Below are 461,373 nucleotides of genomic sequence, written 5' to 3'. Positions count from 1 at the left end.
GATAGCGCGGCGAGTGGCCTTCCAGCCTGAAGCCCAGCGATTTAACCAGCGCCACCGAGGCCACATTGGCGGGCTGGATGTTGGCCTCCAGCCGATGCAGCCGGTGGTGGTGAAAAGCCTGCGTGATGACCAGTGCCATTGCCTGTTTCATCAGCCCCTGACCGTTATACGGCGAGAACGCGTAATACCCCAGAAACGCCGATTGGAACGCCCCGCGCACGATGTTATTAATGTTGATACAGCCCACCATCTGACCTTCGCCGTTTCGGGCCAGATAGCTGACGTGATGGTCTGTCGAGTACCTCACAATATGCTGGGCGAACCGCTCTGCATTCGGCGGCGGATCGACCCATTCATCCAGCAGATCGCGGCTTCGCGCGACGGCGTCGAGAAATGCTGTTTCATCGTCGGGCTGCACCCGGGATATGACCACAGTCATGGTGTTGCTCTCTCCTGTTACGGTGAATGAGACGTGCCACGACAGCGATTCGCCCCGCCCACCCGCGCCGCGCCGTCGCTTCATCAAGGTACCTAATGCGCACCCCCATCGCACCAAAGACGTGCCTGCGGCGCTGTATAACGCCACCGCTTCGTGCCATGTTGCGTTTTTCCCCGACTCAGGATGCCCCACATGCCGCTGATCAACCGTCGACGTCTGCTCTTGACTGCCTCACTGCTGCCGCTGGCTGCTCTGCCCGGGCCGCTACTGGCCAAAACGGCGACGGCTTCGGGCCGTCAGCAGGTTCAACACAAGCTTCAGGCGCTGGAAGACAAATACGGCGGCCGGCTGGGGGTGGCGCTCATGAATGTGGGCACGGGCGCGGTAACCAGCCATCGCGGCGATGAGCGGTTTTTGTTCAACAGCACGGGCAAGGTCTTCATTGCCGCGGCCATGCTGGCGCAGGTCGATCGCGGTGAGGCATCGCTTGATCAGCCCATTGAGGTCAAAACATCCGATCTGACCGGCTGGACGCCCGTGACGGAAAAGCAGCTCGGCAGCCCCGGCATGACGATCGCGGAGCTCTGCCAGGCCGCAGTGGCCTGGAGCGATAACGCCGCCGCCAATCTTGTGATCGAGCGCCTTGGCGGCCCGGCGAAGGTGACGGCCTTTCTGCGCAGCATCGGCGATACCACCACCCGGCTGGATCGCAACGAGCCCACACTCAACGAGCATGATCACGAAGGCGACGAGCGCGATACCACCACCCCACTGGCGATGATGCAGACCCTGCGTACCCTGGTGCTGGGCGAGGCGCTGACCCCGTCGTCGCGCCACCAGCTCGCCGCCTGGATGATCGAGGGCAAGACAGGTGACACCCGCCTGCGCGCCGGTATGCCCGCCGGCTGGCTGATCGGGGAAAAAACCGGCACCAACAGCGTCGGCAACGCCGCGGATATCGGCATTGCCTGGCCCTCAAACCGCGGCGCGGTGATTGCGGTGGCCTATGTCTATCTGCCGGAGGCCGACAAGGCGCAGCGCGATCAGGTCATCGCGGAGATCGGCCGACTGTCGGCGAGCGTTTGAAGTCATGGCGAGCGTTTGGAGTCATACCGGCACCGATTTTATGCCTGGGCAGCCCCATGGAAATATCCGAGGGGCTGCCTTGTTGCCCTGATCCTGCTAAAGAGCACTGACACGCTTCAGCGACCCCCTTTGGGCGTTACAGCATCAAAGGACTACTGATTGCCTTTAATACTCTTCGGCCCCAGGCGCGGCGCGATCATGTTCTCGGGGCGCAGGATATCCTGCAGGGTCTCTTCATCCAGCAGCTGCTCCTCACGCACCAGCTCCAGCACTCCTCGGCCACTGACCAACGCCTGCTGGGCAATACGCGTCGAGTTCTCGTAACCGATATAGGGGTTCAGCGCCGTTACCAGCCCGATGGAGGCTTCCACCAGCGCCTGGCAGTGCGCCCGGTTTGCCGTAATACCGACAATGCACTGCTCGCGCAGCATATCCATGGCCCGCGTCAGAAGGCGAATGGAGTCAAAAATCTTGTAGGCGATCAGCGGTTCCATGACGTTGAGCTGCAGCTGGCCGCCTTCGGCCGCCATGGTCAGGGCAAGATCATTACCGATGACTTCAAAGGCCACCTGATTGACGGCTTCCGGGATCACCGGGTTCACCTTGCCGGGCATGATGGAGCTGCCCGGCTGGCGCGCCGGCAGATTGATTTCATTAAGCCCGGTACGCGGTCCGCTGGAGAGCAGGCGCAGATCGTTGCAGATTTTTGAAAGCTTCACCGCCAGACGCTTGAGCATGCCCGAGAAAAGAACGAAGGCGCCCATGTCGGAGGTGGCTTCAATCAGATCGGTCGCCGGCACCAGCGGCTGACCGCTGATCGCCGCCAGCCGATTGACCGCGACATGCTGATAGCCCGGATCGGCATTGATCCCCGTGCCGATCGCGGTGCCGCCCAGATTGACCTCACGCAGCAGTGGCGGCACCTGCTGACGCAGATGGCCCAGGTCCTCCCCCAGGGTCGTGGCGAACGCCTGAAACTCCTGGCCCAGCGTCATCGGCACCGCATCCTGCAGCTGGGTACGCCCCATCTTTAACACATCCGCGAAGGCCTTTCCCCGCTCGGCGAAGGATTCACACAGCTGCTCCAGACTATCCAGCAGTGCATCATGACCCAACAGCAGGCCGAGGCGAATGGCCGTCGGATAGGCATCGTTGGTCGACTGCGACATGTTCACATCATTGTTGGGATGCAGGTGATGGTAATCGCCCTTGGCACGCCCCAGAATTTCCAGGCCGACATTGGCGATGACTTCATTGGCATTCATGTTGGTCGAGGTGCCCGCCCCGCCCTGGATCATGTCGACCACAAACTGATCATGATAATGGCCATCAATGATGCACTGGCTGGCCTCGTGAATGGCTCTGAAGCGCTGCTCATCAAGATGACCCAGATGATGATTGGCCTCTGCCGCAGCCTGTTTGACCATGGCCAGGGCCACGACCAGACGAGGGTAATGGGAGAGCGGTACGCCGCTGAGGTGGAAGTTGTTCACCGCGCGCAGCGTTTGAATACCGTAATAGGCATCCGCCGGCACATCGAGCATGCCCAGCAGATCCTTTTCCTGACGAACGCCCGGGGTACTGTCACTGGCGCCAAATGTTTGAGACGAAGTCATGCCGGTATTCCACCCCACCGAAAGAGAAAAAAGATCAAGAGAAGTCAACGCGGCAACACTACTCGCCCCGACACCCGCCGACCAATGCCGTTACCTTCTGTATCATGCCGGGTCGGCATATCGATGTCGGGAGTGATGTGATCGCTGGGTGTCGGACAGTCAAAAAATGAGCATCAATTGCCTGACCGAGGCAGTGCTTTGTGATGTCTTCAAGGCACCCTTAATGCAAGCAAGATCGTGCGTGAAATAGCCCGATCTTCGGTTTTTTAAACGGTCAGCACAGGAGTCGTGAGAAATTGTCAGGCAGGATAAAGCGACGGCCGAGGCAGGACTATAAAATCATCCTAAGCAATTGATTTTATTGGACCACATGACTGACTTAACAACAGAATATGCCACTAGGTATACCATGGGGTGCAATCGGAGGATCATACTTTACCATGTAGGTATTCGGTCTAAAGGCGGCTTACGCCTAGAAGCGGGCGTGATATCACGCCTGCAGAATTCGCACACTTGGAATGGAACTGAAGGCGCAATGAAAAGAGCGCCGCTGCGCCTGTACTAGTTAAGTTCAATGCTTAATAACAATGACCGACACGGCATCGTTTACCTCTAGGTCATTTTTAAATTCCGTCTCATCTCTAATGCTTCCAATGTCATAAACAAGAAATATTATTGATCTATATTCCCTTGAATACGCCATTATGTCTGCATTTATCTCATCAACGATAGTCTTGCTTTTAGTTGTAGTTTTTGACAACTTCACCTCTAGAGCTAAACCAAGCTTTTGAAATATGAAATCTGGAACGACCTCTTTTATCGAAATTTTAACTCTTCCAGTTTCTCGGTCGTAATCCACACCCTTTTCCATACCCCTGCCAATTAGCAATTGCTCCACCACATCTTGAACTAGAATTTCCTTATCGGGCCTATCAAACATTGCACGCCTTAGATTAGCTTGAATAAAGTCCTTTATTTGAAGCGTCTTGTCTTCCTTAAGACCAATCTTATTTTCAAGAAATGCTTTCAATATGGAAAGATTGGAATGTACTGAATCAAAATAGCTTTTTTGTTGAATTGCAATCGTATCCCCCATTGAGGGAACTCTATCTAGATCGTATAGGTCAAGCAGGGCCGTGCCAGAGGTAACTGCCGCAACCTCTCTCACAAGAGAATTGTACTTCCGCATATAAGTTTGATAGCTAGAGTGCTTCCATACATCCGATTCGGAGCTAGCTTTCAGGCTTTGATTCATTGAATCAAGCAGGGCGCTCGCAAAGGATAAATATTCCTTCAACTGATCTCTGTTATTATCCAATTTATCGATATCTCCAAGAATCTAGTCCCGCGCTCATAGGTAAATCATGAGCGCGGCAAATAATTTATTCATATGCAGCGCTTTGCTAGCTTGAAGTATGCCCGTGACCTTTTCCATAGTTAACACCACTCGTATCAACATCTACCCCGGGTGAGTTTTCTATAAACTCTTGATACTTTTCGGCTGTAGCTACTTTAAGAGCCCTTAAATAAACAACTGCTGCTACTATTACAATATAGGGTAATGACCGAGCGGGCTCAAAATTACTAATTGAAGAAGAGAGTCCCGGCACCACCCTGTCAAAAAAGTGGTAAATCAAAACAATACCGGCAAGCGCAGACCCTAAAGCTAGCTGTATACGTAGATGCTCAATCATTTTATTTTTTTGTCTGTGAGAACCAAAATAATAATGAATATCCTTAAGATCAGACTTCATTAAAAACTGTCTCTCTATATTTGCGATAATTGCTAAGTTCCTGTTATACCAATACGCCGCATCGAATAGATGAGCAACCAACCAAGCGCTTAGAAGCAATATAATACTTGCAGCTATATCTAAGGAAATCACCTTTTTTTCTACTAGAGCAAATATTGCAAATGCGCCAACCAATACGCCAACACTCTGCCAAACGACCATGATATGCCTATTTATATCATTGAACATTTGGTCATACATCTTCAGCAAAAACTCTTCTCTACTACTCATAAGGTCACCAGTTTGGCCAACTTCTTTACTTCGTCATGCACCACATAGCCATCCCACAACTTATTTATATTTCTCAAAGACTCAATTAAACAGTTTTCATACCCGCCTTCTGGATGTGGCCTAAATATCTGCCCATCAAAGTAGTCGCCAAAACGCGCATCAAAGGTAAACCGGTTGCAATCCAAAGAAATGACTTTTAGCTTTTCTGCAAGTTGCCTCTGAACATCTGGGCGCCCACCCAACAAGTGAACCGGCCTATCAAAGCTTTGCAAACTGACCTTCGTGCCCCCGTATCGTGTGGGGACACTATACCCCAATATATAATCACTTGGGATCAGCTCGCTTATTCGCCCATTTAACAGGGTATCTTTAGGAACGATAGCAACATAATCAGAATGCAATGCCAACTGTTCCGCCTCACGTAGGACCTGATCAAGTTTAAATATACATTCTACGTCTCGCGCGATTGTCATCTTCGGCTTTTTCTGAGCAGCAGCATCAATATGACGCGAAAAATCATAATTTTTCCAGTCAATATCTAGAAACCCCACTCCTTCAAAAGAAAAGGTTTTTACATCTCTAAGGTTGGTATACCTAGCCCCAGGGTACCAACCATGTTGCGCTGCAATACAAATGGCTTTTTTACTGTGCGCTATAAACTTGAATACTTCCATTTATCCTTCCAGCTAATGCTAATTGCACTGGTGTCCTTTACAGAGCAAAGCTACGTAATGGGCATCCGTGTGACGCGAATGGTTTGGTAGTCAGAAATGTTCTTAATCCCTACCAGCGCGCTGTCGACTCCCCGCCCCGCCTGCGCGCTAAATGGGTCGGTTTTATTGCACCCTTGCAGGTGGCCTCGAACAGCGTCGCTGCTGGGCCGCACTGCGGTTTTGTAGCTCGTGAAAATCTTGCGTTTCCTTGCATTTCACGCCCACCCAATAGGCACGCTTGCCCGGTAAAACCACCATGCCGGTACGGGTTCGAGCGACGGCGTGAAAACAGGTGTCCTGTCCGTTCTCTGTAAGGCTCTGCTAATCCTCAAACGACGATATTGAATCAGGCTGACCAAGTAAAGTTATGTAATGCCATTAATCCTAAAGTAGCGTGCTTTTTTAGGCCCGTTCGCTTCCAAAATGAAATGATCACGCCCTATTTCCCAACGCTTAACGCCTCATACCCTGATGCCCGCGCCCCCTCTTCAAAAAATACTTAACCCCATAGCAATGCACTATTTCAGTGCATCGCGCGCAGGTGGCACTATCTGCGATCTTTTTGAACGATCACGGCGGGGATTCGTGAAAAATTATCTGGGCAAGATGAGAGGCACGGCCGTATCCCGCGCAGCACCCTGCTGGCGTGATGCGCTCTGGTCGTGGGTCGGGGCATTTGTCGGGATGACCGGGGTCGGCTGGATCAGCGCGCAGTCCATGCAGGCACATGCGCTACTGATGATTGGGTCGTTCGGCGCGACGTCGGTACTGCTTTACGCCGCCCCGGAAAGCCCCTTTGCTCAGCCGCGCAATGTGCTGGGCGGTAGCGTGCTTTCGGCACTGTGTGGTGTGGTCACCTGGATGCTGTTGGGCGATAACTGGGTTGCGGCCGCCGTGGCGGTCTCTACCTCCATTTTGATCATGCAGTTGACCCATACGCTGCACCCGCCCGGCGGCGCTACGGCCCTGATCGCGGTGATCGGCTCCAACGAGCTGCACGAGCTGGGCTGGGTCTATGCGTTCTTCCCCATAGGGCTCGGCTGCCTGCTGATGCTGACCGTGGCGGTGCTGATCAACAATCTGGCACGGCATCGGCGCTATCCGCAGCACTGGCTGTAACGCAAGCACCTGATGGAAACGTGACCTCACAAAAAAGCCCCGCACATGGCGGGGCTTTTTTGTATCCGTACATGGCAAAACAATATGCCATGAACGTGCGGCGTGATCAGGCAGGCAGCGCCCCTGACATTTCTCGCTCATCCACGCCCAGCATCAGCAAAATCTGCTTCTGCGCCGCTTCAAGAACCCGCGCTCTTTCTTCTTCATTTGGCAGGCTCTTGGCAATGGCAACGGCACCGACCAGCGACGCCAGAATCGCGCGCGATTTTTCAGCGATGGCGTCACGGTCTGGCTCGAAAGGCAGTTTCTTCAGTCGGCTCAGGGCAATCAGGCGGGTTTCAAGCATGCGGCGCATACGATGGTAGGACGCCTCAAAGAGTGCTCGAATTTCGGCGTTATCGTTGCCGATTTCGTTGAACAGTACGGTTTCAGGCCCCGGCTGACTTTTGCGCTCAAGCTCCTGAAGGTTCCAGTAATTGGCCACCAGCGCCGTCAAATGCTTGATGGACAACGGCCCCTTGACGAGTCTTGCCGCACGACTGCCTTCCAGCGTTTCCCGTATGGAGGCGTTATACAGCGCTTCCTTTGAGTCGAAATGCGAGTAAAAGGCGCCATGCGTCAGCTTTGCCAGTTTCATGATCTGACCGATGGACACCTTGTTAAACCCATTGCGAGAGAACAGCTCGATGGCTGATTTCAGGATGCGTTCCCGCGAACTGGCCTTGTGAGCACTTGAATAGGGCATGACGTCCTCGCCGCCGGCAGACTGGATATTATCTTGATCATATATAGTGCGGTGATAGCCTGGTGACAAACGTCAGCTTAACGGAGTCAGCATGAGTTCACCCATCGTGATCACCGGCATGGGCATGATCAGCCCCCTTGGATGTGGCGTCAACACGGTCTGGGGGCGGCTGATATCGGGGCGTTCGGGCATTGGCAGCATCACACGGTTCGACAGCGGTGACCTGCCGATCAAAATTGCTGGCCTGGTACCAGGCAAGGATACCGACCGCGACGCTGGATTCGACCCTGATCAAGTGGCCGATGCCAAGGAGCGTCGCAAGCTTGATCTCTTCAGCCTGTATGCGCTGGCCGCTGCCAAAGAGGCGCTGACCCAGGCCAGGTGGTTCCCGCAGGATGACGCCGAGCGACGCGCCACGGCGACCATCATTGGCTCGGGTATCGGAGGGTTTCCGACCATTACCCAGGCCCAGGACACGCTGACCCAGCGCGGCCATCGTCGTCTGTCGCCGTTTACCGTGCCCGCCTTTCTGGCCAACATGGCCGCCAGCAATGTGTCGATTCGCTATGGGTTTCGCGGCCCGCTAGGATGCCCCGTGACCGCCTGTGCCGCAGGGGTTCAGGCCATCGGTGATGGCATGAGGATGCTGCGCAGCGGCGAGGCGCAGGTGGCGCTGGTGGGAGGTGCCGAGGCCTGCGTTGATCCCCTCTCGCTGGCCGGCTTTCATGCCCTCAAGGCACTGTCCACGGAGCAGGATCACCCCGAGAAGGCGTCAAGGCCGTTTGATAGAACACGCAGTGGCTTTGTCATGGGGGAAGGCGCAGGGCTGATGGTGATCGAAACACTGGAGCACGCCGAAGCGCGCGGTGCGACACCACTGGCAGTGATCAGCGGCTATGGCACCAGTGCCGATGCCTACCATATTACCTCGGGGCCAGAGGATGGTGCTGGTGCAGCCGACGCCATTCAGGCGGCACTGCGCATGGCAGGATTGACCCCTGGCGATATCGATTACATCAATGCACATGCCACTTCCACTCCGGTAGGCGATCGCGCTGAAATCGCCTCTCTGCAGAGAGTGTTCGGAGAAGCGCTCGGCGATATCCCCATCTCTTCGACCAAATCGGCCACGGGTCATCTGCTCGGTGCCGCCGGCGGCGTGGAAAGCATTTTCACTGCGCTTTCGACGATCCACGACCGGTTACCACCGACGCTAAACTTCACCCATGCCGACGAAGGCATGCAGGATCTCGATTTTGTTCCGGATGTGGGCCGCGAACGCACTACACGTCATGCACTATGCAACGGTTTTGGGTTCGGCGGCGTGAATGCGGCATTGATCATCAGCAAGCTGGCGTAATACCGGGCCGGTGTCTGAAAGCAAAAAGCCCCGCACATGGCGGGGCTTTTTGGTATCAATGCTCATGATCAGACGGTGCTATCGTCGCTATCCTCATCCTCGCGGCGGGTCAACTGCCCCTCCCGGTTGCGAAGGTTCGCCTGAGGTGTGTTCGTCTGGGTGTACTCGACCTGGGTGCGGCTATTGGTCTGGCGATGATCGACATGGTGCAGCAGAACAAGCTGCATGATCAGAAAGCCGCAGCAGATCAGAATGCCTTTTATCATGGTGGTTCTCTGGATTCGGGTAGGGACAGCCAGAGTGTATGGCCATTGTCACATGGTTGACCAGTCACCCTTTGGCTCTGTCAGGACGGTGCATCGGAAAACATCACATGAGAGATAACAGGATGTCGAGTCAGGGCGATGATTTTCCAGCGTTCAGCCTTGTCGGGTGCCATCTGCGCCGGTTCCGACCGGACGATCTTGACGGCGTTTTCGCCGGGCTATCGGACCCTCGTGTCATTGCCCATTACGGCGTCTCCTACGAAAACCTTGCGGCCACCAAAGCGCAGATGCAGTGGTATGAACGCATACTGACCACCGGGGAAGGCATCTGGTGGGCACTGGCAAGCGACAGCGATGATGCCCTGATGGGCGCCTGTGGCCTCAATGATCGGGATCACGCCCATCACCGGGCTGACATCGGCTATTGGCTATTGCCGCAGTACTGGGGTCAGGGTTTGATGCGGCGTGCCATGCCGTATGTACTGACCCATGGCTTTGAGCAGCTCGGGATTCACCGCCTGCACGCCGATGTCGAGCCCGAGAACGTGGCAAGCGTGAAGCTGTTGCAGGCGCTGGGGTTTACCCATGAAGGCACGCTGCGTGACGTGGAATACAAGGACAGACGTTATCTCAGTCTGCACCAGTTCAGCCTGCTGGCTACGGATGGCGCGGCTATAAAGATGATGAGCGACGGCTGATACCTGCCATCAACCCGTACCGTTTCTGGCCAGCAGTGCACCGGCACTGATCATCAGCCCACCGGTTGCGCGATCCCACCACTGGCGAACGGTCGGGCGCTTTTAGAATACCCGCGATCTGTTGCATCACTACTCCATGCTCTACCACTGGAAAATGCCAGTGGTGACGCCCAGTGTGCCCGGTATCCGTATACTGGCACCAGCCACTCACAACGCTTGCTGCTTACCAGCGCTGCAATGATAGCCACAACACACAGAGAGAAGAACCGGATGGATTTAAAAGAGATCGTACAGGGGCAGCTGACCGAGGCGGCAGAGGTGCTGGCCCGTTTCAGTCAGGATGAGACGCAGATCGAGGCCATCACGCAGGCCGCAGAGCTATTGGCGACACGCTTCAAGGCCGGCGGCAAGGTGTTGGCCTGCGGCAATGGCGGCTCACATTGTGATGCAATGCATTTTGCCGAAGAGCTGACCGGACGCTTTCGCGACCATCGCGCCGGGTTGCCGGCCATCGCCATTTCAGACCCGAGCCACCTTTCCTGCGTGGCCAACGACTATGGCTATGAGCACGTCTTTTCTCGATATATCGAAGCGCTGGGGCAACCGGGCGATGTCCTGTTCGGCCTGTCCACATCCGGGAACTCCGACACCATTATCAAAGCGGTCGACGCCGCCAGAGCGCGAGGCATGCACGTCATACTGCTGACGGGCAAGGATGGCGGCAAATTGGCAGGCCAGGCCGACGTAGAGGTTCGAGTGCCGCATTTTGGCTATGCCGACCGTATTCAGGAGATTCACATCAAGGTGATTCACTCCATCATTTTGATGGTGGAGCAGCTGATGGCTTCAAAGGATTAAGGCAGCGTGCGAATGAGCTTCGAGCAGATGGCTTTCAAGTGGATGAACTTCGAACGGATAGCCGGGCGATGTCTGATAACGAGGGAAATGATCAAAGGGACCCTGATCAGGGGGAAATGGCGCCCGAGGCAGGACTCGAACCTGCAACCCACGGCTTCGAAGGCCGTTGCTCTATCCAATTGAGCCACTCGGGCAGTGATGCGTTGCGCATCAACGGTCCTCATTCTAGCGGGACAGGGCCGGCATGAACAGGGGGAATTTTCATTGTCTTTTCAAGGCGCTGTGTCCGCCTCCACCATCAGCCGGTAGCCGATGCCGGCTTCGGTCTGAATCAGCGAGGGCGTGCGCGGGTCATCACCGAGCTTCTGGCGCAGCCGGCTGACCAGTATGCGCAGGTAATGGGTGTTGTGCTCAAACACCGGGCCCCACAGTTCGATCAGAAGCTGTCGGCCGGTGACGATGCTGCCCGGCGTCTGCGCCAGCCGGGCCAGAAAGGCGTACTCCCGCGGGGTCAGGTGCAGCGCCTCGCCGCCCCGGCTGACCCGACGCTGCATGAGATCGATCTCGATCTCCCCGGCCAGCACCTGCGCAGGCGCGGCCTCCACACCCCCACTGGCGCGAAGGGCGACCCGAATACGCGCCAGCAGCTCGCGAATGCCAAACGGTTTGGTCACATAATCCGTGGCGCCGGCATCGAGCGCGGCGACCTTCTCCTCCTCGCCTTCGCGCACCGACACCACGATCACCGGCGTCCGGCACTGCCAGTGCAGCGACCTGAGTACCTCCTGACCGTCCATGTCGGGCAGCCCCAGATCCAGCAGAATCAGGTCAAGGGGCACCTCCCGCGCCCGTTCAATACCTTCCCGCCCGCTGGCCGCCTCTACAATGTCGAACCCCTGCGAGCCGAGGCTGATGCGCAGAAAGCGGCGAATCTCACGCTCATCGTCAATGATCAGGATGCGGGGAGTGTCATCAGTCGTCATGTTCAAAGGCCTCGGGCGGTGCCATCAGCGGCAGACGGATGACAAAGGTAGCGCCGCGTCCGTGCGGGCCGGCGGTCACGGTCACCTCTCCGCCGTGGGCACGCACCATGCTGCGACAGATCGTCAGCCCCAGCCCGCTGCCATGCGGGCCGACATCTGTCTTCTCACCGGTAAAGAAACGCTCGAAGATGCTCTCGCGCAGCGCTTCGGGCACGCCCGGCCCCTCATCGTGGATGCACAGACACGCCCGATCGCCGTCGGTGTGCCCGGCCAGGGTAATCTGCCCCTGCTCCGGCGAGAGGCGAATGGCGTTTTCAAGAATGTTGACCAGCGCCTGCTCGATCAGGGCCGCATGCACATGCAACAGCGGCAGATCATCCGACCATGCCCTGACGATATGAACCCGAGCCAGCGCCCTGCCCAGCCGTGTCAGCGCGCCTTCGAACAGATCGCCGGCAGCCACCCAGTCGCGCTTGATCGACAGGCCATGCCCCAGTCGCGTCATGTCCAGCAGGTTCTGGATATAGCGATCGAGCCGTTCGCTCTCCCCCAGCACGGCCTCAAGCAGTTCCTGGCGATCCTCACCGCTCAGGCTGTCGTCGAGATCGCGCAGGGTGCTGGCCGAGCCAATGATCGAGGCCAGCGGCGTGCGCAGATCGTGAGACACCGAGGAGAGCAGCGCCGCACGCAGGCGCTCGTTGCCTTCGGCCAGGCGGGCATCGCTGAGCGCTTCTACCAGTGCGACGCGGGTCAGTGCGGCAGCAAACAGGCGAAAGAGCGTGTCCAGCAGTGCAGGTTCACGCCGCTCGCGCCCGGGCCGGCGCTCATCGATGGCCATGGCGATCACGCCCAGCACGCCGGAGGCATCCACCAGCGGCACCATCCGCCAGCGCTGGTCGCTGAACATGGCGCTGCCCGGCCCGCTGGGTTCGGCGTGGTGGTAGCTCCAGGTGGCGGCTTCGACCGCTGCCGCTTCCAGCTCCGGCTCGCCGGGATGCGCGGCACTGACGGCCGGAATGACGCTGGCCCCTTCGCACTCCAGAAACGCGCACGGCAATGACCAGTCATGCGACACGGTCGTGACGATGATCTCGCGAATGCGGGCCCGGTCCGGCGCCGCCGACAGCGCCCGGGCGGTGGTGAGCAGCTGGCGGACCTGATGGCGGCTCTCGCGCAGTGCTGTCATGCGCCGTCTGAGCGCACCGCCCAGCTGGCCGCCGATCAGCGCCACCAGCAAAAAGAGCCCGATCGTCAGAAGCTCGCCCTGCTCCATGATCTCGAGGCTAAAGTGCGGACGAGTGAAAAAGAAGTTGTAGGCCAGCGCCGAAAGCGCCGCCGCCAGCATCGCGGCCCGGGCACCGGCACCGATCGCCGTGACCAGCACCGCACCCAGAAAGATCAGCGAGAGATTGGCCAGATCCATCTGACGGGCCACCAGCCAGGCGATCACCAGCGCCAGTGCCACGCTACCCAGCGGCCAGTACCATTCGGGCCCGGCCGGGCGCTGCCAGCGCGGCCATGACCAGCGGCGGGCGGCGGGCGTGCCGGCGACCACCACGACATCCAGCGTTTCGACCGCGGCCAGTACTCCGCGATCACGCCCCCTGCGCGGCCAGAGCCCGCGGGGCCGTGCGGCGCGACCGATGACAAGCGAGTCGGCGCGGCTGCGCCGGGCGTAGTCGGCAAGCTCGGCGCTGACGTGCTCACCGGTCAGGAGGCACCACTCACCGCCCAGCTGTGTCACCTGATGGGACAGGGCCTCCAGCACCTCGGGCGGGGTCGGCCGGCGCGGAGTTTCCACATGCACCGCCTGCCAGCCAGCGCCGCGACGGCGGGCAATCTGTGCCGCCGTTCGAATCAGTGCCGCCGCCTCGAGCTGCCCCGGCACGGCCACCAGCACCTGTATCTTTTCTGCCTGGTTCATCACGACCGCCTCTGTGTCGATACTCGTCACTCGGTCATCACCACCCCTTGAGTGTGCACGCAGTCTCACATGCGCCCAATATGGCCGGCGTAAAAGTTTCGTAAAAACCGTCCCGGCGCCGTTGTGGCCGTGCCCGCTCGATTTCAATATGCCGGTAGCCGTGCCGATAACCCTGTCAAGCATCGCACGGCTTGTCCCGTTTTCCTGCAATCACGCGCTATGGCGCGATATGGATCATGCCTCATGACCACTGCGACACCCGGCCGTACTGACCCGTCCTCCCACAAGGCGTCAATGACGACGCTGACCGTTGCCGCCGTCGGCGTGGTGTATGGGGATATCGGCACCAGTCCGCTATACACCCTCAAGGAAGTCTTTACCGGCGGCTACGGCCTGCGTGCCGATGACAGCGGCGTGCTGGGGATTTTATCGCTGATCTTCTGGTCATTGATCTGGGTGGTTACCCTGAAATACGTGCTGGTGGTGCTGCGCGCCGACAATCAGGGCGAAGGCGGCGTCATGGCGCTGACGGCGCTGGCCCGGCGCGGGGTGACGCATCGACACCTGCAGCTGGCGCTGGTGATGCTGGGACTGGCGGGCGCAGCGCTGTTGTATGGCGACAGCATGATCACCCCGGCGATCTCGGTGCTTTCGGCCGTCGAGGGGATCGAGGTCGCCTATCCCCCCATTGCACACTGGGTCGTGCCGGTGGCGCTGGGCATTCTGATCGCGCTGTTCGTGCTTCAACAGCGCGGCACCGCCACGGTCGGCAGGCTTTTCGGGCCGATCACGGTGATCTGGTTCGCCTCGCTGGCAGCCCTCGGGATTTATGGCATCGTGCAGGCCCCTCAGGTACTGGCCGCGATCAATCCGCTGCACGCCATCGATATCTTTCGCACTAACCCGGGGATAGGCATCATCATTTTCTCCTCTGTGGTGCTGGCCATTACCGGGGCCGAGGCGCTTTATGCCGATCTTGGCCACTTTGGTCGAAAACCCATCGCCCGCGCCTGGTTCTGGATCGTGCTGCCGGCGCTGGTGCTCAACTACTTCGGTCAGGGAGCGCTGTTGCTGATACGCCCCGAAGCGATCAGCAACCCGTTTTATCTACTGGCGCCGGACTGGGCGCTCTGGCCGATGGTAATACTGGCGACCATTGCCACCATCATCGCCTCGCAAGCGGTCATTACCGGGGCCTACTCGATGACCTACCAGGCCATTCAGTTCGGTTTTATCCCGCGCATGCGCGTGTTTCACACCTCAAGCGCCGAGCGCGGTCAGATCTACATTCCCACGGTCAACTGGCTGTTGATGACCGGCGTGGTGGCGCTGGTGCTGGGCTTTGAAAGCTCCACCCACCTGGCGGCGGCCTACGGCATTGCAGTGACCGGCACCATGCTGATCACCTCGCTGTTGCTTTCGGTGGTGATGATCCGGGTGTGGCGCTGGCCACTGTGGGTTGCCATTCCGCTGCTGACCGGATTTGTGCTGGTCGACGCGCTCTATTTCAGCGCCAATCTCGCCAAGATCTTTCACGGCGGCGCCTTCCCGGTGCTGGCCGGCATTGTGCTGTTCACCCTGATGAGCACCTGGTGGCGCGGGCGGGCGTTGCTTGAAAAACGTGTTGGCACGGATATGCCGTTGGAAGCCCTGATCAACAGCCTGCGTCGCCAACCGCCGCATCGGGTCAGCGGCACGGCCGTTTTTCTTTCCGGCCGTCGCGATGTGTTGCCCCGGGCGCTGTTGCATAACCTGATGCACAATCAGGTGCTCCATGAGCGCGTTATTATCGTCACCGTCGAAAGCGATGACCGCCCCTGGCTCGAAGGGGAGCCGCGGGTACAGATGCAAGCCTTCGAGGATGGCTTTTACCGCGCCATCGTGCACTTTGGCTATATGGAAACCAACGATGTGCCGCATGCCCTCTGCGCCTTTAGCCAGTCCTGCGCGGCAACGGATACCCCCTTTCCCTTCGAGCCAATGAAAACCACCTGGTTTTTGACCCGCGAGACGCTGGTCAGCTCGCCCAACGTTGGCATGGCGCGCTGGCGCGAGCGGCTCTTCTCCTTCATGCTGAAAAGCGCCCACAGCAACATGCAGTTTTTCCACCTGCCACCCAATCGCGTCGTGGAGCTGGGCAGCCAGGTGGAGGTGTAGGAGAATACGACCATCGGCCGGGCAGCTCGACCGGCCGGTGTCTCTTGTCACTGGAGCCCCTTTCACTGGAGCCGCGCTCGCCACCGTATGCCGATTCCCGATTTTCACGCCCTGATGTATCCCCTTTTGCAGCTGGCCGATCACGGCGAACCGCTGCGTCTGCGCGACAGCTACGCCCCATTGGCCGATGCCTTTGCGCTGACGGCGCAGGAGCGCCACCAGCTCAGCCCCAGCGGTCAGCAGTATCTTTTTAATAACCGTGTCACCTGGGCGGCCAGCTATCTGCGCAAGGCGGGGCTGTTGGCATCCCGCGGGCGCGGGCTGGTAGCGATCACGCCGCAGGGCGTCATCACTCTGCGGGAAGTGCGCCACATCGACATGGCCTACCTGATGGGCTTTGAGTCGTTTCGGGAGTTTCGTCGGCGTACCAGCAGTAGCACGCCCCGCCCCAGCAGCCCGCAGGACTCGGAAACCTGCGAAGACGTCCCGGACTGTCTGACCCCGCTGGAGAGCATGGAGGTGTCGTGGCGCGCCATTCGTGCCGATCTCGAGTTCGACCTCATCGAGCGGATGCAGCAGATCCATCCGGCACGCTTTGAGCAGCTGGTGATCGACGTGCTTATGACCATGGGGTACGGCTGCGGGGAATCAGCGGGTCAGAACGTCGGCCAGAGCGGAGATGGCGGCATTGATGGCATCATCAATGAGGACCCACTGGGCCTTGAGACGATCTATCTGCAGGCCAAGCGCTGGGTAAACCCGGTGGGCCGACCCGACATTCAGAAGTTTTCCGGCGCCCTGGCCGGCAGGCGCGCCCGCAAGGGGGTCTTTATCACCACCTCGCAGTTCACCCGCGAGGCGCAGGAATACGTGACCGGGCTTGAGACCCGCATCATCCTGATCGACGGCCCGCAGCTGGCGCGGCTGATGATCGATCACAACGTCGGGGTGTCCACCGTCGACCGCTTTGAAATCAAGCGGCTGGACAGCGATTATTTTTTAGAGGAGTAACGGGCTGCTGAAGAAGTAACGGCTGCTGGCGGAATGACGTACTGCTGAAGAAGTAACGTACTGCTGAAGAAGTAACGTACTGCTGGAGGAATAACTTGTTGCTGGCGAAAGGACGCACTGGATAAGTGACGTTTAAACGCTGCGGCCACGCGCCAGTGCCAGAGCGCGCTTGAAACACCATCGCCGCCGCCCTTTCGGGTCGGCGGCGATGGCATCTCAAGCAAACACTCTCTAGAAAAACATCCGCACGCCCAGAAACAGCACCGTGGGCGCCAGCAGGATGCCAAGGCCGGTGTAGAACGTGGCCGTCATGGCGCCATAGGGCACCAGGCGTGCATCGGTGGCGGCAAGCCCGGCTGCCACACCGCTGGTCGTGCCGATCAACCCACCAAAGATCATCGCCGAGCGCGGATTATCCAGCCCGATCATGCGGGCCACCAGCGGTGTGGCGATCATGGTCAGGATCGATTTCACAAGCCCTGCAGCAATCGAGAGCGCCACTACCTCGGAACTGGCCCCGAGTGTGGCGCCGGTCACCGGCCCGACGATATAGGTCACCGCGCCGGCCGCAATGGTGGTGATGTCTACGGCACTGGTGTAGCCAAAGCCCACGGCCACCACGGCACCGGCCAGAAAAGACACCAGCACGCCGGCAAAGAGCGCAATCAGACCGCGCACGCCGGCCTTTTTGATTTCACTAAAGCGAACCCCATAGGCGGTGGCGATGATCGCCAGATCACGCAGCATCCCACCGCCCATCAGGCCCAGTCCGGTAAATAGCGACACATCCGCCAGCCCGTGACTGCCGCCGGTGTAGATGCCGCCGAAGTAGGCCAGCGCCAGCCCGATCAAAATAGCGATCGCCGAGCCGTGCAGCCGGTTGGCGGTCAGATGTCGGCTCATCCAGTGCGAGATAAACATGGTCAGGCCGATCACGGCAAAGGCCGCAATCAGGTGGTACTTGTCCAGCAGTGACATGATGGAATCGTTCATGAAGCGCTCCGTGAGCCGCAGTCTGACGCCGCATAACGGCCATCAGCGGTGAAGTGGCAGGACATGATCAGGGCGTACGACCCTGCGCCGGCGCGGCCGGCCGGGCATCCAGAGGCGTTGCATCCTCAACGCGCTTGCCGGTGAGCAGCGGCACCATGGCAAGGCCCAGCACCACCGCCAGGGTCCCGGCCAGAATCGCCACCATGCCGCCACTGAACGCCGCCGCCACGTTCTGACTGGCGGCCATGGCGACCACAATGGGGATGTACATCGCGTTCCAGAAGGTGATGCCGCTTTCAGTGCTCTCCGGCAGGTGGTCATGCGTTTTCAGATAGCTGGTCACAAAAATCAGCAGCAGCATGGCAATCCCCACGCCGCCCAGATTGGCATCGATGCCCAGAAGCTGCCCCAGTACATCGCCAATGATCAGACCGACCAGCATGCAACCGGCCAGCAGTGCCACACCATAAATCACCATGATCCATCTCCTTGTGCTTATGCTTGTTGCGGGATCAAACCGGCCATCGCCGAAAGGGGGCGATGGCAGCGGCCAAAAACGACGTCATGAGGACGCTTGTTGTTCAATACCTGTGGTTATTGCCTGTCGTTGTTATTGCCTGTCGTTGTTATTGCCTGTCGTTGTTATTGCCTGTCGTTGTTATTGCCTGTCGTTGTTATTGCCTGTCGTTGTTATTGTCGGTCGCTATTATGGCGTTGCGTTGTTATGGCCTGAGCGATCAGTGCTGCGCCGTCGCCGTGGACTGATAGGTGTCGGCGTAGCGCTCGCGCAGTACATTCTTTTGCACCTTGCCCATCACGTTGCGCGGCAGCGCATCGATAAAGAACACCCGGCCGGGCTGCTTGTAGCGGGCCAGCTTGTCCTTGAGCGCGGCCAGCACCTGGGCCTCCTCGAGATGAGCCCCTTCCCGCAGCACCACGGCGGCCGTGACGCCCTCGCCCAGATCCGGATGCTGCACGCCGATGACCGCCGACTCCGACACCTCGGGCAGTTCATCGATCCACTGCTCGATCTCTTTGGGGTAGACGTTGTAGCCGCCGGAAATCACCAGGTCCTTGTCGCGGCCGACGATATTGAGATAGCCCCTGTCATCGATCAGCCCCAGATCGCCGGTGATGAAAAAGCCATCATCACGAAACTCCTCGCGGGTTTTCTCCGGCATGCGCCAGTAGCCCTTGAACACGTTCGGCCCACGCACCTCGACCAGACCCGTTTCGCCGTCGGGCAATGCCTTGCCGGTATCACGATCGGTAATGCGCACCTCGCTGCCGGGCAGCGCCATGCCGACCGTGCCGGGGCGGCGCTCGCCGTCGTAGGGGTTGGAGGTGTTCATGTTGGTTTCGGTCATGCCGTAGCGCTCCAGGATGGCGTGACCGGTGCGCTCGAAAAACTCGCGATGGGTATCGGCCAGCAGTGGCGCCGAACCCGAAATGAAAAGGCGCATGTTGGCGGTGCGCTCCCGATCCAGCCGGGGGCTGGCCAGAAGCCGCGTATAGAAGGTCGGCACGCCCATCAGCACCGTGGCGCGCGGCATCAGATCCAGCAGCTGCTCGACATCCAGACGCGGCAGCAGCGTCATTGATGCCCCTACCGTGAGCGTGACGTTGCAGGCCACAAACAGCCCATGGGTATGAAAGATCGGCAGCGCATGCAGCAGGTGATCGGCGTCACTGAACTGCCAGGTCTCGACCAGCGCCTGGCTGTTGGCGGCCAGGTTGCCGTGGGTCAGCATGGCGCCCTTGGAGCGTCCGGTCGTGCCGGAGGTATACAGAATCGAGGCAAGATCATCCCGGCCCACCTCAGCAATCCGGGTCTCCTCGGCAGCGGCATCGGCCTTCTCCATCAGGCTGCCCTCGCCATCAACGCCCAGACTCTCGACGTGAGCCACACCGCAGCGCTTGGCAAGCCCTTGTGCCTGTGCCAGATCATCCGGCCGGCAGATATAGACCCGTGGCTCGGCATCGGTGAGAAAATATTCGATCTCGGATTCGGTGTAGGCCGTATTGAGCGGCAGCCACGCCGCGCCCACCTGCAGTGCCGCCAGATACAGCATCAGCGCCTGCGGGCTCTTGTCGACCTGCACCACCACGCGATCCCCCGGCGTCACGCCCAGCGACAGCAAAACGCCGGCCAGACGCCGCGAGCAGGCCAGCACGTCGGCGTAGCGGTATTGATCGCCCTGCAGCGTGTCGATCAGCACCTTGTCGGGGTGGCGCTCGAAATGAGGGTAAAACTGCAGATAAAGGTTATGGTTCATGAAAACTCCTGACCCTGATGTCTGATTCCGGGTGCCTGGTGCCCCTGCATTGCGGGGGCCGGTTGCCGTGTTCGTTTTGATGCCGGTCTCAACGCCTGCTTCAGGCGTCGATTCAGGCGTTATCGCGTGAGGCAAGACGCTTGCGCCCTGTTTTGGCCTGCCGACGAATATCGCTGGCACAGACCACGGTGCCCTCTCGGCTGAAGGCCTCATGGTTCTGCTCGATGCGATCGATCTCGTAGAGATAGTTGACCATCAGGCCGTGCGCCTGCTGACAGCCTTTCTCGGAAGTATCGCCCGGCCAGTTGATGCGGTGCAGGCTGGCGCCATTGCCCAGGTGAAAGCGTGCGACCGGGTCCAGCGGCTGCCCTCGAGCGTTGCGCGCCTCCAGAAGATAATGCGCAGCCAGCCCTCGCAGCTCCGGCGCCAGTCGCTGGCGCTCGGCCTTGTCGTTGAGCCAGCTGCCGCGATCAAGCGCCGTGCAGACCTCGTCATCTTCCGCGAGCTCGCCCTCCTTGCGCTGACTGTCCACCCAGCCGGCAAAGCCCGGCACCGGCGAGAGCGTGACAAAGTTGACCAGTCCCGGCAGGTCGCGCTTGAGCTCCTGCACCACCTGCTTGATCAAAAAATTGCCAAACGAGATGCCCTTGAGACCGCTCTGGCAGTTGCTGATGCTGTAAAAGGCCGCCGTGTCGGCCTCGCCCGGAGCGACCTCTTCCCCGCCGGCCAGAATGGTCTGAATGTTGTCGGGAATGCCCTTGCACAGCGCCACTTCAACGAAAATCAGCGGCTCATCACCGGTCGCCGGGTGGAAGAACGCGTAGCAGCGACGATCGCCCGGATCGAGACGCCGGCGCAGGTCCGACCAGTCCTGAATGGCATGCACCGCTTCATAGCGAATGATCTTTTCAAGTACCGCTGCCGGCGTGTTCCAGCCGATGCTTTCCAGCATCAAAAAGCCGCGGTTGAACCAGGAGGCGAACAGGTGGGCAAAATCGTCATCGAGTGGGGCAAGTTCGGGGTTCGTCTTTAAATAGCGCAGCAGGTCCGCGCGCATCGCTACCAGTTCATAGGTGCCGCCCGGGCAGAGATTGAGCCGCCGCAGCAGGTGCTGTCGGCGCGGTTCACATACGGAAAAAAGCTTCTGGAGGGTGGCGTTGTCTTCACGCTCGCTCCAGTCGCGGTAGGCCTTGTGAATATCGTCGCTGTCGGCGGCGTAGTGCTCGGCCAGCATCTCGAAAAAGGCCAGCCGGTCGGCATCATCAAGGCCGCGATAGCGCTTGAGGGCCTGCTGGGCAATCAGAATCTGGGAGGCTTCACCGCCGCGCTGCATGAGGGTTTCACAGCTTGAAGCCAGCTGCGACAGGCTCGCCTTTTTATCATCGCTGTCGCCGCCGGTACTGCGAAACCGTTCCCGCGTGCGGCGCTCGATATTCGATAGCAGCTCCTGGAGAAAATTCATGTTGACGTTCATGGCAGCCCTCATCGGTCACTTGAACGGGCATCCCGACACCCGAAGATGAATATTGCTTGTCATCAACAGGAAAGTTAATTTTCATATACATGTCACCGTCCTGTTGTATACAACGAGCTATCTATAACAATCTGCGCGCCGGCTGAGGGTGTCAACATGGGAAAAAGTCTATTGAATGAAAGTCCAGGAGGGCGGGTTCCTCAGGCGCAGCGGCTTCGGGATCTACTGGAAGATGCCATCGTCGAAGGTCACTATGCCCCGGGGGATCGCCTCGACCCTGAAGCGCTGGCACGCCAGTATCAGTGCTCGCGCACGCCCATTCGCGAGGCCCTGACGCATCTGGCTGCTTCCGGCATGGTGAAGGTAGCGCCCAAACGCGGCACCTTTGTGGCACGCCTGAGCGTGACCGAGCTGGTAGAACGTTTTGAAGTGATGGCAGAGCTTGAAGGCATGTGCGGTCGGCTGGCCGCGCGACGCATGAGTGATGAGACGCTCTCGGCGCTGCAGCAGGCGCAGGCCGCCTGTCGTCAATGCATGCTCAATGGGGATGTGAACGGCTATTACTATGAAAACGGCGAGTTTCATCGCCTGATCTATGAAGGCAGTCACAACGATTTTCTGGCCCAGGAGGCCAGACGCCTGCACGCCATGCTAAAGCCCTATCGCCGCCTGCAGCTGCATGCAAGGCATCGACTGGAGAGCTCCTGGTGCGAGCACGAACGCATTGTGGCGGCGCTGATCGCCGGCGATGCCGATACGGCGCAGCGGGAACTGAGAGCGCATGTGCTGCTTCAGGGAGAGCGCTTCAACGATCTGGTCGCCTCAATGCAGCGTCTGGGGCAAACGCCGGCCTGACATCGCTGCCTTGAGATGCCAGGTGGCTTCAACGCGCGTTTTTGGTTTCAACGCATTTCGTGATCTCAGCGCACCCTCATGACCCTGACTCGCTCAGTCCTTCTCGCGATAAGCGGTATAGGTCTTTCTGGCGCGGGAAAAGTGCTGCCTGACAGCCTCTTCGGCGCGCTCGGGATCTCGTGACAGCACGGCGTCAAGAATGGCCTGATGTTCCCCTGCCACCATTTCCAGATAGCGGCGTGCCGCATCGATGTTCAGCTCGTTGTCGACCAGCCGGGCACGCGGAATGGCCTCCTGACTCAGCGGCTCATAAAAGGACATGAAAAACGGATTGTGTGTCGCCTCAATCAGAGCGTGATGGAACTGATAGTCCTCATGACGCGCCTGTCTGCCCTGCTTCATCGCTTCCTTGAAAGCGGCGTGGGCGCTTTCAAGGCGACGCACGTCATCGTCATCATGACGCTCGGCCGCCAGCGCCGCCGCGCGGGGCTCGAGCGTCAGACGAAGCTCAAGCACATGCAGAATATCTTCCACCGTATTGGCACTGATGCGCCGGGCCGGAGACGGCACCGCCTGGCGCGTCTGGATGACGCGCGTGCCGATACCTCGCCTTGTTTCAATCAGCCCCGAGGAGCGCAGATGCGCAATCGCCTCGCGCACGGCAGTACGGCTGACGCCAAACATGTCGCACAGCTCGCTTTCGGTAGGCAGCTTGTCACCCACGGCGATCTGCCCGTTGGCGATCGAGGCCTCCAGCTGCCGGGCAATCTGTGCCGATAGACTGCCCTGCTGAGTAATGCGTTCAAGTTTGAGCGTCTTCATATGGATCATCTGCTGTTGTGTAGTGGCAGGTGTCAGTCACGCGCGAAAGCAATCCCGTGCAGGCCGTATCGCCTGCGGTCGGCCAGAGTGCGTTATTCCCTATGACAACGCTACACAGACGTTAGTGCCGACTCACCCTTCAATACCCGGTTCAGGTTATCTGCGGCCAGATCACACATGGCATTGCGCGTTTCAAACGTCGAGGAGCCGATATGCGGCAATAGTACGGCATTATCAAGTGACAGCAGTGCTGAATCGGGGGCCAGAGGCTCACGCTCGTAGACATCAAGGCCGGCGTAATAGAGCGTGCCATCCTGCAGACAGGCGGCCAAGTCTTCTTCTACCACCACTTGCCCGCGCGAGATGTTGATCAAAATGGCCTTGTCACGCGTGGCGGCCAGCAGATTGCGATCGATCAGGCCTCGTGTGGCTTCCGACAGCGCCACGGTCACGACGATAAAGTCTGATTCGCTGAAAAGCGTCTCCAGCGATACCTGACGGGCATCAAAGGCTTCTTCAAGCTCCGGACGCTCACTGCGGTTATAGAACATGACCGGCATGTTGAAACCGTAATGACCGCGCTGGGCGACGGCCTGACCGATGCGCCCCATGCCGACAACACCCAGTGTCTTGCCGGTAATGTCGACACCGAAGTCGGCCCGGCCCAGTGACGCCTGCCACTGACCACCGCGAACCTTGCGCTCCATTTCACCCGCACGGCGGGCGGCCATCATCAGCAGCAAAAACCCGGTATCGGCGGTGGCATCGGTGAGCACTTCAGGCGTATTGGTCAGCACGATATTACGCGCCTGAATCTCTTCCAGCGGATAGGCATCTACCCCGACCGAGACGCTGGCGATGACCTTCAGACGCGGCGAGGCGTCCAGCAGCGCCTTGTCGAATTTGACGTTGGAACCGATAAAGGCATCTGCCTCCGCCATGGCATCCCTGAAGGCCGCCCTGTCGGCATCGCTGCCAAGGCGCTGAAAGTGCGTGACGTGATGCTCTGCCTGCAGTGCCGCCAGCAGCTCCGGATAGAGTTCGTGTACCACTACAATATTGTGTTGCATGTCATTGTCCTGTCAGTTTGAAACGGCGGCGGCTTTCTTGTCTCGCCAGGAAGCGCGCAGGGAGAAGACGACAAACACCAGCGCCAGTACCAGAAAGGCCACACTGATGGGACGTGTAAAGAAGGGTTCCCAGCTGCCATCAAAGGTCTGCAGCCCACGCCGTAGATTGGTTTCAGCCACACCACCCAGAATCAGACCGATCACGGCAGGCGCTACGCCAAATTCAAAGCGGGCCAGGAAAAAGCCGAGCACGCCAAGGCCCATCATCAGATACACATCGAAGTAGTCGCTGTTGATACTGAACACACCGATGGCGCAGAAGATAAAAATCAGCGGCAGCAGGTAGTGCTGCGGCACGCGCAGGATACGCACGAACAGGCGGATGCCCCACCACTGCACGAAAAGCATCATGATGTTGGCCAGCAAAAAGGCAACGAAGATGCCATATACCAGTGTGGCCTGAGTATCAAAAAGCATCGGCCCGGGCTGAATGCCCTGAATCATCAGACCGCCAATCAAAACGGCGGTTGCGCCTTCGCCGGGGATGCCCAGCGTCAGCATCGGGATCAGCGCGCCCCCTACCATGGCGTTATTGGAAGACTCCGAGGCAATCACCCCTTCCGGTGCGCCCTTGCCAAATTCCTTTGAATTTTTGGAAAAACGCTTGGCCTGATCGTAGGCCATGATCGAGGCGATACTGCCGCCGGCCCCCGGTACGGCGCCCACACCGGCACCGACAAAGGAACTCATCAGCAAAAGCTTCCAGTTGCGCAGCACTTCACGCATCCGCGGAAAGGCACCCTCGAGCGCGTTTTCGACCTTCATGGACGGGCGCTTCTCGTGCATCTTCTCCATATCCAGCAGCAGCTGGGAGACCGCGAAAATGCCCACAATCACGGCCAGCAGGCTGATACCGGTCAAAAGCGACATCTGACCAAAGGTCAGACGCAGGGCGCCGGTGACCTGGTCGGCACCGACGGTGGACATCAGCATGCCGATCAGCCCCACGATCAGCCCCTTGATGAGCGAGCCTCCGGAGATCGACACAATGATCATCAGTCCCAGAATGCTCAAAGAGAAGTATTCGGCCGCGCCGAACTTCAGCGCAACGGACGCAATCAGGGGCGAAACCAGAATCAGAATCACGGCACTGATAATGCCGCCCAGAAAGGATGCCGCCACCGACAGTCCCAGTGCCTTGCCCGCCCGTCCATTCACCGCCATGGGCCAGGCATCAAAGGTGGTGGCGATCGAGCCCGGCGTCCCCGGCATGTTCAAAAGAATCGCAGGCACCGAACCGCCGGCGATGGCCCCGCAAAAGGCGCCCAGCAGTAACCCGATGCCGGCGATGGTATCCAGTCCATAGGTGAGCGGCAGCAGTAGTGCCACGGCCATGGCGGCTGAAAGTCCCGGCAGCGCGCCGAGGATAATGCCCAGAAAGGTGCCGGCCAGTATGGCCAGCAGCGTCAGCGGCCCAAAGAGCTGAAGCGTATCTATTAGTGTTTGCATAAGGACTCCTGATGTTCAGCTCAAAACCTGACCTTGAGCAACTCGACAAACACGCCGTAGATGATGCCGGTACCGATCACGGCAAACGCAATGACGCGCGCCCAGAATGCGCCCTTGGCCAAAAGCCCCTTGCGGTCGGCAGAAATCATGCAGATCAGCACCGGCATCAGGACAAGATAAAAGAACGTGGGAATCAGAAATCCTGTCACGCTGATCGCCCAGACATATACGGTACTGAGCACGATAAACAGGAGCAGATTCAAAAAACCCTGCCGCGATATTGCTGGCAGGTTATCGCCCTTTTTGCCCTTCAAAAGACAGGCAATGACATTCAATGCTGCCAGTACGGCAATCGCCAGGGTAATGGCACTGGGAAAGGCAGACGGCGAGATGGAACCGTGCGCACTTCCCGGAATGCCCATGGCTGATACGCAGAGAAAGGCGGCCCCGACGGCCAGCAATAAACTGAAAATGCCTTCCTGAAGATGACCTTTCATGGCCCTGCTCCTTATCTGTTTTCGCTGGCAACCTCTTGCGCCACCGGAATCAGCTCGCTCGCCAGTTTGTCGACATAGCCATTAAATTCAGGACCGGAGCGGAAATCGACGTGAATGCCCAGCTGCTCGATACGCTTGATGAAGGTCGGGTCCTTCGAGGCTTTCTCCAGTGCGCTGACCCAGCGATCACGGGTCTCGTCATCCATGCCCTTCGGGGCCGCCACGCCGCGCCAGTTGGAGATATCGATATCGTGTCCCAACTCCTTCATGGTGGGCACATCCGGCAGGGACTCGCTGCGCTCGCCACTGGTGACCACCAGCGGGGTCATCTGGCCGGATTCCAGCGCACCGCGAAGATCCATCGGATCCATCACGACCCCGTCGATGTGTCCGCCCATGACAGCTGCCGTGGCATCAGGGGCCCCCTGATAGGAGATGGTGTCAAAGTCCGCCCCCAGCTCCTTGCCGACCAGTACGCTCATGATGTGCGTGGAAGAGCCAATGCCGGCAAAGCCGATTTTCAAACGGCGATGATGGTCGCCACCGGGCAGGATGTCATCGACGCTGTCGATGCCCAGCTTGCTGTTAACGGCCAGCACATAAGGCACGGAATAGAAGCTTGCCAGGTAGTCAAAGTCCTGGTATTTAAAATTGACATTCCCCATGCCCTGCTGGGTAAACACCTTGTTATCGATGGCCACGACCGTATAGCCGTCGGGTCGCGACTGGATGGTTTTCATGAACCCGATCGCCCCACCACCTCCCGTCAGATACTGAGGAATGATGTTGACCCCCAGATCCTTTTCGAGACCTTCCTGCAGCGACCTGATCAGATAATCGGAACCACCACCGGGCGATGCCGGAGAGATGAAGGTAATGTCATCATCAGGAAAGTCGGCAGCCATGACCGTTGAAGAGACTGTCGCCATGCTCACGGCCATGGCGACAGCAACACATCCTTTCTTCAAAGCAAATTTCTTCATGACCGACCTCATCAGTATTCATAATTTCAAAAAGTAATACATCATACATATATGGATAATACCTTTTTTAACCAACGCGAATCTGCTCCTTTAGTTTATGCCTGGACCATCGTATAAAACCAAAAGGGGCCTGCCCTGTGGCAGACCCCTTCGATTTAACACCGGCTGATATCAGCTCGATCGATCAGCTTTCGCGCTTGCCATCTACCAGACGGTTGAGCTGGCAGGGATTGGCATCACGCAGGGCTTCGGGACGCAGGGCATCCGGCAGGTTCTGATAGCAGACCGGGCGCAAAAAGCGCTTGATGGCCGCGGTACCCACCGAGGTGGTACGACCATCGGAAGTCGCCGGGAAGGGGCCGCCATGCACCATCGCATCGCTGACTTCAACGCCGGTCGGCCAGCCATTGACCAGGATACGGCCGGCCTTGCGCTCAAGAATCCTCACCAGCGGACGCGCACTTTCAAGGTCGGCATCGTCCATCTGCAGTGTGGCCGTCAGCTGCCCTTCCAGATGCTCGGTGACGGCCAGCAGCTCATCACTGTCCACGCACTCGACGATCAGTGACGTTGCCCCGAACACTTCATCCTGCAGTTCGGTATCGGCCAAAAATGTCTGCGCCGAAGCCGTGTAGAGACCGGCCTGACACGTGTAGGCACCCTCGCCTGTCGGCCCACGGCCCAGCTCGGTCACCCCATTGTGCTGTGACAGTCGCTGAACGCCTTCCTGATAGGCATCGCTGATGCCGGGCGTCAGCATGGTCTGGGCATTGGCATCCGCCAGCGCTTCGGTGGCGGCCTGCTTGAAGGTCTCAAGCGCCTCGCCCTTGATGGCGATCACCAGACCTGGATTGGTGCAAAACTGTCCGGCGCCCATGTTCAGCGAGCCGACGAACGCCTTGCCCATTTCGCGACCACGCGCCTTGAGCGCCTCCGGCAGCGGGAATACCGGGTTGATGCTGCTCATTTCCGCGTAGAAGGGAATCGGCTCAGCGCGCGACTGAGCGACTTTCCACAGCGCCATGCCGCCATTGCGCGACCCGGTAAAACCGGCAGCCTTGATGCGCTTGTCACCGACCAGCGCGGTGCCGACGTCACGGCCCGAGCCGTACAGCAGGGAAAAGACGCCTTCCGGCAGGTTGCAGCGCGCAACGGCCTTTTGAATGGCACGACCGACCAGCTCGGAAGTACCCGGGTGTGCCCCGTGCGCCTTGACGATGACCGGACAGCCGGCCGCCAGAGCAGATGCGGTATCACCACCGGCGACCGAGAAGGCCAGCGGGAAGTTGCTGGCACCGAACACAACGACCGGGCCCAGACCAATGTGACGCTGGCGCAGGTCAGTACGTGGCATCGGCTGACGATCCGGCATGGCCTGATCGACGCGGACATCCAGCCACTCACCGTCGCGTACCACGCGAGCAAACAGTCTCAGCTGACCGCAGGTACGACCGCGCTCCCCCTGAATACGCCCTTCAGGCAATCCGGTTTCAGCGACGGCACGTTCGACCAGCGCATCGCCAATGGCTTCAATCTCTTCGGCAACGGTTTCCAGAAATACGGCGCGCGCTTCCTGCGACGTTTCGCGGTACTGATCAAAGGCCTGCCAGGCCAGCGCGCAGGCCTGTTCGACCTCGTTGCTGCTCCCGCCGTTATAGACCGGTTCCAGCGTCTCGCCAGTAGCGGGATTGATGGCCTGAACCGGATCGCGTGTGCCCTTGATGGCGTGCTGTCCGATAAGAAGTTCGCCTGTCAGTTGCATCTTTCTCTCCTGATGGTTGCGTTGCGTATTGCCGGGTTCAGCGCACCAGCGCGGGGCGCTTGGGATCGAATGCCCAGCCGTCGATCAGATACTGCATGGCCGTGGCATCGTTGCGGGCGCGAACGTCGAGCGAGCGATAAAGCGCGTGCGCCTCGTCCAGCTTGCCCTGATCCAGCGTTACGCCAAGTCCGGGCGTGGTCGGCACGTTCAGCTTGCCGTCACGGATCTCGAACGGCGCTTCGGTCAGACGCTGACCGTCCTGCCAGATCCAGTGAGTGTCGATGGCCGTAATCTCGCCCGGGCAGGCCGCGGCCACATGCGTCATCATCGCCAGTGAAATGTCGAAGTGGTTGTTGGAGTGCGAGCCCCAGGTCATGCCCCACTCGTCACACAGCTCGCCCACCATGACCGCGCCCTGCATGGTCCAGAAATGGCAGTCCGCCAGCGGAATGTCGACCGAGTTCATTTGCGCGGCGTACTGCAGCTGTTTGAAATCGGTGGCAATCATGTTGGTGGCCGTGCGCAGGCCGGTGCGGCGCTTGAACTCGGCCATGGTTTCGCGACCCGACCAGCTGCCTTCCTGGCCACAGGGGTCTTCGGCGTAGCTCAGAATGTCGCGAATCGGCTCCAGTACCCGAATGGCCTCTTCCAGCGACCAGGCCCCGTTGGGGTCCAGCGTCAGCCGCGCCTCGGGGAAGATCTCGTGCATGGCGCGAATACAGTCAGCTTCCTGTTCCCCCGGCAGCACGCCCCCTTTCAGCTTGAAGTCGCGAAAACCGTAGCGTTCGTGCGCAGCACGGGCCAGCTCGGCGACGGCCTCGGGCGTCAGTGCTTCCTGACAGCGTAGTCGCTCCCAGTCATCGCGCGGGTTCTCGGCGATCGGATAGGGAAGATCGGTCTTTTTGGGATCGCCCAGCAAAAACAGATAGCCCAGCGCTTCGACTTCATCCCGCTGACGGCCCAGACGGCCCAGCAGATCGGCCACCGGCGTTTCAACGGCCTGACCGTAAAGGTCCAGCAGCGCTGACTCGATGGCCGTCAGCACATGGACTGCAACGCGCAGATCAAAGGTCTGACGGCCCCGCTCTTCCGGACCGCCCTGTGCCAGCAGTTTTTTGGCATTGTTCAGTGTCCCGCGCCAGGCATTGAGCCGGGTGCCTTCCACCAGCGAGCGGCACTTCTCAAGCCCTTTCAGAATGCCTTCACTGGAAGGGATTTCACCAACACCCCGGTTACCGGCGTTATCTTCAAGAATCAGCACACAGCGCACAAACCAGGGGGCATGGCCGCCACTCAGGTTAAGCAGGAAGCTGTCATGACCTGCGACCGGCACAATGGTCATGCGTGTAATGGTTGGCAGTGACATACAAGGCTTCTCCTATGAATGGGGCGTCGTTTGGCGACGGTTCTGCCATAAGGTGAAAAACAAAAAGGCCGCAGAGACGAGCAAAAACACCAGACTGATCGGGCGCGTGACCAGCACGCTCCAGTCACCACTGGACAGCAGCAGCGCCCGACGAATGTTGGACTCGGCGATCGGCCCCAGAATCAGGCCCAGAATGACCGGTGCAGTACCGAAGTCATAACGGTTGAGGAAGTAGCCCAGCACCCCGAAACCCAGCATCAGATAGACATTGAAAATGTCGGCATCGACGGCATACACCCCGATCACGCAAAACATCAGGATCAGTGCCATCAGCAGCTTGCGCGGCACCTGCAGCACCTTGACAAAGATCTGAATGCCGAACCACTGGATCAGCAGCATGAAGATGTTGGCGACAAAGAAGGCAATGAAGATGCCATAGATGATCGAGCCGTTATCGGTGAAAAGCGTCGGCCCGGGGCTAATGCCCTGAATCATCAGACCGCCCATCAGTACGGCCGTGGCGGCCTCACCGGGGATACCCAGCGTCAGCATCGGAATCAGCGCCCCGCCCACCAGCGCATTGTTGGAAGATTCGGAAGCAATGATCCCTTCAGGATGTCCGGTGCCGAATTTTTCCGGCGTTTTGGACATCTTTTTGGCCTGATCATAGGAAAGAAACGAGCCGATGCTGCCGCCAGCGCCCGGGATGGCACCAACGATCGTGCCGATCACCGAGCTTGAGACCAGCACCTTCCAGTAGCTGAGGGTTTCCAGCCAGCGCGGTGAGGCGTGATCCATCTCCTTCTTGCTGTGCTCGGCGCGTTCGGGACCGAAGTAATCGACCACGTCCTTGAGCACTTGGGAGACAGCAAACAGACCGATCAGCGCCGGCAGCAGATTGACGCCGGTCAGCAGTGACAGGTTATGAAAGGTATAGCGCTGGACACCGGCCACCGGATCGGTCCCGATCGTGGCAATCAGCAGCCCGATCAGACCGGCCACCAGGCCCTTGATCAGGGACTTGCTGGACACGGACGCAATAATGACCAGCCCGAAGACGCTCAGCGCAAAATATTCGGCAGGACCGAAACGCAGCGCAAAATCGGCAATGGGCGGGGCCAGAAGGCTCAGTACCACGGCACTGAAAATACCGCCGATGAACGAGGACACGATACAGATGCCCAGCGCCCGGCCTGCCTCACCCCGGCGCGCCATGGGGAAGGCATCCAGCGTCGTGGCCACCGATGAGGGGGTACCGGGAATGTTCAAAAGCGTTGCCGACACCGAACCACCGGCGATGGCCCCGCACAGGGTACCCAGCAGCATGCCCATGCCCATGACCGGCGGCATGCCAAATGTCAGTGGCAATAGCAGCGCAATGGCCATGGCGGCCGTAAGCCCCGGCAGCGCGCCCATGATCAGCCCCAGCAGCGTACCGCCACCGATGACCAGCAGCACATGCCACTGAAAGACCAGTCCGAGTGCCTCTACATAATCTCCCATGTCATACCCCCATCACGCCGATGGTGGGCAGCACAATTTCGAACCCCACCGAGAAGATTAAGAAGATGGCGACCGATACCACTGCAGAAAACAGCGCCAGCATGAGCACACGTCCAATGGCGATGTTCTCGCCGGGCTGACGTGACAACACGCTGACCATGGCCACGCATATAAAGAGAAACAGCGCCGTGGAGATCACATAGCCCAGCGGCTCAAGCAGAGAGGCATAAAGCACCAGCAAAAGCGCTACGCCACACCAGCCCACTATCGGCACCCACCGAGGGGTGGTGGCATCATCACTGGACTCACGTGCCAGCAATGTCCCTGCCATCAGACCCCGCACCATCGAAATCAACAGCAAAATGGCAATGGCTGACGAAATGGCCCGAGGGAAAAATGCGGGGGAGAGACTCCCCCCCGCGGCATTGGCCGGCAAATGCCAGGCCTGCTGCAAAAACCAGCCCGCCAATGCCAGAAGCACCAGATGAAACAGTGCATCACTGCGTGTCTTGACCATCTTAAATGCCTCCCGCTTTACTGGCGGATCGCTTTGGCTTCTTCAATCAAGGGCTTGGAGGTTCTTTCGACGAATTGGTCCAGCTCATCGCCATACAGGGGGCTGATGTCCGAGCCCATGCTTTTTGCGGCTTTCTGGAACTGCGGATCTTCAACGGCCTGCTTGACGGCCTCGACCCACTTTGCCTCGATAGCCGGATCAAGCCCTTTCGGAGCGGCAATACCTCGCCACTGGGAAAGCTCGAAGTCATGGCCGGACTCTTCCATGGTCGGCGTGTCCGGCAGTGCGCTACTGCGCTCTTCGCCAGTGGTCACAATGGAAGTCAGACGATCACCATTGATGGCCGAAATCACTTCCGAAGGATTGAGGACCACGCCATCGATATGGCCACCCATCGCCGCGGAGACCGCTGCAGAGCCGCTATCAAACGGAATGACTTCGATATTGAGTCCCAGCGCTTCGCCCAGCATCAGCGAGACGATGTGTGTGGAAGACCCCACCCCGGAAGCACCAATGCGCAGCGGCTCGCCGCTGGACTTGAGGTCACTGCTCATACTGTCCAGATCCTGCCAGGCATCGTTTTTGCGTACGGCCAGCACATAGGGCTCGACCAGTACGCGAGCGATGTAGTCAAAATCGTCCTTTTTGAAGGCCACATTGCCCAGGCCTTCCAGCGTAAAGGTCGCATTGGTCGGAATGGTGACGGTATAGCCATCCGGTTTGGAGGCCACGGCCCGTGAAAAGCCTACCGCACCGCCGCCACCGGACAGGTTGCGCACCACGATCGTGGCGCCCAGGGCCTTTTCAAGCGACGGCTGCAGCGCGCGGACCACGTTGTCGGCGCCACCACCGGCCGACCAGGGCACAATGAATTCGATATTTTTGGAAGGATAGTCAGCCGCCATGCTCATGCTGCTGGCCAGCATCGTGGCGGCACCCAGTACACCCAGTAATCTTTTCATGTCATCGATCTCCCTGGCGGCCCGCACAGGCCACAACCTGTACGAGCCCATGATTATGAATGATCAGCGAACGCGCTCGATCAGCACCTTGAGCTTCTCGACTTCTTCTGCGTTGGGCATTGTCAGCGGTGCACGCACGTTGCCCGCCGGGTAGCCCACCTGAGCGGCACCGGCCTTCACGAGGCTGACCGCATAGCCACGACACGTATCGCGCATGGCAATGAAGGGGATAAAAAAGTCACTGGTCAGGCGCGCCACGGTTTCATGGTCGCCGGCACGCAGGGACTTGTAGAAATGCACGGCCATCTCGGGCACGAAATTGAACACTGCCGAGGAGTAGGTGTTCACGCCGATGGACAGATAGGCTTCGGCAAATATTTCGGCCGTCGGTACGCCACCGATGTAGATCAGGCGGTCGCCCACGGTCTTGATGATGGTATTGAGTGACTGAATATCACCGCGACCATCCTTGAGCCCGATCAGGTTGGGGCACCGCTCGGCCAGCGCTTTCACGGCCTGTGCTTCCAGTGCGCCGTTGGCACGGTTGTAATAGATGACATTGAGACTGGTGGCGTTACAGATTTCAGCAGCGTATTCAACGATGCCTTCCTGTGAACACTCGGTCAGATAAGGCGGCATCAAAAGGATACCGTCGGCACCGGCGGCTTCGGCGGCGGCAGCGTGCGCCTTGGCCATGGTGATGCTCTGACCGGCGCTGGCGATGACAGGGACGCGACCGGCGGTTTCTTCCACGGCCACCCGGACGATTTCACCGAACTCTTCAAGGCCCAGGTTAAAGAACTCACCCGTGCCGCCGGCCACAAACAGCGTGGAAATCTCGTATTCGAGCAGCCATGCAATGCGCTTGCGATAGCTTTCGGCATCGAATTGACCGGCGCTGTCAAAGTCCGTGACCGGGAAGGAAAGCAGGCCATCGCCTGCGGCACGCGTAACGTCAGCTCGTGAAAACGTCATAATGGGTCCTCTGGATTGGCCTGCCCCGCCGCGCGGTGGAGCGTTGTCGTTACTTTGTCATACATCATACTTTTAAAGCCATTATACGAAGGGCATAGACTGCCCCTCGAATCGGGCCTCAAGCCCTGCAGATTTCGAGCGCTGCAAGTCTCAAACACTACGGGTCTCAGCCACTGAAAGTCTGATGGGCGATGGTCCACTTGCGCGCCTGCTCGGTCAGGGTAATGCCAAGGCCCGGGCGGTCCGGCACGATCATGCGACCATTGCGGGTTTCAAGAACTTCATTGAACAGCGGCGCCAGCCAGTCGAAATGCTCGACCCAGGGCTCGGTGGGATAGGCCGCCGCCAGGTGCAGGTGGATTTCCATGGCAAAGTGCGGCGCCAGCTGCAGTCCGGCCTGAGAGGCCAGCGTTGCCAGCTTCAAAAACTGGGTAATACCGCCGATGCGCGGCGCGTCGGGCTGAATGATATCGGCACTGCGGTGCTCGATGAGCCTGACGTGCTCGGCAACGCTTGAGAGCATCTCACCGGTAGCGATCGGGGTGTCCAGCGCTGCCGCCAGTGCGGCATGGCCTTCGGCGTCGTGAGCATCCAGCGGCTCTTCGATCCAGACCAGTTCGTATTTTTCCATGGCGCGGCCAAAGCGCAGGGCGCTGGCGCGATCCCACTGCTGGTTGGCGTCTACCATGAGCGGCACGTTGTCACCGATGTGAGCGCGCACTGCGGCCACCCGCTCCAGATCGATGCGCATGTCGGGCTGACCGACCTTGATCTTGATGCCTGCAATGCCGCTTTCCAGCGAGTGCGTGGCATTTTTGAGCACTTCCTCGATCGGCGTATGCAAAAAGCCGCCGGAGGTGTTGTAGCACTGCACCGAGTCACGATGCGCCCCGATCAGCTTGGCCAGCGGCAGGCCGGCTCGTTTGGCCTTGAGATCCCAGAGCCCGATGTCGATCGCGGCAATTGCCTGAGTGGAGACCCCGCCCCGCCCGACCGATGCCCCGGCCCAGACAAGCTTTTGCCACAGCTTGTCGATGTCGCTGGGGTCTTCGCCGATGATGGCCGGCGCAATTTCGCAGGCATGGGCATACTGCGCATAGCCACCGGCACGCTTGGAATAGCTGAAGCCAATGCCGGTATGGCCATCACGCGTGGTGATCTCGGCAAACAGAAAAGAAACTTCGGTCATCGGCTTTTGCCGACCGGTCAGTACCTTGGCATCACTGATGGGCGTGGCCAGCGGTAACAGGACATGGGAGAAGGTAATCGAGGAAATGGCATCAAAGGACATGGTGACTCCAAGGCACATGGACCGACCCTGAACAAGGCTGCGGCCAGTTGATGTTAGCGCTATCATTGCGCTTTATATCACCTCGCCTGTCAACCGAAACCAAGGTCTAATGTCCCGGGTCATCGTTGACCCGTGGGCGAACCATCAGGTCAGGAAGGCGGTGCCGACCGTGATGCCAGCGTGGTCTGACGTGCCATGATTTCAAAGCCCACATCCAGTACTTCGCCTACCGGCTCAGGATTGGCCACGTTAAAACGCTTCAAAAGATGCTCGGCGGTCAGGCGGCCGATTTCAGCCCCGTCAATACGTACCGTGCTCAATGAAGGCCAGGTGGCCGCGGCAAAGCTCATGTCGCCAAAGCCCATCACCGCCAGCGTTTCAGGGACCACCATGGCGCGGCTCTGCGCCTCGGCAATGACGCCCATGGCCAGCGTGTCCGAACTACACACGATCGCTTCACAGTCGGGCATGTCTGCCAGCAGGGAAGCCGTCGCGGTTCGCCCGCCAACGAGGGTTGCCGGGGTATCGGCCCAGCAGGTCATGACCGCAATGCCCGAGTCAGGACGGGCTGCCTGCTCGGCTTCAATGCGCGCATTGAACCCTTCGGCGCGCTGATGCGAGCGCGGATCATCAGCCATGGCCTGCCCGAAGCGCTGATAGCCACAGGCCAGCAGATAGCCTGCTACCGCGGCCCCGACCTCACGATGAGAAAAGCCAATCAGCATGTCGAGCGGGTCATCACTCATGTCCCAGATCTCGACCACCGGAATACGTGCGGCCTTGAGACGCGCTCGCGTGGCCTCCGAGTGGCGCGTACCGGCCACCACCAGTGCATCCGGCCGCCGGCTCAGCACGGTTTCCACCACCGCGGCTTCCTCTGTTGTCTGATAGCCGGTCAGACCCAGCAGCACCTGATACCCCTCCAGGGCCAGCGTATCGGTAATCGACTGCACCACGTCGGCAAACAGCGAATGCGCCACGGTCGGCACCAGTACCGCCACCATTTTGCTGCGACTCGATGCCAGGGCGCCCGCCACGCGATTGGGAACATAGCCGGTCTCGATAACAGCCCGCTGTACCCGCTCACGGGTGCGCTCGCTGACAAGCTCCGGCTGATTGAGGGCACGCGAGACGGTCATGGCCGCCACACCGGCAGCCGCGGCCACATCGCTCAGGCGCACCGCGCCGGTGGCGCGCGGGTTATCCCGGCCCTGGTGGGCAGACCCGTCAGGGCCGGAATCAAAGGAACGTCCCATGTCATTCTCCAGCGAAACATCGGCAATACAGCAAGGCTCATGGTACAGGCAAGAGATCAGCCCGGATAATACCGCCGCATCAATTGCATTGTCTGACCTGCGCCGCATTTCCTGTCGTGGAGCTGTTCCTGCAACGATGGTCGAAATGATAGCGCTAACAAAACCTGCGTAAGATGTTCCGGCAATCCCACAACCGCCGTGGGTGAAGACGACACTGTCCGACAGTCGTCATGTCTTTACCCCGAGAGGGAACGATCACACATGAAAAAAACACTATCCGTACTGGTCATGGCCACTGCACTGCCCGCCGCCGCATGGGCCGCCGACTACCCGACCAAAAATCTCGACATGATCATACCGGCCTCCCCCGGCGGCGCCGCAGACACCCTGATGCGAGCGCTTCAGCCAGGGCTTGAGTCCTCGCTTGGTCGTACCATCGTGGTGCGCAACATGGGTGCCGGCGGCGGCGCACTGGCACTGACCCGCACGGTCACCGCCAAACCCGATGGCTATACCCTGACGCTGGCCAATAACCAGAATTTCACGCTGGAAGGCCTTGGGAACGTCGACTTCAAGTATCAGGATTTTGACTATCTGGCCCGCATTACCGAAGAACCCTATCTACTGGTCAGTAACAAAAATGACCAGTGGCAGGATGCCAGCGCGCTGGTCGCCGATCTGAAACAAAGTGGCAAGCCACTGCAGGTGGGCACCTCCGGGGTGGGTTCCTCTACCTATGTGGTCGCCTCCATGCTGGGCAGTCAGCTCGGCATCCCGGTTCAGGTAGTCCCCTTCGATGGTGGATCACCGGCCATTTCGGCCTTGATGGGCAGTCATGTGGATGCCGTTGTGGTCAACCCTTCCGAGGTGCTTTCCCAGATTCGCGGGGACCGCCTGCAGGCAGTGCTGTCGACCGGCAGCGAGCGTAGTGACCTGCTGCCGGACGTGAAGACCATGAAGGAGCAGGGTTATGATCTGGCCGTCAGCCAGTGGCGCGGCATCGCCACGCCTGCCGGCGTCAGTGACGATGTCGAAAAGGCCTGGGTTGCAGCCGTTAAAAAGGCCGTTGAAGCGCCGGAGTTCAAGCGTTTTGCCGAGAGCACCGGTGTCGAGGTCAAACCGCTGTTTGGTGAGGATCTGGATACCTACGTCACCGACATGGCAGAGGTCATGATCCCCGCCTCGCAAAAGGTCGCCGAAAACAACAATCAGTGAGGCTGTCCTGTGCGCCGCCCTGTCGGGCGGCGCTGATGCGTCTTAACGCGGCGGCTCCCCATGGGCCAGGCGCTGTACTTCCTGCCAGATTTCGGCATTGACCTCGATGTCGGCGTTATCGTGACGACGATGAAAGGTGGCGGCCCCGGGCCAGCGTACTGCCCGACCCGACTCATCCGGCATCGCCTGTGATAGATGCGCGGTCATGTCATCCACCATGGCCCGGCAGGCATCAATGCCCCCCAGCTGCTCGGGATCAAACACCATGAAGACCTGAGAGCTGCCGGTGCCACTGCCCCGCTCGACCGCATCAATCTCATGCGTTGGCCGCCCCTGTGACAAGAGGACTGCCATGGCATCCAGCAAAATGGACAGCCCCGAACCTTTCCAGTAGCCGGCAGGCAAAATGCGGCGGGTGGCCTGAATGGCGCCCGGATCACACGTCAGCTGCCCGTGCTCGTCAAACCCGCCCGCCACCGGCAGCGAGGCGCCCTGCGCCTGCAAGACCCCCAGCCGCCCGTAGGAGAACTGTGACATGGCCATATCCAGCACCAACGGTGCACGACCTCCGGGCACGGCCATGGCCAATGGATTGTTGCCGATACTCTGACTGCTCGCCCCCCAGGCCGGCATGCAGGACTCCGTATTGGTCCACATGATGGCCGCCATGCCCTGCTCCACGGCATGCCAGCCATAGGTGCCACCGCGCATCCAGTGGGTGGTATTGCGCACGGCCACCAGCCCCATGCCATGTTCTCGCGCCAAGGCAATGGCCCGCTCGGTGGCCCGCATGGCATGACGCACGCCCAGCCCGAAGTGGCCGTCATAGACTTCCAGCGCCCCCAGCCTTTGTACCTGCTCAAACGCTCCCTGCGGATCAACCCAGCCCCGCGCAAGATAATCCACAAATCTTGGAATACGATCAATGCCGTGGGAATTGACGCCATCACGGGTGCTTTCAGCATGGATTCGAGCACACGCTGTCGCGTCTTCCGACGCCAGTCCGGCACGCAGCAGGGCCTGCTCGATCACCTCCTGAAGATGATCAATGGTGACGCGAGTCATCTGGCCCCTCCTGCGAAGCTTGTACCGGCACGCGGTTGGCGCGGTAGTTTTGCCATAGCGTCAGCGCCAGCAGACCTGCCGCAATAACCAGAAAGGTCAGGCTGATGGGCCGGGTGAAAAATGGTGTCCAGTCACCCTCGAAAGCCTGTAGACCGCGACGCAGATTGGATTCGGCAATCGGGCCCAGAATCAGACCCAGAATGACCGGCGCAGTGCCAAAGCCATAGCGGTTGAGGAAATACCCCAGAATGCCGAACCCCAGCATCAGATAGAGATTGAACACATCGCCATCGACGCCGTAGACCCCGATAAAACAGAGCACCAGAATCGCCGAAAGCAACTGCTTGCGCGGTACCATCAGCACCCGGATGAACAGCTTGATGCCCAGACACATGATCAGCAGCATGAAGATATTGGCCACGAGATAGGCCAGAAAAATGCCATAGACAATGCCGCTTTGATCATCAAACAGCATCGGCCCCGGGGTCACTCCCTGAATCATCAGCCCTCCGAGCAGCACGGCCGTGGCGGCCTCCCCCGGGATCCCCAGCGCCAGTGTCGGAATCAGGGCGCCACCGAGCAGCGCATTGTTGGCACTTTCCACCGAGACGATGCCCGGTGCATGACCCGTACCGAATTTTTCAGGATGTCTGGAAAAACGCCGCGCCTGGTCGTAGGCCACCAGCGAGGCGATACTGCCACCGGCGCCGGGAACAGGTCCGACAATCGACCCGGATAGAATGCCGACCAGCAGTGCTCGCCAGTGTTTCAGGGTTTCCATAAACCGTGGCCGCGCGACATCGATGCGATGACCGCTGTCCTTCAGCCGCTGAAGCGGGTCGTACTCAAAGGCATCCTTGAGCACCTGGGAGACAGCAAACAGCCCGATCAGTGCCGGCAACAGGTTGACCCCGGTCAACAGCGACAGCTCACCAAAGGTAAAGCGGTCCACGCCGGTAATGGGATCGGTTCCGATAATCGAGACGAAAAACCCGAGCAGTCCGGCAATCAACCCCTTGAGCAGCGACTTGCCCGCCACCGAGGCGATGATGACCAGACCAAATACGCTCAGCGAAAAGTATTCGGCCGCGCCAAAGCGCAGGGCAAAATCGGCGATGGGGGGCGCCAGCAGGCTCAGAATCACCATGCTGGCAATGCCGCCCAGAAAGGAAGCCACAATCGACAGGCCAAGTGCCCGTCCGGCTTCCCCTTTCTGGGCCATGGGAAAACCGTCAAAGGTGGTCGCCACCGACGAGGGCGTGCCCGGAATATTGAGCAAAATGGCCGGAATCGAACCGCTGGCACCGGCGCCACACAGCGCACCCAGCATCATGCCGATACCCATGACCGGAGGCATGCCAAAGGTGACCGGCAGCAACAGCGCCACGGCCATGGCCGACGTCAGCCCCGGCAGCGCCCCCATGATGATGCCCAGAAGCGTTCCGCCGGCAATCGCCAGCAACGTGCCAAACTGCAGCACCATGCCCAGTCCATCGAGATAACCGGAAATCATGAAACTCTCCTAAATGACGTACCGCGAGATCGCATCAGGCCGGCAGTGGAATCTCGAACAGCTCGGTAAACACATAAAAGATGACCACGGACAGAACAATGGCAAAAACGGCCGCGCTGGCCAGGCTTCTGGCACGTCGGGCCGCCGTCAGCTCACGCCATGTCCCACCGGCCAGCAGTAACCCCATCACACAGGAGAAGGTGAAGATGGCCGTGCTGACGATATAACCCAGCCGCTCAAAAATGAGGATATATCCCAGCGCCAGTGCCACGATCAGCAGCCACTGCACCACGCCGCGAGAAGAGGTCGTGCGTTCAATGCGGGTATCAGCGGCCTGCCATTCGCGGAAATCCTTGATCAGACACGGCACGGCAAACACAAAGACCAGTGCCGAGATCAGTTTGGGGAAAAACGCCGGTGACAGGTCACCAATGATCTCGATGTTGGGCAGCGTCGTGGACACGGCAAAGGCGGCCGCCGAGGCGATCACCAGCAGCAGATCGAACAGTGGCTTGCCGATATCACGTTGCATGATTTGAAGCTCCCTCACTGAAGAAACAATCACCCGTTGAGGACTGGATCAAGCGGGCACGCCGCCGTCATGCAGCGGCGTGCCCGGCGCCCTATTTGGCCAGATCACCCGCGGCTTCACGCATGATATCCGCTGACTGGTCAATGAAACTGTCGAGCTCATCACCGTAGAGCGGGGCCAGCTGCGTCCCCAGATTTTCGGCCGTTTTTTCATAGGAGCCATCGGCCACGATCTGCTTGATGGCCTTGACCCACTGCTGCTCGACCTCCTGTGAAATCCCCTTGGGTGCCGCAATACCGCGCCACACCGTCAGAGTCAGATCATAGCCCTCTTCCTGAAAGGTCGGCACATCAGGCAGCGAGTCGCTGCGCTCGGCGTAGGTCATCGCCAGCGCTGTCAACCGACCGGACTCCAGGGCCGAGCGCAGCTCGGAGCCACCCAGTACTACCGCGTCCACATGGTTGCCCATGGCCGCGGAAATGGTCTCGGAACCGCCGGGATAGGGAATGATATTAAAATCCGCGCCGGTACGATTTTGCATGGCAACAGCTGCAATGTGCGCGGAAGAGCCTACGCCCGAAACACCAACCCTGAGGCGTTTGCCCTGCTTTGAGGCCTCAATCAGACTTTTCAGATCCTTGTATTTTTTATTGTCACCCACTGCAATCACGTAGGGCTCTTCAATGACCTTGGCAATGAAGTCAAAGTCATCATGGGTAAAGGCAACATTGCCCATGGCTTCAAGGGTGAGCATGGCGTTACTGGCCGCCAGCATGGTGTAGCCATCGGGCTTTGAAGCCGCCACTCGAGACGTGCCGACCGCCCCGCCACCTCCGGCGATATTGCGAATGACCAGATCCTGACCCAGCTGTTTTTCCAGCAGCGGCTGCAGGGCGCGAACGAAAGTATCGTTACCGCCGCCAGCCGAGAAAGACACCACCATGCTGATGCTCTTTGCAGGGTAATCTGCCGCCATGGCCGGTGCGCCCAATACCATCGTGGCCGCAATCGTCAGTGTACTCAGTAGCCTTTTCATGACCCTTTCCCTCGTTGTTTTTAAACGGTGATCAACGCACCAGCGCCGGGCGTTTGGGATCGAATGTCCAGCCATCGATCAGGTATTGCATGGCCATGGCGTCATTTCGAGCCCCGGCCGGCAGGCTGCGATAAAGCGCATTCGCCTTCTCGATGGCCTCCATGTCGATCTCGATGCCCAGACCCGGTGCATCGGTGACCGCGACATGACCGTCAATGATCTGGGGGGACTCACGAGTCAGGCGCGCGTCACCTTCCTGCCAGATCCAGTGAGTATCCAGCGCGGTCACCGAACCCACGGCCGCAGCGCCGACCTGAGCAAACATGGCCAGCGAAATATCGAAGTGGTTGTTGGAGTGGGAGCCCCAGGTCATACCGTGGTCGGCGCAGAGCTGCGACACACGTACGGCGCCGGAAAGCGTCCAGAAGTGCGGGTCAGCCAGCGGAATATCCACGCTGCGCAGCATCAGGGCATGGGCCATTTCGCGCCAGTTGGTGGCCACCATATTGGTTGCCACCGGCAGGCCGGTGGCGTGACGAAACTCGGCAAGAATCTCGCGGCCGGAAAAACCTTCTTCAGCACCACAGGGATCTTCGGCATAGGCGAGCACGCCGTGAAGATCCTTGCATAGCGTAATGGCCTCCTGCAGGGACCAGGCGCCGTTGGGGTCGATCGTTGTCCGTGCCTCCGGAAAGGCCTTCGACAGCGCCGTCACCGCCTCGATTTCACGCTCGCCGGGCAGCACGCCGCCCTTGAGCTTGAAGTCGCGAAAGCCGTAACGATCCTGTGCAGCCTGCGCCAGCTCCACGACACGCTCTGGTGTCATGGCGGCCCTGTCGCGCTGGCGATACCACTCATGCGACTGGCCGGGTGTCGACTGGCGATAATCCAGCGGGGTCTGCTCGCCGTCACCGATAAAGAACAGATAACCCAGCACTTCGACGCTGTCTCGTCGCTTGCCCTCGCCCAGCAGCTCGGCCACCGGCACACCCAGGTGCTGGCCCATCAAATCCAGCAGTGCGGCTTCAAGCGCCGCGACGGCATTGACGCGCAGTTCAAAGGTCCAGGCCCCCTTGCCAAAATCGTTGAAATCGGCCCGCTGGCCGCTGGCTGCCAGCGCCGACACCATCGAGCGCAATTTGCCCAGCGACTGGCCTTCTACCACCTGACGCGCCTGTTCAAGGGAGCGCTGAATGGTCTCGCCGCCGGGCGCCTCCCCGACGCCAGTACGACCGGCGCTGTCTTCAAGAATCAGGATATTGCGCGTAAAAAACGGGGAGTGTGCACCGCCCACGTTGAGCAGCATGCTGTCGCGTCCGGCAACGGGTATGACCCGCATCGCCACAATGGTGGGTGTCTCGGTATGTTGCGCCATGGCAGTCCCTTGATGGATGAATGATCTCGCCGGGTATCAAAACCTTGCTGGATACGCCGTTACAGGCACCTCATGAAGTCGTGTCGTATGACGCATGGCATTTTTGAAACCACAGTGCTGAGGCTTCAGGTGACTTCAATCAATTAAGGCGGGCTACAAAAATGTCATACATCATACTTTTGGAACTACGCGACCTTGGTACATTGGACTTTGGCCATATTCATCAGGCCAGTCTAAATGAACGCACCAACCCTTTGAGAACCAAATAAAAAAGCCTGCCCCGGGGGGCAGGCTAACGACGCCAAAACCATGGTCATGAAAGACCGACAATTTTCAAAAAGCGCATTGCTGGGTACGATTTGAATCATCGGAATGGCTGGTTCAATCGTCGGGATGGCCAGTGCTGGCAAACTTGCCGCCCTGATAAACCACGGCGGGGTCATCGGGGTCGAGCTCTCCTGCAGCAGCTTCGGTTTCCGCACGCCACGGTTCGGAACTGTCTTTCGGCACCCAGCCCAGAAACGAGGACTTGCGATTGTCCCACCAGCGCTCGCTGTTGTTCGAGACACCATAAATCACGGTGCATCCCAGCTTTGGCGCCACAAACGCCCGCTCCAGCAGGGCCACGAAATCTTCCACGCTCATCCACGTGGCCATCATTCGGGTATCGGCCGGCTTCGGAAAACAGGAGCCGATGCGCACGTTCAGGGTTTCAACGTTGAACTTGTGATAGTAAAGACTGGCGAGATCTTCACCAAAGCACTTGGAGACGCCATAGAGCGAATCGGGACGGCGTGGCGAGTCGGTATCGATATGCGTCGTGCGCGGATAATAGCCAATGGTGTGGTTGGAGCTGGCAAAGACGATTCGCGGCCGGCCGTGATGTCGGGCAGCCTCATAAAGATTATAGGTACCGACGATATTGGCCTGAAGAATATCCTGCCAGGGCTTTTCAACCGAAATGCCCCCCAGATGCACAACGCCATCACAGTCGTGCACCAGGCCACTGACGGCCGAGGCATCAGAAAGCTCGCAGCGCACGAACTCTTCGTGATCGTCGCCTGCCTCAAGCTCGACAATATCGGACAGGCGTACATGGCGGGCCAGACGCGACAGATATGGGCGAAGGGCCTGACCCAACCCGCCGGCGGCACCGGTCACCAGAAGACGATTAAGCATGAATCACTCCTTTCGAGCGTATATAAAAGACAACGCTATTCAATCAGTCCGGGCAGCCACATGGAGACGATGGGGACGTAGGTCACCAGCATCAGCACGACAAAGAGCGCCAGATAAAACGGCCAGATGGTACGCACAGCCTGTTCCATCTTGATCTTGCCGATCACGCTGCCCACGAACAGGCACGCCCCGACCGGTGGCGTACAAAGACCTATACCCAGATTGATCATCATGACGACGCCAAACTGAATGGGATCCATACCGAACTGGGTCGCGATCGGCAAAAAGATCGGCGTACAGATCAGGATCAGCGCCGCCATGTCCATGATCATGCCCAGCGCCAGCAGTGTGACGTTGAGCAATAAAAGGATCACAAGTGGATTATCAGAGATGCTCAGCAGCAGATCGGTCAAAAGCTCCGGCACGCTATACAGCGCCAGCAGATAGGAAAATGCCGAGGCACACCCCACCAGGATCATGACCAGCGAGGTTGTGCGTACCGACTGATAGACCGCCTTTTTGAAGTTGTCCCAGCGCAGTTCGCGATAGACCAGGGCCGTTACCACAATGGCATAGATGGCGCCGAACGCGCCTGACTCGGTGACGGTCAGAATGCCCGAGAGCACCCCGCCGACAATGATGATTGCCGTCATCAATCCCGGCAGTGCCGCCACCAGGCTGATCAACAGGGCGCGCCAGCCCGGGAAGGTCTCGGCCGGGTAGCCCCGTTTAACCGCTACCACATAGGCGGCCACGGCAAGGGCCACACACATCAGAATGCCCGGCACGACCCCGGCCATGAACAGCTGAGTCACCGAAATACCGCCGCCGGCAGCAACGGCATAAAGAATCATGTTGTGGCTGGGCGGAATGACCACACCGGCAATCGAGGAGGTCACCGTGACATTGACGGCGTAATCGGCGTCGTAGCCTTTCTCCTTCATCACCGGAATCAGAATTGAGCCCAGCGCCGAGGTGTCGGCTACGGCGGAGCCGGAAATGCCGCCAAAGAGCATCGAGGAGCTGACGTTGACCAGCCCCAGTCCGCCGCGCACGCGCCCTACTGCTGCTGACGCCAGTCGTACCAGCCGGTCGGAGATACCGCCGTGGAGCATCAGCTCGCCGGCGAAAATGAAAAACGGAATCGCCAGCAGCGAAAAGACCGAAATACCCGAAAGAATGCGCTGAAAGCCGACAAAAAGCGGCAGGCCTTCGTATAGAAAGGTCGTGACGGCAGCCAGACCCACGGCAAAAGCCACCGGCGCTCCAATCACCAGACCAATGGCGAATACGCCAAACAAGATCATCAGACCCATACCGTTTACACCCTTGTTTTATGGGTAAGGCGCTCGACGATGTTGGCGCCGGCAAACAGCACCATCAACACACCGCAAATGGCCAGAGGCGCAGCCCGCCAGCTTTCCGTCAACCCGATCATGGGAATGGCTCTGGTGGTGTTGTCCAGCACCAGATTGGTTCCCTGCCAGGCCATGAATCCGCCGAAGACAAGGACGAAAAGATCCGCAAGGTGGCACATGATCACTCGCGGAATCGCCGGCAGGGCCTCGCGCACCATGTCAATGCTCAGATGCGTGTTGTGACGCACGCCGGCAGCGGCCCCCAGACAGGTGATATATACCACGATGACCAGTGATGACTGCTCGACCCAGGTCGGCGTGTTATTGAGTACGTAACGGCCAAAGACCAGCCAGCCAAAAGAGACGATCAAAAACACCAGCAGTACACCCGAGACCATGATGCATAGATGGGCCAGCCCATCGAGTGCACGTCCCGTCACGCCCGTGCGCGGATGATCTTCGGGTATGTCCCTGATCTGATCGGTAGAACTATCCATGGTGCGTACACTCCCGAGCACGCTTCACTGTAAACAGTAAAGCGTACCTTTCGCGGTGGTTGTTTTACTGTGCGTTGCGAATATCGTTGAGCAACGGCTCAAGATCGGGATGTTTTTTGACGAAGGCGGCGTAGATCGGCTCCATTTTTGCCTGGAAGGCCGGCTTGTCTACTTCATTGATTTTCACGCCGGCCGCGAGGACGTCTTCACGACTCTTTTTGGAACCTTCCGCCCAGAGCTTTCGCTGGAGCGCGGCGGCATCCACTGCGGCCTGACGCACAATTTCCTGATCCTGATCGGACAGTTTGTCCCAGCTGCGCTTGGCAATACACAGGCACTCGGGGAGGATCAGGTGCTCGGTCTCGGAGTAATATTTCGCGATCTCGTCATGACCGCTGGATTCATAGGAGGGGAAATTGTTCTCGGCTCCATCAAGCACACCGGTCTTCAGGGACTGATAGACCTCGCCATACGCCATGGGCGTGGCATTGCCGCCGAGCGCATCAATCATTTCGACGTAGAGGTCATTGTTCATGACGCGAACCTTGAGCCCCTGCATGTCTTCGGGCTCATTGATGGGCCGCTTGGTGTTGTAGACGCTGCGGGCGCCCGAATCGAACCAGGACAGTGCCACCAGATTTTTCTTTTCCAGCGCATCGGCAAAACGCTGGCCGATCTCGCCGTCCATGACCTTGTGCATGGCATCAATGTCCTTGAACAAAAACGGCAGCGACAACACGTCGGTTTCCGGCACGATCGGCCCCATCGGCCCCATATTGAAATTGGCAAAATTCAGCGCGCCACTGCGGGTCTGCTCAATGGCGTCAGGCTGGTCGCCCAGCACACCGTTGTGAAAGACCTTTGCCTTGATACGCCCGTCCGTGTTCTCGGTCACTTCCTTGACGAAGCTGTCGAGCGCCACGCTGTTGGGATAGCCCTGTGGGTGAACGTTCCAGCCACGCCAGTTATCAGCATGTGCCGGCAGTGTCATGCCGGCCAGTACGCCAACCACAGCCGCGGCCTGAAGACAGTGAACAGGGTTCAGGGATAATCTGATCGACATGGCATGCTCTCCTTTCGGTGAGTAATCAAAACATTTCGCCGGACAGCGCTGTTCCCGTTACGCTGGGCAGAAAGTAGCCATGTCAAATGGGAGGTTGGCGACCTACCAGCGGTCGGACGCCTATCGGATGGAAAATACCGTGGCTATGGGGAACGGCATGGCTGGCGTCAATTTGTCATACATCATATCTATCCCACCACTATACGATGTGTCATTGAACCTTGTATGTAGAACATGGGTGTTGACTTTGCATGACAATCTGTTAGCGCTAACATTCGCGTTCAGCTTATTAAAAAAGGAAAGGCCCTTACAGGCCTTCCCTCTTTAAAATCAGCGTTTTGAAAATAGATCGATCGATTTCAACGACGCGCAATAATCCAGATGGCGTGAATGATGCCTGGAATATAGCCCAGCAGTGTCAACAGGATGTTGACCCAGAATTGTAAACCCAAGCCAACCTGAAGAAAAACGCCCACTGGCGGCAGCAAAATAGCAAAAATAATTCTGACGATATCCATGTCGTAACCTCACTTCATTTATGAAAAGTATTGTGACAGTGCCAACCAGGCTGATCACCCAGTGTTCCACCAGCCCTGTGCCCTGCTGCCGTTATCAGTACGAATATGAGGGTCGTAAAGGGCAAAGCCAAGTCCATGACAAATACTGATTTGAAACAGGCCTCTTCTGTCCTTTCCTGCACTCATGTCCTTGCGTAAAGGGCGCAAGTGTAGACGCTGAGTGACCATCGCGCGATCAGGTCAGACGCGGCTGGCCGTTGGAAGCCATAAGGCCGCCATCAACCGGCAGGTTCACGCCGTTGACAAAGCGCGCATCATGGCTTGCCAGAAAGACGATGACGTCACCGACTTCCTCGGCTTCGGCCGCTCGGCCCAGCGGCAGGCGGTCGGCAAATTTCTTCATCAGATCGTCATTACCGGTAATGCTGTCGGTCAGATCACTTTTGGTGATGCTGGGGCATACCGCATTAATGCGTACGCCCTCTTCTCCGTAGTCAAGCGCCATGGCGCGCGTCAGATTACTGACCGCTCCCTTGGAGGCGTTATACAGGCTCATGCCCCAATCACCGCCCAGCCCTGAAACGGAAGAGACATTGACGATGCACCCCTTCGTTTTCAAAAGCTCCGGAAGCGCTGCACGGCTGGCGTAAAACACGCCATCCACATTAATGCTCATGACCTGCTTCCAGTCATCGATGTCGGCCTCGTGCACTCTCCCACCCGGCGCGACACCGGCATTATTGACCAGAACATCAAGCCGGCCGAATCGATCGATGACATCGGCCACCAGTCGATTCATGGCATCGCCGTCAGAGACGTCTGCGTCAAGTACCAGCGTCTCGCCCTCAAGGCTGTCGGCTACCCGCGCCAGCTTCTCTCTTGTGCGACCGATCAGCACCACTTTCGCACCTTCGCTGGCAAAACGACGCGCTGTCGCCTCACCGATGCCCGAACCTGCGCCAGTGACCATGACCACCTTGCCGTCAAAGCGTTTCATCGTGCCTCCTGTTGAGGGTGCATGGGTGTTATATCTCCGGACGCCACGAAGCGGCGTCCGATCATGAAGCCTTTCCGATACCAATCCATACCAGGCTACCTGCCTTCCCCGGCTATTTACTCCATCCGCTCAAGATAACGGTATAAAATTCAGCAGGGCGATTTCTGCAGACTGGCCTGAGAGACGTTGCTGTGCGGTTCAACACTTCGGGTCAGCCACACGTTGCCGCCGATGATCGAGTCATGACCGATGGTGACACGCCCCAGAATTGTCGCGCCTGCGTAGATGACCACATCGTTTTCCACGATCGGGTGGCGAGCATGGCCTTTCTCCAGCTGACCGTTTTCATCGGCCGGGAACCGCTTGGCGCCCAGGGTAACCGCCTGATAGATGCGCACCCGATCACCAATGATGGCGGTTTCACCAATAACCACGCCGGTGCCGTGATCAATAAAAAAGCCCGAGCCGATGCTCGCACCGGGATGAATATCGATGCCCGTGGCCGAGTGCGCCGCCTCGGACACCATTCGAGCCAGCAGCGGTGCGCCGGTCGAGTAGAGCTGATGCGCCAGCCGGTGATAGATGATGGCGGTGATGCCCGGATAGCACAGCAGCACTTCATCCACGCTGCGTGCTGCGGGGTCGCCGCGATAGGCGGCCATGATGTCGATATCCAGCCAGTGGCGAATGGTCGGCAGCATGGCGCCGAAATCCCGCACGATGGTGACGGCCTGATCGGAGTGATCCTGCGGGGCTTCGCCACGACGCATGGCCGTATGATCCAGCTCGAGCAACACCTGATCGAGCAGCGCATTGAGCGCGGCATCCAGCGTATAGCCGACAAAGTAGTCTTCGCTGTGATGACGCAGATTGGAGGGTCCCAGCCGCATGGGAAATACCGCCCCGATCACGGCTTCGACCACCTCGTTGATGATTTCACGCGAGGGCAGACTGCGCCCGCCGGACTCATTGGTCCGACCATGATCGGCGCGCCACTGCTCGCGGGCATCCCGGAGTGAATGCACCACGCTATCGAGCTGCCAGTCGATGGCGTGATCTGCCTTGCTGTAATGATTTAACCGTGCCATGTGAGTATCCCGGAGTGCCGGACGACACCGCAGCTCGAAGACACCGCGATGTGTCACGTCATGAATCAATATGCTGTTGAGCGTAGCGCAGTCGACTTGACATGGCCCGCTGATCTCGCCCTGACATTCATCAGAAACAAGAGCTGCGCGTCACATCGACAGAAACAATGTGTCCTTAAGTGGGCGCTTGAGCGCCGCTTTTCAATGAAGGGCGGCGCGTATCAGGTCGTGTGCTCCACCGGTAATGCCCACCAGCTCGGAAAGAGGGTCTGAATGTCGCCGCGTCGAAAACGATCATCAATAAGATGAATGACGCCCCGATCCTCGGGCGAGCGAATCACGCGACCGGCGGCCTGCACGACCCGCGTCATGCCGGGATACAGGTAGGCGTAGCGATAGCCATCGCCGAACAGCGTCTCCATGCGCGCCTTCATCTGCTCGTTGACCGGATTGAACTGCGAAAGCCCAAGGGTGGCCACAAAGGCACCGATCAACCGGTCGCCGGGCAGATCAATGCCTTCACCAAATATCCCACCCAGCACGGCAAAGCCGATGCCCTGCCCTGTCATCGTAAAGCGCGCCAGAAAGGCGTCACGCTCGGGCTCCGACATGCGCCGGGCCTGTGACCACTGCGGGACGTCGGGGGCATGGTTGGCCAGCGCTTCACTGACCTGCTCGAGATAGTCAAAGCTGCTGAAAAAGGCCAGGTAGTTGCCGGGGCGCTGGTGAAACTGGCATGCCATCAGTTCGGCAATGGGCACAAGGGATGCACGGCGATCGCGATAGCGCGTGGAGATATGCCCGGCCAGATGGACCTCGAGCTGCCCGGCCTCGAAAGGCGAGGCCATCTCGAGCCATGGCGTCGTGGCGGCAAGCCCCAGCTGATCACGGTAGTAATGCCCCGGGGAGAGCGTGGCAGAAAACAGGATGGCGGCATGGGCGGCCTCAAAGCGCGGTGCCAGCAGTGGCGCCGGCACCACATTACGCAGTGACAGCGTCGCGCTGCGCCCGCGCCGTTCGATATCGAACAGGTAGTGACCGGGATCAATCTCGCCGGCCAGTTCGGCGATACGCCCGATCTGCATGGCATCAAACCAGGCGTCCAGTAGCGCGCTTTCAATGCCGATCGGCGTGTCGACCATCAGATCTCCAACGCTTGTGACAAACTGCGAAAGCGCGTTGAAGAGCTTGCGCGGGGGTGCCTCCAGGCACACGTAATCACCATCATGTTCTCGCAGCAGCGCCTTCCACTGGCGCCACAGCCGATCCAGCGGGCGCTTGAGTACCGCCGGGGCATCGCGCCGGGCCGCCGCAAAACGGCCCTGATCAAACTCGGCGCCGTACATGGCGCGCCCACGCTCGACGAGATTGTGGGCTTCATCAATGAGCAGGCTGACCCGCCACTGATGCTGTCGCGTCAGGGCGTAGAGCATGGCGCTGGTATCGAACCAGTAATTGACGTCACCGATCACAACGTCACACCAGTGCGCCATCTCCTGCCCCAGATAATAAGGGCAGACGCGATGGGACAGCGCGACCGCCCTGAGACTGGCATGATCCAGCCAGCCCTGTAGTACGGCGGCCTGGCGCGCAGCAGGCAGTCGGTCATAAAAGCCGCTGGCCAGCGGGCAGCTCTCGCCGTGACAGGCAAGCTCCGGGTGCTCGCAGGCCTTGTCGCGCGCGATCAGCTCCAGGGTTCGAACGCCCGGGGCACTGCCCTCCTTCTCATAGGGCGCCTCGTCCTCATGATTAGACTCGTCTTTATGGGCAGCCTTTTCCTTCCGGGCAGCTGCCATGCCCAGGGTGGTCAGCGCCTCCAGCGCCAGTCGGCGCCCGGTAGTGCGAGCGGTAAGAAAGAAAAGACGATCAAGGCGCTGACCCGGCATGGCCTTGAGGGCGGGGAAGAGCGTGCCCAGTGTCTTGCCAATGCCGGTGGGCGCCTGCAGCATCAGATCGCGCCGGGTACTGATCGCCTTGAACACGCTCTCGGCCAGCGCGCGCTGCCCGGGACGAAAATCGGCGTGCGGAAAGGCGAGCTGCGAAAGCGCCCGTGACCGGGCCGCCTCATGCGCCAGTTCCTGCTCGGCCCAGTCAATGAAGCGTTCACACTGAGCGACGAAAAAGGCCTCCAGCGCAGGGCGTGCCATCGTCTCGACCAGCACGCTTTCCTGCTGGTGCTCGATATCGAAATAGACCAGCGCGACTTCGATTGTCTCAAGCGCCCGCTCGCGGCACATCAGCGCCGCGTAGACCTTCGCCTGCGCCCAGTGCAGCGCCCGCTGATTGGCCGGCATGGCCTCAATATCGCCGCGACGAGTCTTCACCTCCTCCAGCCGCTGGCGCACCGGGTCATAGCCATCGGCGCGCCCCCGTACGACCAGTGCGCCATAGCGGCCTTCCAGCGTCACTTCATGCTCGTAGTGCTCGCCCCGACGCGAGGCCACCACCTGGTGACCGGCAATGCCCTGCTGCGCAGTAGGTGCCGGCGTAAACCGCAGATCAAGGTCACCCGCGCGCGCAGTAAATTCACAGAGTGCCCGCACCGCCACCCGATAGCGCGGCGAGTCGTCGCCGTTTGATGCTGCGATGGCATCCTCTGTGCTCAAGTCGTGCCCTCGTCATCGCCCCAGCGCACATGACAGACCGTGACCGGCATATCGTGCTGCGCACAAAAGGCAATCCAGCGCTTTTGATTGTCCTGCAGCCGATCCCCCGGGCCTTTCACCTCGATCATTTCATAGCCAAGCGTGCCTTCAGGCGCATGCGGGTAAAAGCGAATCAGATCCGGCATGCCGGCGCGATTGGCGCGAATATCGGTCAAAAGCCGTTCAAACCAGGCACGCAAATGCGCCGGCGGCAGGCATTCCAGCGACAGTGCCAGCAATTGATCATCCAGCGCGCCCCAGTGCACAAAAGGCGACTGAATGCCCTGTTTCTCACGGTAGCGCTGCACAATAATCTCGCGCCAGGAGCCCTCTTCAAGCCGCGCCAGACAGCGCCTGAAGTGCTGCTCGCGCTGCGGATAAAATTCCGGGCGCATCAGGTCGGCAGGGCCACTCTGGAACGGGTGAAAAAACGCCCCCGGCAGCGGGGAAAAGATGGCCTCCCAGCACAGCAGGCCAAAGAGCGCATTGATCAGCGTGTTTTCGACATAAAACACTGGCGCCTCCGGCGAATCCAGATGCTCACGAACGGCACGCTCCACGCAGCCACTGCGTGGCAGGATCAGATCACACCGTCTGGCAGAGGTTTCTGCCTCGCTCGGAGGCTTTTCTAGGCCCAGAGCGCGATGCAGGCGTGGCTGAATACGGGCGGCCTGTTGACGCTCGGCTTCACTGGTCGGCGCCTGTTGCGCCGCAGTGCACAGCGCCAGCGCCTGTTCATGTTCCGCCAGCCGCTCCAGCACCCGTATGTGACGAATACGCGCCTCGCCGTGGCCACTTTGCGCGTAAAGCCCGGCGGCGCGCGCAAGCTCTCCCTGACGCTCACAGTGTCGTGCAATGGCATAAATGACCCGCCCTCGGCGGGCCTCCAGCCAAAGGCTGTCCTCAAGGCGCACCAGCAATGCTGCCAGCACCGCATCCATGTCGTGGCCGGCATCGAAACGTTCCCGACAATCATGAATCTGCCAGTAGCGCTCGATGTCCTCGCGTCTTTGAAACGCGCGGGACTCAGGTGTGAAGGGCACCACTTCAAAACGATAGATGCCCTGATCCGCCAGCACGAACTCGGAAAACTGCTGGCGCAGGTTGCCAAAAAACATCAGGCGAAGACGCTCACACACGGCCATAACGGTCAGGCGCACCACGTTTGCCGGTAAGGGCTGTCCTGCCGCTGCGTGCCATTCCTCGAGCCTCAATGGTTTGTCAAACGCCGGCACCAGGCCCTCTTTCACCAAGGCCTCTTTCAAGAGCGCCTTGCGATCACGGGGCTTGGCAAGATGGTCACGAAACATGTCTACCAGCTCGTCTCGTGTGAAGAGATTGAAAAGCTGATCCAGCGTCAGGCCGGGACGGACGTCCACCAGCGCGTGCTCGACCAACGGGGCAAGCGCGGCCCGGGTCTCCCCGATCTCGTCGTAAGCGAGACGATCGATGCGAAAATGCTCGCCCTTGCGCATGACCATGCGTACCAGCAGCGCCCTTGAAGGCACGGGCAGCGCCTGAAAACGTGCAATGAAGTCACGCTCATCTGTATCAAGCAGATCGTCGTAACGCTCGCTGACCCAGGTCAGTACGTTGTCAAAATTGACCAGATAATAGCGCGGGTCGTTGAGCGAATCCGCAACGCTCAACAGGGGAGCATCGCCGGATGAGGTGAAGGCAGGAGTACTGTTCATGCATCCATAATATCAGCGTGCCCGGGCCGGTGGCGAGAGATGTGGCCCTGCACTGTTGCGCCCTGTCACGGCGGGTATACACTCGCTCCTCATGTCGACAATGGTATCGACTTGAAGACAAGGACAACGACAATGAAACGACTGTTAAGCGCCACCTGTATGGCCACGCTGCTGATCTCGGGTGGCGCCATGGCCAAAACCCCGGACAACGTTAAACTGGCCATCGATGTGCCCTATGAACCCTTCGTGTATCGCGCGCCCAATGGGCAGCTTGAAGGGTTCGAGATCGATCTGGGCAACGAACTCTGCAAGCGCGCCAAACTCGACTGCAGCTGGGTCGAGCAGCCCTGGGACGGCATTATCCCCGGGCTGATGGCGCGCAAGTACGACGCGATCCTGTCTTCCATGGCCATCACGCCCGAGCGCGAGCGTCAGGTGCTCTTTTCGATTCCCTATTACAACACGCCCAGCATCTGGATTACGGCCCGTGACCGCGATATCAACATTGAGGATCATGACAGCCTCAAGGGGTTGAGCGTAGGGGTACAGCGTGGCTCCATTCGCGATGTGTATGTCACCGAAATGTACGGCGATGTGCTCGACATTCGCCGCTATGGCTCCTCTCAGGACGTTGAGAACGACCTTGAAAACGGCCGACTGGATCTGGCCTTCGAGGACTATCCGCTGGCAATGGAAAGCATCGACTTTCGCGATGATGACAGTCCGTTCAAACAGATTGGTCCTGAGATCAGTACGCCCAAGCGCATTTTTGGCAGCGGCGCTGCCATGGCCTTTCGAACGCGAGACAAGGCGCTGGCCGAAACCTTCAATCAGGCCATTCGCGATGTCTACGCCGATGGCACCTTTGACAAGCTGATGCAGCAGTATTTTGACTATGACCTGTCCACGCCACCGGACAGCGCCAAACCCTGAGCCCACCGATTTTGCGGTATTCACTCCCTGTATCGGGTGGCGCCCGGCGCCACCTTCATGAAAAAGGCCTCCGGACAATATCGTGGAACATCGCATTCATGAACTGAAGTCGGCCGTGCCCGGCACCGTCACTCAGCTACACAGCTTTCATTACGGCCCGCAGGACAGCGGCCGCAGCGTCTACATCCAGGCATCCCTGCATGCCGATGAGTTGCCGGGCATGCTGGTGGCCTGGAAACTCAAGCAGCACATGGCAGAATTGGAAGCCGCCGGGCTTTTACACGCACGCGTGTGCATCGTGCCGGTCGCCAATCCCATCGGGCTGACCCAGCAGCTGATGGATGTACCGCTGGGGCGCTATGAGCTGGAAACGCTGAAAAACTTCAACCGCCACTATGCGGACATGACGGCCGTCATTGCCGAGGATCTGGAAGCGGTGCTGGGCGATGAGGAAGCTGATAATACCTGCCTTATCAGGGAACGTTTTCTGGCCGCACTGGAAGATAAATCACCGGCCAATGCCCTTGAGTCGCTGCAGCTGACTTTGCAGCGTCTGGCCTGTCAGGCCGATTATGTGCTGGATCTACACTGTGATTTCAATGCGGTGGCGCATTTGTACACGACCCCGGCCGCCTGGCCGACGTTCGAACCCCTGGCGCGCTATTTCGGCGCTCAGGCAAGCATGCTGGCCACCGATTCCGGCGGCCAGTCCTTTGACGAGTGCTTTACGCTGGTCTGGGAGCAGCTGCGCGAGGGGTTTAATGATCGCTTCCCGATCGGCTATGGCACGCAGTCCATTACTCTGGAGCTTCGCGGCCAGGACGACGTTGATCATGATCTGAGTGATCACGACAGCCGCGCCATCGTTGACTGGATGATGCAGCTTGGGCTGATCCATGGCGAAGCACCGTCCCTGCCACTGCTGCCCTTCCCGGCCACGCCACTGTCGGCCATGGAGTTTCTCACGGCGCCCGAAGGCGGACTGCTGGTCTTTCACGCCCATCCCGGTGATCAGGTGGTCAGCGGCCAGCTGGTGGCCGAGGTGATCGACCCGATCAGCGACGTGGTCCATGAGGTTCGTGCCTCGCAGGACGGCATGATCTATGCCAGAAGCCAGCGGCGCATGGCCACTGCCGGCATGATCGTGGCGGATCTGGCCGGCCATGAAAGCCGTCGCAGCGGCTATCTTCTGGCGCCCTGACCGTCGGCATTATTACGTGACGCCTCACATACAGTCGGCCCTGTCATGCTTTCTTCATGTGACAATTTTGTGATGCCGAAATGCAGATAATTCTGGCGAAATGGCCAACATGAGATAACTTTAAGGAAGTACAAGGTTCATCCACACATCGGAGTCAGGACACCATGTTCAAGAATCAGATTGAAGGCGAAACCAAAAACGCAGTGGGCAAGGCGCAGGAAGCCTATGGTGACTTTACCGATGATAACGAGCACCGCACCGAAGGCCGCCTGCGCAGCGCTGCAGGTCAGGTACAGTCCCAGTATGGTGAAGTCGTCGACAATGCGCGCGAATTCACGGTCAAGCAGCCGGTTGGTGCGCTGGCCATCGCGGCAACCGTCGGCTTTGTACTGGGCGCGCTGATCACACGTCGCTGATCACTGCTCAAGTACAATGGCCAAAGTACAATGGCCATAAAAAACCGGCTCCTCTGGAGCCGGTTTTTTTGTGCCTGTAGCAGACAGGTCATGCCTGAAACCTGCGTCAGAACGCTTCACGACCTCTGCCATGCAGATATGAAGGCCACGCAAGCATGAATAACGTGATCGGAAATGACGTCACAAATGATTCGGGCAATAAAAAACCGCCCGGGAAAACGGGCGGTGAACAGGAAACCAGAAATGATGATTTGAAGTATAGCCGGTCATGAGGGAACTGCCAGGTATCGTGGCGCATCAAACCGGCGCGTTTGCCGGTCAAGAACCTGTCTTACCAGTCAAGGGCCCGTTTAACAAAGGGAATGGTCAGCCGACGCTGCGCCGAAAGCGATGCGCTGTCGAGCCGGGTCAGCAGTGCCAGCATGTCCCCCAGCCGGCGCGGGCCACGATGGAGCAGATAACGAGCGACCTCATCGGGAAGCTGCATGCCACGCTGATGGGCCCGTAGACGCAATACTTCCAGCCGGTCCTCATCGCTCAGCGGCTGCAGATGAAAGGTCATCCCCCACCCCAGTCTTGACGCCAGATCCGGCAGGGCCACCGGCAAGGCACGGGGTGACGCCTGAGCGGCAATAATCAGGCGGCAGTTGGCATCCCGAAGGCGATTGAAACAGTGAAAAAGCGCCTCTTCCCAGCGCCTGCGGCCGATCACGCGCTCAAGGTCGTCAATGGCGATCAGATCGAGCGCCTCGAGATCTTCCAGCATGTGCGGTGGAAAGTGCCCCAGGTCATTGAGTGGCAGATACAGCGCTCTGGCGCCTCGATCGCTGGCCTCAAGGCACGCGGCCTGAAGCAGATGGGTACGGCCGCTGCCGGAAGCTCCCCAGAGGTAAATAAACTGCTCGCCGCTGTCATCAAGTTGATGACGCAGATGGGTGACAAGGCCTGCATTGGCACCCGGCCAGAAGCCGGCGAACGTGACATCATCACGCGCACCAACACCTAGCGGGAGCTGTAGGGTATCCGGACTCATTACGGCGTCCATGCTCAAAACAAGGGGAACAGCAGTCACATTATCATGAACCCGACAATTCGGGGCAGCCTATCAGCACGGCCCCATCCTGTGGCTGCAGTTGCGATGCGATTGGTCATGGCCGATGGTACAATGCCGTCCTTCTTGATTATCGCTCTGGCCCCGGCCGGAACCCCGTCTCATTTTCAGTGACAGGACCCCAACATGACCGAGCCTTCGTCTCGTGACTCCCTCTCCTACAAGGATGCCGGTGTTGATATCGACGCCGGTAATGCGCTGGTCGAACGCATCAAGCATGTCGCCAAAAGTACAACGCGACCGGAAGTAATGGGTGGGCTTGGCGGTTTTGGCGCGCTGTGTCAGCTTCCCAGCGGCTATCGTGAACCGGTACTGGTCTCCGGCACCGACGGCGTCGGCACCAAGCTCAGGCTGGCCATGGATCTGGGACGTCACGACACCATTGGCATCGATCTGGTGGCCATGTGCGTCAATGACCTGGTGGTTGCCGGCGCTGAACCGCTGTTCTTTCTCGACTATTACGCCACCGGCAAACTCGATGTCGAGATGGCCGCCGATGTGGTCACGGGCATCGGCGAGGGATGTCGCCAGGCCGGGTGTGCGCTGGTGGGTGGCGAAACGGCCGAAATGCCGGGCATGTATGACGGCTCCGATTACGATCTGGCCGGGTTTTGCGTTGGCATTGTTGAAAAATCGGAAATCCTGGATGGCTCGAAAGTCGGCGAAGGTGACGTGGTACTGGGCCTGGCCTCCAGCGGCCCCCACTCCAATGGCTATTCGTTGATTCGTCGGGTGCTCGAGCGCAGCGGTGCAGCACCCGATACCCGACTCGATGATGGCCAGACCCTGAGCGAGGCCCTGATGGCGCCGACCCGCATCTACGTCAAATCGCTGCTGGCCATGCTGCATGACAGCGACATCACCGTACATGCACTTTCTCATATTACCGGTGGCGGCCTGCTCGAGAACATTCCTCGCGTTTTGCCGGACAACACCAGCGTTCATATCGATGCGCAGGCCTGGCCACGCCCGGCCGTCTTTGACTGGCTGCAGCGCGAAGGCAATATCGACGAGACCGAGATGCATCGCGTCCTCAACTGCGGCATCGGTATGGTGGTGGTCGTTCCGGCCAGCCACGCCGAGCAGGCCGAGACCTTTCTGGAAAGCACGGGAGAAACCGTGTACCGGCTGGGACATGTCAGCCGCTCGGGCGAAACACAGCCAAACGTTGTCCTTGAAAACGCGCGTCAGTAATCAGGCAGGGAATTCAATGTCCGACAGCGAAACTTTTGATCAGGACTTTCAGCCCGAACAGCCTGATCGCCAGCGGCTGGTTGTTCTGATCTCGGGTAGCGGCAGCAACCTGCAGGCGTTGATTGACGCCGAAGCGCATGATGAGCTGGGCGGTGAGATCGCGGCTGTCATCTCCAATCGTGGCGATGCCTACGGGCTGGTACGGGCACGCGAAGCAGGCATTCCGGCCGTGGTGCTACCCCATCACGAGTATGACTCTCGCGAAGCCTTTGATGCGGCACTGGTCAAGGTCATCGATCGACACGCGCCGGATCTGATCGTGCTGGCCGGCTTCATGCGCATCCTGACGCCTGCGTTTGTCCAGCGCTATCATGGCCGCATGCTCAATATTCACCCTTCCCTGCTGCCGGCGTATCGCGGTCTGAATACGCATGCACGCGCGCTGGCCGACGGGGTGTCGGAGCACGGCGCCAGCGTCCATTTCGTCACCGACGAGCTGGATGGCGGCCCTGTCGCCGTACAGGCGGCCGTCACCGTGGCCCCTGATGACGATGAGGCAGCGCTGGCAGAACGGGTACTCACACGTGAACACGTGATCTACCCGATGACGGTGCGCTGGTTCATGCAGGGTCGCCTCAAGCTTACAGCGGACGGTCCGCGCCTGGACAGCCATCCCCTGCCGGCCGGCGGTCTGCGACTGTCACCCGAGGATGTGACGGAAGAAGATCTCTAAAACCTCAGAGCCATCTGTCCAATGATCGCCATCACCGGCTCTGGTGATGGCGATTTTTTTATCCCACCGGTGTCGATACCGTGTTGTTTTCTGTAAGCGCGTAATAGACGGCGGCGCGCTGAACGGTCGGCGGCAATCCAGGGGCAGCGCCACTCAAACCCGCATGGGGGCGATGTTCACGCGCCTGATGGCTTTTTCTCCAACGCCCGAATCCTCTCTTCTGTCATGCGAACCATTTTCGACTTGTTGCTTCGAGCTGGTCTGCCAGGCTTGTGTCCTGATCCATCACTTGATGATCTTGTTCGGAAAACAGGGAAGCTTTCACATGAAATATCGTCCGCTTGGCCACTCCGGCCTGCTGGTCTCTGAAATAGTGCTTGGGACCGTTCCCTTCGGTGGCAGCGGTGGCTTTGAAAAGGCCGCCAGTGTCGATGTTGATGGCGCACGACGCCAGTTTGATATGGCACTGGATGCCGGCGTCAATTTGATCGACACGGCAGATCTCTATTCAAAGGGAGAAGCCGAAGAGCTGGTCGGTCGAGCCCTTGGCGACAAGCGTAACGACATCATTCTGGCCAGCAAGGCGAGAAGCCCGATGAGCGATAACCCGAATCACAGCGGGTTCTCGCGCTATCACTTGATCAATGCCTGCGAGGCGAGCCTCAAGCGTCTTGGCACCGATCGCATCGATCTTTATCAGATGCACAACTGGGACGGCGTGACCCCGGTTGAAGAGATGCTTTACGCGCTCGACCATCTGGTGCAAAGCGGCAAGATTCGCTATTACGGCACCTCCAACTTTACCGGCTGGCAGATGATGAAAACCATCGGCAAGGCCGAACTGCACAACCTGATGCCGCCGATCAGCCAGCAGATCTATTACACGCCCGAATCACGCGAGGCGGAATATGAGCTGATGCCGCTGGCGATCGATCAGAATGTCGGCACGCTGGTGTGGGGCCCATTGGGCGAAGGTGTCTTTAACGGCAAGCTGCGCCGTGGTCAAAAGGCACCGGAAGGTACGCGTCAGGGCAACGGCTGGCCCGAGCCCTACATCCATGACATGGAACGTGCCTATGACATTATCGAGCTTCTGGCCGAGATCGGCGAAAAACACAACGCCTCGATCCCCCGCACCTGCCTTGCCTGGCTCAAGGATCGTCCGGGCGTGACGTCGCTGATTATCGGCGCGCGCAATGAAACGCATCTCAAGGATGATCTGGCCGCGGCCGAGATGACCCTCGATCAGGACGACATCGATCGCATTGAAGCGGCCACCCGACCGGCGCCCCAGTACCCCTACTGGCATCGAGTGGTGTCCGGCATGGACCGCATCGACAAGGCAGAAAAGCCCTTTATCGATCACTATCGCAAGACCATCGACAACCGCAGCGACCAGCGCTGAGGGCTCAGGCAGATCGTACTGCCCCTCCCTGAGATGTAACATCAGGATGGAGAAAGACAGAAAGGCCCATCTTCCGGATGGGCTTTTTTACGTCTCTGAAAGCATATGATATCGCCATAAAAAAAGGCCCCCAATGAGGCATTGGGGGCCTTTTTGCGTCGATACCCGAGGGTATTCGATCATGCCAGAGGCATTAACGCTTGGGCTTCGGACGGCCCTGGACTGCCTTGAAACGCGGGTTGGTCTTGCAGATAACGTAAACGCGACCACGGCGCTTAACGACCTGGCAATCCTTGTGGCGAGTCTTGGCTGACTTGAGTGAGCTGACGACCTGCATGCTACCTCCGTCTCCCTGAATGATCAGGGGCGATTGAATCCGTGATTTTAACGTTGTCGCCAGCAGGGTTGATGTTGCTGACGACAATGTCATTTATATATCTGAACAGACCTCTGCGGCCATCCAGCGGATGGCCGGGAGCGGGCTATCAGTCCTGATTCATCTGCTGCTTGATCAGGTCACCGATAGTGGTCGGACCGGAAGTCTCGGTCTCCTGCTCACGCATGTTGCGCATGTTCTGACGCGTGTCGTCCTGATCCTTGGCGCGGATGGACAGGTTGATAACGCGGTTCTTGCGATCAACGCCAACGATGCGCGCTTCGACGCTATCGCCTTCATTGATCACGGTACGTGCATCTTCAACGCGGTCGCTGCTGATCTCGGAGGCCTTGAGCACGGCGATAACGTCAGTTGCCAGTTCCACGTAGGCTTCACGGGCATCGACTTCAGTCACACGACCGGACACGAGTGCGCCCTTGTCGTTGACCGCCAGGTACTCGGACATCGGATCGCTTTCAAGCTGCTTGATACCCAGCGAGATGCGCTCACGTTCCGGATCGATCGACAGGATGACCGCCTCGGCTTCTTCACCCTTGCGATAGCGACGAACAGCTTCTTCGCCGGTTTCGTTCCAGGAGATGTCAGAGAGGTGCACCAGACCGTCGATGCTGCCGTCCAGACCAATGAAGATACCGAAGTCAGTGATCGACTTGATGGTACCGGAGACACGATCGCCCTTGGCAAAGCGCGAGCTGAAGTCTTCCCACGGATTGGAGGTGCACTGCTTGATGCCCAGCGAGATACGACGACGTTCTTCGTCGATATCCAGCACCATGACTTCAACATCATCACCGACCTGAACCACCTTGGACGGATGGATGTTCTTGTTGGTCCAGTCCATTTCGGAGACGTGAACCAGACCTTCAACACCTTCTTCCAGCTCGGCAAAGCAGCCGTAGTCGGTCAGATTGGTCACGCGTGCGTTGACCTTGGTGCCTTCGGGGTAACGATTCTTGATATTGACCCACGGATCTTCGCCCAGCTGCTTCAGACCCAGCGATACGCGATTGCGCTCACGGTCAAACTTCAGCACCTTGACATTGATCTCGTCGCCCACGGCCACGATTTCGCTCGGATGCTTGATACGCTTCCAGGCCATATCGGTGATGTGGAGCAGGCCATCAACGCCGCCCAGATCAACAAAGGCGCCGTAATCGGTCAGGTTCTTGACGATACCATTGATCTGCTGGCCTTCCTGCAGTGTCGCGAGCAGCGCTTCACGCTCGGCACTGTTTTCGGCTTCAAGCACGGCACGACGGGAAACGACAACGTTGTTGCGCTTCGCATCAAGCTTGATGACCTTGAAGTCGAGTTCCTTGTTCTCCAGGTGCGCGGTGTCGCGAACCGGACGGACATCGACGAGCGAGCCCGGGAGGAAGGCACGGATGGAATTGACATCGACGGTGAAACCGCCCTTGACCTTTCCGTTGATCACGCCCTTGACGACTTCGTTTTCCTCGAAGGCTGCTTCCAGCTCTTTCCAGGCTTCGGCACGCTTGGCCTTTTCGCGAGACAGGCGCGTCTCACCGAAACCGTCTTCCACGGCTTCCAGCGCAACCTTGACTTCATCGCCGACCTTGATGGTCAGTTCACCATTGTCGCTACGAAACTGTGCCGCAGGGATCTGCCCTTCGGATTTCAGCCCGGCGTTGACAGTGATCCAGTCACCTTCAATGTCTACCACGGTCGCCATGACAATGGCACCGGGTTCCATGTTGATGTCCTGAAGAGACTGTTCAAACAGTTCTGCAAAGCTTTCGCTCATGGTATTCCTATAGTGATCAACAAAAAGCAACCAGGACGGCTGCATTCTCCACGCCACCAGCAAGCGCGGGCCAATGACAAACTCCCCGGGGACGTTAACGCTGGTTAGACGTGGCAGGGTTTACAGATGTTGACCGCTGCCACCCCATGACGTCTTGCCGGGGCCTCCGGAAATTCAGGCGCTCATTGCGTGCTTTTCAAACCACGCAGGGAGAGAAGTGCTTCAATGTGTGCCACGACATCCGGGATCGAAAGCTCGGTCGTGTCGATGGTGACAGCATCTTCAGCAGGCTTTAATGGCGCTACTGTTCGCTGCATGTCACGCGCGTCCCGAGCCTCTATCTCCTTTAAAAGGCTCGAAAGGCTAGCATGTTGGCCGGCCTGTCGCAACTGGTCATGCCGTCTTCTTGCCCGCTCCTCGGCACTGGCCGTCAAAAATATCTTGAGCGGGGCCTCGGGAAACACCACCGTCCCCATGTCGCGACCATCGGCCACCAGGCCCGGTGTTTTGGCAAATTCACGCTGTCGGGCCAGCAAGGCGTCACGCACGCCGGTAATCGCTGCCACCTGCGAGGCACGTCCGCCGACATGCTCATTGCGAATGTCGGCGCTGACATCCTCCCCTTCCAGCATGATACGGGTGTGTTCGTTTTCACTGACAAACGTCACGTCCAGCGCACGTGCCACCGATTCAAGCGCGGGGGCATCGGTCATGTCGATATCACGACGCATGGCCGCCAGCGCCGTCAGCCGGTAAAGCGCGCCGGAATCCAGCAGGTGCCAGCCCAGGTCCTGGGCCACCAGTCGACTGATGGTCCCCTTGCCGGCCCCACCCGGGCCGTCGATGGCGATGACCGCCGCATTGGCCTGCTGACTCATGCGCCCTCCGAAACAGCCTCGACCTGCATGCCGACCTCGCCGGCCAGTGCAGGAAAGTTGGGAAACGATGTGGCCACATTGGCGCAGTCACGAATGGTGATATCACCTTCGGCACGCAGAGCCGCCACCGTGAAGGCCATGGCAATGCGATGATCGCCCAGGCTTTCGACTTCGCCGCCATGGTAGCGACCACCGACGATGTCGATGCCATCTTCCACTACGGTATTGACCACACCCAGCACGTCCAGACCGTCGGCCATGGCCTTGATCCGGTCGGACTCCTTGACCCGCAGCTCGAGCGCATCGCGAAGGCGTGTGGTGCCGCTCGCATTGGCGGCAGCGATAAAGAGCACAGGAAACTCATCAATGGCCAGCGGCACCTGATCCACCGGAATATCGATACCGTGCAATTCGGCATGACGTACCCGTATATCGGCAACCGGTTCGCCGCTGACCCCGCGCTCATTGAGCAGCTCGATGCTGGCGCCCATCTCCCGCAGGATGTTGATAACCCCGATGCGGGTGGGATTGATCCCGACATGCTCCAGGGTGAGATCCGCCCCGGGTGTAATGGAGGCGGCCACCAGGAAAAACGCCGCAGAAGAGATGTCCGCCGGCACATCAATGAACCCACCCGTGAGGCTGCCACCACCTGCGATGTGGGCGACATCATCATGACGGCTCACCGGGTAACCAAAGGCGGTCAGCATGCGCTCGGTATGATCGCGGGTCGGCGCCGGTTCGCGCACATGGGTCTCGCCGGTAGCATACATGCCGGCCAGCAGCAGACAGGACTTGACCTGAGCACTGGCCATGGGGAGATCATAGTCAATACCGGCAAGAGGCTGCCCTCCACGCACTGTCAGCGGCGGTCGTCCGCCCTCTCCGGTATCGATGACCGCTCCCATCAGCCGAAGCGGATCCGCTACCCGCCCCATCGGACGTCGGTTGAGCGAATCATCTCCGGTCAGTGTGACGTCAAACGCCTGGCCGGCCATGAGCCCTGCAAACAAACGCATGCTGGTCCCGGAATTGCCCAGATACAGCGCCCCCTTTGGCTGTTTCAGTCCGTGCAGGCCAACACCGTGAATGACCACGCGACCGGCCTGAGGGCCTTCGATGGCCACACCCATTTCACGAAAGGCCTGAAGCGTGGCCAGACTGTCCTCGCCTTCAAGAAAGCCCTCTACGGTGGTCACGCCATCTGCCAGTGCGCCCAGCATGATGGAGCGATGCGACATCGACTTGTCGCCGGGGACTCGAATGGTGCCCCTGACCTGACCGCCGGCGCTTGCACGGTACACAACGTTTCTGGTTTCCATGACCTGATAGCTCTTCTGGCTGAGTAATCTGTCGAAATAATGTCGCGCGTGACTCGCGCGGGAAAAGATGCCGAGCATGGCATCGCCGTCGCCACCGGCCACGGCAGCACGCAGTTCGCTGACTCCGGCCTCGAATTCCGAAAGCGCCTGAAGGACCGCTTCCCGATTGGCCAGATAAATGTCGCGCCACATCACCGGGTCACTCCCGGCAATACGGGTAAAATCGCGAAAACCACCAGCGGCGTAGCGAAAGATGTCGAGCCGATCATCCTGACGTGCCAGCGTATCAACCAGTGAAAATGCCAGCAGGTGCGGCAAATGACTGGTACGTGCCAGCACCTCATCGTGACGCTCGACCGTCAAACGCTCGATGTGCGCACCACAGGCCTGCCATAGATGCTCGATACGATGCAGTGCCTGTGGGTCGGTATCCGACTCGGGTGTGAGAATGACACGATGACGTTGATAAAGCGTTGGGTTGGCCGCTTCGACGCCGCTTTTTTCTGCCCCAGCAATGGGATGACCCAGCACCAGCCAGCTCGGCACCCGCCCCAGAGCAGAGCGAATCTGATCACGAATGGCTGACTTGGTACTGCCCACATCGGTCACGACCTGCCCGTGACGGCGCAGCTGACTCAGCTGGGCCATGACCGGCGCAATGGCCATGACCGGCACGGCCAGCACGATCAGTGAGACATGCGGCAAAAATGCCGCCGCGTCCGGACCGCCGTCATCGATCAGCCCCATGCGCCGCCCAAGGGCGACCTCATTGGGGTTAAGATCAACGCCGTAGCAGCGTCCCGCATAGCCGGCAGCGCGCAGGGCCGCCAGCAGCGAACCGCCGATCAACCCCAATCCGATCACCAGAATGCCGGACTCTTCCGACAGTACGCCCGGCGCTCCTGAAATGGCCCGCTCGTTCAAATCACACCCACCGGATAGGATCCCAGTACCCGCACATCGGCAGCCCGCTGACGAACCTCTTCCAACGCAGCCTGTACCCGTGGCTCTTCCTGATGCCCCTTGAAATCAATGAAGAAGACGTAGTTCCAGAGGCCATGCCGTGAAGGCCGGCTTTCAAGACGCGTCATGTCGACATGATGGCGGTGGAAAGGCTCCAGCAGATCATGCAGGGCGCCGGGCTGGTTGCGCATGGCAGCCACCAGTGAGGTCTTGTCTTCACCGCTGGGCGGCACATCGTGGTTGCCGATGATCAAAAAGCGCGTCGAGTTGTCCGGCATGTCCTCGATTTTTTCTTCAAGGCGCTCAAGGCCGTAAAGCCGCGCGGCCATGTCACCGGCGATGGCGGCAGTATGCCATTCGCTCTTGACCCGGCGAGCCGCCTCGGCATTGGAGGATACGGCCACGCGCTCGGCATGCGGATAATGGGCATCAAGCCACTTGCGACACTGTGCCAGTGACTGCGAGTGGGAATAGATGCGGGACACCTTGTCCCGGCGCGTATTGCTACCGACCAGCAGATGGTGATGAATGCGCAGCACCACCTCCCCGCAGATCCGCAGCGAGGTGTCCATGAAGGAGTCCAGCGTGTGATTGACCACGCCCTCGGTCGAGTTCTCGACCGGCACCACGCCATAGTTGGCCGCGCCCGCTTCGACCTCACGAAAGACTTCATCAATGGCCGGCAGCGGTTTGCACACGGCACTGTCACCGAAATGCTTGAGCGCGGCCTGCTGGGTAAAGGTGCCCTCCGGGCCGAGATAGGCAGCACGCACCGGCTTTTCCAGCGCCAGACAGGCCGACATGATTTCCCGAAACAGGCGTGCCATTTCCTCACCGGGCAGCGGGCCCTTGTTGAGCGCCATGATGCGCTTGAGCACCTGGGCTTCGCGTTCGGGACGATAGAACACCGCTTCAGGGTCTTCAGCCAGCTTGACGTGCGCGACCTGCTGGGCGCAGGCGGCACGGTCGCTGATCAGATCAAGAATCTGCTGGTCCAGCGTGTCAATGCGATCACGCAGGGCGCCAAGATCCACGTCCTGATCGTTTTTATCATGAGATGAAAGATGATCCGACATGTGCTCTACCCGTAACGACGCTCGAAATCCTGCATAAAGGCCACCAGTCGATCAACGCCCTCTTCCGGCATGGCGTTATAAAGACTGGCACGCATTCCACCCACGCTGCGATGTCCCTTGAGGGTCAAAAGGCCCGCAGCCTCGGACTCGGTCAGAAACGCCTTGTTGAGCGATTCATCACCAAGCACGAAAGGCACGTTGGTCAGCGAGCGATTGGCGGAGAGGATCGGGTTGGAATAGAAACCGCTGCCATCAATGGCGTCATAAAGCTTTTGCGCCTTGCGACGATTGACCTTCTCGATCGCCTCGACCCCACCCTGTTCCTTGAGCCATTCAAAGACCAGCCCGGACAGATACCAGGCATAGGTGGCCGGCGTATTAAGCATGGAGCCGTTATCGGCAAAGGCCTTCCAGTTCAGCATGGAAGGCGTTTCGCGACGGGCACGATCCAGCAGATCATTACGCACGATCACGATGACAATGCCGGCAGGACCGATGTTTTTCTGCGCCCCGGCATAGATGACACCGAATTTCGAGACGTCTATCGAACGCGACAGGATCGAGGAGGACATGTCACACACCAGGGGCACATCGGCCTGCGGCACGTAATCCATCTGCAACCCGCCGATGGTCTCGTTATCGCAGTAATGCAGATAGGCGGCATCACTGGACAGCGACAGCGCATCCTGACCGGGCGCGGCGGTATAGCCACTGGCTTCGGCCGAGGCGACGACATGCGCCTCGCCCAGATGACGACCTTCCTTCAGGGCCTTCTGCGACCAGATGCCGGTATCCAGGTAGTTGCCGCTTCCCCCCTGTCCCAGCAGGTTGAGAGGCACACATCCGAACTGCTGTGTGGCGCCACCCTGCATGAACAGCACACTGTAATTGTCCGGCACCTGCATCAGCTCACGCAGGTTGGCCTCGGCGCGCTCTGCCACAGCGATGAAGGCCTCACTGCGATGACTCATCTCCATGACGGAAAGGCCACGCCCTTCAAAATCGAGCATCTCATCGCGTGCACGCTCAAGCACGGCGGTGGGCAGCGTGGCGGGGCCGGAACAGAAATTGAAATGTCGGGTCATGTCAGGTCTCGACGGGCTTGAAAAAATAACGGCGCCTTTCCATGAAAGGCGCCGATGGTTCTACTCTTCGCGTGCCGAATCGGCCTCGCCGTCATCGGTGGCATCCGGTGCCTGGTCGGCCCCCTCGCTCAATGCCTCCTCATCCCCGGCGAGCACCTCGTCATCATTTTCCAGCTCGTCATCCTTTTCAAGCTCGTCAAGACGAACCGTGGATACCAGGCTTTCGCCCTTGACGGTACGAATCAGGGTAACGCCCTGGGTGTTACGCGAGCTGATGGAGACCTCACTGACGCGTGTACGGACCAGCGTGCCGCGGTCGGAGATCATCATCATCTCGTCGCTTTCGCCCACCTGGATGGCCGCCACCAGCGCGCCGTTGCGGGCCGTGGTCTGCATGGCGATCACGCCCTGCCCGCCACGTCCACGCAGCGGGAACTCCTCGAGGCGAGTGCGCTTGCCGTAGCCATTGATGGACGCCGTCAGGATATAGCACTGACCTTCGCTGATCTGGCTGGCTTCCACTTCGCTTTCATCGTCGGCGCTTTCATCGATGGTGGTCGTGCTGGGAATGATCAGGCTGATGACGCGAGCGTCGCCCAGCAGGCGCATGCCGCGCACGCCGCGCGCCGTACGGCCCATGGCACGCACATCGTTTTCATCAAAGCGGATTGCCTTGCCGTTGGAGGACAGCAAAATGGCATGATCGCTGCCGGAGGTGATGGCCGCCCCTACCAGACGGTCGCCCTCATCAAGATCAAGGGCAATCAGACCGGCACTGCGCGGACGCGAGAACTGATCCAGCGTGGTGCGCTTGACCGTACCGTTGGCGGTGGCAAAGAAGATATAGCTGTCATCGCGATACTCCTTGACCGGCAGGATCGCCGTAATCCACTCGCCTTCATCCAGCGACAGCAGATTGACCAGCGGACGGCCGCGCGACCCGCGCGAGGCCTGAGGCATTTCATAAACCTTGAGCCAATAGACCTTGCCGCGATCGGAGAAGAGCAGCACGGTGTCATGGGTCGAGGCCACCAGCAGATGCTCTATGACGTCTTCATCCTTCATGCTGGTCGCTGACTTGCCACGTCCACCGCGCTTTTGCGCCTGATAGTCGGACAGCGGCTGAGTCTTGGCATACCCGCTGCGAGAGATGGTAACCACCATGTCCTCGGCCGCGATCAGATCTTCCATCGTGAGATCACGACGGCTGTTCTGGATTTCGGTACGGCGCTCGTCACGATACTGGTCACGAACGGCTTCCAGCTCTTCGCGAATCACTTCCATCAGACGATCGGCCGACGACAGGATGCGGGTCAGCTCGGCGATGGTATCAAGGATGCCCTTGTACTCTTCCAGCAGCTTTTCGGTCTCAAGACCGGTCAGGCGGTGCAGGCGTAGCTCCAGGATGGCCTGTGCCTGACCCGCCGACAGCTGATAGCGGCTGCGATCATCAGAGAGCCCACAGCTCTCCTCGATATCATCAGGCTTGCAGGAGGTCGCGCCGGCACGGTCGAGCATGTCGATGACCTGACCCGGCATCCAGTCGCGCGCAATCAGCTTCTCTTTCGCTTCGGCCGCATTGGGCGAGGCCTTGATCAACTCGATCACTTCATCGATGTTGGAGATGGCGACCGTCAGGCCTTCCAGGATATGGCCACGTTCCCTGGCCTTTCTCAGCTCATACAGCGTGCGACGGGTCACCACTTCGCGGCGATGGCGAATGAAGGCTTCCAGCAGCTGCTTGAGGTTGAGCGTTTTGGGCTGACCGTTTTCCAGCGCTACCACGTTGATGCCGAACACGGTCTCAAGCTGGGTCTGGGAAAAGAGGTTGTTGACGACCACATCGCCGGACTCGCCGCGACGGGTTTCAATAACGACGCGCAGGCCGTCCTTGTCGGACTCGTCACGCAGCTCGGCAATGCCCTCGATGCGCTTTTCCTTGACCAGCTCGGCGATCTTTTCGATCAGACGCGCCTTGTTGACCTGGTAGGGAAGTTCGGTCACGACAATGTGATCACGACCGGTGCGCTCATCGTGCTCGACGGTATGACGCGCCCGCACGTGGATACGTCCGCGACCGGTACGATAGGCATCCAGAATGCCGGCACGACCGTTGATGATCCCGGCGGTCGGGAAGTCCGGCCCCGGAATGTACTCCATCAAATCATCGATGCTGAGCGTATGGTCCTCGATCAGTGCCAGACAGCCCTCGATGACCTCGGTCATGTTGTGCGGCGGCACGTTGGTCGCCATGCCGACAGCGATACCGGAGGCACCGTTGACCAGCAGGTTGGGGACACGCGTTGGCAGCACCTCGGGAATACGCTCGGTGCCGTCGTAGTTGTCGACCCAGTTGACCGTATCCTTTTCCAGATCCGAGAGCAGCTCATGCGACAGACGTGCCATGCGCACTTCGGTGTAACGCATGGCGGCCGCGCTGTCGCCATCAATCGAGCCGAAGTTGCCCTGGCCATCCACCAGCATGTAGCGCATGGAAAAGTCCTGGGCCATACGCACGATGGTGTCATAAACGGCGCTGTCACCATGCGGGTGATACTTACCGATGACATCACCCACGACACGCGCCGATTTCAGATAGGACTTGTTCCAGTCGTTGCGCAGTTCATGCATGGCATACAGCACGCGACGGTGTACCGGCTTGAGTCCATCCCTGACATCGGGCAATGCTCGACCGATGATGACGCTCATCGCGTAATCAAGGTACGACTGCTTCAGCTCGTCCTCGATATTGACTGGCAGAATCTCTCTGGCGATCTCACCCATGGGTCGTCAAATCCTGGTCCTGTTCAAGAAGCCCTGCTGCCTGAACACCCCGGCCACAGGGGCCATAAAGCGTTCAGACGCGAACACCCGTAATGCAATCATGACGCACACATGATTGCGCACGAATGATCCAATTGGTTGGCACCGATTGTACCACAACCCCACCGCTCTCCGGCAGACAGTGATGCAATCCGAACGTGATTTGGCTACCTGCTGACGATGGCCCTGTCAGGCCCGCCATTGAGGGTGGTCATTATCGGATAGTCCAGGAGTATGGGATCAGGCTGCGCAAGCGCTGGCACCCGCGCCTGCCATTCGACATAATGTGCGCCTTCAAGGAAAGGACGCTATGTGGTTCAAGCATTTACAACTTTATCGCCTGCTCGATGAGCAGGACTGGTCACTGGATCAGCTCACACAAGCCCTCGACCCCTGGCGCTTTACGCCGGTCACCGAGACTCAGGCCCGCCGCGTGGGCTGGGCAGCGCCTGCCGGCCGTCATGGCGATCAGCTGGTGCACGAGATTCAGGGTCACCGTCTGATGACGCTGTTGCGTCAGGAGCGTCTGCTGCCGAGTGCGGTGGTCAAGGAAACGCTCGAAGAGCGCGTCGAGGCACTGACGGCGCAGCAGGGTTACCCGCCCGGCCGCAAGGACAAGCTGGCGCTCAAGGAGCGTATTGTCGAGGAGCTGCTGCCGCGCGCCTTCACCCGCACCTCGCGCACGGATCTGTGGTGGGATACCAGACGCCGCTTGATCGGCATCAACGCCTCAAGCGCCAAACGCGCCGAGGAGATCCTCGATGTACTGCGTGAATCGCTCGGCTCGCTCAAGGTGATTCCGCTGGCACCGCAGACCCCGGCAGGGCGCACCATGACCACCTGGCTGACCGACCCGACCACTCGTCCGGAAGGCATGGTACTGGGCGATCAGATCGAGCTTCGCGCCAAGGGCGATGACGGCATTCTTCGTGCCCGCAGCATCGACCCGGATGGCGAGGAAGTGCGCATGTCACTGGATGTGGGCCGTCAGGCCAGCAAGCTGGCGCTGAACATCGAAGAACAGATGACGCTGGTGCTGCAGGAAGACATGTCCATCAAGTCGATCCGCTTTGCCGATGCCGTGCTCAAGGAAATCGACGACACCGACAGCGACGACAATCCCGTTTTGCAGATGGAGACCGAGTTTGCGCTCATGGCCCATGTGCTGGGCGATACTGCCGAGCGGCTGATGCAGTGGCTGGGTGGCGAAGCGACGCCGGCGCCTGCAGCCCCATGAATCAACCGTCTGATGACCCGGAAATCGAGATGACCGCCTCCCCGGACGCGCTACCGCCCGTAGACGACTTCGAGGCCATACGCCCCTACAACGATGATGAGGTCGTTGATACGCTGGCTCGTCTGGTCCGCAATGACGAGTTCATCGACACCATTACGCGCTACCGGCTGCCGAAACTTGCCCGCGTTGCGCCTCGTGTGGCGCGTGCTCTGGCGCGCCACGGGCTCAGACGCGCGGTACGCAACATTCATACGGTCAGTGATTTTCAAAATCACATTTCCCATTACATGGCGCGAATGATCCAGAACACGACCAACACCTTCAGCGTGGAAGGTCTTGAGCATCTGGATCAGCAAAAGGCCTATCTCTTTATCGGCAACCACCGCGATATCGCGCTCGACCCAGCGTTTGTCAACTATGCGCTCTATCACAGCGGGCGCAGCACCGTGCGCATTGCCATCGGTGACAACCTGCTGCAAAAGCCCTATGTGACCGACCTCATGCGGCTCAACAAGAGCTTCATCGTGCCCCGCTCGGCACGAGGAAAGCGGGCGATGCTGGCGGCCTATCAGCAGCTTTCCAACTATATTCGTCACTCGATTGTCGATGACAATCATCCGATTTGGCTGGCACAGCGCGAAGGTCGCGCCAAAAATGGCGTGGATCGCACTGACAGCGCGATCATCAAGATGCTGGGCATGGCCCGACGCATGAAGGACAAGGACGCCTCGGTCAACGACACGATTGCCGAGCTGCGCATCGTGCCTGTCTCCATCAGCTATGAGTTTGATCCCTGCGATCAGCAAAAGGCGCGCGAGCTCAAGGCCCGCAATGATGGCGTGGCGTATGAAAAGATCGCCTACGAAGACATCCTCTCCATCGCCGCCGGCATTACCGGCCACAAGGGACGGGTCAGGCTGGTTTTCGGCACGCCACTGACGGGCGATCAGGACAATTACGACAGTGCCGCTCAGGAGATCGACCGTCAGGTGCTGAACAACTACACGCTCTTCCCAAGCCACTATCTGGCCCTGGAAGCCACCGGGCATGCGCCCGAGCTTGTCGATATCAGCAACATCACCCCGGCCGACCGCCAGGCCTTCAACAAGCGTCTTGAGCAGGTGCCGGAAGATCTACGCCCCTGGTGGCTGTGTCAGTACGCCAATCCGGTGCTCAACCGGGCCGGACGCGACCCACTCTAACCCTCCTGTCTTGACCCGCGGCCTTTCCTGACGCCTGCGCCCTGTTGACAGGGCGCCGGGCAGGAGAGTTTACTTGCGCCAGAAGGTTGGCGTCATCAATACCAGCACGGTCAGGATTTCCAGACGCCCCATCAGCATGCCGATGCTCAACATCCACTTGGCGGCATCCGGCAGCGAGGCAAAGTTGCCTGAAGGACCAATCACGTCCCCCACCCCCGGGCCGACATTGGCAACCGCTGTTGCAGCACCAGACAGTGCCGTCATCAGATCAAGCCCCATCAGCGACAGACCCAGCGCCAGCACCGCCACGGTAAAGAAGAAGAAAAAGGAAAAGGCGATAACGCCGCGGATCTGGTCATCGGTCAGTACGCGCCCGTTATAGCGCTGCACAAAAACACCGTTGGCATGCACCAGATAGCGCAGCTGATTGACCAGCATGATCAGGCCCACCTGGAAGCGAAAAACCTTCATCCCCCCACTGGTCGACCCCGAGCAGCCGCCAACAAAGGTCAGATAGAAAAAGGCCACCACGGACAGCGGGCCCCACATCGTATAATCATCCGAGGCATAGCCGGTGGTGGTCACGACAGACACCACATTGAAGGCCACCTGCGTCAGCGCATCGAAAAACTCCATGCCGCGTACGGTGCGATACAGGGTCAAAAGCGAAATGACCACCACCAGAAGCGCCAGAAGCCCCCTCACCTGCTGATCCTTCCAGAGCACGCCCGACCGTTCGCGCGCCATGCGGATATAAAGCACGAAGGGCAGCGCGCCGGTCAGCATGGAGAGCACGCTGAGCCACAAAATGAGCGGTTTGTCGGCATATTGCCCGAAGGAGGCATCATAGTTGGCAAAGCCCCCCGTGGCGACCGAGGTCATGCCATGCACCACGGCGTCCAGCGGCAGCATGCCGGCCAGCCAGTAGCTGACAATCGAGACGATCGTGAAGCCGACATACACCAGCCCGATCGCCTTGGCGACCGTACCGGCCCGGGGCAGCACCTTGTCCGACCAGTCGGAGGATTCAGTCTGGAACAGTCGCATGCCGCCCACGCGCAGAAAAGGCAATACGGCAATCGCCATCACGATGATCCCGACCCCGCCGACCCACTGCATCAGACCGCGCCAGAGCTTGAGCCCATCGGAAAGGTGTTCAATGCCGACCAGCACGGTCGCCCCGGTCGTGGTAATGGCCGAGACCGATTCAAACACCGCATCGGCCATCGACAGACGCGGCGCGCCGAACTGCATGGGCAGGCTGGAAAAGGCCGACATCACCACCCAGCTGGAAGTGGTCAGAATAAACATCTGCCGGGGGCGCAGCTCGATATGCACCCCCCAGGTCAGCAGAATGAACGTCACGCCGGTGCCAAAGGTCGCGGCAAAGGCCCATAGAAAGGGCCACATCTGCCCGTCGCCTTCCAACGCCAGCAAAAACAGCGGGATCAGCATGAACAGCGACAGGACCAGCAACAGCATGGCCAGAATGCGCAGAATGGGGCCTATTCCGGCCGGATTACGAAAAAGCGGCAGACGCAGCATGCATTGCATCCAGAATGGTCAACAGGTGCGCGCTACTATAGCGGTTAAGGAAAAATGGCGCAGCCGGAAAGGCTTATAAAAACAAAAGCCGGCGCGAGGCCGGCTTTTTAAGAATTACTAGGTTGTTAAACCAGCTGTACAACCCTTGGGACGATATGCCTCAAGAACATCTGTCTTGCAAGTCCAATCACCCTTATCATCCCGCCCCAGAGTGATTTTCTTACCCGTATTTGCACCTGAGATAAAGGTGTAAGTCATATCGACTTTGCCAGGCGCGCCACCTTTGATGTCGTCAATGGAAATATCACCGAGCCGAGTGGTGTCTGTACTATTTTTTACACCAAGGTCTGCTTGTTTTACTGCAGTTCCAGTAAGAACCTTTTCTTCAACAGCAGTCTGATAACCTCGTAGTGACGCTAGCCCGGAAGCCACTTCCGACCTCGCCACATAGTCCTGATAGCGCGGCACGGCAATGGCCGCCAGTACACCGATGATGGCGACCACGATCATCAGCTCGATCAACGTAAAACCACCCTGCCTGCCTGCCATTGACGTGTCCTTCCCGATTGAATGCATATGTTCCTGCCCGGCGAGCAGGATAACGGTATATTGTGCGTTTGATTGTTCATTGACGCAGAGCCTTTAACGACAAAAGCACCGGGAACTTTAGAGAAGGGATCGCCCGCCGATAACATGGGGCAAGTTGCCAATCCCGCTGGCCAAATGGATGTACGTGCATGTCGGACGCCCTCACTCAACTGTCTGCCAACCCCTTGCGCAGCCTCGCCCATCAGCTGGTCGAGGATGGTCTGCTGGAAGCCAATCAGGCGCTGGCACTTGAAGGGCAGGCACACCGCGAAAAGCGCGCACTGCTCAAGCTGATCATCGAAGAGACCGGCATATCGCAGCGCGATGCGATCCAGAGTGCTGGCTGGGCCTTTGGGCTGGGCTGTGTTGACCTGGACGCCATTCCCATCGCCCGTCTGCCACCGCTGCAGGGGTTGCCGGAATCCATGATTCGCCGACTGGGCGTGCTGCCCCTGCTGCGTCAGGAACGCGCGCTGATCGTGGCGGTGGATGACCCCTCTCGCCTGCCAGAGCTCGACGAGCTTCAGTTCGTGATCGGCATGAGCGTGGAAGGCGTTCTGGCACCGGCCGAGCAGTTGGCCGCCAGGCTCGAGCAGTATCTTCAGGTCCATGGCGAAGGCGCACTGGCCCTGCTGGAGGGCCAGAACGCCATCGAGACCCTGGCGCTTGAGGAAGGCGATCTGGTTCTGGATCAGACAGAAGATGCCTCCTTTCAATCCAGCGACGATGCGCCGGTGGTGCGCTTCGTCAAACAGGTCCTGCTGGACGGCATTCGCCGGGGCGCTTCCGACATCCATTTCGAACCATTTGATGAAAGCTTTCGGATTCGCTTTCGGGTTGACGGCATTCTCATGGAGGCCTCTCGCCCGCCAGCACAGCTTCGACAGCGCATCGCCGCTCGCATCAAGGTCATGGCAAAGCTTGATATCTCGGAGCGACGCCTGCCCCAGGATGGTAGCGTGCGCCTGAAACTGTCGACCAAACGTCACGTCGAGTTTCGCGTGAACACCCTGCCAACGCTGTTTGGCGAAAAGATCGTCATGCGCTTGCTGGACCCTGACAGCGCCCGCATGGGCATTGATGCGCTGGGCTTTACGCCCGAGCAGCGCCATGTCTTTGAACAGGCCATCGCCCGGCCGCAGGGCATGATTCTGGCCACCGGGCCGACCGGCAGCGGCAAGACCGTCACACTCTATACCGCGCTTAATCTGCTCAACACCGAGGCGCGCAACATTGCCACCGCCGAGGATCCGGTCGAGATCAAGCTGGAAGGCATCAACCAGGTCAACGTACGCCCCAATATCGGCTTTGATTTCGCCGCTGCCCTGCGCGCCTTTCTGCGTCAGGACCCCGACGTGGTCATGGTGGGCGAAATTCGCGATCTGGAAACCGCCGAAGTCGCCATCAAGGCAGCGCAGACCGGGCATCTGGTGCTGTCGACGCTGCACACCAACTCTGCGGCCGAAACCCTGACCCGACTGGGGAACATGGGCGTGGCAGGGTTCAACATTGCCACCTCCATCAGTCTGATCATCGCCCAGCGGCTGGCGCGCCGACTGTGTGAGCGCTGCCGTCAGCCGGTGACACTGCCCCGCGAAGTGCTCAAGCATCAGGGCCTTGATGACGCGCAGATCGACCAGGCCACGCTGTATCAGGCCGTGGGCTGTGAGCACTGTACTCATGGCTATCGAGGGCGCGTGGGCATATATGAAATGGTGCCCATCTCACCTGCCATGAGTCATCTGATCATGCAGGATGCCGGCGCCATGGCGCTGGCCGAACAGGCAAGGCGCGAAGGACATCATGATCTGCGTCGCAGCGGCCTTCAAAAGGTGCTGACAGGTCTGACCACGCTGGAAGAACTCAACCGGATCATTCAGGAGTAACTGTTGCGATGGCATTTTCTGCCCTGTCAAAACGCTCGGCGGCCTCAGCGGGTCAGGCCATCACCTTTCGGTGGATGGGCAAGAATGGCCGTGGCGAAAGGGTCAGGGGGGAAATGCATGGTGTCAGCGAACATGACATTCGCCGCCAGCTGTCATCACAGGGCATCGTCGTCAGCCGCCTGATCCGCAAGCGCAACCTGCCCGGCATGGGCCATCGCATCAGGGGTGAAGACATCACCCTGTTTGCCCGTCAGATGGCCACCATGATCCGTGCCGGCGTGCCGCTTCTGCAGTCTCTTGAAGCGGTCGCCAACGGCACCAATCGACCGGCGCTGCGCCACTTTATCGAGACCCTCAAGCAGGACGTCTCAAACGGCATGAGCTTTTCCCAGGCACTGGCGGCGCATCCGCGCCATATCGATCAGCTGTTCGTTCATTTGATCGAGGCCGGAGAACAGGCCGGTGCCCTGGACCGCATGCTGGATCGCGTAGCCACCAACAAGGAGCGCCTGGATAATCTCAAGGGGCGCGTACGCAAGGCGCTGTATTATCCTGCCGCCGTGGTGGCCGTGGGCATCGCCGTGACAGCCCTTTTGTTGATCAAGGTCGTGCCACAGTTTGAAAGCATGTTTGCAAGCTTTGGCGCCGAACTGCCGGCCCCGACCCGAATGACCATTGCGCTCTCGGATGCCGCACAGCGTCTCTGGTGGCAGGTACTGCTGGCCACGCTGGCCATCGGTGTTTTCACACGTCGCATGCTGGCACGCTCGCCGGCTCTGGCGTTTCAGGCCAGCCGCCTGGTGCTTAAGCTTCCGGTCATCGGTCCGGTCATTGAAAGGGCAGCCATTGCGCGATTTTCAAGAACGCTTGCGACCACCTTTGCTGCCGGCGTGCCCCTGATGTCAGCCCTGGAAACAGCAGGCGGCGTCTGCGGTAACCTGGTGTTTGAGCAGGCCATTGACCGTGTGCGCCAAGACGTCAGTACCGGTCAGCAGCTCAATTTTGCCATGCGCACCACGGGACTTTTTACGCCCATGGCGCTTCAGATGGTGGCCATCGGCGAGGAGTCCGGCGCGCTGGAGGCCATGCTCAACCGCGTGGCCGATTTTTACGATGCCGAGGTCGAAAGCCGGGTCGATACCCTGACCACCCTGATGGAACCTCTGATCATTGTGGTGCTCGGCTCGCTGGTGGGCGGCGTGGTGGTCTCGATGTACCTGCCCGTCTTTGACCTTGGCAGCGCCATATAGGAATCTCGACATGACTCCGCTGACCGACCCCTTTTTACTGTGTCTTGTGGCACTGTTGGCGCTGACACTGGGCAGTTTTCTCAACGTGGTGATTGCTCGCCTGCCCGTCATGCTGTCACAGCAGTGGACTCAAGAGGCACGTCAGACGCTTGCGCTGACACCACCGGCGCAAAAGCGCTGCAATCTGCTCGTCCCGCGCTCTCGCTGCCCTGGATGTGACACGCCCATTGCCTGGCATGACAACATCCCGCTAGTGGGCTATCTAAAACGCCGGGGGCGCTGCGCGCAGTGTCGATGCGCCATCAGCGTGCAGTATCCACTGGTCGAGGCAGCAAGCATGGCACTGGTGCTCTGGGTGACATGGCACCATGGCCTGACACTGGACACACTGGCGATGGCGCTTGCCTGTCTGACACTGCTGGCGCTGGCCGTCATCGACTGGCGCACCATGCTGCTGCCGGACGTGCTTACCCTGCCTCTGCTATGGGGCGGCCTGTTGTATCAGCTGATCAGCCACCCTGACAGACTGACCGAGTCCGTCATTGGCGCGATGGCCGGTTATGGTGTTGCCTGGGGGTTTTACTGGCTTTTTCGCCTTGCGACGGGCCGAGAAGGTCTGGGCCGTGGGGATTTCAAGCTGCTGGCCGCCCTGGGGACCTGGTGTGGCTGGATGTCCCTGCCGCTGATTCTGGTGCTCTCGGCGACCACGGGTGCCGTGATCGGCATCATGATTCAGCTGGTCATTCCGCGTCTGCGAGGCACGCCAATGCCTTTCGGGCCCTTTCTGAGTGCGGCCGGCATGCTGATACTGCTGGGAGGTGACAGGGTCATTGCGCTGTATTACAACATCATTGGCCTTGCGATCTAGCTTCTATTCATTTTCGCCTTCGGGCATCACAACGCTTATCTTTGGGAGCTCTCATGTTGATTATCGGCCTGACCGGCGGTATTGCCGCCGGCAAGACCACCATCGCCGAAGCCTTCGCCAGGCGCGGCGCGGCATGGGTCGATGTGGATCATCTGGCCCGCGAGGTCGTCATGCCCGGTGAACCGGCGCTGGCCGACATCCGCGCGCGCTTTGGCGACGCCATCATGACCGAACAGGGCGAGCTGAATCGGGCTGCCCTGCGCCAGATCATTTTCGATGACGCTCAGGCGCGTCAGGACCTTGAGGCCATCACGCACCCCCGCATTCGCGAAAGGCTGATTCAGCGCCTTGAGACGCTGTCCGGGCCGTATGCCCTGCTGGTCTCGCCGCTGCTGCTGGAAACCGATCAGCATCAGCTGGTGAACCGGATTCTGGTGATCGATGTGCCCCCCGAGGAGCAGATCAGAAGGACCTGCGAGCGTGATGGCGTGTCCGAGGCGCAGGCGCGCGCCATTGTGGACGCCCAGATGTCACGCAATCGACGACTTGCCAGCGCCGACGACGTTATCGACAATGTCGGCAGCTTTCACGTGGTCGATGCCCGAATCGAGCGTCTCGATCTTTTTTACCGCCAGCTTGCCAGTCAGTACAACGCCCCATGAGTGATGATAAACAGACACCTGTCGTACCCTGCCCCCAGTGCGGCAAGCGACTTTACTGGACCAGTGACAATCCCTGGCGCCCGTTTTGTTCCAAACGCTGCAAGATGATCGACCTGGGCGCCTGGGCGGATGAATCGCACCGCATTGCCGGAGAGCCAGCCATGGATGATGCAAGTCTTGATGAGCTCATGAACCGCATCGAACGCGGCGATCCATAGCGCCAGGCGCTCAATGGTTGTGGCACCTCTGCAGGCCATGAATAAAAAAAGGGCCACCCCAATGGGGTGGCCCTTTTGTCTGTCGAATGTGCTGGCCTAGCGCCAGAATTCACGAATCGAGGCAATTCCCTGCGCGCCCACGGCACGGGCCCGGTCACCGTCATCGCGGGAAGTGCCGCCCAAGGCATACACCGGCATGGTTACTTCTTCGACCATCTGTTGCAGGTCATGCCAGCCAATGGTCACCGCGCCCGGATGACTGGGCGTTTCTCGTACCGGCGACAGCGTTGCGAAATCACAGCCCAGTCGCTGGGCCTGAGCCAGCTGCTCATCGTTATGAGTGGAGGCTGCCAGCCACTTGCCTTCCTCTATGGGACGATGCGTCAGCGCCATCAGCTCACGGCTGGGCAGGTGCAGACCGTCAGCATTCACGGCCCTGAACGTCTCCAGAGAGCAATTGAGCACCAGTGACGCACCGTGCTCGCGACATGTGGCCAGCGCCCGTTCGGCGCGCGCTCGGTAAGCGCTTTCTTCCAGATCATGGGCGCGCAGCTGCACCAGCTTGATGCCATCTTCCACCAGTGCCCGCTCGAGCTTGCGGTCAAATTCATCTTCATCGCTGGCTTCCCCCGTGATCAGATAATCATGGGGCAGGGTCACGGCACGAATGATGGGGCCATTGGCGGCCGGGAAGGCGTAACGGCCGAAATCATCCGGACTGACCCAGCGTACGGCCTGCCCTTCACGCCCCCAGGGCTCGCCCTCGAAATCATGGGTTTCCCACACGTCGAGCAGGATGTGCTTGTCGGGATACTCGTGATGCACGCGAATCAGCGGCTGAGCGCGCTGAATGCTGATGCCCAGCTCTTCGCGCAGCTCACGACGCAGTGCTTCAAGCCCGGTTTCATACGGGGCCAGCTTACCACCGGGGAATTCCCACAGTCCGCCCTGATCGGCAATCGATGGCCGCCGTGCAATCAGCACCTGGCCCTGATCGTTGAAAATGGCCGCAGCGGCGACATGTACCCTTCTTTTCGGCATGCTGGCATGACCTTTCATGATGCGTGAATATCAATCGGTAAAGGGGATGGCACAATCCTGCCATCCCGAAACGTAGTAGCGACAGTGCCCCTGACGCGCGTCAGCTGCGGTAGTCGGCATTGATGGAGACGTAATCGTGGGAGAGATCCGATGTCCAGACCTGCTCTCTCGCCGTGCCCCGTCCCAGATGGATCGTGATGTTGATCTCTTCTTCTGCCATGACGGCGGCACCAGCCTCCTCGCGATACTCCTGCGCGCGCCCGCCCTGACGTGCAATGGTGACACCATTGATCCCGATCGCGACCTGGCTGACATCAAAGTCCTCGATGGGCACCTTGCCGACCGCCATTAACAGACGCCCCCAGTTGGCATCGCTGGCATAGAGCGCGGTCTTGACCAGCGGCGAATGCGCCACGCTGAACGCGACTGCCAGCGCCTCTTCGTTACTGGCCGCCTCTTCAATGGTGACCGTGACAAACTTGGTGGCGCCTTCGCCATCACGCACGATGGCCTGGGCCAGTGTCAGCAACACCTCGTCAAGCGCGTGGGCGAACTGTTCCAGCGCCTCATCGCCATCAATCGTCACTCCGTGTCCCGTTGCGACCAGCGTGCAGGCATCGTTGGTGGACGTGTCGGAATCGATGGTGATGCGATTGAAGCTTTTATTGACGCTTTCGCGCAGCAGGGTATGCAGCGTGTCGTGAGCAATGGCGGCATCGGTCGCCACAAAGGCCAGCATGGTGGCCATGTTGGGGCAGATCATGCCGGCCCCCTTGGAAATGCCGTTAATGGTGACCGGCTGTCCCTTGATCATGATCGTGCGCGTAGCCCCCTTGGGGCGCGTATCGGTGGTCATGATGCCTTCGGCCGCGGCCTGCCACTGCTCGGCATCCAGCGACGCCAGCGCCTCATCCAGACCACCCCGAATCCGCTCGACCGGCAACGGCTCTCCAATCACCCCTGTTGAAAAGGGCAGTACCCGTTCCGGCAGCTGACCGGTGCGCTCGGCGAGTGCAGCACAGCAGGCCAGCGCATCCTGCATGCCTGACTCACCGGTACCGGCATTGGCATTGCCGGTATTGATCAACAGATAACGCGGTGCACCGTCTGCAAGATGGCGCCGCGCCACATGTACCGGTGCCGCGCAAAAGGCGTTGCGCGTGAAGGTAGCGGCCACATGACTGCCTTCAGCCAGTTCAAAAATGACCAGATCACGACGATCTGCCTTCTTGATGCCGGCCCGGGCAGTGCCCAGTCGCAGCCCTTCGATGCGAGGCATATCGGGAAAATGCGCTTTACCTACGGCCATGACCACTCCCCTGTGCTGTTCCTGTGGCCTGCCCGGCGCCTGTACGGTCACCGGGCAGTGCGGGTACATCAAAGATTATTGATCGAGACTGCCGTGACAGTGCTTGTACTTCTTGCCGGATCCACACGGGCAAAGGTCATTACGACCAACCTTCGGCTCGTCACGACGCACGGTCGGGTTCTGCACGGCTTCAGCCGCAGCAACCGCCTCTTCGCTGATCTCGGGCGCCGGCACATCTTCATGAGCAACATCGGTACGTGTCATCTCGCTGGCTTGCTGTTCACGCTGTAGATGTTCACGGCGCTCACGCTCAAGCATTTCCGGATCCGCCTGCTGACGGATTTGAACATGGCTGAGGATGCGCACGACATCGGATTTGATGTTGTGCAAAAGCGTCTGGAACAGCTCGAAGGATTCGCGCTTGTATTCCTGCTTGGGGTTTTTCTGGGCGTAACCGCGCAGGTGAATGCCGCGACGAAGATGGTCCATCGACTGCAGATGTTCCTTCCAGCGGGTATCGAGCACCTGAAGCATGACCTGCTTTTCAAAGCGGCGCATGGTCTCGTCGCCCACGGACGCTTCCTTCGCCTCCCAGGCCTGGCGAAGCTGCTCGTGCAGTCGCTCGCGCAGCATCTCTTCGTGGAAGCCTTCATCGTCACGCGCCCAGGCAACGACCGGAGCATCAAGATTGAATTCCTGACGCAGATGCTCTTCAAGTCCGGGCAGATCCCACTGCTCGGCCAGGCTCTGAGGCGGCACATAGCTTGAGATGGCGTAATCGAGCATCTCGACACGCAGGCCCTGAACGTTGTCGGAAACGTCGTCGGAGGCCAGGATCTCGTCTCGCTGATCATAGACAACGCGACGCTGGTCGTTGGCCACATCATCGTACTCCAGCAGCTGCTTTCGCATGTCGAAGTTGCGACCTTCCACCTTGCGCTGAGCACGCTCGACGGCATTGCTGACCATCTTGTGCTCAATGGCCTCGCCCTTCTCGAGACCCAGAACGCCCATCATTTTCTGGACGCGCTCGGAGCCAAACAGACGCATCAGGTTATCTTCCAGCGACAGGAAAAACCGGGTTGAGCCCGGGTCGCCCTGGCGGCCGGAACGCCCGCGCAGCTGATTATCGATACGGCGCGACTCGTGACGCTCGGTGCCGATGACATGCAGACCGCCGGCCTCGATAACCGCATCGTGACGCTTTTTCCATTCAGCCTTGACCGCCTCGATGGCGGCATCGCTCGGGCTATCCAGTGCGGCGACCTCGGACTCCCAGTTACCGCCCAGCATGATGTCGGTACCGCGACCGGCCATGTTGGTGGCAATGGTGACCGCCGCCGGACGCCCGGCCTGAGCAATGATTTCCGCTTCACGATCATGCTGCTTGGCATTGAGAACGTTATGGGCAAGCTGCTGCTTGCGCATCATCTCGGAGAGCACTTCGGAGCTTTCGATCGATGCTGTACCGACCAGCACCGGCCTGCCTTCGGCCTGCTTCACCTTGATGTCTTCGATGATGGCCTCGAACTTCTCGTGAGTCGTCATGAAGACCAGATCGTTGAGATCCTTTCGCGCCCTTGGCTTGTTGGTCGGTATCACCAGAACGTCGAGATCGTAAATCTCACGGAACTCGAAGGCTTCGGTATCGGCCGTGCCGGTCATCCCGGAAAGCTTGTCGTAGAGACGGAAATAGTTCTGGAAGGTGGTAGAGGCCAGGGTCTGGCTTTCCTTCTGGACTTCCACGTTCTCCTTGGCTTCAACCGCCTGATGGAGACCTTCCGACCAGCGACGACCGTGCATGGTACGACCGGTATGCTCATCGACGATGATGACCTCACCCTTGGCCACCACATAATCCACATCGCGATGGAAAAGATGCTTGGCCCTCAGCGCAGCGCCTACGTGATGCAAAAGCCCCAGGTTGTGTGCGGCGTACAGGGAGTCTTCATCCGGCAGGAGACTGGCCTGGCGCAGAAGGTTTTCAATCTCGTTGTGCCCGCGCTCGGTCAGCTCGATCTGCTTTTGCTTCTCATCGATGACGAAATCGCCGGTTTCAGGATCTTCCGGATCCTCGCTGGGGACCAGCGGTGCGACCAGCTGATGAATGGTGCGATAGATATCGACGTTTTCATCCACCGGACCTGAAATGATCAGCGGCGTGCGCGCTTCATCGATCAGGATCGAATCCACTTCGTCGATAATGGCGTAATTGAGCCTGCGCTGGACCTTGTCGGCCTGAGAGAAGGCCATGTTGTCGCGCAGGTAGTCAAAGCCGTATTCGTTGTTGGTGCCGTAGGTGATATCGCAGGCATAGGCGTTGCGCTTGTCGCGCGGCTGCTGGCCCGCGTAGATAACGCCCACGGACAGACCCAGAAATTCATACAGCGGGCGCATCCAGTCCGCATCACGACGCGCCAGATAATCGTTGACCGTGACCACGTGAACGCCCAGCCCCGGCAGCGCATTGAGGTAAACGGCAAGCGTTGCCACCAGCGTCTTGCCCTCGCCGGTTTTCATCTCGGCAATCCGGCCTTCATTGAGGGCCATGCCGCCAATCATCTGGACATCGAACTGACGCATGCCCATCACACGTTTGGTGGCCTCGCGAACGGTGGCAAAGGCTTCGGGCAACAATTTTTCAAGCGTCTCGCCGTTGGCAAGCCGCTCGCGCAACACGATGGTCTGCTGCTGGAGCGCGCTGTCGTCAAGGGCGCTAATGGACTCTTCCAGCGCGTTGATCCGGGTAACGATCTTGCGCAGGCGTCTGATTTCACGGTCGTTCTTGCTGCCGACCATTTTTCGTAACAGCGTATTCAGCATCTCTTTATCCTGTGTCGTCGTGTCATGTCGTTAAAAAGGGCAATGACACGTCGAAGGCGGGCCTCGTCGCGATAGCACATCATGGCCTGTCGGCATGCCAAGCCAGGGCCGCACAGGCAATACCGCACGTACAACATCAAACAGCGTCACCGGCAGACACCAGACGCGCAGCACCAGACGCCTGAGACGATAACGGCGACGCGACTCGGCGCGAATATGTTCTGGCGAATGGAAACAGATTCGGATCAGCTGGGCAGCCGTGCCATCAAGGCGAGCATCGGCCATACCGATCGGCAAAAGGCAGCCAATCAGAATGCCGGCCAGCCACCATCGAGTCCTGAAGCCCCGTGGCAGGCGGAATGTGCGAGCGGGATGGGTCATGCTGTCAATCTGAGGATCAGCCGTGATAAATTGGCGCTATCCTTAATGATCGCGCGGCAGGGCCATGAGTATAAAGGGTAAAGGAGTACGCGCCCAGCCCGTGGGGCAATTGTTACGCACCCGAGGCGCTCTGGCACCTCTGATTCATACTGCAGGCGTGCTTCTTGAAGCGCAGGAGCATCTTCTTGCAACGCTGCCTGACGAGCTGAAGGATCATGTCCGTGTTGGTGGCTATCATGATGGTCATCTGACGCTGATGACAGATCGTGCCGTATGGCTGACCTGGCTGCGTTTTGAGCGCCAGCGTCTTTTAACCCTGCTGCGACAGCTTCCCGCCTTTCAAGAGCTTGAAGGCCTGACCTTCAAGGTGCGCCCCATTCGGCCCACCTATGTGCCGCATGAACGAGCCCGCGAGCTTCCTGAAGCTGCAGCTGATCAGCTTCGCGAATGCGCTCGTGACACTACCAGCTCTCGCCTTAAAAAATCACTGGAGCGTCTGGCATCGCATGCCGGTCACGACAGCGAATAGAAGTTGTTGATTCAGAGAGCACTGCCAACAAAAAAGGCACCGATCAATGATCGATGCCTTTTTATGCTGTTGATGTTCCTGCCGATGTACCCCGGAGGCTACATGGCCATCGCTGGCTCGGAGTAGGAAATCGGTGAGGCTTCACGGTCTTCGAAGGTCACGATTTCAAAGGCTTCCTGATGCTGAAGCAGCGCGCGTACCAGCTGATTATTGAGCCCGTGCCCGGACTTGTAACCACGGAACTCGCCGATCAGGCTGTAGCCAAGCTGGTAAAGATCGCCGATGGCATCAAGCACCTTGTGGCGCACGAACTCATCTTCGTAACGCAGACCATCCTCGTTCAGGATACGGTACTCGTCGACGACGATCGCATTGTCGAGGCTGCCGCCCAGCGCCAGATTCTGTGAACGCAGGAACTCGATATCGCGCATGAAGCCAAAGGTACGGGCGCGACTGACTTCCTTCACAAACGAGGTCGTTGAGAAATCAACGCTTGTCGTCTGCTTCTGATTGGCAAAAACAGGATGATCAAAATCAATGGCGAAGCTGACCTTGAAGCCATCATGCGGCAGGAAGGTGGCATACTTGTCGCCGTCCTTGACCGTCAGCTCCTGCTTGATACGAATAAACTTCTTGGCCGCTTCCTGCTCGGCAATACCTGCCGATTGAATCAGGAAAACGAACGGACCGGCGCTGCCATCCATGATGGGCACTTCCGGCTCGCTGAGATCAACGAAGGCATTGTCGATGCCCAGACCGGCAAAGGCCGACATCAGGTGCTCGACCGTGGAGACACGCACATCGCCAACAGCGACGGCTGTGCACATGGTCGTAAAGTGGACATTTTCCGGGTGGGCGGGGATACGAACGACCGGGTCAAGATCGGTACGTACAAACACGATCCCGGTGTTGGCCGGAGCCGGACGCAGTGTCAGGTAAACCTTTTTACCCGAATGCAGACCAACGCCTGTCGCGCGAATGGTGTTCTGTAGTGTTCTTTGACGGATCATAGTCTGGGCTACCAGGCAGGAAACATTCAAACAGTTGTTTATATGGTAACAGTTCCCTTGGGGCTCGACAACGAACAGTGTTCGATTAGTCGATTTTTATATTGTTATTACCATCATAAAATTCGGCGGCCCCGAAGGACCGCCCAATTAAGTCAGTCTGCCTGGCGGCGCAAAAACGCCGGAATGTCCAGATAGTCGTCCATTTCCTGCGACTTTTGACGACGCTCACGAGATTCGCGAGACGCCTTCTGCTGTTCCTTTTCCTTCTCTTTTTCACGCGCAGATGCTGCCTGCTGGCGTGAAACGGCCGGCTGGCGCGCCATGCGACGGTAGTCAGCCTGGTCACTGCGAGACGTTTGCGTCTGACGCGGTGTCGCCTTTTCCACACGACCATCAAGGCCTGCTGCCACAACAGTCACGCGCAGGTCGTCGGTCATTTCCATATCGATGGCGGTACCCACCACGATAGTTGCATCCTGAGAAGCAAACTCCTGGACCGTGGCACCGACATCGTTGAACTCGCCGATAGAAAGATCCGGACCGGCCGTAATGTTGACCAGAATGCCGCGCGCGCCGTTGAGATCGATATCCTCCAGCAGCGGGCTGCGGATAGCCTTTTCGGCCGCTTCACGAGCACGGTTTTCACCCATCGCCGTGCCGGTACCCATCATGGCCATGCCCATTTCGGACATCACCGTGCGAACGTCTGCAAAGTCGACGTTGATGATACCAGGGCTGGTGATCAGCTCCGCGATGCCCTGTACGGCACCCAGAAGCACATCATTGGCAGCACTGAAAGCCGTCAGCAGGCTGGCATTCTTGCCCAGGACCGTCAGAAGCTTTTCATTCGGAATGGTGATCAGGGAGTCGACATGCTCGGAAAGTTCTTTCATCCCTTCTTCGGCCGCACGCTGGCGCTTGGGACCTTCGAACGGGAACGGGCGGGTGACCACGGCCACGGTCAGAATGCCCAGCTCCTTGGCCACCTGTGCCACGACCGGTGCACCGCCGGTGCCTGTACCACCACCCATGCCGGCAGTGATGAACACCATATCGGCACCCTGCAAAAGCTCGGCAATGCGCTCGCGGTCTTCCATGGCGGCCTGACGGCCGACTTCCGGGTTTGCCCCGGCGCCCAATCCCTTGGTAATTTCACTGCCCAGTTGCAAAACGGTCTTGGCAGCAACTCTCTTTAGCGCCTGCGCATCGGTATTCGCGCAGATGAATTCAACGCCTTCGATATTGCTTTCGACCATGTGATTGACAGCGTTGCCGCCGCCACCACCTACGCCGATTACCTTGATTACCGCGCTGCTGGATGGCGCATTGTCTACAAGCTCAAACATAACCCCGTCTCCTGGACCGCCAAGGCAGTCCTGTCAGAAATTTCCTTTTAACCAGCCCTTGATCCGCGTAATGGTTGAGGAGAGCCGCTCGTTGTCCTGGCGCTCGGACTGGTAACGTCTTGGCTGCTCATCCCGGCGGGGTTGGGCCGTAGATCGCGAGTAGCGAGAATTCTTCATGCCGTAGAGTAACAAACCAACGCCGGTCGAATAAATTGGATTGCGCACGACATCTGCCAGCCCTCGCACATTCTGCGGACAGGCAATGCGTACCGGCATATGGAATATTTCTTCTGCCAGCTCCCCCACCCCTTCCATTCTTGAGGTGCCGCCTGTCAATACGATACCGGCGGCCACCAGATCTTCATACCCGCTGCGCCGAAGTTCCTCACGCACCAGGGTAAAAAGCTCTTCATAGCGAGGCTCTACCACCTCGGCCAGATGTTGTCTGGAAAGATCACGTGCCGGCCGATCACCGACACTGGGCACCTTGATCATTTCATCGCTGGATGCCAGCTGTGTCAGCGCGCAGGCATATTTGACCTTGATATCCTCGGCATACTGGGTCGGCGTACGCAGTGCCATGGCAATGTCATTGGTGACCTGATCGCCGGCAATGGGAATAACCGCAGTATGACGTATGGCGCCTTCGGTAAAGACGGCAATATCGGTCGTGCCGCCGCCGATATCCACCATGCAGACCCCCAGCTCACGCTCATCCTCGGTCAGGACGGCATAGCTTGAAGCCAGCTGTTCCAAAATGATGTCATCGACTTCCAGACCGCAGCGACGTACACACTTTTCGATATTCTGAACGGCGTTGAGTGCCGCTGTCACTAGATGCACCCGCGCTTCAAGACGCACTCCCGACATGCCCAGCGGCTCACGGATACCTTCCTGGGTATCGATGGCATATTCCTGCGGCAATACGTGCAGGATTCGCTGACCTTCGGAAATGGCACGTGCTCGGGCGGAATCAATGACACGATCAATATCGGACGGCGCCACTTCACGTTCCTTGATGGCCACAACCCCATCGGAATTCATGGAGCTGATATGGCTACCGGCAATACCGACATAGACAGAATGAATGTCACATCCTGCCATGAGTTCGGCTTCTTCCACCGCGCGCTGAATCGACTGCACCGTGGATTCAATATTGATGACCACCCCTTTTTTCATGCCATGGGAGGGGTGAGAGCCGATGCCGGCAATCTCTATGCCGCCGTCATCGGTGGGTTGTCCAACAATGGCCACAACCTTGGATGTTCCGATATCCAGCCCGACTACCATATTGGAAGCGTTGGTTTCTCCTGCCATAGGTCGGGCCTACTCCCTGATCAACCTGTTAATACGCACAATTATCTCAATCGCATTCAATTAAAAAAGAAACTGGCGTAATTACGCGTTAATAATACTGAAAAGACTTACCGAGAATACGGTGATTTTAAAGCGAAAGAAATACCCATTTCCCTTCAGGAGCCGTGTTTTTACGCAACTTAACGAGAACGTTCCATTTATCCATCCGAATTATCATTTTCAGGGTCATTTTCGCCGTGCCATGCCACTGAAACCCCGTTTGGATAACGCAAATCAATATAACGGATATCGTCACGACTTGCGGAAAGTCCACGCTGCCATGCGGTAATAAAACGCTCGAGTCGCATGTCCAGATCCGTTCGCCCGAGCATGATCCAGAAATTATTATCGAGCTGTACACGCCAGGCACCACGAGGTTCAAGTCGCAGCTGGGTAATGGTCATGTTCAAATGCGCAAACTGCTTTTTCAGAGCATCATAGTAGGCAAGCACTTCGGGACCACTGCCCTGCGGGCCTGCCAGCCATGGTTTGGTACCGACATTTTTAATGGGGCCGGCGGCAAAGGGCTCGCCCTGAGCGTTGAGCAATGAGCCATCGTTCCACCATGCCACGGGGCGCTGTTCGTAGAGCTCAAATGTCAGCGCGTTCGGCCACCGCCTTGAAAGGCGAACATCCTTGAGCCAGGGCACCTGTAGTGCTTCGTTGCGCAGCTGGCCAATATCCACGGATAGCCAGCTTTCTCCTGCGATCAGCGGCGAGAGCTGATCCTGCAGATAGGCGGCGTTGACATATTCCAGATCGCCTCTGATGGACACATGCTCAATGGGCTTGTCCAGCCATATCCAGAGCGTGCGACCGCCTGCCACCAGCAGTGCCACGATAAGAATCAGCCCCAGCAGGCGATTGGAAGTTGCCGTTGTCATTGCACGCCCTGCCCCAGATAACAGGCTTTGGAAACCCCGGTCATTACAGGGCAACTCCATCGAGTCTGAGTTCGCTATGGGCCAGCGCAATGCTGATACCGCCAATATCGCCGGCACCCTGCGTGATCAGAATGTCATTGTCATCGAGCACGTTGTTCAATATGTCCGCAAGGGCCTCACGACTTTCGACAAAAAGCGGCGAGGTCTGCCCGCGCTGACGAATGGACCCTGCCAGCGCACGCGAGTCGGCGCCTGTAATGGGCGCTTCACCCGCACTGTAGACATCAAGAAGCAGAAGCTGATCGACCCCTGACAGCACCCGCACGAAATCCTCATAAAGGTCATGGGTTCGGGAATAGCGATGCGGCTGATAGATCATGACCAGCCTTCGGTCCGGCCAGCCTTCGCGGACCGCACGAATGACCATCTCCACTTCGCGCGGGTGATGGCCATAGTCGTCCACCAGCATGACCGGCAGGCCATTGTCACCACTGTCAGGCAGTCGGTAGTGGCCCTGAACCTGAAAACGACGCCCGACGCCTGCAAACCCTGCCAGCGCCTGGACAATCGAGGCGTCGCTTACGCCGGCGTCCGTGGCAACTGCAATAGCGGCCATGGCATTAAGCGCATTATGCCGCCCGGGCATGGCGAGTCGAACGTTGATGGCATCATGTGGCGCAGGTCGACACGCTATAAAGGAGACGGTGTCGCCCTTTTGAGAGAAATCGGTAATCCGGTAATCGGCTTCCTCGTCGAAGCCGTAGGTGACGAACTGACGCTGAATTCTGGGCAACAGCTCACGCACGACCGGATCATCAAGGCAGACAATGGCCAGACCGTAAAAGGGTAGGTTATGCAGGAATTCGATAAAGGTATCCTGCAATCGCCCGAAGTCCCCTTCATAGGTCGCCATGTGATCGGCATCAATGTTGGTCACGATGGACGTCATGGGCTGAAGGTGCAGAAAGGAAGCGTCGGATTCGTCCGCCTCGGCCACCAGGTACTCGCCCTCCCCCAGCTTGGCGTTGCTGCCGGCACTGGTCAGGCGACCGCCGATCACGAACGTGGGATCAAGACCGCCTTCGGCCAGCAGCGTTGCCGTAAGACTGGTCGTGGTGGTCTTGCCATGAGTGCCTGCCACGGCGATGCCGTGACGAAAGCGCATCAGCTCGGCCAGCATTTCGGCACGACGCACCACCGGCACCCGATGTTCGCGCGCTGTCATGACTTCAGGGTTGGTCGGGTCCACGGCACTGGAGACCACCACCACGTCAGCATCACGCACGTTATCGCCATGATGACCTATGGCCACGCGAATGCCGCACTGTCGTAGATGCGCCACGACCTGGGACTCGCGCAGGTCACTGCCGCTGACGCAAAACCCCTGATTGGCCAGCACTTCGGCAATACCGCACATGCCGGAGCCACCAATACCCACAAAATGAATACAACGTATACGACGCATCCCGCTGCGTGCCTGCACCTGATTACTCAAAACCTGTCTCCATACAGCCCTGGGCCATGATGTCGGTCGCCTCCAGCTGCGCCACGCTTCTGGCACACCGTCCCATTTCCAGCAGCCGATGCGCATCCAGCAATTCGGCAAGCGTATCGCTCAATGTCTGCACGCTCATCTGCGTCTGGGGAATCAACTGCGCCGCACCGGCCTTGACCAGATAGTTTGCATTGATGGTCTGGTGATCATCCACGGCGTGTGGAAACGGCACCAGAATCGATGCCCTGCCCGCCGCGGCCAGCTCGGTCACTGTCAGCGCACCGCTGCGACAGACCACCAGATCAGCCCATTCATAGGCCTGTGCCATGTCACCAATAAAATCGGAGACGTTTGCCTCGACACCGGCCGCCTGGTAGGCAGCCACTGTCGCGGCATCCTTGTTTTTCCCGGCCTGATGGCGCACATCGGGTCGGGCCTCGACCGCCATCAGACCCAGCGCTGCGGGAACCCGCTCATTGAGCACCTGCGCCCCCAGCGACCCGCCAACGACCAGCAGTCTGAGCGGACGTCCCGTCAGCATTTCTGCGTCACGAGGGACCGCACCGATATCGGCAATCTCCTGACGTACGGGATTGCCGATCACGACCGGATGGCGCGCCTCGTCAAAGGCGCCCGGAAAAGCGGCATAAACGCGTCGAGCCAGGCGGGCCAGCGCCTTGTTGGTCATCCCCGGCAGCGCATTCTGTTCGTGAATGACCAGCGGCCTTTTCATCAGCCAGGCGGCCAGCCCGCCAGGACCGCTGGCAAAACCGCCCAGCCCGACCACCAGCGAGGCATCCAGTGATCTGATGATCCGGCGCGCCTGAGCGACGGCCTTCCACAGTCGCCAGGGCGCCTTGAGCCAGCCCAGCGTCCCGTTACCGCGCAGCCCGACGATCGATACATGATGCAGCGGGATACCGGCTTCGGGCACCAGCGTGTTTTCAATGCCACGCGGCGTGCCCAGCCAGTGTATCTCGACGCCTCGGGCCTGCAGCGCACGCGCCAGAGAGAGCGCGGGTACGACGTGACCGCCGGTGCCCCCGGCCATGATCAGAGCCCTTTTGGGCCGCGCGATCATGCCGGCACCTCCGCAGCTTCACTGCGAGAACGCTTGCGGGCAGCGCGACGACGGCCCCGTGTTTCACCATCGACCCGCAACAGCACGCCGACCATGGCACCACTGACCATCAGACTCGAGCCACCATAGCTCAAAAGCGGCAGCGTCAGCCCCTTGGTGGGCAAGAGTCCGGCATTGACCGCCACATTGATAAAGGACTGCGACGCAAAAATGATGCCTATTCCGTAGCAGACATAGGCTGCAAAGAGATGGCCACTTTCCTCGGCATTACGGCCGATGCGAAAACAGCGATACACCAGAATGGCAAAGAGTGCGACCGCACCCACGGCGCCCAGCATGCCCAGCTCTTCTGCCAGCACTGAAAACACGAAGTCGGTATGCGCCTCGGGCAGATAAAAGAGTTTCTGCACACTATTGCCAAGCCCCAGCCCGCTCCAGCCACCGCGCCCGAAAGCGATCAGGGCCTGGGTCAGCTGATACCCCGAACCATACTGGTTGGCCCATGGATCAAGAAAGCTGGAGATACGGGCAAGACGATAGGGTTCCGAGATGGCGACAAAGGCGCCAAGTGTCACCACACCGCCAGCCAGCAGTATAAAACGCCAAAGCGATGCCCCTGCCAGCAGCAGGACGCCCATGGTGGCTGCCAGCATCACGACCGCAGCACCATAGTCCGGCTCCAGAATCAGCAGGATGCTCAGTGAAAAGGTCAGCATCAATGGGGCCATGAATCCCCACCAGCTACGCCTTAATCGCGTCAGATGGCGCTCGGTATAGCCCGCGACATAGATAATCAGACAGAACTTGGCGACCTCCGAGGCCTGGAGGTTGATGGGGCCAAGATGAATCCAGCGGCGACTGCCGTTGACCTCTCGTCCCACGATCAATACGGCAGCCAGCAGAATGGCTGCGATAAGCAACAGGGTGGGGCCATTGGCCCGCCACCATACCGACGGGATCCGCATCACCAGAAGCGCAATGCTCATGGAGGCCAGGACAAAAATGCCATGGCGAATACTGTAATACCAGGGGTTGCCGGTCTGGCTGCTGGCGACTTCCGTTGATGCGGACGTCACCATGATCCAGCCGATGACCATCAGCGTAATGGCGGAGAGAACCAGCCAGCCATCGATGGCATGGCGCTCGGTGGAAAAACGTTCTGCCAGAGGTTTCATGAGTGAGGCTGCCACTGTTTAAGCCACGCACAGAAGACGTCTCCGCGCGCTTCGAAGTTATCGAACTGATCAAGACTGGCGCAGGCAGGAGACAACAGTACAGCGTCATCCGGCTGCGCCATGTCCATCGCATGTTGCATGGCCTGCTCGAGCGTGTCCACGATCACAACCGGCAACGTACTTTCCAGGGCGCGAGCCAGCTGGGCCCGATCACGCCCATACACCACGGCAGCCCGGCCGTAACGCCCAAGTGGCTCGGCCAGTGGCGTAAAGTCGGCGCCCTTCCCGACACCGCCGGCCAGCAGAATCAATTGTCCGGTCAGGGTCACACCGATGCCCTCGATGGCCGCCAGTGTGGCGCCCACGTTGGTGCCCTTGGAATCGTTGATCCAGGTCACCCCATGAAGGTCGGCGACCCGCTGCGCCCGATGCGGCAAACCCGCAAAATGCGCCACGGTCTCGATCATGATGTCCTGTGACCAGCCGGCTTCATGGCCGACCGCCAGCGCGGCCAGAACGTTGAGCAGGTTGTGCTGTCCCGGCATCATCACATCGTGCGCGGCCATGACCGGCTGCTTGCCTCTCATCAGCCAGACATCGCTATCATGCCGGCCAAGTCCCCAGTCACTTTCGCGGCCTGGCAGATCGCTACCAAAGGAAAGTGTGCGGCCAGGCCGGGTCGTGTCACACGGGGTGGTGGCGGGATCATCACGATTGACGATACCGGCGCCGGCACCCTTGAAGATCTGCTGTTTGGCATGGGCATAGCCGGCCATGCCGTCATGCCGGTCCAGATGATCACTGCTGAGATTCAGATGGACAGCAATATCGGCGCCCAGCTGCGGCGTCGTTTCCAGCTGAAAGGACGAAAGCTCCAGCACAAAGCATGCCGCCTCCGGCCGCTGCGCCAGAAGGGTCAGCGCCGGCGTGCCCAGATTACCGCCCACCGCCACATCAATACCGCAGGCGCGCGCCATGTCACCGACAAGTGTCGTGACCGTTGACTTGGCGTTGGAGCCGGTAATGGCAATCAGCATTGGCCGCTGCGCCCGCTCGCCCAGCGCCTCTATAAAAAGGGCCGTCTCGCCCACGATCTCGGGGCCCGACCGTGGCAGACCGGGTGTACGGACATCCACGCCGGGGCTCAGGATGATTCTTGCGGCGTTTTGAAGCTCCAGCTCGCTCAGGTCACCACAGTGCACCTCGACACCTGGATAAAGACGCTGAAACTCGGCAAGCCCGGACGGTTGCGCCCGAGTGTCCGCCATGACGAAGGGCTCGCCACGACGGGTCAGATGCTCTGCAATGGCCAACCCCGAGCGGCCCAGTCCGACAACAACGGTTTGGTGAGATCCGATCAACACGTCAGACGCGGCCATGTCAGCGAATTTTCAGGGTGGCCAGGCCCAGCAGGACCAGCACCACGGTAATGATCCAGAAGCGGATGATAACGCGCGGCTCGGGCCACCCCTTCAATTCAAAATGGTGATGCAGCGGCGCCATGCGAAAGACACGTCGCCCGGTCAGCTTGAAGGAGGCCACCTGCACAATCACCGAGACGGTCTCCATGACAAAGACACCGCCCATAATGAACAGCACGATTTCCTGTCGAACGGCCACGGCCACCACGCCCAGAGCCGCCCCGAGCGCCAGTGCACCCACGTCCCCCATGAACACCTGAGCGGGATAGGTATTGAACCAGAGAAAGCCCAGCCCTGCGCCAATGATGGTGCCGCAAAACACGGCCATTTCACCGGCACCGGGCACCGAAGGAATGTGAAGATACTCGGCAAACATGGCATTACCACTGGCGTAGGCAAAAACGCCCAGCCCCATGGCCACCAGCACGGTCGGCATGATGGCCAGCCCATCCAGTCCATCGGTCAGGTTGACCGCGTTGGAGCTGCCCACGATGACCAGATAGGTCAACAGAATGAAAAAGGGCCCCAGCTGAATCACGACACTCTTGAAAAAGGGCACGATCAGGCTGGTTTCTACAGGAGACGCCGCCGTGGCATAGAGGGCCACGGCTACAGCCAGCCCGATCACCGACTGCCACAGATATTTCCATTTGGCCGGCAGCCCACGCGGGTTCTTTTCGACCACCTTGCGATAGTCATCGACCCAGCCGATCGCCCCGAACCCCAGCGTTACCAGCAGCACCAGCCAGACATAGTGATTGCCCAGATCCGCCCACAGCAGGGTGGAGATCGCAATCGACAACAGAATCATGACGCCGCCCATGGTGGGCGTACCGGCCTTGGACAGATGCGACTGCGGACCGTCGTCACGAATGGCCTGGCCGATCTGACCGGCGACCAGACGGCGAATGACCCAGGGGCCGATCATCAATGACAGCAGAAGTGCCGTCAGCGTGGCCAGAATCATTCGCAGGGTCAGATAACCAAAAACGCTGAAGCTGGTTTGAAAGGAAGACAGCAGTTCGGCAAGAAAAAGCAACATTATGAGTAATCACCTGAAGATTCTGATCGAAGTGCGTTGACCAGACGGTCCATCCCTGCACTGAGTGATCCCTTGATCAGCACGCTGGCATTTGCGGGCAGCGCGTGATGCGCAAACTCGATCAGTGATGCCCAGTCATCGAAATGGCGTCCGCGCTCACCAAAGGCCGTTGATATCGCTCTGGCAGGCTCGCCGATCGTGACCATATGATCAATATCGAGATCGCGGGCATACTGACCCAGCGCCTCATGGGCCTGCGCGCTGTAACGCCCCAGTTCGCCCATGGCACCCAGAAAGCACCACCTGGGCCCGGGCCGCTGCGCCAGAGTATCCAGTGAGGCGCGCATGGCGCCGGGGTTGGCGTTGTAGCTGTCATCGATCAGCGTGGTACCGCGAATGCCTTCGATCATCACCATTCGCCGGGCCACGCCCTCGGCCCCGTTCAATCCTGCCAGTATGCACACAGGCTTACAGCCCATGGCATGCGCCACGGCGGCGGCACCCAGCGCATTCATGACGTTATGTCGCCCCATCAGCGGCAGCGCTACTCGCCCCAGCGCATCGCCATCAATGGTGAGCGTAAACTGATAAAACCCTTCATCACTGACCATATCAATGGCCTGAACGCGGGCGGGCACATCAATCCCGAAATCCAGAATGTCATGCTGAGAGGCCAGCGCCGCCCAGACGGTATAAAAGCGATCGTTACGATTAAGGACCGCCACGCCCTCTGCCGACAGTCCTGACAGTATTTCCGCCTTGGCCTGAGCGATGTGGCCGGCGCTGCCAAACTCACCGATATGGGCATCGGTGACATTATTGATCAGCACCACATCCGGGCATGCCAGCGCCGTTGTCCAGGCAATTTCGCCGGTATGGTTGGCACCGGCTTCGATGACTGCCTGCTGACAGCGGTCATCCAGCTGCAAAAGCGTCAGTGGCACCCCGATATCGTTATTGAGATTGCCTCGGGTGGCGTGGGTTGGTGCACTGCGCGACAGGATCGCTTCACACAGGGCACGCACAGTGGTCTTGCCACTGTTGCCCGTAATGGCCGCCAGCCGACCCTGCCACTGAAGACGGTGATGACGCGCCAGAAGGCCGAGTGCCAGCCGCGTGTCGGCAACGACCAGCTGCGCAATGCCGGTCGTGCCCGGCGTATCGACAATGACCGCAATGGCGCCCCGGTCCCGGGCCGTTTCGAGAAAGTCATGTCCATCGAAGCGCTCACCACGAAGCGCCAGAAACACATCCCCCGGCTGCAGGCTGCGGGTGTCGGTCACGATACGACAGGCATCTGCGCGCGCAAAATTGCCCTGCGGGTCGATAACAGCATCGGCAGGCAAACGCAGTGCTTCAATGATTTTGGCTGGTATATCACTCATGCCAGTGGGCCTCCAGTGCCAGAGACGCCACCTCCATATCGCTGAACGGATGGCGTACGCCCTGAATCTCCTGGTAATCCTCATGCCCCTTGCCGGCCAGCAGGATAACGTCCTGCGCGCCCGCACTGGCCACCACATCGGCAATGGCTTGCGCCCGCCCCGCCACTTCGCGAAAGTGCGCCCCTTGCGGCATCTCCGACATGATCATGCGACGGATATCCTCGGGCGACTCACTGCGGGGATTATCGTCTGTCACCACAACTTCATCAGCAAGCAGCGCTGCCACGCCCCCCATCAGGGGACGCTTGCCGCTGTCACGGTCACCGCCACAACCCAGCACACACCAGAGCCTGCCCGGCACATGCTCACGAAGGGCCAGCAGCGCGTTGCGAAGCGCATCCGGCGTGTGGGCATAATCCACCACCACCGCGGGCGCATTGGAACGTGCCAGCAGTTGCATGCGCCCGGGCACGGGAGTCAGTTGCCCGGCCGCCTTCAGTAGCGCCTCCAGCGGGCTGCCAAGGCCATACAGGGTCGCGATGGCCAGCAGCACGTTGTCCAGATTAAAGCGGCCCATCAACGGCAGCTGCATTGTCCGCTCACCTTCCGGCGTCATGACACTTGCCTCAAGACCGAGGCGTTTCGCCTGCCAGCGACGTACCTGAAAATCATGATCGTTCTGACTGCCGACCCTCAGCACTTTCGCCCTTTTGGGCACACCTGCCAGCATCAGCCGGGCCAGAGCGTCGTCAGCGTTGACGACGGCGAGCTCGAGCTCGGGACGCTGAAAGAGACGTGCCTTGGCAGCCGCATAGGCGGCCATGCCGGGGTGATAATCCAGATGATCACGACTCAGATTGGTAAAGACCGCCGCGCGGATATGACAGCCGCTCAGGCGATGCTGATCGAGCGCATGAGAGGATGCTTCAAGAGCCACGCGTTCGGCACCGGCCAGCGCCAGTTCCCGCAGACGCTGCTGCAGGGAAATGGCATCCGGCGTGGTGAGCCCGGCATGATCAAGTGCGCCGGGGCGACCGCTGCCCAGCGTGCCTATAAGTCCTGCAGGCGTTTCGAGCGCTTCACTGAGCGCCGCGATGTAATGCGTTACCGAGCTCTTGCCATTGGTCCCGGTTACGGCGATCTGCTCAAGCGAGGCCGGCACACCCATGACCAGTGACGCCAACTGACCCAGTCGCTCGGGCAGCGCCTCAAGCACGACGATATCCCTGGCCTCTTCTTGCCAGGGCGGTGCCACCAGAGACAGCGCAGCACCTTGCTTGCGCGCCTGATCGATGTATTGACGCCCATCAACGCGCGTTCCCGGCAGGGCCACAAAGACATCACCGGGTTGAACATGACGTGAGTCCAGCACCAGTCGGGCATCGTCTGACAAGGGCAACATGCCGATGTCGGGCCAGAGCGCGGCAATGGCATTGGCCAGCGTGCTGGTCGGCAAATCAGGCACCAGGCGCCTCCTTGCTCTGATCGTCGGGAGGAACATCCAGAAGGCGCAGCGCGTTGCCGGCCACCCGGGCGAAGATGGGCGCGGCCACCAGGCCACCGTAATACTCCTTGCCCTTCGGGTTATCGATTGAAATCACGGTCACGATTCGAGGATTGCTCGCCGGGGCAATGCCGACAAAGTTGGAGCGATAGGCCTCTTTCTGGTAACCGGTATTACCGATCTTTCTGACGGTGCCGGTCTTGCCGGCCACACGATAGCCTTCCAGTGCCGCGCGCGTGCCACCACCGCCCGGCTCTACAACGGTTTCCATCATGCGGATCAGATCATGGGACGTTTTGGACGACATCACCCGATGACCTTCCGGCGGCTTGTTCAACTTGAGCAGTGATGGCGGCACCTGCTTGCCATCGTTGGTAATCGCCGTATAGGCACTGGCCAGCTGGACCGCATTGACCGACAGTCCATACCCATAAGAGAGCGTGGCCCGCTTGGCCTTTGACCAGCTAAACGGTGAGGGCAGGCTGCCGGTGGCTTCGCCGGGAAAGCCAAGGCCTGTGGGATGGCCCAGTTTCATGCTGTCATAAACGTTCCAGATCGCATCATCGGGAAGCGCCAGCGCCATGTGGGTCATGCCGATATTGGAGGAGTGGGTAATGACCCCGGTCATGTCCAGCTTGCCGAAATTGCGGGTGTCCTTGATGGTGTAACCGTCCACCATCATCCAGCCGGGGCTGGTATCCATCGGCGTGTCCGGCGTGAACTTGCCCGATTCAAGCCCTGCGCTCATGGCCAGCGGCTTCATGACCGAGCCGGGTTCAAAGGCATCGGTCAGCGAACGATTGCGCAGCCCCGCCGGGTCTACACTGGTGCGGTTATTGGGGTTATAGGAAGGCAGACTGACCATGGCCAGCACTTCCCCGGTATGGGCATCCATCATCACAAGGGTGCCGCTATCGGCATTGTGCTCGTTGACAGCCGCCTTGAGCTCGCGATAGGCCAGATACTGCAAGCGAAGATTGACCGACAGTGTCACGTCACCACCGGGATGCGCTTCCCGAATCATGTGCAGATCACGCACCAGCTGTCCCTTGCGATCCTGCAACACCCGTCGCTGCCCCGGCAGCCCTGACAGATAGCGGTCAAAGGCCAGCTCGAGCCCTTCCTGACCGTGATCATCAATGTTGGTCATGCCGACCAATTGCGAAGTGACTTCGCCGGCCGGATAGTAGCGCTTGTACTCGTGACGGCCGTGCACGCCGGGGATATCGAGCGCCAGCACACGGCTGGCAGGCTCGGGCGTGACGCGACGCTTGAGGTACATGAATTCCTTGCCGCGGTAATTTTTCACGCGCGCCATGAAATCAGAGGGAGACTCATCCAGTGCCTTGGCCAGACGGGTCAGCTGGACCGGATCCTCGGGAAGATCGCCGGGATTCGCCCAGAGGGTGACAACCGGCGTGGACACGGCCAGCGGTTCGCCATCACGATCGGTGATCATGCCGCGGTGGGCATCGATGTTCTGCACACGAATGGTTCTGGAGTCGCCCTGTCCCTGAAGGAACTGATGGTCAAACACCTGCAGATAGACGATGCGCCCTACCAGTACCGCCATGGCCATGAAAATGATGGCGAGTACGAACCGATAGCGCCAGATCGGCATGGCGGCCACATGGCTTGCCGCCGTATCGCCCCCATACATGCGTGCATTACGCCCGACACGGCGATTTTGTTCACTCATGGCCGCATGACTCTGGTGTGGTGGACATCCGGCACGTGCATCTCAAGACGATCACGGGCCAGATTTTCGATACGAGAAGGGGTAGACCAGGTGCTTTCTTCCAGCAGCAGGCGGCTCCAGACCGTTTGAAGCTGGTCGTGCCGCTGCTCCATGGTTTGAAGGCGGGCATACTGGGAGCGCGTATGGTAGGCCGTGCTGATGACGCCCAGCGCTGAAAGAATGACCAGCAGCAACAGCAACAGAATCACGCCATGAATGAAGGTCAGGCGAAGACGAAAGGGCCATTGCCATTGTCCGCGCGACGTCGAGCCCGGGGTGCGTTCCGCCATGATGACTAGCCCTCCTGCCCCAGCTTGCGGGCCACGCGCATGACCGCACTGCGAGCACGGACGTTGAGTCCGGTTTCCTGCTCATCCGGGCGAATGGCCTTGCCCACGGGCGCCATGTCCCGCTGAATCTGGTCCTCGCGCAGCGGCATATGGCGCGGCAGATGCTGATCGCCACGAGACTTGTCACGAATAAAGCGTTTGACCAGACGGTCTTCCAGCGAATGAAAGCTGATTACCACCAGACGTCCGCCCGGCGCCAGCGCCTCAAGCGCGGCATCCAGGGCGCGCTCAAGCTGGCCCAGCTCATCATTGAGATGAATACGAATGGCCTGAAAGGCACGAGTGGCAGGATGACGTCCCTTTTCCCATGCCGGATGCGCCGTCTTTAAAAGCTCGGCAAGCTCCACGGTACGGGTAATGGGCGCTTCCTTGCGCTGCGTGACCACAGCGCGCGCCAGGCGTTTGGCAAAACGCTCCTCACCCAGACGCTTGAAAACGTCGGCCATCTCGCGCTCGGGCGTTTCGGCAATCCACTGGGCGGCGCTGATGCCGGCATCGGGATCCATGCGCATATCGAGCGGGCCGTCGCGCATGAAGCTAAAGCCTCGACTGGCATCATCAAGCTGGGGAGAAGAAACGCCCACATCCAGCAGGATGCCGGAAAGCCTGCCATGTACGCCCTGCTGGCGTGCCACGTCGCCCAGATCCGCGAAGGTGGCGCGTGCGATGCAAAATCGCGAATCCTCGATATTGGCGGCTGCGGCCAGCGCCTCGGGGTCCCGGTCGATGGCGACAAGGCGGCCCTGATCATCCAGACGATCAAGGATGGCGCGGGAATGCCCGCCACGCCCGAAAGTGCCGTCCAGATAGAGGCCGTCCGGCCGCTGAACGAGGGCATCGACGGCACCCTCAAGCAGGACGCTTTCATGCTTGTGGTCTTGCCGGATACCTGGGGTCTGGTTCATGAGGACTCAAGGGATGTTTCAAGAAGAAAACAGGTGGGAGTCGGCCTGTAAGCCGGGTTCTGTCGAGAACAGTCATTCCTCTAGGGCGTTCGTCACCGAACGCCTCAAGCAACCTACCCGAACCCGACGCGGGCCACGCCAATGGGTTCCTATTCGGTCTTGCTCCGGATGGGGTTTACCATGCCACGACCTGTTGCCAGGCGTGCGGTGCGCTCTTACCGCACCCTTTCACCCTTGCCGTCGGTACCGAGAGTATCGGCACCGCTTGGGCGGTCTACTCTCTGCTGCACTTTCCGTCGGCTCGCGCCGCCCAGGCGTTACCTGGCATCCTGCCCTATGGAGCCCGGACTTTCCTCCCCCTGACCCGAAGGTCTGGCGGCGACTGTCCGGCCGACTCCCAAGCGCGCAAGAATATCAGTGCCGGCCCCCGGGTCCAAGCGCGTTAACCATTTTTATCCTTGTGCACAGCCATTGGTGACGCCCTGGCAACAATTATTTACGCAACTCGCCTGTCAAGAACATCCATTCAAGAGGGTCTATCGTCCTTGAGCTGCTGCGCACGCTGATACCAGTCACTCTTGCGCCCGCCCAAAATGCGGGTTGCCACACTTGCCGACTGCTTGACCCCTACGCCCTCGTCCAGAAGCGACGACAACAGCTGATCTCCATCGACCTGACCGACGTCGGCGTGCGCCTTCTCCGGTGCCGGCGCCATCATGACCACGAATTCACCGCGCATCTGGTCGGCATCTTCTGCCATGCGCTCAAGGAGACTGCGCGCCGTGCCCTGTAAAAAGGTTTCAAAGGTCTTGGTCAGCTCGCGTGCGACCACCAGATGGCGCTCGCCAAACACGGTCTCGACATCTTCCAGCAGCTGGCGAATCCGGTGCGGCGATTCATACAGCACCAGCGTCACTGGCAGTTCCACGACATCACTCAACCGCTGGCGCCGCCCGGCGCTTTTGGCCGGCAAAAAACCCTCGAACAGAAATCGTTCTGTCGGCAACCCTGCAGCACTCAGCGCCGTAATCAGCGCACTCGGCCCGGGAATGGGAATGACGGTGTAGTCGGCTTCTCGCAGCGCCTGCACCAGACGATAGCCGGGGTCTGAAATCAGCGGCGTGCCGGCATCACTGATCAGGGCAACCCGCTGCCCGTCATCGAGGGCCTGCCTGATACGCTCAATGCGCGAGGTTTCGTTGTGTTCGTGAAGGGACATTAAAGGCACCCTCACCCCGATATGATCGAGCAGGCGCACGCTGTGACGGGTATCTTCAGCCGCAATCAGATCGGCCTGTGCCAGGGTATCCATGGCACGTCTGGAGAGGTCATCAAGGTTACCAATCGGCGTGGCAACCACGTACAATGCGCCCTTGTTAAAACTATTCATGTCATCACACTACGCTGGTTCGGACGCGTTATTGCTTTCGGATTTGCCTGTGTCATGACCAAAAACGGTACAGGCTCGACTGGAGCTGCATGGTACGCCGTGCAGTTCGCTGACGCCACGCTGTGGCGCCATCATGGAGACCGGCAAGAAAAGGAAATGTCCAGGCATGCGAACATCATTTACCAGACTGGCCGGCGCGGCCATGGTGGCACTGACACTGGCAGGCTGTGCCGGCACATCAGGCATTGTCGATCGCTTTGGCGGTCTGTCCTCTGACGATCTTCTGAGCCAGGCCCAGCAGCAACAGGGCAGCGAAGCCGCTGCCACACGCCTTCAGGCCGCCGAGCTGCTACAGCGCCAGGGCGACAATGCTCGCGCACTGGAAGTGGCCAATGCGCTTGACCGCTCCGTACTGCCCAACGACCAGCAGATTCGCTGGGCCCTGCTGACATCGCGCGCCGCGCTGGAACTGCAGGACCCACAGACGGCGCTGGAGGCCACAGGTATCGTGGATAGCGCCATGGCGCTGCCGGACAATGAACGCAATATACTGCTTGAGCGCCGCGGCCTGGCCCAGGCCATGAACAATCAGCCGTTTGACGCAGCACAGACGCTGATCGCCCTGCAACAGCGCACGGACGATACCCAGCTCAATGACACCATCTGGCGCCAGCTCAATCGCCTGGATCCGGGCCAGCTCGATCAACTGGCAGGCCAGGGCAGCGTTGCGGCCGGCTGGGTTGAACTTGCACAACTGCAGCGTCGACAGGGTGCCAACATCGGCGCCCTGACCGACGCCATCAGCCAGTGGCAGTCCAATAACGCTCGTCACCCCGCCTCGCGCCGCCTGCCTACTGATCTGGGCGCACTGGACGAGATCCGCGATCAGGAAATTCGCAAGATTGCGGTGTTTTTACCTCAGAGCGGCCCGCTGGAATCCATTGCTACCGCGATTCGTGAAGGCATCGAAACCCGCGCCGACGACGTTCGAAGTCAGGGCGGCCAGATTCCCGAGCTGGTGTTTTACGACACCACCGGCCAGGACATCGAAAGCCTTTATGCACGCGCCACCATGGAAGGCGCACAGGCCGTGATCGGCCCGCTGAGCAAGGAGCAGGTGTCACAGCTGGAAACCCGTGACGGGGTTGCACTGCCGACGCTGGCGCTCAATTACGGTACGCATGACCACAACACCGCCCGCAATCTGTTCCAGTACGGTCTCTCGGCCGAGGATGAAGCACGCCAGGCCGCCCAGCGTGGCCAGCTCGACGGTCACCACAAGGCCGGCGTCATGGTCCCTGACAATGAATGGGGCAGCCGCGTGCTGGGCGCCTTTCAGAAGGAATGGCAGCAGGAAGGTGGTGATCTGGTCAGCGTCCAGAATTACGACCCCTCCGCTTCTGCGACGTCCGCGGTCAAATCCGTCCTTAACGGCGGTCGCGGCCGGCCCGATATGCTTTTCCTGCTGGCCCTGCCCGGCTATGCTCGTCAGGTCCCCCCGACGCTGGATTATTACAACGCCGCGAACCTGCCCATCTATGCGACCTCGCACGCCTATGAAGGGGCACCCCAGCCCAGGCTGGATCACGATCTTGATGATGTGATGTTTGTGGACATTCCCTGGCTGATCCCCGAAGCCGCCGCGGGCGGCAGCGACGCCCTGCCCTTTGAATCGACCCGTGAGCGCTTGATCAAGGACGACCAGCCGGCGCTGATCAAGCTTCACGCCATGGGCGTGGATGCCTTTGAGTTGGCACGCCGACTGCCGGTCATGAGCGCCATTGGCGGTTTTGAACTCTACGGCGCTACCGGCAGGCTCGCCCCGGGACAGGATGGTCGGATCGTGCGCACCCTGCCCTGGGCGATGTTTCGCAACGGTCAGCCGTCGCTGCCCTGATTCATCGTGGCATTTCGACCCTTCAGCAGTCGCCAGCGCGGTCACGACATCGAGTCGTTGACCGCGCAGTGGCTTGAGCAGCAGGGCCTGATCATGATTGCCCGCAATCAGCAGATCCGCGGCGGCGAAACCGATCTCATCATGCGCGATGGCGATTATCTGGTCTTTATTGAAGTCCGCTATCGCGCCAGTGCCTCTCATGGCTCTCCGCTTGAAACCATTACACCTGCCAAGCAGCGCAGGCTGATCCGGGCGGCGCGTTTTTATCTGCTCGACAAGCGGTTATCATGCCCCTGCCGCTTTGATGCGGTAGGCGTTACGGGAGAACCTCCCGCGCGCCTGCACTTTGAATGGATCAAAAGTGCCTTTGACGCTTTCTGATGTCTGCCGTGCAGTCGCAGGAAGACAACGCCATCGACAATTTGAAGAGTGCCATGGACTTTCAATCACGCATCATCGATCACTTCAACGCCAGCATCGACGTCAAGACCTGGTCGAGCGAGGTCCTGCCACCCTTCATCGAAGCTGCCAGTCAGACCATGGTCCAGAGCCTGATCAACGACGGCAAGATCCTGACGTGTGGCAATGGAGGCAGCGCAGGCGACGCCCAGCACTTCTCTTCTGAACTGCTCAATCGTTTTGAACGCGAACGTCCGAGTCTGCCAGCGCTGGCATTGACCACGGACTCTTCGACCATCACCTCGATTGCCAACGATTACAGCTACAACGACGTCTTCTCCAAACAGATTCGAGCGCTGGGTCAACCCGGCGATGTTCTGCTGGCCATTTCAACCAGCGGTAACTCCGCCAACATCATCCAGGCCATTCAGGCTGCCCATGACCGTGACATGATCGTCGTGGCCCTGACCGGCCGTGACGGTGGCAACATGGCGTCTCTGCTGGGCCAGGAAGACTGCGAGATTCGGGTACCTGCAACCGTCACTGCCCGCATTCAGGAAGTGCACCTGCTGGTCATTCACTGTCTGTGCGATTTAATCGACCACCAACTCTTTGGCAGCAATGAATAAGCGCTCACTCCCCCGGTTCACAGGTGCCCTCATGCTGGGCGTCACGCTTGCCGTTAGCGGCTGCAGCACCCTTACCGGTGGCAGCGGCTACGGCACCCGCACCAGCTATGCGATCGATCAGGACACCCGTATTGCCCGTACGCTATGGGACGCTATCCGTGCCAACGATAGCCTTGATGACACCCACATCAATGTCGACGTGTATAACGGCTTTGTACTGCTGACAGGTCAGGTGGGCAGTGATGCCCTGAAGGGGCAGGCAGGCGAGCTCGCCACGCGCCCCGAAGGGGTTCGCCATGTTCGTAATGAGCTGAGCATTGGCCCCAACAGTTCGACGCAGCAGCGCCTGCAGGATACCTGGATTACCTCGCGCGTGAAGGCCCGCATTACTGCCAGCAATCGCATCGACAGCGACCGAATCAGGGTCCTGACTGAAAATGGCACGGTGTATCTGATGGGAATGGTGCGCGCCGGCGAGGCCGACTACCTTGTGCAGCTTGCGTCCCAGACCGGCGGTGTAGAGCGCATCGTCAAGGCCTTCGAGTATCTGGGCGTCTAGAGTCTCCGGCACCCTGCCGGCCAATGAAACAAGAAATGACAACGCAAAAAAACGGGCCCGCCATCATGGCGGGTCCGTTGGTATAGCGACGCAGTATCAGATAATTACTTGATAACCTTCAAAGACGGACGTCCCTTGCGAGGACGGGAATCATCGTCGTTATCATCATTACCCTCACCACTTTCTTCATCCGTTCTCGCCACTGCCCCCAGATGCGAGTCTCGCTCGTCGAGCTCGTCACTGCCCGCCTCGGCAGCACCCGAGGCGTCATCCGGCATGACAGGTTCCTGACCAAAGACCATGCCCACGCCGTTTTCGCGTGCATAGATGGCGATGATGGCATCGATGGGCAATTCAACCGTCATCGGCTGCCCGCTAAAACGAGCGTTGAAGGCCACCATGTCATTTTCCATGAAAAGCTCTCGAACAGCCCCGGGGCCGATATTGAGCACAATCTGGCCGTTTTGAACAAACTGCTCTGGTACTACCACACCCGTGCGCTCGGCATCGACAACGACATAGGGTGTACAGTCGTTGTCCAGCAGCCACTGATACAACGCACGAATCAGATAGGGACGGCTGGAATGCATGTTTTCACCTCACTGAAGAATGCATCAAATGAAAGACCCTGCGCATCAATCAGTCTGTTGACTGCAGGCCATCCAACACCTGCAGCGATAATCCGATCAGCTGCGAAGCTCGCGCTCCGACTCCAGAAGCGATGCCCGGAAGGCATCCCGCGCAAACAGCCTTTCCATATAGCCCATCAGCGGCTTGACCTGCTGTTCGGGCAGATCAACACCCAGTGCCGGCAAACGCCAGAGGATAGGCGCCAGACAGCAGTCCACCAGCGAGAATTCTTCGCTCATGAAAAACGGGATATCTTCAAAAATCGGGCTGATACCGATCAGGCTCTCGCGCAATTCCTTGCGCGCCTGCTCGACTTCCTTTTTGGAACCCGGTGACAGGATACGCTCCACCATGGGGCACCACTCACGCTCGATACGATGCATCCACAGTCGACTTTGAGCACGCGCCACCGGGTAAACCGGCAAAAGTGGCGGATGCGGAAAACGCTCATCCAGGTATTCCATCATGACCTTGGATTCATAAAGAACCAGATCACGATCAATCAGTGTCGGCACACTATTATAGGGGTTGAGGTCGGCCAGCTCCGCCGGACGATGCTCATCGTTGACCTCAATAATGTCAACGGAAATCCCCTTTTCGGCCAGCACGATCCTGACGCGATGGCTGTAATGGTCGTCACTGCCTGTATAGAACGTCATTGACGATCGTTTGGCCACAACACCCATAGAAAGTCCTCACTTTAATGACGAGCTGGATAATAACACGAGAGCACGCCTTTCGGGTTGCCGGATTGGCAACCACAGCGTTCAACAGAGATGCAAAAACTGTCCTGCAGACACAAAAACGCCCGGGGAAAACACCCGGGCATCCTGTGACATGACGTCGAAGCTTAACGCTTGGAGAACTGGGGACGACGACGTGCCTTGCGCAGACCGACCTTCTTGCGCTCGACCATACGCGCATCACGCGTCACATAGCCGGCGGTGCGCAGCGGAGCGCGCAGTTCTTCATTGTATTCCATCAGGGCACGAGTAATGCCGTGACGAATGGCGCCTGCCTGTGCAGAACCGCCGCCACCCTGAACGGTGACAAAAATGTCGAACTGGTTGGTCAGTTCGGTCAACTCAAGCGGCTGGCGCACGACCATCTGAGCGGTCACGCGGCCGAAATATTCGTTGAGTTCACGCTTGTTGACCGTGATCTTGCCATTGCCCGGACGCAGAAAAACGCGTGCGGTAGAGGTCTTGCGGCGGCCTGTGCCGTAGTACTGCTGCTGTGCCATGAAAATGTTCCTTTAGAGATTCAGTGCCTGAGGTTGCTGCGCCGCATGAGGATGCTCACCACCGGCATAAACCTTGAGCTTGGAATACATGGCGCGACCCAGCGGGCCCTTGGGCAGCATTCCCTTGACAGCGATTTCGATAACACGCTCCGGAGCATGATCGATCATCTGCTCGAAGTTCATCGAACGCAGGCCGCCCGGATAACCGGTATGGCGGTAATACTGTTTGGCAAAGGCTTTCTTGCCGGTCACACGGACCTTCTCGGCGTTGACGATGACGATGTAATCGCCGGTATCAACGTGAGGTGTATATTCGGGCTTGTGCTTGCCACGCAGGCGGCGAGCGATCTCGGTAGCCAGTCGACCCAGAGTCTTGTCTGCAGCGTCGATGACATACCAGTCGCGCTGCACGGACTGCGGTTTGGCGCTGAACGTCTTCATGTATGAATCACCATGGTTGTGGCGAGAGCGCTGCTGCTGCCCTGCCAATCCCTATTTTTCTTGGTTGTTGCCCCTGCAGGCAGACACAACAACGATAAGCGAGCGCGCATTGTACAGAGCCAGCGTCCGGCGAACAAGGGGTTAATCACAGTCAGGGCTTGTGAGTCAACGCCAGATAATCGCTTGATTGCATCTCCTGCAGACGCGAGACCGTACGTTCAAACTCGAAGGCCAGCTCACCACCGCTATACAGGGATTCCGGTTCGGCATCCGCCGACATCACCAGCTTGACGGCACGGTCGTAAAACTCATCCACCATGTTGATAAAGCGTCGCGCCTGATCCTCGATCGCGGCCCCCATGACCGGCACATTGGAGATCAGTACGCTGTGGTACTGGCGCGAGAGCTCGATATAGTCATTCTGGCTGCGCGGGCCGTCACACAGTGTCTTGAAGTCAAACCAGACCACCCCCTCATGACAGCGGCGAGCCTTCAGCGCTCGTCCGTTGATGCGCAGCGTATCTTCCTGCCCTGATTCGCCGGCCAGGTGCACAAAGCTCTCCTGCAAGGCGTCGTCAGCGCTGTCATCGGCCGGCGTATGGAAGATTTCCTCGCGCGTCAGGGTGCGCATTCGATAATCGATACCCGCATCGACATTGACCACGTCACAGTGACGATTGAGCAATTCGATGGCAGGCAGGAACCGGTCACGCTGCAGACCGTTTTTATAAAGTTCATCCGGCACGATATTGGAGGTTGTCACCAGCACTACGCCCTGGGCGAACAGGGCATCCAGCAGGTTGCCCAGAATCATGGCATCGGTAATGTCCTTGACGAAAAATTCGTCAAGGCAGATGACCCTGGCCTCTCCGGCAAGCTTTGCCGCCACAAGGGTCAGAGGGTTTTTCTGTCCCTTGTGAACGCCCAGTTCCTTGTGTACGCGCTGCATGAAGCGATGAAAGTGCGTACGCATCTTGTCATCAAAGGGCAGGCTGTCATGAAAGGTATCCACCAGCCATGTCTTGCCTCGACCTACCCCACCCCAGAAATAAAGCCCCTTGATCTCCGGTTCGGCGGGCGCCGTGGGCGCTGACGGGGCACTTTTCTTGCCAAAAAATCCCGACATTTTTGACTTGAGCCCACTATCGGCCGCGGTTGTCGAAGGCTTGGGGCGTGGTCTGCTGGTCAGTGCTTCATAAAGGCGCTGCAGGTGCTCAACCGCCTTCTCCTGAGAGCTGTCATGCTGAAAGCCTTCACGTTCAAGATCCTGCCGGTACTGTTCTCGCGGGGAAAGTCTGGACATGTTATCTGGTGCCTTGCAGAAGATCGGGTACCCATGATTGTACAGCGTGACACGTGCTGATTCGCCCTGCGCAAGGGTGATTTATCAGCGCTGATGGGCACGATTATGTCGTGAGTGAATTGACCCGGACAACATGACGCCTTCTATAATGGCTTATCGCATGGTCACGCCGGTCGTGCGTGCAATCAGCATTGAAGAGGGGAATATTGGTGAACGAAGGCAATATCGATTGGGTAGTCGCCATTGTGGCACTGCTGGCAGGCATCGCGATCGGCGTGTTGATTCGCCATTTCTCGGGCAGCCAGAGAAACACCAGCCAGAAACTCAAGCAGCGACTGGCCGAAACCGAGCTTGAGCTCAAAAAACTGCGCGAGAGCGTGAATACGCATTTTGCCGATGTCACGACGCTTGCACGCAACATCACCCGTCAGAGCGAAGAGCTTCAGGCCCGACTCGATACCGATGCAGGCACCATGGCCAGCGACCCGGCACTCAAGCGCCCCCGCCAGGCCGACGTTGTCGAGGACAGCGAAGAGGACACGAGCTCTCTTCACATTCCTCGCGACTACGCTGACAGCAACGGCACGCTCGATGAGAGTTACGGGCTGCGCCAGAAGCAGGAAGGCGACAGCACGGACCCGCAACCGCCGCGATACTGATCGACCCATGGTCGCCGGACTTCCGGCGGCCGTTACACCGGATTGTCGATATCGACAAAGCGGTGCTCGATGTCATGGCGCTGCGCCAGCCACTCTCCGAGAGCACGAATGCCATCGCGCTCGGTGGCGTGATGGCCGGCCGCATAATAGGTAATCCCCATTTCCCGCGCCAGATGCGTGGTCCGCTCCGAAACCTCTCCGGAAACGAAGGCGTCCATACCGGCCTCTGCAGCCTCAATGATCATGTCCTGCGCACCACCGGTGCACCATGCCAAACGCTCGATGGGCCGATCATGGCCTGAAATCATCAATGGTTTGCGATCAAGACGTTGATGGAGCCGCTCGGCCAGCGCCTGCTGTGAGCACGGTGTCATGTCGCCGTGATACAAAAGCCCCTGCCCCATCTCGCCGTCAAGTACGCCCTGCACCTGCCAGTCCATGCGATTGGCCAGCAGAACGTTATTGCCAAGCGTTGCATGAGCGTCCAGCGGGAGATGCCACGCCACCAGATTAATGCCATGCGCCAACAGCGTGGCAATACGGCGCTGCTTCATGCCAGTAATCGCCACCGGCTCGTTTTTCCAGAAATAGCCATGGTGTACCAGCACCATATCGGCCTGCCAGGCTACCGCTTCATCAAGCAGGTCCTGACTGGCCGTCACACCACTCATGATGCGGGTCACCCGGTCTCGACCCTCAACCTGCAGCCCGTTGACGGTAAAGTCCTTGAAGCGCTCTGGCACAAGCAGCGTCTTCATGTCTTTTAGTAACTCGTTGCGCTCGATCATGTATTTTCTCCCCCCATCGATGTTTGAAAGTGTCCGCCAGCATCAGACATTGCTGACGCCCGGGTGATAAACTCGCTCAACTTTTATACGACATTGTGGCCGGCATGCGAGAAGGCAACGCCTTTGACCCGCATGTCGGATCCGAACAACCTGCAAGTCTGCAGCTCCGGGCTGCCTGTTTCAAAAGGATGTTGTCATGCGCCGATTTCTGGTGCCCCTGATCTGGCCGGTCGTCTGTGGCGTTCTACTGGCGCTGGTACTGCTGGATCACATGCCACAGATCGTTGACAGTGGCGACCGCCCTGCCAGCGATGCCCGGCAGGGTCAGGCCGCTACCGCCCCGACCACCACGCCGGCCCCCACACCGCCCGTGCAGCGCATGCCCCCCGTGACGCGAAACGCCGCACCCCTGCAGCGCGGGTCCGGCACGGCAAGCTACTCCGACGCCGTACAGCATGCCGCCCCCGCGGTGGTCAATGTCTACTCATCACGACTGGTGGAGCGCGATCATCACCCGTTGATGTCTGACCCGTTTTTCGAACAGTTTTTTGGCAACAGCAAGTCCGGGCGCCGGCGCATGCTGTCAAGCCTTGGCTCCGGCGTCATCGTCAGCGATGAGGGTTATATCCTGACCAACAACCACGTCATCAGCGGTGCCGATGAAGTCCAGGTCGCCCTGCGAGATGGGCGTGAGACACTGGCCACCGTGATCGGTACCGATCCGGAGACGGACCTGGCCGTACTCAAGATCGACCTGGACAACCTCCCGGTCATTGATCTTGCCGATGCGACCAACACCCGCGTCGGCGATATTGCCCTGGCCATCGGCAACCCTTTCGGCGTGGGACAGACCGTGACCATGGGGATCATCAGTGCCACCGGCCGCAATCATCTGGGACTGAATGCCTATGAGGACTTCATTCAGACAGACGCGGCCATCAACCCGGGCAACTCGGGCGGCGCACTGGTGAATGCCGAAGGCGCCCTTGTCGGCATCAACACGGCCATCTTTTCCCGCACCGGTGGCTCACAGGGCATCGGGTTCGCCATTCCCACCAATCTGGCACACGGCATCCTCAACGATCTTGTCACTCGCGGGCGCGTGGTCAGGGGATGGCTGGGCATCGAGGCCAGAGAGGTCAGTTCAAGCCTTGCGTCATCACTGGACATCAACGCCCCGCGCGGAGTGGTGGTATCGGATGTCGTGGACGGTGGCCCCGCCGCACAGGCAGGCATCAAGGTAGGCGATCTGATCCTGTCGATGGCCGGCAAGCCGCTGCTGGATGCCCAGACCGCCATGGTGGATATTGCAGAGGTGGAGCCCGGCAAGCAGCTCCCGGTAGAACTTTACCGTAATGGCAAGCGTTTCAAGGTGACTGTCAGCGTGGGCGAACGCCCAAGCCGGCCGGTAACGCCGGTTCAGCCCGAAAGCTGACCGGCGGTCGATAGCTGAAAAACGTCTGGATCAGTGCTTGTCGCTCTCGACACGACTGTTGTTCTCGACACGAGAGTGGCCATCGATACGATTTTCAGCCGAGCGGGCGTGTGCCGTGAGCGACTCGCCTCTGGCCAGCACCGATGCCGTCTGCCCAAGTGTTGAAGCGCCCTGCGGCGAACACTGAATCAGCGATGAGCGCTTCTGGAAGTCATAGACGCCCAGCGGTGAGGAAAATCGTGCCGTCCCCGAGGTGGGAAGAACATGGTTGGGGCCGGCACAGTAATCGCCCAGCGCCTCGGCCGTGTAACGGCCCATGAAGATGGCACCGGCATGGCGAACCTGCTCGGCCAGCCTTTGCGGCTCTTCGACCGAAAGCTCCAGGTGTTCCGGGGCAATGCGGTTGACCAGTGACAGCGCCTGCGCCTCGTCCTCCACCAAAATCAGGGCGCCGCGACGGGACAGCGATGCCCGAATGATCTCGGCGCGCTCGAGTGTCGGCAATAACCGCTCGATGCTTTCTGCCACCGCATCCAGATGCTGTTGATCCCAGCTGATCAGAATGGCCTGGGCATCCTCATCGTGTTCGGCCTGTGAGAAAAGATCCATGGCCAGCCAGTCCGGATCGGTGCCCCCATCGGAGACCACCAGAATTTCCGACGGCCCGGCAATCATGTCGATGCCGACCTGACCGAATACGGCACGCTTGGCCGTGGCCACAAAAATATTGCCCGGCCCCACGATCTTGTCGACCTTCGGAATCGTTTCAGTGCCGTAGGCCAGTGCTGCCACGGCCTGAGCACCGCCAATGGTGAACACCCGACCAACGCCAGCCACATGGGCCGCGGCCAGCACCAGCTCATTGAGCACACCATCCGGGGTCGGCACGACCATGACGATGTCCTTCACGCCGGCCACATGCGCCGGAATAACATTCATCAGCACCGATGATGGATAGGCTGCCTTGCCACCGGGCACATAGACACCGGCCCGGTCCAGTGGCGTCACCTTCTGACCCAGCAGGGTACCATCGGCCTCCTGATAGGACCAGGATTCGGGCTTTTGCCGCTCGTGATAGGCGCGAATACGATCGCCTGCTACCGCCAGCGCCTGGCGCTGCTCTTCCGGCAGCCCCTGCCACGCCTGCTCCAGTCGCTCGGCGCCCAGCGTCAGTGCCGACATGTCCTGAACATCAAGACGATCGAACTGGCGGGTCAAATCGATGACGGCTGCATCACCGCGACTGCGAACGTCCGCAATGATGCGATCGACGCTTTGCTGTATGTCAGCGCTTGAAACGCTTTCCCAGTCCAGCAGCGTGTCCAGCCGGGACACGAAATCCGGCTGGTCTGTCGAAAGTCGATGTATGCTCTGCTTGTCCATTACGCCTGAATGACTCCTTGCCTTCCGGCCATTGCCGGAGAGTAACGTATCGCGCCGGTGACGTGCCCCCCCTGGTGCAACCTGATCGTTGAAAGCCGGTCAGGTTGCAGGACTCAGGACGTCAGGCTGTCCTGGCGACGTTCTGCCACCGCCTGCCCCAGACGCTCGATCAATGGCCCCAGACGCGCATGTTCCACGGTCATGGACGCCTTGTTGACCACCAGCCGCGTACTGATATCGGCAATCAGCTCGCGCGGCGCCATACCGTTGGCGCGCAGGGTATTACCGGTATCCACGATATCGACAATCTCGTCGGCAAGATTCATGAGCGGTGCCAGCTCCATCGCCCCGTAAAGCTTGATGACTTCGGCCTGAATGCCCAGATCCGAGTAATAGCGTCGGGCGATATTGACGAACTTGGTCGCGACACGACGCCGGGCACGCCCGGGCGTGACGCCTTCAATACCCGCAGTCATCAAACGACAGCGGGATATCTCCAGATCCAGCGGCTCATAAAGCCCCTGAGCCCCATGCTCGAGCAGCACATCCTTGCCGGCCACGCCCACATCGGCTGCGCCCATCTGTACGTAGGTCGGCACATCGACAGCGCGCAGGATCACCAGCTTGACGTTCTCGAGACTGGTGTCGAACAGGAGCTTGCGGCTCTTGTCGAGTGGCTCCAGCGGCTCAATGCCGGCAGCAGCCAGCAACGGCAGCGTCTCCTTGAGAATTCGCCCCTTGGAGAGCGCCAGTATCAGCGGTTTACTCATGTGATCTTCAATGGCTGCAAAAATGAATCGGCATGGCGTGTCCCCCCGACGGCCCGTTAACGCGGCACGCGGCGAATACGCGCCCCCATCAGTTGAAGCTTTTCCTCGATGCACTCATAGCCACGATCGATATGGTAGATACGATCCACCACGGTCTCGCCTTCGGCGACCAGGGCGGCAATGACCAGACTGGCCGAGGCACGAAGGTCGGTTGCCATGACCGGAGCACCACTCAAGTGCTCGACGCCGTTCACCAGTGCCGTGTTGCCTTCCAGGGAAATGTCCGCCCCCATGCGGTTGATTTCCTGAACATGCATGAAACGATTTTCAAAAATGGTTTCCACCACGCGGCCGCTGCCTTCGGCGACGGCATTGAGCGCCACGAACTGGGCCTGCATATCGGTCGGAAAGGCGGGATACGGGGCCGTGCGGATGTTGACAGCCTTCGGCCTGCGACCATGCATGTCCAGAGAGATCCAGCCGTCACCGGTTTCGATCTCGGCGCCGGCCTCTTCCAGCTTGAGCAGCACCGCTTCCATGGTATCGGCGCGGGCATTGCGCACCCGAACCCTGCCACGGGTAGCCGCAGCCGCGACCAGGAAAGTACCGGTTTCGATGCGGTCAGGCATGACATCGTAGCGACAGCCATGCAGACGCTTGACGCCATCAATAACAATGGTGCTGCTGCCATGGCCGCTGATGTTCGCCCCCATGGCAATCAGGCACTCGGCCAGATCCACGATTTCCGGTTCACGAGCGGCGTTTTCCAAAACGGTACGGCCATGGGCCAGGGTGGCGGCCATCAGAAGATTTTCCGTGCCCGTGACCGTGACCGTGTCCAGCACGATATGCGCGCCTTTCAGACCGCCGGGCGCTCTGGCACGAATATAGCCGGCTTCCACCCGAATATCGGCGCCCATGGCCTGCAGGCCACGAATGTGAAGATCGACCGGACGCGAACCGATGGCGCAACCACCCGGCAGCGAGACATCGGCAGTGCCAAAATGCGCCAGCAACGGGCCCAGCACCAGAATCGAGGCCCGCATCTTCTTGACCAGATCATAGGGGGCATGACAGTCCTTGACGCGACCATCCAGCTGGATGCTCATCTTCTCACCCATGATGGGCTCTACCCCCATGCGCCCGAGCAGCTCAAGCGTGGTGGTAATGTCCTGCAGATGCGGCAAGTTGCCAATGATAACCGGCTCATCGGCCAGCAATGTGGCGGCAAGAATGGGCAGGGCCGAATTCTTCGCGCCCGAGGTCCAGACTTCGCCGGACAGCGGCCGACCACCGCTGATAATCAGTTTATCCATTCACCAGACTTCCAAGGCAATCAGGCACGATCTGAATCAGGAGACGCAGCGGCCCGCTGAGCCGGCGTCATGGTCCTGATGCTAATGGCATGCAGCGCGCCGCTGGCAATCTCTTCGGAAAGCGCGGCGTAAATGAGCTGCTGACGCTTGACAGGTGTCATGCCTTCAAAGACATCACCAATGGCGGTGACCTGAAAGTTGCACCCTTCTCCCTGAACCTCAAACACACATGATTCGACGCGCGCCTCAAGCAGACGCTTGACCTCATCAGGCTGCATGATGACTCCTTTACTGGTTTGTTGGTCGCCAATGGTAAATGAAAAGCACGACCCCGCGCGAATGGACATAAAAAAAAGCGGCGTCAGTGACGCCGCTTTTCAATAACAGAACCCGCAGGCTCAGAACCTCATGTCTCATCGGCCGCGGCAAATGAGGTTTCATGAGCCGGAAACACATCGCCAAGTTCGGCCATTTCGATCAGCTCGCGCATGCTGTCGGAAAGCGTAATGCGATCGACTTCCAGCTTTTTTGCCTGCGCAACGCGCAACCATTCAAGCAGCACCGAGATGGTCGCGCTGCTGGTTCGGCTGACACCACACAGATTGAAGGAGACCTGAGTGCCATCGTATCCCTTCAGCCAGTCGATACCGGCGGTCGCCAGATCCGATGCATTGTCAAAGCCCGGGGCGCCTTTCAGATAAAGGGCGGCATCACGGGCTTCAAGCGTGACGACATCATCACCGTAGAGCGTTTCGCTCATCAGTCCTTTGCCTTTTGATTGTCCCCGTCGCCGTCTTCAAGATCGACATCGGGCGACCAGCCATTAATGACAGCATCAAAGTCACGATTGTTGGAACGCATGGCCTGATCGAACTGGTTGCGGAAGGTCAGGCCCAGGTTGATGCCATTGACCACCACATTGATCACTTTCCAGTTGCCGTCGCGGTCACGCAGGGTATAGGAGACCGGATAGCGTTCGCCATTGGACGCGATCACTTCCATATCGACGCTGGCCTGATTCTCGTAGCGCTGATTCTGGTTATTATCCAGAACACGCACGTCCTTGTAGTCAAACGTCACCAGCCCCTGCGCATAGGTGTCGATCAACGTCTGCTTGAAGACGCGGGCAAACTGACTGCGCTGCTCGGGACTGGCTGCCTGAAAATACTTGCCCATGACACTGGCCGAGGCATAGCGCCAGTCAACGATGGGATCGATATTCTGCTCGACCACGCTTTTCAGCTCATCAGGATGATTGCGATAGCGGTCCTGATTGTTGTCGAGCTTTGACATCAGCTTGTCAACGCTTTGACTGACCACCTCGTGCGGAGACTGATTGGCCGCCTGAGCAGACAGAACGCCCATACCGAGCATGGCGGCTACCAGCACGCCAACATAGCGGGAGACCCTTTTCATCTACTGCACCTCCTGATTATACAAATTGCACCAGCGCCGCCATGATCTCTCGGCGCCTGTCATTCGGGTTATTTGGACATGTTCGAGACGAACTGCTGAATCAGCTCTTCCAGCACCAGGGCCGACTGCGTATCGCGAATGGTGCCGCCATCCTTGATCATTTCAGGCGCGCCGCCGGTCGAAAGGCCGATGTATTTCTCGCCCAGAAGTCCCGCTGTCAGGATAGACGCCGTGGAGTCTTCCGACAGTTTTTCACCCACATCACTGTCGATCTCCATGGTCACACGCCCTTCAAGCCACTGCGGGTCCAGCTCGATATTGGTGATACGGCCAACCGTTACCCCCGCCATCGTGACCCGTGAGCGCTCCTTCAAACCACCGATGTTGCTGAAGTTCGCATACACCGTGAAGTTCTGTTCAGCCTGCCCTGGAGCAAACCCACTTACCTGTAGACCCAGAAAAACGAGCCCCAGAAATCCGGCCAGTACAAAGGCACCGACACCGGCTTCAAGCCACTTAGAGCGCTTCATTAGAATTCTCCAAACATCAGCGCAGTCAAAATGAAATCCAGCCCCAGTACGGCCAGCGAACCAAATACCACTGTTCGGGTCGTGGCACGTGAAATCCCCTCGGAGGTCGGTACGAGATCGTAACCCTGAAAAACGGCGATCCATGTCACGACGATGCCAAAGACCACGCTTTTCAACATGCCATTCACGACATCATCCATGAAAATCACGCTGCCCTGCATATTGCCCCAGAACGAGCCCTGATCAACGCCCAGCCAGTCCACACCGACGAGATAGCCGCCCATGATGCCGATGACGCTGAAAAACACGGTCAGTATCGGCATGGACAGGAATCCGGCCCATAGTCGCGGCGAAATGACACGGCGCAGCGGATCGACGCCGATCATCTCCATGCTGGAGAGCTGCTCGGTGGCCTTCATGAGGCCGATTTCAGCCGTCAGAGCCGAACCGGCACGTCCGGCAAACAAAAGCGCCGTCACGACAGGCGCAAGCTCTCGCAAAAGCGACAGTGCCACCATCTGACCCAGCGCTTCATCAGCCCCAAATCCGGACAGCACCAGATAGCCCTGCAGCGCAATGACCATCCCGATGAAAAGGCCCGACACGGCGATGATGGGCAGAGACATGACGCCGACAAAGTACATCTGTCGAAGCCAGAGTCTGGCGCCTTCGAGTCGGGGCAGATGACACAGGGCCTGAACCAGAAAGATGGCACTGCGCCCGAGTGACTCAAGCGTATTCAGGGTCTTGCGGCCCAGAAATATCAACGGTGACATCAAGACACCTCCGAGGGCGCAAGAATATCCTCATAAAAATTCTTCGAAGGATAATGAAAGGGCACCGGCCCATCAGGCTCGCCTCGAATGAACTGGCTGACCCGGGGGTCCTGAGCCTCGCGCAGGGACGCCGGAGATCCGCTGGCCATCACACGGCCATCGGCAATGACATAGACATGATCGGCAATCGACAGCGTCTCCTTGATATCATGGGAGACCACGATGGCGGTCATGTTGAAGGCACTGTTGAGTCGGCGAATCAGCGTGACCAGCACCCCCATCGAGATGGGATCCTGACCGACAAAGGGCTCATCGTACATGATCAGATCCGGATCCAAGGCAATGGCACGTGCCAGCGCCACACGCCTTGTCATGCCGCCTGAAAGCTCGGCGGGCATCAGATCACGGGCGCCACGAAGACCCACTGCCTGCAGCTTGATCAGCACCAGATCACGGATCATGTGCTCGGGCAGGTCAGTGTGGACCCGTATCGGAAAGGCCACGTTTTCAAACACGCTCAGATCCGAAAACAGCGCCCCGCTTTGAAACAGCATGCCCATGCGACGCCGCATTCGAAACAGCGCCTGCCGGGAAAGTCGATGCACATTGTCCTCACCGACATGCACACTGCCCGAATCGGGCGTGAGCTGTCCGGCGATCAGCTTGAGCAGGGTTGTCTTGCCAGTGCCACTGGGTCCCATGATGGCCGTAATGCGCCCTTTTGGGATCTCCAGATCAACGCCCGAAAAAATGGGTCTGCCAGCTCGCGAGAAATGCAGGTTCTCGACGCTGACCAGTGTTGAGTCGGACATACAACTCCTGAATGAACACAAAAGGATATGGAGTTAGCGAACATCGTATCCGAATTAGGCCCGCCCCCACCAGCCTCAGTTAAGGGCAACTGCCATAAAGGCATAAAAATCGAATCGCACCGGGACCCGCCAGCGGCCCTTTTCAAGCCTTGATGATCCTGGTCTGTACACACGGTTGCGCTTGTGCCCCGCGACATCCGGCGTCAGAATTCACGGCCATGACAACACCTGATATCGATCACGACTTTCTGGCCAGCGCACGTCGCACGCTTTTACTCGAGCAGAACGCTTTGAGAGATTTGTGCGAGCGCCTTGATGCGCCCTTTACCCACGCCTGTCAGCACATGCTGGCATGTCACGGGCGAGTGGTGGTCACAGGCGTTGGTAAATCGGGCCATGTGGGACGCAAGACGGCGGCCACGCTTGCCAGCACCGGCACGCCCTCGTTTTTCGTGCATGCCGGTGAAGCCAGCCACGGCGACCTGGGCATGCTGGTGCGCGACGATCTTGTTCTGGCACTGTCCAATTCGGGAGAAACGGCCGAACTGACTGCCCTGCTGCCCCTGTTCAAGCGTCTGGGCACCACCATGATTGCCATGACCGGCAACGCGTCCTCGAGTCTTGCCAGACACGCCGATGTCCATCTTGATGTCAGTGTGGCTCAGGAAGCCTGCCCGCTGAATCTGGCCCCCACTTCCTCGACCACGGCGGCGCTGGCGCTCGGTGACGCCCTGGCGATCGCCTTGCTGGAAGCGCGGCGGTTTAGCCCCGAGGATTTTGCCCTGTCCCATCCTGGCGGCACACTGGGCAAGCGCTTGCTGCTGCGAGTAGAGGATCTGATGCACACCGGTGATGAGCTTCCGGTCATTCGACAGGATGCGCGTCTCAGCGAGGCACTGGTCGAAATGACGCGCAAGGGGCACGGCTTTACGTGTATTACCGATGATGCCGGCCGCCTCGTGGGCATCTATACCGATGGGGATCTACGCCGCACAATCGATCGCCATGGCGATGTCCGACAGCTGATCATTCAGGACATCATGACGCCGGGGGGCCGTACCATCGGGGCGCAGACGCTTGCAGCTGAAGCCGTCAGGGTCATGGAGGATCATCGTATTACGGCACTGGTCGTCGTCGATGATCTACAGCGACCCACCGGACTTCTCAAGATGCATGACCTGCTTAGAAGCGGCATCGTCTAGTATCGCCCTGATGCCTACTCGCCCACAAGACGACATGGCCACCGCGGCCCGATCGAACCCGGGCCGCTGGTCGCCATGCCGGAGAACTGACACAAAACGCCATGACACGATCTGATGACACAGTCTCTGCACTGACAGTCTCTGCACTGGGCGAACGCGCCCGCCCCATCCGTCTTTTGGCGCTGGACGTTGACGGCGTTTTAACGGATGGCCGGCTTCGATACGCCTCACGGCCCGAGCATGATGGTGACAAGGTGTTTCATGTTCGTGACGGGCTCGGCCTGAAGCTGCTGATGCAGGCAGGCATCGATGTTGCCCTGATCACGGGCAGGGTCTCGCCGGCCGTTGACCGACGCGCGCAGGAACTGGGCATTGCCCACGTCATCCAGGGGCGTGATGACAAGCGCGTCGTACTCGGGGCACTGATGGCAGAACTGGGTCTCGAGCCCGCAGAGGTGTGCTACTGCGGCGACGATCTGCCTGACCTCGGCGCCATTTTACATGCGGGCCTGGGCGTGACGGTGGCAGATGCACCGGACTATATTCGTGAGCGTGCCGATCTGGTGACCCGGACGCCCGGTGGGCACGGCGCGGTACGGGAACTCTGTGAATGGCTCCTTAACGCGAAAGGCCTCTGGCAGGATATCATTGGTGCTCATGAGCGGCCCTGAGGCTGCACCGCTTACCCGACAGGACGTGCATATGGCTTTTCGAGACAGACTTCCTTCCGGACGAACACGGGCACGTCTTGGCATTTTGATACTGGTACTGGCCCTGGGGGGCGTGCTGACACTGATCGATCAGCGCAATACCCTGATGGCCCCGGGCCCTGCTCCGGACAGCGCTGAGGGCGCCCCCGATTATTATCTCGAAGGCGTGACCTATACCCGCTTTGATGAACAGGGGCAAAGGGCCCAGACCATGGAAAGCCCGCGGGTGTCTCACACGCCTGAAGATGATGTGACCCGCGCCGTCACCCCGCATTTCACACTGCTGGGCGATGACGGCAACCGATGGACCGCCGATGGTGAGCGCGCCACGCTCGGACCCGATGCCAACACGTTCGAGCTGGCCGGCAAGGCCGTACTGCGTCAACCGGCGGATGGGTGGCAACTTGAAACGGATGTGCTGCATTATGACCTACCGTCAAAGCACGCATGGAGCGACAGCGACGCTGTGTTCACTCAAAACGAGCAGCGTACCCGCGGTGACCGCTTTAACGGCTGGGTCAATGAAGATCGCATGACGCTTGAGGGCGATGTGCAGGGATTTCATCCGCCCATTCGCCAGTAATCGCTGCCTTTTCACCCATGGCCGCTTTTTTCACACATGAATGACGACAAGGATCTCCCATGACGCGCCCTCTGCTGCTGTGTACCTCTGCCCTGCTGCTGGCAATGCTCGGCCAGCAGGCCATGGCTCTGGAAAGCGATCGCCAGAAACCCATCAATATCGGCGCCGATGAACTCAACATCGATAACCGTGCCGGGACGGCCGTGTATACCGGCACGGTCGAAGTCGATCAGGGCACCATGAAGCTGCGCTCCAGTCGGGTCGAGCTCAAGCGCGCCCAGAGCGGCGCCCTCTCGAGCTTGACCGCGAAGGGCGGCAGCGGTGGGCGCGCCTACATTGAGCAGCAGCCGGCGCCCAGCGACCCGCTGGCCAAGGGCTGGGGCAACACCATCATCTATCACGCTGGAGAGCGGCGCGTTGAGCTGATCGGCAACGCCGAGCTGCATCAAAACGGAGACACCTTTAACGGCGGCTACGTGGAGTATTTCCTAGACTCCCGTCAGGTCAACGCCCGTGGCGGCCAGAGCGCTCAGGACAAGAGCACTTCCGGCAACTCCGACGGCCGTGTGCGCATGCAGCTTACTCCCGAAGATCAACAGGGCAGCAGCAACCAATGAAAACCCTTCACGCAGCCCATCTGGCCAAAAGCTTCAAGGGGCGCCGTGTCGTTCAGGACATCAGCCTGTCGATCAGACAGGGAGAGATCGTCGGGCTGCTCGGCCCCAACGGGGCCGGCAAGACCACCTCGTTTTACATGATCGTCGGGCTGATTCAGGCCGATGCCGGACACGTGGCCATCGATGATCTCGACCTGAGCCGTCGTCCGATGCACCAGCGCGCCCATGCCGGCATCAGCTATCTGCCTCAGGAAGCGTCCATCTTTCGCAAGCTCTCCGTGGCCGACAACATCATGGCCATCCTTGAAACCCGCAGGGACCTGGACCGTCATCAGCGTCGCGAACGGCTGAACCAGCTGCTTGAAGAGTTCAGCATCAGCCATATTCGGGACAACATGGGCATGAGTCTTTCGGGTGGTGAACGACGCCGCGTCGAAATCGCCCGGGCGCTGGCCATCGAACCGGCCTTTATTCTGCTCGATGAACCCTTTGCCGGCGTCGATCCCATTTCGGTCGGCGAGATCAAGGGCATTATCCGCCAGCTGCGTACCCGTGGTATCGGTGTATTGATTACCGACCACAACGTGCGTGAAACGCTGGATATCTGTGATAACGCCTATATCGTCGGCAGCGGCCTGATCATTGCCGAAGGAGATGCCAACGCTGTCCTGAACAATCAGCATGTGCGCGACGTCTACTTGGGTCACGAATTTCGCCTTTAATCCCGATGGGTTGTTGGCAAATGGCATGATAATTGCTGCTTGTAGCACCTTCAGCACTTGCAAGGTCGTTGCGGACTGGATAGCGTGACATCAAACGTTGGCGACCGGGCCTTGCGAACATGATGAAACCCGCCTTACAGCTGCGCACTGGCACGCATCTCACCATGACGCCTCAACTGCAGCAGGCCATCCACCTGCTGCAGCTGTCCACGCTTGATTTACAGCAGGAACTCCAGATGGCACTGGAGAGCAACCCGCTGCTGGACACCGAGGAAGAGCACACCATTGAGCAGCCGGAAACGCCGCTGTCTCAGGACGAATGGTCCAGCGATATCCCCGAGGAATTGCCGCTGGATGCCCGCTGGGAGGATCTCTATACCAACGGCAGCAGCACTGCTGGCCTCGGTAGCGATGACAGCTTCAACATCGAGCACAACGCCTTGGCCGTCGATCTGGCGTCACATCTTCGTGCACAGATTCTGCTGATGGATATGGACCCGCGCGAGCACCTGATCACCGATACCCTGCTGGATGCTCTCGAACCCAGTGGCTATCTGGGCGCGGGACTTGAGGACCTTGGCAAGGGCCTTCGACAGCAGGGCCTGGGTGATCTGCGTCAGGCCGAGCTGGAACGCATGTTGTCGCGACTTCAGCAGTGTGAACCGATCGGAGTCTTTGCGCGCGACCTGCGCGAATGCCTGCTGCTGCAGCTTGACCAGCTGCCGGAGGATGTCCCCTGGCTTGCCCAGACACGCCGCATGATCCGTCAGTTTCTCGAACCGCTGGGGCAAAACGACCGGCGTCTTCTCAAGCGACGTCTGAGCCTTGATGATGAAGCGCTTGATCAGGTGATCCACACCATTCGCTCGCTTAACCCGCGCCCGGGCCAGGCGTTTGAATCGGTAGATCAGCACCTTGTCATTCCCGATCTGGTACTGCGCTACCACGGGCGACAGGGTTGGCAGGTCGAGCTCAATCAGGAGTCCCTGCCAAGGCTTCGCATCCAGCCCGACTATGCGGCACTGGTGCGCCGTGCCGATAAAAGCGAGGAAAACACCTTTCTCAAGCAGCATCTTCAGGAAGCACGCTGGCTGCTCAAGAGCCTGTCGAGTCGCAATGATACCCTCTTGCGGGTAGGGCAGGAGATCATGACGCGTCAGGCAGGCTTCATCGAGCACGGGGACGAGGCGCTCAAACCCATGATTCTGGCCGACATTGCCCAGGCCGTGGACATGCATGAATCCACCATTTCCCGGGTCACCACGCGCAAGTATATCCATACGCCTCGCGGCATCGTGGAGCTCAAGTATTTCTTCTCAAGCCACGTCGGCCAGGAAGGTGACGCCCATGCCAGCACGGCCATTCGCGCCCGAATCCGCAAATTCATCGGCGATGAAGCGCCGCGACGCCCGCTCTCCGATGCCCGGCTGGTGCAGCTTCTGGCCGACAACGGCATCATGGTGGCCAGGCGCACCGTGGCAAAGTATCGTGAGGCCATGGGCATTCCCTCTTCCAGCGAGCGTAAACGTCTGGCATGAGCCATTGTGATACCAGGCCGCCGGAAAGCATTCGTGAAACATAACAACATGATTCAGGGTTTGCGCTGACGGGAAAAGCGTTACAATCTGATAGTAGCCGGAGAGGCTTGCAGGTCCGGCAGTCCATACGGACTACCGGTTATCCGTTTCGATCCAGGGAGCATGCCATGCAGGTAAACATTACCGGGCACCACGTCGAACTGACCGATGCACTGCGCGAGCACGTCAACCAAAAGCTTGCCAAGCTGGAACGTCACTATGACAACATCACCAATGTTCAGGTGACGCTGTCCGTCGAAAAGGAGCGCCAGCAGGCCGCGGCCACGCTACATGCCGCAGGTGCCGAACTTCATGCTCAGGCCGAGCAGGAAGACCTTTATGTTGCCATCGATGCCTTGACCGAGAAGCTTGATCGACAGCTGCTCAAGCACAAGGAGAAAATACAGGCCCGCTCCCAGGGCAACGGCAAATACCTGTAACCCATGACACTTGACCAGATACTCCCCTCCGACCGAATCCTGTTTGATGTGGAAGGAGGCAGCAAGAAGCGCGTGCTGGAGTTTTTCAGCGGGTTCATCTCACAAAACATTCCCAGTCTCGACAGCCAGGAAGTCTTTTCCCGTCTGATCAGCAGGGAGCGTCTGGGGAGTACCGGTGTGGGGAATGGCGTGGCCATTCCCCATGCCCGCAATTCGCACTGCCGCCAGCCACTGGCGGGATTCATGCGTCTTCAACAGGCCGTGGATTTCGATGCCATTGATGGCGAACCCGTCGATCTGCTTTTTGTGCTGCTGGTGCCTGAAGCTGCTGAAGACACGCATCTTTCCCTGCTGGCGCAGATCGCTGAAGTCATGAACGCCGCCGAAACCCGGCATGCCCTGCGCAACGCCCATGATGAGCAGGAACTTCATGACATCCTGATGCAGGCCATCAGCCAACTTTCCACGCGAGTATAAGCAGCATGGCCATGGAACTTGTTATCGTCAGTGGACGCTCCGGTTCCGGTAAATCCATTGCGCTGCAGGCACTGGAAGATCAGGGCTTTTATGCCATCGACAATCTTCCGGCAATGCTTTTGTCTGCCTTGATCGACGAGCTCGAAGCCGGCAGCCCGCATCGTAACCGCGTTGCGGTCAGCATTGATGCCCGTAACCTGCCCAGTGAGCTGGAGCGTTTTCCGGAACATCTGGAAGCGCTGTCCACCCGCGGCATTCATTGCCGGGTGGTCTATCTCACCGCGGATTCCCGCGTTTTGCTGGAACGCTACGCCGGTACCAGGCGGCGCCATCCGCTGACGCGTGAAACCCAGATGACGCTGGCCGAGGCCATTGAAGCCGAACATGTGTTTCTCTCGCCCATCCGTAATACCGCTGACTTGGTCATTGACACCTCCAGTCAGTCGGTACATGACCTGCGCCGCCGCATCGCCGAGCAGGTTGCCCGTCATGCCGTCAACGAACTGACGCTGACCTTTGAGTCCTTTGGTTTCAAGCGCGGCGTGCCGCTGGACGCCGATATGGTATTCGATGTCCGCTGTCTGCCCAATCCCTACTGGGACCCGCGCTATCGTACCCAGACCGGACAGGACAGTGACGTGATCGCCTTTCTGGAAGCCCATGATGAAGTCAAGGCGATGTTTGATGACATCTGTCAGTGGCTGGAGCGCTGGATGCCGTCCTATTTGGCCAGCCACCGCAGCTATCTGACCGTGGCCATTGGCTGTACCGGCGGCCAGCATCGATCGGTCTATCTGACCGAGCAGCTTGGTGAGCATTTTGCCGGTCAGTTCCCGGCGGTACGCATTCGCCACCGCGAACTGACCATTCAGCGCGCTGTCAGTGAGGCGGGTGATGCTTCAGCGTGAACTGACCCTGACCAATCGTCGCGGCCTGCACGCCCGGGCCGCGACACGTCTTGTACAGTGCTGTCAGCCCTTTGCCTCAAGCGTCACGATTTATCACGGTGACCGTAGCGCGGACGCGGCCAATATCATGTCCCTGTTGATGCTGGCCGCCCCCTGTACCAGCGTGGTGCAGGTGCAGGTAGAAGGCGAGGATGCCGAAGAGGCGCTGAACGCCATCGTGGCGCTTTTCGAGGCGCGCTTTGACGAAGATCAGTAGATCCGTCAGGCACTCACAAACATTGTTCGACACTTTGCTAGAATACGGCTCTTGAATGGGCTGACACAGGGATGTCGCGACAATGAGCAATGACCATAAAGGACGTCAGCCTCGTCTGGAGCGACTTGAAAACGCTCTGGCGCAGCGGGAAATGGATCAGGTACGCCGCCTGCTCCGCCGCGGCCTGCCCCCTGCCGACATTGCCCAGCTGCTGGAATCCACGCCGCCACGCGAGCGCGACATTCTCTGGGAGCAGGTCGACAGTCACGCCAAGGGCGAAATTCTTCAATATCTCAATGATGACATTCAGACCGAGTTTCTGACCCGGATGGATGCGTCACAGCTGTTGATGGCCACTCAGCAGCTCGACAACGACGACGCCGCTGACCTGCTTCAGCGCCTGCCCCACACCACGCTTGAAGACATCCTGTCGATGATGACGCCCTCCCGTCGGGCGCGCATCGAGGCGGTACTGTCCTATCCCGAGGATACGGCCGGCGGACTGATGGACACCAACACCATCACGATTCGCCCGGACGTCACCCTGGATGTGGTTTTGCGCTATCTACGTCGACACCGGCGCCTGCCTGAATCCACCGATAACCTGCTGGTCGTGACGCGGCACAATGAGTTGATAGGCGTTTTGCCCATCAATCGGATTCTGGTCAGTGCCCCCGGTATCAGCGTGCGTGAAATCATGGATACCGACGTGGTCACCCTTACCGCACTGATGCATGAAGATGAGGTGGCCAGCATCTTTGAGCGCAGGGATTTGATCTCGGCGCCGGTGATCAGCGCCGACAACCGGCTGCTGGGCCGCATTACCATTGATGACGTGGTCGATGTCATTCGTGAAAACTCGGCACGCACCATGATGAGCATGGCCGGTCTCGAGGATGAAGAGGATACCTTCGCCCCCGTGCTGCGGACCAGTCGCCGGCGCGCCGTCTGGCTGGGCATCAATCTGATCGCCGCCACCATCGTCTCGATTGCCATCGGCTTTTTCGAAGATACCATTCAGCAGATTGCTGCCCTGGCCGTCCTGATGCCCATCGTTTCCAGCATGGGCGGGATTGCCGGTTCGCAGACCCTGACTGTCTTGATTCGCGGTCTGGCGCTGGGGCACGTCTCGGGTGCCAATGTCCGCTGGCTGGTCGTGCGCGAGCTGATGTCCGGCTCGCTTAACGGGGTGCTCTGGGCCGTGGTGGTGGCCGTCATGGCCGTGGCCCGTTTCCATGACATGACGCTGGGCATCATCATCGCCATGGCGATGGTCATCAACCTGCTGGTGGCCGCGCTGGCCGGCACCCTGATTCCGGTCATTCTGAAAAGGCTGTCGATCGATCCGGCCCTATCCGGCGGTGTGCTGCTCACCACCATTACCGATGTCGTGGGCTTTGTGGCCTTTCTGGGCCTGGCCACGGCCATGTACTGACAAAACGACAGGGCCTTCAGGGCATCATGATGCCCCGAAGACGCACAAGCTGTTTGCCTATCCTGCAACCATCATGTCATCGATCAGCCAGCTGCCGGTATGCACGCTGCTGCGCCGGTCGATGTCATCGCCCAGCCCCACGAGATTGCCGTACATGTCGCGCAGGTTGCCGGCAATGGTGAACTCTTCCACGGGTGCCACGATCTTGCCCTTTTCAATGAGGAAACCGGCCGCGCCGCGGGAGTAGTCTCCGGTGACCGTATTGACGCCCTGTCCCATCAACTCGGTCACCATGACACCCCGCTCGACGCTGCCCAGAAGCGCTTTTTCAGGCGTAAGCGGGGCCTGCAGACGCACGTTGCGCGCCCCACCAGCGTTGCCGGTGGTGACCAGCCCCAGCCTCCGGGCGCTATAGCTCGAGAGCATCCAGCTGGCCAGCCGCCCGTCCACAATGAAGTCATTGTCACGCGTATAGACCCCTTCATCGTCATAGGCACTGCTGGCCATGGCGCCATACTCGCGCGGGCGCTCTCCAAGGCTCAGCCACTCGGGAAACAGGGACGCTCCCATCGTGTCGCACAAAAAGGAGGATTCGCGAAAAATGGCCCCGCCGGCAATGGCGTTGAGCAGATGTCCGATCAGCGAGCGCGCCATGCTCGGCGTAAACATTACCGGCATTCTGCCGGTATCCATCGGCCGGGCACCCAGCCGCGCCATGGCCTGCTCGGCCGCTACGCGCCCGACGGACTCGGGCGCCCTGAGACGCGCGGCATCGCTGCTGACGGTATAGTCGTGATCACGCTGCATCCCTGCACCATCGCGAGCAATCATCATGCACGACAGCGAATGATGGCTGGCACGCGTCACCCCCATAAAGCCGTGGCTGTTGGCGTAAACACTCACCCCTTCACTGGTCGTGAGCGAGGCGCCATCGCTGCTGTCGATGCCCTCAACGGCAAGGCCGCCCTGCTCACAGCGTCTGGCAAGCTCGATGCCGTCATCGGGCTCCAGCGCCCAGGGGTGATGAACGCCCATATCAGGCATGTCCTGCGCCAGAAGTTCCGGGTCGGCCAGCCCGGCGGCCGGGTCCTCTGCCGTATAGCGGGCAATATCGATCGCACGCTTGATGGCGTCCGTCAGCGAGGTCTGTGAGGCGTCACTGCTGGAGACGCTGGCCCGGCGCCGGCCAAGATACAGCGTAACGCCGATGCCCTGATCACGTGCCATCTCCAGCGTCTCAACGCTGCCCTTTCGTACGTTGATTTCCATGCCCTGCTGGACACTGGCACCGATTTCACAGGCATCGGCGCCTGCGTTACGGGCGTACGCCAGCGCCTGCGTTACGGCCGCTTCCAGTGTCGCCTGCTGATCATCAATATCGAGTGTGCTCGCCATGGCGCTCTCCTGTCTGCCCTGGAGGGGGAACGAGCCTGATATACTCGTCCACCTTATTCATTTGTCCTTCGCTCGCCGGAGCCCTTGCATGTCGCCACGAAAAAATTCACGCGCCCCCTCGATTGAGGAGACGTCGTCTGACACCGATAGCCAGCATGATGCGTTTCATCATGACAATGGCCGTCCCAACAAGACCCGCCTGAAGCAGGAAGCGCAGGAGCTCAAGGAACTGGGCGAACAGATCATTGCCATGTCCGAGACAGAGCGTGCCCGCCTGCCGCTGTCCGATGATCTGCTGGCCGCCATTGATGAGACCCGTCGCATTACCTCACGTGAAGCGCGACGCCGCCACATGCAGTATGTCGGCAAGATCATGCGTCATGAGTATCTCGACGAGATTCGTGCCGAATTCGACACCATGTCTCGCGAAAAGCGTCAGCGAGAGCTCGGCTTTCACCACCTTGAGCAGTGGCGCGACCGCCTGATCGAAGGCGACAACGACACCATCACGGCCTTTGTCAGCGAATACCCGGATGTGGATCGCCAGACGCTGGGACAGCTGGTACGCAACGCCCGGGCAGAACGCGCAGCCGAGAAGCCACCGGCCAGTGCCCGCAAGCTCTTCCGCCTGATTCGCGATACTGCCGGGCTCTAGGGCCCGGCCCGGTCGGCGGCTTTAACCGGCAGTGCCGCCGATCGTCATGGCATCAAGTTTCAGAGTGGGCTGTCCAACGCCTACCGGCACGGATTGCCCTTCCTTGCCGCACACCCCGACGCCGGTATCCAGCGCCAGATCATTGCCGATCATCGAGATACGCCCCATGGATTCCGGGCCGTTACCGATCAGCGTGGCGCCACGTACCGGGGTGGTAATCCTGCCCTTTTCGATCAGATAGGCCTCACTTGCCGAGAAAACAAAACGGCCCGAGGTAATATCGACCTGCCCGCCGCCAAAGCTTGCGGCGTAGATGCCGTGATCCACCGAGGCAATGATCTCCTCGGGGTCATGCGCGCCGGGGAGCATATAGGTATTGGTCATGCGGGGCATGGGTAGATGCGCGTAGGACTCACGCCGTCCGTTGCCGGTCGGCGCCATGCCCATCAGTCGCGCATTGAGCCGGTCCTGCATGTAACCGGTCAGGATACCGTCTTCAATCAGCGGCGTGTACTGGCCGGGCGTGCCTTCATCGTCCACGCTCAGCGACCCACGACCGTCTTCACAGGTGGCATCATCCACCACGGTCACGCCGCGGGCAGCCACCTGTTCTCCAATACGGCCGCTGAAGGCCGAGCTGCCGCGTCGATTGAAATCGCCCTCAAGGCCATGCCCTACCGCTTCATGCAGCAGCACACCCGGCCAGCCGTTGCCCAGTACCACCGGCAGCTGCCCGGCCGGCGCATCGATGGCTTCCAGATTGACCAGCGCCTGACGAACGGCTTCTTTGGCATACTGCTCGGCGACGTCATCACGCACGAACCGTGTCAACGAAAAACGACCACCGCCACCGGCACTGCCCCGTTCACGCCGCCCATCACGAGCAGCAATGACCGACACGTTAAAGCGTACCAGCGGGCGCAGATCCACCGCCTGAGTCCCGTCACTGTTTTGCACCATGACGGCATCATAGGAGGCGCTCAATGAGACGCTGACCCGGGCGACGGCCGGGTCCGCTGCGCGTGCAATCCGGTCGGCGTGCTTGAGCATGGCCACCTTGTCGTCGGCGCCCAGCGAATCGAGCGGGTTATCACTGCCATAGCGCGGAGCCACTGATACCGGTGCACTGACGGCAACCGGCGGCGTGCGCTGGCCGGCACGCACGATCAGTGACGCGGTCCGCGCCGTACTGGCGATGGCCTCACGACTCAGCTGATTGGAGTAGGCAAAACCGGTCTGCTCATGGTGCTGCGCCCGAATGCCCAGCCCGCTGTCGATGCTGTAGGCAGCATCCTTGACCTCACCATCTTCCAGCGCCCAGGACTCGCGCCAGCTGCGCTGCAAAAAAATATCGGCAAAATCGATGCCAGGCCCCATGGCCTTTTCAAGGCCTTCATGAAGGGCGGTATCATCGAGCCCGTGTGCTTCAAGCAGTAGAGCACGAGCATCGTTCGATCGAATGTCCGAAAGGGAGTGCGTTGTCATCAGCGCGTATGCTCCAGCTTGACCTGTGGCGTCTCCCAGGGACCCGCCACGTGATAATGAACCTGCGACACCCGGTCGAACCAGGGCTCGAACAGCTTGTGTAATAGATAAAGCACACCGCCCACCTGAGGGGCGCCCACCAGTACGGCGGCCAGCGGCAGATTCTGGGTCACCGGCACGGTCACGCCCAGGTGGGCATCCAGCGTACGTGCCGGTATATCGACCTGTCCAGCCACTGAAAAATGGGTGGCAGAGCCGTCAAAGAGTACGGGCTCAACCGTACGGACCACGCCATCATGCAGCGTTGTACGAGCATTGACCGACTTGAAGGCAACCCCTGAGCGAGTCACATCCGAGAAATTGAGCTGAAGTCGTCGCACCAGGTTATCCAGATTCAGCAGTGACACCAGATTGGCCCAGCGCGACTGTACGAAGGTCAATCGCCCGCTGCCCAGATCGGCATTGACGCTGCCATTGGCTTTTTCAATATCGAACTGCCAGGGCGCGCCCGGCCAGGCCAGCTGCGTATCGAGCCTGCCGCTATCGGTCTGTAGTACGTTTTCAACCCCAAGCGATGCCATGGTTTTGCCCAGATCGCCGGCCGTGGCTTCAAGGCGCAGGCGACTAAGGCTTGGAAGGCTGCCGGCCCGCTCCCATACCAGCTTTCCGTTGGCATCCAGATCACTCATGCGAACCTGCAGGGGCGATATATCGATGCGCTTGTCATCGGAGTGCCAGCGACCCGACAGCCCTCCCAGCGTCCGTCCGTCGAGTCGTACCTGATCAATATCGAATTCGCCATCGCCGAGACTTGCCAGTCCTTCCGGATAGGCCGTCAGCGATTTGTCTGCAGCCTTGCCGCCGGCCGTCTCGCTGCTACGCCTGACCTCTGTCATCAGCGGCGTCAGATCCAGCCAGTCGATATGCACAATGACCGGCAGATCCGGATTGTCGCGCCAGTCGGCCGTACCGTTCAAAAAGGAGCTGTCCACGCTGGCATGCCAGTCGTTACCGCGAACCTGTCCCAGCCCGCGGGCGCTACCCAGGCAGGTGACCCCAAACAGGACGCAGTCGGTATCCACCGAGATGCGCTCAATGGGCGAGATTTTCTGCGACGGCGCATCCGGACGCCGACGGCGGCTATTATCATCGGCCGTGTCAGACAGCTGCGAAATCGCCAGCTGCCAGGCCACCAGATCCAGCCGATCCGCATGCCAGTTGACCTGCCAGTGCTCCTGGTCGGGCCAGCCGGTATTCTCGGGCGGCATCTGTTCCAGCCAGACCTGCCCCTGATGGCTGTTATGACGCCAGCGAGCGCGCACCAGATCACCGGCGCGCAGCTCACCGGCGCCACTGCCGACATCAACGTCCAGCGTCAGCGGCAGGGTCGTCTCGGGTGATTTCTGAAACGGCTGAGGCAACTGCAGTGAGAGCCCCTTCAATGGAGTCTGAACGTGGATCTGCGCACCGCCGTCGCCCAGTGCGATCTGCGCCGTATAGTCGATCGGGCCATGAACAATGGGAATAATGTTTTCAAGACCCAGCCAGCCGGCAACCCCTTCTGCGTAGCCATGACCGGAAATATCGATGCCGCCGTCCATCAGGTGTAACCGTGCCCGAACCGGCCCTTCAAAGACCCGCGCATCCAGTGTCCCGGTGATGCTGCTTTGCTGACGCCGGTAACCGTAATGGGCCTTGCCCTTCACATCGGTGACGGTCAGATCCGACTCCTTCGAGTACAGCGTGCCGCTGTCCAGCAGCGCATCGCCATCAATCCTGACCGCCTCCGGGTCAGTGGTAGGCAGGGACACATTGACCGAACCGATCAGACTTCCGCTCGTGCGCCAGGTATTGAGCGTCTCGCTCAGGGATGGATCCTCCAGCGGCGCCTTTTGCAAAAGTGACAGCAGATTGCCGGCATCACCGGTCACCAGCGCCGAAAGCGTAAACTTCTGATCGTGAAGCGCCGCCTTTGCGCCGCGTGACACCATCCCCATCAGGTTGGCATGGGTAATGTCGGCATCGAAATTGTTGCCGGCCATCGTGAAACGACCATCGAGCCCCGTGACCGGCGGCCAGCCTTTTTGCCAGGTCATGCTGACATTGCGCGCCTTGATCGACAGTTTGACCTTGTCTTCATCGGGTGCCCGGGGCTGGTCATCATTGAACACCAGCCGAAGCGCCACATTGCCTTCGGGGATGTCGGCGCGATGAATGCGCTTGTTCAGCCAGACACGCACTTCGGGGTCGTCGATGGCGTTGACGGGCAGCCACTCACGGGGTTTTTCGGTCGAAACATCGTTGAAGGCGACGTTCATGTCAAAGCGCTCCGGCTTGCCCGGCGGCGCCGTCAAAGCAAAGTCACCCTGGGCTTGGGCACCGCGATGCTCCAGTTTGATGTCGCTGCCACCAAAGTGAATCTCGCCATCATCGCTGACTTTAAAGGAAAGCTGTCCGCTGACATTTTCAAGCGCCCAGGGCGTTAAAAAGACCCTTGGCAGGTTCAACACGGTATGCGCCGCGCCAAACTGCATCCGAACGTCCAGCCCTTGCGCCGTTAGCCAGCCATCAACCGGACCGAACCCGGGAATCTGCTGCACCGGCTGACCCGAAACGTCTCGAAGCGCTGCGCGTGTTTCAATGGGACCACCTGCAGTGCGGCGAATGGAAGCCCCTTCCACGCGTCCCTTGAGCGCCATCCCGGAAAGCATCCGGCGACTTTCGCTATCCGGCAGCGGCACGAGATCCGATATGGTCGTCACATCGTCAAGCGCAAAAGGTGTGGTTATAACGCTGAAATCGGAAAAGTCTTCCGAGGCCTCGAGCATGGCTGCCTCGGGCAGCAGGGTCAGCGCCTGACCGTCACGCGAGAGTCCGAGCTGTTCGATGCTGCCGTGCCAGCGCTTGTTCGCACCCTGTGCGAGGCCGGCTTCCAGTGTCATGTCATCAAGGGTAAAGGGCGTCCCATGATGACTGCCAGAGAGCTCCGCCACCCCCAGCGACAGCCGGGCTGATGTCATGTTGCCCTTGTGCCAGCCCGCCCAGAGGGAGGCCTGCCCACGAGCGCTTTCTAAAGCGTAATTCGGCCAGAGCCCATGCCATAGATGAACCAGACGACGGGTCTGCTCGGCATCGGCCTTGAGCTGGAGTTCTCCGTTGAGAGACGAGAGGTCATCAAACCGGCCCGCCAGACCAAAGCCTTCGTTATCAGCGTCTTCCCAGCGTGCCGAGGCTGCCAGCGTATGCGAGCCGTTATTGGTGCCGGCAATGGCGAGCCGGTCAATCAAAAGCGAGGGGTGCCTGGCAGGGGCGCTGTCGATGGGCTGATCACCTGCAGGGCGCTCGAGCTCGAGGGTATGGAAATTGATTCGACCGCCTTCAAGGTCAGCCGACTGGCGCACCAGTGTCTCCACCCAGGTCGTCAGGCGCTCGGGCGTGATATCGACAGGGCCATCATCGTTATCCCTTGATGAAGGTCCCCATCCCCACTGGCCCGGCGCGGTCTCATAAAGATCGACCGTGGCGTCATCGGCATGAAGAGAGGACAGCGTCAGCGTCTGCCCGGCCAGTAGATCAAGCACATCAAGGTGCGCCTCGAGTGAACCCAGCGACACCAGTGAGCGCGTCCCCTGGTCACCGTTCAGGGCAAGATTGTTCAGCGCCACGACCAGATCGCGACCTTCAAGCTCGACGCGCATGTCCTGCCAGCGCACATGATACTGCGCAGGCAGGTCCAGCCATTCGAGCACCTGCTGCTGGAGGGCCGGCTGATTGAGCACGCCCAGTCGCAGCGAGGTGGTCACTACCGCCAGTAGCAGCATCATGATGGCCACCAGAGTCAGCAGCCAGCGCATCAGGATTCGCAGCGAAGACATGATCACATCAGTACGATGTCGTACTGCTCCTGACAATAGTGCTGTTCCACCTGAAAGCGGATGGTCTTGCCGATAAAGCTTTCCAGGTCCGCCACCGCCGTTGATTCCTCTTCATGCAGTCTGTCTACCACGCTCTGAGCGGCCATGACCAGATAGGTTTCCGGTGAATAGGCTCGCTCCTCGCGCATGATTTCGCGAAAGATCTCATAGCAGACCGTCTCCGGTGTCTTGAGGGTGCCGCGCCCCTTGCAGACGGGGCACGCCTCGCAGAGCACATGTTCCAGACTCTCCCGGGTGCGCTTGCGCGTCATCTGAACGAGCCCCAGTTCAGTCACCCCTGAAAGCCGGGTACGGGCATAATCGCGCTCGAGTGCTTTTTCCAGCACTCTCAGCACCTGCCGCTGATGGTCACTGTCGATCATATCGATGAAATCGATAATGATGATGCCACCCAGGTTGCGCAGCCGAAGCTGTCGGGCAATCGCCGTGGCCGCCTCCAGATTGGTCTTGAAAATGGTCTCTTCAAGATTACGATGCCCTACAAAGGCGCCGGTATTGACGTCAATGGTGGTCATGGCCTCGGTCTGATCAATGATCAGATACCCGCCGGACTTGAGATCAGCGCGCCGCTCCAGTGCCCTTTGCAGCTCATCCTCGACCGAAAAGAGATCGAAAATGGGCCGCTCGCCCGGGTAATATTCGATGTGTGATTCCAGCGCCGGCATCAGCTCCCGAGCGAAATCACACAGGCGATCATGGTTTTCCCGCGAGTCGATCCGGATCCGCTCGATACCCTCACGCATGACATCACGAAGCGTGCGGGTCGGGAGCGCCAGATCCTCATAGAGTACCGCCGGCGCCTTCGTTTCACGTCGCGCCACTTCAATCTTGCGCCACAGCCTGAGCAGAAACTGCATGTCGGCGGCCAGCGACTGTTCATCGACCCCTTCAGCCGCCGTGCGGATGATAAAACCGCCGACCAGCCCGTCTCGGGTACCGGCCTGAGCATTGACCATATCCCGAAGGCGCCCGCGCTCTGTCTCATCCTCGATGCGCTGGGAGACGCCGGTATGCGCGGCCCCTGGCATATACACCAGATAGCGCGAAGGGATGGAAAGCTGGGTGGTCAGCCGAGCCCCCTTGGTTCCCATGGGGTCCTTGATGACCTGAACCACCAGCGCCTGCCCTTCATGTACCAGGGTTCGGATCGGCGCAGCTTCCTGCCCGGAATGGCCGGCCGGCATCAGTTCATGGGCATGAATAAAGGCGGTGCGACTCTGGCCGATATCGACAAAGGCCGCCTGCATGCCCGGCAGGACACGCACAACCTTGCCCATGTAGATATTGCTGACGATGCCCCGGCACTGGTCGCGTTCGATCCAGGCCTCCTGCAGCACGCCATTTTCAACCACGGCCACACGGGTTTCCATGGGCGTCATGTTGATCAGGATTTCACCGTTCACAACGCCCCTCCTGTTCACCTTCCTGACTGGCAAGCCACGGCGTCACGCCCTGCCGGGAGAGCAGCTGCGCCGTTTCACACAGCGGCAGACCAACAATACCCGACCAGCTCCCCTCGATGCGCGAGACAAACATTGCCCCGGCGCCCTGTAGTGCGTAACCACCCGCCTTGTCGCGCCCTTCTCCACTGGCAACATAAGCGTTGATCTCGCTTTCTGCCATCAAGCGAAAATGAACATCGCTGATGACGCAGGCTTCCAGAAGCCCGGCCGGACCCGTCACGGCCACGGCACTGATGACCTGATGCGAGCGTCCGGCCAGGCAGCGAAACCATGCCCGGGCCTGATCATCACTTTCCGGCTTGCCCAGAATCTGTCCATCCAGCGACAGGGCCGTATCCCCGCCCAGTATGGGCAGCGACGTGGCAAGCACCTGCTGGCCGGCAAGTGCCTTTTCACGGGCCAGACGTACCACATATTCCAAGGCCGGCTCATCAGGACGTGGCGTTTCATCCAGATCTACCGGACAGGCACGCGCTGACACGCCGATGGTCGACAGCAGTTCAAGGCGCCGGGGAGACGCCGAGGCAAGGATCAGATCAGGCGATGGCATGCGTATGGAGTATCCGAAAAAGGAGGCTGCAAGGGCGTCCTGACTCACCGAACCGCAACAATTCCGGCAACAGCGAACGGAGAATCAAAAGGAAGCAAAGCGTCGGCGTACGACCTGCATCAGGGTAAACAGCCAGGGCCATAGTATGCCACCCAGAAGCGCTGCGTAGACAAACTCGAGATGCAGGGGCGAGCTCAGAAGAATGGCCCGCAGCCACTGTTCGAAAAGCTGCATCAGGGCCAGCACGATCGTGACCAGCATGGCCTGTCGCCAGAGGGCATAGATCCGCATGCGCTGATACAGCAGCAGCGTCAAAAAGGCGATGGTGGCATACAGCAGGGCATTTTCTCCCAGCGGCGTTCCCTGCAGCAGATCAATCAGCATGCCGATCAAAAAGCCGTGGAAAACGCCCACGCGATACGGCGTGATGATGCACCAGTAGATCAGCACCAGACCGACCCAGTTGGGTCGCCACAGCAGCCACTCTTCGGGCAGGGGCATGACCTGCAGAATCAGGGCGCACAGAAAGGACAGTGGAATGACTGCCGAATAGCCTCTCATTGGCGCGCCTCCTGACGACCGGGACGCACCACCTGAAGGGCCGCATCCACGGCCTCCTGACTCAACTGATGACTTTTGGGCTTGAGCCGGTCATGGGTAAACAGCAGTAGAAAGTTGCGGCTGCGGTCGAGCTGAGCAATGGGGAGCACTTCCACACTGGCAAAGGGCGTGCCTGCGTTGCGCACAATCTTACTGACGCGTGCCACCGGATAGCCCTCGGGAAAACGACCGGTCAGTCCCGAAGTCACCAGCAGGTCACCCTCGCGAATATCGGTGTTATTGGGCACGTTATCCAGCGTCAGGCGACCGGGCTGGCCGGCGCCACGAGCAATGAAGCGCAGGCCGTTACGATTGATCTGGACGGGCACCGAATGGCTGGCATCGGTAATCAGGAGCACACGGCTCGAGTAGCGTGACACCGAAATGACCTGACCGACCAGGCCTGCCGAATCCACCACGGGCTGACCGCTGTACACTCCGCTTTGCTGACCACGGTCAATGATCATCTGCTGCAGAAAGGGGTCATTGTCCAGCGTCAGAAGCCCGGCCGTAATCCAGGGAATCTCCTGGCGCGGCGTCGCCTTTAAAAGCTCACGTAGCCGAACGTTGTCTTCGGAAAGACTGGCCATGCGCTGGACGCGCTGTGACAGGGTCAAAAGCCGCTCGCGAAGGCGGCGATTTTCATTGACCAGCCGGGTCTGATCGCTCAATGCAAGCGAGGCCAGACTCAGGCCACGGGCAGGCAGACTGACGATCCATTGAACGGGCGCGACAACGGTTGAAATCTGGGCACGGACATCTTCCATCCAGCTCATGCGCTGATCGGCAAACATCAGAAAAGACGCCAGAATGACGCACAGGATCATTCGGTAGCCGGGAATGGGACCGTGCGAAAAAAGCGGTTTGATAGGCCTTCCTCCCGCGAACCATATGCAGCCGACGCAAGGTGCGCCGGCTGCCGCTGACTTTAGTCGGTAGACAGCAGTTCGAAGGTGTGCTGATCGATCATTTCAAGCGCCTTGCCACCGCCGCGCGCCACACAGGTCAGCGGGTCTTCGGCGATGATGACCGGCAGACCGGTCTCTTCGGCAATCAGCTTGTCGATATCACGCAGGAGACCGCCACCGCCGGTAATGACCAGACCGCGGTCGGCGATATCAGAGGCCAGCTCGGGCGGCGACTGCTCCAGCGCGCTCTTGACCACGGCCACGATCGAGGCAAGCGGCTCCTGCAGGGCGTCAAGAATCTCGTTGGAGTTCAGGGTGAAGCTGCGCGGAACGCCTTCGGCGAGGTTACGCCCCCGGACATCGATTTCACGCAATTCACCACCGGGCCAGGCACAGCCGATCTCTTCCTTGATGCGCTCGGCCGTGGCCTCGCCGATCAGGCTGCCGTAATGGCGACGCACATAGGCCGTGATGGCTTCGTCAAATCGGTCACCGCCCACACGCACGGATTCGGAGTAGACCACGCCGGACAGCGAAATGATCGCAATTTCGGTAGTACCGCCACCGATATCGACCACCATTGAACCGGTCGCCTCTTCGACCGGCAGGCCGGCGCCGATGGCAGCCGCCATCGGCTCCTCGATCAGAAAGACTTCACGGGCGCCCGCGCCTTCGGCAGACTCCTTGATGGCGCGGCGCTCGACCTGCGTTGACATGCAGGGAACGCACACCAGCACGCGAGGGCTGGGCGTCAAAAAGGTGCTTTGATGCACCTTTCGAATAAAATATTGCAGCATCTGTTCGGTGACGGTGAAGTCGGCGATGACGCCGTCCTTCATCGGACGAATGGCCGTGATGTTGCCGGGCGTACGCCCCAGCATCCGTTTGGCATCAAGGCCAACAGCGGCCACGCTTCTCATGCTGCCGGACTGGCGAATGGCCACGACCGAGGGTTCATCAAGCACGATACCGCGACCACGTACATAAATCAGAGTATTGGCCGTTCCCAGATCGATCGACAGATCACTGGAAAACAACCCCCGTAAACGTTTAAACATGAAAGTCTTTCACCTGGGCCAGACCGGAACTTGTGCGGATGCAAACGGTATCATCGCCGTCATGATGCGGCAAGCAGCCCGCCTGCCATGCTGTCGCTGCTTATGATACCTTCTTCCTACAATGTGGCCTCCCTTCTTTTTGTTGGTTTTATGCAGCCCGATCAGAAGTCGGACGTCACGCTTTTGCAATTCAACCCTGCATTGTTCAAAGGTAGAACCGCCATGGCTATTGAACACGCCAATGTTCTGCGCGCAGCGCATCTGGCCCGTCTGGGCGTGAGTGATGCCCAGGCGGAACGCTATGTCGATGATCTGTCTCGCATTCTCGAGATGGTAGACCGGCTTTCCGAGATCGACACCGACGGTGTCGCACCGCTGTCTCACCCGCTGGATGCCACCCAGCCACTGCGCGCCGACGAGGCAATCGAAGCCGACCGCCGCGACACCTTCCAGAAGATCGCCCCGGCCACGGCAGATGGCCTTTATCTGGTGCCGCGCGTGGTTGAGTGATTGACTGACGCCCCCTGAGCGGCCTGACATGCGACAGATCAGAGACACTGCCCCAACCACGGGCAGCCAAGGAGTAACAAGCCCACATGCATGACAAGACACTTGCCGAACTGGCCCGCGGCCTGGCTGCCGGTGACTTTTCCAGTCGTGAACTGACGAGTTCGCTGCTTGAGCGCATCAAGCGCCATGACCCCGCACTTAACAGCTTTATCACTGTCACCGGCGAGCAGGCCCTCAAGGAGGCCGAGGCTGCCGATGCCCTGCGTCACAAGGGCGAGGCCGGCATTCTCAGCGGCCTGCCACTGGCCTACAAGGACATTTTCTGCACTGAGGGCGTACGCACCAGTGCCGGCTCGAAGATGCTGGACAACTTCATCGCCCCCTACAACGCTACCGTGGTGGAAAAGCTTCGCCACGCCGGTACGGTCAGCCTTGGCAAGACCAACATGGACGAGTTCGCCATGGGCTCGTCCAACGAAAACAGCTATTACGGCCCGGTCAAAAACCCCTGGAACCCGACACTGGTCCCCGGTGGCTCATCGGGCGGCAGTGCAGCAGCCGTCGCCGCCGGCCTCGTTCCGGCAGCACTGGGCACCGATACCGGCGGTTCAATCCGTCAGCCGGCGGCCTTTTGCGGCATTACCGGTCTCAAGCCGACCTACGGGCGTGTCTCGCGCTACGGCATGATCGCCTACGCCTCGAGTCTTGATCAGGCAGGTCCCATGGCCCGTACGGCCGAAGACTGTGCGATGCTGATGAATGCCATGGCCGGTCATGACGCGCGTGACTCCACCAGCGTGTCACGCAACGTGCCCGATTACACCCTGGGGCTGGACAAGCCGCTCAACGGCCTCAAGATCGGTCTGCCGGTTGAATACTTCGGTGAAGGTCTGGCGCCCGAAGTCGAGACAGCAGTGCGCGAAGCGGTTCGGGTCTATGAATCCCTGGGTGCCCAGGTCATCGATGTCAGCCTGCCGCATACCAGCATGGCGATTCCGGCCTACTACGTCATTGCCCCGGCCGAGGCCTCCGCGAACCTGTCACGCTATGATGGCGTGCGCTTTGGGCACCGCTGCGAAGACCCGGTCGATCTCGAAGACCTCTACAAGCGTACCCGCGCCGAAGGCTTCGGGGACGAGGTCAAGCGCCGCATCCTGATCGGCACACACACCCTCTCCGAAGGCTTTTTCGATGCCTACTACCGCAAGGCACAGCAGATTCGCCGCCTGATCCGTCAGGACTTCCTCGACGCCTTTGCCCGTGTGGATGTGCTCATGGGACCGGCTGCGCCGACGACGGCGTTTGAGCTGGGGTCCAGGGCCGACCCGGTGCAGATGTATCTGCAGGATATCTACACCATCGCCATCAACCTGGCCGGCATCCCGGGTATCAGCGTACCTGCCGGTCTGGTCGACAATCGCCCGGTCGGTCTTCAGATTCTGGGACCGCATTTCGGTGAAGCCCACCTTCTTAACGTGGCGCACGTCTTTCAGCAGGCCACGGACTGGCATCAGCGCCGGCCCGAGATCAAGGAGTAACAACATGCAGTGGGAAGTCGTGATCGGGCTTGAAGTCCACGTGCAGCTTTCGACCTGCTCGAAAATCTTTTCCGGCGCCTCGACCGCCTTCGGCGCCGAGCCCAACACCCAGGCCTGTGGTATCGACCTCGGACTGCCGGGCACGCTGCCTGTGCTCAACGAAAATGCTGTCGCCATGGCGGTACGCTTTGGCCTGGCCATCAACGCCGAGATTCCCGAATACTCGGTGTTCGAGCGCAAGAACTATTTCTATCCGGACCTGCCCAAGGGCTATCAGACCAGCCAGATGGCCCATCCGGTGGTCGGCCGCGGCGAAGTCGACATCACCCTGGGCGACGGTACGGTCAAGACCGTGCGCATCCATCATGCCCATCTGGAAGAAGATGCCGGCAAGTCGCTGCACGAAGACTACAGCGGCATGACCGGCATCGACCTGAACCGGGCCGGCACGCCGCTTCTGGAGATTGTTTCCGAGCCTGACATGCATAGTGCCGAGGAAGCGTCGGCCTATATTCGCGCCATTCACGCCATCGTGACCTATCTGGGCATCTCGGATGGCAACATGGCTGAAGGCTCGATGCGCTGCGACGTCAACGTCTCTCTGCGCCCGAAGGGCCAGGAAAAGCTGGGCACCCGTGCCGAGATCAAAAACGTCAACTCCTTTCGCTTCGTCGAGCGCGCCATTGCGTTCGAGATCGAGCGTCAGAGCGAGATTCTCGAAGACGGTGGCGTCGTCGTTCAGGAAACCCGGCTCTACAACCCGGATCTGGATGAAACCCGCTCGATGCGGACCAAGGAGGAAGCCAACGACTACCGTTACTTCCCCTGCCCTGACCTGCTGCCCCTGATGCTCGATGAGGCCTATATCGAACATCAGCGTTCGCTGCTGCCGGAACTGCCGAGCGAAAAGCGTCAGCGCTTTGTCGAATCGCTCGGCCTTTCGACCTACGATGCGGACGTCATGACAGGCTCGCGAGCGCTGGCCGAATATTTCGAAGCCGTTCAACAACACTGCGGCGATGCCAAGCTGGCCGCCAACTGGGTTCAGGGCGACCTGTTGGGTCGACTCAATCGTGACGGCCTGGACATTACCGAAAGCCCGGTCAGCGCCGAGCAGCTGGGTGGCCTTTTGCTGCGCATCAGCGATGACACCATCAACGGCAAGGCGGCCAAGCAGGTCTTTGCGGATCTGTGGGAGTGCAAGGGCGAAACGGCTGACGACATCATCGAGTCCCGCGGCCTCAGGCAGGTTACCGATACCGGTGCCATCGAATCCCTGTGTGATCAGGTGATTGCCGATAACCCGGTACAGGTCACCCAGTACCGCGAAGCCAGTGAGGACAAGCGCGGCAAGATGATCGGCTTTTTTGTCGGCCAGGTCATGAAGGCCTCCCGCGGCACGGCCAACCCGCCGCAGGTCAACGCCATGCTCACGGAAAAGCTCGACGCCCTGCTGTAACACCGGACTGTCAGCCACCAAAAGGGGCGCCTTCTGGCGCCCCTTTTTAATGTCCACTCTTTATGCGTCCTGTTTCGTGCGCCCTGTTTTACGGGAATTTTGCCACCGCATCCCCAGTGCCATTCGAACAGGAAATTATTCCTCGATCGGTGGGGTTGGCAGAATGCACAGGTCATGCACTTCCACGTGTCTGGGCTGGGTCAGTGCAAAAATCACGGATCGGGCAATGTCATCCGGCGTCAGGGCATTGTCCTGAGGCTCATCGAAAAAGGGCGTATCCACCACACCCGGCTCGATCAGCGTGACACGTATGCCACTGCCCTTCACTTCCTCGCGCAGGTTATAGGCCATGCTTTGCACAGCGCTTTTGGTGGCGCCGTAAAAGGAACCCGGCATGACACGGCGCCCGGCAACGGACCCCGTGATCAGCACATGCCCCCGGCTTTTTTTAAGCTCGGCCATGGCCGCGCGGACCGTCAGCGCTGGCCCCAGCACGTTGGTCAAAAGCACCTCGCGCCACTCTTCCGGGTCGCTGCCGCTGTAGCCGCGCCCTTCAAGACCACGACCGGCATTGGCAAAGACAGCGTCCAGCGTCCCGAAACGCTCGACCACCGCAGCCACCAGCTGTTCCTGCGCCTCCCAGGACTGCACATTGCAGGTAAAAGCAGCCGCCTGTACGCCGTATTCCTGCTCAAGCGTTTCGGCCAGCGTTTCAAGACGTTTGGTACTGCGCGCGGCCAGTGCGATGTTATAGCCGGCCTGCGCCGCATGGCGGGCGCTGGCTTCACCGATCCCGGTCGATGCACCTGTAATCAAAAGCGTTGGGTTGGCCATTGCTGTCTCCTGTGCGCCCGGATCCACGTGACCCGACCATCATTGATGTGCACTGAGCCTGGCAAGTCGGCTCCGCCTGCGCCACCCAGGCACGGTGCCGGCCATGCGCTGCAAACTGAAGGCTGCCCGACGACCATGAACGACGACCATGACAGCCACTGTGCTTTTCAGCTATCCTGGAGTCACCCTTTTTATTGCCTTGAATCAATCAATGACCTGACGCTGGTCTTCGAACCGTCAGGTGACCATAACAATGGATGTCGGCCGCAATCGCGCGTCAGACAAGGAGAAATTCATGACCGGCCTGACGTCTCCGATCGTCGAACGGCAGCCCGTAGAGGACTCCCCGTACGCCTCTCTCAATCACGACATTTACGCCACTCTGACACAGGCACTCAAAAATGAGGGCCGGCAGGGCATGATTCGTGAGGCCATCAACCACCACCTTGCCGTGGCGGGCGGCTATCTGCGTGCCCGCCTGGGCTATCACACCGGCCGGGCCCTGGGGCTGCCCCATGAGTCCGCGCTGATCTGTGCCTGCATCAGCGAGCTTTTGCACAACGCCTCGCTCATCCACGATGACGTGCTCGATCATGACAGCATGCGTCGCGGCCAGAAAAGCGTCTGGAATGTCTGGAACGAAGGGGTGGCCATCTGTCTGGGGGATCTGTTCATCTCGGCGGCCTATGGCCTGATGGCAGGGCTTTCTACTCATGCGTCAAGGCTGCCGGCCCTGCTGTCCTGCGTGCACCATCATGTGCAAACCACCATTTATGGTCAGGCCGAGTGCTTCAGCCTGGCAATGACACCCGAGCCCGACTTCGAGCAGTGCAGTCAGGCCGCCTGCGGCAAGTCCGGCCCGCTCTTTGCCCTGGCGCTTGAGGCACCCTTGCTGCTGACCGGCCATGATGGCGCGCTCGACAATGCGCGACAGGCGGCCCTGACGTTTGCCACGATCTACCAGCTCATTGACGATATCGAGGATTTTGACAGCGACATGACCGATCAACAGCAAGGGGCCTGCAACATGCTTCACGCGTTGGGCAGCCGTGGGGATAGCGCCCCCATGGCTTCGGCGCTGGATTACGGCCGCCACCACCTGAGCCGTACCCGCCATCTGGCGAGCACCCTGCCCGAAGGCAGTGGCCAGGCGCTGATTGAAGAAGCCCATCGACTCGAGGAGAAGCTGATGAGCGTGACGGGTGAGCGCTCATGAGCCAGGCACTGGTCATCGGCGGCGGTTTTGGCGGCATGGCTGCCGCCCTGCGGGCACGTAAAAAGGGTTATGACGTCACGCTGATCGAGCGATGCGCGTCGCTGGGCGGACGGGCCCAGGTCTTTACCGATCAGGGCTTTCGCTTTGATGCCGGCCCCACGGTCATCACCGCGCCCTTCATGTTCGAGGAGCTCTTCGCGCTTTTCGGCAAGCGGCTGGAAGACTATGTCGAGATGGTCGCGCTCGACATCTGGTATCAGTTTTATTTCCAGGACGGGCGCACCTTTGATTACGGCACTGACATGTCGGCAACGCTTGCCAGCATTCGCCGCTTCAACGAGCGCGACGTTCAGGGCTATCAGAACCTTCTGAAAACCTCGAAGGAGATCTTCGAGATCGGCTTCGAACAGCTTGCCGACCGCCCCTTTCATCAGTTCTCCACCATGGCCGCGCAGATTCCGGCCCTTTTGCGACTGAAAAGCTATCGATCGGTATGGCAGATGGTCTGTGCCCACATCGAGGATGACAGCCTGCGTCAGGCCTTTTCGATTCCACCGCTGCTGGTGGGCGGCAATCCTTTTCGCACGACCAGCATCTACGGCCTGATCCCCTGGCTTGAGCGCAAGTGGGGCGTGCACTTTCCCATGGGCGGTACCGGCGCGCTGGTGGCGGCGCTGGAAAAGCTGATGCGCGATGTGGGCATCACCATCGAGACCGGCACCACCATCAAGCGCATCCTGAGCGAGCATGGGCGTGCCAACGGCGTGGAACTTGAAAGCGGTGAGAAGCTGCCGGCCAACGTGGTCATCAGCAACGCCGATGCGGCGCATCTGTATACCAACATGGTGGACCAGGTCTCGACCAGCGCGAAACTCAAGCTGGCCGGCGCCAAATATTCGATGGGCCTTTTCGTACTCTATGTCGGTACCAACCGGCAGTTTCCCCAGACCGAGCACCACACCATCTGGATGGGACAGCGCTATCGCGAACTGCTGGAAGATATTTTCGAACACCGCGTACTGGCCAACGACTTCTCGCTCTACGCCCATCGCCCGACCGCGACCGACCCCTCCTTTGCACCGCCCGGCTGTGATTCCTTCTACATTCTCGCCCCGGTGCCGAACCTGCAGGGCGACGTGGACTGGTCACGCGAAGGCGACAAGCTCGGCGATGCCATCATCGATGCGCTCGATCGCACCACGATGCCGGGCTTTCGCGAATCGATCGTCACCCGTTTTCACATGACCCCGAAGGACTTCAGCGAGCGCTATCTGTCGATGCATGGCACCGGCTTTTCGATTGCGCCCATTTTCCGCCAGTCGGCGTGGTTTCGCTTTCACAACAAGAGCGAAGTGCTGGAAAACCTGTATCTGACCGGCGCCGGCACGCATCCGGGGGCGGGCCTGCCGGGCGTGCTGTCCAGCGCCAAAGTGGTGGATCACCTGCTGCCGGGCGCCGACGCATGACGCAGGCTGCCCAGCACGCCAGTGCCGAAGCCATTCTGGCGCGACACGGCAAGTCGTTTCGCTTTGCCAGCTACTTCATGGAGCGTGACGACGCCCACGATGCGGCGCTTCTATACATGGTCTGTCGCGAGCTGGACGACCTGGCCGATCAGGACATGCCCACCGAGGCCGAAAACGAAAGTGCCCATGCGCGTCTGATGACCGTTCGTCGCGAGCTTTTGGCCGGCAGTGGTCATGACCCGCTCACTCATGTGCTGATCGATCTTCAAACGCGGCGCGGACTCGATACCCGTGCGGCCGTGGCGCTAATTGACGCCCTGATCAGCGATGTCGAGCGCCCGGCCCTGATTCAGAATGAGCGTGAGCTGATGCGCTACTGCTATGGCGTGGCCGGGGCCGTGGGCGTTTTGATGTGCCCGGTGGTGGGCGCCGATGACAGTGCCATCCCTCACGGCATTGATCTGGGTCTGGCCATGCAGATGACCAATATCGCCCGCGATGTGCGAGAAGACGCCGACATGGGGCGTCGCTACCTGCCGGCCGACTGGATCGATCAGTTAACGCCCGAGGAAATCGCTCGCGCCGACAGTGATCAACGTGAGCGGATTGCCCACGCCATAGACCGGCTATTGACCCGAGCCGAGGCCTACTATGCCAGTGCCGCCGATGGTTTTGATCGCATCCCGGGCAAGAACCGACGTGCCATTGCGGTTGCCGCCGATGTCTATCGCGCCATTGGCTTTCGCCTGCGTCGAGAAAGGCTGGCCTGGTGGCAGGGCCGCGTGCATGTGCCGCTGACCGGCAAGGTGTGGCTGGCCACGCGCCGACTGAGCGGCCGTGGCGCCATTGTGGGCAGCAGGCTTGATGCCCATGACGCCGAACTTCATCGCCATATTGCCGACCTGCCCGGCGCCCACGGCCCGGAAATGCATGAACAGGGCTGAGCCGTTTGATCTCGTGATTCTCGGCGGCGGCTGCGCCGGGCTGAGTCTTGCCTATCGACTGGCTCAGCATGACGATGCGCCGCGCACACTGATCATCGACCCGCGCATTGAGTACACCAATGACCGCACATGGTGTGGCTGGCCGGTCACCGCTCATCCCTTTCAGGGCGATGTGCGTGCGCGCTGGCATACCTTGACGCTGCACACTGCTCAGGCCAGCACCACCGTTGAAAGTCGGCGCTACCCCTATGAAATGCTCGAAGCCGAGCGCTTTTACACGCGTACGCTGACCGCCATTGATGACCATTCGTCCATCTCAAGGGTTCAGGCGCGCGCACTCGACGTCGAGGATCGTGAGGAAGGCGTGATCGTGACGCTGGATAACGGCGAGACGGTTCAGGCCCGCTTTGGCGTGGATACCCGCCCTCACCCGAAGCCGCTGGCGTCCCCCTGGCTATGGCAGGACTTTGCCGGCATTAACGTGCAGGCTGACAGGATGCCCAGGCACGCCGAACTGATGGATTTTCGCGTCGGTGAGAATCCGCAGGACGGCATCGATTTTCTCTATGTGCTGCCCTACGGCCCGGATCAGGCCCTGTTTGAATGGACGCGCTTTGGCCGCCCGCCGACCAGCCCGACCACCCTTGAGCAGAGGCTTGAAGCTCACCTCAACGAGCGCTTTGGCAGGGGACACTGGCAGGCCCTTCGTCGTGAAACCGGTACGCTGCCCATGGCCCCGCCGACACGCGCCAATGGCCGCTCGATGGTCGTGACGGGTGCCTACGGCGGCGCCATGCGCGCCGCTACCGGCTACGCCTTTCACGCCATCCAGCGCTGGGCCGATCAATGTGCCAAAGCGCTACTTGCCGGCCAGCCGCCGGTGGGCGCACGACCCGGGCGGATACTGCCGCAGCTGGATCGCATCTTTATGAGCACGCTGGCACGTCACCCTGAACGCGCCCCCGAATTCTACCGCCTGCTGTTTGAGAAAGCCCCTACCGACCGGCTGATTCGCTTTTTGAGCGGTGTCCCCAGCGTGCGCGACACTTTATCGGTGATGAACGCTCTTCCCTGGGCGCCGCTGATCGGGAGTACGTTGCGCTGTGCCCTGCCTGAGCGGGCATGATTTATCCTGAATCCGCTCAGAGCGGCGCTGCAATTCCTGCCTCGCTTGCGTAGTATCACCTGATATTCCCAGTCCCTTCCGAGCCGCTTGATCATGACCGACCGCCCCACCGCTGGCGCCCTTGAAGCGTTCCAGTTTCTGGAAACCCATCCCGAAATCACCCAGATCGATGTATTGATCAGCGACCTCAATGGCGTCTTTCGCGGCAAGCGCATTCCGCGCTCAAGCCTTGAAGAGGCCTATAGCAGCGGCGTCAATCTGCCGGCTTCCATCTTTGCCCTCGACATCACCGGCAACACCGTTGAAGAAACGGGACTCGGACTCGACAGCGGTGATGGCGATCGTGCCTGCCTGCCGATTCCCGGCACGCTGGTGCCGGTCTCCTGGCATCAGCGCGCGCCCACCGCGCAGCTTTTGATGACGATGATGGAACCCGACGGCAGCGGCTGGCATGCCGACCCGCGCCAGGTGCTGGCGCGGGTGCTTGAGGGCTTTACCCGTCAGGGGCTGACGCCGGTGATTGCCATCGAGCAGGAGTTCTATCTGCTGGATGCCGAGCGCAACGACCGCGGCCAGCCTCAGCCGCCACGCTCGCCGCTGACCGGTGAGCGCGCACGCTCAAGCCAGCTCTACTCGATCAGTGAACTAGATGAATACGCCGATTTTATTGATGCCATCCACGAGGCCTGCGCCCAGCAGGGTCTGCCGCTGGATACGGCGCTCAAGGAGTGCGCGCCGGGGCAGTTCGAGATCAACCTGCGCCACCGCAGTGATGCGCTGCGCGCCTGTGATGACGCCGTGATGTTAAAGCGTGCCATCAAGGGCGTGGCGCAGCAGCAGGGGTTCGAGGCGACCTTCATGGCCAAACCGTGGGGCAATGAAGCCGGCAGCGGCACCCATGTGCATATCAGCCTGCTGGATGAGCAGGGCCGCAACGTGTTTGCCGCCGAGGATAAAAATCCCATGGGCAGTGCAGCACTGCATCAAGCGATTGCCGGGGTGCTGGCGCTGATGCCTGAATCGATGGCCGTCTGTGCGCCCAACCTCAACGCCTTTCGTCGCTTCCAGCCCGGGCTTTACGTGCCCATGACGCCCTCCTGGGGGCTGGATAATCGCTCGGTGGCGGTACGCATCCCTTCCGGCCCGACGGCTGCCACGCGCCTGGAGCATCGTGTGGCCGGTGCAGACGTCAATGTCTATCTGCTGTGTGCGGTGCTGCTGGCATCCATGGCCCACGGGCTTGATGAACAGCTGACACCGCCGCAGCCGATCGAGGGCAACGCCTATACCCAGCTTGACGCCACCCTGCCCGATTCCTGGGGCGTGGCACTGGAGCTGTGGATGGAAAGTGATGTGCTTGGCGAGCGGCTAGGGCGTGGCTTTCAGCATATCTACTATGCCAATCGTCAGGCCGAGCGCGCCCTGGCGCAGCGCACCGTCAGCGCACTGGAATATGACTGGTATCTGCGTCTGGTCTAGGCATTGATCGGCCATCGGCCGCCCCTGCCCACCGCGCGTGCAGGGGCGAGAAAATGCCAATGAGGTTTAAATGCGCATGATTCGCTCAAGCGTGCTGTCCTTCTCGGTCGCCATGACGACAGGCGCCGCGATCTGGGCGCTGTCACCGTTGATGAGTGGCTACACGGAACCCTGGGATGGCGGCCTGTACTACAGCGTGGCCCTGGTGCTGGCCGGCGCCGTGTCAGCACTTGTGACGTCCGGTCCCCTATCGGCTCTCCATGCCGGCTGTCTCACCGGGCAGATCCTTTTTGCAATGACGTTGCTGCCGATCGAGCCGCTGTTTGTCGTGGGTATCGGATTTCTGCTGGCATGGTCGCTTCTGTTTCTCGCCAGTGCCTGGCTTTGTCTTGTCGTCTTCCCCATGCTTATCCGCGCCTTCAGGCAACGCTTTTAGCCCAGCCGCAGCAATGCCACTCCGCACAGAATGATCACCCCGGCCACCAGCCGCTGACGGCTCAGGCGCTCGCCCAGAAAGAGCGCCGAAATCGCGAGCGCGAACAGCACGCTGGATTCACGCAGCGCCGCCACCAGTGCGATCGGCGCCTGACTCATCGCCCAGATGGTCGCTCCGTAGGCGGCCATCGACATTGCCCCACCCAACAGCCCGACACGGTAATGCCCCGCAATGGCCGCCAGCGTCTGACGCCCGCGCATGGCCCATAGTAAAAGCCCCATGCACAGCCCATTGAGCGCAAAAAGCCAGAACACATAGCCAATGGCATCATGGTTGGCACGGGCACCCAGCCCGTCACTGAGCGTATAGGAGGCGATGAAGGCAGACGTCACGAGGGCACTGGTCAGTCCGGCGCGCGGCAGATTTGTGCTGCCGGCGCCGCGCACGGCCATCCACCAGATACCGCCTGTCAGCAGCATTACTCCAACATAGCCGGTCAGTGAGGGCTGATCCCCCAGTACCATCAGCCCGACCAGCGCCACAATCAAGGGTGCTGACCCTCGCGCGATGGGATATACCTGCCCGAAATCGCCGCTGGCATAGGCCCGCGCCAGAAACACGTTATAGCCCACATGCAAAACGGCCGAGAGCAGAAGCCAGGGCCAGGCCGCTGCAACAGGAACGCTGACGGTGGGCAGCATGACCAGCGCCAGAATGCCCGCACCCACCTGGATCAGCGTGACCGCCAGCAGCCGATCAAGCCCCACGCGCACCAGCGCGTTCCAGCCGGCGTGCAGTGCGGCAGCGCACAGGACAATGGCAAAAACGTGTGCGCTCACCGGCCTGAACCACCGGTGTGACATGGCGTCGCCATCACATGCCCAACCGGTCGCGCAGCGCGTAGTACCAGGCTCCCATGGCGGAAAACGGCACGGCAAAGCGTCGCCCTCCGGGGAACGGCAGGTGACGGATATTGGCAAAGGCGTCAAAGCGCGCACTGTCGCCCCTGATGATCTCTCCTACCAGCCGTCCAGCCAGATGCGAGGCAGTCACCCCGTGGCCCGAGTAGCCCTGAGCGTAATAGACATTGTGATTGAGACGGCCGAACTGCGGCAGCCGGTTGAGCGTGAGCAGGAAGTTGCCGCTCCAGGCGTAATCGATCTTTACTTTCTCGAGTTCCGGAAAGGTCTTTAAAAGCTTGGGTCGAATCGCACCCTCGATGCTGGCCGGATCGCGCCCACCGTAGGTCACACCGCCCCCGTAGATCAAACGGCGCTCGGCGGAGAGCCGGTAGTAGTCGAGCAGATAGTTGCTGTCCTCGACGGCGCGGTCGGTAGGCAAAATTCGTTTCGCGGTAGCCTCATCGAGCACTTCGGTGGCGATCACCTGCGTGCCACAAGGCATGGAGCGGTCGGCCAGTTCAGGGACGATATCGCCCAGATAGGCATTGCCGGCGATGACAGCGCGATCGGCCTCGACCACCCCGCCGGCGGTATGAATCTTTACCCGTTCGCCGTGCTCAAGACGCGTCATGGGCGAGTGCTCGAAAATCACGCCGCCCAGCGATTCAAACGCTGCCGCCTGCCCCAGCACCAGATTGAGCGGATGCAGATGCCCGCCGGAGTAATCCAGTAGCGCGCCGGTATAGCGCGCGCTGCCGATCTCGCGGCGATAGGCCTCGCCTTCCAGCAGCTCCAGTTCCTGATGGCCGTACTTCTCCCACAGTGTCTTGTGGTGCTTGAGCGAGGCCAGCTGCCTGTCGTTGCAGGCAGCAAAGAGGTTGCCGTTTTTGAGATCGCACTGAATGGCATACTGCTCGATACGCTCGCGGATAATGCGATTGCCTTCGAATGCCATATCGCCGAGCGCCCGAGCCGATGTTTCACCAAAGCGCGCCTCGATCATGTCCATGTCGCGGCTGTAGCTGTTGACGATCTGGCCGCCGTTGCGACCGCTGGCCCCAAAGCCCACACGCTGCGCCTCGAGTACCACCACGCGAAAGCCCTGTTCGGCCAAATGCAGGGCGCTGGAGATGCCGGTAAAGCCAGCCCCCACCACGCAGACATCCACGTGCTGATGACCGACCAGTGCCGGTCGGTCCGGCGCAGCGTGCATGGTGGCGGCGTAGAGCGAACGGGCGTGGCCGTCGCGGCAGGTCGATGCAGAATCAGGCTGGGTCATGAAGTTTTACCGTACATCACGGCCCGAGGTGTCGGGCCGTTGTGGTTTAGCGACTGCGCATTTCATTGTTGAGCTGCGAAAGCGTGCCGAGCTGGGTCTTGTCGATCAGGGGGACAAACACCAGTCGGCGCTTCTCCTCGTCACTCAGCCTTGACGGCGGCTTTTTCAGGGCATCATCAAGCTGATCGAGCGCGGCCTGATTGGGCGTGGCGTAAAAGGTGTAGTTGCTGATGCGCGCCGCCACATCAGGTCGCAGGGTATAGGCAATGAAGGCCTGCGCCAGTGCCGGATGCGGCGCCCGCTTCGGAATCACCAGGGTATCGATACCCCGCTGGGAGCCCTCCTCGGGCACGAAAAAGCGCAGATGGCCGTAGGTCTCCGGGTCTTCAGCCTGACGCCAGGCCAGATCGCCGTTATAGGTCATGCCGATGGCGCTGACACCGCGCACGATCTGATCAATGGTGGCGGTACTGTCGGTAAAGCCAATGAAGTTCTGACGATGTTTGGTCGCCATCAAGCGCCTCGCGCTCTCTACCCACTGCGCCTTTTGCGTACAGTCAAAGCCGTAGCCCAGCGAGGCGCAGGCGGCGCCGAACAGGACCTGTGGGTCACCGCCCAGCAGGGTAAAGGGCGCCCTTGCGTTCACGTCAGGATCAAACAGCGCCGACCAGCTGCGCGGCACGTCATCGAGTACCCGGCTGTCATAGACGATGCCGGTCACGCCCCACTGATAAGGCACGCTATAGCGATTGCCCGGATCATAGGCAGGATCCTGAAACTCGGGCAGCAGGTGTTCAAGCCCCGGCAGCTGCGCATGATCGAGCGGCTGAATAAGATCTGCCTTGATCAGCCGTGGCACGAAGTAGTCGGTCGGCACCACCACATCGTACTGGGCATCGCCGCCGCTGCGCAGCTTGGTAAACATCTCGGCGTTGGAGGTAAAAAAGTTCTGCACGATATGAACATTGTGCTCGCGCTCAAAGTCCTCCAATACGCCGGGCGGCATGTACTCTGTCCAGTTGAAAAGATAGAGCGTCTGCGCCGGCTTCTCTGCCGCCCCCGCCGGCAGGCTCGCCCCCGTCAACAGGCTCGCCACCACCACCAGCGCACCGGCGCGCCATCGCCATGCTCGTGTCATTGCACGTCCCTTTCATGATTCATTTGTTGTTGTGTCCTGCCGATGGCATGCCCGGGCAGCCTTTTATACCCGCAGCAGCAGATGCTCGCGCTCCCAGGAGCTGATCACCCGATAATAGGCCAGATGCTCGGCCCGCTTGACCGCCAGATAGCTTTTGACAAAGCGCTCACCGAGCACATCCGCCAGCGCGTCACAGCCGTCCAGAGCATCAAGGGCCGGGCCGACATCGTTGGGCAGCGCAATACCGCCGGTCCAGGCCGTGCCGGTCAGCGGCGGGCGGGCCTGCAACCGGCTCATCATGCCCAGATAGCCGCAGGCCAGCGAGGCCGCCATCACCAAGTAGGGATTGGCATCAGCACCCGGTACGCGGTTTTCAATCCGCGTGGCTTCGGCATTTCCGACCGGCACCCGCAGTCCCACGGTGCGATTGTCATAGCCCCACTCCACATTGGTCGGCGCCGAGCCGCCATGTTCACTGGGCATCAGTCGCCGCCACGAGTTGATGTTGGGCGCAAACAGCGGCATGGCCGCAGGCATATAGGTCTGCAGCCCGCCGATGTAGTTCATGAACAGGTCGCTGGGCTGGCCGTTGTCTCCGGCAAACAGGTTCTCCCCGCTTTCGGCATCCACCAGGCTCTGGTGCAGGTGCATGGCGCTGCCCGGCTCGTTGGCCATCGGTTTGGCCATGAAGGTGGCGTACATGCCGTGGCGCAGCGCCGTTTCACGCAGGGTGCGCTTGAAAATCACCACCTGGTCGGCCAGATAAAGCGGATCACCGTGCTGGAAGTTGACCTCCATCTGCCCGGCGCCTTCTTCGTGAATGAGGGTGTCGATGTCGAGCTGCTGTGCCTCGCAGTAGTCGTACATCTCCTCGAACAGGGGGTCGAATTCGTTGACCGCATCGATGGAAAACGACTGACGCCCGCTTTCCTGACGCCCGGAGCGGCCGATCGGCGGCTCCAGCGGATAGTCCGGGTCGGTGTTGGTCTTGACCAGATAGAACTCGACTTCCGGCGCCATGACCGGCTTCCAGCCACGCGCCTCATAAAGGGCCAGCACCCGCTTCAGGACGTGGCGCGGCGCGATCTCGACCGGCTCACCATTCATGTAATAGCAGTCATGAATGATCTGGGCGGTCGGATCTTCCGCCCAGGGCACCAGATAGGCGGCGGCCGGGTCGGCAATCAGCTGCATGTCGAGTTCCGCCGAGTTCCAGAAGCGCAGGGCCTCGTCGTCGGGATAGCCCCCGGTCACCGACTGGATAAAGATCGAATCCGGCAGACGCGGCCGGCCGCCGTTGAGGTACTTGCCGGCCGGCATGATCTTGCCCTTGAGAATGCCGGTCAGATCGCTGACCAGACACTCCACCTCGGTGATGCGATGCTCTTCAAACCAGTCCGTCAGTACCACCGGACAATGCTTTAGCGTCATGTCGGCCTCCCCAGCCGAGCCTGATCAAACGCACGAAAAGGCTGACCACCCGATGGCAGACAGCCGGTCACGTGCCTTAGCGTGACTGCACTTCATTCCAGAGCTGCTGATAGCGCTGCAGATCCTTGCCGGATAGCGTCGGGGTAAACTTCAGCCGCGCCATGTCCTCATCATTGGGCAGCGACGGCGGCTGCTGAAGCACTTCATCAAGATGCTCGACTGCCGCCTGATTGGGCGTGGAATAAAACGTGTAGTTGGACAGCTGTGCCCCCACCTCGGCATCCAGAATGAAATTGATGAACTTGTGGGCCAGTTCCGGATGCGGCGCGCGTGCCGGAATTGCCATGGAGTCCACCCATAGCTCGGAGCCCTCTTTTGGAATCATGAACTCGGTATTGGCATAGCCTTCCGCATCGTCGTGTTTGTACTGCAGGTAATCGCCGTTGTAGGTGACGCCCAGCGCGTTGACCCCGCGTGAGACCTGGCCCAGTACCGGCGTGGAGTCGGTAAATCCGGTGAAGTTGGACCGATGCTTGGTCTTGAGCATCAGTTTGGCCGCATTAACCATGTCTTCCTGCGCGGTGCAGTTATAGGGCTTACCCAGAAACGCACAGGCCGCGCCGAACATGACCTGACCGTCCTTGAGCATCGAAAACGGCTGGCTGGTGTTGACCGAATCATCAAAGAGTATCGACCAGCTCGGTTTGGCGTCCGGAAAGGTTTTGGTATTGACGATCAGCCCGGTCGAGCCCCACAGATAGGCCGCGGTGTACTGGTTATCCGGGTCATAGGGCGGGTTGACAAAGCGCGCCATCAGATTGGACATGTTGGGCAGCTGTGACTTGTCCAGCGGCTGCAACAGCCCCGCCTCGATCATGCGTGGCACGAAATAGTTCGAGGGCACCACGATGTCATACTGCGACACCCCACCAGCCTGCAGCTTGGAAAACATCTCGCCCAGCGAGCCGTAGTAGTTCTGCACGACTTCAACATCGTACTTCTTCTCGAACGCCTCGATGATCGCCGGATCCATATAGTCGGTCCAGTTGAATACGTAGAGACGATCAGCCGCACTGGCCGTGCCGGAAAACATGACGGCGGCAATGGCACCGGCCAGCAGTGCCGGGCGGGGTGAGAAAAGAGTCATTGGCAGGTTCCCTTGAATGATCGTGATATGACGTTTTCTTATGAGACCGCCGCGGCGCTTACGCGCGGCGACGGTTGAACAGCAGGCTTAATACGGCCACCAGCGCCACCGAAGCAATCATCAGCGTGGCAATGGCATTGATCTCCGGGGAGATGCCGCGACGAATGGCGCCCCAGATATAGATCGGCAGCGTCGCGCTTTCCGGTCCCGCCGTAAAGAAGCTGATGACGAAATCATCCACCGACAGCGTAAACGACAGGAAAAAGGCCGATAACAGTGCCGGTTTCAACGTGGGCAGAATGAAATGCAGCATCCGCTGCCAGGGGCTGGCATAAAGATCCTTGGCGGCATCAAAAAGCGTGGCATCCAGTCCCACAAAGCGGGAATAGACAATCAGCGCCACAAACGGAATCTGGAAGGTGACATGAGCAATGACCATGGTCCCGAGCCCGGGTGACAACAGCCCGGTGAGGCGATGGATCTGCACGAAAAACGCCATGTCGGCGATACCGAACACGATGTCGGGCATTACGATCGGCAGGTAAATCAGCACGATCAAAAGCCCGAGCCGGCGAGCCCGATGCTTGTAAAGCCCGTAACCGATCATCGCACCCAGAATGACGGCGATAATCGAGGAGATGACTGCCAGCAGCAGCGTATGGCCGATGGCACCGATGACCACATCGTTGTGAAGCAGTCTCTCGTACCAGCGCAGCGAAAAGCCGCCCCAGCGCGCCGAGGTGTTGATGCTGTTAAAGGAAAACATCATCACCACCAGCAGCGGCGCATAGAGAAAGGTCAGCGTCAGCCACCAGAAAACGGCGAGCCCTTTCTTGAATCCCCGGTTTTGCATGCCGCTCTCCTAAATCACCATCTCGGTGCCACCGCCCAGGCGGCGCCCCATGCGACGCAGTATCACCAGCCCCAGCAGGGTGGCCAGAAGCATCAACAGCGCCCCGGCCGCGCCCAGTGGCCAGTTGGCCGCCTCACCGAACTGGCTCGCCACCAGATTGCCCAGCATCTGCGAGCGCCCGCCACCCAGAAGCTCCGGGATCACGTACATGCCAAAGGCCGGAATGGCGACCAGCACGGAACCTGCCAGCAGCCCCGGCAGGGTCTGAGGGAGTACGGCTACGAAAAAGGTCCGCAGGGGTGAGGCATACAGATCGCGCGCCGCCTCGATCTGGGCGTGATCGAGCTTCTCGAACGCGGCATACAGCGGCAGCACCATAAAGGGCAGGAAGTTGTAGACCAGCCCCAGCGTGACGGCAAAATCGGACGGAAACAGGCCCATGTTGGGGGCGATCAGGCCCATGTTTTCAGCCAGCGTTGACAGGGGCGTGCCCGGCGACAGCAGGTTCATCCAGCCAAAGGCGCGAATGACCTGGTTGGTCCAGGACGGCACCACCACCGCCAGCAGCATGATCGCGCGCAGCCGTGGCCGACACATGGAGATATACCAGGCCACCGGGTAGGCGACCAGTATCACCAGCCCCAGCGAGATGACGGACTGAAAGATCGAACGCCACAGCGTATAGAGATTGCCCGGGCTCCAGCCCAGAAAGCCAAAGCCTGCCAGGTTGCGAAAGGCATCCAGCGTCAATGGCATCTGCGGCTGGCCGAAACCGCCGTTGGTCATGAAGGCCACCGACATCAGATAGGCACTGGGCAGCACCAGAAAGACGAATATCCACAGCGCCCCCGGCAACACACTCAGCAAAAGATGACGGGTTTCCCGGCGACGCCGACGCCGCCAGACCACATCCACCTGACTCATGCGCCCTCCTCGTCATCACTCAACATGATGACGTCTTCCGGATAGATCTCGACTTTTACCTCATCACCGACCCGAAAGAGACGATCCCCGGTATTGGAGATTTCAGCAATCAGCTCACTGTGCTGCTCGCCGTTTTGATGAGACAGGCGATATTCGACATTGCTGCCGCGATAAAAGCGCTCCACCACCCGGCACATGAGCGTATTGAGCCGCTTGCCCGGCTCCACGCTCGGCGCGCCGGGCGAGGTCAGCTCCAGGGTTTCCGGACGAATCAGGGCTACCGTACCCTCATGTTTATCCTCGGTTTCCAGCGCGCCGATGGGCGTTTGGACCGTCACGCCCTCTCTGGCCGAGATCGAAAAGAGATTGTCATGTCCCATGAAGCGCGCCACGAACAGATTGGCCGGTCGCTCATAGACCTCCTGCGGCGTGCCGATCTGCTGGATGATGCCATCGCTCAAGACAGCGATACGGTCACTCATGACCATCGCCTCTTCCTGATCATGGGTGACAAACACGAACGTCATGCCCAGCCGTTTCTGGGTACGCAACAGTTCGACCTGCAGCTGACTGCGAAGCCCGGCATCCAGCGCCGAGAGCGGCTCATCGAGCAGCAGCACATCCGGCTCGCAGATCAGCGCACGGGCCAGCGCGATACGCTGGCGCTGCCCGCCGGAGAGCTGATCGACCCGACGGTCGACCAGTGATCCCAGCTTGATGAACTCAGCGATCTCGACCACCTTCTGCTCGCGCTCGGCACGCGCCATGCCACGCATTTTCAGGCCAAAGGCGATGTTGTCGCGTACCGACAGATGCGGAAACAGCGCATAGGACTGGAAGACCGTATTGACGCTGCGCTTGTGGGGCGGCGTGTCGGTGACATCAACCCCACCGATGGAAAGCGAGCCACCGCTGGGCTCATCCAGGCCGGCCAGCATCCGCAACAACGTGGTCTTGCCACAGCCGGACGGCCCCAGCAGGGTGAAGAATTCGCCGGCGCGAATATCAAGATCCACGCTTTCCAGCGCCACCACCCCACCCGGGTACTCCTTGCGAATGCCTTTCAGGGAAATGGAAGACGCCTCACGCGCCGCACTGGCCTCGCTACCCGTGGTGCTCTCGACTGCTGAAAATGGCCCGCCGGGTGCGGCGGTCGGTGAGCGTTCTGCCATCGAACAGGATCCCCTTGCGTATGAAGACACCGCCGGTGCGATGCCTGAACATGAAAATGGTGGAATAGCGCTCTGAACTTCAGAGGCGATCCCTTAATCGGTAGAAGGTGGTCGCCAGCACCAGCAGCGGCGTTCGAAGCCGGCGCCCTCCGGGAAAATCAAGATGTTTCATGGTGGCCAGCAGATCAAGGCGCTCGCTCTGTCCGGCCACGGCCTCGGCCATGAGCTGTCCGGCAAGCCCTGCCAGTGCCATGCCATGGCCCGAATAGCCCTGCACAAAAAGGATGTTGTGATCGAGCCGGCCAAAATGCGGCGCACGGCTGCGGGTAATCGCCACCCGGCCGCCCCAGCGATAATCAACGCTTACCCCCTCCAGCACCGGGAAGAGTTCACGCATTTTGCGCTGCATGGTCGCGATCAGCTGGCGCGGCTCGCGGCCACTGTAGCTGACCTGCCCACCATAGAGTAAACGGTGCCCCTGGGTGAGACGATAGTAGTCCAGCACAAAATTGGCATCCGAGACAGCGTCACGCCGTGGCAGGGTCTGCGCCACCTGAATCTCCGACAATGGCCCGGTGGCAATGATGTAGTTCACCACCGGCATGATCTTGCGCTCGATCTCCGGCACCAGACCGCCCAGATAGGCATTGCCGGCGATCAGCAGATGATCACAGTCGATCTGTCCCTGCGACGTTGTCACCCGGACGATTTTTCCACGTGCGATATCGGTCACCCGGCTGTGCTCGAAAATTACAGCCCCGGCGTTTTGAGCAGCGCGTGCCAGCCCCAGCGTGTAATTGAGCGGATGCAGGTGCCCGGCTTCTCGCTCATAAAGTCCGCCGAGATAGGCATCGGTGACCACATGGCGCTTCAGGACGTCACCTTCCAGCCACTCAAGGCCGTCATAGTCGTAGCTTGTGGCCATCTCGTCACGCCAGGCCTTCATGGCCCGCTCGTGACGTGGCTTGATTGCGGCATGTACGTAACCCCGGGAATACTCGCAGTCGATGTCGTGACGTTCGATCAACGACTCGGTCAGCCGCACGGCTTCGCGACTCATCGCCCAGATCTCGCGGGCCGCCTGATGCCCAAGCGACTTTTCGATCACCGACAGCTCGGTGCCCAGCCCGGGCAAAATCTGCCCGCCGCTGCGCCCCGAAGCGCCCGCCCCGATCTCACCGGCTTCCAGCAGTGCGACCCGATAGCCCCGTTCGGCCAGATGCAGTGCCGCGCTGCACCCGGTCACGCCACCGCCGATGATCGCCACATCAAAACGCTGCGCACCGCTTAAAGGCGCCGTGTCTTCCAGCGTCAAATTACGGGAGTGGGCATACCAGGAGTGCTCGCTCATCGGGACAACTCATCAAGGCATATGAAAAAAGTATTATGGTGGGAAAATGCGACAGTCGGCCATGAATCAAAGAAATTTTTTAATCGCTTCGCGACATTGACGGCCACCGAGGCCCCCAGCGCTTCCAATAGCCGTCTACAGTCTACTTCTGACAAACGCGCCTATGACCCACAGTCAGATTGTGCTGCTCAGCCGACAGAGCAGCAAAGGGCTGGAGCTCGATATCGTTATTCCTGGCGGGATCGGACGAAGGTGTTAGCCCGAAGTGGCGCCGAGATTCCGACTCAGACTTTTTATCGAAGGTGGAAAGGCCCTTCTGAGCAGTCCCGCAGCCGCTCAGGAGCTTTAGCGCCTCAAGGGCCTGATAGCTGCCGATCATGCCCACCAGTGGTGCAATCACGCCGCTTTCAGCGCAGGTCAGCGAGTCTTCATCGGCACTGTCACCGTAGAGACAGGCATAGCAGGGCGCAGCGGGGTCACGAACATCGAAGACAGCGAGCTGCCCCGAAAAACGAATGGCCGCGCCGGAGACCAGCGGCGTACCGGCCGCCACACAGGCGCGGTTGATGGCGTCCCGGGAATCAAACCGGTCCGTGCAGTCAAGCACGACATCGGCGCGAGTTACGGCGTGCTGCAACGCCTCGCCCTGCAGCCGCTCTGTAATGACCCGCGTCTGGCAGTGGCTGTTGATCGCACTTACGCTCTCGGCGGCTGACTGCGCCTTGAAGCGGTCGATATCCGCCTCGCCATGGGCAATCTGGCGCTGCAGGTTGGAAAGATCGACCCGGTCATCATCGGCCAGCGTGAGCGACCCCACGCCGGCGGCGGCCAGATACAGCGCGGCCGGTGACCCCAGCCCTCCCAGCCCGATAATCAACACATGGCCTTCCATGATCCGGACCTGGCCGTCGTAATCAAGCTCACTCAGCATGATCTGGCGGCTATAGCGCAAAAGCTGGTCGTCGTTCATGAGCCCTCCTGCCTGAGAGAATCCGATAACGGCGATGGCCATTGCCCCAGACTGACGCGCTCGCGCCCGCCAAGGTCCTGACAGGTGCTGACGCCGCCATAACCGGCATCAAGCAGTGCCGCTCTCACCTCCTGGCCCTGCTGATGGCCGTGTTCCAGCAGCAGCCAGCCATCAGGCGCCAGAAAGTGGCGCGCGGTATCGATCAGATGCAGCAGTTCAGCGTGCTCGACCAGTCGATTACCTGCCAGATAATTGGATGTCAACGTACCGAGGCTGTGTCCTGTCAAAGCTCCGCCAAAACCTTGATCCATTAAATAAGCCCGAACGGAAGTATCAGGCAACCCTTGATATCCAAGCGCGCTATCGATCAAGTTAAATGGTACTCCCGGTAGGTCACTATCCATAAACCCACGGGCTCCCTTGGAATCTGTCAGCGTAAATTCTTGGTCGTTCGACTTGTAACGATTGCCAATTCCGGGCAGTTGGTCGCCTGCTATCGAACCGGCCATCAATATCCAGTTCAGCTCCTCAGCATTCAGGTCCACACCTTTGGCCAGCTTCTCGGCAAGGCGACCATACATCTTCTGCATGACCACACCGCCAACCACCTTTCCAGCATCCAGCAAAGCACCTTGCGAGATCTGTTGCCCGAGGTCGGTTGCCTTGTTCAAGGGATTGCCGTAATAGGTACCCGCCGCCAGATAATTGGCAAGGCCACCCGTTATCGCGCCATGCAGCGCGGGGTCTTGCCAATCCTGCCCCTGACTCGCCGCCCCGGCAGCAGCACCGACTGCCCCAGCGATGGCCCCTGAAAGGGCCGCATTGGCCCAGCCGGAGGCGGCGGCGGTGGTGCCAGCCGCCCATACCGAGGTCGCCGTAGTCGCGGTAGCCGCTGTCGTAGTTCCTGATAGCATTCCTATCGCCGAACTGGCGGCACCAGACGTCGCAGCAGCTGCGATAATGGCCACGGCCATACCCACAGCGGGACTCACGCACGACTGTTTATAATCCCAGCTGTCGTGAATCTCCTTCACCTGACGCCAGTCGACATCGCCCTGCGCTTCGGCCTGTTTGAGCCAGGCAAGCTTCGGCTCGGCGGCGACCATGGCATCAATGGTCTGACTGACGCTTTGCTGATCAATGTCGCGAACGTCAATATTGACGCGGTTGGCCGCATTGATCGCCAGCTGTCCCTGAGCGATCAGCTCGCTCTGGCGCAGGGTCTCATCAGTCGTACCCTTGCCCTTCGCCGACTGCCACGCCCAGTTGCTCTTGCTCTTCTCATGGGACTCGCTGTGAGTGTCCATTGCCCCGGCAAAGGTGATGTCACCGCCGCTGGACAGGGTCAGGTTGTCGCCTGCGTCCAGACGCGCCTTCTGATAGACCTGGTCGTTGCCGCTGACAATGGTGAGATCGCCACCGCTGTCTACCGTGGTGCCGACGGCGCGGGTATCGGTGACCTCGTCACGCTTCATCTTCTTGCTGCTGACCAGTCCGCCGCTCTTTTTCTTCTTCTGATAGAAGTGGTAATCCTGATCGTTGGCGGCGATCAGCTCAACATCGTTGCCGCCGACCAGATACGCCTGATCCCCTGCCTTGAGCTGGCTCGCCTGAGCGGTCAGGTCATTGTCGGCCACGAGGGTCAGAGTATTGCCGGCGGTGAGCTGACTGCCCTGCTGCCGGGTCGTCGTGTTGACCACGTCCTTTTTGGTACGCGAGGAGCGGTAGTGCAGCTCGTCATGCTATCGATCCTCGCCAGAGAGAATCCGGATGTCGTTGCCGGCTGTGGCGGCCAGGTCATGACCTGCTTCAACCGTGCTGCCCACCACCTCCATATCGCGCCCGGCGGTGAGGGTGACATCCCGGGCTGCCGTAACCCGACTGCCCAAATGCTGCACTTGCGACGAGCGTCTATAGCCATAGGTCGAATCATCGCCCCGGGCATCTTCCACCGAGGTCAAACGCAGATCGCGGGCAGCGGACAGCCTGAGATCGCCCCCGCTGACAAGATCGGATCGATTGACCAGGTCCCGGCCGGCTGAAAGGCGGAGGGCATCGGTGGCCGATATCAACCCACCCTGTCCCAGCACGGTATCGAAACGCCGATCGCTACCGCTTTTAACGGCCAAACGGTCGTTGACGATATCGCCCTTGAGCGTGGTGAGATCGACCTGTCGCCCGCGGATCTCGCCGGCCAGACTGTTGCGAAGGTCATCCGTCGCCGTCAGCGCAAGATTATTGCCGGCCGCCATCAGGCCACCCTGCAGGATACTGCTGCCACTATTGGCCGTAAGATTATTGGAAGCGCGTATGGTACCCACATTGGCCAGATCGCCCCCGGCGATCAGCTCGATATCACGACCCTGAATCAGGCTGCTGCCGCGCACGTTGCGCGCGTCAACCTGCGCCAGATACAGCACCGGAGCCAGCACGGTTTCGCCATCAACCTCCTGCTCTTCCATCCAGACGATGTCGTGCGTCAGGGCCGCTGTCTGGGAAGGCGTCAGAGATACGCCGGGCGTCAGATGAAGCTCATCCTGTGCCGCGATGGCGTTGTTCATCAGGTAAAGATACTGGTCGTAGTCGTTCTGAAGGTTGTCATCCAGAAAACGACTGCCGGTCTGCGCCTGCACGGCATCGCGGATCAGGCGCGATTCATAGCGGCCATCGCCCAGCAGTTTGTAAGCGCTGTCGTTTGTGTAGTTGATTTTATCGAGCAGGTAGTCCGAGCCCATCAGCCGATCAGCCGATCAGCAGAGGTGAACTCGGGGTTGGCTTCGATCAGATAGTGGCTATCAGGCGACTTGTTTTTAACAAACAGGCCATACTGGCCTTCCGGTAGGCGGAAACTGGAGAGCTGTGTCGGGGAAACACGTTCAAAGTTGAAGCCGCTGTAATCAACCGGTGTAAAGTTCAGGGCAATGGGGGCACTGCGCTGTGCATCAGCACCCTTGCCTGTTTCATACAACGTGTCTGCAAGGCGTTCGCCTTGGACACGTTGCTCAACTCCTTCAGCGGTGTGTTCGACGACATCACGCTAGGCCCGAACGCCCGCGGCGATCATGGCCCTTTCAGACTGTCGGAGGAGAGGGTGTCACCCAATGTGGTGCCGAGGTTGCCGCGGTTGTTGATCAGACTGACAGCGCTGTTACAGACCAGTGAGTCAGCTGCTGCCGTCGTCATAGCACCGGCGAGGCCGGTACCTATGCCGGGCATGGCTGCAGTAGCCGCAATGCTGAGTGTGCGTTAAGTGCATCGACTAAAAGCCAAGCGCAAGGCGGCACCTACATCAGAAGGGCTACTACCGCTGGAAATAATGACATAGTCACTTTCACTTATTCCTTTGCCGCTCCAAGCTTCTAGCTTTTCGTGATGACTGGGACGAATAGTAATCTGATTACTCTTACTTTCAATACTGCATTTTTTCATATCTTTAAATAATGCACGCTTGGTTTTGTAACCATAGCGTTCCAAAGTGCTGCTAACCCATTGATTATATCGTTGATTGGTTAGAGTATAGTCGTATAACTCCATATCAAAAGTAGCTTCAGGATGAATCCAAACATCCTTTCGCGGCTCGGGAAGCACAAACCGGCTATGAGTCAAGGCGTCAAGCACAGCAAGACCTAGCTCTTTGTCGGCAGCGTCAGGACTTAAAAAACGTTCCACACCTTGCGGATCCGCTTGGCTACTTCGATAGCCAGAAAAAGTTTTCACGCAGACAAAATCTTTATTTATTTTCGCATCTGCCCAAGCTGTTTTTACGACATCACTCATATCAATTCACCTTGGTTATTTTTACTGTCACACCTTTGCTATGACCATACTCAATAGCTTTATCAATTTGATCCCACTGAGCACTTGTCGTATTTTTTGGGACTGCCACTTGCAATTCACGACTAGTAATTTGACCAGAAGATACTGTTATGTCTTTCAAACCGTACTCAGTAAACCCTGCGGCGGTATCAATATTCTTTTTGAGCGATGAATATACCTGACTTGGATTGGCAATTTTAGCTGCAGTGGTCGTATCAAGTGTTTTTGCACTGGTCGCAACACCGGTCGTTCTATCAAAAAAATCAAACGTCTTGAAGTTCGGCGGTAATCGAGAGCCTGATGGCAGCTGCGACCCAAGGTAATCCTCCCAAGGCATTCCCTGACCCTGAATACCCTCACCCCATTCAATACCAGTAGTAGCACGGTCTACCGTTCCTCCAATTGCCCGGCTGGTGACAACACTCCTGGCCAGCCTCGGCAGGCGTGCCAACAGCCCACCTGCGCCTATCAGCATCGACTCGTTGTCCAGCGCGATGCGGACTCTCAGCTTGTCAGCGTCATCCAGACGCCCGGCCTGCTCCAGCGCATCGGCCCGCGCCAGCTGTTCGCGGTTGCTCTCGCTAATGTAGTTCGCAGGATTGGCAGCAAAGGCCTTTATGTCCTCGCCCATCGCTTGCAGTAGCGCCCGGGATTCTGCATCCCCCAGCAACGCTTGCCCAACGAGTTTCCCCATGATGAAGGGCGCGCTGGCAGAATCCACCACCATCTCCGCGAGGGCTTCGGCACCAATGCGCTCCATGCGCTGTTGTTGATGCTGACCATACTGTCGCGCCGTATGGGTGTACTCGGCAAAGACCGTGTCTTGATTTTCTCGACCCCGCATCATGTCCTGCCAGCTATCCATGGCTACCTGCAGCTGTGCCCGTTCGTAGCTGCAGGTTTGTGCCGAACCGTCCTGGCCGCAGGCTTGCTCCAGCGCCCGGTCACGCGACTGGCTGAGGGAGTTGATCGCCAGGCGTTCATCCTCCAGGGATTGACGCTGTGCCTCGGTGAGGGTGTCGTCATCTGCCAGCAGGCGATTGATGGCTTGCAGCCGCCTGGCTTCTGGATGCGCCAGGTAGTTATATGCCGTCGCATTCCCGGCAATCTCCGCGCCCTTCTGCACATCACCGTCGGCCATACCGGCAGCTACGATACCGGTAATCTGGGACGCTGCTATCAGGAGCTTCTGATCCTCTTTCACCAGACCATCAAGTTGATTGATCAACGCTTCGTTGGCGCCAGCCGCAATGGCGCCGGTACGGAAATCACCACCGGTCGCCTGTGAGGCCAGACCGCCTGCCAGAGCATGTAAAGCAATCTTGCCACTGCCACCATCGGCCAGGAACTCAGGATAACGATCTCCCAGATTGCCGACCTGATTGAACAGCGCCGCTTCCAGCACGGTAGTAACGGTGCCCTGCAGGTTCTGTTTGAGGTTGTCATTCAGGCTGCCGCCGCTGATGGCACTTTGAAGGCCGGCGTCGGCCAGAGCCTGCGAGGCCCGCTGGCCGGCAAAACGTCCAGTGCCTTCCCAGGAGCTGAGATTGTGGGGGATGGTTCGGCCCGTAGCAGGGTCCGTATTACCGCCCCAGACACTATCCAGATTTTCCGAGACGCCTGCGGAAGCTGCGGCGATCAGGGCGCTTTTCAGGCCATCGGAAGAGAGCGTATCGCTCAGCGTAGCGCCGAGGTTGCCGCGGTTGTTGATCAGGCTGACAGCGCCGTTCCCGGCCAGCGAACCGGTGGCTGCCGTCATCATGGCGCCGGTAAGGCCGCTACCGATGCCGGGCATGGCGGCAGTGGCCGCGATGCTGACCGCAAGCGCTGCGCCTTCACCGAGACCGGACTGTTGATAGTTCCAGCTGTCGTGGATCTGCTTCACCTGGCGCCAGTCGACATCACCCTGTGCCTCGGCCTGCTTGAGCCAGGCAAGCTCGGGTTCGGCGGCGACCATGGCATCGATGGTCTGGCTGACGCTTTGCTGGTCGATGTCGCGAACATCGATATTGACGTGGTTGGCGGCGTTGATCGCCAGTTGGCCCTGCGCGACCAGCTCGCTCTGGCGCAGGGTCTCGTCGGTATTGCCCTTGCCCTTCGCCGACTGCCATGCCCAGTTACTCTTGCTCTTCTCGTGGGATTCACTGTGGGTATCCATCGCCCCGGCGAAGGTGATATCACCGCCGCTGCTCAGGGTGAGATCCTCACCGGCGTCCAGACGCACCTTCTGATAGACCTGATCGTTGCCGCTGGCAATGACGAGATCACCACCACTTTCCACCGTGGTGCCGACCGCGCGAGTATCGGTAACCTCGTCGCGCTTCATCGACTTGCTGCTGACCAGCCCACCGCCCTTTTTCTTCTTCTGATAGAAGTGGTAGTCCTGATCGTTGGCGGCGATCAGCTGAACATCGTTGCCGCCCACCAGATACGCCTGATCCCCTGCCTTGAGCTGGCTGGCTTGGGCGTGTAGTACTGCTTAGCCGACATAGCAGCAAGGGACTGGAGTTTGATACTGTCATTCTTGGCGGGATCGGAGAGCTGGCGGACAATGAGGACAATCTGGCGCAAGAAGCACGCCTGCTCTATGTCGGCATGACGCGCGCCCGTCGAAGGCTACTGGTGACCGGCAGTAGCAATAACTGGTTCACAGATCGGCTTCATGAAATGAGCCCGGACTATTGCAATCAATAGCTTGTCGCAGATTTAGGACTTTAAAACATGCTGATCATGTCTGTTCAGCTGGACCTCTTGCTCTAAAAATCATTTTTAATGAAGATTACTTTAGAGGCACCCTTAGAGGCGCAGACAATCTGCGGATAAATTCACGATAAAAAAGACTGACAATACGCAAAGCAACTATGAATGCTAAAACACTCAATGATATTAGCAAATTTCTCAGTTATGTTTTGAGGCATGAACCACACGCTATCGGCTTACAGCTAGACAGCGAGGGCTGGGCAGATGTCGAATCCTTAATAGCCGGTGCAGCTAAAGATGGGCGAATTTTAGATATTGGCCTGATTCAGGCTGTCGTCAGCAGCAGCGATAAAAAGCGTTTCAGTATCTCGGATGATGGGCTGCGCATTCGCGCCGTACAGGGCCACTCATTGGCCAGCGTGAGCCTTCAGCACGTAGAGAAAGAGCCGCCAGAGTTTCTCTACCACGGTACCGCTACACGCTTCCTAGAGTCGATTCGGCAGCAAGGATTGATCGCAGGCTCTCGCCACCATGTACACCTGTCGCAGGACATAACTGCGGCCATTGCTGTTGGACAGCGCTATGGAGAGCCTGTAGTGCTGAAAATTGAAGCCCTCAGAATGCACCGGGAAGGCTTCGAGTTCTTTCAAGCGGAAAACGGGGTGTGGCTAACGGCATGTGTAGCAACACGGTTCTTAAATCACAATAGCGACGATTTGTAATCTGACGACTCGTTTTTAGCAGTTTCAAGCCACGCGGAGAAATTTTGATAAGGCTTTTCATCCCAAGGAGATACTTTAGGCCTAGAGTAGTCATATATCCTTACTGGCGGGTCACCTGACAAATCCGTTCCATCAAAGCATGCCAAGACAATCCACCCATCATTATATGCTCCCGACTCATCATGAACTATCGCGAAGGGCACCAAGGGTTTATTTGGGAATTTTAAAAGCACGGCACCAAAATAACTCAGACAGGTCGCCATGTCGCCTGCCATAATTCTCCAAGGAAACAAATCTTGGGAGTCACTACTGATAGCGAAATCGATATATTCTTTTGGTAGCTTGAATCCATCAGGTAAGACAGAAGTATTGTATAAGTACGCTTTCATTTTCTACTTCTCGTGATGCGCAATACTTTTAAAACCAGCCATAAATTGCGGCTCAAAATATTCACTGCCTTGCGTGACAATATTTTAACAAAGAAGAATTCTTGAAAGATCGCTTCATAGCCACCATCTAGGGTAATTTTCGAAAGCTGAAGTTATGCGGCTTTTATCATCCTCGCTTAAAACTTCCTCTCCACTAGCCCTCGCTAAATTACCATAAGCATCTATTTTCGAACATGACCAAATCAGCCTATTCTTTTCAGAATTAATCGCTATAGAAAATTCGTCACTCATATCCTTAATTAAAGCATCTCCGCCCAACCTCAGAGCATTGATAAAAGAATCAAAAACAGCACACTCGACCCAACAGACTATATTTACTGAAATTGAGTAGCAAAATTTTTCAACAAGTAAATTTATTTCAAATTTCACTGAGGGTAAGCGTTCATCAAACTCGACCGTGCTTGCAGAAAACTGGACTGGAGTTTTTAACTTAATATCCATTTAGTAAGCTCCTGTATACCTTGCATGTATAATAGCAGGTAACTCTCCTTCGACTCTAGGTGGCTTAATTTCAAGTTCCCAGCCATCAATACTTTTTTTTATTATTTTCTGATACGGGTCCTGAGTCCTAGTGGCAGTATCGACTGCAGCTTGAAAACTTTTCAATTGAGCTTGACTCGCCGACCGTACAGCTTCCGGCGTATGAGTTAAAGCTTTGGACGCTGCATATTCCGCCATATGTTTCGTTGCATTCCCATGCACCCATACTTTTTGTCCATTAGGCAATTTCATTTCAAATGATTGAGGAATTACAGAGCCGGGGTAGAAAGGCTGCGTACCTTTTATTGAGTCAAAAACAGTCCCCGTTATTGACACAGGTTTACCAGTTTTGCCCAAGATCGCTGCGATCCCAGCGCCCTTTTTGGCCACACCACCAACAGGCACCAGAGTGCTGACAATATCCGTCAGTAGCTTGCCGCTTTCAATGCCTGCTTGGAATGCCCCACCCGGGCCCGCGCGCTCATACTGCTGTGCAATAGTGTCAAACTGCTGACGATAGCTATCAACCACGGCACCACCAAGCGCTGCAAGTACGTTATCCTGCTGCAGCAGCTGTCCAATGGCGTCCCACGTTGAGCCCTTGAAAAGACTCAGTACATCGATAACCGTACTGAAGCTTTCATCAGCAATACCCCTAACAATTCCTGCCGCGAGCACACTATCCTGGCCGCTGTCGATCAGTTGCCACTTCGCTTCAACCTTTCCACACTCCATCAGGCCCTTGCAGGTTTCGCGCTCCCGAGCCCTCTGCGCTTTCTGATGTTCGGCCAGATAGTTATAGTTCGTCGCATTACCGGCAATCTCGGCACCCTTCTGTACGTCGCCACCGACCACACCGGCCGCCACAATGCCAATCACCTTTGAGGCCGCGACCAGAAGGCTCTCATGCATGTCGGGCTGACCGCCGAGCCAGTCATCCAGATGCTTGACCAGTGCTTCGTTGGCGCCGGTGCGGAAATCACTACCGGTCGCTTCTGCCGCCAGACCTCCGGCCAGGGCATGGAGTGCCGTTTTTTCAGGACCACTGTCAGCCAGCCCTTCACGAATCCCCAGATCGCCGACGTTATAAAACAGCGAGGCTTCCAGCACGGTACTGACCGCACCTTTCAGGCTCTGCTGGAGATTGTCGCTCAGGCTGCCGCCGTTGATGGCGCTCTGTAGCCCGGCATCGGCTAGGGCCTGACTGGCATTGCGACCGGCAAACTGACCGATGCTCGGAATGTTGTTGAGTTCAAGGTCATTCACCTTGCCCGTTACCTGATCGATCTCACCATGCCAGATGCTATCCAGCTGCTGCGCCACACCGGCAGACGCCGCAGCAATCAGCGCAACTTTCAGACTGTCCGAGGAGAGGGTGTCGCCAAGCGTGTCGCCGAGGCCAGACTGTTGTTACTAAAAATTGAAGCCCTGAGGTTGCATCAACAAAGCTTCAAATTCTTTTAGGCTGAAAATGTGGCTTGGTTGACCCCATATGTATCTGTGTAATTTATCGATCAGTGCAGCGACAACCTGTAATCTTATGACTCCGTCGCATCAAAATATATCAAGGCCACCCATCTATTACCGTACAATCCTGTATTCAGCATGAACACATTAAAAATAGATCAAGCGATATTTTTAAAAAATGTCAATTCCATTTTACGCTACCATTCACTATTGAATAATTGTCTGCAATCATCACTTCTTCAACTTGACACTCGGCATAAACCCAGTAGTTCCAATTGGATTTCAGCCATGCGACATCTACCCCCCAGTTTTTTTCTATATAACTTTCAACAGGCAAGATCAGTGCGGTTAAACCAGCCTTATAACCAGAAGAGACTATAAGTCTATAAGGCTGATCATGCGGCAGCTCTACCAGCATAAAATCTACGACCTCTTCATAAGGCCATTTTGCTGGAAATCTGAGCACAGCACCACGACCTATCTTTCCTTCGCGATCAACCAGCCTTTCAAACTCGGTCATTATTTAATCCTTATATCATGAGATCCAGAAGCGTCCTTCTTACCTGGCACTTCGTTAAGGGCCATATCGACTTCGCCCTCATGAACGCCTTTTCTATTTAGCCTCTCGAACCTTCCATGCTGAGAGTCTAAAGCATAAATTTTGCCATCTGGAGAGCTATAAACATCTCTAGAGTTTAATTTCGTAAGCTTTCTGTCTTTAATCCAATTATTTTTCTCAGCAACATCCTTAGCCATAATTTTTACCTGAGCCACACGCTCGCCTGCTGGAAGTGCAGAAAGCCTATTCTCAAAGGATTCAACAGTATACCCATTCGGCAACTTGGAGTTTATTTGATAATTTGAGCGGTTCTTAGAACCTGGCAGGGCAACAGCTCCTAAAAGCCCTTCAAACTTGCCACTAGCTAGGTTTCCTACATAGTCGAGCGCATTCCCGCCGAAGTCATAAGGTGTCTGGGTACTGTAATTATCTAAGCCACGCTCGATACTCTGCCCAGGAATAGGAGATGTTATCCATTCTGTTCCATACTTGAACAGATCAGAGACATAGTCCGTAGCGCTAGAAGGAAGTCCGGCGGCAAATATTTTAAAACCTGAAAGCTGTTCACCCGTTCTCTCAGGCCATGACACGGCTCGGTCCGTAGCTCCTCCAAAAGTCTCATGCCATCTATACCCCCATTCCTTTGATGCCGGATAGCCAGTAATTACAACATCGTTCGTATCAATTCCGCGATCAATCCAGTATTTGGATAACTTTTCATTATATTCTTCTGGCGTTATAAAACCGTTGAGGACCGCATCCTCCTGCACAGACCGTTCATATGCGAATGCTTCACGGTCACGCGATTGGTCCAGTTCTTCCATGGATCGCGTAATATCGTTTTCGCACGATTGATTGTCACACTCCTTTCTTCGTGCATCTGCTTCTTTTATTTCATCATGTAAAAGCCAGTTATACGCCGTCGCATTACCGGCAATCTCGGCGCCCTTCTGGACGTCACCATCCGTCATTCCGGCCGCCACGATCCCGGTAATCTGGGACGCTGCGATCAGAAGCTTGCGATCCCCTTTCACCAGCGCATCGAGCTGATTGATCAACGCTTCGTTGGCGCCGGCCGCGATGGCGCCTGTGCGGAAATCACCACCGGTCGCCTGGGAGGCCAGCCCTCCGGCCAGAGCATGTAAGGCAGTCTTGCCACTGTCACCATCGGCCAGGAACTCGGGGTAGCGTTCTCCCAGATTGCCGACCTGATTGAACAGCGAGGCTTCCAGCACGGTACTGACCGCACCTTTCAGGCTCTGCTGGAGATTGTCATTCAGGCTGCCGCCGTTGATGGCGCTCTGTAGCCCGGCATCGGCCAGGGCCTGCGAGCCCAGCTGGCCGGCAAAACGACCCGTACCTCCCCAGGTGCTGAGGTTATGGGGAATGGTCCGGCCTGTGGCGGGGTCCGTCTCGCCGCCCCAGACGCTGTCCAGATTTTCAGAGACGCCCGCAGACGCCGCAGCAATCAGGGCGCCTTTCAGACTGTCGGAAGAGAGGGTGTCACCCAGCGTGGCGCCGAGGTTGCCACGGTTATTGATCAGGCTGACAGCGCCGCTACCGGCCAGTGAGCCCGCCGCGCCAGTCGCCATGGCGCCCATGAGGCCGCTGCCGGCCAGGCCACCCACCGCAGGCCCGACCACGGCCGCCGCCGCAATGCTGACCGCCAGCGCCGCGCCTTCGCCAAGACCGGACTGCTTGTAGTTCCAGCGGTCGTGGATCTCCTTCACCTGGCGCCAGTCGACATCACCCTGCGCTTCGGCCTGTTTCAGCCAGGCAAGCTCCGGCTCGGCGGCGACCATGGCATCAATGGTCTGACTGACGCTCTGCTGGTCAATGTCGCGAACATCGATATGGACGCGGTTGGCCGCATTGATCGCCAGCTGTCCCTGCGCGACCAGTTCGCTCTGGCGCAGGGTCTCATCCGTATTGCCCTTGCCCTTCGCCGACTGCCACGCCCAGTTGCTTTTGCTCTTCTCGTGAGATTCGCTGTGAGTGTCCATGGCCCCGACAAAGGTGATGTCACCGCCGCTGGACAGGGTCAGGTTGCCGCCGGCGTCCAGACGCGCCTTCTGATAGACCTGATCGTTGCCGCTGGCAATGGTGAGATCACCGCCGCTGTCTACCGTGGTGCCCACCGCGCGGGTATCGGTGAGCTCGTCACGCTTCATCTTGCTGCTACTGAACAGGCCACCCTTTTTCTTCTTCTGATAGAAGTGGTAATCCTGATCGTTGGCGGCGATCAACTGAACATCGTTGCCGCCGACCAGATACGCCTGATCCCCTGCCCTGAGCTGGCTGGCCTGGGCGGTCAGATCGTTGTTCGCGACAAGGGTCAGGTTGTTGCCGGCGGTGAGCTGACTGCCCTGCTGACGTGTCGTCGTGTTGACCACGTCCTTTTTGGTACGCGAGGAGCGGTAGTGCAACTCGTCATGCTGTCGATCCTCGCCAGAGAGAATCCGGATGTCGTTGCCGGCCGTGGCGGCCAGGTCATGACCTGCTTCAACCGTGCTGGCCACCACCTTCATATCGCGCCCGGCGGTGAGGGTGGCATCCCGGGCTGCCGTGACCTGACTGCCCAACTGCCGTACCTGCGAGGAGCGCCTATAGCCGTAGGTAGAGTCGTCACCCCGGGCATCCTCCACCGCGGCCATACGGAGATCGCGGGCAGCGGACAGCTTGAGATCGCCCCCGCTGACAAGCTCGGATCGATTGACCAGATCCCGGCCGGCGGAAAGGCGCAGATTGTCGTTGGCCGAGATGAGTCCGCCCTGATCAATGATCGTGTCATAACGGCGATCACTGCCGCTTTTCACGGCGAGACGGTCGTTGACGATGTCACCCTTGAGCGTGGTGAGATCGACCTGACGACCGCGAATCTCACCGGCCAGGCCATTGCGGATATTGTCTGTCACCGTCAGTGCCAGGTTGTTGCCGGCGGCCATCAGACCACCCTGCAAAATGCTGCTGCCACTGTTGGCGGTCAGATCATTGGCAGCGCGGATGGTACCGACGCTGGCGAGATCACTACCGGCGATCAGGTCGATATCCCGACCCTGAATCAGACTGCTGCCGCGCACGTTGCGCGCGTCAACCTGCGCCAGATACAGCACCGGGGCGAGCACGGTTTCCCCATCGACTTCCTGCTCCTCCATCCAGACGATGTCATGGGTCAGGGCAGCCGTCTGGGAGGGGGTAAGTGACACGCCGGTTGTTAGATGAAGCTCATCCTGCGCGGCGATGGCGTTGTTCATCAGATAGAGATACTGGTCGTAATCGTTTTTGAGATTGTCATCGAGAAAGCGACTGCCGGTCTGCGCCTGCACGGCATTGCGAATCAGGCGGGCTTCATAGCGCCCATCGCCCAGCAGCCTGTAGGCACTGTCGTCCGTGTAATCGAGCTTGCCCAGCAGATAATCGGAGCCCATCAGCCGATCGGCAGAGGTGAACTCGGGGTTGGTCTCGATCAGATAGTGGCTATCGGGCGCCTTGTTTTTAACGAACAGACCGTACTGGCCTTCCGGCAGGCGGAAGCTGGAGAGCTGTGTTGGAGAAACGCGTTCAAAACTGAAGCCCGTGTAATCGACCGGGGTAAAGTTCAGGGCAATGGAGGCACTGCGCTGTGCCTCAACACCCTTGCCTGTTTCATACAACGTTCTCGCAAGGCGTTCGCCCTGGACACGTTGCCCATCTCCTTCAGCGGTGTGTTCGACGACACTACGCTCGGGCCGAACACCGTCAGACGCCTCTGCACTCAAATATCCGGTGCTGTTGACCGAATCTGATACCTGCTCACGCTGTGGCCTTTTTGTCTCGGCAGGCTTGAGGGCTGTAGCGGCATTCGTGCGGCGATTGAGGGTGTAATCAAGCTCCATGACAGGGGCATTAGGGTCTCCACCTTCGAGCCGGCCATTAATCTGCGATCGCTTGTTATTGTTTATCTCGCCATTATCAATGCGCTGACTGGCATTGATGGAGACACGGCTACCTGCCTGGATAATGGCAGCGGCTGCGCTGCCGTTTTCTGAACGAGTCGTTTTATCCTGTAGCAGGACAAGATGCCCACGACCGTATCTTACGTAGCTTTTATAATTTTCCTCGGTTAAAGGATTTGGTAATGGCTGACCATCGCTATCCTTGCCACCCTTGGCATTCCAAGGATCGATTTCCTTCTTGTTAAAAGCAGTATCGTTTCTTTCGTCATGATGATGACGACCGAACAACCCCTGATACTTGCGCTCTCTGGTACTTTCTTCAGCAGATGCTCCGGTATTTTCAAGAGATCCAGCATTGATATGCAGGTTTTTATTAGCCTCAATCAAGCTGTAGCGATTCACTACGGCCCCATTGCCATTACTGTCAAAGTTGCCTCCCGCAACGATGCTGGCAGCAGGACTGTCTTTTTTAATTGTGGAAGAATTTTTCTCTACAAGTGTGTAGTCGACATGTTTGCAGTTGCCTTTACAGTAATAGTTTGCTCCTCGGCGAATATAAGCAGCAGACACTTCCTGCACCATTTCAAATACATCCCGCGTATTCAAAAGGCTATTAACCCGTAGGCGGATGTCACCTTCCGCCTCAATCGTCCCCGAACGATTCTCCAGCAAATCCGCATACCCGCCGTTGTCATCGCGCGCAACATCAAGATCACCGCGGCTGTAGAGATCGCCGTAACGGTTATAGAGTCGCGTGCCGCGCAGGGTCATGTCACCGCCGGCAAACAGCAGCGTGTCGGTCTGGTTGTTGATGGCCCCCTGGCTGACCAGGCGAAGGTTCTTCTGGCTGCCCAGCGTGCCGCGGTTGTTGATTTCCCGAGCCTGCAGGTCGATATCGTCGCTGCCGGTCAGCCGCCCCAGGTTATCCAGCGTGCCGCTCAGGCTGTAGGTGGCGGTGCCACCGCTGGCCATGCGGCCGTCATTTTGAGAGAGATTGCGCCCGGTGACGTTGAGCTGACGCTGCGCGGAGATCAGGCCGCGGTTGGTGATGTCTCCGGCGCTTTTGAGGATGAGATTGCCGTTGGCGAGCAGTTCGCCCCGGTTATCCAGGCTTGCGGCTGCCAGCGTGAAGGTGTCGGCACTGGCCAGGCGGTCACTGCCACTCAGTGTCAGCGCGTTGAGGGTGGTCAGGCTCAGCGGGCCATTGAACTGCCACTGGCCGGCGTTGTTGATTCGATCGATACGAGCCTGGGCGCTGCCGGTGCCCTGCAGCGACCCACCACTGTTATTGAGTGACTTGAGCAGGAGGGTCAACAGCCCGCTGCCGGCGTGAACACTCTGGCCACGGGTGTTATTGAGACTGGAAGCGTCGATGCGGGCGTTGCGGCTGGCCAGCTCGATGCTGCCCCGGGTATTGTCCAGCGCGCCTGCGACTCGGAGGTCACTGCTATCGCCACCCAGTGCGCGCAGGTTGCCGCTGCGGTTGTTCAGGGTATCAACGTTGAGTGCCAGTCCTTTCTGGGCCTCAATAATGCCGCCGTCGTTATCCAGCGTGCCGGCTTCCAGCCGAACCACGTCACCGGCCATCTGGCCGTTACGGTTATCGACCCGGGGCGGGTCAATATCCAGCAGGCCGTTGGCGATCATGCGACCGTTGCGGTTATCCAGCGTCTGCGTGAAGACGGCTTTCAGCGGACCGTTCAGACTGGCGATCAGGCCATTGTCGCCGTTGTTCAACTGACGACCGATGAGTGAAACATGATCCCCCTGCAGGACACCGGCGCGGTTATCCAGCTGCTCGGCGTCGACTGCCAGGTCATCACTACCGGCCAGCACCCGCCCGCCGGCGTTATTGAGCGTTTTCAGACCGATAAAGCGAATCTGCTGTCCGCTCAGCTGGCCGCCGTCCTGATTGTTCAGTGAGCCGGTGCTGATCGCGAGTGCACGGCCATTGAGGCGGCCGGCGCGGTTATCGAAGGCCTGCCCGCCATTTTCGAGGGTGATATCGCCGCCATCACTGTCGATCATGCCCTGACGGTTACTGGCCGCCCCCGACACCGTCAGCGCAATGCCGCCGGCATCGGCCAGCATCGAGCCGCTGTCATTGAGTAGACGGGCGCTGTTGAGATCGAGCCGATCGGCCAGCAGCACGCCGCGGCGGTTATCCAGCGTTGCCGTGGTGATATCAAGCGTGCCATCGGACTGCAGCTGGCCGGCATCATTGGTCAGCGACCCCAGCGTCAGGGTGGCGCCCTGGCGGCCGGTGGCGATCAGCCCGCCCTCCCCGTTATCGAGCGAGTCTGCCTGCAGGTTCAGACGCTCGCTGATCAGCTGACCCTTGCGGTTATCGAGATCCGCCGTGTCGATATCGAGCCGGTCGGCCATTACCACGCCCTGACGGTTGGTGAGCTGAGCGCCGGTAAGCGACAGGGTGCCCTTGTCGGCCTGCAGGCGGCCATCGGTATTGTTCAGAAGACGCGTCAGCGTCAGGGTGGCATTGCCCTGGTCTGCGCTGATCGTGCCCGCGCGGTTATCCAGCGCGTTGCCGGCAAGCGTTAGCGAGTGCCCGATCAGATGGCCGGCACGGCTGGTGATCTCCGGTGCCTCAATATCCAGGAGTCCTGCAGCCTGAATCTGGCCGCCATCGTTGTTGAGCGTCTGGCGGGCACGGATGTTTGCGCTATCGGTGAGCGCGGCGATCAGTCCCCCCTGGTTGGCCTCAAGTGACTCGGCCTCCAGCGTCAGCGCATCACCGGCCAGAGTGCCGTCGCTGTTGCTCAGTGCACCGCCGGCCTTGACGTGCAGGTTGCCCTGCTGCGCGACGATACGACCGGCCGTATTGTCCAGCGCCCCATCACTGGTCAGCGTGATGTCACGCGCCGTAATGGTGCCCTGGTGGTTATCGAGTGTGGCGGCATGAATAGCTGCGGACTCGGTGGCCTGCAGGTGGCCGCGGGTGTTGTCGAGGTGATTCGCTGCCTTGAGGATCAGCGCGCCATTTTCAGCGCTGATCATGCCCTCGTCATTGGCCAGCGAAAGCCCCTCGATATCGATCTGGTCCGCCACCAGCGTACCGGTGCCGTTATCGATATGGCCGCCGCTGATATTGAGCGCATGAAGTGCCTGCAGCTTGCCGCGCTGATTGGTGAGGCGGTCGCGGGCGGTAATATCGAGATCGCCGCCATCGGCGGAGATCAGGCCTTCGTCACTGGAAAGACGGCCTGTTGCCAACGAGACACGATTGCCGCGCAGGGTGCCGCCGGTATTATTGATGATCTCTCCGGCTGCGATATCGAGAAGCGTGGCACTCTCTACACGGCCGCCCCGGCCATCGAAGGCATGTTGAACGCCGAGTGTGACGATCTGCCCCAGCAGACGCCCCTGCTGGCTGCTCATGTCACCCGCGGTGATCTCCAGCCGCCCCTTGCCCGCCTGCAGCTGACCGCGATCGTTCTCCAGCCGGCCGGAGAGATGGGCAGTGAGATTTCCGTTGAGCGCGGCAACGGTACCTCCGCGATTGGCGAAGGTTTCGGTGGTAATGTCGACATCGTCTGCCAGCAGCGTGCCGGCGCTGTTGTCCAGTCCGGCCGCCTTGAGCATGATCCGTCGCTGCGCCTGAAGCTGCCCCTCGGTATTATCGAGCCCCTGATGAACCGTCAGCGTGACATCGTCAGCCTCTGCCGACATCAGACCATGACGGTTATCAAGGGCGCTGGCTTCAAACGACAGGGTATCGGCAAGCATGCTTCCCTGACGATTGGTAACCTCGCCTCCCCGGTACACCAGGGCGCCGGCCGCCTGAAGGTTGCCGCTGTCATTGTTGAGCTGTTTTGACAGGGACAAACGGGCCTCTCCCTGCCCGGCGCTGGCAACCCCGCCCTCACTGTTATCCAGCGACTCACCGCTTATCGCCAGGGTATTGCCCAGCAGGCGACCGCCCCGGCTGGAAAGCGCCGTGCCTTCGAGTGTCAGCAGTCCGGCGGCCTGAATCTGTCCCCCGTCGTTATTGAGGCCTCTGAGGGTATGAACACGAGCGTTATCGGCCAGGGCCGCCATCAGCCCGCCACGATTGCTGGTAATGGCATCGGCGCGCAGCGTCAGGGTCTTCGCGGCAATTGTCCCTGTGCTGTTGTCCACGATGCCGTCAACATCGACTCCAAGGGCACCATTGCGCGCCTGAATCTGTCCGGCAACGTTGCTCAGGTTGTTGCTCAGATGGAGTGTCAGCGGCCCCTGCTCGGCACTGATGATGCCCTTATCATTGGCAAGGCTGGTGCCCCTGAGTTCGACCTGATCCGCCACCAGGGTACCGCCCGTGTTATCAACATTGCCGCCATTGATATTGATCGCGTTGAGTGCCTGCAGCTTGCCGCGCTGATTGGTGAGGCGATCACGAGCGGTAATATCGAGATCACCGCGGTCAGCGGAGATCAGTCCATCATCGTTATTGGTGAGAAGACCGGTTTCCAGCGTGACGCGACTGCCGCGCAGGGTGCCGCCGGTATTGTCCAGGGCCGCCTTGATGCCGGCCGTGAGCACGCCATCGCTGACAATACGACCGCTCTGGTTGTCCAGCGCGTGCTCGACGCCCAGCGTGATCAACCGGGCCATGAGGGACCCCTGCCGATTGCTCAGATCACCGGCAGTGAGGCGAAGGGCCTGATGGACAGACTGGAGCCGGCCATGGTCGTTATCCAGCAGACCGGCCACGGTGATATCGAGACTGCCCTGCTGGGCACTGAACGTGCCGTCCCGGTTGGAAAGGGTGTCGGCCGCCGCGGATACGGTATCGGCCACCAGCGTGCCGCGATCGTTGTTGAGCGCCCCGGCCGTCATCTTCAGCGCCTTTTGGGCCTGAATCTGTCCGCCGCCATTGCCGAGCTGCTGGCGCGTCACAACAGTGGCGTTGCCCTTACCGGCCGAGATCAGTCCATCCGTGTTATCCAGCGAGGCGACGTCCATCGCAAGGTCGTTTGCTGCCATCTGCCCCTGCCGGCTCAGGACATCGCCGCCCTGTAACTCGAGGGAGCCTGCGGCCTGCAGCTGCCCCCCGCTGTTATCGAGCTGCTGCTCGATGACCAGCGTCGCGTTCCCACTGGCCGCCCCGATGAGTCCGCCTGCGCGGTTGGTCAGGTAGCGGCCTGCCAGAGACAGCGACTCGGCCTGCAATGTCCCGCGGTCGTTGAACAGCGACTCGGCGTGCAGGTCCAGCGCGCCATCATCGAGTAAAAAGCGGCCATCACGGTTGTCCAGCTTGATCAGGTCCAGCGTGGCCGTCTGGCCCTTGCCGAACTGGATAGTGCCCTGATTGCTGATGTCAGGCGCTTTGAAAGACAAGACCTCTGTGGCGGCGATCAGGGCATCGCGCGAGCCGTTGGTCAGTGCGGCCGTTTCAAGCCGGACCCGGCGCGCCTGCAGGGTACCGGTGTTATCGATGGCGTCATCAGCGTGGACGTTGATCTCATCGGCCAGCAGCTGGCCGCGGTTGTCCAGCTGTCTGGCGCGCGCCTGCAGGGTCTGGCTGGCCTCCAGCCGTCCGCGGTTGTCGATCTGATCGGCACGGATATCGAGACGGCGATCACGGATGCGCTGGTCACCATCGATGCCGGCAATGACCTGGCCCTGCTGGGTCAGGGTGGTGCCTGCCGTCAGGGTGGTGTCGCCACCGCTGGAGAGGTTGCCGTAAAGCCCCATCTCTTCCCGGGCCGTCAGGCGTGCATCACGGTGGGCATGCTGGCTGCCCTGTGTCTCGATGGACGCCGCCCGGGCGGCAATATCGCGCTGTGCGGCGGCATTGGTCAGCGCCAGGTGGCCCTGTGTATCGATGGTGATATCACCGACGGTGGCCGCCATGTCGCCGGCCAGGCGTACCCCCACGCCGGCCTCTGTTCCCACCAGATGAATACTGCCGGCATACATGGCGCCCAGCGCCGAAGCATCGATAGATAGTGCCGGGGTATCGTCACTGCTCTTGCGGGCGGTCGCAGCCAGGGAGGCAGCATCGACATCGTTGCGGCCGGTGACAATATTGAGCTCGCGGGCATGCAGCTCGCCGTTGAGTTTGGCCGCCCGGGTGACGATATCGAACTGGTCGACCTCGCTGGCATCCAGCCCCAGCCCTTCGATGGTGACCTGCCCCTGATCGACGGCGAAGCGATCAAGTGCGCCGTCTTCGATCATCGGTTTACCGGTCGAGAGGGTGACGCGGGGGCTATTGATAAAGCCGCAGCCGTTACAGGTAATGCCGTAGGGGTTGGCGACCACCACACGAGCAGCCTGCCCGGCGACTTCGGTGTACCCCTTGAGCTGACTGGCGCGGCCACCGTTGACCTCATTGACGATCAACTGCGCGGCCTGCCCCTTCAGGTTGGGGTTGCCCACGATCATGCCACCGAGCTTCGTTGACTGAAGCTTGCCGGTGGCATTGTTGAGAATCACGCCCTCCTTGCCGACGTTGTAATCACTGAAGGTGTTGTGCGAGAGGCCGCGGCCGTTGGGCGTGGCAATATCCACCACCGGCACGCCGTTGCCGGCCCTGTCCATTGCCGTATTGCCACCGGCTCGGCCATCAATGGTAATGCCATCGGCCAGCACGATGACCGGCTGCCAGAACAGGGCATTGATCAGAACATGGGCCAACAGACGACCCGCAAGATTTTGCACCTTCATGTGACGGTTCCCTGTTTTTTCTTCTGTTTGATGCGTTATGGCAGCTCATTCATGGACACTGCCGGCGATCGCGCCTCTTCGGGCGCTGATCACCTAGAAATAAAGATCGGCACTTAAATAGACCGGTGTTTCGCGCTCGGGAAAGGCCTGCGGGCGCGTCAGCGAATGGGCAAAGCCTGCGTGCACGGCCAGATGCCGGCCGCTCAGCCCGACCTCGGCGGCCCAGCCGGTCATGCGCCCGCTGAGGCCATCGGTGTAGCGCGTGCTTTCGATCACGCCCTGGTCGTAGGCCAGGGTCAGATCCATGTTGTTGAACAGCGGCTGGGCCAACGGACCTTCCAGCGGATGCAGCCAGCTGACCTGATTGCGCCAGTACGCGCCGCTGTCACCGGAGAGCGTCTGATTCTTGAAGCCACGCACCGAGCTGGCACCGCCCAGACTCAGGCGCACCGGGCTGTAGAGCACGTCATCGCTGTGCTGGGCATTGGCCAGGCTCAAAAAACGAAAGTGCTGATCGTAAAGTTCGAAGGGCTGCAGGTAGCTCAGGGTCAGGGTGGCCTTGTCATACTGGGCCTGCGGGGCGCCGGGCGTGGTGTCCTGGTCATGCTGGGCGCCCATGAGGGTCAGCCCCTTCTGCCAGCCGGCGTCAATATTAAAAAGTGCCGAGCCCAGCCGACGGCCGTGATTGAGTCCCAGCGCCAGTTCGCTGAGCTGCTGACTGCTGACCTCGATGCGGGCGTGGTCGATATAGTTGCGGGTAGAGATGCGACTCAATCCCATACTGACGGAGGTCTTGCTGACGCTGTCACGCCATAAAAGCCGCTCTGCCTGCAGCTGATGGCGCTCGCTGGCCCCGTCGAGACGGAAGAAGAAGCCGTTGGCCTCGGCACGGGAGCGGTAGTCACTTTTGCTGTAGCTGTAGCTGAAGGTCCACCAGCCATAGGGCAGGCTGTAGGCGAGATACCGATTACCGGAGCGATGCTCATGATTACCGCTGGCATCCTCCCCGAAGCGGGTCACGAGCTGATCGGCCAGTCCCAGGGGGCTATCGATATCCAGACCGATACCCCACTGCTGCTCGCCGGTACTCTCGTCCCCATCGTTATTGCGCGACAGGCTCACGCGCCAGGGTTTTTGTGCCTGAGTTTCCACCTGAACGCGGGAACCGCCGATCTCATCGCCGGGCAGCATCTGCAGGGTCGATTGGCGTGAGGGCAGCCGGTTGAGCTGATCGATCATCTGCTCAAGGGCGCGCAGGTTGAGGGTATTTCCGGCCTCAACGGGCGCGGTCATGACAAGCTCTCGGGCAGAGGGACTGTCGTCCTGCCCTTCGATGGATTCGATACGGCCTTCGATAATGACCACCCGTAATTGGCCGCCACTCAGATCCTGGGGCGGCAGATAGGCGCGGGAGGTGATGTAGCCCCGATCGACGTAGGCCTGGGTGATATGGCGCAGCAGCTCATTGAGCGCCTCCAGGGCGACACAGTGATCGATGATCGGTGTCAGCAGCTCACGGCGAGTGTCGAGATCCAGCAGCGTCATGCCCTCCAGATGGACGGCGTCGATCGGGAAACACTGCGTACTGTCCGTCGAAGGCATCGTTTCTACGACGGCGCGGTCGCCGGGCAACTGCTGCAGTGCGTCCAGCCGGCGGGACTGCTGCTCCAGCAGTCGTGATTGCTGGTCACGATTGAGATTGCGGCTGGCAGGATCGGCACCGGGCGTTACGGGTGCTTCGGCAGCCTGCGCGGTGGAAAACAGCAGCGATAACAGCACGCAGCCCAGGGCGTACCGCAGAAGACGTGGAAACATTGGCCATCAGCATTTCATCAGTGAATGCTTTATTACGGCCATAGCCTGAACAACTTAAGTGAATTTGAAAAAATTATTAATGTTTTCTGCGCAGCGGCTTTTTCTCTTGTCACCCGTCAGGCCATGACACAAAAAAGCCGCGCTCGGGGCGCGGCTTGCAGGAGACGGTTTGTCTTTAACGGCGCGAATGACACACCGGGCAGTGCGGATCACGTCCCAGCCCGAAGTGGCGCCACTGCCCGCTCAGACCATCGAAGGTGGACAGGCCCTTCTGAGCAGTGCCGCAGCCACTTAGAAGCTTTAACGCCTCCAGCGCCTGATAGCTGCCGATCATGCCCACCAGCGGCGCAATCACGCCGCTTTCGGCGCAGGTCAGCGCGTCGTCATCGGCACTGTCACCGTAGAGACAGGCATAACAGGGGGCAGCCGGGTCACGAACATCAAACACGGCGAGCTGACCGGAGAAGCGAATGGCCGCGCCGGAGACCAGCGGTGTGCCGGCCGCCACGCAGGCACGATTGATGGCGTCCCGGCTCTCGAAGCGATCGGTGCAGTCGAGCACGACATCGGCGCGCCTCACGGCGTGCTGCAACGCCTCGCCCTCCAGCCGCTCGGTGATGACCTGCGTTCGGCAGTAGCGGTTGATCGTGCTGATGCTCTCGGCGGCCGACTGCGCCTTGAAGCGGTCGATATCCGCCTCGCCATGAGCGATCTGACGCTGCAGGTTGGAGAGATCGACCCGGTCATCATCGGCCAGCGTCAGCGCGCCCACCCCGGCGGCGGCCAGATAGAGCGCGGCCGGTGACCCCAGCCCTCCCAGCCCGATAATCAACACATGGCCTTCCATGAGCCGAACCTGGCCGTCGTAATCAAGCTCACTGAGCATGATCTGGCGGCTATAGCGCAACAGCTGATCGTCGTTCATGAGCCCTCCTGTTTCAGGGAATTCGATAACGGCGATGGCCATTGCCCCAGACTGACGCGCTCGCGCCCGCCAAGGTCCTGACAGGTGCTGACGCCGTCATAGCCGGCCTCAAGCAGCGCCGTTCTCACCGCGCCGCCCTGCTGATGGCCGTGCTCCAGCAGCAGCCAGCCATCAGGTGCCAGGAAGTGACGCGCGGTATCGATCAGATGCCACAGATCGGCCATGCCATTTTGTCCGGCCACCAGCGCCGAGCGGGGCTCAAAGCGCACGTCGCCCTGTCGCAGATGCTCATCACCTTCATCGATGTAGGGCGGGTTGCTGACGATCAGCTCAAAGCGGGCTGCGGGTGGCAGCGCCGAGAAGAAATGGCCCTCTTCAAAATGGACATTGGTGATGCCCAGCGCGTCGGCGTTGCGCCGTGCCAGCGCCACCGCGCCCGCCACGATATCGATGCCCGTCACCTGCCAGGCCGGGCGCTCACTGGCCAGCGCCAGCGCAATGGCACCGCTGCCGGTGCCCAGGTCCAGCGCACGGGCGCCGTTGGCCGGCATGCGCAAGAGCGCCTGTTCGACCAGCGTTTCGGTATCCGGGCGTGGAATCAGGGTATGAGGCGACACGGCCAGACGCAGGCCGAAGAATTCTCGATAGCCCAGCAACCAGGCCACCGGTTCACCCTGTTCACGCCGTTCAACCAGATCCTTGAACTGCTCGAGCTCGACGCCCTCAATCTCGCGGTCCCCCCAGGTATAGAGCCAGGTGCGCGAACGCCCCAGTACATGAGCCATCAGCAGCTGGGCATCAAGATGGGGTGTGGCCGCCTCGCCCGAGGCGCAACGAGCAAGGCAAGCGGCGGCTTCTGACAGAACCTGATCGATACGCATAAAGGTTTTGTCAGCCGTTTTCACCGGTCATGGCCGCCAGCTGATCGGCCTGATATTCATGGACCAGCGGGTCGATGATGTCATCCAGCGCCCCGGTCATGACTTCACCCAGCTTGTAGAGCGTCAGATTGATTCGATGATCGGTTACCCGGCCCTGCGGGAAGTTATAGGTGCGAATGCGTTCGCTGCGATCGCCCGAGCCTACCAGCGAGCGGCGCGTGTCGGACTGCTGCTGATGTCGGGCGCTTTCGGCACTCTGCTTGAGGCGCGCCGCGAGCAGTGACATGGCACGGGCACGGTTCTTGTGCTGGCTGCGCTCGTCCTGACACTCGACCACGGTGCCGGTCGGCAGGTGAGTAATGCGGATCGCGGAATCGGTGGTGTTGACGTGCTGGCCGCCGGCGCCGCTGGCGCGAAAGGTATCCACGCGCAGATCGTTTGGGTTGAGCTCAACCTCAGCGACCTCATCGGCCTCGGCCATGACCGCCACGGTACAGGCCGAAGTGTGAATGCGCCCCTGAGATTCGGTCGCCGGCACCCGCTGCACGCGATGGGCACCGGATTCAAACTTGAGACGGGCATAGATATCACCACCGGCCACGCGGGCAATGACTTCCTTGAAACCGCCCTGCTCGCCATGGCTGGCACTGATGGTTTCCATCTTCCAGCCGCGGCTTTCAGCGTAGCGCGAATACATGCGAAAGAGATCGCCGGCAAAGAGTGCCGCTTCATCGCCGCCGGTGCCGGCACGCACCTCGAGATAAACACTGCGCTGATCGTCCGGGTCCTTCGGAATCAGAAGCTGCAGCAGCTGAGGCTCGAGGGCTTCAAGGTTTTCATCGATCTCGACGATCTCGTCATGCGCCATGGCGCGCATGTCGGGGTCGCTGTCTTCGAGCATCTGATGGGCGCTGTCGCGATCGGCTTCCAGCGCGCGATAGCGGGCCCACTGACCCACCAGCGCTTCCAGATCGGAATACTCGCGCGAGTAGTTGCGAAATCGGGTTTGATCACCGATGACGCCCGGGTCGGAAAGGAGCCTTGAGAGTTCTTCGAAACGTTCGGCAAAGCCGTCAAGACGGTCTCTGAGCGAGGCCTTCATGGCGATTCCCGGTGCAGTGCGCTGTCGTCGATCAAGAGTTCCTCCGCCGCCTGAATCAGATCCACCCGCTCGGCACCGGAGGCCGCGCGAATGCGTGAAGTCGTGCCATGCAGCAGTCGATTGGTCAGCTGCTGCGTCAATTTCTGGATCACCCGCTCGGGGTCCTGTCCTCGTGACAGGGCGGCCAGCGCCTCACTCTCGGCCTCGGCCCGCAGGCGTTCGGCCTGATGACGATGACGCCGAATCAGATCACCGGCGCTGCGCACACGCCGCTCATGCTGCCAGGCCGAAACGTTGGCCAGAATCATCTCTTCGGCCTGATCGGCAGCGGCCTGCCGCGAGCGGCGATTTTCGCTGATGACGTCATTGAGGTCATCAATGCTGTACAAAAAGATATCGTCAAGCTCACCGACCTGCGGTTCGATGTCCCGCGGGATAGCGATATCCACCATGAAAATGGGGCGATGCTTGCGCGTTTTCAGCGCCGATTCCACGATCCCCTTGCCCAGAAGCGGCGTGGGGCTGCCGGTTGAAGAGATGACGATGTCGGCACAGACCAGCGCATTTTCCAGCTCATCCAGACCGATGGCCACGCCACCGACTTCATCGGCAAGCGTTTGCGCGCGCTCACGCGTGCGATTGGCAACGATAATGCCCTGAATACCGGCGTCGCGAAGGTGACGGGCGACCAGCTCAATGGTTTCTCCGGCGCCGATCAAAAGCGCTCGGGACTGGCGAATATCATCGAAAATACGACCGGCAAGATTGACCGCAGCATAGGCCACTGACACCGGGTTTTCGCCAATACCGGTTTCAGTGCGCACCTGCTTGGCCACGGCAAAGGTATGCTGGAAAAGGCGCTCGAGATCGCTGCCCAGAGTGTGATGGGTTCTGGCGACCTGATAGGCACTTTTGATCTGGCCCAGAATCTGGGGCTCCCCGAGCACCATCGAGTCCAGACCGCAGGCGACCCGCATCAGATGACGCACGGCTTCGCCATCACGATGCCATCGGGCGCAGTGCTCGAGTGACTCGATAGGCAGGCGATGAAAGTGACCGAGCCACTCAAGCAAAAGGCGCTCATCTCCTCCCTCGAGCCGACAATAGATCTCGGTTCGATTACAGGTCGATAGAATGGCGGCTTCCTGAACTTCCTCAAGGGAAATCAGGTCTTCAAGCGCCAGTGCCATCTGACTGGAAGAGAAAGCGACCTGCTCACGGACTTCAAGGGTCGCACTTTTATGATTGATGCCTAGGGAAAGAAGCATCGTGATACCGTATTAGCTATAACGTTCGTGTAGAACGCTGAGACACGACTGGATTATGTGTCAGGTATCCAATCCTGCCAGATCAGGTCCGTTATCGGTGATACAGTGCGTATTTCGTGCATGAGCGGCGCCAGAGAATTGCGTACCGCATGGTGCTCGCACTTCATGGTCGTGCATTCTAACATAGCCCCGGGCGCCATGGGATGGAACGCTTTCATCAGCCTCATAGCCCCCTGCAGGTTTCGCCATCAATGAGGACACGGATGCGCCAACGCACACTATGGCTATCGATGGCCGCCCTGCTGCTGCCCACGACACTCTGGCCGATGCCGTCCATGGCGGCCGATACTCCAGCAGCGTCGTCAACCTCGCAGAAGGTCGGTACCCCCTCATCAAATGATCCGGACCGGAAGCAGAACGACGCTTCGCGGGAGAGACTTGATGGCGCCACTCTTGGCGCGCTTCTGGGCGCCGATATCGCCGCGCAGCGTGGGGACATGGGGCTGGCCGCCCGCACCTACATTCAGCAGAGTCAGCGTCATCCGGATATCGCGCTGGCCCGACGGGCCACACAGATAGCGCGCCTGAGCAACGACCCGAAACTGGTCGTCGCCGCCGCCAATCGCTGGGCAGCGCTGGACCGTAATAGTGCGACACCACGTCGCATCCTGGCGGCCGCCGCCGCCGAACAGGGCGAGTGGGCTACTGCCATGGCGCTGCTGCTTGAAGTGGATGCCAGCGGCCAGGATGCCGACCTTGAGTCCTTTCTGGAAGAGGCCATTACCAGCGGCGCCCGGCCTGAAGAGCTGCTGGCGCCGCTGGAAAGCTATCTCAAGCGCCATCCCGACCAGCCTCACCCGCTGATTACGCGCGCCCTGCTGCAATCACTGCAGGGCAATAACGACGCTGCCGACCAGGACCTTGAGCACGCACAGACTCTGGATGCCAGGTTGCCGGCACTCTGGCTGGCCCGCAGCCAGATCGCGCTGGATCGGGAAGATGCGGCAAAGGCACTTGAATACGCACGGCGTGGTCATGACCTGGCCCCGAGTGATAACCGTTTCATTCTGGCCATGGCGCAGGCCAATCTGGCCATGAACGATGTGGATGCCGCCGAAAAGCAGTTCGACATCCTGATGCAGGAGATGCCAGACAATCTTCAGCTGCGTCTGGCGCTGGCACAGCTGTATCTGCGCAACGATCATGCCGAGGCGGCCCGGCGTCTGCTGAAGCCGGCACTGGCAGAGGACAGCGCTTCCCCCTCGGGCGATCTTTATATGCTGGCAGGCCTTGCCAGCGAAAGACTCGATGACATTGACCAGGCACTGGCACTGTATGCGCGCGTTCCCGAAGGGGAGCACTTCATGACGGCACGTGTACGCGGCGTTCAATTGTTCACCGAGCAAAAACGCATCGATGACGCATTGCGCTGGTTACAGGGTCAGGAAAATGATTATCCCGATCAGTACGCCGCGCTCATGGAACTCTCCCTGTCATTGCTGGATCAGAACGATCAGCGCATGCGCGCCGACCAGCTGCTCGACAGCGCCATCACGTCACGCGCGCCCGACAACGACAGCCTGCTTTATATACGCGCCGTGCGCGCCATCGAACATCAGGATCTCAAGGCCATGGAGCGCGACATGCGCACCCTGCTCAAACGCGACCCGGACAATGTCGACGCTCTCAATGCGCTTGGCTATACCCTGACCGAGCAGACCGACCGCCATGAAGAAGCCTTGCAACTTCTCGAGCGTGCCCACCGTCTGGCGCCTGAATCGGCCCCGGTCGTCGACAGCCTGGGCTGGGCGCACTTTCATCTGGGCCAGCTCGATCAGGCCGTGGCCCTGCTCAAGCAGGCCTATGCCCTGATGCCGGATGAAGAGGTCGCCGCACATCTGGCAGAAGCACTTTGGGCCGACGGCGACAGCGAGCAGGCACGACGTATCATCGCAGGTGCCATGGCGCGTTTTCGCAACCACCCCACCATTGATGGCCTGCTGAGTCGCTATCCGCTGCTGACCCCGCTCGGCCCGCCGCCACAGGCAACGAATTCATCCACTGTTACTTCCCAGGAGAGCACCCCATGACATCAGGTACTGCGATCGGTCGCACGCTACAGTTTCTGACCCTCGCCCTGATCGTCCTTCTGGCCGGCTGTGCCACTCAGGCACCCACCCAGAAGGAAGAACGACACCCCGGCGACTGGCGCACCCAGCAGTCAAATCTTGAAGCTCTGGATACCTGGACGGCAGCCGGCAAGGTCGGCATCCGCACACCGGATGACAGCCAGAGCGCCAACCTGGACTGGACCCAGCGTGCCGATCAGTATCGCATTTCGGTCAGCGGCCCCTGGGGCACCGGTCGCAATACGCTGAAGGGCAATGGCCGTCAGGTCACCCTGACCAACGGCGATGGCACCTTCCAGGCACCGACCCCCGAGGAACTGATGGCACAGCAGATGGGCTGGTCGCTGCCACTTTCCTCTCTGGTCTACTGGGTACGCGGCCTGCCGGACCCGCGCAGTCCGCATCGCACGAGCGAAGACGACGTCGGCTTCCCGGCCACCATGGATCAGGCCGGCTGGCATATCGATTATCGTGACTGGAGCCAGGCAGACGGACTGTGGCTGCCGCGACGCATTGTCATGACCTATGACGATCTGCGCACCACGCTGATCATCAACCGCTGGCAGCCGGGACAGGCCGACCTGCCATGACAGGGAATGCTGCACTGACCCTGCCGGCACCGGCCAAGCTCAATCGCATGCTGCACATCGTGGGCAAACGCCCCGACGGCTATCATGAACTGCAGACCCTGTTTCAGTTTCTGGATCATGGCGACACGCTGCATTTTCGTCTGCGCGACGATGACGCCATCACCCTGTCGCCACCGATTGAAGGTGTCAGCGTTGATGACAACCTGATCGTTCGGGCCGCCCACCTTCTACAGGGCGTTGTTGATCGGGCATTGCCGGGGGTAGACATCACCCTCGACAAAAAACTGCCCATGGGTGGCGGCCTGGGCGGCGGCAGCTCTGATGCGGCCACGACACTTCTGGCACTTGACCATCTCTGGCAACTCGGGCTGGACACGGATCATCTGGCAACGCTTGGACTGACACTGGGGGCGGATGTCCCCGTGTTTGTTCGGGGGTTTGCGGCCTGGGGCGAAGGCGTGGGCGAGCAACTGATTCCGGCTCCGCTCAATACCCCATGGTTTGTCGTGGTTCACCCCGGCGTGAGCGTGTCGACGGCCGGTGTCTTCGGCCATCCGCAATTGACACGCGACACCCCCTTGATTAGTATGTCGCGCGCCCTGCAGGGAGGTCATAACGACTGCGAGGCCGTGGTGCGAAGGCTTGAACCGGGTATCGGTGAGGTCATCGATCTGCTTCGCCAGTACGGACCCGCCATGCTGACCGGAACCGGCGCCTGCGTTTTCTGCCCTCTCGAGAGCGAGACGTCAGCGCTTGAACTGGAAAGAGAGATACTCTATGGTATCGCTCGACATGCGTACCCGGATCGCTGGAGCGTTTTCAGGGCACGCGGTTGTAACATCTCTCCTCTGCATCAGGCTCTGAGCAAGCTTCGAGTATCCTCGGATACCGGAGTATCATGAAGCATTGAACGTCAGCGCTTGCATCAAGGGTTATTGGGGTATAGCCAAGTGGTAAGGCACCGGTTTCTGGTACCGGCATTCCCAGGTTCGAATCCTGGTACCCCAGCCATCTCTTTTCGATGTCACTCACGTTTGACTTCAAACCACCCCGATTTTCTACAAGCGTCCAAAGGTGGCTGCGCGTGTCTAAACTGATGGTCTTCGCGGGGAACGCCAACCCCGAGCTTGCCCGCAAGGTGGCCGAGAGTCTTGATAATCGTCTGGGCCATGCCACGGTCGGTCAGTTCAGCGATGGCGAGATCGCGGTCGAGATCAACGAGAACGTGCGCGGCAAGGACGTTTTTATTCTCCAGTCGACCTGTGCACCGACCAATGACAACCTGATGGAGCTCATCCTGATGGTGGATGCGCTGCGTCGGGCAAGTGCGACTCGTATTACGGCTGTTGTCCCCTACTTCGGTTACGCCCGACAGGACCGTCGTGTCCGCTCGGCCCGCGTACCGATTTCTGCCAAGGTCGTGGCCGACATGATGGTCAAGGCCGGCGTGGACCGTGTCATGACCATGGATCTGCACGCTGATCAGATTCAGGGCTTTTTCGACGTACCGGTCGATAACGTCTATGGCTCGCCCATTTTGCTTGATGACATCGAGCGTCAGAATTACGACGACATTGCCATCGTCTCGCCCGATGTCGGCGGCGTTGTTCGTGCCCGTGCCATTGCCAAGCAGCTCAACGCAGACCTTGCCATCATCGACAAGCGTCGCCCGTCGGCCAATCAGGCTCAGGTGATGCACATCATCGGTGACATCAAGGACCGCACCTGTGTACTGGTCGACGACATGGTCGATACGGCAGGTACGCTGTGCAAGGCGGCTGAAGCGCTCAAGGCGCATGGCGCGCGTCGCGTGCTGGCTTACGCCACACACGCCATTTTGTCGGGTCCGGCAGTCGACAACATTACGAAATCACAGCTCGACGAACTGGTCGTGGCGGATACCATTCCGCTGGCCGAACATGCTCGTCGCAGCGGCAAGATTCGTCAGCTGTCGGTCGCCGGTCTGATTGCAGAAGCCATCCGCCGCGTCAGCAATGAAGAATCCGTCAGCGCGATGTTTCACTGACATCGCGCCGGTAACCGCTTTCGCATGATGCGAAAGCCCGATAAAACGGCACAGGTCTGGTCGCGGGCCGTGTCGTTTTCGACTTGAACCAATGAGGGTCCAACCCATGAAACATGATTATCAACTGACCGCTGTCGCTCGTACGGCGCTGGGGAAAGGTGCGAGCCGCCGCCTGCGTCGTGCGAACGAACGTGTCGCGGCCATCATCTATGGCGGCAGCGCCGAGCCGCAGCCGATCGCCATCGACAAGCCGGCCTTCTACAAGGCGCTTGAAGAAGAGTCCTTCTTCTCCTCCATCGTCAACATCGACATTGAGGGCAAGAAGGAACAGGTCGTCATCCGTGATCTGCAGCGTCACCCCTACAAGGAGCTGATCACGCACGCCGACTTCATGCGCGTTGATGCCACTCACGAGCTGACCATCACCGTACCGCTTCACTTTGCCGGTGAAGACGAGTGCAAGGGCGTTCGTGAACAGGACGGTGTTCTGCACGTTCTGGCCAATGACGTTGAAGTCAGCTGCCTGCCGGGTGACCTGCCCGAGTATCTGGAAGTCAACGTTGCCAACATGGCGATGGGCGATACCCTTCACCTGAGCGACATCCCGCTGCCCAAGGGCATCACCATCGTTGCCCTGACGCACGGCGAAGATCATGACACCGGTATCGTCACGATCACGCATCCGGATCTTGGCACCGATGAAGAAGGTGAAGGCGAGTCTTCCGATGGTACACCGCGCACCGAAGCCGATAACGGCGGCGAGGGCGAGCAGGTCTAAGGATGGCGTCTGCCATCTGATGCCTGACGGCCGGTCGGGCCGGGCCCAGTGCCCGGCTCGCCCGGCCGTTCTGATTTATGGCCTGCATGCACCGCAGGGCGCTGTGATGACAACAAGCGAGAACGCCTCATGAGCGATATTAAAGCGATCATAGGGCTGGGCAACCCGGGCGCCCAGTACACACAGACCCGCCATAATGCCGGCTTCTGGCTGATCGATGCGCTGGCTGGCCGCTATCACGCCACGCTTCGCTCCGAACGCAAGCTGCTGGGCCACTACGCCCGCGCGACCATTGAAGGGCACGACATTCATTTGCTGGCGCCTTCGACCTACATGAATCACAGCGGCCAGTCGATTGGCGCACTGGCTGCCTTTTACAAGCTGCCGCCGGAGTCGCTTCTGGTGGTACACGATGAGCTGGACCTGCTCCCCGGCCATGCGCGCTACAAGCAGGGTGGCGGTCACGGCGGCCATAATGGCCTGCGTGACACCATCAACGCGCTGAGCCAGAACAAGAATTTTCACCGCCTGAGACTTGGTATCGGCCACCCCGGCAGCGCCAGCCAAGTGGTCAACTACGTGCTTGGAGCGCCGGGCAAGAGCGAACGCCAAGCCATTGATGATGCCATTGATGCATCGCTTGAGACCCTGCCATTGGCACTGGCCGGTGACTGGGCGCGCGCCATGAACCAACTTCACAGTTTCAGCGCCGCCTAGCCGCGCGACCATCGCTGCAGGAGCTGCCTGTCATGACGCTCGAACGCTTGATACCGCTGGTCTTTGTCGGCATCTGGTCGACCGGGTTTATCGCCGCACGGCTGGTGGCCCCATGGACCGACCCGCTGACCTTTCTAAGCTATCGCTTTTTACTCAGCGCGCTGGTGTTCATTTTGATCGCACAGGCCGTGAGGGCAAGCTGGCCACGCGGTCGAGCCGCCTGGACGCGCGCCCTGGTGGTCGGCATTTTGCTGCAGAGTCTTTATCTGGGCGGGGTTTTCTGGGCGGTCAATCGCGGCCTGCCCGCGGGCGTGGCAGCGCTGGTGGTCGGACTTCAGCCTTTGGCCACCACCATTTTTGCCTCCTCGATGCTCGATGAGCGACCCGATACTCGCCAGTGGCTGGGCGTACTGATCGGCTTTATCGGCACCCTGCTGGTATTGTTGCCGGGCCTTGAGACCGATTTCGGCAAGATTGACCCCCTGCCACTGGTGGCGGTATTGATCGCCATGCTGAGCATTACCCTGGGCACCATCTGGCAAAAACGAACCGGCCCCGGCGCCGACCTTCGCACCAACGCCGCCATTCAGTTTATCGGCGCCTTCGTGGTCACCCTCCCCCTGGCGCTGACCACCGAAAACATGCGCTTTGAGTCAAACTGGCAGGCATGGACAGGCCTTTTATGGTCGGTATTTGGCCTGTCGGTGGGCGCCATTTCCCTGCTGCTGGTCATGATCCGTCGTGGCTCGGTTTCAAGCGTGGCCTCGCTTTTTTATCTGGTGCCGCCCGTGGTCGCCCTTCTGAGCTGGCTTCTGTTCGATGAAACGCTCGGGCCTCTACAGGTCGGCGGCATGCTGCTGGCTGCCTGCGGCGTGGGCCTTGCCGGTCGCCAGACATCATCCAGACGGTAGCAAGGCAACCACGGCAACAGGTAAACTTCGCACCATCTCGTCCGTACTGCGGATCGAATCAATAACATCGCCCTACACTGCAGGATGCACATCCATGGGATTCAATTGCGGTATTGTCGGCCTGCCCAACGTGGGCAAATCGACCCTTTTCAATGCCCTGACCAAGTCAGGCATCGATGCAGAAAACTTCCCCTTCTGCACCATCGAACCCAATACCGGTATCGTGCCGATGCCGGACCCTCGCCTTGATCGGCTCGCCGACATCGTCAAGCCCCAGAAGACTATCCCGACCACCATGGAATTCGTGGATATTGCGGGTCTTGTGGCTGGCGCCTCAAAGGGTGAAGGACTGGGCAATCAGTTTCTGGCCAATATCCGTGAAACCGATGCAATCGCGCATGTGGTGCGCTGCTTCGACGACGACAACGTCATTCACGTCTCTAATCAGGTTGATCCACGCGCCGATATCGAGACCATCAATATCGAGCTGGCTCTGGCAGATCTGGACAGTGTTGAGCGCGGCATTCAACGCCTGGCGCGCGTGGCCAAGGGTGGCGACAAGGAAGCCCTGACCAGCAAGGCGCTGCTGGAGCGTATTCAGCCCCATGTTGCAGAAGGTCATCCTCTGCGCAGCTTCGGCCTTGATGATGAGGAAAAGAGGCTTTTGAAAGGGTTTGGATTTCTGACGCTCAAGCCCACCATGTACATCGCCAATGTTCATGAAGAAGGCTTTGAAAACAATCCGCACCTGGACGTGGTGCATGCCATTGCCGCCGAAGAAGGTGCCGTGGTGGTGCCGGTGTGCAACAAGATAGAGGCCGAAATTGCCGAGCTCGAAGAAGAAGAGCGCGCCATGTTCCTCGATGAAATGGGTATGGACGAGCCGGGGCTCGATCGCGTCATTCGCGCAGGCTATGGCCTTTTGGACCTTCAGACCTACTTCACTGCAGGCGTGAAGGAAGTTCGCGCCTGGACAGTACCGGTGGGTGCCACGGCCCCACAGGGTGCCGGCGTGATTCATACCGATTTCCAGAAAGGATTCATCCGCGCCGAAGTCATCGCCTATGAAGACTTTGTAGGTCTTGGCGGCGAACAGGGGGCCAAGGAAGCCGGCAAATGGCGTCTGGAGGGCAAGGAATATGTGCTCAAGGACGGCGACGTCGTGCATTTTCGTTTCAACGTCTGAAAACGCCGGTGCAGGGCTTGACGCATTGATGGCCTTTGCGTAGTATGCGCTCGCGTTGAACGGCTACGTAGCTCAGCTGGTTAGAGCACATCACTCATAATGATGGGGTCCCCTGTTCGAATCAGGGCGTAGCCACCAGATACGAAAAAACGGCATCTTCGGATGCCGTTTTTTTATGCCTGCCGTTCGGATGCTTCAGCTCAGATGCTGGCGATTGCAAAACGCCGTCAGCGCCCGGATCAGATGATCGGGATCATGTGCACCCGCCGTCTCGCGGATGGAATGCATCGCCCACTGCGCCAGCCCGATATCCAGCGTGGGCACCCCGGTGCGGGTCGCCGTAAGCGGGCCGATCGTGGTACCACACGGCATATCGGCACGACTGACAAACGTCTGTACCGGCACGTCCGCCTCACGACAGATCTCGCGAAAAAGCGCGCCGGTTGCAGCATTGGTGGCGTAGCGCTGACTGGCATTGACCTTGATGACGGGGCCTCGGTTGAGCGCCGGCTGATGGCGCGCATCGTGCTTGTCGGGATAGCTCGGATGCACGGCGTGTGCGTTGTCACACGATATCAGACGCGATGACTGCAAAAGTCGGACACGCGCTCCGGCACCGCCATCCCCCTGTGCCTCGGCCAGACGTGCCACCACATCGCCCAGCAGCGTGCCCTGCGCACCACCCGTGCTGCCACTGCCAATCTCTTCGTGATCATTGGCAATGAAAAGTGCGCCCTGCGTGCCGTCACTTTCCATCAGTGCGCGCATGCCGCAATAGCAGGACAGCAGATTATCCAGCCGCGCCCCGCTGATCATCTCTCCCTCAAGCCCTACCTGCGAAGCCGGCTGCGCATCATGAAAGCTCAACTCGTAGTCAATGATGCCGATATCCTCCAGACCATGCTGATCGGCAAGCCAGCGCTTGAGCAGGGACTCTATTGAAGGCGGCACCTGATCGGGGCCTGCCTGCCAGACCACCGGCGCCATCTGGGTCTGGGCATTGAGTGCCTTGCCCTGATTGACGTCGCGGTCCAGGTGAATGGCAAGACTCGGAATAATGGCGACTGGCTGATCGACCTGAAAGAGCTGCTCCCGGAGTCTGCCCTGACCATCACGCAGATACACCCGACCGGCAACGGCCAGATCACGATCAAACCAGGGCGCCAAAAGCGCACCCCCATAGACTTCGACCCCCAGCTGCATCCACTGGGCCGACATCTGTACAGGCTGAGGCTTTAAACGCAGTGCCGGGCTATCCGTGTGGGCGCCGATCATGCGAAGTGCCTCCAGCGGCCCCTCGGGCAGCTGAAAGGCGATCAGTGCACCGCCGGCGCGCGTGCAGTAATAACGCTTGCCGGGCACAAGCTGCCAATGCTCGGTCTCGTCCAGTGGCATGAAGCCTGCCTGCTCAAGACGCGACGCCATCTCCCTGACCGCATGCCAGGGTGTAGGGGAATACTTGAGAAAATTGAACAAATCAGTAATTGTCGAGGAATGAAACACGTAATTCTCCCATACTACCTATCGGTGATAAGCACGTCGGGCTGCTACAATGACGGCCCTGCCTGCTGACCTGCAACAGATCCTTTTAATCTCGTAATAACAGAACATAAAGTGTACATGAACCCGGGAGTGCTTCATTGATGAGCCTGTTTGCCCCAGCCCGCAATATTGCGGTGTTCGCTCTGTGCCTTTTGACTGCCCTGCCCGCAATGGGTGATGAGGCAATCAAGCCGACCGACGAGGGGCGACAGGCGTCTCGGGAAGTCATTCAATCACTGGAATATGGTCACTATGAACCTGTAACGCTCAATAATGGCTGGGCCGACAAGGTCTTCAGCCGCATGTTGAAACTTCTGGATTCACAGCACGCCTATCTCACCCGCGAAGATATTGCCCAGTTCAGCGATCTGCGCACAGGGCTTGATGAAATGCTGGTAGAAGGTGATCTGGATCGCGTCTATGCATTTTACGATCTCTACCAGGCGCGTCTGGAAAGTCGACTTGAATGGCTGATCGACCGGCTCGAAAACCAGCCCGACTTCGACTTCTCCGGCAACGAGCGTCTGCCGACCAATCTTGAAGACGCTGACTGGGCAGAAAGCCGCAATGAGCTGGATGATCTCTGGCGCCGGCGGCTTAAAAATGCGGCCCTGACCCTGTCACTGGCACCGGATACATCGCAGGATCAGCCGGTGGTGGATACCAGCGTCCTGTCCGAGATCGCCACTATCCCGGCACCGGCGCCCAACGCCGGCCCCGGCACAGGCGATAGCGGCAAGACGATGTCTCCCGAAAAGATTGCCAAACAGCTGGCCGATCGTTACAAGAGCCAGCTTGCCCGCGTCAAACAGACCAATTCCGAAGATGTGCTGAGCATTGTCCTCAATGCCGCCACGGGCTCCATTGACCCTCACTCGGAATACCTTTCTCCCAGCCGTGGCCAGTCCTTTGACATCCAGATGAAGCTTTCACTGGAAGGTATTGGCGCCCTGCTCCAGCAGGACAGCGAATACGTTCGCGTTTCAAGTCTGGTGTCCGGCGGCCCCGCCGAGCGCAGCGGCCAGATCAAGCCGGCCGACCGTATTGTCGCCGTCGGTGATGGCGATAGCGGCGAAATGATCAGCGTGATCGGCATGCGCCTGGATGAAGTCGTTGAGCATATTCGCGGACCGAAAGGGTCAAAGGTACGCCTGGAAATCATCCCGGCCAAAGCCGTTGATGTAACCCAGACCCGGACCATCGAGATCACGCGCGACACCGTTAGTCTGGAAGATCAGGCGGCCAGCAGCCGCGTTGTCGAGTCCCATCGCAATGGAGAAACCCATCGCGTTGGCGTGATCAAGGTGCCGGCCTTTTATGTCGACTTTGACGCCTATCAGGCCGGTGACAAGAACTATCGCAGCTCAACACGCGATGTGGCGCAGCTGATTGAAAAGCTGAAGACACAGAACGTGGAAGGCATTGTGCTCGACATGCGCGGCAACGGTGGCGGTGCCCTGCAGGAAGCCAACTCGATGGTGGGCCTCTTTATCGATCGCGGCCCTACCGTTCAGGTTCGTGATGCGCGTGGACGCATCAGTCTTTATGGTGATACGGATCGCGGCGCTGCCTACGACGGCCCGCTGGCCGTGCTGGTCGACAGACTCTCTGCTTCCGCCTCTGAAATCTTTGCCGGCGCCATACAGGATTATGGCCGCGGCCTGATACTCGGCAACCAGACCTTTGGCAAGGGCACGGTTCAGACGCTCAGCGACCTGAGCCATGGCGAGTTGAAGCTCACACGCGCCAAGTTCTATCGAATCTCGGGAGAAAGCACTCAGCTGCGCGGTGTAGAGCCGGATATTGCTTTCCCCAGCCTGATCGACAAGGATGAAATCGGTGAAAGCGCGCTCGACTATGCACTGGCATGGGATACGGTACGTCCGGTCAGCTATCGCATGTACGGCGAACCCTGGCAGTTTGTGGCGCAACTCAGGCAAAAACATGAGCAGCGCGCTCAAAACAATCCCAACTTTCATTATCTGACGCGTGAGGCGCAGCTGGCCGAGCAATTCCAGGCCCAGAACAATACCGTCAGCCTCAACCGAGAACAGAGAAAGCGCGAAATGGAGGCGCAGGAAGCCGAGCAGCTGGCGCTTGAAAACCAGCGCCGCCGCGCACTGAAACTGCCTGAAATCGATACCTGGACCGATGCACGCGATGAAGCGCTGCAGGCCGGAGAGGATGCGGAGTCCGAATCTCCCATTCAGCAGGCGGCCATGGATGAAAGTGCAGAGATTCTACTGGATTATGCCTTGCTGACCGACAAGGGACGCAAGCCGGAGACTCCAGCTCCCCGGCCCTGATCCCATCATGAAAAAGGGCTGCCTGTTACAACAGGCAGCCCTTTTTTATTGTCAAAAAAACCGGCTTTTATATAAACATTCAACGCTTTCAAATGAACACGTAATAAAAAAAGGACTAATCAGATTATGATTGCTGCATGAGTTTTAATATTTTAACGGTGTCCTGATGACTCATACCATAACTCTGCATCAATGCTTCAAGCTCTTCAAAAAAGGCGGGTCTAGCGGGCGCCTGCTTGTCGAGATTTCTCAACATCTCGCCAAGCTGATTATCAAGCGACCACTTGTCCTTGATGGACAGGTTTCTCTCGCGGGGCATTCTTTTACATTCCTGAAATTATTAATGTTGCGGATAGGCAAGATGTCGCAAGGCACATGGACTGTCAGGGATATGGCCAGATGGCGCTGCCAATAGACAGATGTCCACAGGTGAGCAACGCGACATATCGAAACAACATGACAACACTGGCTCAAAACCGAACCATCACCGCTCGGATAACAGGCCGCCCACCGGGAATAAACCGAACAATCCAGAATGCCGTTTAATCGAACGACAACGCTGATCGAATAGTAATGTTAATCGAATAACATTGTTAACCGAAATAGCATCGATCCGAATACCGGCCGTTCGAACAACCATCATTCAAAATACGATTCTGGAAGTAAAAACAGTAAACGTCGTTTTCGGGCACAGATGGATATTTCTTATAACAAACGTTATTTATTGAGTCAAACAAGGGCTGGCGAGGCACTTCGAAAAGACGTCAACACTTTTAAATTAAATAATTCGGATATAACATCAGAAAGATAGCGACACACAGGAGCCAGGCAAGGTTGACCCGAGCGTCGAATCAAAAAGAAAAGGAAGAGATGATGCGGGTGATGGCACTACATACCTGTCTGGGCGTGACAAGTATTGGCTCCCTGAGCAGGACTCGAACCTGCGACCCAATGATTAACAGTCATTTGCTCTACCAACTGAGCTATCAGGGAACAACGATGTATCAGATTTTATTGGCTCCCCGAACAGGACTCGAACCTGTGACCCAATGATTAACAGTCATTTGCTCTACCAACTGAGCTATCGGGGAATGTCTTCCGAATACGCGGCGTAGTATACGTATTTCAGAAAAAACGTCAAGGCCCTGATAAAGACCCCGGCGTTATTCGCGACAATCATACGACACGAATATTGCCTGTCGCTGGTGGCTACGCCCTGATTCGAACAGGGGACCCCATCATTATGAGTGATGTGCTCTAACCAGCTGAGCTACGTAGCCATGCGACCGTGCGCATTGTACAGAAGCACCACCGATATGCCAATCCCTCATGCCCCCTTCAGCCACGACCGGTTCATCTGTCTCTGCCCTCGCCTCTCCCACCAGGAGCCTTATTAAATGAGAACACTCACGGTCCAGGTCATACGGGTTCATTGTTTATCGGTCATCAGGCCTGTACGGCGCAAACGCCAAACACCTCATCCATTTTTATTGATTGATCGTTCAATAAAAAATGGCTACCCTGAATATCAATCAACGTTGTTCACAAAGGGAGAGGCGATCAGTGCCCAAGGTAGGTATGGAGCCCATTCGTCGACAGCAACTGATTGACGCCACCATGGCCACAATCGATGAAGCAGGTCTGGCCGACAGCACCATCATGCAGATCTCGCGACGTGCGGGCGTTTCTGCAGGCATCATCAGCCACTATTTTGGCGGCAAGGACGGGCTTCTCGAGGCCACCATGCGCCATATTCTTGCCGACCTTGGCGCATCGGTCGCTCGACGGCGCCAGGCATTGAGCAGCAGTGACGCCAAAGCGCATCTTTATGCGATTGTGGAAGGCAACTTTGATCGCAGCCAGGTCAGTCAGGCGGTCATGAAGACATGGCTGGCCTTCTGGACCACCAGCATGCACAAACCGGATCTGCAGCGACTGCAAAGGGTCAATGACCGGCGCCTTTACTCCAACATTACCTATCAGTTCCGAAAGCATCTGCCCTCTGAACAGGCCCGCACGGCCGCCCGCGGGCTGGCAGCGCTGATCGATGGCCTGTGGCTGCGCGGTGCGCTGTCGCCCGAGAAATTCGATATTTCAAGTGCGGTGTGGCTGGCCTGTCGCTACGTTGACGAACAGCTGCAGAGCAGCGATACCGCCTGACATCATATGTTCTTTTGACACTTCAAATTCATGTTTATCCAGGAGGCCCCATGGCCGTTTTCGACACCCAACAGCTCTATATTGACGGCAAACGCGTTGATGCGACCTCTGGCGAAACCTTTCAGTCCATCAACCCCTATAATGGCGAAGTACTGGCCGAGATTCAGCAGGCCTCTCAAAACGATGTCGACCGGGCCGTTGAATCGGCGCGCCGCGGCCAGAAGATCTGGGCTGCAATGACTGGCGTTGAGCGCTCACGCATTCTCAACCGCGCCGTTGCCCTGCTTCGCGAAAGAAATGACGAGATCGCTCGCATTGAATCGATGGACACCGGCAAACCGCTGAGCGAGACCACCGCCGTGGATATTGTGACCGGCGCAGATCAGCTCGAGTATTACGCCGGTCTTGCCGCGGCCGTTGAGGGTGAGCAGATCCCCATTCGTGCCGATTCGTTTGCCTACACTCGTCGCGAGCCGCTCGGGGTATGTGCCGGCATCGGTGCCTGGAACTATCCCATCCAGATCGCCTGCTGGAAGTCGGCACCGGCACTGGCCACCGGCAACGCCATGATTTTAAAGCCCAGCGAAGTCACCCCGCTGACCACGCTGATGCTGGCTGAAATCTTCACCGAGGCCGGCCTGCCCGATGGTGTCTTCAACGTGGTGCAGGGAGATGGCCGCGTCGGGGCGATGCTGACCGAGCACGTCGGTATCGACAAGATCTCCTTTACCGGCGAGGTGGGTACCGGCAAAAAGGTCATGTCATCTTCGGCGTCCTCTTCACTGAAGGAAGTCACCATGGAGCTGGGCGGCAAGTCTCCCCTGCTCGTCTTTGCCGATGCCGATCTTGATCGCGCCGCCGATGGCGCCATGATGGCCAACTTCTACTCCACGGGTCAGGTCTGCACCAACGGCACACGCGTATTTGTCGAACGCTCGGTCAAGGACGCCTTTGAAGCGAAGCTGCTTGAACGTGTCAAGCGCGTAAAGACCGGTGATCCCATGGACCCGACGACCAATTTCGGGCCACTGGTCAGTTTCGAACACATGGAAAAGGTCTGCGAATATCTGGACGCCGGCAAGCAGGATGGAGCTCGGTTACTGACAGGTGGCGAACGCATGGTGGAAGGCGACTTCGGCAAGGGCGCCTTTGTGGCCCCCACCATCTTCACCGACTGCCATGACGACATGCGCATCGTAAAAGAAGAAATATTCGGCCCTGTCATGTCCATTCTGGCCTTTGACGATGAAGAAGAGGCCATACGTCGCGCCAATGACACGCAGTACGGTCTGGCCGCCGGCGTGTTCACCGAAGGGCTCAACCGCGCGCATCGAGTGGTGCATCAGCTTGAAGCCGGTATCTGCTGGGTCAACACCTGGGGCGACAGCCCGGCTCAAATGCCCGTCGGCGGCTACAAGCAGTCCGGCGTCGGCCGTGAAAACGGTCTTTTGACGCTGGCGCACTACACGAAGGTCAAATCGATTCAGATCGAGATGGGACCCTTTGAATCCGCGTTTTGATGGCGGCGACTTCCCGTTTTGACAGGACAGGCCTCCATGAGGCCTGCCCCTTTTGATCAACTGTTTCTGGCACACCGGGAGGGCTTTATGGCTCACACTCGCGAATATGACTACATCATTATCGGGGCCGGTTCAGCCGGTAACGTCCTGGCGGCGCGCCTGACCGAAGACGATGATGTGACGGTCCTGCTGCTGGAAGCCGGCGGTCCGGACTATCGTCTGGACTTTCGGACCCAGATGCCGGCGGCGCTGGCCTATCCGCTACAGGGCAAACAGTACAACTGGGCGTTTGAGACCGACCCCGAGCCCTTCATGAACAACCGGCGCATGGAGTGTGGTCGCGGCAAGGGCCTGGGGGGGTCTTCGCTGATCAATGGCATGTGTTACATCCGCGGCAATGCCATGGACCTGGAAGGCTGGGCCGAGCAGCCCGGTCTTGCTGACTGGACCTACGCCAACTGTCTGCCCTACTACAAAAAGGCCGAAACCCGTGACATCGGCGGCAATGACTACCACGGCGATCACGGGCCGGTGCATGTGGCCACCCCCAAACCGACCACCAATCCGGTCAACCGGGCCTTTATCGAGGCCGGCAAGCAGGCAGGCTACGGGGAAACCGACGATCTCAACGGCTACAAGCAGGAAGGCTTCGGACCGATGGATCGTACCACCACGCCCAATGGTCGACGCTCCTCGACGGCCCGGGGCTATCTGGACATCGCGAGGCATCGCAGCAATCTGACCATCGAAACCCGGGCGATGACTGATCGCATTCTGTTCGAGGGCAAAAAGGCCACAGGCGTGGCCTATTCGCGCAAGGGACACGACGAGCAGGTGCATGCCCGTCGCGAAGTGCTGCTGTGTGCCGGCGCCATCGCGTCACCGGCCATCCTGCAGCGCTCGGGTGTCGGCGACCCCGACTGGCTTGAAGAGATGAGCATCGATGTGGTGCATGCGCTGCCGGGGGTGGGTAAAAATCTGCAGGACCACCTGGAGATGTACATTCAGTACGAGTGCAAGCAGCCCATCACGCTTTATTCGGCGCTGAAGTGGTACAACCAGCCCAAAATTGGCGCGCAGTGGCTGTTCCAGGGCAAGGGCATCGGGGCCAGCAACCAATTCGAGGCCGGCGGTTTCATTCGTACCGATGAAGGAGAAGCCTGGCCCAACCTGCAGTATCACTTTTTGCCGTGTGCCATCAGCTACAACGGCAAGAGTGCCGTGCAGGCTCATGGCTTTCAGGCCCACGTGGGGTCCATGCGCTCCAAAAGCCGCGGCCGGATCAGGATCAAATCGCGCAACCCGATTGAGGCGCCCAGCATTCTCTTTAACTACATGAGTGATGAGCGTGACTGGGAAGAGTTTCGCGACGCCATTCGGGTCACTCGGCGCATCATCGAACAGCCGGCCATGGACCCGTATCGCGGTCGTGAAATTGCGCCCGGCGCGGATGCCCAAAGCGATGAGCAGCTCGATGCCTTCGTGCGCGACCATGCCGAAACGGCCTACCATCCCTGCGGCAGTTGCCGGATGGGCGAAGGCCCGGAAGCCGTGGTCGACGGTCAGGGCCGTGTCCATGGCATGGAAGGCCTGCGGGTGATTGATGCCTCCCTCATGCCCGTGATCGTGACCGGTAACCTGAACGCCACCACCATCATGATGGCGGAGAAACTGGCCGATGTTGTCCGCGATCGCGAGCCGCTGCGCCCATTGACCGATGTCACGTTCTATACGGCGCAAAAAGCCAATCAGAACGCACGTGACGCCGAAACAATGAAGGCACATCCGTAGTTCAGGGTTGGTCTGCCAATAAAAACACCGGGCATGGGCCCGGTGTTTTTCGTCCATGACTACTGGCTCAGAGCGGAGAGTGTGCCCTGTCAGCAGGCGAGACCGCCGCTATTTCAGCCGCTTCGAAGCCGCCAAAGGTGCTGGCCCCCTCTTCGGCGCTACCCACAAGCTGGCGCATGCCGGCAAACATCTCGCGTCCCATACCATGATGATACTGCTCGAGATCGGCCCGGGCACACGGCCTTGCGGCAAATTCCTCGGCATCGATGAGCACCTCAAGGTGCCCGTCAATCGAATCGAGTCGCACCATATCGCCATCGCGCAGGCGTGCCAGCGGCCCGCCATCGAGCGCCTCCGGCGTCATGTGAATCGCGGCAGGTACCTTGCCGGACGCGCCTGACATGCGCCCATCAGTGACCAGCGCGACCCGAAAGCCTCGATCCAGCAGTGATCCAAGGTAGGGCGTGAGCTTGTGAAGCTCCGGCATGCCATTGGCGCGCGGGCCCTGAAACCGCACCACGGCAATGAAATCACGCTCGAGCTCGCCGTTGTTAAAGGCCGTCTTGAGCGCTTCCTGATCGGCAAATACCCGCACCGGCGCCTCGATAATGCGAAACTCCGGCTTGACCGCCGAGACCTTGATCACGCCGCGTCCGAGGTTGCCATCCAGCACCGTCAGCCCACCCGTGGGCGAAAAGGGATGTGCGACATCGGTCAGCACTTCCGGATCAAGGCTTTCAGCCGGCCCTTCGCGCCAGACCAGCTCCCCCCCTTCCAGAAAGGGTTCCTGAGTGTAGCTTTCCGCCAGCGTTTTACCCGTGACGGTCTTGATATCACTGTGGAGCAGCCCGCCCTTGAGTAGCTCACGGATCAATACGCTCATGCCCCCGGCGGCGTGGAAGTGGTTTACATCCGCCTGGCCGCTTGGATAGATATGCATGAGGCTGGGCACCACCGCTGACAGCTCGGCAAAGTCATCCCAGTTCAGCGTAATGCCGGCCGCGCCTGCCATGGCGATCAGGTGCAGGGTATGGTTGGTCGATCCCCCCGAGGCCAGAAGCCCTACCAGCGCGTTGACGATAGCGCGCGCATCAATCTGCTGCCAGAAAGGAAGATAACCACCGCCCGGCTCGGAATTCTTGATGGCACGCTCGGTGGCATGGGCGGTCAGGGCTTCGCGCAGGGGCGTATTCGGGTTAACAAACGATGACCCCGGCAGATGCAGCCCCATGATCTCCATCATCAGCTGATTGGAGTTGGCCGTGCCGTAAAAGGTACAGGTACCGGGCGCATGGTAGGAAGCCGACTCCGACTCCAGCAGCTCGGCGCGCCCGACCTTGCCTTCGGCAAACTTTTGACGAATGCGCGCTTTTTCCTTGTTGGGCAGGCCACTGGGCATCGGACCTGCGGGAACAAAGACCGCTGGCAGATGCCCAAAGCGTGCCGCCGCGATGAAAAGACCGGGGATGATCTTGTCGCACACCCCTAAAAAGAGGGCCGCATCGAACATGTTGTGGGAAAGCCCAATGGCAGCGCTCCGGGCGATGCTGTCGCGCGAAAAGAGCGACAGCTCCATACCGGGCTGGCCCTGAGTGACCCCGTCACACATGGCCGGCACACCACCGGCCACCTGCGCCGTTGACCCCATGCGACGCGCCGCCTGGCGAATGACATCGGGGAATTGCTCAAAGGGCTGGTGGGCCGAAAGCATATCGTTATAGGACGTCACGATGCCCAGGTTGGCGCTGTTGGTCAGCTTGAGCTGCTGCTTGTCGGAGGCACTGCAGGCAGCAAAGCCATGGGCCAGATTGCCACAGTCAAGCGCACCACGATGAACACCACGGCGATGCTGTGCCTGCATGCGGGCTTCATACAGGGCACGACGCGGGGCAGAACGCTCGATAATGCGCTGGGTTACGCGGGTCAGGGTGGTGTGCATGAAAACCTCGCCTGTCACGGTCTCAAGTGGGAATGGATTAGTTTATCCGAATTGTCTCGTCTTTGTAGTTAAACTACCTTTGTCGTCCGCTACAATACCCGGTCTGCAGTACGCCTTTTCAGGCCAAAGGCCTCAACGATACGATAGAATGCCGTCTTCGGGCGCAAAGAATGTCATTCCACAGGGTGTTGGCAATTTCTCACATGACACCCGGTATCGCCCTGATCATTCATGACAACATTACCCTGACACTATCCGCCGACCGGCGCTCATTTGGCGCCTGCCGTGGGAAAACAACAGCCTGACAACGGAAGTGGACGCATGCCTCACCCTTCAACGCACCGTGTATCCGTCAAGCGCGTGCTTTTCTGGACCCTGCTGGTTCTGATCGGTCTGATCGCCCTGTGGTGGTTTTTCCTGCGCGACACTCCGGACAGTGATGACAAGGCCGAATCAGGTGCGTCCATGCCACGGGCCGCCGTTGCGGCGGTCGCCGCACAGCAGGGAGACTTTCCGGTCACTCTGAACGCGCTGGGCACCGTGCGCTCGCTTTCAAGTATTGAGGTTCGCCCGCGGGTTGAGGGTCAGCTGGTCTCGGTCGACTTCAGGGAAGGCCAAAGCGTTGAAAAGGATCAGGTACTGGCGCATATCGATGATCGCACCTATCAGGCGCAGCTGGCCCAGGCCAATGCCGAACTGACCCAGAATCAGGCACAGCTGGCCACGGCGCGTGAAGACCTGAAACGCTACGAGAATCTCGCCCGCGCCAATAACGTCTCGCGCCAGGATGTCGAGACACAGCGCCAGCTGGTGCGGCAGTATCAGGGGGCCGTGGAGGCCTCGCGCGCCAGCGTGCAGGACGCGCGGGTTCAGCTGGACTACACCACGGTTCGTGCCCCGGCCGCCGGCATCATTGGCCTGCGCAACGTCGACCCGGGCAATATCGTCTCGACCGGGGATGATGACCCCATCGCCATGCTGACCTCGCTCAACCCCATTTCGGTGGTGTTTTCCCTGCCCGGCCAGTATCTCTCCCGGGTGCGCAACAGCATGCAGCAGGGCCCCATGATGGTCAGTGTCATGAATGACAGTGCGACCGACACGATCACCAGAGGCGAGCTGACCAGCATCGACAGCGCCATCAATACCGATACCGGCACGGTACGGCTGCGCGCGCGGCTGAACAACGACGACGAGCAGCTTTTCCCCAACGCTTTTGTCAACGTGGAGCTCACCCTGGCCACGCTGAAAAACGTGGTCATTGTCCCCGAAACCGCCATTCAGAACAGTGAATCCGGTAACCATGTCTATGTGGTGGATGACAAAAATACCGTGCACCAGCGCAGTGTCACCGTGGGCGCCAGTGATGACCTGCATGCCGTGATCGACTCGGGACTCAAGGTCGGCGACCGCGTCGTGGTGGATGGCGTTGATCGGCTGCGCGATGGCGCCAGCGTCAATGTGGTCAGCAACCATCTGCCGGGTGAAAGCGATGCCGGCGACGAGACACCACCGGCAGGAGAATCCACCAACGAAGGTCAGTTAAAGGCCACTGATGCGCCCGAAGACAAGGGCGATCGATCGTCATGAACCCGTCGCGTCTTTTTATTGTTCGACCGGTTGCGACATCGCTGATCATGCTGGCCATCCTGCTGGCCGGCGTCATGGCCTATCGACTATTGCCGGTGGCCTCCCTGCCAGAGGTGGATTACCCCACCATCCAGGTCACGACGCTCTACCCCGGGGCCAGCCCCGAGATCATGCTCTCCAATGTCACGTCACCGCTGGAGGATCAGCTCGGGCAGATCTCCGGCCTTGAGGACATGCGTTCCACCAGTACCGGTGGCGCCTCGCTGGTGACCCTGCGCTTTGGCCTCGACAGTGATCTGGGCGTAGCCGAGCAGGATGTTCAGGCCGCCCTCAATCAGGCCAGCAACCTGCTGCCCGATGACCTGCCCATGCCACCCAGCTACAGCAAGGTCAATCCGGCGGATGCGCCGGTCATGACCCTGGCGGTGCGCTCGAACAATCTGCCGCTGACGCGCGTTTATGATCTGGTGGATACCCGCCTGGTGCAGCGGCTTTCCCAGATCAGCGGGGTCGGACTGGTCTCGCTGTCGGGTGGCCATGAACCCGCCATTCGCATCGACGGCGATGCCCGTAAAATGGCAGCCCACGGTCTGGACATGGAGGCCGTGCGCAACGCCATTGCCGCAGCCAACGTCAATCAGCCCAAGGGGACGCTGTACGGCCCCTACCGGGCGTTGACGATCGATGCCAACGATCAGCTTACCTCTGCCGACCAGTACCGCGACCTGATCGTCAAATATGACAACGACATGCCGCTGCGCCTTCGCGATATCGCCAATGTGCATGAGGGCTCGGAAAATGCCTGGCTGACGGCCTGGGCTGACCGTGACCCGGCGCTGATCATCAGCGTTCAGCGCCAGCCCGGCGCCAATGTCACCAGCGTGGTCGATGATATCCGCCGCCAGCTGCCCGAGCTGCAGGCGAGCCTGCCTGACAGCGTGGATATTTCGGTACTCAGCGACCGCACCCAGACCATTCGCGCCTCGGTCGAGGATACCCAGTTCGAGCTGGTGCTGGCCGTGGGGCTGGTCATCCTCATCACCTTTTTGTTTCTGCGCAATATTCCGGCCACCATCATTCCGAGCCTGGCCGTGCCCATGTCATTGATCGGCACCTTTGGCGTCATGTATCTGGCAGGCTTTAGCCTTAATAACCTCACCCTGATGGCGCTGACGATTGCGACCGGCTTTGTCATTGACGATGCCATCGTGGTGCTGGAAAACATCATTCGCTATCTGGAAAAGGGCGAAAAACCCATCGATGCAGCGCTCAAGGGCGCCAAACAGATCTTTTTCACCATTATTTCGCTGACCGTCTCGCTGGTGGCAGTGCTGATCCCGCTGCTGTTCATGCAGGATGTGGTGGGACGTCTGTTCCGCGAGTTTGCCATCACCCTGGCCGTCGCCATCGTGATTTCAGCGTTCATTTCCCTGACGCTGACCCCCATGCTGTGCGCCAAAATGCTCAAGGCACGAGCGCCGAAAGACGGTGTCGATCAGGGAGATGAGGCCCGGACACACGCCGAAAGCTACGCCGGTCTTTTTGGACGACTGCTGCGCCTTTACGACCGCGGGCTTCAATGGGTGCTAAGCCATCAGCGTCTGACGCTTGCCGTGGCCGTGATCACCTTTGCCGTCACGGCACTGTTGTATCTGGCCATCCCAAAGGGGCTCTTTCCCCAGCAGGATACGGGCGCCATTCGCGGCATCAGCGAAGCCGATCAATCCATCTCCTTTGACGCCATGGCCAGGCATCAAAAGGCGCTGGCAGACATCATCCTCAAGGACCCGGCAGTGAAGAGCCTCTCCTCGACCATTGGCGTCAACGAGGACAACAGCACGCTCAACACCGGTCGATTTCAGATCAATCTCAAACCGCTGGCCGACCGGGACGGCGCTCAGGACGTCATCAAGCGCCTTGCCGAGAAAAGCCGTGCCGTGGCCGGCATGCGGCTTTATCTGCAGCCACTGCAGGACCTGACGCTGGATGACAATGTCAGCCGCTATCAGTACCAGATGTCGGTCACCAACAACGATGCCGGGCGGTTGTCACATGATGTGGATGCCCTGATCCAGCAAGTGCGCCAGTCACCGGCCATTTCCGGGGTGGCCTCGGATCTGCAGGGCCGTGGTCTGCAGCTGTATCTCGACATTGATCGCGATCGCGCCAGCCGGCTGGGCATCAGCGTCAGTGATATCGATGCCACGCTCTATAACGCCTTTGGTCAGCGGCTGATCTCGACCATCTTTACCCAGTCCAATCAGTATCGAGTGGTGATGAACGTCGATGATGAGCAGCAGCGTGGTCCCTCGGCGCTGGACCGCCTCTATCTCGAGGCCGACAGCGGTGACATGGTACCGCTGACGTCACTGGTCAGTGTCGAACAGCGCTATACCAGCCTTTCGATGTCGCGACAAAACCGTATTGCCGCCGCCAACGTCTCCTTTGACGTGGCGCCCGGCTACTCACTGTCAGAGGCCTTTGATGCCATCGACGAGGCCAGCCATCAGGCAGATCTTGACCGGGATACGCAGCTGGCCTATCAGGGCGCCGCACTCGGATTTGCCGGCTCCACGGCCAATACGCTGCTGTTGATTCTGGCCGCCGTGGTGGTGATGTATATCGTGCTGGGCGTGCTCTATGAGAGCTATATCCATCCGCTGACGATTCTCTCCACCCTGCCCTCCGCCGCCATCGGCGCGCTGCTGGCGCTGATGGTCACTGGCAACGATCTGGGTATGGTGGGCATCATTGGTATCATCCTGCTGATCGGCATCGTCAAGAAAAACGCCATCATGATGATCGACTTTGCCCTCGATGGTCAGCGCCGTCAGGGGCTTGATCCCCATGAGGCGATCTATCGGGCCGCCCTGTTGCGCTTTCGCCCCATCATGATGACCACCTTTGCCGCCCTGTTCGGTGCCATCCCCCTGATGCTCTCCAGCGGTTTTGGCTCGGAGCTGCGCCAGCCGCTGGGGCTGGCGATGGTGGGCGGCTTGCTGGTCAGTCAGCTGCTGACACTGTTTACCACGCCGGTCATCTATCTGTTCTTTGACCGTCTGGCCGGCAGGGTCACCGCTCGCGGTAACAAGGCCAGTGCCCTCGACGACACCACCGATGGGCACACCTCATGAGCCTGTCCTCGCCCTTTATTCAGCGACCCATCGCCACCTCGCTTCTGACGCTGGCGATCATTCTGGGCGGACTGCTCTCCTACGTACGTCTGCCGGTCGCACCGCTGCCTGCCGTGTCGTTCCCGACCATTCTGGTCACGGCCAGCCTCTCCGGCGCCAACCCGGAGACCATGGCCTCAACGGTGGCAACACCGCTTGAGCGCTCGCTGGGACAGATTGCCGGGATCACCCAGATGACCTCGTCAAGCTCTGAAGGCTCGACGAGCGTTGTGGTCCAGTTCGAGCTGGAAAAGGACATCAACGAGGCCGCTCGCGAAGTGCAGGCGGCGATCAACCGGGCCGAGGCGCTGCTGCCCAACGCCATGACCAGCTCGCCCAGGCTTCGAAAGCTCAACCCGGCCGACTCACCGATCATGCTGCTGTCGCTGACCAGCGCCGAGATCGACAAGGGCACGCTTTACAACCTGGCCAATCAGGACATTGCTCCGCGCATTGCCCAGGTCGACGGCGTCTCTCGCGTCAGCGTCGGTGGCAGCTCTTCTCCGGCCGTGAGGATCACGCTCAATCCGCGCAAGCTCGAAAATGCGGGCATCGGCCTTGATCAGATTCGCGACGCCATCAATGCCGCCAACAGCAATCAGCCCACCGGCTTTACCGAAGATGAGCGGTATCGCTGGAGTATTCATACCGACTCCCAGATGTTCGAGCCTCAGAACTATCGCGACCTGATCATTGCTCGGGATGGTGATCACGTCATGCGCCTGGGCGATGTTGCCAGGGTGGAAAAAAGCGTCGAGGACATCTACAACGTCGGGTTTTACAACCGCCAGCCCGCGGTGGTGATCGTGGTCAGCCCGGCCAGCGATGCCAATGTGATCGAGACCATCGATCGTATCAAGGAACGCCTGCCCGGCATCTACGACGCCCTGCCCGCCAGTGCCGACCTGCACACGGTAATGGACCGCTCTCCGGGCATCAGCGCTTCGCTGCAGGAAACCCAGATCACTCTGGTTCTGGCCGTGATTCTGGTGGTCATGGTGGTGTTTGTCTTTTTGCGCAATGCGCGCGCCACGCTGATCCCGAGTGCCGTGATTCCGGTGTCGCTGCTGGGCACCTTCATGGTGATGTATCTGCTGGGCTATTCGCTCAATACGCTGTCTCTGATGGCGCTGATCATTGCCATCGGTTTTGTGGTCGATGACGCCATTGTGGTGGTGGAAAACATCGCCAGACACATTGAAGCCGGTATGGAGGTACGCCAGGCCGCGCTGCTGGGCGCTCGCGAGGTGGGCTTTACGGTGCTGTCGATGAGTGTCTCGCTGGTGGCCGTCTTCGTGCCCCTGCTGTTTTTAGGCGGGTTTATCGGTCGGCTCTTTCACGAGTTTGCCGTAACGCTTGCCACGGCCGTCATGGTCTCGCTGCTGGTATCGCTGACCCTGACCCCGATGCTGTGTTCGCGCTGGCTGAAAGGCTCTGTCCATGCACGCTCGCCCGGTCGGCTTCAGCATCTTGTCGAGCGCAGCGGCCAGCGCATCCTGGCAGGCTATGAGCGCACGCTGGATGTGGCCCTGCGCCATCGACGCCTGACGCTTTTGTCACTGGTGGCCGTGATCGCACTCAACGGATTTTTGTATGTGCACATCGACAAGGGGTTTGTACCCGATCAGGACACGGGCCGATTGATCGGCTCAGTACGCGGTGATCAAAGCATCTCGTTTGATGCCATGTCAGCCAAACTGGACACGGCTCGCGACCGCCTGCTGGCCGATGACTCGGTTGCCAGCGTGCTGGGCTTTCTGGGCGGCAGCGGCCCGGCCGGTGGCGGCGTGAATTCGGCCACGCTTTTTGTGACGTTGAAACCGGAGCGCTCGGGCGATACCAATGCCAACGGCAATCGGCTTTCGGGGCTGATGAGCAATATCCCGGGGGTGCAGGTCTTTATGCGCGGCCTGCAGGATCTGCGCATGGGCGGGCGCTCATCCAGCAACAGCCAGTACGAGCTAACGCTTAAAAGTGATGATCTTGCGCTGCTTCGTGAGTGGTCACCGCGTGTGGCGCAGGCCATGCGGGGCATTTCCGAAATTACCGGCGTGGACAGCGACAGTCGCGATGGCGGTCAGGCCATCAAGCTGGTGGTGGATCGCGACCTGGCCGCAAGGCTGGGGCTGAGCATGCGTGATATCGACACCCTTTTGGGCAATGCCTTTGCTCAGGGGCAGATTGCCAGCGTCTATGAAGGCACCAATCAGTACTACGTGGTGCTGGAAGTTGCTCGCCAGTGGCAACGCTCGGCCAGGGCGCTGGAGATGATGCACATCATCAACGATGACGGTAGTCCCATCCCTCTGTCGGCCTTCAGCCACTATGAGCGCAGCACCAGCCCGATCAGCGTCAGCCATCAGGGCCAGTTTGCCGCCACTACGGTGTCGTTCAATCTGAGCGACGGCGTGTCGCTGTCCAGCGCCACCGATATTATCAGTGACCGGCTCGATCGCCTGCATCTACCCACGGATATCCAGGCCGATTTTGAAGGCAGCGCCGCCAGCTTCCAGAGCGGTGTGGAGGCCATGCCCTGGCTGATACTGGCAGCGCTGGTGACGGTCTACCTGGTGCTGGGCATCCTTTATGAGAGCTACATCCATCCGCTGACGATCCTGTCTACCCTGCCCTCGGGCGGTATCGGGGCCCTTCTGGCGCTGATGTGGCTGGACAAGCCCTTCACCCTGATTGCGCTGATCGGCATTATCCTGCTGATTGGCGTGGTCAAGAAAAACGCCATCATGCTGGTCGACTTTGCCCTGAACGCCGAGCGTGAACGTGGCCTTTCTGCACAGGACGCCGTTCGCGAAGCGGCCCTGGTGCGTTTTCGCCCCATCATGATGACCACACTGGCCGCCATTCTGGGCGCTTTGCCGCTGATGTTCGGCACCGATGAAAACGCCGCACTGCGCGCCCCGCTGGGCATCTCCATCGTGGGCGGTCTGATCGTCAGCCAGATCCTGACGCTCTATACCACCCCCGTGGTCTATCTCTACCTGGACCGCCTGAGACGGCGCTGACCAACGCCTTGCAGCCAACACGTCAAAGGGCCCTTCCCACCACCGGGAAGGGCCCTTTGACATCTATAGCGCCTGTCGACGTTCATGGCCCCTGTCAGCGGCCCGCGACCTTCTTGCCAAACAACGTTTAACCCTCAGGCCGCCAGTGATACGTTACCAGTGACAGCGCGTATCACAACAACAACACGCCGCCATGTCTGCCTACATAAAAATTATCAAAGGAACAGTTCATGACAAACCAAACGGATTCACGACGCCTGAAAGCACTGGCGCTCTCCCTGAGCATCTCCATGGCCATGGCGGCCACCGCCGCACAGGCCGCCCCGGTGGATCAGCAGACCATCGAGGCACTGCGCGCGCAGCTTCAACAAATGCAACAGCGTCTTGATCGACTGGAACAGCAGCAGGCCGCAGGCACTTCCGGTAGCCAACAGGAAGTCGCCAATCAGGGCGGAGACAAGAGCAATGCGGCGACAACTCCTGACCCACAGCAGTCAGAACCACGTCCTCAGCAGAATCTGGCCCAGGAAAACAGCTCGGCCATCGAGCAGATGCAGCAGACAAAATTTAGCGGCCAGCTCCAGTTTAACGGCAGCTTCAACGACTGGAGCGAGCAGAACAAGGACACTACCGGCGATCTGGATTTTGGCAAGTTCGTCCTCGCGGTCAATGGCGAAGTAGACGATCTGGAATATGATATCGAATATCGCTTCTATGACGGCTACCAGTTCCTGAAGTCAGGCTGGCTCGGCTTCAATCCGAATGACGATGACACCATCCGGGTCGGTCTGGTCCAGACGCCCTTTGGCAACATGGATTACGGCTATCAGGGCTGGTATGGCACTCTGCCCTATCTCGCCGGTTTCAACGACAACCAGAATGCCGGGATCAAGTGGGATCACCACCAGGGCCCGTGGGACACTTCGCTGGCCTTTTTCAAAAGCGATAACCTGGGCAGTGGCAACGAGCACTATGGCGCCAACGCCATCGGTGATAGTGCGCAGGGCAACAGCGAAGAGAATCAGCTCGCTGCCCGCGCCGGCTATACCTTTGATCATGGCGAGGACGGCTCGACCCAGCTGAACGTCTCGGCCAAGGGCGGGCAGCTCTACAACCAGCAGACCAATCGCAGCGGTGACAACTGGTCGGCGGCCATCGGCGTGGATGGGTCATACGGCAACTGGCGCACCATGGTTCAGGCCACGACCTATGAATATAACCCCAAGAATCCGTCGGAAGCGCAGTCCGGTATCTCTGACAACACCATCCAGATCGGCGCCTTTGGCTTTAACTATCTGATTCCGAAACGCGGTCAAATGTACACGGCCAGCGCCAGCTACAGCATGGACGTCGACTGGGGCCCCGTTGAAAACCTGTTCTTCTTCAATGACTTCAGCTATATCGATCCGTCCGATGATTTTGCCTCCATCAACGGCGGCTTTGGTGATCAGGATGATCCCATGCTCAACGATCTGGGCGTGCTGGTCACAGCCGGCCCCTACTTTGCCTGGTTTGACATCATCACCAACAAAAACGGCCTGAACTACTTTGGCTCGCCGGTTAATGATCATTGGCACACCAGCGTCCAGACTAACTTCGGCATCAACTTCTAGGGATACACCGCTTCATCAAAAAACCCCGGCCATGGCCGGGGTTTTTTGATGGCAGTCTCGATCATGTCAACGTATTGAAATGCTCAAGGCCTTCGGCAAAGCGTGTCTTGTACCGCTCAAAAAGCGCGGGGTCGCGCTTGAAGGCACGCAGCACGGCATCGGCCTGAAAGTCGACCACCTCCGGTGCCATTGCCAGCGAGTCAACGCTGGAGCGCGCGTTAAAACCGGTGCGCAGGTCGCTGTCTTCGTGGCGATACCACCGCTCAAGACCAAACGTGGTGAAAAAGGCTTCAAGCCTTGGATCCGATGTGGTGACCCGTACTGCGGTAGACTCGCCAAGCCTTGTGACCAGCCGACGTCCATGGCCGCGGCCCCGTTTTTTCTCGGGGGTGGCCAGAAGCCTGAGTGCCACCCCACGCCCTTCCACTTCAAGGGTCAAAAGCGCCACGGAACAAAGTTTTTTGCTGTCGTCAAAAAGCGCCACGATACGGGCCGATTCCTGCTCCAGCAGTCGGCTCACGCCGGCAAACTCCACCAGAGGTGCAATTCCCGCTTCCCGCCCGAATACGCTGGCACAGAGCATGGCCAGACAGGCATCCCGAGCCCGTGATTCGGTGATATATGAAATCTTCAAAGCTGCGTCTGCCCACCGTTCAAAAGGGCCATGATGCCATGCCCCTTTTACCTCTGGCTAACCTCTTGTCGATATTGATGCCCGCGCCCTCGTACGGACGCTGTTGTCACATGTCTGACACATGTTCGCCACATGATGGCTTTTCGACATAACGCTGCAACAAAGAACGTTATAAGGACAACACGGAGCACGACATGGCCAAGGGTTTCAGAGGCATTCTGGGGGTGGCAACACTGTCCACGCTGACACTGGGCACAACGCCGGCCATGGCGGCCACCGAGGTGGTCTGGTGGCATGCCATGGAGGGCAGCCTGGGAGAGAAGGTCAACGAGATTGCCGAGGGTTTCAATCGATCGCAAAGCGACTATGTGGTCAAACCGGTCTACAAGGGCACCTACAGTGAAAACCTGACATCGACCATTGCCGCCTTTCGTGCCGGCAATGCTCCCGCCATCACACAGGTCTACGAAGTAGGTACGGCCACCATGATGAACGCCCGCGGCGCGATCTATCCGGTTTATGAACTCATGGCAGACACCGGCCAGCCCTTTGACCCCGCCACGTACCTGCCGGCCGTCACCGGCTATTACAGCACCACCGATGGCCACATGCTGTCGCTGCCGTTCAACTCCTCAACACCGGTGGTCTATTACAATCGCGATCTTTTCGAAAAGGCAGGGCTGAATCCCGATGCTCCGCCGACCACCTGGGAAGAAGTGGCCGAAGCCGGCAAAAAAATCGTCGACAGCGGCGCGGCAAGCTGCGGTTTTACAACCACATGGCCGAGCTGGATTCAGCTCGAAAACTTTGCGGCGCGCCATGACATACCGTTTGCCAGCGAACAAAACGGGTTTGGCGGGCCTTCGGCGCGGTTAACCTTCAATAAAAGCGAGGCGGTGGTCAAACACGTTCAGGATCTGATCGACTGGCAAAAAAGCGGCGTGTTTGCTTATGGCGGGCGCGAGGATCAGGCCTCTCCCCGCTTTTTCTCGGGCAACTGCGCCATGTTGATGGCGTCTTCTGCCAGCTACGCCAGCGTTCGTGACAATACCAAAAATTTTGAATTCGGCGTGGCCCCTCTGCCTTGGGATCCTGACGTAATCAATCAGCCGAAGAACTCGATCATTGGCGGTGCCTCGCTATGGGTGCTCAAGGGTCAGGATGATGCGGTCTATCAGGGCGTGGCGAAATTTTTCAATTATCTCTCCTCACCGAAGGTGCAGGCCGACTGGCATCAGTTCACGGGCTATCTGCCCATTACCGACAAGGCCTATGCACTGACCCGCGAACAGCACTTCTACGACAACAATCCCGGCACCGAAATTGCCCTCAAGCAGATGACCAGCGGTACGCCGAGCGACAACTCGCGCGGGCTGCGTCTGGGCAACATGCCCCAGATTCGCGACGTCATCGAAGAAGAGCTCGAGCGGTCGCTCAATGGCGACAAGAGTGCCCAACAGGCACTTGATGACGCCGCTTCCCGTGGCAATGAACTGCTTGAGCAGTTCGAGCGCAGCGTGCGCTGATGCCCTTGCCCCGGCGGTCGTCGCATCGCCGGGGCAGATCTGCCCATTGTTGGCGCCTTTTCGGATAACCCTGCCCGTCCATGTCTATCTTTCAACGTCATCGCCTCACGCCATGGATGCTCATGGCGCCTCAGCTTGTCATCGTGCTGGTGTTCTTTTTCTGGCCGGCCATGATGGCCCTGCGACAATCCTTTTATGTGCAGGATGCCTTCGGTCTGGGCGAGACCTTCACCGGCCTTGCCAACTTCACGCGCGTGCTGACCTCCCGAAGCTACCATGAGGCGCTGTTCAATACGGCCGTGTTCAGCCTCAGTGTGGCGCTGGGGGCCATGGCCATTGCGCTGTTGCTGGCGACCATGGCCGATCGCGTCCTGCGCGCGCGGCGTGTCTACCGGACGCTATTGATCTGGCCTTACGCCGTGGCCCCCGCCGCTGCCGGCGTTTTATGGATGTTCATGTTTGACCCCACCCTGGGCGTACTGAGCCGGGCGCTGGCCGCGCTGGGCGTTCACTGGGACTTCAGGCTCAACGGCCATCAGGCCATGGCGCTGGTGATCATTGCCGCCATCTGGCAGCAGATGAGCTACAACTTCGTATTCTTTCTGGCAGGGCTTCAGGGCATTCCGGCAAGCCTTCTGGAAGCAGCAGCCATTGATGGCGCCGGTCCCTGGCGGCGTTTCTGGACCATTACCTTTCCACTGCTCTCGCCCACCAGCTTCTTTTTGCTGGTCATGAATACGATTTACGCCTTTTTTGACACCTTCGGCACCATCGACACCACCACCGGCGGCGGCCCGGGCGGCGCGACCCGCACGCTGGTCTACAAGCTCTATCAGGATGGCATTGTGGGACTCGACCTGGGCGGCTCGGCGGCACAGTCGGTGCTGTTAATGCTGATGGTCGGTCTTTTGACGCTGGTGCAGTTTCGCTATGTCGAACGGCGCGTGCAGTACCACTGAGTCTCTCTTTAACCGCATCGATACCCGTCAGGAAGTCTTGTCATGCGCTATCACCGGCCACCTCTTGATGTCGCGGCCCACATCATTCTGATCATCGGGGCACTGATCTTTATGCTGCCCGTAATTCTGGCGATACTGGCCTCGACCCAGACCCCCGGGGCCCTGTTTTCCGGGACCCTGCCGCTGTGGTTTGGCGGCAGCGGTCTTGAGCATTACCTGACGCTGCTAAGCGAGCCGGTGCGCGGCGTGGGGGTGCCGGCCTGGCAACTGATGCTCAATTCGCTATTGATGGCGCTTGGCATTGCCCTCGGCAAGCTGGTCTTCGCCATTCTTGCTGCCTATGCCCTGGTCTTTTTCCGTTTTCCGTTTCGCCGCTGCTGCTTCTGGCTGATTTTTGTCACCCTGATGCTGCCCATCGAGGTGCGGATCGTACCGACCTATGGCGTGGTCGCCGACCTTGGCCTGCTCGACAGCTATCCGGGGCTGGTGCTGCCGCTCATTGCCAGCGCCACGGCAACCTTTCTCTTTCGCCAGTTTTTCATGACGCTGCCGCCCGAACTCATGGAAGCCGCCCGGATGGATGGTGCCGGACCGTGGCGGTTTTTCATCGATATTTTGCTGCCGCTGTCCAGAACCAATATCGCCGCCCTGTTCGTCATCATGTTCATTTATGGCTGGAATCAATACCTGTGGCCGCTGGTCGCCATGAGCAGCGCCGATCACGCCACGCTGGTCATGAGTCTCAAACGACTGACGATTTCAATGGATGGCACGCCGCCCTGGCATCTGGCCACCGCCATGACGGTGCTGGCACTGCTGCCCCCGGTGGTGGTGATCGTTCTCATGCAGCGCTGGTTCATCAAGGGCCTGGTGGATACGGAGAAATAACATGGCAAGACTGGAACTCAGGCGTCTTCGAAAGCGCTACTCGGGCAGCGCTGACGTGCTTCACGACATCGATCTAAGCATCAATGATGGCGAGATGATTGTGGTGGTCGGCCCATCAGGCTGTGGCAAGTCGACGCTTTTGCGCATGGTGGCAGGGCTTGAAACGATCAGCAGCGGTGAGCTGTTCATCGACGAGGACTGCGTTAATAACCAAGAACCCGCCGAGCGCGATATCGCCATGGTGTTTCAAAACTATGCGCTCTATCCCCACATGAGCGTTTTCGATAACCTGGCCTACAGCCTTAAAAATCGCGGCACGCCAAAGGCGGAGATTGCCCGACGCGTTGAGGCCACCGCACAGCTTCTCGACATCGGCGCATTGCTTGAGCGCAAGCCCCGTCAGCTCTCGGGCGGACAGCGCCAGCGCGTGGCGATGGGGCGCGCGGTGATTCGAAAGCCGCGCGTATTTCTGTTTGATGAGCCGCTGTCCAACCTGGACGCCAGTCTGCGCGTGCAGATGCGCCAGGAAATTCGCGCCCTGCAACAACGCCTGAAGATCACCTCGCTATACGTGACCCATGACCAGACCGAAGCCATGACCATGGCCGACCGGCTGGTGGTCATGAATGCCGGACGCATCGAGCAGATCGGCACACCCATGGCGCTGTTTCGAAAACCCGCTACCCGATTTGTCGCCGGTTTTATTGGCTCTCCTGCCATGAATTTTCTGACATTCGCCGCCAGCGCCCCGCCCGACTGGCTGCAAGGCGTGCCGGCAGAGACCAATGAGCCGCTCAAGGGGGAACTGAGCGTGGGTATCCGGCCCGAGCACATCGCACTGACGCCAGCCCGGGCCGGACATCTCGAAGGTTGTATCGAACTGGTGGAACCGCTGGGCTCCGAGAGTCTGGTCCATGTCCGCATTATCGGGCATGACGCAAGGCTGGTGGTACGCCATGGCGGCATGGAGCTGCCAGAGATGGGCCAGATGACCGGTCTGGACCTTCAGGGGCCCTTTCATCTGTTTGATCGTCATGGACAACGCCTGTCGACCCGGCCCAGACTTGCCGATACCAACTGTTCCATGGAGTCCTGAGACATGCAGCTGCCTCGCTATATTGCCCACCGCGGGCTGTCCGCCCACGCGCCCGAGAATACGCTGGCCGCCATTCAGGCCGCCGCAGATGCCGGCTGTGAGTGGGTCGAGCTCGACGTTCAGTGCCTGGGCGATGGCACCCCGGTGATCTGGCATGACGCCAGTGTCGATCGCTGCAGCGACGGCAAGGGCACACTTTTGGACATGACGCGCGATCAGATCCGCCAGCTGGATGTGGGCAGCTGGTTTTCCCCGGCTTTTCGCGGTGAGCGCATGGCGCTGCTCGATGAGGCGCTATCACTGGTCAGCGCACTGGAGATGGGGCTCAATCTCGAGCTCAAGATCAATGCAGGCCATGACCCGGCAGCGCTTGCTCGCACCGTGGTCCACCGCGCCTGCCAGGTCCTGCCCCTTGATCGTCTGCTGGTCTCAAGCTTTGACCGAACCGCGCTTGAAGCCGCCCGGTCACAGAATGACGCCCTGGCGCTGGGGCTTTTATATGACGCCGTGCCGCGGCACTGGGCCAGTGATGCCGAGCGGCTTCGTCCGACCAGTGTGCATGCCGACTGGACGCAGCTTGACCAGGAACGACTTATCGAGATCCATAGTGCCGGGCTTGTCATGCTCTGCTACACGGTCAACGACCCCGAACGCTTTGCGTCCTGGTGGGATCATGGCGTCGACGGCGTGTTTACCGATGATCCCGCCCTGTTTGATGCGCGCTATCAGCGTCGAACGCGCGGCGACGGTAGCCGCAAACCGCGCTGAGAGGGGGCAAAAAGAACACTGCCAGCGCGAGGCTGGCAGTGTGGATCGTGACTCAAACGGCTCGGCTCAGGTAAAAAAGAGCTGGCGAAGGGCATCGCCCGGGTCCGATTCACGCATGAAGCGCTCACCCACCAGAAAAGCATTAACGTTGCCGCGGCGCATGCGTGCCACGTCTTCACGAGTCGCGATGCCTGACTCGGTGACCACGCGCACGCCTTCGGGGACCTTTTCCAGCAGTTCGAAGGTTGTGTCCAGCCGGGTCTCGAAGGTGTGCAGATCGCGGTTGTTGATGCCGACCAGCGCAAGATCCAGCTTCAGTGCCCGCTCAAGCTCTTCAAGACTGTGCACTTCAACCAGCACGTCCATGCCCAGCTCAATGGCCAGCGTATTGAGCGCTTTCATCTGGCGGTCTTCAAGCGCTGCCACAATAAGCAGGATCGCATCGGCCCCCATGCTGCGCGCTTCATACACCTGATAGGGCGCCACGATAAAGTCCTTGCGCAGCACCGGCAGCTGGCAGGCCCCGCGTGCAGCGATCAAAAAGCGCTCGCTGCCCTGGAAATAATCAGCATCGGTCAACACGGAAAGACAGGCCGCACCACCGGCCTCGTAACGCTGGGCAATGGCCACCGGATCAAAGTCAGCGCGAATAATGCCCTTGGAAGGCGAGGCTTTTTTGATCTCGGCGATGACGGCCGGGTCGCCATTGGTCAGACGTTGATTGAGCGCTGCGGCAAAGCCACGGGTGGGTGGCGCCTGTTCGGCGCGCGCACGCAGCGTGTTCTCGCTGATGCTGGCCGAGCGCTCGGCAATTTCTTCATGCTTGCGCGCAATGATTTGCGTCAAAATGGTAGGCAGCGTGCTCATGCAGTGTTCCCTGAAAATCGACCGGCCGTGACAGGACGCAACGCCCGGTCGCTATTATGATAATTCAGTCGCCGGCCTCGGCCAGTCGGGCAGAAAACTCTGCCAGTGCGTCCAGTTTTGCAAGCCCCTGCCCTTTGCCAAGCGCCTCGCGTACGGTCTGCACGCCCTCCCTGAGGGAGCTGACCACATCGGCCACATACAGGGCAGCGCCTGCGTTGAAGGCCACCATGTCCGCCGCCACGCCTTCGCCGCGCAGGGCAGACTTGACCAGCACCAGGCTGGCCTCGCTGCTGTCGGCGCGAATCGCCTCCAGCGGCTGGCGCTCCAGTCCAACATCCTCGGGCGTGACCACATACTCGCTGATCTCGCCGTGATGCAGCTCGGCCACCCGGGTGTTTGAGGCAATCGAGAACTCATCAAGTCCGTCCTCGGCATGAACCACCAGCACATGCTGACTGCCCAGGCGGCGCAGCACCGTCGCCATGGGCACCAGCAGATCAGCGCTGTAGACCCCGATGACCTGACGCGTGGCGCCGGTGGGGTTGGTCAGCGGACCAAGGATATTGAACATGGTGCGTACACCCAGCGCCTTGCGGACCGCCACGGCGTGACGCATGGCCGTATGGTGGTTGGGGGCGAACATGAAACCGACCCCGACCTCCTCGATGCAGCGGGCGATCTGTTCGGACGATAGCTGGAGCGACACACCGGCGAGTGCCAGCAGATCGGCACTGCCGGAGCTGCTGGACACGCCCCGACCACCATGTTTGGCCACACGGGCCCCGCAGGCGGCGGCGGCAAAGCTGGAGGCCGTCGAGACATTAAAAAGCCCGGCACCATCGCCGCCGGTCCCCACGATATCGACCACGTGATCGGCATCGACATGGACCGGATACATCAGCTCGCGCATGACCATCACGGCGGCCGTAATCTCATCGACGGACTCCCCCTTCATGGCAAGACCGACCAGAAAACCGCCCATCTGCACCGGATCAGCTTCCCCGCGCATGATGGTCGACATGACCGTTCGCATCTCGTCCAGCTCGAGATCCTCACGGCGCGTTACGCGTGAAATGGCTTCCTTGAGCTCCACGAGTTTCTCTCCATGCCACGGGCAGCAGGCGCCGCCCGAAAAAGGTTATCGCGCCAGACAAGCGACGCGTCAGGGCCTCAGGCCTCGGCCGTCGCTCCCCGAGAAAGGTTGCGCGGCTGACGCTTGAGGAAGTTGGCCAGAAGCTCGTGGCCCTGACGTGACAGAATCGATTCCGGGTGAAAGAGCACGCCTTCCATGTCCAGCGTTTTGTGACGAATGCCCATCACGATGCCGGGCGTTACATCATCACTGACAGTTGTCGCCGTAATCTCGAAACACTCCGGCAGCGTCTCGCGTGCCAGAATCAGCGAATGATAACGCGTCACTTCCAGCGGGTTTTCAAGATCTGCAAAGGCACCCTGACCATCGTGATCCACCATCGACGTCTTGCCGTGCATCACCATCGGTGCCCGGATCACCTCACCGCCATAGGCCTGGCCAATGGCCTGAAACCCCAGACAGATCCCGAAGATCGGAACCCGACCGGCAAAATGGCGGATCAGCTCCAGCGAAATACCGGCTTCACTGGGGCTGCAGGGGCCCGGTGAAATCATTAAGTGGGTAAAGTCACGCTGCTCGATCTCCTCGATCGTGAGCGTATCGTTGCGAATTGTCTCGACCTCGGCCCCCAGCTCGCCCAGATACTGGACGATATTGAAGGTAAAGCTGTCGTAGTTGTCGATCATCAATACTTTCATGGCCCACTAGCCCCGTGGTTACTGGCCTCGTCATCCGATGACCATGATTTTTACCCAGAATTTTACCCAGATCGATAAAAGTACCCGGGCAGGGCTCACCAACTCAGCGGCCCAGATAATAGCAGACGTGTCAGGTAATTAGGATACGACTCCAGATGCGTCGATGAGAAGTGCTAAAGGAACATTTGACGCTGCCGATAGGTATGAATGCGCACTTGAGACATGCGCATTCCTTATAGTAGAAGCCTTGCCCGGACGATCCCCTCGTGCCGGGCTTTTTTGTCAGCGATCCCTGCATAATGGTCATACGCTGGCGGGCCCCAGCAGCTCACCGCGCTCATCATCAACGCCTGGCGGTGCATCATCCTCAATCAGTAGCGCCAATCCCCGCCCCTTGTTCTGCAACGTCATCTGGCCCCCACAGCTATGCCCTGACCTCATTGGGATTGACCCAAGCGCTGCGAAGCCGGTGAATACGCCGGGCTTCGTTCCTGCTATGTGCAGCTCCTTGATCAACAAGTCTTTTGATTCAAAACCCCATTTTTTTTATTAAAACTCGGGCGGCTTTTATGGATGGCCTTTCTATGAAAACGAACATCATATAAGCAATAAATATGCTTAAAGATACTGAAAACGAGAAATTAACTAAAGAGTTAGCATATTGACTCGATATATGATCAAGAAACGGAGGACTTATCTTTTTTATTAAATCGTTAACCACTATATGGCAAAGGTAGAGAGAGTAAGATATGTTTCCCAAAAAAATAAGCACATTAGATTCTATAACGCCTCTCGATCTTTCAATAATTATTAGCAATATGATAAATAATATGGACCATGCGCCGTAAGCATCTATGCCCAACCCTCTATAATAACCGTTAACCAAGAACGGGAAGAAGAAGATCAAGCACAGGAAGAGCGAGACTGGTGCAACATTTCTGGCCCTTAAAAAAATCGAGTCGGGGATTCTGTAATAAATTGATGCAATCAGCATTCCCGCTAAAAACTCTAACAGCATGGAGTTGCCAAATACTTTAACTATCCCCTCAAAGCTATTGGCAGCAAAGTAATTAGGCCCATCATCGCCATGGAAACCTACATGACCATTACTAAAAATCTGAAGAGAAAAAACAGAAATAATAATAAATGATGAGCATATGAACACCCTCCACTTGTGATTAATAGCCAGAGCCGTCAAAAATATAGAATAGAAAGCGACTTCATAAGTTAATGTCCAAGCCACGACTAATAAATTGTATCCAAACTCAGGGGCGCTTACATTGTAATTTAAGTGGATAAGTATTAAAGATTTAATCAAAGACTTAAGACCAGAGCTGCTATCCACGAGAAAGAAATATGCCAAGCATGCAAAAACAAAAGGCGGCCATATTCTAAAAATTCTTTTTATGGCAAAGCTTGCTTTCCCTCTATCTTTTCGAGTGGCATGAACTATGACAAAACCACTCAGGATAAAAAAAAGATCAACCCCAAAGGAACAATATCGAAGCATGCTAAACAAAACAGAATCATTGGGAAGCCAGCTTTTTAAGTGGTAAAGAACAACTGTAATTGAAGCTATCCCGCGCAAGTAATGCAAAGACCAAAGAAAGTTTTTATTCATCATAGATAAGAAGCCAGAAATTTTCAGTGCTTACTTCATCCTACCATGACTCATATTAAGGCATGAAAACAAGAAACCAAGTAGAAAAAGATGGCGCTGGGCGAAACATAAAACCCAGCGCAAACACAAGCTTCGACTAGATCAAGAAAACGTCAAAATCATCAAAGAACGCGACACCGCCAGCACTGGAACCGGCAACGCCGCAGACCTGGAAAGATTTAGCGCCTGCTGGCACGCGGCTCTGCACACCCATTTGCTGCCACGTCGTGGCATTTTTATCAAGCAGAGTCCCATTGACCGCAGAAATCTGCCCCCCCCCCTGCGTTAGGCTCGCTATAGAAACGAATCTGAATCTGCAAAGTGCTGCCATCAGGAGCGCCTGATGAAAGTCGTGCATAACAGGATGCGGCGGCTTCTTCTCCAGCAGTACACTCAAAGCTCTGTCGAATATCCGAAAATCCTGAGGAAGATGCCTCAAACACCTTCCTCACTGCTCTGCCGCCATGCCTCCCACTGTCCTGTACAACGGATGTTGTGACATTGCTCACTCCCGACGACACCCAGCCCCTCAGGTCCCCATCCTCAAAGCCGTGATTTCTGACGATTTGGCCGAAATCATTATGCCGAGGAAAGGCGCCTCCTCCGGTTGTCAGAGTGGTCGGCCTGACTGTGCAGGAGTAACCCAGCGCAGGCGCTGTACTTTCGGTCTCCCGGTGAAATATTACTGAATTTTTACCATATGTTTGCAGCACTCCGCCATTCAGTCGGCTATTACCGATACTGTCCTGGAGAACAGAAAAGTAAAAGGGGCGCGCCGGGCTGGCAAAATCGACAAAGTTGCAGTCTCTCATCTCAACAGAGCTCCGACCCGTAAGGATATGGCGACCGAAGTAACCGGCGCTCTTGTTTTCAAAATGGCAACCATTAAACAGGAGCAGTCCATCTACACTCTGCCAGAGCCAGTCATGGTCGTTATAGTCAAGAGAGGTGCCGTGGAAGTAAAACCCGGTTTGCCCTACAGTTCCACCGCCTTGGACAGGAGCAACATACAAACCATGAGCCGTGCCGAATGAGTTCACGCAGTCGTGTATTGTCCCACCAAAGAAAGATATATTTTCTCCAGAGTTCTCGTGCACCCGCATCGCTATGCCCGCATCCCACGCCCTGCCAATAAGAGGGCGGTAAAAGAACACGCACCACGTCTGAACCCCCCAGTCCAGGCCGATCTTAAACCCGTCGATTTTTAGATCATTGAACGTTGCTTGAGACGTATTACCATCGGGCTCGCTCAATTCATTTCCGATATAAAGCCCAGTGCCATTAAATGTCTCATCTGCGACTCGACCGTCTAGTTTTCCGCGCAGGAAGAGGCCTGAGATGTTTGCGCTAGGAAAATCAAGACCGTTGTAGACGTTATCAGGCCACGGCATGTACCGGATAGCAACGCCGTCTGTGATCAACGAGCAATCAATAGAGGAGCCCGAAAAGTCGAAATCAATCGGGTGATAAAGTTTTACCTGCTGGCCGATCTTGAGGACGCCAGAGTTACAGGCCCCGGGCAATAAGAAGCGCTTGCACGCATCGATACAGGCTTGCAGTGCGACCGCATCGTCGGTAGTGCCGTCGGCCCTTACACCGAACCACTGAACATGAACCCGGCCCGAGAACTGACGCACCCATGCCCCTGATGCACCAGTAGTGTCAGATGATGGCGCGACATAGATACCCTCACTCGGATCGTTGGTCACGTTGACGCTTTGATCATCCGATGAGAAAACGAAATACCCATCACCCCCGTCGCCGGCAGCGCTTCTGCCCGACACGTAAACCGCCCCCCTGCCCTCAAAGGTTTTCAGTTCTTCATATGCAGAAAGGTTTTTGCTTGCCTTGGCAACAGCGGCGGGAAGATTCACAGCCTCGCCAATCGGCAAACGGGCGCCGGTGTTTCGATCAACCAGATCGCCATAAATAGCAATGTTAGACATCAGTTTTCAGCTCCGTGCCGGATGTAATGGTTATGGTGGTGTTTTCTGGTACTGCGAATTCAACGCCTTCTTCGACGTAGATGTCGGGCCCAATCAGCAGGCCGTTGCTGTTTGCAGGCCACAGCGGGTCTTCGGTGATGGTGTTGCTGTGAAAGATGCCGGGGGTATCTGAGTAGAGGGCGCCGCGCGGCTTATAAACGAGCGCGCCGGACTCGAAGCGGTACCGGGTGTTGTGCCCGTACTTCGTCTCGTCTTCGAAGATTTCGACCACCTGCCCTTCTTCCAAGGCAGCCGCCTCGGCTTCGGCATAGGTATCGAAGTAGAGGACATTGCCAGACGACTCCGACGCCACACGCGACTCCTTGGCATAGGCCTCGGAGAGGTTGGCCGAGAGACCGGCCTGATAGGCGTCCTGCTCGGTGGCCAGCGCTGCCCGCTCTGCGCGATCGCGCGCCGCCAGCGCGGCTTCAAACAGCTTGATCGAGGGATAGCGCTTGACCTCTTCGGCCTGCCCATTGACGACCTGATACAGGATCACGAATTCCTGCTCGATCTCGGACAGCACTGAGAAGAAGGCGCCATCTCCCGTGGCCGCCAGCCCTGCCGCCAAATCGTCATGCAGTGCAAAGTTGGGCATGTAGCTGGCGACCAACTTGGCCAATGACGGTCGGCTCTTGCCGTCAAGCGTAGCGTCCATCTCAGGCCCGCCCAGTAGCACCTCATCCCAGAACCTGACCTGCTCGCCCAGCCGGTTCGTATACGTGGTGATGTTGCCGGTATCAGAAGCCATGTTTTCTCCTGGCATAAAAAAACCGCCCGGAGGCGGTTGTGGTATTCATCGTGTTGAATTGGTCAGGCTGTGGCCGGCGGATCGGCGTCGTCATACTCGTAGATCTCTGGCGCGTAGTTGACGCCGTCGACTTTGACGCCATCCATACCCGAGGGGCTGGCGCTCATCACCAGCACAGGGAATGACCATGTCTCGAGCGTGCCGAACTGCACGATCGTCGGCTCCATCTGATCCTCGATGGTGACCGGATCGAACTTTGGATTCGCGCACAGCAACACATGGGGATCATCGGTCTGATCTGCCTTTAATGGCCCGGCCGTGGTGCCATCCGGACGTCGCAGGGAGACCACATGCGCCTCCCCCTCCTGCCATTTGAAAGGCTCGGTGAGCATCAGGCGCATACGCCCATCGTCTTCACGTAACCAATCCAGCACCAAGGCGCTTTGGCTGTAGCCGGGCACGTCATCCGATACCGGGCAGTACGACAGATACCGGCTATTGAGCGCGTCCATCTCGGTCTTCCATGAATACTGGAAGCGCTGATACTTGATGCGCATCAGCTCCCGCATGCCCAGCCGCCACGCCCGGGTTTCGTCCGTTATTCCCTCAACCTTGAGTTTTTTGGTCTTGCGTCGCTCGGATCCGGGCAGCGCACACATGACAGTGGTCTTTTGCCAGGTGATTGCTGAGGTGTACTCGACTTCGACCGAATCATGGTCGTCATCGCTGGGCGCTGAATACTGTCGCGTCAGTGGGCCGGTCATGTTCTGCGGGCTGTACTGGTGGTCCCACACCTCGCGTGGCCCATCGCGCACCGGCAGCACCTGTCCGTGCTGGATGGTGACGTCGGCATAGCCTGGCGTCAGCGCCAGCTTCAGTGCTTCCTTCACCGTGGTCTCGTCCTCGATCGTGCAGTCGAGCGTGTCACCGCGCTGGCGCCAAAGATTGTCGAGACGGTCCAATGCATCAAGGTCGATCTCGGCGTCCGTGTATCCGCTCGACTTCAGGATGTAGGCCACGAGCGGGGCAATGTCCCGGGTGGGCTCCTGTTGCTGCCAGACGCCATTACGACGCACCGGCAGCATTCTTGTGCCGATGGCAGAGATCAGGTTTTCTGACTGGCTGGCGAGCTTCTGGCCGCCCTTGAGCGTGATGGCAATGGTGGTCACACCCTCGTATCGATCGGGCGATTCGATGCGAGAGCGCAACCCGTACCACTGCACGTCATCCTGTATCTGTGTATCGGTACTTTTCTCACCGATGCGGCGCATTCGCACTTCGGGCCGCATGGCATAGGGCAGATTGATGCGCTGGGTAAATCCCAGCTGATCGAGAGTCGTATCCCTGAAGGTGCGCTTGATGGACGTCCATGCCCCGCGGTCGGCGATGTCACGCCACTGGATCTCGACCTGCACCGAGTATTCGCGCAGGTCGCCATCATCATCAATCTCCGCCAGCCCGCCGGGGAACATGACATCCCACTCGATGGCATTGGTCTTGGCGCCGTAGGGGCTGGCCACGAATGCGCCAGCCCAGTCGCCCTCTACTGTCGATGCATCCAGTACCACTGTCGTGTCACGGCTCGTCTGTGCATCAAAGCCCGGCCAGTCCTGATCAGACTCCCCGGCATCATTGAGACGCGACACCGTAATCTGCTGGCTGGATGCCGACACGATCGAGTATTTGAAGCCGGGAAAGCCAAAGGCGCTGCGTTTCGAGCCGGTGGCGAGATAGCGCGCCGGCTGCCCGTTGGGGTTGTTCAGGGTGATGCGTCCGGGCTGTCCGTCTTCGTGCGAGTAGCTGGCCACCACATAGGTTCCGGCGTTGTCGCCCGCCAGCTCGACCGGCATACCTTCATACGGATCTAGCGCAGTGAAGTCGCCCTCGATGATGTCGGCCGCATCGCCGCCATCAATCACGATGACATCCTGCGGCACTCGAATGATGGCGATCATTCCCGACTGCCAGCCATCCGGGAATGAGCCGGCATCGTTGGGAATGGTGACCAGCGAGCCGCTCAGCACGTAGGCACTGGCCGATGGGTTACGGCTGACCGAGTAGGTGGTGGCCAGCTCGACGCCGGCGGTACCCGTCGATGTGCCGCCAACCTCTGGCGCATCGTGCCAATGGATCCGCGCGGGGTGATCAATGTACTCGCCCGGCCCGAATATCTGGTATTCACCGCCGGACCCCAGCGAGATGATGGGCGTGTCGCCCACATAGACGTCTTCAGGGTCAATCAGGTATTGGCCCTTGCCGAAACAAAGCAGCATTTCTGTGCGCTGCTCGCGCTTTGATTCGAACCACCGGCGCGGGGGGTTCAGGTAATCAGGGTACCTTCGCATGCGCCCGGCTATCTCCGGCAGAACCGCGCCCAGCTTTGGCTTGTTGCCCTTGGCATTCGCGCCGTAGAGCTCCTGCCCCTTGCCCGGTGAGTTGTAGTCGTTGCCGCCGATGCTGGGCGTATTCACGAACAGCTTGAACACGCTGTTGATGACTCCGGAGATGATCGAACCGATGGCCTCGAACGCCCCGCCCTTGGGCTCGATCACGATCTTCACGCAATCGTCACCGGTAATGCGCGTACTTGCCCAAATCGCCGGCGGGATCAGACATCCATTCAGCGTGATGCTGATGGGCGGCTGTTGACCGGCGGCCATAAAACGCTGCCGGCCTTCTTCGTAACCGTGCACCTCCGCCAGCAGCCACTGCTCGACAGTCACATCATCGGCATAGTGGGTTTCAGCCGGGCGCCCTTCCAGGCTCGATGGATAGATCTCGATCACGGTAGTACCTCACCCGAGTGTATTGGCGTTCAAAATCAGGGATACGCATCCAGCGCGGCCCACCCGGGCGCGTCTCAAGCACAGCGAGGCCGCCTTCAATTTCAACAACGACAGCCACATGCAGGCACAGCCTGCCGCGATACACCGCAACAATGGCGCCGGGGAATGGCTCACATTCCTGCATCACCTCCCGCTGCCGATCGTGCGCTTCGGTCAGCGCTTCCTTGTCCATTGCATGGATGCCGCCGAAGGATGGCAGCAGGGGCAGCCCGTACAGCCGGTGGCGCACCTCGCGCACCAATGCCCAGCAGTCATAGGCCGGGCGACCGCGCACGAGCTCGCCGCGCCCGCAGTCCTTATAGACTGAGGTCAGGTAGTCATTGAGCATGGGAGCGCCTACAGGTAGATGAGACCGGGAGAGAATTGCGAGGTATAACGCTCACGCGGCCAGGCCGTTCCGATCATGTCATTGTAGCTGGCCGTTATTTTTGCCATGCCACCCTGCATGGTCACGTCCTTGACGATCATCTGCATGGGCAGCTCGGCGGGCTCTTCAAGATTGGTAGAGAGATAGAGGCGGTACGTCATCCGCACCGGGTAGCCGGCCTTGTGGGTCTGGTCGATGATGCGTGACACCTCGCCCATAACGTTGACCAGGCCAAACTGGATGGCCTGCTGCCCGCTGCTGTCATGTTTCGGCAGCGAGATCTCGATGCCGCAGGCCTCGAACGTGACCCGCTCCCCATCCGGCAGGGTGACGGTCACGTCTTCAAAGCCCTGCACGACACGGATGCGTTCGTCGAAACCGTCGCTGTAGAAGTCCAGCGTTGGCAGCAGCACCTGACCGGACGGCGCCGATGCATACACCACGCTGAGCAGATTACTGGTCATCGGCTGCCCCCTGCTCCCAGTAACGTGTGTAGTAAAGTCGGGACACGTCTTCGAGACGCTCGACAGCGGTGATAAAGTCGCCGCCGGCGATGATCTCGATCGTCTCGGTTTCGGTCAGCGTCGGACGCTCGAACACTTCCAGCTCGGCTGAATAGCGCCAGTATTTACCGCCGGTCAGCGTCGGTCCGTCATAGATGTCGGTAAAGCGCGCTCGGTACTGCCGGATGCCTTGCGGTGTCCTGATCGGCAACAGGCCCCAGTCAGCGCCATCCGTGAGACCGAACCGGTACCATCCCTCAAACAGGGCGGCTTCAGGCTCGGTCATCAACCATGCCACTGTCACCATCGATGGCGTGGAAGTGAATCGCTGGCGCTGCCGGGCGCGCCCGGAATCCATATCGGTGCGCATCAGGGGTGATGTGTGCTTGAAGCCATACCCCTCCTGCAGCGGCAGGGGCAGCGTGGCGGGATATTCTGCAAGTGCCATTATGCCCCCTGGGCCTTAAGTCCAAACTTCGTTTTGATGGCCTTCGACCGCGGGCCATCGCCCATGATGTCCGCCACGAACACATCCACTTCAGTCGAGCCATCAGCACCGGTGCGCTGGCGTCTCTCACCTGCACGGCTGCTGTCCTCGATCATGTTGATCGTGACGCCACTGCCACCGCCGGCCTGATTGCGACTCACGCTGTCCAGCGTCTGATCCAGCTTCGCGCTGGTCTGGGCTGTAGTAACCCGCTCGCCCTTTTCGAGCAACCATGTACCGGTCTGAGGGACCGAGTCGATACCGTCATGGGCCATGCCGCTGAGGCTGGCAGATTGCACCGAAGAGATCTGCGCGGTCTGGTATGCCAGCGCGGCGCCGGCCGCCGCAACACCAAGCGCCGGGCCAACGAACGGGATGCCTGCCATCGCGGCGTAGGCATCAGACGCTGTCTTCGGGGCATTCATGATGACCTTGGCCAGCGCATAAGCTTTCTCGAGCGCAAACGCGGCGCGGTACTCGGCGGACTGCTCACCGAAAAACGTCTTGGTGATGTCAGACATGTTGCCGAAGAACTCTTCGCCGGCGGCCATGCGCGCCACCTGCCGGGCCCGCTCAATGTCTTCGAGCTTGGCTTCGTGCTCTTCCTTTAGCGCCCGTTCCTGATCGTCCCACTGCGCGTTGAGGTCGGCACGTTCGGAGCGGAACTCGTCCAGCATTTCGAGCTGGGTCGAGTACCACTCTTCCAGCTTTTCCTGTGCGTCATCTACCTTGTCCAGCTCGCCCAGCGGGCCGCCCACCGTGGCATCCAGCCCCTGATATTCAGGCGCATCAGAAAAGGCAGCGCCCGCAATACGGGACGCAACGTCGGAATATTCCTGCTGCGATACCGTCATCGCATCCAGCACCGCCAGCCGCTCACGCAGCTGCGCCGTGCGCTTTTCTTCGTCGGTCTGCAGAGAACCCAGCAACTGCTGGTAATCCTGAGTCGCTTTCTCCTGCTCCTTGAATGCAGCAACCGTATCCAGCGCCACTTCGGCCTGCAAAAGCTGGCTTGTGGTCGCGCCATCAAGCGCCAGCTTGTAGAGCTGAATTTCATCAGCAGTCATGCCGACCGTTTTGGCCTGCAAGTCCAAAGCATCCAATTGCGACTGGATGGCATCAGCCGCTTTTTGCGCGGCTTCAGCAGCATCATGATCGATCGGGCCTGACCCGGTACCGGTGGCGATACGCACCGGAAGATCGACGCCTTCTGCCATCTTGGCCTGGACGTCATCCAGGTACTTTTTGATAGCCGTGCTGGGCGGCTCACGATCGGCGATGTCTGCCAGATCCTGCTGGAAGCCATCAAGCTCCACGCGTGCATCGGCTGCCTGCTTCTGAATGCCGGCGAAGAACTCCGACTCTCTGAAACTGCCCAGCAGCTCTATGTCATCGACACCCGGGATAGCATTGACACCGCGGATGATGTTGTTGATGCCGTTGATGGCCGTCTGGATGAAGTAATCCATCGACTCATAGCCGGACTCCGCAAACTCGGCCACGGCCAGATTCATCGAGGCCATGGCCACCTTGAACTGAGCATCCACCTTCTGGAATTCGTAGAAGCCATCCAGCAGCGGACCAAGCGCCGCCACTGCGTTGTGCAGCGCACCGGGCAGAGCTTCGCGCAAACCATCGGCGCCATCGGCTGCATCGACGATATAGTCGGCCAGCACGCTCAGATACGGTGCGAGCTCGGCGGCCAGCAGGTTGCTCATCGAGCTGAGAATCGAGGTCAGCCGAGTAAACTGGTCGCGGAATTCACCGAGCCGCGCGATGTCCATTTCAGACAGCACGATGCCCAGGCTGTCCGCCTCGGCCGCCATTTCCGCAAACCCGGCGCCGCCATCCTTCAATAGCGGGATCAGCGCTGTGGTGTCACTGGCCATGGCCTCCAGGTAGAAGGTCATATCGGCCTGCGACAAATTGGCCTTTTCCAGACTGTCGTAATACAGCTGCAGCGCCTGAGGGCCTGAGAGATTTCGGAACTGCTCTGCGGTCACCCCGACCTGCGGGGCAATGTTCTCGAAAAAGTCGGCCATGGCACCACCGCCGGTGGCCATGAAATCACCGACGCGATCGTTCACGTCTTTCAGAATGTCCGACAGCTTGTCCTGCTCGAGGCCAACGCTGTTTGAGGCATACGCCAGTCGCTGAAATTCTTCGACCGAGGTATTCGCCACATTGGCCTGATTCTGCAGCTCCTTCGCGCTTTCGGCGGCATGGTTCGTGAACGCGATAATCGCAGCGCCAGCACCGGCAACCGCAGTGCCAGCGCCGACGATGGAAGCCGTGGCGGCCTTGACGCTTCCGGCGATCGCGGTCATCTGCTTTTTGGTTTGCCGCTGGGCCTGATCCAGCGGGCCGGTAAAGCCGCCAATGCGAGCCACCAAATCCAGCGTTAATTGTCCGAGGCTCGCCATTGACTGTCTCCGTTAACGCCAGGCATCCATGGCCTGCTCCAGCGATATTGCCGGTTCTGATTCATGCGGCATGAAGTCGTAAAGCTTCACGGGCTCCGCATCCTTCTTCTTGTGCGCGTTGGTGTAGAGCGCGGCCAGCAGCGCCGAGGCGCGCTCTATGCGCATGCCGGTATGCAGCGTGCCGCGCTTCTGCCGATAGGCCACCCAGCTCAGAAACTCCGGGTAGCTGATGTTGCGCTGGGCCTCTTCTATCGTGCGGCCGCCGATACCGCACATGACCAGCTCGTGCCATATCTCGTCCGTGGCGGTCAGCTCTTCGGCGTCTGGCGCTTTCCCAGGCCGGACACATCACCGATCACGCGCAGCAGCTCCATCGTCAGCCCATGATTGAGCGGGCCGCGCTCCGGGTCCGCTTCGCCCGTAATGTCGCCAGCCTTGAAGATGGGTTTGCCGTCTTCATCGCAGATGCAGTACGCGATTCGCGCCGCGCCGGCATCGCCGCCAGCGCGAACCGAGCTGATGTCGGACATGGCGGTGTGGTAGGACAGCGGGCGCACATGGACGGTGGCCGTGTGTGTTTCATCGCATTGCTTCCACTCGATGTCACGTGCGACCAGGGCGCCACTGAAGGCGCCCATTTCCTTGAGGTTTTCGAGAGTCAGATTCATGTGGTTGCACCCGAGTCAGCCGGGGCGCTCGCCTTCGGTATCCATGCCGAACCGCCGGAGCGCTGAATGGTTGCGGCCGTGGCCACGACCGAATTGCTCTGGAAGTCGAACGGGAAGTCGGAGACATAGCCCTCGAACACGAACCACGTTCGCGTATCCGGCAGCTCGAAGTCAGTGCCCTCAGCATTGACGGCTGGCGCTGCTGTACCGTCAGACCAGCCGACTGCCCACTTCACATCTTCGATCGTGCGGCTTTCGGACAGCTCGTGCAGGCGAATGTGGCTCGCATACTGCGGGTCAGCGTTGACGCCCAGCGATGCCTGCCCGGGAGTTCGCAGGCCGCGCTTATAGGTGCGGTCCTGATCCTCGAGACAGGTGGTTTCGATCTGATCCGCCGGGGCACCCGCCGGGTTGAACGATGTGGCGCACTCGACCGTGACAACCTGCTTGGTCTCGGGGTCGAGGAAATAGACGTTGGTACCCTGGGCCAATACAGCCATGGTGTTCTCCTATGCCCCGGCGGGGCGTTCTTGGGGCGTAAAAAAACCCGCCTGGGCGGGGTCTTCTGGGAAAGTCAGCGGGGCGTCAGCCAGTCGACATCAAAACTGATGTGGTAATTGCGGGTGTCGGGGTCTCTGTCCTGCCCGCCCCAGCGCGTGACGTGCGCTCGAAGCTCGACGGCATTGCGTACCGCCCGGGCCGCGTCAATAACGCTATTGGGATCGGAGCCGTAGACGTCGACCTGCAGGCCGAAGCCATCGATGTCAGGCCGACCGGCCAGATAGTTCTCCGGCGAGCCGGTGATCACACGCCAGACGGCGTAGGGATGCGCGACATCCTGCGGCGCCTCGCCGAACGGATAGAAGCGCACCGGCGCGGCGCCCAGTACGGCAGTGGCAGCGGACGAACTGGCGACGGCTTTAAATATCGGTGGATACATCAGCCGCCTCCGTTCTTCGCTGCGCGTTTGATGGCACGATCAATGGCCTTGCCGTAATGCGTTACAAACTCCTGAGTGGCGGCATTGGTGCTTTCCGCCAGCGCGGGCCGAATGAATGGCACGGCCGGGATGTTTTCGGTACCGAATTCCAGATAGCGCCAGTAGAAGGTATCGCCACCGGGATTCTGCAGATTCTCCTGGCGACTGCGAGCACCGCCGCGCACGCCGACATGAAAGTGCAGATCACCAGTGGCCCTAAACTTTTTGCTGTCCCAACGCACCGCTATGTTGTCTGCGATGTTGTTGGCTGTCTCCGGATCATCCAGCCTTCTGGCGTTGTCCTTCACTCGCTCGCGCACCAGATTGGCTGCCTTTCGCAGCGCGAACCGGCCGCCCTTGAACTTCACATCGCTGGAGACTTCCTCGAGCTTGGCGTTCAGCGAGTTGACGCCCTCGATTTCAAAGCTGATGGAGTCAGCCATCGTTGACGCCTCCCGACACCGGCATGGTCAGATATTGCCGGCCTGTGCGGTTGTCCGGCAGTACGCCTTCAATGTTGTAAATCAGGCCGCGGTGCAGAATGCGCATCGTGGGATTAAGCCCTTCTCGGTACCGGATGGTAATGCGCGCCGTTATTTCGGCCTGCTCGCCCCGGGAGGCGATGAACTCGCGCACGCTGAGCGGTTCGACGTTGGCCCAGACGGTGACCAGATCGGACCAGCCCTCGATCATCGCGCCGGTGTTGGGGTCCTGCTCAGCCGATCGGCGTTGAATGGTGATGCGGTGACGCAGTGTGCCGGCGCGCATGGTTTACCTCACAGTTCCCGGGGCGGTGGTTTTTCAGGCAGTGAATGCATGGGAGAAGGAGCAGGCTGATAACCGCCGGTATGGCGCGGCGTGCCGTCAAGATAATGGGCGGGCGGCGTGTCATCGCCAGTGCCCTCATCCGCCAGCGCCTCAACCATTTGCAGGTTGATCTCTGCCAGCCGGTTGATCGCCGATGTCTGCTCTTGAATGGCCGCCGTCTGCTCCCGAATGGCGTTCAGGATCATTTTCTGGAAATGTTCGCTTGATGCGGTCACGGGCAATACCTCTCCATTTATTAAGCCATGCGCGGCGGCGCTCACACCCCGGGCAGGCCATCAGACGCCCAGCCTCCGGTGTGGCCACAACAGCATCGGTACTGCCATGGGCGTTTCTGTTATCGACACTCCCGCCGTCACGGCTTCGCGGTTTTCATACCAGTGCCCGATCAGCAGCAGCATGGCGACAATGATTTCATCATCCAGTAGCAGTGCGGTTGGGTCGTCGGCATAGCCCTGCTCGCTGGTGGTGCCGTATAGCTTGCGATCGGTGTAGTGCTCAACGTGACGTTTCGCGGCACCCGAATAGGTTTCCAGTAAAAAGTTGTCGTCGTCGAAGTCGGGCTCAAGCCGCACGTGCTGTTTGATGGTTTCAAGGTCGAGCATTGCGGCTCCCGGAAATAGGAGAGCCGCCCGGGTGGGCGGCTCTGGTGATGTTGCACGCCGGTGTTATTCGGCGGTCTTTTGCTTTTCTTCGATGGCCGTGGCCAGCGCTTCCGGTTCAAGCTCGGCGGCATTCTCGATGCCCAGCTCTTCCGCCAGCTTCAGCTGCTCATCACGCTGCGCGCGCTCGGCCTGCTTCGCCTTGATGGCCTTCTCGAGGTCAGGCTTTTTCATCTTTGCGGCTTCTTCGACGCCCAGCGTCTGGGCTTCGGTCCGGAGGTCTTCAAGTGTCGAGGGCTTGTTGCCACCAACCTTTGTCTCCGGCTCCATCGGCTTGACCACGTACTGAGATGCAAGCCCCAGCCGGATCAGATCCTTGGCGCGGTCAGTGTCTACATCCGGCATTTTCTGGCCCGCTCTTACCAGGCCTTCCTTGCCATTGAAGGTTTTCAGTGCTGTCAGATCCATCAGCGATCAGGGCGCGTCTCCGCGCCCTGCTCCATGGTTATGTGATGCGTGGTCGCCGCCGATCAGGCGCCGGCAGTGGCATCAGTCGTGTCAGGGAAGGCGCCGACCACGAACGACTCGGGACGGTAGACCGCCATCGCCAGACGTTCTTCAGCACGCACGGTCACCATGTTGTTGATGAAGTTGTCACGGTCTTCAGTGGACACTTCCACAGTGGTGTTTTCGCGGTCGAAGATCTGCGCAGCCATGTTGAACGCACCGACCATCATCTGCCCTTCGGGCATGGCCGTGGTCTCGATCACGGGCAGACCCCACAGACGCGGCTGAACACCCGATGTCGGATTGGCGAACACGTAGGCATTATCGTTGGTCTTGGTCAGCTCGATGCGCTCCCAGTCGGTCGGGTGCAGCACGATGCCGCTGGCGCGATACTCGGCCAGACGAACCTGCAGGATCGCGTGACGGATAGCATCGACACGAGTGTCACCAGCGAGGTTCAGCCCGGTGTTGTAGCTGGTGGCCTGCGGGATCAGACCGAGGATGTTCTGACCGGTACCGTCACCCAGCAGCAGCTGCTCTTCTTCGACATAGGTCAGGCCGTAGCGCAGACGACCGTCGATGTAGCTGGCCAGCTGCGGAGCATCATCCAGAATCTGCTTGGTGGCCGGGATCCAGTGCGCGATGGTGCGCACGTTCGACGTGGCAAGCTCAAAGCTCAGGTTTGATTCGGCCTTGCGCTGACCTTCTACCTGCGGTGCGGCGTTGTTGGTGAAGCCCTTTTCACGCACATACTCGATAGAGTTTGAAGTGGTGCGGCCGGGCATGATCAGGTCGCGGATAGTGGCTGCGCGATCGGGCTGGGCAATGATGCCCGGCAGACGCTCGGTGACGACCAGATCAGCGGCTGAATCAGCAGCGCTGGTGATCGCTTTAACTTCGATGCGACCGGTACGACCCTGGCGGCCATCGGCCATGGACTTGAAGGAATCAGTCTCGACGACCGACTGCCCCCAGGTTCGGGACTTGGATTCCGGCTTGCCGCGGCGAGCGCCCTTCTGCTCCAGCGCGGTTAGACGTTCCTGAATCTGGCTGCCTTCCTTTGCCAGCAGCTCAAGCGACTGCTTGGTCGCTTCAGCCATGCTGCCGGTTTCCTTGATTTCCTTCTTGGCGTGTTCACAGAAGTCCTTGATCTCCTGGTCACGCTTCGTCAGCGCGTCCATAAGACCTTTCATTTCAAGGTTGTCGTTATTCTGATCGTCATCGTTGCTGCCGCCACCGCTCTTGCGGCCCATCGAACGACCATGCGGGAAGTTTTGATGCATACCCATGTGCGTATTTCCTTAAAATTTCGGGAGTGAGAAGCCAGAGAGCGCTGAATGCAGCGCCTTGAGGTCTTCGGGATTGGATTGCTTCGCCTCGCCCGCGGACTCACTCCGGAGCAGATGGGACAGGCCACGGTTGGCGATCACCGCAGACTGCGACTTCGAGAAGCCTGCCTCACGCAGGAACCGCTCGAAGTCAGGAAGGGATGGCAGGTCGCCATGCGCAATGGCGAACTTGACCGCCTCGATGCGTGCCTCATCGTTGGCCGGGAACGTGACCAGTGAGATCTCCATCAGGTCCAGCTCTTTGAGCCGGCGCACCCGGTCGACCTCATCAAAGGTGTCGTCCATCACGTAGTAGCCGATCGACAAACCGGAGACGGCCTCGGCCTGCATCAAGGCGTGAGCCTCGCCGGCCTGGCGCACGGTGTCCTTGAGCAGACGACCCTCGACATAAAGGCCGCGCTCATCTTCAACCAGCTTGTCGTAGACGCCGATCGGCTCGCCCTGCCGGTGCTGCCAGAGCACCGGCACCTTGCGGCCACTGGACTTGATGCGCTCGAGCGTCTTGGAGAACGCACCCGGCATGACCACTTCGCCGTAGCTGTCGGCATTGCCGAACACGCTGCCATAGCCACTAAAAAAGCCGTCATCATTGACGGCTTTGATAGAGAGCTCGAAGTCTCGAACCTTGAGCGATGCTTTTTTACGTTTCACGCGGCGGCTCCTTATCTCCCAGCCACGCGCGCAGCGCAGCCTTTGCCTGCTGGTCGTCAGTGTTCTGACCCAGCGCGGAAAGATCGATCATGTTGGATTGCACCGTCAGGGCATCACCACCGGGTGCCGGCGGCATGTTCTCTCTTGCCCTGATTTCGTTGCGGGTATAGATGCCGTTTTGAGACATCTGGCTGTAAAGCGCGGCGCGGCCGGTACTGTCAGCGCGCAGCAGGCCTTCAAGGTTGAACTCGGCAAAGTAGCGCTTGCGCTCGGCGGGCGTGAGCAGCTGGCGCTTGACCGCCTGCTCGATGCGCGTCAGATACGGGCGCAGAACGTAGGTCAAAAACAAAAGGTTTTGCTGTTCCATCCCGGCGCCCCAGCTGGTGGTCTTTTCGGTGTGCCCGATCATCCAGGGCGGCACACGAAACCAGCGGCAAATTTCCTCGATGTTGAAGGCGCGGGTCTGAAGCATCTGCGCGTCTTCGGGCTTCATTGTCAGCGGTTCATACTTGAAGCCGCCCTCCAGAAGCAGTGTCTTGCCGGCGTTATTTGAACCGGTGAACTCCTGAAGGTTTTCTCGGAAAACTTTTCGTTGCTCCGAGGTGAGCGTCTTGTCCGCCTGAACAAACCCGGAACTCTGCATGCCGTTTGCAAACATCTTGCCGGCGGTCTCTTCCGTGGCCAGCGCCACACTGATCGAGTTGCGCGCCACGCCAATGACCGACAAGCCCACTCGGCCATTCACACCAAACCCTTTGACGTGGAAGACCTCACTTTCTCCGAGCTCTTCCCGGCCATCGGGCCCGTTGTATACAAACAGCAGGTTGCCGTCTTCGTCGTGCTCCGGGTCATTCATGTGCTCAGGCCAGAGCGGCTCGAGCGAAACAACGGTGCCCACACCGTTGCGCGTGATGCGTGAATAGTGGTTACCCCAGAGCGCCACGTGACAGACGACAAGCTCCCAGTATTCGACCGCCGTCAGGTCGGCATGAGGTTGATCATGAAGCAGTGCATAAAGCGAATGATTGGACACGGCAGACTTGCCGCCGCGCTGGTCACGCTCGTAGAGCCCCAGCGGCAGTGTGGCTACTGTCTCCGATAGCAATCGGGCGCATGACCATACCGCTGACAGCTGCAGCATGGTCTGGGCCGTGACGCTCTTTCCTGCAATTGAATCGCCGCCGTAATAGGACCGCCAAAAGCCGCCATCTGTCAGGCGCAGCGTTTTGCCGATCCACTGGCGCGTGGCTGTAAGCAGTCCCATTAAACGATCACCATGTTGTTGATAAAGTCGTCGAGGTCTTCGACGGGTTCTCTATCGTTCGCCATTGCGCGACCGACAGCCATGATCAGCGCCACGGCGCCATCGATCTTGTTGTGGTTGCCCTGCTTGATCGGGCGCACGACGTCGTCGTTCCCGGGCAGGTATTTGCCGATCACGTTGCTGATACACCAGGTCATGATCGGGTTGCCGTCATGATGGAAACGACCGGTGACGATGGCCGCCTCCAGCTCCTTCATGGGGTCCGACATGTTGGTGAAATTCTGTGTGATCGAGATTGGCGACAGTCCCTCATCCGACAGCTGATGCGACAGGTTTGCTGCGCCGTGCGGATCGATCGGCGATTCAAGCGCGGGCGTTTCGGCGCTTGCCTCTTTCGCGGCCTCGAGGATCTCGCGGTAATCAACCTCACCGCCGTCTGTTGCTTCCAGATATTTATCGTTAATCCAGCCCTGAAAGCGATCAGCGGTACGGCGGTCATCGTTTTCGAAAGCGGTGTCTTCCGGCACCCAGAAGCGAGGGCCGATGCTGTAGTAGTGGCGCTTGCCGTCGATTTCCCGCCAGAAGAGACGCGCCATGCTGTTCATGTCCAACTTGCGGGCAAGGTCGAAGCCCAAGATGCAGTTTTCGCCGGCGAACTGCTCGATCGTCAGCGATTTGTCTTCGCATTTTTTCCAGTCTTCGATGTTGAAGAAGTTCTCTTTTGCGGTGACCCAGATGTTGAGGTGCTTGGTCTTGAACTGGTTGGTCTTGCGTGCCCGGTTGATGGCGATCGTTTGAGCTGCGCGTAAGCGATCCCAGCCGACAGATATACCAATATTGGGATTGGCCTTTGCCAATGCCTCATCGCTTTTCCAGTCGTCTCCATCGTCGATGGTGTAGACGATTCCAAAAAGACCATGATCCTGAGTGACGCCATCAAGCATCTCGATAACGCGTTCACGCAGGTCGTAACAGGGACCATCCATGTCTGAACCGGCTGTCGTTATCGTCCACATCAGACCCTGAAGGCGAGCTCCCATGCCGGTTATTAATGTGTCGTAAAGCCCTGAGTCGGGGTGCTCGTGGTACTCATCAACAATCCCGCAGCTCGGACTTGCGCCATCGCCCGGATTCCCGATTACTGGCTCAAAGACAGACCCATCAGGGAGAAGAAGCTTTTTAGCCCAGACACTGAGGGAAAACCTCTTCCTGAGATTCGGAAGTTCTTTCACCATCAACTTGGCTGGCTGGAAAACCATCCATGCCTGCTTTTCACTGCCGGCTCCACAATAAACCTCAGCGCCATTCTCTCCATCTGCGCAAAGGGCATATAGGCCAGTGCCAGCAGCGAGGATCGACTTGCCGTTTTTTCTCGGCACTTCGATATAGACCTCGCTGAAACGCCGGCCTTTGTCTTTCTTCCTCAACCATCCGAATGCAACGCAGTAGATGAAGAGCTGCCACGGCTCAAGCTTTATCCGCTTCCCTTTCCATTCCGCCTTGGTGTGCACCAGAAGCTGGATGAATTCGCATACTCGCTCGGCTCTTTTCTGGTCGAACCGATAGGGATATGCGGCTGCTTTCGACCTCTTAATATCGTCAAGGTGACGCTGACAAGCGTTAATAACATGCCGACAGGCTGGCACTTTTCCGGCTACAACATCACGAGCATATTTCTGGGCCGCATTAACATTCGGGTATGCAGCCATAGATCAGAACCTGTCGAATTCGTTGCCCTCGTCGCCGTCGCCACCTTTGGCGGCACCGTTCAGGCGCATGCGTGTAAGAGGGTCGAGGCCGAGCAGCGATCCCAAACGCGATAGCTGGGAAACGGCTTTGTCTCGAGCGTTGACGACCGGGTGCATTTTCTCGCTGCCGTCAGCCGTGGGAATCGTCAATCCTTCCTTGGCGATCCGGACTTCGGCATCAAGCATCAGCTGCCAGCTATTGCAGTACGCCTGCAACAGCAGCGCGTCTTCGATCTCGAACGTACCGCGATCGATCAGCACTTTTGATTGTTGCTTCCAGGCACGGATGGCGTGATCGCCCATCAGTTCGTCGGGCGGGTTAATTCGGGTGATGGAGCTTTTCTGCTGGCCGGTGGTTTTCGGCTTGCGGCCACCGCCGGAAGCTCTGACCGGCGCATTGTTGTTCGCCATGTCGTGCTCCCGGAAAAATTTCGTTATTTCTCGTGCGTAAAAATTGACTTGAGGTGGCGGTGTCCGGACTCGAAAGGTGTGAGCTTTTTACCCACCCCCTCCCTCCGGCTGCGTCGCGCACCTGGTCGGCGCATCTCCGGCATCGAATCAGGATTTCGCGCGGACCGACTCTGCCTGCGTCTTCGCTTGGTGACATGGACGGCAGACACTGACCAGATTGAACATGCTGTCGGTGCCTCCCTCAGAAACAGGTTTGATGTGATCGACCTCAGTTGCGGGTGTTGCGCGACCTTTGATCTGGCATGGCTGGCACAGATACCGATCACGCTGCAGCACCGCTTCACGCTTGCGCCGCCACGGCCGGCCACCGCGGCCACTCATGCCTTTGCGGCGCTCATTCCAGCCCACGGCCATGTGCTCATGCTCTGGACAATAGCCGTGACGCTCAGTTGTTTTTCCAGCGCATCCAGAGGCGCGACAGGGCCGAGGTACCTTTGCCGGCATCTTTTCGATCCTCTTCCAAATGGCGGCAGCGCGGGCAATTGACCTGCCTTTCACCCACCTGAAAGCCATAGGGGTGCATTACGCGGATAGGTGGCGGGCTTGGAGTGCCGCAGTTGGAGCAGATTTTACCGGTCATCACCGCTCTCCTTGTCCGGTGCAGACTCAACAATCCAATTGATCAGCCTCTGCTGGCGGGCGTCACACCTCTTTGCCGCGGAACGCCAGGCGGTATAACCATTCACGAGGTCGCGGTTCGTGATCAGGGGCTTGGGGGATGGAAGCACGCAACGCCGCATCAACGGCGCTGGCGGCTCCACGTAGATGATCACCGGAACCTTGACCGTCACCTTCTCCGGTACAGGCTGGGTCGAGCAGGCAGCTGACAGCAGGGTCAACAAGAGAATCGAGATAAGCCCGGGTCTCGGCATTGTTCTTCTCCAGTTCTTCCAGGCGCGTTCGGGTCTCGTCGTCCTGTGTGTCCAGTTGCTTCATGCGATCAATCAGGCCGCTGATCGCGTTGCTATCTCGCTCACGCTGAACAGTGAGCTGCTGAACCGTGCCGTCCAGCTCATCATTGGCCTGCTGGAGCTGTTGGTTCTGGTCTTCAACGCGCTCTATCCGCTGCCAGAAACCATCAAGCGCGTTCTGCTGAAACTGGGTCTTGAAGTACAGGCCGATGGTGCAGGCGCCCAGCACCAGCACGGCAAAGATCATTCCCCGGCTCAACATCTTTTTGACACCGATGCCTCCAAACAGGCCCATCAACCATTTAACGCCGATCATCCTGATCCTCCCGGCCGAGGCCGAGGCGCTTGCGCACCTGGGTACTCAGTACCTGTAGCGTGGCATCCGCTCCAATCCAGCCGGCCAGACCTACCAATATCCCTGTCGGTATCCAGCCCAGCTCCAGATAAAGCGCCACTAGAAAAACGAGAAATCCGGCAAAGGCCGCTCCGGCCGCCTTCAATGCCAACATGCTGGCGGTGATGCCGGTGCCTGACTCAGCAGCGCGCGTCAGGTAACCGAGAATGCCGCCAATGGCGGCCAGTACCAGATAAAGCGCAGCCTGAATCACACGGCCCTTGTCTTCGGGTTCGAGCATTGTTATCTCCGGGTCGTCACGACCTCTTCCAGCCAGTGCCTTGGCATCGGCACCGGCTCTTCCGGGCGACGCAACGCCTGCAGCTTTGCGTCATACACCTGCAGCAGTGTCTCCATGCCGTGCTCACGCTGGCCATGCCCAGCGCCGGCGAACGATGCCCAGATGTTGGCGCACTTCCTGATAGCGTCTTCGATCCTGCCTTCCTGAATATCAGGCAATGCACGGCGCTCTCTGATCAGCTGGATGGCCCAGCGATCCTGCGCCACGGCGCCGAAGTTGAGCAGGCCGAGCTGGTCACGGTAATGCGCCCAGTGCTTGCGCATGTGCTGATAGCGCCCGCTGGCGGACGAATAGAGCGTGCCGCGGATATGCTTGGGCGGTCGGCCATTAGCGAACGGGTGCGCCGTGTAGTCCGCGAAGATCTCCGGGCCATCAGCACCGGTCACGATCACGTCATAACCATCGTTGACGGTCAGCGGGTGAAGGCCTGCGGACGTTCCCTCAGACCAGGCAATCATGTCGAGAAAGGCACAAACAGAAATGCCGCCGGCGTCGGCGGTATTGATCCGAGCCATGCGGCACCTCAAACAGAAAAGGCCCGCCGATTGGCGAGCCTTGAGAATCTGGTAGCAGATGCAGGAATCGAACCTGCTTCTCCGGGTTATGAGCCCAGCGTCTTTCCATCTGACCCATCTGCGATAGGCGAGCCCCGATCACGGGAATAATCGGGGCTCAGGGGTACGCTTCCGGGAATGAAAGCTGTGTGCGATGTCTGATCGTTGGTTGCCGACGCAGATACCGCACAGTACATACATCTTATCTAACGGTAACAGAATACACAATATATGGTGTGTATTTTTGTACAGCTACACCACATGTTGATTGTCAGGCCGCCATAACCTCATCCTTCGCAAACGTCATCAGCACCTTATCCGCCAGCGCTTTGCGCACTCGACCTGCCAGCATCGATAGCGACTTGTCAGATGGGAACGCATCAAACGGCACGACCAGCTGACCGGCCGTTACCTGCAGACGCACACCCAGCCCCATACGCTCCGCCAGCACGAACTGGTGATCGACGATCCACGACAATGTGACTTCGCGCGGCGCCCGGGCCAAACGCTCTGCATCGACCGGTCCCTTGGGTGCCGCCGTGGGGTATGCCGTCAGCATCACCGCCGCCAGTGCGCGGGCCGGGAGATCCGCCAGCAACTGCTGCCCCAGCTGCGCCACATGCGAACGCTGCGCCATGTGCTCGCACTCCCACTCCATCGAGTCATAACCGCCGCTGCCGCATCCCGGCACGTTGCCCAAGGTAGCCGTGGGCGAGATGCTCGGATAACCGATGCGCGTGTCCTCTTCGAACAGCCGGTAATCAACCTCGGCCTCGATCGCCGCCAGCACCAGCTGCTCAGCTGCCTGATACCGTTGCTGCTCGCTTGCCTCGGACATTCCCAGAATCCGGATCATCGATTTAATGGATCTCATGAGCGCCACTCCGTGCCATGGGTGAGTGATTGCCGGGGGCCGTGTACAGCAGTGGCCGGCATGTTCATGTATTCGCGGATAACCGCCTTGGCTTCCTCGAGGCCACGGGCCAGCACGGCGCAATAGCCCTGCTCTTCAACAGTGGCCAGCCATTCCTTTTGGCCTTCCGATGTCGCGGCGTGCTTCGGTGGCGTGGCCTTGAACTCCAGATAAAGGCCGTGATGGCCACCCCGGGCGCAGGCAATCACCAGATCGCTGACACCGGCCCTCACGCCCTGGCGCTTGAACTTCGTGGCCTCGACACGATGACGACTGCCACCATTAGGCACGGCATAGGTGCAGGCATAGGCCGGGCCAATGACGCTCTGGCGCTGCTTCTCGCCATACAGCCACATGATCAGGGCGGTCTGCTCGGTGCCTTCGTGGTCGACATGCTTACGGCGTGCACTGGCGGGCTTTCGTTGGGTGATTGTGGTCATTGGTCTTCAACTCCCCCTTCCACATCCCTTGATGCGACAGCAATAAGGGTCGCCGCGACGATGGCGAGCATGACAAGGCCGATCATCACTCGGGCCATGTAATGCCATTCAGCGAGATTGAAAGATGCGCACATGAAGCAGCCGACCAGATAGCAGGCGATCAGATAGCAGGCGATCAGCCCGAGAGCGGACAGGACCGTTACTTCTATAAGCTCTTTCACTTGGCTACCTCCTGAGACTTGATCTCGGCAAAATCCGCCGGACTTTTGCCGCTATCCTTGAAGTAATACGCAGCGCCGAAAGAACCACCCCTGATAAGAAAGAAGCTTTTCATGCCGCATGAAGGGCAATCACCTGAACGCGGACCCACCCACGTACTCATGCAGCTATCGCAATAAAGACGCTCCATATCACTCATCTAGCCGCCCTCCCTTGCCGGCGCTTCCACGCCTGATAGTCACTGACGATGCGATCAAACATCTGCGCGGCGCTGTGCGATGAATCGAGACGCGACCGGCTATCGACGCCACACACCTTGCGGATGACATCGGCGGCATCGGTCTCGGAATGGGTGCCATCGGGCAGGTCGTCATGGGCGAGGCCCTTGCGAGCCCGCACCGCATGATCGAGATAGAGTCGAAAGTCTGGATTCTGGCCCAGCATGACGGCGCGTGTGGTGCGGCTGGCGGACGTCATGCAGCACCTCCGAACATATCGAACTGCTCTGAATTGAGACGCGCACGAGCTGTATCGTTGAGCCACAGCGCTTCGACACGCTCCCGGGCCCCGTCGGCAAACGCCACACGCTTGATGCAATGCCAGCCGGCGAAGATCTCTTCATAGAGAGGCGATAGGTAGCCACTGACAACAACCATGCCCTCTACTTCATTGAGCGCATTAGCGAGGCGGACATGCTGGCTATCGTCCAGCTCGTGACGGTAAGCGGCATAGCCGGATCGGGTAGACTCGAGATACGGCGGGTCAACGTAGTGCAGTGTGTCAGGGCCATCGTGGGCAAGGATGGTATCTACCGCATCACGGTTTTCGATCACTACACCGCGAAGGCGCTCTACAACTGCCGATAGCGCATTGGGATAATTCGCCCAGTCGTGGGCCGGCGTTGTTCCACTGCGATTGCTATTGGCTCGAAAACCTGTTGCCTGGCCAGAAGCAGCAACAGAGCCAAATCCCATGTAGGCACGCACCACGGTACGGCGTGCCTGCTCGAGCGCATCGGATGAAGCCTCATAGGATTGGCTAAACTCAGCACGCGAATAAGGAGTCATGGCCAGAGCTTCTGAAAGCTCGGCGCCGCGATCACGGGCCACGCGAAACAGGTTCACGATCTCGCCATCCAGCTCGTTGTAAACCTCGGCGTATGCGCGCGGCTTCATCAGAAGGACAGACGCTGCGCCGCCGAACGGCTCAACGTAGACGCGATGAGAAGGCAGGTTGCTGATGATCCATGGCGCCAGCTTGGCCTTGCCACCGTGATAACGCAGGATCGGACGAGTGACGACGCTCATGCCGCACCCCCTTGGTCATCGCGCACTGCCTCACACTCGAACATGCCAAAGCCTGAATCTGTGGCGGTCACCAGCTGACGGCTTGGCCCTTCCTGACGCTCCTGCATGCCCGCCAGCTCCAGATGACCCATGCCCAGCAGCTCATTGACCCGGCCACAGACTGCATTGATCGGCATGCCTGTTTGATCGCTGATCTCCTGCCTGGTCAGCGCCGTGCCCGCGGCGCACATGTGCGACAGCACCTGCATACGGCGTGACAGTGCGGCACCGGTGCGGCGTGCCTCACGATAAGCAGCGGCGGACACTTCGCGCCCGGTCGGTGTTCCGATTGGTGTTCCCATGATTAACCTCTCCCCAGTGCGGCACGCAGACCGGCGATGCCGGCCGGGCCCTTATGTTCTTCCGCCAGCTTCGCGGCCTTCTCTTCGCCAGCACGGACCGCCAGCTCTGCCGGCGTCAGTGCGCGGTCAGATTCCAACAGCGCACGCGGCACCAACTGGTCACCGGCCATCACCCGATTGACCAGCGCCTGGTATTCACGGTTGAAGCGATTCCCCAGCGCCTTGCGCTTGCCCGGGTCGCTGGTCTCATGCAGTACCCGCCAGCCGATCGCGTAACCCGCAAGACGCACAGCTTCATGGCTCCAGCGATGCCCGGCCGGGTCGTGTGCATGGTCGTTGGCTTCCTGCCATGCCCGGGTGACATCCGGCATCCCCAGATCAGCAGCAGTCGGCTCACACAGCGCGGCGAACTCAACCGGCTGCGGCGGCCATGCTTCACGGCCAGCCCGGGCAGCGTCCTGCACCTGAGTGCGCAGATGACCCAGACCCAGCTCCAGATACCGGCGCGGCAGATGGGCAACCTCTGCCAGCCACAGCCCGGTTTCATCCCAGTCGCCCCACTGGCTCACAAAACGGCTGCCGAACATCGAACGCATGGCGTTGAATACGTAATCCATGTCTTCAGCCGTTACCCTGGGACCAGTCGCCGTCGAAGGTCTGTCCTGCTGGCTGCTGTCCTGATTCACGCTGTGCAGCGGCGCGGGCTTCCTGTGCAGTTCTAAGCTGGCGAGGACGTTGCTGGCGGTTTGCATGGTTGCCTCCGGTCTTGGCGGTTGTGCTGGCAGTGTTCTGGTTGCGTGCTGCCTCACGGCGGCGGTTCTCATGGATCCAGCGAGCAAAGCGGGCTACCCAGGCATGGGCACCAAAGCGCTTGCCGCTGTCAGCGAAAAATGCAGTGAAGTCCGCCAGCTCTGCGGCGGTGTACTGGGTTTCCATGGACAGGCCACGGCGATGGCACTCAACGGCGAGGGTCTGTTGATCAGGAACCCAGTCGAGTGACATCGGGAGTTGATCAGCACCAGCGGTCAGGGGTTTGCCGGAATCGTCGAGATGCTTTGCCCGTTCGAAGATCGACTGCGATGGCTCGCTCGCGTCATCCGCGCCAGAGAGAGAGGGGTTATTGATATTGGTATCTTGATTCGTCGGAGATTTTTCCGACCCTTGACGGATATTTTTCCGACCCTGCTCGGATTTATTTCCGAGGGTCGGAGATTTTTCCGACCCTGCTTTATTCCACTCGATGCCCTTGGCAGTCAGGCGGATGAACGTCTTGTTATCGGTGCTGGTCATGTCGATCAGGCCGGCATCGCGCAGCTGCTTCATGAGGCGATAAACCGTGTCCTGCTTGTCGGTCAGAATCGGCAATTCCTCGACGACCTTGCCCTTGCCACAGTTGAACCATGTGACGCCATCAATCTGGCGAGCCGTGGCCCAGGTGGGCACCTGATGGAGATAGGCAAACAACAGCGCCTGCTGGGCATTCAGGCCCCACTCCAGCGCTTTGGTCTGATTGATCGAGACGATGAATTGCATTATTCACCGTCCTTCTTCGAATGAAGGTCAGCGAAAGGTTGGGCGACGGATTCGTCTCCAATCATCACAACCTGAATGTTTCTCAGGCCCCACTCTTTCAAGTCGCCAGAATTTTCCAAGACCTCGATCACAGAGCCCTTGGCAGCGCTTTCAGAAGCTGCGGTAAGCGCTCCTGCTCTCAGAGTTGACTGCCCAACTCCGTATTGGTAGCGCTCCAAGATCATGGCGTAGGAATAAAGATTCATACCGCCACCGCCTGCGGGCCAGCGGCCACGCCAGACCAGTAGTTAAACTGCGCAACGGTCAGTGCCTCGTCACGCTCGGCAGCCGCCAGATCGTTCAGCGAAGCACGCTCGGCACGCAGCTGGGCCAAACGCCGGCCAGACTGCTCGACACGCACGCGGTAATACTCCGCCAGCGCGTTGACCATGCCGTTCCTGTTATCAAGCCGGCCGTGTTGAAAATGTTCGTTCTGTGCGCGATCGGCATGCATTTGCAGCTGCCGGTCACTCAATGTTGTTAGGTCGATGCGTTCCATTCCCGTACCCCTGTACAAATACACAGCTGAATCAAGCACGCTTCTTGGCGGCGGGTTTAGCGGTAGAATTTGAATCGCCAGCCCGCAGAGCCCGATTTGTCCGCCCTTCGATTTCGTACTGAAGGTTTTCTGAAAGCTGGTCAGGCCATTGGCTGACAGCGCCTTTTGTGCGACCCAAAGCAACTGCTGTTGCCGTCACACCACCGAAAAACTTGATCACGTCCTGCTTTGTCATGGATGCGCTCCTCTCTATACGAGCAGTTTAGCGCTCTATACCAATGAGACGCAAGAAACTAAACACGGGTAGCGTTTAAACTTCTAAACATGAACGAATCAATAGCAAGTCGAATCAAAGACCGAAGGAAAGAACTCCAGCTGACTCAGCAGCAGCTGGCGGATAGTGTCGGAAAAACTAAAGGCGCAGTCAGTCAATGGGAGGCAGGCGCCACGCTTCCCAAAGGCGAAACGCTGGTGAGGCTTGCAGAGAAGCTGAACTGCAGCGCGCGGTGGCTTTTTTACGGAACGCCTGACGACCTTGATCAGGTAAAAGAAAAGCAGCTGGATTATGTGATCGACCGAGATACACGGCCCATCATCGTGTGGGACGCGCCAGAAGATCTCCCGGACGGTGAATTTGTCATCGTGCCGCGCGTCGATGTCCGGCTGTCAGCTGGAACGGGAGCGCTTGTGTTTGCAGAGAACGTGGTGGGCCTGGGCAATACGCACAGAATCGGGTGGGTAAGACAGCATCAGCTGGACCCAAAGAAGCTCATAACAGCGGTGGTAACCGGTGCCAGTATGCAGCCCACACTGCCAGAGGGCGCATCAGTCACTATCGACATGCGAGAGCAGCACGTCGTGGACGGTAAGGTTTACGCGATCGGTTATGCTGATGAAGTCCGTATCAAGCGCGTTTATAAGCGGTATGACGGCGCACTTATCCTGAAATCAGATAACCCTGACAAGGGTTTGTTTCCTGACGAGACAATCGAAGGTGCTGCGCTGAATCACATCCGAATCATCGGCCGCTATGTGGCCCATACCTACGATGGTGAAATATGAGGCAATACGCTCGATATTTGGTGATGGCAGCCGCTGCCGGCTTTTTAGCGGGCTGTGGAGGCAGCGAGCCTGAATACGATCAAATGGCCTATCAGGGCGCCATCATGTCGGCGGCAAAGCAGGCAGACCACAGCAACCGGTACGCCATCCAGATGATGAGTGCCGATGAAACCCTGGCATCAGTAGAGATCAGCTTCCGCGCTACGCCTGCAAGCCTGGGGCAAGCTCAAGCGCTGGCTTCAGCTTTCTGTGTCAACCTTTACGAACGACTGCACGAATCCACGGACGACCAGTTCCCCAAGCCCGAAACGGTTGCATGCCACGCCGGAAAAAATTCCGGCGGCGATAGGCGTAATGTCTACAGCGGCATCTATGTCGAAAACGGGCATGTATCGAAAATCACTGACGTTTAACTACCTCCGCTAAACATTCCCACTTAGGAAGCTATATAAAAAGGTATAGCTTACTAAATTTTCCCTTGACCGTTTGGTTTAGTTCACTATACATTGTGTGCATCAGCTCAACGCAGGGCAGGTGGCAACAATGAACATCATCGAATCAAACGGCTGGAAAGCGATTGCGCCTAAGAAGCGCGACGGCCAGCACCTTTCTCCAAAGCAGGCGCTGTATCTGCTGGGCGTTGCCCAGGGCATGACGCACAAGCAGATCGCTCGCCAGCACGGCATCAGTCCGGCCATCGTCGGCAAGGCAATGGCCGTCATCTATCACAAACTGCATGTCGAGCGCGCCACAGCCGCTGTAGCCGAGGCCATACGCCGTGGCTGGATCAGCCCGCTGTGTGTGCTGCTGGTGCTCTGCACGCTGATGGCGCCGACCAGCCAGCACGCCGTTCGTGTTCGTCCTGTCCGCCAGCGTGTCGCCACCTCGGTCAGCGTTGCATGCCGGGAGTCGTTCGCATGATCCGCACCACTCGCATCGCCACACCGCGCGGCATCTTCACATGCGCCTACCGAACATCCGCCAACAGCATTGCTGCACTGGCTGCTCGCAACGGCTGGCGGCTGGCGGTCAGCCACGGCCGGGTGGCCATGGTCGAGGCGCCCACACCATGAGGAACCCGTCATGTTCGATGTATTTCAGGCAATCGTTGTGGTGACCGTGGTGGCGCTGACCGGGTACGGCATTTGGTACGCGCTGGCACCAATCGTATGACCCGAGCTGCCGGGTAAGCAGCACGCTCTTTAACAATCAGGAATCGAAAGCGTCCCGGGCAACCGGGGCGCATCCCCAAGCGCCACCGCTTCGGGATGCGTATGCAGTCACCAAACAAGGAGATGTCACATGCAATGCGATTGCAGAAAAGAGTTTGAAGAAAAGATCGCAGACGTTCTGAAGAAGGATCTACCCGAAGGGTGGGAAAGGTTCGATGCCAATTTGAATGGCTATGTCCTCGCAATGCCTTCACTGGAAGAGCGGCTGACCATCCGCTACGAGGGCGAAGTTTACGTTCCCAAAAAGGCTGGCGGCCTAAAAAGGCAGAAGGTCTCAACTTCTATTCAGGTGAGGTACTGCCCCTTCTGCGGCGAAAAAGCTGCTACCGAAAGCAAGGAGTAAGCCCATGCACGTCACTACCAAACCCGGCGCAGATGGCACCACACACGTCACGCTTCGCGATGAGGAAGGCCACTTCATCGATGTCACGCACATGTCGCCGTTTGTCTTTGAGCTTTTTCTTGCGTGCTGCCGAAGCATGACCGAAGCCGAGGCTTTCTTTCTGATCCTGGACGAACACCAACAGGAGGCCGCATGACCACTACCCCACCACCGAATGCCGGTACCGGTTATCTGCGAGAGCAGGCCGCGCTTGAAGATGTCGTGAATGCCCTTCTGGCTGACAGCGACCTGCAGGAACGCACGTTCATGCACGACCGCCAGCTGTACCGCGTCACCGCCCAGCGCCTTACCGATGCCGCAGACATCAAGGCTGCCACGTCGCAAATGTTCGGGGGCCGATCATGACGCGCATCGAAAGGCGTTACATCGCTATTGGCTTTGCATCCCTGATGGCCTGGCTGACAGCAATTGCCATGGGGGCTGCTTCTGTAGACCGCGCCAGCTATCAGGAATGCATCACCGCTGGCGGAACCACTCTCTACTGCTCACAGGGTTACCAGCCCTATCAGGAGTGACCCATGGACCTCGAAAACCAATCGCTCAATGAAAAGCGGTGCAATTGCTGCGGCGAGACATGGCCGAATGACAGCGACTTTTTCACGATCACCAGAGGCAAGGTCAGCACCGTATGTAGAGCCTGCCTTGATAGCTACCCGTCACGGCTCAGGCGCACCGCACAGGGGCGACGGATCCTCGAAGAACGCACCAGCCAGCGCGTCGCCTCCAGCTGTCACCCCGCAACGTTCGTGCTGATGCGCGACTACGCCAAACACCAACAAGGAAAACACTCATGACTGAAGCAGACATCGGCGGCTGGATTATGTGGGCCATCAGCGGGGGCGGTTATGCGCTGGTGATGTTGTTCATGATCGGGGCCATCTGCATCAACCCGCGCGACCCCATCGACCCGCCAGCCGAGGCAACCACGGCGGAATGAACGACGGCGCCAGCAGCGATCTGCTGGCCATCGGAAAGAGGGCGGAGCGTGAAAAAAGAAAATCAGGACGTGAGTGCAATACGAAACTCCGGACGTATCACGTCATAGCTGTTTGGTTCCCTCTTTTTCCGATGCGCGACGGTGCATCACATGCAATCCCTGCGTTTGCCTGGCCGATCGGCCGGGCCCTTTTCCCGCAGGGCAAAACGAACGCAGGGAGATAGATATGGCCGACGAACACGAAATCACGCAGTTATCGGTTTGGCTGGACAAGCCAGCCGTGCAGCAGGCGTTTACCACACTGGCCTGCGAAATCATTCAGGCCCGTTGCTACGCGGAAACCTACGGGAAAGAGGCCGCCGCTCGGAAGTTTGGTGGCGACAAGGACGGCACAGCGACCGACTACCCGGTCGCGGGGAAAGTTGTCATCGGTCGAATGGGCGCTCTCAAGGTTGAGATGACAATTGAATCTGAAGACAGCTGCTGGTCTGGCGAAGAACTCCAGCACGACGAAATCAAGGCCATTGGCATCTCTTCGATGGTGGTAGGTGGCAAAAAACTGACAATGCGGGACAAACAATCATGATGTGGAATAAAAATTTTCAGATTTACCGGCTGCTCGACACCGAGCACCTGCCGCTCGAGCAGCTCTCCGAGGCGCTCGAGAAATACCGCTTTCAACCGTGCAGCGAATCTCAGGCCCGCCGTGTGGGCTGGTCTGCACCGTCCGGGGATTCTCGAAACGGGTGTCTGGTGCATGAGGTCTCCGGCCACCGCCTGATCACCCTGATGCGGCAAGAGCGCATCCTGCCCGCTCCGGTTATCCGCGATGAGCTGGCCGAGCGCGTCGATAAGCTCACCGCCCAGCAGGGCTATCCGCCAGCCCGGCGCGACAAGCTGGCGATGAAGGAGCGCGTCGTTGAAGAGCTGCTGCCGAAAGCCTTCACAAAGAACAGCCGCACCGATGTCTGGATCGACACCAAGGCCAACATCATCGGCGTGGCGGCCGCCAGCTCCAAGCGCGCCGAGGAAGCGCTGGACGTGCTGCGCGAATCGCTCGGCTCACTGAAGGTCATACCGCTGGCACCGCAAACACCCGCCGGTCGCACCATGACCACATGGCTCAACGACCCCACTACCCGCCCCAATGGCTTGATCGTCGGTGACCGCGTGGTGCTGAGAGCCAAAGGCGATGACGGAAAGATCGTGGCCACGTCCATTGATGTTGATGGCGATGAAGTCCGCACCTCGCTGGAAGTTGGCCGGCAGGTCTCGCAGATGGCGCTGACGTTCGAAGAGCAGATGTCCTTCACCCTGGTCGAGGACATGAGCATCAAGGGCATCAGGTTTGCCGATGCGGTGCTGAAGGAGGTCGATGACACCGACAGCGACGAAAACCCGGTCATGCAGATGGAGACGGAGTTCGTGCTGGCGGCCCAGTGCCTGGCACACACCATCGACAAGCTGATGCATGCGCTGGGTGGCGAAGCGAAGGCAATGCCGGTAGATCTGGCGGGAGATGCGGCATGAAAAGAGAAAGCCATGGCGACTATGGAAGCCCTGAATACCGCGCTTGGGTAGCAATGAAAACCCGGTGCCATAACCCTGAGTCATCTGGATACAAAGGATATGGTGCTAAAGGGATAACGGTTTGCAATGAGTGGAGAGAATCTTACACAAGGTTCCTGGCTGATATGGGGCGCAAGCCTACCCGGCATCACACCGTCGACAGAATCGATAGTTCAAAGGGTTACTCGAAAGAAAACTGCAGGTGGGCGGACAGAAGCGAGCAAGCTAGGAATAGGGATATTTGCCGCATCAGCTTTGATGGCCGAACGCAAACAATCGGGGACTGGGCAAAAGAGATAGGGGTAACCGTGAAGACTATAAGGGAGCGAAGGAAGAAGGGTCTCCCGATGCATGAGGTTCTTGGCCCGGCCATTCCCCGGAGCGAAAGGAACAAGGGTGGAATTTCGCACTATGTGCCACGGCGCATTGATTCGGGGGAAGCAACATGAAACGCGACACCATCCTCTGCCTGTGCGACTACAGCGGTGTGATGGCCCAGCCCTGGGTGATGGCGGGTTACACCGCCATCCTCATCGACCCACAACACCCGGCCGGCATCACCATCGATGGCGGCTATGTCCGGGCGGGTCATGAGATAGACCACCCGATCAGCTGGCAGGTCATCCGGGCCTATCTGCCTCGCCTGGCATTCGTTGTTGGCTTTCCTCCTTGTACAGAATTGGCAGTTTCCGGCGCCCGATGGTTTGCATCGAAAGCAGCGGTTGATCCTGCTTTCCAATTTAAGGCCATGCAGGTCGTCTGGCAGTGCCACGTTATCTCCGAGATGATCGGTGCGCCATATCTCATCGAAAACCCCGTCAGTCGAATAAGCAGCTTCTGGCGCAAGCCAGATCATTGGTTTCATCCGTGGCACTACACGGGATGGGAGCCTGAAGATAACTACACGAAGAAGACCATGCTTTGGTGCGGCGGTGGCTTTGTCATGCCGCCAGCGCTTGAAGCTGACGGCCTAGGGCCGCCGGACAATCGCATCCACCACTGCCCGCCTGGCGCCGAGCGCGCCAACATTCGCAGCGCCACTCCTCGCGGGTTTGCCCGGGCGGTATTCGCTGCCAACGGCGACATAGCTCGCAACCGCCAGCCATCGCACCCGTTGGGCCCCAAGGTCGAGCGCTGGGTGCAGGAAATCGAACAGGGAGAAGAGGCATGACGCATGCAGAACTCTGCATTCGCGCAGATAAATGGCTCCGGAACGCTATCGGCTGCGGGGTGACTTTCAACGACCGCTTCCAGGCAGCAACACATAACGGCGAGCAGCCCGATGCTATCGGTTGGCGCGATGGCCTTTCCTTCTTGGTTGAGGTCAAGGTAAGCCGTGCGGACTTCCTTGCAGACAGGAAAAAGCGGTTCAGGGCTGATCCTGCTCTGGGCATGGGCGACTGGCGTTTCTACATGTGCCCGCCTGGGATGATCAAACCCGAAGAACTGCCAGCGGGATGGGGCCTGCTTTACTGCCACGCTCGCAAGGTCGAGAAAGTGCATGGCATACCCATGAACACTCATTACTGGTCGGGGCGTCCTTTCGAGGGTGCCAAAACTCCCGAGCTGCAGCTGATGTATTCGGCGCTGCGACGGCTCAAGTTGCGAGGCCGTTTTGATGAGATTTACGAGCCGATACCGGCCATAGGCGGGGCGTGATGAAAACCCGCCCTCTCCACTGGCAGGAACCGGCCACGGCGCCCTGCCCTGGCTGCAATGGCACTGGCGAGTGGTCGGGCATGTTCTCGAGCGGGCCGTGCGCGGCATGTGATGGTACCGGGCTGGTCGCCGAGGACGGTGAGCCACTCGACATGCGCGACCTGCTGGCCATCATGCGCCGCCAACGTGACCGCCATGGCGATCGATTCAGACGGCTATGGCATACGCCTGGCGTGCCGGAGGCCGTAGAGCGGCACCGCCAGCAGCAGCAACAGAACGAGCGTGATCAACACGCAGAGCGGAAAAGACAACTGAGGGGAGCGTGATGTCAGACACGGCAAAAAGAAGGGACCAGCTGAAGCAGGCGCAATCGTTCGCAATGCATGGCATCAATTTTGTGACTGTGCCGGTGTTCGACGATACAGAAGAGTTTGAAGCCTTGAAGATGTCAGACAGAAATTCTGGCAAAAAACTGAAGGAAATGGCGGGGGGATAACCATGCAGACACAGAATGAAGAGCGACTGGAAAGCCTGGTCGAAAAGATGGAGGCACTGCTGGTGCATCAGTCCCAGCAGGAGGTGCTTCTGTCGATGTCAGAGGTGTGCGAGCGCACCGGCTACAGCAGCACCAAGATGTATCAGATGGTGAAGGATGGCCGCTTCCCGGCCGGGCGCCGGATGTTTAACGGAGGCGTGCGCTGGCGAGCTGCTGACGTCAATGAATGGATCAGGCAGGAGTGGGAACGCTCGGCACCTGCACCGCGTCGTGCTTGAGCCCATCAATGTAATCCGCCCACCACTGCAACATGCGGCGTCGATCATCAAGATAGTCTGCGTGGTTGTACGCCGCTCTCACCTTGTCGCCTGGCGAGTGCGCCAGCTGCTTCTCTATCAGATCACCCCGCCAGCCGTGCTGGTTCAGCAGCGTTGAAGCAGTAGCGCGGAAACCGTGACCGCTAAACTCCCCGCCCCACCCCATGCGCACCAGCGCCGTATTGATGGTCGTGTTTGTCATGCACTCATTGGGCCGCCGATTGTTCGGGAACATGATGTCTCGGCCGCCGGTGTAACCGTGAAGCTCAGTCAGCAGCGCCATGACCTGATCAGATAGCGGCACCACATGCGGTATGCGCCGCTTCATCCGATCTTTCGGCACCCGCCACTCTTTCCTCTTCCAGTCTATTTCTATCCAGAGCCCTTGGCGCATCTCCCCTGTACGTAACATCGTCAGCATCAACACCTGCATCGCAATCTGCGTCAGCCGGTAGCACTTCGAGTTATCAATATCGCGCGCCAGATCCGCCAGCCGGGCAGGCGTCAGACTTGTGGAGTGCTTGGTGGGCACACGGCGCACGGTTCGGCGCAGCGCCTGCGTTGGATCAGACTCGACGCGCAGCGTGTTGATGGCATGGCCATAGACCGCGCCGATCCACTGACGCACCAGCGTGGCCACCGATGGGGCCCCACGGTCAGCGATGCCGGTTATCAGCTCGAGGATGTCCGCCGGCGTGATCTCCTTGATGGGCCGATCCCCCAGCGCGGGCAGAATATCGTTATCGAAACCCTTCCTGACCTGCCGGGCATAGTAGGCAGACCAGTGGCCAGACTCGTGGCGGTACCATTCCTCAGCCAGCACGCCAAACGTATTCACCTGCTCGCGGCGCTCGGCCGCGCGTTCCTTCTCTTTGGCCTTCTTCGGATGCACACCGTTGGCGGCATGATGTTTTGCCCAGTCACGACCCGCGCGGGCTTCCTTCAAGCCCACACCCGGGTATTGCCCGATCGTATAGATGCCCTCTTTGCCATCCACGAAGTAACGCACCCGCCAGCTCTTCCTGCCGGACGGCTGCACGTCGAGGTATAAGCCGTTGTCATCCGCCAGGCGGTACGCCCTATCCTTGGGCTTTGCCTGTCGCGCCTTGGTATCTGAGATTGGCATGGCTGGGTAAAAGCTCCGTATCGGACTGGGTAAATCACTTTTACCCAGCATTTTACCCAGATCATAACAGGATGGGCACGGTTTGATATGTGCCAAAAAGGAAAAGGCCCCGCCAATGGCGGGGCCTCCAGAAGACGGGATGTCTTTATATACAGTACATGGGAGAGCGATAGTGATTATCGATCATCAATACTTTCATGGCTTTCCATCCTCACATTGGCCGGGCGGTCGGTACATCGACACGAAAATGACCCGGCCGGTCTTCGGTGTTGGCGCGTTGACCCCGCAACGGAATCCGGCTCTATTCGAGGTTGTCCAGCCCACGCTCTGCCATGGCAACAGCGCGGAACATGGCACGACGCTTGTTGAGCGTCTCCTGCCATTCATTGTCGGGATCGGAGTCGGACACGATACCACCACCGGCCTGAACGTGAAGCTCACCGTTTTTGATCACGGCCGTTCGAATGGCAATGGCCATGTCCATGTTGCCCTGCCAGGAGAGATAGCCCACGGCGCCTGAATAGATGCCGCGCTTGACCGGCTCGAGCTCATCAATGACTTCCAGTGCGCGCACCTTGGGCGCACCGGACAGGGTGCCGGCCGGGAAGGTGGCCCGCAGGACGTCCATCGGCCCCAGGGACGGCTTGATGCGCCCGGTCACGTTGGAGACGATATGCATGACGTGCGAATAGCGTTCGATGGTCATCTTATCGGTAAGTTCAACCGAGCCGGGCTGACTGATACGCCCCACATCGTTGCGCCCCAGATCGATCAGCATGACATGCTCGGCGATCTCCTTGGGGTCGGACAAAAGCTCCTGCTCAAGCGCGCGGTCTTCCTCTTCGCTGGCACCGCGATGGCGCGTGCCGGCGATCGGGCGCAGCGTGATCTCGTCGCGATCAAGTCGGGCCAGAATCTCGGGCGAGGCCCCAACGACATGATGATCATCGAGATTGAAAAAGAACATGTAGGGAGACGGATTGAGACTTCTAAGCGCGCGGTACAGATCCAGCGGCGGCGCCTGATAGGCGATGGTCATGCGCTGGGAAGGCACGCACTGCATCAGATCACCGGCCGCGACATATTCGCGAATACGCGTCACGGCGTCCTTGTAACCCTGCTCGGAGAAACTGGCAAAGAAGTCGTCTTCGACCACCGCGTCCCGGCCGGTGCCGGGACTTGAAGTGGTAATCGGGGTATGACGAAGCTGATGCTCAAGCGTTGCCAGCCGCTCCCGGGCCTGCTCGAGTGCGTTGTCATTGGCCGGGTCGGCATGAACCAGCAGGGTCAGACGCCCCGAAAGGTTGTCAAAGACCACCAGCTCATCGGCCACCATCAGCAAAATATCCGGCACATCGATCGGGTCGGGCTTTTCAACCCCGCGCAGACGCGGCTCGATCAAACGGATGGTGTCATAGCCGAAATAGCCGACCAGCCCTCCGTCAAAGCGCATCGCCTCCGAGCTTTCGGGCGCCCGGAAACGCCGGCGAAACTGCTCGATCCACTCAAGCGGGTCGTCGACTTCGGTAGCGCCCTGCAGATAGTCATCCACGTAATGACGAACGGTAAACCCGCTGACCTCGATGCGCTCACGACACGGCAGGCCAATAATGGAGTAACGGCCCCACTTCTCACCGCCCGTGACCGATTCGAGCAGAAAGCTCCAGGGCGCATCGGCAAGCTTTAAATAGGTCGACAGCGGGGTTTCCAGATCGGCCAGTACCTCACGGGTGACCGGAATACGGTTGTAGCCTTCAGCGGCGAGTTCGGCAAAGCGCTCGGATGTCATCATGTCGCAGATTCCTGTAGAGAGAGAAACGGTAATACGGTGCAGGGGGCTGGTATCACCAGCGCCAGCGCTTGACGTTTCTCATCAGTCCGCAGGCCTTTGCATTGAGTGACATGAGTGTATCTCGCAAGCTGAAAATTCCTTCGCACGAAGGGGAAAAAAGGGCGAGCAGCGCGACCATGGCTCGTTTTCAACCCTAAACGAGTTCTCCAAGTGAATCAAGAAGATGGTCGGGGTTCAGTGCAGCAATGGGCTCGCCATGATTGTATCCGTAGGTGACCGCCAGACAGCGACAGCCAAAGGCTCTGGCCGCCTGCACATCACTGCGCGAATCACCAATCATCAAAACGCGTTGGGGCGCAACGTCCAGGGCCCGGGCGACATGTGAAAGCGGCGCCGGATCCGGCTTTTTTTGGGGCAGTGAATCTCCGCCCAGTTTATGGGAGAAAACCCCCTCAAGCCCCATGGCTTCCAGAATGGGCTCTATAAAGCGTGACGGCTTGTTGGTGACCAGCGCCTGAGGAATACCACGCGCATGCTGGGCCTTGAGACACTCGACAACGCCCGGGTAGCAACACGTCCGTAATACCGGGTGGCGCGCATAGGAATCCATGAAAAGCGCCAGAGCCTCGTCGACCTGTTCGCTGCCAGGCCCGTCGGCGCCGAAAGCGCCGGCGTGCTCCAGCGCCCGCTCGACCAGCCGCCGTGAGCCGTTGCCGACCCAGTCACGCACCCGGTCAACGCCAACCGGCGCGAGATTCATGGTCTGCAGCATATCATCCACGGCCAGCGCCAGATCCGGCGCCGAGTCGATCAGGGTGCCGTCGAGGTCGTAGATAATCAGATCAATACCGTTAAGCGCATCGTGCATTTTCAGGCCATCACTGCGGGTGAATTCAGGTCATGATGACCCCATATAAAGGTGAGCAGGCCGGACATTGCCGGGAGCAAACGCACCGTCGTAGTGTCAGAAGTATCGATGCCGAAGACCGGCCTGTCACGGTCATTTGTGACCGAAAGCCTTCAGGCCGTGGTCCGCTGTGCGGGCCACCGCCTGAATGTTTTCCCTTTCACTTTTCTTATGGAGCAGTCTATGGCGATCCCTCGCATTGTGGTGGTCGGTGGCGGCGCCGGCGGTCTTGAGCTGGTCACCCGCCTAGGGCGCAAACTGGGCAAGTCCAACAAGGCCGAAATTGTTCTGGTCGATCGCAACCCCACCCATATCTGGAAACCGCTGCTGCACGAGGTGGCCGTCGGGGTGATGGACTCAAGCCTTGATGAAGTGTCCTATCAGGGACATTCATCCAACGCAGGCTACCGCTACCAGATCGGCACGCTGTGCGGTCTGGACCGGGAACACCGCCAGATCCGTCTGGACGCGATTCACGACGACAAAAATCGTGTCGTTTTGCCCGAGCGACGCCTGGATTATGACTATCTGGTGCTCTCGGTGGGCAGCGTCTCCAACGACTTCGGGACGCCGGGGGTGGCGGATCACTGCTATTTCCTGGACAGCGTCAAACAGGCAGAAGCCTTTCGCAAGCAGATGCTCAATACCTTCCTGCGCTGCAGCAACCGTGAAGAAGCCGGCAAATCCGGCATGTCGGTGGCCATCGTGGGCGGCGGCGCCACGGGCGTGGAGCTTTCAGCCGAGCTTCTCAATGCCACGCAGATGCTTCACGGCTATGGCTTTAGCCGTATCAGCCGTCAGCAGCTCAAGATCCATCTGCTGGAAGCCGCTCCGCGGGTACTGCCCGCCCTGCCCGAACGCATCAGCCAGTCGGTGCACCGTGAGCTTGAACGACTCGGCGTCGAGATTCATACCGACACCCGAGTGACCCAGGCCGACGAGAACGGGTTCGAGATTGCCGATGGGTCACGCATTGATGCCGACCTGACCGTCTGGGCGGCCGGTGTCCGCGGCCCCTCTATACTGTCCGAACTGGGGCTTTCCACCCAGCGCAACCATCAGGTCATCGTTCAGCAGACCATGCAGAGCGTGGACGACGAGCGCATCTTCGCGCTGGGCGACTGCGCGGCCTGTCCGCAGCCGGGTGACAAGATGGTGCCGCCGCGAGCGCAGGCTGCTCACCAGCAGGCCAACACGCTTTATAAAAACCTGAAAGCGGCCATGGCCGGACGCGAGATGAAAGACTTTCACTACAAGGATATGGGCTCGCTGATTTCGCTGGCGCATTTTGACGCCGTGGGCAATCTCATGCGCGGAGCGTCTGCAAAGGGCGTGCTGGTCGAGGGCTGGATGGCCAAGATCTTTTACGCCTCGCTGTATCGTATGCACCAGGCCGCCATCCACGGCTATACGCGTACCGGCGTTCGTATGCTGGTCGACCGCATCAACACCATCATTCGACCGCGTCTCAAGCTGCACTGAGCGCCGTTCACACACCGCGTTTTTCATACCACCCGCTGCATCTCCGGGGCCGCCAACAGCGGCCCCCTTTTTTTGCAGGCTCGCCCTGCCTGCTGCCTGTCCGCCGCCTTTATTTTTTGCACTTTCCAGACGCTCGGTTAAAGGCCCTGCGACCAAGGTCTGGTTTTCTACAGGGCTTTCGTATCGCAACCTGAACCGATATTGGGAACGATCCCAATACAAGTGCACAAGGTTGGCAAACAGGCAGCGACATGACAGCGTCCACACCCGGCCATCAATCAGAACCAGGCCACGCGCGTCGCCCGACCATTCACGACGTGGCGCGCGATGCCGGCATCTCCAAGACCAGTGTCTCTCGCTATTTTGGCCACGAGCGTGCCCTGCTGTCAGAGGCCATGGTTCAGCGCATCGAGGCCGCCATCGAGCGCCTCGGCTTTGCACCGGACCGCCTTGCCAGCGGCCTGCGCGGCCGCCGCACCGGACTGATTGGCATGGTCGTCGCCGATATCCGCAATCCCTATACCGTCGACATGCTTCATGGCGCTGAGCTTGCCTGTCGTGAGCACGGCTATTCGCTGCTGGTCTGCAATACCGACAACAGCGACCAGCTCGAACGGCGCCACCTGGAAGTGCTGCACGGCTATAGCATTGAAGGTCTGGTGGTCAATACCCGGGGGCGCAACGTGGCATCGCTGGCCGCCCGTCGTGAGGCAGGCCTGCCCATGGTGCTGGTGGATCGCCATATCGACGGGCTCGACTGTGACATGGTGGGCCTTGATAACGAACAGGCCGTGACGCTGGGCGTATCGCACCTGCGGGATCAAAGGTATCAGCGCCTTTTAATGATCACCGAGCCAACCGATGGAATCAGCTCTCGAAAGGCCCGCGTTGAAGTATTTCGCCATCAGGCGCACGCCGCTGGGCTGAGCGCGGAAGTTCAGCAAAGCCCCCAGGAGAGTATCGATCCGGACTGGCTGGCCGATACTCTGATGCAGTGGCTCAGGGCCGGTGATCGCCCGGGCGCCATTGTCTGTGCCAACGGCGTGATCACCCTGGCCGTCTGTCATGCCCTATTGGCACTGCTGGAAACGCCATTTGAGCAGGTTGGTGTGCTGGGGATCGACGAGCTGTCGTGGTGCGCTCTGGTGGGTCCGGGCATTACCACCGTGGCCCAGCCGGTCGACGATATCGGCTATGGCGCCATCACGACCCTGTTGAATCGTATCAGGGGCGCACCGGGCAAAGGGGAAATCACGACCTACGCCGCGCGTTTGCATGCGCGCGGCTCCACTACACTGAAAACGACATGAGCATTTTCCATACTGTAAGGCATGACGCCACGGCGGCCATCCTTTCCGGAGCCGCTTCCAGACCAGGTGACGCAAGGAGTTTTCCATGGGACCGGTAATGATCTGTACTTCTGCCTTTGGCGCCGATCTGGTCAGGCAACTGGGTCAGGCTGGCGTTCTTGAACACATCAGGGATGCCGGCGCACAGGGGGTCGAAATTCGCGAAGAGCTTTTGAGTGATCGCGACATGCCGCTGAGCCGGCTACGCGAGGCCATCGAACAGGCCTCACTGACCTGCGTCTACTCCGCGGCCACGGCGCTGTTTGATGAGCGAAGCCATCTCAACACTGCCGAGATGCATCAGGCACTGGCGCGGGCCGATGAGCTGGGCGCGCAATGGGTCAAGGTTGGCCTGGGCCAGCTGTGCGCCGAGTGTATTGACGACGGCGCTGCCGCCCTCAAGGCGGCACTGGTCGATCAGACGATGCCGATACTGATCGAAAACGACCAGACCTCCTGCGGCGGCGATCCGCTGATTCATGCCGCCCTGCATCGAGCGCTCGGATCCTCGTTGATTGGTACGACCCTGGACCTGGGCAATGGGTACTGGACGGATCACGATCTTTCACAGGCCGCCAGCCGACTGGGGGCACAGGTGCGTTACGTGCACTGCAAGGCCGTTACCCACGTGGAGGGCCATCCCGAAGCCTGTCCGCCAAATGACGCTGCGCGCGCGCACTGGTCCGCGCTCTGGCACCACTTCCCGACCGAGGTGCCTCGTGCCATCGAGTTCCCGCTGGATCATGACAATGTCAGTGCCACCGCACGTCATGTCGAACAGCTGACGTCGCTGGCCTGACCCACGCATGGCCAAAACGCCACGCACACGCAGTGGCATGACACATCGATAAAGACGGCCGATCCTGGCCGTCCCTGCATTTCCACATCCGCATCTACATATACATCAGGAGAAATCATGTCCTCGAAGAAAACGGTCATTGTGTATCAACGCGCGCTGAAGCCTGACCTGCGCGAAAAGCTGGAACGTGAATACAACGTGCTGGATTTTTCCCGGACTCCGAACCTGACGCAGGACGCCGAGTTCAAAAAGGCACTGTCTCAGGCCCATGCCCTGATCGGCTCAAGTGTGACCCTCCCCGCCGAGCTATTGGATCAGGCGCCCCACCTTGAGGTGGTGTCGAGCATTTCGGTGGGCGTGGACAACTACGACATCGATTATCTCAGCAAGCGGGGCGTTGTGCTTTGCCACACGCCGGATGTGCTGACCGAGACCACCGCCGATACGGCCTTTTTACTGATCCTGGCCAGCGCCCGCCGCGCAGTTGAAATGGCTGAGATGGTGAGAAAGGGAGAATGGACCGGCGGGATCGCCGAGCCTCATTTCGGCGTGGATGTTCAGGGCAAGAAACTCGGCATTATCGGCATGGGTCGTATCGGGGCCGCCATTGCCCGTCGCGGCAAGTTCGGCTTCAACATGTCGGTGAGCTATCACAATCGCTCGCGCCACGAGGATTTTGAACGCGAGCTGGGCGCTGACTGGAAGGCGCTCGACGACCTGCTGCGCGATTCGGACTTTGTCTGCGTGACCGTGCCGCTTTCTGATGCTACGCGCCACATGTTTGGCAAGCGCGAGTTCGAACTGATGGGCGAAAACACCATCTTCGTCAACATCGCACGCGGCGGTGTGGTGGACGAGCCGGCAATGATCGAGGCGCTTCAAAACGGCACCATTCGCGCCGCGGGGCTGGATGTGTTTGACACCGAACCCCTGCCCGGTGATTCACCACTGGCACACATGGACAATGTCGTGGCGCTGCCGCATATCGGCTCGGCCACGCATGAAACCCGCTACGCTATGGCAGAGCTCGCCGTGGACAATGCCCTGGCGGTGCTCAGGGGAGAAAAGCCGCGGGCGCCGTATAACTGGGACGCACTCGACCGCTGAGCGTCACCGGGGCTGCTGCCTGAAGGCATGGCGGCACCGGGCACAAAAAAATCGCCGGCCATCAGGCCGGCGATTTTATGAAACGCTTTCACGAGGAGAAGACTCCTCAGTCGTGATCACGCCGACATCAGCGGTCCCGGGTTTTTCAGATACTCTTCACGGATCTTTTTGGCGGACCAGTAGGTCAGTGCGCCGATCAAATCGGTGGGGTTGGCCTGAAAGTTCTGCGGGAAGGCATTGCCGCCGGGAACGAAGACGTTGTGGACGTCCCAGCTCTGCAGGTAGCGGTTGATCGCCGAGGTGCTCGGATCGGTACCCATTACTGCACCGCCCACGTTGTGGGTCGAGACATAGCTGGTCACCTTGAAGTGCGAGCCTTCGAGGTTGAAGCTTTCGTCGCGGTAGTCCGGCTTGAGCACATCGGCGATTTCGCGCAGACGGTCACGCATGAAGGCCGACAGGCGGTGTTCGTTCTGCTTCCAGTCAAACGTCATGCGCAGAAGCGGCATGCCGTAGGGGTCCTTCCAGGTGGGATCAAGATCCAGCATGTTGGAACGATACGACATGACGCTGCCGGTCATCGACAGTTTCATGTGATGACCGTAACGCTGCTGCAGTGCGTCCTTGTAGCCCTGCCCCCACTTCGGTGCGCTCTTGGGCAGCGGCGTCTTGATCGGCGTGCCGCTGGCCTGCGACGAGTGCATCTTGGCCCCGCCAATGAAGCCGTACGGGGCGCTGTCGAAGTTGCCGGGCGAGAAGTCATTGAACATGCGCCCGGTCGCACCCGCGGTGGCAAACGGGTTGAATTCGATGTCATCGAAATACATGTGAATGCCGCCGCCGATTTGGTAGGCATAGTTCCGCCCGACGGTGCCGGTGCGAGCAACCGGGTCATACGGCTTGCCAATGCCGGAGTTGAGCATCAGGCGCACGTTATTGAGCGAGTAGGAGGCCAGAATGACCATGTCCGCCGGCTGGAAGACTTCCTCGCCGTGCTCGTCGATGTAGGTCACGCCGGTGGCGGTCTTGCCATCCTGAGCCAGTTCAACACGCGTCACGTTGGCGTTGGTGCGGTAGGCAAAATTGCTGCGCTGCTTCAGGGCATTGAGAATGCAGGTCTGCGGCGAAGCCTTGGAATAGTTCAGACAGCCGTAGCGTGAGCAGAAACCGCAGTAGTTGCACGGCCCGAGCTGCATGCCGTACGGGTTGGTCCAGGCCTCTGAAACATTGGCCGACGGGTTGGGGAACGGATGATACCCCAGCTGGCGTGCGGCCTTGTCAAACATCTCGGTGTTCTGAGTGTCCTGCAGCGCCGGCAGCGGGTAGGGCTCGCTGCGCGGACCTTCGAAGGGATCGCCGCCTTCCTGGATCTCGCCGTTGAGGTTGCCGGTGGTGCCGGACTGACCGCAGACCTTCTCAAAGAAGGTGAAATGCGGTTCCAGCTCGTCCCACGTCACACCGAAATCCTGAATCTGCATGTCGTCCTGCAGCACGCCCTTGCCAAAGGCCTGGTCGGCAAAACTTTTCAGCTGCAGATCGGTCGGGGTTGGGCGAATCAGGACGCCGGTCCAGTGCGCACCGGCGCCGCCGACGCCATCACCGGGCAAAAAGGCGCCCAGCTTGCGCTGCGGCAGCGCGCGCTCTTCAAGATCACGACGGATCGTGACGGCCGCCTGCTTCGGCTTTTGCATCATGGTATGGCGAATACCGTATTCGAGCTCATCCGCCGGCTTCGGGTAAGCGAAGTCCTCGTTGGTACGATCGGCGCCGCGCTCCAGCGCCAGCACGTTGAGGCCCGCCTCGGTAAGTTCCATCCCCATGATGGAACCGGTCCAGCCGAGACCGACGATGACCGCATCGACACGCGGTTGTTGCTTAGCCATGTACTGTTAGCTCCTGAAATCCTGTCACGCGCCTCAAGGCGCGTCATCAGGCCGCCGCGCGGGCGACCTGTCATGTCATTGGGTATCACGGTCTTCGTGATTGAGACTGCCGTTGGCATCGGGCGCACGGTTGAGTGCCGATGGCTTGAGCGTCTTTCGAACCTTGTCGACCTGATCCGCCGTGACCGCATCACCGTCGTTGCCCCACGCACCGCGTACAAAGGTGGCAAGGGTGGCCACTTCGTCATCCGACAGGCGCCAGCCAAAGCCCGGCATGGGCAGCTGCGCCGGAATGGCCGGCGTCGCAGGCGGGGTCGCACCGGCAAGGATCGTGTGAATCAGACCGGTCGGGTTGTCAGCGTTGGCCAGCGAATTGCCATCAATGGCCGGGAAAACGCGTTCGGCGCCCTTGCCGTCATTGAGGTGACAGGCCGAGCAGTTATCGAGATAAAGGCGTTCGCCGTCGCTCAGATCCTTGGCCGCGGTCAGATGAGCGGCTGTTTTCTCGCTCGCCTCGCGGCGCTGATCGGAGGTAGTCGCCTTCTCGCCTGCCGGATTGGCGGGCAGGGACTTGAGGTACAGGGCAATGCCGGTCAGGTCCTCGTCGGTCAGATGCGAGGTACTGTGTGCCACGACCGAGGTCATCTCGCCGCCAACGGTGGCATGAACGTTGCGACCGGTTTTCAGATACTCGGCAATCTCGGGAGCGCTCCAGCCTTCGATGCCCTGACCATCGCCGCCGTCACCGCCGCGAAGCGACGGCGCCCACCAGTCGTTGAGGTCAGCACCTGACAGATAGCTGTCACTGCCGTCATCCAGCGCCTTTTCCTGCTGAGCGAAGCCACGCGGCGTATGGCAGCTGCCGCAGTGGCCGAGGCCTTCAACCAGATAGCGCCCGCGCTCGATTTTGGCATCGGCACTGGTGTCGGGTGTGAACGTGTCAGCGTCGGCGAACAGCCAGTTCCAGGCCGTGATGCCCCAGCGCTGATTGAACGGGAAGCTCAGATCGGTTTCCGGCGCGTTGTCGGCCACCGGCGCCACCCCTTCCATGAAGTAGGTATAGAGCGCATGGACGTCGTTATCGGTCAATCTGGCGTAGGACGGATACGGCATCGCCGGATACAGATTGGCGCCATCGGCGCGCTTGCCATCACGTAGTGCAGCAGCGAATTCGGCTTCGGTGTAATTACCGATGCCGTGTTCCTTGTCAGGCGTGATATTGGTCGAGTAGATCGTGCCAAACGGGCTTTCGATCGCCAGCCCGCCGGCAAAGGACTTGCCGTCTTCGGTCGTGTGGCAGGCCACGCAGTCACCGGCGCGAGCCAGATAGGCGCCACGTTCAATGGTGTCGTCATCGGCGCTGAAGGCCTGAGTGGCCATCAGCAGGGTGCCTCCCGCGATAAGCGGAAGCAGATATCTTGCAGTCACGTTAGTGTTCCTTGTTCTGACGGGATTGGAGGCGAGCGCAGGGCGCTCAGGCTCAGCCCCGTTCTCCGGTCAGACTGACAGGCCCCAGCGGGTAGTCGACGTTGTGCTGATCGACCCAGTCGCGATAGCTGGCGCGCGCGCCCGGGAATCCGACCATTTTCCATGCGGCCATGTGCTTGTTGCCGCCATGGATAGGGTCAGCCAGATAACCTTCCTTGGTGTTTTCCAGAAGGCTTGCGAAAAACTCGGAGGCTTCGAGTTTTTGGCTCTCGCCGAGCGTGGCAAAGTCGATATCGTTGGCTTCCAGCGCCTTGAGCACTGTATCCCGGGTATCGTTGTCGAGTGCCTCGAACCGCTTGCCGTACTGTTGCTGGCAGTACGCTTGCGTCATCGCGATGCCCTTTTGATAGACATCACGCGGGGTATAAGGGTACTGAAAACCGAGATCCGGAGACCCGTCGAGCACAAACGGTCCCTGCATGTACCAGCGTTCGGCATGCCCATAGGGAGAGTCCATCTGGCGGTCGATGAACACCGGTACATTGGTATCAAGCGCACCCGGGCCCTTGCCTTCGGATTCGCCGGGGATCAGCCGATCACAGGCGGCGAGCAGGAAGGACCACTCTTCGTCGCTGAAGAAAGCGGGCTGATAGTCGCTCAGGTTGGGGGCCGGTTCGGCGGCCTGGGCGGTCAGCGTTACGCCGCTGCCAAGGGTAATGGCGGGGATCATCGTCAGCGAACCACGAAGAAAATCGCGGCGCTGCCTGTTCTTTATCCGGGAAGACATGTCAGGTTCCTACAGGGATTTTTGTCACAATGACGATCTTGAGCGTCAGGCCCTTTTTTTAAGCGCTTTTACGGGCCATGTCCGACCTGAGGCCGGATGTGGTGTTCTGCCGCAGCGCGCGGCACAGTATCATTAATACGACAATAGTTTAAGTTTCGTTTCAACTATGGGGTCGAGCAAAGGCGTTACGGGTCTACTGACAAGCGGGAAAAGGGATTCAAAAACAGAAGGTTGCTGATCCTTTATTCAGCAGGAAGCCGGCCGGTGTCGATAATGGCCAGACGCTGGCGGCGGGAAAGCTTCTTGACGCGACGCTCAAGACTGAGCGCCCTGCCCTGATCTCCGACCGGGCAGGAAAAACGCAGACGCAAAGGCCCCTTGCCGCGAAGGGATCTGGCGCAGCGGGCACCACTGGATTGATGCTCGTTAAAACGGCGTGCCACGTCCGTGGTCACGCCGGTATAAAGATGCCCCAGCCGATTTTCAATGATGTAAAGCGACCAGACCACAGAGACTGTCTCGCCCTCAATCTCAGCCTGACAGACCATCCAGCGGTTCCCTGAAAGCACGCAGGATCGAGTCATAGCGGTTGGGATCGCTCTCATTGCGCCTGGAAAAGATGGAAGAACCGGAAACGAAGGTATCCGCGCCGGCCGCGGCGATTTCGCCAATGTTGTCGGCATTGATGCCGCCATCGACTTCAAGGCGAATGGGCTTGCCGGTGGCATCGATCATGGCACGCGCCAGTCGCAGCTTGTCCATCATTGCCGGAATAAAGGACTGCCCGCCAAAGCCCGGGTTGACCGTCATCACCAGCAGCATCGAGATCTTGTCCAGCACATGATCGAGCGTGGAAAGCGGCGTCGCCGGATTCAGCGCAAGCCCGGCGGTGGCGCCGCCATCAATGATCAGCTGCAGGGAGCGGTCGACATGGAGGCTGGCTTCGGGATGAAAGGTGATGTGATTGGCACCGGCATCGAGAAAGGCACGAATCAGGTCATCTACCGGCGACACCATCAGGTGCACATCGATCTCTGCCGTGACGCCATAATTGCGCAGCGCATGGCAGATGGCCGGGCCAAAGCTCAGATTGGGCACATAGTGGTTGTCCATGACATCGAAGTGAATCGTGTCGGCGCCGCTGGCCAGTACGTCGTCCACTTCCTGCCCCAGACGAGCGAAATCTGCCGACAGAATGGAGGGCGCAATCCTGAAGGGTTGTTGCACTATAAATACCTCATCAAACAAATTCGATATGGATCAGCGTACACCGCGATCGCGCATGGTAACAGGGTCACTCCAGGGGAGTGTAAAAGGCGTGGCATAAAAAAGGGCCGCGTCATCGCGGCCCCTGATCAAGGCGCTGAAAAATCAGTTTTCACACTCGTAGCGTTTGACCGCATCAAGCGCCTCTTCCTCGGTCTCGTACTCGCTGAGCAGGGTATCCGTATCAGGATTGACGCCACGAACTTCATAGACGGTCTTGCCGCCACCCTTGTCGACCTTCTTGACACAGGCAGTGCGGGGAGTAGGCGTTTGATCAGGCATGGCAGTAACCTCTGAATGAACGTGCAGCCATCACTATAGTGCATGTATGCCGGGAAGCGAGTGTCGGTCACAACGGCGCGCCTTCCGGCAGCCGTGCCTATGTTTTATGCTGGTCATACTGCATGAAACCTTACTAATTCAACAACACCAACAATTCGAAAAGGGAACTCAAATGCCTGCAAGAACGTCCTCCACACTGGCCGGTCTGCTGTGCCTGCTGGTGATGCTGTCGCCGCTGGCCGCCAGCGCACAGCCCCCCATCATTGAAGGTGAGCGCTTTCATGGCGAGCCCGGCGAACATGCCATGGTCGTGACCAGCCATACGCTGGCCAGTCAGGCCGGACGCGATATTTTGCGCCAGGGTGGCAACGCCGTGGATGCCGCCGTGGCCATCGGCTTCGCGCTGGCCGTGGTGCAGCCACGCTCGGGCAATATCGGCGGCGGCGGCTTCATGGTGATCTCCGATGAGAAAAGCGGCGAGGTGACCTCGATCGACTATCGGGAAACCGCGCCGGCCGGGGCCTTTGAAACCATGTTCCAGGATGATCAGGGCAACGTCATCGAAGAGGCGTCGCGCCATTCGGCCAATGCCTCGGGCGTGCCCGGCACGGTCGCCGGCATGGCGATGGCGCTCAAGCGGTATGGGTCCATGTCACTTGACCGGGTCATGGCCCCTGCCATTCGACTGGCGCGCGATGGCTTTGCCATTCCTCAGCGCTTTGCCGATGGCCTCAACGACAGCCGTGAGCAGCTGGAAAAGGATGACGGCACGCGCCGCTTGTTCTACAAGGCCGATGGCAGCGCCTGGCGCGCCGGAGAAGTGTTTCGACAGCCCGAGCTGGCCGCCACGCTGACGCGCATTGCTCAAAACGGGCCGCGCGAGTTTTATGAAGGGGAAACGGCCGACCACTTGATCAATACCATCAAGGCCCACGACGGCATCATGACCCTGGAAGATCTCAAGGGGTATCGGGCCGTCGAGCGGGCACCGGTTCATGGTTCCTATAGAGGATACGACATCTATGCAATGGCACCGCCCTCCTCCGGCGGCGTCCACATCGTGCAGATTCTCAACATGCTGGAACACGATGACCTGACGGCCATGGGCTTTGGCTCTGCCGCCACCATGCATCTCATGAGCGAGGCAATGCGCCGCGCCTATGCCGATCGATCAAAATACCTGGGCGACCCGGATTTCTTTGACGTGCCGGTCAGGGCGCTGACCTCCACGGACTACGCCCGCGCGCTTCGCGCGCAGATCTCTCCAGACCGGGCAACACCTTCTGACGCCATCGGCCCGGGCAACCTCACCCCCTACGAGTCCAACGAAACCACGCACTACTCGGTCGCCGACGACTCGGGACTGGCCGTATCCAACACCTACACGCTCAATTTCAGCTACGGCTCCGGCATCGCCGTGCCCGAGGCGGGCTTTTTGCTCAACAACGAAATGGATGACTTTTCGGCCAAGCCCGGCGTGCCCAATGCCTTTGGCCTGATCGGTGGCGAGGCCAACGCCGTGGCGCCCGGCAAGCGGATGCTCTCCTCCATGACGCCAACCATCGTCAAGCATGAGGGCAAAAACTTTCTGATCACCGGCAGCCCCGGGGGTTCACGCATCATCACCACCACGCTTGAGGTGATCAGCAACGTGATCGATCACGGCATGAACATTCAGTCGGCCGTCAGCGCCCCACGCTTTCATGATCAGTGGCTCCCCGATGAGGTCCGCGTTGAAGACGGTTTCAGCCCGGACACCCTTCGCCTTCTGGAAGGCATGGGGCATCACGTGGTCCAGAAATCTGCCATGGGCGCCAGCCAGTCGATTCTGATCAACAAGGATGGCTTCCACGGGGGCGCCGATCCACGTCGGGAAACGTCCTCGGCCATCGGTCTTTAGGATTGCATGAGAGAAAGCGCCTGGCGCTTTCTCTCGTTTAATCCATAGCTCAGGCTTAAAGAACAAAATGGCATAACCAAGCCAATTGTCATTCCCACGAGTTTTGTTTAGCCTTCCTTCAAGGATTCGCCGCCAGGGCATCCTGTCGATAAAAAACCTGCCGATCAGATGCCGGGGAACACGATATGTCCGTACGCTCGACCCTTTTACGTCGCGTTGTGGCGACCGCTGCGCTGAGCATGGCGCTTGGCAGCACGCCGGCCTTCAGTGCCGACCGCGAACTGCTCAATGCCTCCTACGATATTGCGCGTGAACTGTTTGCCGAACTCAACCCGCAGTTCATTGCGCAGTGGCAGAAAGAACACAATGAGTCGGTCGAGATCAAGCAGACCCATGCAGGCTCCTCGACTCAGGCGCGGGCCATCCTGCAGGGGCTGCGGGCTGATGTCGTGACCTTTAACCAGGTCACCGATGTGGATGTTCTGGCCCAGAAGGGTCAACTGATTCCTGCTGACTGGCAGTCGCGACTGCCCAACTACAGCTCGCCCTACTACTCGACCATGGCCTTTCTGGTCAGAAAGGGAAATCCGAAAAATATCCATGGCTGGGCAGATCTGGCCGGCGATGATGTCGCGCTGGTCTTCCCCAACCCCAAGACCTCAGGCAACGGGCGCTATACCTATCTGGCGGCCTGGGCGGCGAGCAATCACGACAACGGCGATGATGAGGCCGCCACCCGTGACTACATGAAGAAGATGCTGGGCAATGTCGAGGTCTTTGATACCGGAGGCCGTGGTGCCACGACCACCTTTGCCGAGCGTGGCATCGGCGATGTGTTGATCACGTTCGAGTCGGAAGCCAACAATATTCGCAATCAGTACGGCCCGGACGACTACGAGGTCGTGGTGCCGCCGGTGGACATCATGGCCGAATTCCCGGTGACCTGGGTGGACAAGAACGTCGAGCGCAACGGCACCGAGGATCTGGCCAAAGGCTATCTGGAGTATCTGTATTCGCCTGAAGCACAGCGCACGCTGGCGCAGTACTACTACCGCGTCAACGATGACGAGATCAGCGACGAGTTTGCCGAGCGCTTCCCGCAGACCACGCTGCTGCGCATCGAGGACGCCTTCGGCAGCTGGGAAAATGTGATGCAGACACATTTTGCCAGTGGCGGTGAACTCGACCAGTTGCAGCGGCGTTAATGAGCGCCCGCGCCGCCCGGGTCCTGCCGGGCTTTTCGCTCTCGCTGGGCGTGACCCTGCTGTTTGTGTCGCTGATTCTTTTGCTGCCGATGACCAGCCTCATCGGCCAGCTCTCGACACTGTCATGGTCACAGTACTGGGCGGCCATTACCGACCCGCGACTGATCGCAAGCTATCGGGTCACGATTGGGGCTGCACTGGCCGCATCACTTTTTAATGCACTGTTCGGGCTTTTGATGGCCTGGGTGCTGGCACGCTATACGTTTCCCGGCAAGCGTATTCTGGATGCGCTGATGGATCTGCCCTTTGCCCTGCCCACAGCGGTGGCCGGCATTACGCTGGCCACACTTTATTCACGCAATGGCGCCGTAGGCAGTTTGCTCGCGCCGCTGGGCATCGAGGTGGCCTATACCTGGCTCGGGATTGCGCTGGCCATGGCGTTCACCAGCGTGCCCTTTGTCGTACGCACCGTTCAGCCGGTGCTCGAGGATCTGCCCGGGCAGGCCGATGAAGCGGCCCTGACCCTGGGCGCCAGCAACCTGTACGCGTTTCGGCGGGTCATCCTGCCGCATATCTGGCCGGCCGTGGTCACCGGCACCGGGCTCTCCTTTGCCAGATCACTGGGCGAGTTCGGCGCGGTCATCTTTATTGCCGGCAACATGCCCTATCGCACCGAAGTGGTCTCTCTGATGATGGCCACGCGCCTTGAGGAGTATGACTACGCCGGCGCCGCCGCCATTGCCTCGCTGGTGATGCTGGTATCACTGCTGCTGCTGTTGGCCATCAATCTCTGGCAGGGACGTTTCTATCGCCGCCTGCATGGCGGGAGACACTGACATGAAGCGTATTGGCGATGGTGCTGCCACACGTATTGGACTGATTGCACTTGCCGTCATCATGACCACCCTGTTTCTGGTGATTCCGCTGGCCGGCATTTTCTATCAGGCCTTTGCCGAAGGCATGGCACCGTTCTGGCAGAACCTGACCAGCACCTTTACCCGGGAGGCGATCGGCCTGACGCTGTTGATCGCGCTTTTGACCGTGCCGATCAATCTGGTCTTTGGCATTTTTCTGGCCTGGCTGGTGACCCGGTTTACCTTTCCGGGTCGACGCCTGCTGCAGACGCTGATCGACATTCCCTTCGCCGTCTCCCCGGTCGTGGCCGGCCTACTCTATCTGCTGCTGTACGGCCGCACCGGCTGGCTGGGCAGCATTCTTTCCGAGCAGGACGTGCAGCTGATGTTTGCCTGGCCCGGCATGGTGCTGGTGACCGTATTTGTCACCTGTCCGTTCGTGGCACGGGAGCTGATCCCGCTGATGCAGGCTCAGGGCAGCGCCGAGGAAGAAGCCGGTGTGACGCTGGGGGCTGGGGGCTGGACACTGTTTCGACGTATTACCCTGCCCAACATCCGCTGGGCGCTGGTCTATGGCGTCATCCTGACCAATGCCCGCGCCATCGGCGAGTTCGGCGCCGTCTCCGTGGTTTCGGGCAGCATTCGCGGTGAGACCATCAACCTGCCGCTGCAGGTCGAGCTTTTGTATCAGGATTACAACACGGTGGGTGCCTTCACCAGTGCCGCACTTCTGGCGGCTATTGCCATTGTGACGCTGATGATCAAGGCCGTGCTTGAGTGGCATACCCATCGTCGGGAGAAAACAGCATGAGCATTACCGTAAGCGATGTCTCCAGACGCTTTGGCAGTACAACGGCGCTGCATCCGTTGTCGCTGGAGATCAAAAAGGGGGAGATGGTCGGACTGCTGGGGCCGTCGGGCTCGGGCAAGACCACGCTTTTGCGCATCATTGCAGGTCTTGAAGCCCCTGACAGCGGCTCGATCCACTTTGGTGATCGCGATGTGACCCGGGTCCATGTCCGAAAGCGCCGGGTAGGGTTTGTCTTTCAGCACTACGCGCTTTTTCGCCACATGAGCGTGTTTGAAAACGTGGCCTTCGGGCTACGAGCGCGGCCGGCCGGCGAGCGCCCTTCCAACGCCGAGATTCGCGACCGCGTACAGCACCTGCTCGAGCGCGTTCGTCTGGACACTCTGGCCAAACGCCTGCCGGCTCAGCTTTCCGGTGGTCAGCAGCAGCGAGTGGCGCTGGCGCGCGCGCTGGCCGTCGAACCCGAGGTGCTGCTGCTGGATGAGCCCTTCGGTGCGCTGGATGCCAAGGTGCGACTAGAGCTGCGTCGCTGGCTCAGGCATCTACACGAAGAGTTCGGCTTTACCAGCGTGTTTGTGACCCATGATCAGGAAGAGGCGCTTGAGCTGTCTGATCGGGTAGTGGTCATGAGCAACGGGCGCATCGAGCAGATCGACACGCCACAGGCGCTCTATCGGGCCCCGGCCAATCGCTTCGTGTTTTCGTTTCTGGGGGAGACCAACCGCTTTGGCGGCGAGTACCAGAACGGGCGGCTGCAGCAGGGAGAGGCATGGATTGCCATGGAGCGCTCAAACATCGCACCCGATGAGGTGCTGCTGCGCCCTCACGAGTTGATGCTGACCACGGCGCCGGATGCCCGCGCGCATCTGCCGGTCAGGGTCGATGCGGTGTCCCCGGTGGGCAGTGACGTTCGCGTCGAACTGACGGCCGACTGGATGGACACCCCCTGGCTTGCCAGCATCACGCACCACGACTTCGATCGCCTGCAGCCGGAACGCGGCACCGAGCTTTATGTCATTCCTTCGCGCTGGCACCAGTTCGCACCGGAAACGCCCTGACGCACCGAGCGCATGTCAGTCGTGCCATAAAGGCCGGCAACCATGCGCTCGAGTGACAAAGCATCAACAGGACAGCGGCGCCCTGCGGCGCAATCGCCAGACGATATCGGTCATGTCCCGCTCGTCGCGCCGCTCTTCCAGTTTTTCCAGCACAAAGTTGGGGGCAAAAAGCTGATGCACTTCGTCATCGGTGACCACATGGGGTGGCCCCTGATCACGCCGCTCATCGCGCTCCAGCGAGATCAAAAGTCCTTCCACATTCGGCCTGCACAGCTCGGCCAGCTTAAGTGCATAGCGCTGACGGGCGGCCGGTGGCAGTGCAATCAGCGCGGCCCGATCGTAAAAGGCGTCGATCTCGTCACTCAGGCCGGCTTCCAGATGAAAGAAGTTGCCCACATCGAAGGTGACAGCGGCGCGACCGACTTGTGCAGGACTGTCGAAACGATCGAAATTCGTGCGTGACGCGGCCGGTGGCAGCGCCTCCTCCTGCGCCTCGAACCAGCCTCTGACGGCCTCCTCCACCAGCTCGACGCCGAGTACGCCATGCCCCTGACGTGCCAGCCAGCCAATATCACCGCTTTTGCCGCACAGCGGCAGCAGCACGCGCGCGCCGGGTGACACGGCCAGCTGCGGCCAGTGGCGCGCCAGCAAAGGCTGGACGCTGTCGCTGTGAAAGCCGATGCGTCCTTCCCGCCAGCGCTCGAACCACTGCTGGTTGCCCTGTTCAGAAGAGGACGACACGATCAGAACCAGCGATCGCGCTTTTTACGGCGTCTTGGCAGATGCGGTACGAGCAGACCCAGGATCAGGCCGCCACCGGCCACGCTGCCGCCATAGACGAAGTAGCGCATCAACAGATCCTCGCGCTCGGTATCAAGCTTTGCCTGATACTCACGCATTTTGGACTGCGCCTGGGTGAGCTGGGCATTGAGATCGTCATTGCTGGTCTGAAGTTCGTTGACGCGCGCCTGACTGCTTTGCAGTGAGGTCTTCATGTCGGCGACGCGCTGGTTCCATTCATCGTCAATGCCTTCAAGGCGCTGCGTCAGGGTCTGAACGCGCTCCTGCATTTCCGGCACTTTTTCCTGCACGCTCTGCTGTGCCTGCAGGTCATCGTTGGGAATCCAGACACTATCGCCGCTTTCGGTGCGAATGCGGCTGTAGTCTCCCTGGGATTCGAGCAGCGTGACGCGCTGTCCGGCATCCACGGTCCCCACGATGCGATAACTGTCGGTGGGGCCACTTCGAACATAGGTCGATAGCGAATCACTGACCCAGCGGGCTTCTTCGGCGTGGGCGGTGCTGATACCGACACCCAGTAAAATACCGACGCAGAGTTTTCCAATTGTTTTCATGGTGGAGTCATTGGTTCGTCAAACATTGTCGTTACATCATGCTGCCTGAGCCGGGCGTCACCATTACCTGAACCCTGAAAAGGTCGTCCCTGATCCCAGAGACGGTCAATCATCCACAGTTTCTGTGGATAACCTACGGGACAACCTGATCACATAACGCACAAAGCGCCCGGCAGACAGGCCATGACACCATTTTGCTTAAAAAGTGTTCAGCTTGTGCCTTTACTCTTCACGAGGCGGCCAGTGCATGGCCCCCGGAAAGGCGGTGACGTTGCCTTCAGCCTTGACGGCTCTTGGCGTGCCTTCACGCTCGACTTCATCGATTCGAACAATGGCATTCATCGGCAGATAACTGCGCGAAACGCCTTCAAACGTGCGACGCAGCTTTTCAGCACCGGGGTCGACCACCACTTTCGAGTCATCGCCAAACACCACACCCTCGACTTCGATAAAGCCCCAGAGCTCGCTTTGAAAGATATCGCGTGCGTAGAGCTCCCAGAGCTCGCCCTGCTGCAGGAAACTGATTCTATAAAGGGGCCTTGCCGCCATGTACGCTCAATCCTCACTGTGTTGCGCCAGACCGATGGTCATTGCAGCCCCGTGCGGGCCCACAACAAGCGCGGAAGTCTATCATAGGCTTTTGCGCCAATGGCGCCTGTCGTGAACCTGCTCACGTGTTGATACACAAAGACCATTTTTCACTACACAAGCGCGTGCTGGCCTGTGCCGGTGCGCTTGCGTATAATTTCGCCATCCCATGTCGCTGTGCGACGATTCATGACATTTCTCTCGATGGTAGGGCGAATGCACGGCAGGTTTTGTGCCGTCATCGCTGCATCATCGTCTGACACCCATCTTTTTATGTGTACCCAAGGCCCATGACGAAGAAACTCTTCATCAAGACCCACGGCTGCCAGATGAACGAGTACGACTCGGCTCGCATGGCCGACCTGCTGGGCGAATCCCATCAGCTTGAACTGACAGACAACGAACACGAAGCGGATGTCATCCTGCTCAACACCTGCTCGATCCGCGAGAAGGCGCAGGAAAAGGTATTTCATCAGCTCGGCCGGTGGAAAAAGCTCAAGGCGGCCAACCCCAATCTGGTGATTGGTGTTGGCGGCTGCGTGGCCAGTCAGGAAGGCGACAACATTCAAAAACGGGCCCCGCATGTCGACATGGTGTTCGGCCCGCAGACCCTGCATCGCTTGCCGGACATGATGGACAACCGCAACGAAAGCGGAAATCTGATTTCGGTGGTGGATGTCACCTTCCCGGAAATCGAGAAATTCGACCGCCTGCCGGCTCCCACTTCCGATGGCGCATCGTCGTTCGTGTCGATCATGGAAGGCTGCTCGAAGTACTGCAGCTTCTGTGTGGTGCCCTACACCCGTGGCGAGGAGATTTCACGGCCGTTCGAGGACGTGCTCGATGAGGTCGTCCACCTGGCCGAACAGGGGGTGCGCGAGATCAATCTGCTGGGTCAGAACGTCAATGCCTATCGCGGCATCGATGACGACGGTGAAGAGATCGACCTGGCCGAAATGATCGCCGCCGTGGCGGCCGTGGACGGCATCGATCGCATCCGCTTTACGACCTCGCATCCGGTAGAGTTTACCGACAGCCTGATCGAAGCCTTCGGCGACATTCCGGAGCTGGTGAGCCATCTGCACCTGCCGGTACAGTCGGGCTCGGACACCATCCTCAAGGCGATGAAGCGTGGTCACGGTCGCGAGGAATACATCGCCAAGATGGAGCGCATTCGTGAAAAGCGCCCGGACATCAGCTTCTCATCGGATTTCATCATTGGCTTCCCCGGGGAAACCGAGCAGGACTTTCTGGACACGATGGACCTGATCGAGCGCATCGGCTTTGATCACTCCTTTTCGTTTGTCTACTCCAAACGCCCCGGCACACCGGCGTCCGACCTCCCTGATGACACCCCGGAACTGGTCAAGAAACAGCGCCTGAAAATTCTGCAGGATCGCATCACCCAGAATGCGATCGGCATTTCCCGGCGCATGGTGGGTACGACACAGCGCATTCTGGTCTCGGGCTTTTCACCCAAGGACCCCGGTGAGCTTTCAGGGCGCACCGAAAACAATCGCGTGGTCAACTTTCGCGCGGCCAATCCGATCGAGCTGATTGGATACTTCGTCGATGTTGAAATCGTGGAAGCCTTCCCCAATTCTCTCAGGGGTGAGCTGGTCTCTGCACAGAAATACTGATTCGACAGGCACGCTTTTGATGCCATGTCGCCTGTCCCGGACCGGCACGCCATCGCAGACACGTTATTGCGATGGCGTCTCTTTCTTTTCGATCGAGCAATTGGTGCTATTGTTCCCGTAAAGAATCAGATTCAGGCTGCCTTTCAACGACGCAACGACCGGACCCAACATTGACCCAGAAAACTGCCAACGCGCACCGTATTCTTCAGCTGTCGCTGGAACCCAATGACCCCATGCGGCTGGCCAATCTCAGCGGTCAGCAGGATGAACATCTTCACCTGATCGAACAGCGTCTCGAGGTCACGGTACGCAACCGCGGCAACGAGTTTCAGCTGGCCGGCAATGCCGCACGCGTCAAGGCGACCGCCAACGTGCTGGAACATCTGTACCGCGAGACCCAGACACAGACCCTGTCGCCGGAAACCGTGCATCTTTATCTGCAGGAATCGGGGCTTGAATCGATTGCCGAGGATGAAGACGACGACATGCCACGCGAGGGCGTCATCCTGCGTACCCCGCGCGCCGTCATCAAGCCGCGCGGGCAGAACCAGCAGCAGTATGTCGAGCACATTCGCAATTACGATATCAACTTCGGCATCGGCCCTGCGGGCACCGGCAAGACCTACCTGGCCGTTGCCGCTGCCGTGGAAGCGCTCAACCAGCAGGAGGTGCGCCGCATTCTCCTGGTGCGCCCGGCCGTTGAAGCCGGCGAGAAGCTGGGCTTTCTGCCAGGGGATCTGGCTCAGAAGATCGACCCCTACCTGCGCCCGCTCTATGACGCGCTCTATGAAATGCTGGGCTTTGAGCAGGTCAACAAGCTGATCGAAAAGCAGGTCATCGAGATCGCGCCGCTGGCCTACATGCGTGGACGCACGCTCAACAATGCCTTTGTCATTCTCGACGAAAGTCAGAACACCACGCGCGAACAGATGAAGATGTTTTTGACGCGTATCGGCTTTGGTTCCACCGCCGTGATCACCGGTGATGTCACCCAGGTGGATCTGCCGCGCGGCACGCATTCGGGGCTGATTCACGTGCTCAATGTCCTCAAGGATGTCGACGGCATCAGCATGACCCGCTTTGCGTCCAAGGATGTGGTTCGCCACCCGCTGGTCGCGCGCATCATCGATGCCTATGAGGCGCACGAATCCGAAGAGGATCGCCACTCATGAGCGATGCTGTCTACGTCGACCGCCAGGTGGCGGTCGACTTTGACGCCCTTCCCGAAGAGACGGCACTCGAGCACTGGTTTGCCACGGTGCTTGAGCATTTCCCGGGTGAAATCCGTCGCGAGATGACGGTCCGCTTTGCCAGTGAAGAAGAGAGCCAGAGCCTCAATCGCGACTATCGCGGTCGCGACAAATCGACCAACGTGCTCTCTTTCCCCTTTGAAGCACCGCCGGAGATTCCTCTCCCACTGCTGGGGGATCTGGTGGTCAGCCCTCATGTGGTACAACGTGAAGCCCTTGAACAGCAAAAGCGCATCGAGGATCACTTCGCCCACATGATCGTGCATGGTACGCTGCATCTATTGGGTCTTGATCACATCGACGATGATGAAGCCGAGGCCATGGAACAGCTCGAGCGAGACATCCTGTCCGCGCTGGGCATTTCTGATCCCTATGCTGTTGCCCCTGAAGATTTCGGGGTGCGTGATGGCAATCAGGTATCCGAGGAGAAGAGAACCGACGCATGAGCGATGACCGACCGGCAAGTCAGCCATCCCGATCCTGGCTTGACAGAATAATCGGCGCTTTTTCCGGCGATAACGAAGAACCCAGCAGTCGTGACGAGCTGATCAGCTTTCTCAAGGAAGCTTCCACGCGACTGAGCCTCGACCAGGATGGTCTGACCATCATCGAGGGGGCCTTTGATATCAGCACCATGCAGGCACGTGAAGCCATGGTGCCCCGCTCCCAGATCGTGGCCATTCAGGCCGATCACTCCCCCGATCAATGCCTGCCCATCATTCGTGAGACAGCGCATTCCCGCTACCCCGTCATTGATGACAATCTCGATGAAGTCGTGGGCGTGTTGCTGGTCAAGGACATGCTGCCGCTGATCCTTCAGGACAGTGAGGAGCGCGAGCGCTTCAAGCTGCGTGAAGTGTTAAGGCCTGCCCTGTTCATTCCGGAATCCAAGCGGCTCAACAACCTACTGCGCGAATTTCGCGACACACGTAACCACATGGCCATCGTGGTTGATGAATATGGCGGCACGGCCGGCATCATCACCATCGAGGATATCCTCGAGCAGATCGTCGGTGACATCGAGGATGAGCACGATATCGACGAGGAAGACGATATTCGTGACCTGGGCAATGGCACCTACGCCGTCAAGGCACTCACGCCGATCGATGACTTCAACGAGCGCTTTGAAACCACCTTTTCCGATGAAGAGTTCGACACCGTCGGGGGACTGGTCATGCAGCGCTTTGGTCATCTGCCGGCGCGCAATGAGTCCACCGAACTCGAGCAATGGCGGTTTACGGTCATGAACGCTGACAGCCGCCGAATTCGCTGGCTTCAGGCAGCCCGCACCAATACCGGCACGCTCACCGATGATGTCGCCCGGTCCGATCATTGATGCAGGAGAGCGGCAGGGCTGAACATGCCCCTGCCTTGTGATCCCCCCAGCGGGCAGGCATGATCGCCTGCCCGTTTTCTGTTACAGGATTGAGCATGGTCTCCCTTCTACAGCGTCGCGGTGTCAGTTCGCTTCTGGCCCTGCTGGCCGGCGCACTGACGACACTGACCTTCGCCCCCTTTGACCTCTGGGGGCTTGGCCCCGTGGCACTGGCCGTGTTTTATATCGTGCTTCAGCACACCAACATGCGACAGACGCTGTGGCGCGGCTGGCTGTTCGGCGTGGGCATGTTCGGCAGCGGCGCGTCATGGGTGTATGTCTCGATCCATGACTATGGCAATACCGGTGGGCCGCTGGCCATTGTGCTGACGGGGCTTTTTATCGTCACGATGGCGCTGTTTGTGATGCTGCCGGCGCTGTTGTATCGCCTCTGTACTGCGTCGAAGCTGGATATTGTGGCCTTTGCCGGGGCCTGGGCACTGGGTGAGGCCTTTCGAAGCTGGGCCTTTACCGGCTTTCCCTGGCTCTTTCTGGGCAGTGCCCACGTCAGCTCACCACTGGCCAGTCTGGCACCGCTTGGCGGCGTCTATCTTGTCTCGCTGGTCGTGGCACTGAGTGGTGCGCTGCTGGCCAGAACCCTGGTGTCCCGACACTGGTGGCTGCTGGCACCGCTGGCAGCCCTGTGGCTGATACCGCTGGTCCTGCCCACACAATGGGCCCGACCCATCGGCGATGACGTGACCGTGTCTCTGGTACAGGGCGATCTGGCACAGCTGAGCAAGTGGACGCCCGATGGCCAGCGTGATGCGGTCAACACCTATTTCAGTCTGACCCGCCAGCAGGCGCTGGACAGTGATCTTGTCATCTGGCCGGAAACGGCGCTGCCCATGCTGGAACAGCAGGCCATGCCGTTTTTGCAGCGCGTGCAGTCGACCCTGCCGGCGGACAGCACGCTGATGACCGGCATCATGCAGCGTGACCAAACCGGCATGTTTTACAACAGCATGATTGCACTGGGAGACATGCCCGGTCAGTACCGAAAGGCGCACCTGGTGCCCTTTGGCGAATATCTGCCGCTGGAGCCGCTGCTGGGCGGACTGCTGAAGATATTCAATATCCCGATGGGCAACATCGGCGCCGGCAGCCATGATCAGCCGCCGCTGCAGGCGCATGGACTGCGCCTGGGCGTGGCCATCTGCTATGAAATCGTCTATCCAGACCTGGTACGACAGCGCGCCAAAAACGCCAACGCGCTGGTGACCATTTCCAATGACACCTGGTTTGGCCACTCCATCGGGCCACTGCAGCACATGCAGATGGCCCAGCTCAGGGCGCTGGAAAACAACCGCTATCTGCTCCGGGCCACCAACAACGGCATGACGGCCATCGTGGCACCTGATGGCCGGCTCCAGGCGCAGGCGCCACGTTTTGAGCCGGCAGTGCTCAATGGCACTATCCGACCCATGGAAGGGCTGACACCCTTTACGAAGACGGGCAGCTGGCCTGCGCTACTCCTGGCACTGTTAATGTTGCTGTGCGGTGGTATCTTGCGCACTCACCGGCGTGATCAAACCGCCCACTGATTTCCTGATGCCCTGGCAGAGACTTTGACCATGCTGACGCTTTTAAAGATGTATCTTCTGCCGCCGGGCATCATTATCGTGGCGCTGTTGTTCGCCCTGGTTGTCGTGTGGTACTGGCGCCGGCGCTGGGGACGACGACTGGGCATCGCGGTTGTGCTGGTCTTCTGGGCACTGTCCACCTCACGTGTGGCCACCCTGCTGATGGACCCGCTTGAAACCTCCGTGCCCATCGCCACACAGACGCAATGGAAGCAAGCGCAGGCCATCGTGATTCTCAGCGGTGGGCGCCTGTTCGGACAATATCAGCTCAATGATTTTGACGACGTCACCCCGATGGCCATGCAGCGCCTGGCCGATGGGGCACGCATCAAGCGTGAGACGGACCTGCCGGTACTGATCGCCGGCGGCGGCGGGCGTCGCGGCACACGTCATCCGCCGGAAGCGGATCTCATGGCGTTTCGTTTTGAAAGCAGCTTTGGTTTGCCTACCCGCTGGCGCGAAGTGCAAAGCCATAATACGGAGCAGAACGCCCTCTATAGCGCCCGCATACTGCGCGAGCAAAATATCGACACCGTGATTCTGGTAACCAGTGCCTGGCACATGCCGCGCGCCAAGCGTGCCTTTGAAAATGAAGGCCTGACCGTTTTGGCTGCCCCTACCGGATTTACGGCGCGCGCAGGCTTTGGCCCACGCAGTTTCTCGCCGGACATGACCGCCCTGAGCAACAGCTACTGGGCCCTGCATGAATATATCGGCCTGCTGGTCGGAAGGTAGAAGGCGAGGTGTTCAGGGGTCGTCCCTGACAACGTGGGTGGCGCTTTAACGGGAGCGGGCGGGTACGGCTGATGTCAAACTGATCGAGCAGGCATCCTTTGTATGCTGATCACTCGTTCAGGAAAGCGACCATGTCCAATAACAATGACGCCAGCCTATCGAGCAGCGGGCTCTCCCGCTCTCCCCTGTCTGAACCCCTGTCACCGGAAAGACGCAAGGCGATGCATCAGGTGATCGTCGCCTCGGCGATCGGTAACTTCGTTGAATGGTTTGATTTTGCCACCTACGGCTTTCTCGCCATCATCATTGCCCAGCATTTTTTTCCTCCGGGCGAACCGGCACTTGCCCTGCTGCAGACCTTTGCCGTATTTGCCGTCTCCTTTGCCCTGCGTCCGATCGGTGGACTCTTTTTTGGCAAGCTCGGGGATCGCATCGGGCGCAAGCGTGTACTGGCCATTACCATCCTGATGATGGCCGGGGCGACCGCGCTGATCGGGGTATTGCCCACCTATGGTGCCATCGGTATCGCCGCACCAATGCTGCTGGCGCTGGCACGCTGCATTCAGGGATTTTCGGCCGGCGGCGAATATGCCGGGGCCTGCACCTATGTGCTGGAGCATGCGCCTACGCACCAGAAGGCGCGCTATGGCAGCCTGATTCCCGTCTCCACTTTCCTGGCCTTTGGCTGTGCGGCCGGGCTGACCCTACTGTTAAGCACGGTCATGTCGGACGGGACCATGCAGGCCTGGGGCTGGCGCATCCCGTTTTTGATCGCCGCACCACTGGGCCTGATCGGTTTGTACATGCGACTTCATCTGGAAGAGTCGCCCGCCTTCAAGGCCCTGCAGAAAGCACCCGAAACGCCCCATGCCACGCTCAGCGAAACCGTCAAAACACACGGCGCGACCATTGTGTGTCTCAGTGCGTTCATTTCCGCCACGGCGCTGTCGTTTTACATGTTCACGACCTATCTGGTGACCTACATGCAGGTCACGGGTAATGCCACACGTACCACGGCACTACTGGCCAGTCTCGGGGCGCTGGTATTCTCGGGGCTGCTGTGTCCGGTGATAGGACGACTGTCGGATCGCATCGGGCGTCGGAGCACCATACGCGGTGCCTGTCTGTGTCTGATGGTGGCGGTCTTTCCGGCCTACTATCTGGCCGGCAGTGGCGAGCTGCTGCCCGCCATGCTGGGCGCGTCGCTGTTGGCCGTTGGCGCTGTCATGTGTGGCGTGGTGACCGCTGTGCTGCTGGCCGAGCAGTTTCCGACACGCGTGCGCTATACCGCTTCAGCCCTTTGTTACAACGTGGCCTACACCATCTTTGGAGGTACGGCGCCATTGATCGCCACGTGGCTGATCACGCTGACCGGCCACTCTCTGGCGCCTGCGTTTTACCTGATCGCCATTGCCCTGTTGGCTTTCATTGGCGGTTCACGTCTGCCGGAATCTTCGCAGCGCGCGCTGGATGACAATGAGGCGAGCTGGCATGACCAGCCCGTCGGTTCTAACCAAAAGGCAGCAACCACCCCCTCCTGATCGATCAGGACCCCGCGCGCTGAAAATAGCGATGGCCACACTGGTGGCAGGGCTCAAGCAGCTGTCGATAGTGCAGGATGACAGGATGCTCGCAGTGAACGCAGGACATGCGGCCCGGTGCCACCACTTCACCTTCGGTATAATCAGCGCGCGCCACTTCGAGCTCTTCCTCAAAGCGCCTCTGATCCAGCGCGGTGCGATCGGCCACCGACAAAAGCCCCTGGCGCAAACGATCTGACAGCAGGCTCAGGTCGATCCCCAGAAAGCCTGCCAGGCTCTCCCCGCCACTGACCAGATAGCGTCGAAACTCGCTGACGTCACGTTCCACCCAGGCCCGCAGGATGGCCAGCTCATCAAGGGTAAACTCCTCGACTTCCGCCTCGAAGCTCAACGCCTCATCAAGCTCCTCCTGCATGCCTTCGCGGGACAGTGAGTCGCTGCGGCTGTTAAAGCGCGCCACGATACGTTCATAGGCCTCGGAAAGGCGCCCGGAACCGTGATCGGCAGAGGTCTCGCTCGAGGCATCATTTTGCGGGGTTGCAGGCGCGATATCGTTGTCTTCTGCGGGTTTGTCATGCTCAGCCATGGCCCTGCTCCTTGCGTGTGTGTTTGACGATGGAAACGTCGCGGCTCGGGCCTACCTGTCACTGGCCGAGTCGGGTATCCTTGATCACCACCAGCGGCCGAATCGATGTCGTCCTTTCAAGCATTGACGGCTCAGGGCGCGCTGTCCAGAACGATGTTGATCACATCATGACGTCGTTTCGCTGCCTCGACTATCGGTCATTCGGCCCGCATACATTTTCAGGGCGTCGCTGCCCAACGCCTAAGGCTTCAAGACGAACACGATGGACGCACAATACAATCCCTTCGAAATCGAACGCACCGCCCAGCAGTTCTGGGAAAAAAACCGCTGTTTCAAGGCGGTTGAAGATGCCACTCGCGAAAAGTATTACAGCCTGTGCATGTTTCCCTACCCCAGCGGCAAACTGCACATGGGGCATGTGCGTAATTACACCATCGGCGATGTCGTCTCCCGCTTTCAGCGCATGCAGGGTAAAAACGTCCTGCAACCGATGGGCTGGGACGCCTTTGGCATGCCGGCCGAAAACGCTGCGATCAAAAATCGCGTCGCACCCGGTGAATGGACCCATCAAAACATCGATTACATGCGCGACCAGCTCAAGGCACTGGGATTTGCCTATGACTGGGACCGCGAATTCGCGACCTGCGACAGCGACTACTACCGCTGGGAACAGTGGTTTTTTGCACGCCTGGTAGAAAAGGGTCTGGTCTACAAAAAGAACTCCACGGTCAACTGGGACCCGGTAGATCAGACGGTGCTGGCCAACGAGCAGGTGATCGATGGCCGTGGCTGGCGCTCGGGTGCGCTTGTCGAGCGTCGTGACATCCCGCTGTGGTTTTTGAAGATTACCGATTACGCCGAAGAGCTTCTGGCTGATCTTGAACACGTTGACTGGCCTGAACAGGTCAAGACCATGCAGCGTAACTGGATCGGCAAGTCACGCGGTCTGGAACTGAGCTTTGACGTGGCCAGCGACGGCCCCGCCCTGCCGGAAGGCAGCGAAGCGCTGACGGTGTTTACGACCCGCCCGGATACCCTGATGGGCGTAACCTATCTGGCCGTGGCCGCCGACCACCCTCTGGCAGACGCCGCCAGCGCTCACGTTGAGGGCATGACGGCCTTTCGTCAGGAGTGTCGCCAGGGCGGCACCTCGGAAGCCGACATGGCCACCATGGAGAAAAAGGGTCTGGCCACCGGTTTTGAAGCCATTCACCCCATCAGTGGCGATCGACTGCCGGTTTTCGTGGCCAACTTCGTTCTCATGGAGTACGGCACCGGCGCCGTCATGGCCGTGCCCGGGCATGACCAGCGTGACTGGGAGTTTGCCACCAAATACGATCTGCCAATCGTACCGGTCATTGCCAATGGCGAAGGCGAAGCCCCCGATCTCACCGAGGGCGCCTTTACCGAACATGGCACGCTGATCAACTCCGGCGACTATAACGGCCTTGATTTTGACGCTGCCTTTTCGAACATCTCCGCTCGCCTCGAGCAGGAAGGCCGCGGTGTTGTCAAAACCAATTTCCGCCTGCGTGACTGGGGCGTGGCCCGCCAGCGCTACTGGGGTGCACCGATCCCGGTCAAGTATGGCCCCGAAGGCCAGACTGTCCCGCTGACCGATGATGAGCTGCCGGTCGAACTGCCCCGTGAAGTCGAATTCGATGCCACAGGCTCGCCGCTGAAGAAAATGCCGTCCTTTTATGATCTGGGCGATGGCTGGGTTCGCGAAACCGATACCTTCGACACCTTCATGGAGTCGTCCTGGTATTACGCCCGTTTTTGCTGTGCCGACAACGATCAGGCCATGCTGGATGAGCGCGCCAACTACTGGCTGCCGGTGGACATCTACATCGGCGGGATTGAACACGCCATCCTCCACCTGCTCTATGCCCGCTTCTTCCACAAGCTGATGCGCGACTTCGGTCTGGTCGAAAGCGACGAACCCTTCAAGCGCCTGCTCACTCAGGGCATGGTGGTGGCTGAAACCTACTACCGCGAACTGCCAAACGGTGGCCGGGACTGGTTCAACCCGCTCGAAGTCACGGTAGAGCGCGACGAGCGCGGACGGCCACTGACCGCTCGCCTGATCGGCGACGGCGAACCGGTCACGCCCGGCGGCATCGAGAAGATGTCGAAGTCGAAAAACAACGGCGTCGATCCACAGTCCATGATCGATCGCTTTGGTGCCGACACCGTACGTCTTTTCATGATGTTTGCCGCACCGCCCGAGCAGTCGCTTGAGTGGTCAGATTCCGGCGTTGAAGGCGCTCATCGCTTTCTCAAGCGTCTCTGGCGCCAGGTCACCGACCATGTGGAGACCGGCGTGCCGGCCGCGCTGGAGACCGAAAGCCTTGATGATGATCAGCGCACGCTGCGGCGCAAGACGCATGAAACCATCGCCAAGGCCAGCGATGATATCGGCCGACGCATCACGTTCAACACCGCCATTGCCGCCGTCATGGAGCTTTCCAACGCGATCTCGCGCTTTGAAGATACCAGCCCGCAGGGACTGGCGGTCGTTCGCGAAGCGCTGGAAGCCTGCGTGCTGCTGCTTGCCCCCATTACACCGCACGCCATGCATGCACTCTGGCAGCATCTGGGTCATGACACCCCCGTCATCGATGCCCACTGGCCGCAGACCGACGAACAGGCCCTGACGCGTGACAGCGTTGAGCTGGCCGTTCAGGTCAATGGCAAGCTGCGGGCGCGCATCAGCATGTCCGCCAGCGCCGAACGTGATGATATCGAGCAGGCTGCCATGCAGGATGCCAACGTTGGCCGTCATATCGAAGGCAAGACGGTGCGCAAGGTGATCGTGGTGCCCGGCAAGCTGATCAATATCGTGGTCGGCTGAACCGACGCTTCCGGAACGTTTCCCGTCGTCATCCGGCGGGAAACAGGACAATACCCTCTGCGCTGCTGTCATGGCGTACAAGGAGTTCAAGGTGAAAAGACGCTCGTTTCTTGCAGGCCTGGCAGGCGCAGGCCTTGTCCTGACACTGGCCGGCTGTGGTTTTCAGCTGCGGGGCACGGGGCCCGGCAGCACGCTGACGCTCGGTGAGCTGGCGCTGGAAAGTGCCGGCGGCCCGACCAGTGCACTGACCCGCCAGGTCACCCAGGAGCTCAACAGCGCCGGGGTTACGCTCAACGACCAGGCCCCCCTGCGTCTTAACCTGAGCTCGGAAGAGTTTCAGGAACGCGAACTGACATTTGGTGAGGCCGGAACGCAGGAGCGTCAGCTGACGCTGACCGTGCCATGGTCGCTGCAACGGGTCGCTGACGGTGCCTATCTGGCCAGCCAGGAAAGTGTGGTTGTGTCGGGGACCTTCTATACCAGCAGTGATCAGCTGTTGACGCGCGACGACGCCCGCGAGGCATTGAAGGACGAGCTTCATCAGGAAGCGGCTCGCCGTCTGATTGACCGGCTGCAGACCTTTCAGCCTGACAGCACCGGGACCGTTCAACGTTCGACGGCACCATCATCCTGAAGGACCGGACTGAATGAGGGTCTACCCTGACAAGCTGTCCGAGCAGCTTGCACGCAAGCTTTCGCCCATCTATATCGTGGCTGGTGAAGAGCCGCTGCTGCATATGGAAGCCTGTGATGCCATCCGACATCGCGCCCGCGAAGCCGGTGTCGAGGAGCGTGAAATTCTGCAGGTGGAACAGGGGTTCGGCTGGCATCAGCTGATGGAAAGTGCCAATAACCTGTCGCTGTTTGCCACTTCCCGACTGATCGAGCTGCGACTGGGATCGCAGTCGCCCGGTCAGGAAGGTGCGCGTGCGCTGGAAGCCTACGCGCAGCAGGCCGACAGCAGCAGCGATATCCTGTTGATCAGCGCCGGACGCATGGAACGGCGCCTTTTGCAGAGCAAATGGTTCAAAACGCTTGAGGGCAAGGGCGTTCATGTGCCGGTGTGGCCCATCGATCATCAGCGACTGCACTTCTGGGTGCGTGACCGCGCCGGTCGCCACGGTCTGGATCTGGACCAGGAGGCGGCGCGACTGCTGGCCGAGCGCACCGAAGGCAATCTGCTGGCCGCCGATCAGGCACTGATTCGACTGGCGCTGGTGCACCCGGCCGGGGCGCGACTGAATGCGCAGGCCGTGGCTGCCGATACAGAAGACAGTGCCCGCTTTGATGTCTTTAACCTGACCGATGCCTGCCTGCGGGGTGAGCGTGACCGGGCAGTGCGAATCGTGTCGGGATTAAGAGAAGAAGGCATCGAGGCGCCCGTGGTGTTATGGGCACTGACTCGTGAGCTGCGTACGCTGCTCTCTGTTCGGCAACACATGGATCAGGGCCAGAGCCTTGAACATGCCTGCAAGGCGCAACGACCCATGATTCCGGAAAAGCGACGTCCCCAGTATCAGCAGGCCCTGAAGCGGCTGCCCCTGAAGCGACTTCACAAGCTGTTGCTGCTGTCACAGCGCATCGATCAGGCCATCAAGGGCGCCGCGCCCCTGCCGACCTGGGCAAGCCTTGCCGATCTTGCCCTGACGCTGGCCGGGGGCCGCGGCATGCTGGCCGAGATGGCGGACAGCTATCGTATTACCCTGCCCGGACGCGGATAAGCCCCATGACCAATGTGTCCAATCTTGTGCCTGCACGGCTGGAACGACTGTATCACTGGCTGCGCCGCTATTACTGGCTATGGCCGCTGATCAGTTTTGGCAGTGGCATCTTCAGCTTCTTTTTGATCAGTCGCCAGCAGAGCCTGGGCGCATGGCTGGCACTGGCGCTGATGCTGACCTGGCTTCTGCTGTCGCTTGAAAGCCTCTGGAGCTGGTGGCATCGCCACCGTGAACACTCCTCGTTGCCTCGGCTGCTGGCCACCTTTTGTGCCCAGCTGACCCACCAGGAAACCCTGTTTTTCTGTCTGCCCTTCTTTTTGATCACGACGGTCTGGGACAGCGGTCAGGCCATCTTTACCGGACTGCTGGTCGTCTGCGCCATCGTCTCCATCGTTGATCCACTTTATTTCAGTATTGCCGAAAAGCGGCGATGGCTCTATTTCAGCTACCACGCCCTGTGTGTATTTGCCGTACTGCTGGTGGTCGGCCCGCTGCTGCTGCGACTGTCCACCGGGACCAGTCTACTGCTGGCCGCCATCGTTTTTCCGCTGGTGGCGCTGCCCAGTCTGATCAGCATCCTGCGCCCTGACAACGCCTTGCGGTGGCTGGCACTGGTGGTTCTGGCCATCAGTATCAGCGGGGGCGCCTGGGCGCTTCGGACCTTTATTCCGCCGGCCACGCTCTGGATCGATGCCAGCGCCCTGTCACCTTCCTTTGATACCGCCGAGCGCGAGCCGCGGGGCAGCATGGTGCTGACCCCCGACAACCTTCGAGCCAAAGGGCTTTATGCCTTTACGGCTGTTCATGCCCCGCTGGGCCTCAACGAGCACATCCGCCATGTCTGGCGCCACGAAGGCAAAGTGGTAGACGAGATTGATCTGACCATTCAGGGCGGTCGGGATCAGGGCTATCGTGCCTGGTCACGCAAGCAGCACTTTGGAACCGATATTGCAGGAGACTGGCAGGTTGATGTGGTAACGGATGCCGGACAGCGGCTGGGCGTGATACGCTTTGAGGTGATCGACGATGTCGATCAGGCCCGCAAGGTCGATGGTCGTCTCGAAAGAACGCCTGGCATCGGCTGGCTGCGCAGGCATCAAAAGGATTGATCCCTGCCGTCCCGGACAAAAGTTAACCCGCATCGAGGCGCCGTCATTTGAACACCGGCGCCCGATCCATCATGACCAACGGACAACATGCACGAATCTCTCTGCCTCAAGGTTTCGCGTGTACCGCGGCTGTGGCGCGCCGTGATCGACAAGCGGCTCGCCCCTCTTGGCATGACACATACGCGCTGGGTCACGCTTTATCATCTATGGCGCTATGGAGATGGTCAGGCACAGTGTGATCTGGCGCGCACGATTGGTGTTGAAGCACCATCACTGGTGCGCACGCTGGACCAACTGGGTCAGCAGGGGCTGATCGAGCGTCGGCCGAGCGAAGAAGATCGTCGTACCAAGCTGGTGTATCTCACGACGCGAGCCACTCCTCTGCTTGAAGAGATCGAAAAGGCGGTCAACGATGCCCGCAGCGATATGCTCAAGGACATCAGCGAAGAAGACCTTGAACAGTTTGAGCGTGTCCTGACCCTGATCGAAAGCAACGGCAGCCACGAACTGGCACTGCAGGACAGCGAACCGTCGACCTGAGTCGATTTCTTCTGCTGGCACTTTTTTCTTCTGGCACTTCCGACCTCTTCCCTCCCTGTTCGTCAGCGGATAAATTAGGATCACGACGCTGACGAGGCATTGTCGACGGATCAAGCCATGAAGCCCTTCGCTTCGGAAAATGATGGGAGAACAGGAACATGAGCGAATTTTATCAGCACGTACTGGTCGCCGTTGACCTGACACGCGATTCAGGGCTGGTTCTGGCACGTGCCATACGTATTGCACGACGAAACCAGAATGCCAGGGTTTCCATCATGCACACGCTCGAACCGCTGGGCTTTGCCTACGGCGGCGATATTCCCATGGACCTTACCAGCATTCAGGATCAGCTGGATGGTCATGCCCGTGACCGGCTGGCCGAAATTGCCGATGCTCATGGCATTCCGCGCGAAGATCAGCATGTGGTAGTGGGCATGCCGGACGCCGAGATCCACCGCTTTGCCGGCGAGCGCGATGTCGATTTGATCGTGGTGGGCTCTCACGGCAGAACCGGGTTTGCGCTGCTGTTGGGGTCAACGTCTACCGGGGTCCTGCATGGTGCCAAGTGTGATGTTCTGGCCGTGCGCGTTGGCGCAGACGGTGAAGCCACCGAATAATGCCCACGTCATCCGTTGCGTAAAATCCGTTGAATAAAAAAGGGGCACCGTGAATAACGGTGCCCCTTTTTATTATGGCCGATCATTCTGTGGCTCAAAGCGCATCGCTTACAAAAGATGGCTTCTCATGCCTTCATGCCGGCTGCTCGGTCACTCACTGTCGCTTTCCAGTTCGAGCCAGCGCTCCATCGCCTGCTCCAGGGCCTGCTGGGCATTGCCATGATCGGCAAGCGTTGCGTCAATGGTGTCACTGTCCTGCTGATAGAAACTGGCCGACCCGATGGTCGCCTCCAGCTCGGCAATGCGGGTTTCAAGCGCCTCGATCTGCCCGGGAAGCTGCTCAAGCTCGCGCTGCAGCTTATAGCTGAGTTTCTTTTTGGCAGGTGCAGCAACGCTGCCCTTTTCTGGAGGCGGCGTCTTTGCGGTCGTGCCGTCACCGGTATTGGAGGCCCGCTCACGCATTTCTCCGGGCGCCGGCGGCAGCTTGCCCCCCTGTCGTACCCAGTCGGTATAGCCTCCGACATAATCCCGGATGACACCCTCGCCTTCAAAGGCCAGAACGCTGGTCACGACGTTGTCCATGAAGGCGCGGTCGTGACTGACCAGCAGCAGCGTGCCGTCAAAGTTGATCAACAACTCTTCCAGCAGCTCCAGGGTTTCCACGTCCAGGTCATTGGTCGGCTCATCAAGAACCAGAACATTGGCCGGCTGGGTAAACAGCTTGGCCAGCAGCAGGCGATTGGACTCTCCGCCTGACAGGGCACGAACAGGCTGGCGTGCACGATCGGGCGAGAACAGAAAGTCCTGCAGATAGCTCATGACGTGGCGATCACGCCCGTTGATGGTGACCTGATCCCGCCCGCCGGCCACGTTATCCAGCACGGTGGCCTCCATATCCAGCCCCGCTCGAAGCTGGTCAAAATAGGCCACCTTGAGATTGGTGCCTTCCCGAACACTGCCTTCCTGAGGCTCGAGCTGGCCCAGCAAAATCTTCAAAAGTGTTGTCTTGCCGGCCCCGTTACGGCCAATAAAGCCGATTCGGTCACCGCGCTGGATTTCGATGGACAGGTTGCGTACGACCCAGTCCTGTCCGAACCGGTGGCTGACGTTTTCAAGCTCCACCACGCGCTTGCCGCTGCGCTCGCCGCTATCGACGTTGATATTGGCATTGCCCTGGCGCTCACGACGCTCGGCCCGTTCACTGCGAAGCTTCTCGAGCGCGCGTACCCGGCCTTCGTTACGGGTTCGACGCGCCTTGACGCCCTGGCGAATCCAGCGCTCTTCGGCCGCCAGTTTCTTGTCAAACTCGTCGCGCTCGCGTGACTCGATCTCGAGCTCATGCTGTTTCTGTGCCTGATACGTTTCATGATCGCCCGAATAGCGTCCAAGACGGCCACGATCAAGCTCCAGAATGCCGGTGGCCAGCCGCTTGAGGAAGGCGCGGTCGTGGGTGATGAACAGTACTGAGCCGTTGAACTGTAAAAGCTGCTCTTCCAGCCACTGGATGGTATCCAGATCCAGATGGTTGGTCGGCTCATCAAGCAGCAGGACATCCGGATCCACCACCAGGGCGCGCGCCAGTGCCACGCGTCGCCGCCAGCCGCCCGACAGGCCTTCCATCATGGCCGTGGCCGGCAGCCCCAGACGGGTCAGTACCGTATCGATACGCTGGTGATAGGACCAGCCATCCCTTGCTTCGATGGCGGTCTGCAGAGTGGCCATGCGATCCATGTCGGGATCGTCAGACTCGATCAGATGCTGATACTGGCTCAGCAGCTCACCGGTTTCGGGCAGCCCTTCGGCGACCACATCAAAAATGGTGCGGCCCTCTGCCGGCGGAAGATGCTGTAGCAGCGTGCCGACCCGAAGCCCCGGCATCCGCCAGACATTGCCGCCATCCGGCAGGGCACGTCCCTCGATCAGAGACATCAGGGTGGACTTGCCGGTACCGTTGCGACCCACCAGCGCCAGACGCTCGCCCTTCTCCAGCACGAGGTCGGCGCCATCAAGCAGCACATGGGTGCCATAGGCCAGTTGAAGCTGTTCCAGTCGTAAAAGCGTCATGGAGCTCTACAAATTAGTGAAGGCGTATGCGAAGGCCTTATTGTACCTCATGCATCCGGGGAATGGCTGCCGGGCGATGGGACATCAATGAAGTGCCTGTCCTACAATGGCGACCGGAACCCTCATGACCCACGGAGACGGCATGCTGCCTGACGCTTTGTGCTTTCAATCCCCGGAACCCCTGATTGATATCGGTGCCAACTTGGCACATGAAAGCTTTCAAAAGGATCTGGACGCTGTACTCGAGCGCGCCGCCCGGGCCAACCTGACCGCGATGGTGCTGACCGGCACGGACCGCGCCAGTATTGAGGCCAGCGTCGAGCTGACGCAGCGGGAAAACCCGGTGGCGCTTTACGCCACGGCCGGGTTACACCCCCATCACGCCGGCGACTTCGACAGCTCGCTCAAACGCTTTATCGAGGATTTTCTCGACCACCCCCGCGTGCTGGCCGTGGGCGAGTGCGGCCTGGATTATCATCGCGATTTTTCGACGCCCGCCGATCAAAGGCGCGCCTTCGAGGCCCATCTGGAGATGGCGGCAAGAACCCAAAAGCCCCTGTTTCTACACGAGCGTGATGCCGGCAGCGATATGCTGGACATGCTCAGGCAGTGGCGCGATGAGATCGGGCCGGCAGTGCTCCATTGCTTCACGGGTGACAGGGACACGCTATATGGCTATCTGGACCTCGACCTGTATATCGGCCAGACAGGCTGGCTGTGCGACGAACGCCGCGGTGAGCATCTGCGCGAACTGGTTGTCGATATTCCCGGCAATCGGTTGATGATCGAGACCGATTGTCCCTATCTGCTGCCACGCAATCTGCCTGCCAAACTCAAGGGCAGACGCCACGAACCGGCGCTGCTGCCCTGGATTGCACGGGAAATTGCGCTTTGTCGGGGGGTCAGCGAGGCTGTCATTGCACGTGACACCACTGCCAACGCGCGTCGCTTCTTTAATATTCCCGACCCGGCATAATCGTTTTAGACGGTCTACTTCAGAACAGATCCTACGCCAGGACAAACCTACTTCAGGACACCATGGACATGCAGGACGATTACGAGTTTTCCGAGGCCGAAGGTCTGAATCTTCCCGGTTTCATCGCACTGGAAAGCGGGGAAGGTGATGTGCCGGTCGCCATTGCCTGGACGCTGCCGGATGGCGGGGTCAAACATACCCTGATCCAGCCCGATGAGACGTGGCTTGAAGACGATGTGGCAAGCTTGGGGGACTATCACGCCGATGAGCTTCTCACCATGGGCGTCAGTGTCAGCGACGTGATACGCGAGCTGGAGGCCGATTATCAGGGCAGCACGCTCTATAGTGCGAACCCCGAGCAGGACGAGGCGGCCCTGGCGCGTATTTTCGAGGTCATTGCAGGCACCATGTTCGTGTCCATTGTCGATGCCGGTACGCTCTATAGTGATCCGGAAGAGTGGCACCAGCAGCGCAGCGAGATGTTCAGTGAAATGGGGCTTGAGCCGGGACGTGCAGAGCATGATCTGGAGACGCTATTGAAGCTGCATGTTCGCTGGATGGATGACGACATGCTCGCCGACTGAGCCCGCCCTGCCGAACGATCAGCTCAACACTTGTGTTGATCGAGCCAATCGCCCGCACAACGACCTGCCTGTTCGGGCGATTGCCCTTCGCTGAAAAGCGCTACCAGTGCCTGTCGAAAGGCTTCCGCCCGTGCCGGAAGGCCTTCCACCAGATAGCGCTGTCGCCTGGCTTCCACTTTGGCAGCAAACGCGTCACGGTCCACCTCTGCACTGCCCTCGAGATTGTCCACGCTGACATTAAAGTGTCGACCACAGGCCTGTGTCAGTACCTTTTCGATCGCCTGAGGGGCAATTTCGGCGGCCTCGAAAGCTTCCTGAGCGCTGTTATCGCGGCCATCCGGCATATACCAGTAGCCGTAATCCTCCAATAACCGTCTTTGCGCCCCGGCAATACACCAGTGACTGATTTCGTGCAGCGCACTGGCAAAATAACCGTGGGCGAACACGATGCGGTGGTGGGTGTGCGCGTCATCGGCAGGCAGATAGATGGGTTCGTCGTCACCGCGCACCAGCCGGGTCTGATAGCGCGACGAGAACACATGATTGAAAAGCGCCATCAGCTGCTCGACCTGGCACTGTTCCTGTTGCTGAGAGATCACCTGTGTCTCCTGGGGTCTGCGTTTGACGCGCCACTTTATCACGAGGTTCGAATCCCGAAGGCTTAGGCAGGACCGCGCTTTGCTACAATGGCGCTTTCTTCTGGCTGGAGCCGGCCTTGTTACGCATCGACCCTACTGCCTGTCGCCTTGAAACCTCTGCGCTGGCGCGCCTGGCGCTGCCCATTCTTGGTGCCCAGCTGGCGCAGGCAGCCATGAGTACCGTTGACGTCATGATGTCCGGTCACTCCAGTGCCACGGATCTGGCGGCCGTCTCCGTTGGCGCCAGCCTCTGGGTGCCCCTGATGCTGTTCATGACAGGGACATTAATGGGCCTGACGCCCATCGTTGCCCAGCATATGGGCGCACGGCAACAGGGCGCCATCCGGCCCTGTGTCCATCAGGCCCTCTGGGTGGCGCTCGTGCTGGGCGTGGCAGCATGCGCATTGATCTGGCTGGCAGCCGAGCCGATCTTCACCTATATGTCGGTCCCTGAAGCGGTCGCCACGTCATCAACACGGTATCTACACGCCGTTGCCTTTGGCATGCCGGCCGTTGCGCTTTATCAGGCGCTGCGCGCGTTTTCCGATGGCGTCAATCACACCCGCCCGGCCCTCTGGATCAGCCTGATCGGCCTGGCAGTGAATATCCCCTGCAACTATCTGCTGATCTTTGGTGGTAAGGGCATCGTGTCTTTGACGGGTATCTCATTCCCCCTGCTGGAGGCCCTGCCTGCCCTGGGCGCCACCGGCTGCGGCATGGCAACGGCGATTGCCATGTGGGTGATGTGCGGGTGCATGGCCGTCTATACCCGCCGCGCCAGAGTCTATGCACCGGTTCAGATCTGGCAGGGGCTCAGCCGGCCAGACCTGAAACTGACCATGGAACTCCTGCGGGTGGGGTTACCAATCGGGGTTGCCATTTTTACGGAAGTGACCCTCTTTGCCCTGATTGCGCTTTTTGTCGCAAGTTTTGGAGAAATCGTGGTTGCCGCACACCAGGTGGCGCTTAATTTCACATCACTGCTGTTCATGTTGCCGCTGTCGCTGGGGATGGCATTGACGGTCCGGGTGAGCAATACCCTGGGTCAGGGAGACAGCAAACGGGCGCGCTTTATCGCCTGGAACGGTGTCGGGATGGCACTGGTGGCCGCACTTCTTATCGATATCGTGCTGATTGTCGCAGCCCATCCGATTGTCGCGCTCTACTCGAGCAATATGGCGGTACGCGACCTGGCCGCAAACCTGATACTGCTGGCGGCCATCTATCAGATTTCAGATGCGCTTCAGGTGAGCATGGCGGGGGCACTGCGAGGCTACAAGGATACGCGCATCATCATGCTCATCACCCTGGCGTCCTACTGGATCGTTGGCATGGGCGGTGGTCACCTGCTGGGCGGCGGCGTACCGGAGATCTTCTCCGGCTGGGGCGTCTATGGCTACTGGCTGGGGCTTATTGCCGGGCTCAGCGTGGCCTCCGTGCTGCTGGGGCTTCGCCTGTACCGCACCTCTGACAGGTACTGTCAGCCGACACCTGCTAAAGCATAAGGCCTTGCGTACCTGTCATTGTTGTTTCCAGTCACGGGTCGTGAAAGTATCACCTATGGTATGACATTCATTGCTGCAGATGTGCTAATAGTTAAAAAAGCGTCTCAATGACCGGACGTCAGCTTGATCGAGGACAGGGACATACCGGACAGATAACCGGAGGGGCAAGCAATGAACACGATGTCGAATCATCATCGTATGCAGGTTATCGACCTGGAAACCGTTCGTCAGCAGCGGCGTAAAAGACATCGCATTGTGCGTCTGGCACCGGAGCTTGACGGGCTTGAAATGCTTTATCAGCTTGCCAGCGACCCTCAGTCCCTTTACGGCATGCCGGTACTGGCATGGGGATTACAGGAAGACGGGCACGTCGTGGGGCTGGTGCCCTGGCTGGATTGTCTGACCCGCTGCGATACGCTGGAAGACCCGGAACAGGGCCGTTTTGTAGGCTATCGCGATCCGGAGTCAGAGCTTGTGATGGACTCACCACCACTTCACAAGGTGGTCGAGCTTGAACATGCTGCTGCCTATTTCGAGTATGAGCATGAAGACGAGCCCTGCATTCTTCAGCATTTACCCGATACGCAGGGGACCCACGCCCTGTGTCATGCTCACGATGACAGCTGGCAACTAAAGCAGGTTCACGGCTGGCATCTCTATAGCGACGGCACCATAGAAGCGCTTCTGCATGATGAAGACCAGGTCTGTGAAGAGCCGATTCTGCCCGGGGATGACTGCCTTTATGCGGGACATTCCCGTCACGAAGCGCTTTACCTGTTTCAGCGCCAGATCGCCAACCGTATTCGCAGTCAGGACCCGGCCACGCTGGAGGCGCTATCGGTCATGATGGTGACACAGGAATAGGGTCACTGACCGGAAGAGGCAAGGCGAATATAGTAGCGCCAGGTGCCCTCTTCTTCGCGCTGATCAATCAGTTCATGCCCCAGAAAGGTACAGAATTTAGGCACATCTCGCGTGGTAGCCGGGTCAGTCGCAATGATTTCAAGCACCTGTCCCGGCGCCATTTCCCTGACCCGGTTGTGCATCATCATGATGGGCTCAGGGCAATAAAGCCCGGAAGTATCAAGCGTGTTGTTGCTTTCAGGTGGTTGCGTCATTGCCCTCTCCTGCCCTGTTGTTCGCAAGTGAATTAGTCGCAATTGAATTAAACGATCGCTACATAGACGGTCACTTCTTCCCGATCATGGTAGAGGTGACGGCATCTGATATGTGCCCTGAATCCGGCCTTTTCGACGCACTGGTGTAAAAGCTCAAGGCAGTGTTCAACCTCCTGCCATCGCTGCTTCATGGGCAACTTGAGATTGAAAATGGCCCGACGCGTCCAGCCCTTTTCAAGCCACGCTCCCATGAGTCTGGCAACCCTGGCAGGCTGGTCCACCATATCGCATACCAGCCAGTCCAGCGTATGCGGGGGCTTCCAGCTATAGGCATCTTCACGCAGATGTTCGACCTGCCCGGTATTCATCAGCGACGCCTGCATGGGGCCATTATCGATGGCATACACGCTCATGCCGCGCTTGACCAGCTGCCATGTCCAGCCACCGGGAGCCGCCCCCAGGTCAGCAGCCCACATGTTTTCATCCAGCAATGCGTCCCATTGGTCCGGCGCAATAAAGGTATGCCAGGCCTCTTCGAGTTTGAGGGTCGAGCGGCTGGGCGCATCATGCGGAAACCGGAGATGGCGAATACCGTTGGCATACTCACTGCGATTGCCCGGAAAACTGATGGCCACCTGGACCTGATCACCGGCGGTCCAGAACAGATGCAGCCAGCGCTTGCCCGCCTTGCGGCGTAGTGCACCACATTTACGACTGGCGCTTTCCAGTGCCTTCTGGATCGACTTGCCAAGTCCGGTCAATGCCTTGCCGTCGTTGGTATCCGGGATGTCCTGACAGATATGCTCAAAGCTCCAGCCGCTTTCGCGAATCAATGCCATGACAGGGGATATGCGGTCTTCCCGGTCCATATTGGCAAGCGGCGGGAATGCCACCAGCGTCTGCCTGGGAAACACCAGTGTCTCAAAGGAGAGCTGCTTTTGAAGCGTATGTGCCGGCTGACGATCGACCAATACATAGCGCACGAACCCTGTACCGGGAGCAGCGATCGGATAGCCATTGGCCCCAAGCACAGCAGCCTTTTTAGCAATTTCTGCCGCAAGATCCGCTTCAAAGCCGGCGCGGCAGTAAAGCAGTATTTCGCTGGCAACACGATCGGCTTTTGCAGACATAAGGGGGCTGTTCCGGGAAAACGGTGCATGAAAGCACGTATTGTACACGATCAACGCTGGTCGAAACGCCTAGGCGGCCATGAACAAGACGCCCTGAGGCGGGGTGCCCTCGCCCGCCGGTCACGTCAGTGACCGCGGGCGGGGCCGGCACCACGGGCCGTGGCGGCCGGATGGCGCGCATAAAAGAACCCCGGTCCTGTTAAGGACCGGGGTTCGGAAGGGGTGCCTGACGATGACCTACTCTCACATGGGGAGACCCCACACTACCATCGGCGCGGAGCCGTTTCACTACCGAGTTCGGGAAGGGATCGGGTGGTGCCGGCACGCTATGGTCGTCAGGCAATTCTGCAGACCGGCTGCTCTTGAGCAGCGGGTCAAAATCGGGATCATGCTGATCGATATATCAACGCATTCGTGTGATGCGAACCACTTGGGTGTTATATGGTCAAGCCTCACGGGCAATTAGTACGCGTCAGCTCAATGCATTGCTGCACTTACACACCGCGCCTATCAACCTTGTCGTCTTCAAGGGCCCTTCAGGGAGCTCGAGGCTCCAGGGAAGTTTCATCTTGAAGGGGGCTTCCCGCTTAGATGCCTTCAGCGGTTATCCCGTCCGCACATAGCTACCCGGCGGTGCCATTGGCATGACAACCGGTACACCAGCGGTGCGTCCACTCCGGTCCTCTCGTACTAGGAGCAGCACTTCTCAAACTTCCGACGCCCACGGCAGATAGGGACCGAACTGTCTCACGACGTTCTAAACCCAGCTCGCGTACCACTTTAAATGGCGAACAGCCATACCCTTGGGACCGACTTCAGCCCCAGGATGTGATGAGCCGACATCGAGGTGCCAAACACCGCCGTCGATATGAACTCTTGGGCGGTATCAGCCTGTTATCCCCGGAGTACCTTTTATCCGTTGAGCGATGGCCCTTCCATACAGAACCACCGGATCACTAGAACCTGCTTTCGCACCTGCTCGACATGTCCGTCTCGCAGTCAAGCACCCTTATGCTCTTGCACTCATTGCACGATTTCCAACCGTGCTGAGGGTACCTTAGTGCTCCTCCGTTACTCTTTAGGAGGAGACCGCCCCAGTCAAACTACCCACCACACACTGTCCTCACACCGGATCACGGTGCGGAGTTAGAACGCCAATGATACCAGGCTGGTATTTCAAGATTGGCTCCACCCCAACTGGCGTCAGGGTTTCAAAGCCTCCCAGCTATCCTACACAGGTAACATCAGCGTCCAGTGTGAAGCTATAGTAAAGGTTCACGGGGTCTTTCCGTCTAGCCGCGGGTACACTGCATCTTCACAGCGATTTCAATTTCACTGAGTCTCGGGTGGAGACAGCGTGGCCATCATTACGCCATTCGTGCAGGTCGGAACTTACCCGACAAGGAATTTCGCTACCTTAGGACCGTTATAGTTACGGCCGCCGTTTACCGGGGCTTCGATCAAGAGCTTCGCCTTGCGGCTAACACCATCAATTAACCTTCCGGCACCGGGCAGGCGTCACACCCTATACGTCCGCTTACGCGTTGGCAGAGTGCTGTGTTTTTAATAAACAGTTGCAGCCACCTGGTCTCTTCGGCCGGTCAGAGCTGAGGGAGCAAGTCCCGTTACCCTGGCCGGCGCACCTTCTCCCGAAGTTACGGTGCCATTTTGCCTAGTTCCTTCACCCGAGTTCTCTCATACGCCTTGGTATTCTCTACCTGACCACCTGTGTCGGTTTGGGGTACGATCGCATGTTATCTGAAGCTTAGAGGCTTTTCCCGGAAGCGTGGCATCAGTGACTTCCAGACCGTAGTCTGTTCGTCTCGCGTCTCGGCTTATAGAGGACCGGATTTGCCTGATCCCCAGGCCTACTCGCTTTTACCAGGACAACCAACGCCTGGCTCACCTAGCCTTCTTCGTCCCCCCATCGCAATAACATCCGGTACGGGAATATTAACCCGTTTCCCATCGACTACGCCTTTCGGCCTCGCCTTAGGGGTCGACTCACCCTGCTCCGATTGACGTCGAACAGGAACCCTTGGTCTTCCGGCGGGGGAGGTTTTCACTCCCCTTGTCGTTACTCATGTCAGCATTCGCACTTGTGATACCTCCAGCAGACCTCACGATCCACCTTCGCAGGCTTACACAACGCTCCTCTACCGCGCATCCATAAGGATGCACCCGCAGCTTCGGCACCCGGTTTGAGCCCCGTTACATCTTCCGCGCAGGCCGACTCGACCAGTGAGCTATTACGCTTTCTTTAAAGGATGGCTGCTTCTAAGCCAACCTCCTGGCTGTCTGTGCCTTCCCACATCGTTTCCCACTTAACCGGGATTTTGGGACCTTGGCTGGCGGTCTGGGTTGTTTCCCTTTTCACAACGGACGTTAGCACCCGCTGTGTGTCTCCCACGCTGTACTCACCGGTATTCGGAGTTTGCCTCGGGTTGGTAAGCCGGGATGGCCCCCTAGCCGAAACAGTGCTCTACCCCCGGTGGTAATACGTGAGGCGCTACCTAAATAGCTTTCGAGGAGAACCAGCTATCTCCGAGCTTGATTAGCCTTTCACTCCGATCCACAGCTCATCTCAGCATTTTTCAACATACTTGAGTTCGGACCTCCAGTCAGTGTTACCTGACCTTCATCCTGGCCATGGATAGATCGCCCGGTTTCGGGTCTATTCCCAGCAACTAAGTCGCCCATTTAAGACTCGGTTTCCCTGCGCCTCCCCTATTCGGTTAAGCTCGCTACTGAGAATAAGTCGCTGACCCATTATACAAAAGGTACGCAGTCACAGAACAAGTCTGCTCCCACTGCTTGTACGCACACGGTTTCAGGATCTATTTCACTCCCCTCGCCGGGGTTCTTTTCGCCTTTCCCTCACGGTACTGGTTCACTATCGGTCAGTCAGGAGTATTTAGCCTTGGAGGATGGTCCCCCCATGTTCAGTCAGGGTTTCACGTGCCCCGACCTACTCGATTTCACAATGCTCGGATTTCGGCTACAGGACTATCACCTGCTATGGTCAGACTTCCCAGACTGTTCGCCTATCGGTTGCACTGCTTAAGGGCTGGTCCCCGTTCGCTCGCCGCTACTGGGGGAATCTCAATTGATGTCTTTTCCTCGGGGTACTTAGATGTTTCAGTTCTCCCGGTTCGCCTTCATGAGTTATGTATTGGCTCATGAATACCTGCCTTGTGGCAGGTGGGTTTCCCCATTCGGAAATCGCCGGGTCGCAGGTCATTTGCCACCTCACCGACGCTTATCGCAGGCTGTCACGTCCTTCATCGCCTCTGACTGCCTAGGCATCCACCGTGTGCGCTTAATCGCTTGACCATATAACCCCAAGGGGTCCGGTCTCACAATCACACTACATTTACCGGCATGCATACGACTATGCATGACGATAAATTTATACGTTGTCTGCCGGCCGGGTCACAACGCTCATCCGAAGATGAGGTGTTCACCGACCGACAGGTCAGCATGATCCACATTGTTAAAGAGCGTACTGTCAAAAAGACAGTCAGAAATCATGTCGATGATTGTCATCATCATGACTTTTGACTGTGGTTTCATCAGTAGGAGCGAGACTGTGACACCGAGCTGTATGGTGGAGCCTAGCGGGATCGAACCGCTGACCTCCTGCGTGCAAGGCAGGCGCTCTCCCAGCTGAGCTAAGGCCCCGACAGGTTGGTGGGTCTGGGCAGACTCGAACTGCCGACCTCACCCTTATCAGGGGTGCGCTCTAACCAACTGAGCTACAGACCCAAGCAGTCTTCGCTCTATCCGATCAGGCAATTTGTGTGGACGCGCTGGTTCGCGTGAGCACTTGTCGTTTAAGGAGGTGATCCAGCCGCAGGTTCCCCTACGGCTACCTTGTTACGACTTCACCCCAGTCATGAACCACACCGTGGTGATCGCTCTCCCGAAGGTTAAGCTAACCACTTCTGGTGCAGTCCACTCCCATGGTGTGACGGGCGGTGTGTACAAGGCCCGGGAACGTATTCACCGTGGCATTCTGATCCACGATTACTAGCGATTCCGACTTCACGGAGTCGAGTTGCAGACTCCGATCCGGACTGAGGCCGGCTTTCTGGGATTGGCTTCACGTCGCCGCTTCGCAACCCTTTGTACCGGCCATTGTAGCACGTGTGTAGCCCTGCTCGTAAGGGCCATGATGACTTGACGTCGTCCCCACCTTCCTCCGGTTTGTCACCGGCAGTCTCCCTGAAGTTCCCGCCATTACGCGCTGGCAAAAAGGGATAGGGGTTGCGCTCGTTACGGGACTTAACCCAACATTTCACAACACGAGCTGACGACAGCCATGCAGCACCTGTCTCTGCGTTCCCGAAGGCACTTCCTCATCTCTGAGGAATTCGCAGGATGTCAAGAGCAGGTAAGGTTCTTCGCGTTGCATCGAATTAAACCACATGCTCCACCGCTTGTGCGGGCCCCCGTCAATTCATTTGAGTTTTAGCCTTGCGGCCGTACTCCCCAGGCGGTCGACTTATTGCGTTAACTGCGCCACCAAACCCTCAAGGGGTCCAACGGCTGGTCGACATCGTTTACGGCGTGGACTACCAGGGTATCTAATCCTGTTTGCTACCCACGCTTTCGCGCCTCAGCGTCAGTGTCAGTCCAGAAGGCCGCCTTCGCCACTGGTATTCCTCCCGATCTCTACGCATTTCACCGCTACACCGGGAATTCCACCTTCCTCTCCTGCACTCTAGCCTACCAGTTCCGAATGCCGTTCCCGGGTTGAGCCCGGGGCTTTCACATCCGGCTTGGCAAGCCGCCTACGCGCCCTTTACGCCCAGTAATTCCGATTAACGCTTGCACCCTCCGTATTACCGCGGCTGCTGGCACGGAGTTAGCCGGTGCTTCTTCTGTGGGTGATGTCCTTCATGACGAGTATTAATCATCATGCCTTCTTCCCCACTGAAAGTGCTTTACAACCCGAAGGCCTTCTTCACACACGCGGCATGGCTGGATCAGGGTTCCCCCCATTGTCCAATATTCCCCACTGCTGCCTCCCGTAGGAGTCCGGGCCGTGTCTCAGTCCCGGTGTGGCTGATCATCCTCTCAGACCAGCTACGGATCGTCGCCTTGGTGAGCCGTTACCTCACCAACAAGCTAATCCGACATGGGCTCATCCGATAGCGCAAGGTCCGAAGATCCCCTGCTTTCTCCCGTAGGACGTATGCGGTATTAGCTCGGGTTTCCCCGAGTTATCCCCCACTACCGGGCAGATACCCATGCATTACTCACCCGTCCGCCGCTCGTCAGCGGGTAGCAAGCTACCCCTGTTACCGCTCGACTTGCATGTGTTAGGCCTGCCGCCAGCGTTCAATCTGAGCCATGATCAAACTCTTCAGTTTATTTTGAAGCTTTGAGATTCGTTTCGAGGCCTGCCGAGGCAGTCCGCGAGGTGAATCAATCCGGGCTCGAGGTCAAACTAGTTACTCTTGACGAGTGTTCGTCTGCTCGACTATCTATGTGACTGGTGTCACACACGAGCCAGACGCCCACACAAATTGCCTGATCGACTTGTTAAAGAGCGTCTCGAAGATGTTGCCTCAGTCGCCGTGGCGGCTGCTTCGAGAGAGTGGGCATTTTACAGCCCTGAATCGAAAAGTCAACCTCTTTTTTTCGATCCGGAAGTCAGCGACTGGATCCGTGATCCTGATTGGATGACCAAAACCTCAGTCAAAACAATCACCTGCCAAACTTCCCCGCTGCCTCGTCGCCGTGTGCTCCGTGGCAGCGGATGCGTACTTTATAGATCAGACCCCAAGGGCGCAACCCCTTTCGCCAAAAACTTTCATTTTTCTGTCATGGCAGGGAATGCGTCGACGGATAATCGTGTCTTCAGGTAGATGGCGTACGGCGTGACAGCGCCTTTCCAGTGCTCTTTGGCAGCTCACGATCGTCATCCAGCGACATGGCGTAGCGCTCGGCGACCGTCTGCCTTGCCGCAATAACATGTCGACGCATCAACTGTTCGGCCAGCTCTTCATCCCCGGAGGCGATGGCATCCACAATACGATGGTGCTCTACAAAGGCACGCTGTGGTCGGCCCCCTCGCGCACTGTATTGAGTCCTGTAAAGCCTTACCAGATAGTAGAGATCATCACACAGGGTGGTCATGAGCATTCGATTGTGACTCCCGCGCACAATCAGATAATGGAAATCGAGATCACCCTCGCGCTGGTAATAGGCTTCAGCCTGATCCAGATCGCCCTGCTCTTCATGCGCCACCAAGACATCCCGCAGCGCCTGAACTTCATCGGTAGTCATATGGCGCGCCGCCAGCCTGGCCGCCATGCTCTCCAGCGCCTCACGCATATCAAAAAGCTCAAGGAGTTCGCGCATCGACAGCTTGACGACTCTGGCCCCCACGTGAGGTTCGCGCTCGATCAAACGGTGCGCTTCCAGTCGGCGCATGGCCTCACGCAGCGGACCACGTGAAATGCCATAGGTCTGGGCAAGACCCGGCTCGGTGATTTTACTGCCTGCCGGCAGCTCACCACGAACGATGGCATCCTGAAGCTGTTGAAAGACTCGCTCAGCGAGCGTTCGCGCCTCGAGAGGAATCTCGCCGGAAGAAGTCGTTGAAGTCATGGTTATTGTCAACAATCAGGGAAATGCCATCACAGTACGACATACGGCACGCAAAGACCAAAGTTCCAGCATCACTTCATCAACACCGACCAAACAGGGAGCGCCGGTTCCTGCCTTGGACTGTTAAACTGCACGCCCCGTTAAAGCCTGCGATACATGATCATGTCCTCCTATCAATTGCTGCTTCACCCCCTTCCCTACCATGCGGACCCGGCCGCCTGGTTTGAAAGGCTGCGCCATCGCCGCGAGGCGATACTGCTGGATAATGGCCGCCCTTATACGCAGACCGGGCGCTTTGACATCATGAGCAGCGACCCCACTGCCCTGCTTGAAGTGGACAGCATGGGGCAGTACTACTGCACACGTATGCTTTCTGCAATCACACCGCTGGACGCTCAGCGTGAGCTTCCAAGACATCTTGAAACGATTCCCCCGGACACGGCCGAAGAGATTCCTTTTGTCGGCGGGCTCATGGGGTACTGGAGCTATGACTTTGGACGCCTGCTCGAAAGACTTGAAAGTCATGCCATTGCCGACATTGATCTCCCCCTGGCCAGACTCGGGCTTTATGACTGGGCCCTGATTCAGGATCATCAACGTCAGTGCAGCTATCTGGTGGCAACGGCTGAACGTCGTGATCAGGTGCTGACATGGCTGGAAGCGGCACCCGATGAGACAAGTACCGCCTTTTCCCTGACCGTTCCCTTTAAAGCCGATATTGATCGCGCGACTTACGGCGAACGCTTTCGCAGGGTCAGTGACTATCTACATGCCGGCGACTGCTATCAGGTCAATCTGGCCCAGCGTTTCCAGGCGCAGTGTCAGGGAGACAGCTGGGAAGCCTGGCGCCGGTTACGCCAGGCAACGCCGTCCCCTTTTGGTGCATGGCTTTCATGGCAGGGGGAGGACGGATGCGAGCGCAGCATCATGTCCCTCTCGCCTGAACGCTTTTTACATCTACAGGATCGAAAGCTGACCACCAACCCCATCAAGGGAACGCGCCCTAGAGGCCAGACCGCCGAAGAAGATCAGCAGCTGGCCGATGAACTGCTTGGCAGTCTCAAGGATCGTACCGAGAACGTCATGATCGTGGATCTGCTGCGCAACGACCTCGGTCGCGTCTGCCGTGCCGGTACTGTGCGCGTGCCGGCACTGGCTGCCCTTGAAAGCTATCGCAATGTTCATCATCTGGTCAGCACCATTACGGGCGATCTGGCGCCGTCACTGGATGCCATCGACGCCCTGGCTGCCGCGTTTCCCGGCGGCTCCATCACCGGCGCTCCCCGCATTCGGGCCATGGACATCATCGATGAACTGGAGACCACTCGTCGCGGTCCCTACTGCGGCAGCATCGGCTATATCGATCAGCGCGGCGACATGCATACGTCAATTGCCATTCGCACCCTCTATAGAGAAGACAACACCCTTTATGTGTGGGGCGGCGGTGGACTGGTGGCCGACTCTCATGAGGAAAGTGAATACATCGAGACGATCGACAAGATTCGCCATCTCATGCATGCGCTGACATAAACGCGCCTGTACGCTCAGGCAGGCGATGTTTATGATTGATAACCATTCCAATCACCACGGGCACATCCTGCCCGCTGCACGAGAATGCCGATGAGCGCTGGTAGCCCTACATGACAGTCACCGCCCCCACTACAGACACCAGTATCGACAAGTATCTTCAACGGCGACGACGACACTACTGGCTACTGGCCATCACGGCAGTGCTGACGCTGTGCTCATTGATTGTTGATGTGGCGACCGGTCCGGGGCAATACGGGCTTGGCGACATTGTACGTGCCATCGTGTCGCCGGATGACGCCCCCCGGGCCATCGCGGTCATCGTGTGGGAGATCCGTTTACCGGTGGCCCTGATGGCCATCATGGTCGGCATGTCACTGGCCAGCGCCGGGGCCGAGATGCAGACCATCCTTAACAACCCGCTGGCCGACCCCTTTACACTGGGTATTTCGGCAGCGGCCAGCTTCGGGGCAGCCCTTGCCATCGTCCTGGGCGTGTCACTGTTTCCCGCTGCCAGCGAACTGTTGACCACCCTCAACGCCTTTGTCATGGCCATGGTGGCCTCGCTTCTGATCTGGCTGGTCAGTCGCCTGCGTGGTGTGAGCGTACAGACCATGGTGCTGATGGGGATCGCCCTGATGTTCTTTTTCAACGCCACGCTGGGCATCCTCCAATACGTGGCTTCGGCGGAATCCCTGCAACAGCTGGTGTTCTGGTCGCTGGGGTCACTGTCGCGTGCCAGCTGGTCAAAAATCGGTATCGTGACGGCGGCGCTTGTGGTCACGCTGCCCATCTTCTTTTTTGCCGGCTGGCGCCTGACGGCCCTTCGCATGGGGGATCTGCAGGCCCGTGCCCTGGGCGTCAATGTGGGCCGTCTACGCCTGACCGTGCTGCTGTGCAGTTCGCTACTGGCGGCCACGGCCGTGGCCTTTGTCGGCATCATTGGCTTTATTGGCCTGGTAGGACCGCACATTGCCCGCATGCTGGTCGGTGAGGATCAACGCGTGTTTCTGCCCATGTCAGCGCTGACAGGCGCCCTTTTAATGTCGTTGACCTCAATCGTCTCCAAGACGCTGATTCCAGGCGTGCTGTTGCCCGTGGGCATTATCACGGCCCTGATCGGCCTGCCGTTTTTTGTCTCCCTGATCCTGAAGAGCCGGCGCGAGGTGTGGGGATGAGCCTCAAAATTGAATCACTGTCGGTCCACTTTGGACGCACCAGGATCCTGAATGACGTCAGCGGTCTGGAGGCGCGCCCGGGAGAGTTGACGGCCCTGATCGGGCCCAACGGTGCCGGCAAGTCCACGCTATTGAAATCCATTGCCGGCATTGAGCGCTCCACCGGCCATATCAGCCTTGATAACACGGCGCTTGACACACTGGACATTGCCCAGCGTGCCGGGCAGATCTACTACCTGCCGCAGGATATTACCTCCCGCGCAGCCCTCAGCGTGTTTGAAGCCGTCCTTCTGGCAAGGCGCACCACGCAAAAGACAGATCGTCGACAGGACCTGAAACGCGTGCAGCACACCCTGCAGACACTGGAGCTTGAGCAGTATGCCGAGCGCGATCTCGGCCAGCTCTCCGGCGGCCAGCGTCAGCGGGTGGCCATTGCCCAGGCCGTGGTCAGGGAACCCAGGGTTCTGATGCTGGATGAGCCCACCAGCGCACTGGACCTTCACCATCAGTTGCAGGTGCTTGAATGGCTGGTGGCCCTGGCTCGGGAGCAACAGATGATCATTGTCATCGCCATCCATGACCTTAGCCTGGCAGCACGCTTTTCCCGTCACATGTGGCTCATGGGCGCAGGAGGCAAGGTGTGCGCCGTTGGCGCGCCCGAGCAGGTCCTGACCGAAGAGCGCCTGCGAGAGGTATATGCCATCAGGGCCCATGTTGAGTGGCCCGAAGGAGAGCCGCCTCGCGTGACGCCACTGGCCGCCACTCGCCAGCTGGGCATGAAGGGACGCGAACAGGACTTCTAAACTTCGAACCAAATGATATTGGGGAGAGTCCTGGGTGGTTTGCTATCGTGCCTGCCAAACGGCCCGGCCAGGGCCATCTGCCATTGATAATGGAGTCACTGAATGTCGCTGAATATCGATGAGATCAATGAAAGGCTTGGCAATGATCCTCAGGCACTGGTGGAGTGGGCACTGTCCCTCGACAAGCGCCCCATCTGCACCACCAACTTTCGCCCCTTTGAAGCCGTCATTCTCCATATGGTGACACAGGTTCGTCCTGACCTTCCCATCGTCTGGATGGATTCAGGCTATAACACGCCGGCCACCTATCAGTTTGCTGATGAGGTAAGCCAGAAGCTCGGGCTCAATCGCATCCTCTATCTTCCCCTGCGATCACGCGCCCATCGAGAAGCCGTGGAAGGACCGACGCCCTCTGTGGATGATCCGCGCCATGAAGCCTTCACCCGGGAGGTCAAGCTTGAGCCCTTTGAGCGTGCCCTGCGCGAAACCAACCCGGGCGTCTGGTTTACGGCCCTGCGTGCTTCCGACACAGCGACCCGCGCCCAGATGCAGCCGGTCAGCATCAATCAGGACGGTCTGATCAAGGTCGCCCCGGTACTGCACTGGAGCAGCAAGGACATGCATGACTATCTGGTCAAGCACGATCTGCCCAACAATTTCGACTACTTCGATCCGACCAAGGGCGAAGAAACCCGTGAGTGCGGGCTGCATCTGCAGCACTGAGGCGCTCTGGATGACAGGTCGTCAAAGGCATCAACAAAAAAGGCTCGCCAATGGATGGCGAGCCTTTTTTATTCATTCGTAAGCCCGATTACCTGACAGGCAGCTCGATGTGTTCAAAGAGCGCATTTTCGGCATGCGGACTCGACTCGAGTGCAGCCTCAACCGTGTCACGATCAAGGTGGGCAGCAAACTCGTGGATAAAATCGAACATGTAGTTGCGCATGAAGGTACCGCGACGAATACCGATTCGCGTCACCGAGCTTTCGAACAGATGGCTGGCATCGATGGCGACCAGATCATGATCTGCCACCGGGTCAATCGCCATATGAGCAACGATCCCTACCCCAAGCCCCAGTCGAACGTAGGTCTTGATGACATCGGAGTCGGCCGCCGTCAGCACCACATTGGGCGTGATGCCATGTGACTTGAAGGCATCATCAAGCTGGGAGCGGCCCGTAAAGCCAAAGGTGTAGGTTACCAGCGGATGCTGACCCAGCGCCTCAAGCGTCAGGTTGCGCGTTCCTTCCAGCGGGTGCCCTTTTGGCACCAGCACACAGCGGTTCCAGCGATAACAGGGCAGCAGGATCAGATCATTGAACAGATCCAGTGATTCCGTGCAGATGGCAAAATCTGCCATGCCCTCACAGACCATCTGGGCAATCTGGCGCGGCGTGCCCTGCTGCATGTGCAGCGCCACATCCGGATAGCGTTGTGTAAAACCACTGATAACAGCAGGCAGGGCATATCGTGCCTGAGTATGGGTGGTAGCGATGGAGAGACTGCCACGACGATCGTCACTGAATTCCTGCGCCACATGGCGGATATCGTCCACCTTGCGAAGCACTTCACCGGCAAGCTCCACGATAGGCTTGCCAGCCGGGGTAATTCTTGTCAGATGTTTGCCGCTTCGCGCAAAAATTTCGACACCCAGCTCGTCTTCCAGCAACCGTATCTGTTTGGAAATCCCGGGCTGAGACGTGAAAAGACTCTGCGCCGTGGCAGAGACGTTCAGATTATGCCGGGAAACTTCCCATATGTAGCGAAGCTGCTGAAGTTTCAAGGCATTAACCTCCTGAAGAGCAGGCCTGAAAAGCGTCAAAAAAAGGGCTTAAAATCGACTGCTAATGCTATCAGGGTCTAAAATAATGAACAATCATTCCTTTTCAGAATAAAAAATTATCCCTAGATTCCTGCTGCGCAATGCTCCTGCCAACGCCACGGGATTTAGAATGTCACTTATCGATTTTCTGCTTTATGTACTTGCCGGCGCAGGTGTCGGTATCGCGGTAGGGCTTTCTGGCATCGGCGGTGGCTCACTGATGACGCCCATTTTGCTGACCTTCGGGTTTCCACCGCATGTTGCCGTAGGCACGGATCTTTTATACGCCGCCTTTACCAAGATCAGCGGTATCTTCAGCCACCAGAGGCAGGGTCATATCGACTGGAAGGTCATGCTGCGACTGTCCATGGGCAGCGTGCCAGCCGCGATTCTGACGGTCTTTCTGCTCAACCGCTTTTTTACCGGCGCCCATGATTACAGCGGACTGATTACCACAACGCTGGGCATCATGTTGATCCTGACGGCAGCCGTACTGATCTTCAAGACACCGCTTCAGCGCTGGACCGGTCAGGGCGATCGCTGGGTCAATCGACACGTTGCCCCCCTGACTGTCGCTGCAGGTATTGTACTGGGTGTCTGCGTCACGCTCTCATCGGTGGGTGCCGGCGTGTTTGGCACGGCGGTATTGATGCTGCTTTACCCCTTCTTCTCTTCGGGCCGAGTGGTGGGTACTGATATCGCGCATGCCGTGCCTCTGACACTGGTGGCCGGTGGCGGGCATTTGCTGCTGGGCAACGTGGATTTCGCCCTTTTGCTGGCACTGCTGGTGGGTTCAGTCCCTGCCATCCACCTGGGAGCATGGCTTTCGAAATATCTGCCGGACAACCTGCTGCGAGGCATGCTGACATTACTGCTGCTGAGCATGGGCATTCGATATGCATTTTTTTGAACAGGAAAGCGGCGTTAATCGCTTTGTTCAATGAGCACCATCGCAGAGACACATTTGCCTCACCCCCTGCGACCCGCTACCATCCCTTGTATACAGCCTGTACATGCAATCACTGGAGTAAATCATGGCTAACAATGTTGACGTTACCAGCGCCAATTTCGACCAGGAAGTCATGCAGGCCGACAAGCCTGTACTGCTAAAATTCTGGGCCCCGTGGTGCGGTCCCTGCAAGATGATGGCACCGGTAGTAGACGAGGTAGCCGAAGAGAAATCCGGCGAGCTCAAGGTCGTCAGCATCAATGTTGACGATGCTCAGGATATCGCTGCCGAACAGGGTGTCCGTGGTGTCCCGACCGTTATGATGTTCAAGGATGGTGCCAAGGTGGCTTCGCTCGTCGGTGCACAGTCCAAGACACAGCTGGTGCAGTTCATCGATCAGAACGCCTGATCAAGACGTCCTGAACCAAGCAAAACGCTCCCATCGGGAGCGTTTTTTTATGTCGGTCATCCGGCCATGGAGCGCCTCAATCCTCTGTTGGCATGCCTTCTCTGGCTCGCCGCCGTCGCTCCCGGTTGGGCCCCATCAATATTGAAATCCAGCGCGTATCAGGATGGCTGTCCAGCAGTATCTTGAGAGACATGGTCAGGGGAACCGATAGGAAAAGCCCTACCGGCCCGAAAAGCCATCCCCAGAACACCAGCGACATGAAGGCCGCAAGCGTGGACATCCCCAGCGTTTGTCCCATGATGCGAGGCTCGATGAGATTGCCCAGCACAAAATTGATCGTGATATAGGCACTGCTGAGAATGGTTGCCTTGACGACACCACCTTCCGGCATGATCAGCGTCAGAAGGACTGCGGGCACGGCTGCAATGATCGAGCCAATGTTGGGAATAAAATTGAGGAAAAACCCCAGCACTCCCCACAACAGCGCAAACTCGACCTGAAGAATCAGACAGCAGGTGGCGATGAGTGCGCCGGTAATGGCACTGATCACCGTTTTCACCAGCAGATAGCGCTGTAGCGTCCGGGAAAACTGGGTAAAACGCGCCAGGCTTCCATGAGGCTGTTTAATGGCCTGAGAAAGCTTGTAGGGGAAATCCAGCGTCTCATACAGAATAAAAATAATCAAAATGGCGATGATGCCAAGCTGAGTAATGAAGTTGCCAATTCCCCCCAGCAGCGACGGCAGCGAATCCATGAGCATGCCGGGATCCAGATTATCCTGCAGCGCCCTGGCATCAAACGGCAGTCCCAGAGCATCGAACCACTTGAGCAGCCCCGTATAGTGCTGACCCAGGGACTCCTCAAGCGCCGGCAGCTGATCGACCAGATCTCCCAGACGCGCCATGACCAGCCAGATCAGCAGGGTACTGGCCAGCGTCACGACAAAAAGTACACAAAGAATCGACAGATTGACGCTCACCCCTCGCCCATGGAGCCATTTGACCGGGCGAGAGCACAGGATGGCAATAAACAGCGAAAGCAGTACCGGAATGAACAGGCCCGCTCCCAGCTTCAGGCCGGTCACGATAATGACCAGCGAGGCAAAGGTAAGTATCAGGTGGTAGGGGAAATGGTGCTGATCCTGCTCGGGGTCGCTTTTCATGGCAGCCTCTTGAATACCAATGTCAGACACTGCAACGACATGCCCCCGCCACGCAGCGCGCGTTTCACAATGCCTTTTCCCTTGCACGAACAGACGGCGTCAGTATTCGCAAAAGCGTATTGGCGCAAAGGCTTGCGCCGACCATACCCAATACCATCGGCCAGATACTCTCCATCTGAAGGCCACTCACCAGCGCACCTGCCAGGCCGGCTGCCGTAAACTGCAGGCTACCCAGAACGGCATTGGCCGTGGCACTCATGTTGGGGAAATGATCCAGCATGGAGGAGACAGCATTGGGTGAAATGAGACCGTTCACGCCGACGAAAAACATCACCAGCAGTACCATCAACCATAGTGCATGCAGCCCCGCCACTACCGTGATAACAATCAGCATACCGGCAGTGAGCTGGATACCCAGTCCCAGCCTCAGCAACTGCTGAGGCGAATAACGCCCCAGAAGTCGTATATTCAGCCGGTTGGACAGGGCCATGACAACGATATTGGCACCAAAAATAAACGGGTAAAGCTGACTGGAGACGCCGTAATACTCCATATAGACATATGGAGAACTGTTAATAAAGCAAAACATGCCGGCAAAGGACAGGGAAACGGCGGCGATATACCCCATGGCTTCGCGGTGTTTCAACACACTCGCATAGTTGCCAAGAACCTGCCCCGCCCCACCGGATGATCGATGTTCGGGCATACGGGTTTCAGGCAGATAGGTCATGATCAGATACAGCAGTGCAGCGCCGTAAAGGGCCAGAAACAAAAATATGGCCCACCAGTCGACAAGCGTCAGCAGCACGCTCCCGACCGTCGGGGCGACCAGCGGTGCCAGCATCAGGATCATGACCATCGTTGAGAGAACACGTGCCGCTTCCCGTCCCGAAAAGCAGTCACGCACGATGGCCGGTGAGTTCACGACACAGGCCCCGCCGCCCAGCGCCTGCAAAAACCGCAGGATCATGAGCGCCCAGAACGTATCGATCTGGGTTACCAGCAAGCTGGACAGCATAAAGGTGATGATGCCCCCCAGCAGCACCGGTTTGCGTCCGACACGATCCGACATAGGGCCAAAAATCAGCTGTCCAAGCGCCATCCCCAGCAAAAAGATACTGATCGAAAGCTCGGTCAAATGGATATTGGCATCAATGTGCAGGGCAAGGGCAGGAATGGCTGGCAGATAGGCATCAATGGCAAAGGGCGCCAGGGCCGTATTGGCGGCCACCAGCAGGGCCAGGCGTCTGGCGCCGATAATAGGCAAGTCATTCTCCATGTCAGACCACGAATGTCGCGTGATGCCCCTGAAGGAACACGACCCTCGCGCTCAGTGCTCTCGCTGAGACTCCAGCAGGTCAATAAGCGGTTGAAACTCTATGCGATTTTGTTCGCTCATCGCCGCCAGCGTGTGGTGGGCTTCGAGGATTCGCTCCCGCATCTCTTCTTCGCTGGTTTCCAGAACCGGCAGATCGCTGAAATCGGCAGGCTCCGACCACGGCATATCGATAATGGTGACATACTTCTGAAATCCCATGACGTCCAGCATGCGCCTGACGTCGGGATGGTCAACGGCCACCAGTGGCTGACCGGGGATGCGATGGCGTACTGCCAGTGCAATCTTGGCCAGAAACCCGAGCGCCGTGGAATCCATGTTGATCACCTGACGCAGATCAATGACGACACGTTCAAGGCCCGGCAGCTCCGCCAGAGGCTGTACCTGCTGGTCCAGGGTGGCACAGAGTGTCAGGCGTACATCTCCGGCCAGTCTGAGCACAAAGGTGCCCTTTTCAAACGCCGCCTGAAGTCGTCCTTCATCCATCATTGAAACCGCTCAGGGTAAGAAAGGTAATGTCATCCGGCAGTGCATCGGACAGGGCCAGCGATGATTTCAGATCACTTATGCTGTCTGCATTGCCGATATGCTCGCACAGCGCAGAAAGACGCTCTTCGAGATTGTTGCCTGCCAGGCAGTCAAAAACACCATCCGAACAGAGCCAGAGCCTGAAATCCGCCGGCAGCTCACAATGATAGGTCGGATACTCGACGTCCGGAAACAGCCCGACAGCCGGCCCCTCTCCTTCAAGCTGACGCACGCTGCCCCTGGTGGTCAAAATCGGCATGGGCATCTGTGCGCCCAGGGAATAGTGCAGTGTACGCGTCTGGCAGTCGATCACACCGACCACGATGGCCGCATGTTTGCCAACCCCGGTATCCAGAAGCTCCCGGTTGAGTCGGGCAAGCCATCTGGCCGGCAGGTTTTCCGGCAGGCGCGCATTCCAGCGCGACAGCCAGCGCTGAAACAGTGCCTTTAAAAGCACCGTCACAAAGGCAGATGAAGCGCCATGCCCTGCCACATCTGCAAAACAGAACAGGACGTAACGGTCACCGTGGGCCTGATAGTCGAGAAAGTCTCCCGACAGATAAAGCGACGGCGCCATCCAGTAATCGCCCTCGATGCCATTGAGTCTGGCACACGGCATGGGCTGTAACCGACGCTGAATCTGCCCGCCGGCCTGAAGATCGGTACGCAGCGTGCTCAAATGCGTCTGCAGCTGCTCGTTAAGCTGCTCCAGACGATCCCGGTCGCGCAGCGCCGAGGCATGAACACGCCGACAGTCCAGCGCTCTGAGCATGAGCTGGGTCAAAAGCGAGGCATGCCCCATTGGATCAACCACATAATCGAGAACGCCGGCCTCAACGGCTGACAGCAGCGCTCGACTGTCGCGCTCCTGACTGATGACCACAATGGGCAGACGCTGCACCAGCGCCGCCCACTGTGATGCCGGCACGATATCGGCGTGCACGACCAGACCGTCAAGCCACTCGGGCAGCACATTGATGTCATCAGCCACCAGCAGCGTAAACCGGCCACATGCTGACAACGCCTGGTAAAGCGCATCGCGACGCGCTCCAGGCTGATCAACGAGCGCTATCCTATCCGTATTGGCAGGCATGAACGCTTTTCCGCCATGGTCGTTCGAAAAATTTATTCTGCAAAGTCGCTGTCATCGAATTCAAGATCGTCACTGCCGAAGGGATCCTTGCCCGACCGACCATCATTGATCAAGAACGCCCGACGCTGCAGGTAGGCATCACGAATGAACGAGTAGCGATCGCCCTGAATCAGCTTTTCCTGACCCAGCAATGACGCGCGTGCCTGCACCAGATCGATAAACCGTACGCTCCAGCGCGTCACGTCATGATCAATATAGGTGACCGGGTCGGTATAGAAATCCACCGGCATGCCAGCCGTATCACGCACGGTGCTTGGCCCGAGGAAAGGCAGGACCAGATAGGGCCCCGAACCGACGCCCCAGGTGGCCAGCGTCTGACCGAAGTCTTCGTCGTGCTGATCGATGCCCATACGGGTCGCCGGATCCAGAAAGCCGCCCAGACCCAGGGTGGTATTGATCAAAAGCCGCCCGATCGAGGTGCCGGCGTTGGTCAGCTTCCACTGCAGCAGGCTATTGAAGGAGTTGCCGACTTCTCCGAGGTTGGAAAAGAAATTGCCCACGCCCTCCTGCACGGGCGTCGGCGTAATGTAGTCATACCCCTGAGCGACCGGCTTGAGCGCATAGCGATCCAGCGTGTCATTAAAGGAGTATACGCCGCGGTTAAAGCCCTCCCAGGGATCCTGCGGATTGCTGTCCTGCGTTTGCGCGCCGGCACACCCTGCCAGCGTGACACAGGTAAAGGTTGCCGCGGCAATGTTCGTCCATGTTTTCATTCGTTCACCCTGTCCCTTGTTATCTGCAGCCCTGACGCGACTGCATCCTGTTCTACTGCGGCAACCGCCTGCATGATGGCCTTCGTCTGGCGCCGTGCGATTTCAATAGCGCGCAAAGGAGTCAAGCGCCGCATTGTCAGCCGATTTCAGGTCACTGTACAGCCCGGCGGCCATCAGTCACGGGTCAGGAAGCCGTAATGTCCTGCCACTGACGCTCCAGCCGCTTGGCCGACACCGGCGCCAGCGTCCCCAGCTGCTGGGCGAAAAGCGAGACCCTCAGCTCCTCAAGCCACCATCCGAACGCCTCCAGAGCCTGATCCTGCAGGCCGCTACCCCCCTGCCTGCGGCGCCTTTCCTCAAGCCGACGCTGGAAGTCGTTGACCTCCTCCATGGCCAGCTGATCGCGACGTACTTCGCGCGGCGCCTTTTCAAGCCGAATCTGCGCCGCCTCAATATAGCGTGGATACTGGGCCAGCCACTCTCCCGCTGCACTGATAAAGCCTGGATAAACCAGCCGCTGCATCTGGGCGCGGACATCACTAAAGCTGAGCGCCAGATTGAAGGTCACCTTGCCCTTGAGGACCTTGCTGACCTCAAGGTGGCGCTTGAGAATGCGCTCCAGCAGTGCCACAAGCGACTCGGCCGTCTCATGCAATCGCGAGCGCTCGCTTTCAAGACGCGCCTCAAAGGCCGCCTGATCGCGCGGCAGCGGATCGAAGGCAAAGACGCTCAAAAACACGGCCTCGATGACATCATCCACCAGATCCCGGCGCGTGCCGACCCTGGCATACAGCAGAACACAGCGCTCAAGCCCGGGCAGATCGCGCGCCAGAAAGCGGACCTGATCCGGCAGGCGACGCATGGCCAGGCGCTTGATGCCATGACGATGCTGCATGTATGCCTTGTCGGGATGATCAAACAGCGTCACCCCCAGAGTATCACCCTCATCCACCAGTGCCGGCCAGGCCTCGACGCGAATACCGGCCTGATCACGCACGTGAGACTGCGGCAACTGACCGTCCGGGAACTGCGTGAGCCCCTGCTGCGACAATGCGTCACCCGCCATGGCCTTCGTACCTGCCACGGCGGCCTGCTCAAAACGCTCGATCAGGGCGTTGAGATCTCGCCCCTCTCCGAGCACCTGCCCCTCGTGATTGACCACACGAATGTTCATGATCAGATGCACCGGCAACTGCTCCGGTCGCCACTCATCTGCCGCCAGCCGAATGCCTGTCTTCTGGCGCAGGAACTCTGACAGCGCCGAGGTCAGCGAAACATTGCCGGGGGTCAGTGCCGACAGCGCCGCATCGGCCCAGTCCGGAATCGGCACCACTTGGCGACGATACTGCTTGGGCAGCGACTTCATCAACGCAATAACCTTGTCGCGACGAAGCCCGGGCACCAGCCATTCCAGCCGCTCGCCTGGCAGCGTGGAGAGCATGGAGGCCGGTACCGTGATGGTGACGCCATCATCCGGCTCGTTGGGCGCAAAGTGATACGACAGTGGATAGCGAATCCCGCCGCCCTGATAGCTCAGCTCGAGCGCATCCGGATACTGCTCGACCGTGACCTCGCTGGCTTCACGTGCCAGCAGGGTCTCCATGTCGAGAAACAGGATATTGGCGTCGTGCTGCTCGCTGTGGCGCCGCCAGTGCTCGAAACTCTTGCCGTTGTAGATATCGGCCGGCAGGCGCGCATCATAAAATTCAAACAGGGTCTGTTCATCGACCAGAATGTCGCGACGACGCGCGCGATCCTCGAGATCCTCGACCTCCTCGATCAGCGCCCGGTTATGCTCGAAAAAGGCGCCTTTCGTCTGAAACTGCCCTTCCACCAGCGCATGGCGGATAAACAGCTCCCGGGATTCCTCGGGGGCAATGGGGCCATAGTGCACCTTGCGACGCGCCACGACAGGCAGTCCGAACAGCGTGACCTGCTCATAAGCCACGACCTGGGCACGTTTCATTTCCCAGTGCGGCTCGCTGAAGCTGCGTTTGGTCAAGTGCACCGCCAGCGGCTCGATCCACTCGGGGCGAATGGCGGCGACCTGGCGGGCGAAAAGACGCGTTGTCTCCACCATCTCGCCTGCCATGATCCATTTGGGCGTGCGCCTGGCAAGACCTGATCCCGGATGGATCATGAACTTTCGATTGCGCGCGCCCAGGTATTCCCGTGGCTCCTTGTCGGAGCCTGCATGCAGACCCAGATTGGATAAAAGCCCGGTCAAAAGCGCCTGATGCAGACGAGCAATGTCAGGCTCTCCCTCGTTTTCGACCAGCGCCAGCTCCCGTGTGAGCTGCTTGAGCTGACGATAGGTGTCATGCCATTCGCGCAGGCGCAGATAGCTCAGGTAGTTGTCGCGACACCAGCGCCGCAGCTGATTGGCCGAAAGCTCGGCGCGGCTGGCCTCAAAGCCCTGCCATAGATTGATCCAGGCCGTGAAGTCGGAATCCTTGTCCTGCCACTGCCGGTGCTTTTGATCCGCCGCCTCGCGCTTGTCGGCTGGGCGCTCTCTTGGGTCCTGAATGGAAAGCGCGCTGACCACAATCAGGGTTTCGCGCAGGCTGCCAAACTCGCTGGCCGCCAGCACCATGCGGGCCAGTCGGGGGTCGATCGGCAGCCGTGCCAGCTGACGGCCGGTTTTGGTCAGAAGCTGGCGTTCATCAACGGCGCCAAGCTCAAAGAGCAATCGGAAGCCGTCCTTGATAAAGCGGCTGTCGGGAATGTCCACAAAGGGGAATTGCCCGATGTCTCCCAGCCCCAGTGACAGCATGGAGAGAATGACCGAGGCCAGATTGGTCCGCTGAATCTCGGGCTCGGTATAGGCCGAGCGCGACAGGTAATCCTCTTCGCTATAAAGCCGAATACACACGCCCTCGGCGATACGACCACAGCGGCCGCGGCGCTGATCGGCACTGGCCTGACTGATCGGCTCGATCGGCAGACGCTGCACCTTGGCGCGATAGCTGTAGCGACTGATGCGCACCAGGCCCGGATCAATCACATAGCGAATGCCGGGCACGGTCAGCGAGGTTTCGGCCACGTTGGTGGACAACACGATCCGCCGGCCCGTGTGCGGGGCAAACACGCGATTCTGCTCGCTGTTGGATAGCCGCGCATACAGTGGCAGCACTTCCGTATCGCGCAGTTCCAGCCGTCGCAGCGTATCGGCCGTCTCGCGAATTTCACGCTCGCCCGGCAGAAAGATCAGGATGTCGCGCGGGCCGGTGTACCAGCGTTTTTCACGCTCGATACGCCCGATCTCTTCGACCGCACTCACGATGCCTTCCTGCAGGGTCTGGTCTTCTTCCTCGCGCTCGTCACGCACCAGCGGACGATAGTGCGTCTCCACGGGATACGTTCGCCCGGAAACCTCAATCACCGGGGCGGGCGTTGTGGTGCCATCGTCATGCTGGCGGCCAAAGTGGCGCGAGAAACGATCTACATCAATGGTGGCTGAGGTGATGATGACCTTGAGATCAGGACGCTCTACCAGCAGGCGCTTGAGATAGCCCATCAGGAAATCGATATTGAGACTGCGCTCGTGTGCCTCATCGATAATGATCGCGTCGTAGCGCAAAAGCTGCGGGTCGTGCTGGGTCTCGGCCAGCAAAATCCCGTCGGTCATCAGCTTGACCCGGGTGGTCGGGTCGGTCTGATCGGTAAAGCGCACCTGATAACCGATGGCACTGCCCAGTGCGCTGCTGGTTTCCTGCGCCAGCCGCTGTGCCACGCTGCGGGCGGCCAGCCGGCGTGGCTGGGTATGGCCGATCAGACCACGCACACCAAGCCCCAGCTCCAGGCACATCTTGGGCAACTGAGTGGTCTTGCCGGAACCGGTCTCGCCTGCCACCACCACGACCTGATGATCCCGGATGGCCTTTAGAATATCGTCACGACGTTCGGCGACCGGCAGCTCTGGTGGGTATTCAAGCGTGACGGGCTGGTCGCGACGCCCCTTCGCCAGTGCCATGGAGCGCGTCAGGCGGGCATCGATATCCTTCAGGGCCTTATCCACGGGCTGGCCGCGGCGAATGCGCCCGGTCAGGCGTTCCAGACGCTGCCCCTGCGTCACGGCATCGCTGATCAGCACATCGTCAAGGCGGCGACGCAGTGATGCGTGCGTCTGCTGCGCCGACTCACCGGAGTCAGTCACGTTATCGCTCAAGGTACCCTCTGGACGTTTGAAACCGCCGAGGCGGTAGTGACAACGATCATGGCAGCGCCATGACCGTTCAAGGAAAGGTGTTCTACCAATGGTTACAGGAAGATGATTGTAGCGCCAATCAGGCCCTGGCAGCCAACCACCCGGCGGATCAGGAGGCGGCCTTGCGTGCGGTGTCGGTCAGCTCATCGCGCAGGACACGACGCAGCACCTTGCCGACACTGCTGCGCGGCAGCTGATCGCGAAACTCAAAGCGCCTTGGCACCTTGTAGCCGGTCAACTCCTGCCGGCACCACTGCTTGAGCGCTGCGGCATCAAGATTGACCCCGTTTCGCGGCACGATGAACGCCACCACGCTCTCCCCGCTGTCCTCATCGGGCACGCCGATCACTGCCGCCTCATGGATGTCTTCATGTCTTAGCAGCACATCTTCTACTTCGTTGGGGTAAATATTGAAACCGGAGCTGACGATCATGTCTTTCTTGCGATCCACGATGCGCACAAACCCATCGTGCTGCAGCACCGCAATATCACCTGATCTGACCCAGCCATCTTCAGAAAGCGTTTTGGCCGTCTCTTCCGGCAGGTTCCAGTATCCCTTCATGACCTGGGGGCCCTGCACACAAAGTTCGCCGGGCGTGTCGTAACCCAGCGGCTGGTCGTTGTCATCCAGCACCTGAAGGCGAGTACCGGCGACCGGCCGGCCAATGGCCCCCGGCTGTATCCTGTCGGGAGGATTGACACACACCACCGGCGACGTCTCGGTCATGCCATACCCTTCCAGCACGGCAGAGCCGGTCACCTCGTACCAGCGGTTGGCCGTGGTCGTATTGAGCGCCATGCCGCCGGAAACGCTGAGCTTTAAAGGACTGAAATCCAGCTTTTGGAAATCCGGGCGCCGACACAGGGCGGCAAACAGCGTATTGAGCCCGATAAAGGCAGAAAAGGGCTGCTGAGCGAGCGTTTTGACAAAACCATCCAGATCCTTCGGGTTGGGAATCAGGACGCTGTGGCTACCGGTTTCACAGCCGAACATGCAGTTCACGGTGAAGGTATAGATATGATAGACCGGCAGGGGCGCAATGATGGTTTCCTGCCCGCGGGTCACGGCGCTGCCCAGCACCTCTCCGGTCTGGCGCATATTGGCCACCAGGTTGGCATGGGAGAGCATCGCGCCCTTGGGCGTCCCGGTCGTGCCGCCGGTATACTGCAAAATGGCCAGATCCTCATCGCGGCCCCAGCGGCTGTCATCGACTTTGCCCTGCTGCTTTAAAACCTGACGCATGGGAACCGCACCGGGCAGATGGTAGCGCGGCACCTGGCGGGCGATATAGCGCGCGCCAAGGTTATATTTGAAACGCGATGGCCAGGGGTGAAGATCTGCCACCTCGGTGACAATGACATGGGCAATCGGCAGGCGCTTGAGCACAGCTTCCAGCTTGTGGGCCATGTGTGCAAACACCACGACGCCGCTCACACCGGCATCCGCGAACTGATGGTACATCTCGTCGGCGGTATACAGGGGGTTGGTATTGACGATGACAAGGCCTGCCTTCAGGGCACCAAACACGGCCACCGGGTACTGCAGCAGGTTGGGCAGCACAATGCCCAGACGGTCCCCGGGCGACATGGACGTGCGGGTGACAATCCAGTGGGCAAATCGGTCCACCAGATCCTTCATGCCTGCGTAGGTCAGCGTACTGCCCATACAGGTAAAGGCGGGGCGGTCAGCGTATTGCGAACAAGCCCTTTCAAACACGTCGAGAATCGATCGGTAACCGTCATCCTTCTCGAGCGCGGGCCCTTCAAGCAGCGCAGGTGCCGTCTTTATCTCGCTCATGCCCTCTCCCGATCATCATGCCGCTTGCGGCCAAATACCGTTTTATGGAAAACCCCTAAAATAGCATGAAAGCCTGTGACCAGGGCCGGACACCAGGGGCTCGACGAAGGTCGCACCCTCTCGTCACAATGGCGCAGGTTCTTTCCTCTGTCCTTATCAGACAGTCTACTGACATGGAGCACGCGATGAGCAATATTCTGGAAGACAACTCCCAGGCAATCGGACAAACGCCGCTGGTCAGGGTCAGACACCTGACGGATCATCCTCGCGTGTATGCCAAGCTCGAGTCGCGTAACCCGGCGCTGTCGGTCAAGTGCCGAATCGGGGCCAACATGATCTGGGACGCCGAAAAGCGTGGCGTCTTGAAACCGGGCATGGAGATCATCGAACCCACCTCCGGCAACACCGGTATCGCACTGGCGTTTGTGGGCGCGGCGCGCGGCTACAAGGTCAAGCTGACCATGCCGGCCTCGATGAGCATTGAACGCCGCAAGGTACTCAAGGCGCTGGGCGCTGAACTGGTGCTGACCGAACCCGCCCGCGGCATGAAAGGCGCCGTCGAGCGTGCCACCGAACTGCGCGACGCCGAACCCGAGCGCTATTTCATGCCGGCCCAGTTCGAAAACCCGGCCAACCCCGAGATTCATGAAAAGACGACCGGCCCGGAGCTCTGGGACGCGACCGACGGTGACCTTGATGTTCTGGTTGCAGGCGTCGGCACCGGCGGCACCATTACCGGCATTTCCCGCTATTTCGAGAAAATCAGGGGCAAGGCGCTTCACAGCGTTGCCGTGGAGCCGCTTGAATCGCCCATTATCGGTCAACGCCTGCGTGGTGAAGACCTGACGCCTGCCGGCCACAGGATCCAGGGCATCGGTGCCAACTTTATCCCGGCCAACCTGGATCTGGACTATATCGACCAGGTAGAAGCCGTCACCAGCGAAGACGCCATGGCCATGGCGCGACGCCTGATGCGTGAAGAAGGCATGCTGGTGGGGATTTCCTGCGGCGCTGCCATGGTGGCTGCTCTGCGTCTGGCCGAAGACCCGGCATATAAAGACAAGGCCATCGCCGTCATTCTGCCCGACAGCGGCGAGCGCTATCTCTCGACGGCGCTGTTTGAGGGCATGTTTACCGAAGAAGAGCTGAGCTAAAAAAGGGTCGAGTGGCAGAATAAAAAGACGCCGCAGACACGTGATGTGTCTGCGGCGTCTTTTCTGAGACGTGAAGGTCTTTCCAGATTCGTTGCGGTATCAGGCAGACATGGCCTGCGGCGTAACGACGTCACACTGCTCGCCATCGCAAAAGGCCATGGCCTCACCAGGATGCATATCCTGCCAGCCTGACTCATTGGTCAGGGGGTTTGTCGCCAGAAGGGTATACACCGTGGCGCTGTCACAGCGATTGGCAAGGTCAATATGCTCACCGTTGTCCAGCGACGTGACGGTCCCAAAGGGCGCACGGCGGGTCAGCCAGCACATTTTCTTGCTGCAATAGGTATACAGCACCCGCCCATCACTGAGCATCATGTTGAAAACACCCATCTGTGCCAGTTGATCACCACACCGGGCCAGCAGCCCACAGGTGGCAGAGACATCATCACAATCCTGCTGCGCCAGTTGATCGAGCAGCCAGCAGAAGACATGCTCGCCATCCGTACTGCCCAGCGGCGTAAATCGACCGGAAAGCCTGAGCGTCTCAAAGCCCTCCAACTGGCCCTGCATGGTATAGCACCAGTGCCGCCCCTCCATTTTACGCGTGAACGGATAGGTATTCTGGATTTCAACGCCGCCTTCATTGGCATGGCGCAGATGCCCCATCATGATCAGTGCCGCAATATCATCCTGACCGAGCAACTCTGCCAGAGGCGAATCTATGGCGGCGCGCACATCATGAAAGTCGTGATAGCCGTCCCGGCGATAAAAGCCGACACCGAATCCATCACAATGAGGACCATCGCAGCCCCCCCGCTGTTTGAAGCCGCGCCAGCTGAAGCCGGTATTGACCGGCTGATTGGCGCTCATGCCCAATAGCTCACACACTCGGGTCTCTCCTGTGTCGGGGACGCTGACGCCGCTGGCGACGCCTTCTGAAGGCAAGCAATAAACAAAGCACAATCAGCGCGGCAGCCACCCACCACGCACGCGGGTCCTGCATCCACTGCGTGACCTGCGCTCTGGCCGCAGGCCAGTTCTCCTGCGCCAGATGCCATAGTCGCTGCAGCGACCATGGCTGATCCTTATCTTCTTTTTGAGAAGATGCCATCTGCTCACCCTGGACCGCGTCCCGGTCAAGACGCGCACCGGAAAGGCTGGTGGTGGCATCGCTGTTGAGCATTACCGATGGCAGCGGAATTTCGAGTATTCGATTATCCAGCGCCACGGTTGCTGCAAGGTCGACCGGAACGGACTCCTCGGGCAGGTCATCGGGTAGCGTGATCTGCCAACGATCATCTGCCAGCGGTTTAACGTCCAGGGTTTCCCCCAGAAGGTCTGCATTGATACGCGTGTTGTCACGCGTCAAACGAGGCCAGGCCGCCTTTAGCGTAATGCGCGACTGATCATCGGAGAGCGTGGCATCAATGACGGGTACCACGTTGACGCTACGGGTCAGCAGTCGTGCAAACGTCTCGGTGCGCGCCTGCAGGGCCAGTTCGGCATTCCCTGTCTGGTCGATGCGATCAAGATGCCCTCGATAGTGTCCATCCGATTCACGCTGTAAACGAGTGCTGGTGATCTCGCCCTGCGCGCCGCGCAAAACGGCATCGACCACAGGCTGCTGTGACGGGTCATCCCCCTGCTGGGCCATACCGTCCAGCCACACGTCAAGAGGCTGATCGATATGGGCATATAGCGTGGCCGGAATGTTGGCGCTTCGCAGCTGCAGGCTGGAGTCGATCAGAATACGCGAGCCGGCACCAATCGGCCCCTCGATCTGCCACTGCCCAGCGGCAGGGTCGGGAACGGTAATCAGTTCATAGCGGTCGTCATGACGCCAGCGACTTGCCACGCCCGGATCATCGATGCTCAGACGCTCGCCGTTCGGGCTGACCAGAGTGACCGGGCCGCCATTTTGATCGTGAAAGATCAGCGCCGTAAATTCCTGCACCTGGTCGTCGACCTGAAATCGGCCGTCTTCCAGCGGCAGCTGCTGGCGCGGGGCAATCTGATTGAGGACATCAAGGAAGGAGCGCAAGAGCGCTCGAGAGTCTTCAGCCACGGAAGCCAGCCCGCCAGTCTGCTGCGAGATGGCGCGCATCAGATCGGTATCGGCATTACGGGACAGCGCAATGGTATGAATGACCACATTGCGCCCGGCCAGATCCGGCGCGAGCGTTTTGATGATGCGCTCATGTGACGCGCGATCCCGAGCAGGCTTGTCGCTGAGGGCAGGGACATCCACCATGCCATCGGTCAATACGATGAGATGCGTTTTGCCCTCCCCTCGTACCCCCTGGGTGGCAAGGTTCAGCGCTGATTCAAGATCGGTAAACTGCTCGTATTGGGTCAGCTGAGGCAAAACGGACAGCGCATGCTGGCGCCACTGGTCGTTGACGGTGCCCATCGCCAGTGGATTGGCCACCTGCTGACCAAAGGTCCAGAGCCCGGCACGAACATTATCGGGCAGTAGATCCACCAATAGGCGAACACCGCTGGCGCGCAGGTTGTCAGGATCGTTGTCCTTCATGCTGCCGGAGACATCGATCGCCAGACGAATGTCGCCCTGTTCGGGCGAGCCCTGTGGCGCCGCCTGAACAGGCAGTGCCAGCAGGGCCAACAGCAACCATGCACCTGTCATCAGCCACCGATACAGCATAGGGCCTATCTCCCGAGCGAAGGTTCCCGACGCGCTGGCGCACTTTCACGACGTCGATGGTCACCCTCACGATCGTCACTATGGCGACTGGCTCGGGCGCTGCCGGAGCGGTCATCATCATCTCTGTCATGGCGACCGCGCCGGCCGATGAAAAAGGTCACCAGCATCCCCAACACAGCGCCGATGGCCATCAGGATACCGCCAAGGAAGATCTGACCGCCGTTATGCTGCAAAAAGCCGACAGCCGTCACGACCAGCGAAGGCGCCCAGCCTGAATACCCAAGTTCTGACTGCGGGCCGGGCACCGAGAAAAATGCCGGCATCCAGAGCAGACCCGCCACGCCGCCAGTGACCAGCCAGCGAGGCAGGCGCGGCAGAAATGAAATGGCAAAGTAGCCGAAGACCAGCACTGCAACGGATAATACGAACCAGCATAGCCACAATAGTGGGATCGAGTCTGAAATCAGCACGCCCTTGATACCTCCGGGTTAAATACAGCGACCAATGTTACACTGCACATTATGAAAGAACACCTACCGTCCGCGCCGGTTGCGCGCTTCAAAAAAATCGAAGACCCCCACTGGCACTGGCTTGAAAACCGTGATGCGCCGGAGGTGGCCGAGTTTCTCGAAGCCGTCAACCTTGAGTGTGATCAGTGGTTTGAACCACTTGAATCCCTCACACAGACCCTGTTTGACAGCCATCTTGCCCGCCGCGAGCTGGCCGTGACAGGTCTTGCCACGCCCTTTGATCATTTCGTGTACTGGAGCGAAACCGCCTCCGATGCCGATTATCCGGTTTTCTGGCGCCATCCGATCGGAAATGATGTCGATCATCTTGATATCGAGCGCCGCGGTCACGAATGCCTGATCGACCTGCAGGAACTTTCTACCCACAACAGCTTTCTCGAACTGGGTGATCTTGCCCTGTCCGAAGACGAACAGTGGATGGCCTGGACACTGGATACTCAGGGCAACGAGTACTTCGATCTCTATCTGCGCCATCTGCCGGACGGCGAGACGATTCGCCTTGAACGCGGCATCGGACCGGATCTGTGCTGGGCAGAAGACAACGCCACGCTTCTCTTTACGCGTTACGACACGACTCAGCGCCCGGCCACGGTCTGGCGACGCCATCGCAACCACGATGATGCCGTCTGCATCTTTGAAGAAGACGACGTCGAGTTCTGGGTCGGTCTGGACAAGACTCGCTCACGCGAATGGCTGGTCATCCACAGTGCTTCAAAGGACACCAGTGAAGCCCATCTGGTTCCCGCGGCCACACCGGAAAGCGCGCCAGAATGCTTTCATCCGCGCGAGAGTGGCGTGGAGTATGGCATCGATCACCGCCCGGGCATGTTCTATGTGCTTCACAATAGAAATGCCGTGCACTTTTGTCTTGACCTGGCCGAAGAGCACGCGTTTGGGCAGTGGCAACCGATGATCGAACATCGCGACGGCACGACGCTTGAGGACGTGGACGCCTTCTCATGGGGGCTGGTGCTGACCGAGCGGGACCATGACAGCGCCCAGGTGCATCTACGCCTGATGCAGATTGATGAGCACCATGACGTGACCCGCGATGAATGGCTGCCCATTGCGGAAATGCCCTGCAGTCTCGGGCTTGCCGACACGCCTCATTTTGAGACGCGCCATCTTCGCCTGCACGAAGAGTCCTTTACGACCCCGCCACGCTGGGTCGAGTTCGATATCGACAGCGGCGAGCGGCGACTGCTGCGCCAGCAGCCCGTTTATGGTGACGTTCAGCCCGGGCATCTGGCCTGCCGCCGACTCTGGGCCACTTCCTTTGATGGCGAACGGGTGCCGGTATCCGTGGTCGCACGTGCGGATCTGATCGACCGCGGGCCGCTCCCCACCCTGCTGTATGGCTACGGCGCCTATGGCCAGACACTGGATCCCTGGTTTTCCATCTCGCGTCTTGAACTTCTGGCCCGTGGCGGCGCCTTTGCCGTCGCCCACGTTCGCGGCGGCGGTGACCGGGGCGAGCCCTGGTATCTGGGCGGCAAGCTGGAGCACAAGGAAAACAGCTTTCAGGATTTTTTGGCCGCTCGCAATGTGCTGGTCGAACATGGCCTCGCCGAAGAACGCCACATTGCTGCCTACGGTGCCAGTGCCGGCGGACTGCTGGTGGCTGCCAGCGTGAATCTTGACCCTCATGCCTTCTGCGCAGCGGTGCTGGACGTCCCCTTTGTCGATGTGCTGCGCACCATGGAAAATCCGGACCTGCCGCTGACAACGGCGGAATATACCGAATGGGGCAACCCTGAAGAACCGGAAGCCCATCGACGCATCAAGGGTTATTCACCGCTGAACAATCTGGTCCCGGCCCCCTGGCCGGCCGTCTATCTTCAGGGCAGCTGGCATGACTCACGGGTACCCTACTGGGAGCCGGCCAAGCTCTATGCTCGCCTGATCGAGCTCGACAGCGCCCGTGGACCGGTCATGCTGCGCACTGACATGAGTGCCGGTCACGGCGGCGCCTCCGGGCGCTTTCATGCCTGGCGCGATGTGGCCCGTCAGGACGCCTTTATCCTATGGGCACTGGGGCTTTCACAGGTTGAGCCCACTGCCAAAACCGCAGCGCCAGACGCCTGACTGCGAAAGGGGTTATCTGGAGAGGGGCGGACTGAAAAACGATCCTGCTCATACCCATAAAAGGGGCGCCCATCACAAGCGAGGGGCGCCCCTTTTATTGATATCAAAGGCCTGTAATCCGCCAGGCGCCATCACGACTGGCAGGGTATCACGGCAATGATGTAATCCTCATAGTCGCGTTCAGGCACTTTCGCTTCACTGACAGCCATGCCATGCATGCTGACACCCGCGCGGCGAGCCCCCTGCGGATCACCACTGATCAGCGGATGCCATTTAGGCAGCGGCTTTGACTGTGCCAGACGTCGATAGCCGCAGGTGTCGGGCAGCCAGTGAAACGCGCGAGCCCGCTCCGGCGTCAGCTGAAGACAATCGGACACCTTGTCAAAGCGGTGCTCGTAATCGCTGCAACGACAGGCGGTGGTATCGAACAGTCGACAGGCCACCGACAGGGTCACGATTTCCTGGTTTTCCTCATCCTCCAGCCGAACCAGACAACACTGACCGCAACCATCACAGATGGCCTCCCATTCGACGGGCGTCAGCGCTTCCAGCGGAAACCGTTCCCAAAAACGCTCACGCATATTGCCTCCCGAAACGACTTTCAAACGCTCTGGTCATCAGCACTGCCGCTCACGTCAAAGGCCTGATCACGCGTTCGCGCATCGCCACCGGGCGGCATCTGCAGGTAATACCCCTTCTCCTTCAGCGCCTCGATGACCCGGGCAGTATCCACCCGCGCCAGCGTCCGCTCCGGCGTCATGATCATCATCATGATGGATTGCGGGGGGCCGAAGCCTTCCAGCAGCGCCTGAGGTACCACGTCGAGTCCACGCGTGCGATCCACGTAAAGAAACATCTCTTCCTGACGCGGACTTTTATAAATCTGACACAGTAACGGTGTCGGGGTCATGAGGATCTCCGCAAATACAGGGCTGCTTCAGGGCGCATCAGGGGCCGAAGCGCGGGCACGAGCATCCCCTGACAGGGCCGACACCAGAGCATCGTTAAGAACATCGCCGCGCCAGCCGCTCAGCAAGGGCCAGTCGGTGCGCTGAAGATCGGCACTGATCCAGCGCTCGAGTTCACGACGCGTCACAAGGACCTCGGAAGGCAATGATAGCGCCGCAGCGCGATCATTGACCGCGGCCTTTAACGCCTTCATGCGCTTTTTGTACGCGTCGCTGACCGGCGAAGGCAGGGTCGCGGGCAAGCCGGACGCCTCCAGCCGTACCGCCTCTTCGATCAGTGCCAGAAGCGTATCGCCCTCGCGCTTGATCAGGGCGGGCTTGATGCCATCGACCCGGGAAAGCTCATAGCGATTGCTCGGCAGCGCCGCGGCCATTTCCATGAGCATGGCATCACTGGCCAGCCAGTTGCGTGGCAGGTTGCGCTCACGCACGGCACGTTCGCGCCAGACACACAGGCGCTGAAAGGCTGCCAGCTGTCTTGGTTCCAGTCGCCAGGCGTTGCGATGACGCAGATACCAGCGCGCATCATCGCGCGGGCCTCTTGCGGCCTCAACGAGGGCATGACAGTCCTCGAGCAGCCATTCAAGGCGGTCCTGCTCGCGAAGACGGGCCTGCTGGCGCTGCCAGATCGATGCCAGCCACACCACATCCAGCGCGGCATAGCGACACTGCTCTTCACTCAGCGGACGCTGCAGCCAGTTGGAGCGGGTCTCTCCCTTGGGCACATGCTGTTGCTCCCAGTGATCCACCAGCCGTTGATAGCTGATGGAATTCTCCGTGCCCAGCAGGGCATGGGCCATCTGGGTGTCCACCAGCGGAGACGGCACATCCCCCACCCAGAGCGTGAAGATCTCCATGTCTTCACTGCAGGCGTGCAATATCTTCAGCGGCCCTTTATCTCCCAGCAGCGTGCGCAGCGACTCGGTAGGCGCGACCACGGTAGGGTCGATCAGATAGACGACCTCGGCATCACCCAGCTGAATCAGTGCAGGCACCGGATAGAAGGTGGTTTCGCGCATGAACTCGGTGTCTACCCCGATCACCTCACGGGTCGCCAGATCGGTGCAGGCGCGCTCGAGCGCCTCTTCGGTATCGATAAAGTGCCAGGTTACATCAGTGGGCATGGTCATTTTGTCTACAGCCGCCTGCCGACCTTAGGGCCGACAGGGAATAAAATAAAACAGGCCGCAGGGCGGCCTGTCGCATCCGTAACGTTCAGCCTTCAGCGGCCACCCGCCACGGCACTGGTCTACTGCCCCGGCTCGCCAAAAGGCAGGCGCCCCATGAACGCACGCGACAGTGTGCCGCCATCGACATACTCAAGCTCGCCGCCCATGGGCACGCCGTAAGCCAGGCGCGAGCAGCGCACGCCCAGCGCTCGAAGCTGTTCGGCAATGTAGTGCGCGGTTGCCTCGCCTTCCACGGTAGGATTGGTGGCAAGAATCAGCTCTTCTATCTGCTGCTGGTGCACCAGCGCTTCCAGCTGATCCAGCCCCAGATCCTCCGGGCCAACGCCATCAATGGGCGAGAGATGGCCATGCAGCACGAAGTAGCGTCCGCGAAAGCCGCCGGCCTCTTCGATGGCCAGCAGATCCGCCGGAGACTCCACCACACACAGGGCGTGATCGTCGCGCCGCGTATCCTCGCAGATGCTGCACAGCCGGCTTTCTGTCAGATTACGGCATTGCTCGCAGTAACCCACTTTCTCGAGTGCCTCACCCAGCACCTGTGCCAGTCGCCGCCCGCCCTCGCGGTCACGCTCAAGCAGGTGAAAGGCCATGCGCTGCGCCGTGCGGGGACCAACGCCCGGCAACACACGCAGCGTTTCAAGCAAACGGTCAATCAGCGGTGAAAATGTCGCCATGAAGTGCGCGTATCCTAGAACGGCATCTTGAAGCCAGGCGGCAGATTAAGCCCCTGAGTGGCTTCTTCCATTTTGGTGCGCGAGTTCACTTCTACCTTGCGCACGGCGTCATTGATGGCCGCTGCGAGCAGGTCTTCAAGAAATTCCTTGTCTTCCTGCATGATGGCCGGATCAAGATCGATCGAGGTGACATCGTGCCGACCGTTCATGGTCACCTTGACCATGCCGGCACCGGCTTCGCCATGCACTTCGGTGTCGGCAATTTCTTCCTGCACCTTTTGCATCTTGTCCTGCATTTCCTGAGCCTGCTTCATCAGGTTGCCCATGCCACCCTTAATCATGATTGCTTCCCTCAAGAGTCGTTAAATCAAACTGTTATCGATCGCCATGGTCAGCTGTTGCCAGCATCATCCCGCTCGAACGAGGTCACGCTGCGCTCCAGCAGACGGGCGCCGAATACTTCCTGTAGAGACTGAATATGCGGGTCATCACGCAAGGCTTCAATGGCACGCTGCAATCGCGCCTTTTCAAGCCTTGCACGGCGGCGGGCAGGCGTCTCGATCTGTTCATCGATCTCGCCCACCTCAATGCTGACCCGGCGCGACAGGCCACGCGCGGCCAGGGCCTTTTCAAGACGCTCCCGATGTACTTCGGCATTCATGGCGCTCTGGGAGTGGTGCAACCACATCCCGAGATGCTGACCATCATCATGGCGCACAATGCAGTTGGCCACCAGATTGGCGGTCATGCCTGAAAGCCCGAGCCCGGGAAAGAGTTCAAGCCAGCCCGCGTTGTCGATCGGCGTGTGATCTGCCTTGACCGGCAGGGCATGGTGGCCGACCTCGGCGCCTGACGTTTCATCGTCTTTTGGCGTCTCCGGCTCATCCAGGGAGGGTTCATCGGAAAGCCCTTCAACCATCGCTGCCAGTGCCTGAGCCTGGCCTGCGGCATGATCGCCGACCGCTTCGTTCATGTACTCATCAAGCGGGTCGTCCTGCTCATCGTCATCGACCTGGACCTCACTGCCCGGTTCTACCGGCGGTGCCTGAGCGGGTGCAGCCCCAAACAGGGCCTGATGGGTATCCGACACCTCGGGTACCTCAGGCGTGACGCCCGGCTGAGGATGATCAGCGGGCACATCCTCCCCGACCTCCTCATGAAACGCCTCGCCATAGGCGGCGCTCTCTGCAGCGTCGGCCAGCGAGGCCGCCGCGTCATCGTCATTCCAGGGCGGCGCGGGAACCGGCGCGGAAGCCGATACTGAAAATTCAACCGACGAGGCCTCAGGCGCAGCCACCTCAACCGGCGCTGTCGGGGGCGACATCGGAGGCTCGGGAGCGAGCGCCTGCGCCGCCGGGCTGTCCGATTCAGATGGCTCATCGGCAGGAGGTTCCTGCGGGCCTTCCTGCGGGGCCGCGGCGGTATCCGTCGAAAGCGTCGGCGTCGACACGTTACCGCGTATCGGCAGCGGCTTGTGATCCGGGGCTGGGGCGCCCTGCGGGCGGAAGGCCAGCATGCGCAGCAGCGTCATCTCCAGCGCCGTTCGCTGCTCCGGAGCGTTGTCCATATCACCGCGGCCGTTCAGCGCAATCTGATAGTAAAGCTGCACGTCCTCGGGCGTGAAGTGCGCAGCCAGTGCGACCAGCGCCTCGCGATCCCCCTGGGCATTGTCCAGTGCCGCCGGCACCATCTGCGCGATGGCCAGCCGGTGAAAAACGCCACACAGGGCATCCAGCACACCCGCAAAGTCGGGACCCTGCTCGGCCAGATGCGCCACTCTTGCCAGCACGTCAGCAGCATCGCCACCGGCCAGCGACTCGGCCAGCGCCAGAATCTGGCGATGATCCAGCGTGCCGAGCATCGCGATGACATCGTGTTCGCGCACTTCACCATGACCAAAGGCAATGGCCTGATCGGTCAGCGACATGGCGTCACGCATCGAGCCATCGGCGGCACGGCCCAGCAGCCAGAGTGCTGCGGTATCAAAGGCGGTCTGTTCCTGAGTGAGCACATGGCCAAGATGGTCGACGATGCGCTCGGGCGTCATGCGCTTGAGGGCAAACTGCAGACAGCGCGACAGCACCGTAATGGGCAGCTTCTGCGGATCGGTGGTCGCCAGCAGAAAGCGTACGTGCGGCGGTGGCTCTTCCAGCGTCTTCAAAAGCGCATTGAAACTGTGGGTCGACAGCATGTGCACCTCGTCAATGAGGTACACCTTGTAACGCCCCTGGGTAGGCGCGTACTGCACGTTATCAAGCAGCTCGCGGGTATCTTCAACACGGGTACGAGAGGCGGCGTCCACCTCGATCAGATCGACAAAGCGACCCTGATCGATGTCCTGACACGTTCGGCACTGACCGCATGGGCGTGACGTGACGCCGGTTTCACAGTTCAGGCACTTGGCCAGAATGCGGGCCAGCGTGGTCTTGCCCACCCCACGCGTTCCGGTAAACAGATAGGCATGATGCAGCCGCCCCTGATCAAGCGCATTGACCAGCGCACGACTGACATGCTCCTGTCCTATCAGCTCATGAAATGTGCGCGGCCGCCATTTGCGGGCCAGTACCTGATAGCTCATGCAGCGCGATAGCCTGTAATCAAAGCGGTGAAGTGTCGACGCACGCAAGGGTCGTCGATCCGATGGATAGGCCGACCATTCTATCGGCTGGACGTACACGCGCCAATCAATCCCTGCCAGGGGCCGGTGTCATTATTGCAGCGTGGCGGCAGGGCAAAGGTTCGAACGCGCCGAAACAGGCAGACAGCACAAGAGTGTCGGCTCGGAGGTCGAATCGAAAATCAATAGAGGAGGTCATTTCAGAGAAGGGTGGCGACCCTCAACAGCCACATCCCGGCACACGCATCCATCACTACCGTTGCTCCCTTCCGGGCCTGGCGGGGTTCGCGATATCGCGTTGCGAGAGGACCATCAAGGGTCACCATCACCGGAGGTCAGGGCATGATATTTGCCGGCCGCTGGCCAGCCCCTGATCAACCGAGCGCGCATCTTAACAGCACGGTTCCCACCATCGCAAGCGATGCCGGCAAACGATCGCGGATGTCAGCAAACGATCACAACAGTCGTGATACGCCACCCGCCCAGGGTAGACTCCCCTCTTCTCTTTTGCGTTCGGTCGCTGCGGAGCCTTCATGGCGCTACTGCTCATCGAAGATGACGTGCTGCTGGCACAGACTCTTGAAACCCTGCTGCGTGAGCATGACGATCAGGTAGATGTCATGACACGCGGTGATCACGCCTGTGACTACCTCACAACCCCCCGAAAGCTTGATCTGGTGATTCTGGATCTCAACCTGCCCTATCGCAGCGGCCTTGAGGTACTCACCACCCTGCGTGGACATGATCGCCTGACCCCGGTGCTGATTCTGACCGCCCGCGCCTCGGTCGAGGACCGCGTGGCCGGTCTGGATCTGGGCGCTGACGACTACCTGACCAAGCCTTTCTCGCTCAGTGAGTTCGAGGCCCGCGTTCGTGCCCTTTTGCGCCGCGCACGACCAACAGCCCCTGACACCCTTGCACTGGGCCAGCTCATGCTGCACGTGTCGACCCAGCGGCTGGAGCTGAACAAGACGGCCATGACACTTCCCTCCCGCGAACAGCGCCTGCTCGCCTGCCTGCTGCGCCACGGTGAACGGATCATCAGCCGCGCGGATCTCATGCTCGAGGCCTTCGGCGGTGATGATCTCCCGGGAGACAATGCCCTTGAGGTCTACATTCATCGGCTGCGGCGCCGCCTGGCGGGCAGCGATGTCCGCATTCGCACCGTACGTGGCATGGGCTATCGTCTGGAGTTGAACTAGACCGTGTCCCCTGCCGCCAGTCTTCATCGGCGCCTGCTGGGCGGGCTCACCGTGCTGTTACTGCTGACCTGTGTCCTGCTGCTGCTGCAGTCCTGGTACAGTGCACAGCGCAGCGCCGATCGTGTCCATGACCGCCTGCTGGCATCAGCCGCTCAGGTCATGAGCGATCATGTCAGCTGGCGCGATGGCCGGCTCTGGTTTGATGTGCCTGCCTCGGCACTCAACATGCTGGCCCCTCAGGGCGATGAGCGGGTTTTTTATACGCTGGTTGACCATGAGGGCCACGCCGTCAGTGGCAATGCAGATCTCAGCGCGCTGATGTCGCCCCTGCCGGCACCCGGCACCTTCCGCACCGTTTCGGCCAACCTCAATGGTCTGTCACTGCGCGTCGGGGCGCTGGGCGCTCGCCTGACCGCCTGGCAGCACCGCGAACCCTATACCCTGCTTGTAGCACATACACTGGAAGCGCGTCGGGCCATGACGATGGCGCTTTTTCGCGACAGCAGCCTGCGCCTGGCGGGCATCGTGGTGCTGGCGCTGGCAGGGCTATTGATGACCCTGCGTCTGGCCCTGAATCCCCTGGCGCATCTGCGTACGAAATTAAAGGCCCGCTCGGCGCACGACCTTTCGCCGATCGACATGAGCGTGCCGCGCGAGCTTCAGGAGCTGCTTGAGGCGCTGAACGCCCTGCTGGCCCGCCAGCGTCAGGTACGCATTCACGAGCAACGCTTTATCGGTGACGCTTCCCATCAGTTGCGCACGCCTCTGGCCGGTATCGCCGCCAGCGCAGAGCTGGCCCTTCGAAGCAGTGATACGGCTTACTGGCAGCAGGCCCTGCAGGAAATACAGGGTGGCACCCGACGCGCTACCCGCCTGGCCGAGCAGCTGCTGTCACTGACACGCCTTGACTCCCCGCAGGCGCCCTTGACGCGACAACCGGTGTCACTGGAGACGCTCGCCCGAGAGATGCTGATACGCTTTCTACCCGCCGCCGATCGCGTCGGCATTGACCTGGGGCTTGCCGAGCACTGCCCGGCGCTGACCATCCAGGGCGATGACTGGCAGCTTGAAGAAGCGCTGAGCAATCTGATCGATAACGCCCTGCGCTACGCCCGCAGCCGGGTTACCGTGGGCATCGATGCCACCGACCGCGTGCTTTATGTCGAAGACGACGGACCAGGCATCCATGCCAGTGCCCAGGCGGAGGTCCTGCGTCCGTTTTACCGCGGCCAGGAACAGGGACCCGGCAGCGGCCTGGGGCTGGCCATTGCCGACGGCGTGGCCCGGGCCCATGGCGGTCACATGATCATGAGACACACGGCCAACGGTGATTTCATGATCGGTCTACATCTGCCCGAGGCCGCCTGTTGATGCCGAATGCCTTCAAGACCCTGTACCGCACGGCGTTGATCATGGTGTCCGTGATACTGCTGATACCCGTTGTGACCGCCAGCGCCGATGAGCGCTGCGCATCGTCACCGGGCCATCTGCGATGTCAGGGCAAGGGCAGCGAGAGGCTCAACATTCAGGGCGTGGTGGAAGCCGATGTTCTTCGCCCGGTGCTTGAAGCCTTTCACCAGCGCTACCCGCAGATCACACTGGACTACCGCGATGCTTCACGTGACGATCGCCGACAACCCGAGGGGGTGCCGCGCAACGTCGATCTTTTAATGTCCTCGGCCATGGCGCAGCAGTACCAGCTGGCCAACGCAGGCCTGGCCCAGTCGCTGGGGGATGGTGTGATCAACCCTGCCTGGCCGGACAGCGCCCGCTGGCGCGACGAGCTCATCGGGCTGACCCATGAGCCGCTGGTCATGGTTTATCGTCGGGAACTGGCTGACACAGGCCCGCCGCCAGTGGATCACGCCAGCCTCTTGGCGTTTTTGAATCGCCATCGCACCGCGTTGACCGGGCGCATCGTGACCTACGACCCGGCTCGAAGCCCGACCGGCTTTATGGCCGTGGCGCAGGATGTGGCGCGCACCCCGGAGGCCTGGACGCTTTTCGAGGCCATGGGCAGGGCCGACACTCAGCTGGTGGATTCCACCGCCGCGATGCTCAAGGGGCTGATCGAGGGTCGCTATCTGATCGGCTATAACCTGATGGGCTCCTACGCCCGCCGCGCCGTTCAGAGTCATCCCGAGCTGGTTCTGCAGGTCCCTGATGATTACGCCCTGGCCCTGCAAAGACTGGCCCTGATTCCGAAAACGGCGCTGCACCCCGACATGGCCCGGCGCTTTCTGGCCTTTATCACCTCAATTGAGGGCCAGCAGATCATGACGACCCGAACGCCGCTGGGCAGTCCGCTGCCGACCAATGACAACGCCAAGCCTGCCGCCACCGCGCTGGAGCCCATTCAACTGGTACCGGGGCTTCTGGCGCTGATTGACCCGCTCAAGCGGGAGGCACTGCTACATCGCTGGCAGATGATCTTTACGCCTCATGATCCTGCCGGCTCGCATGCCGCCAAAGGCGAGGTAGAATAGCGCTTCTCAAGGGCCCGGACATTGGCGGCGGGCCATCACCCCCTTGCACCGCAGGACATGAACATGAGCAGGATGGTACGTGTCGATCAGCTTCTGGTCGCCCAGGCACTGGTACGTTCACGCACGCGCGCCCAGCGCCTGATTCGCCACGGCCGGGTACAGCTGATCCAGGCGGGGCAGCCGCGCACCCTGACCCGGCCCGGCGAGAAGCTGCCCGAAGAGAGTGAGTTTCATGTCATCGAGGATCCCGAGGAGCGCTACGTCTCCCGGGCCGGGCTCAAGCTCGAAGCCTTGCTCGAAGCCACCGGCATGGCACCAGAAGGGCTGACCCTACTGGACGTAGGCCAGTCGACGGGGGGATTTACCGATTGCCTGCTTCATCATGGCGCCGCGCGCGTGATCGGCATCGAAGTCGGTCACGATCAGCTGGATTCACTGCTGCGAGACGATGAGCGGGTGCACTGCATGGAAGGCGTCAATGCACGCCATCTGCCTGTCGACCAGATCATGGCGCTGGCCCCCGACGGGCTGGCGGGGGCGGTCATGGACGTGTCGTTCATTTCCCAGACGCTGATCATACCGGAGTTGGCCCGGCTGCTGCCGGTCGGTGCGCACCTGCTCAGTCTGGTCAAGCCCCAGTTCGAGCTTTCCCCCGAGCAGATCGGCAGTGGCGGCATCGTGCGCGATGCACGCCACTACGAGCAGGTCGAAGCGCGTCTGCGCACCTGCTGTCAGCAGACAGGCTTTACCCTGCACTACTGGGGCAACAGCCCGATTACCGGAGGAGACGGCAATCGGGAGTTTTTAATGCATGCCACCCGCAACGTTTGTTGACCTGTCAGGTCAGCTCGCCGGGCGAGGCATCGCCCGGATCACCATCGTGCGCGCTGCTGGCATGAGGTGACGGGCGACCATCCCGGGTTGCTCGCTTCTGTACCAGACGCTTGTCACCCTTTTCGTTGTGCAGCCAAACATCCATTTGCTGAAAGGCCACACGCAGCTCATTGGTGCGGAACTCGGCATCCACCCGACGATTGATCTCATCGGTGACCACCAGTCGGTCCACCAGCTCGTTGACAAACACCCGCAGCTCGAAATTGAAGGCGCTCTGGCTGTATGCCATGCAGAACACCTGTGGCTCGGGGTCGGTCAGCACCTTGGGATGTTCATCGGCAATGCGCCGCAGAATCCTGTGTGCAAGATCGAGATCAGTGCCGTGCGCCACGCCGAAGGTCAGCACCACGCGCGTGATGTTGTCGGTCAGCGACCAGTTGATCAGCTGATCGGTCACGAAGGTCTTGTTGGGGATGATGATCTCCTTGCGATCAAAATCCGTCACCGTCGTGGCGCGAATCCGAATCCGGCTGACCGTGCCATGAAGATTGCCCAGCGTAATGGTGTCGCCGATACGGATCGGGCGCTCGAACAGGATGATCAGACCCGAAATGAAGTTGGCAAAGATTTCCTGCAGACCAAAGCCAAGCCCGACCGACAGCGCCGCCACCAGCCACTGCAGCTTGTCCCAGGTGACGCCCAGCGTCCCCAGTGCCGCCACGATTCCGCTGCCGACAATGGTGTAGGACAGCAGTGACGTGACCGCATAGGCACTGCCCTGCTTGAGGTTGAGCCGGGAGAGCACCATGACCTCCAAAAGCCCCGGCAGGTTGCGCGCCATGATCACCATCAGCCCCACAATGATCAGGGCCGTCATCACATCGGCCAGCGTCACCACATTGACATTGCCACCGGCTGCATCGCTTTCGCTGATTTGACCGATGCTGACGTTATCCAGATAGGACAGCACGCCCAGAAGGTCGGCCCAGACCAGATACAGCACGCTGATAAAGATCAAAAACAGAATCAGCTTGGACAGGCGCAGCGACTGCTGATTGACCTGCTCCATGTCCAGCGGCGGCTCATCGACAAGCTCCACGCCGCTTTCGGCAGCACTGTCACGGCCCTGAGCGCGACGACGAGCAACTGCGCGCCGATAGGCCAGCCGCCGGGCCGCCACCGCCAGCCCCCGGACCACACTGGCCTCGACCAGAAGCCACAGCGCCAGAATATAAAGCGTCAGAATAAAGCGGCCACACAGGCGCAGCGCCGTGTATTCATAGCCGAACAGAATCATGCCGATCAGGGCCAATGGCACCATGGAAAGCGTCACCCCCAGCAGCAGCCGGAAAAGACGCACACCCATCCAGGGCACATGGGCAAGAATCAGGCGCAGCATGAAAACGCTCATGCCCACCAGCCCCACCAGCATGACCAGAAGGGCCAGCGGCTGCTCGGCCAGTCGGCCATCGGCCTGCTCGGCAATGCTTGCGACCACGACTACCGGCGCCACACTGCAGCCCAACCAGAAGATATTGCGTCTTAGCTGGTCAACGTAGGACGCCGGCCAGTGAAAATGGCGGGTTGCTACCCCGTCCGGCACCAGCAAACGCCGAATAAGGCCAAATACCTGCAGGGCAAGCGCCAGCTGCAGCAGGGCGCGCCCCAGCGAGACGGCAAATCCTTCACCGCCCAGCCACAGGGCGATACCGGCCGTCAAAAGGATCATGGGCGGCGTTGAGGAAAGAATCAGATTGAGCACGATGGCCCGTGGCGTATGCAGCTGTGTATCCCGCTTGAGGCGGCCGATCTGGTTGTGCAGCTCCAGCAGATAGGCCTTGATGCGACGGCGGAAAAAGGCCATCAACCCGGCAACGATCAGTAGCGGCACCGCCAGCAGCGCACGTGCAGACGGCATGATCCATAGCGAACTCAGCGTCTCAAACCACTGGCCGCCCAACAGCTGATTGCCGAGACGCTCCGGCAGATCCTTGAGCCATGACAGTCCCAGCGGCTGGCCGTTGGCGACCCAGAACAGCTGCTCTTCGATGGTGTCGCGCACCGAGCGACTGATATCGACCAGCTGCTGCTGGTTGAGCTGGACATCAATGGCCCGGCTCAACAGGTTGCCATACTCCCGATCCAGCTGATCGAGCAGGTCACGACGCATCTCCAGCGTCTGCAACAGCACCTGACGCGCCTGAGGCGTCAGCGGTTCCTCACCTTCAAGCTGGTTGTCGACATAGTTTGAAGGATTGGTCAGTACCTGACGCAACTGCCCGACATCAAACTGACGCAGCCGCAGATCGCCGATCTCTTCCTGAAGGCTTTGCTGATCCTGAACATCCGGCAACGACCCGCGCTGCTGGCGCAGCACGCGCGACAGCAAAAGACTGCCACGCAAGGCCTCGATCTGCTCATTGAGCGTGCGTTCGACCTGACGCACCTGCTCAAGCCGGGCACGGGTGTTGATGACATCGCGGATCATGGTATTGGCGCGGTCAGTGGTGCGTAAAAGCTCCTGGGCCAGCGCCTGGTTCTGTGCACGGGCCTCATCCACCACCGGGTTGCTGATGCGGTCGTTATCACCAATATGAGCCGCCTCGGCGATGGCCTGCTCCGAGGCATCGCGGCGCTTCTGGTTAATCGCTTCCTGCAGCACCAGCAGCGTGTTCTGGTTGATATCGATCTGGCGCGCCAGAAGCTCTCGATGCACCTGATTGACGTCACGCAGTATCGTACTGTTGGCCAGCTGACGCTCTCCCAGCTCGATGCGGGCGTCCAGCAGCGCCATGCGCGCATTGACCAGCTGGCGACGTTCGCTGCTCGGGGCGCTGCCATCGTTGGACTCCAGCGAATCGCTGAGCTGTTGCTGCTCATGACGAGCATCACTGATGGTGGCCTGTACCCGTTCCGGCAGGGTCTGAGCGCTGATCAGAGCCCGCGAGACCTCGCTGAGCTGATCCTGCTGACGCTTGAGATCCTCAATGGTGCTCCCAAGGCGCTGCTCCAGCTGCTCGAGCGAACTCTTGCCCAGCGCCTCACTGTCCAGCGCGCGGTCACTTTCCAGCCCCTGTAGCTGATTTTGATACTGTCGCCGCTGACGGTCGGCCTGATTGACCCTGTCCTCAAGCGCGGCCTGTTCCTGCCGCGTGCTCTCCAGCGCATCCAGTGCCTCACGCGTCTTGTTCAGCGTCTCAAGCGTCTGCTGGCCGGCGGCACTCTGGGCGTCACCGCCCTCAAGCTTTTGTATCTGTTCGTCGATGGATTGACGAGACGGAATGTCCTGCTCACTGGCCAGTGCCCAGGGCGCCGTCAGACATAGCATCAAAATTATTAAAAACAGCACGCCCCGGTACGCCGAGGCCCTGACAGGTTTTACCACGCTGGCCATACCCCACATGAACGAACATCTCTGGATTAGAACTTCCTGCGCAGACATAATATCGATCTACCAGGAAATAACTAAAACGCTGCCCGGGACGGCCGATAATGACGGTCATCCCGACAGCACCTGCCCTACACACGGGCATGTCGAATTCAGGGCGCCATGATAAGCTCATCACGACGTCTGTCATCTCTGGAATGGATCTTTATGACTCATTGTGTTCAACGTCTGGTAGTAAAGTCCCTTCTACTGGGGCTCATGACAGGCAGCGGGCTGGCCGGTGCCGCAGAAAACGATACCAATACCCTTGCCATGCAGCGGGATCGGGACAGGGAAGCGCTTGAGCGTCAGGCAACGCTCAACCCGGTAGCCATTACGGTCTACAAGCGTAACTATCTGATGCCCTATACCTACAACACGCGTCCCAATGAAAGGGCGTTCAGGGAAATCACAGAAGACAGCGATATCGATCGCGGCGAAGTCAAGTTTCAGTTCAGCGTCAAGGTCGGCCTGCTCGATGACGTCTTCGGCGATAACGGCGATCTGTATTTTGCCTACACGCAGCGCTCCTGGTGGCAGGCCTTTAATGGCGATGCCTCCTCGCCCTTTCGCGAAACCAATTATGAACCGGAACTCTTCATGAGTTTCGACAACAGCACCGTGCTGGGCGGCTGGACCAATACGGCCAATCGTGTGGGTTTTGTGCATCAGTCCAACGGCCGTTCCGACCCGCTGTCACGCAGCTGGAACCGTATCTATGTCGACAGCATCTGGCAAACGGGTGACTGGACCTTGTCTGTGGCGCCTTTCTGGCGTGTACCCGAATCCGAAAATGACGATGACAACCCGGACATCGAAAATTACGTGGGCTATGCCGATATCACGACAAGCTATCTCTTCAGCAATCAGCACGAAATTGCATGGCTTTTCCGTGGCAATCCGGGCAAAGGCAATTACGGCAATCAAATCGATTATTCCTTCCCACTGCATGGCAAGATTCGCGGCTTCGTACAGTATTACGAAGGCTATGGGGAAAGCTTGATCGACTATGACCACTACAATCGCCGCATCGGGCTGGGCTTTTCGCTCAACACGTCATTTCTGGGCATTCCGGACACCATTTAAGGCCATTGTTTAACCTGCGATGTCTTTACATTGATGCCGCCGCCCAGGCTGCTATGATGAGTAGGCAATTTTATTGTCAACGGAGGGACATCGCATGGCCATGAAGCCTATCAGGGGTAATGAACACGAAAGCCAGGAGCAGCTGCGCGAGGATCTGCGTCAGCTCTCCAGCACGATCGAGGAGTTGATGCATGCGACTGCCGACGACTCCCGTGAAAACGTGGCTCGTCTTCGTGAACGCGCAGAAGCCAAGCTTGTAGAAACCCGTCAGCGTCTGTCAGCCAGCGGTGAGCGCGTTCGTCATCAGGCACAGGACAGCATGGAATGTGCTGATCAATACGTGCGCAGCAATCCCTGGAAAAGTGTCGGCTACGGTGCGGCGCTGGGTGTCGTGGTAGGCCTGATCCTCGGTCGCAGCTGATGTCTTCCGGTAGCGGCCCTGCCGAACGCGTTATCCTGGCCGCGCGACGTCTTCTACGAAATCTTCTGGATACCGGCGAGACGCGCTTGCGTCTCGCTGTTATCGAGCTTCAGGAAGAACGCGCAAGGCTCTTTTCGCTGCTGTTGCTCTCGGGCATTGCCCTGATGCTGTTTGCCTTCGGCATCGGCATGTTGATGCTTTTGATCATCGTGGCCTTCTGGCAGGATCATCGCCTGCTGGCCATTGGCATCGCTGCCGGCGTACTGATCGTCTCGGGTCTTCTGGTGGCGCTGCGTGTGCGCTCCATTTCGCGTGAACCAAGTCTTTTGCGTTCAACGCTTGCGCGCTTTAGCGAAGACAAGGAACTGCTGGATCAGACGCGAATCGACCACACCCGTGTGGGAGAACGCCATGAAGAAAGCTGAACTGGCTGCTCGGCGCCATCGCTTTGAACAGCGCATCATGCAGGAGCGCCTTCAGATCACAAGCGCCGTACGTGACTGGAATGAAGCGACTGCCCCGATCGATCATGGATGGCAGCAGATTTCTCGTTACAAGGGCCCGATCCTTCTGGGCTCGGGCCTTCTGGTGACCATGCTGTCACGCAACAAGGGCCGAGTCGGCCGGCTGTTCAAGCGCTCCATCGTTGTCTATACGATGGCGCGCCGTGCCAAAAAGATGATCGGACGCTAGTCATACTCATGACGTCACAGCAGCCTTTTCCTGAGCGCAGGTACTGCAGGCACTAAAGTGCCTGCGCACAGGCATACCCCGAAGCCCAGGCCCACTGAAAGTTGAACCCGCCCAGCTGACCCGTCACATCAAGCGCTTCCCCGATGAAATGCAGTCGCGGCCTGTCCTGAACAGCAAAACTCTTTGAAGAAATGCCGCGGGTGTCGATGCCGCCAATGGTGACCTCTGCCGTACGCCACCCTTCCGTACCGGCCGGTTTGATCGTGAAATCCGAGATCTGTCGTGCAAGCGTTTCAAGCTTCTGATTGCTGTAGTCTGCCATGCTACCGGAAAGCCCCAGCCACTCTTCCATCGCCTGTGCCAGCCTTTTGGGCAGATGCTCTCCCAGCCAGCCACCCGGCGTTTTCCTTGGCACATCCTGACGCACGCCCTTGAGTGTGGCCGTTAAATCATCAATATCAGGCAGCCAGTTGATGTGAACATCCTGACCGCCCTGCCAGTGACTCGATGCCTGCAATATGGCCGGTCCTGAAAGGCCGCGATGTGTCAGCAGCGTGGCATCGCGATAGCGTCCTTCCCCGCATCGTACAATGGTCGGTGCAGAAACGCCTGACAGCGCCGACATGCGCTCCTTCCATGGCATATCCAGTGTCAAAGGCACCAGTGCCGGGCGAGGTGCAATGATCTCCAACCCATACTGACGAGCGATATCATAGGCAAATCCGGTCGCCCCCAGGGTTGGAATCGAAAGCCCACCGGTCGCGATGACCAGCTTGTCTGCCAGTACCTGTCCACTTGAGGTCGACAGCACAACGCCTTCGTCCCGCACATCCACGCACTCGATCGACGTCGACAGCCTGAGCTCTACGCCGGCCCACTGACATTCGGTTAACAGCATGTCCACGATCGGCTGACTGGAATCGGCACAAAAAAGCTGTCCCGGTGCCTTTTCGATCGGTTCGATACCATGACGTTCAACCATTTCCACGAAATCGCCAGGCGTATAGCGTTTGAGAGCAGAAATGGTGAAGTGCGGATTATTCGAGAAAAAATGGCCAGGGGCCGTTGCCATATTGGTGAAGTTGCATCGCCCGCCACCCGACATCAGGATCTTCTTGCCGGGGCGCTTGACGTGATCCAGCAGTAGAACACTCCTGCCGCGATAGCCGGCCTGCAGGGCGCACATCATGCCTGCGGCACCGGCACCAATGATCACTACATCCCAGTGACTCATTCGCTTTTCATCTCTCCATCGGATGCCCTGTGGGCTTGTTTCGGGCAAAAGAGAAAGGGGCCGCAAAAGCGGCCCCTGTTCATTTAATACGTTAAAGGCTTATTCGGTGGGTGACATGGGCGTTTCCACATGCCCGCCAAACTGCTGACGCATGGCGGACAGCAGTTTTTCACCGTAGGTATTATCACTGCGCGAACGAAAACGCGTAAAGAGCGCACTGGTCAATACGTTGGCAGGTACGGCCTCTTCAATGGCCGCCTCGATCGTCCAGCGCCCTTCGCCCGAATCGTTGACCTGTCCGCTGTACTGCTCAAGATCATGATCTTCGGACAGGGCGATTGAGGTAAGATCCAGCAGCCAGGAAGAGATCACACTGCCACGGCGCCACAGCTCAGAGATGTCTGCCAGATCAAGATCATAGCGCTCACCTTCGGGAAGCGTCTCAAGATTACGATTCTTGAGAATATCAAACCCTTCGGCATAGGCCTGCATCATGCCGTACTCGATGCCGTTATGAACCATTTTGACGAAGTGGCCGGAACCTACCGGACCGCAGTGCAGATATCCCTGTTCGGCGCGGCCATCAAAACGCTCACCTTCACGACCGGGGGTCTTTTCGATATCGCCGGAGCCGGGCGCAAGCGTGGCGAAAATGGGGTCCAGACGCTCGACAATGTCCTTCTCGCCACCAATCATCAGGCAATAGCCACGTTCACGGCCCCATACGCCGCCGGAAACGCCGACATCAACATAATGCAGATCCTTCTCGGCAAGCTCGCGAGCGCGACGGACATCGTCCTTGAAAAAGGCATTACCGCCCTCGATCAGGGTATCGCCCGGTTCAAGCAGCTCCGACAGCTTGCTGATGGTGGACTCGGTAATCTCGCCTGCCGGCAGCATCAGCCAGATATTGCGCGGTGCAGGGAGCCTTTCCACCAAAGCCTTCAGGGAATCTGCACTGTCGGCGCCATCCTTTTTAAGCGCTTCTCTTGCCTCATCACTGGTATCGAACACGGCGCATTCGTGACCGGCGTCCATCAGGCGACGCGTAATATTGCCGCCCATTCTGCCAAGACCAACAATTCCTAGTTTCACTATCGCGCTCCCGTCTCGTTGCCAGTCAGGCCGCCAAGCCCAACAACGTCAATATCGTGATCAGGAGTTTAACAAAGGAGTCGGTTTTCTGCCTCTTGCCACCGGCTTATACCTGCCGCAAGTTGATAGCTAAAAACTATATTGCTCTTCTCAGCTATGCCGATGTGCTCTGGCTTTTACACGAGCCTTAAGGCCCCCATGCGGGCGCGCAACATGGCACAGAGCCGGCATTTATTTAAGGCAGTCTATCCATTACCGTAAAGCCATCAACATTACGAATAGTAACTTAAAAAATCATTAAGTAACATATAGCAGACATGCCTGTCACTACAAGTCCAACAGGGAGTGGGAATACCATGCACCGGGAAAAGTTTGTTGCTCTGGACTGGTTGCGCTTTGCACTGGCGATTTACCTGGTGCTTTTCCATACCCTCAAGGAGTATGGCGATATCAAGGCAGTACAGTGGATATACAGCAGCATGAGTCTGGGCTTTTACTCCACAAGCACCTTCTTTATCCTTTCCGGGTTTCTGCTGGCCCATGTGTATATCGGCAGGGATCAGGGGCGCCATCTTGATTACAAGCGTTTCTGGATCAAGCGTTTTGCCTCACTTTACCCCATCCATATTCTTGCCCTGATCATCGTGCTGCCACTGGTGGTCATCAATGCAGGCGGCATTACCCAGATTACGGTCACCCCCAATACCAACGACTGGGCGGAAGGCGGCAGCATGGCCTCTCACGCGCTGGGGACAAGCGGCTTCCTGAGCAACCTTTTACTGCACCTCAGCCTGCTGCATGCCTGGAGCCCCTTTTACACCACCTTTAATTTTGCGACCTGGTCACTATCGGCCCTGTTCTTCTTTTATCTGATATTTCCCTTTATCGGCCCTGCGCTGGCACGCATTCATCGCCCCCTGCTGGCTCTCGTTGCCATTGGCCTCATCTATGCCCTGCCAGCGCTATATATGTTTTTGACGGGCACCAATGACAACGTCGTTGCGCACGGTCTTATGCACCGTAACCCTCTTTTCCGCCTGCCGGAATTTCTTGCCGGCGTCGTCCTGCATCAGGTTTATTTGCGCCACAAGTTGCTGATGGCGACGCTTTTCAGCGTACGCGGCACGCTTGCCTGTATCGGCTTTATCCTGGGATGCTTTGCATTCAGCGCCTGGATTCATGCTGAAGTTCGAGGCAGCTGGTATTACCTGCTGCATAACGGCCTGCTGCTGCCTTCCCAGCTGCTGCTGGTATTGATGTGTGCCTGGTTTCAACCCAACAGCAATACGGCGCAGGCAAGACTGGCAGCACGTCTGGGTGTAGCCTCGTTGTCCATTTTCGCCCTGCATACGCCGCTTAACATGGTCTCTTCGAAAATTGAAAAACTGGCACAGGCCTCCATTGAGATGTTCACTACCCAGGCGCCCGTTTCCTTATCGTCATTGATCCAGCTGGCAGGCGAGCAAACGCGGGAACTCTGGATGTACCCGTTTTTTCTGGCAGGCGTTGTGGTGGTGTGCGTGCTCTTTCAGGAGCAGCTGGTGAATCGAATGCGCATGGCCATTCAGGAAAGGCTTTTGAACAGGCAAAAGCGTGCGCGCCATGATCTTTATCATGGCCATGCCTGATATTGGCACGCCGTGACAATATGAAAGTCACCCATGAACGAGAGAGCACGCTTTCTTAACTAAAATTTTGTTACCAAAAGACATGATTTGTGTAACAATAGATCAACGTTGCGGGTGAATAACCACGACGATATTTTCAGGCCGGTCACGCACCCTCGCAACCGGCCTTTTTTTATGGCTGGAGTAAATCGAAAAAGCCCCGCCTCAAGCTCTGTGTAAACCGGTTCAAAAACAGGCACATCCCTGTGCAGAAGGTTTTCCGTGACCGTCCAGGCATCCTGCCCATTGGCAGTATCCAGCATTTGCTTTAGCTATATTTGATACACGTCAAGATGACACAAAGCGTTACCATCCAGGTCTTTTTCAAAATATTTCCCTGCAAGCCATCTCTGTCGATCTCAATATCGACATGCCGGGAACTGCCATCAGGGAAATCAGCCTTGCAGAGACTATCGGCGCCGCTGATGGCCTTCTGTCCGGCAGGGTTCGCGGGCGACTGGTGGTCGACGTCAATTGCTGTCGCGCGAGAAACGAAGCAGACATCAACTCATGACAAGGCGACCAGTGAATCGCTGAGCGCCCTTAAGCCCTGCTCTTTCTCTATTCCTTGATCAGCTTTCCCCAATCTTCGTCGGTCTCTTCCACGACGATATTGATCATGCAGCGATGAAGATCCGATTGCTCATCACTCACATGGTATTCGAACAGGCGGCTTTTCACCCGACCGGCAAAGCTCTTTTCCTCTACACCAACGTGGTTGATGCGCACGTGATCGCCCACGGCCGGCAGGGTCGGCGGCTTGGCAGTCTGTTCATCAGTAATCTGAACGGCGTCACCGGTATCTATCGGCTGCTCGGCACCCTTTGGAAGGTACTGGTAATTGAAAAAATAGCGCATGGCCTCTCCTGAGTGGTTTGCTGCCTCAAGGGTGGACCGAAAACGCGCTGCCGGACAGGTCGATTTTCTGCATCATCGATGTCGAGTGACTATCTACCAAAAACATCAAAGGGGAACCAGGCATTGGCCTGGTTCCCCTTTGATGTTTTGAAGCAATCGTATCGAAAGCCTGCCGGCCCGGGCGCCCTGCCCTTCAGCATGAGCCAGACAGCGTTTGTGGCCTCATACCATTTTTTGTACATGAAAAAGCCGGCTACAAGAGCCGGCTGATTCTGAATGCGTGGCGGAGAGGGAGGGATTCGAACCCTCGAAGCCTTGCGGCTTACACACTTTCCAGGCGTGCTCCTTCGACCACTCGGACACCTCTCCGCATTGTCATCCGCGCAGACTTGTCTGCGAGAACGGCGCACATCCTGACATGGCGACCCGATAATTGCAAGCCTTAAGCCTTGATACGCTCGACAAAATCACAAGGGTCGAGCGTTTTTGGCACCCGGTCTCCCCGGGCGCAATGTCCCAGATAAAGAAAGCCCACGAGTTCGTCCTCACGCTCAAGCCCCATTGCCTGATGCACACTGTGATGGTGCGCAAAACCGCCGGTACGCCACATGGCGCCAAGCCCCTGGGCATGCGCTGCGTAAAGCATGGCGTGGGCCGCACAGCCGGCCGAGATGACCTGCTCGATACGCGGCACCTTGTGGTCCGGCTTTACCGCCGCGATGACAGCAATCACTACAGGTGCACGCAAGGGTTTGCTGCCCGCCTTCTCAAGCGTTTTATCACTGACTTCCGGGTTATCGGCCTGCTCGGCGCGTGCAAACATTGCCCCAAGAGCCTCACGCCCGGCATCGGTGTACTCGATAAATCGCCACGGACGCAGCTCACCGTGATCCGGTGCGCGCAGGGCGGCGCGATAGATCAGTTCCATCTGCTCGGCCGTGGGGGCCGGTCCTTCCAGCTTGCCGTGCGACTCACGGTCCAGCAGTAGTGCCATGGCGTCCATAATGCTCTCCTGCCCTACTGGCGCATCAGGCGCAGTGTCTTGATGGGTGTCTCACCCGGCAGCGCCCGCCATGGGCTGATGTCCAGCCCGCCCCGACGCACATAACGCGCCATGACCAGCAACTGATCCGGCTCGGCCTCACGCAGAATGTCCATGAACATGCGCTCGACGCAGTGCTCGTGAAACTCCTGATGCTCGCGAAAGGAGATGATGTAGGCCAGCAGGGCATGATGATCCAGCGCCGGGCCTCGATAGCGAATCAGTACGCTGCCCCAGTCAGGCTGACCCGTGACCGGGCAGTTGGACTTCAGCAGGTGCGAGTGCACGGTCTCTTCAACAATTTCGTTGTCGGTGATGATCAGCTCGGGGTCGGGCTGATAGGTATCCACCTCGACCTCAAGATCATCCAGACAGAGACCGGGCAGGCGCCCGGGGGCCAGTGCCATGTCATCCACGCCAAACAGCGTGACCTCCACCTCGGCATCCACCACGCGTGACAGATCCTGCCTGAGCACCCGGCGCACCTCGACAGAAGAGGCAAACCGGGTCTGGTTGAAGCTGTTGAGATAGAGCTTCCAGGACTTGGACTCGATCAAATGCGTCGAGCTGGCCGGCACGCGAAAGCGTGCGATGGCCACTACCGGCTTGCCGGTCGGCGTCAGCCAGGACAGTTCAAAGGCCTGCCATTCATCCTCCCCTTCAAAGGGAAGATCATCCTCGTCGAGATCCAGCGACGCCCGGTTGACACTGCGCGCGATGGGATAAAGCAGTGACGGGTCGTACTCGGTGATGTAGGCACTGGTCTGTCCCAGTGGTGCATCCTTCAGGTCGTCGCTCATGATCAGCTACGCAGCCCCTTGCCACGGCGCAGCAGCCACATGGCCGCGGAGAAGAAAATCACGATAAACACCGCGATGGCTCCGACAGCTGCGCCAACATTGATATCGGAAACGCCAAGGATACCGTATCGGAAAGTATTGACCATATACAGAATCGGATTGATCAGCGAAACGTTCTGCCAGAACTCCGGTAGCGTATGAATCGAATAGAACACGCCACCCAGATAGGTCAGAGGCGTCAGCACAAAAATGGGCACGATCGAGATGTCATCAAACTTCTTGCCCAGCAGCGCATTGATAAAGCCCCCGATCGAAAAGAGGATCGCGGTCATGATCACGACCAGAATGGTCAAAAACGGATGATGAATCTGCAGGTCGGTGAAAAAGAGCGATACGGAGGTCACGATAATGCCCACCGCCAGCCCGCGTGCCGAGCCGCCGATGACAAATCCTGACAGCACTAGCCAGTTGGGCATGGGCGAGATAATCATCTCCTCCACGCTGCGCTGAAACTTGCTGCCAAAAAATGAGGACGCCACATTGGAGTAGCTGTTGGTGATGACCGACATCATGATCAGGCCGGGCACGATATAGTCCATGTAATCCACGCCATCCATCTTCCCGATACGGGCACCGATCAGGTTGCCGAAGATGATGAAATACATCGTCATCGTGATGGAAGGCGGCAGCAGCGTCTGCGGCCAGATACGCATGAAGCGGCGAATTTCGCTGCGCACGATGGTCCAGAGCGCCACCATCATCTGTCGAGTGTTCATCAGCGAATGCCTCCCTGCTGCCCTTTCGTGTCATTGCTGCCTTCTACCATGCGCACAAAAAGCTCCTCGAGCCGGTTGGCCCGATTGCGCATTGATATCACCTCGATATTTTGTTCACTCAGCCGTGCAAAGGCGTCGTTGATACGCTGTCCCTTGTCGACCGACAGCGCCAGCTGAGAGTCATCCAGCCGTTCCACATCAAAGCCTTCAATGACCGGGGAGTGCGTGACCGGCGAGGCCAGGTCCAGCACGAAGGTCTCGCGACTGAGCTGGCCCAGAAGCTCGCGCATGCTGGTGTTATGCACAATTTCGCCGTGATTGATGATGGCAATATTGCGACACAGGCTTTCCGCCTCCTCCAGATAGTGCGTGGTGAGGATGATGGTGGTGCCTTCCTGCTCGTTGATGCGCTTCATGTATTCCCACATGCTACGGCGCAGTTCGATATCCACGCCGGCCGTGGGCTCATCAAGAATCAGAAGTCTTGGACGGTGAATCAGGGCGCGCGCAATCATCAGGCGTCGCTTCATGCCGCCGGAAAGCATGCGCGCGGCGTCATGACGCTTGTCCCAGAGGCCGAGATCTTCCAGCAGCTGGTGGGCGCGCTCCTCGGCCTGACGACGTGGAATGCCGTAGTAGCCGGCCTGAGTCAGCATGATGTCTTCAACCTTTTCAAACTGGTTGAAGTTGAACTCCTGAGGTACGACGCCCAGATGGTAGCGAGCACGGGCAAAATCACGATCAACATCAATACCGTAAATCGACACCTCGCCGGCTGTCTTGCGGACCAGCGAGCTGACCACACCAAGCGTGGTGGATTTGCCGGCCCCATTGGGGCCAAGCAGCGCAAAGAAATCGCCCTCGGGGACTTCCAGATCGATGCCCTTGAGGGCGTGAAAACTATTGTCGTAGACCTTGGTCAGGCCTCTTATGGAGAGGGCAGCAGGCACAATCAGAACTCCATGAAGCTCAAAAACATCGCCGCGAACGTGCGCACTCGAGGGTGAGCCACTTCACCCTGCAGGGCAGAGCAGAAAAAGGCGGCGACAGGGGGACGCCCGACACGGGGGCGTTGAAATGAAAGCATTATTTATCGAAACGCCATTCAGCGGCGCTTAAAGAGATGCGTAATACCAGGCAGTCATGATAGTCGAACACGCGACGCACGGCACTGATCAGCCATAAAAAAACAGATGACCGGCATTGCCCTGAAACCGCAGGCAAGGGCGACATGATCGACCGAATGGAAATGCAGAGGCCTGCAGAAGTGGCGTCCCATAGGGGGTTCGAACCCCTGTTACCGCCGTGAAAGGGCGGTGTCCTGGACCACTAGACGAATGGGACGTATTGACGCAAGCAAAAGAAACCGATCGGCCCTGACTTTAAGGCAACGATTCGGTTCATCTGGTTCTGTCTATTAAAACTGGAGCGGGAAAGGAGATCGACCGGGCTGGCGTTCCAGCTCACGACCCATACTGCCTGACTTGCGCTACCGAATTGGAGCGGGAAAGGAGATTCGAACTCCCGACCCTCGCCTTGGCAAGGCGATGCTCTACCACTGAGCTATTCCCGCATCAAACAAGAAGTGGCGTCCCATAGGGGGTTCGAACCCCTGTTACCGCCGTGAAAGGGCGGTGTCCTGGACCACTAGACGAATGGGACGCATTGTAGCGGGTAAGGAGATCGACCGGGCTGGCGTTCCAGCTTACGACCCATACTGCCTGACTTGCGCTACCAAAATTGGAGCGGGAAAGGAGATTCGAACTCCCGACCCTCGCCTTGGCAAGGCGATGCTCTACCACTGAGCTATTCCCGCACCGGTCATCAATGAAGCGAGTGGCGTCCCATAGGGGGTTCGAACCCCTGTTACCGCCGTGAAAGGGCGGTGTCCTGGACCACTAGACGAATGGGACGTAGTCCGGTTCGCCTCACCGAGTGGCGCGCATATTACCCATGGACCGAAATCGTGTCAAGCATGTGACAGTCAATCGACGTCAATTTTTTGATTCTGCTGCCTTTGAGGCGCCAGGCCATAATCCGAGCGAGCCACGGCCCTGTCAGAATGACATATGGCGCGATTCTTGCACTCAGTGATATTCCTTCATCAATCACGGGTGCCTGATGTCATTGACACGCCGCAGATTTTTAAGCGCAACAGCGTTATCCACGACGGCCGGCCTTACCCTGGGGCTACCGCCTATAGCCCAAGCTCGGCCACGGGAGACTCCTAGCGATCCGGCCACCACGGCCTTTCAGCCTGATGCCGCCTTTAATACACAGCGAAGCTACGGCGGCGGCAGCTGTGTAGCGCCGCATCATCTGGCGGCCAGTGCCGGGCGCGATGTACTCAAACAGGGCGGCAATGCGATAGAAGCCATGGTGGCAGCAGCGGCCGCCATTGCAGTGGCCTACCCCCACATGAATGCACTGGGCGGCGATGGCTTCTGGCTGATCCATGAGCCTGGCAAGGCGCCAGTGGCCATTGATGCCTGCGGCAGCGCGGCGCAACTGGCCACGAGGGAGTTCTACGCCGGTCATTCAACCATTCCCGAACGCGGTCCGACCTCCGCCCTGACCATGGCAGGCACGGTCAGCGGCTGGCAGAAGGCGCTCGATATTGGTGCGCAATGGGGCACTCCCCTGCCCCTGAGCACCATTCTGGGGGACGCCATTCGCTACGGCGAACAGGGCATCGCTGTATCCAGAAGTCAGGAAGCGCTAACACGCCAGCATATTGAGCGTCTGTCACAAAGCCCGGGCTTCAATGAATCCTTTTTGATTGACGGCGACATTCCTCGTGAAGGACAGCGCCTGCGACAGCCCCGTCTTGCTGCCACGCTGCGTCGTCTGGCCAGTGCAGGGCTTGATGACTTCTACCGCGGCGAACTGGCGAGAAGCATGGCGAAGGATCTCGAAGCGCTGGGCAGCCCCCTGCGTCTTCAGGACTTTCATGACTATCAGGCGCAGGTCGTAGCGCCCCTTGAGGTCGCGCTAAAGGACGCCACACTCTATAACCTGCCCGCGCCCACCCAGGGCATGGCTTCCTTAATGATTCTGGCGCTTTATGATCGGCTCAATGTTGAAAGCGGTGAAGGTTTCGCACACCTGCATGGCCTGATCGAATCCACCAAGCGCGCCTTTTTGCTGCGCGATCGCTATATCACCGACCCCGGACGCATGACGATGGATCTCCAGACGCTGCTTGATAGTGAACGTCTGGATCGCGAAGCAGCGGCCATCGATCCGCAAAAGGCCATGGCCTGGCCGCACGCCCCTGAACCGGGAGATACCATCTGGATGGGCACGGTAGACAGCGAAGGACGCGCCGTCAGCTTTATTCAAAGTCTTTACTGGGAGTTTGGCAGCGGTATGGTGCTGCCTGAAAGCGGTGTGCTGTGGCAGAACCGCGGCATCAGCTTCTCGCTTGCCCCCAGCAACCTGCGAAGCCTGGCCCCCGGGCGCAAGCCATTTCATACCCTCAACCCGGCACTGGCCCGCTTCAAGGACGGGCGCACCATGGTCTATGGCACCATGGGTGGTGAAGGCCAGCCGCAGACCCAGGCCGCCATTTACTCTCGCTACGCCATGCACGGCATGCCGCTGCAACAGGCGATTGCGGCCCCGCGATGGCTGCTGGGACGCACCTGGGGAGAAAACAGTACCAACCTGAAGCTGGAATCGCGGGTCTACACGCCCCTGGTGGATGAACTCCGAAAGGCCGGCCACGACGTGGAAGTGCTGCCAGAAACCTTTACGGACACCATGGGACATGCCGGCGCCATCGTGCACCACCCTGACGGTCTGATCGAAAGCGCGCACGACCCGCGCAGTGACGGCGGCGCCGCAAGCCTGTAGGTCGCTTCCAGTGACCCGGTGTCACGCGAAACGAGGCAGCCTGTATCACGACAGGGCGCCAACAGGCGTGCACCGTTCTATCCTGTTAGGATGCCGGCCTGTCCGAACAGCCGTCCGGCTGGCATGACTGATGTGCATGAACAGGGACCGAGGAGAACGTCATGGAGAAGGTACAAAAAAGCGACAGCGAGTGGCGCGAACAGCTCACCGATGAGCAATATCGCGTGACCCGTCAGGCGGGCACCGAGCGCCCCTATACCGGTGACTATCAGGTCGAGCCCGTTCAGGGCATCTATCACTGTATCTGCTGCAACGCACCGCTGTTTGAAAACGAGCACAAGTTCGAGTCCCACTGCGGCTGGCCAAGCTTTGATCGCCCGCTGGCTGACGCTGCGCTGGAAGAGCATACCGATGACACCATGGGTATGCGCCGCATCGAAGTCACCTGCCGGCGCTGTGATGCGCATCTGGGCCACGTTTTCCCGGATGGCCCGCGGGACACCACAGGGCTTCGCTACTGCATCAACTCGGTCGCCATGACCTTTCATCAGGGCGAGTAGCCCGTTGCCTCACACGTAGAGCGCATCGACGTCTGACAGGGTACACTGCGCGGCCACCATCGCGGGGCGCGCAGTGTACCCGCCAAACTACAGAGCAACAGGAGAGAGATATGCTGGGCTGGTACCCGGGGCATATGAACAAGGCCAGACGCCAGATCAGCGAAGCCCTGCCCGAAATTGATGTGGTCATCGAAGTACTGGATGCGCGCCTGCCCTACTCCAGCGCCAACCCCATGCTGGCCGACCTGATCCGCCACAAGCCGTCGCTGAAACTGCTGTCGCGCGCTGACCTGGCCGACCCCGCCATTACCCGTCAATGGATCGAGCACTTTGACGCCCTGCCCGACGTGCGGGCCATGGCCGTGGTCACCACCGACACGCGTCAGCTCAAGCCGCTTTACAGGCTCTGCCATGAACTGGCGGGCCATATTCGTGAAGATCGTGATGTGCGCGTCATGGTGATGGGCATTCCCAACGTGGGCAAATCCACACTGATCAACACGCTGGCCGGCAAGAAAATTGCCAAAACGGGCAACGAACCGGCCGTGACCAAGCGACAGCAGAAGATCCGAATCGGTCAGCGCATTGCCCTGACCGACACGCCCGGCGTGCTCTGGCCGCGCATCGAAGATCAAAACAGTGCCTACCGGCTGGCCGCCAGCGGCGCCATTCGCGACACCGCCCTGGAATATGTCGACGTTGCCTCGGTGGCCGCCCTGGCACTGGCCGAACGCTATCCCGAAGCACTAAAGGAGCGTTATAAGCTGGACACGCTGGGGGACACCGGTGAATCCATCGTGCGCGAGATTGCCACTCGTCGCGGCGGCCTGCGCGCTGGCGGTGAAGTCGACATGCACCGCGGGGCCGAAGTCCTGCTGATGGATCTGCGCAGTGGCAAACTGGGGCCCATGTCGCTTGAAACACCGGCCGACATTCCCGACGAGGCAGGCATTGAAGCCATGCGTGCCGAACGCGAACGCTTCAATCGTGGCGAAACCTTTCTCGATGAGGACGCCTCACCCGACGATGGCACACCACCCGGGCAGTGATTCCGATGCGGTGAGACAGCGATGGCATCACGGGCAAAGGCCGCGGTATGCTGAAATGACAGCCATCCCACGATGTCTGTCATTTTTTGGTTATGGCAGATCCACCGGACAGCATTTGCCCGGCCGTTGACTGTCCCCTTTCATTCCAGCGGACCCATTGAGCAGCATGACCACGCCGATCAGAAAATCCCACAAGCTCGACCACGTCTCCTATGACATTCGCGGTCCGGTACTTGAGCACGCCAAACGGCTCGAGGATGAGGGGCATCGCATCCTGAAGCTCAATATCGGTAACCCGGCCCCCTTTGGTTTCGAGGCCCCCGAAGAGATCCTGCAGGATGTCATGCGTAACCTGCCGACTGCGCAGGGCTATTGTGACTCAAAGGGTCTTTATTCGGCCCGCAAGGCCATCATGCAGGAGTGCCAGCGCAACCGCGTGGAAGGCGTGGGCATCGAGGACATCTATGTCGGCAACGGCGTCTCCGAACTGATCGTGATGGCCATGCAGGCGCTGCTCGATGACAGTGATGAAGTGCTGGTGCCCGCCCCGGACTATCCGCTCTGGACGGCGGCGGTCAATCTCGCCAGCGGCCAGGCCGTGCATTACCTGTGTGACGAGGCGCAGGACTGGGAGCCGGATATCGAGGATATTCGCCAAAAGGTCACGGCGCGCACCAAGGCGATCGTGCTGATCAACCCGAACAACCCGACCGGCGCGGTCTACTCAAGGCAGGTGATTGAAAACGTGCTGCAGGTCGCCCGCGAGCACGGCCTGATCGTCTTTTCCGATGAGATCTACGACAAGATCCTCTATGACGGGGCCGTGCATGTCCCAACGGCGTCGCTGGCCGACGATCTTTTGATCATCACCATGAACGGCCTTTCCAAGAGCTATCGCTGCGCCGGTTTTCGCTCCGGCTGGATGATCGTCTCCGGCGAAAAGCGCCATGCCCGTGATTATATTCAGGGGCTGGACATGCTCGCCTCCATGCGTCTTTGTGCCAATGTGCCAGCACAGCACGCCATCCAGACCGCTCTTGGCGGGTATCAGTCGATCAATGATCTGGTCCTGCCGGGCGGGCGTCTGCTGGCCCAGCGCGATGCGGCGTGGGAAAAGCTCAACGAGATCCCTGGCGTCAGCTGTGTGAAACCCCGTGGTGCCCTCTACATGTTCCCGCGGCTTGATCCGGCCATGTATGACGTCAAAAACGACCAGCAGCTGGTGCTTGATCTACTGCTTGAAGAGAAGATGCTGCTGGTTCAGGGCACCGCGTTTAACTGGCCGACCCCTGATCACCTGCGCATCGTGACCCTGCCCTGGGCCGAGCAGCTTGAAGACGCCATCGATCGCCTTGGGCGATTCCTCGCCCGGCGCCGTCAGGCGTGATCACCTAAACGATCCTTAAGGTGTGATTGAAACTCCCGGCGACAGCACTTATCTAAAGTCTGTCGCTGGAGACCATCGCGGTCCCGACGGACTACCGATCGACGCATTACCCAATGGAGACCACCGGTCATGATGAGGATTGTCCTCTTTCTTGCCACCAACCTGGCAGTAGTGCTGGTGGCCAGCATTACGCTGCGCCTGCTGGGCGTGGAAAGTTATCTTGCGGGCAGCGGGCTCAACCTGACCTCGCTGCTGATCTTCTGTTTTGTCTTCGGCATGGCCGGTTCGCTGGTGTCACTGCTGCTGTCCAAGAAGATGGCAAAGATGAGCACCAAGGCTCAGATCATTGACCGCCCGAGCAATGCCAACGAGCAGTGGCTTTATGACACCGTAGCCGAGCTTGCGCGCGATGCCGGCATCAAGATGCCTGAAGTGGGTATCTTTCCGGCTCAGCAGGCCAACGCCTTTGCCACCGGCTGGAACAAGAACGACGCGCTGGTGTGTGTCTCGGCCGGCCTGCTCAATCAGATGCGCCCCGAAGAGGTTCGCGCGGTACTGGGCCATGAAATCGGCCACGTGGCCAACGGCGACATGGTGACCCTGTCGCTGATTCAGGGTGTGCTCAATACCTTTGTCATGTTCTTTGCCCGCATCGTCGCTCAGGTGCTGGACAGCTTCCTGCGCCGTGATGACGAGGGCGGTGGCCTGGGCTTCATGGGCTATTTTGCAGTGGTGATGGTGCTGGAGATCGTCTTCGGACTGGTGGCCTCCATTATCGTTGCCTGGTTTTCGCGCTATCGTGAGTACCGCGCCGATGAAGCCGGGGCAAGACTGGCCGGCAGCGGCGCCATGATCAATGCTCTGGCACGCCTCAAGGCGCAGCAGAACATGCCCGATCAGATGCCGGATTCGCTGACCGCCTTTGCCATCACGACCGGTCAGACCCGCAAGATCATGGAAAAGCTCTTTGCCAGCCATCCGCCGCTGGACGATCGCATCGCGGCTTTGAAAAAGGCGGCCTACCAGCAGTAACCGCCAGGTCATACGCTGCAGCTGACACAAAAAGGCCCGCCTTCTGGCGGGCTTTTTTATGGTTATTTCGTGACGTTTGCATCGTCCCGCTCGTCGTATCACCACCCTGTCACGGGGCATTAAATCTCTTTGGTCGATGTCCGCGAGTAACGCTTTGACAGAAAACGCGCCTTCTATTTATATAGATCGATCTATATAGGAGGTATCGCCCATGCCTGCTTCCAAACGTGACCATTTGCTGGCTACTGCCGAACAGCTTTTTCATGAGCAGGGATTTCACGCCACCGGGATCGATCGCATCGTGTCAGCGGCCTGCGTGGTCCGCATGACCCTCTACAATCACTTCAGCTCCAAGGAAGCGTTGATCCTTGCGGTGCTGGACGCGCGCCACCAGCGCTTTATCAAAAGCCTTGATGTCGCCGTGGCCAGCGCTCCTAAAGGTCATGCGACAAGCGCACTGGCCGAGGCACATGGCCAATGGCTAAACGCCTACAGCCAGCATGGCTGCATCATGCTCAAGGCCATGGGAGAATTCGCCGAACACAGCGCGGCCATTCATGCACTCGCCGTCGGTGCCAAGAATGATCTTTTACAGCGCATCGAGGCAGCAGTGGTCCGTGATGGACTGGCACACTGCCCGGGTCTTGCAAGACGACTGTTCACGGTGCTTGAAGGCAGTAACACCACGGTGGCGCTGCTGGGTGTGGCCACCGCACTGGCCGATACGCGAGAGATGATCGAGCTTTTGCTCGAAGCGGCGATGAGGGAGGGATCATGAGGCCCCTGACCTCGGTCGGCATGGCCATTCTCGGCAGCGGCATCATCGCCATTACGTATGGTCTGGCGCGCTTCGTCTTCGGGCTTTTCCTGCCAGCCATACGCGATGAGATGACCATCCTGCCTACCATGGCGGGGGTGATCGGCGCCCTGCCCTTTATGAGTTTTGTCATCGCCATTGTGGCAGCGCCCGGCATCACACGCTTTCTGGGGGTGAGACGCACCGCAGTGGCCGCGACAGTTCTGGCCACGGCCGGACTGGTCATGATTGCGCTGGCGCCCTCCTCATCGGTGTTGGCAGCCGGCGTGCTGACCTGCGGGATCAGTACCGGACTCTCCTCACCGGTCATGGCCGAAGCCGTCTATCGAATCGTCCCCGCCAGCCTGAGAGGCCGGGTCAATGCCATTACCAATGCGGGCACCAGCGTGGGCATTGCCTTTGCCATGCCGGCCGTTTTGATCTGGGCCGAAGCCTGGCGCAGCGCCTATATCGGCTTCGCTGCGCTGGCCGCCCTTGGCGCTCTGGGGGCGCTGTACTACCTGCCGGGAGAGGCGCGAGACGTCGAGCTGCCACAGCGGCGGGCAGTGCTGTCATCCGTGGCACGAGAGCAGTGGTTGAGTATTGCACGTCTGAGTGGGCTGGCAGCCCTGATGGGGATGGCCAGTGCCGCCTACTGGGTCTTTGCGCCCGATGCTGTCATGACCGGCGGTGGCATGGCGTCCAGTCAGGCAGCATGGATGTGGCTTGCCGTTGGCCTGGGTGGACTGGCCGGCGGCAGCGTCGGCGATCTCATCGCCCGCTTTGGGGCTGTCATGACGCATGCGGCCGGTCTTGTGGTCATTGCCGTGGCGCTTGGCCTGCTGGCGCTGGACCCGAGCAATTTCTCCCTGGCCCTGCTTTCCGCGGCCCTGTTCGGCGCCGGCTACATGACCCTGACCGGCTTCTATCTCGTCAGGGGCACGCAGATCATGCTGGACACCCCTTCCCTTGGCCCCATTCCTCCGCTGCTGGCCACCTCGATCGGTCAGGTGATTGGCTCACCGCTGGCCGGCTGGCTTGTAGGGTCTCAGGGTTACACGGCCACCTTCACGATGTTTGCAGCCTTAAGCCTTGGCGTCAGTGCTCTGGGCCTCTGGCTGCTGCATCGATACCCATAATGCCTGCCAACCCGGGCGACGCCTCGACGGCATTGCCCGGGCGTTTCGGCCGACACAGGGCGCAGGTCAGAGTTTGCTGAGCCAAAACGTTACTTTCGCGGCGCACGGATGGCAAAGCCTGCGCTTTCCAGCACCTCTCGCACGGCGCCGGCACTGTGCTTGAGCTCCACGCGCAGCGTCGAGAACTCACGGCGCGTGGGATATTCGCGGCGCATCAGATCAAAGCCCTTTGCCATGCCGTACTGACGTCGATAGCGCTCAAACAGCAGCGTATCGCGGCGCACGTCATAGCAGGTGCGCGTACACAGCAGCAGCGCTTCCTGCGGGGGCGCCCGACGAGAGATGGCAATACGGCGCAGCCAGTTCTCGGGTTTGAGCTGTCCCAGCTGCTTGCGTAGCGGCAGGCCGAAATACCGGCTCATGGCCTGGTACAGCATCTCGGTGCCCCTCAGCTTGCCATCCAGGCTGTAACCGGCAATGTGCGGCGTAGCAATGGCAGCCTGGCGATACAGCACCTCATCAATGTCAGGCTCGTTTTCCCACACATCCAGCACCACGCGCAGATCAGGATCGCGCTCAAGACGCGCACTCAGCGCTCGGCCATCCACACAGTCACCGCGCCCGGCACTGATCAGGATCTGGTCGGTGCGCAGTGCCTCGATATGCGACTCGGACAAAAGATGGTGCGTGGGATGGTCTCCGCCCTGTATCAGCGGCGTATGCACGGAAACGACATCAGCCTGCTCGATCAGCGCTTCAAGACTGACAAAGTCCTCACTGCTCTCCTGCGCGGCGCGCGGTGGATCACAGATCAGGCAACGGATGCCCAGCGCTCGAAGCCGCTCGACCAGTCTTCCGCCAACGTTGCCGGCGCCCACGACCCCGACCACGCGATCCGTCAGCGCCACGCCGTCCTGCTCACCGAACAGCAGCAGCGTCGAGATCACATAGTCGCCGACCGAATCAGCGTTGCAGCCCGGGGCGCTGGCAAAGCCAATGCCCTGCTCAGCCAGCCAGTCCTGATCCACGTGATCACGCCCAATGGTCGCCGTGCCCACAAACCTGACGCGCGAGCCTGTCAGCAGCTCGGCATTGACGCGAGTGACCGAGCGCACCAGCAGGATATCGGCATCACGTACCTGCTCACGGGTCATCTCACGACCGGGAAGGCGCACCAGTTCGCCGTGATCTGCGAAAAAGGCCTCGGCCAGTGGAATGTTCTCATCTGCCACAATACGCATGATTCAATCGATACCTGCACTGCCGTGAATGAATGACACACCGAGTAACAAACGACTGCCGGTGTGCTCTGCTTTGTCGAAACGCCCGCGACCGTTACAATCGGCGCCCTGCTGGCGCGGCCGCCAACACTGTCCTCATTTTCCTTCTCAATACTACACAGGAGCGCTGCCTTGATCATCCGCTGGGAGAGCGAACATGACTATGTCCTCGTGCACGTTCATCAGGACATGTTCGGTGACTGGATCTTTGTCCGCGCCTGGGGACAGATCGGCACCGCCTACGGGGGCATTCAGCACGCGCTGGCCGAGGACTATACCCAGGCCATGACCTGGGTCAGTGACGTAGACCACATTCAGGGGCTGCGCGGCTTCTCACGCGTGCTCGAAACCAGCGACGACGCTCCGGAAGCCCGGGACGCCGTCCGCCAGCTGTCACTGCTGGATAGCCGCTAGGCAATACGGTGACGAATCTCGTAGACATGATGAATGTCCGGACGCCGTTCAAAATCCGGATCCAGCATCTGTTTTGACAGCGCCTTCACCTCAAAGCGGGTATTGACGCTTTCATCCATCTGGAAACGACGCAGATTGTTGGAAAACAACAGCGTGCCCGTGGGTGTCAGATGCGCCATGGCACGCTCGATCATGTGGGCATGATCCCGCTGAATATCCAGCACGTTGTCCATCTTTTTGGAGTTGGAGAACGTCGGCGGATCCATGAAGATGAGATCAAACTGCGGCCCGGATCTTTCAAGCCAGGCCATGCAGTCTTCGCGCACCAGTCGATGGCGTGACATGTCGAGCCGATTGAGGCGGAAGTTGTCCTCGGCCCACCCAAGATAGGTATTGGACATGTCGATACTCAGACTCTCGCTTGCTCCGCCCAGCACCGCCTGCACACTGGCCGTGGCGGTATAGCAAAACAGGTTGAGCACGCGCTTGCCGGCGGCGTTTTCAAACAGCCAGCGGCGCACGGGGCGATGGTCCAGAAACAGGCCGGTATCAAGATAGTCGCGCAGATTTACCCATAGCCTGGCGCTGCCTTCGTTGACCTGAAAGCGCTGTCCGGAGCTGTCGCGACGTTCGTACTGGGCACGTCCCGACTGGCGCTCACGGCGCTTCAGGAAGATGTAATCCGCCGCCACGCCGAGCACTTCCGGCAGCACCCCCACCGCTTCCAGTAGACGTCGCTCGGCCTGGCCGGCATCAATCGAGCGCGGTGCCGCGTATTCCTGCACATGGACCCAGGCGCCATAAATATCGATGGCCAGCGCGTATTCAGGCATGTCCGCGTCATAGAGCCGATAGCATTCCACGCCCGAGCGCTTGAGCCATTTCGACAGGCGCTTCTGGTTTTTCCTGAGACGGTTGGCAAACATCTGCGCGCCGGCCGAATGGGTCACCGCGCTGGCAGTGTCATCCGCCTTCCGGGGGGCCTGCGTCTGCTCCTGCGCTTCAGGTGTCGCCCGCGCATGTACATCAATCAATAATAGTTTGGTATCCAGACTGCCGTTTTTGAAGGCGTACTGGCGATGGGCCTTCATGCCCAGTCGGTGACCAAGCTTTGGATCACCGGTCAAAAGCGCGACCGACCAGCCCGTGAAGTGTTCGCGCAGCAGCGCCCCCAGCCCCTGATACAGGCTGATCAGCGCCGGCAGTTCGCCCAGGCGCTCGCCATAGGGCGGGTTGGTGACCACCAGTCCGGGCGTCATCACCGGAGGATTGGAGAGTGCATCACCATGCTCAATGTGGATCAATGACGCAACACCGGCACGTTCGGCGTTGGCGCGCGACGCTTCCACGGCACGCAGGTTGTGATCGCGACCGCAGAATGTGATTTGACAGTCGTGTTGACCAACGCGGGCTCGATGCGCCGCTTCCCCGTGAACTTCCTGCCACTGCGTCTCGTCGTGGCCGGCCCAGCCGTGGAAACCAAACCGCCGGCGCTGCAGATTGGGGGCCACATCACAGGCCATGAGCGCCGCCTCGATCAGAAGCGTGCCCGAGCCGCACATCGGATCAAACAGGCTTTCGCCTCGTCCGGCGCGCGCGGGCCAGTCGGCACGCACCAGAAGCGCCGCCGCCAGATTCTCCTTGAGCGGTGCATTGGCACCGTCCAGGCGATAGCCCCGCAGGTGCAGACTGTCGCCGGAAAGGTCGATGCCCAGTACCAGTCGGCCACGATGCAGATGCGCATAAAGACGCAGATCTGCCGCTTTAGGCTCGATCTCCGGCCGGGCCAGACCATGATCCTGAAAACGATCCACCACACCATCCTTGACACATTGTGCGCCAAAGCGGGTATGGCGAATCTGGGCGCTTTCGCCGTGGAAATCGACGCGCAGGCTGGCACCGGGCGTGATCAAGGTCTCCCACTCGATACTGTGGGAAGCGGCCACCAGAGCCGGACCATCTTCCACCTCCTCGAAACGGCCGGTAACCAGAATGATGCGATTGGCCAGACGTGACCAGAGACACAAGCGATAAAGCACCTCACGGGAGGCGCTGCCATGGACGCTGGACACACTGGTGCGAGCCACATTGGCGCCAAGTCCGGTCAGTTCCTCGGCCAGCAGGGTTTCCATGCTGCGCGGACAGGTGGCGAGAAAGGAGAGCTCCTCATGAGCCGTATCCGGTAAGTATTCAGTGCTGGAGGGCATCATGCGGTGTCATATTCCTGAAAAGATTAATGAGCGATTTGCTTAGATGAAAATGATTTTCGACAGCGTCTTGCTGCTGCTGTAAAGGTATAGGGGTAGCTACGAAAGATCGCACGATCGCTGTCAACCTACGACCCCCATGGTAGTGACACTGCCATTGTCACGGGACGAAACACTTTTTTGTGTGAAGCGAGGTTATCCAATGAAAAGACAGAAACGTGATCCCTTCCAGAAAGCCTATGTCAGTGGTTACAAGGCCGGTGTGACTGGACGCTCCAGAGATGACTGCCCCAGTCAGGGTATCGAAATGCGCGAGTCCTGGATGAGCGGCTGGCGTGAAGGCCGTGAAGCGCAATGGTCCGGTATGACAGGGGTCTCGGGTCTGCACGTTAATCCAATGGCGACCACCTGATTCGCCATCGGAACCATTGAACCCATCGCATGACATGACATCCGGGTACGCGACCAGCGTGCCCGGTCTTTGATCACACTGCCTTTTTTGAGTCCTTTAACGCCTGAGCACACTGTTTGACCAGTGCCGGCCCCTCATAGATCAGACCACTGTAAATCTGGACCAGATCAGCACCAGCCTGCTGCTTTTCAAGCGCTGCCTCGCCGCTATCGATCCCGCCCACGCCGATAATGGTGATGTCCGCCAGCTTCTCGCGCAAGCGCCTGACAATCGTCGTTGACGCCTTTCTTACCGGACGCCCCGACAGACCACCGGCCTGTTCGGCATGCGGACTGCCCGCGATGCCATCACGACTGATGGTCGTGTTGGTGCCGATCACCGCTTCAATCTCGCAGGCTTTCAGACACTCGGCGACCAGATCCGTTTCCGACTCGCTCATGTCCGGCGCAATCTTGACCGCCAGCGGGACCCGGCGACCATGGCGCTGATTAAGCGCGCGATTTTCCTGCTGCAGTGCCGACAAAAGCGCATTGAGCTGCTCGCCAAACTGCAGGCTGCGAAGCCCGGGCGTATTGGGCGACGAAATATTGACGGTCACATAATGGGCATGATTATGCACTGCTCGCAGACAGGTCATGTAGTCATCCACGGCCTGCTCGACCGGGGTGGTCAGATTCTTGCCAATATTGATGCCAATGACGCCGTCATAGCGGCTTTTGGCCACATTGGCCAGCAGCTGGTCCACGCCCTGGTTGTTGAATCCCATGCGATTGATGATCGCCCCGCTTTCAGGCAGACGGAAAAGCCTCGGTCGCGGATTACCGGACTGAGCCTTTGGCGTTACCGTGCCGACTTCCACAAATCCAAACCCCATGGCCCCCAGTGCGTCGAGATGTTCGCCGTTCTTGTCCAGGCCGGCAGCAAGCCCGACCCGATTGGCAAAGCGAAGCCCCATCAGCGTGACAGGATCCTCGACGGGCGAAGACGCCAGTGCCCGCTGCAAATGAAGGCGATGCGCCAGATCCAGTGATGACAGCGTCAGGCCATGGGCCGTTTCAGGGTCGAGACGAAACAGCAGCGCACGAGCGGCCTTGTACATGAGGGCATGTCCTTGAAAGCAGATAAATCAGGCCCGGGAATGCCCCCGGGCCATACAGGAAGGGTCAGTCGCCGGGCTGCTCGATGCGCAGCGTAAAGTTATTGGCGCCACTGCGCACGCCACCGAACTTCTGACCGCGCACGCGTACGCTGTAGATGCCGGGCTCAAGAGATTCACGCAGGTGGAAATCGCCCTGGAAGCCACTGCCGCTGTCGCTGGCCACCACCTGGCCATTGCTGTCGACCAGCTCACCGGAGATGCGGTAGTTGCCGCTGGAATCCATTGTGAAACTGTCAACGGTCACGGTACCGGCAGAAACCACCTCAAACTTGAGCACTTCCCCATCGGTACGCATGGGGACATCACGCAGAATCCGCTCGCGAATGGGTGAGACGTTGTCACCGGTCGCGGCGGCCTGCTGACCGTCATGAGCTGCATCGACGCTGCCCTGGTCGGCTGCCAGCCCTTCGCCTTCCTCAACAGTATCGGATTGCGCGGCACGCTCCAGTGCCCTGCCGGAAGGACCGGGCTCGGGCTGCGTCTCGCCAGGGCCTGTGATCACGCTGGCACTGCGCTGCGAGGCACCGGTACCAGGTGCGGTGGCATCGCCCTGAACCGCGCCGTCACGACCCAGTCGTGCCGATGCATCGGCATTGTTGCTGGCGGCAACGGCACTGGCACTGCCCAGGCGCTCGATACGACTGGCATCGGCCAGCCCCTGGCCGCGCACGCTGGCATCAGCCTGCTGGACCGAAACCGTCACGGACTGGGTCTGGTCACGAGCCGGGCTGCGACTTTGACCGGTGATCACCACATGATAGGTGCCCGGCGCCAGCTGATGACGCATCATCAGGCCGTTGGTCTGATTGTTGCCGCTGGCCGTGGCCAGTGTCTGGCCGGCATCATCACGAAGTTCTGCATTGACCTCATAAAGCCCCGAAGTGCCATGAAAGGCACGTGCTTCAATGATGTATTCGCCGCCCTGTTTGACGTCGAAATCATGCGATACGGGCTTTGACCCCAGATACATGGAGCGGCTCATGCCATCCGTATCACGCTCAATGGCTCCGGAAATATCGACCTGGCTTGCCGCCTGCTCGGCCTGCTGAAGTGCCGGGCTCTTGGCGGCAAGTGCCTGCCCCGAGAGAGTGCCCAGCCCAACGCCCATGCCCAGTGCCAGATACAAGATTGTATTTTTCATGATGTCTCTCGTTGGAAGAAATCCCTTGATGCCGATACAGACAGCAGGTGTGGCCTCGGTCGGTCGGCAAAACCGCCACAGCATAACAAAGCCTGCGTATTTGGCGATGCTTTTGGCTAGCCCATTCGTATCGGCATTCCCGTATAAAGCGACTGGCCGTCACCCTGCATTACCACCGCGTTTTCCCCAAAAAACGCACCACCTGTGGCCACATGATCCATCGTCATCAGCGTCTTCAGAGGCTCGCCCGGCACGGCAATGTCGCCACTGCACTGATTGATGGTGGTGATACGACAGCGCTCGCAGGGCTTGCACAGCCAAAGCGACAGGTTCTCCCCTTCAAGCGTCGTACTGTCATGCTCAACAAAGGGGGCGGTGCCCTCAATGACAATGTTGGGACGAAACCGGGACATGGGCAGCGCCGGCAGGGCGCGCGCTACCAGTCGGGCATTGAGCGCGGCCAGTGACGAGGTGGCGGCCACCAGCAGCGGGTAGCCATCGGCAAATCCGGTATGGGCCACATGCGTGCCAATTCGCTCCGGGCTGACGCGACGCTGGTTGTCGCGGGGTACCCGCTTGAGCCTGACCGGGCGCTCAAGAAAGGCGCTCAGCCATCGGGCGGCTTCATCGCCTTCATCAAGGCCCTGACATTCGCTACCGAAGATACGCACGCGCGAAGGCGCCACCCCGGGCAGCGTGAGCGAAATAAAAAGATGGCGCCGGTCGGGAGACTGAAGAATCAGATGATGCTCATCAAGGGCAGGCACCAGAGTGGCCATACGCGCGCAGCTTCGCTGAGTGATGAACTCGCCCCGCTCATCAGTGATGACCCAGCGTCGGTCATAACGCAATCCTTCGTCAGTCAGTACCGACTGTTGCACGTCGATACCGGCCAGTGACTTGACCGGGTAAACATGCAGTGAGCTGATGCAGGCAGCCATGAGACGTCATCCAGTAGGTGAAGCGGATGATGGCCAATGTAACATAAAAAAACGCCGCCCCGTGGGGCGGCGTTTGGTCCTGCTGTCATAGGTGATAACGCAGGGATCGTCCTGATCAGCCCCCGGACGGGGGGCGCTCGGAAAGCTCTCCAAGGGCCCGAACGGCCACCGTGAAGAGCGCATAGCCCAGCTCGTCGGTAGAGTGCACCTCTTCAAGCAGGGCACACCAGCGTTCGACGGGCGCCTTGTGCTGCGTCATCCAGTGCTCGACGCACTGATCGACGTCCTGGCACTCTTCACCCCGCAGTACGCTGGCGGTCAGCATCAGCTGCTGACGATCCAGATCGTCACGAAGGGTTTCACGGGCGATCGTCTGCCAGCTGTCGTTCACCTCGAGTCGATTGACCTGCTCCAGCATCCACGGCAGCGAGAGCTGCTCCCCGATGAGATAGTAGGTATCGGCCACACGCTCCAGCGATACGCCGGTGAGTTCCGCTGTATCGATGATGCCAAGCCCGGCATACAGGCTTTCGGTAGCCGCCACACGCTCGGCAAGCGCCTCGGGCGCGCCTGCCTCGATATAGCGGTCTCGCAGCGACAGACACTGACGCTGCGCCTCGCCTCGAAGCCGTTCACCAATGTTGTTGCTCAGGCGCTCAAGGTCCGGGGCGTATTGTCCGACCACCGATTCAGCGTCACTTTGCATGTGATAGCGCAGGAAATAGCGCGTGGCACGGCGCAGGAGACGCACCAGCGACAGCATCATGTCGTACTGAATGGCAGTATCGACCCGGGCATCCAGCGCCTCGATTTCCTGCCACAGAGAGGCCAGTCCGAAGCTGTCTCGGGCCATGACGTAGGCTCTGACCACCTCACCGGCACTGGTGCCCGTGATGTCCATCAGCCGCCGCACGAACGGAATGCCCATGTGATCGACCACATCTCCGGCAATCTTGGTCGCCACGATCTGGTGGCGCAGCCGGTGATTGGCAATCTCCTCCCCATAGCGCTCCACCAGCGTGGCGGGGAAGGCGCGTTCGGCGTGATTGACGATCCCCGGCTCATTGGGCACATCGGATTCCACCAGCATGCCCTTGAGGTCAATCTTGGCATGGGAGATCAGGGAGGAAAGCTCCGGATGAGTCAGGCCTTCGCCACGTTCGGCACGGGCCGCCAGCGTGGCATCATCCGGCAGGGCTTCCAGTTCCCGATCAAGCTGGCCGGTCGCTTCCAGATCGAAAATGAAGCGGCGGTAGGGCCCCAGGTTTTCTGCTGACAGCAACCGCGACAGGGAAAGCGCCTGGGTCTGTCGGTAGTTGTCATCCACGACCAGATCGGCCACTTCCTCGGTCATCTGTGCCAGCAGATCGTTGCGCTGCTTGCCGGTCATGTCGCCACGCGCGACCACCTCGTCCAGCAGAATCTTGATGTTGACCTCATGGTCCGAGCAGTTCACACCACCGGCATTATCGATAAAGTCGGTGTTCATGCGCACGCCATGCTGGGCGGCCTCACGACGACCCAGCTGGGTGACCCCCAGATTGCCGCCTTCACCGACCACGCGACAGCCCAGCTCACTGCCGTTGACGCGCAACATGTCGTTGGCCTTGTCCCCGACATCGGCATGACTTTCTTCGCTCGACTTGACGTAGGTGCCGATACCGCCGTTCCAGAGCAGATCGACCTTCGATTTCAAAAGCGCGTTGATCAGCTCGGCAGGTGACAGACGCGAGGCCGTAAGGCCAAAGCGTGACTTCATGCCCTCAGTGATCTCGATCGACTTGGCATCGCGCGAGAACACCCCGCCCCCTTCGCTGATCAGGGAAGTGTCGTAATCCTCCCAGCTTGAGGTCGCCAGTCCGAACAGGCGCTGGCGCTCCTTGAAGGAGGCTGCACAGTCAGGCTCGGGATCGATGAAGATATGGCGATGATTGAAGGCCGCAACCAGCTGAATCTTTTCCGACAGCAGCATGCCGTTACCGAACACGTCGCCGGCCATGTCACCGACGCCGATGACGGTAAAGGGGTCTTCCTGCGTATTGAGACCCAGCTCACGGAAGTGGCGTTTGACCGCTTCCCAGGCACCGCGGGCCGTGATCGCCATGGCCTTGTGGTCGTAGCCGTTCTTGCCGCCGGAGGCGAAGGCATCGCCCATCCAGAAGTTGTATTCCCGTGCCAGCGCATTGGCAATATCGGAAAAGGTCGCCGTACCCTTGTCGGCGGCCACAACCAGATAGGGGTCATCCCCGTCATGGCGCACAACCTGTCGGGGCGGTACGACCTGTTTGTCGATCAGGTTATCGGTAATATCCAGCATGCCGCGTATCAGGGTCTGATAGCAGGCGATGCCCTCTTTCTGGATCTCATCGCGACTGCCGCCTACCGGGGCCTGCTTGCAGATAAAACCGCCCTTGGCACCGCTGGGCACGATAACCGAGTTCTTGACGTGCTGCGCCTTGACCAGCCCGAGAATCTCGGTACGAAAATCCTCGAAGCGATCCGACCAGCGCATGCCACCTCGGGCGATATTGCTGGTGCGAAGATGCACACCTTCCATGCGCGGCGAGTAGACAAAGATCTCATACAGCGGACGCGGGCGCGGCACATCATTGATCTGACGCGGGGCGAGCTTGAAGGAAATATAGGATTTGGGTTCGCCGTCTTCGCCTGGCTGGAAGTAGTTGGTGCGCAGCGTGGCACCGATCAGATCCATGTAAAGGCGAATCAGTCGGTCATCGTTGAGGCTGGTGACCTCTTCCAGATAGGCCTCGATGCGCTCCCGAACCTTCTGAAGCTCGTCTTCTTTGCGCGCGCCCTGCGGGTCAAATCGCAATTTGAACAGAGCCACCAGTTCACGCGTGATGTCGGCATGCTGGGTCAATGCCGTGGCGATATAGTCCTGGGACAACCCAAAGCGAATCTGCTTGAGATAGCGCGCATAGGCTCGCAGCATCGCCACTTCACGCCAGTCGAGCTTCGCTGAAATGATCAGCCGATTGAAACTGTCACTTTCGGCAGCGCCTGACCAGATGCGCGTAAAGGCATCAATGAAGTTATGGCGCATGCCGTGCAGATCAACATGCTTGCGACTCGAGGTCTCCAGATTGAAATCGTGGATCCAGACCACGCTGTCGGCACGTTCGATCTCATAGGGGCGCTCACTGATGACGCGCAGCCCCATGTGTTCAAGCATGGGCAGCGCATCGGAAAGCGGCACCGGCTGGTCACGATGAAAGAGCTTGAGATTGACATCATTTTCATGCTCGAGCTGACGATAAAGGCTCAGGTCGATCGAGCGTTCATTATCAAGGCCTTCCATATGGCCGATGTCATAGATGGCGGTGCGCGGGGTGAAATCTTCCCGATAGCTGCTCGGGAAAGCGTCACGATAGCGCTCCATCAGGCGGTTGGCCGACTCCTCCCCGTAGCCTTCCATCAGCGCCTCGTGCATGTCGTCACGCCAGCCACGCGCGATGGCGATGACCTTTTTCTCCAGCGCACGATCGTCGTACTCGACCGGCGTATCGTGATTAAAACGCAGGATCAGCTGAATACGGGCCAGTACCGACTCGGAGAGATAGGTATTGAAATCGCCAAAGCTGGCATCGAGCTCTTCACAGAGCATGTTCTGGATGCGCATGCGCAGGTCGGTCGAGAAAACGTCACGCGGCACATACACCAGACAGGAGTAAAAGCGTCCAGAGCGATCTTCGCGAATAAAGAGACGCACGCGGCGACGTTCACGAATACTCAGAATCCCCATGGCCGTGCGGCAGAGATCTTCTGTCCCCATCTGGAACAGTTCATCGCGGGGATAAACTTCCAGAATCTGCTGGAGCTGTTTGCCATTGTGGCCGGTCGGGTCGATGCCCGAGGCACCCAGCACGGTATCGATCTTGCGACGCAGCACGGGAATATTGACCGGGCGCTCGTTGTAGACTGATAACGTATAAAGCCCCAGGAAGTGGCGCTCACCAATGACGTCGCCCTGGTCGTTATGGCGCTCGACAATGATGTAGTCCGGATAGCTCGGACGGTGAATACGCGAAGGCCAGGCGCTCTTGGCAAAGGAAATGAGCTCAGGAATCAGAACATATTCGCCCTGCTCTTCGCCGCTGCCACTAAAGCGCTGGGGTTCCTCGCTGTAGCGCGGGCTGTTCAGGGTCAGTACCCCAAGCTCGCTGCCACTGGAGCGTACCAGTTGCGGCTGTCCGTCCCGGGTTTGAAACTCATACTCTTCAAAGCCCAGAAATGTGAAGTGATCGTCCAGCAGCCACGCCAGAAAATCGCGCGCCTCTTCAACATCACGCTGCTCCACGACCCGCGGCGGATGCGTCTTCATCTCTTCAAGCGCGGCATGGGCCTGAGCGCGCATGGCATCAAAGTCAGAGACGGCCGAGCGGACATCGGTCAACACATCCAGGATGTTGACCCTGAGCTCCTCAAGCATGGCCGGGTCAGAGTGACGATCCACCTCGATATAGATGATCGACTCACGCGCCGAGGGCGCGTTTTCAGCACGCGGCGGCGTGAAGCGGACCAGCCGCTGCCGCTCGTCGCGTTCGCTGGCGATGACCGTGTTCAGGATGGAGTGGACGGTAAAGCCGCAGCGATTGAGCTCGATGCGCACCGAATCAACCAGAAAGGACATGTCCGGGCTGACGACTTCCACGACCGTGTGGGTCGACTGCCAGCCATGCTCTTCATATTCGGGATTGAAAACACGTACCTTGGGCCGATTGTCCGGCTCACGCTGCTGCAGGAAAAACCAGGTCGAGAGCGTGGCACCATAGAGGTCTTCGAAATGGCGCTCTCGCAGGTCCTCATGGCTGGCACCGGCGTAATAGTGGCGAGCAAAGGCACTGATGTTGCGCGCCTGCTCGGGCGCCAGGCGCTCTTCAAGCAGCGTCTCGAGCGCTTTGAAAAAGTCTTCCTTGTTGTCCGGCACTGTACTCTGCATCGATTCTCCTCGCGTACCGCAAATGCCTACGCATCCTGATGGGATGACCACCGTGACATCCTAGTTCAGCAAACGCTTTATCCCTACTGTATGCGCATTTTTATCATGCCCCATGACCAACCGGCATGGGGCCGGACCCGGTCAGGCCTCAATCGGCATGGCTGCTCCCAAAACACATCGGCTCCGCCATGGCGGGACCGGACAGGCCTTGTACCGGTCGGCTAGTGTCGGCGTTTGAGCAAAACGCCACACTCACAGTGATCGGTATAGGGAAACTGGTCAAAAAGGGCAAAGCGATGGATCTCGTGGGTCTGCCCAAGCTGGTCCAGATTGGCTTCCAGGGTATCGGGATTGCAGGAGATATAAACAATATCGTCAAACCGGGCGATCTGCTCGCAGCTTTCGGCATCAAGCCCTGCCCGCGGCGGGTCCACCAGTACGGTCGAAAAGTCATGCGTTTCCAGCTGCATCTCGCTGACACGCCGCCCCGTTTTCTCACCCGATAGCGCCTGGGCAAACTCCTCGCTCGACATGCGTGCCACATGCACGTTGTCGATACCATTCAATTCCAGATTGTGCTGGGCCGAGGCCACGGAGGTGCGTGAAATCTCGGTGGCCACGACCCGTCGAAAATTGTTTGCCAGCGCGATCGTAAAATTGCCATTGCCGCAGTAAAGCTCGACCAGGTCGGTGGGACGGCGCAGGCCATCCTCCCCTCGGGTGACATCCCGGGCCCAGTTGAGCATGCTCTCTGCAATGTCAGCGTTGGGCTGGGTGAAGCTGTTTTCGACCTGTTGATAGCTGAACACGTGTCCGGCCACATCAAGATGCTCGGTGACCGACTCTCGCGTCAGCACCCGGCGCTGCTTGCGCGCCCGACCAATGATGGCCGCCTCCAGCGTTGTCTCAAGCTCACGGGCGGCCTGCTCCCACGCTGCATCAAGCTGTCGGTGATAGATCAGCGTGATCAGCGCCTCGCCCTGTCGGGTGGTGAGATACTCCACCTGAAACAGCCGATGGCGCAGCTCGGGACGGTCACGAATGGCGTCCATCAGCTGTGTCATCAACGCATTGATGCGGCGGCTCGCCACCGGATACTGATCCATTCGCACGATCTGTTTGACACCGTCGGCATCCGTTTCGAACATGGCGTGAAAAAGATCATCCCCCTCATGCCAGAGGCGAAACTCGCAGCGCATGCGGTAATGGCTTGTCGGAGAGGCAAAGACTTCAAGGGGCGGCGCTTTAAAGCGGGCAAACTGGTAAACGATGCGCTGACGCTTGGCGTCAAGCTGTGCGGAGTACTGGTCGGGGTCAACGACGGGTACGCTCAATGTTAAATACCTGGTCCGGCCGTTGCGATAACGGTCATGATGAAAGAGGCGGCCAGTGTAGCGTGTGCCCATCGCAGCTCAAGTATTGATGCCGCTCTCTCAGCCATGGTACGTCGCTATGGCACTGTGACATTGACACAAAATCTGTAGACTCCCGTCACCTCATTGGCTATACCACGGTCGTTATCCGTCGGGGGGGCATCCTGTCACATACCCGACCGATGACCATCACCACTTCTTTGGCTTTCAGGGACTCGATATGCTGAACCTTCTCAAGCGGCACTGGATGCTGGCAGCGCTGATATCGGCAGCCGTTCTCATGGTGCTTTTTGCCGCGGTCATTCCCCGCAAACCGTCGGCAGGCATTGACCATGCCCGTTATCCGGCAATAGAGAAATTTGGCGGCATTGCCGAGCGCCATGACACCGTGGATGTGCCTGACCCCGAAAAGCATTACCAGGTCATCTTTGATGTGGTCAGTGGCAGCGATGACCCAAGGGCCATCAATCCCGGGCTGATGCGCGTGGCACGTGCCGTCAATGTCTTTGCCGAGGCCGGCGTTCCGCTGGAACATCTGGACTTTGTGGCCATCATTCACGGGGATGCGACCCGCAGTGTTGTCACCTCAAGCGTCTATGACGAGTGGTTCAGCGTCGATAACCCCAATGAGCCACTGGTACATGCCCTGACAGAAGCCGGCGTCAAGGTACGCGTGTGCGGCCAGGTCCTCAATCACTGGAAGATTGCGGATTCCGAGGTCAACAACGAAATCGGGATCACGCCCTCGGCACTGAGCACACTGGCGATCTACGGCAACAAGGGTTACGCCTACGAGCGACTGTAACCGTATCGAGTACCGGCACCCAAAAAGCGGGGCGGCATCTTTATGCCGCCCCGTTCATGTCTGTACTGGCGTCTGCTCGAAATGCCGGGAGTGATACACCCGGCCAACGGGCATTCAGGCCACCGCCGGTCGAATATCACGAAACTCGGCATAGAGGTCGGGATACTCCTGCTGCAGGCGCGCCAACTGCGTACGGGCCTGAAGCGGCAGGGTATCACGCAGTTCGACGTACTCTTTTTCATCCATGCCGGCATCGAGCAGCGGAAACAGATGTTCACGCTCCATGCGCAGCACATGGCGATGCGCATCCAGATACGCCTTTAGACGCTCACCGAAAAGCGTCATGGGCATGATGGCGTCCATGAGGATGTTGTCGAGATCGTCTTCCAGATGTCTCAGACGCTGCCTGAGCTCACGATATTCACCGGCCAGCTCGCAGACCTCCTGACCGGAATGCGCACCGCGCTCGGTCAGACGATTCCCGCAAAGCGTTTCCAGCGGCACGATGTAGTCGTTCATATAGTCCATGATGTAATCACAGGCTTCACGCATGAGGCGAAAGCTGGGGCGCTCTCCGGTCACAAGATAACGATGCTGCAGCGAAAGCACATGAAGCAGTCGAGCCATGTGCGCATGATCCTGGCGAAGCTGAGTCAACTTGAGCATGGCGGCGTCTCCGGCAAATTTGACGAGCTACCAGTCTTGTGTCTTTTGACCTCACCTGCCACTTACTTTGGTCGCATGCAGGGTTCATTAAATTTAATACCCGCCACAGCCTGAACAGGCGCATCAAGGGTCGTTGCGGCCATGTTCCTGCCATGACGGGCATGAAACAACGTGTCTGCCCTGCTCATCCTTTCTCATGATGATTCGGAACTGCGTCGATGCGTCGCAGCCCGGTCCAGTCCTTCCAGCCACTCAAGCTTTTCGGCGATGCGCTTTTCAAGCCCCCGATCGACGGGTTGATAGTAACGGGTTCCCACCAGCGCATCGGGAAAATAGGTTTCACCGGCGGCGTAGGCATGCACTTCATCGTGGGCATAGCGATAGTCGTGCCCATGACCCAGTGACTTCATCAAGGACGTGGGGGCATTGCGCAGGTGTACCGGCACATCGTGCCCGGGGGTCGCGGCCACATGCGCACGCGCCTGATTGTAGGCCACGTAGGCGGCATTGCTCTTGGGGGCACTGGCGAGATAGAGGATGGCCTGGGCGACCGCAAGCTCGCCTTCGGGGCTACCCAGACGCTCCTGAACCTCCCAGCCATCGAGTGCCAGACGCAGGGCACGAGGGTCTGCGTTGCCGACCTCTTCGCTGGCCATGCGCACCACGCGACGAGCGATATAGAGCGGGTCAGCCCCGCCATCAAGCATGCGACAGTACCAGTAGAGCGCGGCATCCGGGGCGCTGCCGCGAACCGACTTGTGCAGCGCTGAAATCTGGTCATAAAAGAGATCCCCGCCGCGATCGAGTCGCCGTGTGCTCTCGCCCAGCACCTCTTCGATTACCGCCTGTGACAGCGTCGGCGCCGCGCCATCACGGCCGGCCTCGGCCATGTCGGCGGCAATTTCCAGCAGATTGAGCACTCGACGTGCGTCACCGTCAGCTGCCTGCGCCAGAAGATCACGCACGCTGTCTGGTGCCTCGATACCAGACTCGCCAAGCCCTGCCGGCTCGATCAGTGCCCGGTCGATCACCTGACGCAGTTCTTCAACGCTCAACGGTTTGAGCACATGCACGCGCGCCCGCGACAACAGGGCATTGTTGAGTTCAAAGGAAGGATTTTCAGTGGTGGCGCCGACAAAGGTGAACACCCCCTCTTCGACCCAGGGCAGGAAAGCGTCCTGCTGCGCCTTGTTGAATCGGTGCACCTCATCGACAAACAAGAGCGTGCGCTGACCACTCTGGCCACGCTGCTGCGCTTCAAAGGCCGCTGCACGGATTTCCTTCACGCCCGCCGAGACGGCCGAAAGCGTGGCGAAATGCGAGCGGGTATAGCCGGCGATCAGACGTGCCAGCGTGGTCTTGCCGACGCCGGGCGGGCCCCAGAGGATCATGGAGTAGAGTTGATCACGCGCCAGCGCCCGCGTCAGTGGGCGATCCGGGCCCAACAGGTGTGACTGCCCGATATAGTCTTCAAGCCGGGCAGGACGCAGACGCGCCGCCAGCGGTTGCCCGGGCGGCGCGTCACGATCAAACAGGTCACTCATGAGGAAGGCACCCTTGTGCGGAGTATGCCTCCATCATGGCAGATTACGCGGTATCCATCAGTTACCTTCGCGCATCACATCCGCCCCGTCGGGGATCTTGAACTGAAAGTGCGAGGCACTGATGTCAGGATTGACCTCGATATTGCGAAACGAGATTTCCGTGCTCTGGCCGGTCCCGTCGGTCAGATCGATCCCGGAAAGGCGCTCGTTGTTGAACACCAGCTCCAGGGATTGAAACAGGGAATCGTTGGAGCGCGGCGACAGCGCGAAAAACTCGGTGGTCCCCTGCTGACGGCGCGACACGTTGTAGTTCTCGGTCAGCTCACTGGCCTGACCGGAGAGCAACAGCGCCGGCGTATGGGTCACACGCTGATCGAGCGGGCGAATGCTGACCTGCTCGAGATCAGGATCATAGAGGTAGATCTTCTGCCCGTCGGATACCACGGTCTGGCGATAGGGATCGGAAACTTCCCAGTTAAAGCGACCGGGGCGCGACAGCCACATGTGGCCGCTGGCATTTTGCAGGCTGCCACCGCCACTGGCGACCTGCTGGTTGAAATCGGCAGAGTAGGTTTTAAGCGGCTCAAGCAGCGACGTCAGTCGCTCGGCATCCTCGGACGCTGCCTGCGCCGGCAGGGCCATGCAGGCCGCCATGAAAGTAGCGCCTGCCAGCCCCAGTGTACGAGCAAGGCCCTTGCGGCCATGAGTCATCAGTGTCATCAAAACATCCTGTCCTTTTAGGCAGAGAGCGTGCCGTGGTATTCCTTTGACCTGCCACCGAGTGACAGGTTCTCTGCTTATCCCTGCTGAAACTTAAGACTTGTCGAGGTATATCAAGACGTTGCCTTGCGCTCAGGTCAGTGTGCCGGCGGCGACGCCAGCACCTCTCTTGCACCATTGCTGCCCATGGAGGAGACCACACCGGCCATTTCCATCGCCTCGACCAGTCGTGCGGCGCGATTGTAGCCAATCTTGAAGCGACGCTGGACCGAGGAGATCGATGCCCGACGTGACTCGGTCACATAGGCCACGGCCTCGTCGTAAAGCGCATCCTGCTCCGGGTCATCGCTGCCTTCGCCTTCGGCTTCAAGCCCTGCCAGCGCATCGGCAGACACCCCACCAGAGAGAATCTCATCGATGTACTCGGGTTCACCGCGACGCTTCCAGTCATCGACCACGCGATGCACCTCGTCATCGTCGACAAAAGCGCCATGCACACGCATGGGGATGCCGGCGCCGGCCGGGAGATACAGCATGTCGCCGTGCCCGAGAAGATGCTCGGCGCCGCCCTGATCCAGAATCGTGCGCGAATCGATCCGCGACGACACCTGAAAGGCCATACGCGTGGGAATGTTGGCCTTGATTAGACCGGTCACCACATCCACGGATGGACGCTGCGTTGCCAGAATCAGGTGAATGCCGGCCGCACGCGCTTTCTGAGCAATACGGGCAATCAGCTCTTCAACCTTTTTGCCCACGATCATGAACATGTCGGCGAACTCGTCGATCACCACCACGATATAGGGCAGCTTTTCGAGTACCGGAGGCTGTTCATGCATCTCCCAGGGCTGCGGTTCCCACATCGGATCGGCAATCTGAGCGCCGGCCTGCGAGGCCTCATCAATACGCGCATTGAAGCCGGCCAGGTTACGCACCCCCATGGCCGCCATCAGCTTGTAACGACGTTCCATTTCGGCCACGCACCAGCGCAGGGCATTGGCGGCCTCTTTCATGTCGGTGACCACCGGCGCCAGCAGATGCGGGATGCCGTCATAGACCGACAGCTCCAGCATCTTGGGATCCACCATGATCATGCGCACTTCATCAGGCGTAGCCTTCAAAAGCATCGAGATCAGCATGGCGTTGACGCCGACCGATTTGCCCGAGCCGGTGGTACCGGCCACCAGCAGGTGCGGCATCTTGTTGAGATTGGCCACCACCGGATTGCCACCGATGTCCTGACCCAACGCGACCGTCACCGGCGAGCGGGCATCCTGGTAGACATCGGAGTCAAAGACCTCTCTTAGCCGGATCATGGCCCGATTGGGGTTAGGGATCTCGATGCCCACCGTCGGACGACCCGGGATGATCTCGACCACACGGACGCTTTTGACCATCAGCGAGCGCGCCAGATCCTTGGCCAGGTTGCTGATCTTGGAGACTTTTACACCGGGCGCCGGCTTGATCTCGAAACGCGTGATGACAGGCCCCGGCCAGGTGTCGACCACCTCGGCCTTGACGCCATATTCCCGCAGGCGCACCTCCAGAAGCTCTGCCATGTCCTGAAGCTGCTCGGGCGTATAGGTCGGCTCATGAGATGACGGTGGCGTCAGAAGCGACAGGGACGGCAATTTACCCAACGGTTCACCGTCGGACTCGTGCGCAGGCCGCTGAGTCTGCATCTGCTGTACGGTCCAGAGGGTGGGACTGCTGTTGTCTCCCGGGTCGGCCTCGGGTTCAGGGCGCGGCGCGGGTGTTTCAGTGGCGGCCGGGGCATGATCAGGATGCGCCGGCGGCGGTGTAACGGCCTTCTCCTCGTCTGGATGCGACCGCGATGCCGGCACCGGGGTCTCTTGCGCGGGCTGTGGCGAGGCAGTTTGTGCAGGACGTTCCGGCATGGGCGGCGTCGGTACGACAGTGTCCCGAATATCGTCTTCTTCCTCGAAGGTCAGCGCTGAAGCCGGCGGCGCGCTTACCAGCGGCTCAGCTTCATCACGTGCGCTCAACGGCGTCGAGAACTCGGGTTCATCGTCTTCCCAGCTCAGTACCGGTCGATCATCGTCCTGCATGTCATCAACCAAAGACATGTCATCGACCAGAGGCATGTCACGCTCATGGGAAGGCGCCATCGCCTCCAGCGTCACATCACTTGAATCGGGCTCAACGAAGGCCGTCGGTGCCGAGGCAGGTACCCGGTGCTCAGAAGGGGTATCGGTTGGCGGCGTCTGGCGTTGATGTTGTGTCGACTCGGAACGCTCAAATGCCGACACGGGCGACGCATCGAGGCTGTCCTCGTCATCTTCAGCCAGCCGTGGCTCGGGAATGACCTCAGGAATCCGACGACGGGTTACATCGCTTGCAGCGGTCTCGTCAGTCCGGGAGGTTTCCATCGGCTGTTGAGGCGGCTGTACCGGTGCCGGACGCTCGTCCAGACGCGTATCGAGGACCTCGTCCCCTTCCGGAGTGCCGGAAACGGGGTCCCTGTCCGCTGGGGCGTGCACCGAAGGCTCATCAGCGGAAGGCGCCCGGTAAGAAGCCACGTCATCATCAGGAAGCGTTTGCGTGGACACTGTCTCGGCAGACACTATTTCGGCAGACGCTGCTGCAGATGCTGCAGCCACCTCGGCACCGCCATGGGATTCACGACGCTCGAGACCTGCCGCCTGCCGCGCAGATACCGTTGGTCTATCGGTATCGCGAACGCCACGAGCACGCTCTGTCTCGGTCGTGGAAAGCATCGGCTCAGCGGGGGCACGATCATCCTGGCGCGTATCACGCGCCGGAGACGGGGCCTCGTAGGGTTGCTCCCAGGGAATATCATCATCGCCTGTGCGCATGCCGGAAACGGGCTCACGCGCTTCGTCAGCATCACTTTCGTGCCGATGGCGCGCTGAGTCTACCGGCTCGTCGTCATCCTCAAGAAACGCTTCGTCGTCATGAACTTCACGGCGGCGTCCGGGCACCAGACGCGCCAGCAGGCTGCTGCGCTCGCGACGGGGACGGGCGTCCTCGGCATCCGCACGCAGGCCGCTATCGGCGTCATCATCGTCGTCATGACCAAAATCGAATTCATCTTCCGACTGAGCGGCAAGATAGGCCTCACGGCGCTCCTGCGCCATTTCGCGGCGACGCTCCTGAAGCCTTGAGCCGGCGCTGCCAATGCTTGCCCCTGCCATGCCCACACGACGGGCACACCAGCGCACACCGCGCCAGATGCCGTTGCCCACCTCGTCAATGATGGAAAACCAGGACATGCCGGTGAGCAGTGGCATACCGCAAAGAAAGGCTGCCAGCGACAGCAGCGTGGTGCCGTGCTTGCCTACCAGCGAGGCAAGAGCCGCTGAAACACCCTCTCCCACAATGCCGCCCGAACCATAGGGCAGGTCATTGCTGGCATCGTGAAAATGCAGCGCCCCGACATTACAGGTGGCCACCATGACCAGCAGCAGACCGCCGCCGCGTACGGCCAGTGCCATGGGGTCCCAGACCACATGGGCCTCTTTGGCACGCATCAATCGCCATGCGCCCAGCCCCAGCATACCGGGGGCCCAGAGCGCGCTGGCACCGAACAGGGAATAGAGAACATCGGAAAGCCACGCGCCAACAGGTCCCATCCAGTTGGTGACCTCCTGATCCGGGCCGCTATGCGACCAGCTGGGATCTGCCGGCATATAGCTGAAAAGGGCCAACAGCAGGAAGGCACAAAGCGCCAGCATGACGATGGCGACCCCTTCCTTGGCGGCACCCTGAAGCCTGGCACTGAAATGGCGGGCGTTATCCCGGGCTTTGGTCACACGCTGTCGAGAGCGCTGCATGGTAGCGCTTTTACGCGTTGTACGCGGGCTGGCGCCGCTTTTACTGCGACGGGCCTGTGACTGCGACTGCGATTGTCTGGTCTTGCTGGCGCTCAACGGCCATCCCCCCTGCACTCATGCGAGTGTTATGGCTGTACTCTGATGAAGCATTCGAAGGCCTGATAAAGGCATATTGGCAGGGTAATGACATCGGGTCACACCCTGCCAGAGGCAGGTATCATACCTGGAGATGATGGTACGGCACAGACCCGGCAATTGCAGCCGGGAAATTGTGGAAATATCAGGCCGGCAGATGAAAGACCTGTACAACCTCGCTGAGCTTGCGTGCCTGCTCATCCAGATGCCCTGATGCCGCGGCCGACTGTTCGACCAGTGCCGCGTTGTGCTGCGTTGTCTCATCCAGCGATGCCAGTGCGCTACTGACCTGCTCGATACCTTCGAGCTGCTCTTCGCTGGCGCGACTGATCTCGGTCACGATGACGCTCAGACTTTCCATTCGCGTGGTGATTTCCTCGATCTGAGCACCACTTTGCTGCATGTGGGCATTGCCGGTAGTGACTTCCTCGATGGTATGTCGAATCAGGTGACCAATATCGGCAGACGCTTCGCTGCATCGAATCGCCAGTCGGCGCACCTCGTCGGCCACCACGGTGAAGCCACGGCCATGTGCACCGGCACGCGCAGCCTCGACCGAGGCGTTGAGCGCCAGCAGGTTGGTCTGAAAAGCAATGCCGTCAATGGTGGCGATGATATCGGACATCTTCGAGGCGGTGGCATCAAGGTCTTTCAACGTGGTCATGGCCCGCCCCAGACGCTGCTGCCCTTCTCGTGCAGAGGCCACCACTTCTCCTGCCATGGTATCGCCCTGACGAGCACGCTCGGTATTTTGACGCACGGTGGCGGTGAGCTCTTCGATACTGGCCGCGGTTTGCTCAAGGCTTGCGGCCTGGCTTTCGGTACGACGAGACAGGTCCATGTTGCCACTGGCAATTTCACTCGAGGCGTGACCGATGCTTTCCACGGACTGGCGCACGCGACTGACAATATCTCGCAGGCCATCACCGATGCCGTTCATGGCCCCTACCAGTGAGCCGATTTCATCCTTGCGCTGGCTGTTCAGGCGCTGCCTGAGATCACCATTGGCCAGATGCCCGGCCATTCCCTGCACGCGAGCCAGAGGGCTGCTCAGGCTGCGACGCATCATGAAGTAAACGCCCAGCGCCGCGGCCAGGGCCAGACCAAGGGCAATCAGCAAAAACCGGTTACGTGCCGCAGCAATCCGGTCATCGATGTCGTCATTAATGGCCGTGGCGGTCACGACCCAGTCCCAGTCCGGATACTGCATGAAATAGGTGGTACGACGGGCATGCTCGGTATTGGCCAGCTGATATTCAAAAAGTCCTTTCTGGCCCTGAAAGATCGGCGCAAAGGCAGGCGTGCCTTCGACATCCGAGACGTCGCGCAGCGACGTTCCCTCATTCTCGCCCCCTGCCAGCACGTTGCCTGTGTCGGCATCCACGATCATGAAATAGCCGTTTTCACCGATGGTGAGTGAGCGAACACGTGACTCGAAATTTTTCAGATCTGCCGTAATATCGACCCCGATAAAGCTTGCGCCGATCACGCGACCCTGGGCGTCATGAATGGGCTCGTAGCGGGTGATATAGGGCGTGCCAAAGAGTGTGGCCAGTCCCGAGTAGGCGCGATCTTCCATCAGGGCGCGATAACTTGCCCCACTTCGATCCAGCAGAGTGCCCACGGCTCGTGCGCCCTGGTCATTTTTCAGTGATGTATTCACGCGCACAAAGTCATCGCCGGTACGGGCAAAAATGGTGACCGGCGTTCCAGTGCGGCGGGTAAAGTCATCCACACGCTGGGTATCCATGTTGAGCGCACCGCGCTGGTCCATTAAAAGCGGCGTCTGACGAGCATTGATCTCCATGGTACGGTCGGCATCCAGTACAAACGGCGGCGCCAGTCCGTCGGTCTGAAACAGCTTTAAAAAGCGTGCACTCTGCTGTTGTAGACTTTCATCAAAAAGCGTGACCGAATCGGTGAACTGCTGCGTTTGCTGTTGCATGCTGTTCGTTGCCTGCTCGCGAAGCGCCCGGGCACTCGAGGACGACAGCCCCCAGCTCAGGGCAACAAACGATGCGATGGCCACCAGACCGATAATCAGCGCCAGGCGCGACCCGATACTCATGCGCCGAAAAAAGTTTCCCATGGGAGATATCCAGTAATGTGTCATGTCTTTTCGGCGGCCAGGACCTGGCAAACCTTTCCGATACTCAATGTCGGCCACCACAGACAAAACTTAAGAGGTCTTTAATGCTCTACCGGGCCTTCAAAAACGAAGTGTCATGCTGTCCGAGGTCGGGAGCCCATCATGATTGACTGGCTCGCCCCATGGCCCGTTGGCTTCCCGCCTCTGGAGTGCGCGCTGGAAACGCCCAACGGCCTGCTGGCCGCCGGAGGAGATCTCACGCCGGAATGGCTTCTGGCGGCTTATAGTCGCGGGATTTTTCCGTGGTTCAATGAGGATGACCCCATCCTCTGGTGGTCACCCGACCCAAGAATGGTGCTGTTTCCTGAGGCGCTTCGCGTGCGTCGCAGTCTGGCCAAAAGGCTTCGCAACTCGGGCATGACGGTAACGTTTAATCAGGCCTTCGAGGCCGTGATCAAGCAGTGCGCCGTGCAGCGACAGGCACAGGAAGGGACGTGGATTTCATCCGACATCATCGAGGCTTACGTAGCCATGCATGAGCTGGGGCATGGGCATAGCGTTGAAGTATGGGAAGGTGACATGCTGGTGGGGGGGCTTTACGGCATCCTGCTGGGACGCGTATTTTTTGGTGAATCCATGTTTTCCATTCGCCCTGACAGCTCCAAGATTGCGCTGGTTCGACTGGTCGAGTGGCTGTCCGGGCATCACGACCTGGCGTTAATAGACTGTCAGATGCACACATCGCATCTGGCCAGCCTGGGCGCCTGTGATATCTCGCGCGATCAGTTCAATACCCTGCTCGGGCGCCATATACCGGCTGACTTTCAAGAAGCCTCGATATCGCGCCGATAATCCTTATCAGATCATTCATGTCGCAAGCCCCGAACCACCCTTTTGGATGTTGCGCCCGTTGAACAATTCAAGCATGCATTCACCTCTTCAGGATTTACGGTTTTTCCTGACAAAGCCACATGACTGCAGTTATCTGGGGGCCCATGAGGCCACCACGCTGTTCATGGACCCGCATACGCCCGTGGACCATGAGATGTACAGTGCTCTAACGCTGATGGGCTTTAGACGCAGTGGTACACACCTCTATCGGCCGCACTGCCAGGAGTGCAATGCCTGTGTCTCCGTGCGTGTGCCGGTCAGGGATTTTGCCCCGGACCGTTCTCTCAAGCGCACCGAGCGCAACAATCAGGACCTGACCGTCATCGAACGGCCGGCCGTGTTCAATGAAGAGCACTATGCGCTTTACGAGCGCTATATCCGGGCACGCCACAGCGATGGCGAGATGTATCCTCCTGCCATCGAGCAGTACCGTGCCTTTTTAAGCACCGCGCATGATTTTTCACGGCTCGTCGAGTTTCGTCTCGAGGGGCGTCTTCTGGCCGTGGCCGCAGTGGATTTTCTGACCCACGGGCTATCCGCCATCTACACCTTTTTTGAACCCGACGATGCCTTTCGATCGAGATCGCTGGGGAGCTGGGCCGTGATCTGGCAGATCCGTCGAGCACAGGCGCTGGGGCTCAATCACGTTTATCTCGGCTACTGGATCCACAAGAGTCAGAAAATGGATTACAAGCAGCGCTTCAAACCGCTGGAGTATCTGCAGGGACATCGCTGGCGCCGAGGCATTCCGGTGACCCAGATGCAGCATTAACGTGTCGGGAACGTCGAGCGGCTTTGCGCTTCAGGCAGGTATCAGGCAAAATATCGCACGTTCAGTCCGCCATCATTCGCCTTGTCTGATCATTGGGTCAGCAAGACTGCCCTGATGGCGTGCTCATATTACGATTATCGGGGACTACATCATATGGCAAGAGAAGATCATATTGAAATGGAAGGCGTGATTGTCGATACGCTTCCCAACACCATGTTTCGCGTCGAGCTTGAAAATGGCCACGTCGTGACCGCGCATATTTCCGGCAAGATGCGCAAGAACTACATCCGCATCCTGACCGGCGACAAGGTCAAGGTAGAGCTGACGCCTTACGACCTGTCCAAGGGCCGCATCGTTTATCGCTCCCGCTAAGGACGCCATGCGTCCTTATTTTGTTTTGCACACCCCCTCCTGATGTGTCTCAGCACTTCATGACGCCCTGGCTGTTTCAGGCCGACTGACAGTCTGTTATCCGATGGATAGCGTCTGACCCGCCATCCGTTTCGCGCCTGAAAAAAAACGCCCCGTCCGAAGACAGGGCGTCAGTAACGACTGGCATGGCGTGCCGATCAGGCGACCTGTTCGGCAGCCACTGACAGCTGAATCTCTCCATCCTCCAGCGTGACATGTACCGTGCCGCCATGGTCGGCCAGATCGCCGAACAGAATCATCTCGGCCAGAGGCTTTTTGAGCTTCTCCTGAATCAGACGTGCCATGGGGCGCGCACCCATCTGCGGATCATAGCCATGCTCTGCGAGCCAGCCACGAGCATCCTCGTCAACGTCAAGCTGCACACGCTTCTCGTCCAGCTGCGCCTGCAGTTCCACCAGGAACTTGTCGACGACACTGCGCACGATCTCCAGATCCAGATGACGGAACTGAATGATGCTGTCCAGTCGATTACGGAACTCGGGCGTGAACGTACGACGGATGGTTTCCATGGCGTCAGTGGTATGGTCCTGAGTCTGGAAGCCGATGGAGCGACGCGAAGCCAGCTCTGCCCCGGCATTGGACGTCATGACCAGAATCACGTTACGGAAATCCGCTTCGCGACCGTTGTTATCGGTCAGCTTGCCGTGATCCATCACCTGCAGCAGCAGGTTGAAGACATCCGGATGCGCCTTTTCAATCTCATCAAGCAGCAGCACGCAGTGCGGGTTCTTGGTAACCGCTTCGGTCAGAAGACCGCCCTGGTCATAGCCGACATAGCCCGGAGGCGCACCGATCAGTCGCGATACGGTGTGACGCTCCATGTATTCGGACATGTCAAAGCGGACCAGCTCGATACCCATGATCTGGGCCAGCTGTCGGGCCACCTCGGTCTTGCCCACCCCGGTCGGGCCGGCAAACAGGAAGTTGCCCACCGGCTTGTCGGGTGAGCCGAGCCCTGCACGCGACAGCTTGATGGCCGAGGACAGGCTGTCGATGGCCTCGTCCTGCCCAAAGACCAGCATCTTGAGATTGCGATCCAGATCGGCCAGCAGCTTGCGGTCCGAACTGGAGACACTCTTGGGCGGAATGCGGGCGATGGAGGCCACAATCGACTCGATCTGCTCGACATCAATCTGCGAAAGACGAGCCTCGACCGGCAACAGACGCTGATGCGCACCAGCCTCATCAATGACATCGATTGCCTTGTCGGGCAGATAGCGGTCATTGATGTAGCGTGAGGCCAGGCGCACGGCAGCTTCCATGGCGGCATCGGTATACTTGAGCTGATGATGCTCCTCAAAGCGACCACGCAGCCCTTTCAGAATACGAATGGCATCCTCGACGGTCGGTTCCAGTACATCCACTTTCTGGAAGCGGCGTGCCAGCGCACGGTCCTTCTCAAAAATGCCGCGGAATTCCTGGAAGGTCGTCGACCCGATACAGCGCAGCTCACCCGAAGAGAGCATGGGCTTGAGCAGGTTGGAGGCATCCATGACGCCACCGGATGCGGCACCGGCACCAATGATGGTATGGATCTCGTCGATGAACAGAATCGAGTTGGGCTCTTTCTTGAGCTCGGAGAGAAGACCCTTCAAGCGTTTTTCGAAATCGCCCCGATATTTGGTCCCTGCCAGCAGAGCGCCCATATCAAGTGAATACACCACGGCATCCTTGATAACGTCCGGGACGTCTTCTTCCACGATGCGCTTGGCAAGCCCTTCTGCGATAGCGGTCTTGCCGACACCGGCCTCGCCCACCAGCAAGGGGTTGTTCTTGCGGCGACGCGCCAGAATCTGAACCACGCGTTCAAGCTCATGGTCACGACCGACCAATGGATCGATGCGACCGATACGCGCCTGCTCGTTCAGGTTGGTGGCATAGCCGGTCAGCGGATGCGAGCTTGAATCACCGGAGGCCTCTTCGCCATCTTCGGACTCTGCACCGCTGTTGTGCTGACCCTGCTGCTGATTATGTCCGGCCACCTTCGCAATGCCGTGGGCGATGTAGTTGACCGCATCAACACGCGCCACGTTCTGCTGCTTGAGAAAATAGACCGCCTGACTTTCCTGCTCGGAGAAGATGGCCACCAGCACATTGGCGCCGGTCACTTCCGACTTGCCGGAAGACTGAACGTGGAAGACCGCGCGCTGAAGCACACGCTGAAAGCCCAGTGTTGGCTGGGTTTCGCGATCATCCTGATCCTCGGGAATCAGCGGGGTAGTCGTATTGATAAAATCCTGCAGATCGGTACGAAGCTTGTCGAGGTTTGCCCCGCAGGCGCGCAACACGTCCGCCGCCGAGGCATTATCCAGCAATGCCAGCAGAAGATGCTCCACAGTCATGAACTCATGGCGCTTTGAACGCGCCACGGTAAATGCGGTGTTCAGGGTCAATTCAAGTTCTTTGCTCAACATGGCAGTCCCCTCTTGGCCGCTGCAGACAGCTCAGTCTGCCCGGTCGATATCGCACAGCAGTGGATGCTGGCATTCTCGAGCGTATTGATTGACCTGCTGGCTCCTTGTTTCCGCAATATCACGGGTATAGATGCCACAGGTCGCCTTACCCTGAGTATGTACGGCCAGCATGATCTGTACCGCCTTCTCGTGATCCATGGCAAAAAAGGTTTGAAGTACTTCGACGACAAACTCCATGGGCGTGTAGTCGTCATTGTGAAGCACCACCTTATAAAGTGGCGGTTCTTCAAGCTTTGGGTCGCCCGTCTGCTCGGCCACATCGCCCTGCTCCTGGTGATCAGGATTGGAATCGGGAGGTGTCATGCCAGCATGAGTAACCGTATTACGAAAAACGTAGTGAAGTGCTTCACTATCTATCTTGAACATATGTGCCCGGATCGATGAAAACAAGCGGAAAGATGATTGAATGCACTCATCGAGCTAACAGTTTGAGCGCTAACAAGCCTCAGTGTTCCCCTTTAAGATGGTGCTGCCCTGCCGACGATGCAAGCGTGCGGCCATAAAAACAGTATCTCATGCCATGACGGTGACACGAGAGTCGAGCGTCATCCATCATGTCATGCATAACGGTCATCGCGCTTGATCACAGCCATGCATGACACTGGACATCCTGTCGCAGGACCTCTCAGGCCGACATGCTGCGCACGACAGCGTCAGCAAAGGCTGAGGTACTCAACAGTGTGGCCTCTGACATGACCTGATGGAAATCACCGGTCACCTCACCGCGCTGGATCGTGGCTTCCATGGCGCTGACGATCAGTGCAGCAGCCTCATCCCAGCCGAGATAGCGCAGCATCATTTCCGCCGAGAGTATTAAAGAGCCCGGGTTGGCACTGTCATGGCCGGCCAGTTTCGGCGCGGTACCATGAGTGGCCTCAAACATGGCCACGGCGTCGCCTCGATTGGCGCCGGGCGCAATGCCGATGCCACCCACCTGTGCCGCCAGCGCATCGGACAAAAAGTCGCCGTTGAGATTGAGCGTGGCGATGACATCGAACTGCTCGGGGTGAATCAGAACTTCCTGCAGCATGGCATCGGCAATGACATCCTTGATGATGATGGTACTGCCGTCACGCGGGTTTTCCATGGAAAGCCAGGGCCCGCCCTCCAGCGGCTGCGCACCAAATTCATCACGGGCCACCTCATAACCCCATTGCTTGAAGGCCCCTTCGGTGAATTTCATGATATTCCCCTTGTGTACCAGGGTCACCGACTCTCGGCCGTTATCAATGGCGTAATGAAGCGCCTTGCGTACCAGCCGCTTGCTGCCCTCTTCCGAGACCGGTTTGATGCCGATACCGCACTGCTCGGTAAACCGAATATTGTTGACCTGCATCTCTTCGCGCAGAAACCGGATCAGCTTCTGGTTTTCCGGTGTCCCTGCCTGCCATTCTATGCCGGCATAAATGTCTTCTGCGTTTTCCCTGAAAATGACCATGTCGACATTCTGGGGCTGACGCACCGGGCTGGGCACGCCCTTGAACCAGCGCACCGGGCGCTCACAGACATAAAGATCCAGCGTCTGGCGAAGTGTCACGTTCAGTGAGCGCATGCCACCTCCTACCGGCGTGGCCAGCGGCCCCTTGATAGAGACCACGTAATCCCTGACGGCCTCGAGGGTCTCCTGCGGCAGCCAGGTATCCTCACCGTAGACACGCGTTGCCTTTTCACCGGCATACACTTCCATCCACTGAATTTCGCGACGACCGCCGTAGGCACGGGCGACGGCGGCATCGACTACTTTCTGCATGGCAGGTGTAATATCGGCACCGATACCGTCACCTTCAATAAACGGGATAATCGGATGGTCCGGCACCGACAACGTGACATCGTCGTTGACCGTAATCATTTGGCCACTGTCGGGAATGCTGATATTGCCGCTGGACATGGAGATACTCCGACGTAATGAGGACAAAAGATTCTGTCCTGAAATGAGGGGTCTAATGTAGCATCAAGGACCTGTCACTGCGTAGAGGTTGTCGACAATCAAGTCGTGCTTATGAGTTTACTTTATCTCTTTCACAAGCCCTTTCAGGTGCTTACCCAGTTCACGGACTCTCAGGGTCGTGACACGCTGGCCCAATGGCTCGACATCCCGAATATCTACCCGGCCGGCCGGCTGGATTATGATAGTGAAGGACTGCTGCTGCTGACCGATGACGGCATGCTGGCCCACCGGATTACGCATCCCGATCACAAGCAGCCCAAGACCTATCTTGTGCTTGTAGAAGGTCAGCCTGATGACAATGCCCTGACGGCGCTGTCAAAGGGAGTGACCTTAAAGGACGGGCTGACACGACCGGCCAGGGTCCGGCGAGTGCCCTCACCGCAGGTTCCTGACCGAATGCCTCCGGTACGCAAGCGCGCAAACATTGTTGACACATGGCTCGAGATATCGATCACCGAAGGGCGCAATCGCCAGGTGCGTCGGATGACCGCTCATGTGGGCCACCCCACCCTGCGACTGATTCGAACCGCCATCGGTCCATGGACGCTGGGCTCGCTGTTGCCCGGCGAATGGCGACAGGAAACCATTCATATGCCGCGTGCGCCCCAATCGAAAAATACTCACCCGCCACGCGAAAGGCCGCGCAGGAAACCACGATGACCCGATTTCTACCTCACGTGACGGTTGCCGCCGTTGTGGTCGACCGTGACCGCTTTTTGCTGGTCGAGGAGCGCGACCGGCTGGCCATCGGCGCTGCACCAACGGTATTCAACCAGCCGGCCGGCCACCTGGAAGACGATGAATCCCTGATCGACGCTGTACACCGCGAGACACTTGAAGAGAGCGGCTGGGAAATTACGCTGGAAGGCTATCTGGGCCTTTATATCAATACGGCGCCCAACGGCGTGGTCTATCACAGCCATACCTTTGTGGCGCGCCCGACGCGACGTATCAGCCAGTCACTTGACGAAGGAATTATTCAGGCTGACTGGTATGGTTTGACGCAGATCGAGGGCCTTGAGCGCGACGGGCGACTCAGAAGCCCACTGGTGGCCAGGCGTATTCACGATGCCCTGGCAGCACGCCCCTATCCGCTGACCCTGATCCGCGATCTTGACCACCCTTCCTGATTACCCTGAGACAACGTCATGAGTCTCCGACATTGCTGCAGTGTCCGGATCATTGGTTCCCGCCTGTCAAGGCAGGGGGCGGCTGGCGTATAATATCGGCCAAATGATTTCTGACGACGGGTACGCCATGATTTCCCCTGTCAACAACACAGCCTCTTCTTCTACCCCTTCAAGGGTCATCGTCGGCATGTCCGGCGGTGTGGACTCCTCCGTGACTGCGCTTTTGCTGCTTGAGCAGGGCTACCACGTGGAGGGTCTTTTCATGAAGAACTGGGATGAAGACGACGGAACCGAATACTGCACGGCCAGGGCCGATCTGGCGGATGCCCAGGCCGTTTGTGACCGGCTGGGCATTCGCCTGCACACGGCCAACTTTGCCGCTGAATACTGGGACAACGTCTTCGAGCATTTCCTTGAAGAGTATCGCGCCGGTCGAACGCCCAACCCAGACATCCTTTGCAATCGCGAAATCAAGTTCAAGGTCTTTCTCGACTACGCAGAAATGCTGGGCGCCGAGCTGATCGCTACCGGCCACTACGTTCGCCGCGAGGATCACGGCGGGCGCACTCTGCTGTGCAAGGGCATCGATGGCAACAAGGATCAGAGCTATTTCCTTCATGCCGTCAGTGAGCAGGCCCTGAGCCGCACCCTGTTCCCGATCGGTGAGATGGAAAAGTCCGAGGTTCGGGCGCTGGCCGAGCAGCATGGTCTGGCCACGGCACGCAAGAAGGACTCTACCGGCATCTGTTTTATCGGCGAGCGCCGCTTCGCCGATTTTTTGCGTCAGTATCTGCCGGCGCAGTCGGGTCGTATTGAAACGCCTGAAGGTGAAGAGATCGGCGAACACATGGGGTTGATGTATTACACCCTGGGGCAGCGCCAGGGTCTGGGGATCGGCGGCATCAACGGCTATCCCGAAGCGCCCTGGTATGTGGCGGACAAGGACCTGGAGCGCAATGTGCTGATCGCGGTACAGGGCAAGCATCACGATTTGCTCTATCGACAGTCGCTGACCACCGAAGCAATGCACTGGATCGGTGAGCCACCGGCCAGTCGTGACTTTCGAGCCAGTGCCAAGATCCGCTATCGCCAGAGCGACCAGCCCTGCCGGGTCATTGTCAATGAAGATCAAGGCGTCACCCTGATCTTTGACGAGCCGCAGCGCGCCGTCACCCCGGGCCAGTCCGCGGTCATTTATGAGGGCAATGTCTGTCTGGGCGGTGCGGTGATTGCCACGACGTTTCGCCAGGCGCTGGAGAGTGCAGCATGAACAGTGAGGCGCGTCAGGCACTGGCGCTGGCCGGCGTTTTTCAGGCCGCGAGTGTGGTCGATGAGCTTGCGCGCACGGGACATACCAACGAGCGGGCATGGTCGACGCTGATCAAGGCCACGCTGGATACCGATCCTGCCTCGTTCGAGGACATCTACGGTGGCCAGATCAACAACCTGCGCCCCGGAATCGAGACGCTGGATGGCGTGCTGACCCGTCAGCAGGTTTCCCCCAATGTCATGCGTTACGGCTTTTCACTGATCCTGCTCATGCATCGTCTGCGCAAGAACACCGAGATGATGAATACGCTGGGCCAGCGTCTGGGCAGGGTTCAGGCACAGGCTGAACATTTCGGCGAGCTGCACGAGAACGTCATTGCAAGCCTTGGCGAAATCTATCAGGACACCCTGTCCACCTTTCGCTACCGCATCGTGGTACAGGGCGACCCTTCCCTGCTGCAGAGCCGGCAGATGCCCGAAAGGGTTCGAGCGATATTGCTGTCCGGTGTGCGCTTTGCCCTGCTCTGGCATCAGCAGGGTGGGCGGCGCTGGAAACTGGTGGCCGGTCGCAGCGGCATCCGACGCGCGCTGAAGTCACTCGACGAGTAACGGCTTTTCGGACAGTGCCTTGCCGGGCTGTCCTTTACTTTCACAACGATTGGGCACAGACCCGGGAATCACGATGGAACTTTCTGCACTGACCGCTCTTTCTCCTGTCGACGGCCGCTATGGCAGCAAGACGATAACGCTGCGTGAACACTTCAGTGAATACGGCCTGATTCGCGCCCGTGTCATTGTCGAGGTGCGCTGGCTGGAACGTCTGGCCGAACACGAGCAGATCGAGGAAGTCCCGCCGCTGTCGAGTGAGGCACGACAGTTTCTGGATCAGCTGATCAACGATTTTTCCGTTGAGCAGGCCGAGCGGGTCAAGACCATCGAGCGCACCACCAATCATGACGTCAAGGCCATCGAATACTTCCTCAAGGAAGCGTTTGAAGGCCATGCAGAACTGGAAGCCATCAGCGAGTTTGTGCACTTTGCCTGCACCAGTGAAGACATCAACAATCTGTCTCACGCCCTGATGCTGCGTGCCGGGCTGGACAACGTGCTGCTGCCCGCCATGCGCGAGATTGTCGAAGCCGTCACCACCCTGTCGCAGGCGCACGCCGAGCAGCCCATGCTGTCGCGCACCCATGGCCAGACCGCCAGCCCCACCACGCTGGGCAAGGAAATGGCCAACGTGGTGTATCGCCTGCGCCGCCAGCTCAAGCAGATCGAGTCCATCGAGATGCTGGGCAAGATCAACGGTGCGGTCGGCAACTATAACGCGCACCTGGCCGCCTATCCCGAGATTGACTGGGCAGAAAACGCGCGCATTTTCATCGAGCGTCTGGGCTTGAGCTTCAACCCCTATACCACCCAGATCGAGCCGCATGACTACATTGCCGAGTTCTTTGACAGCGTCTGTCGTTTCAATACGATCCTGATCGATTTTGACCGTGATGTCTGGGGCTACATCTCGCTGGGGTATTTCAAGCAGCGCACCGTGGAAGGTGAAATCGGCTCCTCGACCATGCCGCACAAGGTCAATCCGATCGACTTTGAAAACTCCGAAGGCAATCTGGGGCTGGCCAACGCCATTCTGGGACATCTGGCCCAGAAGCTGCCGATTTCCCGCTGGCAGCGCGACCTGACCGACTCGACCGTGCTGCGCAACCTGGGCGTGGGTCTGGCCCATGGCCTGATCGCCTATCAGGCCACACTCAAGGGCATCAGCAAACTGGAGAGCAATCCGGCGCGGCTTGACGGCGATCTTGACCAGAGCTGGGAAGTGCTGGCAGAACCGGTACAGACCGTCATGCGCCGGTATGGCATCGAAAAGCCCTATGAAAAGCTCAAGGCCCTGACGCGTGGACGCCAGATCGACCAGAAAGGCTTTGCCGAGTTCATCGATACCCTGGCATTGCCGGAAGACGTCAAGGAAAGGCTCAAGGCCATGACGCCGGCGAGTTATACCGGCAATGCGGCCGAGCAGGCACACGACATTACACGCACCTGAAGCGCGCCCAAGGGCAGGAATCCATCATGACAGAACATACGCGCCTTCCGCTGGGAGGCATGTCGGCCGACACCTTCCTGCGTGACTACTGGCAGAAAAAACCGCTGCTGATTCGGGGCGCCTTCCCCGATTTCGAGTCGCCGCTGGAGCCCGATGAGCTGGCAGGGCTGGCCTGTGAAGAGAATGTCGAGGCACGTCTGGTCGAACTGGAAGGTCCGGACAAGGTCTGGCAGGTCTCTCACGGCCCCTTCGATGAAGAGACCTTTGCCCGCCTTGGACGCAAGGACTGGTCGCTGCTGGTTCAGGCCGTCGACCACTATGTGCCGGATGTGGCCGAGCTGCTGGAACACTTCACCTTCATTCCGCGCTGGCGCCTCGATGACATCATGGTCAGCTTCGCCCCGCCGGGCGGCAATGTCGGTGCGCATGTCGATAATTACGACGTGTTCCTTCTGCAGGCCAGCGGCCAGCGGCGCTGGCAGCTCGGTGATGTGATGCCCGAGGATGCGCCCATCATTGATGGCATTGATCTGCGCATTCTCGCCGACTTTCAGGTCTCCAACGATCAGGACTGGGTGCTCGAGCCCGGCGACATGCTGTATCTACCGCCACGCGTGGCGCATCACGGCATCAGCCAGAGCGAAGACTGCATGACCTTTTCGGTCGGCTTTCGCGCGCCGTCCATGGATGAGATGGTGACCTCCTGGGCCGATTATCTCGGTGAGCAGCTTGATGAATCATCACGCTATCACGACCCGGACCTTGAAGCGGCTCAGGACAGCGCTCTGATCAATGACACCACGCTTGCCCGCGTCCGCCAGCAAATGCTCACTGCTCTGGACAATCCCGAACAGATGGCACAGTGGTTCGGGCGCACCATGACGCAGGTCAAATATCCCGACCAGCTCATGCCCCCCATGGCACCGGTCCGCGAAGAAACGCTGCGTAGCGCACTTGAAGAAGGCGATCTACTGGAACCGGCGCCAGGGTCACGTCTGGCCTGGCATCCAGAGGACGAACAGGCCACGCTCTTTGTGGATGGTGATGGCTATCCCTGTAGTGTCACACTGGCAAAGCGACTCTCCAGTGCGCGCATCCTGGACCAGGAAATTCTGACGCTGGAAGGTGCCGACACTCTGCTCGCCACGCTGATCAATCGCGGCAGCCTGCGCTGGGTGGAAGAAGAAGACGATGATACTGATGATGACGATGTCACAGAGGATTGAACATGCATGATGACGACATCACGATCGTATCCGGCGATTGGGCCACGTTGAGTGACGCCTGTAGCCATATTCGACGTGTCGTCTTTATTCAGGAACAGGGCGTGGATGAAAGTGAGGAGCTGGACGCTCTTGACCCGGAGTGCACGCACTTTCTGATGCGCGAGGGTCAAATCTCCTGTGGTACCGCAAGACTGCTTCCTGATGGTCATATCGGCCGCGTCGCCATCGTTGAGTCCCATCGCGGCCTTGGGCTGGGGGCAAGGTTAATGCATCACGTCATTGCCCACGCTCGAACACAGCAGTTTACGCACTGCGTTCTCAGCGCCCAGGTGCAGGCCACCGGATTTTATGAACAACTGGGATTTGAGGCCCATGGCGATATTTACATGGATGCGGGCATCCCGCATCGTGACATGACGCTGGAGCTTCCCTGAACGAAACAGGCACCGCTGGCAGTCGCTATGCCTGCAGGCTACAGTGTTGCAGGCATGCCTTCCGGCCGTCAGCCTGATGGTAATCGTGATCATAGTGCCGAGGCCGTAGAAACCTGTGCCGGCCTTGATTGTCAAACGGTGTTCCAGAACAAACAGTCTGTCGGTGTCACAGGCCGACGCAGGAGTTACCCATGAAGCGTTATCTTGCTATTGCAGCCCTTGGCGTCCTGACCCTTGGCGGGTGCGCCAATAGCGACATCTACTCCGGTAATACCTATACCGGCAATCAGGCCAAGACCGCTCGCAACGTAACCTATGGCACGGTCACTGGTGTACGTCCTGTCACCATTCAGGCCGGCAACGAAAACAATTCGGGGCTTGGCGGCATCGGCGGCGCCGTGTTGGGTGGCCTGCTGGGCAATCAGTTCGGTGGCGGTTCCGGCCGCGTTCTGACCACCGCGGTAGGCGGTATCGGCGGTGCCATCGCCGGTAGCAAGGTCGAGGACCGTGCCAATCAGGTCAGCGCCTACGAAATTCAGGTCCGCACTGACAGCGGGCAGGACATCGTGGTGGTGCAAAAGGCCGATACGCCCTATCAGCCCGGCCAGCGCGTCAGAATGATTGGTTCCGGCAACAGCATGAGCATCGCACCTGAATAAGCCCTTCAGCGCCATGCCCTCGCAGCGCTTATGAAAAACCGCCCTCATGGCGGTTTTTTAATGTATCCGGCATGAAGAAAGCACTATCCGTTATCATCGTATAAAGTAAGCCTGTTCATTAAAATAGCATTATCAAAACGGGAACCTTCTTCATGATCCGGCGCGCAATACTGGTAGGCAGTGGCCTGCTCCTTTCCGCTTCTGCCATGGCAGATGGCGTTTTAAACCTCAAGCTTTCCAACGACTTCTTCGCTGCTCAAAGCGATGACGGCCATTATACCAACGGGTTTGAAGCCAACTGGACCTTTGAGCCGCAAGGCGATCACTGGACCCGCTCGATGGCTGACTGGATTCCGGGCTGGGCCGCAGATGATGTTGATGCCGCTTCCTATCGCTTCGGCCAGCAGATGTATACGCCTGAAGACACCAAACGCCACGACCTGATTACCGATGATCGCCCTTATGCAGGCTATCTCTACGGCGGGGTGTCGCTGTATCGCCATGATCTGACGCCACAATGGCGCGTCAATGATGCCGTCTCGCTGGATATCGGCCTTGTTGGCCCGGGTTCCGGCGCCAGTACCGTACAAAAGAATTTTCATCACCTGGTCGACAGCGACGACCCCAAAGGCTGGCACAATCAGCTGCATAATGAGCCCACCGTCACACTGGCCATGCAGCGCAGCTGGTGGTATCGCGACCACCTTGGCAGTCTGGACATGGAATATGGTCCCAGTGCCGGCTTTGCTCTGGGCAATCTCTATGACTATGCCTCCGCAGGAGTGGGGATCCGTCTTGGCCGACGACTGGACAATCAGTACACCACGCCCGGCATGGCCCCCTACTCGTCCTCGAACATGATGTTTTCCCGTGACCGTCACTTTAACTGGTATGTCTTTGCCAACGCGCAGGGGCGTTTCATGGCCCGTAATCTGCTGCTGGATGGCAATACCTTTGAAGACAGTCATAGCGTCAACAAGCGTCAGTGGGTTGGAGACCTGGAATTTGGTGGCGCAATTTCATGGGATCGCTACAATTTAAGCCTGACAACCATGAAGCGCAGTCGTGAGTTCGAACGTCAGGATGGCGCTGACTATTTTGGCGTGGTGACGCTGTCGAGCTGGCTGTAATCCTTTGACAGCAGACAGCCATAAACGCTTGAGTCAGCGCGCTATCGATCCATAGGCTTCAATTATTAAAACGATAAGAAACACTGTAAAAAAATAACGTGACAAACAAAACAGTGTTCTCTATAGTTGGTACCAAGCATTAGGAAACAGCGTTTTCCAACTACAACCCCATCGATATGAACACTTTCATTTCGAGCAAGGAGAAGATCATGACTCTGAACAAACTCTTCGCAGCTTCTGTTCTGGTAGGCTCCAGCGTTTTCGCCGCTCAGTCTGCCATGGCTTATGGTCAGGGTGATGTCTATGCCCGCGCTGATGTCGTCAAATCAGACATGACTGCCAGCGGCAAGTTCGACGACGAAAACACCTGGAACGGCGCGATCGGTGTCATGCCGTTTGACAAGCTGGGCGTTGAACTCAGCGGCAGTAACAGCAATGACTACAACGGCAGCAATGGTGACAGCTTCAAGATGAAGCAGTACAACATCATGGCGCAGTACTATCCGCTGGGTGGCACCGATTCACGTGTTCAGCCCTATGCCGGTCTGGGTGCCAGCTACGTTACCTTCAACGATTCAAGCCTCAATGGCGGTGCTGATCGCTTTGAAAAGCGTCAGTGGGCACCGACTGCACAGGTAGGTACTGATCTTCTGATCACTGACAACTGGGCGCTCAACGGTTTTGTCCAGTACACCGATCTGAAGGCTGATTACACCGGCAGCGGTGATCGTGATCTGGATCCGCTGACTGTTGGCGGCGGCGTCTCCTTCCGCTTCTAAAAGCCGGATATGACAGGTTCTGCATGAATGACTGCAGAATACAAAAGGCCACCCTGATGGGTGGCCTTTTTCATGTCTGCCGCACTGAACCCATGTGGCGCCTATCCCGGCGTGGTGCGCGAGATGCCCAGAGATCGCAGCGCGTCATCTCCAAGACTATCTATACAGCGTTGGGCACTCAATCGCTCGAAATAGGCAGAGCTAAGAAACGCCCTGCCCGCCAGGAGGTGACCCAGGTATTCACGTGCCGGCAGTCGCCCGGATCCTGTTTTTTCAGGCAGGGCCACATACACCCAGGCCGCCAGAGGCCCGTCAGCAGTATCGACCCATTCGACCTGACGACAGTATTCATCAGGATGATTTTCAAAGGGGTCCATATCCCGGATCTGTGCAGGATGCGTCAATTCATAAAGCACGCCCTCGACATGCTCCCCTTCTTCTTTTCTGACATTGGCATGGGCTATGCCATCCACACGGGAAGCCTTGTCAAAGTACAGCCGCCAGCCGACAAGACGTGCAGACAGCATGCGCCGGGTATCCCCGACGCGCGCCTGCATTCTGGCTGCGTTCATGTTGCTGCCATAGGCAAAGTAGTAATGCACCTTAACGTCACTTTCGCAGGTACCACGATCGCTCATTGGCCCTCCTGTGAACGCAGCTCCCCGTTGACGAGCACGTTATCCACATCGCGCAGCGCTTCCAGAATGGGCAATCGGACGCTGGATTTGTTTTCCTGCAGATAGACTTCAGCGGCCGGGGCAATGCTGGCATCGGACGGCAGCGGATGTTCGCCATCCATCAGGCTTCGAAGCCGCGGAATCAAGACATAGCGCAGCCATTGGCCCAGTGACATCGTATCGGCATTAAAGGGCTGCTCGCTGTCAAAGGCAGCAGGCTCGGGCCGAGTCTGACTCTGCCAGAGATCACCTGCGCGCATGGCGGCTTCAAGGCGTGTCAGTGCAACATTCAGCGCTTCATATTGCGTCATGGGGGTTCCTGATCAAAAGATATGTTGTGGTCATTATGCGTGCCCTGAGCAGTGAATAAAATGATGAAAGCCTGATGCCGTCCTGCCATCGGCCGGCCATCGTGTTTTGCACAGATAGACTGAACGAACGTGTGGATAAGATCGGGATAGTTTTGCCTGACCCTGTTGATTCGCAGGCTGCACAAGATTGTTTATTTTTTGCACAGCGCGGGGCTGGCGCCCTGACCATCAACACGATACATTGCGCGGCCGCGCCGATATGAACCCTTCTGGAAACGCCCTGATGTTAACGCCCACACTTGTCGATCTTTTTACTCATGCCGACATCACGCCCCGAATCTATTCTCTCGGGCGTCGGGTAGTGCCGTGTGCCATCGAGCACTTCAGGGCCTTTGAAACACAGCAGATGGCATGGCCCCAGCCCTGGCAATCACAGGCACAGGTAGCGCTGGTCTTTACGCCCGCTGCCACAAGCGAGCCCATCATCTGGTGTTTGGCGCTGCCTCTGGATGAGCAGTCCATGCTGGTCCCGGCACTGCGCGACGGCTTTCTTGAACAACTGATGAGCACCTTTCAACGCCAGCCTGATGGCAGCCTGGCGCTCGACAGTGCCGCAGAAACCCTCAAGGATGTGGCCATTGCCCTGCAGCCCAACGACCTTACCAGGGCGCTGCTGCATGCGCGCATTGCTCATGACCTTGAGCTGCCGCCCAGTCACTATTATGACGATGCCCGCGCCTATTATTTAAATGATGACAGCTCACAGGCCTGGCAGGCACTGGGGCTTCAGGGCATCGCCGATCTGGTCGTACGCAAAACGGATGACGACGAAAGGCGTCTGGCCCGGCGATTGGCACAGCTGCCCGATCAGGCCCTGGTGGCCCTGTGTGATTGCCTTGTTCATGCGCCCATACAGAAGGAAACCCTGCTTGATGCCATGATGGCGCAACATGAGGCCGTGCCAACACCTCATCCGCGTTATCAGCCGGTCATGGGCGCCATACTGGCCAGCCCGCTCGAGCAGGCCGGCAGCTGGCTGGACAACCTGTTACAGCATTCGCTGGAGACAACGGCACTGGCCACCATTGCCGCACGTGGCTGGCACCATCTTGAGCATGAACAACGCAGCATCGACTATCTTGTCAGTATCTCGCAGCTTGAGGCGCATGACTTCAGGGTACTGGTGCAGGATCTGACCCGTATTCCGCGCCTTCGTCTGCCCATGATCATGGCCATGAAGCAGGCAAGCCCCGGTTCCGCCCTGTGGCAGCAGATCGACGCGATACAGAGAGAACAGCATGGATGAGCTACCCTATACACCAAGAGCCATCGTGGGCCGTCGAGAGATGGTGGCCCTGCCCGAGCTTGATCTGCGTCTGGCCTGCAAGATAGATACCGGCGCCAGGACATCGGCCCTGCACGCCCGCAATATTCATGCCTTTGAGCAGCAGGGTCAGTGGTGGATCAGCTTTGACACTTGGAGCGGTGACGATACGCAGGATGACAGCCGATTTACCCTGCCCCTCAGTGACCGGCGCAAAGTCAGAAGTTCCAATGGCCATGCCAGCTGGCGATATGTGATTCGCACTACCATGCAACTGGGAGAACTGACCCAGGAGCTGGACCTGACCCTGGTCGATCGCGCGGCCATGAAACACCCAATGCTGCTGGGACGTCGTGCCATGAAAAGGGTGCTGGTCGCACCCGGCACTGCCTTCCTGCACGGTACACCCTGAGCCCGGCTCACAAGGACATCTTCATGCATATCGCCCTGTTGTCCCGCAATCGTAATCTTTACTCCACCAAACGACTGATCGAGGCCGCCGAGCAACGTGGACACACGGTGCGCGTTATCGACACCCTGCGTTGCTACATGAACATCGCCTCTCATCACCCCACGATTCATTATCGGGGCGAACAGCTTGAGCCCTTTGACGCTGTCATTCCGCGCATCGGGGCTTCGGTCACGTTCTATGGCACGGCAGTATTGCGCCAGTTTGAAATGATGGGCACCTATGTACTCAACGACTCGGTCGGCATTACCCGGTCACGCGACAAGCTGCGCTCGCTGCAGCTTCTGTCTCGCAAGGGGCTGGGCCTGCCGATTACCGGTTTCGCCCATTCTCCCGACGATATCCACGATCTGATCAAGATGGTCAAGGGCGCCCCGTTGGTCATCAAGCTGCTGGAAGGGACTCAGGGAATCGGCGTGGTGCTGGCAGAAACCCAGCAGGCGGCAGAGAGCGTCATTCAGGCCTTCATGGGCCTGAATGCCAATATCATGGTGCAGGAATACATCAAGGAAGCACGCGGGGCGGATCTACGCTGTTTCGTGGTGGGTGACAAGGTAGTCGCGGCCATGAAGCGTCAGGCCGCCGAAGGAGAATTTCGCTCCAATCTGCACCGCGGCGGCAGCGCCAGCAGCATCCGGATTACCCCCGAGGAGCGCTCTACTGCCATTCGTGCCGCCAAGGCCATGGGCCTTCAGGTGGCAGGCGTTGATCTTTTGCGCTCCAATCACGGGCCGGTCATCATGGAGGTCAACTCCTCTCCCGGGCTTCAGGGCATCGAAACCAGCACCGGCAAGGATGTCGCCGGCATGATCATTGACCATATTGCCCGCAATGCTGCCCCGGTGAAAAAAGCCCCCCCCCGACCGAAGGGCTGATAGTCGCAGGCTCTCTGACTCACGCCATAAGATCACCCTCCCATCAGCAGGCATTTTCTTTAATAAATCCCTGCTGATGGATGTTACAAATCCCCCGGGCGCGTTAGAATTTCACTACCTTCCCCCAATTCTTCTCGCATCAGTGGAGATAGTCCCTCATGTTTCTCGACAATCGCCAGGCGGCGATGGATGGCCTGCTCGAGGCTCTGGCCGATAGCCTTGACTACTATCAGGATAATGTCGCCCGCCTGCGTAATGACATGCGTGAGGCACTAAATCCCTGCTTTGAAGAACGCCGTCATGATATGCGCTTGTTGCAGCAACAGGCACGACGTCATCTTGATCTGCTGCCCCGTGACGCCGATGTCGAGCGCGATGATTATCTCTGGCTCTGGAGCCGGCTCAAGAGTTTTGTGGTCAACAATGAACATGTGCTGATCAATGAGCTGCTGGAGCAGGAACGCATCATCATGCAGGCGCTTTCCACCATGATGACCCACGCTCTTCCGGAAGAGATCGAGCCCGTCATGGAGCGGCTCTGGAAGAACTGCCGCGCCACCATCCGTGTCCTGCATCAGTATCAGCACCAGAAAAAACGCTGATCGCCCCGGAACACTGCTCCATTCCCGAAATACCGACCTGCCAGGAACAATGGCCCCCTACAGCACGCGCCAGGGCACGCTTTTCAGGTCCTGACCCTGCTGCGGGACTTCAAGGCGGGTACGCAGATCGCTCAAGGCCTGTTCTACAGGCATCGGCATGGGTACGCGCCGGTAAACCGGAATGATGTTACCGGGCGCTTCTGTGGCAGTGGGCAATACAATGCTCGGTCCCAGAAAATAGGGGTGCCGATTAAAAAGATAAAGGTCGGCAATGACCTGTACGCGTGCCAGCACTTCTCTTGCCCACATCCAGCGATCATCGAACACTGATCGACCACGGGTAGCACATCCTCTGGCCTCAAGCCCCAGATATTGAGCAATGAAAAGCGCCCGCGGCAAATGCCAGCGTTGTGAAATGAGCGTAACACGTGATACGCCAAAAACATCCCGGCTGCGCGCGAGGGTATCAAAGGTACTAAAGCCTGCGTAATCCAGCGTCATGGCCGCATCCGGTATCTGCTCTCGCCGAAGATCGCGCCACATGCGTACGGGCTCGTTGTAATAGCGCGTGTGGTTATCTCCTGAAATCAGCAGATGATCGACCTGTCCTGACTTCCAGAGACTTGCGGCAAGATCCAGTCTCGCTCGATACCACGGGTTTTCTCCCCCGCCGCGTAACCCGTAGGACGTGCCAAAAACCAGCCCTACCGGCTCATGCACACACTGACTGCTATCAAGCGTGATGCTGGCATGGGTTTTTCGCCACACCCAGTAATTGGCACTGACCGTCACAATCAAGATCAGCACCAATGCCATGGCACCCACGATTGCCGTGCCCTTGAGCAATCCTGCCATGTATCTCTTCATTCGCCAGAAAATCACCGAAACAGACCGTCAGCCAGCTTAAGCGACCACTTCCAAACGAGCAATACCCATGCGAAAACGCCCCGAAGCCTGAGCTTTCGGGGCGTTGAACAGGAAGCTTTCAAGCCTTCAAAACATGTTGAGCGCCAGTCTTGCCTCATCGCTCATCATTTCCCGTGACCAGGGCGGATCAAAGACCAGCTCAACGTTGACCCGGTTGATCTGCTCGGCACCCAGAATCTTGTGCTTGGCATCTTCGGCAATGACTTCACCCATGCCACAACCGGGTGCCGTCAGTGTCATTTTGATCTGGGCCATCTTTTGCCCGTCGATCAGCGTTGTGATTTTACAGCCATAGACCAGACCCAGCTCAACGATGTCGACCGGTATTTCGGGGTCAAAACAGGTGCGAAGCTGTTGCCAGACAAAGGCTTCAAGTTCCTGGTCGGTAGCGCCATCGGGTAGATGGGGCCTTTCCATGGGCTCCATGCCAAAGGCATCCAGGTTAAAGCCTTCGATCAGATACATGTTGCCCTTAAAGAGCACCGACACTGATGTCCCAAGCGCCTGCATGACCTGAACCGTCTCGTCCTCATCAAGCCAGACCGGCTTGCCAAAGGGAATCGAGATGGCCTCGACACTGCGCTGAAGCGGTAGCTGGTGCCCCTTTTGCAGGGACGTGATCGCGCTCATCAATAACCCTCTCTGATCATGCTCAATCGCGAACCATGGTCACGACACGCTGCAGGGCATCGACAAAATAGTCCACTTCCTCAAGCGTATTGTAGGCAGCAAACGACGCCCGACAGGTGGCATCGAGCCCGTAGTGATGCATCAAGGGCTGCGCACAGTGATGACCGGTGCGTATGGCCACCCCGAACTGATCGACCAGCAGGCCGATATCCTGGGAATGGGCCCCCTCGACGACAAAGGAGATTACGGCAGCCTTGTGCGGTGCCTCGCCAATGATGCGCATGCCATCAATGCCTTTCATGCGCTCGGTGGCATGCTTCAAAAGGCGCTGCTCCCAGTCTTCCAGAAGCTCAAAATGAAGATTGGTGACCCAGCGAATGGCCCGTTCCAGTGCGATCACTTCGGCGATCGCCGGCGTCCCCGCCTCGAACCGGTGAGGCGGTTCGGCAAAACGGGTACCTTCTTCAAGGCTGACGGTCTTGATCATCTCGCCACCGCCCTGCCAGGGCGGCATCGCTTCGAGCAGGGAAAAACGGCCATACAGCACGCCAACCCCGGTCGGCCCGTAGAGCTTGTGCCCTGAAAAGGCGTAGAAGTCAGCGTCCAGTGCCTGCACATCGACCCGCGTATGCGCGACCGCCTGAGCACCATCGACCAGAATACGGGCATCGTGTTCATGCGCGATGCGCGCCATCTCGGCGACAGGATTGACCGTTCCGAGTGCATTGGAGACATGTGCGACACAGACCAGACGGGTTCTCGGCGTAAACAGTGCCCGATAGGCCGCCATGTCGAGCTCACCACGCTCATCCACCGGAATGATCCGGATGGTGAGGCCCTTCTCCTGTGCCAGCATCTGCCACGGCACGATGTTGGAGTGGTGCTCCAGCCGTGAAATCAGAATCTCGTCGCCTTCAACAAGCTCACTGCGACCCCAGCTCTGGGCCACCAGATTGATGGCCTCGGTGGTACCGCGCGTAAAGATGATCTCGCGAACATCTTCGGCATTGACGAACTCGCGCACGGTGTCGCGGCTGTGCTCATAGGCCTGTGTGGCTTCATCGGCCAGACGATGCAGCCCACGGTGGATATTGGCGTTGTAGCGCTCAAAATAATCCACCCAGGTATCCAGCACGGCTTTCGGGGTCTGGGTCGTGGCGGCATTGTCAAAATAGACCAGCGCCTTGTCCCCATGAACCTTGCGGCCCAGCACGGGAAATTCCGCGCGCAGGGCCTGAACATCCAGCGTGAGTTCGTCGGTCATGCTCATAGCGAAGTATCTTCTACCAGGCTTTCGAGGTTGAAGCGGTCAGGCAGCTTGCCCGCTACCGCACGTTCGACACGATCGGTCAGCGCGCCATGGCGAATACGCTGCATGACTTCGTTGGCAAAGGCCAGCGTCAGAAGCCCGCGGGCCATCTGCTCATCAATGCCTCGGGCACGCAGGGCAAAGATGGCGTTTTCATCGAGCTGACCGGTGGTCGTGCCGTGAGAGCACTGCACGTCGTCTGCGTAGATCTCGAGTTCGGGCTTGGTATCGATCTCGGCACGATCGGAGAGCAGCAGGTTGGCGTTGCTCTGATACCCCAGCACCTGCTGAGCATCGCGCTTGATATACACCCGGCCATTGAAGACACCCCGGGCACGGCCATCGAGAATACCCTTGTAGTTCTCGTTGGAATACGTGCGCGGCGCGTTGTGATTGACCTTGGTGTGGTTATCGATGTGCTGTCGGTCCTGGCCGAAGAACAGCCCCAGCAGGTCCACCGTGGCGTTTTCATCATTGAGATCGGTAACGATATCGTTACGCACCACCGCACCACCCAGATTCAGGTTGTGAGAGGTGAAATTCGTATCTCGACGCTGATCCACCTGGATGCTGGCCACGTGATACTCACTCTGGCTCGCTTCCTGAAGCTTGTAGTGCGAAAGCCTGGACGCCGGTGACATCTGGATTTCGGTGACGACATTGGTCAGGTTGGCAGCACCCTGCTCGCCCACATAATGCTCGATCAGCGTGGCTTCGCTTTCGGCCTCGCAGCGCACCAGAATTCGCGGATGGCTCATGACCGGGCTTGCGTTGTTGCGCGAGACGAACAGCAGATAAATCGGCGTCTCGATGGCCTGCCCCTTGCCGATGTTTACGACCACACCTTCTGTGGTCAGCGCCGTGTTCAGCGCCGTAAAGGCCGAGAAATCGATACTGGTGAGCTGTCCCAGCTGTTCGCTGAGGCCATGCTGATCCCCTGTCAGCGCCTGAGACAAGGGAGTCACGGTCACCCCGGCGCTCGGCGCAGGGTCGGACAGCTCGGCATTGAAAATACCGTCAACAAACACCAGTCGGCAGGCATCGATATCCAGCTTGAGCGCATCAAGGCGGGCCTGATCGAGCTCTGCACTGTCGGCCTGACCAAACTCGAGACTGGAGAAGCGGGACATGTCGGTGTACTTCCACGCCTCATCACGACGCGAGGGAAAGCCGACCGTTTCAAGGTGCGACGCCCCGACACGACGCTTTTCGGCGAGCCACTCGGGCTCACCGACAGGCGCTTCATGCAGGCGCTTCACAAGTGTTTCAGGCAGACTCATGCGGCCGGCTCCTCGATAACCCATTCATAACCGCGCGCTTCAAGTTCTTCGGCCAGATGACGATCGCCGGACTTGGCGATACGGCCATCAATCAGCACGTGGACCTGATCCGGTGTGATGTGATCAAGCAAGCGCTGATAGTGCGTCACCATCAAAATGGCGCGGTTTTCGTCACGCAGGGAATTGACACCTTCGGCCACGACCTTCATGGCGTCGATATCAAGACCGGAGTCGATCTCGTCAAGCAGGGCCAGCTTCGGCTGCAACACCAGCATCTGCAGGATTTCGTTACGCTTTTTCTCACCGCCCGAAAACCCTTCGTTAACGGCGCGATGCAGAAAGCTTGAGTCCATCTTCATGAAGGCGATCTTTTCCTTGATCAGCTTCATGAATTCGGGTGCCGGCATCTCGTCAAGCCCGTGCGCAGCACGCTGCGCGTTGAGCGCTGACTTGAGCAGATAGATGTTCTTGACCCCCGGAATCTCGACCGGATACTGAAAGCCCATCAGAAGGCCTGCCTGCGCACGCTCTTCAACTTCCATTTCCATGAGATCCTTGCCATCAAAAGTGATGGTGCCCTGAGTGACCTCATAGCCATCACGACCGGCCAGTACGGCCGACAGTGTCGACTTGCCGGCGCCGTTGGGACCCATGATGGCGTGTACTTCACCGGGCTTGATGGACAACGTGATTCCCTTGAGGATTTCGTTGCCTTCTACCGTCGCGTGAAGATCCTTGATCTCGAGCATGTTGTAACCCTGATTCTGTAATGATGCGCCGCCGGGCGGCTACACGAAAATTGCCAGCGCGAGCAGCCATCAGGGCTGCCCGCATCAACTGTTATTAGCCGACCGAACCTTCAAGCGTGACGCTCAGCAGCGCCTCGGCTTCTACCGCAAACTCCATCGGCAGCTCCTGGAAGACGTCCTTGCAAAAGCCGTTGACGATCATGCTGACCGCGTCTTCTTCCGAAATACCGCGGCTTTTGCAGTAAAAGAGCTGGTCGTCACCGATTTTCGAGGTGGTCGCCTCGTGCTCGATGGTAGAGCGGCTGTTACCGATTTCCTGATAGGGAAAGGTATGGGCGCCGCACTTGTCGCCAATCAACAGCGAGTCGCACTGGGTAAAGTTACGGCTGCCGGTGGCACGCGGCGACACCTTGACAAGGCCCCGATAGGACTGGTTGCTTTTGCCGGCAGCAATGCCCTTCGAGACGATCGTCGAGGACGTATTCTTGCCGATATGGATCATCTTGGTGCCTGTATCGGCCTGCTGACGACCATTGGTCACCGCCACCGAATAGAACTCGCCCTTGCTCTCGTTGCCGCGCAGCAGGCAGGACGGATACTTCCAGGTGATGGCAGAGCCGGTCTCGACCTGTGTCCAGCTGATGCGTGACCGGTCACCGCGGCAATCGCCACGCTTGGTCACGAAGTTGTAGATGCCACCCTTGCCGTCTTCATCGCCCGGGTACCAGTTCTGGACGGTGGAATACTTGATATAGGCATCTTCCAGCGCCACCAGTTCGACGACCGCTGCGTGCAGCTGGTTCTCGTCACGCTGCGGCGCCGTGCACCCTTCCAGATAGGACACCTGCGCGCGCTTGTCACAGACGATCAGAGTACGCTCGAACTGTCCGGTATTGGCGGCATTGATGCGGAAATAGGTCGACAGCTCCATCGGGCAGGTTACGCCCTCGGGGATGTAGACAAATGAACCGTCGGTGAAGACCGCCGAGTTGAGCGCCGCAAAGTAGTTGTCCCCCTGAGGAACGACCGTCCCCAGATGCTGGCGTACCAGCTCGGGATACTCACGTATGGCTTCGGAGATCGAGCAGAAGATGACGCCGACCTCGGAAAGCTTCTCTCGGAAGGTGGTGGTCACGGAGACCGAGTCAAAGACGGCGTCCACGGCCACACCGGCGAGCGCTGCACGCTCATGCAGGGGGATGCCGAGCTTCTCATAGGTTTCCAGAAGCTTGGGATCGACTTCGTCCAGACTCTGGGGTCGATCCTCCGGCTTTTTGGGCGCGCTGAAATACGAGATGGCCTGATAGTCGATCGGCGGATAATCCAGATGCGCCCAGGACGGTGACGTCATCTTGAGCCACTGATGATAGGCCTCAAGACGCCAGTCCAGCATCCACTGCGGCTCGCCCTTCTTCTGCGAGATAAAGGCGATAACGCTTTCGTCGAGTCCAGGGGGAACCGTATCGCTTTCGATATCGGTCACAAACCCCTGCTTGTACTCGCGACGAGCAAGCTGCTCCATTGCTTCGGTAGCCATGATCCTCTCCCCTCAAACGGGTACTGTTCGTCTCATCGGTCGTTGGTCGGAACCGTCGTGTTATATCGTCTGCGGTCCGTCAGAGCCTGCGCGCCTCACCGAGTGCCACACTCTGTATGGGCAGCTGTACGGGCAATTTGATTGGCGCATCGTGCGCCAGGTCAGCCAGCGTGACACTGTCCAGCAGCTGACGTACGGCCAGCGACACGCGCTGCCAGTTGCTGGCCACCCCACAGCTGGACATCAGGTCACAATCACCGTGGCCGTGACTGCATTCGGTCATGGCCACCGGACCATCAATGGCGGTGATGATATCGCGCACCGTGATGGCACTGGCCGAGCGGGCCAGTCGATAACCGCCGTTGACACCTCGCTGCGATGTCAAAAGCCCGGCACGCAATAAAAGCTTGAGTGTCTTGCTGACGGTGGGCCTGGGCAGTCCGACGCGATCGGCAATATCGGCAGCAGCATGCGAGCAGTCCGGATGACGCGAAATCTGCGCCATCACTACCGCTCCGTAATCGCTCATTTTCGACAGCTTCAGCATGTCGGCCTCTTGCCTGACTTATTGCGTACTATTTTAGTCCTCATTACAGACGGTGTGAACCCACTTCCTTGCCAATCAGCATGATAGCTTCAGGCTCTAAAGCCCCGACACCATGCCCGAACACTAAAAATCCCTGATGAATCATCAGGGATTTGAAGGCAGTGCCCGTCACAACTCAGCTATCGAAGGGGTTGCGCAACACGATGGTCTCAACGCGGTCCGGCCCGGTCGAAATAATATCGATGGGCGTACCGATCTGTTCTTCAAGAAAACTGATATAGGCCCGGGCATTGGCCGGCAGCGCATCCAGCGAGCGTGCCCCGACCGTGGATTCACGCCAGCCCGGCAGATCGTGATATTCCGGGCTGATTGCTTCATAGCCTTCACTGTCTACCAGGTTGTCGATCAGCTCACCATCCTTGGTGCGATAACCGACGCAGACACGAATGTTTTCAAGACCATCCAGCACATCGAGCTTGGTCAGACAGATTCCGGAGATCGAATTGATCTGTACGGCATGGCGCAGGGCCACGGCATCAAACCAGCCACAGCGACGAGCACGGCCGGTGTTGGAGCCAAACTCGTGACCGTGCTCTGCCAGATGACGCCCGAACTCGTCGAAAAGCTCGGTAGGGAACGGCCCGGAACCGACACGCGTGGTGTAGGCCTTGGTAATCCCCAGCACGTAATCAAGATAAAGCGGTCCAACGCCGGAGCCGGTCGCTGTACCGCCAGCCGTAGTGTTGGAACTGGTCACGTACGGATAGGTGCCGTGGTCGATATCCAGCAGCGACCCTTGGGCACCTTCGAACATGATGTTCTTGTCCTGCTTTCGCAGGTTATGCACAAAGGAGACCGTGTCACAGATCATCGGACGCAGCTCTTCGGCCATGGCCATGGCATGATCCAGCACTTCCTGGAAGTCCACGGCGGGCTCGCCGTGATAGCGGGTCAGCACGAAATTGTGATAATCCAGCACCTCTCCCAGCTTGCTGGCAAAACGCTCGCGATGCAGGATATCACCGAGCCGCAGCCCGCGACGGGCAACCTTGTCTTCGTAGGCCGGCCCGATACCGCGACCGGTCGTCCCGATCTTGGCCACGCCACGCGCCTTTTCACGCGCCACATCAAGGGCCACGTGATAGGGCAGGATCAGCGGGCAGGCAGGCGACAGCCTCAGCCTTTCGCGCACGGGCACGCCGCTGTCTTCAAGCTCGGCCATCTCGCTGAGCAGCGCTTCCGGCGACAGCACTACACCATTACCGATGACACAGGTGACTTCCGGACGCAGGATACCTGACGGGATCAGGCGCAGGATGGTCTTCTTGCCATCGATGACCAGCGTATGACCGGCGTTGTGGCCACCCTGAAAGCGAACCACGGCGGAGGCGGATTCCGTGAGCAGATCGACGACCTTGCCCTTGCCTTCATCACCCCACTGCGTGCCCAGTACTACGACATTCTTGCCCATTGTTTCATCTCTGATTCAAAGGCCTGCCCGGAAGGGGCAGACACCGGGTGTCAAATTCAGTTGGCGAGCGGCTCGACCTGCCAGACGTCATCACGACGGACGAGCTGACGGTCACAGAAGTGGGCCCGGGCATCAGTAGACTGCCCCGGCAACTGCTGAACGACCCGCTCACCGGCATCACGCAGCTCATGGATGCGTCGGCTCAGGGCCTCATCCTGTTCCTCTGGCGCCCAGATACCGTCATGGGACGGCGCGCGCTGGCAAAGCGTCGCCAGCTGCTTGAGATCCATGGAGCAACCGGTCGCCGGACGGGATCGCCCGAACGCACGGCCGGTATCGTCATAGCGACCGCCCTTGACCAGCGCCTGACCATAGCCCGGGACGTAGGCGGCAAACACCAGCCCCGTGTGATACTGATAGCCACGCAGTTCTGCCAGATCAAAATAGAGCGTGACGTCCTCATGCGCCTCGCGCAGAACCTCATGCAGCGAGGTCAGCTGATCCAGAGCATCGACAATGGCCTGCGAACCATTAGCAAAGATGCCCCGGGCACGCTCGAGCACATCAGCGCTGCCGTGCAGACGCGGCAGCTGCTTGAACATGGCGGCAAGCTCGGCATCCCCAATATGCTGTTCGATCAGCGCATCGACTTCCGAGACCGCCTTACGCTCCAGCGCCTCGAAAATCAGTGACTCGACGTCGTTTTCCAGCTGCGCCTGTTCGGCCAGTGCGCGATAGATGCCGATATGGCCGATGGCCAGATGAACATCGCTCGCCCCGGCAAACGACAGACTGGCAAGGGCCAGCTTCACGATCTCGATGTCGGCCTCGATGCCGGCATGGCCGAAAAGCTCAAGGCCCGCCTGGACGGGGCTGCGCCCGCCCTGATGTTCATCGGCTCTGGCGCGCAGTACGTGCGCGCAGTAGCAAAGCCGCACCGGTCCCTGACGCCGCAGGGAGTGAGCATCCATTCGGGCCACCTGGGGCGTCACATCCGCACTGGCGCCCATCAAACGCCCGGTCAGCTGATCGGTCAGCTTGAACGTCTGTAAATCAAGGTCGGTGCCGGCGCCGGTCAAAAGCGAGTCCAGAAACTCTACCGGTGGCGGCATGACCAGGTCATACCCCCAGCGATAGTAGAGATCCATCAGGCCGCGACGCAGCGACTCCATGCGCAGTGCCTGGGGTGGCAGCACTTCATCCATACCGTCCGGCAGCAGCCAGCGATCCGCAATGGTCATCGAACATGCCCTGGCAGAAGTAAAAAAAGGTGGCCCGAACAGCATGGGAACAGGCACCACATCACGACCATCGACAAACGACAGCCACAAAAAAACCGGGGGTAGCCCCCGGTTGAAGAATACTATCACAACTTGTCAGCGGAGAAATCCCGCTCGGGTATCTTCCCTGATGTCAGGGCGTCGCCGAAGAAGAAGCGTCACCATTGCCCTGCTTGAAAAGCTGCAGGAACTGGTTGCTCGACGGGCTCAGCACCATCAGATCATTTTGACCCTTGAAGCTTTCACGATAGGCCTGCAGCGTGCGATAGAAATCAAAGAAGCCGGCATTTTGCTGATAGGCCGCCGAATAGATGGCTGCCGCTGACGCATCGCCTTCACCGCGGGTGGTCTCGGCAATCTGACGACCGCTGGCGAGCGTCTCCTCACGCTGGCGATCAGCATCGGCGCGAATCTCTTCAGCCTGACGCGTGCCTTCGGCACGATAGCCGCGAGCCGCCTGCTCACGCTGTGAGTTCATGCGCTCATAGACCGCCTGAGTCACTTCACTCGGAAGCTCGATACGCTTGACGCGAATATCGAGAATGCGCACACCAAGCTCACGACGCATGGCCTGATCAAGCTGAGAGATGGGATCCACCATCAGCTCATCCCGTTCGGTGGCTACATCGCTGCCTTCTTCCTGCACCTTTTTGACGACTTCCTGGTTGTCGCTTTGAGTTGCAGGACGCTCGCGCACGATCTGGGTCAGCGTCGTCTGACCGAACTTGTTGCGCAGGGCCTCATCGGTACGCGGGGCGATCAGGCGCTCGGCGGCCTGTTCGCTGCCGCGCGTGGCTTCGTAGTACTGCGCCGGATTGATAATCTGCCACTTCACGAACGAATCCACGATAACCGCCTTGGAATCGCTGGTGAGATAGCGTGTGGCACTGGCATCAACGGACAGAACCCGGGTATCAAACAGTCGTACCGTATTAAGCACGGGCCACTTGAAATGAAGGCCCGGCTGAATATCGTTCTCCACGATTTCACCGAAACGCAGCTTGATGCCTCGCTCGGTTTCGTTAACCGTATAGAGGCTGGCACTGCCTACCCAGGCAAGAATGCCCAGAACGATGACGATGACAAGGGCGCGATTATTGAACATTAGCGTCCCTCCCGCAGGCTGCTGCGACCGTTGTTTTGCTTCTGATTGCTTTTCATGTGCTCGACGACCTGCTGAGAGAGCTGCTCAAGCTGACGCGCTTCTGCATCATTGCTCTGGCTGCTGTCGCTGTTGCGGTTGCCGCTGTTGTCACCACGTCCCATCTGATTGAGCGGCAGCACCGTGATGGCATTGTTGCCTTCACCCAGATCGACCAGCGCCTTGGGCGTTTTCGAGAAAATCTCGGTCATGGTGTCCAGATACAGACGCTGACGCGTGACACCCGGTGCTTTCTCGTATTCACCCAGCAGTGAGATGAAGCGGTTGGCATCACCCTGTGCATCAGCAACGACCGCCGCCTTGTACCCCTGGGCTTCCTCGATCATGCGCTGACGCTGACCTTCGGCTTCCGGCAGGATGGCATCGCGATAGGCATTGGCGCGGTTGATGGTGCGCTGCTGCTCTTCACGGGCGCGAATGACGTCATCGAAGGCGTCCTGCACCTGATCCGGCGGTGCGGTGGACTCCATGTTGACGGTCTGCAGTCGAATACCGGTGCCGTAGGCTTCCAGGTAGGATGCCAGACGATCGTAGATATCGCCGGCCAGCTCTTCACGACCCGTGGTCAGAATCTGCTGCAGATCCATGTTGCCCACTTCCTGACGAAGCGCGCTGTCCATGGCGTTTTGCAGTGTCATTTCGGGGCCGCGAACATTGACCAGAAACGCATGCGGATCCGACACCACGTACTGCGACGAAATACTGACACGCACGATGTTTTCATCACGCGTCAGCATTGAGTCCGTCTGGCTGGCAGAGCGGATTCGAGTCACGTTGACGCTTTCTACCCGATCGATCAGCGGCGGATTCCAGTGCAGGCCCGGGCCGATGGTATTGGTATACTTGCCAAAGCGGAACACGACGCCGCGCTCGGACTGGTCGATCAGATGGAACCCTGATCCTGCCCAGACCACAACGCCCACGATCAACACAATGATGGGCAGCAACAGCGCGCTGCGGCCACCGCCGCCGCCCTGGTTGCTGCCCTTGTCGTCATCGCCGTTGTTGACCGAGCGAAGCTGTCGACGGCCCAGCAGTCCATTGAGCTTGTTGCGCAGTTTCCTGATCACTTCATCGATATCAGGAGGTCCACCACCCTGGTTTTTATTGCCGCCGCCATTACCACCGCGGCGATCACCACCACTCCAGGGGTCCTGCTGGTTATTATTGCCGCCACCACCAGGCTCATTCCAGGCCATACATCTTCTCCACTGGGCAAGAGTTGCGAAACGCCAGTCTCATAACGTCATTGCGCGCCATTCTTACGGTAGCGCCTTGAATATCCGATCATCCTGATAATGCCGGAAGCGTCCCTATTTGTAACATGTCGTCATGCCAAAGACCTGAAATTCTTCCTGGGATGACAACGTGGCCTTTATTCCTGCCACTGTTCCCGGCCCTGTTCTGCCCGGGAGAGATAGTCATCCGGATTTTCGTCGGCATGAGAAAGAAGGCGAAGCAGATCACGACGCGGCAGCCGAATCTTCAAATGCGTTCTGCCCTCGTCATCAAAACTCTCTTCCTGAACGGCGTCGTGGGAAAAGAGCTGAGCACGCAGCCAGCCCTGTGAGGGTTCCAGCATGACCGTGGTTTCGACAAGATCCGTGGCAAGACGCTCGGAAAGGGCCTGCTCCAGCAGATCAAAGCCTGTACCGTCGCGCGCCGAGAGCCAGACGGTGGACACACCATCATCGCCGTTTCGCTCCAGTCGCGGCGACATGCCCAGCATATCGATCTTGTTCATGACAAGAAGTCTTGGCACTTCGCCGGCGCCGATCTCTTCAAGAACGGCATTGACCTGCTCGATGTGGGCCTCGCGCTGCGGGTCGGCAGCATCAATGACATGGACCAGCAGGGTGGCCTCTGCAGCTTCCTGAAGCGTGGCGCGAAAGGCCTCGACCAGTTTGTGAGGCAGGTGGCGAATGAACCCTACCGTGTCGGCCATGACAATCGGGCCAACGTCACTGACTTCAAGACGCCTGAGCGTGGGGTCCAGCGTGGCAAAGAGCTGATCGGCCGCGTACACCTCGGCGTTGGTCAGCGCATTGAACAGCGTTGACTTGCCCGCATTGGTATAGCCCACCAGCGAAACCGAGGGAATTTCTGCCCGGGTACGCGAGCGGCGATTCTGATCGCGCTGACTGCGAACCCGATCAAGTCGCTTGTGAATGGCCTTGATACGACCGCGCAGCAGTCGTCGGTCAGTTTCGAGCTGGGTTTCACCCGGCCCGCGCAGGCCGATCCCCCCCTTTTGACGCTCAAGGTGCGTCCAGCCTCGAACCAGTCGGGTCGACATGTATTCAAGCTGGGCAAGTTCTACCTGCAGCTTGCCTTCATGCGTTCGTGCTCGCTGGGCGAAGATATCAAGAATCAGGCCGGTACGATCAAGTACGCGACACTGCAATGCCCGCTCAAGATTGCGTTCCTGAGAGGGCGAGAGAGAATGGTTGAAAATGACAAGCTCGGCGTGATGCGTGGTCATCATGTCACGCAGCTCTTCGAGCTTGCCGTCACCAATCATGAGCCTGGGGCTGGGAGAGCGTCGACTGCCTGTCAGCAGCGCTGCCGGTACGGCACCGGCGCTGCGGACCAGCTCCATGAACTCTGAAGTGTCTTCTCGCTCGGTGCTGTCCTGGAAATCGATGTGCACCAGGACAGCAGTTTCTCCCGAATCGGGGCGTTCAAAAAACAATCAGCGCCTCTCTATTCACTTTCCTGACCGGAAGCAGGAGCATCCTGCGCCGGTAAACGGACGTTACGCGCCGGAACGACAGTAGAGATGGCATGCTTGTACACCATCTGACTGACGGTATTGCGCAGCAAAATGACAAATTGATCGAAGGACTCGATCTGGCCCTGAAGCTTGATGCCGTTGACCAGAAAGATGGAGACGGGGATACGCTCCTTACGCAGGATATTCAGATACGGATCCTGAAGGGATTGTCCTTTGGACATGTGGCTCTCCCAAAATATTAATTGCTGTATGTTTATCGGTTTTTAACTTGCTGTAAGCGCAAGAAAGATCCACGTCCCGGAGGCTCAAGTGAGGCTCACTGGTAACCGATCATATTACGCTAAGTGCCGATGTCGCGCACGATTTTCAGTAGCCGTTGCATAATCCCGGCATCCTGCGGGTCAAGCTGCAGAGCGCCCGGCCAGCGACGCAACCAGGTCATCTGGCGCTTGGCCAGTTGCCGGGTCGCCGTCAGCGCCTTGAACGCCATTTGGGGGCGATCCTCAAGGCGATCAAGTCCTTCCCACACCTGACGATAGCCCACACTTTTCATCGAAGGTAAATCCGGGCTTAAATCGCCGCGCGCGCGAAGCCCCTCAACCTCTTCAACGAAGCCATCAGCGAACATGTTGTCAAGACGCTGACCGATCCGCTCATGCAGCTGTTTGCGGTTGCCCGGCAATAGCGCAATCGGATGCGGCGTAAACGGCAGTGTTACGGGAGACTGTCGCGCCCAGTGTGCGGTCAGTGTCTCACCACTGGCCCGATAGACCTCCAGGGCACGCATCAGGCGCTGAGGATCGTTGGGATGAAGTCGCGCGGCAGCGTCAGGATCCACCCGGGACAGCTCATCATGCAGCGCCCGGGGACCACCCTTTTCGAGCAGCTCTCCCAGCGCCTGACGAATGGCAGGATCTGCCTGAGGCATGTCGGCGGCCCCTTCCGTCAACAGGCGGAAATAGAGCATGGTCCCGCCGACCAGCAACGGCACCCGGCCACGAGCGGTGATGTCTTCAATGCACTGAAGCGCATCGTCACGAAAGGCCACACCCGAGTAGGGCTCGGAGGGATCACGAATATCGATCAGTCGATGGGGTGCCCGGGAAAGCTCCTGTGCCGAAGGCTTGGCCGTCCCGATATCCATGCCCTTGTAGACCAGGGCCGAATCGACGCTGACAAGCTCAACGCCCAGCTGCTCATGCAGCTCGATGGCAAGATCGGTCTTGCCGACCGCCGTGGGCCCCATCAGCATGATAACCGGCGGTGGCGATGCAGTGCTGTTCATGAAGTACTCATCCTACTGGCCACGCAGAAAAAGACGGTCAAGGTCGCGCATCGACATCTCCGTCCAGGTGGGGCGGCCGTGATTGCACTGTCCGCTGCGCTCGGTGCGCTCCATGTCCCGCAGCAGGGCATTCATCTCTTCGATCTCCAGGCGCCGGTTGGCGCGCACGCTGCCATGACAGGCCATGGTAGAGAGCAGATCGAACAGGTGATCCTTGACGACCTGGCTGCGCCCGTAACGCTCGAGCTCTTCAAGCATTTCGCGCACCAGCGCCTCCACGCTGCCGTTTTTCAAAAGCGCCGGCACTTCCCGAATCAGCAGCGTTTCCGGCCCTGCGGCTTCAAGCGTCACGCCCATGGCCTCAATCGTTGCCTGCTCGCGCTCGGCAAGCTCGACCTGCGCCTCACTGACCGACATGGACACCGGCACCAGCAGCGGCTGGGTATCGATGCCCTCCCCCAGATACTGCGCCTTCATGCGCTCATAGGTGATGCGCTCGTGCGCGGCATGCATGTCCACAACCACCATGCCGCGCTCGGTCTGCGACAGAATATAAACCCCGTGAAGCTGCGCCACGGCATATCCCAGCGGCGGCGCGCGGGTCGCATCGACCGCACCCTCGGGGGCGGTTTGCTGGTGAACCCTGCCCTCACGAGAAAACGAGGCGCTTACAGGCGTCGGGGGCGTTGTTGGTTGGTCGTCTGCAGGCGCCCGGGACGTCAGCAGCCGAGCCTCGTGGTCCGGATGCAGCGCACGGTAGCCCGCCATGAACTCGCGAACCTGCTGTTCGCCCGGCCGACTGCTGCGATATTGCCCACCCTGTGGTTCACCACCGCCGGTAACGCTGGCCGTCGCCCCACTGGGGGCCTCATTAAGCGCCATGCGCTGCTGGTCAAAGCGCGGAGCCGGGGCCGTCGGCGCTGAAGGCGTCTCGGGCGATGCGGCGGCATGCCCGTTCGGCCGAACCTCCGCCAGCGCCCGGTGCAGGCTCGAGAACAGAAAGTCATGCACCAGCCGCCCGTCTCGAAAGCGCACCTCGTGCTTGGTGGGATGCACATTGACATCCACCCCGTGGGCATCAAGATCCAGGTAGAGCACGAACACCGGATGACGGCCGTGAAAGAGCACATCGCGATAGGCCTGGCGTACAGCGTGCGCGACCAGTCGATCCCGAATCACCCGGCCATTGACGAAAAAATACTGCTGGTCGGCCTGACTGCGAGTATGAGAAGGCAGTCCGACCCAGCCCTTTAGCGCCAGCCCGGTGGCCGCCATGTCGATATGGATGGCATTGTCCAGAAACCCGCGCCCCAGCAGCTGGGCAATGCGCTTTTCCATCGCGGCCTGGCTGTTACCGCCCATCAGTTGATGTACGGTTTTCTGATTGTGCCTAAGTACCAGATCCACGTCCTGACGCGACAGGGCCAGGCGACGAAAGGCTTCTTCAACGTGGTTGAACTCGGTCTTTTCGGTACGCAGGAACTTGCGTCGAGCCGGCGTATTGAAAAAGAGATCGCGCACCGCCACGGTTGTGCCGCGCGGGTGTGGCGCCGGCGACAGACGCGGCGCCATTTCGCGTCCTTCCGCCACCACGCGCCAGCCGTTGACCGGATCATCGCTGGTGTTGGAATAAAGCTCGAGACGGGAGACGGCGCTGGTGGCCGCCAGCGCCTCACCGCGAAATCCGAGACTGGCCACCCCTTCAAGGTCATCCAGCGACGTAATCTTGCTGGTCGCGTGGCGGGACAGCGCCAGACCCAGATCATCGTGTTCGATTCCACAGCCGTTATCGCGCACCTGAATCAGACGACTGCCACCGGACTCAAGCTCGATCTCGATGCGCGAACTGCCGGCATCGATGGCATTTTCGACCAGTTCCTTGACGACCGACGACGGACGCTCGACCACCTCGCCGGCCGCAATCTGGTTGGCCAGGCGCGGGGCCAGCGCCTGTATGCGACGGATTCCGGTGGCCGTGAAGTCACTCATTGCCGATCTCCGATGTTGTGAACGCCACCATGAAGAGACTCATCAGGGAATGGTCAGCACCTGACCCAGCCGCAGTACATCGGTATCCAGACCGTTGACCTGTCGAAGCGCCGCCAGTGACACATTCTGCTGTGCTGCAATTCCCGACAGCGTATCACCGGCCCGAACGCGATACTCATTGGACGCGCCACCGCGGTTCTGGTCACGCTGCCACGCCAGCAGGCTGTCGGGTGGCGGACTGCGCAGGAAGTGCTGTTGAATGCCCTGGGCGATCGCATTGGCCAGCTTTTCCTGATGCGCCGGAGACTTGAGCAAACGCTCCTCGGAAGGGTTGGTCAAAAAGCCGGTCTCGACCAGTAGCGAAGGAATATCCGGCGACTTGAGCACCACAAACCCGGCCTGCTCAACGCGCGAATGGAACAGCTTGTTGAAGTTGGACACCCGGCTGAGCACATCCGTACCGGCAGACAGCGAATCGTTGACGGTGGCGGTCATGCTCAGATCCAGCAACACGCCACGCAGCACCTGATCCTTGTCATCAAGGTTCAAATCACCATCCACGCCCCCGATCAGATCGGAGCGGTTTTCACTCTGTGCCAGCCAGCGGGCACGCTCGGACGTCGCACCGTGCTGGGAAAGGGCATAAACGGACGTGCCGCGGGGCGACGTGGAGCCGCCGGCATCGGCATGCACCGACACAAAGAAATCGGCGTGATGCTTGCGGGCAATACGCGTGCGGCCACGAAGCGGAATAAAGGTATCGTCGCTGCGGGTCAGGTAGGCCTTGAATCCGGGCATGGCATCAAGCTTGGCCTTGACCCGCCGGCCGATCTGCAGCACCACATTCTTTTCATGAGTGCCGCCGGGGCCGGAGGCACCGGGATCCTTGCCGCCGTGACCGGGGTCGACCACCACGATGATATCGCGCCGCGGATGCGGCTTGGCCTTCTGGCGTGACTCGGCCGTCGGCTCATTGCTGACCTGCTCTGCCACCTTCGGGTTTTCCGTGGGGCGGCTGCTGGCGAGCTTGCTTCGCGCGGCCTGCTCCTGCTGTTGAATCATGGCCGTGATGGGGTCATCACCATCGCTTGCCCCCTTCGAGGCGCTGCCGCCCTTGCCTGGCGCCAGATCGACCACCAGCCGATGGCCGTGCCCACCCCCGGGGGGAAGCTTAAAGGCATTGGGCGTCGCCTGGCGCTCAAGCTCCACGACCACGCGAAGGTCTGAACCATCGCGCACGCCGGAGCGAACGTCCTTGACCAGACCGCGTCCGTCAACGGCGCTGCCAAGATTCGTGTTCAGGGTGGTATTGGTCAGATCGATGACCAGACGAGCCGGATTGTCCAGAGTGAACACATCGGCCCTGGCCTCGCTTGAAAGATCAAAGACCAGACGCGTCCCGTCACTGTCGGTCCACTGCCGAAGCCCCTCAAGCTGGGCGGCCTGAGCAGCGGTGGCCATGACACTCAACATGATCATGGCAAAAAGGGTCAAAAAAGCTGCCGGAAACTTCATCACTGCCTTATCACTGTATTGGTGTTCATGGCGGACATCTCCGACACGAGGCTGGAAGCCATCATGAAATGTCCCGTGTCGATGCCGCCAGTCGTTGCAGGGCCTGTACCCCATGATCGCTGCCGGCCTCGAGCACCAGACGTCGTCCCTGATCCATCAGCGACAGCGTAATGACAACATCGGCAGCCGGCAGCCAGCCTTCACCCCGCACCGGCCACTCCACCAGTGTCAGCGCCCTGTCGGCCAGCATGTCACGCGCCCCCAGAAACTCGAGCTCTTCGGGATCGCCCAGACGATAAAGGTCAAAGTGATACACCCGACCGGTCTCCAGATCATAGGGCTCCACCAGCGTATAGGTCGGGCTTTTGACCGCGCCATCGTGGCCCAGCGCGCGGAGCACGCCGCGGGCCAGGGTGGTCTTGCCGGCACCCAGCTCTCCATTGAGATACACGATGCCGTGATACGCCAGCGCCTCGGCCAGCCAGCGGCCGATGGCCACCTGTGCGGTTTCATCGCCGGGTTCAAGGATGATGGTTGTCTTGCTCACGTTGTCCCACTTTAAACGGATCAGCGCCCTGCCACGATATCGGCAGGTCGTCATGTCGATGACATTCTATCGCCTGTCGGGATTAGCGCGACGGCGCGCGTAGCATGCCAGATCGCTTGCCAGCAGGCCACGCTCTCCCTGGTCACACGCCGCATCATCGGCGGCCAGCCCATGGATCAAGACACCGCTGGCCGCTGCTTCCAGCGGCGAGAGCCCCTGCACCAGCAGCGAGGCAATCATGCCCCCCAGCACGTCGCCCATGCCACCGGAAGCCATGCCCGGATTACCGAAGGGGCTGATAAAGCATTCAGCAGGCGTTTCACCGCCGACCACCAGGGTGCCGGCCCCCTTGAGCACGATCACGCCGCCATAGCGACGCTGCAGCGCCAGCGCCGCCTGATAGCGATCGGCCTGCACCTCGGGAACACTGCATCCCAGCAGCATGGCCGCCTCTCCCGGATGAGGCGTCAGTATCCAGTTGTCACGTCGCTCGCCGGCGTAGCCTGCCGCCAGCAGATGAAGTCCATCGGCATCTATCAGTCGAGGACCGGGAGCGCGCATGACGGCCTGCATCAGCCCCTGTCCCCATGCGCCCTGCCCCAGCCCCGGGCCGATCAGCACGGCAGTGGCCCTGTCGATCAGCGATTCGATATCCAGACCGTTGCGGGCCTCATGGACCATCATTTCCGGACAGCGCGTCAGCGCCGGCGGAATATGCACACTCGCGGTGGCCAGACTCACCAGGCCGGCACCCAGACGTGCCGCGGTTTCGGCACTCATGATGGTCGAGCCACCAAACCCGGGTTGACCGCCCACCACCAGCAGATGACCACAGTCGCCCTTGTGGGTGGTGGGTCGACGTCTGGGCAGCGTGATTTGAAGCCGCTCGGGCACCAGTAGCTCGCCGGTATGGTCACTGTCTGACAGCGTTGCCTCGGAGACACTCAACGGTGCAAGTACAATCTCACCGGTGACATCGGGGGCCTGACCGGTATAAAGACCGAACTTGCGTGCGATAAACGTCACCGTCAGATCTGCCTCGACCGTCTCGCCCAGCAGCGCCCCCGTATCGGCATTCAGTCCGGAAGGGATATCCAGCGCCATCACCGGCTGTGGTGCGGCGTTGATACAAGCGATGGCGCTATCAAACGGCGGGCGTATTTCACCGCGGGTACCGGTGCCCAGCAGCGCATCAATGATCACGTCGGTTTCAAACGGGATCTCGAACCCTGAGTGCCAGTCGTCGATGGTCACACCGCTTTCGCGGGCAAGATGCACCGCGCAAGCCGCCTCCCCCTGCAACTCGTGGGGCGCACGCAGCGCCAACACCTGCACCGTCAGCCCCTTTTGATACGCCAGCGCCGCGATCACATACCCGTCTCCGGCGTTGTTGCCGCTGCCGCAAAGAATGCACAGACGCCGGGTTTCGGGCCAGCGCTTGAGAAGCTCATCAAGGGCCGCCTGGCCGGCCTGCATCATCAGGGTAAAGCCCGGCACCCCCTGTGCGACGGTGCGTTGATCCAGTGCCTGTACCTGTTGGGCGCTGTAGAGTCTTGCGTTCACCGCCATGACGTTCTCCTTCCTGACCATCCATGTCATTGATGGCGGCCTTATCGAGCCGGCCATCTGAATATATTGTCTACTGCGGGCATACCGGCAGTGTTGTGACCCTGTTGCCGCGGGCAGGTTCCGATCGTGAGCATGCGCTCATGCGACAGGTCGCGCCTTTGGCCGGAGGCGTCTGCACTGTCATACTGTCGCTTTCATTAAACGGGCTGCCGCTCATGCCCTGTCACACCGAGCCTCGAGGCTCGAATGCCATGATCCCTGCTTCTTCAGATACTGTTTCTTCAGATACCGCGGCTTCAAACACTGCGGCTTCAAATACTGCCCGACCCGATGATGCCGGGCCGCCAGCGTCTGATGCCTGCCGGGCGCTCGACCCTGCCGAAATGGCAGAGAAGCTGAAGCTCTGGGCACGCGAGCTGGGCTTTCAGCAGCTGGGCATCACCGATACCGACCTTGATGCCCACGAAGCCTGGCTCAATCGATGGCTGGAGGCGGGCTATCACGGCGAGATGGATTACATGGCGCGCCACGGGACCAAACGGACCCGTCCGGCCGAACTGGAGCCCGGCACGCTGCGCATCATCAGTGTGCGCATGGATTACCTGCCACCCGAGGTCGAAACCACCCGTGTGCTGGCTCAGCCCGAGCGTGCCTACGTGGCACGTTACGCGCTGGGGCGTGACTATCACAAGCTGATCCGCAAGCGCCTGACCCAGCTGGCGCAAAAGCTGCAAAAGGAGATTGGGACGTTCGGATTTCGTGCCTTCGTGGACTCCGCACCGGTCATGGAGCGCGCGCTGGCTCAGAAGGCGGGCATCGGCTGGTTTGGCAAGAATGCGATGATTCTCAACCCGAAGGCCGGATCACTGTTCTTTCTTGGCGAGCTTTATACCGACCTGCCCCTGCCCGTGGATGAGCCCTTTGAAGGCGATCACTGTGGCAAGTGTACGCGCTGTCAGACCTGGTGCCCTACCGGCGCCATCGTGGATGACAAGGTGATCGATGCAAGACGCTGCATCTCCTATCTCACCATCGAAAAGCACGGTGCCATCCCGCTGGAGTATCGCCATGCCATGGGCAATCGCGTCTTCGGCTGCGACGACTGCCAGCTTGTCTGTCCCTTCACGCGATTCACACGCGCCACCCGGGAGAAGGATTTTGCGCCTCGCCACGCGCTGGATCGTACCCGGCTGGTCGATCTTTTCAACTGGAGCGAGCCCGAGTTTCTCGAGCATACTCAGGGCAGTGCCATTCGACGACTGGGCTATGAACGCTGGCTGCGCAACCTGGCCGTGGGGCTTGGCAACGCCCCCTTCAGCGAGGAGATTGTCTCGGCGCTCAAGGCGCGTCTGGCCTGGCCCAGCGACATGGTCCGCGAGCACGTGCGCTGGGCGCTGTCACAGCAGGCTCAAAAGCGCGACGCCACTCGGGAAGCGGCGTCAGCACCACTGATCGAGGCCGGCTTCAAGGACATCATCGCCCGCCAGCCGGCCTGATAGGGAAAGCCGGGAATCGAAACAGGCCTACAGCGCCAGCAGATTGGCGCGGTAGTAGCGCAGCTCCTCGATGGAATCACGAATGTCATCAAGCGCCAGGTGCGTGCCCTTTTTGCTGATCCCGGACAGGATTGATGGCTTCCAGCGACGTGCCAGCTCCTTGAGCGTCGAGACATCCAGATTGCGATAGTGAAAGAAGGCTTCCAGCGCCTGCATTTCGTGCTGCATGAAGCGTCGATCCTGATGGACGCTGTTGCCGCACATCGGTGAGGCGCCCTTCTCGATGTGCTGTTCCAGAAAGCGCAGCGTCGCCTGCTCGGCGTCCTGTGTAGAGACGCCGCTTTGACGTACCCGCTCGGTAAGGCCCGTATTGCCGTGTGTGCGGGTGTTCCAGTCATCCATCAGCGCGAGCTGCTCATCGCTTTGATGAATGGCCATGACCGGGCCTTCGGCGATCACGTTAAGCTGGCTGTCGGTCACGATGGTGGCGATCTCGATAATACGATCCCGCGCCGGATCCAGACCGGTCATTTCGAGATCGATCCAGATCAGACGTTCGTTTTGAGTACTCATGACACTTTCCGGATAGACTTGAAGGGAGATTCCTCCCGATACCCCTGATGGGCCGGGATGAAACACGAATGCCCTAAAGCGTACAATTGCGCGACGCTTTCCACCAGCCGGGATCGGTACCGGCGTGCAAGCCCACGATCGCCCAGGAGTTTCATGAGTCAACGCAAGCTATCCCGCCAGCAGCGCTGGCGTGTCGAGAAGGTCCAGGCCGAGCGGGTCAAACGCGCCGAAAAGCGCGAGCAGACCGACCAGCGCCAGCTGGCCGAGGGAGAATACGGCCCCGAACAGCTGGGACGGGTGGTGGCGCACTTTGGCCGCAACATGGAGGTGGAAGGCACCGACGGCGTGCGCCACCTGTGTCATCTGCGCGCCAATCTCGACACGCTGGTGACCGGTGATCGGGTCAGCTGGCGCGAGGCAAGCGATGGCAGCGGCGTGGTCGAGGCACGCCTTGAGCGTTATTCGACGCTGGAGCGCCCGGATGCTCGTGGACGGCTCAAGAGCGTGGCGGCCAACATTGACCGCATCATGATCGTCTTTGCCGTGGAACCCGAGCCGCATCCGTTTCTGATCGACCGCTATCTGGTAGCGGCTGAAGCCACCGGAATCGCGCCGGCACTGGTCCTCAACAAGATGGATCTGCTCGATGAACATCATGCGCTGCACGCGCTGGCCAGTCGTTATCGCACACTGGGGTATCCGGTCATTGGCGCCTCGACCAGGCGTGACGGCGGCCTCGAGGATCTGATTGCGGCCATGGATGACACCACCGCCGTCTTCGTCGGCCAGAGCGGTGTGGGCAAGTCCTCCCTGATTGATGCCCTACTACCCGATGAATCGCTGGCCGTGGGTGAGCTTTCCGTGGATAGCCGCAAGGGTCGCCACACCACCACCACCGCACGGCTTTATCATTTCAGCCAGGGCAGCGGTGCCCTGATCGACTCCCCCGGCATCCGTGAGTTCGGTCTGGGCCATCTCGACGAGCAGCAGATTGAAAACGGCTTTATCGAGTTTCGTCCGTACCTGGGGCACTGCCGCTTTCGCGACTGCCGCCATCGCCTTGAGCCCGGCTGCGCCATTCTGACTGCGGCGGAAAACGGCGAGATTCTTCCCGAGCGACTGGAAAGCTTCCGCCGCATCGTGCACGAACTCAATGCCCCGCCGCGATAGTCTCTCGCCCGCCCCGTGACGCCTCATCATCGACAATACAAAAGGGGCCGCCCGAAGGCGGCCCCTGAGTCATCCCCCACACCGAGCAGTGCCTACTCCTGAAACAGCAGTAGCAGTGACAGCGCGGCCAGAATCCACATGGTCGGGTGAATCTCGTGACGCTTGCCCACACCCGCCTTGACCACCACAAACGCCAGAAACCCAAACACCACACCGTGCGTGATCGAGTAGGTCAGCGGAATCAGAATCATGGCGATAAAGGCCGGAATGGCGTCATCAAACTCATACCAGTTGATGTGACGAATCGGGTCGAGCATGAACACGCCCACCATGATCAGCGCCGGTGCCGTGGCAATCGAGGGCACCAGTGACAAAAGCGGCGACAAAAAGAGAAACGGCAGAAAAAGCAGCGCCGCCGTCACCGCCACAAGTCCCGAGCGCCCGCCCTGACTGATGCCCGCAGCTGATTCGACGTAAGCGTTGGCCGGGCTGGTGCCCAGCGGGGCCGAAATGATGGCCGACATGGCATCGACCATCATGGACTGGCGAATGTTGCGCGGCTCGCCGTTGCGATCGAGCAGCTTGCCGGCCTGACACACGCCCATGAAGGTCGATAGCGCATCAAAAAACGTGGTGAACAGCACCACGAAAATGAACGGCCAGTAGGCAATATTGAGCGCCCCGATCAGATCCAGCTGCCCCATGGCGCTGAAATCCGGCAGGGCAAAAATGCCGTTGAAATTGACCAGCGTCGCGCTGCCCGTGGGAGAAAAGGCGCTGGCATCGCCCCAGAGCCGGCCGATGGCCGTAGCCATCAGGGTGGTGGTCACGATGCCGATGATCAGCGCCCCCGGCATGTTGCGCGCCACCAGAACGGCCGTGATGGCAAGACCGATCAGAAAGGTCACCAGCGTCGGCGTCATCTCGCCCAGCCCCACGACAGTGGCCGGATTGCTGACCAGAAAACCCGCGTTGACCAGGCCAATGACCGTGATGAAAAGCCCGATGCCACAGGAAATGGCATAGCGCAGCTGCGCCGGGATCGCATCGATGATATAGCGGCGCACGTTAAGCACCGCCAATACGGCAAAGAGAATCCCGGCCCAGAAGATACAGCCCAGCGCTGTCTGCCAGGGGATACCCGCCCCCACGACCATGGTGTAGGTAAACAGCGCATTGATGCCCATGCCCGGCGCCACCAGAATCGGGTTGCGCGCGTAAAGCCCCATCATGAGGCTGCCAAAAAAGCTGACCAGTACGGTTGCGGTCAGGGCACCGCCAAAGGGAATTCCTGCCGCATTCATGATGGTCGGGTTGACCACGATGATGTACATGGCCGCCAGAAAGGTGGCGATGCCGGCCAGAATATCGCGACGCACGCTGCTGCCCTGGCTTGTTATTTTAAAATACGATTCGAGCACACTGACTCTCCACTTGCACTGTTGTCTGTCCTGATACCTGATTGAATGTCGACCTGTCCCTGCCGGTGGTGTCGTTGAAACACCGCTGTCCCTGAATACCGGCACTGCCACCGTTCGCGAGCGGCCATCGAGTGTGCAATGCTTGACGCCATGTTAACCCGCTCGCGTCACCAAAAGGAGAGTGAGGATGTCACAGGATGCACCAGGGTTTCCCCGAATCATCGAGCCACAGGCGCTGTCAGAGCATTTAGCGGCTCCCGATCTTCTGATCATCGATGTCCCGGCCAACGCCAAGAGCTATCATGACGGCCATGTTCCGGGCGCGATTTTTCTCGACTACCGTCGTCTGTTGTCGGGTCAGTCGCCGGTCGCCAACGAGGTACCGGATGACACCGCCCTCTCGACGCTCTTTTCCGAGCTTGGCCTGACGCCGCAGACCCATGTGATCCTTTATGACGACGAGGGAGGCGGCTGGGCCGGTCGGCTGGCCTGGACACTCACCCTGCTGGGTCATGATCGGTGGTCCTATCTCAACGGCGGCATTCATGCCTGGCGCGCGGAGGGTCTGCCCGAATCCCGCGACCCGGCGACCCCAGCGCCCACGCGCTATCAGGCCCAGATTCAACGCCCGGAGCTGATGATACGCCGCGAGGAGCTCATCGAGCGCCTTGACGACCCTGACCTTGTCATCTGGGATGCGCGCAGTCCCGAAGAGTATGACGGTATCAAGGGCAACAATCAGCGTCGGGGCCACATGCCCGGCGCGGTCAATCTCGAATGGACCGAGACCATGGACAGGGATCGTCACCTGCGCCTGCGCGATCTGTCGGAACTGGTAACTGAACTTGCCATCATTGGGATCGATGCCGAAGGGGAGATTGCCACCCACTGTCAGAGCCATCATCGCAGCGGACTGACCTGGATGATCGGTTACCTGCTGGGCTACAACATTCGCGCCTACCCCGGCTCATGGCAGGAATGGGGCAACCGCGACGATACCCCCATCGAAAACTGACCACCCGCCCCTGCCGGCGCAAGGCTTGAGCGCCCGGCTGGGGTATGTAACATTGCCTTCACTCACTACTGTTTCCAGGTGCCTCTTTTGAATCGTGATCGTCTGTTTGCCCTGCTGCAATATCCGCTGCCTCAGCACGCCATCTCCCGACTGGCAGGACAGCTTGCCGATGCGCGCACACCATGGATCAGGGATACGTTCATTCAGCGTTTTGCCCGCCATTACAACGTCGACATGAGCGAGGCCCTCAATCCCGACCTGAACAGTTATCACAGCTTCAACGATTTCTTTACCCGACCGCTACGCCCCGACGCCCGCCCCATCGACTCAGGCATTGTCTCCCCGGCCGATGGCGTGCTCTCCCAGTTCGGGCGCATCGATCACGGCACGCTCATGCAGGCCAAGGGCCACGCCTACTCGCTGACCGCCCTGCTCGGTGGCGATGAAGCGGCGGCCTCCGATCTGCGTGAAGGCAGTTTTGCGACCGTCTATCTCTCGCCGCGGGATTATCACCGGGTGCACATGCCCCTTGAAGGGCGCCTGATTCGAACCATCTACGTGCCCGGCCGGCTCTTCTCGGTCAACCAGGCCACCGCTCGCGAAGTGCCCGGGCTTTTTGCTCGCAACGAGCGATTGGTATGCCTGTTCGAGACCGAGCTGGGGCCGATGGCGCTGGTGCTGGTGGGCGCAATGATTGTCGCGGGCATCGAGACCGTCTGGTCGGGTCAGGTCACCCCGCTGTCACGCCAACCGCACAGCAATGACTGGGCCAAAGGTGATGTCACGCTTGGCAAGGGCGACGAAATGGGCCGTTTTCATCTCGGCTCCTCCGTGGTCATGTGTCTGCCGAAGGCCTACACCTTCAATGAGACGCTCACTCCCGGCATGAAGATTCGTCTGGGTCAGCAGCTGGCGCCCGACCCAGACATCCCGGCGGATACGCTGACGCCGGAAGAACTGGCCTGAGTCTCGTCCCTGTGACAGGGCGGCCCGAGCGGCACTTCAGCCGGTGCCGCCCGAAAAGATGGCTTCTGAAAGGAATACGACATGACACAATTTACGCTGCTGGCCTGGGACTACACCGATGAGGGCGCACTCGAGCGCCGCATGGGCTGTCGAGAGAAGCATCTGGAGGATCTTCGCGAGCTTGCCCGGCAGGGGCATTTCATCAGTGGCGGCGTCATCCTGAATGATGACGGCAAAATGATTGGCTCCAATGTCCACTGCCGGTTTGAAAGCCGGGAAGCGCTGGAGGCCTGGCTCGAGACGGAGGTCTACGTCACCGAGAAGGTCTGGGAGCATATCGATGTTCGCGAGATCAAACTGTTCGACCCGAACGCCTGACCCCGATACCTGAAACGCCCCGTAGCGGGATGACGACGGGGCGTTTCAAATCATCATGTGATGCCGACCGAATCAGCAGCGTGCGGTGCCAAAGGCCATGGCACTGTCGATATGTTCAAGCCCCAGCGCCAGCATGATCAGTCGATCAACACCCAGCGCCACACCACAGCCCTGCGGCATACCGGCGCGCAGTGCCGAGATCAGACATTGATCGGCGTCCACGGGCGATTTGCCCAGCCTGGCGCGCACCTGGTTGTCCGCTTCAAAGCGCGCCTGCTGCTCATCGGCGTCGGTCAGTTCATCAAAGCCGTTGGCAAGCTCGATGCCCTCCAGGTAGACCTCAAAGCGGGCGGCTATCAGCGCCCCGTCGCTGTCGGTGCGCCGGCGTGCCAGTGCCGCCTGTGATGCCGGATAATCAACGACCACGTCAAGACCGTCACGCCCAAGACAGGGCTCGATGACCAGCGACATCAGAAGGTCACAGCAGTCATCGCGTGACCAATCGGCTGTCTCCGCGCCGGCATAACGCGCGGCCTGATGGCGCAGTTTGTCCAGCGTGTCAGCGCTTTCCAGCAGTGGGTCTACCGACAGATGCGTCATGAAAAGCTCGCGATAGGCACGCAGACGAACCGCGGGGAGCGTTCTGTCCAGCACGGTCTCTATCAACGCCGCCACTTCCTGAATCAGTGCCTCGAGTGTGAACCCGGGGCGATACCATTCCAGCATGGTAAATTCGATGTTGTGGCGCCGGCCCATCTCGCCATTACGAAAGGCGCGCGCGAGCTGAAAGATGGGACCGCTCCCCGCCGCCAGCAGGCGCTTCATGTGATATTCCGGCGACGTCTGTAGCCAGAGCCGCTCGTCACCGTTTATCGTGCGAGCCTTCAGCGAAAGCGAATCCAAATGCACGTCACTGCTGCCGGCATGGCCCAGCACCGGGGTATCCACTTCCAGTACGTCACGCGCGTCAAAAAAATCGCGGATGCGGCGCATTAGACCTGCGCGCACGCGCAATACTTCCAAGGTGGCGCCGGGGCGCCAGTCATCAGCACTCATGGCAGGTTATCCATCGATCAGGGAAGACCAAACGCAAGCGCCGGGCCACAGGGCCCGGCGCTTGCCATACTTCAGGACACGCCTTATGCGCGGCTGACGTACTCACCGCTGCGGGTATCAATCTTGAGCGTTTCGCCCTGATTGATGAACAGCGGGACGCGAACCGTAGCACCGGTCGACAGGGTCGCTGGCTTGGAACCGCCCTGAGCCGTGTCGCCCTTGAGACCCGGATCGGTTTCGACCACTTCGAGTTCAATGAAGTTGGGCGGGCTCACCGAGATGGGGTTGTCGTTCCAGAGTGTGAGGGTATAGACCACCTGCTCCTTGAGCCACTTGGCGGTATCACCCACGGCCTTCTTGTCGGCAGCGAACTGCTCGAAGGAGCCGTCGGTTCTCATGAAGTGCCACATATCGCCATCGTTGTAGAGATACTCCATGTCGATGTCGAGCACATCGGCGCCCTCAAGAGACTCGCCGGACTTGAAGGTGCGCTCCCAGGTGCGACCGGTCATGAGATTGCGCAGCTTGACGCGGTTGAAGGCCTGACCCTTGCCGGGTTTGACGAGCTCGTTTTCGACGATGTTGCAGGGATCGCCGTCGAGCATCACTTTCAGACCGCCCTTGAATTCGTTGGTAGAATAGCTTGCCATAACGCCTCGTTGTGTTCGCAGCCGCTCATATGTCGGGACTGCGGGGACAGTGAATCACCAGAAGGCTCCAACGCCTCGGCCATCAGGGTCGATCGACGTTGAAGCATTACAATGTATGCGATGATAACGCGAACCATGCAGCCTGTGCAGACTATCTCTTTATCCGCCGCTGGCAATGACAGCACGCCCGAGCAGAGCTGGCAGTCACAGCTTTCCGGCGCCCTGCGCGACCCAAAGGCCCTGCTGGCCGCCGTCGGCCTCGACGAGCGCTGGCTGCCGGGCGCTGAAGGTGGCCATCACGCCTTTGAGGTGCGGGTGCCACAGGCCTACCTGTCACGCATTCAGAAGGGTAACCCGAACGATCCGCTACTGCGCCAGGTGCTGCCGCTGGAAAGCGAGATGCACACGGTCGCAGGCTACGTGACCGACCCGCTGGAAGAGGCGGATCATACGCCGGTGGCCGGGCTGATTCACAAATATGCCGCGCGCGTCCTGATGATTACCAGCGGTGCGTGCGCCATCAACTGCCGCTACTGCTTCAGGCGCCACTTTCCCTACGAGGATCACGCCGCTTCCCGCGCGCAGTGGGGCAAAACGCTGGACTACCTGCGCCATGATGATTCACTGATCGAGGCCATTCTCTCCGGCGGGGACCCGCTGGTCTCAAGCGATGCCCGGCTTTCCTGGCTGGTCGGTGAGCTTGATGCCATCCCGCATCTCAAGCGGCTTCGGCTGCATACGCGGCTGCCGGTGGTCATCCCGGACAGGGTCGATGACGCCATGCTTGAGTGGCTCGGCGCCACACGTCTTCAAAAGGTCATCGTGCTACACATCAATCATGCCAATGAGATCGATGACAGCGTCATGAAAGCCTGTGAGCGGCTGAAAGGCGTGGGGGTGACACTGCTCAATCAAAGCGTGCTGTTACGCGGGGTCAACGACAATACCGAGATACTTGCAGCCCTTTCCGAGCGCCTTTTTGAAGCCGGCATACTGCCCTACTACCTTCACGTGCTGGACCCCGTGGCCGGTGCTGCACACTTCGATGTGCCGGACCACGAAGCCCGGCAGCTTCATGAGGCACTTCGAGACCGGCTGCCGGGCTTTCTGGTGCCGAGACTGGTGCGCGAGATACCGGGTGAACAGGCCAAGTCGCCGATTGAGGCCTGGCCTGTTACACCGTCATCGCTCTAACAGCCCTCGCTGTCATCGGGGCCCATCAGTCGCCGGGCCCTTTCTCCCACAGCGCCACCAGTGACTCCGGTGCCCGACGCTCGGGCACATGCAGGGTGATCACTTCATTATCGCTGCCTACCGGCATGATGATGATGCGAAAATAGCGCTGGTCACCCTGCCCGGCCTGATCGCCGGGGCACTTTAGCTGCTCGGCCTCATCCAGAAGCTTGCAGACCCTTTTACGCTGTGACAGCGAGCATTCATGAAAGGCGATCTCGCGAGGACGGGCCAGCGCTGGCATGTAGGCCACGCCGCCCTCTCGCGCCAGGCGAACGCGCGCGCGCTCGCCCAGAGAGTGTTGATAACTCATACCTCGACTCCCACACCCTGCCAACCGCCACGTACGGCCTCGCGCACCTCACCGCCTTCAAACAGTCGCTCGGAGTTGTCCAGCGTCAGGCGGGCAAAGTCCACGAACTCGGCATCGTTGGCCAGCCGGTCGTCGGTGAGTGTGGCGTACCAGACCTTGCCGGCACGTTCCCAGCTGTGGCCACCCAGTGCCATGGCCGTCAAATAAAAGGCGCGATTGGGAATGCCGGAATTGATGTGAACGCCGCCGTTGTCCTCGTTGGTTTCCACGAAATCACGCATGTGTGCCGGCTGAGGATCACGACCCAACAGTGGATCATCATAGGCCGTGCCGGGCTGTGACATCGAGCGAAGCCCGGTACCGTTAATGTTGGGCGCCAAAAGGTCCCGGCCGATTGACCAGTCGGCCTCTTCCACGGTCTGGTTGGCATCATACTGGGCCACCATGACGCCAAAGACATCCGAGACGGACTCGTTCAGGGCACCCGGCTGGTTGTAGTACACCAGCCCCGCTTCGCGCTCGGTAATGCCGTGGGCAAGCTCATGGGCAACGACATCAAGTGCTCTTGTGAAGGAAAGAAAAATCTCGCCATCCCCATCTCCAAAGACCATCTGATAGCCGTTCCAGAAGGCATTCTGGTAATCCTCGCCGTAATGCACGGTCCCCAGTAATGCACCGCCCTCATCATCGATGGCATTACGACCAAGGACTTCCCAGAAAAACCGATAGGTGGCCCCCAGATCCTTGTAGGCCTCATCCACGGCTTCGTCGCCGGTGCTGCGCTGGCCTTCGCGGCGCACCTGGCGCCCCGGCAACTCCATGGTATTGCCGGCATCAAAAATGTAGCGCAGGGGCTCACCCTTGGCACCGCGGCGGGCATCAGTGGGCGACGTGTGACGCTCGGTACGGGCTCTGAAGCGGGAATCAAGCGTCAGGGTGTTCAACGCGCAGCGGCGATGACGATCGTTACCATGCTCGATCAGGTAGTTGAGTAGATGAGGAGGAATGACCCCGTAAGGGTTGTTACGCGTCGCCTTCATGTTGACTCTCCGACTGTCTGACTGCCCGCCACAATGACAGCACAACACTGTTATGTGACCGTCACTGTCTGTAATGAAATCCTTTCATTGATAAGCCTAGTCGATCATGGGCGAGGGACTCTTTTAAGTGTGATGAATCGTCACACCGACTTTTGTCTAACCCCGCCCGGCGACCCAAATCTGTCCGAAAGCGTTACGGCTGACGCAGGGCTTCCAGCACGCTACTGCTGGGGAAGCCGTCCGGCGTCCTGCCAGCGCTGCGCTGCCATGCCCGCAGCCCTTCACGAGTGTTGGGGCCCATGATGCCGTCCGGCGTACCGGTGCCAAAGCCCTTCTGATTCAAAAGCCCCTGCAGTTCTTTGGTCTGCGAACGAGTCAACGGTTTCAGACCGCGCGGCCAGTTGCCCTGTACACCGGGGCCGCCCTCGATGCGCTGTGACAGCAGCGCCACAGCGAGTGCGTAACTGGTGGCATTGTTGTAACGCATGATGACGCGAAAGTTGGGGCCGACCAGAAAGGCAGGACCCTGCGCACCTGCCGGGGCAATGATGGAGCCCTGGTCGAATGCCGGCAGGGACTGCCCCTGAATCGGGCGCACGCCCTGTGTCTGCCAGGCCGAGGTGGGCTGACGCGTGGAAAGTTCGGTGCGGGTGTAATCAAAGCCTTCCGGCAGGGTCACTTCCACGCCCCACGGCTGGCCGGGCTGCCAACCATTTTTGGCCAGGTAGTGGGCGGTTGATGCCATCACGTCAGGAATGCTGCCCCAGATATCGCGCCGGCCGTCGTTGTCGCCATCCACGGCGTAGGCCAGAAAGCTGGTGGGGATGAACTGGGTATGCCCCATCGCCCCGGCCCAGGACCCCAGCATGTGGTCGCGGTCGATATCGCCTTCCTGAATGATGCGCAGGGCCGCGATCAGCTGCTCCTGGGCAAAGGCATGACGACGCCCTTCGTAGCCCAGCGTGGCAAAGGCATCGATGGTCGAAAAACTGCCGAAGTTGCTGCCATAGTTGCTTTCAATGCCCCAGATGGCCGTGATAACCGAACCAGGCACGCCATAGCTCGCCTGCGCCTGATCGGCGGCACTGCGGTGCTCGGCCAGCTTCTGACGGCCATTATCGACCCGAGTCGAAGACACGGCACTGTCAAGATACTCCCAGATGGCCCGGGTAAACTCCGGCTGCGAGCGGTCCAGCTCGATAATGCGCGGCTGATAGCGCACCTCTGCCAGCGCCTCGTCCAGTGTGGCAGGCGTAATGCCCTGCCCCTGCGCCGTTTGCCGGAATTCGCTGACCCACTGGTCAAACGACTCCCGCTCGGCAGGTGTCTGATCGTCACGGTCGGCGGTCGGCGTTTCGGCAGCCTTGATGGCATTTTGGGCCTCGTTTTTTTCCGTCTCCTGCGTTGTGGCCCGCGGCGTCGATGAAGACGTCTGTGAAGATGCCTGCGAAGACGGTGAGGCGCCGGCCTGACAGCCCTGCATGACGCCGCTGCTCAGTAACAGCGTCATCATCAGCATGCGCGCGCGCGTCACCGACATGCCGGCGACTCGATGTGACGATCCCTTTCTCTGAACTCGTGATGGCATTACCGCTTTCCTGTCTGATGAGCTGAACTATCATGGCTGATAATGCCTGATATTGACCACTCTCGGGCGCATGCACTGGCAGGTATTTCAGCATCGCTTCATGGACAGCCCTAAAGGCCCCACTCACGGATGACAGGACAACGGCATGAGCAAGTCAAAGGCGGCCCTGACCGGCCAGCCACACCAGGAGGATGGTGACAAGCCGGACTGTCGAGCGCACCCGGAACATTACCGGGTAGGCCGCGGCGAACAGGGCGTGCTCACCGTGGAACCCTACAAGGGAGAGCTGCTGCCGCACTGGCGCTTCAAGACCCGGGAGGATGCCCGCGCCTCCTCACAAAAGCTTCTGGAAATGTTTGAAGACTACCGTTCGCGCGATGATTTTGTCGGCATGGACATGGCGCGCAAGTTTATTCAGATGGGACATACCCGCGCCCGGCGCTATGCCAACTATCCAGGGGGGCGCAAATACGATAAAAGTGGCGAGATTCGCGAGCGCCAGATCGATGAGGAAAAAGCCGAGTCCGCGGCCATCTTTGAAAAGGTCTGGATACAGGTGCGCGAAGACGACGACTATCTGAAACGCAAAAAGGCCCATCAGCGCGCTTATGGTTGAAAAACCATGGCTGAAAGGCCTTCATGACGGAACATCGACATGCCGACACTGCTTTTCCATCATCCCCGCGACCTCGGTGATGACACGCTCGAGCCCCTCGTGGATGCCCTGCACCACTGCGCTCTGGACTCCGGGCTTTTTGAAGCGCGCGCGATCAAGGTCGCCACGCTGCCCTTGTCCCACCCCCGTCAGGCCGGCGAGAAAAAGCCCTTTGCCATGCTGCAGGTGCGCCTGTTTGCCGGACGAACGCAGGCGCAGCGTCTGGCATTGTCCAATGCGCTGCTGGTCACTCTCAACGAACACCTGGCCGAGCGCATGAGCGCCACTGTCGAAATGGTGGAAACCGACAGCGCCACCTTCTCGCGTTGACGCCTCACCAGGGCGTCATGGCGCTGTCATGACGCCCGACACTCCCTTCAAGCGTGCCCAGCTGTACCAGATCTGTCCCTTCAAGCACCTGATTCATGCTGCTGTTACGGGTCATTTCGCGCACGACCCGCACCCGCCACGGCTGTCCTCTGGCATCGAGGCGCATGACCCAGGCCTGGAACCCGCTGGAAAACGATACCAGCGAGCCGATCGGCGTAAACCCGTAGCGTTTGACGTAGCGATTAACGCTGGCGGCATCAAACTGGCTGCCGGCGTTGAAAATGTGACGATAGATGTCCAGCGACAGCCATGCAGGACGATCGGAGCGCACTCTGCCCATGGCATCCACGGCATCCACCACGGCGGCCATGCGCGCCAGACGATTCAGTGAATGCCCTCCCAGGGCACGGGGGTAGCCGCTGCCGTCGAGTCGCTCATTGATGCTGAGCAGCACGTCACGACGCATGTCGGAGGAGAGCCCGTCTCGCTCGATGCGAAAGCGCAGCAGTTCCACGTGGGCATGCAGATGCGACAGCATCGAAGCCTCCATGCTGCCCTGATGCAGGCGCACGTTTTCGGGCAACAGTATCTTGCCAAAGTCATGTACCAGCGCACAGGCCATCATCTGCACGACCTGTTCCGTGGTGCGATCGCCACTTTCCAGATCGGCCAATCGCGCGGCAACAGACATGCCGTGGCATACCAGTGGCGTGGAATGTGGCTCGACGCAGGCCAGCGCATACAAAAGCGCCTGACGATCTTCCTGCAGCAGCGACAGCAGCATGCGCGCCTGCTCACACAGCACCGACGTTTCCAGACTCATGCCGGCCTGCAGATTTATCAGCTGAACGCCCAGCGCACGGGCAATGTTTTTGACGTTATCAAACAGGGGCAGTACTGCCAGCGCTTCTTCCTGAGGGGTGGCAATCGCCTCCATCTCAAGGGCGGCACTGCCTTCATTAAAAAGCCTCGAAGGCGCCACCGACCGTTCAACCGGAGCATCCAGCCGCACGGCTTCACGCTCGATTTCGCGCACGTAAAACCATACCTTGCGTTCAAAATCGGCCAGACTGGCATCAAACACCACCCCGACCAGCACATCATTGCTGTCATCGCTGCAGCGCATGTGTCGCACACAGCCGGCGGCGTCAAAGGCTTCGGAATTGGGGAAGACCGCCCGTAGCCGATGCAGCGGCATGCCGATCTGAAAATTGATGGCATCGTTGACCGATACCGCAATCAGACAGCCGCCAATGGAGAGATCCACCAGCCGCCCTTCGACCTCGCTGCCGCCACGCTGGGCGGTCATGAGCATATTGACCTTCATGCCGCGCTCAAGCGTGGCCCGAAACAGATTGCGCTGTCGGGTCAGCTTGAGTGATACGGGCAGTGCCGCGCGAAGATCGATCCAGTCACCCTGCCCTCCCATCTTGAGCGGGCGCATCATGGCACTGGTCATCGTCATCGAGGTGTACTGAATATCCAGATAGAAGGGAAGGCGCCGGTCCAGCAGCGTGTTGAGGTCCTCCAGTGCACTGGCCCTTAGAACACACTGGTGCAGGTCACGGTCCAGCAGGGCCAGGCTCACGGGATACTGAACCTCAAGGCCTTCAAAACGAATCGATAATCTGGCGTCACTGCCGATCAAATCGGCGAAGGTTTCGACAATTTGGTCCGGCGCGCCGATGTCCAGATGACGCGCCTTGCTTGTATTAAGATTGGAATCTGGAAACATGAGATTATCCGCCGGGCAGGCTTGATCACCTGAATGCGGGGGATATCGGCATGATGGGGCCTTTCTTGAGCACAGGGCCCGGGGCATGCGCGTTACTGCGGGTACAGCGTACGCGCGTCGTGGCCCAGTAAATACAAGATGGCATCCAGCCCCAGAATGGACAGCGAAAGGCGCGCCTTTTCCCGCACCAGCGGCTTGGCGTGAAAGGCAATACCCAGCCCGGCGGCGGCCAGCATCTTCAGGTCATTGGCGCCATCGCCGACTGCCACGGTCTGCTCGGGGGCGATGCCATGACGCTCGGCAATCTCTTTTAAAAGCTCTGCCTTGCGCTCGGCATCCACGATCGGCAGGTGCACCTCGCCGGTGACCACGCCCGCCTCGATCACCAGCTCGTTGGCATGAACCTCATCAAAACCGAGTCGCCTTTGTAGATAGCGGGCGAAGTAGGTAAAGCCGCCTGACAGAATGGCCGTGCGATAGCCCAGTCGTTTGAGGTTTGTCATCAAACGCTCCAGACCATCCATCAGCTCAAGGCCGTCGGCGACCTCTTCAAGCACCGACTCGCTGAGGCCTTCGAGCATGGCCATGCGTTCACGAAAGCTCTGTTGAAAGTCGATCTCACCGCGCATGGCCCGCTCGGTAATTGCCGCGACCGCCTCAAAAACCCCATGGCGGCGCGCCAGCTCATCGATGACCTCGGCCTTGATCAGGGTCGAATCCATGTCAAAACAGATCAGACGGCGCTGATGGCGCCAGGGACTGTCTTTTTGCAGGGCAATGTCGACGCCCTGCTCGGAGCCGAACCTCAGCAGGGTCTGACGCAGCGTATCGACATCAACGGTCTCACCACGCAGGTGATACTCAAAACAGACGCCTTCGGCAGGCGCGGGCTCGATCAGTGACGATGGTCCGGACAGACGCTGCATCCGCTCGATGACAAGGCCACACTCGCTGACCTTGCGGTCCATCTGCGCCAGCAGATCCGCTGGCAGATGCGTGGCCATGAGCGTCATCACCAGATCAGATGCCTGGCCGTGCGCATGCGTATTCTGATCGAGGTCATGTACCGACAGCACAAGGCCGGTGTCTTCTTCAACCGTCTGCCAGGCCGAATGAAGACGCGACGCCATGGTCGATGACGTCTCATCACACAGGACCAGCGCCTCAAGCACGGTCTGACCCAGCGTGACCCGTTGATCGATGTCCAGCAGCTGAACACCGCACTCGCCCAGCACCTGGCTCAACATTGCCAGCTGATGGGGTCTGACCTGACCGGTGGCACGTACCAGCAGCCTTTGGTTCATGTTGTTCTCTCACACACCATGGAAAAAAAGCCCAGGGCCGGGGGTTGCCCCCTCGGCCCTGCCAATGACGATCGACGGCGTCTGACAACGCTATTCGACGTCCAGGCGATCCACCTTCTGGAACCCCTGCGGGAGTTTCAGACCGCGCTTTCCGGCGCTGCTTGCGTAACCCGCCAGCTCTTCGCCCGCCAGCCGCTTCTTGCGCTTGCCGGCATGCACCATCAGCGCCTGGCCCGGCTCAAGCACGATCCAGTCACGCACGAACTCCTCACGGTTGGCCGCTCGCGCGCCCGTGATATCCATCATGCGTGACCCCTTGCCCTTGCTCATCGCCGGCAGCTCGCTCGCCTCAAAGACCAGCAGCCGCCCTTCATTGGAGACCACGGCCACTTTCTGCGCCTCACCCGAGAGCGCCAGCGGCATCAGCACATCGCATCCCTTTGGAATGCTCACAACCGCCTTGCCGGACTTGCTGCGACCAAGCATCTCTTCCAGTGCCACGCTGAAGGCGTAGCCGCCGTCGCTGCCCAGCAGATAGCGCTGCGTCGGTGCGCCGATCATGGCGGCACGCAGTCTGGAGCCCGCCGCCAGATTGACCCGCCCGGAGACCGGTTCACCCTGGCCACGCGCCGAAGGCAGCTGATGCGCGGCCAGCGTATAGGCCCGCCCGCTGTCTTCGAGCAGCACCAGCGGCTGATTGGTCTTGCCAAGGGCGGCAAAGGCGAAGCTGTCGCCGGACTTGTAGGAAAGACTTTTCGGGTCGATATCATGACCCTTGGCCGCTCGGATCCAGCCTTTCTCGGAGACGACCACGGTAATCGGATCGGCCCCCAGCAGGTCGACCTCGGACAGCGCTCGCGCTTCCTGACGCTCGACCAGCGGGCTGCGACGCTCATCACCATAGGCCTTTGCGTCGGCGCGCAGTTCGCGCTCGATCAGATTGGTCATGGCTTTCTCGCTGCCCAGCAGCTTCTCAAGCTGCTTGCGCTCGCGCTCAAGCTCATCGCGCTCGCCCTTGAGCTTCATCTCCTCAAGCTTTGCCAGATGGCGCAGACGCAGCTCGAGAATGGCATCAGCCTGACGTTCGCTGAGCCCAAAGTGGGCGATCAGGGCAGGCTTTGGCTCATCCTCTTCCCGAATGATGCGAATCACTTCATCAAGATCGAGATAGGCGATCAGCAGGCCCTCAAGAATGTGAAGACGATCCTCGACCTTGCCCAGACGATGTTCCAGCCGCCGGCGCACGGTATTGCGACGAAACGCCAGCCATTCATCGAGCAGACGATCCAGCGCCATGACCTGCGGGCGGCCATCCAGCCCGATCAGGTTCATGTTAACCCGGGTGCTCTTCTCCAGATCGGTGGTGGCAAAGAGATGGTCCATCAGCGCCTGGACATCGACGCGATTGGAGCGCGGCACGATGACCAGCCGCGTAGGCTCTTCATGCGTGGACTCATCGCGCAGGTCCGCCACCATCGGCAGTTTTTTGGCCTGCATCTGTGCAGCCATCTGCTCCAGCACACGCGCGCCGCTGACCTGCCAGGGCAGCGCATTGATGATGATATCGCTGCCATCCTGGTAATAGCGGGCGCGCATGCGCACCGACCCGCGCCCGGTGGTATAGAGCTTTTGCAGATCCGCGCGCGGCGTCACGATCTCGGGCGCAGTCGGGAAATCCGGTGCCGGCAGCAGCTCACACAGGGTGTCGATGCTGCAGTCCGGGTGGCGCAGGCGATGCACGGTGGCCTCGACCACCTCCGTCACGTTATGGGGCGGAATATCGGTGGCCATACCGACCGCAATGCCGGAGCCACCATTGAGCAGCACGTGTGGCAGGCGCGCCGGCAACACCGCCGGCTCGTTCATGGTGCCATCGAAGTTGGGCACCCAGTCCACGGTGCCCTGCCCCAGCTCGGCCAGCAGGACTTCGGAAAAGCGCGTCAGGCGCGATTCGGTATAGCGCATCGCCGCGAACGACTTGGGATCATCGGGGCTGCCCCAGTTGCCCTGGCCGTCCACCAGCGGGTAGCGATAGCTGAAAGGCTGCGCCATCAGCACCATGGCTTCATAGCAGGCGCTGTCGCCGTGGGGGTGAAACTTGCCCAGTACGTCGCCGACGGTACGCGCCGACTTCTTGTACTTGGCATTGGCCGTCAGCGACAGCTCGCGCATGGCATAGACAATGCGGCGCTGTACCGGCTTCAGGCCATCGCCGATATTGGGCAGGGCACGATCCAGAATGACGTACATCGAATAGTCGAGGTACGCCTTTTCGGTGTAGCTTCGAAGCGCCAGGCGCTCGACATCGCCTTCGCGCACGTGAATATCCATGGTCATGTCAGACGTCTACCTCAGCCATATTGCCGTAACGTTCCAGCCAGCCGCGCCGGTCGCCGGCACGCTTTTTGGCCAGCAGCATATCCATCAGCTCCAGGGTGTCATCACCGGCTTCGCGGGTCAGCTGGACCAGTCGACGCGTATCCGGCGCCATGGTCGTCTCGCGAAGCTGCACCGGGCTCATTTCCCCCAGCCCCTTGAAGCGCTGAACGTTGGGTGTGCCCCGACGGCTGGCCAGCTTTTTAAGCACGGATGCCTTCTCGCTTTCATCCAGGGCGTAATGCACTTCCTTGCCCAGGTCGATGCGATACAGCGGCGGCATGGCGACAAAGACATGGCCGGCATCGACCAGTGACGGGAAGTGACGCACAAACAGCGCGCACAACAGCGTGGCGATGTGCAGGCCATCGGAGTCGGCATCGGCCAGAATGCAGATCTTGTGATAGCGCAGGCGCTCCAGATTGTCGCTGCCCGGGTCCATGCCCAGCGCTACAGCGATATCGTGAATCTCCTGCGAGCCTAGCACTTCCTGGGAGTCGACTTCCCAGGTGTTCATGATCTTGCCCTTGAGCGGCAAAATCGCCTGGGTTTCCCGGTTGCGCGCCTGCTTGGCGCTGCCGCCGGCCGAGTCGCCCTCAACCAGAAAGAGCTCACCGGCGGTGGGGTCCTGACTGGAACAGTCCGCCAGCTTGCCGGGCAGGGCGGGGCCCTGAGTGACCTTCTTGCGCGCTACCTTTTTGGAGGAGCGCTGACGGCGCTGAGCGGCGCTGATGACCAGCTCGGCGAGCTGCTCGGCCTGCGCGGTGTGTTCGTTGAGCCACAGCGAGAAGGCGTCCTTCACGACGGCCGACACAAAGCCTGCCACGGCGCGTGAGGAAAGGCGCTCCTTGGTCTGTCCGGCGAACTGCGGCTCGAACATCTTGATCGAGAGCACAAAGGCCACCCGCTCCCACAGGTCCTCGCCCGAGAGCTTGACGTTGCGCGGCAGCAGACTGCGGTAGTCGCAGAACTCTCTGAGCGCATCCAAAAGCCCGGTACGAAACCCGTTGACGTGGGTGCCGCCCAGGGTCGTGGGAATCAGGTTCACGTAGGACTCGACCAGCGCCTCTCCCCCTTCGGGCAGCCACTGAATCGCCCAGTCAACGCTGTGCTCATCGTCTTCAAAAGCGCCGACAAAGGGTGAGGCCGGCAGCGGCTCGAAACCATCGGTCGACTGGGCGAGATAGTCGCGCAGGCCGTCTTCGTAATGCCAGGTACTGACATTACCGCTGCTTTCGATCAGCTTTACCTCAAGACCCGGGCACAGCACGGCCTTGGCGCGCAGCAGGTGCGACAGCCGCGTCACGGACACATTGGGGCTGTCGAAATAGGCCAGTTCCGGCCAGAAGCGTACTGTTGTGCCGGTCGCCTTTTTCGGACAGTCACCGATGACGGCAAGCTCTTCGATCTTCTCGCCGAAGGCAAAGGCGGTGCGGTAGCGCTTGCCGTCCTTGCAGACTTCAACTTCAAGCCGCTCGGAAAGGGCGTTGACCACCGACACCCCCACGCCGTGCAGGCCGCCCGAGAAGCGATAGCTGGACTGGGAAAACTTGCCGCCCGCATGCAGGCGCGTCAGGATCAGCTCGATGCCCGACACCCCATGCTCGGGGTGAATATCAATGGGCATGCCGCGGCCATCATCGACCACTTCAATGGCACCATCGTCACGAAGCTGTACGGTAATCTTTTTTGCGTGACCCGCCAGCGCTTCATCCACGCTGTTGTCCACCACCTCCTGTACGAGGTGATTGGGTCGGGTTGTATCGGTATACATACCGGGGCGCTTTCTTACCGGCTCAAGACCGGAAAGCACCTCGATGGAACTGGCACTGTACTGGGTCATACGTGAAGTCGCGTCAGAAATGAACGAGAAGCGCTCATCGTCAAGCGCCGAAGGGGCTCTCTGGAACAATCAGCGCTGGCGCAACAGACCGGTTTTTCAGGCCGGCCTGTCGGGTCAGGAATACGGCGCTGGCACATTGAAGGCCTACGGTACGGGATTGAAATCTTCCGGCAGCGTCAGGCCGCCATGGGCCAGCACTGTCGTCAATAGTTCAGGATACCGACTCAGGCCGTGATCATCACCTTCATTGATGACAAACCGGCTGCCGTCCAGCATCTCCAGTGCCTGCCGGTAATCGAGGATCTCATCCTCGGTGCCCAGAAGGACCAGAAACCGGTCGGTATTGACCACCTCGGCCTGCTGCTCGCGAAGGGCATCGGCATAGCTTTCATCGATCACGAACATCTCGCCGGTTTCGACGTGTTCGATCTCGCTGCCCATGCGCTCCAGCGCGATCTTCAAGGGATCAACGGCCGGATTGATGAGCACCACGCGCGCCACCTCATGGGTACGGGCCAGCCCCATGGCGAGAAAACCGCCCATGGAACTGCCGATCACCATGGTGCGCCCTTCAAGCGTGCTCATCACCTCCTGTGCCGTCTGCCAGGCAGGGCCTGGATGATGCGACAGGGCCGGGGCAATAAAGCGCGGACGCGGTCGGGCCTGCTCGCAGGCCCGACGGGTCAACTCGGCCTTGGCCGAACCGGGGTGGCTATTGAAACCGTGCAGATAAAGCACGTTGTCGACGGCATTGGCATGATCATTCATGACATCAGCATAACGCAGTTACTGTATAAATAAACAGCCATTTTTAAACGTTGCCGCGCTGACCCAGCACGGTCTCGATCAGATGACGACTGGAATCGTCCAGCTGGTCAGCGCCCTGTCCGCTTTCGAGAATATCGGCCGTTTCATTGGCGATCTTCTTGCCAAGCTCCACGCCCCACTGATCGAACGAATCGATGTCCCAGATGACGCCCTGGACATACACCTTGTGCTCGTAAAGCGCAATCAGGGCACCGAGTGATTCCGGCGACAGCGTGTTGAACAGGAGGGTAGATGACGGCTGGTTGCCGCCGTAGCGCTTGTGGGCCGGAGGCGTCTCGCTGCTCTTGATGGCGTCATCACCCAGCATCAACACACGGGACTGGGCAAAGCAGTTGGCCAGCGACAGGCGATGCTGGCGCTCAAGGCTTTCCCGCACGGTGGCGCTTTCCACGTGATCATAACGCGTGATGGGGGCCACGAAATCACACGCCACCGCTCGCGTGCCCTGGTGCAGCAGCTGATAGAAGGCGTGCTGGCCGTTGGGCCCGATCTCGCCCCAAAGAACCGGACAGGTGTTGTAGTCGACCTTCTCGCCTTCATTGGTCGATGACTTGCCGTTGGATTCCATCTCGAGCTGCTGGAGATAGCCCGGAAGATGCTTGAGACGACCGTCGTAGGGCAATACCGCCAGCGACTGAATATCGAGGAAGTTGGTGTTCCAGATGCCCAGCAGGCCAAACAGCACCGGCAGATTCTCTTCCAGCGGCGCCGAGGCAAAGTGCTCATCCATGGCATGGCCACCGGCCAGCAAACGACGGAAGTTGTCCATGCCCAGACGGATGGCAATGGGCAGACCGATGGCGCTCCAGAAGGAGTAGCGACCGCCGACCCAGTCCCAGAACAGCAGCTGATGGTCGGGCGCGATGCCCCACTCGGTCATCTTCTCGGGCTTGGTGGACACCCCGATAAAGTGATGACGCTTCAGGCGCTCGATGTCGCTGCCGGTCTGCTCGGCAAGCCAGGCCAGCGCCGTGTCGGCATTGGCCGAGGTGTCGATGGTGCCAAACGACTTGGAGGAATAGATGAACAGCGTCTCGTCGGCATCCAGCGTCGGCAGCAGCTCGGCCAGCTGTGAACCGTCGATGGTGGACGCAAAATGCACTTCCAGCGCATTGGGCGCTACAAACGCATCTTCCAGCGCCTTGACGACCATCAGCGGACCCAGGTCGGAACCGCCGACGCCCAGATTGATGACCTGTTTGATGGCATGGCCATTCGCGC

Annotated in this window: 424 protein-coding genes, 15 tRNA genes, 3 rRNA genes, 2 other RNA genes and 1 pseudogene (2 of these 445 only partly in view); 171 read left to right on the top strand and 274 right to left on the bottom strand. The window is 59.3% G+C overall.

What is annotated here, in order from left to right; translation table 11 throughout:
- A protein-coding gene (locus ACUN8C_RS07000) for a GNAT family N-acetyltransferase (RefSeq protein ID WP_445621519.1) crosses the window boundary here: on the bottom strand, positions 1-523 show its 5' portion. 65 nt of this gene lie to the left of the window's left edge; the window shows 523 of its 588 coding nt (coding positions 1-523); the start codon lies at positions 521-523; its stop codon lies beyond the left edge, outside the window.
- 108 nt (positions 524-631) lie between these two features.
- On the opposite strand from ACUN8C_RS07000, the gene bla reads away from it, so the two are divergent.
- Positions 632-1,525, top strand: coding sequence for a class A beta-lactamase (bla, locus tag ACUN8C_RS06995; protein ID WP_445621518.1), 894 nt, complete (start codon positions 632-634; stop codon positions 1,523-1,525).
- A gap of 152 nt (positions 1,526-1,677) precedes the next feature.
- On the opposite strand, the gene ACUN8C_RS06990 is transcribed toward bla, so the two are convergent.
- The 4 genes from ACUN8C_RS06990 to ACUN8C_RS06975 form a co-directional block, all read right to left on the bottom strand.
- The gene (locus ACUN8C_RS06990) at positions 1,678-3,141 is read right to left on the bottom strand and encodes an aspartate ammonia-lyase (protein ID WP_445621517.1); all 1,464 of its coding nucleotides are present in this window, start codon (positions 3,139-3,141) and stop codon (positions 1,678-1,680) included.
- Between the two features lie 571 nt (positions 3,142-3,712).
- Complete coding sequence (locus ACUN8C_RS06985) at positions 3,713-4,438, bottom strand: PD-(D/E)XK nuclease domain-containing protein (protein ID WP_445621516.1); 726 nt, start codon at positions 4,436-4,438, stop codon at positions 3,713-3,715.
- A 106-nt stretch (positions 4,439-4,544) separates the two neighbouring features.
- The gene (locus ACUN8C_RS06980) at positions 4,545-5,165 is read right to left on the bottom strand and encodes a hypothetical protein (protein ID WP_445621515.1); all 621 of its coding nucleotides are present in this window, start codon (positions 5,163-5,165) and stop codon (positions 4,545-4,547) included.
- Positions 5,162-5,839: a DUF6610 family protein gene (locus ACUN8C_RS06975; protein WP_445621514.1), complete on the bottom strand. Its 678-nt coding sequence runs from the start codon at positions 5,837-5,839 to the stop codon at positions 5,162-5,164. The genes ACUN8C_RS06980 and ACUN8C_RS06975 overlap by 4 nt, the downstream gene beginning before the upstream one ends.
- Before the next feature lie 624 nt (positions 5,840-6,463).
- Here ACUN8C_RS06975 and ACUN8C_RS06970 point away from each other — a divergent pair.
- Entirely contained in the window at positions 6,464-6,997 is a 534-nt protein-coding gene (locus ACUN8C_RS06970) for an HPP family protein (protein ID WP_445621513.1), read from the top strand.
- 106 nt (positions 6,998-7,103) lie between these two features.
- On the opposite strand, the gene ACUN8C_RS06965 is transcribed toward ACUN8C_RS06970, so the two are convergent.
- Entirely contained in the window at positions 7,104-7,742 is a 639-nt protein-coding gene (locus tag ACUN8C_RS06965; protein ID WP_445621512.1) for a TetR/AcrR family transcriptional regulator, read from the bottom strand.
- Between the two features lie 91 nt (positions 7,743-7,833).
- Between ACUN8C_RS06965 and fabF the strand changes: the two genes are divergently transcribed.
- The gene (gene fabF, locus ACUN8C_RS06960; protein WP_445621511.1) at positions 7,834-9,102 is read left to right on the top strand and encodes a beta-ketoacyl-ACP synthase II; all 1,269 of its coding nucleotides are present in this window, start codon (positions 7,834-7,836) and stop codon (positions 9,100-9,102) included.
- A 68-nt stretch (positions 9,103-9,170) separates the two neighbouring features.
- Here fabF and ACUN8C_RS06955 read toward each other — a convergent pair whose 3' ends face one another.
- The gene (locus ACUN8C_RS06955) at positions 9,171-9,368 is read right to left on the bottom strand and encodes a hypothetical protein (RefSeq protein WP_445621510.1); all 198 of its coding nucleotides are present in this window, start codon (positions 9,366-9,368) and stop codon (positions 9,171-9,173) included.
- A gap of 107 nt (positions 9,369-9,475) precedes the next feature.
- Here ACUN8C_RS06955 and ACUN8C_RS06950 point away from each other — a divergent pair, with 107 nt between their 5' ends.
- Together ACUN8C_RS06950 and lpcA are read left to right on the top strand one after the other, a co-directional pair.
- On the top strand, positions 9,476-10,066 hold the full coding sequence (locus ACUN8C_RS06950; RefSeq protein ID WP_445621509.1) for a GNAT family N-acetyltransferase: 591 nt from the start codon (positions 9,476-9,478) through the stop codon (positions 10,064-10,066).
- Between the two features lie 270 nt (positions 10,067-10,336).
- Entirely contained in the window at positions 10,337-10,924 is a 588-nt protein-coding gene (lpcA, locus tag ACUN8C_RS06945; RefSeq protein WP_445621508.1) for a D-sedoheptulose 7-phosphate isomerase, read from the top strand.
- Positions 10,925-11,041: 117 nt separating this feature from the next.
- Here lpcA and ACUN8C_RS06940 read toward each other — a convergent pair.
- The 3 genes from ACUN8C_RS06940 to ACUN8C_RS06930 all read right to left on the bottom strand — a co-directional run bounded on the left by ACUN8C_RS06940 (position 11,042) and on the right by ACUN8C_RS06930 (position 13,831).
- Positions 11,042-11,118, bottom strand: a tRNA-Arg gene (locus tag ACUN8C_RS06940).
- A 78-nt stretch (positions 11,119-11,196) separates the two neighbouring features.
- Positions 11,197-11,907: a response regulator gene (locus ACUN8C_RS06935; protein ID WP_445621507.1), complete on the bottom strand. Its 711-nt coding sequence runs from the start codon at positions 11,905-11,907 to the stop codon at positions 11,197-11,199.
- The gene (locus ACUN8C_RS06930) at positions 11,897-13,831 is read right to left on the bottom strand and encodes an ATP-binding protein (RefSeq protein WP_445621506.1); all 1,935 of its coding nucleotides are present in this window, start codon (positions 13,829-13,831) and stop codon (positions 11,897-11,899) included. The genes ACUN8C_RS06935 and ACUN8C_RS06930 overlap by 11 nt, the downstream gene beginning before the upstream one ends.
- A 243-nt stretch (positions 13,832-14,074) precedes the next feature.
- Between ACUN8C_RS06930 and ACUN8C_RS06925 the strand changes: the two genes are divergently transcribed.
- Positions 14,075-15,988 carry a potassium transporter Kup gene (locus tag ACUN8C_RS06925; RefSeq protein ID WP_445621505.1) on the top strand — a complete coding sequence of 638 codons (1,914 nt, stop codon included), beginning with the start codon at positions 14,075-14,077 and terminating at the stop codon, positions 15,986-15,988.
- 87 nt (positions 15,989-16,075) lie between these two features.
- Complete coding sequence (locus ACUN8C_RS06920; protein WP_445621504.1) at positions 16,076-16,999, top strand: restriction endonuclease; 924 nt, start codon at positions 16,076-16,078, stop codon at positions 16,997-16,999.
- Between the two features lie 231 nt (positions 17,000-17,230).
- Here ACUN8C_RS06920 and madM read toward each other — a convergent pair whose 3' ends face one another.
- The 4 genes from madM to ACUN8C_RS06900 form a co-directional block, all read right to left on the bottom strand.
- Positions 17,231-17,992 carry a malonate transporter subunit MadM gene (madM, locus tag ACUN8C_RS06915; protein ID WP_445621503.1) on the bottom strand — a complete coding sequence of 254 codons (762 nt, stop codon included), beginning with the start codon at positions 17,990-17,992 and terminating at the stop codon, positions 17,231-17,233.
- 67 nt (positions 17,993-18,059) lie between these two features.
- Positions 18,060-18,470 (bottom strand): malonate transporter subunit MadL, encoded by a 411-nt coding sequence (madL, locus tag ACUN8C_RS06910; RefSeq protein WP_445621502.1) that lies wholly within the window; start codon positions 18,468-18,470, stop codon positions 18,060-18,062.
- A gap of 259 nt (positions 18,471-18,729) precedes the next feature.
- Complete coding sequence (locus tag ACUN8C_RS06905; protein ID WP_445621501.1) at positions 18,730-20,268, bottom strand: malonate--CoA ligase; 1,539 nt, start codon at positions 20,266-20,268, stop codon at positions 18,730-18,732.
- 112 nt (positions 20,269-20,380) lie between these two features.
- Positions 20,381-21,730, bottom strand: a complete 1,350-nt coding sequence (locus ACUN8C_RS06900; protein WP_445621500.1) for a malonyl-CoA decarboxylase — start codon at positions 21,728-21,730, stop codon at positions 20,381-20,383.
- 168 nt (positions 21,731-21,898) lie between these two features.
- Here ACUN8C_RS06900 and ACUN8C_RS06895 point away from each other — a divergent pair, with 168 nt between their 5' ends.
- Positions 21,899-22,597: a GntR family transcriptional regulator gene (locus tag ACUN8C_RS06895; protein ID WP_445621499.1), complete on the top strand. Its 699-nt coding sequence runs from the start codon at positions 21,899-21,901 to the stop codon at positions 22,595-22,597.
- 93 nt (positions 22,598-22,690) lie between these two features.
- Here ACUN8C_RS06895 and ACUN8C_RS06890 read toward each other — a convergent pair whose 3' ends face one another.
- The 13 genes from ACUN8C_RS06890 to ACUN8C_RS06830 form a co-directional block, all read right to left on the bottom strand.
- Positions 22,691-23,419, bottom strand: a complete 729-nt coding sequence (locus ACUN8C_RS06890) for a FadR/GntR family transcriptional regulator (RefSeq protein ID WP_445621498.1) — start codon at positions 23,417-23,419, stop codon at positions 22,691-22,693.
- 110 nt (positions 23,420-23,529) lie between these two features.
- Positions 23,530-24,489: a 2-hydroxyacid dehydrogenase gene (locus ACUN8C_RS06885; protein ID WP_445621497.1), complete on the bottom strand. Its 960-nt coding sequence runs from the start codon at positions 24,487-24,489 to the stop codon at positions 23,530-23,532.
- 12 nt (positions 24,490-24,501) lie between these two features.
- Positions 24,502-25,998, bottom strand: a complete 1,497-nt coding sequence (locus tag ACUN8C_RS06880; protein WP_445621496.1) for a tripartite tricarboxylate transporter permease — start codon at positions 25,996-25,998, stop codon at positions 24,502-24,504.
- A gap of 20 nt (positions 25,999-26,018) precedes the next feature.
- Positions 26,019-26,495, bottom strand: a complete 477-nt coding sequence (locus tag ACUN8C_RS06875) for a tripartite tricarboxylate transporter TctB family protein (RefSeq protein ID WP_445621495.1) — start codon at positions 26,493-26,495, stop codon at positions 26,019-26,021.
- An 11-nt stretch (positions 26,496-26,506) separates the two neighbouring features.
- A complete protein-coding gene (locus ACUN8C_RS06870; protein WP_445621494.1) occupies positions 26,507-27,478 on the bottom strand; it encodes a tripartite tricarboxylate transporter substrate binding protein in 972 nt (323 codons plus the stop codon).
- 184 nt (positions 27,479-27,662) lie between these two features.
- Positions 27,663-29,240, bottom strand: a complete 1,578-nt coding sequence (locus ACUN8C_RS06865) for an aldehyde dehydrogenase (NADP(+)) (RefSeq protein WP_108843778.1) — start codon at positions 29,238-29,240, stop codon at positions 27,663-27,665.
- A 37-nt stretch (positions 29,241-29,277) separates the two neighbouring features.
- A complete protein-coding gene (locus tag ACUN8C_RS06860) occupies positions 29,278-30,606 on the bottom strand; it encodes an enolase C-terminal domain-like protein (RefSeq protein WP_445621493.1) in 1,329 nt (442 codons plus the stop codon).
- A 12-nt stretch (positions 30,607-30,618) separates the two neighbouring features.
- Entirely contained in the window at positions 30,619-32,109 is a 1,491-nt protein-coding gene (locus ACUN8C_RS06855) for a tripartite tricarboxylate transporter permease (protein ID WP_445621492.1), read from the bottom strand.
- A gap of 1 nt (position 32,110) precedes the next feature.
- Positions 32,111-32,626 (bottom strand): tripartite tricarboxylate transporter TctB family protein, encoded by a 516-nt coding sequence (locus ACUN8C_RS06850; protein ID WP_445621491.1) that lies wholly within the window; start codon positions 32,624-32,626, stop codon positions 32,111-32,113.
- Between the two features lie 17 nt (positions 32,627-32,643).
- A complete protein-coding gene (locus tag ACUN8C_RS06845) occupies positions 32,644-33,588 on the bottom strand; it encodes a tripartite tricarboxylate transporter substrate binding protein (RefSeq protein WP_445621490.1) in 945 nt (314 codons plus the stop codon).
- Between the two features lie 63 nt (positions 33,589-33,651).
- Positions 33,652-34,563, bottom strand: coding sequence for a 5-dehydro-4-deoxyglucarate dehydratase (gene kdgD, locus ACUN8C_RS06840; protein WP_445621489.1), 912 nt, complete (start codon positions 34,561-34,563; stop codon positions 33,652-33,654).
- Between the two features lie 166 nt (positions 34,564-34,729).
- Positions 34,730-35,854, bottom strand: a complete 1,125-nt coding sequence (locus ACUN8C_RS06835; RefSeq protein ID WP_445621488.1) for an L-talarate/galactarate dehydratase — start codon at positions 35,852-35,854, stop codon at positions 34,730-34,732.
- Positions 35,855-36,003: 149 nt separating this feature from the next.
- Positions 36,004-37,110, bottom strand: coding sequence for a LacI family DNA-binding transcriptional regulator (locus ACUN8C_RS06830; protein ID WP_445621487.1), 1,107 nt, complete (start codon positions 37,108-37,110; stop codon positions 36,004-36,006).
- On the opposite strand from ACUN8C_RS06830, the gene ACUN8C_RS06825 reads away from it, so the two are divergent.
- Positions 37,109-37,282, top strand: a complete 174-nt coding sequence (locus tag ACUN8C_RS06825; protein WP_445621486.1) for a hypothetical protein — start codon at positions 37,109-37,111, stop codon at positions 37,280-37,282. The two genes, ACUN8C_RS06830 and ACUN8C_RS06825, sit on opposite strands and share 2 nt — an antisense overlap.
- An 89-nt stretch (positions 37,283-37,371) precedes the next feature.
- The gene (locus ACUN8C_RS06820; protein WP_445621485.1) at positions 37,372-38,325 is read left to right on the top strand and encodes a tripartite tricarboxylate transporter substrate binding protein; all 954 of its coding nucleotides are present in this window, start codon (positions 37,372-37,374) and stop codon (positions 38,323-38,325) included.
- A 42-nt stretch (positions 38,326-38,367) separates the two neighbouring features.
- Here the strand turns inward: ACUN8C_RS06820 and yiaK are convergent, their stop codons facing one another.
- From yiaK to ACUN8C_RS06750, 14 genes are all read right to left on the bottom strand, one after another.
- Positions 38,368-39,390: a 3-dehydro-L-gulonate 2-dehydrogenase gene (gene yiaK / locus ACUN8C_RS06815; protein ID WP_445621484.1), complete on the bottom strand. Its 1,023-nt coding sequence runs from the start codon at positions 39,388-39,390 to the stop codon at positions 38,368-38,370.
- On the bottom strand, positions 39,371-40,903 hold the full coding sequence (locus tag ACUN8C_RS06810) for a tripartite tricarboxylate transporter permease (protein WP_445621483.1): 1,533 nt from the start codon (positions 40,901-40,903) through the stop codon (positions 39,371-39,373). Before ACUN8C_RS06810 ends, yiaK begins: the two co-directional genes overlap by 20 nt.
- Before the next feature lie 34 nt (positions 40,904-40,937).
- Positions 40,938-41,435 carry a tripartite tricarboxylate transporter TctB family protein gene (locus tag ACUN8C_RS06805; protein WP_445621482.1) on the bottom strand — a complete coding sequence of 166 codons (498 nt, stop codon included), beginning with the start codon at positions 41,433-41,435 and terminating at the stop codon, positions 40,938-40,940.
- A 91-nt stretch (positions 41,436-41,526) separates the two neighbouring features.
- Positions 41,527-42,471 carry a Bug family tripartite tricarboxylate transporter substrate binding protein gene (locus ACUN8C_RS06800; RefSeq protein WP_445621481.1) on the bottom strand — a complete coding sequence of 315 codons (945 nt, stop codon included), beginning with the start codon at positions 42,469-42,471 and terminating at the stop codon, positions 41,527-41,529.
- Positions 42,472-42,502: 31 nt separating this feature from the next.
- A complete protein-coding gene (locus tag ACUN8C_RS06795; RefSeq protein WP_445621480.1) occupies positions 42,503-43,846 on the bottom strand; it encodes an enolase C-terminal domain-like protein in 1,344 nt (447 codons plus the stop codon).
- 381 nt (positions 43,847-44,227) lie between these two features.
- Positions 44,228-45,025 (bottom strand): NAD-dependent epimerase/dehydratase family protein, encoded by a 798-nt coding sequence (locus ACUN8C_RS06790; protein ID WP_445621479.1) that lies wholly within the window; start codon positions 45,023-45,025, stop codon positions 44,228-44,230.
- Between the two features lie 35 nt (positions 45,026-45,060).
- Positions 45,061-46,341 (bottom strand): TRAP transporter large permease, encoded by a 1,281-nt coding sequence (locus ACUN8C_RS06785; RefSeq protein WP_445621478.1) that lies wholly within the window; start codon positions 46,339-46,341, stop codon positions 45,061-45,063.
- 5 nt (positions 46,342-46,346) lie between these two features.
- Positions 46,347-46,880 carry a TRAP transporter small permease gene (locus ACUN8C_RS06780; protein ID WP_445621477.1) on the bottom strand — a complete coding sequence of 178 codons (534 nt, stop codon included), beginning with the start codon at positions 46,878-46,880 and terminating at the stop codon, positions 46,347-46,349.
- Between the two features lie 64 nt (positions 46,881-46,944).
- Entirely contained in the window at positions 46,945-47,943 is a 999-nt protein-coding gene (locus ACUN8C_RS06775; RefSeq protein ID WP_445621476.1) for a TRAP transporter substrate-binding protein, read from the bottom strand.
- 359 nt (positions 47,944-48,302) lie between these two features.
- Complete coding sequence (locus tag ACUN8C_RS06770; protein ID WP_108843789.1) at positions 48,303-48,461, bottom strand: YqaE/Pmp3 family membrane protein; 159 nt, start codon at positions 48,459-48,461, stop codon at positions 48,303-48,305.
- A 235-nt stretch (positions 48,462-48,696) separates the two neighbouring features.
- Positions 48,697-49,458, bottom strand: coding sequence for an SDR family NAD(P)-dependent oxidoreductase (locus tag ACUN8C_RS06765; protein WP_445621475.1), 762 nt, complete (start codon positions 49,456-49,458; stop codon positions 48,697-48,699).
- Between the two features lie 149 nt (positions 49,459-49,607).
- Positions 49,608-50,546, bottom strand: a complete 939-nt coding sequence (gene epsC / locus ACUN8C_RS06760; RefSeq protein ID WP_445621474.1) for a serine O-acetyltransferase EpsC — start codon at positions 50,544-50,546, stop codon at positions 49,608-49,610.
- Between the two features lie 221 nt (positions 50,547-50,767).
- The gene (locus ACUN8C_RS06755) at positions 50,768-53,152 is read right to left on the bottom strand and encodes a helicase C-terminal domain-containing protein (protein WP_445621473.1); all 2,385 of its coding nucleotides are present in this window, start codon (positions 53,150-53,152) and stop codon (positions 50,768-50,770) included.
- Complete coding sequence (locus ACUN8C_RS06750; protein WP_445621472.1) at positions 53,149-54,885, bottom strand: VRR-NUC domain-containing protein; 1,737 nt, start codon at positions 54,883-54,885, stop codon at positions 53,149-53,151. Before ACUN8C_RS06750 ends, ACUN8C_RS06755 begins: the two co-directional genes overlap by 4 nt.
- 132 nt (positions 54,886-55,017) lie before the next feature.
- Here ACUN8C_RS06750 and ACUN8C_RS06745 point away from each other — a divergent pair, with 132 nt between their 5' ends.
- The 3 genes from ACUN8C_RS06745 to ACUN8C_RS06735 all read left to right on the top strand — a co-directional run bounded on the left by ACUN8C_RS06745 (position 55,018) and on the right by ACUN8C_RS06735 (position 57,435).
- A complete protein-coding gene (locus ACUN8C_RS06745; protein ID WP_445621471.1) occupies positions 55,018-55,818 on the top strand; it encodes a transporter substrate-binding domain-containing protein in 801 nt (266 codons plus the stop codon).
- Positions 55,819-55,900: 82 nt separating this feature from the next.
- Positions 55,901-57,019 (top strand): succinylglutamate desuccinylase/aspartoacylase family protein, encoded by a 1,119-nt coding sequence (locus ACUN8C_RS06740; protein ID WP_445621470.1) that lies wholly within the window; start codon positions 55,901-55,903, stop codon positions 57,017-57,019.
- Between the two features lie 164 nt (positions 57,020-57,183).
- Positions 57,184-57,435 (top strand): CsbD family protein, encoded by a 252-nt coding sequence (locus ACUN8C_RS06735; RefSeq protein WP_108843796.1) that lies wholly within the window; start codon positions 57,184-57,186, stop codon positions 57,433-57,435.
- Between the two features lie 331 nt (positions 57,436-57,766).
- Here ACUN8C_RS06735 and hda read toward each other — a convergent pair whose 3' ends face one another.
- Complete coding sequence (gene hda, locus ACUN8C_RS06730) at positions 57,767-58,468, bottom strand: DnaA regulatory inactivator Hda (protein WP_445621469.1); 702 nt, start codon at positions 58,466-58,468, stop codon at positions 57,767-57,769.
- Positions 58,469-58,672: 204 nt separating this feature from the next.
- Between hda and purM the strand changes: the two genes are divergently transcribed.
- The 3 genes from purM (at position 58,673) to ACUN8C_RS06715 (ending at position 61,878) form a co-directional block, all read left to right on the top strand.
- Positions 58,673-59,740 carry a phosphoribosylformylglycinamidine cyclo-ligase gene (purM, locus tag ACUN8C_RS06725; protein ID WP_445621468.1) on the top strand — a complete coding sequence of 356 codons (1,068 nt, stop codon included), beginning with the start codon at positions 58,673-58,675 and terminating at the stop codon, positions 59,738-59,740.
- Positions 59,741-59,756: 16 nt separating this feature from the next.
- On the top strand, positions 59,757-60,473 hold the full coding sequence (purN, locus tag ACUN8C_RS06720; RefSeq protein ID WP_445621467.1) for a phosphoribosylglycinamide formyltransferase: 717 nt from the start codon (positions 59,757-59,759) through the stop codon (positions 60,471-60,473).
- Positions 60,474-60,798: 325 nt separating this feature from the next.
- Entirely contained in the window at positions 60,799-61,878 is a 1,080-nt protein-coding gene (locus tag ACUN8C_RS06715; RefSeq protein ID WP_445621466.1) for an aldo/keto reductase, read from the top strand.
- A gap of 193 nt (positions 61,879-62,071) precedes the next feature.
- Here the strand turns inward: ACUN8C_RS06715 and ykgO are convergent, their stop codons facing one another.
- The 7 genes from ykgO to gyrA all read right to left on the bottom strand — a co-directional run bounded on the left by ykgO (position 62,072) and on the right by gyrA (position 72,148).
- Positions 62,072-62,215 (bottom strand): type B 50S ribosomal protein L36, encoded by a 144-nt coding sequence (gene ykgO, locus ACUN8C_RS06710; protein ID WP_086623079.1) that lies wholly within the window; start codon positions 62,213-62,215, stop codon positions 62,072-62,074.
- Positions 62,216-62,363: 148 nt separating this feature from the next.
- Positions 62,364-64,040 carry a 30S ribosomal protein S1 gene (gene rpsA / locus ACUN8C_RS06705; protein WP_108843993.1) on the bottom strand — a complete coding sequence of 559 codons (1,677 nt, stop codon included), beginning with the start codon at positions 64,038-64,040 and terminating at the stop codon, positions 62,364-62,366.
- A gap of 182 nt (positions 64,041-64,222) precedes the next feature.
- Positions 64,223-64,918 (bottom strand): (d)CMP kinase, encoded by a 696-nt coding sequence (gene cmk / locus ACUN8C_RS06700; RefSeq protein WP_445621465.1) that lies wholly within the window; start codon positions 64,916-64,918, stop codon positions 64,223-64,225.
- A complete protein-coding gene (locus ACUN8C_RS06695) occupies positions 64,915-67,164 on the bottom strand; it encodes a bifunctional prephenate dehydrogenase/3-phosphoshikimate 1-carboxyvinyltransferase (RefSeq protein WP_445621464.1) in 2,250 nt (749 codons plus the stop codon). Before ACUN8C_RS06695 ends, cmk begins: the two co-directional genes overlap by 4 nt.
- Positions 67,161-68,279: a prephenate dehydratase gene (pheA, locus tag ACUN8C_RS06690; RefSeq protein WP_445621463.1), complete on the bottom strand. Its 1,119-nt coding sequence runs from the start codon at positions 68,277-68,279 to the stop codon at positions 67,161-67,163. Before pheA ends, ACUN8C_RS06695 begins: the two co-directional genes overlap by 4 nt.
- 5 nt (positions 68,280-68,284) lie before the next feature.
- The gene (gene serC, locus ACUN8C_RS06685; protein WP_445621462.1) at positions 68,285-69,364 is read right to left on the bottom strand and encodes a 3-phosphoserine/phosphohydroxythreonine transaminase; all 1,080 of its coding nucleotides are present in this window, start codon (positions 69,362-69,364) and stop codon (positions 68,285-68,287) included.
- Positions 69,365-69,424: 60 nt separating this feature from the next.
- Positions 69,425-72,148, bottom strand: coding sequence for a DNA gyrase subunit A (gene gyrA / locus ACUN8C_RS06680; RefSeq protein ID WP_445621461.1), 2,724 nt, complete (start codon positions 72,146-72,148; stop codon positions 69,425-69,427).
- 349 nt (positions 72,149-72,497) lie between these two features.
- Between gyrA and ACUN8C_RS06675 the strand changes: the two genes are divergently transcribed.
- Both ACUN8C_RS06675 and ACUN8C_RS06670 read left to right on the top strand, forming a co-directional pair.
- Positions 72,498-73,424, top strand: a complete 927-nt coding sequence (locus ACUN8C_RS06675; protein ID WP_445621460.1) for a recombination-associated protein RdgC — start codon at positions 72,498-72,500, stop codon at positions 73,422-73,424.
- Between the two features lie 29 nt (positions 73,425-73,453).
- On the top strand, positions 73,454-74,626 hold the full coding sequence (locus ACUN8C_RS06670) for a 1-acyl-sn-glycerol-3-phosphate acyltransferase (RefSeq protein ID WP_445621838.1): 1,173 nt from the start codon (positions 73,454-73,456) through the stop codon (positions 74,624-74,626).
- Between the two features lie 69 nt (positions 74,627-74,695).
- On the opposite strand, the gene ACUN8C_RS06665 is transcribed toward ACUN8C_RS06670, so the two are convergent.
- Complete coding sequence (locus tag ACUN8C_RS06665) at positions 74,696-76,171, bottom strand: TrkH family potassium uptake protein (RefSeq protein WP_445621459.1); 1,476 nt, start codon at positions 76,169-76,171, stop codon at positions 74,696-74,698.
- A gap of 117 nt (positions 76,172-76,288) precedes the next feature.
- A complete protein-coding gene (locus tag ACUN8C_RS06660; RefSeq protein ID WP_445621458.1) occupies positions 76,289-76,720 on the bottom strand; it encodes a pilin in 432 nt (143 codons plus the stop codon).
- A 188-nt stretch (positions 76,721-76,908) separates the two neighbouring features.
- Between ACUN8C_RS06660 and pilB the strand changes: the two genes are divergently transcribed.
- Genes pilB through yacG form a run of 5 tightly spaced genes read left to right on the top strand, consistent with a single transcriptional unit; the run spans position 76,909 to position 81,643 of the window.
- Positions 76,909-78,645 (top strand): type IV-A pilus assembly ATPase PilB, encoded by a 1,737-nt coding sequence (gene pilB / locus ACUN8C_RS06655; RefSeq protein ID WP_445621457.1) that lies wholly within the window; start codon positions 76,909-76,911, stop codon positions 78,643-78,645.
- Positions 78,646-78,653: 8 nt separating this feature from the next.
- The gene (locus ACUN8C_RS06650) at positions 78,654-79,895 is read left to right on the top strand and encodes a type II secretion system F family protein (protein WP_445621456.1); all 1,242 of its coding nucleotides are present in this window, start codon (positions 78,654-78,656) and stop codon (positions 79,893-79,895) included.
- A gap of 10 nt (positions 79,896-79,905) precedes the next feature.
- Positions 79,906-80,763 carry a prepilin peptidase gene (locus ACUN8C_RS06645; RefSeq protein WP_445621455.1) on the top strand — a complete coding sequence of 286 codons (858 nt, stop codon included), beginning with the start codon at positions 79,906-79,908 and terminating at the stop codon, positions 80,761-80,763.
- Between the two features lie 53 nt (positions 80,764-80,816).
- Positions 80,817-81,425, top strand: coding sequence for a dephospho-CoA kinase (coaE, locus tag ACUN8C_RS06640; RefSeq protein ID WP_445621454.1), 609 nt, complete (start codon positions 80,817-80,819; stop codon positions 81,423-81,425).
- On the top strand, positions 81,422-81,643 hold the full coding sequence (yacG, locus tag ACUN8C_RS06635; RefSeq protein ID WP_445621453.1) for a DNA gyrase inhibitor YacG: 222 nt from the start codon (positions 81,422-81,424) through the stop codon (positions 81,641-81,643). Before coaE ends, yacG begins: the two co-directional genes overlap by 4 nt.
- 96 nt (positions 81,644-81,739) lie before the next feature.
- Here the strand turns inward: yacG and ACUN8C_RS06630 are convergent, their stop codons facing one another.
- From ACUN8C_RS06630 to ACUN8C_RS06615, 4 genes are all read right to left on the bottom strand, one after another.
- A complete protein-coding gene (locus ACUN8C_RS06630; RefSeq protein WP_445621452.1) occupies positions 81,740-82,684 on the bottom strand; it encodes a Nudix family hydrolase in 945 nt (314 codons plus the stop codon).
- Positions 82,685-82,784: 100 nt separating this feature from the next.
- Positions 82,785-83,993 carry a bifunctional glutamate N-acetyltransferase/amino-acid acetyltransferase ArgJ gene (gene argJ, locus ACUN8C_RS06625; protein ID WP_445621451.1) on the bottom strand — a complete coding sequence of 403 codons (1,209 nt, stop codon included), beginning with the start codon at positions 83,991-83,993 and terminating at the stop codon, positions 82,785-82,787.
- 75 nt (positions 83,994-84,068) lie between these two features.
- Positions 84,069-86,816 carry a preprotein translocase subunit SecA gene (gene secA / locus ACUN8C_RS06620; protein ID WP_445621450.1) on the bottom strand — a complete coding sequence of 916 codons (2,748 nt, stop codon included), beginning with the start codon at positions 86,814-86,816 and terminating at the stop codon, positions 84,069-84,071.
- A 30-nt stretch (positions 86,817-86,846) separates the two neighbouring features.
- Positions 86,847-87,197 carry a hypothetical protein gene (locus ACUN8C_RS06615; RefSeq protein WP_108843817.1) on the bottom strand — a complete coding sequence of 117 codons (351 nt, stop codon included), beginning with the start codon at positions 87,195-87,197 and terminating at the stop codon, positions 86,847-86,849.
- Positions 87,198-87,297: 100 nt separating this feature from the next.
- Here ACUN8C_RS06615 and ACUN8C_RS06610 point away from each other — a divergent pair, with 100 nt between their 5' ends.
- On the top strand, positions 87,298-87,726 hold the full coding sequence (locus ACUN8C_RS06610; protein ID WP_445621449.1) for a DUF721 domain-containing protein: 429 nt from the start codon (positions 87,298-87,300) through the stop codon (positions 87,724-87,726).
- Positions 87,727-87,824: 98 nt separating this feature from the next.
- On the opposite strand, the gene lpxC is transcribed toward ACUN8C_RS06610, so the two are convergent.
- The 16 genes from lpxC to rsmI all read right to left on the bottom strand — a co-directional run bounded on the left by lpxC (position 87,825) and on the right by rsmI (position 105,808).
- Positions 87,825-88,736: a UDP-3-O-acyl-N-acetylglucosamine deacetylase gene (gene lpxC, locus ACUN8C_RS06605; RefSeq protein ID WP_108843819.1), complete on the bottom strand. Its 912-nt coding sequence runs from the start codon at positions 88,734-88,736 to the stop codon at positions 87,825-87,827.
- Positions 88,737-88,888: 152 nt separating this feature from the next.
- Complete coding sequence (ftsZ, locus tag ACUN8C_RS06600) at positions 88,889-90,082, bottom strand: cell division protein FtsZ (protein WP_108843820.1); 1,194 nt, start codon at positions 90,080-90,082, stop codon at positions 88,889-88,891.
- A 33-nt stretch (positions 90,083-90,115) separates the two neighbouring features.
- Positions 90,116-91,399, bottom strand: a complete 1,284-nt coding sequence (ftsA, locus tag ACUN8C_RS06595; RefSeq protein WP_108843821.1) for a cell division protein FtsA — start codon at positions 91,397-91,399, stop codon at positions 90,116-90,118.
- 197 nt (positions 91,400-91,596) lie between these two features.
- On the bottom strand, positions 91,597-92,322 hold the full coding sequence (locus ACUN8C_RS06590; protein ID WP_445621448.1) for a cell division protein FtsQ/DivIB: 726 nt from the start codon (positions 92,320-92,322) through the stop codon (positions 91,597-91,599).
- Positions 92,323-92,365: 43 nt separating this feature from the next.
- Positions 92,366-93,787 (bottom strand): UDP-N-acetylmuramate--L-alanine ligase, encoded by a 1,422-nt coding sequence (murC, locus tag ACUN8C_RS06585; RefSeq protein ID WP_445621447.1) that lies wholly within the window; start codon positions 93,785-93,787, stop codon positions 92,366-92,368.
- A gap of 22 nt (positions 93,788-93,809) precedes the next feature.
- Complete coding sequence (gene murG, locus ACUN8C_RS06580) at positions 93,810-94,898, bottom strand: undecaprenyldiphospho-muramoylpentapeptide beta-N-acetylglucosaminyltransferase (RefSeq protein WP_445621446.1); 1,089 nt, start codon at positions 94,896-94,898, stop codon at positions 93,810-93,812.
- The gene (gene ftsW, locus ACUN8C_RS06575; RefSeq protein ID WP_108843825.1) at positions 94,895-96,073 is read right to left on the bottom strand and encodes a putative lipid II flippase FtsW; all 1,179 of its coding nucleotides are present in this window, start codon (positions 96,071-96,073) and stop codon (positions 94,895-94,897) included. The genes murG and ftsW overlap by 4 nt, the downstream gene beginning before the upstream one ends.
- Positions 96,070-97,452, bottom strand: coding sequence for a UDP-N-acetylmuramoyl-L-alanine--D-glutamate ligase (gene murD / locus ACUN8C_RS06570; RefSeq protein WP_445621445.1), 1,383 nt, complete (start codon positions 97,450-97,452; stop codon positions 96,070-96,072). The genes ftsW and murD overlap by 4 nt, the downstream gene beginning before the upstream one ends.
- A gap of 1 nt (position 97,453) precedes the next feature.
- The gene (gene mraY / locus ACUN8C_RS06565) at positions 97,454-98,536 is read right to left on the bottom strand and encodes a phospho-N-acetylmuramoyl-pentapeptide-transferase (RefSeq protein ID WP_108843827.1); all 1,083 of its coding nucleotides are present in this window, start codon (positions 98,534-98,536) and stop codon (positions 97,454-97,456) included.
- On the bottom strand, positions 98,536-99,921 hold the full coding sequence (locus tag ACUN8C_RS06560; RefSeq protein ID WP_445621444.1) for a UDP-N-acetylmuramoyl-tripeptide--D-alanyl-D-alanine ligase: 1,386 nt from the start codon (positions 99,919-99,921) through the stop codon (positions 98,536-98,538). Before ACUN8C_RS06560 ends, mraY begins: the two co-directional genes overlap by 1 nt.
- Positions 99,914-101,323, bottom strand: a complete 1,410-nt coding sequence (locus tag ACUN8C_RS06555; RefSeq protein WP_445621837.1) for a UDP-N-acetylmuramoyl-L-alanyl-D-glutamate--2,6-diaminopimelate ligase — start codon at positions 101,321-101,323, stop codon at positions 99,914-99,916. Before ACUN8C_RS06555 ends, ACUN8C_RS06560 begins: the two co-directional genes overlap by 8 nt.
- Before the next feature lie 55 nt (positions 101,324-101,378).
- Positions 101,379-103,124 carry a peptidoglycan D,D-transpeptidase FtsI family protein gene (locus ACUN8C_RS06550; RefSeq protein ID WP_445621443.1) on the bottom strand — a complete coding sequence of 582 codons (1,746 nt, stop codon included), beginning with the start codon at positions 103,122-103,124 and terminating at the stop codon, positions 101,379-101,381.
- Positions 103,121-103,453 carry a cell division protein FtsL gene (gene ftsL, locus ACUN8C_RS06545; RefSeq protein ID WP_445621442.1) on the bottom strand — a complete coding sequence of 111 codons (333 nt, stop codon included), beginning with the start codon at positions 103,451-103,453 and terminating at the stop codon, positions 103,121-103,123. The genes ACUN8C_RS06550 and ftsL overlap by 4 nt, the downstream gene beginning before the upstream one ends.
- Positions 103,454-103,458: 5 nt before the next feature.
- Positions 103,459-104,418, bottom strand: coding sequence for a 16S rRNA (cytosine(1402)-N(4))-methyltransferase RsmH (rsmH, locus tag ACUN8C_RS06540; RefSeq protein WP_445621441.1), 960 nt, complete (start codon positions 104,416-104,418; stop codon positions 103,459-103,461).
- A 32-nt stretch (positions 104,419-104,450) separates the two neighbouring features.
- Positions 104,451-104,816, bottom strand: an RNA gene (gene rnpB, locus ACUN8C_RS06535) — RNase P RNA component class A.
- 128 nt (positions 104,817-104,944) lie between these two features.
- Entirely contained in the window at positions 104,945-105,808 is an 864-nt protein-coding gene (gene rsmI, locus ACUN8C_RS06530) for a 16S rRNA (cytidine(1402)-2'-O)-methyltransferase (protein WP_445621440.1), read from the bottom strand.
- A 166-nt stretch (positions 105,809-105,974) separates the two neighbouring features.
- Between rsmI and ACUN8C_RS06525 the strand changes: the two genes are divergently transcribed.
- From ACUN8C_RS06525 to ACUN8C_RS06510, 4 genes are read left to right on the top strand one after another with little or no spacing between them, the layout of a single operon-like run.
- Entirely contained in the window at positions 105,975-107,705 is a 1,731-nt protein-coding gene (locus tag ACUN8C_RS06525; RefSeq protein ID WP_445621439.1) for a penicillin-binding protein activator, read from the top strand.
- 6 nt (positions 107,706-107,711) lie between these two features.
- Positions 107,712-108,086: a YraN family protein gene (locus tag ACUN8C_RS06520; protein WP_445621438.1), complete on the top strand. Its 375-nt coding sequence runs from the start codon at positions 107,712-107,714 to the stop codon at positions 108,084-108,086.
- A 53-nt stretch (positions 108,087-108,139) separates the two neighbouring features.
- The gene (locus ACUN8C_RS06515; protein WP_445621836.1) at positions 108,140-108,733 is read left to right on the top strand and encodes a phosphoheptose isomerase; all 594 of its coding nucleotides are present in this window, start codon (positions 108,140-108,142) and stop codon (positions 108,731-108,733) included.
- Positions 108,734-108,764: 31 nt separating this feature from the next.
- Positions 108,765-109,292, top strand: coding sequence for a BON domain-containing protein (locus ACUN8C_RS06510; protein WP_445621437.1), 528 nt, complete (start codon positions 108,765-108,767; stop codon positions 109,290-109,292).
- Between the two features lie 104 nt (positions 109,293-109,396).
- Here the strand turns inward: ACUN8C_RS06510 and ACUN8C_RS06505 are convergent, their stop codons facing one another.
- The 5 genes from ACUN8C_RS06505 to zapE all read right to left on the bottom strand — a co-directional run bounded on the left by ACUN8C_RS06505 (position 109,397) and on the right by zapE (position 112,909).
- Positions 109,397-109,882 carry a ClpXP protease specificity-enhancing factor gene (locus ACUN8C_RS06505; protein ID WP_445621436.1) on the bottom strand — a complete coding sequence of 162 codons (486 nt, stop codon included), beginning with the start codon at positions 109,880-109,882 and terminating at the stop codon, positions 109,397-109,399.
- Between the two features lie 96 nt (positions 109,883-109,978).
- Entirely contained in the window at positions 109,979-110,608 is a 630-nt protein-coding gene (gene sspA, locus ACUN8C_RS06500) for a stringent starvation protein SspA (RefSeq protein WP_108843838.1), read from the bottom strand.
- Between the two features lie 164 nt (positions 110,609-110,772).
- Positions 110,773-111,165, bottom strand: coding sequence for a 30S ribosomal protein S9 (rpsI, locus tag ACUN8C_RS06495; protein WP_445621435.1), 393 nt, complete (start codon positions 111,163-111,165; stop codon positions 110,773-110,775).
- A 12-nt stretch (positions 111,166-111,177) separates the two neighbouring features.
- On the bottom strand, positions 111,178-111,606 hold the full coding sequence (gene rplM / locus ACUN8C_RS06490; protein ID WP_108843840.1) for a 50S ribosomal protein L13: 429 nt from the start codon (positions 111,604-111,606) through the stop codon (positions 111,178-111,180).
- A gap of 151 nt (positions 111,607-111,757) precedes the next feature.
- Positions 111,758-112,909: a cell division protein ZapE gene (gene zapE / locus ACUN8C_RS06485; RefSeq protein WP_445621434.1), complete on the bottom strand. Its 1,152-nt coding sequence runs from the start codon at positions 112,907-112,909 to the stop codon at positions 111,758-111,760.
- A 209-nt stretch (positions 112,910-113,118) separates the two neighbouring features.
- On the opposite strand from zapE, the gene ACUN8C_RS06480 reads away from it, so the two are divergent.
- Entirely contained in the window at positions 113,119-113,568 is a 450-nt protein-coding gene (locus ACUN8C_RS06480) for a YhcB family protein (RefSeq protein WP_445621433.1), read from the top strand.
- 32 nt (positions 113,569-113,600) lie between these two features.
- Here the strand turns inward: ACUN8C_RS06480 and ACUN8C_RS06475 are convergent, their stop codons facing one another.
- On the bottom strand, positions 113,601-114,356 hold the full coding sequence (locus ACUN8C_RS06475; RefSeq protein ID WP_445621432.1) for a Nif3-like dinuclear metal center hexameric protein: 756 nt from the start codon (positions 114,354-114,356) through the stop codon (positions 113,601-113,603).
- A gap of 196 nt (positions 114,357-114,552) precedes the next feature.
- Here ACUN8C_RS06475 and ACUN8C_RS06470 point away from each other — a divergent pair, with 196 nt between their 5' ends.
- Positions 114,553-115,791: a Do family serine endopeptidase gene (locus ACUN8C_RS06470; protein ID WP_445621431.1), complete on the top strand. Its 1,239-nt coding sequence runs from the start codon at positions 114,553-114,555 to the stop codon at positions 115,789-115,791.
- Between the two features lie 30 nt (positions 115,792-115,821).
- Here the strand turns inward: ACUN8C_RS06470 and hisD are convergent, their stop codons facing one another.
- From hisD to ACUN8C_RS06425, 9 genes are all read right to left on the bottom strand, one after another.
- Positions 115,822-117,174: a histidinol dehydrogenase gene (hisD, locus tag ACUN8C_RS06465; protein ID WP_445621430.1), complete on the bottom strand. Its 1,353-nt coding sequence runs from the start codon at positions 117,172-117,174 to the stop codon at positions 115,822-115,824.
- 113 nt (positions 117,175-117,287) lie between these two features.
- Positions 117,288-117,944, bottom strand: a complete 657-nt coding sequence (gene hisG, locus ACUN8C_RS06460) for an ATP phosphoribosyltransferase (protein WP_108843846.1) — start codon at positions 117,942-117,944, stop codon at positions 117,288-117,290.
- Positions 117,945-118,000: 56 nt separating this feature from the next.
- Positions 118,001-119,260 carry a UDP-N-acetylglucosamine 1-carboxyvinyltransferase gene (gene murA / locus ACUN8C_RS06455; RefSeq protein WP_108843847.1) on the bottom strand — a complete coding sequence of 420 codons (1,260 nt, stop codon included), beginning with the start codon at positions 119,258-119,260 and terminating at the stop codon, positions 118,001-118,003.
- Positions 119,261-119,280: 20 nt separating this feature from the next.
- Positions 119,281-119,538 carry a BolA family protein gene (locus ACUN8C_RS06450; RefSeq protein ID WP_445621429.1) on the bottom strand — a complete coding sequence of 86 codons (258 nt, stop codon included), beginning with the start codon at positions 119,536-119,538 and terminating at the stop codon, positions 119,281-119,283.
- A gap of 128 nt (positions 119,539-119,666) precedes the next feature.
- On the bottom strand, positions 119,667-120,020 hold the full coding sequence (locus ACUN8C_RS06445) for an STAS domain-containing protein (RefSeq protein WP_445621428.1): 354 nt from the start codon (positions 120,018-120,020) through the stop codon (positions 119,667-119,669).
- Complete coding sequence (locus tag ACUN8C_RS06440; RefSeq protein WP_445621427.1) at positions 120,020-120,676, bottom strand: MlaC/ttg2D family ABC transporter substrate-binding protein; 657 nt, start codon at positions 120,674-120,676, stop codon at positions 120,020-120,022. Before ACUN8C_RS06440 ends, ACUN8C_RS06445 begins: the two co-directional genes overlap by 1 nt.
- Positions 120,677-120,744: 68 nt before the next feature.
- Positions 120,745-121,206 (bottom strand): outer membrane lipid asymmetry maintenance protein MlaD, encoded by a 462-nt coding sequence (gene mlaD / locus ACUN8C_RS06435; protein WP_445621426.1) that lies wholly within the window; start codon positions 121,204-121,206, stop codon positions 120,745-120,747.
- The gene (mlaE, locus tag ACUN8C_RS06430; protein WP_445621425.1) at positions 121,206-121,982 is read right to left on the bottom strand and encodes a lipid asymmetry maintenance ABC transporter permease subunit MlaE; all 777 of its coding nucleotides are present in this window, start codon (positions 121,980-121,982) and stop codon (positions 121,206-121,208) included. Before mlaE ends, mlaD begins: the two co-directional genes overlap by 1 nt.
- On the bottom strand, positions 121,982-122,794 hold the full coding sequence (locus tag ACUN8C_RS06425) for an ABC transporter ATP-binding protein (protein WP_445621424.1): 813 nt from the start codon (positions 122,792-122,794) through the stop codon (positions 121,982-121,984). Before ACUN8C_RS06425 ends, mlaE begins: the two co-directional genes overlap by 1 nt.
- 218 nt (positions 122,795-123,012) lie before the next feature.
- Between ACUN8C_RS06425 and ACUN8C_RS06420 the strand changes: the two genes are divergently transcribed.
- The 11 genes from ACUN8C_RS06420 (at position 123,013) to mgtE (ending at position 131,721) form a co-directional block, all read left to right on the top strand.
- On the top strand, positions 123,013-123,996 hold the full coding sequence (locus ACUN8C_RS06420) for a KpsF/GutQ family sugar-phosphate isomerase (RefSeq protein WP_445621423.1): 984 nt from the start codon (positions 123,013-123,015) through the stop codon (positions 123,994-123,996).
- 101 nt (positions 123,997-124,097) lie between these two features.
- Positions 124,098-124,667 carry a KdsC family phosphatase gene (locus tag ACUN8C_RS06415; RefSeq protein ID WP_445621422.1) on the top strand — a complete coding sequence of 190 codons (570 nt, stop codon included), beginning with the start codon at positions 124,098-124,100 and terminating at the stop codon, positions 124,665-124,667.
- Positions 124,668-124,698: 31 nt separating this feature from the next.
- Positions 124,699-125,289, top strand: coding sequence for an LPS export ABC transporter periplasmic protein LptC (lptC, locus tag ACUN8C_RS06410; protein ID WP_445621421.1), 591 nt, complete (start codon positions 124,699-124,701; stop codon positions 125,287-125,289).
- A gap of 59 nt (positions 125,290-125,348) precedes the next feature.
- Positions 125,349-125,906: a lipopolysaccharide transport periplasmic protein LptA gene (lptA, locus tag ACUN8C_RS06405; RefSeq protein WP_445621420.1), complete on the top strand. Its 558-nt coding sequence runs from the start codon at positions 125,349-125,351 to the stop codon at positions 125,904-125,906.
- A complete protein-coding gene (gene lptB / locus ACUN8C_RS06400) occupies positions 125,903-126,628 on the top strand; it encodes an LPS export ABC transporter ATP-binding protein (protein WP_445621419.1) in 726 nt (241 codons plus the stop codon). The genes lptA and lptB overlap by 4 nt, the downstream gene beginning before the upstream one ends.
- A gap of 119 nt (positions 126,629-126,747) precedes the next feature.
- Positions 126,748-128,166 (top strand): RNA polymerase factor sigma-54, encoded by a 1,419-nt coding sequence (locus ACUN8C_RS06395; protein ID WP_445621418.1) that lies wholly within the window; start codon positions 126,748-126,750, stop codon positions 128,164-128,166.
- Between the two features lie 167 nt (positions 128,167-128,333).
- On the top strand, positions 128,334-128,645 hold the full coding sequence (gene hpf / locus ACUN8C_RS06390; protein WP_090135316.1) for a ribosome hibernation-promoting factor, HPF/YfiA family: 312 nt from the start codon (positions 128,334-128,336) through the stop codon (positions 128,643-128,645).
- A gap of 3 nt (positions 128,646-128,648) precedes the next feature.
- Entirely contained in the window at positions 128,649-129,122 is a 474-nt protein-coding gene (gene ptsN, locus ACUN8C_RS06385) for a PTS IIA-like nitrogen regulatory protein PtsN (protein ID WP_086623137.1), read from the top strand.
- 11 nt (positions 129,123-129,133) lie between these two features.
- Complete coding sequence (gene rapZ, locus ACUN8C_RS06380) at positions 129,134-130,030, top strand: RNase adapter RapZ (protein WP_108843998.1); 897 nt, start codon at positions 129,134-129,136, stop codon at positions 130,028-130,030.
- Positions 130,017-130,286, top strand: a complete 270-nt coding sequence (locus tag ACUN8C_RS06375) for an HPr family phosphocarrier protein (RefSeq protein WP_108843858.1) — start codon at positions 130,017-130,019, stop codon at positions 130,284-130,286. The genes rapZ and ACUN8C_RS06375 overlap by 14 nt, the downstream gene beginning before the upstream one ends.
- Before the next feature lie 82 nt (positions 130,287-130,368).
- Complete coding sequence (mgtE, locus tag ACUN8C_RS06370) at positions 130,369-131,721, top strand: magnesium transporter (RefSeq protein WP_445621417.1); 1,353 nt, start codon at positions 130,369-130,371, stop codon at positions 131,719-131,721.
- 57 nt (positions 131,722-131,778) lie between these two features.
- On the opposite strand, the gene pmbA is transcribed toward mgtE, so the two are convergent.
- Positions 131,779-133,116, bottom strand: a complete 1,338-nt coding sequence (gene pmbA, locus ACUN8C_RS06365) for a metalloprotease PmbA (protein WP_445621416.1) — start codon at positions 133,114-133,116, stop codon at positions 131,779-131,781.
- Positions 133,117-133,204: 88 nt separating this feature from the next.
- Between pmbA and yjgA the strand changes: the two genes are divergently transcribed.
- Positions 133,205-133,771: a ribosome biogenesis factor YjgA gene (yjgA, locus tag ACUN8C_RS06360; RefSeq protein ID WP_445621415.1), complete on the top strand. Its 567-nt coding sequence runs from the start codon at positions 133,205-133,207 to the stop codon at positions 133,769-133,771.
- Between the two features lie 21 nt (positions 133,772-133,792).
- Here yjgA and tldD read toward each other — a convergent pair whose 3' ends face one another.
- The 7 genes from tldD to ACUN8C_RS06325 form a co-directional block, all read right to left on the bottom strand.
- Complete coding sequence (tldD, locus tag ACUN8C_RS06355; protein ID WP_445621414.1) at positions 133,793-135,256, bottom strand: metalloprotease TldD; 1,464 nt, start codon at positions 135,254-135,256, stop codon at positions 133,793-133,795.
- Positions 135,256-139,131 (bottom strand): YhdP family phospholipid transporter, encoded by a 3,876-nt coding sequence (locus ACUN8C_RS06350; RefSeq protein WP_445621413.1) that lies wholly within the window; start codon positions 139,129-139,131, stop codon positions 135,256-135,258. The genes tldD and ACUN8C_RS06350 overlap by 1 nt, the downstream gene beginning before the upstream one ends.
- Positions 139,132-139,133: 2 nt before the next feature.
- A complete protein-coding gene (gene rng / locus ACUN8C_RS06345; RefSeq protein WP_445621412.1) occupies positions 139,134-140,594 on the bottom strand; it encodes a ribonuclease G in 1,461 nt (486 codons plus the stop codon).
- The gene (locus ACUN8C_RS06340; RefSeq protein WP_445621411.1) at positions 140,584-141,204 is read right to left on the bottom strand and encodes a Maf family protein; all 621 of its coding nucleotides are present in this window, start codon (positions 141,202-141,204) and stop codon (positions 140,584-140,586) included. The genes rng and ACUN8C_RS06340 overlap by 11 nt, the downstream gene beginning before the upstream one ends.
- Before the next feature lie 84 nt (positions 141,205-141,288).
- Positions 141,289-141,765: a rod shape-determining protein MreD gene (gene mreD / locus ACUN8C_RS06335; RefSeq protein WP_108843865.1), complete on the bottom strand. Its 477-nt coding sequence runs from the start codon at positions 141,763-141,765 to the stop codon at positions 141,289-141,291.
- The gene (mreC, locus tag ACUN8C_RS06330; protein ID WP_445621835.1) at positions 141,762-142,673 is read right to left on the bottom strand and encodes a rod shape-determining protein MreC; all 912 of its coding nucleotides are present in this window, start codon (positions 142,671-142,673) and stop codon (positions 141,762-141,764) included. The genes mreD and mreC overlap by 4 nt, the downstream gene beginning before the upstream one ends.
- Positions 142,674-142,732: 59 nt before the next feature.
- Positions 142,733-143,770, bottom strand: coding sequence for a rod shape-determining protein (locus ACUN8C_RS06325; protein ID WP_086623148.1), 1,038 nt, complete (start codon positions 143,768-143,770; stop codon positions 142,733-142,735).
- Between the two features lie 222 nt (positions 143,771-143,992).
- Here ACUN8C_RS06325 and gatC point away from each other — a divergent pair, with 222 nt between their 5' ends.
- The 3 genes from gatC (at position 143,993) to gatB (ending at position 147,277) form a co-directional block, all read left to right on the top strand.
- Positions 143,993-144,280, top strand: a complete 288-nt coding sequence (gatC, locus tag ACUN8C_RS06320; RefSeq protein ID WP_086901930.1) for an Asp-tRNA(Asn)/Glu-tRNA(Gln) amidotransferase subunit GatC — start codon at positions 143,993-143,995, stop codon at positions 144,278-144,280.
- Positions 144,281-144,366: 86 nt separating this feature from the next.
- Positions 144,367-145,818, top strand: a complete 1,452-nt coding sequence (gene gatA, locus ACUN8C_RS06315; protein WP_445621410.1) for an Asp-tRNA(Asn)/Glu-tRNA(Gln) amidotransferase subunit GatA — start codon at positions 144,367-144,369, stop codon at positions 145,816-145,818.
- Positions 145,819-145,822: 4 nt separating this feature from the next.
- Complete coding sequence (gene gatB, locus ACUN8C_RS06310) at positions 145,823-147,277, top strand: Asp-tRNA(Asn)/Glu-tRNA(Gln) amidotransferase subunit GatB (RefSeq protein ID WP_445621409.1); 1,455 nt, start codon at positions 145,823-145,825, stop codon at positions 147,275-147,277.
- A 135-nt stretch (positions 147,278-147,412) separates the two neighbouring features.
- Here the strand turns inward: gatB and ACUN8C_RS06305 are convergent, their stop codons facing one another.
- Positions 147,413-148,111 carry an SDR family oxidoreductase gene (locus ACUN8C_RS06305; protein ID WP_445621408.1) on the bottom strand — a complete coding sequence of 233 codons (699 nt, stop codon included), beginning with the start codon at positions 148,109-148,111 and terminating at the stop codon, positions 147,413-147,415.
- Between the two features lie 295 nt (positions 148,112-148,406).
- On the opposite strand from ACUN8C_RS06305, the gene ACUN8C_RS06300 reads away from it, so the two are divergent.
- From ACUN8C_RS06300 to ACUN8C_RS06275, 6 genes are all read left to right on the top strand, one after another.
- A complete protein-coding gene (locus ACUN8C_RS06300; protein WP_445621407.1) occupies positions 148,407-149,327 on the top strand; it encodes a polyprenyl synthetase family protein in 921 nt (306 codons plus the stop codon).
- On the top strand, positions 149,324-150,793 hold the full coding sequence (gene crtI, locus ACUN8C_RS06295; RefSeq protein WP_445621406.1) for a phytoene desaturase family protein: 1,470 nt from the start codon (positions 149,324-149,326) through the stop codon (positions 150,791-150,793). The genes ACUN8C_RS06300 and crtI overlap by 4 nt, the downstream gene beginning before the upstream one ends.
- Positions 150,790-151,737: a phytoene/squalene synthase family protein gene (locus ACUN8C_RS06290; protein WP_445621405.1), complete on the top strand. Its 948-nt coding sequence runs from the start codon at positions 150,790-150,792 to the stop codon at positions 151,735-151,737. The genes crtI and ACUN8C_RS06290 overlap by 4 nt, the downstream gene beginning before the upstream one ends.
- Positions 151,724-152,863: a lycopene cyclase family protein gene (locus tag ACUN8C_RS06285; protein WP_445621404.1), complete on the top strand. Its 1,140-nt coding sequence runs from the start codon at positions 151,724-151,726 to the stop codon at positions 152,861-152,863. Before ACUN8C_RS06290 ends, ACUN8C_RS06285 begins: the two co-directional genes overlap by 14 nt.
- A 93-nt stretch (positions 152,864-152,956) precedes the next feature.
- Entirely contained in the window at positions 152,957-154,342 is a 1,386-nt protein-coding gene (locus ACUN8C_RS06280; protein ID WP_445621403.1) for a glutamine synthetase family protein, read from the top strand.
- A gap of 70 nt (positions 154,343-154,412) precedes the next feature.
- Positions 154,413-154,778, top strand: coding sequence for a hypothetical protein (locus ACUN8C_RS06275; protein ID WP_445621402.1), 366 nt, complete (start codon positions 154,413-154,415; stop codon positions 154,776-154,778).
- On the opposite strand, the gene ACUN8C_RS06270 is transcribed toward ACUN8C_RS06275, so the two are convergent.
- The 16 genes from ACUN8C_RS06270 to ACUN8C_RS06195 all read right to left on the bottom strand — a co-directional run bounded on the left by ACUN8C_RS06270 (position 154,775) and on the right by ACUN8C_RS06195 (position 172,186).
- Entirely contained in the window at positions 154,775-155,617 is an 843-nt protein-coding gene (locus ACUN8C_RS06270) for an EamA family transporter (RefSeq protein WP_445621401.1), read from the bottom strand. The genes ACUN8C_RS06275 and ACUN8C_RS06270 overlap by 4 nt on opposite strands.
- Before the next feature lie 34 nt (positions 155,618-155,651).
- Complete coding sequence (locus ACUN8C_RS06265) at positions 155,652-156,959, bottom strand: NAD(P)/FAD-dependent oxidoreductase (protein ID WP_445621400.1); 1,308 nt, start codon at positions 156,957-156,959, stop codon at positions 155,652-155,654.
- 46 nt (positions 156,960-157,005) lie between these two features.
- The gene (locus ACUN8C_RS06260; protein WP_445621399.1) at positions 157,006-158,097 is read right to left on the bottom strand and encodes a polyamine ABC transporter substrate-binding protein; all 1,092 of its coding nucleotides are present in this window, start codon (positions 158,095-158,097) and stop codon (positions 157,006-157,008) included.
- A 63-nt stretch (positions 158,098-158,160) separates the two neighbouring features.
- The gene (locus ACUN8C_RS06255; protein WP_445621398.1) at positions 158,161-159,528 is read right to left on the bottom strand and encodes a glutamine synthetase family protein; all 1,368 of its coding nucleotides are present in this window, start codon (positions 159,526-159,528) and stop codon (positions 158,161-158,163) included.
- 76 nt (positions 159,529-159,604) lie between these two features.
- Positions 159,605-160,675 carry an ABC transporter substrate-binding protein gene (locus ACUN8C_RS06250; RefSeq protein ID WP_445621397.1) on the bottom strand — a complete coding sequence of 357 codons (1,071 nt, stop codon included), beginning with the start codon at positions 160,673-160,675 and terminating at the stop codon, positions 159,605-159,607.
- A 58-nt stretch (positions 160,676-160,733) separates the two neighbouring features.
- A complete protein-coding gene (locus ACUN8C_RS06245; RefSeq protein ID WP_445621396.1) occupies positions 160,734-161,528 on the bottom strand; it encodes an ABC transporter permease in 795 nt (264 codons plus the stop codon).
- A 9-nt stretch (positions 161,529-161,537) separates the two neighbouring features.
- Positions 161,538-162,452, bottom strand: a complete 915-nt coding sequence (locus ACUN8C_RS06240) for an ABC transporter permease (RefSeq protein ID WP_445621395.1) — start codon at positions 162,450-162,452, stop codon at positions 161,538-161,540.
- Positions 162,449-163,624 carry an ABC transporter ATP-binding protein gene (locus ACUN8C_RS06235; protein WP_445621394.1) on the bottom strand — a complete coding sequence of 392 codons (1,176 nt, stop codon included), beginning with the start codon at positions 163,622-163,624 and terminating at the stop codon, positions 162,449-162,451. The genes ACUN8C_RS06240 and ACUN8C_RS06235 overlap by 4 nt, the downstream gene beginning before the upstream one ends.
- Positions 163,625-163,703: 79 nt before the next feature.
- The gene (locus ACUN8C_RS06230; protein ID WP_445621393.1) at positions 163,704-164,975 is read right to left on the bottom strand and encodes an NAD(P)/FAD-dependent oxidoreductase; all 1,272 of its coding nucleotides are present in this window, start codon (positions 164,973-164,975) and stop codon (positions 163,704-163,706) included.
- A 142-nt stretch (positions 164,976-165,117) separates the two neighbouring features.
- On the bottom strand, positions 165,118-165,945 hold the full coding sequence (locus ACUN8C_RS06225; protein WP_445621392.1) for a HesA/MoeB/ThiF family protein: 828 nt from the start codon (positions 165,943-165,945) through the stop codon (positions 165,118-165,120).
- Positions 165,942-167,678: a hemagglutinin repeat-containing protein gene (locus tag ACUN8C_RS06220; protein WP_445621834.1), complete on the bottom strand. Its 1,737-nt coding sequence runs from the start codon at positions 167,676-167,678 to the stop codon at positions 165,942-165,944. Before ACUN8C_RS06220 ends, ACUN8C_RS06225 begins: the two co-directional genes overlap by 4 nt.
- 9 nt (positions 167,679-167,687) lie before the next feature.
- Complete coding sequence (locus tag ACUN8C_RS06215; protein ID WP_445621391.1) at positions 167,688-168,680, bottom strand: hemagglutinin repeat-containing protein; 993 nt, start codon at positions 168,678-168,680, stop codon at positions 167,688-167,690.
- Positions 168,680-168,913, bottom strand: a complete 234-nt coding sequence (locus ACUN8C_RS06210) for a hypothetical protein (protein WP_445621390.1) — start codon at positions 168,911-168,913, stop codon at positions 168,680-168,682. The genes ACUN8C_RS06215 and ACUN8C_RS06210 overlap by 1 nt, the downstream gene beginning before the upstream one ends.
- Positions 168,914-169,005: 92 nt before the next feature.
- Positions 169,006-169,128 (bottom strand): DUF637 domain-containing protein, encoded by a 123-nt coding sequence (locus ACUN8C_RS06205; protein WP_445621389.1) that lies wholly within the window; start codon positions 169,126-169,128, stop codon positions 169,006-169,008.
- A 63-nt stretch (positions 169,129-169,191) separates the two neighbouring features.
- Entirely contained in the window at positions 169,192-169,722 is a 531-nt protein-coding gene (locus ACUN8C_RS06200) for a contact-dependent growth inhibition system immunity protein (protein ID WP_445621388.1), read from the bottom strand.
- 1 nt (position 169,723) lies between these two features.
- Positions 169,724-172,186 (bottom strand): endonuclease toxin domain-containing protein, encoded by a 2,463-nt coding sequence (locus ACUN8C_RS06195; protein ID WP_445621387.1) that lies wholly within the window; start codon positions 172,184-172,186, stop codon positions 169,724-169,726.
- A gap of 50 nt (positions 172,187-172,236) precedes the next feature.
- On the opposite strand from ACUN8C_RS06195, the gene ACUN8C_RS06190 reads away from it, so the two are divergent.
- Entirely contained in the window at positions 172,237-172,455 is a 219-nt protein-coding gene (locus tag ACUN8C_RS06190) for a 3'-5' exonuclease (RefSeq protein WP_445621833.1), read from the top strand.
- Positions 172,456-172,622: 167 nt separating this feature from the next.
- On the top strand, positions 172,623-173,183 hold the full coding sequence (locus ACUN8C_RS06185; protein WP_445621386.1) for an RNA 2'-phosphotransferase: 561 nt from the start codon (positions 172,623-172,625) through the stop codon (positions 173,181-173,183).
- Here ACUN8C_RS06185 and ACUN8C_RS06180 read toward each other — a convergent pair.
- The 10 genes and pseudogenes from ACUN8C_RS06180 to hemA form a co-directional block, all read right to left on the bottom strand.
- The gene (locus ACUN8C_RS06180; protein WP_445621385.1) at positions 173,162-173,572 is read right to left on the bottom strand and encodes a hypothetical protein; all 411 of its coding nucleotides are present in this window, start codon (positions 173,570-173,572) and stop codon (positions 173,162-173,164) included. The genes ACUN8C_RS06185 and ACUN8C_RS06180 overlap by 22 nt on opposite strands.
- Before the next feature lie 114 nt (positions 173,573-173,686).
- Complete coding sequence (locus ACUN8C_RS06175; protein ID WP_445621384.1) at positions 173,687-174,073, bottom strand: hypothetical protein; 387 nt, start codon at positions 174,071-174,073, stop codon at positions 173,687-173,689.
- Positions 174,074-175,498, bottom strand: a pseudogene (locus ACUN8C_RS06170) (DUF637 domain-containing protein); the annotation flags it as partial.
- Positions 175,499-175,760: 262 nt separating this feature from the next.
- Entirely contained in the window at positions 175,761-176,099 is a 339-nt protein-coding gene (gene imm45, locus ACUN8C_RS06165) for an Imm45 family immunity protein (RefSeq protein ID WP_445621383.1), read from the bottom strand.
- Positions 176,099-186,742, bottom strand: a complete 10,644-nt coding sequence (locus tag ACUN8C_RS06160; RefSeq protein ID WP_445621382.1) for a two-partner secretion domain-containing protein — start codon at positions 186,740-186,742, stop codon at positions 176,099-176,101. Before ACUN8C_RS06160 ends, imm45 begins: the two co-directional genes overlap by 1 nt.
- 93 nt (positions 186,743-186,835) lie before the next feature.
- Entirely contained in the window at positions 186,836-188,557 is a 1,722-nt protein-coding gene (locus tag ACUN8C_RS06155) for a ShlB/FhaC/HecB family hemolysin secretion/activation protein (RefSeq protein ID WP_445621381.1), read from the bottom strand.
- A gap of 175 nt (positions 188,558-188,732) precedes the next feature.
- A complete protein-coding gene (locus ACUN8C_RS06150) occupies positions 188,733-189,482 on the bottom strand; it encodes a HesA/MoeB/ThiF family protein (protein ID WP_445621380.1) in 750 nt (249 codons plus the stop codon).
- Positions 189,479-190,363, bottom strand: coding sequence for a peptide chain release factor N(5)-glutamine methyltransferase (prmC, locus tag ACUN8C_RS06145; protein ID WP_445621379.1), 885 nt, complete (start codon positions 190,361-190,363; stop codon positions 189,479-189,481). Before prmC ends, ACUN8C_RS06150 begins: the two co-directional genes overlap by 4 nt.
- Positions 190,364-190,373: 10 nt before the next feature.
- Entirely contained in the window at positions 190,374-191,465 is a 1,092-nt protein-coding gene (gene prfA, locus ACUN8C_RS06140; RefSeq protein ID WP_445621378.1) for a peptide chain release factor 1, read from the bottom strand.
- Entirely contained in the window at positions 191,462-192,733 is a 1,272-nt protein-coding gene (gene hemA, locus ACUN8C_RS06135) for a glutamyl-tRNA reductase (RefSeq protein WP_445621377.1), read from the bottom strand. Before hemA ends, prfA begins: the two co-directional genes overlap by 4 nt.
- A gap of 263 nt (positions 192,734-192,996) precedes the next feature.
- On the opposite strand from hemA, the gene ACUN8C_RS06130 reads away from it, so the two are divergent.
- The 10 genes from ACUN8C_RS06130 to ACUN8C_RS06085 all read left to right on the top strand — a co-directional run bounded on the left by ACUN8C_RS06130 (position 192,997) and on the right by ACUN8C_RS06085 (position 201,208).
- Positions 192,997-194,823 carry a tetratricopeptide repeat protein gene (locus ACUN8C_RS06130; RefSeq protein ID WP_445621376.1) on the top strand — a complete coding sequence of 609 codons (1,827 nt, stop codon included), beginning with the start codon at positions 192,997-192,999 and terminating at the stop codon, positions 194,821-194,823.
- On the top strand, positions 194,820-195,452 hold the full coding sequence (gene lolB, locus ACUN8C_RS06125; RefSeq protein WP_445621375.1) for a lipoprotein insertase outer membrane protein LolB: 633 nt from the start codon (positions 194,820-194,822) through the stop codon (positions 195,450-195,452). The genes ACUN8C_RS06130 and lolB overlap by 4 nt, the downstream gene beginning before the upstream one ends.
- Positions 195,449-196,354 (top strand): 4-(cytidine 5'-diphospho)-2-C-methyl-D-erythritol kinase, encoded by a 906-nt coding sequence (gene ispE / locus ACUN8C_RS06120; RefSeq protein WP_445621374.1) that lies wholly within the window; start codon positions 195,449-195,451, stop codon positions 196,352-196,354. Before lolB ends, ispE begins: the two co-directional genes overlap by 4 nt.
- Positions 196,355-196,388: 34 nt before the next feature.
- Positions 196,389-196,463 (top strand) — tRNA-Gln (locus ACUN8C_RS06115).
- Positions 196,464-196,536: 73 nt separating this feature from the next.
- Positions 196,537-197,478, top strand: coding sequence for a ribose-phosphate pyrophosphokinase (locus ACUN8C_RS06110; RefSeq protein ID WP_207771499.1), 942 nt, complete (start codon positions 196,537-196,539; stop codon positions 197,476-197,478).
- Between the two features lie 106 nt (positions 197,479-197,584).
- Complete coding sequence (locus ACUN8C_RS06105; protein WP_445621373.1) at positions 197,585-198,256, top strand: 50S ribosomal protein L25/general stress protein Ctc; 672 nt, start codon at positions 197,585-197,587, stop codon at positions 198,254-198,256.
- Between the two features lie 129 nt (positions 198,257-198,385).
- On the top strand, positions 198,386-198,973 hold the full coding sequence (gene pth / locus ACUN8C_RS06100) for an aminoacyl-tRNA hydrolase (RefSeq protein ID WP_445621372.1): 588 nt from the start codon (positions 198,386-198,388) through the stop codon (positions 198,971-198,973).
- Positions 198,974-199,005: 32 nt separating this feature from the next.
- Positions 199,006-199,884 carry a DMT family transporter gene (locus ACUN8C_RS06095; protein WP_445621371.1) on the top strand — a complete coding sequence of 293 codons (879 nt, stop codon included), beginning with the start codon at positions 199,006-199,008 and terminating at the stop codon, positions 199,882-199,884.
- A 94-nt stretch (positions 199,885-199,978) separates the two neighbouring features.
- Positions 199,979-201,070: a redox-regulated ATPase YchF gene (gene ychF / locus ACUN8C_RS06090; protein WP_108843900.1), complete on the top strand. Its 1,092-nt coding sequence runs from the start codon at positions 199,979-199,981 to the stop codon at positions 201,068-201,070.
- 61 nt (positions 201,071-201,131) lie between these two features.
- Positions 201,132-201,208 (top strand) — tRNA-Met (locus tag ACUN8C_RS06085).
- Between the two features lie 57 nt (positions 201,209-201,265).
- Here ACUN8C_RS06085 and ACUN8C_RS06080 read toward each other — a convergent pair.
- The gene (locus tag ACUN8C_RS06080) at positions 201,266-202,573 is read right to left on the bottom strand and encodes a M18 family aminopeptidase (protein WP_445621370.1); all 1,308 of its coding nucleotides are present in this window, start codon (positions 202,571-202,573) and stop codon (positions 201,266-201,268) included.
- 140 nt (positions 202,574-202,713) lie between these two features.
- Here ACUN8C_RS06080 and ACUN8C_RS06075 point away from each other — a divergent pair, with 140 nt between their 5' ends.
- The gene (locus ACUN8C_RS06075; protein ID WP_445621369.1) at positions 202,714-204,918 is read left to right on the top strand and encodes a carboxy terminal-processing peptidase; all 2,205 of its coding nucleotides are present in this window, start codon (positions 202,714-202,716) and stop codon (positions 204,916-204,918) included.
- 124 nt (positions 204,919-205,042) lie between these two features.
- Here the strand turns inward: ACUN8C_RS06075 and ACUN8C_RS06070 are convergent, their stop codons facing one another.
- From ACUN8C_RS06070 to ACUN8C_RS06055, 4 genes are all read right to left on the bottom strand, one after another.
- Positions 205,043-205,237: a hypothetical protein gene (locus tag ACUN8C_RS06070; RefSeq protein ID WP_445621368.1), complete on the bottom strand. Its 195-nt coding sequence runs from the start codon at positions 205,235-205,237 to the stop codon at positions 205,043-205,045.
- Positions 205,238-205,835: 598 nt separating this feature from the next.
- Positions 205,836-205,911, bottom strand: a tRNA-Asn gene (locus ACUN8C_RS06065).
- Positions 205,912-205,933: 22 nt separating this feature from the next.
- Positions 205,934-206,009: transfer RNA gene (locus tag ACUN8C_RS06060), tRNA-Asn, on the bottom strand.
- 112 nt (positions 206,010-206,121) lie between these two features.
- A tRNA-Met gene (locus ACUN8C_RS06055) sits at positions 206,122-206,198 on the bottom strand.
- Between the two features lie 283 nt (positions 206,199-206,481).
- Here ACUN8C_RS06055 and betI point away from each other — a divergent pair.
- The 3 genes from betI to betA all read left to right on the top strand — a co-directional run bounded on the left by betI (position 206,482) and on the right by betA (position 210,389).
- A complete protein-coding gene (gene betI / locus ACUN8C_RS06050) occupies positions 206,482-207,078 on the top strand; it encodes a transcriptional regulator BetI (protein WP_445621367.1) in 597 nt (198 codons plus the stop codon).
- A 50-nt stretch (positions 207,079-207,128) separates the two neighbouring features.
- The gene (gene betB / locus ACUN8C_RS06045; protein WP_445621366.1) at positions 207,129-208,598 is read left to right on the top strand and encodes a betaine-aldehyde dehydrogenase; all 1,470 of its coding nucleotides are present in this window, start codon (positions 207,129-207,131) and stop codon (positions 208,596-208,598) included.
- A gap of 87 nt (positions 208,599-208,685) precedes the next feature.
- Complete coding sequence (gene betA / locus ACUN8C_RS06040) at positions 208,686-210,389, top strand: choline dehydrogenase (protein ID WP_445621365.1); 1,704 nt, start codon at positions 208,686-208,688, stop codon at positions 210,387-210,389.
- Between the two features lie 67 nt (positions 210,390-210,456).
- On the opposite strand, the gene edd is transcribed toward betA, so the two are convergent.
- A complete protein-coding gene (edd, locus tag ACUN8C_RS06035) occupies positions 210,457-212,328 on the bottom strand; it encodes a phosphogluconate dehydratase (RefSeq protein ID WP_445621364.1) in 1,872 nt (623 codons plus the stop codon).
- A 321-nt stretch (positions 212,329-212,649) separates the two neighbouring features.
- On the opposite strand from edd, the gene ACUN8C_RS06030 reads away from it, so the two are divergent.
- The 4 genes from ACUN8C_RS06030 to ACUN8C_RS06015 all read left to right on the top strand — a co-directional run bounded on the left by ACUN8C_RS06030 (position 212,650) and on the right by ACUN8C_RS06015 (position 221,724).
- Positions 212,650-213,918, top strand: a complete 1,269-nt coding sequence (locus ACUN8C_RS06030) for an efflux RND transporter periplasmic adaptor subunit (protein ID WP_445621363.1) — start codon at positions 212,650-212,652, stop codon at positions 213,916-213,918.
- Positions 213,915-217,052, top strand: a complete 3,138-nt coding sequence (locus ACUN8C_RS06025; protein ID WP_445621362.1) for a multidrug efflux RND transporter permease subunit — start codon at positions 213,915-213,917, stop codon at positions 217,050-217,052. Before ACUN8C_RS06030 ends, ACUN8C_RS06025 begins: the two co-directional genes overlap by 4 nt.
- Complete coding sequence (locus ACUN8C_RS06020; protein ID WP_445621361.1) at positions 217,049-220,111, top strand: efflux RND transporter permease subunit; 3,063 nt, start codon at positions 217,049-217,051, stop codon at positions 220,109-220,111. The genes ACUN8C_RS06025 and ACUN8C_RS06020 overlap by 4 nt, the downstream gene beginning before the upstream one ends.
- A gap of 230 nt (positions 220,112-220,341) precedes the next feature.
- Entirely contained in the window at positions 220,342-221,724 is a 1,383-nt protein-coding gene (locus ACUN8C_RS06015) for a hypothetical protein (protein ID WP_445621360.1), read from the top strand.
- Between the two features lie 61 nt (positions 221,725-221,785).
- Here ACUN8C_RS06015 and ACUN8C_RS06010 read toward each other — a convergent pair whose 3' ends face one another.
- Positions 221,786-222,358: a hypothetical protein gene (locus ACUN8C_RS06010; protein ID WP_445621359.1), complete on the bottom strand. Its 573-nt coding sequence runs from the start codon at positions 222,356-222,358 to the stop codon at positions 221,786-221,788.
- A gap of 194 nt (positions 222,359-222,552) precedes the next feature.
- Here ACUN8C_RS06010 and ugpB point away from each other — a divergent pair, with 194 nt between their 5' ends.
- The 5 genes from ugpB to ACUN8C_RS05985 all read left to right on the top strand — a co-directional run bounded on the left by ugpB (position 222,553) and on the right by ACUN8C_RS05985 (position 227,595).
- Complete coding sequence (gene ugpB / locus ACUN8C_RS06005; protein WP_445621358.1) at positions 222,553-223,884, top strand: sn-glycerol-3-phosphate ABC transporter substrate-binding protein UgpB; 1,332 nt, start codon at positions 222,553-222,555, stop codon at positions 223,882-223,884.
- An 80-nt stretch (positions 223,885-223,964) separates the two neighbouring features.
- Complete coding sequence (ugpA, locus tag ACUN8C_RS06000; protein ID WP_445621357.1) at positions 223,965-224,843, top strand: sn-glycerol-3-phosphate ABC transporter permease UgpA; 879 nt, start codon at positions 223,965-223,967, stop codon at positions 224,841-224,843.
- A gap of 42 nt (positions 224,844-224,885) precedes the next feature.
- Entirely contained in the window at positions 224,886-225,731 is an 846-nt protein-coding gene (gene ugpE / locus ACUN8C_RS05995) for a sn-glycerol-3-phosphate ABC transporter permease UgpE (protein WP_445621356.1), read from the top strand.
- Position 225,732: 1 nt separating this feature from the next.
- A complete protein-coding gene (locus ACUN8C_RS05990) occupies positions 225,733-226,827 on the top strand; it encodes an ABC transporter ATP-binding protein (protein ID WP_445621355.1) in 1,095 nt (364 codons plus the stop codon).
- A 3-nt stretch (positions 226,828-226,830) separates the two neighbouring features.
- A complete protein-coding gene (locus ACUN8C_RS05985) occupies positions 226,831-227,595 on the top strand; it encodes a glycerophosphodiester phosphodiesterase family protein (RefSeq protein ID WP_445621354.1) in 765 nt (254 codons plus the stop codon).
- Between the two features lie 66 nt (positions 227,596-227,661).
- Here ACUN8C_RS05985 and trpC read toward each other — a convergent pair whose 3' ends face one another.
- The 43 genes from trpC to ACUN8C_RS05770 all read right to left on the bottom strand — a co-directional run bounded on the left by trpC (position 227,662) and on the right by ACUN8C_RS05770 (position 258,025).
- Positions 227,662-228,462: an indole-3-glycerol phosphate synthase TrpC gene (gene trpC / locus ACUN8C_RS05980; RefSeq protein ID WP_108843917.1), complete on the bottom strand. Its 801-nt coding sequence runs from the start codon at positions 228,460-228,462 to the stop codon at positions 227,662-227,664.
- A gap of 64 nt (positions 228,463-228,526) precedes the next feature.
- Entirely contained in the window at positions 228,527-229,555 is a 1,029-nt protein-coding gene (gene trpD, locus ACUN8C_RS05975) for an anthranilate phosphoribosyltransferase (protein ID WP_445621353.1), read from the bottom strand.
- A gap of 77 nt (positions 229,556-229,632) precedes the next feature.
- Positions 229,633-230,253, bottom strand: a complete 621-nt coding sequence (locus ACUN8C_RS05970) for an anthranilate synthase component II (RefSeq protein ID WP_445621352.1) — start codon at positions 230,251-230,253, stop codon at positions 229,633-229,635.
- Between the two features lie 529 nt (positions 230,254-230,782).
- Positions 230,783-231,877 carry an acyltransferase family protein gene (locus ACUN8C_RS05965; protein WP_445621351.1) on the bottom strand — a complete coding sequence of 365 codons (1,095 nt, stop codon included), beginning with the start codon at positions 231,875-231,877 and terminating at the stop codon, positions 230,783-230,785.
- Positions 231,878-232,152: 275 nt separating this feature from the next.
- Entirely contained in the window at positions 232,153-233,859 is a 1,707-nt protein-coding gene (locus ACUN8C_RS05960) for a hypothetical protein (protein WP_445621350.1), read from the bottom strand.
- The gene (locus ACUN8C_RS05955) at positions 233,852-234,649 is read right to left on the bottom strand and encodes a hypothetical protein (protein WP_445621349.1); all 798 of its coding nucleotides are present in this window, start codon (positions 234,647-234,649) and stop codon (positions 233,852-233,854) included. Before ACUN8C_RS05955 ends, ACUN8C_RS05960 begins: the two co-directional genes overlap by 8 nt.
- A 62-nt stretch (positions 234,650-234,711) precedes the next feature.
- A complete protein-coding gene (locus ACUN8C_RS05950) occupies positions 234,712-237,435 on the bottom strand; it encodes a host specificity factor TipJ family phage tail protein (protein ID WP_445621348.1) in 2,724 nt (907 codons plus the stop codon).
- Positions 237,392-237,823, bottom strand: coding sequence for a hypothetical protein (locus tag ACUN8C_RS05945; protein WP_445621347.1), 432 nt, complete (start codon positions 237,821-237,823; stop codon positions 237,392-237,394). The genes ACUN8C_RS05950 and ACUN8C_RS05945 overlap by 44 nt, the downstream gene beginning before the upstream one ends.
- Positions 237,824-237,831: 8 nt before the next feature.
- The gene (locus tag ACUN8C_RS05940) at positions 237,832-238,326 is read right to left on the bottom strand and encodes a DUF1833 family protein (RefSeq protein WP_445621346.1); all 495 of its coding nucleotides are present in this window, start codon (positions 238,324-238,326) and stop codon (positions 237,832-237,834) included.
- Positions 238,316-238,813: a hypothetical protein gene (locus tag ACUN8C_RS05935; protein WP_445621345.1), complete on the bottom strand. Its 498-nt coding sequence runs from the start codon at positions 238,811-238,813 to the stop codon at positions 238,316-238,318. Before ACUN8C_RS05935 ends, ACUN8C_RS05940 begins: the two co-directional genes overlap by 11 nt.
- Complete coding sequence (locus ACUN8C_RS05930; protein WP_445621344.1) at positions 238,813-241,275, bottom strand: hypothetical protein; 2,463 nt, start codon at positions 241,273-241,275, stop codon at positions 238,813-238,815. Before ACUN8C_RS05930 ends, ACUN8C_RS05935 begins: the two co-directional genes overlap by 1 nt.
- A 12-nt stretch (positions 241,276-241,287) precedes the next feature.
- Positions 241,288-241,551 carry a phage tail assembly protein T gene (locus ACUN8C_RS05925; protein ID WP_086620207.1) on the bottom strand — a complete coding sequence of 88 codons (264 nt, stop codon included), beginning with the start codon at positions 241,549-241,551 and terminating at the stop codon, positions 241,288-241,290.
- A 32-nt stretch (positions 241,552-241,583) separates the two neighbouring features.
- Entirely contained in the window at positions 241,584-241,943 is a 360-nt protein-coding gene (locus ACUN8C_RS05920) for a phage tail assembly chaperone family protein, TAC (protein ID WP_445621343.1), read from the bottom strand.
- The gene (locus tag ACUN8C_RS05915; protein ID WP_445621342.1) at positions 241,940-242,443 is read right to left on the bottom strand and encodes a phage tail tube protein; all 504 of its coding nucleotides are present in this window, start codon (positions 242,441-242,443) and stop codon (positions 241,940-241,942) included. Before ACUN8C_RS05915 ends, ACUN8C_RS05920 begins: the two co-directional genes overlap by 4 nt.
- 74 nt (positions 242,444-242,517) lie before the next feature.
- Entirely contained in the window at positions 242,518-242,883 is a 366-nt protein-coding gene (gene gp17 / locus ACUN8C_RS05910) for a tail completion protein gp17 (RefSeq protein ID WP_445621341.1), read from the bottom strand.
- Positions 242,883-243,365, bottom strand: coding sequence for an HK97-gp10 family putative phage morphogenesis protein (locus ACUN8C_RS05905; RefSeq protein ID WP_445621340.1), 483 nt, complete (start codon positions 243,363-243,365; stop codon positions 242,883-242,885). Before ACUN8C_RS05905 ends, gp17 begins: the two co-directional genes overlap by 1 nt.
- The gene (locus ACUN8C_RS05900; RefSeq protein ID WP_445621339.1) at positions 243,358-243,690 is read right to left on the bottom strand and encodes a phage head closure protein; all 333 of its coding nucleotides are present in this window, start codon (positions 243,688-243,690) and stop codon (positions 243,358-243,360) included. Before ACUN8C_RS05900 ends, ACUN8C_RS05905 begins: the two co-directional genes overlap by 8 nt.
- 8 nt (positions 243,691-243,698) lie before the next feature.
- Positions 243,699-243,965 (bottom strand): hypothetical protein, encoded by a 267-nt coding sequence (locus ACUN8C_RS05895; protein WP_445621338.1) that lies wholly within the window; start codon positions 243,963-243,965, stop codon positions 243,699-243,701.
- A 60-nt stretch (positions 243,966-244,025) separates the two neighbouring features.
- Positions 244,026-244,352 (bottom strand): head-tail connector protein, encoded by a 327-nt coding sequence (locus ACUN8C_RS05890; RefSeq protein ID WP_445621337.1) that lies wholly within the window; start codon positions 244,350-244,352, stop codon positions 244,026-244,028.
- Positions 244,353-244,415: 63 nt separating this feature from the next.
- The gene (locus ACUN8C_RS05885) at positions 244,416-244,817 is read right to left on the bottom strand and encodes a Rho termination factor N-terminal domain-containing protein (RefSeq protein ID WP_445621336.1); all 402 of its coding nucleotides are present in this window, start codon (positions 244,815-244,817) and stop codon (positions 244,416-244,418) included.
- Positions 244,818-244,879: 62 nt separating this feature from the next.
- Positions 244,880-246,145: a phage major capsid protein gene (locus ACUN8C_RS05880; RefSeq protein ID WP_445621335.1), complete on the bottom strand. Its 1,266-nt coding sequence runs from the start codon at positions 246,143-246,145 to the stop codon at positions 244,880-244,882.
- A 12-nt stretch (positions 246,146-246,157) separates the two neighbouring features.
- Positions 246,158-246,856, bottom strand: a complete 699-nt coding sequence (locus tag ACUN8C_RS05875; protein ID WP_445621334.1) for an HK97 family phage prohead protease — start codon at positions 246,854-246,856, stop codon at positions 246,158-246,160.
- Positions 246,846-248,120, bottom strand: a complete 1,275-nt coding sequence (locus ACUN8C_RS05870; RefSeq protein ID WP_445621333.1) for a phage portal protein — start codon at positions 248,118-248,120, stop codon at positions 246,846-246,848. The genes ACUN8C_RS05875 and ACUN8C_RS05870 overlap by 11 nt, the downstream gene beginning before the upstream one ends.
- Entirely contained in the window at positions 248,120-249,829 is a 1,710-nt protein-coding gene (locus ACUN8C_RS05865; RefSeq protein ID WP_445621332.1) for a terminase large subunit, read from the bottom strand. Before ACUN8C_RS05865 ends, ACUN8C_RS05870 begins: the two co-directional genes overlap by 1 nt.
- Positions 249,830-249,832: 3 nt before the next feature.
- Entirely contained in the window at positions 249,833-250,279 is a 447-nt protein-coding gene (locus ACUN8C_RS05860; protein WP_445621331.1) for a phage terminase small subunit P27 family, read from the bottom strand.
- 147 nt (positions 250,280-250,426) lie between these two features.
- Entirely contained in the window at positions 250,427-250,693 is a 267-nt protein-coding gene (locus ACUN8C_RS05855) for an HNH endonuclease (protein WP_445621330.1), read from the bottom strand.
- A 31-nt stretch (positions 250,694-250,724) separates the two neighbouring features.
- Positions 250,725-250,919: a hypothetical protein gene (locus ACUN8C_RS05850; RefSeq protein WP_445621329.1), complete on the bottom strand. Its 195-nt coding sequence runs from the start codon at positions 250,917-250,919 to the stop codon at positions 250,725-250,727.
- Positions 250,909-251,211 carry an Rz1-like lysis system protein LysC gene (gene lysC, locus ACUN8C_RS05845; RefSeq protein ID WP_445621328.1) on the bottom strand — a complete coding sequence of 101 codons (303 nt, stop codon included), beginning with the start codon at positions 251,209-251,211 and terminating at the stop codon, positions 250,909-250,911. The genes ACUN8C_RS05850 and lysC overlap by 11 nt, the downstream gene beginning before the upstream one ends.
- Before the next feature lie 341 nt (positions 251,212-251,552).
- Complete coding sequence (locus ACUN8C_RS05840) at positions 251,553-251,885, bottom strand: phage holin family protein (RefSeq protein ID WP_445621327.1); 333 nt, start codon at positions 251,883-251,885, stop codon at positions 251,553-251,555.
- 2 nt (positions 251,886-251,887) lie between these two features.
- Positions 251,888-252,460, bottom strand: coding sequence for a glycoside hydrolase family 24 protein (locus ACUN8C_RS05835; RefSeq protein ID WP_445621326.1), 573 nt, complete (start codon positions 252,458-252,460; stop codon positions 251,888-251,890).
- Positions 252,461-252,509: 49 nt separating this feature from the next.
- Positions 252,510-252,583, bottom strand: a tRNA-Met gene (locus ACUN8C_RS05830).
- 187 nt (positions 252,584-252,770) lie between these two features.
- Entirely contained in the window at positions 252,771-253,373 is a 603-nt protein-coding gene (locus tag ACUN8C_RS05825) for a hypothetical protein (protein WP_445621325.1), read from the bottom strand.
- Positions 253,370-253,852: a VRR-NUC domain-containing protein gene (locus tag ACUN8C_RS05820; protein WP_445621324.1), complete on the bottom strand. Its 483-nt coding sequence runs from the start codon at positions 253,850-253,852 to the stop codon at positions 253,370-253,372. Before ACUN8C_RS05820 ends, ACUN8C_RS05825 begins: the two co-directional genes overlap by 4 nt.
- The gene (locus ACUN8C_RS05815; protein ID WP_445621323.1) at positions 253,849-254,073 is read right to left on the bottom strand and encodes a hypothetical protein; all 225 of its coding nucleotides are present in this window, start codon (positions 254,071-254,073) and stop codon (positions 253,849-253,851) included. Before ACUN8C_RS05815 ends, ACUN8C_RS05820 begins: the two co-directional genes overlap by 4 nt.
- Positions 254,070-254,270 (bottom strand): hypothetical protein, encoded by a 201-nt coding sequence (locus ACUN8C_RS05810; RefSeq protein WP_445621322.1) that lies wholly within the window; start codon positions 254,268-254,270, stop codon positions 254,070-254,072. The genes ACUN8C_RS05815 and ACUN8C_RS05810 overlap by 4 nt, the downstream gene beginning before the upstream one ends.
- Positions 254,267-254,548: a hypothetical protein gene (locus ACUN8C_RS05805; RefSeq protein ID WP_445621321.1), complete on the bottom strand. Its 282-nt coding sequence runs from the start codon at positions 254,546-254,548 to the stop codon at positions 254,267-254,269. Before ACUN8C_RS05805 ends, ACUN8C_RS05810 begins: the two co-directional genes overlap by 4 nt.
- Complete coding sequence (locus tag ACUN8C_RS05800) at positions 254,545-255,378, bottom strand: DNA adenine methylase (RefSeq protein WP_445621320.1); 834 nt, start codon at positions 255,376-255,378, stop codon at positions 254,545-254,547. Before ACUN8C_RS05800 ends, ACUN8C_RS05805 begins: the two co-directional genes overlap by 4 nt.
- Positions 255,375-255,719 (bottom strand): hypothetical protein, encoded by a 345-nt coding sequence (locus tag ACUN8C_RS05795; protein WP_445621319.1) that lies wholly within the window; start codon positions 255,717-255,719, stop codon positions 255,375-255,377. The genes ACUN8C_RS05800 and ACUN8C_RS05795 overlap by 4 nt, the downstream gene beginning before the upstream one ends.
- Before the next feature lie 2 nt (positions 255,720-255,721).
- Positions 255,722-256,336 (bottom strand): replication protein P, encoded by a 615-nt coding sequence (locus ACUN8C_RS05790; protein WP_445621318.1) that lies wholly within the window; start codon positions 256,334-256,336, stop codon positions 255,722-255,724.
- Positions 256,337-256,340: 4 nt separating this feature from the next.
- Positions 256,341-257,252, bottom strand: coding sequence for a DnaT-like ssDNA-binding domain-containing protein (locus tag ACUN8C_RS05785; RefSeq protein WP_445621317.1), 912 nt, complete (start codon positions 257,250-257,252; stop codon positions 256,341-256,343).
- The gene (locus ACUN8C_RS05780; protein WP_445621316.1) at positions 257,252-257,497 is read right to left on the bottom strand and encodes a hypothetical protein; all 246 of its coding nucleotides are present in this window, start codon (positions 257,495-257,497) and stop codon (positions 257,252-257,254) included. The genes ACUN8C_RS05785 and ACUN8C_RS05780 overlap by 1 nt, the downstream gene beginning before the upstream one ends.
- Positions 257,494-257,790, bottom strand: a complete 297-nt coding sequence (locus ACUN8C_RS05775; protein ID WP_445621315.1) for a hypothetical protein — start codon at positions 257,788-257,790, stop codon at positions 257,494-257,496. Before ACUN8C_RS05775 ends, ACUN8C_RS05780 begins: the two co-directional genes overlap by 4 nt.
- A 31-nt stretch (positions 257,791-257,821) precedes the next feature.
- Positions 257,822-258,025 (bottom strand): Cro/CI family transcriptional regulator, encoded by a 204-nt coding sequence (locus tag ACUN8C_RS05770; RefSeq protein WP_445621314.1) that lies wholly within the window; start codon positions 258,023-258,025, stop codon positions 257,822-257,824.
- Between the two features lie 89 nt (positions 258,026-258,114).
- Here ACUN8C_RS05770 and ACUN8C_RS05765 point away from each other — a divergent pair, with 89 nt between their 5' ends.
- The 17 genes from ACUN8C_RS05765 (at position 258,115) to ACUN8C_RS05685 (ending at position 265,426) form a co-directional block, all read left to right on the top strand.
- The gene (locus tag ACUN8C_RS05765) at positions 258,115-258,852 is read left to right on the top strand and encodes a helix-turn-helix domain-containing protein (RefSeq protein WP_445621313.1); all 738 of its coding nucleotides are present in this window, start codon (positions 258,115-258,117) and stop codon (positions 258,850-258,852) included.
- 23 nt (positions 258,853-258,875) lie between these two features.
- Positions 258,876-259,265 carry a hypothetical protein gene (locus ACUN8C_RS05760; RefSeq protein ID WP_445621312.1) on the top strand — a complete coding sequence of 130 codons (390 nt, stop codon included), beginning with the start codon at positions 258,876-258,878 and terminating at the stop codon, positions 259,263-259,265.
- 130 nt (positions 259,266-259,395) lie between these two features.
- Entirely contained in the window at positions 259,396-259,773 is a 378-nt protein-coding gene (locus ACUN8C_RS05755; RefSeq protein ID WP_445621311.1) for a response regulator transcription factor, read from the top strand.
- Entirely contained in the window at positions 259,770-259,925 is a 156-nt protein-coding gene (locus ACUN8C_RS05750; protein ID WP_445621310.1) for a hypothetical protein, read from the top strand. The genes ACUN8C_RS05755 and ACUN8C_RS05750 overlap by 4 nt, the downstream gene beginning before the upstream one ends.
- A gap of 229 nt (positions 259,926-260,154) precedes the next feature.
- Positions 260,155-260,427 carry a hypothetical protein gene (locus tag ACUN8C_RS05745; RefSeq protein ID WP_445621309.1) on the top strand — a complete coding sequence of 91 codons (273 nt, stop codon included), beginning with the start codon at positions 260,155-260,157 and terminating at the stop codon, positions 260,425-260,427.
- A gap of 4 nt (positions 260,428-260,431) precedes the next feature.
- The gene (locus ACUN8C_RS05740; RefSeq protein WP_445621308.1) at positions 260,432-260,623 is read left to right on the top strand and encodes a hypothetical protein; all 192 of its coding nucleotides are present in this window, start codon (positions 260,432-260,434) and stop codon (positions 260,621-260,623) included.
- A complete protein-coding gene (locus tag ACUN8C_RS05735; RefSeq protein ID WP_445621307.1) occupies positions 260,620-260,832 on the top strand; it encodes a hypothetical protein in 213 nt (70 codons plus the stop codon). Before ACUN8C_RS05740 ends, ACUN8C_RS05735 begins: the two co-directional genes overlap by 4 nt.
- Positions 260,829-261,002 (top strand): hypothetical protein, encoded by a 174-nt coding sequence (locus ACUN8C_RS05730; RefSeq protein ID WP_445621306.1) that lies wholly within the window; start codon positions 260,829-260,831, stop codon positions 261,000-261,002. Before ACUN8C_RS05735 ends, ACUN8C_RS05730 begins: the two co-directional genes overlap by 4 nt.
- A 3-nt stretch (positions 261,003-261,005) precedes the next feature.
- Positions 261,006-261,281, top strand: coding sequence for a hypothetical protein (locus tag ACUN8C_RS05725; RefSeq protein ID WP_445621305.1), 276 nt, complete (start codon positions 261,006-261,008; stop codon positions 261,279-261,281).
- On the top strand, positions 261,278-261,424 hold the full coding sequence (locus tag ACUN8C_RS05720; protein WP_445621304.1) for a hypothetical protein: 147 nt from the start codon (positions 261,278-261,280) through the stop codon (positions 261,422-261,424). Before ACUN8C_RS05725 ends, ACUN8C_RS05720 begins: the two co-directional genes overlap by 4 nt.
- Before the next feature lie 226 nt (positions 261,425-261,650).
- Positions 261,651-262,010, top strand: coding sequence for a hypothetical protein (locus ACUN8C_RS05715; protein WP_445621303.1), 360 nt, complete (start codon positions 261,651-261,653; stop codon positions 262,008-262,010).
- Complete coding sequence (locus ACUN8C_RS05710; RefSeq protein WP_445621302.1) at positions 262,007-262,954, top strand: recombination-associated protein RdgC; 948 nt, start codon at positions 262,007-262,009, stop codon at positions 262,952-262,954. The genes ACUN8C_RS05715 and ACUN8C_RS05710 overlap by 4 nt, the downstream gene beginning before the upstream one ends.
- Positions 262,955-263,438: 484 nt before the next feature.
- Positions 263,439-264,164, top strand: coding sequence for a hypothetical protein (locus ACUN8C_RS05705; protein WP_445621301.1), 726 nt, complete (start codon positions 263,439-263,441; stop codon positions 264,162-264,164).
- Positions 264,161-264,652: a hypothetical protein gene (locus tag ACUN8C_RS05700; protein ID WP_445621300.1), complete on the top strand. Its 492-nt coding sequence runs from the start codon at positions 264,161-264,163 to the stop codon at positions 264,650-264,652. The genes ACUN8C_RS05705 and ACUN8C_RS05700 overlap by 4 nt, the downstream gene beginning before the upstream one ends.
- A complete protein-coding gene (locus ACUN8C_RS05695) occupies positions 264,652-264,978 on the top strand; it encodes a hypothetical protein (RefSeq protein WP_445621299.1) in 327 nt (108 codons plus the stop codon). The genes ACUN8C_RS05700 and ACUN8C_RS05695 overlap by 1 nt, the downstream gene beginning before the upstream one ends.
- Positions 264,978-265,148, top strand: a complete 171-nt coding sequence (locus ACUN8C_RS05690; RefSeq protein ID WP_445621298.1) for a DUF1382 family protein — start codon at positions 264,978-264,980, stop codon at positions 265,146-265,148. Before ACUN8C_RS05695 ends, ACUN8C_RS05690 begins: the two co-directional genes overlap by 1 nt.
- A gap of 2 nt (positions 265,149-265,150) precedes the next feature.
- Positions 265,151-265,426: a helix-turn-helix transcriptional regulator gene (locus ACUN8C_RS05685; RefSeq protein WP_445621297.1), complete on the top strand. Its 276-nt coding sequence runs from the start codon at positions 265,151-265,153 to the stop codon at positions 265,424-265,426.
- Here ACUN8C_RS05685 and ACUN8C_RS05680 read toward each other — a convergent pair.
- The 3 genes from ACUN8C_RS05680 to ACUN8C_RS05670 form a co-directional block, all read right to left on the bottom strand.
- Positions 265,380-266,591 carry a tyrosine-type recombinase/integrase gene (locus ACUN8C_RS05680; RefSeq protein ID WP_445621296.1) on the bottom strand — a complete coding sequence of 404 codons (1,212 nt, stop codon included), beginning with the start codon at positions 266,589-266,591 and terminating at the stop codon, positions 265,380-265,382. The genes ACUN8C_RS05685 and ACUN8C_RS05680 overlap by 47 nt on opposite strands.
- Before the next feature lie 301 nt (positions 266,592-266,892).
- Complete coding sequence (gene trpE / locus ACUN8C_RS05675; RefSeq protein WP_445621832.1) at positions 266,893-268,380, bottom strand: anthranilate synthase component I; 1,488 nt, start codon at positions 268,378-268,380, stop codon at positions 266,893-266,895.
- A 196-nt stretch (positions 268,381-268,576) separates the two neighbouring features.
- Positions 268,577-269,251 carry a phosphoglycolate phosphatase gene (locus tag ACUN8C_RS05670; protein ID WP_445621295.1) on the bottom strand — a complete coding sequence of 225 codons (675 nt, stop codon included), beginning with the start codon at positions 269,249-269,251 and terminating at the stop codon, positions 268,577-268,579.
- Positions 269,252-269,473: 222 nt separating this feature from the next.
- Here ACUN8C_RS05670 and ACUN8C_RS05665 point away from each other — a divergent pair, with 222 nt between their 5' ends.
- The 4 genes from ACUN8C_RS05665 to ACUN8C_RS05650 all read left to right on the top strand — a co-directional run bounded on the left by ACUN8C_RS05665 (position 269,474) and on the right by ACUN8C_RS05650 (position 274,027).
- The gene (locus ACUN8C_RS05665) at positions 269,474-270,772 is read left to right on the top strand and encodes an NAD(P)/FAD-dependent oxidoreductase (RefSeq protein WP_445621294.1); all 1,299 of its coding nucleotides are present in this window, start codon (positions 269,474-269,476) and stop codon (positions 270,770-270,772) included.
- 251 nt (positions 270,773-271,023) lie between these two features.
- Positions 271,024-272,082 (top strand): LacI family DNA-binding transcriptional regulator, encoded by a 1,059-nt coding sequence (locus ACUN8C_RS05660; protein ID WP_445621293.1) that lies wholly within the window; start codon positions 271,024-271,026, stop codon positions 272,080-272,082.
- Positions 272,083-272,167: 85 nt separating this feature from the next.
- Positions 272,168-272,920 (top strand): sugar phosphate isomerase/epimerase family protein, encoded by a 753-nt coding sequence (locus ACUN8C_RS05655; RefSeq protein WP_445621292.1) that lies wholly within the window; start codon positions 272,168-272,170, stop codon positions 272,918-272,920.
- Between the two features lie 117 nt (positions 272,921-273,037).
- Positions 273,038-274,027, top strand: a complete 990-nt coding sequence (locus tag ACUN8C_RS05650) for a 2-hydroxyacid dehydrogenase (RefSeq protein WP_445621291.1) — start codon at positions 273,038-273,040, stop codon at positions 274,025-274,027.
- A 116-nt stretch (positions 274,028-274,143) separates the two neighbouring features.
- Here the strand turns inward: ACUN8C_RS05650 and ACUN8C_RS05645 are convergent, their stop codons facing one another.
- The 6 genes from ACUN8C_RS05645 to ACUN8C_RS05620 all read right to left on the bottom strand — a co-directional run bounded on the left by ACUN8C_RS05645 (position 274,144) and on the right by ACUN8C_RS05620 (position 279,673).
- Positions 274,144-275,910, bottom strand: coding sequence for a GMC family oxidoreductase (locus ACUN8C_RS05645; protein WP_108843924.1), 1,767 nt, complete (start codon positions 275,908-275,910; stop codon positions 274,144-274,146).
- A gap of 75 nt (positions 275,911-275,985) precedes the next feature.
- Positions 275,986-277,338, bottom strand: a complete 1,353-nt coding sequence (locus ACUN8C_RS05640) for a c-type cytochrome (protein WP_445621290.1) — start codon at positions 277,336-277,338, stop codon at positions 275,986-275,988.
- A 52-nt stretch (positions 277,339-277,390) separates the two neighbouring features.
- The gene (locus ACUN8C_RS05635; RefSeq protein ID WP_445621289.1) at positions 277,391-278,125 is read right to left on the bottom strand and encodes a gluconate 2-dehydrogenase subunit 3 family protein; all 735 of its coding nucleotides are present in this window, start codon (positions 278,123-278,125) and stop codon (positions 277,391-277,393) included.
- Positions 278,126-278,367: 242 nt separating this feature from the next.
- The gene (locus ACUN8C_RS05630; protein ID WP_445621288.1) at positions 278,368-278,673 is read right to left on the bottom strand and encodes a GIY-YIG nuclease family protein; all 306 of its coding nucleotides are present in this window, start codon (positions 278,671-278,673) and stop codon (positions 278,368-278,370) included.
- A complete protein-coding gene (rpe, locus tag ACUN8C_RS05625; RefSeq protein ID WP_108843927.1) occupies positions 278,657-279,352 on the bottom strand; it encodes a ribulose-phosphate 3-epimerase in 696 nt (231 codons plus the stop codon). The genes ACUN8C_RS05630 and rpe overlap by 17 nt, the downstream gene beginning before the upstream one ends.
- Positions 279,353-279,496: 144 nt before the next feature.
- Positions 279,497-279,673, bottom strand: coding sequence for a hypothetical protein (locus tag ACUN8C_RS05620; RefSeq protein WP_108843928.1), 177 nt, complete (start codon positions 279,671-279,673; stop codon positions 279,497-279,499).
- Between the two features lie 172 nt (positions 279,674-279,845).
- Between ACUN8C_RS05620 and ggt the strand changes: the two genes are divergently transcribed.
- The 5 genes from ggt to ACUN8C_RS05595 all read left to right on the top strand — a co-directional run bounded on the left by ggt (position 279,846) and on the right by ACUN8C_RS05595 (position 285,498).
- Positions 279,846-281,573, top strand: a complete 1,728-nt coding sequence (ggt, locus tag ACUN8C_RS05615) for a gamma-glutamyltransferase (RefSeq protein ID WP_445621287.1) — start codon at positions 279,846-279,848, stop codon at positions 281,571-281,573.
- A 185-nt stretch (positions 281,574-281,758) separates the two neighbouring features.
- Entirely contained in the window at positions 281,759-282,778 is a 1,020-nt protein-coding gene (gene cysP / locus ACUN8C_RS05610) for a thiosulfate ABC transporter substrate-binding protein CysP (protein ID WP_445621286.1), read from the top strand.
- Positions 282,778-283,614 carry a sulfate ABC transporter permease subunit CysT gene (gene cysT / locus ACUN8C_RS05605; protein ID WP_445621285.1) on the top strand — a complete coding sequence of 279 codons (837 nt, stop codon included), beginning with the start codon at positions 282,778-282,780 and terminating at the stop codon, positions 283,612-283,614. The genes cysP and cysT overlap by 1 nt, the downstream gene beginning before the upstream one ends.
- Position 283,615: 1 nt before the next feature.
- The gene (cysW, locus tag ACUN8C_RS05600) at positions 283,616-284,443 is read left to right on the top strand and encodes a sulfate ABC transporter permease subunit CysW (RefSeq protein WP_445621284.1); all 828 of its coding nucleotides are present in this window, start codon (positions 283,616-283,618) and stop codon (positions 284,441-284,443) included.
- Positions 284,440-285,498, top strand: coding sequence for a sulfate/molybdate ABC transporter ATP-binding protein (locus tag ACUN8C_RS05595; RefSeq protein WP_445621283.1), 1,059 nt, complete (start codon positions 284,440-284,442; stop codon positions 285,496-285,498). Before cysW ends, ACUN8C_RS05595 begins: the two co-directional genes overlap by 4 nt.
- Positions 285,499-285,561: 63 nt before the next feature.
- Here the strand turns inward: ACUN8C_RS05595 and ACUN8C_RS05590 are convergent, their stop codons facing one another.
- The 3 genes from ACUN8C_RS05590 to ACUN8C_RS05580 form a co-directional block, all read right to left on the bottom strand.
- Entirely contained in the window at positions 285,562-286,239 is a 678-nt protein-coding gene (locus ACUN8C_RS05590; protein ID WP_445621282.1) for a thiopurine S-methyltransferase, read from the bottom strand.
- A 2-nt stretch (positions 286,240-286,241) separates the two neighbouring features.
- A complete protein-coding gene (locus ACUN8C_RS05585) occupies positions 286,242-286,853 on the bottom strand; it encodes a TIGR04211 family SH3 domain-containing protein (RefSeq protein ID WP_445621281.1) in 612 nt (203 codons plus the stop codon).
- A 222-nt stretch (positions 286,854-287,075) separates the two neighbouring features.
- On the bottom strand, positions 287,076-287,402 hold the full coding sequence (locus ACUN8C_RS05580) for a DUF1820 family protein (protein ID WP_445621280.1): 327 nt from the start codon (positions 287,400-287,402) through the stop codon (positions 287,076-287,078).
- A 329-nt stretch (positions 287,403-287,731) separates the two neighbouring features.
- Between ACUN8C_RS05580 and miaB the strand changes: the two genes are divergently transcribed.
- The 7 genes from miaB to ACUN8C_RS05545 all read left to right on the top strand — a co-directional run bounded on the left by miaB (position 287,732) and on the right by ACUN8C_RS05545 (position 295,565).
- Entirely contained in the window at positions 287,732-289,081 is a 1,350-nt protein-coding gene (gene miaB, locus ACUN8C_RS05575) for a tRNA (N6-isopentenyl adenosine(37)-C2)-methylthiotransferase MiaB (RefSeq protein WP_445621279.1), read from the top strand.
- Positions 289,082-289,251: 170 nt separating this feature from the next.
- Entirely contained in the window at positions 289,252-290,253 is a 1,002-nt protein-coding gene (locus ACUN8C_RS05570; protein WP_108843937.1) for a PhoH family protein, read from the top strand.
- Positions 290,250-290,777, top strand: coding sequence for an rRNA maturation RNase YbeY (gene ybeY, locus ACUN8C_RS05565; RefSeq protein ID WP_445621278.1), 528 nt, complete (start codon positions 290,250-290,252; stop codon positions 290,775-290,777). The genes ACUN8C_RS05570 and ybeY overlap by 4 nt, the downstream gene beginning before the upstream one ends.
- Entirely contained in the window at positions 290,774-291,667 is an 894-nt protein-coding gene (locus tag ACUN8C_RS05560) for an HlyC/CorC family transporter (RefSeq protein WP_445621277.1), read from the top strand. The genes ybeY and ACUN8C_RS05560 overlap by 4 nt, the downstream gene beginning before the upstream one ends.
- A 95-nt stretch (positions 291,668-291,762) precedes the next feature.
- The gene (lnt, locus tag ACUN8C_RS05555) at positions 291,763-293,250 is read left to right on the top strand and encodes an apolipoprotein N-acyltransferase (RefSeq protein WP_445621276.1); all 1,488 of its coding nucleotides are present in this window, start codon (positions 291,763-291,765) and stop codon (positions 293,248-293,250) included.
- A gap of 30 nt (positions 293,251-293,280) precedes the next feature.
- Entirely contained in the window at positions 293,281-294,024 is a 744-nt protein-coding gene (locus ACUN8C_RS05550; RefSeq protein WP_445621275.1) for a YdcF family protein, read from the top strand.
- A 131-nt stretch (positions 294,025-294,155) separates the two neighbouring features.
- Positions 294,156-295,565: an MFS transporter gene (locus tag ACUN8C_RS05545; RefSeq protein WP_445621274.1), complete on the top strand. Its 1,410-nt coding sequence runs from the start codon at positions 294,156-294,158 to the stop codon at positions 295,563-295,565.
- A gap of 4 nt (positions 295,566-295,569) precedes the next feature.
- Here ACUN8C_RS05545 and ACUN8C_RS05540 read toward each other — a convergent pair whose 3' ends face one another.
- Positions 295,570-296,151 carry a zinc ribbon-containing protein gene (locus ACUN8C_RS05540; protein WP_445621273.1) on the bottom strand — a complete coding sequence of 194 codons (582 nt, stop codon included), beginning with the start codon at positions 296,149-296,151 and terminating at the stop codon, positions 295,570-295,572.
- 262 nt (positions 296,152-296,413) lie between these two features.
- Between ACUN8C_RS05540 and leuS the strand changes: the two genes are divergently transcribed.
- From leuS to ACUN8C_RS05510, 6 genes are all read left to right on the top strand, one after another.
- Positions 296,414-299,005, top strand: coding sequence for a leucine--tRNA ligase (gene leuS, locus ACUN8C_RS05535; protein ID WP_445621272.1), 2,592 nt, complete (start codon positions 296,414-296,416; stop codon positions 299,003-299,005).
- Between the two features lie 91 nt (positions 299,006-299,096).
- Positions 299,097-299,639 carry an LPS-assembly lipoprotein LptE gene (locus ACUN8C_RS05530; protein ID WP_445621271.1) on the top strand — a complete coding sequence of 181 codons (543 nt, stop codon included), beginning with the start codon at positions 299,097-299,099 and terminating at the stop codon, positions 299,637-299,639.
- Positions 299,640-299,652: 13 nt separating this feature from the next.
- On the top strand, positions 299,653-300,726 hold the full coding sequence (holA, locus tag ACUN8C_RS05525; RefSeq protein WP_108843945.1) for a DNA polymerase III subunit delta: 1,074 nt from the start codon (positions 299,653-299,655) through the stop codon (positions 300,724-300,726).
- Positions 300,727-300,731: 5 nt separating this feature from the next.
- On the top strand, positions 300,732-301,835 hold the full coding sequence (locus ACUN8C_RS05520; protein WP_445621270.1) for a DUF5924 family protein: 1,104 nt from the start codon (positions 300,732-300,734) through the stop codon (positions 301,833-301,835).
- 87 nt (positions 301,836-301,922) lie between these two features.
- The gene (slyA, locus tag ACUN8C_RS05515) at positions 301,923-302,375 is read left to right on the top strand and encodes a transcriptional regulator SlyA (protein WP_108843947.1); all 453 of its coding nucleotides are present in this window, start codon (positions 301,923-301,925) and stop codon (positions 302,373-302,375) included.
- Positions 302,376-302,533: 158 nt separating this feature from the next.
- Positions 302,534-302,992 (top strand): universal stress protein, encoded by a 459-nt coding sequence (locus ACUN8C_RS05510; RefSeq protein ID WP_108843948.1) that lies wholly within the window; start codon positions 302,534-302,536, stop codon positions 302,990-302,992.
- A 150-nt stretch (positions 302,993-303,142) separates the two neighbouring features.
- Here the strand turns inward: ACUN8C_RS05510 and ACUN8C_RS05505 are convergent, their stop codons facing one another.
- Positions 303,143-305,056 carry an ATP-binding cassette domain-containing protein gene (locus ACUN8C_RS05505; RefSeq protein WP_445621269.1) on the bottom strand — a complete coding sequence of 638 codons (1,914 nt, stop codon included), beginning with the start codon at positions 305,054-305,056 and terminating at the stop codon, positions 303,143-303,145.
- Positions 305,057-305,180: 124 nt separating this feature from the next.
- Between ACUN8C_RS05505 and ACUN8C_RS05500 the strand changes: the two genes are divergently transcribed.
- Positions 305,181-306,032 carry a TatD family hydrolase gene (locus ACUN8C_RS05500; protein ID WP_445621268.1) on the top strand — a complete coding sequence of 284 codons (852 nt, stop codon included), beginning with the start codon at positions 305,181-305,183 and terminating at the stop codon, positions 306,030-306,032.
- A 68-nt stretch (positions 306,033-306,100) separates the two neighbouring features.
- A complete protein-coding gene (locus ACUN8C_RS05495; protein ID WP_445621267.1) occupies positions 306,101-306,616 on the top strand; it encodes a hypothetical protein in 516 nt (171 codons plus the stop codon).
- A gap of 23 nt (positions 306,617-306,639) precedes the next feature.
- Here the strand turns inward: ACUN8C_RS05495 and ACUN8C_RS05490 are convergent, their stop codons facing one another.
- The gene (locus ACUN8C_RS05490; protein WP_445621266.1) at positions 306,640-307,215 is read right to left on the bottom strand and encodes an elongation factor P hydroxylase; all 576 of its coding nucleotides are present in this window, start codon (positions 307,213-307,215) and stop codon (positions 306,640-306,642) included.
- Positions 307,216-307,331: 116 nt separating this feature from the next.
- On the opposite strand from ACUN8C_RS05490, the gene ACUN8C_RS05485 reads away from it, so the two are divergent.
- The gene (locus tag ACUN8C_RS05485; RefSeq protein ID WP_445621265.1) at positions 307,332-308,759 is read left to right on the top strand and encodes an MATE family efflux transporter; all 1,428 of its coding nucleotides are present in this window, start codon (positions 307,332-307,334) and stop codon (positions 308,757-308,759) included.
- Positions 308,760-308,930: 171 nt separating this feature from the next.
- Entirely contained in the window at positions 308,931-309,623 is a 693-nt protein-coding gene (locus ACUN8C_RS05480) for a hypothetical protein (RefSeq protein ID WP_445621264.1), read from the top strand.
- 2 nt (positions 309,624-309,625) lie between these two features.
- On the opposite strand, the gene tusA is transcribed toward ACUN8C_RS05480, so the two are convergent.
- From tusA to ACUN8C_RS05440, 8 genes are all read right to left on the bottom strand, one after another.
- Entirely contained in the window at positions 309,626-309,877 is a 252-nt protein-coding gene (gene tusA, locus ACUN8C_RS05475) for a sulfurtransferase TusA (RefSeq protein WP_445621263.1), read from the bottom strand.
- 47 nt (positions 309,878-309,924) lie between these two features.
- Positions 309,925-311,007 (bottom strand): 23S rRNA (cytidine(2498)-2'-O)-methyltransferase RlmM, encoded by a 1,083-nt coding sequence (gene rlmM, locus ACUN8C_RS05470; protein ID WP_445621262.1) that lies wholly within the window; start codon positions 311,005-311,007, stop codon positions 309,925-309,927.
- A 224-nt stretch (positions 311,008-311,231) separates the two neighbouring features.
- A 5S ribosomal RNA gene (gene rrf, locus ACUN8C_RS05465) occupies positions 311,232-311,347 on the bottom strand.
- A gap of 101 nt (positions 311,348-311,448) precedes the next feature.
- Positions 311,449-314,340 (bottom strand): 23S ribosomal RNA (locus tag ACUN8C_RS05460).
- Positions 314,341-314,612: 272 nt separating this feature from the next.
- A tRNA-Ala gene (locus ACUN8C_RS05455) sits at positions 314,613-314,688 on the bottom strand.
- Positions 314,689-314,695: 7 nt separating this feature from the next.
- Positions 314,696-314,772: transfer RNA gene (locus ACUN8C_RS05450), tRNA-Ile, on the bottom strand.
- Positions 314,773-314,841: 69 nt separating this feature from the next.
- A 16S ribosomal RNA gene (locus tag ACUN8C_RS05445) occupies positions 314,842-316,382 on the bottom strand.
- The 16S, 23S and 5S rRNA genes sit together here with 2 tRNA genes alongside, the layout of an rRNA operon.
- A gap of 490 nt (positions 316,383-316,872) precedes the next feature.
- On the bottom strand, positions 316,873-317,625 hold the full coding sequence (locus tag ACUN8C_RS05440) for a GntR family transcriptional regulator (RefSeq protein ID WP_445621261.1): 753 nt from the start codon (positions 317,623-317,625) through the stop codon (positions 316,873-316,875).
- A 162-nt stretch (positions 317,626-317,787) separates the two neighbouring features.
- Here ACUN8C_RS05440 and pabB point away from each other — a divergent pair, with 162 nt between their 5' ends.
- From pabB to ACUN8C_RS05420, 4 genes are all read left to right on the top strand, one after another.
- Positions 317,788-319,155, top strand: a complete 1,368-nt coding sequence (pabB, locus tag ACUN8C_RS05435) for an aminodeoxychorismate synthase component I (RefSeq protein ID WP_445621260.1) — start codon at positions 317,788-317,790, stop codon at positions 319,153-319,155.
- Positions 319,156-319,265: 110 nt separating this feature from the next.
- On the top strand, positions 319,266-320,330 hold the full coding sequence (locus ACUN8C_RS05430; RefSeq protein WP_108843366.1) for a FecCD family ABC transporter permease: 1,065 nt from the start codon (positions 319,266-319,268) through the stop codon (positions 320,328-320,330).
- Positions 320,327-321,133: an ABC transporter ATP-binding protein gene (locus ACUN8C_RS05425; RefSeq protein ID WP_445621259.1), complete on the top strand. Its 807-nt coding sequence runs from the start codon at positions 320,327-320,329 to the stop codon at positions 321,131-321,133. Before ACUN8C_RS05430 ends, ACUN8C_RS05425 begins: the two co-directional genes overlap by 4 nt.
- Positions 321,134-321,235: 102 nt before the next feature.
- Complete coding sequence (locus ACUN8C_RS05420) at positions 321,236-321,856, top strand: phosphoadenosine phosphosulfate reductase domain-containing protein (protein WP_445621258.1); 621 nt, start codon at positions 321,236-321,238, stop codon at positions 321,854-321,856.
- 88 nt (positions 321,857-321,944) lie between these two features.
- On the opposite strand, the gene cysB is transcribed toward ACUN8C_RS05420, so the two are convergent.
- Entirely contained in the window at positions 321,945-322,916 is a 972-nt protein-coding gene (gene cysB / locus ACUN8C_RS05415) for an HTH-type transcriptional regulator CysB (RefSeq protein WP_108843363.1), read from the bottom strand.
- A 169-nt stretch (positions 322,917-323,085) separates the two neighbouring features.
- Here cysB and ACUN8C_RS05410 point away from each other — a divergent pair, with 169 nt between their 5' ends.
- Positions 323,086-323,865, top strand: a complete 780-nt coding sequence (locus ACUN8C_RS05410; RefSeq protein WP_445621257.1) for a sulfite exporter TauE/SafE family protein — start codon at positions 323,086-323,088, stop codon at positions 323,863-323,865.
- 124 nt (positions 323,866-323,989) lie between these two features.
- Positions 323,990-324,313: a thioredoxin gene (gene trxA, locus ACUN8C_RS05405; protein ID WP_108843362.1), complete on the top strand. Its 324-nt coding sequence runs from the start codon at positions 323,990-323,992 to the stop codon at positions 324,311-324,313.
- A gap of 76 nt (positions 324,314-324,389) precedes the next feature.
- Here the strand turns inward: trxA and ACUN8C_RS05400 are convergent, their stop codons facing one another.
- The 7 genes from ACUN8C_RS05400 to ACUN8C_RS05370 all read right to left on the bottom strand — a co-directional run bounded on the left by ACUN8C_RS05400 (position 324,390) and on the right by ACUN8C_RS05370 (position 335,210).
- On the bottom strand, positions 324,390-325,475 hold the full coding sequence (locus ACUN8C_RS05400; RefSeq protein WP_445621256.1) for an AI-2E family transporter: 1,086 nt from the start codon (positions 325,473-325,475) through the stop codon (positions 324,390-324,392).
- 64 nt (positions 325,476-325,539) lie between these two features.
- The gene (locus tag ACUN8C_RS05395) at positions 325,540-326,742 is read right to left on the bottom strand and encodes a Bcr/CflA family multidrug efflux MFS transporter (RefSeq protein WP_445621255.1); all 1,203 of its coding nucleotides are present in this window, start codon (positions 326,740-326,742) and stop codon (positions 325,540-325,542) included.
- Between the two features lie 63 nt (positions 326,743-326,805).
- The gene (locus tag ACUN8C_RS05390) at positions 326,806-327,300 is read right to left on the bottom strand and encodes an STAS domain-containing protein (protein WP_445621254.1); all 495 of its coding nucleotides are present in this window, start codon (positions 327,298-327,300) and stop codon (positions 326,806-326,808) included.
- Entirely contained in the window at positions 327,290-328,432 is a 1,143-nt protein-coding gene (locus tag ACUN8C_RS05385; RefSeq protein ID WP_445621253.1) for a PP2C family protein-serine/threonine phosphatase, read from the bottom strand. Before ACUN8C_RS05385 ends, ACUN8C_RS05390 begins: the two co-directional genes overlap by 11 nt.
- A 32-nt stretch (positions 328,433-328,464) precedes the next feature.
- Positions 328,465-329,205, bottom strand: coding sequence for an MlaA family lipoprotein (locus ACUN8C_RS05380; RefSeq protein WP_445621252.1), 741 nt, complete (start codon positions 329,203-329,205; stop codon positions 328,465-328,467).
- Between the two features lie 184 nt (positions 329,206-329,389).
- On the bottom strand, positions 329,390-333,373 hold the full coding sequence (hrpA, locus tag ACUN8C_RS05375; protein WP_445621251.1) for an ATP-dependent RNA helicase HrpA: 3,984 nt from the start codon (positions 333,371-333,373) through the stop codon (positions 329,390-329,392).
- Positions 333,374-333,521: 148 nt separating this feature from the next.
- Positions 333,522-335,210 (bottom strand): AMP-binding protein, encoded by a 1,689-nt coding sequence (locus ACUN8C_RS05370; protein ID WP_445621250.1) that lies wholly within the window; start codon positions 335,208-335,210, stop codon positions 333,522-333,524.
- Between the two features lie 185 nt (positions 335,211-335,395).
- Here ACUN8C_RS05370 and cysK point away from each other — a divergent pair, with 185 nt between their 5' ends.
- Positions 335,396-336,364: a cysteine synthase A gene (gene cysK, locus ACUN8C_RS05365; protein ID WP_445621249.1), complete on the top strand. Its 969-nt coding sequence runs from the start codon at positions 335,396-335,398 to the stop codon at positions 336,362-336,364.
- A 99-nt stretch (positions 336,365-336,463) separates the two neighbouring features.
- Here the strand turns inward: cysK and ACUN8C_RS05360 are convergent, their stop codons facing one another.
- Genes ACUN8C_RS05360 through ACUN8C_RS05350 form a run of 3 tightly spaced genes read right to left on the bottom strand, consistent with a single transcriptional unit; the run spans position 336,464 to position 339,496 of the window.
- Positions 336,464-337,252 carry a class II glutamine amidotransferase gene (locus ACUN8C_RS05360; protein ID WP_445621248.1) on the bottom strand — a complete coding sequence of 263 codons (789 nt, stop codon included), beginning with the start codon at positions 337,250-337,252 and terminating at the stop codon, positions 336,464-336,466.
- Positions 337,245-339,026, bottom strand: coding sequence for a VWA domain-containing protein (locus tag ACUN8C_RS05355; protein WP_445621247.1), 1,782 nt, complete (start codon positions 339,024-339,026; stop codon positions 337,245-337,247). The genes ACUN8C_RS05360 and ACUN8C_RS05355 overlap by 8 nt, the downstream gene beginning before the upstream one ends.
- Before the next feature lie 5 nt (positions 339,027-339,031).
- A complete protein-coding gene (locus ACUN8C_RS05350; RefSeq protein ID WP_445621246.1) occupies positions 339,032-339,496 on the bottom strand; it encodes a hypothetical protein in 465 nt (154 codons plus the stop codon).
- A 51-nt stretch (positions 339,497-339,547) separates the two neighbouring features.
- On the opposite strand from ACUN8C_RS05350, the gene ACUN8C_RS05345 reads away from it, so the two are divergent.
- Entirely contained in the window at positions 339,548-341,641 is a 2,094-nt protein-coding gene (locus tag ACUN8C_RS05345) for a S9 family peptidase (RefSeq protein ID WP_445621245.1), read from the top strand.
- Between the two features lie 131 nt (positions 341,642-341,772).
- Here the strand turns inward: ACUN8C_RS05345 and ACUN8C_RS05340 are convergent, their stop codons facing one another.
- From ACUN8C_RS05340 to ffs, 7 genes are all read right to left on the bottom strand, one after another.
- A complete protein-coding gene (locus ACUN8C_RS05340) occupies positions 341,773-342,222 on the bottom strand; it encodes a YcgN family cysteine cluster protein (RefSeq protein WP_445621244.1) in 450 nt (149 codons plus the stop codon).
- Positions 342,223-342,242: 20 nt separating this feature from the next.
- Positions 342,243-342,551, bottom strand: coding sequence for a YcgL domain-containing protein (locus ACUN8C_RS05335; protein WP_445621243.1), 309 nt, complete (start codon positions 342,549-342,551; stop codon positions 342,243-342,245).
- 27 nt (positions 342,552-342,578) lie between these two features.
- Positions 342,579-343,733, bottom strand: a complete 1,155-nt coding sequence (gene rnd / locus ACUN8C_RS05330; protein ID WP_445621242.1) for a ribonuclease D — start codon at positions 343,731-343,733, stop codon at positions 342,579-342,581.
- Positions 343,734-343,858: 125 nt separating this feature from the next.
- The gene (gene recR / locus ACUN8C_RS05325; RefSeq protein ID WP_108843346.1) at positions 343,859-344,473 is read right to left on the bottom strand and encodes a recombination mediator RecR; all 615 of its coding nucleotides are present in this window, start codon (positions 344,471-344,473) and stop codon (positions 343,859-343,861) included.
- Positions 344,474-344,487: 14 nt separating this feature from the next.
- Positions 344,488-344,814 carry a YbaB/EbfC family nucleoid-associated protein gene (locus ACUN8C_RS05320; protein ID WP_445621241.1) on the bottom strand — a complete coding sequence of 109 codons (327 nt, stop codon included), beginning with the start codon at positions 344,812-344,814 and terminating at the stop codon, positions 344,488-344,490.
- Between the two features lie 50 nt (positions 344,815-344,864).
- Positions 344,865-347,051, bottom strand: coding sequence for a DNA polymerase III subunit gamma/tau (gene dnaX, locus ACUN8C_RS05315; RefSeq protein WP_445621240.1), 2,187 nt, complete (start codon positions 347,049-347,051; stop codon positions 344,865-344,867).
- A 257-nt stretch (positions 347,052-347,308) separates the two neighbouring features.
- Positions 347,309-347,405: signal recognition particle sRNA small type (gene ffs / locus ACUN8C_RS05310), an RNA gene on the bottom strand.
- A 218-nt stretch (positions 347,406-347,623) separates the two neighbouring features.
- Between ffs and ACUN8C_RS05305 the strand changes: the two genes are divergently transcribed.
- The 4 genes from ACUN8C_RS05305 to ACUN8C_RS05290 all read left to right on the top strand — a co-directional run bounded on the left by ACUN8C_RS05305 (position 347,624) and on the right by ACUN8C_RS05290 (position 351,612).
- A complete protein-coding gene (locus tag ACUN8C_RS05305) occupies positions 347,624-348,292 on the top strand; it encodes a response regulator transcription factor (RefSeq protein ID WP_445621239.1) in 669 nt (222 codons plus the stop codon).
- A gap of 3 nt (positions 348,293-348,295) precedes the next feature.
- On the top strand, positions 348,296-349,663 hold the full coding sequence (locus tag ACUN8C_RS05300) for a sensor histidine kinase (RefSeq protein WP_445621238.1): 1,368 nt from the start codon (positions 348,296-348,298) through the stop codon (positions 349,661-349,663).
- Positions 349,663-350,778 carry an ABC transporter substrate-binding protein gene (locus ACUN8C_RS05295; protein WP_445621237.1) on the top strand — a complete coding sequence of 372 codons (1,116 nt, stop codon included), beginning with the start codon at positions 349,663-349,665 and terminating at the stop codon, positions 350,776-350,778. Before ACUN8C_RS05300 ends, ACUN8C_RS05295 begins: the two co-directional genes overlap by 1 nt.
- 72 nt (positions 350,779-350,850) lie before the next feature.
- Positions 350,851-351,612 carry a TlyA family RNA methyltransferase gene (locus tag ACUN8C_RS05290; protein WP_445621831.1) on the top strand — a complete coding sequence of 254 codons (762 nt, stop codon included), beginning with the start codon at positions 350,851-350,853 and terminating at the stop codon, positions 351,610-351,612.
- A 4-nt stretch (positions 351,613-351,616) separates the two neighbouring features.
- On the opposite strand, the gene mscK is transcribed toward ACUN8C_RS05290, so the two are convergent.
- Positions 351,617-354,961 carry a mechanosensitive channel MscK gene (mscK, locus tag ACUN8C_RS05285; protein ID WP_445621236.1) on the bottom strand — a complete coding sequence of 1,115 codons (3,345 nt, stop codon included), beginning with the start codon at positions 354,959-354,961 and terminating at the stop codon, positions 351,617-351,619.
- Positions 354,962-355,258: 297 nt separating this feature from the next.
- Between mscK and ACUN8C_RS05280 the strand changes: the two genes are divergently transcribed.
- The 4 genes from ACUN8C_RS05280 (at position 355,259) to ACUN8C_RS05265 (ending at position 357,239) form a co-directional block, all read left to right on the top strand.
- Complete coding sequence (locus ACUN8C_RS05280; protein WP_445621235.1) at positions 355,259-356,125, top strand: phospholipase A; 867 nt, start codon at positions 355,259-355,261, stop codon at positions 356,123-356,125.
- A 94-nt stretch (positions 356,126-356,219) separates the two neighbouring features.
- Positions 356,220-356,546, top strand: coding sequence for a DUF883 family protein (locus ACUN8C_RS05275; RefSeq protein WP_086901261.1), 327 nt, complete (start codon positions 356,220-356,222; stop codon positions 356,544-356,546).
- Complete coding sequence (locus ACUN8C_RS05270) at positions 356,546-356,971, top strand: phage holin family protein (RefSeq protein ID WP_108843337.1); 426 nt, start codon at positions 356,546-356,548, stop codon at positions 356,969-356,971. Before ACUN8C_RS05275 ends, ACUN8C_RS05270 begins: the two co-directional genes overlap by 1 nt.
- Positions 356,958-357,239, top strand: a complete 282-nt coding sequence (locus tag ACUN8C_RS05265) for a YqjK family protein (RefSeq protein WP_445621234.1) — start codon at positions 356,958-356,960, stop codon at positions 357,237-357,239. Before ACUN8C_RS05270 ends, ACUN8C_RS05265 begins: the two co-directional genes overlap by 14 nt.
- Before the next feature lie 52 nt (positions 357,240-357,291).
- Here the strand turns inward: ACUN8C_RS05265 and ACUN8C_RS05260 are convergent, their stop codons facing one another.
- Both ACUN8C_RS05260 and gnd read right to left on the bottom strand, forming a co-directional pair.
- On the bottom strand, positions 357,292-358,473 hold the full coding sequence (locus tag ACUN8C_RS05260; RefSeq protein WP_445621233.1) for an NAD(P)/FAD-dependent oxidoreductase: 1,182 nt from the start codon (positions 358,471-358,473) through the stop codon (positions 357,292-357,294).
- A 99-nt stretch (positions 358,474-358,572) separates the two neighbouring features.
- Positions 358,573-359,568 (bottom strand): phosphogluconate dehydrogenase (NAD(+)-dependent, decarboxylating), encoded by a 996-nt coding sequence (gene gnd, locus ACUN8C_RS05255; RefSeq protein WP_445621232.1) that lies wholly within the window; start codon positions 359,566-359,568, stop codon positions 358,573-358,575.
- 356 nt (positions 359,569-359,924) lie between these two features.
- Between gnd and ACUN8C_RS05250 the strand changes: the two genes are divergently transcribed.
- A complete protein-coding gene (locus ACUN8C_RS05250) occupies positions 359,925-361,196 on the top strand; it encodes an acyltransferase family protein (RefSeq protein ID WP_445621231.1) in 1,272 nt (423 codons plus the stop codon).
- A 600-nt stretch (positions 361,197-361,796) separates the two neighbouring features.
- Here ACUN8C_RS05250 and ACUN8C_RS05245 read toward each other — a convergent pair.
- The 11 genes from ACUN8C_RS05245 to ACUN8C_RS05195 all read right to left on the bottom strand — a co-directional run bounded on the left by ACUN8C_RS05245 (position 361,797) and on the right by ACUN8C_RS05195 (position 366,624).
- On the bottom strand, positions 361,797-362,093 hold the full coding sequence (locus tag ACUN8C_RS05245) for a hypothetical protein (protein WP_445621230.1): 297 nt from the start codon (positions 362,091-362,093) through the stop codon (positions 361,797-361,799).
- Between the two features lie 281 nt (positions 362,094-362,374).
- A tRNA-Ser gene (locus ACUN8C_RS05240) sits at positions 362,375-362,462 on the bottom strand.
- Positions 362,463-362,535: 73 nt separating this feature from the next.
- Positions 362,536-363,096, bottom strand: coding sequence for a nitroreductase family protein (locus tag ACUN8C_RS05235; protein ID WP_445621229.1), 561 nt, complete (start codon positions 363,094-363,096; stop codon positions 362,536-362,538).
- A gap of 14 nt (positions 363,097-363,110) precedes the next feature.
- Positions 363,111-363,935 carry an NADPH-dependent 7-cyano-7-deazaguanine reductase QueF gene (gene queF / locus ACUN8C_RS05230; protein ID WP_445621228.1) on the bottom strand — a complete coding sequence of 275 codons (825 nt, stop codon included), beginning with the start codon at positions 363,933-363,935 and terminating at the stop codon, positions 363,111-363,113.
- Between the two features lie 2 nt (positions 363,936-363,937).
- Positions 363,938-364,711, bottom strand: coding sequence for an ABC transporter permease (locus ACUN8C_RS05225; RefSeq protein ID WP_445621227.1), 774 nt, complete (start codon positions 364,709-364,711; stop codon positions 363,938-363,940).
- Positions 364,711-365,664: an ABC transporter ATP-binding protein gene (locus ACUN8C_RS05220; RefSeq protein ID WP_445621830.1), complete on the bottom strand. Its 954-nt coding sequence runs from the start codon at positions 365,662-365,664 to the stop codon at positions 364,711-364,713. The genes ACUN8C_RS05225 and ACUN8C_RS05220 overlap by 1 nt, the downstream gene beginning before the upstream one ends.
- A 315-nt stretch (positions 365,665-365,979) precedes the next feature.
- Positions 365,980-366,055 (bottom strand) — tRNA-Glu (locus ACUN8C_RS05215).
- A 154-nt stretch (positions 366,056-366,209) separates the two neighbouring features.
- Positions 366,210-366,284 (bottom strand) — tRNA-Gly (locus ACUN8C_RS05210).
- Positions 366,285-366,297: 13 nt separating this feature from the next.
- Positions 366,298-366,373: transfer RNA gene (locus tag ACUN8C_RS05205), tRNA-Glu, on the bottom strand.
- Positions 366,374-366,452: 79 nt separating this feature from the next.
- Positions 366,453-366,527: transfer RNA gene (locus tag ACUN8C_RS05200), tRNA-Gly, on the bottom strand.
- 21 nt (positions 366,528-366,548) lie between these two features.
- Positions 366,549-366,624 (bottom strand) — tRNA-Glu (locus ACUN8C_RS05195).
- A gap of 406 nt (positions 366,625-367,030) precedes the next feature.
- Between ACUN8C_RS05195 and ACUN8C_RS05190 the strand changes: the two genes are divergently transcribed.
- The 7 genes from ACUN8C_RS05190 (at position 367,031) to ACUN8C_RS05160 (ending at position 374,529) form a co-directional block, all read left to right on the top strand.
- Positions 367,031-368,566 carry a gamma-glutamyltransferase family protein gene (locus ACUN8C_RS05190; protein WP_445621829.1) on the top strand — a complete coding sequence of 512 codons (1,536 nt, stop codon included), beginning with the start codon at positions 367,031-367,033 and terminating at the stop codon, positions 368,564-368,566.
- 161 nt (positions 368,567-368,727) lie between these two features.
- A complete protein-coding gene (gene msrB / locus ACUN8C_RS05185) occupies positions 368,728-369,126 on the top strand; it encodes a peptide-methionine (R)-S-oxide reductase MsrB (protein WP_445621226.1) in 399 nt (132 codons plus the stop codon).
- A gap of 110 nt (positions 369,127-369,236) precedes the next feature.
- A complete protein-coding gene (gene ylqF, locus ACUN8C_RS05180; RefSeq protein WP_445621225.1) occupies positions 369,237-370,175 on the top strand; it encodes a ribosome biogenesis GTPase YlqF in 939 nt (312 codons plus the stop codon).
- A 166-nt stretch (positions 370,176-370,341) separates the two neighbouring features.
- The gene (locus tag ACUN8C_RS05175; protein ID WP_445621224.1) at positions 370,342-371,562 is read left to right on the top strand and encodes a pyridoxal phosphate-dependent aminotransferase; all 1,221 of its coding nucleotides are present in this window, start codon (positions 370,342-370,344) and stop codon (positions 371,560-371,562) included.
- Positions 371,563-371,691: 129 nt separating this feature from the next.
- Positions 371,692-372,594: a protease HtpX gene (htpX, locus tag ACUN8C_RS05170; protein WP_445621223.1), complete on the top strand. Its 903-nt coding sequence runs from the start codon at positions 371,692-371,694 to the stop codon at positions 372,592-372,594.
- Between the two features lie 211 nt (positions 372,595-372,805).
- On the top strand, positions 372,806-373,372 hold the full coding sequence (locus tag ACUN8C_RS05165; RefSeq protein ID WP_445621222.1) for a TetR/AcrR family transcriptional regulator: 567 nt from the start codon (positions 372,806-372,808) through the stop codon (positions 373,370-373,372).
- Positions 373,369-374,529 carry an MFS transporter gene (locus tag ACUN8C_RS05160; RefSeq protein ID WP_445621221.1) on the top strand — a complete coding sequence of 387 codons (1,161 nt, stop codon included), beginning with the start codon at positions 373,369-373,371 and terminating at the stop codon, positions 374,527-374,529. Before ACUN8C_RS05165 ends, ACUN8C_RS05160 begins: the two co-directional genes overlap by 4 nt.
- Positions 374,530-374,618: 89 nt before the next feature.
- Here the strand turns inward: ACUN8C_RS05160 and pdxB are convergent, their stop codons facing one another.
- The gene (pdxB, locus tag ACUN8C_RS05155) at positions 374,619-375,770 is read right to left on the bottom strand and encodes a 4-phosphoerythronate dehydrogenase PdxB (RefSeq protein WP_445621220.1); all 1,152 of its coding nucleotides are present in this window, start codon (positions 375,768-375,770) and stop codon (positions 374,619-374,621) included.
- Positions 375,771-375,941: 171 nt separating this feature from the next.
- Between pdxB and ACUN8C_RS05150 the strand changes: the two genes are divergently transcribed.
- Positions 375,942-376,223, top strand: coding sequence for a hypothetical protein (locus tag ACUN8C_RS05150; RefSeq protein WP_445621219.1), 282 nt, complete (start codon positions 375,942-375,944; stop codon positions 376,221-376,223).
- Here ACUN8C_RS05150 and rlmKL read toward each other — a convergent pair.
- Positions 376,220-378,433, bottom strand: coding sequence for a bifunctional 23S rRNA (guanine(2069)-N(7))-methyltransferase RlmK/23S rRNA (guanine(2445)-N(2))-methyltransferase RlmL (gene rlmKL / locus ACUN8C_RS05145; RefSeq protein ID WP_445621218.1), 2,214 nt, complete (start codon positions 378,431-378,433; stop codon positions 376,220-376,222). The two genes, ACUN8C_RS05150 and rlmKL, sit on opposite strands and share 4 nt — an antisense overlap.
- A gap of 199 nt (positions 378,434-378,632) precedes the next feature.
- Here rlmKL and rmf point away from each other — a divergent pair, with 199 nt between their 5' ends.
- Positions 378,633-378,842, top strand: coding sequence for a ribosome modulation factor (gene rmf, locus ACUN8C_RS05140; RefSeq protein WP_086901243.1), 210 nt, complete (start codon positions 378,633-378,635; stop codon positions 378,840-378,842).
- 73 nt (positions 378,843-378,915) lie between these two features.
- Here rmf and ACUN8C_RS05135 read toward each other — a convergent pair whose 3' ends face one another.
- From ACUN8C_RS05135 to trmA, 5 genes are all read right to left on the bottom strand, one after another.
- Complete coding sequence (locus ACUN8C_RS05135) at positions 378,916-379,941, bottom strand: quinone-dependent dihydroorotate dehydrogenase (RefSeq protein ID WP_445621217.1); 1,026 nt, start codon at positions 379,939-379,941, stop codon at positions 378,916-378,918.
- Between the two features lie 64 nt (positions 379,942-380,005).
- Positions 380,006-381,142 (bottom strand): hypothetical protein, encoded by a 1,137-nt coding sequence (locus ACUN8C_RS05130; RefSeq protein WP_445621216.1) that lies wholly within the window; start codon positions 381,140-381,142, stop codon positions 380,006-380,008.
- A gap of 116 nt (positions 381,143-381,258) precedes the next feature.
- Complete coding sequence (locus tag ACUN8C_RS05125; protein WP_445621215.1) at positions 381,259-382,083, bottom strand: MOSC domain-containing protein; 825 nt, start codon at positions 382,081-382,083, stop codon at positions 381,259-381,261.
- Positions 382,084-382,198: 115 nt separating this feature from the next.
- Positions 382,199-387,043, bottom strand: coding sequence for an NAD-glutamate dehydrogenase (locus ACUN8C_RS05120; protein WP_445621214.1), 4,845 nt, complete (start codon positions 387,041-387,043; stop codon positions 382,199-382,201).
- A 221-nt stretch (positions 387,044-387,264) separates the two neighbouring features.
- Positions 387,265-388,377 (bottom strand): tRNA (uridine(54)-C5)-methyltransferase TrmA, encoded by a 1,113-nt coding sequence (gene trmA, locus ACUN8C_RS05115; protein ID WP_445621213.1) that lies wholly within the window; start codon positions 388,375-388,377, stop codon positions 387,265-387,267.
- A 259-nt stretch (positions 388,378-388,636) separates the two neighbouring features.
- Between trmA and ACUN8C_RS05110 the strand changes: the two genes are divergently transcribed.
- The gene (locus ACUN8C_RS05110; protein ID WP_445621212.1) at positions 388,637-389,221 is read left to right on the top strand and encodes a DsrE family protein; all 585 of its coding nucleotides are present in this window, start codon (positions 388,637-388,639) and stop codon (positions 389,219-389,221) included.
- Positions 389,222-389,335: 114 nt separating this feature from the next.
- On the opposite strand, the gene ACUN8C_RS05105 is transcribed toward ACUN8C_RS05110, so the two are convergent.
- The 5 genes from ACUN8C_RS05105 to ACUN8C_RS05085 form a co-directional block, all read right to left on the bottom strand.
- Positions 389,336-389,887, bottom strand: a complete 552-nt coding sequence (locus ACUN8C_RS05105) for a hemerythrin domain-containing protein (RefSeq protein ID WP_445621211.1) — start codon at positions 389,885-389,887, stop codon at positions 389,336-389,338.
- Between the two features lie 194 nt (positions 389,888-390,081).
- Positions 390,082-391,431 (bottom strand): replication-associated recombination protein A, encoded by a 1,350-nt coding sequence (locus ACUN8C_RS05100; protein WP_445621210.1) that lies wholly within the window; start codon positions 391,429-391,431, stop codon positions 390,082-390,084.
- A 57-nt stretch (positions 391,432-391,488) separates the two neighbouring features.
- Complete coding sequence (gene lolA / locus ACUN8C_RS05095) at positions 391,489-392,151, bottom strand: outer membrane lipoprotein chaperone LolA (protein WP_445621209.1); 663 nt, start codon at positions 392,149-392,151, stop codon at positions 391,489-391,491.
- A 137-nt stretch (positions 392,152-392,288) separates the two neighbouring features.
- Positions 392,289-395,966, bottom strand: coding sequence for a DNA translocase FtsK 4TM domain-containing protein (locus tag ACUN8C_RS05090; protein WP_445621208.1), 3,678 nt, complete (start codon positions 395,964-395,966; stop codon positions 392,289-392,291).
- Between the two features lie 280 nt (positions 395,967-396,246).
- Positions 396,247-398,190, bottom strand: a complete 1,944-nt coding sequence (locus ACUN8C_RS05085) for a methyl-accepting chemotaxis protein (protein ID WP_445621207.1) — start codon at positions 398,188-398,190, stop codon at positions 396,247-396,249.
- Positions 398,191-398,352: 162 nt separating this feature from the next.
- On the opposite strand from ACUN8C_RS05085, the gene aat reads away from it, so the two are divergent.
- The 3 genes from aat (at position 398,353) to infA (ending at position 400,225) form a co-directional block, all read left to right on the top strand.
- A complete protein-coding gene (gene aat, locus ACUN8C_RS05080; RefSeq protein ID WP_445621206.1) occupies positions 398,353-399,042 on the top strand; it encodes a leucyl/phenylalanyl-tRNA--protein transferase in 690 nt (229 codons plus the stop codon).
- Positions 399,043-399,115: 73 nt separating this feature from the next.
- Positions 399,116-399,853: an arginyltransferase gene (locus tag ACUN8C_RS05075; RefSeq protein WP_445621205.1), complete on the top strand. Its 738-nt coding sequence runs from the start codon at positions 399,116-399,118 to the stop codon at positions 399,851-399,853.
- Between the two features lie 153 nt (positions 399,854-400,006).
- Positions 400,007-400,225 (top strand): translation initiation factor IF-1, encoded by a 219-nt coding sequence (gene infA, locus ACUN8C_RS05070; protein ID WP_007111068.1) that lies wholly within the window; start codon positions 400,007-400,009, stop codon positions 400,223-400,225.
- Between the two features lie 197 nt (positions 400,226-400,422).
- Here infA and clpA read toward each other — a convergent pair whose 3' ends face one another.
- The 3 genes from clpA to icd all read right to left on the bottom strand — a co-directional run bounded on the left by clpA (position 400,423) and on the right by icd (position 404,647).
- Entirely contained in the window at positions 400,423-402,699 is a 2,277-nt protein-coding gene (gene clpA, locus ACUN8C_RS05065) for an ATP-dependent Clp protease ATP-binding subunit ClpA (RefSeq protein WP_108843307.1), read from the bottom strand.
- A 30-nt stretch (positions 402,700-402,729) separates the two neighbouring features.
- Positions 402,730-403,062 carry an ATP-dependent Clp protease adapter ClpS gene (gene clpS / locus ACUN8C_RS05060; RefSeq protein WP_445621204.1) on the bottom strand — a complete coding sequence of 111 codons (333 nt, stop codon included), beginning with the start codon at positions 403,060-403,062 and terminating at the stop codon, positions 402,730-402,732.
- Between the two features lie 322 nt (positions 403,063-403,384).
- Entirely contained in the window at positions 403,385-404,647 is a 1,263-nt protein-coding gene (gene icd, locus ACUN8C_RS05055) for an NADP-dependent isocitrate dehydrogenase (protein WP_445621203.1), read from the bottom strand.
- Positions 404,648-404,758: 111 nt separating this feature from the next.
- Between icd and ACUN8C_RS05050 the strand changes: the two genes are divergently transcribed.
- From ACUN8C_RS05050 to ACUN8C_RS05005, 10 genes are all read left to right on the top strand, one after another.
- A complete protein-coding gene (locus tag ACUN8C_RS05050; RefSeq protein ID WP_445621202.1) occupies positions 404,759-405,367 on the top strand; it encodes a pseudouridine synthase in 609 nt (202 codons plus the stop codon).
- Positions 405,364-405,837: an NUDIX domain-containing protein gene (locus ACUN8C_RS05045; protein WP_445621201.1), complete on the top strand. Its 474-nt coding sequence runs from the start codon at positions 405,364-405,366 to the stop codon at positions 405,835-405,837. The genes ACUN8C_RS05050 and ACUN8C_RS05045 overlap by 4 nt, the downstream gene beginning before the upstream one ends.
- A gap of 127 nt (positions 405,838-405,964) precedes the next feature.
- The gene (gene mnmA, locus ACUN8C_RS05040; protein ID WP_445621200.1) at positions 405,965-407,107 is read left to right on the top strand and encodes a tRNA 2-thiouridine(34) synthase MnmA; all 1,143 of its coding nucleotides are present in this window, start codon (positions 405,965-405,967) and stop codon (positions 407,105-407,107) included.
- Positions 407,104-407,715: a high frequency lysogenization protein HflD gene (hflD, locus tag ACUN8C_RS05035; protein ID WP_299257081.1), complete on the top strand. Its 612-nt coding sequence runs from the start codon at positions 407,104-407,106 to the stop codon at positions 407,713-407,715. The genes mnmA and hflD overlap by 4 nt, the downstream gene beginning before the upstream one ends.
- 73 nt (positions 407,716-407,788) lie before the next feature.
- Positions 407,789-409,165, top strand: coding sequence for an adenylosuccinate lyase (gene purB / locus ACUN8C_RS05030; RefSeq protein WP_445621199.1), 1,377 nt, complete (start codon positions 407,789-407,791; stop codon positions 409,163-409,165).
- A 26-nt stretch (positions 409,166-409,191) separates the two neighbouring features.
- Entirely contained in the window at positions 409,192-410,391 is a 1,200-nt protein-coding gene (locus tag ACUN8C_RS05025; protein ID WP_445621198.1) for a JmjC domain-containing protein, read from the top strand.
- A gap of 2 nt (positions 410,392-410,393) precedes the next feature.
- The gene (locus ACUN8C_RS05020; protein WP_445621197.1) at positions 410,394-410,825 is read left to right on the top strand and encodes a GNAT family N-acetyltransferase; all 432 of its coding nucleotides are present in this window, start codon (positions 410,394-410,396) and stop codon (positions 410,823-410,825) included.
- A 191-nt stretch (positions 410,826-411,016) separates the two neighbouring features.
- Positions 411,017-411,484, top strand: a complete 468-nt coding sequence (locus tag ACUN8C_RS05015; RefSeq protein WP_445621196.1) for an outer membrane lipoprotein — start codon at positions 411,017-411,019, stop codon at positions 411,482-411,484.
- A gap of 152 nt (positions 411,485-411,636) precedes the next feature.
- Positions 411,637-412,614: a lipid A deacylase LpxR family protein gene (locus ACUN8C_RS05010; RefSeq protein WP_445621195.1), complete on the top strand. Its 978-nt coding sequence runs from the start codon at positions 411,637-411,639 to the stop codon at positions 412,612-412,614.
- A gap of 209 nt (positions 412,615-412,823) precedes the next feature.
- On the top strand, positions 412,824-413,393 hold the full coding sequence (locus ACUN8C_RS05005; RefSeq protein WP_165814249.1) for an OmpW/AlkL family protein: 570 nt from the start codon (positions 412,824-412,826) through the stop codon (positions 413,391-413,393).
- 101 nt (positions 413,394-413,494) lie between these two features.
- Here the strand turns inward: ACUN8C_RS05005 and ACUN8C_RS05000 are convergent, their stop codons facing one another.
- Positions 413,495-414,031, bottom strand: coding sequence for a gamma-glutamylcyclotransferase family protein (locus ACUN8C_RS05000; RefSeq protein WP_445621194.1), 537 nt, complete (start codon positions 414,029-414,031; stop codon positions 413,495-413,497).
- Entirely contained in the window at positions 414,028-414,381 is a 354-nt protein-coding gene (locus ACUN8C_RS04995; protein ID WP_445621193.1) for a YqcC family protein, read from the bottom strand. Before ACUN8C_RS04995 ends, ACUN8C_RS05000 begins: the two co-directional genes overlap by 4 nt.
- A gap of 283 nt (positions 414,382-414,664) precedes the next feature.
- On the opposite strand from ACUN8C_RS04995, the gene ACUN8C_RS04990 reads away from it, so the two are divergent.
- The 4 genes from ACUN8C_RS04990 to ACUN8C_RS04975 all read left to right on the top strand — a co-directional run bounded on the left by ACUN8C_RS04990 (position 414,665) and on the right by ACUN8C_RS04975 (position 417,651).
- Complete coding sequence (locus ACUN8C_RS04990) at positions 414,665-415,687, top strand: DUF3549 family protein (protein ID WP_445621192.1); 1,023 nt, start codon at positions 414,665-414,667, stop codon at positions 415,685-415,687.
- Positions 415,680-416,117: an ATP-dependent zinc protease family protein gene (locus ACUN8C_RS04985; RefSeq protein ID WP_445621191.1), complete on the top strand. Its 438-nt coding sequence runs from the start codon at positions 415,680-415,682 to the stop codon at positions 416,115-416,117. Before ACUN8C_RS04990 ends, ACUN8C_RS04985 begins: the two co-directional genes overlap by 8 nt.
- A 23-nt stretch (positions 416,118-416,140) precedes the next feature.
- On the top strand, positions 416,141-417,049 hold the full coding sequence (rimK, locus tag ACUN8C_RS04980; RefSeq protein ID WP_445621190.1) for a 30S ribosomal protein S6--L-glutamate ligase: 909 nt from the start codon (positions 416,141-416,143) through the stop codon (positions 417,047-417,049).
- A gap of 158 nt (positions 417,050-417,207) precedes the next feature.
- Entirely contained in the window at positions 417,208-417,651 is a 444-nt protein-coding gene (locus ACUN8C_RS04975; RefSeq protein WP_086901217.1) for a hypothetical protein, read from the top strand.
- 57 nt (positions 417,652-417,708) lie between these two features.
- On the opposite strand, the gene ACUN8C_RS04970 is transcribed toward ACUN8C_RS04975, so the two are convergent.
- From ACUN8C_RS04970 to ACUN8C_RS04885, 18 genes are all read right to left on the bottom strand, one after another.
- Positions 417,709-418,506, bottom strand: coding sequence for a SanA/YdcF family protein (locus ACUN8C_RS04970; RefSeq protein ID WP_445621189.1), 798 nt, complete (start codon positions 418,504-418,506; stop codon positions 417,709-417,711).
- 138 nt (positions 418,507-418,644) lie between these two features.
- A complete protein-coding gene (gene sufT / locus ACUN8C_RS04965; protein ID WP_445621188.1) occupies positions 418,645-419,208 on the bottom strand; it encodes a putative Fe-S cluster assembly protein SufT in 564 nt (187 codons plus the stop codon).
- Between the two features lie 22 nt (positions 419,209-419,230).
- Entirely contained in the window at positions 419,231-420,478 is a 1,248-nt protein-coding gene (locus tag ACUN8C_RS04960; protein ID WP_445621187.1) for an aminotransferase class V-fold PLP-dependent enzyme, read from the bottom strand.
- On the bottom strand, positions 420,475-421,797 hold the full coding sequence (gene sufD / locus ACUN8C_RS04955; protein ID WP_445621186.1) for a Fe-S cluster assembly protein SufD: 1,323 nt from the start codon (positions 421,795-421,797) through the stop codon (positions 420,475-420,477). Before sufD ends, ACUN8C_RS04960 begins: the two co-directional genes overlap by 4 nt.
- A complete protein-coding gene (gene sufC / locus ACUN8C_RS04950) occupies positions 421,794-422,546 on the bottom strand; it encodes a Fe-S cluster assembly ATPase SufC (protein ID WP_108843288.1) in 753 nt (250 codons plus the stop codon). Before sufC ends, sufD begins: the two co-directional genes overlap by 4 nt.
- Before the next feature lie 94 nt (positions 422,547-422,640).
- Positions 422,641-424,083 (bottom strand): Fe-S cluster assembly protein SufB, encoded by a 1,443-nt coding sequence (gene sufB, locus ACUN8C_RS04945; protein WP_445621185.1) that lies wholly within the window; start codon positions 424,081-424,083, stop codon positions 422,641-422,643.
- Positions 424,084-424,162: 79 nt separating this feature from the next.
- Positions 424,163-424,630, bottom strand: coding sequence for an SUF system Fe-S cluster assembly regulator (locus tag ACUN8C_RS04940; RefSeq protein WP_108843286.1), 468 nt, complete (start codon positions 424,628-424,630; stop codon positions 424,163-424,165).
- Between the two features lie 175 nt (positions 424,631-424,805).
- Positions 424,806-426,101, bottom strand: a complete 1,296-nt coding sequence (locus tag ACUN8C_RS04935; protein WP_108843285.1) for an adenylosuccinate synthase — start codon at positions 426,099-426,101, stop codon at positions 424,806-424,808.
- 56 nt (positions 426,102-426,157) lie between these two features.
- Positions 426,158-427,342 (bottom strand): ATP phosphoribosyltransferase regulatory subunit, encoded by a 1,185-nt coding sequence (locus tag ACUN8C_RS04930; protein WP_445621184.1) that lies wholly within the window; start codon positions 427,340-427,342, stop codon positions 426,158-426,160.
- A 172-nt stretch (positions 427,343-427,514) separates the two neighbouring features.
- Positions 427,515-428,486 carry a protease modulator HflC gene (hflC, locus tag ACUN8C_RS04925; protein WP_445621183.1) on the bottom strand — a complete coding sequence of 324 codons (972 nt, stop codon included), beginning with the start codon at positions 428,484-428,486 and terminating at the stop codon, positions 427,515-427,517.
- Entirely contained in the window at positions 428,486-429,742 is a 1,257-nt protein-coding gene (gene hflK, locus ACUN8C_RS04920) for an FtsH protease activity modulator HflK (RefSeq protein ID WP_445621182.1), read from the bottom strand. The genes hflC and hflK overlap by 1 nt, the downstream gene beginning before the upstream one ends.
- 176 nt (positions 429,743-429,918) lie before the next feature.
- Complete coding sequence (gene hflX / locus ACUN8C_RS04915; RefSeq protein ID WP_445621181.1) at positions 429,919-431,235, bottom strand: ribosome rescue GTPase HflX; 1,317 nt, start codon at positions 431,233-431,235, stop codon at positions 429,919-429,921.
- 11 nt (positions 431,236-431,246) lie between these two features.
- A complete protein-coding gene (hfq, locus tag ACUN8C_RS04910) occupies positions 431,247-431,498 on the bottom strand; it encodes an RNA chaperone Hfq (RefSeq protein WP_445621180.1) in 252 nt (83 codons plus the stop codon).
- Between the two features lie 119 nt (positions 431,499-431,617).
- Complete coding sequence (gene miaA, locus ACUN8C_RS04905; RefSeq protein WP_445621179.1) at positions 431,618-432,562, bottom strand: tRNA (adenosine(37)-N6)-dimethylallyltransferase MiaA; 945 nt, start codon at positions 432,560-432,562, stop codon at positions 431,618-431,620.
- 12 nt (positions 432,563-432,574) lie between these two features.
- Positions 432,575-434,551 carry a DNA mismatch repair endonuclease MutL gene (gene mutL, locus ACUN8C_RS04900; RefSeq protein WP_445621178.1) on the bottom strand — a complete coding sequence of 659 codons (1,977 nt, stop codon included), beginning with the start codon at positions 434,549-434,551 and terminating at the stop codon, positions 432,575-432,577.
- Positions 434,552-434,593: 42 nt separating this feature from the next.
- The gene (locus ACUN8C_RS04895) at positions 434,594-436,066 is read right to left on the bottom strand and encodes an N-acetylmuramoyl-L-alanine amidase (protein ID WP_445621828.1); all 1,473 of its coding nucleotides are present in this window, start codon (positions 436,064-436,066) and stop codon (positions 434,594-434,596) included.
- Between the two features lie 61 nt (positions 436,067-436,127).
- Complete coding sequence (gene tsaE, locus ACUN8C_RS04890) at positions 436,128-436,613, bottom strand: tRNA (adenosine(37)-N6)-threonylcarbamoyltransferase complex ATPase subunit type 1 TsaE (RefSeq protein ID WP_445621177.1); 486 nt, start codon at positions 436,611-436,613, stop codon at positions 436,128-436,130.
- 66 nt (positions 436,614-436,679) lie between these two features.
- Positions 436,680-438,182, bottom strand: coding sequence for an NAD(P)H-hydrate dehydratase (locus ACUN8C_RS04885; RefSeq protein ID WP_445621176.1), 1,503 nt, complete (start codon positions 438,180-438,182; stop codon positions 436,680-436,682).
- A 383-nt stretch (positions 438,183-438,565) separates the two neighbouring features.
- On the opposite strand from ACUN8C_RS04885, the gene queG reads away from it, so the two are divergent.
- Positions 438,566-439,678 carry a tRNA epoxyqueuosine(34) reductase QueG gene (queG, locus tag ACUN8C_RS04880; protein ID WP_445621175.1) on the top strand — a complete coding sequence of 371 codons (1,113 nt, stop codon included), beginning with the start codon at positions 438,566-438,568 and terminating at the stop codon, positions 439,676-439,678.
- A 27-nt stretch (positions 439,679-439,705) separates the two neighbouring features.
- Here queG and orn read toward each other — a convergent pair whose 3' ends face one another.
- Positions 439,706-440,251, bottom strand: a complete 546-nt coding sequence (orn, locus tag ACUN8C_RS04875) for an oligoribonuclease (RefSeq protein WP_445621174.1) — start codon at positions 440,249-440,251, stop codon at positions 439,706-439,708.
- A 153-nt stretch (positions 440,252-440,404) separates the two neighbouring features.
- Between orn and rsgA the strand changes: the two genes are divergently transcribed.
- Positions 440,405-441,421: a small ribosomal subunit biogenesis GTPase RsgA gene (gene rsgA / locus ACUN8C_RS04870; RefSeq protein WP_445621173.1), complete on the top strand. Its 1,017-nt coding sequence runs from the start codon at positions 440,405-440,407 to the stop codon at positions 441,419-441,421.
- Between the two features lie 92 nt (positions 441,422-441,513).
- On the opposite strand, the gene ACUN8C_RS04865 is transcribed toward rsgA, so the two are convergent.
- Positions 441,514-442,842, bottom strand: coding sequence for an NCS2 family permease (locus ACUN8C_RS04865; RefSeq protein ID WP_445621172.1), 1,329 nt, complete (start codon positions 442,840-442,842; stop codon positions 441,514-441,516).
- A 187-nt stretch (positions 442,843-443,029) separates the two neighbouring features.
- On the opposite strand from ACUN8C_RS04865, the gene ACUN8C_RS04860 reads away from it, so the two are divergent.
- The 3 genes from ACUN8C_RS04860 to ACUN8C_RS04850 all read left to right on the top strand — a co-directional run bounded on the left by ACUN8C_RS04860 (position 443,030) and on the right by ACUN8C_RS04850 (position 445,201).
- Complete coding sequence (locus ACUN8C_RS04860; RefSeq protein ID WP_445621171.1) at positions 443,030-443,857, top strand: sulfurtransferase; 828 nt, start codon at positions 443,030-443,032, stop codon at positions 443,855-443,857.
- 87 nt (positions 443,858-443,944) lie between these two features.
- Positions 443,945-444,823: an archaetidylserine decarboxylase gene (gene asd / locus ACUN8C_RS04855; protein WP_445621170.1), complete on the top strand. Its 879-nt coding sequence runs from the start codon at positions 443,945-443,947 to the stop codon at positions 444,821-444,823.
- An 81-nt stretch (positions 444,824-444,904) separates the two neighbouring features.
- Positions 444,905-445,201, top strand: coding sequence for a YciI family protein (locus ACUN8C_RS04850; RefSeq protein ID WP_445621169.1), 297 nt, complete (start codon positions 444,905-444,907; stop codon positions 445,199-445,201).
- 72 nt (positions 445,202-445,273) lie between these two features.
- On the opposite strand, the gene epmA is transcribed toward ACUN8C_RS04850, so the two are convergent.
- Together epmA and efp are read right to left on the bottom strand one after the other, a co-directional pair.
- The gene (gene epmA / locus ACUN8C_RS04845) at positions 445,274-446,257 is read right to left on the bottom strand and encodes an EF-P lysine aminoacylase EpmA (protein WP_445621168.1); all 984 of its coding nucleotides are present in this window, start codon (positions 446,255-446,257) and stop codon (positions 445,274-445,276) included.
- Between the two features lie 83 nt (positions 446,258-446,340).
- Positions 446,341-446,907 (bottom strand): elongation factor P, encoded by a 567-nt coding sequence (efp, locus tag ACUN8C_RS04840; protein ID WP_445621167.1) that lies wholly within the window; start codon positions 446,905-446,907, stop codon positions 446,341-446,343.
- A 135-nt stretch (positions 446,908-447,042) separates the two neighbouring features.
- Between efp and epmB the strand changes: the two genes are divergently transcribed.
- Positions 447,043-448,101 carry an EF-P beta-lysylation protein EpmB gene (gene epmB, locus ACUN8C_RS04835; RefSeq protein WP_445621166.1) on the top strand — a complete coding sequence of 353 codons (1,059 nt, stop codon included), beginning with the start codon at positions 447,043-447,045 and terminating at the stop codon, positions 448,099-448,101.
- Between the two features lie 25 nt (positions 448,102-448,126).
- On the opposite strand, the gene ACUN8C_RS04830 is transcribed toward epmB, so the two are convergent.
- The 3 genes from ACUN8C_RS04830 to ACUN8C_RS04820 form a co-directional block, all read right to left on the bottom strand.
- Complete coding sequence (locus ACUN8C_RS04830; RefSeq protein ID WP_445621165.1) at positions 448,127-448,453, bottom strand: protealysin inhibitor emfourin; 327 nt, start codon at positions 448,451-448,453, stop codon at positions 448,127-448,129.
- Positions 448,450-449,493 (bottom strand): M4 family metallopeptidase, encoded by a 1,044-nt coding sequence (locus ACUN8C_RS04825; protein ID WP_445621164.1) that lies wholly within the window; start codon positions 449,491-449,493, stop codon positions 448,450-448,452. Before ACUN8C_RS04825 ends, ACUN8C_RS04830 begins: the two co-directional genes overlap by 4 nt.
- Before the next feature lie 193 nt (positions 449,494-449,686).
- Positions 449,687-451,033 (bottom strand): lytic murein transglycosylase, encoded by a 1,347-nt coding sequence (locus tag ACUN8C_RS04820; protein WP_445621163.1) that lies wholly within the window; start codon positions 451,031-451,033, stop codon positions 449,687-449,689.
- A gap of 193 nt (positions 451,034-451,226) precedes the next feature.
- On the opposite strand from ACUN8C_RS04820, the gene ACUN8C_RS04815 reads away from it, so the two are divergent.
- Both ACUN8C_RS04815 and ACUN8C_RS04810 read left to right on the top strand, forming a co-directional pair.
- Positions 451,227-451,697: a DUF4385 domain-containing protein gene (locus ACUN8C_RS04815; protein ID WP_445621162.1), complete on the top strand. Its 471-nt coding sequence runs from the start codon at positions 451,227-451,229 to the stop codon at positions 451,695-451,697.
- Between the two features lie 39 nt (positions 451,698-451,736).
- Entirely contained in the window at positions 451,737-452,066 is a 330-nt protein-coding gene (locus ACUN8C_RS04810; RefSeq protein ID WP_445621161.1) for a 5-carboxymethyl-2-hydroxymuconate Delta-isomerase, read from the top strand.
- 4 nt (positions 452,067-452,070) lie between these two features.
- On the opposite strand, the gene ACUN8C_RS04805 is transcribed toward ACUN8C_RS04810, so the two are convergent.
- The 6 genes from ACUN8C_RS04805 to pgi form a co-directional block, all read right to left on the bottom strand.
- Positions 452,071-453,801: a PilZ domain-containing protein gene (locus tag ACUN8C_RS04805; protein ID WP_445621160.1), complete on the bottom strand. Its 1,731-nt coding sequence runs from the start codon at positions 453,799-453,801 to the stop codon at positions 452,071-452,073.
- A 92-nt stretch (positions 453,802-453,893) separates the two neighbouring features.
- Positions 453,894-455,105, bottom strand: coding sequence for a phosphoserine phosphatase SerB (serB, locus tag ACUN8C_RS04800; protein WP_445621159.1), 1,212 nt, complete (start codon positions 455,103-455,105; stop codon positions 453,894-453,896).
- 90 nt (positions 455,106-455,195) lie between these two features.
- The gene (gene parC / locus ACUN8C_RS04795; RefSeq protein WP_445621158.1) at positions 455,196-457,442 is read right to left on the bottom strand and encodes a DNA topoisomerase IV subunit A; all 2,247 of its coding nucleotides are present in this window, start codon (positions 457,440-457,442) and stop codon (positions 455,196-455,198) included.
- Position 457,443: 1 nt separating this feature from the next.
- Complete coding sequence (gene parE / locus ACUN8C_RS04790; RefSeq protein ID WP_445621157.1) at positions 457,444-459,324, bottom strand: DNA topoisomerase IV subunit B; 1,881 nt, start codon at positions 459,322-459,324, stop codon at positions 457,444-457,446.
- A 144-nt stretch (positions 459,325-459,468) separates the two neighbouring features.
- Positions 459,469-460,092 carry a YqiA/YcfP family alpha/beta fold hydrolase gene (locus ACUN8C_RS04785; protein WP_445621156.1) on the bottom strand — a complete coding sequence of 208 codons (624 nt, stop codon included), beginning with the start codon at positions 460,090-460,092 and terminating at the stop codon, positions 459,469-459,471.
- 43 nt (positions 460,093-460,135) lie between these two features.
- A protein-coding gene (gene pgi / locus ACUN8C_RS04780; protein WP_445621155.1) for a glucose-6-phosphate isomerase crosses the window boundary here: on the bottom strand, positions 460,136-461,373 show its 3' portion. The gene runs 406 nt beyond the window's last position; only the last 1,238 of its 1,644 coding nucleotides appear in the window; its start codon lies off the right edge, out of view; its stop codon occupies positions 460,136-460,138.

It is taken from the genome of Kushneria sp. Sum13 (assembly GCF_052692355.1).
The sequence above is the reverse complement of the archived record's forward strand: the minus strand, read 5'-3'. Positions and strand labels throughout refer to the sequence as shown.

Coding starts and splice junctions, on each gene's coding strand:
- murC (WP_445621447.1), bottom strand. CDS start 93,787: ATGCGTCGTATACGTTGTATTCATTTTGTGGGTATTGGTGGCTCCGGC.
- ACUN8C_RS06980 (WP_445621515.1), bottom strand. CDS start 5,165: ATGAGTAGTAGAGAAGAGTTTTTGCTGAAGATGTATGACCAAATGTTC.
- ACUN8C_RS06975 (WP_445621514.1), bottom strand. CDS start 5,839: ATGGAAGTATTCAAGTTTATAGCGCACAGTAAAAAAGCCATTTGTATT.
- ACUN8C_RS06735 (WP_108843796.1), top strand. CDS start 57,184: ATGTTCAAGAATCAGATTGAAGGCGAAACCAAAAACGCAGTGGGCAAG.
- infA (WP_007111068.1), top strand. CDS start 400,007: ATGGCAAGAGAAGATCATATTGAAATGGAAGGCGTGATTGTCGATACG.
- purB (WP_445621199.1), top strand. CDS start 407,789: ATGGAACTTTCTGCACTGACCGCTCTTTCTCCTGTCGACGGCCGCTAT.
- kdgD (WP_445621489.1), bottom strand. CDS start 34,563: ATGACGTTTTCACGAGCTGACGTTACGCGTGCCGCAGGCGATGGCCTG.
- ACUN8C_RS06025 (WP_445621362.1), top strand. CDS start 213,915: ATGAACCCGTCGCGTCTTTTTATTGTTCGACCGGTTGCGACATCGCTG.
- ACUN8C_RS05715 (WP_445621303.1), top strand. CDS start 261,651: ATGGCCGACGAACACGAAATCACGCAGTTATCGGTTTGGCTGGACAAG.
- ACUN8C_RS06965 (WP_445621512.1), bottom strand. CDS start 7,742: ATGCCCTATTCAAGTGCTCACAAGGCCAGTTCGCGGGAACGCATCCTG.
- cysW (WP_445621284.1), top strand. CDS start 283,616: ATGAAGCGTATTGGCGATGGTGCTGCCACACGTATTGGACTGATTGCA.
- ACUN8C_RS06715 (WP_445621466.1), top strand. CDS start 60,799: ATGAAATATCGTCCGCTTGGCCACTCCGGCCTGCTGGTCTCTGAAATA.
- ACUN8C_RS05100 (WP_445621210.1), bottom strand. CDS start 391,431: ATGAGTGACCTGTTTGATCGTGACGCGCCGCCCGGGCAACCGCTGGCG.
- ACUN8C_RS05440 (WP_445621261.1), bottom strand. CDS start 317,625: ATGACTTCAACGACTTCTTCCGGCGAGATTCCTCTCGAGGCGCGAACG.
- ACUN8C_RS06075 (WP_445621369.1), top strand. CDS start 202,714: ATGAGCCTGTTTGCCCCAGCCCGCAATATTGCGGTGTTCGCTCTGTGC.
- ACUN8C_RS04830 (WP_445621165.1), bottom strand. CDS start 448,453: ATGAGTTATCAACACTCTCTGGGCGAGCGCGCGCGCGTTCGCCTGGCG.
- serB (WP_445621159.1), bottom strand. CDS start 455,105: ATGAACCAAAGGCTGCTGGTACGTGCCACCGGTCAGGTCAGACCCCAT.
- edd (WP_445621364.1), bottom strand. CDS start 212,328: ATGCACACCACCCTGACCCGCGTAACCCAGCGCATTATCGAGCGTTCT.
- purN (WP_445621467.1), top strand. CDS start 59,757: ATGTCCGACAGCGAAACTTTTGATCAGGACTTTCAGCCCGAACAGCCT.
- ACUN8C_RS04860 (WP_445621171.1), top strand. CDS start 443,030: ATGTCACAGGATGCACCAGGGTTTCCCCGAATCATCGAGCCACAGGCG.
- trpE (WP_445621832.1), bottom strand. CDS start 268,380: ATGACATCCGAGCGCTTTGCCGAACTCGCCGCTGAAGGCTACAACCGT.
- ACUN8C_RS06395 (WP_445621418.1), top strand. CDS start 126,748: ATGATGAAACCCGCCTTACAGCTGCGCACTGGCACGCATCTCACCATG.
- ACUN8C_RS05520 (WP_445621270.1), top strand. CDS start 300,732: ATGACCAATGTGTCCAATCTTGTGCCTGCACGGCTGGAACGACTGTAT.
- rnd (WP_445621242.1), bottom strand. CDS start 343,733: ATGCCCACTGATGTAACCTGGCACTTTATCGATACCGAAGAGGCGCTC.
- ACUN8C_RS05990 (WP_445621355.1), top strand. CDS start 225,733: ATGGCAAGACTGGAACTCAGGCGTCTTCGAAAGCGCTACTCGGGCAGC.
- queF (WP_445621228.1), bottom strand. CDS start 363,935: ATGAGCGACGACCTGAAGGATGCACCACTGGGACAGACCAGTGCCTAC.
- ACUN8C_RS05755 (WP_445621311.1), top strand. CDS start 259,396: ATGAACATCATCGAATCAAACGGCTGGAAAGCGATTGCGCCTAAGAAG.
- lptC (WP_445621421.1), top strand. CDS start 124,699: ATGGCTTTTCGAGACAGACTTCCTTCCGGACGAACACGGGCACGTCTT.
- ACUN8C_RS06245 (WP_445621396.1), bottom strand. CDS start 161,528: ATGCAAAACCGGGGATTCAAGAAAGGGCTCGCCGTTTTCTGGTGGCTG.
- ACUN8C_RS05505 (WP_445621269.1), bottom strand. CDS start 305,056: ATGACGCTTTTACGACTGGAACAGCTTCAACTGGCCTATGGCACCCAT.
- htpX (WP_445621223.1), top strand. CDS start 371,692: ATGATGAGGATTGTCCTCTTTCTTGCCACCAACCTGGCAGTAGTGCTG.
- ACUN8C_RS06200 (WP_445621388.1), bottom strand. CDS start 169,722: ATGAGTGATGTCGTAAAAACAGCTTGGGCAGATGCGAAAATAAATAAA.
- ACUN8C_RS05805 (WP_445621321.1), bottom strand. CDS start 254,548: ATGACGTCCGCCAGCCGCACCACACGCGCCGTCATGCTGGGCCAGAAT.
- secA (WP_445621450.1), bottom strand. CDS start 86,816: ATGCTGAATACGCTGTTACGAAAAATGGTCGGCAGCAAGAACGACCGT.
- ftsA (WP_108843821.1), bottom strand. CDS start 91,399: ATGGCAGGAGAAACCAACGCTTCCAATATGGTAGTCGGGCTGGATATC.
- ACUN8C_RS05370 (WP_445621250.1), bottom strand. CDS start 335,210: ATGAGCGAGATAAAGACGGCACCTGCGCTGCTTGAAGGGCCCGCGCTC.
- cysT (WP_445621285.1), top strand. CDS start 282,778: ATGAGCGCCCGCGCCGCCCGGGTCCTGCCGGGCTTTTCGCTCTCGCTG.
- ACUN8C_RS05160 (WP_445621221.1), top strand. CDS start 373,369: ATGAGGCCCCTGACCTCGGTCGGCATGGCCATTCTCGGCAGCGGCATC.
- ACUN8C_RS06235 (WP_445621394.1), bottom strand. CDS start 163,624: ATGGCAGAACGCTCACCGACCGCCGCACCCGGCGGGCCATTTTCAGCA.
- ACUN8C_RS05925 (WP_086620207.1), bottom strand. CDS start 241,551: ATGTGCGGTATCGGCGGCCGCACGATAGAAGAGGCCCAGCGCAACATC.
- ACUN8C_RS05495 (WP_445621267.1), top strand. CDS start 306,101: ATGCAGGACGATTACGAGTTTTCCGAGGCCGAAGGTCTGAATCTTCCC.
- ACUN8C_RS05390 (WP_445621254.1), bottom strand. CDS start 327,300: ATGATGGATGAAGGACGACTTCAGGCGGCGTTTGAAAAGGGCACCTTT.
- mlaD (WP_445621426.1), bottom strand. CDS start 121,206: ATGAAGCGCTCTAAGTGGCTTGAAGCCGGTGTCGGTGCCTTTGTACTG.
- serC (WP_445621462.1), bottom strand. CDS start 69,364: ATGACCCGACATTTCAATTTCTGTTCCGGCCCCGCCACGCTGCCCACC.
- efp (WP_445621167.1), bottom strand. CDS start 446,907: ATGGCAAGCTATTCTACCAACGAATTCAAGGGCGGTCTGAAAGTGATG.
- ACUN8C_RS06030 (WP_445621363.1), top strand. CDS start 212,650: ATGCCTCACCCTTCAACGCACCGTGTATCCGTCAAGCGCGTGCTTTTC.
- ACUN8C_RS05125 (WP_445621215.1), bottom strand. CDS start 382,083: ATGGCTGCCTGCATCAGCTCACTGCATGTTTACCCGGTCAAGTCACTG.
- ACUN8C_RS05730 (WP_445621306.1), top strand. CDS start 260,829: ATGACGCGCATCGAAAGGCGTTACATCGCTATTGGCTTTGCATCCCTG.
- hpf (WP_090135316.1), top strand. CDS start 128,334: ATGCAGGTAAACATTACCGGGCACCACGTCGAACTGACCGATGCACTG.
- rapZ (WP_108843998.1), top strand. CDS start 129,134: ATGGAACTTGTTATCGTCAGTGGACGCTCCGGTTCCGGTAAATCCATT.
- ACUN8C_RS05620 (WP_108843928.1), bottom strand. CDS start 279,673: ATGCCTGATCAAACGCCTACTCCCCGCACTGCCTGTGTCAAGAAGGTC.
- ACUN8C_RS05000 (WP_445621194.1), bottom strand. CDS start 414,031: ATGAGCGATCGTGGTACCTGCGAAAGTGACGTTAAGGTGCATTACTAC.
- ACUN8C_RS05745 (WP_445621309.1), top strand. CDS start 260,155: ATGCAATGCGATTGCAGAAAAGAGTTTGAAGAAAAGATCGCAGACGTT.
- ACUN8C_RS05790 (WP_445621318.1), bottom strand. CDS start 256,336: ATGGATTACGTATTCAACGCCATGCGTTCGATGTTCGGCAGCCGTTTT.
- ACUN8C_RS05695 (WP_445621299.1), top strand. CDS start 264,652: ATGAAAACCCGCCCTCTCCACTGGCAGGAACCGGCCACGGCGCCCTGC.
- tldD (WP_445621414.1), bottom strand. CDS start 135,256: ATGACAACGCACTCCCTTTCGGACATTCGATCGAACGATGCTCGTGCT.
- ACUN8C_RS05810 (WP_445621322.1), bottom strand. CDS start 254,270: ATGAGTGATATGGAGCGTCTTTATTGCGATAGCTGCATGAGTACGTGG.
- sufB (WP_445621185.1), bottom strand. CDS start 424,083: ATGGCTACCGAAGCAATGGAGCAGCTTGCTCGTCGCGAGTACAAGCAG.
- ACUN8C_RS06745 (WP_445621471.1), top strand. CDS start 55,018: ATGAAACGACTGTTAAGCGCCACCTGTATGGCCACGCTGCTGATCTCG.
- ACUN8C_RS06185 (WP_445621386.1), top strand. CDS start 172,623: ATGAATGCTAAAACACTCAATGATATTAGCAAATTTCTCAGTTATGTT.
- ACUN8C_RS05175 (WP_445621224.1), top strand. CDS start 370,342: ATGACCACGCCGATCAGAAAATCCCACAAGCTCGACCACGTCTCCTAT.
- zapE (WP_445621434.1), bottom strand. CDS start 112,909: ATGTCCAGACTTTCCCCGCGAGAACAGTACCGGCAGGATCTTGAACGT.
- ACUN8C_RS05235 (WP_445621229.1), bottom strand. CDS start 363,096: ATGGACGCCATGGCACTACTGCTGGACCGTGAGTCGCACGGCAAGCTG.
- hda (WP_445621469.1), bottom strand. CDS start 58,468: ATGAGTCCGGATACCCTACAGCTCCCGCTAGGTGTTGGTGCGCGTGAT.
- ACUN8C_RS05480 (WP_445621264.1), top strand. CDS start 308,931: ATGAACACGATGTCGAATCATCATCGTATGCAGGTTATCGACCTGGAA.
- ACUN8C_RS05965 (WP_445621351.1), bottom strand. CDS start 231,877: ATGATGAATAAAAACTTTCTTTGGTCTTTGCATTACTTGCGCGGGATA.
- ACUN8C_RS05870 (WP_445621333.1), bottom strand. CDS start 248,120: ATGGGACTGCTTACAGCCACGCGCCAGTGGATCGGCAAAACGCTGCGC.
- ylqF (WP_445621225.1), top strand. CDS start 369,237: ATGCTGGGCTGGTACCCGGGGCATATGAACAAGGCCAGACGCCAGATC.
- orn (WP_445621174.1), bottom strand. CDS start 440,251: ATGAGTACTCAAAACGAACGTCTGATCTGGATCGATCTCGAAATGACC.
- ACUN8C_RS06240 (WP_445621395.1), bottom strand. CDS start 162,452: ATGAGTCAGGTGGATGTGGTCTGGCGGCGTCGGCGTCGCCGGGAAACC.
- ACUN8C_RS05595 (WP_445621283.1), top strand. CDS start 284,440: ATGAGCATTACCGTAAGCGATGTCTCCAGACGCTTTGGCAGTACAACG.
- ACUN8C_RS05770 (WP_445621314.1), bottom strand. CDS start 258,025: ATGACAAAGCAGGACGTGATCAAGTTTTTCGGTGGTGTGACGGCAACA.
- rsgA (WP_445621173.1), top strand. CDS start 440,405: ATGAGTCAACGCAAGCTATCCCGCCAGCAGCGCTGGCGTGTCGAGAAG.
- mraY (WP_108843827.1), bottom strand. CDS start 98,536: ATGTTGCTTTTTCTTGCCGAACTGCTGTCTTCCTTTCAAACCAGCTTC.
- rmf (WP_086901243.1), top strand. CDS start 378,633: ATGAAAAGACAGAAACGTGATCCCTTCCAGAAAGCCTATGTCAGTGGT.
- ACUN8C_RS06825 (WP_445621486.1), top strand. CDS start 37,109: ATGTCATTCTCCAGCGAAACATCGGCAATACAGCAAGGCTCATGGTAC.
- ugpA (WP_445621357.1), top strand. CDS start 223,965: ATGTCTATCTTTCAACGTCATCGCCTCACGCCATGGATGCTCATGGCG.
- leuS (WP_445621272.1), top strand. CDS start 296,414: ATGGACGCACAATACAATCCCTTCGAAATCGAACGCACCGCCCAGCAG.
- ACUN8C_RS06885 (WP_445621497.1), bottom strand. CDS start 24,489: ATGCAACACAATATTGTAGTGGTACACGAACTCTATCCGGAGCTGCTG.
- ACUN8C_RS05700 (WP_445621300.1), top strand. CDS start 264,161: ATGACGCATGCAGAACTCTGCATTCGCGCAGATAAATGGCTCCGGAAC.
- ACUN8C_RS05670 (WP_445621295.1), bottom strand. CDS start 269,251: ATGCACGATGCGCTTAACGGTATTGATCTGATTATCTACGACCTCGAC.
- ACUN8C_RS06225 (WP_445621392.1), bottom strand. CDS start 165,945: ATGAACGACGACCAGCTTTTGCGCTATAGCCGCCAGATCATGCTGAGT.
- ACUN8C_RS06675 (WP_445621460.1), top strand. CDS start 72,498: ATGTGGTTCAAGCATTTACAACTTTATCGCCTGCTCGATGAGCAGGAC.
- ACUN8C_RS04960 (WP_445621187.1), bottom strand. CDS start 420,478: ATGAGCATGACCGACGAACTCACGCTGGATGTTCAGGCCCTGCGCGCG.
- ACUN8C_RS06260 (WP_445621399.1), bottom strand. CDS start 158,097: ATGACACGAGCATGGCGATGGCGCGCCGGTGCGCTGGTGGTGGTGGCG.
- ACUN8C_RS06160 (WP_445621382.1), bottom strand. CDS start 186,742: ATGAAGGTGCAAAATCTTGCGGGTCGTCTGTTGGCCCATGTTCTGATC.
- ACUN8C_RS05645 (WP_108843924.1), bottom strand. CDS start 275,910: ATGGCTAAGCAACAACCGCGTGTCGATGCGGTCATCGTCGGTCTCGGC.
- ACUN8C_RS06845 (WP_445621490.1), bottom strand. CDS start 33,588: ATGAAAAGATTACTGGGTGTACTGGGTGCCGCCACGATGCTGGCCAGC.
- ACUN8C_RS05045 (WP_445621201.1), top strand. CDS start 405,364: ATGACCCGATTTCTACCTCACGTGACGGTTGCCGCCGTTGTGGTCGAC.
- ACUN8C_RS05545 (WP_445621274.1), top strand. CDS start 294,156: ATGTCCAATAACAATGACGCCAGCCTATCGAGCAGCGGGCTCTCCCGC.
- ychF (WP_108843900.1), top strand. CDS start 199,979: ATGGGATTCAATTGCGGTATTGTCGGCCTGCCCAACGTGGGCAAATCG.
- ACUN8C_RS06795 (WP_445621480.1), bottom strand. CDS start 43,846: ATGGCGCAACATACCGAGACACCCACCATTGTGGCGATGCGGGTCATA.
- ybeY (WP_445621278.1), top strand. CDS start 290,250: ATGAGCGATGCTGTCTACGTCGACCGCCAGGTGGCGGTCGACTTTGAC.
- ACUN8C_RS06175 (WP_445621384.1), bottom strand. CDS start 174,073: ATGGATATTAAGTTAAAAACTCCAGTCCAGTTTTCTGCAAGCACGGTC.
- ACUN8C_RS05840 (WP_445621327.1), bottom strand. CDS start 251,885: ATGCTCGAACCCGAAGACAAGGGCCGTGTGATTCAGGCTGCGCTTTAT.
- ACUN8C_RS05380 (WP_445621252.1), bottom strand. CDS start 329,205: ATGAAAACATGGACGAACATTGCCGCGGCAACCTTTACCTGTGTCACG.
- ACUN8C_RS05930 (WP_445621344.1), bottom strand. CDS start 241,275: ATGGCGAGCCTCGGACAATTAACGCTGGATTTGGTGGCTCGCATTGGC.
- ACUN8C_RS05385 (WP_445621253.1), bottom strand. CDS start 328,432: ATGCCTGCCAATACGGATAGGATAGCGCTCGTTGATCAGCCTGGAGCG.
- ACUN8C_RS06280 (WP_445621403.1), top strand. CDS start 152,957: ATGACCGACCGCCCCACCGCTGGCGCCCTTGAAGCGTTCCAGTTTCTG.
- ACUN8C_RS06665 (WP_445621459.1), bottom strand. CDS start 76,171: ATGCTGCGTCTGCCGCTTTTTCGTAATCCGGCCGGAATAGGCCCCATT.
- epsC (WP_445621474.1), bottom strand. CDS start 50,546: ATGGCACGGTTAAATCATTACAGCAAGGCAGATCACGCCATCGACTGG.
- ACUN8C_RS06820 (WP_445621485.1), top strand. CDS start 37,372: ATGAAAAAAACACTATCCGTACTGGTCATGGCCACTGCACTGCCCGCC.
- slyA (WP_108843947.1), top strand. CDS start 301,923: ATGCACGAATCTCTCTGCCTCAAGGTTTCGCGTGTACCGCGGCTGTGG.
- ACUN8C_RS05540 (WP_445621273.1), bottom strand. CDS start 296,151: ATGGCTGAGCATGACAAACCCGCAGAAGACAACGATATCGCGCCTGCA.
- imm45 (WP_445621383.1), bottom strand. CDS start 176,099: ATGACCGAGTTTGAAAGGCTGGTTGATCGCGAAGGAAAGATAGGTCGT.
- hfq (WP_445621180.1), bottom strand. CDS start 431,498: ATGTCCAAAGGACAATCCCTTCAGGATCCGTATCTGAATATCCTGCGT.
- gp17 (WP_445621341.1), bottom strand. CDS start 242,883: ATGTATCCACCGATATTTAAAGCCGTCGCCAGTTCGTCCGCTGCCACT.
- ACUN8C_RS06340 (WP_445621411.1), bottom strand. CDS start 141,204: ATGCCATCGCCTGATCTGATCCTTGCCTCGGCGTCTCCCCGGCGCCTT.
- ACUN8C_RS05750 (WP_445621310.1), top strand. CDS start 259,770: ATGATCCGCACCACTCGCATCGCCACACCGCGCGGCATCTTCACATGC.
- ACUN8C_RS05885 (WP_445621336.1), bottom strand. CDS start 244,817: ATGGATCTGACAGCACTGAAAACCTTCAATGGCAAGGAAGGCCTGGTA.
- ACUN8C_RS06870 (WP_445621494.1), bottom strand. CDS start 27,478: ATGAAGAAATTTGCTTTGAAGAAAGGATGTGTTGCTGTCGCCATGGCC.
- ACUN8C_RS05305 (WP_445621239.1), top strand. CDS start 347,624: ATGGCGCTACTGCTCATCGAAGATGACGTGCTGCTGGCACAGACTCTT.
- ACUN8C_RS06375 (WP_108843858.1), top strand. CDS start 130,017: ATGCTTCAGCGTGAACTGACCCTGACCAATCGTCGCGGCCTGCACGCC.
- gatA (WP_445621410.1), top strand. CDS start 144,367: ATGCATGACAAGACACTTGCCGAACTGGCCCGCGGCCTGGCTGCCGGT.
- ACUN8C_RS06810 (WP_445621483.1), bottom strand. CDS start 40,903: ATGATTTCCGGTTATCTCGATGGACTGGGCATGGTGCTGCAGTTTGGC.
- betB (WP_445621366.1), top strand. CDS start 207,129: ATGGCCGTTTTCGACACCCAACAGCTCTATATTGACGGCAAACGCGTT.
- pth (WP_445621372.1), top strand. CDS start 198,386: ATGAGCGATATTAAAGCGATCATAGGGCTGGGCAACCCGGGCGCCCAG.
- lptA (WP_445621420.1), top strand. CDS start 125,349: ATGACGCGCCCTCTGCTGCTGTGTACCTCTGCCCTGCTGCTGGCAATG.
- ACUN8C_RS06835 (WP_445621488.1), bottom strand. CDS start 35,854: ATGTCCTTTGATGCCATTTCCTCGATTACCTTCTCCCATGTCCTGTTA.
- ACUN8C_RS06230 (WP_445621393.1), bottom strand. CDS start 164,975: ATGAGCGAGCACTCCTGGTATGCCCACTCCCGTAATTTGACGCTGGAA.
- ACUN8C_RS06785 (WP_445621478.1), bottom strand. CDS start 46,341: ATGGGTCTGATGATCTTGTTTGGCGTATTCGCCATTGGTCTGGTGATT.
- ftsW (WP_108843825.1), bottom strand. CDS start 96,073: ATGAAACCTCTGGCAGAACGTTTTTCCACCGAGCGCCATGCCATCGAT.
- ACUN8C_RS06155 (WP_445621381.1), bottom strand. CDS start 188,557: ATGTTTCCACGTCTTCTGCGGTACGCCCTGGGCTGCGTGCTGTTATCG.
- ACUN8C_RS06875 (WP_445621495.1), bottom strand. CDS start 26,495: ATGAAAGGTCATCTTCAGGAAGGCATTTTCAGTTTATTGCTGGCCGTC.
- rlmKL (WP_445621218.1), bottom strand. CDS start 378,433: ATGATGCCCTCCAGCACTGAATACTTACCGGATACGGCTCATGAGGAG.
- ACUN8C_RS05225 (WP_445621227.1), bottom strand. CDS start 364,711: ATGAACACTCGACAGATGATGGTGGCGCTCTGGACCATCGTGCGCAGC.
- ACUN8C_RS05880 (WP_445621335.1), bottom strand. CDS start 246,145: ATGGGTATGCATCAAAACTTCCCGCATGGTCGTTCGATGGGCCGCAAG.
- ACUN8C_RS05085 (WP_445621207.1), bottom strand. CDS start 398,190: ATGGGAAACTTTTTTCGGCGCATGAGTATCGGGTCGCGCCTGGCGCTG.
- ACUN8C_RS05265 (WP_445621234.1), top strand. CDS start 356,958: ATGAAGAAAGCTGAACTGGCTGCTCGGCGCCATCGCTTTGAACAGCGC.
- ACUN8C_RS06790 (WP_445621479.1), bottom strand. CDS start 45,025: ATGCTTAATCGTCTTCTGGTGACCGGTGCCGCCGGCGGGTTGGGTCAG.
- ACUN8C_RS06475 (WP_445621432.1), bottom strand. CDS start 114,356: ATGATCGAGCGCAACGAGTTACTAAAAGACATGAAGACGCTGCTTGTG.
- ACUN8C_RS05105 (WP_445621211.1), bottom strand. CDS start 389,887: ATGCTCAAGTTGACTCAGCTTCGCCAGGATCATGCGCACATGGCTCGA.
- ACUN8C_RS05015 (WP_445621196.1), top strand. CDS start 411,017: ATGAAGCGTTATCTTGCTATTGCAGCCCTTGGCGTCCTGACCCTTGGC.
- clpS (WP_445621204.1), bottom strand. CDS start 403,062: ATGACACCTCCCGATTCCAATCCTGATCACCAGGAGCAGGGCGATGTG.
- ACUN8C_RS06830 (WP_445621487.1), bottom strand. CDS start 37,110: ATGGGACGTTCCTTTGATTCCGGCCCTGACGGGTCTGCCCACCAGGGC.
- ACUN8C_RS05890 (WP_445621337.1), bottom strand. CDS start 244,352: ATGCTCGACCTTGAAACCATCAAACAGCACGTGCGGCTTGAGCCCGAC.
- mutL (WP_445621178.1), bottom strand. CDS start 434,551: ATGAGTGACTTCACGGCCACCGGAATCCGTCGCATACAGGCGCTGGCC.
- ACUN8C_RS05800 (WP_445621320.1), bottom strand. CDS start 255,378: ATGAGCGTCGTCACTCGTCCGATCCTGCGTTATCACGGTGGCAAGGCC.
- hflK (WP_445621182.1), bottom strand. CDS start 429,742: ATGGCCTGGAATGAGCCTGGTGGTGGCGGCAATAATAACCAGCAGGAC.
- yiaK (WP_445621484.1), bottom strand. CDS start 39,390: ATGACTCGCGTCACCATTGATCATCTTCAGGAGGTGATCGAGCAGGCC.
- madL (WP_445621502.1), bottom strand. CDS start 18,470: ATGGTGATTTATGGTGTGGCACTGCTGGCCGGTTGCATGCTGGTCGGT.
- ACUN8C_RS05580 (WP_445621280.1), bottom strand. CDS start 287,402: ATGGCGGCAAGGCCCCTTTATAGAATCAGTTTCCTGCAGCAGGGCGAG.
- ACUN8C_RS05740 (WP_445621308.1), top strand. CDS start 260,432: ATGCACGTCACTACCAAACCCGGCGCAGATGGCACCACACACGTCACG.
- ACUN8C_RS05775 (WP_445621315.1), bottom strand. CDS start 257,790: ATGGAACGCATCGACCTAACAACATTGAGTGACCGGCAGCTGCAAATG.
- ACUN8C_RS05905 (WP_445621340.1), bottom strand. CDS start 243,365: ATGGCTGACTCCATCAGCTTTGAAATCGAGGGCGTCAACTCGCTGAAC.
- ACUN8C_RS05320 (WP_445621241.1), bottom strand. CDS start 344,814: ATGATTAAGGGTGGCATGGGCAACCTGATGAAGCAGGCTCAGGAAATG.
- ACUN8C_RS05585 (WP_445621281.1), bottom strand. CDS start 286,853: ATGAAAACAATTGGAAAACTCTGCGTCGGTATTTTACTGGGTGTCGGT.
- prmC (WP_445621379.1), bottom strand. CDS start 190,363: ATGCGTATCGATCAGGTTCTGTCAGAAGCCGCCGCTTGCCTTGCTCGT.
- ACUN8C_RS06860 (WP_445621493.1), bottom strand. CDS start 30,606: ATGTCACTGCCAACCATTACACGCATGACCATTGTGCCGGTCGCAGGT.
- ACUN8C_RS06895 (WP_445621499.1), top strand. CDS start 21,899: ATGGGAAAAAGTCTATTGAATGAAAGTCCAGGAGGGCGGGTTCCTCAG.
- ACUN8C_RS05275 (WP_086901261.1), top strand. CDS start 356,220: ATGGCCATGAAGCCTATCAGGGGTAATGAACACGAAAGCCAGGAGCAG.
- ACUN8C_RS06775 (WP_445621476.1), bottom strand. CDS start 47,943: ATGTCGATCAGATTATCCCTGAACCCTGTTCACTGTCTTCAGGCCGCG.
- ACUN8C_RS04805 (WP_445621160.1), bottom strand. CDS start 453,801: ATGTTTCCAGATTCCAATCTTAATACAAGCAAGGCGCGTCATCTGGAC.
- ACUN8C_RS05710 (WP_445621302.1), top strand. CDS start 262,007: ATGATGTGGAATAAAAATTTTCAGATTTACCGGCTGCTCGACACCGAG.
- ACUN8C_RS05420 (WP_445621258.1), top strand. CDS start 321,236: ATGTCGCTGAATATCGATGAGATCAATGAAAGGCTTGGCAATGATCCT.
- epmB (WP_445621166.1), top strand. CDS start 447,043: ATGCAGCCTGTGCAGACTATCTCTTTATCCGCCGCTGGCAATGACAGC.
- ACUN8C_RS05335 (WP_445621243.1), bottom strand. CDS start 342,551: ATGACCCCGACACCGTTACTGTGTCAGATTTATAAAAGTCCGCGTCAG.
- ACUN8C_RS06305 (WP_445621408.1), bottom strand. CDS start 148,111: ATGGCCAACCCAACGCTTTTGATTACAGGTGCATCGACCGGGATCGGT.
- ACUN8C_RS05940 (WP_445621346.1), bottom strand. CDS start 238,326: ATGACCAGTAATCTGCTCAGCGTGGTGTATGCATCGGCGCCGTCCGGT.
- lptB (WP_445621419.1), top strand. CDS start 125,903: ATGAAAACCCTTCACGCAGCCCATCTGGCCAAAAGCTTCAAGGGGCGC.
- ACUN8C_RS05650 (WP_445621291.1), top strand. CDS start 273,038: ATGTCCTCGAAGAAAACGGTCATTGTGTATCAACGCGCGCTGAAGCCT.
- ACUN8C_RS05050 (WP_445621202.1), top strand. CDS start 404,759: ATGAGTTTACTTTATCTCTTTCACAAGCCCTTTCAGGTGCTTACCCAG.
- ACUN8C_RS06935 (WP_445621507.1), bottom strand. CDS start 11,907: ATGACGACTGATGACACTCCCCGCATCCTGATCATTGACGATGAGCGT.
- ACUN8C_RS04985 (WP_445621191.1), top strand. CDS start 415,680: ATGGATGAGCTACCCTATACACCAAGAGCCATCGTGGGCCGTCGAGAG.
- ACUN8C_RS05270 (WP_108843337.1), top strand. CDS start 356,546: ATGTCTTCCGGTAGCGGCCCTGCCGAACGCGTTATCCTGGCCGCGCGA.
- ACUN8C_RS05685 (WP_445621297.1), top strand. CDS start 265,151: ATGCAGACACAGAATGAAGAGCGACTGGAAAGCCTGGTCGAAAAGATG.
- crtI (WP_445621406.1), top strand. CDS start 149,324: ATGAGCCAGGCACTGGTCATCGGCGGCGGTTTTGGCGGCATGGCTGCC.
- ACUN8C_RS05025 (WP_445621198.1), top strand. CDS start 409,192: ATGACAGAACATACGCGCCTTCCGCTGGGAGGCATGTCGGCCGACACC.
- trxA (WP_108843362.1), top strand. CDS start 323,990: ATGGCTAACAATGTTGACGTTACCAGCGCCAATTTCGACCAGGAAGTC.
- ACUN8C_RS05290 (WP_445621831.1), top strand. CDS start 350,851: ATGGTACGTGTCGATCAGCTTCTGGTCGCCCAGGCACTGGTACGTTCA.
- ACUN8C_RS06855 (WP_445621492.1), bottom strand. CDS start 32,109: ATGGGAGATTATGTAGAGGCACTCGGACTGGTCTTTCAGTGGCATGTG.
- ACUN8C_RS06325 (WP_086623148.1), bottom strand. CDS start 143,770: ATGTTTAAACGTTTACGGGGGTTGTTTTCCAGTGATCTGTCGATCGAT.
- ACUN8C_RS04940 (WP_108843286.1), bottom strand. CDS start 424,630: ATGCTGAAGCTGTCGAAAATGAGCGATTACGGAGCGGTAGTGATGGCG.
- gyrA (WP_445621461.1), bottom strand. CDS start 72,148: ATGGGTGAGATCGCCAGAGAGATTCTGCCAGTCAATATCGAGGACGAG.
- ACUN8C_RS06850 (WP_445621491.1), bottom strand. CDS start 32,626: ATGGTCAAGACACGCAGTGATGCACTGTTTCATCTGGTGCTTCTGGCA.
- ACUN8C_RS05835 (WP_445621326.1), bottom strand. CDS start 252,460: ATGGCTCGGATCAATACCGCCGACGCCGGCGGCATTTCTGTTTGTGCC.
- ACUN8C_RS05500 (WP_445621268.1), top strand. CDS start 305,181: ATGACCCACGGAGACGGCATGCTGCCTGACGCTTTGTGCTTTCAATCC.
- ACUN8C_RS05920 (WP_445621343.1), bottom strand. CDS start 241,943: ATGAATCTGACTCTCGAAAACCTCAAGGAAATGGGCGCCTTCAGTGGC.
- ACUN8C_RS06780 (WP_445621477.1), bottom strand. CDS start 46,880: ATGGATAGTTCTACCGATCAGATCAGGGACATACCCGAAGATCATCCG.
- holA (WP_108843945.1), top strand. CDS start 299,653: ATGAGGGTCTACCCTGACAAGCTGTCCGAGCAGCTTGCACGCAAGCTT.
- sufC (WP_108843288.1), bottom strand. CDS start 422,546: ATGCTCGAGATCAAGGATCTTCACGCGACGGTAGAAGGCAACGAAATC.
- ACUN8C_RS04785 (WP_445621156.1), bottom strand. CDS start 460,092: ATGAATGATCATGCCAATGCCGTCGACAACGTGCTTTATCTGCACGGT.
- ACUN8C_RS06615 (WP_108843817.1), bottom strand. CDS start 87,197: ATGACCCATCCCGCTCGCACATTCCGCCTGCCACGGGGCTTCAGGACT.
- gatB (WP_445621409.1), top strand. CDS start 145,823: ATGCAGTGGGAAGTCGTGATCGGGCTTGAAGTCCACGTGCAGCTTTCG.
- ACUN8C_RS05785 (WP_445621317.1), bottom strand. CDS start 257,252: ATGCAATTCATCGTCTCGATCAATCAGACCAAAGCGCTGGAGTGGGGC.
- cmk (WP_445621465.1), bottom strand. CDS start 64,918: ATGAGTCAGCAGGCCAATGCGGCGGTCATCGCCATCGACGGCCCGGGT.
- ACUN8C_RS05705 (WP_445621301.1), top strand. CDS start 263,439: ATGAAACGCGACACCATCCTCTGCCTGTGCGACTACAGCGGTGTGATG.
- ACUN8C_RS04810 (WP_445621161.1), top strand. CDS start 451,737: ATGCCGACACTGCTTTTCCATCATCCCCGCGACCTCGGTGATGACACG.
- cysP (WP_445621286.1), top strand. CDS start 281,759: ATGTCCGTACGCTCGACCCTTTTACGTCGCGTTGTGGCGACCGCTGCG.
- ggt (WP_445621287.1), top strand. CDS start 279,846: ATGCCTGCAAGAACGTCCTCCACACTGGCCGGTCTGCTGTGCCTGCTG.
- pabB (WP_445621260.1), top strand. CDS start 317,788: ATGTCCTCCTATCAATTGCTGCTTCACCCCCTTCCCTACCATGCGGAC.
- ACUN8C_RS05955 (WP_445621349.1), bottom strand. CDS start 234,649: ATGGCTTCTGATACCGGCAACATCACCACGTATACGAACCGGCTGGGC.
- ACUN8C_RS06445 (WP_445621428.1), bottom strand. CDS start 120,020: ATGAGCGAAACGCTCTACGGTGATGATGTCGTCACGCTTGAAGCCCGT.
- hflD (WP_299257081.1), top strand. CDS start 407,104: ATGAACAGTGAGGCGCGTCAGGCACTGGCGCTGGCCGGCGTTTTTCAG.
- pdxB (WP_445621220.1), bottom strand. CDS start 375,770: ATGCGTATTGTGGCAGATGAGAACATTCCACTGGCCGAGGCCTTTTTC.
- ugpE (WP_445621356.1), top strand. CDS start 224,886: ATGCGCTATCACCGGCCACCTCTTGATGTCGCGGCCCACATCATTCTG.
- queG (WP_445621175.1), top strand. CDS start 438,566: ATGGCAGAGAAGCTGAAGCTCTGGGCACGCGAGCTGGGCTTTCAGCAG.
- ACUN8C_RS06300 (WP_445621407.1), top strand. CDS start 148,407: ATGACCGGCCTGACGTCTCCGATCGTCGAACGGCAGCCCGTAGAGGAC.
- ACUN8C_RS06250 (WP_445621397.1), bottom strand. CDS start 160,675: ATGACTCTTTTCTCACCCCGCCCGGCACTGCTGGCCGGTGCCATTGCC.
- ACUN8C_RS06070 (WP_445621368.1), bottom strand. CDS start 205,237: ATGCCCCGCGAGAGAAACCTGTCCATCAAGGACAAGTGGTCGCTTGAT.
- ACUN8C_RS06750 (WP_445621472.1), bottom strand. CDS start 54,885: ATGAACAGTACTCCTGCCTTCACCTCATCCGGCGATGCTCCCCTGTTG.
- ACUN8C_RS06590 (WP_445621448.1), bottom strand. CDS start 92,322: ATGACAACGGCAACTTCCAATCGCCTGCTGGGGCTGATTCTTATCGTG.
- pheA (WP_445621463.1), bottom strand. CDS start 68,279: ATGTCGGATCATCTTTCATCTCATGATAAAAACGATCAGGACGTGGAT.
- ACUN8C_RS06920 (WP_445621504.1), top strand. CDS start 16,076: ATGCCGATTCCCGATTTTCACGCCCTGATGTATCCCCTTTTGCAGCTG.
- sspA (WP_108843838.1), bottom strand. CDS start 110,608: ATGGGTGTTGTGGCCAAACGATCGTCAATGACGTTCTATACAGGCAGT.
- coaE (WP_445621454.1), top strand. CDS start 80,817: ATGTTGATTATCGGCCTGACCGGCGGTATTGCCGCCGGCAAGACCACC.
- ACUN8C_RS06285 (WP_445621404.1), top strand. CDS start 151,724: ATGAACAGGGCTGAGCCGTTTGATCTCGTGATTCTCGGCGGCGGCTGC.
- sufT (WP_445621188.1), bottom strand. CDS start 419,208: ATGAGCGCGATCACGTCCCTGCAAAAGGGGCACCAGCTACCGCTTCAG.
- ACUN8C_RS06425 (WP_445621424.1), bottom strand. CDS start 122,794: ATGTCCGACTCAACACTGGTCAGCGTCGAGAACCTGCATTTCTCGCGA.
- ACUN8C_RS05960 (WP_445621350.1), bottom strand. CDS start 233,859: ATGTCTAACATTGCTATTTATGGCGATCTGGTTGATCGAAACACCGGC.
- ACUN8C_RS05760 (WP_445621312.1), top strand. CDS start 258,876: ATGGCAGCCGCTGCCGGCTTTTTAGCGGGCTGTGGAGGCAGCGAGCCT.
- argJ (WP_445621451.1), bottom strand. CDS start 83,993: ATGGCCGTAGGTAAAGCGCATTTTCCCGATATGCCTCGCATCGAAGGG.
- ACUN8C_RS05970 (WP_445621352.1), bottom strand. CDS start 230,253: ATGAAAGTATTGATGATCGACAACTACGACAGCTTTACCTTCAATATC.
- ACUN8C_RS06550 (WP_445621443.1), bottom strand. CDS start 103,124: ATGAGTGAACAAAATCGCCGTGTCGGGCGTAATGCACGCATGTATGGG.
- ACUN8C_RS05005 (WP_165814249.1), top strand. CDS start 412,824: ATGACTCTGAACAAACTCTTCGCAGCTTCTGTTCTGGTAGGCTCCAGC.
- ACUN8C_RS05340 (WP_445621244.1), bottom strand. CDS start 342,222: ATGCGTGAGCGTTTTTGGGAACGGTTTCCGCTGGAAGCGCTGACGCCC.
- ACUN8C_RS06350 (WP_445621413.1), bottom strand. CDS start 139,131: ATGTCTTCGCTGCGAATCCTGATGCGCTGGCTGCTGACTCTGGTGGCC.
- rsmH (WP_445621441.1), bottom strand. CDS start 104,418: ATGAACCAGACCCCAGGTATCCGGCAAGACCACAAGCATGAAAGCGTC.
- pilB (WP_445621457.1), top strand. CDS start 76,909: ATGTCGGACGCCCTCACTCAACTGTCTGCCAACCCCTTGCGCAGCCTC.
- miaA (WP_445621179.1), bottom strand. CDS start 432,562: ATGAACAGCACTGCATCGCCACCGCCGGTTATCATGCTGATGGGGCCC.
- ACUN8C_RS05855 (WP_445621330.1), bottom strand. CDS start 250,693: ATGGCCGTGGGCTGGAATGAGCGCCGCAAAGGCATGAGTGGCCGCGGT.
- ACUN8C_RS05915 (WP_445621342.1), bottom strand. CDS start 242,443: ATGGCTGTATTGGCCCAGGGTACCAACGTCTATTTCCTCGACCCCGAG.
- ACUN8C_RS04970 (WP_445621189.1), bottom strand. CDS start 418,506: ATGGCAGGATTGCTCAAGGGCACGGCAATCGTGGGTGCCATGGCATTG.
- ACUN8C_RS05900 (WP_445621339.1), bottom strand. CDS start 243,690: ATGCGCGCCGGCACACTGCGTCACCGCATCACCATTCAACGCCGATCG.
- ACUN8C_RS04820 (WP_445621163.1), bottom strand. CDS start 451,033: ATGTCGGTGACGCGCGCGCGCATGCTGATGATGACGCTGTTACTGAGC.
- ACUN8C_RS04850 (WP_445621169.1), top strand. CDS start 444,905: ATGACACAATTTACGCTGCTGGCCTGGGACTACACCGATGAGGGCGCA.
- ACUN8C_RS04885 (WP_445621176.1), bottom strand. CDS start 438,182: ATGGCGGTGAACGCAAGACTCTACAGCGCCCAACAGGTACAGGCACTG.
- yacG (WP_445621453.1), top strand. CDS start 81,422: ATGAGTGATGATAAACAGACACCTGTCGTACCCTGCCCCCAGTGCGGC.
- rplM (WP_108843840.1), bottom strand. CDS start 111,606: ATGAAGACGTTCAGCGCCAAACCGCAGTCCGTGCAGCGCGACTGGTAT.
- ACUN8C_RS06020 (WP_445621361.1), top strand. CDS start 217,049: ATGAGCCTGTCCTCGCCCTTTATTCAGCGACCCATCGCCACCTCGCTT.
- ACUN8C_RS06130 (WP_445621376.1), top strand. CDS start 192,997: ATGCGCCAACGCACACTATGGCTATCGATGGCCGCCCTGCTGCTGCCC.
- ACUN8C_RS05985 (WP_445621354.1), top strand. CDS start 226,831: ATGCAGCTGCCTCGCTATATTGCCCACCGCGGGCTGTCCGCCCACGCG.
- ACUN8C_RS05090 (WP_445621208.1), bottom strand. CDS start 395,966: ATGCAGCGCTCTCGACAGCGTGTGACCAAAGCCCGGGATAACGCCCGC.
- ACUN8C_RS05130 (WP_445621216.1), bottom strand. CDS start 381,142: ATGAAAAATACAATCTTGTATCTGGCACTGGGCATGGGCGTTGGGCTG.
- pmbA (WP_445621416.1), bottom strand. CDS start 133,116: ATGGCGAGCACACTCGATATTGATGATCAGCAGGCGACACTGGAAGCG.
- ykgO (WP_086623079.1), bottom strand. CDS start 62,215: ATGCAGGTCGTCAGCTCACTCAAGTCAGCCAAGACTCGCCACAAGGAT.
- aat (WP_445621206.1), top strand. CDS start 398,353: ATGATTGACTGGCTCGCCCCATGGCCCGTTGGCTTCCCGCCTCTGGAG.
- ACUN8C_RS06150 (WP_445621380.1), bottom strand. CDS start 189,482: ATGAACGACGATCAGCTGTTGCGCTATAGCCGCCAGATCATGCTCAGT.
- ACUN8C_RS05765 (WP_445621313.1), top strand. CDS start 258,115: ATGAACGAATCAATAGCAAGTCGAATCAAAGACCGAAGGAAAGAACTC.
- ftsZ (WP_108843820.1), bottom strand. CDS start 90,082: ATGTTTGAGCTTGTAGACAATGCGCCATCCAGCAGCGCGGTAATCAAG.
- ACUN8C_RS05780 (WP_445621316.1), bottom strand. CDS start 257,497: ATGAATCTTTATTCCTACGCCATGATCTTGGAGCGCTACCAATACGGA.
- lolA (WP_445621209.1), bottom strand. CDS start 392,151: ATGACACTGATGACTCATGGCCGCAAGGGCCTTGCTCGTACACTGGGG.
- ACUN8C_RS05850 (WP_445621329.1), bottom strand. CDS start 250,919: ATGACCGGTAAAATCTGCTCCAACTGCGGCACTCCAAGCCCGCCACCT.
- epmA (WP_445621168.1), bottom strand. CDS start 446,257: ATGAGTGCTGATGACTGGCGCCCCGGCGCCACCTTGGAAGTATTGCGC.
- msrB (WP_445621226.1), top strand. CDS start 368,728: ATGGAGAAGGTACAAAAAAGCGACAGCGAGTGGCGCGAACAGCTCACC.
- lnt (WP_445621276.1), top strand. CDS start 291,763: ATGGTCTCCCTTCTACAGCGTCGCGGTGTCAGTTCGCTTCTGGCCCTG.
- ACUN8C_RS06450 (WP_445621429.1), bottom strand. CDS start 119,538: ATGCAGCCTGATGAGGTCAAGCGTCTGCTTGAGGCGCGCGTCGAATCA.
- ACUN8C_RS05860 (WP_445621331.1), bottom strand. CDS start 250,279: ATGGCGAACAACAATGCGCCGGTCAGAGCTTCCGGCGGTGGCCGCAAG.
- ACUN8C_RS05725 (WP_445621305.1), top strand. CDS start 261,006: ATGGACCTCGAAAACCAATCGCTCAATGAAAAGCGGTGCAATTGCTGC.
- ACUN8C_RS05935 (WP_445621345.1), bottom strand. CDS start 238,813: ATGGCACTTGCAGAATATCCCGCCACGCTGCCCCTGCCGCTGCAGGAG.
- rsmI (WP_445621440.1), bottom strand. CDS start 105,808: ATGAATAGTTTTAACAAGGGCGCATTGTACGTGGTTGCCACGCCGATT.
- ACUN8C_RS05165 (WP_445621222.1), top strand. CDS start 372,806: ATGCCTGCTTCCAAACGTGACCATTTGCTGGCTACTGCCGAACAGCTT.
- ACUN8C_RS06180 (WP_445621385.1), bottom strand. CDS start 173,572: ATGAAAGCGTACTTATACAATACTTCTGTCTTACCTGATGGATTCAAG.
- ACUN8C_RS06525 (WP_445621439.1), top strand. CDS start 105,975: ATGCGAACATCATTTACCAGACTGGCCGGCGCGGCCATGGTGGCACTG.
- ACUN8C_RS06650 (WP_445621456.1), top strand. CDS start 78,654: ATGGCATTTTCTGCCCTGTCAAAACGCTCGGCGGCCTCAGCGGGTCAG.
- ACUN8C_RS06015 (WP_445621360.1), top strand. CDS start 220,342: ATGACAAACCAAACGGATTCACGACGCCTGAAAGCACTGGCGCTCTCC.
- icd (WP_445621203.1), bottom strand. CDS start 404,647: ATGTCCAGCGGCAATATCAGCATTCCCGACAGTGGCCAAATGATTACG.
- ACUN8C_RS05400 (WP_445621256.1), bottom strand. CDS start 325,475: ATGAAAAGCGACCCCGAGCAGGATCAGCACCATTTCCCCTACCACCTG.
- cysK (WP_445621249.1), top strand. CDS start 335,396: ATGAGCAATATTCTGGAAGACAACTCCCAGGCAATCGGACAAACGCCG.
- ACUN8C_RS06510 (WP_445621437.1), top strand. CDS start 108,765: ATGCTGGGCGTCACGCTTGCCGTTAGCGGCTGCAGCACCCTTACCGGT.
- ACUN8C_RS06630 (WP_445621452.1), bottom strand. CDS start 82,684: ATGCCGAAAAGAAGGGTACATGTCGCCGCTGCGGCCATTTTCAACGAT.
- ACUN8C_RS05135 (WP_445621217.1), bottom strand. CDS start 379,941: ATGTACAAGGCCGCTCGTGCGCTGCTGTTTCGTCTCGACCCTGAAACG.
- mnmA (WP_445621200.1), top strand. CDS start 405,965: ATGATTTCCCCTGTCAACAACACAGCCTCTTCTTCTACCCCTTCAAGG.
- ACUN8C_RS04815 (WP_445621162.1), top strand. CDS start 451,227: ATGAGCAAGTCAAAGGCGGCCCTGACCGGCCAGCCACACCAGGAGGAT.
- rlmM (WP_445621262.1), bottom strand. CDS start 311,007: ATGTCTGCAAAAGCCGATCGTGTTGCCAGCGAAATACTGCTTTACTGC.
- ACUN8C_RS06900 (WP_445621500.1), bottom strand. CDS start 21,730: ATGAATTTTCTCCAGGAGCTGCTATCGAATATCGAGCGCCGCACGCGG.
- ACUN8C_RS06770 (WP_108843789.1), bottom strand. CDS start 48,461: ATGGATATCGTCAGAATTATTTTTGCTATTTTGCTGCCGCCAGTGGGC.
- ACUN8C_RS06555 (WP_445621837.1), bottom strand. CDS start 101,323: ATGTTGCCCTTGTCAGACGATGCCCGACTGGTGCTGGACTCACGTCAT.
- ACUN8C_RS06645 (WP_445621455.1), top strand. CDS start 79,906: ATGACTCCGCTGACCGACCCCTTTTTACTGTGTCTTGTGGCACTGTTG.
- parE (WP_445621157.1), bottom strand. CDS start 459,324: ATGACCCAGTACAGTGCCAGTTCCATCGAGGTGCTTTCCGGTCTTGAG.
- ACUN8C_RS04935 (WP_108843285.1), bottom strand. CDS start 426,101: ATGGGCAAGAATGTCGTAGTACTGGGCACGCAGTGGGGTGATGAAGGC.
- ACUN8C_RS05355 (WP_445621247.1), bottom strand. CDS start 339,026: ATGCTGTATCGGTGGCTGATGACAGGTGCATGGTTGCTGTTGGCCCTG.
- madM (WP_445621503.1), bottom strand. CDS start 17,992: ATGAACGATTCCATCATGTCACTGCTGGACAAGTACCACCTGATTGCG.
- ACUN8C_RS05260 (WP_445621233.1), bottom strand. CDS start 358,473: ATGAGTCACTGGGATGTAGTGATCATTGGTGCCGGTGCCGCAGGCATG.
- ACUN8C_RS05560 (WP_445621277.1), top strand. CDS start 290,774: ATGAGCGATGACCGACCGGCAAGTCAGCCATCCCGATCCTGGCTTGAC.
- ACUN8C_RS05690 (WP_445621298.1), top strand. CDS start 264,978: ATGTCAGACACGGCAAAAAGAAGGGACCAGCTGAAGCAGGCGCAATCG.
- ACUN8C_RS06950 (WP_445621509.1), top strand. CDS start 9,476: ATGAGAGATAACAGGATGTCGAGTCAGGGCGATGATTTTCCAGCGTTC.
- ACUN8C_RS05655 (WP_445621292.1), top strand. CDS start 272,168: ATGGGACCGGTAATGATCTGTACTTCTGCCTTTGGCGCCGATCTGGTC.
- ACUN8C_RS05020 (WP_445621197.1), top strand. CDS start 410,394: ATGCATGATGACGACATCACGATCGTATCCGGCGATTGGGCCACGTTG.
- ugpB (WP_445621358.1), top strand. CDS start 222,553: ATGGCCAAGGGTTTCAGAGGCATTCTGGGGGTGGCAACACTGTCCACG.
- rimK (WP_445621190.1), top strand. CDS start 416,141: ATGCATATCGCCCTGTTGTCCCGCAATCGTAATCTTTACTCCACCAAA.
- ACUN8C_RS06215 (WP_445621391.1), bottom strand. CDS start 168,680: ATGGGCTCGGACTACCTGCTCGATAAAATCAACTACACAAACGACAGC.
- ACUN8C_RS06660 (WP_445621458.1), bottom strand. CDS start 76,720: ATGGCAGGCAGGCAGGGTGGTTTTACGTTGATCGAGCTGATGATCGTG.
- ACUN8C_RS06515 (WP_445621836.1), top strand. CDS start 108,140: ATGGACTTTCAATCACGCATCATCGATCACTTCAACGCCAGCATCGAC.
- murG (WP_445621446.1), bottom strand. CDS start 94,898: ATGATCGCGCGGCCCAAAAGGGCTCTGATCATGGCCGGGGGCACCGGC.
- ptsN (WP_086623137.1), top strand. CDS start 128,649: ATGACACTTGACCAGATACTCCCCTCCGACCGAATCCTGTTTGATGTG.
- ispE (WP_445621374.1), top strand. CDS start 195,449: ATGACAGGGAATGCTGCACTGACCCTGCCGGCACCGGCCAAGCTCAAT.
- ACUN8C_RS06415 (WP_445621422.1), top strand. CDS start 124,098: ATGACACGATCTGATGACACAGTCTCTGCACTGACAGTCTCTGCACTG.
- ACUN8C_RS06670 (WP_445621838.1), top strand. CDS start 73,454: ATGACCGCCTCCCCGGACGCGCTACCGCCCGTAGACGACTTCGAGGCC.
- hisD (WP_445621430.1), bottom strand. CDS start 117,174: ATGGACAAGCAGAGCATACATCGACTTTCGACAGACCAGCCGGATTTC.
- ACUN8C_RS05720 (WP_445621304.1), top strand. CDS start 261,278: ATGACTGAAGCAGACATCGGCGGCTGGATTATGTGGGCCATCAGCGGG.
- ACUN8C_RS06255 (WP_445621398.1), bottom strand. CDS start 159,528: ATGACGCTAAAGCATTGTCCGGTGGTACTGACGGACTGGTTTGAAGAG.
- ACUN8C_RS05245 (WP_445621230.1), bottom strand. CDS start 362,093: ATGCGCTATTTTTTCAATTACCAGTACCTTCCAAAGGGTGCCGAGCAG.
- ACUN8C_RS05110 (WP_445621212.1), top strand. CDS start 388,637: ATGCTGAACCTTCTCAAGCGGCACTGGATGCTGGCAGCGCTGATATCG.
- mgtE (WP_445621417.1), top strand. CDS start 130,369: ATGAGCAATGACCATAAAGGACGTCAGCCTCGTCTGGAGCGACTTGAA.
- prfA (WP_445621378.1), bottom strand. CDS start 191,465: ATGAAGGCCTCGCTCAGAGACCGTCTTGACGGCTTTGCCGAACGTTTC.
- ACUN8C_RS05075 (WP_445621205.1), top strand. CDS start 399,116: ATGCATTCACCTCTTCAGGATTTACGGTTTTTCCTGACAAAGCCACAT.
- ACUN8C_RS06930 (WP_445621506.1), bottom strand. CDS start 13,831: ATGAACCAGGCAGAAAAGATACAGGTGCTGGTGGCCGTGCCGGGGCAG.
- ACUN8C_RS05430 (WP_108843366.1), top strand. CDS start 319,266: ATGACAGTCACCGCCCCCACTACAGACACCAGTATCGACAAGTATCTT.
- ACUN8C_RS05735 (WP_445621307.1), top strand. CDS start 260,620: ATGACCACTACCCCACCACCGAATGCCGGTACCGGTTATCTGCGAGAG.
- ACUN8C_RS04825 (WP_445621164.1), bottom strand. CDS start 449,493: ATGAAGGCGACGCGTAACAACCCTTACGGGGTCATTCCTCCTCATCTA.
- lpcA (WP_445621508.1), top strand. CDS start 10,337: ATGGATTTAAAAGAGATCGTACAGGGGCAGCTGACCGAGGCGGCAGAG.
- ACUN8C_RS05825 (WP_445621325.1), bottom strand. CDS start 253,373: ATGAGATCCATTAAATCGATGATCCGGATTCTGGGAATGTCCGAGGCA.
- ACUN8C_RS05510 (WP_108843948.1), top strand. CDS start 302,534: ATGAGCGAATTTTATCAGCACGTACTGGTCGCCGTTGACCTGACACGC.
- hisG (WP_108843846.1), bottom strand. CDS start 117,944: ATGAGTAAACCGCTGATACTGGCGCTCTCCAAGGGGCGAATTCTCAAG.
- rpsI (WP_445621435.1), bottom strand. CDS start 111,165: ATGGCACAGCAGCAGTACTACGGCACAGGCCGCCGCAAGACCTCTACC.
- ACUN8C_RS06440 (WP_445621427.1), bottom strand. CDS start 120,676: ATGAAAAGGGTCTCCCGCTATGTTGGCGTGCTGGTAGCCGCCATGCTC.
- ACUN8C_RS06505 (WP_445621436.1), bottom strand. CDS start 109,882: ATGCATTCCAGCCGTCCCTATCTGATTCGTGCGTTGTATCAGTGGCTG.
- ACUN8C_RS05630 (WP_445621288.1), bottom strand. CDS start 278,673: ATGGTCTGTCAGGCTGAGATTGAGGGCGAGACAGTCTCTGTGGTCTGG.
- sufD (WP_445621186.1), bottom strand. CDS start 421,797: ATGAGTCTGCCTGAAACACTTGTGAAGCGCCTGCATGAAGCGCCTGTC.
- ACUN8C_RS06805 (WP_445621482.1), bottom strand. CDS start 41,435: ATGCAACGTGATATCGGCAAGCCACTGTTCGATCTGCTGCTGGTGATC.
- ACUN8C_RS06925 (WP_445621505.1), top strand. CDS start 14,075: ATGACCACTGCGACACCCGGCCGTACTGACCCGTCCTCCCACAAGGCG.
- ACUN8C_RS06905 (WP_445621501.1), bottom strand. CDS start 20,268: ATGAACCATAACCTTTATCTGCAGTTTTACCCTCATTTCGAGCGCCAC.
- ACUN8C_RS04995 (WP_445621193.1), bottom strand. CDS start 414,381: ATGACGCAATATGAAGCGCTGAATGTTGCACTGACACGCCTTGAAGCC.
- ACUN8C_RS05820 (WP_445621324.1), bottom strand. CDS start 253,852: ATGACCACAATCACCCAACGAAAGCCCGCCAGTGCACGCCGTAAGCAT.
- ACUN8C_RS06290 (WP_445621405.1), top strand. CDS start 150,790: ATGACGCAGGCTGCCCAGCACGCCAGTGCCGAAGCCATTCTGGCGCGA.
- ACUN8C_RS05945 (WP_445621347.1), bottom strand. CDS start 237,823: ATGCTCAATGACTACCTGACCTCAGTCTATAAGGACTGCGGGCGCGGC.
- ACUN8C_RS06880 (WP_445621496.1), bottom strand. CDS start 25,998: ATGCAAACACTAATAGATACGCTTCAGCTCTTTGGGCCGCTGACGCTG.
- purM (WP_445621468.1), top strand. CDS start 58,673: ATGACCGAGCCTTCGTCTCGTGACTCCCTCTCCTACAAGGATGCCGGT.
- ACUN8C_RS06990 (WP_445621517.1), bottom strand. CDS start 3,141: ATGACTTCGTCTCAAACATTTGGCGCCAGTGACAGTACCCCGGGCGTT.
- murD (WP_445621445.1), bottom strand. CDS start 97,452: ATGGCCGCGTCTGACGTGTTGATCGGATCTCACCAAACCGTTGTTGTC.
- betA (WP_445621365.1), top strand. CDS start 208,686: ATGGCTCACACTCGCGAATATGACTACATCATTATCGGGGCCGGTTCA.
- ACUN8C_RS06890 (WP_445621498.1), bottom strand. CDS start 23,419: ATGAAGACGCTCAAACTTGAACGCATTACTCAGCAGGGCAGTCTATCG.
- ACUN8C_RS06205 (WP_445621389.1), bottom strand. CDS start 169,128: ATGACGACGGCAGCAGCTGACTCACTGGTCTGTAACAGCGCTGTCAGT.
- ACUN8C_RS06955 (WP_445621510.1), bottom strand. CDS start 9,368: ATGATAAAAGGCATTCTGATCTGCTGCGGCTTTCTGATCATGCAGCTT.
- ACUN8C_RS04895 (WP_445621828.1), bottom strand. CDS start 436,066: ATGAAGTTTCCGGCAGCTTTTTTGACCCTTTTTGCCATGATCATGTTG.
- gatC (WP_086901930.1), top strand. CDS start 143,993: ATGGCTATTGAACACGCCAATGTTCTGCGCGCAGCGCATCTGGCCCGT.
- recR (WP_108843346.1), bottom strand. CDS start 344,473: ATGGCGACATTTTCACCGCTGATTGACCGTTTGCTTGAAACGCTGCGT.
- ACUN8C_RS06800 (WP_445621481.1), bottom strand. CDS start 42,471: ATGAAAAGGCTACTGAGTACACTGACGATTGCGGCCACGATGGTATTG.
- trpC (WP_108843917.1), bottom strand. CDS start 228,462: ATGAGCACGCTGCCTACCATTTTGACGCAAATCATTGCGCGCAAGCAT.
- ACUN8C_RS05660 (WP_445621293.1), top strand. CDS start 271,024: ATGACAGCGTCCACACCCGGCCATCAATCAGAACCAGGCCACGCGCGT.
- ACUN8C_RS06265 (WP_445621400.1), bottom strand. CDS start 156,959: ATGACCCAGCCTGATTCTGCATCGACCTGCCGCGACGGCCACGCCCGT.
- ACUN8C_RS05550 (WP_445621275.1), top strand. CDS start 293,281: ATGCTGACGCTTTTAAAGATGTATCTTCTGCCGCCGGGCATCATTATC.
- ftsL (WP_445621442.1), bottom strand. CDS start 103,453: ATGGCGGAACGCACCCCGGGCTCGACGTCGCGCGGACAATGGCAATGG.
- mlaE (WP_445621425.1), bottom strand. CDS start 121,982: ATGTCACCGTTGATATTTCTGGGCCGCAAGACCCTGAATACGCTTGAG.
- ACUN8C_RS05795 (WP_445621319.1), bottom strand. CDS start 255,719: ATGGGAACACCAATCGGAACACCGACCGGGCGCGAAGTGTCCGCCGCT.
- ACUN8C_RS06865 (WP_108843778.1), bottom strand. CDS start 29,240: ATGCAACTGACAGGCGAACTTCTTATCGGACAGCACGCCATCAAGGGC.
- ACUN8C_RS04975 (WP_086901217.1), top strand. CDS start 417,208: ATGTTTCTCGACAATCGCCAGGCGGCGATGGATGGCCTGCTCGAGGCT.
- ACUN8C_RS05635 (WP_445621289.1), bottom strand. CDS start 278,125: ATGTCTTCCCGGATAAAGAACAGGCAGCGCCGCGATTTTCTTCGTGGT.
- murA (WP_108843847.1), bottom strand. CDS start 119,260: ATGGATAAACTGATTATCAGCGGTGGTCGGCCGCTGTCCGGCGAAGTC.
- hemA (WP_445621377.1), bottom strand. CDS start 192,733: ATGCTTCTTTCCCTAGGCATCAATCATAAAAGTGCGACCCTTGAAGTC.
- mreD (WP_108843865.1), bottom strand. CDS start 141,765: ATGAGAGGCTATTCGGCAGTCATTCCACTGTCCTTTCTGTGCGCCCTG.
- ACUN8C_RS04990 (WP_445621192.1), top strand. CDS start 414,665: ATGTTAACGCCCACACTTGTCGATCTTTTTACTCATGCCGACATCACG.
- tusA (WP_445621263.1), bottom strand. CDS start 309,877: ATGACGCAACCACCTGAAAGCAACAACACGCTTGATACTTCCGGGCTT.
- ACUN8C_RS05120 (WP_445621214.1), bottom strand. CDS start 387,043: ATGCAGAGTACAGTGCCGGACAACAAGGAAGACTTTTTCAAAGCGCTC.
- ACUN8C_RS06560 (WP_445621444.1), bottom strand. CDS start 99,921: ATGAGTGATATACCAGCCAAAATCATTGAAGCACTGCGTTTGCCTGCC.
- ACUN8C_RS05410 (WP_445621257.1), top strand. CDS start 323,086: ATGTCACTTATCGATTTTCTGCTTTATGTACTTGCCGGCGCAGGTGTC.
- hflC (WP_445621183.1), bottom strand. CDS start 428,486: ATGTTCAATAATCGCGCCCTTGTCATCGTCATCGTTCTGGGCATTCTT.
- ACUN8C_RS06095 (WP_445621371.1), top strand. CDS start 199,006: ATGACGCTCGAACGCTTGATACCGCTGGTCTTTGTCGGCATCTGGTCG.
- lysC (WP_445621328.1), bottom strand. CDS start 251,211: ATGCCGAGACCCGGGCTTATCTCGATTCTCTTGTTGACCCTGCTGTCA.
- ACUN8C_RS05010 (WP_445621195.1), top strand. CDS start 411,637: ATGATCCGGCGCGCAATACTGGTAGGCAGTGGCCTGCTCCTTTCCGCT.
- ACUN8C_RS05250 (WP_445621231.1), top strand. CDS start 359,925: ATGCACCGGGAAAAGTTTGTTGCTCTGGACTGGTTGCGCTTTGCACTG.
- ACUN8C_RS06275 (WP_445621402.1), top strand. CDS start 154,413: ATGCGCATGATTCGCTCAAGCGTGCTGTCCTTCTCGGTCGCCATGACG.
- ACUN8C_RS06420 (WP_445621423.1), top strand. CDS start 123,013: ATGACAACACCTGATATCGATCACGACTTTCTGGCCAGCGCACGTCGC.
- ACUN8C_RS05345 (WP_445621245.1), top strand. CDS start 339,548: ATGAAAGAACACCTACCGTCCGCGCCGGTTGCGCGCTTCAAAAAAATC.
- ACUN8C_RS05665 (WP_445621294.1), top strand. CDS start 269,474: ATGGCGATCCCTCGCATTGTGGTGGTCGGTGGCGGCGCCGGCGGTCTT.
- ACUN8C_RS05680 (WP_445621296.1), bottom strand. CDS start 266,591: ATGCCAATCTCAGATACCAAGGCGCGACAGGCAAAGCCCAAGGATAGG.
- ACUN8C_RS05295 (WP_445621237.1), top strand. CDS start 349,663: ATGCCGAATGCCTTCAAGACCCTGTACCGCACGGCGTTGATCATGGTG.
- clpA (WP_108843307.1), bottom strand. CDS start 402,699: ATGTTGAGCAAAGAACTTGAATTGACCCTGAACACCGCATTTACCGTG.
- miaB (WP_445621279.1), top strand. CDS start 287,732: ATGACGAAGAAACTCTTCATCAAGACCCACGGCTGCCAGATGAACGAG.
- lpxC (WP_108843819.1), bottom strand. CDS start 88,736: ATGATCCGTCAAAGAACACTACAGAACACCATTCGCGCGACAGGCGTT.
- fabF (WP_445621511.1), top strand. CDS start 7,834: ATGAGTTCACCCATCGTGATCACCGGCATGGGCATGATCAGCCCCCTT.
- ACUN8C_RS04930 (WP_445621184.1), bottom strand. CDS start 427,342: ATGACCATTGCGGATCGCTGGCTGCTGCCGGACGGTATGGATGAAGTG.
- bla (WP_445621518.1), top strand. CDS start 632: ATGCCGCTGATCAACCGTCGACGTCTGCTCTTGACTGCCTCACTGCTG.
- ACUN8C_RS06105 (WP_445621373.1), top strand. CDS start 197,585: ATGAAACATGATTATCAACTGACCGCTGTCGCTCGTACGGCGCTGGGG.
- rpsA (WP_108843993.1), bottom strand. CDS start 64,040: ATGAGCGAAAGCTTTGCAGAACTGTTTGAACAGTCTCTTCAGGACATC.
- yjgA (WP_445621415.1), top strand. CDS start 133,205: ATGTCGCCACGAAAAAATTCACGCGCCCCCTCGATTGAGGAGACGTCG.
- ACUN8C_RS06470 (WP_445621431.1), top strand. CDS start 114,553: ATGCGCCGATTTCTGGTGCCCCTGATCTGGCCGGTCGTCTGTGGCGTT.
- ACUN8C_RS06765 (WP_445621475.1), bottom strand. CDS start 49,458: ATGAAACGCTTTGACGGCAAGGTGGTCATGGTCACTGGCGCAGGTTCG.
- lolB (WP_445621375.1), top strand. CDS start 194,820: ATGACATCAGGTACTGCGATCGGTCGCACGCTACAGTTTCTGACCCTC.
- parC (WP_445621158.1), bottom strand. CDS start 457,442: ATGACCATGGATATTCACGTGCGCGAAGGCGATGTCGAGCGCCTGGCG.
- ACUN8C_RS05865 (WP_445621332.1), bottom strand. CDS start 249,829: ATGGCTGCATACCCGAATGTTAATGCGGCCCAGAAATATGCTCGTGAT.
- dnaX (WP_445621240.1), bottom strand. CDS start 347,051: ATGAGCTATCAGGTACTGGCCCGCAAATGGCGGCCGCGCACATTTCAT.
- ACUN8C_RS05425 (WP_445621259.1), top strand. CDS start 320,327: ATGAGCCTCAAAATTGAATCACTGTCGGTCCACTTTGGACGCACCAGG.
- ACUN8C_RS05280 (WP_445621235.1), top strand. CDS start 355,259: ATGACAGGCAGCGGGCTGGCCGGTGCCGCAGAAAACGATACCAATACC.